We start from the raw sequence: 461373 nt of genomic DNA on the forward strand, positions 1-461373 counted from the left end.
GTAGAAAACCCGGATCGTGAGATTGCCCTTGCTGATGTCATTGAGGTGGTGCAGGATGCCCGTGTCGGCGATACGGTGCTGTTGGATGTGACCCCTGACCATCAGGAATTTGGCCGCATGGCCGCCATGCAAACCAAGCAAGTACTGGCGCAGAAATTGCGAGATCAACAGCGTCGCCTCGTCCAAGAGGAATTCAAAGACCTCGAGGGCACCGTACTCATGGGGCGCGTTCTCCGTTTTGAGCGGCGATCGGTGATTATGGCGGTGCGCAGCGATGCTAGCCAACCGGAAGTGGAGGCCGAATTGCCGAAACGGGAACAACTTCCCAACGACAACTACCGCGCCAACTCCACATTCAAGGTGTATCTCAAGCGTGTCAAAGAGGGACCTCAGCGCGGCCCCCAATTGGAGGTCTCCCGTGCCGATGCTGGACTGGTGGTCTATCTCTTTGCCAATGAGGTGCCAGAAATTGAGGACGAAGTGGTGCGGATTGTTGCCATTGCCCGCGAGGCCAATCCCCCGAACCATAAAGTGGGTCCCCGCACCAAAATTGCCGTGGATACCTTAGAGCGGGATGTCGATCCGGTGGGTGCCTGCATTGGCGCTCGGGGATCCCGCATTCAAGCGGTGGTGAATGAACTGCGGGGGGAAAAAATTGATGTGATCCGCTGGTCGCCAGATCCAGCCACCTATATTGCCAATTCCCTGAGTCCGGCGCCGGTGGAGGAGGTGCGACTGATTAACCCCGAAGCCCGCATTGCCCATGTCCTCGTGGCACCGGATAAAGTCTCCCAAGCCATTGGTAAAGAAGGCCAAAATGTGCGCTTGGCCACCCGTCTGACGGGCTGGAAAATTGAGGTGCGCGATAGTTCTCAATACAACTACGAAGAGGAGGATCGCTTGGCCATGACCGCCCTTGAGGAACAAGTTGCCAGTTAGGGATGATGGCTGTCCTGCAACGCCGCTGTGTCGCCTGTGGCCGGTTGGCCGATCGCTCGGAGTTTTGGCGAATCGTGCGCTGCTGGCCCGATCAAAAGGTGCAATTGGATCAGGGAATGGGGCGATCGGCCTATTTGTGTCGCACTGCTGAGTGTCTCAAGGTGGCTAAACAGAAAAAACGCTTGGCGCGATCGCTCCGCTGTCCAATTCCCAAGGATATTTTTACGACCCTTGCTGCTCGCTTAGATGCCCATCGCAACCATGACTAACTCCCCCATTTGGCAGCCCTTTACACAAATGAAAACGGCAGATCCGCCCCTGAAGGTGGTGCGTGCCCAGGGTGCTCGTCTCGAACTGAGCGATGGTCGGCAGATAATTGATGCCATTTCCAGTTGGTGGGTGACGCTCCATGGCCATAGCCATCCTGTGTTGGCTAAAGCGCTCTATGAGCAGGCGCAAACCCTTGAGCACGTCATTTTTGCTGGCTTTACCCATGAGCCAGCGGAGCAGTTGGCTCAATTACTGTGTGCTCACACCCCGGCGGGGTTACAACGGATCTTTTTTTCCGACAATGGCTCAACCGCTGTGGAAGTCGCTCTGAAAATGGCCTACCAGTACTGGCAGCGGCGCGATCAACCCCAGCGATCGCGCTTCATTGGCTTTGCCGGGGGGTACCATGGCGATACCCTTGGGGCAATGACTGTCGGCCAAAGTTCCCCTTGGTGGCAACCCTTTCAGCCGCTGCTCCCCCCTTTAACAATCCTGCCCTACCCCGCGACGTATCTGGGGGATCCAGAAGTAGAAACCAAGGAGGCGCTGGCGATCGCGCAACTGGAGGCCACCCTCAAGACAGACCCCGACGCTTATGCGGCTCTCTTCATTGAACCACTCGTACAGGGGGCAGGGGGAATGCGCATGTGTCGTCCGCAGTTTTTGCGAGCGGTTTCTGAGATTGCCAAGGCCTATGGCGTTTTGGTGGTTTATGACGAGGTGATGACAGGCTTTGGCCGCACCGGTGCCCTCTTTGCCTGTGAGAAAGCAGGGACACAACCGGATCTGCTGTGTTTATCAAAAGGGTTATCGGGAGGCTGCTTGCCCATTGCCGTCACATTGGCCACTGAGGAAATTTATCAAGCCTTTTATGCCGATGACCCCGCCCGTGCCTTCTTCCATAGCCATTCCTATACAGGGAATCCCTTGGCCTGTGCGGTGAGTGTGGCTTCCTTTCAATTGCTGCTTGCGGAACCTGAAGCTTACCAAGGCCTAGAGGCGCGCCATTGGCAGTGTCAACAGCAGTATCTTACCGATGTCAGCAATCTCAAGCAATTTCGCACCTGTGGCACGATCGCGGCCATGGAATTAGAAACCGAGGCCTCCTACTTTAGTGCCCTTGTCCCCCAACTGCGCCGCCGCTTTATTGAGTTGGGTGTTCTCCTACGGCCTCTGGGGAATACGCTCTATATCTTGCCCCCCTACTGTATTACTGATGCGGAATTAGCCACGGTCTATCAAGCCATCCGCCAAGTGGCGATCGAGGTAGCCGAAGGTTACTTCACCGCAGTCTCTGCTTGAGTGGCCATATAACTCAGGAGCCAATTGACAGCAGTGGCACGGCGGGTACGGCGAGGATTGAGTTCCTTAATCTCATAGCCCGGAAAGCCCAACTGTTCCTTGAGGAGTTGTTTGTGGGTAGGGGGAATGGAGCGGGTGAGCTTAACGATGGCGGGGCGGCTGCCAATGAAGTCGGGAGGTTGAGGATAGTCTTGTCGCCATTCTGGGGGCACGCGATCGCTCTGCCAACTTTGAGTATCGGGATCATAGCGATAGCCCAAGCAGTGCCACAGGAACTGATTGACTGTGGCATCATCCAATTCCTCGTTGAGAATTTGCCACAACGTGGCTTCTGTGAGAGGGGGGAGTGGCGAATCCGGAATGCTCATTGCCTCGCTGAATTGCTAGCCTCGCTGTTCATCGCGATAACTATTTAATCATATTGGAATCTTAGTTATGGCTCTATTGTACTGAGTCACCTTTCACTTTTTTGGGGATAACTATAGGCTCGGTGCCATCCTGTGGCCTGAAGGTTGGGTGTCAGTGGGTTCCAGTGACGGATCAAAGGAGGCAAGACGAGCGTGCGCAGCAGGAGCCACAGGGTTTGCAATTCACTGGGTGCTTTCTGCCATTGCCAGCGGTTGGGTTCACAGAAAAGCAGCGTGATCAATTGGCGGTATTGATCTGGAGTGAGCGGATCAAAGTAAATCTCTAGGGTTGTCTGATTCGGCATGTGCACAATTTGGCCGCTGAGGTCAATGCCGGCCTCCAATAGCCGACAAGTGAGGGGCACACCCATCGCCGAGGGGGGGAGGGCTTGGTGCAGATGAACGATCGCCCCACCTTCAGAAAGACGCATCGTCCTGCCCCACAGGGCAGTGGTTTGATCCCAAGCAAGATGGAGTTCAACGGTTTGCTGCACATTGAGCCAATCATAGGGATCGGGACGGGGGCGTTCGGTAAGACAGTAGAGAGCTAGTGCAAGAATCACAAGATTGTAAAGGTTCCAGACCCATGCCAGTAGTAGCCCCCTGCTATGTAATGCTTGCCAATTGAGGACAGCAGCGGCAACTGAGAGCACAAAAAGCACGAATAGCGGTGCCGCTAGGTGCCACTGAAAGTGGTAGCGATCGCGATAACTCCCCTTGGGGGTGACCCAAAAACCGCGACCAAAGGGACGCAACAAGGTGTCAATCACTGTCAATGTCAACGGCACACATTGGACAACTGCATAGATATCCGATACCAAGGCGGAACGACTGTGGCCATTGAGCCAGCGGAACGTACTCAACAGCAGCCAGTAGTAGGGCACAAAATAGTAGAGCCACTGCCGCAGGGTGGTTTCAAGGGGAACCAGCCCCCAAAAGGCGGCAATTAACGGCAACAGCAGTAGGAACAAACGCAGGGGACTGTGGAACCATTGGGTGATCCCCTCTAAGTGGGCAAGGCGCTGGAGCCAACTGAGATTCGGTACCCGCAGTGGACTGGACGCAATGAATAACCCTTGGAGAGTGCCCCGTGCCCAGCGTTGGCGTTGACGAATGTGAGCCGTCATGTCCTCCGCACACAGACCGGCACTGAGACTTTCATTCAAGTAAATCAGCCGATAACCCGCCGCCGCTAGTTCAATTCCTGTGTAGTAGTCTTCACTGAGGGATTCAGTGACAAAGCCGCCAATGGCCTCTAGGGCAGATCGCCGCACCACAAATGAACTACCGTAGCACAGCGCCGTTTCAATACTATCCCGCAGGACTTGATAGTGACGGGAAAAGATTTCCACCTCTTGGGGCAGATGCTCCTCTAGGCCAAGGTTACGGGCAATGGGATCGGGATTGTAAAAGCTCTGGTACGTTTGCACAAGGCCGATATCAGCGGTCTGAAAAAAGCCAACCGTGCGGGTGAGAAAGTTGCGCGTGGGCACAAAGTCCGCATCAAAAACCGCAATCAGTTCACCCTGCGTGCAGGCGAGGGCATGGTTGAGGTTACCTGCTTTGGCATGGCGATTGTCAGGACGACTAAGGTATTCACAGCCGAGTTCGCAGGCCAATTCCCGTAGCGCAGGGCGACGGGTATCATCGAGGACATAGATGCGTTTGTGGGGATAGTCGAGGGCTTGGCAGCCAACAATTGTGCGCCGCAAAATCGTTAGAGGTTCGTTGTAGGTGGGAATGAAAATATCCACCCAGGGCTGATAGTAGCCACTTTTGACCGCGAGGGCAGCAGCGTCGGCTTCGGGGCGACGATTTTTGATGCGCAGCAGGAGGTAGAGTTGCAGGCTATAGCCTGCCATCATGAAAACCTCGATAGCCAATAGGAGAATACTCAGGGCTGCCTCGATGGGGGTGCGTAGATTGAGGGTGGCTAGCGATCGCCACAGCAGGTAATGAATCATCAGGGCGATTAAACTGGCGACGACAATGACCCGTGCCCACTGTTGCTGCACCTTCCCCCAGCGCAAAACAACACTGCTAAGAACTCCGATCAAGAGCAATGGCCAAAAAATCCACGGTGGGTCTAGGTCTTCAATTGCAAGCCAAGGAATGATGGTGGGCATCGGCGGAGCCTCAATTAAAGGTTGAAGAGAGCTTCGTTCTAGAGCGATCGCTATCCGTGCCCATGCACGATCTATAGCGGTGTTAACCTCTGATACTAAAGTAATGTAACGAAATGTAAACTAAGCGTTAGACAGAAACCTCACTATTCGGGTTTCCCACAGTAGCGATCGCCCCCAGCAGTATGTCAGGATGAATATCGCCAAATGCCAATCTAATGCTATGACCGACTCCCAAGATGGGACTGAGCGACCTCCCTTTATTTTTCACAACCAATTCCAAGGCTGGATGGACGTGTATGCCCCAGTGCAACGCTACGAAACCTACCTCAATAATCACCAAGAATGGTTTCACCGCTGTGCCCATCCCATGAAGGCAGAACCGGTGGGCAAGCATGGCTACATTCTCACTCTTGGTCGCTATGGCTCCCATGGCTACGAAGTGGAACCCAAAATAGGACTGCATCTCCTGCCTCAAGAGCAAGGAGTCTATCGCATTGAAACAATTCCTGTGCCAGAGCAGCCCTTTCTGAACTACGAGGTCAATTTTCAAGCGGCAATGGCCTTGGTGCCGATGCAAGCCAATCCTGAAACGGATAGTGACCTGTTAGCGCTGAATGTGATTGACTACACACGAGTGAATTGGGAACTCGACTTGCGAGTGGAAATGTACTTTCCGCGATTTATCTACCGTCTGCCCCATGGCCTGATTCAAGGGACAGGCAATCGCGTTTTGGCTCAAATTGTCCGCCAAGTGTCCTACCGCCTCACGGCAAAGGTGCAGGATGATTTCCACAAAACCATTGGCCTAGACTTGGGCAAACGCTGGCGACGCAAACGCTTCCATGCTGAGCGGGTGCGCACCCTTACCCCTGCGCCAATGTTTGATACGCCTGACGAGCCTGAGCCACCTGCTGCTTGAGGCGTGCTACATCTGTGCCGAGTTGACTGCCCATGCCGATGGCGATCGCCCCCGCTCTCCAGAGGGGCACCACCTCCTCCCAGCCAATACCTCCACAGGGAATGAGGGGAATTTCGGCAAACAAGGGTCGCAAAGCCCGCAGATAGCTCGCACCCCCCACCGCCATCACTGGAAAAACTTTGACCGCTGTTGCCCCAGCGTGCCACGCATGGAGAATTTCCGTTGGTGTCAATGCCCCCAAAATCAGAGGACAATTGGCATCCTTTGCAAGGGGCACCACCTCTATGGCTGTATGGGGGGTCACTAAAAATTGTGCGCCGGCAGCGATCGCCCCTTTGACCATTTGGGGGTTTTGGAGGCTCGCTGCTCCAATGGTGCAGTGGGGAGCGTCTTGACGGAGTTGTTGCAAGACGCCAGCAGCATTGGGGGTTGTCCACGTCACCTCTAGGCAGGTGAAGCCCGCTTGAATATACATTTGAGCGCGGGCGATCGCTTCACTAGGATCAGCAGCACGCACCACTGCAATCAAGGGCAGGCTTGGCAGAAACTCTAACTGCTGCGGCTTGGGCATGGCGTCACAACCATTCAGCAAGGGGATGGGAGGGCAGTGATAAGATGAAAACTTCCCCTACCCCTAAACTACGGTATATTGACAATACTCTTACGGAGTTTTTGATGGGCGATAGCATCAAAGTCCTGAGTGAAAATCGCCAAGCGCGCTTCCAATACGAAATTTTGGAAACCTATGAGTGTGGCCTCGTGTTGCTCGGCACTGAGGTCAAGTCCATTCGCGCTGGGAAGGTGAATCTACGGGATGGCTTTGCCCGCATCCGCAATGGTGAAGCGTGGTTGATGAATATCCACATTTCCCCCCACGAAAGTACCAACCAGTCCTATAACCATGATCCGCTGCGCGATCGCAAGCTCCTTCTCCACAAGCAGGAAATCCGCAAGCTAGTGGGCAAAGTTGAACAAAAAGGACTGACCCTCGTGCCCCTAAAGCTTTACCTCAAAAATGGCCGCGTCAAGGTCTCCATAGGGCTAGCCCGTGGTAAGAAGCTCCACGACAAACGCCAGGACCTCAAGCAGCGCCAAGATAAACGCGAAATGGAACGCGCCCTCAAACAACGTTAACCCCTTGACCCTTTCTCTGCCAAGTAGCGGAATCGCTATAGGGGCACCTTAGGGCGGTGGCAGTGGCAAATCAGGGCGTCGGGAGGGCACCGGTATAATATTCATTTCCGCACTCACCGCCGATGTCTGAGGGGCACCACCCCCCGTTGCTGCTTGCCAAGAGTCATTGGTGAAATAAACATGACCAAGCACGCGGCCTTCATAGGTGCGCCGCGTTAACCGCCAAGTGGGTTCCAGTTGAAACTTGAGAAATTGCCCTTCCTGCATACCGTGGGTGCGGCCAATGACCATACGCGGACCACCGCGATTGCTGCTGCCAACAAGGAGCAACTCGCCATCCCCCTGTTCAATGCGTAGATTGTACTGTAAACCCAAATCCTCTTGAGCAACCCGAATCGAGTAGCCATTGCTATCCGTAGCCCGACCACAAATGCCCGTAAAGTCAAACGTGGTCAATAGGGGGTCAATCACCACAGGGTTACTGCCCGACTCACTCCAGCAGGGACGAGTATCCTTAATTTGCTCCACCACCAAGAGGCGATACCCACCGCGTGCAAGGGGCACAGCCATCACCACATAGCGGCTTTGATCCACTTCCGTTTGTGTAAACATATTGGCTTGGGCAGGCCGAGGGGCAATTGTTCCCAAACAGGCCACCGTCAATAGGCTCAGGCCAAATTTTTGCCAGTATTTCATAGGGACACTCCTCAGCAGAACTTGGAGGTTTTGACAGTTAAATGGATTCTACTGTTCCACTACGATCCACGCTGATGAACTATCAAAATTCTAGAAATGATTTTTCAGATACTATCAGGCATCAATGGTGAGCGGTTAAATCGAGGCCAATCACTTGGGTATGTTGACCCCGCGCTTGGGTGACGCCAATCGTGCGCTGAGCTGCTTCAATCATTGGTCGCCGCAGACTGACAACAATAAACTGCGCCTCTTGGCTTTGCTGCTGAATCATTTTGGCAAGGCGCTCAACATTGGCACCATCGAGAAACATATCCACCTCATCAAAGGCATAGAAGGGGGAGGGGCGATAGCGTTGTAGGGCAAAGATAAAACTGAGGGCCGTTAGGGATTTTTCACCCCCCGACATTGAGGCCAAGCGTTGTACGGGTTTGCCCTTGGGATGCGCCACCAGATTCAGGCCACCGGCAAAGGGATCTTCAGGACTTTCCAGTTGCAGATAGCCATCGCCATCGGAGAGGGTGGCAAAAATAGTTTGGAAGTTGGCATTGACGGCCTCAAAGGCTTCACGGAAGGACTGGTGACGCAGGGTGGTGAAGTTCTCAATCCGCAGTAGTATCTCTGTGCGCTCGGCTTCCAGAACGGCGAGCTTCTCCTGTAGCTCATTAAGCCGCCCTTGTGTCTCCTCAAATTCCTGAATTGCCAACATATTGACGGGTTCCATGGCGCGCAACCGTTTTTCGAGGGCTTGGCACTGCTGTTGAATGTCGCTGAGGGAAAGGTCAGCAGGCACTTCAGGCCATGGCTGCGGTAAAGGGGGTGCCTCGATGGTGCTTAATTCCTGAAGTTGTGCGTGCAGCGTGGTGAGGGTGTCGCCGGCTTTTTGATATTGCCATTCCAGTTGTTGATAGTCCTTTTGCTGCTGCCGCAGTTGGTAATCTTGGCGATCGCGATCGCCCTTGAGGTGACCAAGGTGAGCTTCCAACTCACTGAGAGCCGCTTGCGTCCTTTGAATTTGCGTCGCTAAGTCCCCAAGGGTTTGCTCGAGGGCTTGCTGCTGCCAGAGCGTCTCCTGTTGGGCTTGGCGCAGTCGCTGAATCTCCCGCTCTGTTTGTTGTAGATCCTGTCCAAGGCGCTCAAGTTGACGGTGGCGATCGCCCAAAGCTTGATCCACTGCTTGCAGGGCAGCCACATGATCAGCGTGGATTTTTTCCTGTGCCTGAAGCTGTTCCTGAAGGTGCTGCCACTGCTGATGGCTAGGATTGGCTTCAAGGGCATTGAGGGCAAGGCGTTCGGCGGCGAGTGCTGCTTCGAGTTCAGGAAGGCGAGCCTCTAGGTGAGTGAGTTCAGTTTCTGCTGCGGTTAACTCTTGGCTAAGGTACTGCTGTTGGCGCGCTAAGTCCGCTTGTTGGCGCTTGAGGTGCTGCTGTTGCTGCTGAAGTTGCTCCCATTGCCACTGGCGATCGCGATGGCTTTGGCGGGCTTCACTCAGGGCTTGGCTCAGATCACTCACTACCCCCTGTTTCTGAGTGCGCTCTTGCAGAAGGCGATCTAACAGGCGTTCTAATTCCCCAAGGCGATCGCGCACCTGCTGGATCCCTGCCGACTCTTGGGGGGTGACGCCCTGACCAAAATGGAGCGTGTTGCTGCGATGATGGCTACCCCCTGTCATTGCCCCTGAGGGTTCCAGTAACTCCCCCTCCAGCGTCACCATCCGATATTGTCCTAGATATCGTCGCGCTGCCTCCAGCGTCTCAAAGACGAGGGTGCTGCCAAACACGTAGGCAAAAATGGGCGCATAGTGTGGCTCAAAGGTAACGAGATTTACAGCGTAGTCAATACAGCCCGTCAAGGAAATTGGCGGGAGGGTCTTGGGGCGTGCCATCTTATTCAGAGGCAAAAATGTGGCTCTGCCGACCCGTTCCCGTTTGAGGAGGGCGATCGCTGCCGCCGCCACACTGTCATCCGCCACAACGATATTGCCTAGGCGTGCCCCGGCTGCAATTTCCAAGGCCAGTTGGTAGCGGGGTTCCACTTGTCCCAGTTGTGCCACCAGCCCAAACACGCCGGGGAGATCAGCACTTAAAATGAGCCGCGCTGCAAAACTCCCTTGGCTTTCCTGAACTGCCTGTTGCCGCGCTTCCAGTTGATCCAGTTCCCGCTGCTTTTGGCGCTGTTCTCGCTCAAGGCGTTGGTAGGTTTCTTCTGTTAGGCTCAATTGTTGCTGTGCTGTGGCCAGTTGTTGGGCTAGGGTTTGCAGTTGTTGCGCCTCTTGTTGGACTGCTGCTGCGGCTTTTGTGAGCGCGTCTTGCAATTCCAATTGTTGTGCTTCTAGGGTCGTAGCGGCTTGAGACAATTCCCCCTGCCGCTGCCGCAATTGTTGCGATCGCTCCTGAAGGCGCGAGAGTTCACTGCGACTGGGTTCCAATTCGTGGATTAGGGCCTCAATCCGCTGGCGTCGCTGGCTGTGTTCTTGAAACCATGCTTGGGCGGCTGTACTCAACTCCTGAGCCTGCTGTCGTAGGGCGTCGAGGGTGGCCTGGCTGGTGGCAATGGCGGTAACCAAGGGGGGGCGATCGCCCTGTTGCTGTTTTAACTCTTGAGCAAGTTGCTGTTGCTGCAAGCGTTGACTGTGGTACTGGGCTTGCCGTTGCTGGAGTTGTTCTGCCAACTGTTCCTGCTGCTGTTGGTAGGCCGTTTGCTGGCGTTGACACTGCCGCTGTTGGGCGTGGAGATCCGCCAACGCTGCTTGTAGGCGGAGGTACGCTTCTTCGCCAAGGGCTTTCACTTGTTGATTGAGTTGTTCTAGCGTAACGGCTGCCGCTTCAATCTCCCGTGCCTTTTGTTGCAGTTGGGCTTGGCGTTGGGCTTGCTCCTGTTGGAGCGTCTGAATCTGTGCTTGTAGGTGCACTTTTTGCTGCTCGTGGGCTTGCCATTGGCGTACCCGCAGCCATTGCTCTCGCTCCTGCAGCTCTGATCGTAGGGCTTGATATTTTTCCGCTTGCAGGCGGTCCCGTTGCAGGCGATCGCGCCGTTGAATCAATTCCTGCTCGACAATGCGAAAGCGTTCTTCGCGCTCCTTGACCGTATCTAACTTTTCGCGAGCTTGGGCAATCTTGCGGTCAAAATCTGCCACTCCCGCTAGTTCGTCAATAATTTCCCGCCGCGCCTTGGCATTCATCGAAATAATGTTAGTGACATCTCCTTGCAAGACCACGTTATAGCCTTGGGGATAGATACAAAATGCCTGCAACTGCTCGTAAAGTTCATTGAGGGTACAGGGTTGATCGTTCACTGCGTAGGTCGAGGTATAGGTGCCCTGCTTGGTTACCCGCAGTCGCCGTGTCACCCACCATTCCGTATCGGCATCCAGTGCAAAGGTCACCGTGACTCGCGTTTCGACAACACTATGGCCACGCCGCGTTTGGCTATGGTTCACCAAATCTGGGAGCCGTTCTGCCCGCATTCCTTTGGAGCCTGCAAGGCCAAGGGCAAACAGCAACGCATCCAACAGGTTGGATTTTCCTGAGCCATTGGGGCCTGAAATGACCGTAAACCCCGGCAGCAGCGGAATCACTGTCGTGCCGCCAAAGGACTTAAAGTTCGTGAGTTCTAACTGCTTAATGTACACAACTAAGGAGCGTACCTAACCGTTTCATTATGCCCAAAGATGCTCCCCTTGTTTGCCACGGAAAATCAAGCTAAAATCAAATAACTCATAGTCGTTTCGAGTTTGCTTTAGCCATGACACCGCCACGGATTGAAAACGTTGTCATTATTGGTTCTGGCCCTGCGGGCTACACGGCAGCCATCTATGGCGCTCGCGCCAACCTCAAGCCCTTCATGTTTGAAGGGTATCAAATTGGGGGTCTGCCCGGCGGCCAACTCATGACCACCACCGAAGTGGAAAACTTTCCCGGCTTTCCCGAAGGTATTCAAGGGCCACAACTGATGGCACGGATGAAGGCGCAAGCGCAGCGCTGGGGCACGGAGATGGTGACTGAAGATGTGATTCAAGTGGATTTTAATCAACGCCCCTTTCTCATTAGCTCAGCCGAGCGGCAGGTCTATGCCCACAGTGTGATTATCTGTACCGGTGCCACGGCCAAACGCCTGCATCTACCAGGGGAAGAGCAGTATTGGACAAAGGGAGTCTCCGCCTGTGCCATTTGTGATGGGGCAACGCCGATTTTTAAGGATGTGGAGTTGGCAGTGATTGGGGGCGGCGATAGTGCAGCGGAAGAAGCAGTGTATTTGACAAAATATGGCTCCCATGTGCATCTCCTTGTCCGCAGTGACAAAATGCGCGCCAGTAAGGCAATGCAGGATCGGGTCTTTGCCAATCCCAAAATTACGGTTCACTGGCAAACGGAGGCGCGGGAGATCCTTGGGGATGGCAATTTAATGACGGGTCTGCGGATTATCAACAAAGCCACGGGGGAAGAATCTGTGCTGCCGGTGCGCGGCCTATTCTACGCCATTGGTCACACCCCCAATACCCAACTCTTCAAAGATTTTCTGGAATTGGATAGCGTCGGCTACATTATTACCCGTCACGGTACCCATACCAATGTGGAGGGCGTCTTTGCTGCGGGGGATGTCCAAGATCATGACTACCGTCAAGCGGTGACAGCGGCCGGCAGTGGCTGTATGGCTGCCCTTGATGCAGAACGTTGGCTCTCGGCGCGGGGTCTAATTCAGGAGTTTCATCAAACGGAAACCGAGACCAAACCCGCAGAAACAACGAAACCTACGACATCCCCAGAACAGGCGTTTGATCCCAATGCCATTAAGCATCGAGGTAGCTATGCGCTGCGCAAGCTCTTCCACGAGAGCGATCGCCTGCTGTTGGTGAAATATGTCTCCCCCACCTGTGGCCCCTGCCATACGCTCAAGCCGATTTTGGATCGCCTAGTTGAGGAATTTGACGGCAAGGTGCAGCTCATTGAAATTGACATCACTGAAGATAGCGCGATCGCTGAGCAAGCCGGCGTCACTAGTACACCCACGATTCAACTCTTCAAAAATAAAGAACTTCTAGAGGTGATGGTGGGCATGAAACCCAAGAGCCAATACCGCGAAACCATCCAACGCTACCTTGCCTAGGCTCTAAGCCGCAAGTGGCATGATAGGTGAGATTGGGCTACTCACACTTGCCGGTCTGGCGGCGGGCTTTGTCAATGCCATTGCCGGTGGGGGAACGCTGATTAGTTTCCCGGCCTTGGTGGCGATCGGCTTGCCGCCAGTAGTTGCCAATCTCACTAGCACGGTGGCTTTGGTGCCCGGTTACTTGGGAGCAACGGTGGCGCAACGACAGGAGTTAAAGGGTCAGCAACAGCGCCTTGGTCGGCTATTCCCCAGTGCTGTGGCAGGGGGCATCACGGGGGCAATGTTACTCCTGCACACCAACGAGGCACTGTTTAATGCCTTGATTCCCTATTTGCTTTTCTTGGCCGCTGTTCTCTTGGGGGTTCAGGAACAGGTGCGGGCTTGGTTACTGCGGCGAATCAGTTCCCCTGTTGTATCCGAGGTGGGAGCAATGCCCTTGGTGTTTTTGGCAGCGATCTATGGCGGCTACTTTGGTGCCGGGCTAAGTGTAATTTTGCTGGCGGTGCTGGGCATTGTCTTAGGGGAGAGTCTGACCCGCCTCAATGGTTTGAAGCAAATTTTGGCCTTTGGGATCAATGTCGCTGCTGCAGCGTTTTTTGTGGTGTCGGGGGAGGTGGTGTGGCCTGCTGCTCTGGGGATGGCGATCGCCACCATTGTAGGCGGGCTTTTGGGGGGTAAATTTGCCCGTGCAGTCAGCCCTAGGCTCTTGCGCCGTACCGTGGTTCTTTTGGCCATTGTGCTAGCGATCATTTACTGGTTGCGATAGGGATAAACCACCCCACCGCAGATGGAAAATTCCGTGAGATTTGCCAAACAAAGCCCGTGACGAGGATTGAACTCGTGACCTCACCCTTACCAAGGGTGTGCTCTACCACTGAGCTACACGGGCAAAAATTCCCAGAGCTTTATCATAGCCCATTGGGGGAACAATTGCACAACGGGGCAGTGGGTTTTTCTTAAAAGTTCCGACGGGAGAAAATCCAAGTGGCGATCGCCAGCAGTGCTACCGTATAAATCACGCCATAAAAAGCATTGGCCACGAGTGCCGGTACAGAGGGCAGCATGCCATAGACCGCTGTATTCTTAAAATCCAAGCGGGATAAATCGGGAAAGATCAGATAGAGAAATTGCATCAGTTGCCGTACGGCATCACTCTCCATCTTTTGGCTGAGGATCACCAAGTTTTGGCTAAAGTGCCCCATAAAGTACAGTGCCACCGTTAGCAGCGTGGCAATCAAGGAACTGGTGAAACTGCCAAAAAGCAAAGCGGCTGCTGTCAACAGTGCCAGTTGCAGTGCAATGTACAGAGAGGTAACTATCAAAGGGCCGGCGGGATAGGCAAACTGGTTCAAGCTCATGAGAAGAAACAGAATCAGCGTCATCAGTGCCACCAGCACCAGCAAAACTGCTGATAAGCCCAAATGTTTGCCAATAATAAATTCCGCCCGGCTGATGGGTTTCGCTAGCATGACTAGGATGGTGCGCTTTTCTATCTCTTTGTTGAGAAGACCGCCGCCAACGAAGGCCGCAATCAGCAAGCCAAAAAGGGAAATACCCGCCATCCCCACATCAAGGCTAATTTTGTCTTGGGTTCCTGCTGACACCTGTCCCAAAATCACGATCGCTAAGGCAAGGCCAATGGCAAATACAGCAGTGACGTAGAGAACCCGCTCCCGCAGGGTTTCATTGAAAACATTACGGCTAATTGTCCAGAGGCGACTCACCGTTAACGGCAACATGTCTGGTACCCCTTGAATTTACCCTCCTCTCAAAGAATACCCAATTTTGCTTTTTCGATAGCCTCAGCGTCCATAGGGAGAGCCGCTCGCTGTTTCACGGAGCAGTGGTATCTACGGCGGGGGCAGAGAGGTCAATGCTTCTCAACTCGACGCGATCGCCCGCACGGTAACAACGCAGCAGCCAATCCCCCACTTGATTTTTCTGGTCAATATCAATCGCCATTTCCTCTGAGCTAGCGAGCACATACATCTACGAGGTTGGGATTACGACGGTCGAGATCGAACTTTTTGCCGCGATCGTAGGCTTCGGTGGCGGGTGAGAGCACTTCAACAATGAGACAGGGGTAAGTGATGAAAAAAGGACTTTGGCGATCGCGATCATCACAGGTGACACTCAAATCAGGATAAGTAAAATTCGATGTCCCAAAAATATTCACGCGACAATCAGAAGTACAGGTTTTGCAGCCTTTACCCCGTAAGTGAGATTTGATAATTAACAAAAAGTTACCAACAATATCGCTGTGGTTTCTTGTACCACCCGCCATCGCATACACGTAACCCTCAATCAGTTCATGCTTTTCTAACTGCTGCTCTTCCCACGCAAAGTATTCTTCGGGTGTGAAGTAGCGATCGCCCGTCTCTTTGGCCGTCACCATTGTCTGCATCTCTCGTGAAAACCTCACTCCTTTAGGATAGCCCGCCGTTTCCCTGACATCCCAAGGCCAACGTGCCACAATAGGCGGTGGGGACGCAGTTAGGAGATTTAACGTAGTGGTTTTTGGAGAGGGTGCGACGTGTCCCTAAGTTCAAGTGTTGATTCCCAAGCCCCTGAGGTAGCCATCCTGCGGGTGAGCGGTTTGCGCTGTGCTGGCTGTGTGCGATCCCTAGAAACCCAGCTCAAGGAGCAGCCCGGTGTGGATGCAGCGGCAGTGAATCTGGTGACAGGAACCGCCGTGGTCACCTATTCCCCCACAGAGACAACACCGACAGCCATTGTGGAGCACATCAACCAAGGTCGGTTTCAGGCCACCCTTGCAGAAGCCAATGCCCTTTTGGAACTGCCCACGGCCTCTGAGGAAACCTCTTTGCCAAGGTTGGCGATCGCCCTTGTGCTCCTTATTCTCTCCAGCGTCGGACACGGCATTGATCTCCTGCCGGGGCACTGGCCAATGTTAGAAGCGATGATCTGGCACTGGGGTCTAGCAACCATTGCCCTTGTCCTGCCGGGGTGGGAGATTCTGCGGGAAGGAATGATAGGCCTGATCCAACATCGCCCGAATATGAATACGCTGGTGGCGCTGGGTGCCTTGGGGGCTTACCTCACCAGTACGGTGGCGTGGCTGTGGCCGGCCTTGGGGTGGGAGTGTTTCTTTGATGAACCGGTGATGATCCTTGGCTTTATTTTGCTGGGGCGATCGCTGGAGCAACGGGTACGTCAACAGGCACAACGGGACTTGCGATCGCTCCTTGCCCTGCAACCGCAACAGGCGCTATGGCAACCCAGTTTGACCGCTACCGATCGCTGGCCCATTCCCATTAGTCGTATCCAAGTGGGGGACTGGTTGTGGGTGGACACTGGGGAACCCTTTCCTGCGGATGGCACGATTGTGGCGGGAGAGACCTTGGTAGATGAATCCATGCTGACAGGAGAATCTCTGCCAGTGCCTAAGGGGGTAGGAGCCTCTGTTCTTGGCGGCAGTCGCAATGTTGGTGCTGCTGTGACCCTACGGGTAGAACGCTGTGGTCGCGCCTCATTTTTGGGACAGATTTTAGACCTCGTGGTGCAAGCACAAAACCGCAAAGCCCCGGTGCAGCAGATGGCGGATGTGGTAGCCGGCTATTTTGGCTATGGGGTGCTGGCGTTGGCGGCAGTAACGGCGCTCTTTTGGAGCGCGATCGCCCCCCATTTCTTTCCAGCTCTCACCAGCAGTACACCCCTATTGCCCCTAAAGCTTGCCTTGAGTGTTCTGGTGATTGCCTGTCCCTGTGCCCTTGGCCTCGCTACTCCTATTGCGCTCCTTGTGGGAACCAGTCATGCCGCTGCCAAAGGCTTAATTATTCGCGGCGGCGATGTGCTTGAGCGCAGTCAGCAGTTGGACACGATTGTGTTTGATAAGACGGGCACACTGACGACCGGTGAACTGGCGGTGGCCGAGATCAACCTCTATGGCGATCAATCTTCAGAGGAAGTGCTGTATCTACTTGCCAGCCTAGAGCACAAGAGTCGCCATCCCCTTGCAGTGGCGATTCAGAAGGCGTGGGCTGCTACAAACCAGACAAGAGAGCTGGCAACGGTAACCGAGGTTGAAACTGCCCTCGGACTGGGGATCAGTGGCTGGATTGAAGGGCATCTCTATCGTGCAGGACGCCTCAGTTGGCTGCGTGAGCAGGGGGTTGACTGCCCTTCTCTAGAAGTGGAAACCCATGTGGCCTTGGCCTGCGATCGCCAGCTCATTGCTGTGGTGACTTTTCGCGATCGCCTGCGCCCAGAGGCAGTCAGCACTATTCAAGCCCTGCAAGCCCAAGGCTATGAGATCCATGTCCTGACGGGGGACACTGCAAAGGCTGCACAGCATCTCCTAGAACCTCTCGGCCTACCGCCAAGGCATCTCCACACAGACCTCCAGCCGCAGCAAAAGCTGGCGCTCATTGAGGAGTGGCAAGCTGAGGGCAAAACAGTCGCCATGGTGGGGGATGGGATGAATGATGCTCCCGCTCTGACGGCAGCTCAGGTGGGCATTAGCCTTGGGACGGGCACAGAGGTCGCCATTGAAGCAGCCGATATTATCCTCACCCGCAATCAGCTGGGCGATCTGCTCGCCGTGCTAGAGCTAAGCCGCGCCACCTTCCGCAAAATTCAGCAAAACCTCCTCTGGGCGGTGGCCTACAATATCGTGGGCTTACCCCTTGCAGCGGGGGCTGCCTTACCCCTGTGGGGACTCAGTCTCACGCCGGGAATGGCTGCTGCTTGTATGGCTATGAGTTCGATTGCCGTTGTCCTCAATTCCCTAAGCCTTGGACGCCGTTGAGCAAACCAGCTCTCGAATCTGTTGAGCATTGGCGCGGGTCAGCCGTTTCTTGTGGGGCAGGACAACCACTGCAGGCCCTCGTTTGCATTCCCCCATACAGCCCGTCGCCTTCAGGGCAATGGGGAGCTGTTGTGCCTCTAATTCTTGCCACAGTTCCTTGGCGCCCCGCCGACAGCAGGAGGATTTTTGACAAATGAGCACCTTACAGGGCTGAGAACTCTTTACTGCTGGGGGTTGAGCCGTTGCCAAAAATGCTAAATGGCTTGCCTTGTATTGCTTCACCCAACCATCGTACTTATTGCTGATGGTTCCTTCGAGCCGCAGGCGATCGCCCACCTGGGGAACTTGCTCTAGTTCACGGCGCAATGACTTTTCCAGCTTAACCCAAACGGTTCCCGTGGTGGTTTTTAGAATCACAACTTTGGGTAGCCCCTTCTTGTAAAAGACCTCTTCGACTGTGCCCTCAAAGCAAAATGCTGGCAAATCAATAACACCAAGACCCATGGAGTGCAGACCTTGTTAATAATTTTTCTCAATAAATTGAGTTTAGCATATACGGAACGGTCTTGGAATCATCCTAGATCGTTGTGAGATTCATCCGAGGGAGAATAATTTTAGCCGGAGAGAATCCGCTCCCACTCTGCCAGTAGGTTGTCGATACTAGCGTCCGTTGTGCTACTCACATCACTGCTGATCACGCTTGCCATCGGGGCATTATCAAGGTGGGTGCCCACTTCCTCAACGCTATTGGGAAAGAGTTCTTTGAGAGTGGGTTGGGCAGCGGGGGTTTCTTCTGACATCAGATCGGACATCAAATAAATTTGGCGAATATCCGGCGGCAGATACTCCACGATGCGTGCTAGCCCCTCTTCTAAATGCTGGTTGAGTTCCTCAAGGCTGTAGGTTTCCCCTTGAACTTCTAGGTACGCACGCACACGCTCAAGGCCCCAGTGGAAGGTCTGGGTTGTCACGAGCACCAAGCGGCTGAGGGGATTGAGGTAGGCAAGACTGGCTTCCAAATAGCACCAAAGAGGCGGTGGTGCATCCTGCAGGACATAGCTAATGTGCTCAACACCGGGGAGTTCCTCTTGAATCAGGGTGGCGGTGCGGTTGACAATCCAATTGCGTAGGGAGCGAGCTTCCTCATCACCGACTTTCACTCCCTCAGGGGTAAACTCCACAAGATCAAAGCTAAAAAATAACCCATGCCACACCTTGGCAAAAAGATAGTCTACCTGGACGGGCGATCGCCCGTGGTGTTGCAGCACACTATAGACAAGGGCGGCATAGCGACAATAAAGGGCAACAAAGTAGCAGCCGCGATCGCGCTCATCCTGAAAAGCCTTGATCAGTGCTTCATCAGACCAAGTGAGTAGCGGCTGAATTAGAGGATGTTGCCGCTCCGCCATTATCGGAAAGGAAAGTGCCTTGACCATCTCACTGCCACTGAACCAGACAAACTGTCCTACGTCTTGGCCAAGTGGCCTATGCAGAATTCATCGTCGGGTCAGCCTTGGGTGCGATCACGAAACAGCGGCAGATAATCGCGGCTCTCCGTCCCCAGCCAGCGATCCCAAAAGGTGAAATAGAGGCCGTAATTACAGCGAAGCTGACTATGGTGCAAACTGTGGTGCGTTGCCCCGATTAACCACTGTCCCAACCAATGCTCGGCAAAGCCGCGGGGATAGATTTCTAAATTCAGATGATTAATGACACTAGAGACGGTCATTAGGCTTAATTGAATGACAATTGCGTAGGGATGCAGGGGCACAAGCATAATAATCAGCGGCAGGAAAATTGCCTGTAGGAGTGCTTCCCACGGGTGAAATGAAAAGGCGGTCCAAGGAGACGCAACAATGCTATGGTGATGCACCCGATGGACACGGCGATAAATTTTCGGTTGGTGCATCCAGCGATGGAGCCAATAGTAATAGGTTTCGTGGAGCAGCAGCACAAGGCCAATACTCAGGGGGAAGTAAACGTAGTCCCAAAGGGAATTTAACTCTAGATAAACTGCTGTCCAGCCCCGCTGCCACATCACTGCGGCGATCGCCCCCGCGAAGGCAAAAATAGCCGCTGTCACCAACGACCAGCCAAACTCCCGCCAAAACTGTCCCCGCTGGTAGGGGCGCAAATTCACCCGCCGTTTCTTGAGGGGTGTCCAGGGAGCCACCGCAAATACAAGGGAAAAAAAGCCGGCCACCAGCACAAGGCGGCTGACCACCATTAAAAACATGACCCCAACCATAATGCCAAAGAGGTGGGGGTCACTGAGGTTGTAGGGAATCATGCTAGAAAGTGCTAAACACTCCTCCTAGACCCAGCCCAACCAGTGGAGCAAGCCCTCTCCTGTCCAATATTCCCATAACAAAAGAGCCACAAGGCCGATCATGGCAGCACGACCATTGATCCGCTCAGCAAAGGTATTAAAGCCGTATTTGGGGGTTTCTAATTTTGGCGTGCGGCTTGGCTCCGTGGGGGTGGCCATGGATTACTCCTGCTCGTCTTCGGTTTCTTCTTCAGCTTCAGGGAAGTAGAAGCCTTGGGCGCGCTCGGTCAAAATCGATTTGCCAATTGAGAGGGCGCGTTGAGCTTGGAGAGCAGCTTGACGCTTCCAGACCGCACGGCGCATACTGCGCTTGGACTTCGAGGTTTTCTTCTTGGGGCAGGCCATGATGATCCCTAGGACTAACTTTCGCAATCTACTAGTGTATCCCAAACGCTTCCCTAGGGCAACCACCGATCCCCCCTAGGGACGGCAATGTTCCTCTTTTTGCACAAAAAACTATCACAGAGGGACACCACCCTTGTAATATCAGTAAGGGAATACTGAACCACCCCATCAGGGGATGTCCACTTCTACGAGCAAAGGGAATCGTCAGCTATGAGCAGTAAGCCAGACCGTGTGGTTCTCATCGGCGTTGCTGGAGACTCCGGCTGTGGTAAATCAACGTTTTTGCGCCGACTGGCCGATCTGTTTGGCGAAGAGTTTATGACTGTGATTTGCTTGGATGACTATCACAGTCTGGATCGCAAGCAGCGGAAGGAAACGGGGATTACGGCTCTTGATCCCCGCGCCAACAACTTTGATCTGATGTATGAGCAGATCAAGGCTCTCAAAAATGGCGAATCAATCATGAAACCCATCTACAACCACGAAACGGGGACGATTGATCCGCCAGAGAAGGTTGATCCCAACCACGTGATTGTGATTGAAGGGCTGCATCCCCTCTACGATGAACGGGTGCGATCGCTGATTGACTTTAGTGTGTATCTCGACATCAGCGACGATGTAAAAATTGCTTGGAAAATCAAGCGGGACATGGCCGAACGGGGTCACAGCTATGAAGACGTGATTGCTTCCATCAATGCCCGTCGTCCCGACTTCATGGCCTATATCGATCCCCAAAAGCAGTACGCTGATGTGGTCTTGCAAATTCTGCCGACCCAATTGGTCAAAGAGGAAAAAGTGGGCAATATTCTGCGGGTACGGATGCTGCAACGGGAAGGCATCCCCGGCTTTGAGCCAGTCTATCTCTTTGATGAAGGCTCGACAATTACTTGGATTCCCTGCGGTCGTAAGCTCACCTGCTCTTATCCAGGCATTCGCCTCAGCTACGGACCTGATGAATACTATGGTCACCCCGTTTCCGTGCTAGAAGTGGACGGTCGCTTTGAGAAACTTGATGAACTGATTTACATTGAGAGCCACCTGAGTAATACTTCCACCAAGCACTATGGGGAAATGACAGAATTACTCCTGCGGCACCGTGACTATCCGGGTTCGGACAATGGTTCGGGGATGTTTCAAGTGCTAACGGGGCTGAAGATGCGTGCCACCTATGAGCGCTTGACCTCGCGGGATGTGGCCACTGTCACCAACCGCTAGTTTGGCCTGCCACGTTGAGGGCACTAATGCAACAGCACCAGCGATCGCTATGGTCATTGTTTTGGGTCTTTATCCTCTGCTGGTTGGTTCTAACGTGTGGCCAGCCGGCCTTTGCTGCCGATAGCGATGACTTGATCTTTGTCCCCCGTCAAGCCCAGAGTGTCCTCAAGCTGAATCAACGTCCCAGTAGCGATCCCCTACGTTCTTTTTGGGAGCGTTTTTGGACATCCCAACTGGCTCATTGGGGCTGGTCGTGGTCTGAGGTCAGTGCTTGGGTGGGAGAGGGGGTGACGGTTGCTCAGTTCCCCTGCCCTGAAGCGTGTCCATCCCCTCGGCAGTTGTGGATTCTGCCCCTGAAACGCCCAGAGGCAGCAACGGCTTTTTTGGAAGCCTACTGGCAGAGCCATCCCTTTGAGGCGCAAGTCTATCAAAATATCCCCCTCCAAGTGGGCAAGAACTTGGTGACGGCACAGGTGGGCGATCGCCTGCTGGTGGCTTCGGATGTGGAGACCATGACTGCTAGCTTAGGGTCGGCAGTAACCGCAGATGGTAATCTTGCGGGTTTGGGCTTTTACCAATCTGCTCGGCCGCAACTGGCGGCTCAGCCCACCGCCTTGTACTATGCCAACCTGCAATCCCTGAGTCGTGATCATCGCGAACTGGCACCCACCTACAATCGTCTGCTCCTAGCAGTGAACGCCCAAAATAATGAGCTTCGTCTGGACACCGTTCTACACCGCACCAGTGATCCAACCCTGCGTTCTGACCCCCTTGACCTAGAGTTCCTCCGTTCTCAAGAACCGCTTCCGACGGTGGTGGTTGCAGGTTCCCACTTGCCAGAGGGCTATAGCCAACTCACTGAGGCTTTGGCAGACTACCGCTTTGGCAAAACTCCCCAAGGGGATGAGATTGCCAGCCAACTGCTGCGGGATTTAACGGTAGAGATACCGCTGGACGTCACGAGGCAGATTTTTCCCTTGGCCAGCGATCGCTTTAGCCTTGCCCTTTGGCACCAAGCCGATGAACAGTGGCAATGGTGGTGGCAGACACGCAATACCCCAGAGGCGGCAACTGTGCTGCAACAACTGGATGATCTTGCCCGGACCAATGGCTATGAGGTGAATCGCTTGGTCTTGAATAAAGAGCCCATCACTGCTTGGGTGAAATTAATTCTTGATCCGCAGACCAGTGAAGGCTTGGTCTCTGATGTCGCCGCCGCCTATGAGCAGCGGGGCGATCGCCTGATTCTGGCATCCTCCCTATCGGTACTGTCCCCTAGCCAGAATAAAAAAGTGTCTTGGCTGCCAGAGAACCTCCTGCGACAGCGGCAAGGGATTCGTGGGCTGGTCTATGCCCGTTGGCCAGAGCTATTTGCCCCCTTGAGCCAGCGTTGGCCGTTACTTCAGTATCTCAATGGCATCAGTGCCGGCTGGCTGGAACGTCTGCAAAGCATTACCTTGGTGAATTATGGCGTTCGCGATCGCCTGCAACACCTAGAACTGATTTTGAACAGCAAAAAAGATTAGAACTGTTAACAAATCCTTAATGCGCCTGTTATCAATTGTTGTACCGCCCTGGCTCAGGATTGGGTAAAGTAGGGAGTATTATGTTTGCAGACTGGGGTAAATATGACATCAGTCCTCGATGTGACCAATCGCGATCGCTTGATTGAAAGTGAAAGTTTAGCAGCCCGCACCCTACAGGAACGTTTGCGACTGGTAGAAGAGGTCTTAGTGGATGTCTTGGCGGCAGAATCCGGTCAAGAATTAGTTGATTTATTGCGGCGCTTGGGTGCTCTTTCTTCGCCGGAAGGCCATGCCCTCCATGCCCCAGAGGGAGAACTTCTCAAGGTCATTGAATCCTTAGAACTCAATCAAGCCATCAGAGCGGCGCGTGCCTTTAACCTGTACTTTCAAATTATCAACATTGTCGAGCAGCACTACGAGCAACAATACAATCGCGAACGAGCCGCTCAAGAAGGTCTGCGGCGCCGCAGTGTCATGAGTGAACCGATTTCTGGTGTCAGCGGTGAAGGCTTTCCCCTGCCCCATAATGCTGCGAATGCAACGGACGTGCGCAGTGGGCCGAGTGAACGCCTAGAGCATAGTCTCTACGAAGCAATTCCAGCGACCCAGCAATATGGTTCCTTTGCGTGGCTCTTTCCGCGGCTGCATGCGTTGAATGTACCGCCCCGTCATATTCAGCAGTTGCTGGATCAACTGGACATTAAGCTAGTGTTCACTGCTCACCCGACGGAGATTGTGCGGCAGACAATCCGTGATAAGCAACGGCGCGTTGCCCGCTTACTAGAGCAACTGGATGTGCTAGAGGGGGCTTCTCCGCACCTAACGGACTGGAACGCCCAAACCCTGCGGGCACAACTGATGGAGGAAATTCGCCTCTGGTGGCGTACCGATGAGCTGCACCAATTTAAGCCTGAAGTGCTCGATGAGGTGGAATACACCCTCCACTATTTCAAAGAGGTCATTTTTGCCGTCATTCCCAAGCTCTATCGCCGCCTTGAGCAATCGCTCCATGAAACATTTCCCTATTTGCAGCCCCCTCGGCACAATTTCTGTCGTTTTGGCTCTTGGGTAGGGGGCGATCGCGATGGCAATCCCTACGTCAAACCAGAAGTAACGTGGCAAACCGCCTGCTATCAGCGCAACCTAGTCCTTGAGGAATATATTAAATCCGTTGAGCGCTTAATCAATTTGCTGAGCCTGTCGCTGCACTGGTGCGATGTACTGCCGGATTTGCTGGATTCCCTTGAGCAGGATCAACGTCAACTCCCTAGCGTCTACGACCAGTATGCCGTGCGCTATCGGCAGGAACCCTATCGTCTGAAACTTACCTATGTGCTCAAACGGCTGCAAAATACCCGCGATCGCAACCGGGCGCTGCAAACCTACTGCATTCGCCGCAATGAGGCGGAAGAGTTAAATAATGGACAGTTTTACCGCCACGGTCAAGAATTCTTGGCAGAGCTGCTGCTGATTCAGCGCAACCTCAAGGAAACGGGACTCGCCTGCCGTGAGTTGGATGATTTGATTTGCCAAGTGGAGGTTTTTGGCTTTAATTTGGCCGCCTTGGATATTCGCCAAGAAAGCACCTGTCACGCTGAGGCGCTCAATGAAATTACGGCCTATTTGGGCATTCTCCCCTGTCCTTATACGGAACTCTCTGAAACGGAGCGCACGCGCTGGCTCCTCAGTGAACTCTCGACCCGTCGCCCTTTGATTCCGGGGGAACTCCCCTTTAGCGATCGCACGAATGAAATTATTGAAACGTTCCGCATGGTGCGGCAACTCCAACAGGAGTTTGGCACGGATTTGTGCAATACCTACATCATCAGCATGAGCCACGAGGTCAGCGATCTGTTGGAGGTGCTCCTCTTTGCCAAGGAGGCGGGGCTATTTGACCCAGCAACTGGAACCAGTACCCTTCAGGCAATTCCCCTCTTTGAGACCGTCGAGGATTTGAAGCACGCCCCAGCAGTGTTAACGCAACTCTTTTCTCTACCCTTTTGCCGTAGCTATCTAGGAAGTCATAGCACTCCCTTTTTACAGGAAGTGATGCTGGGTTATTCCGACAGCAACAAAGATTCTGGCTTCCTCAGCAGCAACTGGGAAATCTATAAAGCCCAGCAACGGCTCCAGAAAATTGCTGAAAACTTTGGCTTCCAACTGCGGATTTTCCACGGTCGAGGTGGCTCTGTGGGACGAGGCGGTGGACCTGCCTATGCAGCCATTTTGGCGCAGCCAGAGCAAACGATTAAGGGACGGATCAAGATTACGGAGCAGGGGGAGGTGCTGGCCTCAAAATACTCGTTGCCGGAATTGGCGCTCTTTAACCTCGAAACCGTGGCAACGGCAGTGATTCAGGCGAGTTTGCTGCGCAGCAGCATTGATGAGATTGAACCTTGGCACGAGATTATGGAGGAGCTGGCCACGCGATCGCGCCGCTGCTATCGTCATCTCATTTACGAACAGCCGGAGTTTATTGAGTTCTTTAACGAAGTCACCCCGATTCAGGAAATTAGCCAACTGCAAATTAGCTCGCGGCCAACCCGGCGCGGTGGCAAGAAAACCTTTGAGAGCTTGCGGGCTATTCCTTGGGTCTTTAGTTGGACGCAAACCCGCTTCTTGCTGCCGGCCTGGTATGGTGTGGGCACTGCTTTGCAGGAATTCCTTGAGGAAAAGCCAGCCGAGCATCTCTCCCTCCTGCGCTACTTCTATTACAAGTGGCCCTTTTTCCGCATGGTGATCTCCAAAGTTGAGATGACCCTTGCCAAGGTGGATTTGGAAATTGCCCGCTACTACGTCCAAGAACTGAGCCAACCCCAAAACCGGGAAGCCTTCTTCCGCCTCTATGAACAGATTGCTCAGGAATATCGCCTAACCACAGAATTGGTGCTCACGATCACTGGACATCAGCGGCTGCTCGATGGCGATCCTGCCCTCCAGCGATCGGTACAACTGCGCAATCGCACCATTGTTCCCTTGGGGTTTCTGCAAGTGTCACTTCTGAAGCGGCTGCGTCAGCACAACAGCCAAACCACCGCTGGGGCAATTTTGCGCTCCCGTTATGGTCGGGGTGAGTTGCTGCGGGGGGCACTCTTGACGATCAACGGTGTGGCGGCAGGTATGCGCAATACGGGCTAAACAACCGAGAGGGGGAATCATGAACCCGGCGACCCGCACATTAACGCCATCCCCGCTGCACTTCCGCATTAAGGACTATCACCGTTTAGCTGAACTCGGCTTTTTGGGCGAAGATGACCCCATTGAATTAGTGCGGGGGGAACTGATTAAGATGGCGGCTAAGGGGACAGCCCACGAAACCTGTATCACCCGACTCCTGCGGGTCTTAATGCCAATGGTTGGTGATCGGGCAACCCTACGCTGTCAATCACCGATTGTAATTGCAGATCACAGTGAACCTGAGCCAGATATAACCCTTGTTGACAATCGTGAGGATGATTACGCCACGGCGCATCCGACAGCAGCAGCAGTGCAATTGCTCATTGAGGTGGCGGACTCTTCCCTAGAGTACGATCGCACTGTGAAATTGATGCTCTATGCCGAGGCACAGATTCCCCACTACTGGCTTTTTAACTTGGTGGATCGCACTCTCGAAGCCTACAGTGAACCGGCGCAAATTACACCGACAACCTTTGGGTACTTGAATCGGCGGATTGTGCCCGCGACGGGAGCGATCGCCCTGCCGATTACTGAAGAACCGCTCCCCTTGAGTCGCATCTTTCCCTAGACTTCTGCAACAACCGTTAATAGTGGCTGTTTTGGGAAAGACCCTTGATCAGAAGTGTTGAATTCTGCAACAAAACTTAACATCCTAAGTGACAAGTAGCTCTGGCTGCCAATCAAAGCTCCAATGCACTATCGAGCAGCGGCGACTCAGTTCCAGTTGCAAATATCGCAATTTGTCTAATAGCTTCCTGCCAAAGTATTCAGGTATCTCCATTAGCTCTAAAATTAAGTACCCAATCAAAACCATATAAATCTGATTTATCACCCCATTCAAACTCTTCGTAATCAGCTTGTCTAATGATAAATGCATCTTTAGAAACTTCCATAAGTTCTCAATCCCCCACCGATGCCGATACAGCTCACTCACTTCCTCATCACTTAGATGCATTAGATTCGTCGCAATACGAAACTCTGTTCCATGCTCATCAAAAAATTGAACCACTCGGTATCTCTCATGATTGAGCTTCATTCTCATGTTATTCTTGATACGCACAACAAATAAACACTTCCTCTCACTCAGCCGCTCTAAAAATCTCCAACTCGCAAACCCTCTATCCATGATGGCAACGGCATTCTCAGGGATCATTTCTAAAATCTCGTCTTGAAAGCTTAGGTCATGTCTCTCCCCAAAAGAGACTACTGCCTTACCCAGGATGTTCTCTGTTAAATCAAATCCTGTAATTAACTTCACTTGATGGTATTTGTAGAACCAAAAGAGCTTACTCGTCAGGGTAATGACGGTTGAATCAATAGGAAACAGCATCAGACTTGAACAACGATGTCTCTTGCGAGCTTGAGACATGAGATGAGTGTAAATCCTCTCAAATAAGGTGGTTGTTCGAGTTTTGTTCGCCTTGGAAAACGTGGACATATCCACTGTAATCCCCGAATGATTCAAGCGATAAAATAAGGCTCTCATGCTGGTTAATCCTTGGTCGAGAATGTAGGTCAACCAGATTTTGAAGAACAATTGAGAGTTGAGGACGGGGTAGTCGCAAGGGCTGAGCTGCTTGAGAATAGACTTGACAAGAACTGAAAAAGATGCCATAGTAAGCTGATTAATTTTTCTTCTTTTGAGGGAAGAATACGACATTTCTTCCCTTTTTTCTAGCCTCTTAAACTATCTTTCAACACTTCTGACCCTTGATATAATCGCAACGACTCTCTGGTTGACGACGCTATGAGCCATTGGCAACAAATTGCAGGTGGTGTGACTGCCGCCAAGGGGTATCGAGCTGCGGGAATTGCGGCAGGATTGAAGGCTTCAGGGGCAGCGGATTTGGCATTGATTGTTTCCGATGTGCCGGCGATCGCGGCTGGGGTATTTACGACGAACCACATGTGTGCCGCACCTGTTACCTACTGTCGTCAACGGTTACAGACAAAGGGAACCGCTCAAGCGATTTTGTGTAATTCGGGTCAGGCCAATGCGGCTACAGGAGAACAGGGGTGGCGGGCGGTTTTAGCTCAAGCAGATATGGTGGCGACGGCCTTGGGCATCAGTTCCGAGATGGTGTTGGTGGCCTCAACCGGGGTCATTGGTCAACCCATTCCCCTTGAAAAGATGCGCCAAGCCCTACCGACACTGACAGCGAACTTGAGTGATGGCGGTGGCGATGCTGCTGCCCGTGCCATTATGACCACAGACTTAGTGCCCAAGCAAATTGCCCTTGAGGCTGTCTGGGAGGGGCAGCCCATTCGCATTGGCGGCATGGCCAAGGGGTCAGGGATGATTCATCCCAATATGGCAACGATGCTGGCCTTTATTACCTGCGATGCTGCTGTGTCGCCCCATTTGTGGCAGGAGATGCTGCAACGTGCCTGCGATCGCTCCTTCAATCAAATTACTGTTGATGGCGACACCAGTACCAATGACAGTGTGATTGCCTTGGCCAATGGACAATCGCGCACCCCCGCCATTACGGAGCCGGGAGCAGCAGCCACCCGCCTTGAAGACATGCTGGCGACAGTCTGTGTTCATTTAGCGAAGGCGATCGCCCGCGATGGGGAAGGAGCAACTTGCCTGATTGAAGTTCAGGTGAGCGGTGCCAGTGATGATGCTGCGGCTCGTCAAGTGGCAAGAACCATTGCCGGTTCCATGCTTGTTAAGTCAGCGATTTATGGCCGCGATCCCAATTGGGGACGCATTGCTGCTGCGGCTGGTCGTGCCGGGGTACCCTTTGATGCCAGCAAGCTAGCTATTTCCCTTGGCGGAATTCCGATGATGCGCCACGGTCAACCCTTACCCTTCGATCGCGCTGCCGCCAATGCCTATCTGGTCAACCAAGCCGCCGCCAGTACGGATGCGAGTGGTCAGCAATCCATTGACCATCCCGTTGTCATTGAGGTGAGTATTGGTCACGGTAGTGGTCGAGGGGTGGCTTGGGGCTGCGATCTCAGCTACGATTACGTGAAAATCAACGCTGAATATACAACCTGAGAGCCTTTCAACCCTGAGCCACGGCGATTTCCCCATTTGATCTCGTGTTTGGAAAACTCTAAACACACCCAAGAGAAGCTAGTGTAATTTAGCCAAGAGGGCTTCTTCTAGCTCCTGTCGGAGAGGATCTGGCTCAATATCAACCAGCTGCTCAAGGGCAAAGGCCTTCACCAGTAAATCCCGTGCTTGGCGCTCATCGAGGCCGCGACTGCGCAGGTAAAAGAGATCCTCAGCCGCCAGTTGACTGACGGTAGCACCGTGGGAGCATTTGACATTGTCGGCAACAATTTCCAGTTGCGGCTTGGTATCCACACGGGCTTTATCGGAGAGGAGTAGCGTGCGATTGAGCTGGCTCGCATCCGTGAGTTGCGCCACTTGGGGCACGACAACGCGGCCATTAAAAATACCATGGGCGCGATCGCCAAGAATGCACTTGTGAATCTGTTCACTGCCGCTATGGGGAGCATTAAAGAACACTGCCGAGTGGGTGTCCATGATCTGCTCGTCCATGGCGATCGCCAGCCCCTTGAGGAGCGTTTGACTGCCACTGCCCTGGATCTGCACCTGCCAATTGTGACGGCTCAAGCATCCCCCCAGATCAATGGCATGACCCGCATAGTGACTCTCCCGCTCTTGGCAAACAGCCGTCGCCCCAATGTGAATCGCTGTCGGCGATTGGTGTTGAATCCGCACATGGTGCAGGCGAGCAGCGGTACCGAGGGAAATTTCCGTCACACTGTTGGTAAATTGTTGGTCACCCGTTAGGGACAAAAAGCGCTCAATTAGGGTGGCTTGGCTTTGGGCAGCCACTTCAACTGTGAGGCGGGGCGACACCACGCTCTGCTGCTGCCGACTACTGACAAAGAACACCTCTACCGGTTCAGGGAGAGACCCCGATAGCCGCAAACAAATCTGCTCCGCCAGCATGGCGGCATTGAGATCACTAAAGACCTCTGGGGGAGCGATCGCTGGCCGGGAAGGGGGCAATCGTTCAACCCCAGCAGCATTCAGACGGGAGAGTTCCCCGCAAAAATAGCCATCAATCAGAACAATTTGGGCAACGGTTGGAAAACTGCGCTCGCAGAGTAAATGCCGTACTTCTGCTACAAGTTCTGGGGCAAGGGGGGCAATGGGTGCTTGGAACGATCGCGTGCGTAACGCCGATAAATCCGTAAAGCGCCACTCCTCATCACGGGGGGTAGGCAAGGTTTGCTCATGCAGGCGATCGCGGGCGGCCTGCCGCAGGGGTTCTAACTCAGCATGGCGTAAAGGGGGTGCCAAGGCCAGCAAATCACTGAGATCATTGGCGCGACGGCCGGTGGGTAAATCCGCCTGATCAGAATTGGCGTTGACCGTAATTGTCATGAAAGAGCACCCTCCTCTTCGCGTACCCAGTCATAGCCGCGTGCTTCGAGTTCCAGCGCCAGTTCCTTCGGCCCTGTGAGGATAATTCGCCCGCCTTCCATCACATGGACATAGTCGGGCACGATGTAGTCGAGCAGCCGCTGATAGTGCGTAATCAGGAGAATGCAGTTATCGGGGCGAGTCAGTTGATTGACACCGTTGGCGACAATGCGCAGCGCATCAATATCGAGGCCAGAGTCGGTTTCATCGAGGATAGCAAGGGTTGGCTCCAAGAGAGCCATTTGCAGAATTTCGTTACGCTTTTTCTCACCGCCAGAGAAGCCCTCATTCACCCCGCGATTGAGAAAGGCTTCATCCAATTTCACCAGTTCAATTTTCTGCCGCACCAAATCATCAAAATCAAAGGCATCCAGTTCCTCGAGGCCTTGGTGCTTGCGCTTGGCATTGTAGGCTACCCGCAGAAAGTCAAGATTGCTCACCCCCGGAATTTCAAGGGGGTATTGAAAGGCCAAAAAGACGCCTTCGCGGGCACGTTCCTCTGGGGGCAACTCCAAGAGATTCTTGCCTTTGTAGAGCACTTCACCGCCCGTCACCGTGTAGTCGGGATGCCCCGCGAGGATTTTCGAGAAGGTACTTTTGCCGGAGCCATTGGGACCCATGATGGCGTGAATTTCCCCAGCGCGAATCGTCAGGTTCAGGCCTTTGAGAATGGGAGTGTCCTCCACACTGGCGGTGAGATCACGCACCTCTAAAATGACTTCGCTGTCGGGACGAATCACGCCTTACCTCCCTTGCATCGTTCATAATTTTTTAATGTAGCGCAGCGGGCTGGCGATCGCGATTGAGTTTCTTGGCAGAGGAGGATTGAGGAAAACAGCATACCCAGACCCCGCACGACTGACCACAGTTCCCATAGGAGCCAACACCCCAACTTCTATGACACTTTCCACAGCGACGATTCCCGAACTTGAACGACTCCATCAACAGGCGAACGAATGGCAGCGCCTCTCCCCACGGCAGCGCATTCCCTATCTCCAAGCCATGAAGACCCTTGCCCGTCGCCATGCCCCAGAGTGGGTCAGCTTGGCCTGTCAAATCAAAGGCATTGACCCCCAGGGCGTTTGGGCAGGAGAAGAATGGACCACTGGTCCTTTGGGACTCATTCTCAAGCTCGATCACTATCTCCATGCCCTGCGTCATGAGGCAACGCCCCCCGTGCCCCGCTGGCGAACTGCCCCCAGTGGTCAGGCGATCGCTGAAATTCTCCCCCGCAATTGGCAAGAGCGCCTGCTCTGGTTTGGGGTCAAGGCAGAAGTCTGGCTGCAACCGGGTCAACCCCCGACCCAAGGCAGTGCCTACCGTAACCCTCCCCCAGCCGGTGTTGCTGTGGTGCTGGGTGCGGGCAATATCACCTCTTTGTGCTTGGCGGATGCCCTCTACCAATTGGTGGTGGCCAATCGCGTGGCGCTGCTGAAAATGAATCCCCTCTTAGCGCCCCTAACGGATTGTTTTCGTAAGGTGTGTGCCCCCCTGATTGAGGCGGGTTTCCTTGAGATTATGGAGGGGGATGCAACCCTCGGAGAAGCCCTTTGCCACCATCCCTTGACACAGCACATTCACATTACGGGTTCCCACCACACCTACAATCGTCTGGTCTGGGGAGACACTGCTGCGGAACAGGCCATTCGCAAAGCCCGCCAACACCGCAAGCTGACCAAACCTGTAACGGCGGAATTGGGCAATGTGACGCCCTTGCTGATTGTCCCCGGTGAATGGACGGAGGCTGAACTGGCGTACCAAGCCCGCCAAGTGGCCAGTGCCCTTGTCCATAACGCCAGCTTTAACTGCATTGCAGCGCAGATTGTCGTCACCGCTGCCGGCTGGCCGCAGCGAGAGGCATTCCTAACGGCTCTCAAGGCACAACTCCAAGAAATTCCCCCCCGTCCTGCCTACTATCCGGGGGCGATCGCCCGCTATGAGTCATTTCTAGCGGATTATCCCCAAGCGACGGTGCTCAGTTCTCCGCTGGAAGGCACGATTCCTTGGACACTGATTGAAGGCCTGACGCCTGCGGCGAATCCGCGTATCTTCCAAGAGGAGGTCTTTTGTGGTCTTTTGGCAGAGGTGCAATTGCCCGTGCATGATGCCGCAGACTTTTTGGCCACGGCGGTGCCCTTTGTCCATGAGCGGCTCTGGGGAACCCTTGGCTGTAGTCTGATTGTGGATCCACGGACTGAGGCCACCTATTCAGAAGCCCTAGAGCGAGCGATCGCCCAACTGCGCTATGGCTCCATTGCCATCAATGCGTGGGTCTCCCTAGCCAACGGGTTAGGCTGTACCCCTTGGGGCGCCTTTCCCGGACATACACCAGCGGCCATTGGTTCTGGCGTGGGCGTAGTTCACAACAGCTTTCTGTTTGACTATCCCGAAAAAGCCGTGATTCGTGTGCCCTTCCAGTTACCTGTGACACCGCCTTGGTTTTATGGGCATCGCACCCTACCCCAACTGGCGCGGGCGGTGATGGACATTTACACAACGGGTAATCCCTTGGCTTGGCTCTCCCTCTTGACAGCGGCACTGCGGGGCTAGGCTCAAAATCGAACGGTAACGCTCGTGCCCCCTTGGGGGAGTTCAAACTCACGGGTACGGGTTTGGCCTTGGGCGGTCACTGTCAAGCGATAGCGACCGAGGTAGCCGCGTCCCTGCCATTGGCCTTCGGCGTTCGTTTGGCCAGTCACCCTTGTCCACCACTCCTCAAAGAGGAGTTTGCGGTAGGCGATCGCCGCTGGCTTGGCGGAAAAGTCTTGGCGATAGAGTCCCGCTTGGGGACGCCAATGGTTCCCCGCCCAAAAGCCCCAGAGCAAAATCTCCTGCACAGCGGGGTGGGCAAAGCCAATGCGGTAAATCTGACGCAGCGTCTGCGCCTGCTGTTGTTCATCGGCCAAACTCACACTCACTTCGGTAATTTTCAACGGCAGATTGAACTGGGCAAGGGTATCGAGGGCACGCTGCATTTTCGCCTCATCCAAGGGATATTCCAGATGGGCTTGAATGCCGATCCCGCCAATGGGCACCCCTTGAGCCAAGAGATTGCGAATCTGCTCGACATAATCATTCAGGCGATCGCCCTCAATGATGCCGTAGTCGTTAACGTAAAGAATCGCATCGGGATTGCCCTCACGGCACCATTCAAACATCTCCTTGACAATGCCCGCACCAAGGCGGCTGCGGAAAAAATTGCCATGGAGCATTTCATTGTTGACATCAAATTCATTGATGCGACCGCGATAGTGGCGACAGACGGTAATGGCATGGTTTTTCACCGCTGCGCGCAATTGCTCCGGCGGTAGCGCCTTCAGCCAAGGGGGATTAAACTGCTCCACTTCCCAAAAGAGGGTATGTCCCCGCATCGGCCAGCCCTGCGCCTGCACCCAGTTGAGGATAGTGTCAGCCATAGTAAAGTCGAGCTTGCCCTGCTCTGGCTCCAATTGATACCACTTGAGGGCATTTTCATGAACCGCCGCATTGAAGTTTGCCTGAGCCGTCCGCTTGTACCAGTCAGCCGCAGGGGGTGGGGAGGGGCGAAACATCTCCGTATCGAGGGCAACCCCAAAGGGAAAGGCATGGCTTTGCTGCACTAGTTGAATACGGGCATTGGCAATGGCGCGACCTTGGGTATCTTGCACTATCACTGTTACAGGCGCCTGTCGCAGTTGCTCAATCTGCTGACTGAGGGCATCGGTGGCCACCGAAGAAAAAGAGGTGCCACAGGCAACGATGAGCAAAGCCGTAAGGCAACTTAGCCAAAGAAAACGGCGCCAGTTCAGCATTCAGCATCCTTTTCGTTACTTTCACTCCTCATCTCAGACGGCGCGAGCCAGCCCCAAGCTCCCTAGTGGGTCACTTGAATGCCCCGTTGGCGCAGTTGAGCAACAAAAAATTCCTCAAGGGTGGGACGCGCAAGGCGCAGTTGCAGAATTGTCCCGCCCATTTCTTCCACAAGCGTGAGAAACCGTTGGAGGGGAATTTTGATCACCCCTTGCCAGCGATCGCCCTGAATCTCTAGGGAATAGAGCCATTCTTGGAGGCCATCCACATGACCCCCTTTGCCCACGACATGGTAGGCTTCGCTACTGCCAAGGAGTTCATCGACACCGCCCGCGCAAATCAGTTCCCCTTGCGCCAAAATGCCAATGCGATCGCAGATGGCCTCAACATCCGCCAGCACATGGCTATTGAAGAAAATCGTTTTGCCCTGCTGTTTTAAGGAAAGAATGATCTCGCGAATTTGATAGCGGCCCAAGGGGTCAAGACCCGACATCGGTTCATCTAAAAACACCACTTCGGGATCGTTAATCAGGGCTTGCGCCAATCCCACCCGCTGCACCATCCCCTTGGAATAGCGGCGCATTTGCTTTTTGCGGGCATCCTTGAGGTTGAGGCCGACCATTTCCAACAACAGGGGAATGCGTTCTTTGCGGGTGGCGGCACTGAGGCCAAACAAACCTGCGGTAAATTCAAGGAACTCCCAAGCGGTTAAATAGTCGTAAAAGTAAGGGTTTTCCGGCAGGTAGCCAATCCGCTGCCGCACAGCGCGATCGCCCAAGGGATGCCCCAGAAGCGTGCCGTGACCGGCGCTGGGCCGCACCAGACCTAGGAGGGTTTTCAGGAGTGTGGTTTTACCCGCGCCATTGGGGCCTAGGAGGCCAAAGGTTTCCCCTTGGTGCACTTGCAGCGACACCGATTTAAGGGGCGTGAGCACCGTCCGCAGCCAGAAACCGCTACGGTACGACTTTTGTAAGTTTTCGACGGCCACGACAAGGGGGCGATCGCCCGCAGCGTTAGTCACCATAGCGGGGGGTTACCTCAGGAAGAACGAGGGCGATGGAAGTGCAAACCCACCAAGGCATCATAGAGAAAGGGCAAGAAATTTCCTGGTTCCAATATACCAAGGGTTTGTTTGCAGCCATGGGCATCGAGGAGGGGTTTGACGGCGTAGTAGGCGGGTTGCACCTTGTACCACGGGATATTCGGCCAGAGGTGATGGATGAGGTGATAGTTTTGGCCAAAAATAAGCAGGTTAAGGATGCGACTGGGATAGACCCGCGCATTGTGCCAGCGATCGCGCTCTATATGGGGACGATGCGGAAAATAATCAAAAAATAGCCCCAGCATCAGACCCACCACCCCGGCGGGCAGAAACCAATAATTCAAAACGTAGTCTAAATAGCCATTGAGGGCAGCAAAGGTCACAAGCCCCACCAGCGTCAAGCGGCTGAGAAACCACTCCAGAAGTTCATAGTTGCGCCAAAGCCGCCGCTTAAAAAAGAAAACCTCATGGTAGAAAAAGCGGGGTGCAATCAGCCACAGCGGCCCCCCTTTGGAAACGTAATGGTCGGGATCATTTTCGGGATCATTCACATGGGCATGGTGCTGCATATGCACGCGGGTAAAGACGGGGAAGACAAACCCCAACATCAAGGCGCTGCCATGCCCCATGATGGCATTCATGATGCGATTGCTGTGGGCAACATTGTGGGAGGCATCGTGGATCACAGTGCCCATGAGGTGTAAGGCCAACATGTTCGCCACAAAGGAGATCCAGCCCGGCCAGTGACCTTGAAAATAGCCCCACGTCGAGAGAATGGCGATCGCAAATGCGGCAAAAAACATGACCAAGGTGGGATTAAAGCCCTCTGGTGGACCTAAAAATTCTTTGGGAACCGTGGCCGGGATCGCTGCCTCCGTGATCATCCGCGCGGTCGCTCCTCACATTGTTGCAAAATGTTACCTTCATACTATGTAGGCTAATCAGCGGTACAAAATCAAGTCGCACGATCCCAAAAGTGGGTCACCTCTTGAGGGTGGCAAACTGTTGATAGAAAGCTGACGAAAATAATTGCCCTAGAATCGTTGCTCGAGTCGAGCCAGAATGCTACAAACGCTGCGGATTCAAAACTTTGCCTTGGTTGCGGAGCTAGAGGTCACCTTTCAGCCGGGGTTGAATGTGCTCACGGGTGAAACAGGCGCAGGCAAGTCGATCCTCCTCGATGCCATTGATGCCCTCTTGGGGGGAAAGCTCTCAGCACGGCAGTTGCGATCGGGGACGGAGCAGGGCTGCATTGAAGCCATTTTCACCCTGACACCCCCAGTGAGAGACTGGCTGGCCACCCTAGAAATTGATGCTGAAGGGGATGAGGTGATCTGCACCCGTGAGTTTAGCCTCAAAGGGGAAACGTTCCGCAGTCGCAGCCGAGTCAACGGCGTGCTGGTCAATCGCCAGCAGCTTCAGGAACTGCGGCAACACCTTGTGCGTCTCACAGCTCAAGGACAGGCGGTGCAACTGGCAAGTGCGTCTCAACAGCGGGATTGGCTCGATCGCTATGGTGGAGCGGCCTTAATCACTCAGCGGCAGCGGGTGGCAGACGCCTACCGTGCATGGCAGACTCGGCAGCGAGAATTGCAGGACTTTGCCAGCAAGGAACAGCAACGCCTCCAACGACTCGACTTACTCCACTTTCAACTCCAAGAACTGCTGCCGGCGGCTCTAGATGACCCTGAAGAACTGACCCAGTTGCAACGGGACTATCAACGCCTCAGCCATGTACAGGAGCTGCAAACCCAAAGCCAACAAGCGTACTATCTCCTCTATGAAGGGGAACCGAGTGTGATGATCTTATTGGCGCAAGTCCAAGGAGCACTGCAAGCCATTGCCGACTGGGATCCAGCGCTGCAGCCGATTAGCGAATTGTTAGAGGGGGCAATCGCCCACACGGAGGAAGCCGCACGCCAACTGTGCAGTTATAGCGATCGCCTAGACACCGATCCCGCGACCCTCGATGCCCTTGGTGATCGCATCCACCAACTACAACGCCTATGCCGCAAGTATGGGCCTGACTTGGGCAATGTCATTGCCTATCGCGATCGCATCCAAGCAGAGTTAGCAGCCCTCAGTCAGGAATCCACCAGCCAAGAGCACCTAGAGGCAGAAGTTACCCAACTGCGGCAAGCCCTTGAGCAAGCCAGTGCTGAACTTCATGAATTACGACTAGCGGCAGCAAAACGCCTAGAAGAAGACCTGCTGACCCATCTTCGGCCCCTCGGACTTCCCCAAGCCCGTTTTACCGTGCAGCTAACGAGTACAGAAGCTAGTAGTAGTGGCAGTGACGAGATTAGATTTCTTTGGAGTGCCAATCCCGGCCAACCCCTACAACCCCTTGGGGAGATTGCCTCTGGCGGTGAAATGAGCCGATTTTTACTGGCGTTGGAGACCTGCTTGACGACACAGCAAACGCCGAAAACGTTGATTTTTGATGAAATTGATGTCGGGGTCTCCGGCCGCGTCGCGGGGGCGATCGCCGAGAGTTTAAGCCGATTGGGGCAAACCCATCAGGTGTTGTGCGTTACCCATCAATCCTTGATTGCGGCAGCGGCGGATCACCACTATTTGGTGCAAAAGGACATTGACCCCAGTACTGCCACAACGGTAATTCGTGTGCAATACTTAACCGAGGAGGCACGGGTGCAGGCATTAGCAGATTTAGCGGGGGGCGATCGCTCGGCAATGGCACTCTCATTTGCCAGTGGTCTTTTGGCGCAGCAGCAGCGACCCTCTCCTCCCCCCTCCGCAGAAATAACCATGAAAACTTGATGAGCTTACGGGAATACTCTTACAGTAAAACAAGTTTGACAGCAACATTACCGTTTGGCCGTTCTCGATGCAGCGTTCTTCTTATCCTGCGGGGGGGGATGAGTTAATGACCATTGATCAAGTGCAGCAAACTCTCCGCCGCTCCCGTGCGTCTATTTATCGCTATGTCAACACCAATCATGAAACCATTAATCCCCCCTTTGATCCCCAACGCCTCAATCCAGAGCACCGCAAGAGCCGCCGCGAACCGTTGCTGTTTCACCCCAATGAAGTGGCTCGCTTTGCCCGTGACGTAATGGGCATTACTACCCTGCAAGTGGAATTGAAAACCACACCCCCGAACCCCACCGAGGATCTGTTAAGGCAAGTTTTGGAAGAGTTAAAACAAATTCGTGAAGTGCTAGAGCGAGTGGAGAAGCGCTTGGGGAGCTAGGCAGTTATAATACCTCTGTTCTATTGTGCGTTTGCTGTCAGCATGGGTTTGCAAGCACCCCGCGGAACTCGCGATATTTTGCCCGCCGAACGGGCCTATTGGCAGTATTTAGAAACCCTTGCTCGCCAAATCCTTGATCGAGCTGCTTACCGTGAAATCTGCACCCCTATCTTTGAGCAAACAAATCTCTTTGAGCGGGGCATTGGCGAAGCTACCGATATTGTCAGCAAGGAAATGTACACCTTTAGCGATCGCGCTCAACGCTCGCTGACCCTACGGCCAGAGGGCACGGCTGGGGTAGTACGTGCCTATATTGAGCATGGTCTGCACAGCCAAGGGGGCGTGCAACGTCTGTGGTACCTAGGGCCCATGTTTCGCTACGAGCGGCCACAGTCCGGTCGCTATCGCCAGTTTCACCAGTTGGGAGTGGAAGTTTTAGGGAGTGCCGATCCCCGTGCCGATGCTGAAGTGATTGCCGTGGCCTTAGATATTTTGCAGGCCCTAGGACTGAAGGAGTTAACCCTGATGCTCAACTCCGTCGGCGATCGCGAGGATCGCAGTGCCTACCGTCAAGCCTTGGTGGATTACCTCACCCCCTACAAAGCCGATTTAGACCCCGATTCCCAAGAACGCCTGCACCGCAATCCCCTACGGATTCTCGATAGCAAAGACCCTCGCACCCAAGCGATTGTCAAGGAAGCGCCTCGGCTATTGGATTACCTCAGCCCGCGATCGCGCGACCATTTTGAGCAGGTGCAATCCCTCTTGCAGGCTCTGGGCATCCGCTACCAGATTAATCCTGCCCTTGTGCGCGGCCTCGACTACTATACCCACACCGCCTTTGAATTTCAGGATTTGAGTTTGGGCAACGAGGGAACCGTCTGTGGGGGGGGGCGCTACGATCACTTGGTTGAAGAACTCGGCGGCCCGCCAACCCCGGCCATTGGTTGGGCGATGGGCCTGGAGCGACTGATTTTGCTTCTACGGGATCACCCCCTACCCCCACGGGATGAACCCTATCTCTACATGGTGACGCGGGGCGAGGCTGCCGAACGGCAGGGGCTGATCTTGGCACAGCAATTGCGGCATCAAGGTTACACCGTCGAGGTGGATCTTAGCGGCAGTGCCTTTGGTAAGCAGGTGAAACGCGCCGATCGCGTTGGTGCCACGGTGTGTCTGGTGATTGGCGAGAGTGAAGCGGCCGATCGCACGGTTCAAGTGAAGTGGTTAGCCTCTGGGGAGCAGGTTTTGGTACCGCAACAGGAACTCTTGAGTGAAACTTGGCGCTCTCGATTCTCTGCCCCATCATGATGGCCTATTTTCTGATTAGCCACGGCAGTTCTGCCCCTGAGCCACAGGCGGCAATGGCGTTTTTGTGTCAGCAATTAATCAGTCTAGGAATTGTGGGATGGGGCACCCTTGAGGGAGAACCGCTACCCAAGAAGATTCAGGCCTTCAGTGGCCAAGCGCAACGCCAAGGGGTTGACCGGATAGTGATTTTACCCCTGTTTTTACTACCGGGCAACCATGTGGTTGTGGATTTGCCGCAGGCGATCGCGAGTACTGAATCGGGTCTACCCTTAGAACTGTTGACCTTCCTAGGGGGGCAACCCTTGTTTCAAGCATGGTTACAGCAGGCGATCGCCGAGGGATCTGCCCATATTCTCCTTGGCCATGGTAGCCGCCGTCCCGAGGTGCTTCCTTGGTTTGAAGAACTGTCTCAGGCTTGTGGTGTCCTCCCAGCTCTGTTGGCCCAAGAGGGGAGTTTAGGGCGTGCTATTGAAATGCGAATTGCTCAGGGCTACACCAGTAGTCGAATCTATAGCTATTTTCTCTTTGGAGGTAGAATACTCGCTCAGCTCCATGCCCAAGTGCCCCCCCTGCAAGCTCAGTACCCCCAACACCGGTTATCGCTTCTATCAGCAATTCAGCCTACCGCTTCTTTCATCAATGTGATCCAACAGATTCTGAAGGCGGCAGCGGTAGTGGAGCGTGTGGCATGACTCAGGTCTTTCTCTGTGGTTACTACGGCTATGGCAACGCGGGTGATGAAGCGCTCTTGGCCACGCTCCTAGAACAGCTCCCGCGTCATGTCTCCCCTGTGGTGCTCAGCGGTAATCCTGCGGTCACATCTGCCCTCTATGGTGTTGCCACCTGCGATCGCCGCGATTGGGGTCAGGTCCTCCGCACTCTCCGCCAGAGTCAAGCCTTTATTTGGGGGGGTGGCAGCCTGATTCAGGATGTGACGAGTTGGCGCAGTCCCCTCTATTACCTTGGCCTGATGACGCTTGCACAACAGTTGGGCTGTTGCACCCTTGCTTGGGCACAGGGCATTGGACCGCTGCAATCGCCCCTCTATCGTTGGTGGACACGAGCACTTCTGCGGCGTTGTCTTGCAGTCACAGTGCGAGATTCTGGGTCAGCAGCTCTCCTAAGGCAGTGGGGTATTTCCTATCAACAGGGGGCAGATCCGGTGTGGCTGATGTCGGCGCGTCCTGTGTTGCCCCCCAAGAATAAGGCGCCCATTGCTGTGTGCTTGCGTCCCCATCGGCACCTGACGGGCGAGCGCTGGCAATTGCTCAAAACCGCCCTGCGCCAATGGCAGGAAGACACTGGAGTTGATCTACTGCTCTTGCCCTTTCAACCCCAACAGGATTTGCCCCTTGCACAAGACCTCTACGCCACCTTGATTCCTGAGCAAACCCAACTTCTCTCCTGTGAGGATCCGCGGCAGATGAAGGGAATTTTCACAACAACGGCGGGAGCGATCGCCATGCGCCTCCATGCCCTGATTATGGCAGCTAGTGGGGGTTGTCGCTGTTTTGCCCTCAGTTATGATCCCAAGGTAAGTTACTTAATGGCCGATACGGGGATGGCTGGGGTTGAACTCAAGGCTTTGCCGGCCGACCCCCGTGCCTTGATTCGCCAATGGCAAGATACGTTCTCAGCACCCGCGCCGAGCTATCAAGCCTATCTTCAGTCTGCCGCCGTTCACAAGGCAGTGCTGAATCTCCTCTAGGCCAGCCTGCCCGCAAGGATAGGCTAAGATGAATCCGATGCGTCGTTTTGCGGCTGCAATGCCATGAGCGAATTCCATCGCCGCTATCCCACCGGCAGCATTGTCAGTGATTTGTTGCAAATTCATGACGGTCTCTTTATTGTCAAAACCACCCTTCTTGTGGGGGATACGATTTTAGCCACAGGGATGGCTGCTGCACCGACACTGGAGCAGGCGGAAGATAGTGCCCGCCAGCGTGCCTTGCAACTTCTCAGTATTCATCTACCCTTGCAAACCGAAGCGGAACTGATTCCTCGGCCACCAGCAGCTCTAGAGGCAGCTTCGTGGTCAGAAACCAACAATACAGAGCTACTCCTCGAACCCACCACCCCGCCCACGCCCCGCCGCAGCAAACCAGCGGTGAAACCGGCTAGCGAGAAGCCCCCCACGAAGCGGGAACCGGTGGATCTCGCCGATGAAATTGCCCAAACCACGGTGGAAATGAAACGCTTGGGGTGGACAGAGGCTCAAGGACGAGCTTGTTTGTTGCAACGCTATGGCAAGCGATCGCGCCAGCAACTCACCGATGAGGAACTATTGGATTTTCTCCATTTTTTGCAACAACAACCCAGTGCCGGCGAACCCTCATTTTAGGCAAAAAAACGCAAGAAAAATTTATACTCTGGCAACAACTTAAAGAAAAGCTATAGATTTTCATGCCAGCCGTGATCCCCCCCTTAGCTTCTTTACCATAAATGAAGTTGTTGCTGTCGAGGAAAAATCCGTGCTGGGTCCCTTTGATGTTCGACCCCTAACGCTAGGCAGTGATCCCAGTGCTCGTCGCCAGTGGATGTTTCGCCTCGTCCTACTGATGGCGGTCTTTACGCTCTTTTTGATGGCGGTGGGCAGTGCCACACGGGTAATGGATGCCGGTCTCGCTTGTCCCGATTGGCCGCTGTGCTTTGGCACGCTGGTGCCGCAAATGGATTTGCAAATCTTTCTAGAGTGGTTTCACCGCCTCTTGGCCACCAGTTTAGGGCTGATGGCGATCGCCTTTGCCGCATTGAGCGTGGCTTGGCGGCCAGCCCTGCCGCCTTGGGTCCCCTCCGCCGCTGCGGCGGCACTGTGCCTCGTGATTGTGCAGGGGATTTTGGGGGGGCTGACGGTGACTGAATTGCTGCGTTTTGAAATTGTTACCGCTCACCTCGGTACAGGACTGCTTTTCTTTTGCCTGTTGGTGGCAATTACCCTTGGCTTGGCTCCCTTTAGGGGCACGGGTAGTGCCCGTTGGTTGCGGATTGCAGCACCGATCGCCGCTTTATGTGTCTATGGCCAAAGTTTGTTAGGGGGCTTGGTGTCTTCGCAGTGGGCGGTGCATCAGTGTCTCTATGGCGATCGCCTGTGTGCAGTGCTCAGTAGCCATCTGATTGGCGTTGTCCCAGCTACCTTGAGCGTCTTGGGGGTGGTGATTGTGGCGTGGCGCAGCCCAGCCTTGACGCCCCTTTTGCGACAACTGAGTGTCTCGCTTCTGCCGGTGGTGGCTCTGCAAGTGGCCTTGGGGTGGAGCACCCTACAACTAAAGCTACAGGTTCCGGCACTCACGGTTGCCCATCAAACGATTGGCGCCACCCTCTTGGGACTATTGGTTGCGATTTCCACATTGGCGTGGCGCGATCGCCAACTTGGTTCCCTGAAGCATGAGTTTTGAATGATCTTGAGGCTTACATGACATTCCTAGCCAGACTTTCCTCCTCGACGGGGGATCTCTCGACAAAATTAGTGGACTATGTCCAGCTCACGAAACCCCGCTTAATCCTGCTTTTTTTGATTACCACGGCAGCAGCCATGGAAGTGGCGAGTCAAGGTCGGGTAGCCCCTCAACTGCTCCTGATTACCCTTGTCAGCGGTGCCTGTGCGGCGGCGGCGGCCAATACGATTAACTGTCTCTATGACCGCGATATTGATGCCATCATGGAGCGGACGCGCTATCGTCCTCTGCCCGCCGGTCGGGTTGCCCCTTGGGAAGCGGTGTGTCTGGCGGTGCTGTTGGCAATAACGGCCTTTAGCCTTTTGGCGGTCTTTGCCAATCTCCTCAGTGCCTGCCTTGCCATGGCCGGAATTGCGGTTTATGTGGGGGTTTATACCCACTGGCTCAAACGCTCTTCGCCGCAAAATATCGTCATTGGCGGTGCCGCTGGGGCAATTCCTCCCTTGGTGGGCTGGGCAGCAGTGACGGGAGAGCTGAGTTGGGCAGCTTGGGTGCTCTTTGCCATCATTTTTATCTGGACACCACCCCATTTTTGGCCGTTGGCAATGCTGATCCAAGAGGACTATGCCCGTGTGCGGGTGCCAATGCTGCCGGTGGTGGATGGCGATCGCGTGACGGCACAGCAAATTTTCCTCTACACGTTGGCATTGGTGCCCACCAGTCTGCTGTTGGTCTATCCCTGTGGTGTCGTGGGGTGGGGCTATGGTGGGGTGGCGATCGCCCTTGGCGGCTGGTTTATTTACCGCGCGTGGCAGTTGACCCAAACCCCCGAGGACAAGGAACAGGCACGCCGCCTCTTTAAGTTCTCGATTCTTTACATGATGTTGCTGTGTGCGGCAATGGTGGGCGATCGCATTCTCCTGCCGCAACTATCCGAAAGCCTTGATGCCCTTGCTTGTCTGATCAAGGCAACTTAGCTCTTAGCTAGATTTGACCCAACTGCTGCAACCACTCAATTAAAATGGGGTTCACTAGCTCCGGGCGATCGTCATGGGGACAGTGGCCGGTATGGGGAAGCCGCTCAATGCGAATCGGCAGGCGATCTTGGTGGGCTTCAAAGTGCTTCGCCCCGGAGACGGGTGTCCACGGATCCACCTCGCCCCACAGCACGAGAATCGGCACTTGAATCTGTGGCAGCAAATCCACAATTTTCGGTCCCGGCGGTGCCGAAATCACACGGGCAAAGACCTCCTTGGCACCCACATCCATTGCTGGCCGGTGCAACAGCTCCACCAACTCATCGGTAATGGCATCGGGATTAGCATAGACTTGGGTCAGCGTTTTGCGGATGCGCTCTGGCTGCCGAATCTGATTGAAAATCAGGTGACCAATGATGGGGGACGCCACCAAGGCACGAAAAATGGCTGTAAAGAGACTCTGCGTCCAGTTCAATTCATTGGGACGGTGGTTCAGTCCCCCGGCGCAATTGAGGACACTGACAGCGCGACAGGTATGACCGTAGCGAGCCGCCATCATCAAACACAGCAGACCACCAATCGAGTTGCCCACCCAAACTACCGGTTCACCAATATGAGCCTGCCAAAAATCGGCTAGTAACTCTGCCCACAAGTCCAAGCTGTAGGTTAAATCCGGCTTTGCTGAGGCACCAAAACCCAGTAAATCAAGGGCATAGACACGGTAGCCAGCTGCTGCGAGCGCAGGGATATTTTTGCGCCAGTGACCAATGGAGGCACCAAAGCCATGGACTAAAACCACTGGCGCACCACTGCCGTCAACTCCGTAGCGAATGCGATGACCCCGCCAGTGCCAGTCTGCGGTGGGAAATGCTGTTGTTGGTGGGAGCGTAGAGGTCATTCTGCCCAATCCCTTCCTGCAAAGTGTATTACCTTTTAAGATAGCGATCTTTACGTTTCGTAACAATTATGACAACGGCACTGATTACAGGGGCAACGGGAGGGTTGGGGCAGGCTTTTGCCCAAGCTTTGGCCGATCGCCAGCATCACCTGATCCTCACGGGTCGCTCCCTCGAGACTCTCGAAGAGCTAAAGACGCGCCTCAGCAAACGGGTAAAGGTTGTGTGTGTCCCCCAAGACCTCAGCGAACCCGGTGCAGCTCGCTGCCTCTATCAGCAGATTCAATCCCTAGGATTAACGGTGGATGTCCTAGTCAATAATGCTGGCTTTGGCGATTATGGAGCTTTTGGCGATCGCGATCGCCAGAAATTGACGGCCATGCTCCAAGTCAACATCACAGCGCTGGTGGAACTCACCCATCTCGTGCTGCAAGAAATGCGCCCCCGCCGTCAAGGAACGATCATTAACGTTAGCTCCATTGCAGCCTTTCAGCCCCTGCCCTACCTCGCTGTCTATGCTGCTAGCAAAGCCTTTGTTCGCCACTTCAGCGAAGCCCTCTGGGCAGAAGTCAAACCCTTGGGTATTCGGGTATTGGCCGTCTGTCCCGGACCCACTGCCACCAACTTCTTTGAGCGCGCTGATATGACCCGCAACCCGGCTCTGATTGCCCAGCAGGATACACCGGAACAGGTGGTGGCCGAAACCCTTGCCGCTTTGCAAACCGATGTGGCCACCGTCATTCCCGGTCAGCCCGCCAATCGCTTCCTTGCCCTTGCCGGTCGGTTGGTGCCCCGCCAGTGGTTGGTACAGCAGTTAGAACCCCGCTTCCGTCCCCCCGCTCAGTAGGAGCAAGCCTAAAAAGGAACCACTATTCCAGATGCCGTGGAGAATCATTGCTGCACCGATATTTTGCGATCGCCAGTAGATGTAACTCAGCACCGTTCCCAAGACCGTTAAGGGCAACAGATCAGCTAAATTCAGGTGGGCAATGGCAAAGAGGAGCCCGGTCAGCCCCATGGCGGTTCCTAGGGGCAGATAGGATTGCACCGACCGAAAGAAGAACCCCCGAAAGAGAATCTCCTCAAAGAAGGGCGCCATCACCGCCACCATGACATAGAGCAGGGCAAAGGTGGTGTAATCGCGGCTTTGCAAAATAATCTCCAAGAGGGGGTTGCCGCCCCCTTGATTTTTGAGAAGGGCTTGACTGATGAGGGAACTGGCCAGCACCAGCGGCAGCGCCGCCAAATAGCCGCCAATACCCCAACGCAGGGCACCCCCCAACCCCCCCTGCCAACGTAACCAATCCCAAGGGCGCTTGCCAAAGGGACGCAGAAAGTACCACAGCCAGCACAAGCCAGCAACCATCATCATCCCGTAGCTTACTAAGGCATACAGCGTTTGGGCCATGGCAGAGCGCAGCGGCAGTCCCATGCCAATCAGGGAGCGCACCAAGGGCATGAGCACCAAACTAATGGCAAAGAAAAGAGTGAACCAGATCACCATGCCTTCCCACAGGGTTTCCCAGCTCCATGTCACGGGGGTCAGCACCGGGAGCAGATTGGCCTGTCGGCGTCGTCGCAGGTGTTGATAGATCCAGACAATCCAAAGAACAATCCCGATCAAACTTCCTATCAAAGGAGTCGTGCCAATCAGGGCAAGGCGATAGAAGGCCGCTTCGGCTCGGTGTTGTTCTGCGGTGGCCAAGGCCATGAGGGCATCGGGTCGCTGTTGCAGTTCATAGAGGCGCTCGAGGGCGCGATCGCGAAACCAACCTTGAAGCGTGTTTTTAATCAACATTTCCGTATCTGGCAGCAGTTGGGGCGGCTCCGCCCACAAGCCCATCAGCACTTCTGCGGTACTACGGGTTGCCCCTTCAGCCTCGTTGATCAGGAGTTGCCACGTTGTCAGGGCGCGATCGCGCTGCCCAGTTTCAGCATAGAGCAATCCTAACTGGAGACGCAGAGGTTGATTTTGCAGTGTGGGGGTTACCAGCACCTCTTCGTAGGCTTGGATGGCAGCTTCTAAATTCCCCACCAAGCGATCGCGGGTTGTGGCATCTCCCAGCCCCTGCCATTCTCGGGCTTGCAGTGACAAATTCGTTTGAAACAGGTTGATTTGTCCTTGGGTTTGGGGTTCTAAGTAACTGCCGAGCAACGATACTGTAATTAGAGCAGCGACCACAATACTGAGGGCTGCAAGCACCAACCGCTTGAGAGACATAGGGCAAAGCTGACAAGGGACTCCCCAAAACCTTAGCGGAAAGCGACCCAAGGGATCAATGCAATGGTCTGGTGATGATCTGCTGCACGACTCGTGACCTCGCAGCGCTCTATCTCAAAATACTCGGTTTTACTGACCCCAGCCTCATCATTGGGAAAAGAGCTGGCTCTACCTGATTAACTTGCTATCCATCGTACAGAGACATTGTTAGGAACTGTATAAAATACTAAATAGTTAAGTTTATTAGTTTAAGTTCAATATAATGAGTGTTAATTATTCCAAAATATACTTGCTAGGCACGTTTGTATTGTTTTTTTTCATTGCTATCAACGCCACTGATTCAAAGATACGTCGGTTTAATTGGTGTTTTGAGCTATATTGTGATTGTTACGCTGGCATTGTCACTTCTCCTAAAATTTAAGACTAAAATTTTCTCTTTTGTTGCCAGATTTTATTTTGCTATCCTTACTGTTGTTATTGTTTTTGGTATCACTGTTTTTTGGATTCTGTATCCACTCGAAACGTCAGGTTTTCTAGGACGTGGTAGCGATCGCGATGAAGCATTGAATATTGCTTTTTGGGAATTCATACAGGGGCGATACCCCTACTTTGCAACCACTCACCTCGGAGGAAAGATAACACCACTGCTGGGTAGTATTCTAATCGCCTCACCATTTATCCTATTAGGTAATAGTGCCTATCGAAACCTATTTTGGCTAGGAATATTCCTCCTTTTAAAATCGATCTATTTAGAGAGTTTCGTATCAGCTATCTTAATGTTTATGTTTCTATCAATTTTATCGCCTGCATTTCAATACGAGTATATTTCAGGTGGTGATCTAATTGCGAATAGCATTTATGTTCTAGTAGTAATCTTTCTACAAACAAAAGCCTTATTCTCTAACTCAATGATTGCAAAGATTGCTACTAGTCTTTTCACAGGAATTGCTCTAGCTTCTCGGAGTAATTTCCTGACCTTGCTTCCCTTAATGCTAATTCTTTTTTAGCGCTCTGCTGGCCTAAGATCAGCCTTAACTGACTTATCTCTCTCCGTACTGACGCTGATATCGATTGTGATGCCGTTTTACCTCGTTTTACCAGATTCATTTCCGCCTTTTTTTGCGGGAAACAAGCTGAGTGAACTCAATGCTTCGATACCATTCATCAGCACTCTGATTATCCTTGTGACATTACTGACCTCTGTCTTACTGTCATGTCAACTACTTAAAGTTCCCACACCCAATTTACTCCCTTCGTTCATGATCCACTGTGCAGTGGTGCAAGCCCTCCCGATGGTGTGCGGTGTGATTCTCATGAGTATTCTCAACAACCAGTTAGACTTTAGTTTTCTGTATCATCGCCACGGCCTGATGTTCCTTTTCTTTGCCCTTTGGGGACTGTGGCCACAGCTCTTCACGCAACATGCTTCTCGGGGAAGTGCTCTGTCTCCCTAGGCTATAGCGGCAATACCCTTGCGGCATTTATGATGGAGACTTGTTGCGTGAACATCAATTCTATGGGTATTGATCTAAGCCGTATTCCTGCCCAACCCCAGCCGGGTGTTGTCAATGTGTTGGTGGAAATTGCTGGGGGCAGTCGTAATAAATATGAGTTTGACAAGGAAATGAACGTCTTTGCCCTCGATCGCGTGCTCTACTCGGCCGTGCACTACCCCTATGACTATGGGTTCATTCCCAATACACTGGCGGATGATGGCGATCCCCTCGATGGTTTAGTCATGATGGATGAGCCGACGTTTCCGGGCTGCGTGATTGCTGCCCGTCCCATTGGCATGCTGGAGATGATTGACAGTGGCGATCGCGACGAGAAAATTCTCTGCGTGCCTGTTGATGATCCTCGCTATGCCGAGGTGAAATCCCTCAAGGACATTGCGCCCCACCGCCTCGAAGAAATTGCTGAGTTCTTCCGCACCTACAAGAATCTGCAAAAGAAAGTGACGGAAATTCTTGGCTGGCAGGATGTGGATGCGGTGCAGCCCCTTGTTGAAAAATGCATTAAGGCCTACAAAGGCTAGTGCCTAACCAGCACACGCTCTAAAAAGAGGCGGGTTCGCTCCTTTTGCGGACGACGAAACAGTTCTTGGGGCGAGCCTTCCTCAATAATTTGGCCATCGGCAAGAAAGACCACGCGGCAGGAGACTTCACGGGCAAATTGCATTTCGTGGGTGACCACCACCATGGTCATGGCTTCTTCGGCCAATTGTCGCATGACGGCGAGCACATCCCCCACCAGTTCCGGGTCAAGGGCAGAGGTGGGTTCGTCAAACAGAAGAATCTCCGGTTGCATCGCAAGAGCGCGGGCGATCGCCACCCGTTGTTGTTGTCCCCCGGAGAGTTGCCGAGGATAGGCATCCCGTTTGTCCAGCAATCCCACTTTGGCTAATAAACTGTCAGCCATTTCAATAGCCACGCGGCGGGGGAGTTTGTGCACAAGGATCGGCGCTTCGATGATGTTTTGCAGCACCGTCATATGGGGAAAGAGGTTAAAGTTCTGAAAGACCATACCCACATCCCGGCGAATCAGCCGCAGTTGTTGTGGCGTCGGCACTGGGGGCAGGGAATGGCCGAGAATGAGAATCTCCCCCGATTGGTACGTTTCTAACCCATTCAAGCAGCGGAGCAAGGTGCTTTTGCCAGAACCACTGGGGCCAATGAGGGCGACCACTTCTTGTTTGGCAACGGTGAAGTTAATGTCCTTAAGGACATGGCGATCGCCAAAATACTTATTGAGGTGGCATGTTTGGATGACAATTTCCGGGGCTGCCCCAAGGTTGTTCATGTCTCTTGACCTACAATCTCCTTACCTAAAAATCCTTATACTGGCTAGATCACCGTTCCCCACGGGTTACGTTAGGGTATGAACAAAGGTCTAGTGTTTCTCCTTGCTCCCCATGATACGGTGGGAGAACACAATTCTATGATTGATCGTTAAACTTGAGAGTGCCGAAAAACCCATCCCGCAGCATCTGCTATGTCCACCCTTGTCATTGTTGAATCCCCAACAAAAGCCCGTACTATTCGCAAATTTCTGCCACCGGACTATCGCGTTGAAGCCTCGATGGGTCATGTCCGTGATCTGCCCCGCAGCGCTGCCGATGTCCCCCCCGAACTCAAGGGGGAAGAGTGGGCAACTCTAGGCGTCAATGTTGCTGCTGGCTTTGAACCTCTCTACATTGTGCCCAAGGACAAGCAAAAAGTTGTCAAAGACCTGAAAACCGCACTGAAAACAGCCGACGAACTCCTCCTCGCCACCGATGAAGACCGCGAAGGGGAAAGTATTAGTTGGCACTTGCTGCAACTGTTGGAGCCAAAGGTGCCTGTGCGGCGCATGGTCTTCCATGAAATTACTGAGGAAGCAATTCAAGAAGCCTTGCGCAATTGCCGCGAGGTCAACCAGCAACTGGTGCGTGCCCAAGAAACGCGGCGAATTTTAGACCGCTTGGTGGGCTATACCCTGTCGCCCCTCCTCTGGCGAAAAATTGCTCCCCATCTGTCGGCGGGGCGGGTGCAGTCGGTGGCAGTGCGCCTATTGGTGCAACGGGAGCGGGAACGGCTGGCCTTCCGCAAGGGTCAATTTTGGGATCTCAAGGCCACATTGGATCAACGGGGAACCCTCTTTCCAGCCCGTTTGGTGAGTGTTGGCGGTCAACGCTTGGCCACGAGCAATGATTTTGATCCGGCCACAGGACAGGTGCGCAACCCTGAGGCGGTCTTGCTCTTGGATGAGGCGGCTGCCAATGCCCTGCGCGATCGCCTGCTGACGGAAACATGGACGGTCAGCGAACAGGAGGAGCGCCAACAAACCCGCAAACCGGCTCCCCCCTTTACCACCTCGACGCTGCAACAGGAAGCCAACCGCAAACTGCACCTATCAGCACAGGAGACGATGCGTATTGCCCAGAAGCTTTACGAAGAGGGCTATATCACGTATATGCGCACGGACTCGGTGCATCTGTCGGAGCAAGCGATCGCCGCCGCCCGCAATTGTGTTGAAGCCATGTATGGCAAAGCCTTTTTGTCCCCTCAGCCGCGCCAATACACCACCAAAACCAAGGGTGCCCAAGAAGCCCACGAAGCGATTCGTCCTGCCGGTAGCCAGTTTCGTACCCCCCAAGAAACTGGTCTTAAGGATCGCGAACTGGAACTGTATGACCTGATCTGGAAACGCACGGTGGCTTCGCAGATGGCCGATGCCCGTGTCACCCTGCTGACGGTCTCGATTACGGCGGGGGATGCCCTCTTCCGTGCCCACGGCAAACGCATTGATTTTCCCGGCTTTTTCCGTGCCTATGTCGAAGGATCGGATGATCCTGATGCCGCCCTCGAAAGCCAAGAGGTGATGCTGCCCCTGATGCAGGTGGGGGATATTCTCCGCTGTCGCGCCCTTGAAAGTGTGGGTCACGAAACCCAGCCGCCGCCACGCTACACCGAAGCCAGCCTTGTCAAAGCCCTCGAGCAAGCCGGTATTGGGCGCCCCAGCACCTACGCCACGATCATCAGCACGATCCAAGAGCGCGAGTATGCCATTCGCCGCGGCAATGCCCTTGAACCGACCTTTACTGCGTTTGCTGTCACCGCACTGCTAGAGAAGTATTTCCCTGACTTGGTGGATATTAACTTCACCGCCCGCATGGAGCAAACCCTTGACGATATTTCCATCGGTGAAGTGCAGTGGCAGCCCTACCTTGCATCCTTTTACCTTGGTGAAAATGGCCTTGAGCAGCAGGTCAAGGAGCGGGAACGGACAATTGAGGCCACTGAAGCACGGGCAATTTTGCTGCCAGAACTGAACGCTGAAGTGGTAGTGGGTCGCTTTGGTCCTTTTGTCGTCTATCAAAATGGCAATGGCAGCGAACCCATTAAGGCTTCTTTGCCCCAAGACGCCACCCCCGGTAGCCTCACCCGTGAACAGGTGGAGCAATTAATCCGCCAAAAACTGGAGGGGCCTGACAAGCTTGGCATTCATCCAGAGACTGGGGAACCCATCTTTTTGCTAACCGGGCGGTTTGGTCCCTATGTGCAGTTGGGGGAAGCCACAGAGGCCAATCCAAAACCCAAACGAGCCTCGTTGCCCAAGGGGGTCAGTCCCGATGAAGTGACCTTAGACTTGGCGATTACATTGTTGTCACTGCCGCGAACACTGGGCGTTCATCCGCAAACGGGTAAGCTCATTCAGGCAAATCAAGGTCGCTTTGGCCCCTACATTGTCCATGACCCCGAAGGCGAGAAGGACTATCGTTCCCTCAAGGGGGAAGATGATGTCTATACGATTACCCTAGAGCGTGCCCTAGAGTTACTGGCAACCCCGAAATCGAGTCGCGGTCGTGCCAAAAAACAGGTGCTCGCGGTGTTGGGGACTCACCCAGAGGATGGGGAGCCGGTGCAGATCTTGGATGGTCCCTATGGTCCCTATGTCAACCATGGCAAGGTGAATGCCTCACTGCCAGAAGGGATGAGTCCAGAGACCATGACCCTAGAACAAGCCCTCCCCCTCTTGGCTGAAAAAGCGCCGAAGAAAACCCGCCGCACTTCAACGGCCACTGCCCCAAAAACAAAACCAACCACGAAGAAGGCCACAGCCAAAGTGGCCACAAAGACCACAAAAACCCGCCGTCGTCAGTCAACGGAAACCTAGGTGAATTCCCCCTTTACTGCTGAAACCCTCCTCTTTGAGCGATCGCGCCCACGGCCAGAGGCCCTGCGGGTCCTCTATGGCTTTCCCAATACCTACAGTGTCGGGATCACTAGCTTGGGGTATCAACTGGTGTGGGCACAGCTGGCTAGCCGTCCTGATGTGGCAGTGGGCCGCCTCTTTACCGATGTGCAGGAATCACTGCCTCGGGATCCGGAGTTGGTTGGATTTTCCTTCTCGTGGGAGTTGGACTACGGCAATCTGCTGGCTCTGCTGGAGCAGTTGGGCATTCCCATTTGGCAGCGCGATCGCGACAATTGCCATCCCTTGGTCTTTGGCGGTGGCCCGGTGCTAACGGCGAATCCTGAACCCTTTGCCGACTTTTTTGATGTGATTTTACTGGGGGACGCCGAACCCCTGCTCGATCCGTTTCTAACAACCATGGCACAGGTGCGCTCTGCCCCGCGATCGCAACAACTAGACGCCCTTGCCCAAGTGCCGGGCATTTATATTCCCAGTCTTTACCAAGTCAGCTACAACGGGACTAGCGGTCGGATTGAAAAGATTGCACCCGTCAAGGCCAATGTTCCTGCAACGGTCACCAAACAAGTGCATCGCGGCAATACCCTTGCTGCCTCAACGGTGGTTACTCCCCGCGCCGCTTGGGAAAAGATTTACATGGTGGAGGTGGTGCGCAGTTGTCCTGAGTTGTGTCGCTTTTGTTTGGCCAGCTATTTGACGTTGCCTTTTCGCACACCTAGCTTGGAAACCTTAATTCCTGCCATTGAGCGGGGGCTAGCGGTCACCGATCGCCTAGGGCTTTTGGGTGCCTCCATTACCCAACACCCTGAGTTTCCTGCGTTGATGGAACATTTGCGTCAGCCGCAATTTGCCCATGTGCGGGTCAGTTTGGCCTCAGTGCGCACCAATACGGTGACCGAATCCCTTGCCCAACTCTTGAGTCAACGGGGCAGTCAGTCGCTGACGATCGCCATTGAAACGGGGTCTGCCCGCCTACGCCAAGTAATCAATAAAAAATTGGAAACGGAGGAGATCCTCGCGGCCGCGAGCCATGCCCAAGCCGGCGGTCTCAAGGGGCTAAAGTTCTATGGCATGGTGGGACTGCCTACGGAAACGGATGCCGATGTCGAAGCCACGGTCGATCTCTTTCGCCAATTGAAAAAAACAGCGCTGCGCCTGCGGCTCACCCTTGGCTGTAGTACCTTTGTGCCCAAAGCCCATACGCCCTTTCAGTGGTGGGGGGTGCAACCCGTGGCTGAAAAACGCCTCAAATTCCTGAAAAAAGAATTGGCCAAATTGGGGGTTGAGTTTCGTCCTGAATCCTATCATGACTCGCTGATTCAAGCTTTAATTTCGCGGGGCGATCGCCGGCTTGCCCCCCTCCTCGAGCAGGTGCGCCGCTATGGCACCTCTTTAGGCAGTTATCGGCGGGCGTTTAAGGAACTGCGGGGACAGTTGCCCGATTTTGAGGCCTATGTCACTGAACATTGGCCAGAAGATACCATTTTACCGTGGCAGCATCTCCAGAGTGGTCTGCCCACTAAAACCCTGCAAAATCATCTGCAGCGAGCGCTGGCGATCGCCTAAGCTTGTCGGCGCTGAGAAAGCCATTCCAAGAGAACCGCCCGACATTGTAAGCACTCCAACTGAGCCAGTAGCTGCGGGATGTCTGGACTCTCCAGCCGAAACTTGCTCCCTCCTCGTGGCACGGGTGCTGTTGGTGCTAGTTCCGCAATAAAACCCCACAATCGTTGATTAGAGAAGGCGCTATTGATAAGCCACGGTTGCTCATTTAAGGAGGCGATTGCTTGAATGCTATCGGTGTCAGTCCCCAATTCTCGCGCTAAAATTTGGGGCACCATTGCCATAGGGGTTTGATCGGGAAGCACTCTCCCACCGGGAAAATCAACAGTGGCTCGCCGAATTCCTACTCGAAAGGTTGGGGGCAGGCAGATTAAGTAGTCGCCTTGCAGCGTCAGGATAATCACCGAGTCCGCCTTTTCCACCCGCCAGTACTCTAAAGTTTCACCCTTCTCGGTTAACCATTGCTCGGCAATTAACGTAACCCACTTCGATTGAATGCGTACCAGTTCGTTGAGCGATCGCCAATTCACTGTTGCCACTCTTCAGGAATTTGTGCTATTTTCTCATGTCCTGTGGGGGTGTACACCGGTCTGCCGAGGGGGCGGTAGGGCAGGGTGCCATTTTCATAGGCCTGAATTCGTTGGCGAGCAATGTTGACATAAGCGGGTTCCTTTTCACAGCCCATCGCCCGCCGATTGTGCATTAGGGCAGCCAAGAGGGATGATCCCACCCCCATATAGGGGTCAAAGACCCAATCCCCTGCATGGCTGAGGGCAAGGACGCACCGCTCCACCAACTCAATGGGAAACTGGCAGGGATGCAGTGTTTTTTCAGGATGATTGGACTTGACATTGGGAATATCCCACACCAGTTCTTGCCAATCCTGAACAACTATTTCCCAGACATCTGATGGATTTTTGCCCAAGGGATTGCCCGAGGGTTTGCCCTTATTGGGGCCTTTGAAATGGCGTTTCCCCGGATATTTGGCTGGAATACGCACCGCATCCAAATGAAAGATATAGTGATCGGACTTCGTGAACCAAAGAATCGTTTCATAGCGGCCAGAAAAGCGCTTTGTGGCATGGAGACCGTGGCCAAATTTCCAAATGATGCGATTGCGCAGCTTCAAACCCAACCGCTTGAACAGGGGATAAAACAAAATATCTAAGGGATAAACCTCTCCCCCTTGAACAAAATTCCCCACTTGCCAGCACAAACTTCCCTCTGGCCGAAGCACTCGATATAGCTCGGCAATCACTTGGCTTTGGCTCTGGAGATAGTCCTCGATCGCCATCGGCGTTTCATAGGCCTTGCCGAGGTTGTAGGGTGGCGACGTGAAGATGAGCGTCATGGCCTCATCCGGCACCTGACGAATTACCTCACAAACATCTCCACTGGCAATGACTAGCTTAGCCTCTGGAGAAAAGCGCTCTTGAATGTGCTGGCCAGAACTCAATAAATACAAGCCATCCTTCCCTGTACCGCCAAAATACCATATTCATAATCCTGAGATAAAAAAAGAGGCCGACCCCTAGGGAGTCAGCCAGCGAATTACTTGGGAACGCGCGCTAGACAGTACAAAGCAATTGGCAACAGGATTAGCTATGCACCACGAGCTTGACGTTGGCGTTCTGAAGGCCAGGACGCTTCACCTCAGCCAAGGTTTTGTTGATGGCATATTTTTGGTTGATCGAGTTGATCAGCTCGGTCTGGTTGTGTTTTTTGGCCACACCCCAGAGGTCAGCAATCAGATCAAAGGTGCCATCAGCATTGCGAGACCAGCCCAGATCATACTCGCCATCGAGGACAGCGACGATGTCAGAGCGAACACGTTGGCCATTGTAGCCACGCACATCGGCATTGGTTTTCACCGTAATGCCCAGATCCCGCAGGGACGCTTTCAAGATTTCAGCATCGGTAATTTTCGTACGCAGGGTGCTGAAGTGAGACATGTGGATTTCCTCCAGATTGAGACAGAAACATTGGACTGAATGAACCACAATTTATGGCGAACCAAACCCTTGTGGTCGGGTCTTTCTCCCATCTGCGCAAGGCAGACAGAAGGAAGCTTGTCAGAACTCCAGTCGCTGGTATTCAGCCACTGAAGCAGCCGCTGGACGCGCTCGTTGGCGGGCCCAATCGCGAAGTGCCGTGACCTGCTCTTGCATCGTCTTGGAAAGCGGTTGAGTGGCACGGCTAGCGGCAATAATGTCTAACTGAGTAAACTCGCGCCCTTGAGCAAAGGCTTCATACATCGCTGCAATGATGGCCTGTTCAATCTCGGCACCCGAAAAGCCATCACAGATATTGGCCAGTTGCTCTAGGTCAAAGCGATCGATCTCGCGACGGCGCTTGGTGAGGTGAATGCGAAAGATTTCCTTGCGCTCCTCGGCATTGGGCAAATCCACAAAGAAAATTTCATCAAAGCGACCTTTGCGCAAAAATTCACCGGGGAGCCGTTCAACGCGGTTGGCTGTCGCCAAGACAAAGACGGGAGACTTTTTCTCCTGCATCCAAGTGAGGAAGGAGCCAAAGATCCGACTCGAGGTACCGCCATCGGAGTCCGAGGAGCCTGCGCCGCCAGCAAAGGCCTTGTCCATTTCATCAATGAAGAGAATGGCAGGGGAAATGGATTCAGCGGTTTTCAGGGCATTGCGCAAATTGGCTTCCGATCGCCCCACCATTGAACCGTCATAGACTCGACCCATATCAAGGCGCAGCAACGGCAAGCCCCAAAGGCGAGAGGTGGTTTTGGCAATCAGGGACTTCCCACAGCCTGGGACACCTAAAATTAACATCCCCTTCGGTTGCGGTAAGCCGTATTCCCGAGCCTTTTCACTGAAGGCGTTGGCGCGTTGGCGTAACCAGACTTTAAGTTCCTCTAGACCGCCGACTGAATCAATGGTTTCATCCACTTCCATATACTCGAGAATGCCATTGCGGCGGATGAGTTGCTTTTTCTCGGAGAGAATGATGTCCACTTCGGCTTCCGTAAGGCGCCCAGCGGTCACTTTGGCTTTGCGAAAGACTTTTTCGGCTTCATCCCGTGTCAGGCCAAGGGTGGCTTTGACGAGTTTTTCCCGTGCTTCGGGGCTGAGGCGACGATTGCGGGGATCCAGTTGCTCCCCGAGAACCTCATCTAGTTCGTTGATACTGGGTAGGGGGTAGTCAACGACAACGATTTCTTTTTCCAGTTCGACGGGAATCCGCTGCGCCGCTTCGGGGGACATGAGAATAATGGTTTTGTGGCTGCTCTTGAAGCTGGCGATCGCGTCCCGTAAAGAACGAGTCACAGGGGGCGAATCAATGAAGGGGTGCAAATCCTTGAAGACATAGATGCCTGGTTCGCGTTGGTGAACAACCCATTGAATGGCGGCTTCTGGTGAGACGGTGTTGTGGTGACTATTGTTGCGGGGATGGCCATACTCGACTATGCCGTGGGTCACTGTCCAGATGTAGAGCTTGCGGGGAGACCGCCCTTGAGGCCCGACTTGACTTTGGGCAATGGTGGCGATCGCCTGCTCAGCCCGCTCTTCTTCAGAGGTCAGGAGGTAGATCAACGGATATTGCGCTTGGATTAGGATGCTCAATTCTTCTTGCACAGCAATCACCTCCTTCTTTCAAGGCTAACCCAACACCCCCGCCACTAGCCTAGCGGGCAGACACCAACTCGACGGAGAGCGAAGGAACACTGAGGCTGTCGTCATCAATCACCGTGGGCTGATTGACCAAGGCCGTTAGCTCATCCCCCCGCAGGACAAGGGCACTAGCACACTCTGGGCAGTGGTAAACCCGATGCACATTGCCATGCTTTTGCTCAGCATATTCCGCCAGTACTTCTGGGTGAGCCAGTAGAAACTCAATGGCACGTTCAGCAAGGACGGACATCGTTTCCTGCTCGACCACAGCGGCAATCTTTAGCTGGCGGTGCACATCGGGGGATAGATACAACGTAACCTTTTGCTTATCTTCCATAGGGGCTAGAGACGTACCTAGGTATGTGTGCCAGTGTAGTGAGCCGATCCGAGGGGTGTCAAGGTGAAATGCTGTCAAAACAGCAAAATCGTAACATTTAGTTACATTAAGCCTCGCGTGCTTAAAACTCAGTTACAGAGCTGAGGACACAATACCGAATTGAGTGGCGATCGCCAGCCGTACCCCATTGATAAAATCCCAGCCCGATTGGGTTTTGCGACCACTCAACTGCACCTGACTCAGCAGCAGGCGACCCTTGCCCGTCTGTACCACGGGACCCCACCCCTTAATTAGCTCCACTACCGTACCGGCAGCGGCGGACGCCTCAGGCTCGCAGACAAAAGACTGTAAGGGTTCGGGTAATTCGGCGGCCACTTCAGGGATCAACGGCCACGTTTGCAGCAGTTTCAAAGGCGTCCCTTGCCACTGGGTATAGGCATAGGGATAAAAGGCGCGCACTTGGTTGTGGAGTGCCAATGCCGATCGCCCCCAATCAATGACGTAGTTGCTTTTTTGAATGAGCGGTGCATAGGTGGCCTCAGCGTCGTTTTGGGGTTCGGGTTGCAACTGCGGCAGTTGTTGCAATGTTTCCAGCAGCAGGTCGGCACCGATTTGACTGAGGGTGGCACTGAGGGCCGCAGCCGTATCCCCTAGGTGAATACTAACTTTCTGCTTCAGCAGCATCGGCCCAGTGTCCATGCCGGCATCCATGAGCATTGTGGTCACCCCAGTTTCCCGCTCGCCATGGTAGAGTGCCCACTGGATCGGAGCGGCACCGCGATACTTGGGCAGGAGTGAGCCGTGGATATTGATGCAGCCGTAACGAGGACTCTCAAGGATCGACGGGGGCAGGATTTGACCGTAGGCAACAACCACAAAGACATCGGCTCCCAGCGATCGCAAAACCTGAGGCAGCTCTGGATCCCGACGCAGACGTTCCGGCTGCCAAACCGGTAACCCGTGGCGAAGGGCTAAGGCCTTGACCGGAGAAGGCGATAATTGGTTGCCCCGTCCCCGACGCCGATCAGGCTGGGTGACCACCCCTAACACTTGATAGGTCTCTGTTTCCAGCAGCCGTTGTAGCGGCGCAAGGGCAAACTCCGGTGTGCCAAAATAAATGATTCTCAACCGCTACGCACTCCCTGCACAACGTCAACTGCTGGTTTAGAGATTCTCAGGGGCGTCATCTTCAGGAGGGGTGAGGACTTCGCCGCCGTCACTGCTGCCGTTGAGATCTTCTTCCGTCGCTTGGGAGCCACCACTAATGACCGCCAAGTCCACCTGCTGGCGGTAGGAATCCACATTTTTAATCAGGACTTCAACGCAATCGCCCAAGCGGTAGCGCAAGCGGTTACGCCGACCCGTCAAGGTTTGGGCATGGGCACGGTATTCATACCAGTCATCCTTGAGGGAACTGACGTGGACTAAGCCCTCAACATTAAAGTCAATCAGTTCGACAAAGAAGCCATAGGACTGTACGCCGGTAATGATACCGGGACGCACTTCGCCGATACAGGCTTGGACTTGGCGCACCCGTTGCAGCCCCACCAAATCCTTCCAAGCTGTGTAGGTTTGCCGCTCCCGCTCTTGGAGGTGGGGGGCTAATTCATTAACGAGAGTGTCCACTTCCCGCTGGGTATCAGTAGTGAAGACGGTCCAATTCACCTGCTCCAAGCAACTGGACTCGCCAAGATTGACGCGCTCTTTTGCCCTTGGTCCTCGGCGATCGCGCCCTTCCGTCAGAAGAATATGCAAAATGCGCTGATTAACAATGTCAGTGTAGCGTTGGAGGGGCGAGCAGAAATGGCCATAGCCCTCGCCAGTGGCCAAACTAAAGTGGGGCAGTGCCACGGCGGCATCGCTGGCGGGTTTGAGTTTATCGAGCAAGAGTTCCTGCAACACGGCTGCCAGATCTGAGGTGGCCAATTGCGCCATAAAGCGCTGACAGTCACGGGGCGTGACCTGCGCGGGATTGTCTAGGCTCAAGGGCAAGTTGAGATTTTGGCAGAGCTTGAGAAAATCCTGCACCGCATAGAGTTCGGGCACAGGCTGCGTGCGGTAGAGAGCCGCTACTCCCAACTTCGCCAAATGACGGGCAAGGAGTTCATTGGCAAGGATCACTAAGCTTGTCCAAGGGGTGACCCTCGGTAGGGGAATGGCGGGGGCGAGACCCTCATCGGCATAGGCAAGGCTCAGGGCATCTGCTGGGGTAACTTCAGTGCTCCCCCGTGCCTGTCGCTGCTGACTGACGGCATTGGCAAGGTGAATCAGGGCACGCAACCAATCACCGGAACTATCCCCTAGGGCAAGGGTGGCCGCCACCTGCTCACTGGTGACACAGGCATCGACGCGGATACAACTGCGGTAAATCCTGTAGGACTGAACTTCACCAGCGTTGTTGATCACAATCAGCAGCGAAATGGCAGCGCGATCGCCCCCCGGCAGCAAGCGCAGCCTCTCCAATTCCTGCGGCAATAGGGGCAAACTCAGTTCAGGGGTTGCAAGGGTCATGCCCTGACGGCGGGCAGTGCGATCCAGCAATTCATCGCGGGGGAGCAATCCCCCCACATCACTGATGTGAATCCCCAACTGCCAGAGATTTTGCTCAAGGGCATCGAGGGAAAAGGCCACTTGGGGTTCTTGGCCGGGAGCCACCAAGGTAATGGTGACCAGTTCCCGCAAGTCTTGGCGATCGCTGAAGTCTAAGGTTTCCAACTGGGCATTTAAGGTGGCGGCTGCTGTCCGCAGGGCTGGGCTAAATTGGCGGACAAGGTTGTGTTTGCAGCAAATCAAGTCCAAAGCAGGCGCCGATTGGGCATCACTCCCTAGGATCTGGCCAATTTCCCCCGTCGGCAGGTACCCCCCCAAGGGATAGCGGCGAATGTTCACATGCACCAGTTGATCCACCACAGTGGATAGATCGGGCACGAGGTCATTGGGTTCAAGGGCAATTTCAAAGAGCAAGCGATCGTCGAGGGGCGTAGCCCGAAAACCATCTTCGGTCTGTTTCACTCGAGCAATCACCGAGGGATTTCCCCGCTCAAGGATCAGTTTCACTTCCCCTTCTGGAGATTTCTTGCGGCGGCCTTCACGGGTGACCCGCACCAGCACGCGATCGCCATTCCAAGCGGTACTGAGTTGATGCTCGCGCACAAAAATATCTTCGGCACCCTCGGTATCTTGAATGGCAAAGCAAAAGCCCTTGCTGGAGCAACGCAGCCGCCCTTCAATCAATGCATCATCATTGGCACGGCGATACTTGCCCCGTTCTTTGATGAGCAGGCCAATGCGTTCTAGGGCATCAAGGACAATTTCCAGTTCTCGCTGGCTCTCAGGATCGTCACAGCCGAGTTTTTTTTCGAGAACTTTGGGGGCAACAAATTTATCTTCGCTAAAGTTGGCAAGCAGACTGGCAATCGTAAAATGCATCGGCAACTCGGTGAAGGGAGGGCAACAGTGGATGTAGCGTTGTTGGTGTCAAGTATCCAAACTGTAGCTTATCACAGTTGCAGGAGTATCTTAGGGGATCCCCAATCTGTCCTATAATTATGGCGCGTTGATTCTGGGCACGAAACATCCTAGATTTGAGGAATGGCGATCGCCCGCATCAATTACTGTTCTCAATCGTTGTCCATCCAGTTAAGGCATCTATGAATCAATCTGAAATTCTCGAAAAAGTAAAAGCCATTGTTGCCGATCAACTCAGTGTTGATGCAGAGAAGGTTGTGCCCGAAGCAAGTTTTGCCGAGGATCTCAATGCTGACTCCCTTGACTCTGTGGAGTTGATCATGGCACTTGAGGAAGCCTTTGGTGTAGAAATTCCCGACGAAGAGGCGGAAAAACTGAAAACCGTCCAAGATGTCCTTGACTTTATCAACAATAAGGTAGCTGCATAGATCCATGGCAAAGGCGCACCAAAAACGGGTCGTTGTCACGGGGATGGGGGCGATTACCCCCCTCGGCAACACCCTTGCGGAGTATTGGGAAGGGTTAATGGCCGGTCGCAACGGCATTGATTACATCACGGCTTTTGATGCCAGTCGTCATGACTGCCGCATTGCGGGTGAGGTGCGTGGCTTTGATCCCACCCTCTACATGGATCGCAAAGACGCCAAGCGCATGGATCGCTTTGCCCAATTTGCCGTGGCTGCCAGTAAGCAAGCCCTTGCGGATGCCCAATTGACGATTGACGAGGGCAATGCCACTGACATTGGCATCATTATTGGTACGGGTGTGGGTGGCCTAAAGGTGATGGAGGATCAGCAGGAGGTCTATCTCACCAAGGGTCCCGATCGCTGTAGTCCCTTTATGATTCCGATGATGATTGCCAATATGGCCGCCGGACTCACTGCCATTCACACCGGTGCCAAAGGCCCCAATTCCTGTTCCGTGACCGCCTGTGCAGCCGGTTCCAATGCTATTGGCGATGCCTTCCGCATGGTGCAGCACGGTTATGCTAAGGCGATGATCTGTGGCGGCACTGAGGCGGCGATTACCCCCCTATCGGTGGCGGGTTTTGCGGCAGCCCGTGCCCTTTCCACCCGCAATGATGACCCCCACCATGCCAGCCGTCCCTTTGACCTCAACCGCGATGGCTTTGTCCTTGGGGAAGGGGCAGGCATCTTGATCCTTGAAGAATTGGAATTTGCCCTTGCCCGGGGGGCACGCATCTATGCGGAAATGGTGGGCTACGGCTTGACCTGTGATGCCTACCACATGACCGCTCCCTCACCGGGGGGAGAAGGGGCTGCCCGTGCCATTGAAGCCTGCCTCAAGGATGGGGAGATTGCCCCCGATCAGGTGAGCTATATCAATGCCCACGGTACAAGTACCCCCGCCAACGACAGTACGGAAACTGCCGCGATTAAACGTGCCCTTGGCGAGGAAAATGCCCGTCGCGTTCCTGTGAGTTCGACAAAATCCATGACGGGGCACCTGCTGGGGGGGTCGGGTGGCATTGAAGCGATCGCCACGGTAATGGCCGTAGCCCACGATCGCATCCCCCCTACAATTAACTTGGAGCAACCGGATCCCGCCTGCGATCTGGACTATGTTCCCCATCAGAGCCGGGCATGCCCGGTGACGGTGGCTTTGTCCAACTCCTTTGGCTTTGGTGGGCACAACGTCACGTTGGCCTTCCGCAAATTTACTCCCGACCGTTAACTGTCTGCTGCAAACCCAATCTAGAGAGAGAAAGCAATGCCTGCGGTTACTCAATCCCTTGATGAACTCTGTATTAATGCGATTCGTTTTCTAGCGATCGATGCGGTGCAAAAGGCCAACTCCGGCCACCCCGGTCTGCCCATGGGAGCGGCACCCATGGCCTATGTGCTGTGGAACCAGTTCATGCGGTTTAACCCGAAAAATCCGCAGTGGTTCAATCGCGATCGCTTTGTCCTCTCAGCGGGTCATGGCTGTATGTTGCAGTATGCCCTGCTCTATCTCACCGGCTATGACAGCGTCACCATCGAGGACATCAAGCAATTTCGGCAATGGGGATCGCGCACGCCTGGTCACCCAGAAAACTTTGAAACGCCGGGTGTGGAAGTGACGACGGGTCCTCTGGGTCAAGGGATTTGTAATGCGGTAGGTCTAGCCGTGGCTGAAGCCCATCTGGCAGCGCGCTTCAATAAGCCCGATATCAAACTCGTTGATCACTACACCTACGTCATCCTTGGCGATGGCTGCAACATGGAGGGCGTCTCCAGTGAAGCCTGCTCTCTTGCAGGGCACTGGGGCTTAGGTAAACTCATTGCCCTCTACGATGACAATCACATCTCTATTGACGGCTCCACCGACATTGCCTTTACAGAGGATGTCTGCAAGCGTTTTGAGGCCTACGGTTGGCATGTGCAGCACGTTCCCGATGGCAATACAGATCTGGCGGGCATTGCCAAAGCTATTGAAGCCGCCAAAGCCGTAACCGATAAACCTTCGCTGATTAAGGTCACCACCACGATTGGCTACGGTTCCCCCAACAAAGCCAACACCGCGGGGGTTCACGGCACTGCTCTCGGTTCTGAGGAGGTCAAGCTCACCCGCGAAAACTTGGGTTGGCCCTATGAACCCTTTGTCGTACCCGAGGATGTCCTCAGCCACTTCCGCAAAGCCATTGAGCGCGGTGCCAGCTATGAAGCGGAATGGAATCAAACCCTTGCTACCTATCGCCAGAAATATCCTGAGGAGGCTGCAGAATTTGAACGACTGCTGCGGGGTGAGTTGCCCGCCAACTGGGACGCCAATCTCCCCAGTTACACTCCTGAAGACAAGGCGGTGGCCACCCGCAAGCATTCAGAAATTTGCTTGAACGCGATCGCCCCCAACTTGCCGGAACTCATTGGCGGTTCTGCGGACTTGACCCACTCCAACCTCACCGAACTCAAGTGCTCCGGTGACTTCCAAAAAGGCCAGTACCAAAACCGCAACATCCGCTTTGGCGTGCGCGAACACGGCATGGCTGCCATCTGTAACGGCATTGCCCTCCATAATTCCAGCTTGATTCCCTACTGCGCCACCTTCTTGGTCTTTGCGGATTACCTACGGCCGGCTCTGCGCCTCTCGGCGCTCTCGCAAGCGGGCGTGATCTACGTGATGACCCATGACTCCATTGCCCTTGGGGAAGATGGTCCTACTCACCAACCCGTGGAAACCTTGGCCTCCTTGCGTGCTATTCCCAACCTACTGGTGATCCGTCCTGCCGATGGCAATGAAACCGCTGGTGCCTATCGAGTGGCGGTACAACGGCGCAAGCAGCCCACCCTCCTAGCGCTGACGCGGCAAAACGTTCCCAACTTGGCCGGTAGCTCTGCGGCAAATGTGGCCAAAGGTGCCTACACGCTAGTAGATTGCGAGGGGACGCCCGACTTGATTCTGATTGGGACGGGTTCAGAAGTCTCCCTCTGTGTCAAGGCTGCCGAAGCTCTGAGCGCCAATGGCAAGAAGGTGCGGGTGGTGTCCATGCCCTCTTGGGAACTCTTTGAGGAGCAGTCTCCTGAATATAAAGCAAGTGTGCTCCCTGCGGGGGTAAAACGCCTTGCTGTAGAGGCAGCTTCTAGTTTTGGTTGGTGCCGCTATGCCGATGCAACGGTGTCGATCGAACGCTTTGGCGCCTCGGCTCCCGGTAACGTGCTCATGGAGAAATTTGGCTTCACCGTGGACAATGTGGTGGCCAAGGCCAATGCTCTTCTTAGCTAGGTTGCCACTCGTACTCCTTTAGGCGGAAGATATCAATAGCTGCTCAGGGTGGGGGGACAACTCTCTGCCCGGTTTTTTCGCTTAGAATAGCCCTATGCCACGTCGTCGGAAACAATTTCCCTGCGGCCACCAAGGCTATGGTCGGGTTTGCCACTACTGTGTTCAGTTAGAGCAAGCAAAAGCTCTAGAAGCCCTGCAACAGGAACAGGCACGACGGGCAGAGGAGCAAGCACGCTTGGCACGACAGGAATGGGAGGCCTCCTTTGCAACAGACGTGGTGGAGCTAAAGGGATTGCCGAAGTGGATTGTCCTCAAAGCTCGCCAAGTGATTGCAGAACTCCTTGCAGGCGCTGACTATCGCCAATTTAAGGGGAAGCGTCTCCATCACGATCGCCGAATTATTAGTATTCCCCTCAGTTACGACTATCGCCTCATCTGCTATGACACGGGCGATCGCATTGAACCCCGCAGCGTTCTCTCCCACGAGGCCTACAATGTCAAAAAACCCCTAGCCTGATGCTATGACCCTAGACACTGATCACCCTTGGTATGCAGCGGCACAACTGATTCAACCGGCATTGATTCGCCTCCTTGATCATCTGCGGCGATCGCTAGAAAGTTCTCCTTGGCAGGGCACCTATGAAACTGTCGAGATTCCCTGTGGTGAAGCCGAACCACAAATTCTCTATTGGCTGCATTTGCGTCAGGGCGATCGCCAGCAGCGGGTGAACCTGTGGGAGCTGTGCTACCAAATTTGTTTTCAACAGTACACCCCTGAACTCGACTACAGTGGTATTCATGACTTTCAAGTGGGGGAAGTGCAAGCCGATCTGAGCCTCTTTGACGCTGCCGGTGAAGTGGACTGGCACAAACTGGATCAGAAGGCCGCCCAAGTGGTTGCAGCCCTATTTGCGGGCTTGGATACCCCTTAGTTTTAAGTTTTTTAGAGAAAAATTCGCCAAGGCTGCCACAGGGAACACCCCATGAAGACCCACTGCATGGTATGCTCCAATGCCATAGGGAATCTTTCCTAAGTTGTCTTTACCGAAGCAGCATGGGTTCAAACTATCAAAACCAGCAAAACAGTAACGAGCAGCCTTGGGAGGAGGAAGACTTCGAGGAAGAGATGGAGCAACTCCGCCTCTACGACGATGAAGGTCGCTTCCTTGACTGCTACATCGAGTTTCGCCTGAACGTGCAAGGGGAAACCTATGCGCTGCTGCGTCCTGTGGACTACCCCGTAGAAATTTTTGCGGTCGTGGCTGAAAACGATGAGGAAGAAACCTTGGTTCCCCTAGAGGAGGAGGAAATTGATGCTGTCTTTGATACAGCGCGAGCCATCCTTGAGGAACAAAACCTCACCCTCAAGCGCACAGCCCTAACCCTGACCGTTGCCGGCGACCTCCCTGATCTTGATGAAGAGGATATTCTCACGGTGGAGGCGGAAGCTGATGAGGAAATTGAGGAGTATCAGCCCCTTGGGAGTAGCTTCTTTTGTGGTACGCGAGAATACAGCGTTTATACGCCCCTGAGTCCGACGCTCTACGTTGCCCGTCTTGTCCCCGGCCAAGAACCCGAACTGCTTTCTCCCCAAGATTTTCAGCACCTACAGCCCCTCTTGGAACAACATTTAGTGAGCCATTTACTTGAAGAGGAAGACTGGGAAGACTAGACCCTACAAATTCTCAGCGTTTGCAAACTAGGATCGGCCGCCCCCACAATCTGCGCACCCAATTCTTGAAGGGTTTGCAAGGTTGCAAGCACTGAGGCAGTGATCCGTTCCCCAGCGATTACAGTAGGAATTCCGGGTGGGTAGGCACAGATTGTCTCAGCACTAATGTGATCCAAGGCCACCTTGAGAGGAACCGAGACCTGTGGGCAAAAGTAGGCGTCCCGTGGTGCGAGCGTAGGTTCTGCAAGGTTAGGGATGGGTGGGATGGCCAGTGGTGGCAGAGGCGCATGGTGGCAGTATTCGGTGTAAACACTTTTTAGGCGATCAGCCAAGATTTCAAGCATTGTTTGGCTGGTACCGAGGCCAAGGCAAAAGGTGAGCGATCGCCCGCTGGGAAACTCTGCCATAATTTCCGGTTGCAACAGCTCATCCAGCTCAAACCCCGTGAGTCCAATCGGCCAAGTGCCAAGGGTCAATCGCAGCGGATCCTGAGGCACCTCTGGGGGTTGCCAACGGGGCAGGGGCCATGCATAGCGCTTGACCCACTCAAGTAGCCTCCCGTAGATCTCCTGTCCCTGCTCAGCCATCTGCCAGCCCGCTCGCTCAAGAGCTGCGAGAAACCAATAGCTGGGACTCGTGGTTTGTACCCAGTTCAACGCTTGACTCAGGCGCTCAGGAGACACCCGCTCCCCCTTAAGATGCAGCACTGCCGTTTGGGTTAACGTTCCGAGGGTTTTGTGCCACGACTGCACCACCACATCCGCACCTGCGGCCAAAGCGGCCACCGGAAAGGCGGGATGATAGGCAAAATGACTGCCGTGGGCTTCATCGACAATGAGGGGCAAACCGTGCTCATGGACACACTGGGCAATCTCTACCAAGGGGGAGCAGAGACCCTCATAGGTGGGACTCACCAGCACAACTGCCTTGACATCGGGATAGGCGGCCACTCCAGCGGCAACAATGTCGGACGTGACGGGCAACGACAGCCCCCACTGGGGATCAACCGCAACTCCCAAGTAGACGGGCTTCGCCCCCGTTAACACTAGTCCCGCAATCACTGAGCGGTGGACATTCCGACCTATGAGGACGCGATCGCCCGGACCTACGGTGGCCAGAAGTGCCGCCAAAAGCCCAGTGGTGGCACCATTCACCAAAAACCAAGCGCGATCGCTCCCCGCCGTCGCCGCTACCGCTGCCTGTGCCTCTGCCAGCACCCCTGTCGGCTGAGCCAAATTATCAAGGCCGGGCAACTCACTCAAATCTTGGGCTAGGGCGGTTCCCCAAAGGGCACGCAACAGCGGCTCCATGCCTCGACCCCGTTGATGGCCGGGCGTATGTAAGGGAATCGTGTGGTTTTGGGCTAAAAGAGCAGCAAGGAGAGAAATCGTCAACTACAATTAATATAAGGGTCTAAGTAATTATACGGATTTAGGGATGTCTATACCGCAAGACGATCGGTTGGAGTATTCACTGCTGTCAGAGCGTGAGCTACAGGTGTTGGAGCTTGTGGCGGCGGGGCTAACCAACCAAGATATTGCCGCCAAATTAGACATCAGTAAGCGCACGGTGGATAACCACATTAGCAATATCCTGACGAAAACCAAATCGGAGAACCGTGTGGCACTCGTGCGGTGGGCGTTGGCGTGGGGTAAGGTTTGCTTGAATGATGTCAATTGTTGTGCATTACCGACCCCCCCTGCCCAGCTCCATGAGTGAACGTGTATACTACAACCCTTGCATGCCGCTGGCGGTCTATCGCGAGTTGGCTGCCCACTTGCAATTACTCGATGGCGTTTCTGTGCGGCTGCTGCCCCAAAGCCGTGCTCAATTTGACTACCAACTGAGTCAAATCGAAGGAATTGCTGTGACTTGGCCCACCACGCCAAAGATGCAAGCACGCTGTGAGGAGATTCTCCAACACTATGGACTTCAGCATGGGGGCTGGCAGTGTTCACCATAGGCTTTCTTAAAAATTCAGACACATTCAAACCTTGATCCCTCCCTTAGACTGACGATGGAATCTGAAGAGTTTCTAGCTCGCTACGCCAAGGGCAAAACCAATTTTCAAACTGTGAATCTGGCCGGAGTCAGTCTGGTTGGCGCCGATTTAATAGGAATCGATTTGCGCGGTGCTAGTTTACAGGGGGTACACTTTCAATTTTGTCACTTTGGTCGTGCTGATTTTAGTTATGCTCTGCTGACGGGAGCATGCTTGGAGGGGTGCAACTTTACCCAAGCAGTTTTTAACGATAGCCATTTTCGTGATGCTCAGTGTCATGGCTGTGTTTTTGATCGCGCCAATTTACAGGGAGCAGATCTCACGTTGGCGGTTTTTCGCGATTGCAACTTCCTCAGTAGTGATTTGCGACAGGTAAATCTCAGTCATACCGTTTTGGTTGGCTCCTGTCTGCGGGGTGCCAACTTTCGCAAAGAGAACTATCAAGAGGGGGCGAGTCTGGTGGGTGCCGATCTCCGCCAAGTCGATCTCCAAGGTACCAATTTAGCAGGGGCAGATCTATCACGGGCTAACCTCAAGGGAGCCAATCTCAAGGAGGCCAACCTTAATGCCGCCAACCTTGCCCAAGCCAATTTGGAAAATACCAATCTACAGGGAGCGATTCTCACCCGTGCCATCCTCTATGAGGCCAATCTTGGGGGGAGCAATTTACGGCAGTCGCGGCTGGCTCAAGCAGACCTGCGGGGAGCGATGCTCAATCAAGCGGATTTGAGTCAAGCGATTCTCTCAGAGGCGCGACTCGATGATGCCCAAGCTCAAGGGGTGAACTTGCGGGAAGCAGTTCTCAATAAGGCGGATCTGCGGCGTACGGATCTAACGGGGGCAGATTTGCAGGAGGCTCGTCTCATTGATGCCTACCTAGCGCGGACGAATCTCAAAGGCGCCAATTTACGTCAAGCCAACCTGATGCGTGCTGATCTCAGTAGTGCCCTGTTGCTGGAGGCTTGTTTGGCAGAGGCACTGATGCCCGATGGCAGTGTGTTTATCTAAGGCACTTGCTATAGTACGACAGAGGCGCAGTTTCCCTAAAGAGTATGGCAGAGTTTGCAGCGGCACTGGCACCAGAGCTAACGATTCAGTGGGTGAATGCGATCGCCAGCGTTCCCCAAGATCAATGGGATGCTCTTGCTTTACCCTTGGAAACCCCCTTCTTTGAATGGGAATGGCTGCATCAAATTGAAGCCTCTGGTAGTGCGACACCGCAAACGGGTTGGCTACCCCATCATCTATTGGTTTGGCGCGATCGCCAGGGTCAGCGGGAACTGGTTGCAGCGGCTCCCCTATATCTCAAAGGCCACAGTCAAGGGGAATTTGTCTTTGATCACCAATGGGCAGATCTGGCCACACGACTCGGGATTCGCTATTATCCAAAACTGCTGGGCATGGCGCCCTTTACGCCGGCGGTGGGCTATCGCTTTCTCATGGCTGAAGGGGTGGATGAGGTCACGATGACCAAGGTGATGCTCCATGAAATTGATCGCCTCTGCCAGCGCCATCGCCTTTCCAGTTGCCACTTTCTCTACGTCGATCCCCAATGGCAGCCCGCTGTCGAAGCCTATGGTTATCGCCCATGGCTACACCACAGTTACATTTGGCAAAATCGCAACTATCAGACCTTTGACGACTATCTGGCGGACTTCAATGCCAACCAACGCCGCAACATCAAGCGGGAACGCAAGGCCGTTGCTCAAGCGGATTTCACCTTTCGTGTCCATCGGGGGGATGAGGTCAGCCGCACTCTGCTGCGCCAAATGTACGATTTCTATGCCGATACCTGTGACAAATTTGGTTGGTGGGGTAGCAAGTACCTGACGCGGCAATTTTTTGAAGCCCTCAGCGATCGCTATCGCCACCGCGTGGTACTCTTTGCTGCCTATCCTAGGAATGGCGGCCAGCGTCCCATTGCCATGTCCTTTTGCATTACTAAGGGAGCCAATCTCTACGGTCGCTATTGGGGCAGTGCTCGCGAAATTGATTGCCTGCACTTTAATGCCTGTTACTACGAACCCATTGAGTGGGCGATCGCCAACGGGATTCAGCGCTTTGACCCCGGTGCCGGCGGACGCCACAAAAAACGGCGGGGTTTTCCAGCCACTCCCAACTACAGCCTGCACCGCTTCTATGAACCGCGGTTAGCGCAAATTTTTGATCACTACATTGACGAAATCAATGACGAGGAGCAACGGCTCATTGACACGATCAATGCCGATCTACCCATGAAGTCTCTCTAAGACTGGGAGGCCGTCACTAACTCTGGCGAGGCAGGGGTCTCCTGGAGATGAGCCAGTTCAGCAACAAAGTCACTAATCCCTTGGAACTGACGATAGACCGAGGCAAAACGGACATAGGCCACTTCACTCAGGTGACGCAGCCGCTGGAGTGCCGCTTCCCCCAATTCTGCACTAGTCACTTCACGGCGCGATCGCAACTGCAAGTCCGCTTCAATATCATCCACGAGAGCTTCAATCTTTTGCTGCGGAATGTTGGTTTTGCCACAGGCAGTCATGATTCCCCGCAACAATTTCGAGCGATCAAAGGATTCGCGATCGCCATTGCGCTTAATGACCGTAATGGGAACGTACTCAATCCGCTCATAGGTGGTAAAGCGACGACCGCACTCCAAACATTCTCGACGCCGTCGAATACTTTGCCCCCCTTCTGCCGATCGAGACTCAAGAACACGACTATCGGTATGGTGGCAATAGGGACACTGCATAGGGATCCCACTGACTGAGGCACCTGTAGAGTATCATAGCGGATTCTTTCGACTCATTAACATTGACGAGGGCAGCGACAGCGTTTGTTAGGCTAGGGGTATCCCTTGAATGTACTGCGATGACCGACCCTACCCCCCGCAAAAAACGCAATCAACCCACCATCATTAATGTCGAGCCAGAAAATTTACTCCTCATTGTTGCCCTGAGCCTCTTTATTCCTCTCGTGATCGTCGGCTTTTTTGTCCATTAGTACAACCTTTTGCCAAAAATGGCGCGTACAAGACAGGAGTGTGATGCTCTGGTGTGACTGCACCTTGGCTCAGAAAGTTTAATGCTCGTTAAAAGGCCTGTATCCCCGCCTGAAAATTAACGTAAGTTGCATAAATACAACAGAATTAACCGCTAAGAAATTTGCTTTTTGCATTATAAATTGTAAATCAGGGCCAACTCAGGGGCTTGGCATTGTAGAGTATCGAGCTTTTGCTGAATAAGACCTATCCGTTGCTGGAGTGGTTTTGGCGGGGGAGAAATTATTAAGAAATTATAAAAATCTCAAATAAGTCTTAACTATTCAACGCTTGAGTCATTAAAAAGCAAAAAAGATTACAAAGTTTTGTATCTTTGGTAGTCTGAATCTTAAGATGTTGGATAGATAGTCTGTTATCGAAAATTCTCTTTTGATGAGATTTTGCTCGGTGACATGGTTGTCGAAAATTAAGTTCCATTTGGGGGAAAGGTGATGAAAAATCTGCAGTTTCAATGTAAGACTCAATTTATCAAAATTGATCATTTAAGCGATTGTATTATGAGCAAAAAGATGATTAGTGAATATCAATTACGGTACCTACATAAAAATTAATTAAAGCTTAAATCCCGTAAAAAGAAGCCGACTTAGTATTCAGGAATACTAAAACTCAATTGACAGAAACTGTGGCGGCTGCCTAGACTATAAGCATTGATAATCTGTCAAATTTACACCAAAATATCGCTGCCCTAATCTAAATCTTAGGAGAGCAAAATTGAGATTATCTATGGAAATTGTAGTCGAGATAACAGTCATTCACGCTGTTTTCACGATTTAATACCTAGTTGCTCAATGAGTAATACTCACATTTTGCCTGTTCCTGAATTGGATGTAAGGAAGTAGTCTATGGTTCCCTGTTTATCAATTTCAATGATTTATTATTTGCGGCGGTTGTTGCGGCAGTATGAGCCATTTCTTAAGCCTGTTATTCATGAAGGGGCAGGGTTAGTGGCAAATGCCGAGGCAGATCTTGGTGCTGTATTGGAGAGTCTCTATCCTGATGCAGAGGAGTTGGCGACCGCAACCGAACAGTTGAGTCGGTTAATTCTTTTACATCAGAAAAAAGACCTTCTCTCTCAGAAGTGTTGAAAGATAGTTTAAGAGGCTAGAAAAAAGGGAAGAAATGTCGTATTCTTCCCTCAAAAGAAGAAAAATTAATCAGCTTACTATGGCATCTTTTTCAGTTCTTGTCAAGTCTATTCTCAAGCAGCTCAGCCCTTGCGACTACCCCGTCCTCAACTCTCAATTGTTCTTCAAAATCTGGTTGACCTACATTCTCGACCAAGGATTAACCAGCATGAGAGCCTTATTTTATCGCTTGAATCATTCGGGGATTACAGTGGATATGTCCACGTTTTCCAAGGCGAACAAAACTCGAACAACCACCTTATTTGAGAGGATTTACACTCATCTCATGTCTCAAGCTCGCAAGAGACATCGTTGTTCAAGTCTGATGCTGTTTCCTATTGATTCAACCGTCATTACCCTGACGAGTAAGCTCTTTTGGTTCTACAAATACCATCAAGTGAAGTTAATTACAGGATTTGATTTAACAGAGAACATCCTGGGTAAGGCAGTAGTCTCTTTTGGGGAGAGACATGACCTAAGCTTTCAAGACGAGATTTTAGAAATGATCCCTGAGAATGCCGTTGCCATCATGGATAGAGGGTTTGCGAGTTGGAGATTTTTAGAGCGGCTGAGTGAGAGGAAGTGTTTATTTGTTGTGCGTATCAAGAATAACATGAGAATGAAGCTCAATCATGAGAGATACCGAGTGGTTCAATTTTTTGATGAGCATGGAACAGAGTTTCGTATTGCGACGAATCTAATGCATCTAAGTGATGAGGAAGTGAGTGAGCTGTATCGGCATCGGTGGGGGATTGAGAACTTATGGAAGTTTCTAAAGATGCATTTATCATTAGACAAGCTGATTACGAAGAGTTTGAATGGGGTGATAAATCAGATTTATATGGTTTTGATTGGGTACTTAATTTTAGAGCTAATGGAGATACCTGAATACTTTGGCAGGAAGCTATTAGACAAATTGCGATATTTGCAACTGGAACTGAGTCGCCGCTGCTCGATAGTGCATTGGAGCTTTGATTGGCAGCCAGAGCTACTTGTCACTTAGGATGTTAAGTTTTGTTGCAGAATTCAACACTTCTGCTTCTCTCTGTTGAGCAATATGAGGCAATCACTCGCCAAATTTTCTGGATCTTGGGACTAAAATACACGTCACCAACCATGGATCAAGAATCAGTCACTGCTTAGCCAGCAGCAGATAGAAATTTTTTCTCTTGCTAATCGAAATGCTAGGAGAGGCGCCAATGGTTCTAGCAATTTCATTGGTCTAGGTCAAGTCACTCTGTTATTTCCGCAATATCCAAGCTAGGATAACATTATGGAGCACGATCCCTCGTTTTTATTTCCTCAATTTGGTCGGCCAATCATGGGTAGTCAAGGGGGCTATGGATTTGACTTTCCAGTGAGTACGGATCCCTATGATCTGCTGCGGAGTGTTTGTGCCCGTTTACCCCTGTTGATTATTTTCTATGACAATGAGGGGCAAATTCATTCCATTAACCAAGAGGTGACGACCCAGTTGGGCTGGGATACGGGGGACTTGCTCTCGCGGGATTTTTTGAGCCACTGCTTTCCCGATCCAGAGACACGGCAGCAGATGCGTTATTGGATGATTCATCCCCCCAACGGTTGGCAGGAGATTCCTGTCCATGGTGCAGATGGCCAAGTCCTAGAGATGATCTGGGCTTTTGTGCGATTTCCCAATGGCGCAGGCTTGATCTGCGGCTACAACATTACGGATATGAAGTTGACCCAAGCAGCGTTGCTGGAAACCAGCGATCGCTACGCGCTACTCACCCGTGGCATCAATGATGGCATCTGGGACTGGAACTTGACGACCAATGAGACCTTTTATTCCTCCCGCTGGAAAAGCATTCTCGGCTATCAGGATCACGAAATTGGCAACCACATTGACGATTGGCTCAAGCGCATTCACTCCCAAGATGTCGAGCGGGTGAAGTTGAATTTAATGCTCCATGTGCGGGGACAAACGCCCCATTTCCATCAGGAGTTTCGCATTCAGCATTGCAATGGTTCCTATCGTTGGGCGTTGGCACGAGGGCTGGTACTGCGGGATGCCTATGGCAATGCTACACGGGTTGCGGGTTCCCTGACGGATTTGACCGAACATCGCCTTGCCGAGGCACAGTTGCTCCATGATGCCCTCCACGACTCCCTGACGGGGTTGGCCAATCGCACGCTGCTCTTTGATCGCATTGAACAGGCGGCTCGCCACGGTCGGCGTCGTCCCGACTACAAGTTTGCAATTTTGTTCATTGACATTGATCGCTTTAAGGTCATTAATGACAGCCTTGGCCACAGTTGTGGTGACTTGATTTTGATTGAATTGGCCAATCGCCTCACCCGCATTGTCCGCCCCGATGATACGGTTGCTCGTATTGGCGGTGATGAGTTTGTGATTTTGCTGGATGACATTAGCAACAATAGCGATGCTTTGGGGGTTTGCGATCGCATTCACTGTGAACTGGAGAAACCTTTTATTGTCAAAGACCAACCGATTACGCTGCGGGTGAGTATTGGCGTGGCCACCCGATCGCCCCATATTGAGAAGGCAGAAAACTATTTGCGCAATGCCGATATTGCCATGTATCGTGCCAAGCTGGCGGGGGGCAATCGCTATCAAGTCTTTAGTGAAGAAATGCATTTGATGGCGCGCGATCGCCTCTCCCTCGAAGTCGGGTTGCGCCAAGCCCTTGAGCGAGATGAATTTACCCTCTTTTATCAGCCCATTTACCGCCTTAGTGATAATCGTCTCTACGGTTTTGAAGCCCTGATTCGCTGGCAGCATCCCACCCAAGGATTACTCCTCCCGGATCGCTTCATTCCCCTTGCCGAGGAGACTGGCCTGATTTTGCCCATTGGCGATTGGGTGATCTGGCGCGCCTGTCGCGATCTCCAGCACTGGCACGAGCAATTTCCCCAGTGTCGGTTGTCTGTGAATGTCAATTTATCGAATCGGCAACTGATGCACCCTGCCCTCGCGGAACAGGTGTTGGCTGCCTTGGAGCAAACCCAAATCCCCCCCCATTGCCTGCACCTCGAAATGACCGAAAGTGTGGGGATTGATCAGCCCGATCAGGTGCGGCAGACATTGCTCAAACTCAAGGCGCAAGGGATCAAACTCAGTCTCGATGACTTTGGTACGGGCTATTCTTCTCTTGCCTACTTGACCAATCTTCCCATTGACATCCTGAAAGTGGATCGCAGCTTTGTGAAGCTGATCACCGAAACCAACCAAAAACACCTCGTGATTGATGCCATTGTCGGCCTCGCCAAGGGTCTAGAACTCGAAGTGATTGCCGAAGGGGTAGAGCATCCCTATCAGGTGACACGACTGCGGGAACTAGGCTGTGACTACGCTCAGGGCTATTATTTCTCACAACCCCTCAGTATTGAGCAAGTGAATGCCCTCCTCGCACAAATCCATGCAGCATAAAAAACATTGGTAGCAGACTTTCGGACTAGTGATGCGCTTCTGAACTGACGCGGTACATCAAGTAGGTGCTGATAGCAATAATTAGAATTGCAGCGGCCAAGTAAAGCAAATCTAAGGGGGTTTTGACACTGAAGGCAATCAGTTGCTTAAAGAAGGTAACCACTAAGGCCATGACAATTGTTTTCAGCAGTTTATCCTTAAGCTGATCTAAGCTTTGAGCCTGCATTAGCGAAACATCAGTGGCGCGATCGCGAGCTAGACCCGCATCAATTTTAGAAATAAACAGTTCATAGATACCGAGGGCAAACAGCAATAAAATAATGCCAATTAAATACAAATCAATACCCGTGATGATGTAGCCAAGCGTTTTGATATAAATTGTGGAATCCCCATAGTTGCGAAATTGGATGCCTAGCCCCAGAAGAATTTCATGACTGCCAAGAATGAAAAGAGCAAACGTACTCAATAGGCTAAAAATAACTGGAATAATGACAAAAAGGCGGAAATACCAGAGAAACGGCTCAACTACCCTCTCCAGTTGGGACAATCTTCGCATTACCAAGAGCACCAAAAGCTCCTAACATCCTAGCAGAGCCACTCGCCCATCCTTAGGGAGATAATGTGGCAAATGCTAGGGGGTATTGGCTGAAGATTACCAGCGGATGCGTAGGAGCCTATTGGGATAATTCTTTAATCAAGAGGTTGCCCATTTCGCGACAGCCCACCAGCGTACAGCCCTCAGACATTAAGTCGCCGGTGCGGTACCCTTGATCCAAAACGCGAGTAATCGCCTCTTCAATTGCTTGGGCAGCCGCGGGCTGGTTGAGGCCATAGCGCAGCATCATTGCCGCACTCAGTACCATTGCGAGCGGGTTGGCTTTATCTTGGCCGGCAATGTCGGGAGCAGAACCATGAACGGGTTCAAACAAGCCCGGCCCCGACTCCCCGAGGCTGGCAGAGGGGAGCATACCAATACTGCCCGTGAGCATGGCGGCAATATCGGAAAGAATGTCACCGAACAAGTTAGCGGTCACAATTGTGTCAAACTGTTTTGGGGCACGCACCAGTTGCATGGCGGCATTGTCCACGTAGAGGTGCGTCAGTTCGACATCGGGGTATTCAGCACTGAGGGCCGTTAGGCGATCGCGCCACAATTGCGAGACTTCAAGGACATTGGCTTTATCCACGGAGCAGAGCTTGCCCTGTCGTTTGCGAGCGGTTTCAAAGGCCACACGGCCAATGCGATCAATTTCGGTGGCGGTATAGGCCATCGTATTCACGCCCCGCTGCTCGCCTGTTTCCGTGGTGAAAATGCCCCGCGGTTGACCAAAGTAAATGCCGCCTGTCAGTTCGCGCACCACCATGAGATCCACGCCGTCAATCACTTCCGGCTTGAGGGAGGAGGCATGGAGCAGTTGGGGAAAGATTTTGGCGGGGCGCAAGTTAGCAAATAAACCCAGACCCGACCGAAGGGCAAGTAACCCAGTCTCCGGGCGCAGATGACGCGGCAAGGTATCCCACTGGGTTCCGCCAATGGCAGCTAAAAGCACGGCATCACTTTGGCGACAGGTTTCCAGCGTTGCTGCGGGTAGGGGTTCACCGACGGCATCAATGGCACAGCCCCCCACAAGGGCAGGAACAAAGTCAAATGCCAAGTCAAAGCGGGGAGCGATCGCTCGCAACACATCAAGGGCGACGGCAGTAATTTCTGGACCGATGCCATCCCCAGCCAAAACAGCAATGCGATACGTGGTTGCCATGCCTGTCTCAAAATCACCGATCTTTTACTGTACACCAGCCGTGGTGTTCCCTTGACGCTATTCCGAGAGATAGCCATCCGGCAGAATCGCCTCGCTCATATCCACGGCACTCAGATCAACGCCATTGAGGCTGGCACCGGTGAGAATCGCTTCGATGAGATTGGCTCCCCGCAGATCGGCACCGCTGAGATTCGCCCCCATTAAGTTGGCGCCAATGAGAATGGCAGAGCTGAGATTGGCTCCCCGCAGCAGCGCTTGGGCAAGGCTCACCCCTCGCAAATCGGCACCGACAAGGTTGGCTTTGTCCAAACAGGCATGGCGTAAATTCGCTTCTTTGAAGGCGACTTCGCGAAGACTGGCTTCTTCAAGGCGGGCACGACGCAGATTCGCACCAATCAGGACGGCGCGTTCTAAATTGGCCTGCTGCAAATTGGTGGCACTGAGGTTGGCACCGCGCAAATTCGCCTGTACGAGTTGACTTTCCCGCAAGACCGCATCCGCCAAATCAGCGCCCCGTAAATAGGCCTCCGTCAGGTTGGCACGGGTGAGGTTGGCTCGCTCTAGCTCAGCAAGGGTGAGATCTGTGAGGGTCAAATTGGCATCCCGCAAAATCGCCTCACTAAGTTGAGCACCGGTGAGGTTGGCCTCACTGAGATCCGCATTGGCCAGGTTGGCACGGCTGAGATCCGCCCCCGTGAGGTTGGCCTTGCGCAACGACACCCAGCGTAGATCGGCGCTAATTAAAATCACGCCGCGGAGATCCGCCCCCCGCAAATCCGCCTGACTGAGATTGACGCCAGTAAGAATCGCCCCCCGCAAATCGGCTCCTTGCAGGTTGGTACTTTGCAAAGCCGCATCGGTGAGATCGGCACGGGAAAGATCAATGCCCGTCAAAATACACCGACTCAGGTTAGCACGGCGCAAGCGTACCCCCGCAAAGTCGCGATCGCCCACGTTATATCGTTTCAGTAAAACATCAGCTTCCACAGTAATTGAGTCACTTCCGTCGCAAATGCAAATTTCATTCCCCTAATTCCAGTATTCCCCCCGTTGTAGCTGAACCTACGGTGGTGAGAGGGGTTTTAGGCGAATTCGAGCCATGTAGTGGGTAAACTGATTATCTCGCACATGACTGGTAATGCCTAGGGCAGCAAAGGGCTGGAGCGATCGCGCGACTTCAGGTGCCAGTTCGGGCAAGAGCAAGTTATTTTGCAGTGACCCAAGGTTACTCAAATTCAGGTAGAACTGCGTGTCTTTGGGCTGGGGCAGCACTGCACGGTAGAGGGGAGAGTCGGCAAGGGAGCGCTCAGGGGGGGTACTCATATCCGTCAAAGGGCCGAGTCCCAAAAAGAGGGTCTGGTCATTCAGCCAACCGTGCTGCCCTACTGGCAACCCCGGCGGAATGCGCCAAGTGGTGATCGGTTGCGGTTCTGTTGCTGTTTGTTGTACTTGCCACCGTAGGCGATCGCGAATTTGGCTATCGAGTTGGCTCAAGGTTTGACTGGCTTGGGGGCGATCGCTGGTCTGACTGAGAAAGAGTAAACTAGGGGCATTGCCTAGGGCGGGAACGGGCACAAAGGCAGCAGCAAATTCGCCATCCATCCAAGGGACAAAGGCCTGTTGCCAATCAAGGCCTGTGAGCTCTTTAACCGTATTAGTAATTGTTTCTTGGACAGAAGCGGGGGTATTCTGCCATAAATTCCTAAAGGAACCCGTACTGTAAAAGGCTAAGGTGGTCTCCGGCACCAGACGGCTGAGTTCACGGCTTTCACCTTCACTGACAAGGGCTTGATCCTGTTGCGAACGCCATGTCACTGCCTCCAATTCAATTTGCTCAGAGGTCATGTCTGCTGTTAGGACAATCCCTTGGAGTTCCCGCGGGGGTTCAGGAAGACTCCCCTCAGGGGCAGCCATCTGACTGGCTAAAAAGGCGGGTAGGTTCACATAGAGTTCGACCAGCGGACGATGATCGGATAACCCTTTCACGGCTTGTTGATAGGTGGGCTGGCTGCCAATGCCGTTGTTGGCTTGGGCGGTGGCAATGACTTGTTGCAGGGCGCTCTGGTGCTGACTCCAGAGGATGTAGGCCTGATTCTCATGCGTAACGAGGGCGATCGCATCCTGCGCACCGGAGGTGTTCGCGCCGCTGTCGGGGTCAGGGAGAATCCCCTTGGCCTTGAAGATTTTCACGCCGTTGATTTCTGTGATCGGTTCGCCAATGACGCTTTGCAGGAGTTGCTCCCCCATCGGTACATTTAGGGTCGGCACAATCCAAACGTGGGGCGGTACGGGTGATTCTCTGACGGACTCTGGGGTAATAGGCAACAACACCACTGTGGCTTGGTCACCAATAAAGGGGCGGACATCCTTGAGGTAGTCCAGTTGTGCCAGATTCACCCCCTCTGGCGAGAGCGGATCATAGCTGGGGTTCAACCACGGTTGGGCTTGTAACAGGCCGCTTTTGGCAAGGGCTTCCCAAGGCTTGGGATCTGTGGGTAAGGTGAGGGTCAAGAGGGCGCTCTTGGGGGCGATCGCCATTCCGGGGGCGATCGGGCGTTGGCTCAAGCGCTGCCATAGGAATACCGCTGCTGCCGTTCCCGCGCCTAGAATCACAATGGCTACCCCGCCCACCAACCAAGGGCGGAACCGACGGGGGGAGCGCACAGAAGGCTGAGATTGTGTGGTCATTGCATCTCTCCAACGGCATCGTAAAGGGTTGTCCGCTGACGGGGGATGCGACCAAGGGAGCGAATCGCTGCCACTAACTCCCTAGGCCTAAGAGCGGTTCCCCCTTTTGCCCCGGCCACGGAAGTAATGTGTTCTTCCATCAACGTTCCCCCCAAATCATTACACCCCCAGTTGAGTGCCATTGTTGCACCCTCAAGACCCAATTTGACCCAACTAGGCTGATGGTTGGGAATCCACCGCCCTAAAAACAACCGTGCCACTGCCGTCAGAACCAATGTTGGTAATAACTGTGGTTGATGGTGTCCTACCCATTGTCGCATTGCCTTGGGGGCAAGTTCCCCCACATAAGGCAGGAGGATAAACTCGGTAATTCGTGCTGGGTAGTCCTGCTCTAGCGCCTTCTGCTGAAGCTGTTGCAGATGTTGCAGGTGAGCCACCTGATCGGCTGGTGTTTCAATGTGGCCGCAGAGCATTGTGCTGGTTGTCCACACCCCCAAACGATGGGCGGTTTCAACAATCTCTAGCCATGTTGTGGTGTTAATTTTCTGAGGACAGATTTTTGCCCGCACTCGATCCACTAACACCTCAGCGGCGGTACCCGGCATGGAGTCCACCCCAGTCTGATGCAGGACATCAATCACTTGGGCATAGGAGAGGTCATCCTCACGGGCAATGAATTGAATTTCTTGGGGCGAAAAGGCATGGAGATGGAGTTGCGGAAAGGCGGTTTTGATTTGCCGCACGAGGAATTGGTAATAGCGCAAACTGGACCCACATTCTTTAGCTGCTGGATTGAGACCCCCCTGCATACAAATTTCCGTTGCTCCTTGGCCAACAGCTTCGGCCACTTTGCTGAGAATAGTCTCAATCTCTAACCAGTAGGCATCCGCTGCTGTCGCATCCCGACGAAAGGCACAGAAAGCACAGTGTTGCTCACAGATATTCGTAAAGTTGATGTTGCGGTTAATCACATAGGTGACGGTGTCTCCCACTTGCTGCTGGCGCAGGCGATCGCTAGCAGTTTGCAGTGCCCTGAGGAGGGGGGGCAATGGTTCTTGAGGAGCACTGATTCTGGCTACGGGAAGGGCGGTTGCCAAAAGGGTTTGGGCTTGTTGGGCAGAAATGCCATTGTTAGCCACAACCTCCTCTAGCTCCGCGATCGCCCCTGTGGTCTGCATCGAATCTACTCCACCTTTAGGAAACTAGGTCACTCTTTCTTTAGCTTAAGCACAGCCCTTTTCTAAAATATGGGAGACGTGGAAGGGGTAATGGTGATGGCAGCGGAAGCGGTGGGCATGGTGCAGGTCTTGGGATACCCGGCAGCCCTTGCTGTGGCCGATACATTGGTGAAAGCGGCTCAGGTCACCCTTGTCAGTTGTGAGGGCATTGGTGCGGGCTATTGGACAGTGGTGATCCGAGGAGAGGTGGCGGACGTGAATGCAGCAGTTCGAGCGGCGCGATCGCTCAAGGGTCACGAGGTCATCTCGCATCAGATTATTGCCCGTCCCGCTGGCAATCTCGAACACGTCCTACCGATTGTAGTCCCTCACCAGCCACCTGAGGATTTTCTACTTTGAGCCAATCCTAAACTTCGGCTCATCGGCTAAAAGCTGCTTAGCTTAGCGCGATCCTTGCAGTTGCTTCACCTGCTCGGGGGTGAGAATGGTCAGCATTTCCACGCGGGTATCCTGCATCACCTTCGAGAGCTGATTTTTTTGATCGGGGCGCAGGGAGACCAAGTTCATGGCTTCACCCGTGGATTTTCCCTGCTTAATGGCATTGCGGAAAATGCGCTGTTGGTCGCGATCCAGAATTCTTAGAATGCGATCATTAGTGCGGAGTGTCAGGCGCAGTACGGCCTGTTTTTGCTCAACACTAAGATTGAGTTTTTTCATTTGCTCAGCGGTCAGGAGGCCGCCACTGGTTTGGGCAATCACCTGAGGTGGAATGGTTGTGCCACTGATACCCGCCACAAGGGCGATCGCCACCATTAATCGCTGAATATTCTTTTTCATCCCTGCCACCTCACCACTGCTGCTACGCTTGCTACCCCTATTCTAGGCTGTCCAAGCGGGATGATTGAGAAGGGCATTGATCACCTGTACGCCCCGCAGTTGATTAGTCAGGGGTAAATGTCCACGAGGGGCACTCAAATCCCAGATAAATTCATTGGGATAGCGCGGCCACCGCTTGCCCTGCCGCCAGCCAATTTTCTCCCAAAGCCGATCCCAGTTTTGACCACAGCCCAGCCACAGTTGCCGCTGCACCGAATAGCCAAAGCGACCCAAGGAAAAGGCGAGCCACAATTGATCAATCGTCTGCAAATCCACAATAGGGAATTGCTCCACCTCGGTAAAGTAGAGCCAGCGGCGTTTTTGTGCCATCGGCCCTGCCAGTTCACAGAGCTTTTGTGTCGTTAGGCGATCGGCCGCTTCAAATTTTTCGGCCACCAGTAACTCAGCCAGTTCTTGATAGTCCACCCCGCGATCGGAGCGCAGCGGAATGACCCCTTGGGGATAGTGCTGTTGTAAAAACGCTTGTACGGTCTCTTCTTGGCAATGGTAAAGGAGACGATAGGCCTGACCGCGAATCCAAGGGGCGGGTGGGGGGGACAAGGTGGCACTGTCTTTCAGGAACTCCTGTAAGAGGTGATAGCCTTCACTGCCTGCCGTACTCAGGGTGGTCATGGCGGCCAGTTGGGACTTTTCGTTGCCGCTGTACAACTGCTCCCGTAAATCCGCTAAGGTCGGTTCTGCGGTGACCATGCGCCCTGTGATTCCTCCCCATGCAACTCTAAAATGCGTTGGACGATCGCCGTTGTCGAACTGGGAACCTCTACTTGAATGAGTTCAATGCGACCGCCATAGTGCTGAACAGCCGCCGCCTCGGGTAGGGTCTCCAGTTGGTAATCGCCCCCCTTGACGTAGATCTCCGGCTGGAGAATCTCAATCAGGGTCGTGGCAGTGCGATCGCTAAATAGCACCACCGCATCTACTGATCGTAAACTAGCAAGCACCTCTGCCCGCTGCTGTTCGGGAATAATTGGCCGTTTGGGCTTCAGGGCTGCCACCGAGCGATCGCTATTCAAGCCCACCACCAAGCGTTTGCCAAGGGCACGGGCTGCCGCCAGATAGCGCACATGACCCGCATGGATCAGGTCAAAACAGCCATTGGTAAATACCAAAGGGCGCCAGTCTTGGGGTGCAGCATTGATGGCAGCCACAAGGGTTTCAAGGGTGTAAAGGTTCAGGGGACTTCTCCTAAGAACACTAACTGAGTGTGCCACGAAATAGCCCTTGGGGACGCACCAGAAGCACTGCCATCATGATCACTAGGGCAACGGCCAGCTTGTATTCAGAAGGAATCATCAGTGTACTCATCTCCTGAGCAACACCAATAATCAGGGCGCCAGCGATCGCCCCGTAGGGATTGCCAATGCCACCGAGAATCACACTGGCAAAGAGGGGCAAGATCAAAAACCAACCCATCGTTGGCCGCACAGCGGTAATCAGGCCATAAAGCCCCCCGGCCACTCCTGTGAGCACCCCCGCCAAGAGCCAAGTGGACAGCACCACCCACTCGACATCAATGCCAGAAACCCGCGCCAAGTCAAGATCATCGGCTACGGCTCGCATGGCTTTGCCCACCTTGGTGCGTTGCAATAATAAATGAACCGCAGCGATCGCCACCACCGCCAAAATCATTACAATCACCTTCGAGTAAATAATTTTCACCCCCCAAAAATCAAGGGCGGGCATCACGGGTAGCCGATAAGTTTGGTTTTCACTGCCCCAGATGAGAATCACGGCATTGCGCAGCAGAAACGAAAGACCAATGGAGATAATAATCAATGTTGTCGAAGTTGCCCGGCGATCGCGCATCGGCTGCCACAGGAGCTTCTCGCTCAGGAGCATCAACCCCGCCGTTCCCAAGCCCCCGATCGCCATTGAGAGCCAAATATCCAGTCCCGTTGCATTGGCCACCAATGTCAGGTAGGCTCCCGCCGTCATAAAGTCACCATGGGCAAAGTTGGGCAGGCGCAAAATTCCAAATGTGAGCGTCAAACCCACCGCTGCGAGGGCAATAATACTCCCCACTGCCAAGCCATTAACGAAAAGTTGAATCAGTTGAATATCCATGAACGATTGCGACTAAAATTTGAGAAACCGTGAAAGGGGCAGCACCTGCTCATAGAATAGCGATCAGTGGGGTGTTTAGACGAGAGCTTTTTCTCTGACTGGAAAAAGTCAATGTTCCCCCGAAAGCTTCAAGCCAAAATCAAAATTATACCTTGATTCACGCTGCCAAAATGTAGCGACAATAACAAATAATAGTACGGATTCCCGAAGTTTCAGGTAGGGATTTACCCCCTTGGTTTTTTTTGTTCAGATTGCGTACCGTTGAGGCAGCCGTGCTGCTGAGTCAATCGCGCGATTAGCATCAACGCATCGGTGACCAACCGTATTGTTCGAGGAGGCTTGTATGCGCATTGCTCAAATCGCCCCCCTGTGGGAACGGGTACCGCCGCCAGCCTATGGGGGTGTGGAGTTGGTGGTGAGTCTGCTCACGGAAGAATTAGTCAAGCGAGGGCACGAGGTCACGCTGTTTGCCAGTGGCGACTCCATTACCCAAGCCAAATTAGTGTCTACCTATCCCCACGCCATTCGCCTCGATCCCAATGTGCAAGAATATGCCGTCTATGAAGCCCTGCAACTAGGAGAGGTCTTTAGTCGCGCCAATGAATTTGATGTCATCCATTCCCATGTGGGCTATACAGCTTTACCCTACGCCAGTCTGGTGAAAACACCCGTTGTTCACACGCTCCATGGTCGCTTTACGACGGATAATGAGCGCATTTTCAGCCAATATCGCAACCAAAACTACGTCAGTATTTCCCATTCCCAGCGGCAACTAGGGGACTTGAACTACATTGCCACGGTCTATAACGCCATTGCTGTGGAAACCCATCACTTCTATCCCCAGCCCAGCAATCCGCCCTATCTGGCCTTCCTAGGACGGCTCTCCCCGGAAAAAGGCCCTCACCATGCCATTGAAATCGCCAAGCGGGTGGGCATTCCGCTGCGGATGGCCGGCAAAGTGGATCGGGTCGATCGCGACTACTTCAAGGAATTGATCGAACCCCACATTGATGGTGAATTTATCCAGTTCATCGGCGAAGCGGATCATCCAACCAAGAATGCCCTCCTCGGTGGGGCGATCGCCATGCTCTTTCCAATTACGTGGCAAGAACCCTTTGGTCTTGTGATGATCGAATCCATGGCAGCCGGTACACCAGTGGTGGCGATCGCCAAAGGAGCAGCGCCCGAAGTGATTGAGCACGGCAAAACGGGTTTTCTGTGCCATTCTGTTGACGAATGTGTAGCGGCTGTTGACCAAGTGCCGCAACTGGATCGCAAGGCCTGTCGAGATTATGTTTGGCAGCGGTTCAGCGTTCAGCGGATGGTGAGCGAGTATGAAGCTGTTTATGATACCGTTCTTGCCGAGAGCTTCGTCCATAATGGACATCGTCGGGGGACGTTTGAACTGCTGGCCAGTTAGGTGTATCCCTGAATACTTTGTAACTGTGTTTCTTTGGCCGTTATTCGAAAGGTGTATTTATGCAAGCATTATCAACCCGTACAGCAAAAAATACACTCCATCGAGCCTTTGCTCTGCCCCAACTCCAATTACCTGCTCGTCAACCCATTGCCTTGATTTCTGTGCATGGGGATCCCGCCGCTGATGTCGGCCATGAATCCGCCGGTGGTCAAAATATCTATGTACGGCAATTGGGGGAAGCCCTAGCGGCAGCCGGGTGGCACGTGGATATGTTTACCCGCAAAATCCATCCCGATGACCCCGATGTGATTGAGCACAGCCCCCACTGTCGCACCATTCGCCTCGAGGCAGGCCCTCTGACCTATATTCCGCGTGAGAAACTCTTTGAGACATTACCGAAGTTTGTCGAAGCGTTCAAGGCTTACCATGCCAAATATGGCTATCCCCTGATCCACACCAACTACTGGCTCTCCGGCTGGGCGGGTTGGCAGTTGCGTCAGGAGTTGAATTTCCAATGGCTGCATACCTACCATTCCTTGGGGGTCGTGAAATATCAAGTGGCTTCTGAGCAAGCCCAACGGGATGAAACCCGCCTCACGGTGGAAAAAGCCATCCTTGAAAATGCCGACTGTGTGATTGTGACTAGCCCCCAAGAGGAAGCCTATCTACGGCGCTGGGTGTCTAAGGCAGGGCAAACACGTCTGATTCCCTGTGGCACGAATTTGCATCTCTTTTACCCCGTGGCCGATGCCCGTACCCAACTGAATTTGCCTACCGATGAGCCGATTGTGCTCTATGTGGGTCGCTTTGATCGCCGCAAAGGGATTGAAACGCTGGTGGCAGCGATGGCTCAGGTGACCCAAGGGCGGTTACTGCTTGTGGGGGGAAGTGATCCGCAGCGCAGTGATGGTGCCGAACGGCGGCGCATTGAAGGATTAGTGCAGGAGTATCGTTTGGGCGATCGCGTGACCTTTGTGGGGCAAATTGACCATGAGCGCTTGGCGGTGTACTACAGTGCTGCCAATGTCTGCGTTGTGCCCAGCTACTATGAACCCTTTGGCTTGGTGGCCATTGAAGCGATGGCCTGTGGCACACCGGTGATTGCCTCCGCTGTGGGTGGTCTGCAATTCACGGTGATTCCTGAAGAAACAGGGCTACTGGTGCCGCCTCAGGATGCCACTGCCTTGGCCAATGCGATTCAACGGATTTTGGCAGATCCAGACTGGGCACGTATCCTTGGGGCAAATGGCCGTGAGCGGGTGCAAGCCCTCTTCAACTGGGAAGCGATCGCCCTGCAAATGGGGCAACTCTACCGTCAGCTCTTTGCCGCTTCTCTCATGGGGAATTCAACCCGCTTAGATACCGTCAAGAACACGACGCCACTGACAGTGGCTAAAACGGCTTTAGCCTCCTAGGCACCATCAGAGCGGCAGAGATGCCCATGGACATCCGTCTCGTCCTCAAGGACAGGGATTCGCAGTCAAGATTTCAGACAGGGCTGCCATCTCCTAGGGAAACCCTCAGGATGCCTAGCTTGCCGCTCTGCTCAGGCAATCATTGCCCTTGACTGAAACGGTTTGTTAAATTTTAGGGAGTTCTGTGTCCATTCTGAAATCTAATGGTGCGGTGGCGATCTCCCCTCTGGCCTGATGTGATTCTTGCGGCACTCATTCTAGGCCCCCTTTTTGCCCCTTTCTTGGCCGCTAGCGACTTTCTGTTCTTGCCTAAAATTGCCCACATTATCTACACGATGGGCAACCACGTGTGTCCGCAACCAGAGATGGGCTTAATGTTAGCTCCCCCTTGGAAAATGGCGGTCTGTATGCGCTGCTATGGCACCCTTTTGGGGGTTCTCCTGACCCGTTGGTGGATTCAGCGATCGCCCACTGCCCAAGAATGGTATTGGCTGCGGCAGTATGGTTTGGCGGGCTTTTTAGTGGCGACCCTATTGATGCTCTTTTATCCCCTTGAGTGGGCACTGCAACACTATGGCGTTTGGGGCTATTCCAACTGGATTGTCTTTCCCTTTGGGGCGATCGCTGGACTGGGCTTGGGATTACTGATCATGCCCCTCCTGTATGCCAAACAGCGCCTTGCCACCTCCCGTTAGGGGGCAGACAGCGGAATTTTTGTAGCCTCCGATACAAAAATTAACTGGGGCAACTTTCTACCATAGATTGTCGCTGCGGTGCGCCCAATACAGTAAGGAGTAACCTATACATGGCAACGCCCCAAGAAATCTTGAATTTGATTGACAGCAAGTACGAGCTAATCGACTTGAAATTTATTGACATGCCCGGCACGTGGCAACACCTGACGGTTCACAAGAGCCAAATTAGTGAAAGTTCATTTACCGATGGTGTGCCCTTCGACGGCTCCAGTATTCGCGGTTGGAAAGCCATCAACGAGTCCGACATGGTGATGGTGCCCGATCCAAACACAGCGTGGGAAGACCCCTTCATGAAGGAGCCAACCCTGAGCATGATTTGCACGATCAAAGATCCGCGCACAGGGGAATTGTATGATCGCTGCCCTCGCTCCATTGCCACCCGTGCCGTTGAATATTTGAAAGCAACGGGCATTGGTGATACCGCCTATTTTGGCCCTGAGGCTGAATTTTTTGTCTTTGACGACGTTCGCTACGACCAAAACCAAAAGTCTGGCTACTACTACGTTGATAGTATTGAGGGTCTTTGGAACACTGGCCGCGAAGAAGAAGGGGGCAACCTCGGCTACAAAATCCGTGGCAAAGAGGGCTACTTCCCCGTTGCGCCCACGGATACGCTGCAAGACCTGCGTACAGAAATGCTCTTGACGATGGCCAAGTGCGGTGTGCCCATTGAAAAACATCACCACGAAGTGGCCACAGCAGGTCAGTGCGAGCTGGGTTTCCGCTTTGGTACCCTGATTCAAGCCGCCGACTGGCTGATGACCTATAAGTACTGCGTCAAGAATGTTGCCCGCAAGCACGGCAAAGTGGCAACCTTTATGCCCAAGCCCGTCTTCAACGACAACGGTTCGGGGATGCACACCCACCAGTCCATTTGGAAAGATGGTCAACCCCTGTTCTGGGGCGAGGGCTACGCCAATTTGAGCCAAATTGCCCTCTGGTACATTGGGGGTATCCTCAAGCACGCTCCAGCGCTGTTGGCCTTTACCAACCCGACAACGAACTCCTACAAACGACTGGTTCCCGGCTTTGAAGCCCCCGTGAACCTTGCCTATTCCCAAGGCAACCGCTCTGCCTCTGTGCGGATTCCTCTCACTGGTCCCAATCCCAAAGCGAAGCGCTTAGAGTTCCGTTGCCCCGATGCCACGAGTAACCCCTACCTTGCCTTTGCGGCGATGCTGTGTGCGGGGATTGATGGCATCAAGAATCAAATTGATCCGGGTAGCCCCTTGGATGTTGATATCTACGACCTCAGCCCCGAGGAATTGGCCAAGATTCCCTCGACCCCCGGTTCACTCATGGCGGCTCTGGAAAACCTGCAAAAGGATCATAGCTTCCTCACAGCGGGCGGTGTCTTCAGTGAAGACTTTATCCTCAACTGGATTCAGTACAAGCTGGACACAGAAGTGATTCCGATGTCCCTGCGTCCTCACCCCTATGAATTCACCCTCTACTTTGATGCCTAGGGCAGTGAATCGCTAGAGCCTTGCATTTAGGGATATAGCACTCAGAGGCACTCATCAAGAGTTGCCTCTTTTATTTTTGTATTTTTGCTGCTGATGTCTCTCCGAGAGGAGATTTGCACAAAATAACCTCTGACTCTGAACTCCACTTGTGCCTAATGTTGCAAGTAACTGGGTACCAAGGGCAGTGCATCCTGAAACAGGGGTGTGGTCAAGTAGCGTTCGCCAAAGCTCGGCTGCACCATGACAATTAACTTACCCGCATTTTCGGGTCGTTGAGCCACCTGAATAGCAGCACAAAGGGCAGCTCCACTGGAAATGCCTGAGAGGAGGCCTTCTTCACGGGCTAGGCGGCGACCAAAATGAATGGCTTGATCGTCAGAGACGGGGATCACTTCATCAATGAGTTCCCGTTTGAGCACGGGGGGCACAAAGCCGGCGCCAATGCCTTGAATTTTGTGGGGTCCTGGTTTGCCTCCTGAAAGGACGGGGCTATTGCTGGGTTCGACGGCGATCGCCTGAAAGCTGGGCTTCTTGGCTTTGATGACTTCAGCCACCCCTGTAATCGTGCCCCCTGTGCCGACCCCCGCTACCAAAATATCCACTTGACCATCGGTGTCTTGCCAAATTTCGAGGGCAGTGGTTTCACGATGAATCTTCGGATTGGCGGGATTTTTGAATTGTTGCAGCATGAAGGCGTCTTCGAGGGAGGCCGCAATCTCTTCGGCACGGCGAATGGCGCCACTCATACCCTCTGTCCCCGGTGTTAAATCGAGTTCTGCCCCATAGGCACGCAACATGGCGCGCCGCTCTGCACTCATCGTTTCTGGCATCGTCAGAATTAAGCGGTAGCCTTTCGCTGCGGCCACCATGGCCAAGGCAATCCCCGTATTGCCCGATGTCGGTTCCACAAGAACCGTTTTCCCTGGCGTAATCCAGCCCGCTGCTTCTGCCTCCTGAATCATACTCAGGCCAATGCGATCCTTAACCGAGGCCGCAGGATTCATGCTCTCTAGCTTGACAACAATTTGTGCAACGCAACCTTCCGCTTGGGGAATGCGGTTCAAGCGCACAAGGGGGGTTCGACCAATGAGGGCAGTAATATCGCGGGCAATGTTCATGGGGTATCAATCTCCAATTCAAGACAAAAACGTTAGGAAAATTAGATGAATATCAGCCTCAGCCTAGATGTAGTACATGACATCCACTTGCTGGTAAGCCTGCCGCCGATCGCACAAATCTTGAAGGGTATACTTTTTCAAGACATCATTGGCCGCTGCGCAGGCTTCTAGCCATACTGACCGGATCAGACTACGCTCCAGATCGCCCTTGTCAGGGGGCTTTTGGGCAAGCTTGGACTCAATCCCCTCAATACAGTTGAGAACGTCCAAAATTGAGATTTGCCAAGGTGCTTTTGCCAGCAGGTAGCCACCGCGTGCCCCCCGTTGACTGCGAATTAGACCCTTGCGCCGCAGCGTCGCCATCAGCTGCTCCAGATAGCGATCGGGAATGTTGTGCATGGCAGCAATTTGGCGAATCTGTAACGGCTCTGCCTGTTCATAGGCCGCTGACATTTCCAAGAGCGCCAAGAGGGCGTACTCACTTTTGGCAGACAGTTCCACAAGACGTTTGGCACACGCACGACATTGAGCAGATTGCCCAACCCATAGTATATCCTACTTCTTGATCGGGATTTAGGAGATTCTTAAGAATCTTCACCGTGGCGCAGGTTGCAACCTCAAGAATTCACGGCATTGCGGAAACGCCCTTCAACAACTTCACTCGATAAACAGGCTAGACTACAGGCTAGACTAAAAAGAGGCTCTAGATTCATGCCCAAGTCTGCCCGATGGTAAGAATTCTGGCCATTGAAACCAGTTGTGATGAAACAGCTGCTGCTATAGTGCGCGATCGCGCCATTGAAAGTAATGTGATTGCCTCCCAAGTGCGTGCCCATCAACCCTTTGGTGGGGTGGTGCCGGAAGTCGCCTCCCGTGCCCACTTGGAAAACATTAACGGCGTGATCACAGCAGCCATGAGTGAGGCCGGTTGCGATTGGTCTGCCATTGATGCCATTGCTGTCACCTGCGCTCCCGGATTGGTGGGGTCACTGCTCATTGGGGTGACGGCGGCAAAAACCCTTGCCCTTGTGCAGCAAAAACCCCTCCTAGGAATTCACCACCTTGAAGGCCACCTCTATGCCTCCTACTTAGCGGAGCCGACCCTTGAACCACCGTTTCTCTGCCTCTTGGTGTCTGGTGGTCACACGAGTCTCATTGGCGTTTATGGCTGTGGCGAGTACCAACTCTTTGGCCAAACGCGGGATGATGCAGCGGGGGAAGCCTACGATAAGGTAGCACGCCTACTGGGCTTGGGGTATCCAGGGGGGCCAGTCCTCGATCGCTTGGCGCAGCAGGGCAACCCAGAGGCCTTTGAGCTGCCGGAGGGCAATATCCGCTTCCCCGATGGCAAGGTGCATCCCTACGATTCCAGTTTTAGTGGGCTGAAAACCGCAGTGGCACGACTTGTGGAGGAGCTGCGTCAAACCCACGCGGAATTGCCGGTGGCTGACCTCGCAGCCAGTTTTCAGAAGGCGGTGGCCCAAGCTCTCACCAAGCGGGCGATCGCGGCAGCGGTGGATCATGGATTCAAAACCCTCGCCATTGGCGGAGGAGTAGCGGCCAATTCTGGACTGCGGCACCACCTGACTGCGGCTGCTGAACCCTTGGGGCTACAGTTAATTTTTCCGCCCCTGCGGCTGTGTACCGATAATGCCGCGATGATTGGCTGTGCTGCTGTGGATCATTTTCGGCGGGGCGATCGCTCCCCCTTGGATCTGACAGCCCGTTCACGCCTCAGCCTGTTGGAGATTTCTGCCCTCTATGCAGCCACGCCCCTCGCAGTGCGTTAATGGCAATCGATCCTAAAAAAAACGCCAGTTGACAGACAACAATACTCGGACCCGACGGCCAATTCATCCCTGCTGACAACAGCATGCCAACAATAGCACTGCTTACCCCCACGAGGGCTGCCAAAACCACGTACTGGGAAAATTGCCGACTCCACAGGCGGGCCCCACAGGCGGGAATCACCACAAAGGCACTAATGAGCAATACCCCCACCGTCTTAATCGAGACGGCCACCACCAAGGCCAATAGGGTGATAAACAACAGCCGCTGAATCCCCACCGCCGCCCCCCGCGCCACCGCCAAGGCTTCATTCACCGTGATTAACAATTGCACCCGTAACGTGAGCAGGATGAAAATGCCAACAAGGGCGCAGAGCGTGCCACTCATGACGAGATCGGCTGGACGCACTGCCAAAATATCACCAAAAAGGAGGTTATTCAGCCCCCCTTGGTAGCGATCGCTCATACTCAGCAAAATCACCGCCACCGCCAACGAGGCCGAATAGATGATATTCAAGAGGGCATCCGTCCACAACCGCGTATGCTCCAGCAGATACGTCACCCCGAGGGCAAACACCACGGCAAAGGGCAACAACATCACGGAGGGATTCAACCCTAGAATAATTCCTAAGCTAATTCCCAGTAGGGCTGAGTGCCCCAAAGCATCACTAAAAAAAGAAAGTTGCCGCAGGATGGTAAAGCTACCGAGGGCACCCGCCATCCCTCCCGTAAAGATCCCTGCCCACAGTGCCCGCTGCATAAAGGGCAACTGCAACAGGTCAATGATTCGTTCCAAGATCATGGGGACTTCTGGTTAGCGCCTGCCAAAGAGGAATAGAAGAATAATATGCTATTGAACGAGGTGGTTGTGAGGATGGGGCTGCGTGTATCGTCTGCTGGCACCTGCCAAAATTAATCTGTTTTTACAAATTGTTGGCAATTGTTTGGATGGCAGTGGCTACCATGAACTGGTGATGGTCATGCAGGCGGTCTCCCTCATGGATCGCATCGAACTCATCCCCCGGCGCGATCGCCAAATTAAAGTCCATTGCACCAACCCTGCCGTCCCCTGCGATCAACGAAATCTCGCCTACAAAGCAGCGGCCCTACTCCAGCAGCATTTTCCCGATCACGATGGCGTTGAAATTTTCATTGAAAAACGGATTCCCATGGGTGCTGGTTTAGCCGGCGGGTCAACCAATGCAGCAGCAGTACTGGTCGGCTTAGATCTGCTCTGGCAGTTGGGACTCACCCAAGAGGAGTTGCAGACTCTTGCAGCCCAACTAGGTGCTGACGTTCCCTTCTGTTTGCAAGGCGGCACCGCTTTAGCCCTAGGGCGTGGTGAACAATTGACCCCCCTAGCGGATTTACAGGGATTGACCGTCCTCTTGGGGAAGTATCGCTCCCTCAGCGTGGCTACCCCTTGGGCCTATCAAACCTATCGGCAGCAATTTGCCGCCACCTATGCCCAAACCCCCAACGAGCAGGAGCAGGCGCGACAGGAGGGGGGATCCCCAACCCTGTTACAGGCCATTCAGCAGCGTGACATTGCCAAATTGGCTGCTAGTCTCCGTAATGATTTAGAGAAAGTTGTGTTGCCCCGCTACCCTTTGGTGGCAGAGTTACGGGAGCACTTCCTCGCCGCTGGGGCGATCGCCAGCATGATGTCTGGATCGGGGCCAACGGTTTTTGCCCTCGCGCCCTCTGCCGATGAGGGCTACACAATCATGCAGCGGGTACGACGCGCCTTGCCGGATCCAGACCTTGATCTGTGGGTATGCGAGTGCTGTCCCCACGGCATTCAGCTAGATGCCGCCTAAGCAAAGTCCTCCAGATAGTCCTGAATTTCTCGCCGCCGCTGTGGCTGACGCAATTTTTGCAGAGCGCGGTGCTCAATTTGGCGAACTCGCTCCCGACTCAGTCCCAGCAAGTCTGCAATTTCCCCCATATCGAGAGGGGGCTGATCGCCCAGCCCATAGTGCAATTCCATCACTTGGCGTTCACGGGGAGAGAGATCACTGAGGAGTTGCTGCAAGGCGGCGCGTAGGGAGTCGCGCATGATCACCTCATCGGGGGTGGGTGCACTTGACTCAATCAGCTCCTGTAATTCCGTTTCTTGGTCGGAACCAACCCGCTGTTCCAAGGCCACTGATCGCGGCACAGCCATCAACACCTCGCGCACTTGGGCAACCTCTAAGTTCAGCTCTTGAGCAATGTCTGCCAGACTGGGCATGACTCCCTGCTGCGCCGCAAGACGCCGTTGGGCACGCTTAATCTTGTTGAGCTTTTCGACAATGTGGATTGGGAGGCGGATCGTGCGACTTTGGCTAGCAACGGCACGGGTGACACTTTGGCGAATCCACCAATAGGCATAGGTGCTAAAGCGAAACCCCTTCGTGGGGTCAAACTTCTCCACAGCGCGTTCTAGGCCTAGGGTTCCCTCTTGGATTAAGTCCAAAAACTCGACACCGCGGCGCTGATACTTTTTAGCGATATTCACTACCAAGCGTAGGTTTGCTTCCAGCAGCTGGGTCTTTGCCCGCTGTCCTTGGCGCTCAATGTGCTGAAGTTCGGCAACGCTGATGTTTGCTGCCTTTGCCCAAGCTTGGCGACCCGCCTGCACACAGGTTTGCAATTCAGCTACACTCATCTTGAGTCGCGCAGCCCATTGGGCACGGGTAAGGGAACGCCCCAACTGCCGCTGCTGGCGATCGCGCTCCGTAACAGCCGCCACATAGCGTTTGATCTGGGGGTCATCGGACTGATCTCGCACTGCGAGCAGGGCTTGGTACTGCTGAACTTGTTGAGCAAGGCGCAGTTCTTGGCTGGGGGTGAGCAAGGGCACACGGCCAATTTCCTGCAAATACTGCCGTACCAAATCCGTTGTCAATGGACGGTCGGACACGGTTTGAATGGGGGTAGCCACCATAGGACAACTCAACTCACAACATCGAGAATTCAGCTCGATAGTGGTATTCTCTGCCCTTGGCGAGGGGGGCCGCAGTGATGGAGCCGGTGCTCAGGTTGTGATATGGATCAACTATTTTGCTCGGAGTCTTCAATCCCTGTTATAAGGGTTGGCATCATCTATAGATTTTCAAACTAGGCCGCATCAACCTCAGCCAGTTCAACGATTTTTACTTTGATACCCAGTTCCAAATCCTTGAGCCACTAAATCAGTTGCTCGCCATCAATAAGGTCAATCGGTGGCGCACCATTCCCTTGTCGCTTCTTTAACGGTATCACGGGTAAATGTTCCTGTGGTAATCAATAGTCCCTTATCAGTGCGCCCCTGCATTCCTCCACGAAAATCCCGCACATGACTAGCTGTCACAGAGCCTTGGTAGCGCTTGCATTGAAGCAAAACATGGAAACTCAGCAAACCGTTGATCTGAGCAATACCCACCCCATCAATGCCACCATCGCCTGTTTTGGCCGTCACATGAACTTAGATAAATCCTGATTCCCGTAGAAGCCGTTGGATTAAGCGCTCAAAAGCCGATGGCTCAAGGTTGCTAAGAATTTGGTAAAGTTGCTGATGCCAAGAGGTCTCTTCTAACTTTTCTTCTAGGATCGATGGTAGGGGGAAGCTTTTGGCTGGGAGTCGCTTCGTTTGTCCTTATCAGCCTCTCGGACAAATTTGACGATTTCTCGTGCATCTAATTCTTGAAGATTGAGATGGGTCGTTGAGAGTGACCAGACCCCCCGCGATGAATTCTAATTCTGCAAAAGCCCGTATTTTTTCAAATAGATGCGAGACCAACCAAGGCGGTACTCAACTTCTGTGACAGTACTATTGACGTGGGGAACTGCGAACACTTCGTCTGAGAGATTCAGCAGTTGCGAGACTTGCTCATAAATTTCCTCAATTGTGCCTGACCCCCCTAAATTTTACAGTGCCTGAAGTGTGGGAATGAGCATTTGATCAAAGGTTGGCACAAGGGGTTTAGATACCTCTGTCATTTCTCCGTCGCTATTCTGTGCTTTCTGAGGAACCCGTCATGAGTTTTGTGGCTGGAGACGGCTGTTCCTTGAGAATCGTGGTGTCAATCACGCAGGGCAATCGGGCAGCCTTGAGACCGCGCTTAATCACGGCAAGGGTTTCTTGAAAGAGGACAAAGAGCGGAAATTGACGATTGGCGCCCTCACTAAAGACATCCCGATACTGCAAGGGCATATCCCAGCTATAACTGCGACTGAGAAGCACTTGAGATTGGCGCCAACGGGTCAGCAACTCCGTAAAGCTTTCCCCCGGACGATGGATAAAAACGAGCAGTTCAATGTCGGTTTTCACTTTCCATTCAGGGTCGCACATAACAAAAACCAGATCACAGGGCACCATCACTGACTTGACTTGGGGACGTTGGTTCGAGGTTGTAGCGGCAGGAACCTGAATATGGGCGATCGGCAGCGGAATCGGAATTAAGCTCTCTTGAGGTCGCCGCATACTGGGAATCATTTCTAGGTACGGGCGATATTGCCGCAAGAGTTCTGTCGCATGCAGCGGATCCGTGTAGCGAACCAAGGTGTGTTCGTAGAGGTTAGGGGCGATCGCCATATGTAGAAATAGCTTGTAACTATTGTTATCCTAGGCGAGGCAATTCCTCCTCAGCAAGCCAATCGAATCTCAACTCCCTGATTGCTGCGCCAGTTGCTCCAGTTGCGGCAAATTGAGAATTTGCAATTCCTGCTTGGCAGGATCAATTTTGATCCAGTGTTTCGCCACCAGTTTATCGAGAAGTTGACGTGCCTCCTCAGCGCTAATATTCGCCACATCCGCTAAATCCTTGACGGGCACATTGAAAATCACAGCTGTGTGGGGATTGCCCCCTTGGCGCTGACCATAGCGACGTGCCAAATTCAGCAAAACATGGGCTAGTTTCACCGCAGGGGGTTGGTGCAACAGTTCAATGCGGGCATTTGTCAAACGTAGCCGTTGCGCCATCAATTGCAGCATGCGATAGTGCAAATCCGGTTCGTGGCGCAGGACATGGACAAATTTTTGCGCCGGCACCGACAGGACTTCCGCTGGACACAGCGCCACCACATCCGTCGAACGCGGGGATTGATCAAGAATCGCCATTTCCCCAAAAAAATCCCCAGGGCCTAGGATGGCCAGTGTCAGGAAATCCCCATTCGGGAGCAGTCGCCGCACCTTGACCCAGCCTGAGAGAATAAAGTAAACGGCATTGCCCCACGCATCTTCAATCAAAATGGCGCGCCCCGCGGGATAGGTGTTATGCCAAGCCACTGAGAGCATTGAAGAAAGCGCCTCTTGGGAACTGGCTCCAAACAGTGGAAAAAGTTGACTAAAGTTTTCCGTCTCGATACTTGACATAACGACCTTAAGTGAAGTTCTTCAAGGGTAAAGCTTCTCCCCTACGATACTAGAATACGCGATCGCCCTCAGCCACCGTTCACTTCTTCCTTGCCAGCTCCTGATTCTTGCCACAGGTGTTGGTAGCACGTTTAAGGAGAGACTCCTACAATTTCCCTCTCAGGATGGAGTCAGATGGCAAAAACTAGGCACCAATAACATACTTACGCCACTCTTGGTGAGTACCCGTGCGCACGTGCTTTGTGACTTCAAAGTATAGGCTACTAATGGGACGGCGCGGAGTTTGCCGGAGGGGCATATTGGCTTCTTTGGGGGTGCGATTCCCTTTCTTGACATTACAGCGCACACAGGCGGTCACAATATTTTCCCAAGTCTCACCTCCCCCTCGCGATTTGGGAATGACATGATCAAGGGTGAGTTCATCGCCAGTATAGCCACAGTATTGGCAAGAATGGCCATCTCGATGCAGGATATTGCGGCGGGTGAGGGGAATTTCTTTGTAGGGAGTGACAACGTAGTGGCGCAGGCGAATGACGGTTGGCAAGGGAAAATTGTTGTAAACCATCTTGCCGTTGTGCTCAACTTGCTCCGCCTTGCCCTTAATTAAAAGGACAACTGCCCGCTGCCAACTCGTAATATTGAGTGGTTCATAGGAGGCATTGAGTACCAGAACCTTTGCCATATTCGTTGACACGCGGCATTCTCTCAGATGGTAGCATATTCCCTGTGATTGGAGTAACACCAGCCAGGGTTTTTGCAGTTCCCACCATGTGCCCTAGGAGCCACCCCTAGGATCGTGATAGTCTGACGGAAGATTTTCATTTAGATTTTCAATGGTCACTCGTTCTCTTGCGGCCTTGCTACAACCGGATTTAATTCTGGAAGGCACGATTGAGCAGTTGCATCCCCGTCTGTTGCAGAAATATGATCTGCGCGGCATGGTTCTCGATGTGGATGATACCTTGCTCCCCACTTGGGACGCGGATCTGCCTCCCCAAATTCTCAGGTGGTTACTGGAGATCAAATGCCAAATGCCCATCTGGCTGGTGAGCAATAACTTGAACCACCGCCGCATTGAGCGCATTGCGCAACAGGTTGACTTACCCTTTTTGATGGGGGCGGGCAAGCCCTCGCGTCGCAAGCTTCGCCAAGCGGTACAGGCCATGAATTTGCCTTACCATCAAATTGCAATGGTGGGCGATCGCCTGTTTACGGATATTCTCGCGGGTAATCGCTTGGGGATGTTCACCATCTTGGTACAACCCGTGCTGGTCAAACGGGTTGACGGTAAGTCTTGGGTACGCAATGTGGAGTTCTGGCTGGCACGACAACTGGGAACGCCGCTAGAGATCGCGCCCTCCTCTGAAGGCTAGCCTTTGGCGTGTAAATAGTTCACCAATGCGCGCAGCCCTAAAAGATAACTGTCAGCACCAAAGCCGGCAATTTGACCGATCGCCACCGGGGCAATGTAGGAATGATGGCGAAAGGCCTCCCGCTGATGAATGTTACTCAGGTGAACTTCCACCGTTGGCAGGGCAACGGCAGCGATGGCATCCCGTAAGGCAACACTCGTATGGGTATAGGCGGCTGGATTAATTAAAATGCCATGGGCACGTCCTATTGCCCCCTGAATGGCATCCACCAAGACTCCTTCGTGATTGGACTGGAGGCACTCGATGGTCACCCCTAACTCCTGCGCCAAGGCTGCCAAGGATTCATTAATACTCCCTAGGGTAACCACACCATAGATTCCCGGCTCCCGTTGTCCCAATAGGTTTAGGTTTGGGCCGTGAAGCACTAGAATATGAAAGGCCAAGCTCAACCTAACTGCTCAAGATTGCAATAACTCAATACTCATTGAACTAACGGCGATCATGCACGGGAATCGGAATCGGCTCCAGTTCAGGCGTGGGTTCGGCTCCGCCCAAAAGCTCCAAGAGTTTTTTCAACCACGATTTGAGGGTGTCAAGCAGGCTCTCTAGATAATCCATTGATGTCCCTACTGTATCGCTATAGAACTTAGGGATGCCCTTTCTCGTGCATAAAGACAAAAAAGGCATCGTAACTTTAAGCTAGCACAATCTTTCTGAATCAGCACCCGATTAGTTGGGACTTCTAAGACTTTTGGAAGCCAAGGCCATGGCTCGCCGCATAGCGATCCATAAAGCGAATAAAGCGATCCCACTCTTGGGGGCTACGCATCGTGTAGGTGGCCTCAATGGCAACGGGTTGGCCGTTAATGAACTTGGCATTGACGTCACGGGTAACAATTTCGCCTTCTTCATCCACCATGTACATTCCCGTGATCTCTAGATTGCCCTCTTGGACGATTTTCGGGTTATCGAAGTAAAACATGGCCTGACCGCTGCTGCCATCCCGAGCCCGCGTCAAACGCACATCGGGCACCACTTCTTCATCAACGCCACGAATAAATTGAATTTCTGCCATTGCACCAACACTTCAATCCATATCTCTAGGATACCTGTATCGGGGACAGCTCAAACCAAGAAATCGCGCCGTAGGCTGTAAATGACCCATTCGGGCTGCTCCAGATGGGGTAAGACCCCTGCCTTGGGAATCACTTGAAACTGTTGCAGGCGATCGCGGGCAGTGGCATAGAGTCGCTCGCCAAGGGAAAGGGGGGTCAGCTTGGCCTTTTCTCCCCAAAGCATCATGGTGGGGATGCTCAACTGCGGCAAATAGTGGCTGAGATCAAACGAAAGATTGCCCTTAAGGGTGGCAAGGGCTGACCACTCGGCATTTGGGCGGCAGGCAGAGTCAAGGTACGCTTCTACGGTTTCTTCCCTAAGCCGCTGGGGATCGGCAAAAATAAACTGACTCAGAAAATTCCGCACTGCAAGGGGATTGGCCGCCGCGACGAGGTAAATCAGGCGATCGAGAAGCGGTACACTTAGCAAAGCATTGGCCATGGCTTGGCCTTGATCTTCGCCAAAGTCATTGAATCCACTGGGGCAGACCAGACACAAACGCTCAAAAAGATGGGGTTGCTGAATCGCCAAGCGCACGACAATCCCCGCCGTTAGGGAGGAGGCAACCACTGTCACAGGGGTACCGAGCATCCGCAACAATTCTGCAATCATCAGCCAGTAGTCGCTGCTGGTGTAGTCACGGGCAGGGTGATCCGACTCGCCCCAACCAATGAGATCCGGGGCAATCACGCGGTAGCGAGCCGCAAAGGCAGGATACACCTGTGACCATTCATAGTGACTGGAGCCGCCCCCTAAGCTGTGGAGAAAGACCAAGGGAGGCCGGGATTGCACTGAACCCCAGTAGCGATCGCTGGGGGTGTAATAGACCATGCGACCAATCGTCGTGCGCAGGCTCTGCTGGACAAAGGTGGGCGGACAAAAGGCCATGCTACTTCAGAGGACGAATCAGGTAACCACAGCGATGTTCACCATCCACAATCCACTGGGTGCGCTCCACAGCACAATCTCCAAGGGCGATCGCAAACATCTCTAACTCATGATTGCAAACTGTGGGAAACGACTGCGCCACCGCGGAAATCGCACAGTTGTATTCCGTAAAGAGATAGGCACCTTTAGGTTCACTCACAGGGTAAAACTCTGCCATATATCCCTCCTGTCGTCGCAGAGCCACCAGCCGTGCCAAGCGTTCGGCCAAGGTTCCCGTTCCCAGCTGCTCCCGATAGGTCAGTGCCTTGCGCTGCCAAGCCGCTTGAAGAACATCCTGCATCTGCTCTGGGCCAAGGGTTGCCGCCACCGATTCGAGGAGTTCAACCGCAAACCCCTTTGTGGGAGTGGGTTGGTGGCGCAGTTGAAGTTGCCGCAGTTCTTCCCGTCCCGCTTCGCTCAGCGTGTAACGGTATTGGGGACGCCCCACGGTGCCCGACAGGACTTCATAGGTGACCAGTTGCTCAGCCTCTAGATCCTTCAGATGCCGCCGCACCGCTTGGGGGCTAATGGCCAGCTGTGCCGCCAACTCTTGGGCACTGAGGTGACCATCGCGGAGAAGGCAGTGTAAGATGTCCTGTTTAGTATCGGATGTGAGCGTCACGCAACGCCCCCTTGACTAAAACAACCGTTTTGTTGCTAAATTAGTCCTAGAGATAAAGCAACCATCTTGTTGCTTAATATACTCTAAATTTTGGCCATTCCACCCAAGAGAACACTCAATGTCGGCAACGGTACACTCCCTCGTCAATCAGCCCTACAAGTACGGCTTTGTTACGCCAATTGAGACGGAAACCCTTCCCCGGGGTCTCAATGAGGACATTATTCGCCTCATCTCTGCCAAAAAGAACGAGCCAGAGTTTATGCTGGAGTTTCGCCTGCGCGCCTATCGCCAATGGTTGAAGATGAGCGAACCCACTTGGGCACGGGTGAGCTATCCCGCCATCAACTATCAGGACATTGTCTATTATTCGGCTCCAAAACAAAAGGAAAAGCTGAAGAGCTTAGATGAAGTGGATCCAGTTCTCTTGGAAACGTTTGAGAAACTGGGGATTCCCCTCTCAGAGCAAAAGCGGCTCACCAATGTAGCCGTGGATGCCATTTTTGATAGTGTGTCGGTGGCAACCACCTTCCGCGAGGAGTTGGCCAAGCAAGGGATTATTTTCTGCTCCATTTCTGAAGCACTCCAAGAATATCCCGACTTGGTGCGGAAATACTTAGGAAGCGTTGTCCCCATTGGTGATAACTTCTACGCTGCTTTGAATTCAGCGGTCTTTTCTGATGGCTCCTTTGTCTATATTCCCAAGAACACCCGCTGTCCAATGGAGCTATCCACCTATTTCCGCATCAACAACGGGGAGTCGGGGCAGTTTGAGCGTACGCTGATTATTGCTGATGAGGGCAGCTATGTTAGCTATCTTGAAGGCTGCCATCCTGCCGGTGAGCAAGTCTGTACGCCCGATGGCTGGGTAAATATTGAAAGTCTCAAGCCCGGCGACCAAGTCTATGACCATGAAGGGAATCCCCAGCGGGTACGGGCGGCGATGGTGCGTCACTACAAGGGGGATATGATGACGGTGCGCCCTGTTTCCCCCTACAATGCTTTTCGCCTCACGACAGAGCACCCTGTTTTAGTGGTCAAGCGTCGGGATGTCGCTGTGAAACGGCAGCGGCGGGATGATTGGCTGCCAGAAGTGGACAGCAAGAAGTTAAAGCAAGCCCAACCCCAGTGGTTAAAAGCCGATGAACTTGAGGTTGGTGATTTCCTGCTTGTACCCAAGCTCCACGCGCCCACTCAACAAACCCTCGCGGATCCTGAGGTGGAACTGCTGGGATACTACTTGGCTGAAGGTAGCACCTATTTGAACTCCGCCAATGGTCAATACACCAATCAGCTCAGTTTTGGCCTACATGAGCGCCCCCTCGCAGAGCGTGCCAAGACTCTTGTGGCAACGGTTACAGGGCGTAAGGCTTACCTGACGGAGCAGCGCGATCGCCATGCCCTTGGTCTTAGTTTCTACTCTGCTGAAGCATCTAGTTGGCTCTCCTACCACTGTGGCAAAGGAGCCAGTCAAAAACGCCTCAGCTCAGAACTCATGCATTTGGATCAACGGCAGACACAGATTCGCCTCGATGCCTACTTAACAGGGGATGGCAATGTTTGCGATCGCCAAGGTTCAACCCTAGTTCGCTATTGCACAACCTCGCCAACCCTAGCCCAGCAAGTGCAACAACTGCTCAATCGTTTGGGAATTTATGGCTGGATCCAAACGCGGAAGGGGGGCTTCAGTTGTTTTTCTCGCCACTCTGATCGCTGGATTCATCGTCAACCCCTTTACCAAGTTGGCTATACAGCAAATAAACGTTGGGATCTTGTCCGCGAAACCGAGACTCATTTCCTTGTCCCCATTCGCGAAATTAGTCGCGAGCCTTGGGATGATCTCGTGTTCAACATTGATGTTGCTGAAACCCACAGCTACCTTGTGCGGGGCATTGCTGTTCACAACTGTACAGCACCAATGTTCGATACCAATCAACTCCACGCAGCAGTGGTAGAACTGGTTGCCCTTGACAATGCCGAAATCAAATACTCCACGGTGCAAAACTGGTACGCTGGCGATGAAAACGGCAAGGGGGGCATCTACAACTTTGTGACTAAGCGTGGACTCTGCCTTGGCCGCAACTCTAAGATTTCTTGGACACAGGTGGAAACCGGCTCAGCCATTACGTGGAAGTATCCCAGTTGCGTTTTAGTGGGGGACAACTCGGTCGGTGAATTTTACTCCGTTGCCCTGACAAATAATTACCAGCAGGCAGACACGGGCACGAAGATGATCCACATTGGCAAGAATACCCGTAGCAGGATCGTCTCGAAGGGGATCTCGGCGGGGCACTCGCAAAATAGCTATCGCGGCTTGGTGAAAATTGGGCCGAAGGCAACGGGGGCACGCAACTACTCCCAATGCGATTCGATGCTGATTGGTGATACGGCCGCCGCCAATACCTTTCCCTATATTCAGGTACAAAACCCGACAGCGCAGGTGGAACACGAAGCGTCAACCTCAAAAATTGGTGAGGATCAACTCTTCTATTTTGCCCAGCGGGGAATTGCTGCTGAGGATGCAGTTTCAATGATGATTAGTGGCTTCTGTCGGGATGTGTTTAACCAGTTGCCGATGGAATTCGCCGTCGAGGCCGATCGCCTGCTGAGCTTGAAGCTCGAGGGGAGTGTTGGCTAAAGAACAGTCAAGCCGTTGTTCTCAGTGGCTAAGATGCTTGGAAAGCTTAGCCTTTTTTTCTTCGCAGTTGAGGTCAGCAACTTCCCTATGAGGTTGCGGGAAAAAGGCGCCACACCTTAATGGTGCAGTCTTCACTGGCGGAAATCAGTTGATCTTGACCAAAAATGACACTGTACACGGCACCAGAGTGACCTTTGAGGGTGCGCAATGGCTGACCAGAGAGGGACCAAAGTTTGACGGTTTGATCGCCGTGGCCACTGGCAATGGTGCTGCCATCGGGACTCACCGCCACACTAAAGACTTGCCCGCCCTCCGTGCCAAACTGATGCTGAACTTCCCCTGTGGTCAGGTTCCAGACTTTGATCCCGTCTTTGTCGCTGCCGCTCACTAGTTGGCTGCTGTCGGGGGTGAAGGCGAGGCTATTGACATCGCTGGTGTGTCCTTCGAGGGTGCGCAGAAGGCGGCGGGAGGGCAAATCCCAAATGCGGATCAGCTTATCCACTCCGCCAGTGGCTAAAAAACGCCCATCTTGACTGATGGCCACGCTGAGCATGATGCCCTCATTGCCTTTTAGGGTAGTGATTTCCTGACGGCTAGGGACATCCCACAGTTTGACGGTGTGATCATAGCTGGCACTGGCAAGGGTGCGACCATCGGGACTCAGGGCTAAGCCATTCACAAAATCTTGGTGGCCACTGAGGGTGGCTTGGAGCTGGCGATCGCCCACGCGCCATAATTTGATGGTCTTGTCTTTACTACCGCTAATTACCGTTTGACCATCGGGGGTGATGACAAGGGCATAGATCCAATCGCTGTGCCCTGTGGTTTGTCCTAGATCAGTTCCGGTGGCCAAATTCCAAAAATACAGCCTGCGATCGTCGCCACCACTGACGAGTAAATTACCATCGGGACTGAGGGCGATCGCATTCACTTCATCTTGATGGCCACGCAGTGTCGTAGCGAGAGCCAGTTTTTGCCACTTCGAGGTGCCTGTCTCTGGGGTGGCTCCCCTGTTTTGAGCAGGAGAGGAAAGCCCCCAGCGTTGACTGAGTTGCCAATAGGCCAGTCCTGCAACCAATCCGCTGATGATCAGTATGCTCACAAGAAGTCGAAGATCAGAACTGCCTTTATTCCGCATCCTTGCCAACCTCGAAATCGCGAATCTACACCCTAGGTTCAGCCCTTTTCACAAGGATGGGACATGCACACAACAATCACTGTCAGACAGCATGATTTTCCCTTGGCGTATCCCGTAGTTGAGACAAGCGCTGTACCCTACATTAACAATAAAGGCTGTGGCACGTTTTTGCGTATTGCTCACCTGTGGCAAAGATGGTTTTATCAATGCCAAGCCAAAATTTTGCAACTGGATTCAAGTCCATGACTAAAACACCCTTTCGAGACTATGAGCGCATGGTTCATTTTGCTGACACCGATGCTGCGGGGGTCGTTTATTTTGCCAATCTGCTGCGCTTTTGCCATGAGGCCTATGAGGATGCCCTTGCCCAGTTGGGGGTGGATTTGCGGCAGTTTTTTAGCAACAGTGGACTCATTGTGCCGATTACGGAGGCGCAGGTGCGGTTTCTGAAGCCGCTCTACTGTGGCGATCGCCTGCGGGTGACGATTACCCCCCAGGAACTCGACACCAGTCGTTTCCAACTCACCTATACGCTTTACAACACTAAGGGTGAGCGGGTGGCCGTTGCCTACACCCAACACATTTGCCTGCAACTGCCAGAACGACAGCGAGTGGCCATTCCTAAACTGTTGCATACTTGGTTAAAGTCGGTACCAAAGGAAACCAGCGATCGCGAGGATTAGGGGGATAATAGGGAAGATGTCGCGTCATAGCTCACTGCAAGAATGACCCAAACCTTTCGTGTTGAGATTCTGCACCAAGGACAAACCTACACGTTTGAAGCCAGTGCTGATCAACCGATCCTGCGATCAGCCACTGCTGCCGGCATTGATCTCCCCAGTTCCTGTAATGCCGGGGTGTGCACCACCTGTGCTGCACAAATTCAAGAGGGCAGCGTTGATCACGGGGATGCCATGGGGCTGAGTCCCGAACTGCGGGAAAAAGGTTATGTGCTCCTCTGTGTGGCTCGCCCCTGTTCGGATCTGAAACTCATCTCTGAAAAAGAGGAAGAGGTCTATAACTTCCAATTTGGTCAATTCCAGAAAGCCTAGGCCTATGGAAGAGTCCCCCCTGCCCGATGAGCCGCTGAGTCGGACACAGGTCTTAGTGGCCATGGCGTTGACAGCCATTTTGTGGCTAATTTTGGCGCGGGTGTGGTTATTTACCCCCTTTTCCGGGGGACTTTTGCCACTGCGCTGGGATGGCTGGGCAGTGGTTTTGGGGATTGCCCTCTGCCTAGGAATTACGGGGATGGGGGCTATTGTGTATCACCTCTGGCCCGCCTACCGCCATGCCTCGGATACCTATCTGAAACTGGTACTTTCACCGCTGCTGTGGCCTGATCTGTTTTGGATTGGCGTTTTGCCCGGCCTCAGTGAAGAACTGCTCTTTCGCGGTGTGCTCCTGCCGAGTCTGGGTCTCAATTGGGCAGGGATTGTGGGCAGTGCGGTGTGTTTTGGGATTTTGCACGCTGGATCGCGGCAGCAGTGGCCCTATGCCCTGTGGGCAACTATTGTTGGCGGGCTGTTTGCCTATAGTGCTGTAGCAACGAATAATTTACTCCTAGCGATCGTGGCTCATACCTGTACCAATTGGCTGGCGGCTACGCTTTGGAAAGTCTCCTTTTTGCGATCGTCTCCCCATCAACCCTAGCGCTGGTGCCCCAGCACCCGAAAGACCTCCTGTTGCTCAAAGAGTTCAACAAGATCGGGATTAATCTTAAATTCCTTGGCCTCCTGCCACAGAATCTCTAAGGCTGCATCCACGGGTAGGCTCTTTTTGTAGGGGCGATCTTTGGCCGTGAGGGCATCGTAAATATCCGCGATCGCCAGCATCTGGGTTTGCAAAGGAATCTCCGCCACCCCAATGCCGCGGGGGTAGCCACTGCCATTCAAGCGCTCATGGTGACCATAGGCAATGATCGGTACATTTTTCAGATGGGGTGTCCAAGGAATGCGGGAGAGAAATTGGTACGTGTGGGTGACATGGGCTTCAATGATCCGCCGCTCCTGTTGGGTGAGGTTCCCTCGCCGTACCAAGAGTTGTTCGAGTTCGCTGGCCGTAATTAAGGGATAGAGTTCGCCATCAGTTCCGCGATAATAAAATTGGGTTAATTCCTGAAGGCGGGCAAGGGGGTCTTGATCCAGAATTTGTGGCTCATTGGCCTGCTCCAACAACTGCCAGTAAGCTTCTAGGGTCAGAAGTTGTTGTTGTAGTTCTTGATCGAGATGCCGCAAAAAGGCACAGTCGTGACAAGCTTGCTCGGAACCATGGGGGGTGTGGGGATGGCACAGGAGATAGTTCACCTTAGCTTGCGCCGTCTCCATTTCTAAGGTGCGGCGAACGAGGGCAAAGCGCTGGCGAATCACCTCTAGTTGTTCGGGGAAGATTTTCTTTTGCTTGTTGAGAATGGCTTCGGGGACAGCCACCTTGCCAAAGTCATGGAGCAGGGCGGCATAGCGGATTTCCTGTAGCTGGCGATCGCTAAAGGACACCTGCTGAAATGGCCCCCTAGAGGTTGCACTGGTGATCTCGGCAAGGCGCACTGTTAGAGCTGCCACCCGTTCCGAATGCCCCGCGGTTGTTGGATCCCGTGCCTCAATGGCCTGAACTGAAGCCGTGACAAATCCCTCAAAGAGCTGTTCAATACTTTTGAGGAGATGGTTGCGCTCGATAATCACAGCAGCTTGACTGGCCAGGGATCGCACAATATGTTCTTCCCAAGGGCTATAGGGCTGCGTGAGAGCCACAGTAGTTTCTGGCGTCAGCAGTGCGTCGGGCGATCGCTTGCGATTAATGAGTTGCAGAACCCCAATCACCTCACCACTGACGTTTTGCATCGGTACCACCAGCACCGAGCAGGTTCGATAATTCAAAGCTACATCGAAGGAGCGATTGAATTGGTACAGCTCGCTTCCCGCTAGGGCATAGACATCGGGAATATTCAGGGATTCTCCCGTGAGGGCGGCATAGCCCACCAAACTATCAGGGGTGAGGGGGAGTGTATAGTCCTCTACCTGCTCAGGGAGAGCCACGCTCTCGTTTTGAGCCGCCTTGAATTCAAGAACCGCGGCTTCCCGCTGCACCAGAAAAATCGTGCCGGCATCGCTAGCCGTAATCTGGCGACTTTTGGTGAGGATCAGGTGCAGCAGCTCCTCTAGGGATTGAGTGGCAGAGAGGGCGATGCCAATTTCTAAAAGCTGATCGACGAGCGTTGCCCCATTTTGCCTAAGAATGGCTCGTTCAAGGGGACTAGTAATCATAGCAAACGCTCCTTTAGGAATGCCCCCATTATAGATACCGCCTTAAATCCCCTTCTGTGATCTAATTGCGGTGATTGTTGTGATAGGGAATACGTGCTCCTGCCCAAGCCAACTTCTCCCGCAGAGTCTGATAAAACGAGTAATGATCCCGCAGGATAATAAACCGGGCTTGACAATCGGCCATTGTCACTTGCACCCGCTGCCCCGGCCAAATGGAGGTGGCCAGTACGCCATCCATCCACAGTTTCGTATTGAGGCTGTGATCATCCAGCGGCCAAATGCTGACTGAAGAGCGCGCCGGTAAGACAATGGGGCGGCTAGAAAGACTCAAGGGACAAATGGGGGTTACCACAAGCGCTTCCATCCCCGGATGCAAAATAGGGCCATTGGCTGCGACCGTATAGCAGGTAGAGCCGGTGGGGGTGGCTACCAGCAATCCATCGCCTTGGTACTGATCGACCACATCGCCATCAATTTCCATTTCCAATAGGGCGGTGATCATGCGATCGGCAGAGGCCGGCTTGATGCACATTTCGTTCAGGGCATAGTAGCGATCGCCCACCCCTTCAGGATGCAATTTTGATCCCTCAAACACTTGGGCTTGCAGCATCATTCGCTGTTGCATGGCGTACTCGTCCCGCTCGAGGCGATCCCAAACCGCCTCCATATCGCGAAATAGCTCCAGCGGCTCCGTCAAAAATCCCAAATGCCCCCCCACATTCACCGCCAAAATCGGAACCCCAGCCGCAGCGAGGTGCCGTGCCGCCGCTAAGGAGGTGCCGTCTCCCCCCAAGACCACGGCCAGATCAATCGGCTCTGTGACCGAAGCCATAAAGACAGGGTAGGGGTTGTCCTTAGGCCCACTCGGCCCCACGAGTACATTGGCACCCCGTTGCTGTAGCTGACGGGAAGCGCGATCCGCCCATTCTTTGCTCTGGCGATCGCCCGCCTTGTGCACCACAATGACTTGGTTTAATTGCATGGGGCTACTCGTTCCCTAGGTCTTGCATCCCCTTAGCAATTCGTGCCAACTCTGTTTTTTCATCCACCGAAATGCGGGTTGGGGTACCGCTGATAATGCCCTCAAAGTTGCGGAAAGAATCGCGAATTTCAGCGCCCTTCTCAGTGATCACATACTCTCGAATTCCCTTGTCGTGCCAAGAGCCACGCATCTTGAAGACGTTAATCGCCCGCGACATTTCACCGCGAATTTCCACATACTGCAACAGCAAAATCGTGTCCGTAATCGTGGAAATATGGGACTCGGTAATTGAGTTTGACCCCATAAACTGATCCGTCGTGTTAGTGAAAAATCCGGTGATCTCCTCCTGTTTGGCAAATCCAGTGACCCCAATCACAAACTGACGGAAAGCATTATTGCTCACCCCCCGTGCCAAGGCAGACAGCGAGTCAATGGCCACCCGTGAGGGCTTAAAGTCAGCAATCTCAGATTTAATAATTTGCAGGTGATCCTCTAGCCCCGCTGACTCTGGGTAGGCACAAATAATCCGCAATAGATCTCGCCGTTCTAGCTCCTCAAAATCAATTCCCCAGGAGGAGGCATTACGAGACAACTGTGCCCTTGACTCTTCATAGGCGAACAGCAGTGCCCGTTCCCCCTGTTGGCACCCCGTCTCCAAGAATTTGCTCACCAGCAGGGTCTTGCCAGTACCCGTTGCCCCTGTGGCCAAAATGATTGAATCCTTGAAGAAGCCGCCCCCACACATCTCGTCGAGGGTTTTGACCCCCGAAGACACCCGCACATTGGAAGAACGTTGGGTGAGACGCATGGCTCCCAAGGGAAAAATATTGATGCCATTGTTGATCGTAAAGGGATATTCCCCCTTCATGTGGGTCGTCCCCCGCAGCTTGAGAATTTCCACGGTGCGCCGCCGCCGTTCCCCCTCAAGCACATTGCGTAAAATCACTACGTTATCGGAGACAAACTCCTCAACCCCAAAACGCGCCACTGGCCCATATTCATCGACCCGCTCCGTGGTCATAATTGTGGTTACGCCGAGCTGTTTGAGCCGAAAAGCCAAGCGAAAAATTTCCCGCCGCACCACCGAGGCGGCATCGTATTGCTGAAAGACGGCTGTGACTGAATCAATGGAAACGCGCGTTGCTTTGTATTTGCGAATCGCATATTGAATGCGCTCAATCAGCGCCGATAAGTCAAAATCGCCAGCCACCTCTTGACCATCAGGGTCTGGAGACGCATCGAGAATAAATAGCTTCCCTTGATCAATCAGGCTTTGCAGATTCCAGCCAAAGCTCAGGGCGTTTTTAATAATGTCTTGGGGGGACTCTTCAAAGGTAACAAATATCCCTGGCTCATTAAAAATCGTAATGCCATTGTAGAGGAACTGAACCGCAAAAAGGGTCTTCCCTGTGCCTGAAGTGCCGCTGACCAAGGTGGTACGTCCTTGAGGAAGTCCCCCATGACTGATGTCGTCAAATCCCTCAATCATCGTCGGGATTTTCTTTACTTCCGCAGGAGACTGCCCAGTTGCACTTAACTGACTTTCAGGTAGGTTCGTCATAGAAGATTTTTAGATTCAGTATTCTGCAAAAAATTCCAAAAGGTTATTCTAAACTGAGACACTCTAACCACTGCGTTTATTCCAAGCCTAGATCATCGTCGGACTGCTCACCAATTTCTTCATACAGCAAGTCCAAGCCAATGAGCACCTTCTCACGATTGGAGAGGTCACCAATGATGCGACGTACGGGCGGCGGTAAGACTTTGGCGAGGGTGGGTGTGGCCAAAATTTTATCCTCCTCAGCCAGTTGTGGATTTTTGAGGACATCAATCACTTTAAGCGCATAGACTCCCTTAAATTCTTTTTCAAGGATGTTATTAAGCGTCTTCAGGGCACGCACGGAGTTGGCGGTGTTACCAGCAACGTACAACTTGAGAACGTAGGTTTTCCGCAGGGGAGCCATCGGCGTTACACCTCCCGCGGAATCGAGCGACGATACATTTCGCACAGATGGGCGATGACATCAATGAGCGTCAGGCGATAATCCAGCAAAATGTCCTCACTGCGGCCTTCGAGTTTGAGTTGCTTCGAAAAATTATCCATGAGTTCAACGTGAATCTCTAGGACTTGGGAAACAGAAATGTCTGCGAAGAACGCTTTACTAACAAATTCGTCAATATGCTCATTTACTTTGGCATCAGTGTTAAAGTACTCAAGGACAATGGTACGATAGACTGAGCGCAATTCGTCGAGCAGTTTGCGCTTATCCGCAGGCGACATCCGCCGGAAGAAAAAGGCCGTATCTCGCTTGTAATACACGCCAAGGTAGCCAAGGCGCTCTTTTAATTTTTGGGACAGGCGGTGCTGGGGATCGACGTTGCTACTTTCCTTGAGCGCCGGCATGCGAAACATGACGTGGGGCGGCACGGCGCACCCCGGACAGAGCTTGACAAAGCCGGTAATGGCTTCCTCGATTTGATGGTTGAGTTGGTAAAGGTTATCTGTGGTCAGAATCACTTCGGCGATGTGGTAGTGGGGGCCAAGGGGGGGCGGGGATGGCGCAGCTGGAAAAATGAGGATGGCCGGTAGGAGGGTGGCGCTGTGGTGGAGGTACGTGATGATTTGCGGCGTACCCTCTCCCCATTCTAAAATTAAACAAGCGACGCTATTTCGCCGCTCCTCTAGGTAGTTACAAAACTCTCTCTCGGTGGAGAAGTAAACAAGTTCATCAATGTCGGAGTTGTGCAAACGGATTAGTTCTTGGCCGATAGCGGGCGAGTAAACTAAGCCACAAATTGTTAGTGCGGTTGACTGCGCCACGTGCTTTCAGAACTTGGGTTTGCATCTGATAGCATCCTATCACTTTCACGCTGGTGGTGGCAGTGTTTTCTGAAGGTGTGTTGCCATTTCATTACAACTTTAGGAATACCCCATGGATGCCCTCTCCCTAGCCGCTTTGACTGAACCTGCAATCACAGTGGGGGCAAGCCTCTCTCTAGGCAAGGTGTACCAGCGGTGGCAAGACACCTTTGCAGAGGTCATCGTCATTGTGGATGAACGGCAAAAACCTCTAGGGGTGGTGCAGGGCTGGCGGTTGGCCCTGAGTTTGACCCAGGAGGGGACATTGGCGGAGCTGCCTGTGGGAACGGTAGCGGCTTCTTGGCGATCGCCCGTGGTGGTGGTACCGGCAGGGTGGACGTTATTGCAGTTTCAGGTATGGTTACGTGGCCAACCGGAATTGCCGACCTATATTGCGCTCGTGGATGCGGAGGGCGGCTTTGTGGGACTGTTGGATCAGCGGCAGCTGCTTCATCACTGGGCGTCCCAACCTCCCATGCCTTGGCTAGAGGTGATCGAACAATTGCCCTTGCCCCTACAAATTCAAAATGCCCAAGGGAGTGTCGTTTGGCAAAATCGGGCGTGGTCAGAACACCTCACGGACTTTTTGCCCTTGGTGCAGCCCCAGTTTGAGGGGATGAATTGTCAGGCGCTAGAGGGGCGATCGCCATGGCAGGTGTGTTCCTTGCCCTTGAATTTAACCCCCTTTGATCGGGAGAGAGAAGAGGGAAATGTGGCAGTGGCCAGCGATCGCTATTGGTTATTTTTTGCCCAACAGCAACAAGAAACCAAGCCTACAACTCCCACCCACTTGTACCAACTGCGCCTCCATCAGCAAAAGCGCCTTCTCCTGAGCTTAGGGCATGAACTCAAAAATCCCCTGACGGCGATTCTCGGCCTCACCCAACTGCTGTGGCAGCACCCCCTACCAGAGCAACAGGACTACCTTGCCCTCATCCAACGTAGCGGTTGGCAAATGAATCGCCTGATTCAAGCGTGGCAGGACTATACCCGTGCCCTCTGGCGAGAGTTGGAATTGCAATGGGAAACTGTAGAATTGGCGGGTTTATGGTTGCGATCGCAGGAATTGGCGGAGCATCTCTACAATCTGACCCCGCCAGGTTGGCAGTGGCAATGGCAAATTGATCAGCCCTTGAGCCATGTGTACCTCTACGGCGATGCTCTGCGGCTACGGCAGATTCTTGCCCATCTCTTGGGGTGGCTGATGCTCTTTCCCAGCGATCGCTACGGATTGCGCTTGAGTCGCTGGCAAAATTGGCTGGCGCTGCAACTGTGGGAAGAGGGACATGGCATTCCCCTTAAGGATCACGATCGCCTGCTGCACGAATGCCTCGAGGACTACGCCGAAGTAACCATGGGGCTGATGCTTGCCCGCCAACTCTGTCGTCTCCACAATGGTGAGCTTTCCTTTATTGCCCAAGCTGACAGCTCTAGTGAATGGACAGTACTGCTGCCCTTTGCTGAGGAACTTCCCCCTGAATTACCCACTACGGCTCAATTGATCCTTTTGGTCAGTAATGATGCCACGTGGATCATGGACACGACTTCCGCATTGCGACGCAGTCACTACGGCTATATGGTCGCTCGCCATCCCCTTGAAGCCCTAGATAAGCTGGAGCAATTGCAACCCACGGCCATTGTCGTCCGCCCTGCCAGTAGTCTGATTTTGGCTGACGTGGTTGAGAGTCTGGCCACCAGCCCCTTCAGTGCGACTGTCCCATTGATCATCCTCTCCGATGAAGCCACTCCCTTGGGCTTGACCGGTTTTGTGCAACGGCTGCCCTTGAGTAGTCATCCCAGCCTGCTGATTGATGTCCTCGATCGCTGGTGTTTTCCACGACTGACTGCTCCAAGGGAAGAATCGACCTTTGAGCGTCCCCTCCTCAATCAAACGGTACTCCGCCTCGGCCTACTCCATGAAATTAGCCTGCCCCAACTGCGGCTCCTTGAAGCAGAAGACCTCGAACAGGCCGAACTCTTGGTAGAGATTTGGCAGCCCGATGTTCTGATTTGGGATTTACCCGCTGACGAGGTCGCCCATCTGGAAAATCATCCCAAACTGCGAAAACTCCCCATGATTACCTTGGCCGAAGATAGCAGCAGAGCCATTCATCAATTGGGAGATGTGGTGGTCTTTCCCTGCCTCAACCTTGCAGACTTAATGGATGTGGTGCTCCTTGCTGCAACCGTAAAAGCTCAAAGCTGACTCAGCACTGTCCGCGCTGCCGCAATGGTGCGCTCAATATCGGCCTCCGTATGGGCAAGGGAGGTAAAGCCCGCTTCAAACTGGGATGGCGCAAGGTAAATTCCCTGCTCTAGCATGCCTCGATGAAAGGCCGCAAACTTTTTCAAATCCGACTGCTTGGCCTGCTCGTAGTTGGTCACTGGCCCTGCGGTGAAAAAGAGACCAAACATACCGCTGATGTGACCACCACAAACCTCGTGGCCAAACTCCCGTGCGGCGTCTAACAGTCCCTGTACCAGCTTGCCTGTGATTCGATCCAGTTGTTCGTAGCTGCCGGGGCGACTCAGAATTTCCAAGGTTTTGATGCCCGCTGTCATCGCCAAGGGATTACCGGAGAGGGTGCCCGCTTGATATACAGGCCCTGCGGGTGCCACCAGTTTCATAATGTCAGCGCGACCGCCATAGGCTCCCACTGGTAAACCACCACCAATCACTTTACCCAAGGTGGTCAAATCGGGAGTGACGCCAAATTTTTCCTGAGCACCGCCATAGGCAATGCGAAAGCCGGTCATCACTTCATCAAAGACCAAGAGGGCACCGTATTGCTGGGTGAGTTCCCGCAACCCTTCAAGAAAACCAGCATCCGGGGGAATAAAACCGGCATTGCCGACGACGGGTTCGAGGATGACGCCGGCAATCTCATCGGGATACTGTTCAAAGAGACGACTGACCGCTTCCAGATCGTTGTAGGGGGCGGTTAAGGTGGCGGCGGTGGTGGCTTTCGGCACGCCGGGGGAATCGGGCAATCCCAATGTGGCCACTCCTGAACCCGCCTTGACGAGGAACATATCGGCATGGCCGTGGTAGCAGCCTTCAAACTTGATCACTTTTTCCCGCTGGGTATAGGCACGCATCAACCGCAGCACTGCCATACAGGCCTCTGTCCCAGAATTGACAAAGCGCACCATTTCGACGCTGGGGACAGCGGCAATCACCATTTCCGCCAAGATGTTCTCAAGGACGCAAGGAGCACCAAAGCTGGTTCCTTTTTCGAGGGCAGCATGGAGGGCTTCAATGACTTCGGGATGGGCATGGCCGACGATCGCGGGTCCCCAAGACCCCACGTAGTCAATGTATTGGTTGCCGTCCACATCCCAAATGTGCGCCCCTTTGACGTGATCAAACACAATGGGTTGGCCGCCGACGGACTTGAAGGCACGCACGGGCGAACTGACGCCACCGGGCATGAGTTTTTGGGCAGCGGCAAAAATTTCTTGGGACTTTGTGGTTTGAAAAACGGTCGTGGTCAACGTCAACTCCCTCAAGCATTGGCGTGCTCAAAGTATTATAGGCAATTCCCTACCCCTTCCTCTAGAACTTCGCATGTTGCAATTCTTTACAGTCTTGGTTGCCCATTTATGGCTTTTGGGAGAATAACACTGGGTTTTGTACCCACAGAACGGCTACCTCTGCAAGATGTCTATGTCCTCCACGCCACTTCTGCCAACCTTCTCCATCATCTTGGAAACTGAGAACTTGGCGAATGCAGATATGGCTGGACTTCACCGTGCCCTCCAGTCCCTTGCTAGTCAAGATTTACCCCCCACTGTTGCCAATGAAGTCCTGCTCTTGGAAACAGGGGATGCTCCCCAAGCGTATCTTGCGCAACTGGCCGATGCCTACCCTTGGCTGACGTTTTGTGCCGTGCCTAAGGAGCTGAGCTATTACGAGGTGAAGATGTGGGCAGCGAAGAAAGCAACAGGTGAGGTGATTGTGTATTGTGATTCGGACTGTTGCTATGAGCGCAGTTGGTTGCGCAGGATGGTGACGAGCTTTACAGCCGATGAACAGATTCGAGTGGTGGCTGGGGAAACGGCCATCCGCGGGGCTGGTATTTACCGCACAGCCATGGCACTGACTTACATTTTTCCGCAGTACAGTGGGGGACAACGAATGGAACCTGCGGCGGGCTACTTTTTGAATAATGTGGCTTTTCGCCGTCAGTTTTTGCTAGATCATCCAATTCCCACTGAATTACCCCTCTACCGTGGCAACTGTGTCATTCATGCCTACACACTGCTGCAACAAGGGGAGTGTATTTGGTGCCAACCCCAAGCCCGTGCGAGTCACGCTCCCCCCAATGGCCTCTCCCACTTTTACTGGCGATTTTTGCTCATTGGCCACGATTACTATTGGCAGCAGCGCCTGTTAGGCAAGCTCTCTCAACGGCTAAGGGGGCAAGATCATCAGGGTTGGCGGGGCAAGTTCAGGATTTTTGGTCAACGGTTGCGACAGATGGTTCGCCATGATCCAAGACACATATTTTTTCTTCCGTTGGCGTTACCCATCATTCTCGTTTCTGTGCTGCTAATTCTGATTGGCTACCAACTGACGACTCTCAAGCCCCACTATCTGCTAAAGGCCTACGAACGAATCCTTGGGAAACCCGAACTTAAGCATAGCAATAGCGATCGCGCCCTCCCTGCTTGGCGAGATAGAGCTGCTGATCGGCAAGGCTAAGGAAGTTGTTCACTGGTTGCCCTACTTGGGGCTGCAAACTGGCAATGCCTATACTGAGGGTGACACGATCGCTCACTGATGAAGCTGGATGGGGAATCTTCAGGGAATGCAGGAGCCGTCGAATTCGCTCAGTGACACAAATACTGCCGACCAGATCCGTGTTTGGCAAGATGAGGGCAAATTCCTCACCCCCATAACGAGCAGCCAGATCGCCAGGGCGGCGCGCCGCTTGGGTTAAAACTTGGGCGATCGCTACAAGGCAATCATCCCCCGCTTGGTGCCTCCAGTGGTCATTGAAGTTCTTAAAGAAATCCACATCACAGAGAATTAGGGAAATGGGAGTTCCTTCTCGCTGCGCTAACTGCCACTGCTGCTGCAAATACTGGTCAAAATAGCGCCGATTGGCAATTTGAGTGAGGCCATCAATGGTGGCAAGGCGCGAGAGTTCGGCATTGGCCAACTGGAGAGAGTCATACAAGGTCGTCTGCTGAATGGTAATGGCCAGTTGATCTGTGAGGGAGAGAATCAGTTGTTTTTCCTCAGCAGTCCATCCCGTGGAATTGTGGAGGCGCTGGCAGGAAAAGGCACCCCAAGTCCCCTGACTGATGCGAATGGGAGCAATCAACCAGCCGCCACCCAGCACCCTAGCAATTGAACGGTTAATCTCATCATGAGGAGGCAGCTCATGCAAAGGAGGTATCTCAGCCATCTTGCCTTGGTGTAAGGTTGGTGCAATCGGGTTATGTGTGTCGGGAATTGTCAGTCCCACACTCGGTACCAGAGGTGTTGTGTTGAAAGACTCTACTAGGGGAATCCAGTACCGCTGTTCTTGTTCGTACTTGACAACCACTGCGCGATCCACCCGCAGGATTCGACATCCCTGCTGCACGGCTTGGGCAAATACCTGATCTAAGTTAGCGGCCTCGCGAATTCCCTGAATGAGGTAATTGAGGTCGCGCTGGCGAGTGGCTTGATCTTGGAGGTAGGACTCATAACGTTTGCGATCGCTAATGTCGCTAAAGGTGAGAATTACCTGCTCAATGCTCCCCGTTGCCGTTACTTCTGGATCAGCAGTCACTTGCAGCCAGAGCCGCTGTTGGGTTTGTTGATTGAGAATGCCCATTACTCCTTGTACCCGCCGCTTTTGAGCAATGGCAATCATCAGGGGAAAGGCTGCTGGCGGCATTGGCTTGCCGGCGTCATTCAGGGCATCCCAAGCCATCTCAGTCGGTTTTTGACCCATCATCTCTTGCGCGTTGACCCCCAGTAACTCACAGCCGCGGGGATTAATAACCTGCACTCGGAGGTCAGCAGAGATTAACATCACCCCCACGTCCAAATCATGGATGAGATTGCGAAAGAGGGCTTCCCGTCGGCTGAGTTCTTTGGCGATCGCCACTTGAGTCTCTTCAAAACGCTTGATTTGAGTAATATCGCGGATGACGCAGAGGACTTGATCTTTGCCTTTGTAGCGCAACCGTCTGGCAAAGATATCTACATCAATGATCTGGCCATCCCTACAGCGATGCTTGCTGACACTGTGCCAAGTGTGCTGATGCCGAATCGTGTCTAGAAATTCCTGAAATTGATCGCGGTAGTCGGGGTGCAGAAAATCCTCAGCTCGAAGTTCAAGGCATTCACTGCGACTGTAACCATAGATGTCACAGATGGCATCGTTGACCTCAACGATCTGTAGGTTTTCAGTGTCATAGATGACTAGACCATCGGCCACGGACTCGAAAACACTGCGATATAGAGCCTCGCGCTCATTCAGTTCAGCAAGGGCACGCTTGCGATCGCTGATATCGGTACAGACAACCACACAGCCAACAATTGCTTCCTCCCCATCCAGTAGGGGAAAAAGGTGGCTCAGCATATCACAGGGGGCATCGGTGCGGCAACGCAGCAGAATTTCCTCGTCGTTAATGGTTTCTCCCGCCAAGACGCGGTCAATCAGTGCTTCCACCCGAGTCACTGATTCTTGGGGATGGAGCAGTGCCGAAAATGGCATACCGGGAACCACTTGAGCCGCGGCTAGCGTCTTCAAGCCAACCCAATTACTGGTTAAAAGCGTTTTGTCGCGATTGAGGGTCAAAATGATGACAGGGCAATTGTTCACTAACTGCTCGTAGCGGTTGTGCTCGCGCTCAAGAGCCAATTGGAGTTGCCGTTGGGGGGTAATGTCTTCAATGAGGGCAATGAGGAGCTGGGGGTCGCCCTTGGCAGTGCGCACACAAGAGAGGGTTAAATTTCCCCAGACTATTTGGCCGTTTTTGTGGCGGTAACGTTTGACAATGCGATAGGTATTGCGCCGTCCTTGTTGACATTGTTCGATCAGGGCAGCCTCCTCAGGCCAATCTTCAGCAAACGTCAGATCGTGGGCAGTGAGGCTTGCCAGTTCAGCAGCAGTGTAACCAATGAATTGACAAAAAAAGGGGTTGCAATAGGTGAGGCGATAGTGGTTGGCAGGACTGGTGATAACAATTCCTATCTGAGCGTTTTCAAAAACAGCACGCCAGCGATATTCACTTTCTCTGAGAGCCTGTTTTGCTCGAAGTCGCTCCATTTCATCCACAATCCTGCCCTCATTGTCATAGGCTGAACCCGTGATATCCTCCTACTCATGTCATGAACCTAATCCTCTGTCCCATCGATGTAGGAGCCTGTCCTGTCTCCTGTGGTGATGAATAGGGCTGGTCAAGGAAGACGGCTGCGAGTTCATGGCTAGGCGGCAGGAGTGTGAGGGAACAAGGAACATCGTATTGGAACCGTACTTAGAAATGGCTAAACTCGCGATCGCAAGCTGTCTTTAGAAGAATCGAGGAGACCAATTCTTCAGTAGCTTGCCTCCTGCGGTCATGCCACAAGAAAACATCTGGGGCTTCTTTTCTACTCCTATGCTATCGCTTGGCTGAGGAAACAGTCTTGGATTTCAGGTCTGCTTTTGCATAGGTGGGGCGCTTGTTCAGAACTGATGATTGGCTCAACACTAAACATGACCTTTTCTGATTGTTCGATTGCCGAGGAGTGGGGCACATGCCAGTCTTGCCAACCATGGAAACCGTTGATACTCCCCTATTAGCTGCTGCTCAATCCATCTATAATCTCTACCAGCAGGTTCATGGGGTCAAAACGGTGCCTGCGGGTGTCGTTGTCAATCGGCAAACCCTGCGGGGCTATGTGCTGTTTACGAGCCAGCCTGTGCTGCTACCCCAAGAATCCTTTATTCCTTATGATCATTTGCCAGAAGTAACACGCCTATAACTGCACTGACCTTTTTGACCTTTACTAGCTACTGCCTTGTCTTTGGCTTAGGAGCGGCGGTCGGGAGTTTTCTCAATGTCGTGATCTACCGTGTACCAAGCGGGCGATCGCTCCTGTTTCCGCCATCCCGTTGTCCGCTGTGCTTAACAACTCTACGCCCTTGGGACAATATCCCGATTTTCGGCTGGCTGCTGCTGCGGGGGCAATGTCGCTACTGCCATGCACCGATTTCTTGGCGCTATCCCGCCATTGAACTGTTGACGGGGCTGCTGTATGTCCTCATCTTTGCCGTGAGTGGTTGGCAGGGGGAAACCCTTGCACTGTGGCTATTGAGTGCATGGCTCTTGGCGTTGGCCTTGATTGATCTAGACACAATGACGCTGCCCCATCCCCTGACAAAGTGGGGGTTGATTCTCGGCTTGCTCGTGAGAGGGTTAACGACGGGTCTAGGCGGACTCACCGAGGGCATCATTGCCGCGGTGATTGGCATTTGGCTTTTTGATCTGATCCGCTGGGGGGGGGCGATCGCCCTTGGTCAGGAGGTCATGGGGGGAGGGGATAGCAAATTAGCAGCGATGATCGGGGCTTGGTTAGGTTGGCAGGGATTGCTCGTGACCTTTTTCTTGGCCTGTGCCCTCGGTGGCCTGATGGGTGGACTGGGGATTGCCCTCGGTTGGATTCAGCGGCGGCAGCCAATTCCCTTTGGCCCTTTTTTGGCCGTGGCGGCTATTGTCAGTGGTCTCTTTGGCCGCCAATTGATTCATCTTTACCTTGAAACCTTTTTGCCGGGTGTGTTTGTTCCCTAAGCTGGATTCACTAAAGACAACAACACAACATCAGCCCAGCCAAAATTGCCCCTAGAGGCGCCAAAATTTCCTGAGCAACGCCTTCTGTAGTCCGTGGAATGCCAACTTGTAATCTCTGTGTCAAGGCTATAACTTCTAGGAGCATCAGCTGCTGATCTCGCGATCGCCGGGGATCAAGAATAGCACCGCCTAGCATTTTGGAAGTTTGACCAGCGTATCTATAATGGTTACAACCTACTTCCATAACAGCCTCTGGACTCCCCCCACAAGAGTTGCCAGTGGCAAGGCTCAATCAATCCTTCTAGAGGCTGGTGCTATGAAACCCCTACAGCAGTGGCTATTTTCCATCACCTTGGTCTGTTGGGGGCTGTTGAGTGGCAACGTTTACAGCCAAATCACACCAGCAACTCATGGAACTGGAACCACCGTCATCCAAAATGGCCAACAAATTGATATTGATGGGGGTCAGCTATCGGGGAATGGTCAAAATCTTTTTCACCTCTTTCGAGACTTCAATGTTGGTAACGGCCAAATTGCCAACTTTCTCTCTAACCCGCAAATTCGCAACATTCTCGCGGGTGTCAATGGTGGTAACGCTAGCTATATCAATGGTTTGATTCAAATCACGGGTGGCAACAGCAATCTTTATCTGCTCAACCCCGCAGGAATTGTTTTTGGCCCCAATGCTCGCTTGAATCTCCCGGCGGCATTCCACGCTTCCACAGCTCAACGGGTACTTTTTGAAGGTGGTGTTTTTGATGTTAACGGCCAGAACCTCTATCCATCCCTCAATGGTCACCCCACTGGCTTTGAATTCCTGAGTAAAGGGCTGATCATTAATGAAGGTGAGCTGAGAGTCCGCAGCGGTCAAACCCTGAGCCTCATGGCGCACCAAGTGATCAATACGGGTACGCTTTCAGCCCCCGCAGGCCATATCCAAATTGCAGCCGTACCTGAAACAGGAATGGTGCGGGTCTCCCAAGCGGGAATGCTCCTTAGCCTTGAAATTCCTCAGGATCGACTGCCACCCCATGGGGCGATCGCTGCCGTGGACTTACCCAGCTTACTGACAGGACAGAGTTCACAACCGGTCAACAGCGTCATTCGAAATTCCGACGGCACGATTCGCCTTGTCCATGATCCCAGCAAAATCCCCCTCACGACACCTACCGCAGTTATCAGTGGCAACCTTTCTGTGGGTAATCCCACAGGTATCGGCGGCCAAATCACGATCAGCGGTCAAAATATCGCCCTCATCAATGCCAACTTAACTGCCTCCGGTTCACTGGGGGGTGGCACGATTCTCTTGGGGGGCGATTACCGAGGGGGAACAACAGGCACCAATCGGCTAGATAGTAGTTTCAATGCCCAGAACCTCTTTATCAGCAGTGGCAGTGTGATTGCAGCAGATGCCCTGAATCAGGGAAATGGCGGCACCGTCATTGTCTGGGCAGACAACAGCACCCAATTTGCCGGCACCATCACTGCACGGGGGGGGCAACTTAGCGGCAATGGTGGCTTTGTTGAGACTTCTGGACGAGAACTGCTCAGTGTTCAGGGAACAGTTGATGCCAGTACAGTTAATGGCCAGCCCGGTATATGGCTCCTTGATCCACGAAATGTCATCATTTCTACCACCCCTACGAATGGTGGGAGTTTTTCTGGGGGTAATCCCGATGTCTTTACTCCCACCACTGATGACGCTTTTGTTGAAAATACCGCCATTGAAGCTGCTCTTAACCTCGGCACTAGCGTGACAATTACCACAGGTGAGACCGGTACACAAGCTGGCAACATTTCTGTTTTTGCTCCCATCACAAAGACAACTGGTGGCGATGCCTCCCTAACATTCCAAGCCGCAAATGACATTCTTGTTTCCTATGACATTAGATCTGAGGCAGGCCGACTGAATCTCATTTTCCATGCAGATGCCGATAACAGCGGTGCAGGAGCAATTAGATTAGACTCAGCTGCACTCATTTCCAATGGCGGCAATATTATCTTGGGCGGTGGCTCTAATCCCTTTACAAGTCCAGCGATTGGTGTAAACACTCCCGGTGTCAATATCAACAACTCTACCCTCAATGCAGAGGGCGGTAACATTAGGATTCATGGTCGCGGTGCAGCAACCGATGGCCAACTAGGGGTGTTCATGAGTGAGAGTTCAATTCTCACCTCAGGTTCTGGAGAGATCACCATTTTAGGAACGGGTGGCTCCAGCGTTTACAGCGCCATTGACGGTATTTCAATTCAGAATTCCTCAATCAGCGCCGAGGCTGGCAATCTTACCTTAACGGGTACCGGTGGCAACGGCCTTGAAGTATTTTCTAACGTTGGCATCAGTCTTGAAGAGTCGGGAATTCAAACCACGACTGGGAATATTACCCTTACAGGTACTGGTGGTACGGGCTTTGCCTACAACCAAGAAGGTATTCTGAGTAGCTTCACAAGCATTACCAGTCAAAGCGGCGATATCATCCTTAGAGGCACAGGGGGGCAATCCGCTGCTGGTCTTCTTTTTAGGGCAGCAACTGACACAGACTACCCTGCTCAGGTGAGAACGGCTGGGAATGGGAATATCCTCATTGAAGGTCGCGGCACGAATGGTAGTTCGGGTCTAGTCATGGAAATTTCTGACCTCCTCACCGTTGCTGTCCATAATGGTGTGCTGACACTGGCAGCCCAAGGGGGCATTGAGCTTTTTGGTGACTCCACCTCTTTGCTAGATATAGATAGCACAGGGTCAGGCCGCCTTGTTTTTCGACCCATTGATGCCAACACTCCTGTTGGTGTTGGTGATGGTGCAGCAGGTAACTTAATCGTTGATCAGTTTCTCCTCAATCAAATCACAGGTGGATTTTCTTTAGTGACCATTGGTCACCCTAGTGGTACTGGTCTCCTTGATGTTCGCCCCTTTAGCCTCAACTACAATCTTGCCCTACAAACACCCGGCGTAAGTTCCCTAGGTATTCAGTTCAATGGCTCTGGAACAACTGACCTCAATGGTCGCAATCTCACGCTTATTAGCGGTGGCGGGGTTGCTCAGGGCAGTCACGCCATTTCAGCAGCAACTCTTCAACTGCTTGGACAGGGCATTGTCATACTAAGTAATTCCAACAACCAGTTTCAGGCGCTCTCAGGGAATGTTACTGGCAATGTAAATCTCAACAACCAAGGCAACCTGACCATTAGTAGCTTTAGCAACGGTGTCAATGGTCTCACTACTGGCATCAACACCAATGGCAATACTTTAATTCTCAACCTAGGCAGTGGTAACTTAACACAAAGTGCACCGATTCGAGCTGGTAGCTTGGGCTTGACCCTACGAAATGGCAGTGCAATTCTGACCAACCCAAATAACCAAGTGGGCATACTTGCGGCTCAGTTGAACAGTTCTAGCGATCTTCAATTTGTCAATAACGGTACCCTCACTGTTGGCAATGTCAATCCAACGGGTATTACAGGGCGCAGCATTTTCCTACAAACACTAACAAGTGATATTGTTCTCAATGCGCCAATTTCTGCCTTTGGCGCTGGGGATGCCATTATTCTTACTGCGGAAAATAACTTTATTAACAATTATGGCTCTAGTGTCTTCAGCACACCCAATGGTCGCTGGCTAGTTTATTCTACTGACCTCAACCTGAATATCAACGGTGGCCTCACGGGTTCAGAGCAATTCAATACCATCTATCCTCAGCCTGCTCTATTCTCTGGTTCTGGTTTTCTCTATCGGGTTTCTCAAGCACCGCCCACCCCTCCAACGCAACCCCCTGCACCTCCGACTCCGCCCCCGCCTCCCGTAGAACCGCCCACACCACCGCCTTCACAACCTCAACTTCAAGAGAATCTCGGCCAGATTTTATTCGGCGAGGAGGCAAAAGGCACTAAACTGCCAGAGAATACAGCTCAAGTCATATATTTTCCGGGCGTTGAGATCATCCGTCAGCAAATCGGTGCCGCTTTTGATCAAGGAGACTACAACAGTGCCATCAAACTGCTTCAGCAGCTTTATTCCTTTGAGTTTAGTGAGTACTTTAGTGAATTTTTGAGCACTCCCGGCCAAACAGGATTACAGATTCTGGATATTGATCAAATTAAAGAGTTACTGGCACGCATAGCCAAAGAAACAGGTCAAAAACCTGCCCTGACCTATGTCTTTTGGCGACCTGAACAACTAGATATATTTATCATCACACCGGAAGGCGAACCCATTTACCAACCCGTTCGAGTGCCCCAAGAAGCGGTGCGCCGTGTCATTGCTGCCTTTAATCGTGAGGTGCGAGATCCAACGAAAACAAACAGCGATTCCTACTTATCCTTTGCTCAACAACTTTACCAATGGATCATAGGCGGTGTTGATACAGAACTACAAGAGCGCGGCATTAACACGCTAGTTTTTGCCCTTGATCAGGGGCTACGGGGTCTGCCGATAGCTGCTTTGCACACAGGGTCAAATGTTGTGGCCTCGGCAGTCAATGATAGTTCCCTAGACCGTAATAGGCAGTTTCTGGTGGAACGCTACAGTTTGGGTCTCATCCCTAGTATCAATTTGGTTGATACCCGCTATCAACCCTTACAAAATGCCTCAATATTGGCAATGGGGGCATCTGAGTTCCCAAATCAAAATCCCTTGCCAGCCGTTCCTGTAGAGCTACAAACCATTACTCAACTGGTCGGCCGCGGGAAGATGTTTCTCAATGACACCTTCACAGTCTCGAACCTAGAAACCCAGCGTCGCCGCAGTCTATACCCCATTCTCCATCTGGCCACCCATGGTGAATTTAATCCGGGTAAACCACACAATTCCTACATTCAATTTTGGGATAGGCAGCTTTCAATAACTCAATTACGGCAGTTGCGTTTATTCCAGCCACCCACAGAATTAATGACGCTAAGTGCCTGTCGAACAGCAGTAGGAGACGCGAATGCAGAACTGGGGTTTGCTGGACTGTCGCTACAAGCGGGGGCGAAGAGTTCTGTGGCTAGTCTGTGGTATGTGAGTGATGAGGGAACACTGGCACTGATGACGGCGTTTTATAGCCAGTTAGCAACTGCCCCAATTAAAGCAGAAGCATTGCGACAGGCTCAGCTTGCCATGATCCACCAGCAGATTGTAATTGAAGGGAACCACCTGCGTAGCGGTAGCGTGCGAGGACAGCTTTCAATTCCTTTGCCCCAAGCAGTCCAAGGTAGTGGCGGGCATCAACTTTCCCATCCCTATTTTTGGGCAGGATTTACCCTGATTGGTAGCCCTTGGTAGTCTTAGAGTGTTTTTTTCCGTCCTGATGGGGCGTCTCGTTTGAAGAGGCCAATCCAGTATGATGAAATAGTATCTTTGCTGTTTGTTGCGCTCCGTTGAGACTTTGCTCCAATGACCTCGTCACCATCAGCGATAACTGCTCTCACAGGTGATCAAATTCGCCAAAAATTCCTTGAGTTCTATGCCGCTAAGGGACACACGATTTTGCCCAGTGCCTCGCTGATTCCAGAGGATCCGACGGTGCTGCTGACGATCGCCGGCATGCTCCCCTTCAAACCTATTTTCCTCGGTCAAGAAGCGCCAAAAGTCCCTCGTGCTACCACCGCCCAGAAATGTCTGCGCACCAATGACATTGAAAATGTGGGTCGTACTGCTCGCCACCACACCTTTTTTGAAATGCTGGGCAACTTCAGCTTTGGTGACTACTTCAAGGCAGAGGCGATTGCTTGGGCATGGGAACTGATGACCACGGTCTATGGTTTGCCCCCGGAGCGTCTGTTGGTGAGTGTCTTTGAGAATGATGATGAGGCCTACGAGATCTGGCATCGCCAAGTGGGCTTGCCCAAGGAGCGCATCCAGCGCATGGGAGAGGAGAGCAACTTTTGGACGGCTGGGCCGACGGGTCCCTGTGGCCCTTGTTCTGAGATTTACTACGACTTCTATCCGGAAAAGGGGCTAGCTGACGTTGATCTCGATGACGATCGCCGGTTCATCGAACTCTACAACTTAGTGTTCATGGAGTTGAACCAAGACGATCAAGGGCGCCGCACGCCCCTCAAGGCGAAAAACATTGATACCGGTATGGGCTTGGAGCGGATGGCCCAGATTCTCCAAGGGGTGCCCAACAACTACGAAACGGATTTAATTTTCCCGATTATTGAGGCAGCAGCGCAGCGAGCCGGGATTCAATACCGCAAAGCCAATGCCAGTACCAAAACCTCCCTCAAGGTGATTGGCGATCACACCCGTGCGGTGGTTCATTTGGTTGCGGATGGCGTCACTGCCAGTAATGTGGGTCGCGGCTATGTCCTGCGGCGGTTGATTCGGCGGATTGTGCGCCATAGTCGGCTACTCGGCATCAATGAAGTGGTCACCCCTGAGCTTGCCCAAGTGGCGATTGATTTAGCGGCGACTGTCTATCCCAATGTGCGCGAGCGGCAGGCAGTGATTCTCAGCGAACTGCAACGGGAGGAGGAACAGTTTCTCAAGACTTTGGATCGGGGTGAGAAGCTCTTGGCGGAGATGCTGGCTCCTCTGAAGACGGCTAAGGGCAAAAAACGCAGTAAACCACAACTGGCAGGGCGCGATGCCTTCGTTCTTTTTGATACCTATGGCTTCCCCTTGGAGTTGACCCAAGAGATTGCCGCCGAGCAGGGAATCAGTGTGGATGTGGCTGAGTTTGAAGCCTGTATGGCCGAGCAGCGGCAACGTTCCCAAGCAGCCCACGAAACCATTGATATTACCGTTCAGGAGGGGATTGACTCCCTAGCGGATCAACTGCACCCTACGCAGTTTCGTGGCTATGACGAGTTTAGTTTGACCACGACAGTAACAGCGATTTTGGTGGCGGGTCATCCGGTAACTACAGCAACGGCGGGGACGGAAGTACAGGTCATCCTTGAGGAAACTCCCTTCTATGCTGAATCCGGTGGCCAAATTGGCGATCGCGGGTATCTCGCCACCAGTGATGCGCTAGTACAAATCCACGATGTGCAAAAGCAAAAGGAAGTGTTTGTTCACTACGGCAAAGTGGAGCGGGGCAGCCTCAGCGTTGGCGATCGCGTGAGCGCCCAAATTGATCTCAGTTGTCGGCGACGGGTACAGGCGCACCACACCGCAACGCATCTCTTGCAAGCAGCCTTGAAAAAGCTAATTGACGAGAACATTTCCCAAGCGGGGTCGCTGGTGGCCTTTGATCGGTTGCGGTTTGACTTTAACTGCCCCCGTTCCCTCACGCGCGAAGAGCTGCAACAGATTGAAGATCAAATCAACACGTGGATTAGTGAAAGCCACGCCACCCACACGAGTATCATGGCGCTCAATGAAGCCAAGGCCAAGGGGGCGATCGCCATGTTTGGTGAAAAATACAGTGAGCAGGTGCGTGTTCTCGATATTCCCGGCGTCTCCATGGAACTCTGTGGCGGCACCCATGTCCATAACACAGCGGAAATTGGCCTCTTTAAGATCATGAGTGAAAGTGGCGTGGCCGCTGGGATTCGCCGCATTGAAGCCATTGCTGGGTCGGCGGTGCGAGAGTATCTGCAACAGCGCGATAGCATTGTCCGTGAGTTGTGCGATCGCTTCAAAGCCAAACCCGAAGAGGTTCTCGATCGCATTAGCCAACTCCAAGCAGATCTCAAAGCCCAGCAAAAGGAACTGGAACGCCTCAAAGCCGAACTAGCTCTTGCCAAAACCCAAGCCCTCTTGGAACAGGCGGAAGCCGTCGGCAATACCCACATTCTCATTGCCTCGTTGGTGGGGGTGGATCCCCAAGGGCTGAAAACTGCCGCCGAATGGCTGCTGAATAAACTGGGCAGTGGTGTCGTTGTCTTGGCTATTCACCCTACGTCTGACAAAGTGAACCTTTTAGTCGCCGCCAGTCCGGATGTTGTGCAGCGGGGTGTCCATGCCGGTCAACTGGTGGCCGAGCTTGCCCAAGTCTGTGGTGGGCGCGGGGGTGGTCGTCCCAACTTTGCTCAGGCTGGTGGCTCTGAACCCCAGAAATTGACCGAGGCGTTTGAATTAGCACAATCTCGCCTCAAAGGGATTCTGGAATCCTGATATATTGACGTTTTGTTCTCTCTCAACCGCACTATGGCCTTTGTTAACGCAAACTACCTCAAACTGAAGGCTGGGTATCTCTTTCCGGAAATTGCCCGCCGCGTCAATCAATTTTTGCAAGCCCATCCCGATGCCCCCTTAATTCGCCTAGGAATTGGTGATGTTACCGAACCGTTGCCGGCGGCCTGTCGCCAAGCAATGATTCAAGCCGTTGAAGAAATGGGCGATCGCGCCACCTTCAAAGGCTATGGGCCTGAGCAGGGGTATCCTTGGCTGCGGGAAAAAATTGCGGCTCATGACTTCCAAGCGCGGGGCTGTGACATTGATGCCAGTGAGATTTTTATTTCCGACGGCTCTAAGTGCGACACAGGCAATATTCTGGATATTTTTGGCGACGGCAACCGCATTGCAGTTACGGATCCTGTCTATCCCGTCTATGTGGATACCAATGTCATGGCCGGGCACACGGGGGAAGCCAATGAACGCGGGGAATACGCTGGACTGGTCTATTTGCCGATTACCGCTGAAAACCACTTCACCGCCACCCTGCCCAGCGAACCAGTAGATTTAATCTACCTCTGTTTCCCCAACAATCCCACCGGTGCGGTAGCTACACGGGAACATTTGCAGGCGTGGGTGGACTACGCCCGTGCCCACAAAGCAATCATTTTCTTTGATGCCGCCTACGAAGCCTTTATTACGGATCCAACCATTCCCCACTCCATCTATGAAATGCCCGGTGCCCGCGAGTGCGCCATTGAATTCCGTTCCTTCTCGAAAAATGCCGGCTTTACGGGAACGCGCTGTGCCTTTACCGTAGTGCCCAAGGGTCTCAAGGGGCAAACTCCCAGTGGCGAGGCCGTCGAACTCTGGGCGCTGTGGCAGCGGCGGCAATCCACTAAGTTCAACGGTGTGTCCTACATTGTGCAGCGGGGTGCTGAGGCAGTGTATTCTGAGGCAGGTCAAGCCCAAGTACGGGAGCTAGTGGCCTTTTATATGGAAAATGCCCGTCTCATTCGCGAAAAACTCACCCAAGCGGGCTTTGAGGTCTATGGCGGCGTCAATGCGCCCTACGTTTGGCTGAAAACGCCCCAAGGGATTGGCAGTTGGGACTTTTTCGATAAACTGCTACACACCTGCTATGTCGTAGGGACGCCGGGGGCAGGTTTTGGGGCAGCGGGTGAGGGCTACCTGCGCCTCTCGGCCTTCAATAGCCGCGAAAATGTGGTTGAGGCCATGAATCGCGTGGTGGCAGCCTTTGCCTAAGAATTCACAGGCTAGAATCAGAAAAATGGCGAGGGAGCGCAGTCCGGCACCTTGGCAACCGGGAGGCGCCATCGCGGATCGAGGGATGCTTTGATCCCTTGGTTTGGACGAACGGAATCGAAGTGGTTGGAGAGGCTTTAACCCCTTTTAGCATCACCGATGACGACAAAAGATTGGGGCGAACAAGCAGCGAAACAGGAGGGCATTCTGCTGGGGTTGTTGACGGCAGCCGGCTATGCCTTTTTTACGCTCCTACCCGACAGTCATAGTCTCATGGTGGCGTGGCCTTGGGTTCTCCTGTGGCAAGCAGCGCTGGGGGTACCTCTACTTTGGTTTTTGCAGGTGTTGGCCTATCAACGGCGAGTGCAGCCCTTGGGGAATGGCTTCGATGGCGTGGTGCTGTTGCTCCTGTTGGCATTGGCCATTTCCGGAACGTTCAGCACTTTTCCCAATCAAGCTCGCTGGTATGGCTGGGCACTCTTGGGGGGGATCGCTGTGCTTTATCCCCTAGGGGCTTGGTTGCGCACCCCAGAACGCCGCTGGCAAATCGTGCGCTGTCAAGGCTATCTCACTGCCCTCGTAATCCTTGTCAGTTTAGGCCTCTGGTTGGGCACGACGATCGCTCCCGCACTTTTGAATAGTCCTCAAGGATTCACCCCCCATTTGAATCCAGATACCCTAGAACTCCGCAACTGGGCACCCTTTGGCCACCAAAACTATGTGGCGGGGTATCTCCTGTTGGCTTTACCCTTGGTGGGACTCTTGGCCATAGAGGCCGAAGCCAGTGAACCGTGGTGGCGATCGCGCCGGTTTTGGATTGCTGTGCTGCTCTTGGGTCTAGTCACCCTCTATACAACATTTTCACGGGGGGGCGGCCTCGGCTTACTGGCAATGGTGATTCCCCTTAGTGTGGGTTGGCTTTGGTACTATCGCCGCCAGCGTCGCTCTTGGTGGGGCTTTTTGGCTTTGGCGGGCTTAGTGGTGGTCGCTTTGGCTAACAATCGCCTGCGACGCAGTTTAGCTGCCCTATTTCAGGGGGGACAGGGAGGTGAACTAGCCTATCGCTGGATTACCAGTATGGTCGGTTGGCGGATGGGGGCAGCACATCCTCTGAGTGGCAATGGCTTGGGCAGTGTGCCCCTGTGGTATCAGCACTATCGCCCGGGCTGGGCAGGCCGCGAAGCAGAGTGGATCTATCAACTCCACAGTACCCCCGTACAACTGTGGGCCGAACTTGGGCTTTGGGGCATTGTGGTATTGCTCTTGGGGGTGGGGCTACTGGTGTATTGGGCAATCCGCTACCGCCGCTGGTGGCTTAACCTAGAACAACGGGAACAACGGCTGGCGATCGCCCTCTCCCTTGCCCTTTGGGGCTATGGGGTGCTCAGTCTCACGGATTTTCAACTGGACAATGTCGGCATTGGTGGCCTCTTCCTGATTGAACTCACCCTCTTGACGACACTCATTCGCACAGGCCAAAGGCAAGTCCCTCCGGAACGGTTGCGGGCACGCTGGGCACTTTCACTGGTGGGTCTGGGTCTGGGAGTGATGACCGTAATGGTAGTTTGGCTAACACCGATTCATCGAGCTTGGGCGAGTAGCAGCGAAGGCTTCCTAGCCCTTTTGGAAAGACCCCCTGACTGGAATCAATTTAGTGAAAAGCTCTTCCATGCTCAGGAGCTTGCCCCTTGGGAACCCTATTATCCGCTGCAACTGGGGTGGAACTATGGCCAGCGGGGCATGATGACAGAGAACCCTGCTGCACGGGCGAACCTTTTGCGTACAGCAACAGTTGAGTTTGAGAAAGGAATTGAGCTATCTCCCTACCTCGAGTTTGGTTATAGCAACTTGGCATGGCTTTACTGGCAGGAGGGCAATTTTGGCGCAGCAATTCCTACCTTTGCCAAAGCGGCTCAACTGGTACCGGCGAAACGGGGGAATTTTCTGGGTCTGGGGTTAGCCCTCATTGGTGAGCATCAACGGCAACTCGCGACCCAAGCCCTAACCCTTGAGGTGCTGCGCCATCCCATCTTCATCACCAGTCCGGCGTGGCGGGTGGCACCCTTGGCGCCCTTCTATCAGCCGGTTCTCAGGGCGGTCACGCAGCGCTATCGTCAGCTGGCGCAGGAACTTCCTAGCGATCGCCCCTCCGGAGCCTATGTGCGTCAAGTCGCAACCTTGCTAGGTTGGTGGCAAGGGGAACTTCCCTCGGATGCTGAACCTCTAGCTGCATGGCTACAACCCTTGGCCAACCCCCAAGAGACAACACTGAAGGCACCCGCAACGCTGCAAGTCTTTCTCAAGGCATGGGATGACCCCGACAACCGCCGTGACCTCTTGGCCTCCATTTGGTCGGGTAGCCCCGAGCAACTGGAACAGATGGTGCGCTCCATGGCCGGGCAGCCAACCCCCCTTGATTGGTTGCGTTCTGCGGCGCCTGCCGTTGCGATTACCTATACGCGTGCGGGTTTTGGCGTGAATAGCCGCCACATTGATGGCCCTCAACCCACGGACTTTTTCATTGCCATTGATAACTTACCGATGGTGACCTTGTTTGCGCCGTTGTGGCCAGACAACTACTTTTTGCCCGAACTGGATCAAGCCCTAGAGAGCGATCGCCAGCGTCTTTTTATTGCCCTTAACCAAAGGCTCTAACGGCAAACCCCCGTGGGTTGCTCAACTTGGGTGGCGGGGGGATTGGCAACAACGTCCAACACAATCTGTAGGGTTCGCACTGCTGCACACTGGTCTTGGGGCAAGGGCATGGGCATCAAAGGGCGCGTCACCCCTGCAAGAACATATTCCCGTTGCGGGCGCACCTCAAAGAGCCGTTGACCATTCTGCGCCAAGCCTCTGACTTTGATTTGATCCGCCTCGATATGCACATTGCCCTGATTCCTGAGAGTCATTTGGAGTGTGCCCTGCTGCACTTGGGCATTGAGAAGTTGCCCCTGCCGACGAATGACCGCTGGTTTGATAAATACGGGTAGGCTATGCACCGTGACTAAGCGCGTTTCTGAGCTGGGTCCTTGGGGGGCTGGAAGAATTTCTGCAACTAGGAGGCGATATGTCCGCTCCACCTCAGGAGCAGGGAAGCGATGCCGAATGCGAATTTCAGCCCGTCCACCCACGGGTAGATGCAGGAGGTTGGGAAAGGCAACCAACTCTAGGCTATTTGGGGGCAGGAGATGCAGTTCATCCTCGCCAGTTTCTCGCTGTTGCCAGTGCTGCACCCGCACCTTAAAGTCAAGGGGCACACTGCCAGTGTTGGCGATCGCCAGTACCCCGAAAGGCACTTGGGGCAACAATTCAATCTTCAGTGCACTGAAGCGATACTGAGCTATTTGCGCCACGGCCGAAGCCATCCCCACAATCAGGAGAATCCCAGAGACGCAGAAAGTAAACAGCCGCCAGAATTTGCTTGTCTTCATGAATGGCGGGGCATGGATTTGAACCATGGACCTTCGGGTTATGAGCCCGACGAGCTACCAGACTGCTCTACCCCGCGTCACCTCAGTTTACCTAAGATAGCGTATTGTCTCAAGGATTGGCAAGCGATCGCCGGAAGATTTGTAAAGTTTATAAAGTTCTATCAAGATGCTAAGTTTTTTTTGGGTCAACTGTAGTAACCCATACTTCCATAATCCCGACAAACAAATATAAAAAAATTATTAAGATTAGCTAGGTCTTTTTAGACTAACTCCTTGAGCAATGCTGCTACCTCCTCTTCTCCTCGATACTCTGAGGGAAATTTATCAGCGCCAAGGCTCAGCTCTCTCTGCCAGTCCCTTGCGAACTGAAAATCAGCTTCTCCTGTTGATTGAAGCACTCCCAGAGGTGAGCCATGCCACCCTAGAAACACTGCTGATGTCCTACTCTCGGGCTAAGGCGTCTCTCCCCATCAATTTGGCCTACCTCTTGGCACTGGAGGGTGAAATCCTTAACCTGCTTGGCGTGACATCCGCAGTACGCCCCTTGTTTACGCCGCCAGTAGTACAGACGCTGCAAAACTATCTACCTTGGTTTAGAACAGTCAGCCAAATCGTGCAAAATTCTCTTGGCAGCGCCCTTGTGCGTAACTACTGGTTGCTGACTCGTCCTGCCGACCCTTGGCTGCGCACTATTCCCGTTGAGATTTTCTACACTGAGCAGGTGCTCCCTCGCGATCGCTATCTCAACAACCATCAGCAGGAGCGACTGCAAACATGGTTAGAGCAATTTATGCTCTACTGTAGTCGTCTTGTCCCCAGCCTGCCCGCAGAAGCGACAGCAGCAGGCATTCCTGTCCCCCCTCAATTGCTAAAAGCAGCGTGAGGATTTCGCTAAAATTTTGGTATTCACCGGCAGTCACTGGAGTCGTGGAGCACATTCTCCTGCTAGAGGACGAAACGGAACTCGCCGATCCCTTGGGTCATATCCTGCGCCAAGAGGGCTATGACGTTGACGTGGCCTATGATGGTGAAACTGCCCAAGCCTATTGGCAAACGCAACGTCCCTACCACCTGTTGATCTTGGACTGGATGGTGCCACCGCCCACGGGTTTAGAACTCTGTCAACGATTGCGCCAAGCCGGGGATGAGACGCCTGTGCTCTTTCTAACTGCGCGGGACACGGTGGACGACCGCGTCTGTGGCCTTGATGCCGGCGCCGATGATTACTTGGTGAAGCCCTTTGAACTGCGGGAATTACTCGCACGGGTACGGGCACTCCTGCGACGGCGCCACACGATAGGGTGTACTGCACCGATTCTTTGCTGGCAGGATTTGCGGCTCGATGTCGAAGGTCGCCTGCTCTACCGCGGTCAACAGTGTATCTCCCTCTCTGAGAAGGAAACAGCGCTGCTGGCTCTTTTCCTCAAGCACCCGACAGAACTCCTCAGCCATGAATTGATTGCCAGCCACCTCTGGCCAGATCAGCCCTGTGTCAATCGCAACCTACTAGCTGCTCAGATTCGACTGTTACGCCGCAAAATTGAGCATGCCGACGAACCCTCACTCATTCAGACGGTTTATGGTCAAGGCTATCGGCTGCGCCCCATCACCGTTGGCGAAGGATAACCGCGCTTGGTTAGCTAGGCTCCAGATACAATAGATAAGCTGTTCTTTCGGGAAAACTGTTGTGGACGATCGCTACGACCCCCAAGTGATTGAGGCCAAGTGGCAGCGGGAATGGGCTGCGCGCCAGCTCGATCGCACCGATACCGATCCGCAAAAGCCGAAATTCTATGCCCTCTCAATGTTTCCCTACCCCTCTGGGAATCTCCACATGGGGCACGTTCGCAACTACACCATCACTGATGTCATTGCCCGCTGTCGGCGGATGCAGGGCTATCGCGTTCTCCACCCCATGGGCTGGGATGCCTTTGGCCTGCCGGCAGAAAATGCTGCCATTGAACGCGGGATTCATCCCCGCATCTGGACGCAACAGAACATTGCCCAAATGCGCCAAGAACTCCAGCGCTTGGGGCTGTCCTATGACTGGGAACGGGAGGTGACCACCTGTCATCCTGACTACTACCGCTGGACGCAATGGCTGTTTTTGGAATTTTTTGAGGCGGGCTTGGCCTACCAGAAGGAGGCCGCAGTGAACTGGGATCCGGTGGATCAAACGGTTTTGGCCAATGAGCAGGTGGATAGCGAAGGGCGATCATGGCGATCGGGTGCCTTGGTGGAACGGCGACTCCTCAAGCAGTGGTTCCTGAAAATTACTGCTTATGCTGAGGAACTGTTGAATGACTTGGAACAACTGACAGGCTGGCCAGAGCGGGTAAAATTGATGCAGGCCAACTGGATTGGCAAGTCCACCGGTGCCTACCTTGAATTTCCCGTTGTTGGCAGTGATGAAAAAATTGCTGTTTTTACCACCCGTCCCGATACGGTTTATGGGGTCACCTATGTGGTCTTGGCGCCTGAACATCCTCTAACCCTGCAAGTCACCACTCCCCGTCGTCGCAAAACCGTTGAAGCCTTTATTGCTAGTGTGCAACAGGAAAGTGAACTCGAGCGCACTGCTGGCGATCGCCCCAAACGCGGGGTGGCCACTGGTGGCAAAGCCCTGAATCCCTTTACTGGCGAAGAAATCCCCATTTGGATTGCCGATTATGTCCTCTACGAATACGGTACCGGCGCCGTGATGGGCGTCCCTGCCCACGATGAGCGGGATTTTCAGTTTGCTAAAGCCCACAAGCTCCCCATCCGTCAAGTGATTATCCCCCCAGACGGCAAAGTAAGTACTCGCCCTAAGGCAGCCTACACAGAGCCGGGCATCCTCATCAACAGTGGCCAATTCAATGGCATGGACTCCACCACCGCCAAAGCAGCGATTACCGAGTATGCTGCTACCCAAGGTTGGGGACGCGAACAGGTGCAGTATCGCCTGCGGGATTGGCTCATTTCTCGCCAACGCTATTGGGGCGTACCAATTCCGATCATTCACTGTCCCCAGTGTGGAGCGGTGCCGGTGCCGCGCTCAGAGTTACCGGTGCTCCTCCCAGAAGAGGTGGAGTTTAGCGGTCGTGGGCCTTCTCCCTTGGCCAAACTTGCCGCGTGGCGCGATGTCCCCTGCCCGAAATGTGGTGCGCCTGCCCAGCGGGAAACGGATACAATGGACACCTTTATTGACTCCTCTTGGTACTACTTCCGCTATGCGGATGCCCACAATAGTGAAGCCCCCTTTGACCCCGCAGCCATTAAGGACTGGTTACCCGTGGATCAGTATGTGGGGGGGATTGAGCACGCCATTCTCCATTTGCTCTACTCGCGCTTTTTCACCAAAGTTTTGCGCGATCGCCAGTTGGTTCATGTGAGTGAACCCTTCCAACGCCTACTCACCCAAGGTATGGTGCAGGGGCGTACGTACAAAAATCCGAGAACCGGTAAATACGTCATTCCCAGCCGCATTGCCGATCTCAATCACCCCACCGACCCCGACAGTGGCGACCCCCTAGAGGTCGTCTATGAAAAAATGTCCAAGTCCAAGTACAACGGTGTTGCCCCCAGCGATGTCATCCAACAGTACGGTGCCGATACTGCCCGCATGTTCATTCTTTTCAAAGCGCCCCCCGAAAAAGACCTTGAATGGGACGATGCCGATGTCGAAGGCCAGTTTCGCTTCCTCAACCGTGTCTGGCGACTGGTACAAACCTTCAAAGCCCATGGCGGTCAGCTGGGTCAACCCCTACCCACAACCCTGACGAAAGCCGAAAAAGACCTGCGCCGCGCCATTCATACCGCCATTAAAGAAATCAGCGCGGACATCGAAGGCGACTACCAACTGAATACCGCTGTTGCCGAACTCATGAAACTCAGTAATGCCCTCAGTAGTGCCGACTGCTACACCTCCGGGGTGTATAGCGAAGGTATCCAAACCTTACTCACCCTACTCGCTCCCTTTGCCCCCCACATCAGCGAAGAACTCTGGCAACAACTGGGGGGCACAGATTCAATCCACCGCCAACCTTGGCCAAAAGCCGACCCCAGCGCCCTCGTTGCCGATGAGATGACCCTTGTCATTCAAGTGATGGGCAAAACCCGTGGCGCCATTCAAGTGCCGGCCACTGCCAGCCAAACTGAACTGGAGGAAGCGGCCAAACAGTCGGAGATTGGCCAACGCTACCTAGCAGGCAAAACCATTCAAAAAGTAATTGTCGTTCCTGGCAAATTAGTCAACTTTGTCTTAGCCCCTTAAACGCTAACAGTTTGCCGCAGCCCACCTGAAGGAATTTCTGGTTCTTGCTCTCGCTTTGCAGCAGTTATGCTACGTTAGCAGCAGTTCTAAATTGTACTCTCAGCAGTTATGAAGGCGACGAAGCTCACTATTCATCATTTTCGATCATTTGCTGAGGCAGAGGTTTTTCTTAATCCCTATACGTTGGTAGTGGGCACAAATAACGCAGGCAAGACAAATCTCATAGATGCTATTCGTCTTTTTTATAGCAAAGATATTAAATTAATTATGAGGAGCAGCGAGACTTCCCTAAGTTTGAGGTTAGTGATCCCGAGTCTTGGGTAGAACTTGAGTTTTTACTTACATCAGATGAGCAGAGGGTTCTGAAGCCAGAATATCTTCAGCCGAATAGCAACTTCAAAGTACGGCGCTACCTAAAAAGCACTGATAAACAGAATGAGTGGTATGTGCAAAACACTGGTACTCAGGAATACACCAAATTTCATGGAGGAGGACGCAGTGCTCAAAGAAGACTTGGAAAAATTATCTATATTCCAGCATTCAGTAAGCTTGATGATCAAACAAAGTTAACGGGTTCTTCACCACTCCGAGATTTAATCCATTCTTTTATGATGCCTGCACTTGAAAATGGTAAGGCTTATCAGCACTTGAAAAGAGCTTTCAAGGCATTTGAAGAAAACCTGAGAGATGAAGCACATACAAGCATTTCTCGCTTAGAGAAGCTTATTTCCGACAAAATTTATCATTGGGGCGCTAAAGCTGAAATTATCCGGTGGCAACAAGCAGGTATTAGAGTTCATGAAGATGACCAAAGAATTGAGATGGAATCAATAAAGTACACACTTTGGCTAAACTCAAATCGTTGCAGTGCATTTTTTTATAATCGAGTTCTATTGGTAGAAGCAGCAACGCAAGTAGCACTTGTAGCACTTTTTGAATATATGACTAGTGAAGCTGGATTGCTTGATTCAGGCCAGTTTTTTGTTTTTGATTGTATGGGCAAATACAACATACATCGCTTCATGAATCTTTTTGGGGAGTTAGGTATTTGCCATGCTGTATTATGTGATACAGATAACGAGTGCGTATCCAAAACCATTGAAAATTCAAAAAATAATTATACCCTTGGCATAGATTATATTCAGAAGGACATTGAGTCCTTTTTAGGTATTTCAATTAAAAGCAGCGAATCACACCGTAAGCCTCAGAACTGAATGTGGCATATCCAGCATAAAAACTTTGATACTCAAAAGCTTAATCAGCTAGCTGATAAAGTTAAAACTATATTACAAAAAACTGAAAATTAGCCATTTATTTGCTTCAATATAATTTGGTTAATTGAATTGTTGGTTTCTGATAAATATCTAATTTAGTTAATTTTACATACAATTGTCATGGTAGTATCCTTTTTTATAAGGATGGCGTCCTAGGGGGTCGATCGCTCCCCAAAAGCCTCTAGGATAAGGAGTGTAACTGTTTGAGCAGCTAAGTATGGGTGAGGCAAAACGGCGCAAAGAAACCCTCGGTAATGCCTACGGTCAAGAAAAGGGGGGCTGGCTCAAGAAAGAGCAACTGCTGCTGATTCAGAAGTGGGTGACGCGGGGTACGTGGGTGGGAATTGGCCTACTGGTGGTCATTTGGCTCACGGTTCGCTTTATTGGCCCTGGTCTAGGATGGTGGGAATTGACGGTGAATTAGAACTGGCATGTTGGATCTGTTGGCAGCATTGGCGTGGTACTGGGGACAACCGCGTCTTGAGGCGTTAAAAGCAGTGATCTTGCCCTATGAGGCTGCGCTGCATCAGTATCGCGATCGCTACCTGCAAACATTGGCCCAAGAGGGTTTTTCTCCCAATCAACAGGGCATCTGGGTTCAAAGTGGTCAGCAGTTACTGGTGAACCACCAAGGCGATCGCCCCCTTTCTGCTGCCTCGGTCACTAAAATCGCCACCAGCCTTGCGGTTCTGGACAAATACCCCTTTGACTATCAGTTCCTCACGCGCATTGGCACCACTGGCACACTTCAAAATGGCCGCCTAAGGGGAGATTTGGTGATTATTGGCGGGAATGATCCTTTGTTTGTTTGGGAGGAGGCGATCGCCATCGGCAATGCCCTCAATCGCCTTGGAATTCGCCAAGTGCAAGGGAACTTAGTGATCGTCGCCCCTTTTATTATGAACTTTTACCCTGAACCGCAGACCGCCGCAGAGCTATTCAAGCTGGCTTTGGATCACCGCCGCTGGACGCCGGAAGTTCAATCCGCCTATGCACAGCACCTCAAAGGACAACCACGCCCCCCAGTAACGATTACGGGTGGAACCCGCATCCAAGGCACAATCCCTGCCAATGTGACGATTCGTTTGGAACATCGCTCACTGCCCTTGGGGGAGATTGTGCGACAAATGAATATCTACAGTAATAATGAGATTGCCGAAACCTTGGCTGAAATGGCAGGGGGTGCTGCTACCGTTGCCCAAGTGGCTGCCCGTAAGGCGAATGTGCCTGTCCAAGAGATCCAACTGATCAACGGCTCAGGTCTGGGGGAGGAAAATCGAATTTCACCGCGAGCCGCTTGCGGCATGCTCTTTGCACTTCAGAAGGAGTTAGCTGAGAACAACCATAGCTTGGCGGATGTGCTACCAATGGCAGGGCGCGATCGCGGCACCGTTGAGTCTCGCCAGTTACCCCCCGCCACACTGGTGAAAACCGGTTCCCTTTGGAATGTCAGTGCCTTGGTCGGTGTCTTGCCTACAGCAAAGTACGGCACCGTCTGTTTTGCCCTCCTCAATGGCGGAGATAACTTAGAAGGGTTTCGGCGGGCACAGGATCGCTATGTACAGCACTTGAGTCAAACGCTACAAGCGCCTCAAAGACAGGGTGCTGAATTCCACAGCCAAGCCCCTGCGCCGCGGTTTGGCGATCCCCAACGCATCCAACTCGTGACGGCTCAATAGACAATGACAGCTCAACAACTGGGAATTGTCGTCCAAGGCTCCCTCAGTCAAGGCCTAGAAGTGCGACTCAGTGGTCATGTTTCAGTCGAAGAACTGCGGGTTGGCCAATTTTTGGTAGTGCAAGGCCGGCGATCGCGCTTCTTTTGCCTGCTCACAGATGTTGTGCTCGGCACTGCCAATCCTCGCATTCTCCTGAATCCACCCGCCCTTGAGGATACCTTTTTGCAGGAGGTGCTGGCGGGCAGCGGCACGTTTGCCACATTGAGTCTGGCTCCTATGTTGATGATTCTCAACGATGCGCAGGAACTCCTGCCGGTGAAAACAATTCCTGCCCATTTCAGTCCGGTCTATGAAGCCAGTGAGCGGGACTTTCGCGCCGTGTTTGGCTGGGAGGACGATCCGCAGCGGCGCAACTTTGCCATTGGCACCCCCTTGGATATGCAGGTACCCATCTGTCTAGACTTAGATCGCTTTGTCGAGCGCAGTAATGGCATATTTGGCAAGTCGGGGACAGGCAAATCCTTCTTAACGCGGCTGCTGCTGTCGGGGATTATTCGCAAACAGGCGGCAGTGAACCTGATTTTTGATATGCACTCGGAGTATGGCTGGGAGGCAACCCGTGAAGGCAAGCAACTGAGTACGGTTAAGGGACTGCGGCAACTGTTTCCCCGCCAAGTAAAGATCTATACCCTTGATCCTGAATCCACCCAACGGCGCGGCGTGCGCGATGCCCAAGAACTCTACATTGGTTTTGATCAAATTGAGGTGGAGGATCTGGCGCTGGTGCAGGGGGAACTGAACCTCTCGGAGGCCAGCCTCGAAAATGCAATTATTTTGCGCAATGAGTTTGGCAAGGGCTGGATTACTCGGCTGCTGATGATGACCAATCAGGAGATTCAAGAGTTTTGTGAAACGAAAATGGGCAGCAAGGCCTCAATCATGGCGCTGCAACGAAAACTGACACGGCTAGAGCAACTGAAGTATCTACGCAACACCTGTACCAAGAACTACATTGGCCAGATTTTGGAGACCCTTGCTGCGGGTCAACACGTGGTAATTGAGTTTGGCTCCCAAGCCAATATGCTCTCCTATATGCTGGCGACAAATATTATTGCCCGTCGCATCCACCAAGCCTATGTCCAGCAGTCGGAGGTGTTTCTGCAAACGAAAAATCCCAGCGATCGCCCGCGTCAACTGGTGATCACGATTGAAGAGGCCCACCGCTTCTTAGATCCTGCCACTGTGAAGCAAACGATTTTTGGCACGATCGCCCGCGAAATGCGCAAGTACTTCGTGACCTTGCTCGTTGTCGATCAACGGCCTTCGGGTATTGATAGCGAAATCATGTCGCAAATTGGGACGCGCATTACCGCCCTCCTGAATGATGAAAAGGACATTGAGGCGATTTTTACTGGGGTGGCTGGCTCGCAGCAGTTGCGTTCGGTGTTAGCCAAGCTCGATTCTAAACAACAGGCGCTTGTCCTTGGTCATGCAGTGCCAATGCCCGTGGTGATCCAAACCCGCAGTTATGACGAAACCTTTTATGCGGAGATGGGCGATCGCGATTGGGAAGAACTACCTACACCACTGTTATTGGAGGCGGCGCAAGCGGCGAAGTCAGATCTAGGGATTTAGCCTAGGGATTTACAATTGAATTGAGATCTATAAGATGCTCATTCCACTCTCAGTGAGGAGAACACTGTGGCGCACACCATTGTCACCAATACCTGCGAAGGGGTTGCCGATTGTGTTGAGGCCTGTCCAGTGGCCTGCATTCATCCGGGGGCGGGCAAAAATGCCAAGGGCACCGATTGGTTTTGGATTGATTTTGCCACCTGTATTGACTGTGGCATTTGTTTGCAAGTGTGTCCGGTTGAAGGGGCAATTGTGCCGGAAGAACGCCCTGATCTCCAAGCCACTCCCGCATGATGGCAATCCAATGGCTCGATCGCGTGCGGCTTTTGGGGAGCGATCGCCTGCAACAGGTACAACTTGCTGAGGGGAAGGTAGCAGCCATTGGTTTGGATTTAATTCCACCCCAAGCGGTTGGCGTTCTTGATTTTGGTGGCGATTATCTCTCCCTTGGGGGCGTGGACTTGCAAATTAACGGTGCCTTGGGCATTCCCTTTCCTTGGTTACAGACAGCAGAACCGCTACCAAAAATTGGCCGCTACCTTTGGCAACAGGGCATTGACGCCTATGCCCCCACCATCGTAACTGCCCCCCTTGGGGAAATCCACACCGCCTTGCGACTTATTCACCAGTACAGCCCGGCGTCCCCAGAGCCAGAAGCTGAGATTCTAGGCGTCCATTTAGAGGGGCCTTTTCTCAATCCCCGCAAGCGGGGTGCACATCCACAGCAGTATCTGCAATCCTTGACCGTTGAAGCGGTTCACCAAGTTCTGGCAGAGTTTAGCTCCGCCGTATGCATTCTCACCCTAGCACCGGAACTGGACGCCACTAATCAGGTTCTAGCCTACTTACGTGGGTTGGGAATTACCGTGAGTTTGGGCCACTCCATGGCCACCCTAGAGCAAGCCCAAGCAGCCTTTGAGGCGGGTGCCACGATGATTACCCATGCCTTTAATGCCATGCCCCCTCTGCATCATCGCGAGCCGGGATTGTTGGCGGCGGCCTTGACGGATCAGCGGGTCTGGTGTGGAGTGATTGGCGATGGGGTTCATGTTCATCCACAAATGCTAAAGCTGCTGGGGCAGTGCGCGGCGGATCGCCTGTTTTTGGTCAGTGATGCCCTCGCCCCCTTGGGGTTAGGGGATGGGATGTATCCTTGGGATGAGCGGCAGATTGAAGTAAAAAATGGTACCGCACGCCTAGCTGATGGTACCCTCTGTGGCACCACGGTGCCGCTGCTGGCAATGGTGGGGCGCTTGGTGGACTGGGGAGTTTGCAATTTTGAAGCAGCACTGACGTTGGCCACTGTGAACCCTCGCCGTGCCTTGGGCTTGTGTACTGAGTTACTCCAGCAACCGGTCACTCACCTGTTGCGCTGGCGATCGCCCCACCACTATGAACGACTGCTCAGTTGAGCTACATGCCCCCTTGCTTAGCCATGATTGAGAGCACCATGAGCAGCGCATAAACGGCACCACCAAGCAATCCCAAAATCACTGAAATCCAAGTAAATAGCTTGGCTTTGTTTGAAGCCTCCAACGCCCCAGCGCGATCGCCGGCGGCTAACCTTGAATTGACTTGGGAAGCAAAAATAATAGCGACAATACCGAAAGGCAAACAGCAGCAAATCGTGGATAGAATCGCTGGAACCATGTAATTGGGAATATTTTCATTTGAAGGGTTCATTGTTAAATTTCCTTAAAAATCAGGTTTGAATAGGGTTTAGAAAATTGACAGCAATTGATTAGCTATCTTTGAACAAGCACAGGCTAGCCTATTTTTTCTCTAAAGGCAATCATCTTCCTTCCGCTTTTGTCAAGAGTCGCCCTCAGTCGCCGCAAACGTCGGTAGGGTATGGCAAACTAAAGAGGAATTCACTTAGCTTGCAACACGGAAACTGATCGTGCCTAAAATGCTTGCCCGTTTAACCCTGAGTCTGGGTCTTGTTCTCCTGAGTGGCAGTCTGGCAACGGCACAAGTGGTGTTACCGCGCACCCTTGAACTCAATGCCAAGGAGATGGAGCAAAATGGTTTTATCGTGGCGCAAGAAGCCCTGCAACTGGCGCAGTTCCAGCAATTTCAAGATGCTTTGGTGCGGGCAAAACTGGCAGTGCAGTTGGCACCTCAAGCCCACGAAATTTGGGCATTGCTGGGGGGACTCTACCTGACCGTCAATCAACCCAAGGATGCGGTGCCAGCCCTAGAGCAGTCTTTGAAACTCAATGATAAGAATCCGGGGGCTTATTTCAACTTAGGCTCTGCCCATTTTCGCCTCGGACACTATGGAGCCTCGGTGCGGGCGATCGAGCAGGGGTTGGCTCTTAAACCGGATGCCACAGAGGAGTGGTTTAACCTTGGCAACGCCTATCTCAAACTGGGGCAAAAGGATCGGGCGATCGAGCAATACCGCCGCGCATTGCGCTTGGATCGTCAGTTTTGGCCAGCCTACACCAACATTGGCCTCGTGCTCTACGAACAGGGCAATATCCGCCAAGCAGCCAAGAACTGGGAACAGGCAGCAGACATTGACCCCAAGGCCAGTGAACCGAAACTGGCTTTAGCAACAGCCCTGCTGCAACTGGGGAATGAAGCAAGAGCACTACAACTGGCGGAGGAAGCCCTGCGCCTCGATAGCCGCTATGGCACCGTGGAATTTCAACGGGAAAACCTCTGGGGCGATCGCCTAGTGGCCGATACGCAAACCCTATTGGCCAAGCCCCCCCTGCGGGCACTGATGAGCCAACTCCAACCTGAACAATCTGCCCTTCCTCAGCCCTAGGATGATTGAGATTCGTGCGGCAGAAGTCACCGACCTGCCAAGTGTGGCTCAACTCGTGGCACTGAGTTTTCATCCCGGTGGCGGCTGGCAAGCCCTTTGGCGCAGTTTTGTCCAGTTGGGGATTGAGCAGGATTTGCGCGATCGCTGGCAGCGCGAGCGTCCCCACTACCACTGTTGGCTAGCCGTCCTATCCACGGGAACCGCTGCTCTATGTGTGGGGAGTGTTGAAGTACAGCTCCGTGAGATCAAGGGTGAACCAAAACCGTATCTCTCCAATTTGGCGGTGCATCCGCACTACCGGCGTCGCGGCATTGGCCGTCGCTTGCTACACACTGTTGAGGGCGGCCTTTGCGCCACCTACTCCGATCTTTATCTCCACGTTCTTGCTCACAATCAAGCAGCGCAGCAGTTATATGCCTGCTGTGGCTTTGAAGTGGTTGAGGAAGGATTTACCTTTTGGGGAGAGCGGAAATTGCTGCTGCGGAAGTCCCTCGCGGGCGATCGCCCCTATTCCCCTTCGCCCATTTCCTCGTGGGTATGAGTCACGGTATTGGCGGAGACGGCTGCCCCTTGGTCTAGTTTTTGGCGTACCTGCTGTTCCACTGCTTGGGCAAAGGCGGGGTTTTCCTCCATGTACTTGATGGTGTTGTCGCGGCCTTGGGCAAGATTTTCGCCGTTATAGGAATACCAAGCCCCTTTGCGGCTAATCACACCCGTTTCCTCGGCCATATCGAGAATACAGCCGAGATTGGAAATGCCCTTACCAAAAATGATGTCAAATTCAGCAATGCGAAAGGGAGGAGCCACCTTGTTTTTAGCTACCTTGACCTTGGCACGAATCCCAAATTCCTCCGTCCCCCTTTTCAGAGTTTGAACACGGCGAATATCCAACCGCACGGAGGCATAAAACTTGAGGGCTGTTCCGCCGGTGGTCGTTTCAGGGTTACCGTAGGTGACGCCAATTTTTTGCCGCAATTGGTTCAGGAAAATCACGGTGCAACCCGTTTTACCGATATTGCCGGTAATTTTGCGCAGCGCTTGGCTCATCAGGCGGGCTTGCAGTCCCACATGGCTATCCCCCATATCCCCCTCAATTTCGGCGCGGGGTACCAATGCTGCAACGGAGTCCACCACCACAATATCTACGGCTGTGGAGCGCACCAGTTGATCAACAATTTCTAAGCCCACTTCCCCAGTGTCTGGCTGGGCAACCAGTAGGTTTTCAATGTCCACGCCGAGGGCAGCCGCATAGGTGGGATCAAGAGCATGTTCCGCATCCACAAAGGCAGCCACCCCACCCGCTTTCTGAACTTCAGCCACGGCATGGAGCGCTAGGGTGGTTTTCCCCGAACTTTCAGGGCCATAAATTTCAATGATCCGCCCCTTCGGCAGTCCACCGCCCAAGGCAAGGTCAAGGGTGAGTGCGCCACTGGAAATGGTCTCCACCTTCATCCGGGTGGCATCCCCAAGGCGCATGATGCTGCCTTTACCAAAATTACGTTCGATTTGGGCAACGGCTAGATCGAGGGCTTTGCGCTTTTCGGGGGAGAGGGTGGCGTCACTCATAGGAAGTTGGCTGAAGAGAGGGGCACTTTATCTAGGGTAACGGATTGATCGGATTTGCCACCTAGGCGCTAGGGGAGTTGAGCTTGCGGCGAACCACAATAGCATTCTCACCCACCACCGGATCGCGGACAAGCAGGCGACCTTGGGTATCCACAACAATAACGGTCTGATACCCCAAGTCATGGGCGGTTTGCCAAAGGTTCTGCGCGAGTTGATCCTGCTTTGTCGGACTGAGATCATACCAACTGTTGGCCAGCATCAATTCCAAGCGCTGTTCGCTGGGGGTGAGGGTGAGGGTCGGATCAAGGGCGTTGCTGTAGCGATCGCAAAGAGCGAGCAGTTGCTGGCGGACGGTAAGGCTGTCACTGACGAGGGAAGAATTGGCGATCAACCCTGGTGACGGCATGGGTGTCGGTGCGGGCGTTGGTATTGGGGTGGGAGGGGGGGGTGGGGGCGTTGCCGCCGTTGGTGGGGGTGCTAGGCGGGGTTGCACAAGGACACTGGGTTGGGGACGCTGGGTCGCTTTCACCGTTGGCCGAGGGGGAGATTGAAACCAACTGAGGGGATGCAACCAGAGCAGAATGAGGAGTAGGGCGATCGCGATCCCAGTTAGAGTAGCACGGTTATAACGCTCCTGGAGATGACTCGGCAGCCGTTGCTGTACCCAGCCCATTCCCTGCCACCATAGGGCTGCCCCTCGACCCACCCATGAACGTTCGGGAGTCAACTGCTCTGGGGCGATCGCCCCTTGTGTGGCCACCTCCTTGAGTTGCTCTGTGGCCTTGTTGAGCAGTTCACTGATCCCCTGAAGCATGGCGATCGCTTCGCGCAACAGCAGGGGGAAAAGTTTTTGCCAAAGGGTGGGCTTGGGGGTCATTTGGGCGCGCCAATCGATCGTATGAGCTATTTTTGATCCTACGGCATCAGATCGCCGCAAATCGCTGCTGCAAAACCACCGCTGACTGCTACTATGATCCCAAGACAAAACGAGATAACAACGTGAAGGGCATTCAGCAATTTAATATTGAAGGATTCCAGCGGCAAATTCGCAGTGCCCCCGTGCCTGTGATTGTTCACTTTTGGGCGCCTTGGTGTGGCCTCTGCCGCCTCATTGATCCCCTGCTGGATCAACTGGAGCAATCGCTGCCCCAACGGTTGCAAATTCTCAGGATCAATGCCGATGAAAACTTTGCCCTTAGTCGTCACTTTCAATTGACGAGTCTGCCAACGCTCCTTTTTTTCGATCGCGGTGAATTGGTGCAGCGCTTTGATCCCGTCCTTGTCAAGGGGGACTTTCGTCAAGCCTTGCAGCAACTGCTTGCCCACTCGTTTCCTAGCCTCTTGCCCGCTGAGTCCCACCGCTCTTAAGGCCAGAATTTGGGATGATCAAGCTGCGTCGCCTCAGTCAATCTTTGGAGGAACGCTGGGTAACCCCCGCCTATGCAGGACTGCTGCTGTTGGGGATGAATCTCTTTCTCTTTGCCGCAGCGATTAACTCGATGGCGGGCTGGCTGTACGTCATTACGGGGATCATTTTTGGTTTGCTCTTGGTGGCCGCGATTCTACCGCCGCGCTATTTGCGGGGATTGGTGCTGGAGCGGGCCAAGCTGGATCCGGTTCATGCGGGCGATCGCCTGCGCCTAACGGTCCTTCTCACCAATGCCACCCAAAAACCTCGCCACAATTTGCAAGTGATTGACCCCGTTCCCCGCGCCCTTTGGTCAGCCACCCAACGAGAAGCGCCCCAACAGGCGATCGAGCGGCTTCCACCCCAAGAAACAATCACTTGGCAGTACGATCTCATCCCACCGCGTCGGGGCATTTATGAGTGGCAGCAACTGATCCTCCGCACCGCCGCCCCCTTGGGACTCTTTTGGTGCCGGCGTGCATTTCCCGTGCCGCAGCAGGTGGTGGTTTATCCGCAGGTTCTGCAACTGCAACAGTGCCCTTTGCTGGATCAATTGGGGCAAGAGATTTCCCAAGAATGGCGCGATCGCCAGCATCATCTCCACGTTGCCCAAGAGGGCATCACCCGTGCCTTACGTCCCTACCGCTGGGGAGATCCTTTGCGTCTAGTGCATTGGCGCACCAGTGCCCGTTATGGCGAACTGCGGGTACGCGAGTTTGATACCTTTAGCGGTGGCAATGCAGTGACCGTTGCCTTGGATACCCGTCCCCACTGGAGCGGGGAAGACTTTGAGCAGGCGGTGATTGCGGCGGCTAGTCTTTATCTCTACAGTTTGCAACAAAAAATTCCTGTGCAGTTTTGGAGTCCTGCCACGGGGATGCTCCATGGCCAATCAACGGTGCTACGGGAATTGGCGGCGATCGCCCCCTGCCCAACCCTTGCCGAATATCCCCTTGATTCCTTGGTCTGGCTCACCAGTGACTGGGCAAGTCCTGACTCTTTACCTGTTGGCAGTTTTACCGTGCTCTGGGGCGAACCACCCCCACGGCGACAAGGAGGGTTTCTTTGGATTGATCGCGATCGCCCCCTAGGGATGCAATTACAAGCCGCTGTCAGCTATATCCTCTCTTAGGGAAGCGGGCGCCACTCCCCACTGCTGACAAAGGCAGCCCAAAAATAGGGAATTTGCTTACTGGGGTCATTCATTAACTGCAACTGGGCTTGCCGTAAGGCTTCGCTGCGTCCCTTGCCAGCTGCTAAGTTTTGATAAAAGGCAACCATGAGTTGTTGCGTCGTTGTGTCATCCACCTTCCAGAGGGAACTGACTTGGGTGCGTGCCCCTGCCAAGGTAAAAGCTCGCCGCAACCCATAGACCCCATCGCCCTTGAGAATATCCCCCCGCCCCGTATCACAAGCGGACATCACCACTAACTCGGTGCCATCGAGGTTGATGCCGGTGACTTCAAAAGCCGTTAACACGCCATCATCCATGCCACTCTGCCGTTGATTGAAGCCCGCCAACGCAAGGCCAGAGCGCAAGAGGGGATTTTCACCGCCAAAGGGCACATTGGCATTGAGACCACGGGTATTTTGCAGCCCTTGGGGAGAGACGGGCGGACTCTCCAAGAAAAATCCATGGGTAGCTAAGTGAAGTATCCGCGGTCGTGGGGTTTCCTTGATCGCGGTTTCGGTGGCACTGCTACCGGTAAGCACTTGGGCTTGGGGCAACAGCGTACTCAGGGTTTTCACCTCGGTGGCTGTCCCCGGCAATTCTGTAAATGTGAGGCTGCGCAAATCCAGCGATCGCGGGTTCACTCCCCGCTGGCCACCTGCCGCTGCTCGGCCACTGCTTTGACCAAAGGTGGGATTGCCCACCACCAAGGGGGGATTTGCGGGTTTGCTTCGCTGTTGTAGCCGCAGCAAGTCGCGTCCTGAGGTGAGCAGCGTGATTGTATAAGACTGGATCAGATAGCGATCCTGCCGATCCACCAAGGCCTCAAAGGGCAGAGTATTCAACTGACCATCGGGGGCAACTAGCAGATGAGTACTGCCCGCTAGGAAGGGTTCCAGAGGAGCTAAGAGGCGCTCATAGGCTGCCTTCAGGGGGGGCTTCGTTACGGTTGCCGGTAATCTTGGATCCGCTACCCGCTGTCGCGCTGCTTTGATCAACCCATCCACCTCAGCCACGGTGCCCAAGTCTCGCCATTGGGGGGCACCCCTATTTTTCAGGGCATAGAGGGCATAGCGGGGGGCTTCCCAACGGTTGGTTTTTGGGTTGTAGGGCACATACTCGATAAACTCCAGTAGCACAGCATTGGCGGGAATCGCTTGCTGCACGGCACTGAGGGTGACGGGGGTGACTTCCAAACGGAAGTTGGCATTTTGGCTGACCAGTTGCGCTTCCAGTTGGTTGGCACGCTGTTCGAGTTGACTAATTTGGCTGGCCGGGGGTGGGCGATCGCGCACAAACGTCAGGCTCGCAATTTGCGTCCGCACACGAATCAATTCATCCAGTTGCTGCTGGCCTGAGGCATCCAGTTGATTGCGTAGGCGACTGGCCGTTGCCGCTAAAACATCCAACAACCGACCTTTGCGGCGCAAAATGGTGGTCAAGGCTAGGTTGGCCACTGCTGGATTCTGGGGATTCCCCTGCAAATGGAAGGAAATGGCGGTGTTGGTGGAGTCTTGAAATGTGGCCAGATAGTTGCGTTTATATTCCTCGGAGCCAACCACGAGGTTACGGCTAAGATTGACCTCTTCAATCTCAAGGGCGCGGTTGAGTGCGGTTAAGGCCTCGTTGATCATTCCCTGTGCCCAGTAGGCTTTGGCCAAATTGGCAAGAGTCAGCGCCAAGTAGGGATGCTCACCACCAAGGGTACGCTGCCGTAGGGCAATGCTGCGTTGATAGAGGGGAAGCGCCGCCCCATAATTTCCTTGGACTCGATAGAGTTCGGCCAAGTTGTTGAGGCTGGTAGCAACATCGGGGTGATCTGCTCCTAGTACTTTTTCGCGGATGGCTAGACTGCGTTGGTAAAGGGGAAGCGCCGCACCATAGTTCCCCTGGGCACGATATAACTCCGCTAGGTTATTCAACACCGTTGCCACCAAGGGATGTTCTGGCCCTAAGGCAGGTTCAAGTCCCCCCAGACTCCGCTGATAGAGCGGCAAGGCGGCACTCAAGTTGCCCTGCAAATGATACATGACGGCTAAGTTGTGCACACTCAAGCTCACATCGGGATGGTTCTTGCCAAGGGCTTGTTCCCGAATGGCAAGGGCGCGCTGATACAGGGGCAAGGCCTCGCCGTAGTTGCCTTGATCGGTGTAGAGGTTGGCGAGGTTATTGAGGCTGGTGGCGACATCAGGATGATTTGCGCCAAGGGCTTTTTCACGGATGGCCAAGCTGCGCTGGTAAAGGGGAATCGCCTCACTAAAATTGCCTAGTTCCTTGTAGGTAACGGCGAGGTTATTTAAGGTTGCAGCAACCGTGGGGTGATTGGGGCCTAGAACCCGCTCGGCAATCGCCACCAATTCCCGCGAAGGTGCCACCGCTGCGCCATAATTCCCCTGTTTTTGCAACTGCTCAATCTGATTTGTGAGGGCAATGACAGTATTACTATCGCCGCCAAAAGAGGTTTTGCGAATCACGTCTAGTTCACTGACGGCGGCACTATAGCGCTGTTGCAGGGCATCCAACCGCTGCATAATGTCGCGCAACTGTTGGGCTTCATTTTGTGCTAGCCCCCGTAGGCAAAATCCTGTGGTTGTGGCGATCGCCAACAGGATGGCAAAACAACGCCGATGGCTCGCGAACTGTTCCATAAACACCTGCCGCTGCTGCCATTTCTATCCTAGACAACCCACTTTTAGAAAGGTTCCCAATGTAACGACAAATTACAGTTATCCCGTAACTCCTAGGCGTTGCCTATAATAGAAGTGTTACGGTTGTTAACAATTCACGACAATCTCTCATTTTCAAATCGCCCTAGTAATAGTAATAGCAGCTTTAATGCCTCACGGGCAGAGTTGTTGGCTATCCTTGGGAACACTAGCAAAAAAAACATTGCAGTTAGGGTAGGCTTATCGAGAGGTTATCAATCTGTAAAGAAGTATGATTCATTTTCCAATATTTCTATTGATGAGAAGGTAGCGCCTATGACGTATTTTCACTCACCAGTCGTTCCAATTTATTAATGTTTCCTTAGGTGATTTTCTGCGTCAACTCAGCCGAGAGCCTTTTTATGGATAGTGATGGTTATTTACCAGAGATTCTTACCCTTCTCAGACAATTACTCCCTTTGTTGATTAGCCTTTTAGATGATGCCTTTGCCGTTGTCCTGACCCGCATCGGCTGCCATATTCCTTGGCTTGAAAAAATGATGCCTTTTGTCCTCAGCGGAGTAACACTCTATATTGTCATCCATGGCAGCAAGGTCATCTACGAGTTTTGCCAACACAAACGCCAATCTCCCCAGTCCCCCTAGGGTGTGTATCGGCTTTGCAACAGTGTTAGCAAATCCCCACAAATCCCACTGCATTTTGGTAGTCATTTTTACGATCGCTGGCGATCGCCGCTAAGATCAAAATTGAGGCTTGGAAAGTTTTTAATGTGGGTGTGGGAAGCGGACGGAAGCCTGTGTCGCCGTCGTTAACGGTGAACTTCGAGGCAACCTATGGAACTGCAACGTTCAGTCCCCCCAGCAATTGAGCAAGAATTTATTCGACGTCAGGTGGTGAGTCAACTGCTGCAAGCGCGTTTGCGGGCAACCTGTGGGCTGACGCAGACCTCGACACCGCTACCCTTGGCAACGCCAGCGGGCGATCGCCCCCCCTTGTGGCCACTGAAGCAGCCTGAGGATGCCAATGTGATGGAGCCAGTACAATCCTAGAGACGACCACGGGCTTTTAGCAGCAGATAGCGATCCACCAGTTGCTCACTCAGTTGATCCGCAGGGGCGTCAAGAACCAGAACCCCCTGTTGCTCCAGATGGGCAAAGGCGCGCCGGCGCTGATGCAGAAGGTCGAGGGCAACCGCCTGTTCATAGAGGTGGGAAATTTGCTCGACGGGAGCTGTGAAGGGACGGTGGGCAACCGTTTCAATGTGGCGATCGCGCAAAGCAACACACAGGGGTAGAAACCGCGGCGTGAGGCGCGCCATGGCGGCCAACAGTTCTTGGGAGGCCACCTCATCAATCACTTCCGTGAGAACCACCACAAGGGCACGGCGGGTATAGTGTCCCAAGATTGCACTCACTGTGCCGACATAGTCCGATTCTTCAAGTACGGGTTCACAGCGATAGACCTGACTGAGAATCCGTCCTAGATGGGAATCCCCACTTTGGGGCGCAATCCACGTGTGCAGTTGCTGATCAAAAATCCCCAAGCCCACCTTATCTCCCCGCCGTAGCCCGGTCAAAGCAAGCGCCAACGCGGCATTTAGCCCCCAGTCAAAGCGCTGTAAACCCGCCACCGTTGCCGTCATCAGGCGTCCCCGATCCAAGAGAATAATCAGGGGTTGATCCCGTTCTGGCTCCATAGCACGCACAAGAGGGCGGCCGCGGCGGGCACTGGCTTTCCAATCCATAAGGCGCAGATCATCCCCCAGATGGTACTCCCGCAATTCGGCAAACTCGGTGCCCCCCAAGGCATAGCGTCGCCGCCGTAGGCTACCACTGGACTCCAAACTGAGGCGAATCGAGAGCGATCGCAACCCGATCACATCGGGATAAACCTCTACTTCGGTAACCAGCGGTGCAAACCAGCGTCGCCACGCCAACCCCCAAGCACTGCGCAGACGCACATCACAGCCTGACCATTGAAAGGCACCCCGTCGCGGCGGAAACACATGGTAAAGCAATTCCAACGTACGCTGGGCTGAGGCCGTAAAGGCAAAGTAGGGGGTTTCACCCGTAAACTCAGCAGGTACATAGTCGTAGAGTTCAACCCAGATCTGCTCACTCAAGGGAACCTCACCACGGGTGTGGAGCCTAAGGCGAATCGGATTTTGCCGACCAATGGAGAGCCGTGACTCACAGGCGCGATCGAGGGTCAGTTGCCAGCGACCAATGCGGATGTAGTCCCACAGGGACATCCCGAAAACTACTAAATCGTACAGTCCCATCAAGAGCAATCCCAACCCCAGAGGCCAGTAGTTCAACCATGCCCGCAGCCTCCCTTGGGAAACCGCCTCGGCGATCGGCCATAACTCTGCTGGCAGAAAGCTGGTCAGTACTGGAAAGAGAACCCCCAGCAGCAAGAGGCCATAGAAGCGAACTGTGGGCACCCAACGGGGGCGATGGCGACCAAACTGATAACTGGCAGGTGCTTTCATCGGGGAACAGCCACTTTAGCGAGAATACCTTGGATCACTTGAGGCAGCGTAGTGCCGTCTAACTGCGCTTCCGGCTTGAGGATTAAGCGGTGTTGCAACAGCGGGGTAGCGATCGCCTTCACATCTTCAGGAGTGACATAGCTGCGATCCTCTAACCATGCCTGAGCTTGGGCGGCGCGTAACCAGCCCACTGCCGCTCGTGGGGAAGCCCCCAACAGCAGTTCGGGATGTTGACGACTGGCCTGCACCAAGGCTAAAAGATAATCCAGCACCGCCGGCTCTACATGAATTTGCCGCACTTGCTGCCGTGCTGCTAAGACGTGCTCAACGGTAATCAATGGCTCCAAGTTGAGTTGATCGAGATCGCGGGCTTCAAAACCCCCAAGGGCATTCTCCAGCATTTGGCGTTCCGATTTGGGTTCTGGGTAGGGCACGACCAGCTTAAATAGAAAGCGATCCAGTTGGGCTTCCGGCAGGGGATACGTCCCTTCAAATTCCAAGGGGTTTTGGGTGGCCACTGTCCAAAATAAATCGGAGAGGGGGAGGGTGGTGCCATCTAGGGTCACCTGCCGTTCTTCCATCGCTTCTAGGAGGGCAGCTTGGGTTTTGGGCGGGGTGCGGTTAATTTCATCCGCGAGCAGCACTTGGGTAAAAATTGGTCCCTTGCGCAGGCGAAATGTGCGACTGTTGAAGTCAAAAATACTGGTACCGAGAATATCCGCAGGCAGGACATCAGGTGTGAGTTGGATACGGCGAAATTCGGCAGCAATGAGGCGAGCGAGGAGCTTCACAAGGAGAGTTTTGGCAGTTCCTGGAACCCCCTCAAGGATGACATGGCCTTCGGCGAGGAGCGCCACAACTAATCCGTGGGCGATCGCCCCTTGACCGACAACAATCTCATTAAGACGCTGCTGAAGGCTACGAAACAGCTCTTTCACACTCGTCCTATCGCTCCTAAACTCTCCCAATGCTAGCAGAGGCACTCCCCATCTCTTTGCCCTAACCTGCATTAAATTGCCCTCTAGGAAAATTGGCTAAAATACAGATTGAGGGACTTTTGGCGAATCTGTGACCACCAGCACTTCTGCAATTGCCACCGCTGCCCAACACATCGTCCAGCACCCGCAGCACAGCCGCCTGTTTAAGCTACTGTATGCCCTGCAGCAGAATCAGTGGCCGACCCAAGCACCGCCGTGGGGCGTGAGCGATGTGCAACAGGCTGTGATCCAAATCCTTGAACGGCTGAAAACCCCCACCCTCTTGGGACAACACCTAACGGCCATTGTCAATAGTCTCAACAAAGCACAGGCCTATCAGGTTCTCTCCGCGGCACTGCTGCAAATTTTGGTGCCCCTCTACACCCAATCCCCGACAGCCACACTGACCCTCGAGGCGCCCACCCTCAGCACCGCAGCTCTCTACGATTTGCGCTTGGAAGTCACCCGCTACTGTACCCCCCTGCATATGAAGCTTCTTGTGGCTGCCCTGTTGACCTCAAAACCTGTCCAGGCCGAAGGCCTAGAGCGGTTTACTCTGCTTGATTTACTGCAACGGCTGACCCGCCGCTATGGGGATTTAGAGCTATTGCAGACCCAAATGACCAGCGCTTTGGTGCGGTTGCCTAACGATCCTCTCTATGCCAGTGCGGGCGATCGCCTGATCAAACTTCTGACTACCCTCTATCAACGCTATCAACAAAGCCAAGCCCCAGACGATACCCTTGGCACTACCCCACCCACTGTTGTCCCAGCCGCCACCTCAGAGGCCGAGGAAGAACTGACCTGCCAACTGTTTCCCACAGCCAATGAACAATAGGAAAGGGCTTGCCCCCCTTTGCTAGTAAAGAGATTCTGTACTTAGCGGGGAATCCGTGGCGATCGCGGTAGAACAGAAGGGAAGGGCTGACTATTGATCGCGTTAATTCTTTGCGAGGATTCCCACAATGACTAGTCTGATTCCGCCCGGTTGTCCTACGGTGCTCACAGAAGACGATCGCACCGGTACCAGTGTTGAAACGCTGCGCCGCGCCTTTATGGATAATCTCTTCTTTATCCAAGGCCGGTTTCCTGAAGTCGCGACGAGAAACGATTACTATTTGGCTCTCGCCTACACCGTGCGCGATCGCTTGCTGTTGCGCTGGCTGAATTCTGCCAAAACCTATCGTGATCAAGAAAGCCGCACTGTTTGCTATCTCTCCGCCGAATTTTTGCTAGGGCCGCACCTTGGCAATAACCTGATTAACCTCGGACTCTATGAGGCCGTTGAAGAAGCCATGCGGCAAACCGGTTTGAACCTCAAGGAACTCCTTGATCAGGAGGAAGAACCCGGTCTGGGCAATGGGGGGCTAGGTCGCTTGGCCGCATGCTACATGGATTCCCTCGCCACGTTGGAGATCCCCGCCATTGGCTATGGTATTCGCTATGAGTATGGCATCTTTGACCAAGAGATCCGCGATGGCTGGCAAGTCGAGATCACGGATAAGTGGTTACGCTACGGCAACCCGTGGGAAATTCCGCGGCCAGAGTTGATTTTGCAGGTGAAGTTTGGCGGCCATACCTATAGCTACACCGATGATCAGGGACGCTATCGAGTGGTTTGGGAACCGCACCAAGTGATTCAAGGGGTGGCCTATGACACGCCAATCTTGGGCTACAAGGTGAATACGGCGAATCTGCTGCGCCTGTGGCGAGCGGAAGCAGTGGAGTCCTTTGACTTTCAGGCCTTTAACACGGGCGATTACTACGGTGCCGTCAACCAAAAAATTGCCTCAGAAAACATCACCAAGGTGCTCTATCCCAACGATGAGCAATTGCAAGGCAAAGAACTGCGGCTGATGCAGCAATATTTCTTCTGCTCCTGTGCCCTTCAGGACATGATCCGCCTCTACAAGCAATCGGGGAATAAGGATCTCAATCGCTTCCACGAGAAGTTCACAGTGCAGTTGAATGATACCCACCCGGCAATTTCGGTGGCAGAACTGATGCGCCTGTTGGTGGATGAGTATCTTATGCCTTGGGAGCAGGCGTGGGACATTACTCGCCAAACCTTCGCCTACACCAACCACACCCTCTTGCCCGAGGCATTGGAAAAATGGCCGCTGGATCTCTTTGGCTCACTACTGCCCCGCCACCTGCAAATCATCTATGAAATTAACCAACGTTTCCTTGATGAGGTGCGCCTGCAATATCCGGGGGACAACGATCGCCTGCGGCGGTTGTCAATTATTGATGAAAGTGGCTGTCGCTATGTGCGCATGGCACACTTGGCAGCGGTGGGGAGTCATGCCATCAACGGGGTGGCGGCGCTGCACTCGGAACTCTTGAAACAAACGGTGCTTAAGGATTTCTACGAACTGACGCCGGAGAAATTCTCCAATAAAACCAATGGCGTCACTCCTCGGCGCTGGATGGTGCTCAGCAATCCGGGATTAACCCGCCTGATCACTGAACACATCGGTGAAGATTGGGTGAAGCACTTGGATCAACTGCGGCGATTGGAACCCTTGGCAGAGGATCGCGACTTTGCGGCCCAGTGGCGATCGGTGAAGCATGGAAATAAGGAACGCCTCGCGCAATACATTAGCGATCGCGTGGGGGTCACAGTGGATCCCTATTCTCTCTTCTCCATTTTGGTGAAGCGCATTCACGAATATAAGCGACAGCACCTGTGTGTCCTCAATATCATTACCCTCTATCAGATGTTGAAGGACAATCCGCAACTGGAGATGGTGCCCCAAACGTTTATTTTTGGGGGCAAGGCGGCGCCGGGCTACTACATGGCCAAGTTGATCATCAAGCTCATTAACTCGGTGGCTGACGTGATTAACCGCGATCCAGCCGTGCACGATCGCCTGAAGGTGGTCTTTTTACCCGACTACAACGTAACTCTGGGGCAACGGGTCTATCCCGCAGCGGATCTCTCCCAGCAAATCTCAACCGCAGGCTACGAGGCTTCAGGCACAGGCAATATGAAATTTGCCCTCAATGGCGCCCTGACCATTGGAACCCTCGATGGTGCCAATGTAGAGATTCGCGAGGAGGTGGGGGCAGAAAACTTCTTTCTCTTTGGCAATACGGTGGAGCAATTGCAGGAGTTGTGGCACAATGGCTATCGTCCTTGGGAGTTTGCCAATCGTAACCCAATGCTGAAGCGAGTCCTTGACCTCCTCGGCTCTGGGTATTTTTCCCATGGCGATACGGAACTCTTTCGTCCGATTGTCGAGCACCTCTGGCAAAACGATCGCTATTGCCTCTTGGCAGACTACCAAAGCTATGTGGACTGCCATCAACGGGTGCTTCAGGTCTATCAAGATCAAGCCCAATGGGCAAAAATGTCGATCCTGAATGTGGCACGGATGGGTAAATTTTCTAGCGATCGCGCCATTCGTGAGTACTGCCAAGACATCTGGCATGTTGAACCAGTGAAAATTGTTCTACCGGCAACGTCCTATATGACGCCGGCTGTGCAGTAGGCTAGCCGTCTCTGGCTCAATGTAAAACTACCCCGATGCTCCCCCTCCCCGTGAGGGGGTTTTTCGCAGCACAACGTTAAGGTTCTCGAGGCTGGTAATCGCGACAGTCTTGGCAGGAGCCTTGAGGGTTCATAGCACAGCGTAACAAGGGTGAAAGCGCATTCCAGCGGCAGGAGGGATCGCCAATCACCCACTGTCCATTGACGAGACGGCGATCGCTGGTGGTGTCACTGTGCTGCACGTAGAGAGCAATTTTTTCCAGTTGATAGCGCCCACCGCGAAACTGGTAGCGATGACGGCGTTCTAAGACCGTATAGGTTTCCCCTTCGTGATCCACATGGCAGCCGGGTTGGGGCATCCAGTCGAGATAAACATGTCCCAGCGATCGCCGGGGGTTGATCAGGTGCAACTCTGTTGGGAGGTCAGAGGGGGTTGCCATGTGTTTCAGCTTGATCGCGCCCTTGGGATCGCCTGTCAACTGTGTTGGGCATAACTAACGATCAATCTATCGTATCCTAGCAGTGGCAACATTTCCACCTCCCGTAATTGTTTATGGCAAAACTGTCCACTGATCTCGAACGTGCCTTTTTGAGTCCTGTGCCCAGCCCCAGCGATGGCGAGGTGTTAACGCAGCAACTGGTGTCCTTGGGGGATATTCTTCAGTTGGCGGGGGAGCGAACCTTTGGCTTTTTGTTGGCTGTGCTTTCGTTGCCATCGGCGCTGCCCCTTCCAGCCCCCGGTTACTCCACCCCCTTTGGCGTTGTCCTGTTACTGTTGGGCTGGCAATTGCTGGTGGGTGCCTCAACCCCTTGGTTGCCTCCTCGGCTACTCAAGCGCACGATGCCGCGATCCCAGATTCAAAAGATTGTGCGCACGGCTTTGCCTTGGCTGCGACGGATTGAATTGATCTCCCGTCCCCGCTTACGCCCCATTTGCACGACCCGAGGCGGACGTTTGGGCTTGGGAGTTGCCGTGTCGCTGATGGCAATCTCGATGATTTTGCCAATTCCCGGCACCAACACCATTCCTGCCATGGGCATTTTTACGATTGGCTTTGGTCTTTTGGATGACGATGGTTTGATTAGTCTGGCAGGGGTAGTCATTTCTCTGATTGGTTTAGCGGTGACCACCTCCATTCTGGTTGCCCTTGCGTGGGGGGGGAATAGTCTCCTCGATGTATTGAAGGCTTGGCTCCATTCGTAACATAGGGAGTAATCTCTTTCACGACTCAAGGAAATGAGAACCCTATCCCCTCCCAAGTCCTGTAGCCGATGGTTGAGTGCCGTGGGGGCGATCGCTCTATTAGGGTTGCATCCCCTCAGAACGGCTGCTAATACCTCAACAGAAAACTTACCGCCAGCAGTTGCGGGGGCGATCGCGCTCCCCGTCAATGAAAAGCAAGTTGTGGTTAGTGAGCAACCCTCGGCAGTGGGCTTAACGGTACCGAGTCTCTGGTGGGCAGTTCAGCAGTTTGGTGACGAGGTGATTCAACGCTGGCAGGCCTTTCCAGCCATCACAGCACCAGGAGGCAGAATTGAAGCTTTTGTGTCTCCTTCTGCTTGGGGACGCTTGCCCTATTTACGGCGCTTTGCCCTGATCAATCAGTTGGGCAATGCCAGTCGCAGCTTTGGCTATCAGTTGATCCTGCGCGATCGCCGGCAGGTCATTTATGGTGCCTACACCTGTCAATTTGATGCCCTACCCCTTGAATACCTGCCAGAAGTCACCGATGCAGCAGGCAACCCGATTCCTTTTTTCCCACCCAGTACGGAACTCGACTGTCAAGTATGGGTCAATCCCAATATTCCCGTCATGTTCCCAACTCAAGGACTTCGCTAAAAGGACTGTATCTAGGCCAGAGTCGCCTTTTCCATCACTGTTAATAACTCCCGCCATAACTTTTGGGTCACAGGTCCCGGACAGGTTGGAAAGATCACCTCATCCACTTGGCGAATCGGCATTAGAAGGCGCACCGATGAACTAAGAAAGCCCTCACTGGCCGTCGCTAGATCCTGCGGGCTGAGAATCACTTCCCGATGGGGAATACCCAAGTCTGCAACGATCTGCAATAGGGTAGCTCGTGTAATTCCGTGGAGCATGCCAACGGCGGTGGGGGGTGTCTCGACCACACCATCACGGACAATCCAGAGGTTACTGGTCGTGGCCTCGGTCATCTGCCCTTGGGCATTGAGCAGCAGGGCATCCTCAAAACCCGCTTGCTGCGCTTCCAAGAGTGCCAAGATATTGTTGAGGTAATTGCCGGTTTTGGCGGCAGGATCAAGGGCAGCAGTGCTCGTGCGTTGCCGCTTGGCAATGGTCAGGCGAATTCCCTGTTCATTCAGCGTGGGTTCGGGGACGATCGCCATCAACACAATCAATAATCTGGGCTGGGTGTTCGGTTCTGGCAATAGCCCAATGCGGCGATCGGCACCACGGGTAACAACAATGCGGATATAGTATTCTCCAGGCGGCGCCGCTGCTAACGTGCGTTGAACTTCGTGGGTAATGTACTCGTCAGACCACGGCACAGTCATGTAGAGATAGGCCGCTGAGGCGCGCAACCGTACGAGGTGCTCTGGTAGGGCAAAGGGAATCCCCCGGTAGGTACGAATCACTTCATAAACGCTATCGCCGTAGAGAAACCCGCGATCAAGCACAGAAATCGAGGCCTCTGGCGTAATTACCCCATCCAAATTGCAGAGCAACACTCGCCGTCTCCCCTAGGGTTGGCGTTCCACTTCGGCTTTCATGCGCTCAAGGGTTTGATGCATTTGATCAAACATGGTTTGGGGAGACATACCAAACTGGCTGAGTTGTGTTTCCAATTGTTTGATGGTCATCTGCGCCATAAAGTCATCAGACAACTCAAACCGCTTCATAAAAATACGGTAGCGGTCCATGAGTTCTTCCATTTTTTCGATATAAATTTTCTTCCCTTCGCGGTCAAACTTGCCGTACTCGGAGCTAAGCTGCATCAACTGCTGGTAGTCCTGAAACAGGCGTTGTGCTTCCTGTTGAACAATTTCCGAATCAAAGAATCCCATATGACTCTGCCCGATACAGCAACAACCCAAATGCCAACGATTGACCGTTTGGTTTGTTATCTAGTTGCATTCTATCAAAGGCACTTTAGGCGGGGGTGAGAGGGAAAACCGATCCTTCGCTCAAGGTCTGTGCCCAAGCGATCGCCGCCAGAAAACTCTGTGGGTCTGCCATCCCTGTACCCGCAATATCAAAGGCCGTACCGTGATCCGGAGACGTACGAATAAAGGGCAGGCCAATCGTCGTATTCACCGCTTCCCGAAAGGCCAGCATCTTCACGGGAATCAATCCCTGATCATGGTAAAGCGCGAGGTAGGCATCGTAGGCAGTTGCCGGGGCAGGGCGTCCCCACCACGCATCGGCAGCCCCAATCCAGAGGGTATCGGGGGGCACAGGGCCAATCAGTTCAACTTGGGGATACTGCTGCTGGGCTGCTGCGAGCCATGGAATCAGCCAAGTCACTTCTTCTTTGCCTAAGTGTCCCTGCTCACCACTGTGGGGATTCAAGCCAGCAATGGCAATCCGAGGCCGCTCCAGATGCCGCCGCTCCCTCAGAAACTGCACAAGGAGCGTGAGTTTTTCATTGAGGTATTCAGGGGTCAGTGCTTTAGGGACCGCTTGCAGGGGGATATGGGTAGTCGCGAGTAAAGTGGTCAGCACCCAGTTGGTTAGGGGCGATCGCCCCAAGAACAACATGCCGACGTTAGCGGTTCCTGTGAAGTGAGCCAGCACTTCTGTTTGACCGGGAAAAGCATAGCCTGCCGCCTGCCAACTGGCCTTAGAAATTGGTGCCGTCACAATCCCTGCTACATCGCCGGCGATCGCCCGCTGAATGGCGGTTTCTAAGTAAGCAAAGCTCGCCGCCCCACTGGCAACACTAGGTTGTCCCGGCACAATCCTCTCATCGAGGGGATGCTCCCAAATCTGAAGCTGGGCGGGATCAATGGCCATCTGTCCCTGCTGACAGAGGCGAGTATACGTTCCCTCTAATATTGTGCCGGTACCAGCAATAAAAAACTGCCCTAACAGGTCTGAGGGCAGGTAAGCTAGGGCTTTCAGGAGAATTTCTGGGCCAATGCCCGCTGGATCCCCAAGGGTGAGGGCAAGGGACATCCTAGGCTTCTTGGAGAATCGGCTCAGCCGTATCGTCTTCAGTGGCTTCGGGAATGTCTTCAATCACTTCCTCAGTGGTCTCTGCTGTGGCCTGCTGCTGTTGTTGCAGGAGTTGCTGACGATAGCGCTCTGCCATCTCTTCAGCCTTTTCATAGACCAACTGCGGATTTTTCACCATGTCACCGGGTTCTGGCTCCAGTTGCTTAGTGGAAAGGGAAATCCGACCCCGCTCAGCATCAAGGTCAATAATCATCACCTTGACTTGGTCATTGACATTGAAAACACTGTGGGGAGTATCAATATGATCGTGGGAAATCTCGGAAATGTGCAGCAGACCGCTAACACCACCAATGTCAATGAAGGCACCGTAGGGCTTGATCCCACGCACGGTTCCAACCACCACTTCGCCCACTTCCAATTTGTTCATCTTGCGCTCGACAAGGGCACGGCGGTGGCTGAGGACGAGGCGGTTGCGCTCTTCATCCACTTCTAAAAACTTCAAGGGCAGCTCTTCACCCACCAATTCTTCTTTGTTGACACGGGTGCTGATGTGGGAACCGGGAATAAAGCCCCGCAGCCCCTCAATGCGCACAAGGGCACCCCCACGGTTGGTGGCAAAGACTTGAGAACGAACGGTGGCATCTTCCGCTTGTAGTTGGCGAACGCGCTCCCAAGCCCGCATGTACTCGATACGACGAATCGAGAGGGTAAGCTGACCTTCTTCGTTTTCATCCGCCAAGATAAAGAATTCGCGGGTTTCGTTGGGTTGCAGGACTTCTTCCGGACTGTCAATCCGGTTGATAGACATTTCTTGAATGGGGATGTAGGCAGCGGTTTTCGCACCGATGTCAATCAGGGCACCCTTCGGTTCGATGCTAAAGACGGTGCCAGCAACAATGTCGCCGGGGTTGAAGTGGTAATCGTACCGGTCGAGTAAGGCTGCAAAATCAGCATGCGTAAAGCCCACGTCTAACGTTTTTTCCTGATTGACCATGCGAGTGTTTTCCTAGCTCCTTTAACGAAAATGGGGGTGTATAGTGAGTTGTCAAGCGGGCAGAAGTGGGTGCCATACGCAATCATACCAGCGATCGCTCGAACACTTTCTGACTGGATCTACAATGTTAGCCTAGAGTTTGCCCGTTGGCTAGCGGCATCGCTAAAATTTTGCTCATTGAGGAAGATAAATGTTAATTTTTGTGTACTACTGCGGAGTGGCCATGGCGCGATTGAACCGCCGACAGGTCAAGCAATTTTGGCAGGAGTTCCGCGAATTTGCCCTAAAGGGGAATGTCATTGATCTGGCGATCGCTGTCGTGGTGGGTGGTGCCTTTGGCCGCATTGTTACCTCTGTGGTCGAAGACCTGATTATGCCCTTGATCAATCCCCTGATTCCGGGGGGCGACTGGCGCGAACTTACCATCGGGTCAGGGATTAGAATTGGCAAGTTTTTGGGCAGTTTACTCGACTTTGGGGTGATTGCCCTCAGCTTATTTATTCTCTTGAAACTCATTTTGCCCTTGCTACCCAAGAAACCCCCTGCACCCGAACAACGGGAGTGCCCCTACTGCTTGGAGTCCGTGCCCCTCAAAGCAACCCGCTGCCGTGCCTGCACCTCTGAACTACCACCGCTGTAGGAGTCTTCGTAATGCGACAGTGGCAACGCTGCATCTGTGGGCTATTGGTGGGGCTATGGTTGGCCATCCTAAGCAGTTGTGGCACAGCGCCGCCCACCCAAGGTATCCAGCTCGAATTTTGGACGATGCAACTGCAACCCAAGTTCACAGATTACTTCAACCGCCTCATTGCTGAATTTGAGACTCAACATCCCGGTGTCCATGTGCGCTGGGTAGATATTCCTTGGACGGCAATGCAGAGCAAAATTCTCATGGCGGTTTTAGCCGGCACTGCGCCCGATGTGGTAAACCTGAACCCAGACTTTGCGGCGTTGTTGGCAGGACGCAATGCGTGGCTCAATCTCAATGACTATGTGCCGCCAGCGGTCCGCGAGCGTTATCTACCCAATATTTGGCAGGCCACGACATTAGAGGGCAAGAGTTTTGCCGTACCTTGGTACCTCACTTCGCGGGTAACGATTTATAACAAGGCGATCCTTGCCGCCGCTGGGGTCGATCGCCCCCCGCAAACCTTTGCCGAGCTAGCCCGTGCAGCCAAGGCCGTGAAAGAGAAAACCGGCAAATACGCTTTCTTTATCACAATGGTGCCCGAAGACTCGGCAGAGCTGATGCAGGCCATGGTGCAAATGGGGGTGAAGCTCGTGGATGATCAAGGCCGTGCCGCCTTTAATTCCCCTGTGGGCAAAGCTGTCTTTCGCTACTGGGCCGATCTGTACCAACAGGGACTCTTGCCACCTCAGGTGCTTACTGAAGGCCACCGCCAAGGGATTGAACTCTACCAATCGGGACAAACCGCTTTATTGATGACCAGTCCAGAGTTTTTGAACACGATCGCCACCAATGCCCCCAGTATTGCCGCCGTTTCAGCACCCGCACCCCAATTGACAGGAGAGACAGGCAAGAAAAATGTTGCTGTGATGAATTTACTTGTGCCCCGCCAGAGCCGCCATCCTGAACTGGCCGTAGAATTTGCCCTCTTTGTTACCAATAATGAAAATCAACTGGCCTTTGCCAAGGAAGCCAATGTCCTGCCTTCTACTCAAGCCGCCCTATCAGACCCTTACTTTTGCACTGTGGGGGAAAATGCCACACCTGTAGACATTGCCCGAGCCGTTAGCGCCAGCCAAATGAGCCAAGCAGAAGTACTCATTCCTCCTCTGCGGGATATTAAAGAGCTGCAACGACTCCTCTACGAAAACTTGCAGGCAGTCCTCTTGGGACAAAAGACAATTGATCAGGCACTCATGGATGCTGAAACCGCATGGAATAGCCCTTTGGGATAAATACTCCCGCTGAGTGTGAAGATTGAGAATGTAATGGTTGCAGCAGCAGCGGCACTTCAGGCTTCTATCAAATCTCTACCCGCATGCCAAGCTCTACCACTTGTTGCGGGGGCAGGCGAAAGTAGGTCATGGCGTCTTCAGCATTGCGATGCAACCAAGCAAAGATGACCTTTTGCCAGTAGGTCATGCCAGGGGAGGGGGTGGGAATGATCGTTCGGCGACCTACGAAGAAACTCATTGGTTCGTTGAGGGGAAGATTGAGGACACGTTGGCAGGTTTCAAGGGCGAGTAGGACATCGGGGCGATCGCGAAACCCTGAGGTAAGGACAATTTGACAAATACCGACCGCCGTGACCGTGTAAGTCAGTTGCTCTGACAAAGGGACATAGGGTCGATCCGCAGTCGCTAGATGAATAAAGAAAATTTGCTGGTGCAATACGTGGTTATGCTGGAGGTTTTGGATAAAGGTGGGTGGAATGGTCTGGGGTAGCGGTGAAAAGAAAACAGCCACCCCCGGCACACGAGCAATACCCTGACTAAGAAGTTCCTTGAGGGAGAAGTCCGCATTTGCTTGAAGGAGTTGCTGACGTAGCAGAACCTGCCCTTGCCGCCATGTGACCAAGAGCACATAGATAATCCCGCCAAAGACCAGGGAATACCAGCCACCGTGGGGAATCTTGAGGGCATTTCCCAGCAGGAAAGCAATTTCAATAACGAGGATACTGACCCAGACGAGGCTCGTGTGCAGCATCGACCATCGCCACAAGTGCCTTGCCACTTGGATTAGGTAGAAGGTTGTAACCACCATGGTTAAGTTGACCGCCAAACCATAGGCACCTGAGAGTTGCGATGAGCTTCTAAAGGTAATCACCAAGAGCACAACAGTGACCAAGAGCAGCCAGTTAATCACAGGGATATAGATTTGACCCCGGTGATGATCATCTGTGACATTGATCCGCAGTCGGGGCAGATAGCCCAACTTAATGGCCGCAGCAGTCATCGAAAAAGCCCCTGAAATGACTGCTTGGGAAGCAATAACTGTGGCCAATGTACTGAGAATGACTAGGGGCAATACGCCCGCCGCTGGCACGAGATGGAAAAAGAGATTATGGGTAGCGGCTGGATGCTTGAGAATAAACGCACCCTGTCCAAGATAGTTTAGGGCAAGGGCAGGAAACACCAGACGGTACCATGCCAAGCGAATCGGCTGTATCCCCAAGTGTCCCATATCGGCATACATTGCCTCGGCACCCGTCAGCGCTAAAAACACCACCCCCAACAGAAAAAGACTTTGGCTGGGATGCGTGCGAAACAGTTCGACTCCCCACCAAGGATTGAGGGCGTTCAGAATTGTGGGGTGCTCGAAGATGTGAATTGCTCCAAGAATGCCCAAGGTCATAAACCAGAGAAACATGATCGGGCCAAAGACCTGCCCCACTTGAGTGGTACCCCGATGTTGAAACCAAAACAGCCCCCCAAGAATGACCACGGTCAGGGGAACGATCCAATTCCCAAAGTGGGGACTGAGTACCTCTAGCCCCTCAACCGCAGAGAGAACACTAATCGCAGGGGTAATCGTGCTATCGCCATAGAACATGGCCGCCCCCACCAGACCGAAAATGATCGCCCAGCGCCGCCAGTGAGGATTGAGACGAATTCGTGAGAGGACAAGCGCCATGAGAGGAAAAATACCGCCTTCACCGCCATTGTCAGCGCGCAACGCAAAGGTTGCATATTTCAGCGTCGGAATGAGCACAAGCGCCCACAAGATCAGGGAGAGAATGCCGTAGATATTGGCGGGGGTAACTGCTAGTAGATGGAGGGGATTAAACGCCTCCTCAAAAGCATAGAGGGGACTAGTGCCGAGATCACCATAGACCACACCAAGGGCGCCCAAGAAGAGAAGTCGTGAGGGTTGGCGAGCAGCATTCGTTGTTGTCATGATGCAGTTGGGGGAGTTTAGCGACTGAGGCTATCGAAGCGGATATTGGCTTGAGCCATGCGTTTGAGGGCTTCCCCTAAACGATCACAATCGGCAATGAGGCTAATGCGCACGTATCCTTCACCCCCTTCGCCAAAGGCATTTCCTGGTGTCACGACAACACCGGTTTCCTGAAGCAGCTTGAGGGCAAAATCTGTCGAACTCATGCCGACGGGTACGGGCACCCACAGGTACATGGTTGCTTGGGTTGGGGTGAGTTGCCAGCCAAGTTCATTCAAGCCTTGAATAAGAAAATCCCGCCGCTGCCGATAGCGATCGCACACGGAGGCAATGTAACTATCGGGCAGACTCAAGGCAACTTCTGCCGCCTTTTGCAAAACAGAAAATACCCCATAGTCCAAGTTGGTCTTGAGGGTACGCAGCCCCTGAATAATGTGGCGATTGCCGACGACAAAGCCAACGCGCCAACCCGCCATATTGTAGGTCTTGGAGAGGGTATGAAACTCGACGCCGATCTCTTTGGCAGCGGGAATTTCCAGCAAGCTTGTGGGTTGATAGCCATCAAAGGCCAGTTCGGCGTAGCACAGGTCATGCACCAGTAGGATTTGATATTCGCGGGCAAAAGCAACGACTTCTTCAAAAAAAGAGCGGGGGGCGATCGCCGCCGTAGGGTTGCTGGGATAGTTGAAGTACAACACTTTGGCTTGACGGGCAATGTCACTGGGAATTTCACTGAGATCAATGAGCCAGCCCTTTTCCCGTTTCAGAATCAGGGAATAGATGTTGGCACCGGCGATCGCGGGTCCACGAAAATGGGCCGGATAGGCCGGACTAGGCACAAGGACAACATCCCCCGGATTCACATAGGCAAGGGCAAGGTGCGTCAGTCCTTCCTTTGACCCCAATAGAGGCAGGGCTTCACCATCGGGATCGAGGGAGACATTGTAGCGGCGCTGGTACCAACGGGTAATCGCTTGACGGAAAACCGCAGTGCCTTCAAAGGGGGGATAACCATGGTAGCTGGGTTCCTCAAAGGCGGCGATCGCTGCTTCAATCACTGGACGCGGGGCGGAGCCATCGGGATTGCCCATACCCAAGTCAATGAGGTCGAGTCCCTGCTGGCGGGCTTTGAGCTTCAGTTCATCGAGGCGAGCAAAAACGTAGGGCGGCAATGCCCCAAGGCGATCGGCCGGTTGAATCCACTCTAACCCCATTTAGCGGGCACTCCCATCCAAGACTTTGGCAGTGTAGCCGACCACGGTGGACACCATTGCTTCTAGCACCAGATCAGGCGTCACCGCAAAAGGCAGATAGTGAATATCAGAGTGGGGGGCACAGGCAACCGTAGCCGCGTGCTGCAGCTGGGCTAAACTAGCCTCTTGGAAGCCCAAGTCCTCCAAGCTCAAGGGCAAACCCACCTGTTCGTAAAACTGACAAAGCTGATGACGAGCGCTAGCCGCTAGCTGGCTGCCTTGAACAAGTTCTTCTAGGCGTAGTTGCACAAGAATACCGTAGGCCACCTTTTCACCGTGGAGTGTGCCCTTACTTTGGGGCAATTGGGTCAAACCATTGTGAATGGCGTGGGCTGCTACCGTGCGGCATTGGGCACCCCCCAACCCACCGATCATGCCGGCCATCAGGACACTGGCATCAACCACATTTTCCCAAGCGGCACTGCCTACATTGGCCAAGGCTTCAGCGGATTGCTGCAAGAGAAGATCGCGCAGCACTCGTGCTTGCTGCACTGCACCGACAATGAGGGTTTCTTGGCGGTGGCCACTACTGACAGAGGCTTCATACCACTTGGCGAGGGCATCACCAATCCCGGCGACTAGGGTACGCCGGGGGGCTGTTTGAATTAGTGCGTAGTCCAGCAAAAGCAAATCTGGGCATCGGTGGAGGGTTACATCATAGGCAAAAGCACCGGCCTCTGTGTAGATATTGGAGAGGGCTGTCCAGGCGGCACAGGTTGCTGCCGACGTGGGAATGGTCACTACGGGTAAGTGAAGCTGGTGCCCCAACAGTTTGGCCGTATCTAGAGCCTTGCCACCGCCAATGCCAATGATTAGATCGCTGCCTTGAGCCTCTTGGCGAAGTTGGATAAGGGCAGACTCACTGCACTCACCATGGAATGTCCCCACGGTGAAGGTGAGATTATGGGAGCGGGCGATCGCCTGCCACTCCTGCTCCAGCTGCTGATACCGCTGCGGTGAAACCACCAAAAGAGGGCGATGCCCCAATTGAGCAATGGCTTCCCCCGCTTGGGAGAGAATAGACCAACCGCGATAGACGTGGGTAGGTGCAATACAAAGGGGTGAAAACGAAGCAGCAGTCACAGGCCGTACAAACAAGAGTTATTTAAAGAATCTCTGGCACAATAGAGCGGTTTTGGCTCTGGCCATAGAGATCTATCTTAATTACTTTTCTGCTGACTTTCTGTTTGCACGTACAAAATAATCAAGAACACCGTTGGCACCAAGACAAACATGGCCGTTGCCACCAAGCCGAGATCATTGACTTCCATGGTATCTATCCCACAACGCTGAAATTTATTTTATCAATGCTGTGCCCCCCTTGCGGCGATCGCGCTCGGTCAAGTCCAGCATCAGGGATTGAGCAATTTTTTGGGCGGTTACGGGAGCCAGCAAAATACCGTTGCGGTAATGGCCAGTGGCAAGCCAAGTATGGTCATCCATTTTTTCGATGATCGGTGCCGGGCGATCGCTCGGGCGGGGTCGCAGTCCCTGCCACTGGTGCGTCAGGGGGGCAGTTTTCAAGATTGGCCAGAGCGCCATGGCTCGCCCATGCAGTTGATCAAGGGTTTGCGGGTTCCCAGTTAGGGTGTTGAATTCCACGGTTGCACCCACCCACACCCGCCCCCAAGGTAAGGGAACCAAATGAATGCCTTCAGCGGTGATCACGGGCGTATTGAAGTCAATTTCACAGGCAAACTCTAGGGCTTGACCGAGAACCGGTTCGAGAGGGACAGGGCGATCGAGGGCTTGAGTGAGGGAGGTTGTTCCTAAACCCGCCGCCAAGATCAGGTATTCGGTCTCAACGCACGCTGAATCCAAGGTCAAAATCCATTCTCCTTGGGGCGATCGCCGCAGATGTCTAACAGGGCTTTGATAGCAGAACTGCACCCCTCGTTGACGAGCGGCTTGACGCAAGGCCTGCGTAAAGGGTTTAGGGGTGACTTGGCGATCGCCCCTTGCCCAGAGTGCCCCGTGAACGAGGTGAGGATTGATCAGGGGAAACTGCTCTCGAACTGCCGCTGCGCTAAGCCACTGTACCCCTTGGGGAGCGTGTTCTTGCAGCCATGCTTGGGTGGCGATCGCGTCAGCTTCAGTGGTACAGATTTCGACAATGCCTTGGCGTTGGTAGGGAATCTTAACCCCTGTTTGTGCCTCCAGTTCCGGAATCAGGGTTTCGTAACGCGCTAAGCTAGCCTGCCGCAGTTGAAAGTTGCGTCCCCGTCGTCGCCGACTGAGGTGGACAATGAGAACACCGAGGGCAGCACCAGTCGCTTGCCAGACTTCTTCCCCCTGAGCCTCAAGGACAAGAATTGGCGTTGCCGCTGGGTCAAGCACACGACTGAGTTCGTAGGCGATTGCCGAGCCAACAACCCCAGCGCCCACAATCGTAATCGTTACCTTCGATGGCAGAACTGTCACACTGTCGCGACCGTATTCACCAACTCCCAATTTTCATTTTCGGCAATGGCGCGACTGACACGATCAAACCATTCAAAGCAGTGGTTATTTTTCTTGAGGGTCAGTTCTTTGTTCTTGAGGACGAGATCAAACTTGGTGACATCGTTTTGGGCTGTGGTTTTGTCAATCAGGACTTCAACCGTGACCAATTGGGACATTGAAATCGTATCCAGCGTGCTTTCCCGTGCCACAACGTAATCTTCCCCCACATGGGTGACTGTCAGATCACAGGCTTCTAGGGTTTGCACTAGCTCTTCCTTCAGCCGTGCCCGTGGTAGGGCAATGGTGACAACACGAGCATATCGAGCCATAACCACCAAATGGTAAACTAATAATTCGCGAACAATGGTTCTAGTGTAATCACAGAAGAGATGGGGTGTAGTTGCTGCGGGTGTTCTTAGGACATCGACAGGGAATCAAACGTTACCCCATGGTGCCCTGCTCAGTGCTGGCAGGATGCCGCGATTATATCAAACCTTGCCTCTAAATTGCTGAATTTATGCATTCTTCCACCCATCCCTATACTGGTTTTTTCATTGTCCTAGAGGGGGGGGAGGGTGCCGGCAAAACGACCCAAATGGGGGCGATCGCCACTTGGTTAGAAGACAGTGGCTGGCTGGCAAAATTGCGATCTTATGACATTCAACCGCCGCTGCTGCTGACCCGTGAACCGGGGGGGACTCCCCTTGGCCAAGGGCTGCGACAACTGCTCCTCCACAGTGATTTGGACATTGATCCCATGGCAGAACTGCTCCTCTATGCCGCCGATCGCGCCCAACACGTGGCCACGTGCATCCGTCCTCAACTGCAACAGGGGGGCATTGTCCTGTGCGATCGCTATACTGCTTCCACGATTGCCTACCAAGGATATGGTCGGGGACTGGACTTGAGCCTCATTGAGCAGATCAACCAGATTGCCACTGGGGGGCTGATGGCGGATTTAGTTCTCTGGCTGGATCTGCCAGTTCATGTTGGCCTTGCCCGTACCCAGCGGCGGGGGAGAGTGGATCGCCTAGAGCAGAATGCGGTAGCCTTTCATGAGCGAGTACGTCAAGGATTTATCACCCTTGCGCAGCAGGGGGGCGATCGCTGGCAACGAATTGAGGCGGATCGACCAACCGCTCAGGTGAGTGAAGCCATTCAACATTGTCTAGCGGCTCATCTGCACCGCTGGTTTGAGACCTTGAGCCAGCGCCGTATTGGGGGCGATCGCTAACTGCAATAGCTCCAGTTCTTCCTGAAAAATTTGCTCAATGGGCAGCATCTGGCCGCTGGTGGTCATAAAGCGGTGATCCGGCGTCGCACAAATGGTTGAGCCATCCTCCAATTCATACTCATACACGGGACGAAAGCCCTGAAAGTGCCACTGGGCAATGGGCTGCGTATAAAGATGTCCGTGGGGATCAAGGCTATACACCTGACAGGCTAACCGTTCCTGCACTAAGCGGCGAATGGGCACAGCTCCATATTGCACCGTCATCACCGCCGTCTCGCCACTCAAACAGTATTCAGCAAAATCCAGCATCTGCTTAAAGAGTTCTTGGGCCACCGCACTGGGCACCCCATTTTTAGCCGCTCCCTCAATAAAGAGGGCCTCATGTTTTTCCATTTCCTCTTTTTTCTTTTTGCCCATCGCGCGGCGCAGCAGATCCGCTTGACCAAGGGAATAGCCCGCCAAGTCCTGTGCCATCCGCATGATCTGCTCCTGATAACAATTGTGAGTCACAATGCCATTGGCAAGAAAATAAGGAGAGGCTTGGTCTGCCATTTCTAAGTCAAAGCAGTCTGCTTCTCCCCAAGGTTCGACGGCTACTACAAAGACTGGACGGAGATCCTGTAGGCAAGTTTCAGCATAGATATCTTGATAAGCCTGTAGCCAGCCAGCAATTTTTTCAGCGTCGTTGGATTGAACAGGTTTGAACATCAACCCTGCCTGTAAAGAACGCTTGGCCGTCTTACGAGTTTGGTAATCTGTTGCTAAAAGTGAGACTGCTAACTCCTCTTTCATTCTCTGAGAAGGGACTGGTAGAAAGGTACTCTCCTTTGATCCCGTGAGTTTGTTGGTTTTCCACGAGCAATCCCCGTCGAGAGTATCTATCATGCGTGTAAAAGGTGTTGGCGCAGGTTGAGTCTTAAACTTTGCGTATGCATACCAACACCGACCATGGAAATAGTATTGGGGTTCTCCTTCCCACGTTTTAGCAATGAGATGAGCAACCCAAGTAGCCGCTTCTTCAGTTCCGCAGGCAATATTAGGTGAACTTGATGTTAAGTGTCCATCTCCTAAAAACAGTCCTAGCAAATAAGCTTCATTAGGATTTAGGGAGTGCTGGTTTTTAGAACCTTGCCATGCCTCATAAACGATCGAACCCTGTACATGGGCATTCTTGACATTACTCACGGGTTGCAACTCAGACGCTGGGCGATCGCCAGCGGGTGTGAGGAAACGATGTTCTGGCGTGCAGTAAATTTGAGTTCCACTTGAAAGAGTGATCCTTACAATGGATTTTCTACCGCTGTACCATTGCTTTGCGACTTTGGCAGGCCAAACCCGTTGGCCATCTGAGGACAGTACCCAATCACCTGCACGGATCTCCTCGATGGGAGTTTGCGTTCCATCAGGCCGGGCAATCAAAGTCCCCTTAGCAAGACAGAGAACACCGTAGGTTTCCTGCAAGATAGGTTTCAAAAGCTCATGTTGATATTGAATGGGTTCCCGCCCGTGCTTGCGGTTAATGAATTTGGGGATCAGGCCTGCATCCAAAGGTCCTGGTCGATAGAGCGCCAGCACCGAGGAAATATCTTCCAGATTCGAGGGCTTCAGTTCTCGAACAATTTGGCGCATCCCCGAAGATTCCAGTTGAAAGATTCCCTCCAGTTTGCCTTCGGCTAGGATTTGGTAGGTCTTGGCATCATCGAGGGGGAGGGCATCCAAATCAAGGGTTTTACCGTGGTTCTTCTGGATCAGCTCCCGCGTTTTTTGGATCATCGTCAGGTTCTTCAGACCCAGAAAGTCCATCTTCAGGAGGCCAAGGGACTCTAAATCCTCCATGAAGTACTGGGTAATCACTGCACCATCGTTGTTGCGTTGCAGCGGCACCAGTTGATCCAAGGGTTCAGAGGCAATGACGACACCAGCCGCATGGACGCCATAGGTCTTGTTCGTGCCCTCAATGCGCATTGCCATATCAATCCAGCGGCGCACCACCGGATCACTTTCATACTTTTCCTTGAATTCCGGTGAGGGGGTTTCATCGGAGATCATCACCGCCAATTTGACCGGTTTGCCCCGCACCACGGGAATCAGCTTTGCCATTTGATCCGCTTGGCTATAGGGAATGTCCAGTACCCGCGCCACATCCTTGAGCACTGCCTTTGAGGTCATACGGTTGAAGGTGATGATCTGCGCCACGCGATCGCTACCATATTTTTGGGTGACGTACTGGATCACTTCCTCGCGGCGGTCAATACAGAAGTCCGTATCAATATCGGGCATGGACTTGCGCTCAGGGTTCAAAAAGCGCTCAAACAGCAAGCCATGGTGAACTGGGTCAATGTTGGTAATGCGCAGGGCATAGGCCACAAGGGAACCCGCCGCTGATCCCCGCCCTGGCCCCACGGGGATGTTGTGATCGCGGGCGTATTTGATGTAGTCCCAAACCACTAGGAAATAGTTCGAGAACCCCATCTGCTGCAGCATTTTGAGTTCATATTCCAAGCGCTGCCGATAGGTGGCATCCAACTGCTGGCGATCGCTCAGCTGAAATCGCTCCAACAGCCCCTGCCAAGCCACCTGTTCTAGATAGGTATCTGCCGTATGGCCGGGGGGCACTGGAAACTCTGGACTCTGGGGTTCACGAAAGATGTTATAAGGTTCAACCTTTTCAGCAACTTCTAGGGTATTGGCCAAGGCCTCTTGAATGACCTCATCGGGCAAGTGATCCCGAAATAGCCTTGCCATTTCAGCAGCGGATTTCAGGTATTCCGTACCGCTATAGCGCATCCGCTTGTCATCGGTGAGCAGCTTGTTGGTCTGAATACAGAGCAGGGCATCGTGAGCTTCCACGTCATTACAGGAGATAAAGTGGGAGTCATTGGTGGCAATAATTTTGATCCCCAGTTCTCGGCCAATGCGCACCAGTTCAACGTTGACAACCCGATCCTCCTGACTGCCGTGGTCTTGAATTTCAAGGTAAAAATCGTCGCCAAAGGTCTCCTGGTACCAGCGGGCAACACTGCGTGCCAAATCCGGCTTGCCCTGCAAAATCGCTTGGGGAATTTCACCCCCCAAACAGGCACTGGTGACAATTAGCCCTTCGCGGTACTGAGCCAGCAGTTCTTTGTTGATACAGGGGCGGGCAAAAATCCCCTTCCCTTGAAAGCCCTGAAGGTGGGAGATGGTGGTGAGTTTGCAGAGGTTGTGGTAGCCCTGTTTATTTTTGGCCAGCACGACTTGGTGAAAGCGGGGTTTGCGCTCCTGCTTGGTGATGTCGCCATTGATGACGTACATTTCATTGCCAATGATTGGCTTGATGGGCTTGCCCCGACAGAGTTTCAAGAGTTCAATGGCACCATACATCACCCCGTGATCGGTGAGGGCGATCGCGGGCATCCCCAATTCCATTGCCCGTGCCACTAGGTCGGGAAGTTGGCTTGCCCCATCGAGGAGACTGTAATCACTGTGAATATGCAGACCGACAAAGGACATGGGCAACGGCTATCTACTTAGGAGAAATGCAGGGGACTAGGACAACTCAGGCAAGCTATTGAGATAGGCTTTGAAGTCCGCTTCAGCCTCACGGAAGCCCTCTTGAGCCACGGTAATACTATTCAGATCGGCGCCTTGATCAATTTTTAGGAAGTCATCGGTGAGGGCGCGGGTCAAAGCCGTGGGCGTGGGTTGATCCTTGGCCAAGAGGTTGCGGTTCAGAGCACGCATATCCATCAACATTTCACCGAGGGGGCCACGCATGATGTTGCGAGCTTCCTGCCAATCCCCTTTGGCTACACTGGCCTCTAAATCGGCAAAGCGTTCGGCATTTTTCTCAATGTCACTGAGATAGTCTTGAATGCGAGTGATTTGCAACTCACTATAGGTCGGAGGCGGTGTTGTTGTTGCACTTGGTCCACCACAACCTACCAAAATAAGGGCAACAACGCTTAATAGGATTGAAATTAGCGACTTTCGATTTAGGCGCAGCATAAAACCTCAGCAGTCGATAGTGTCATTAAAAATACGGTTCTATTCTGCCACGATCCCGTGGTGATCGCTTTTGGCGCAGCGAAGCTGTTCGCCCCCTTGGGACATGCTGGTAAGGTTGTCGCTGACGCTAAGAGGATAACCCCACACGACCGTTGCTTGATCATAAATCACCATCCCCGGATTGGCGCCCTTGGGTTTTTGCACATACTTACGGCGGGTATAGACGACCGGCACTTGGGCACTGGCACGAGCTTGACTATGGTAGGCGGCAAGATCCGCCACGTATTGAATGTCTTTGTCACTGGGCACTTCCCCCGCTTCAAGGCGCAAAATCACGTGGCTGCCGGGAATCTCTTGGGTGTGAAACCACCAGTCATAGGGACTGGCCACCCGAAACGTTAGATCGTCATTCTGGCGGTTGTTGCGCCCCACGAGAACGGTGAAACCACTGGGGGTGGTATAGCGCAAGTAGGGACTGGGGGTTGTTGGGGGACGATAGTAATCAGGGGCAGTGAGGTATCCCTGTTGAATCAGTTCAGCGCGAATCTCTTCAAGGACATCAAGGGAAGTAGCGGTCGTGAGTGTGGCGGCCACCTGATCGAGATAGGCCAGTTCGCTTTCAGCAGCGGTGAGGAGGGGGGTAATATGCTGTTGGGCACGTTTGAGTTTTTGCTGTTGTTTGTACAGCTCCTGAGCCGTTTGGATGGCGCTCTTCTCTGGGGAGAGGGGAATGGACAGGGGTTCTTGGGTAGCAAAGTCCGTCACGATCAGTTCCGTCATCCCCGGTTGCCACAGGTGGGCATGGGCCATTAGTAGGTCGGCCAAGTACCGCTGGCGATCGCCCCCAGCCGCTGCCGCTAAGCGTTCCCGAAAGCCCTCAATTTTGGCAATCAGTTTTTGTCGCTGTGCCTGTAGGCTTTGGTGCAATTGTTGACGGAGTTGTTGGGTTTGCTGTTGCCGCAGGTGATCTTGGTAGTAGGTGGCAAGCAGCTCATGGATAGTGGCCGTTGGCTGGCTCTGAGTCCCAAGGGGGGGAATAACGCGATAGCCGGTTGGTGTGAATTGGGGCAGGAAACGCTCGCACTCTAAACAATCCAGCCAGTGCTGCCACTGATCAAACAGCCGCCGCCAGTCTTCAGGCGTCAAATCCGTCGTGCGGATCTCTAGGGGGAGGCTAGCATCTGCCAAAAGTTGCTGTACCAAGGCAGGACTCAATCCCCGATAAGCCTTCAGGAGTTGCTGCCGCAGCAGTCCGGGGATCACACTCACCTGTTGTTGCCACTGTTCAAAGGGAATCTCGCGACTCGGTAGCGCTGCTGTCAGAGGGGGTGGGGGCACATAGGGTTGACCGGTCAGAATCGGTCGCAAGCGGGACTGTTGGGCATTGACTTGGTGGGCGGCGGTAACAATTTCTCCCTCAGCATTGACCAGAATGACGTTGCTGTACTTGCTCATAATCTCGGCATAGAGACGCCATTGCGTTGCTTCCTGCGGACGGGGGGTAAATTCCAAGACCACAACCCGCTCCCAAGGGTTGACTAAACCCACGCGCACAAGGGCAAGGCGATTGAGTTGGGCATGGAGTTGCTGACTAAAGGTAAAGGTGTCGGGTTGGCGGGGGGGCGGTGGTTCAAAGGCAATGCGTGCCGCTTGGGGATGCCAACTGAGGGTGAGCCAACCCTGCTTTTTCAGCGTGCGTAGAGCCAAGGCAATCGTGTGGCGATCGCGCTGGTAAACGGTTTCCAGCCGTGCCGGTAGCCAATGTTGGAGATCGGCACAAACAGCACGCAGGGTAGTCAAATCAACGGGTTGCACCGTCCAAACTCCGCAGAATTTTTTGAGGGAATCGGCATCAAGCTATACTAGTCTAGCCACTCTCTGGCCTTTTGCCACCGCGTGTTTGCTATGGCACTTTCCCGTCAATATCCACCCCCCTTACCACTGGCTCAGCCTTGGCGACGGGCGATCGCCACCAGCATTGACTTTATCCTAATCTGGCTGACAAGTGTTGTCGGTATCACGCCGGGGGCCGCGATTCAGTGGGGGCAACTGTTTGTTTTTGCCTTGGTCTGGTGGTTGCTGCGGGTAGCGATGGTGAACCGCAATAAGGGTCAAAGCCCCGGCCATTGGCTGATGAATGTGCGCCTGCTGGATCAGCGGCAGCGGACGCCGGACCTGCTTTCTCTCAGCAAGCGAGAACTGGTGATTGGCGTCGGGGCACTGTTGACATTGGCGGGCTTGGAATCCTATGGCCCTAGTATGGCACTGATTATTTTGGCACTGCCCTTGGCCGTTGACTGTAGCTTGGCGTGGATTGATGAAGAGCACTGCACCCTCCACGATCGCCTAGGGGGTACAAAGGTGTATCGCTGTCGGCGGGGCTTTGCCCTCGATCGCAAGCTCATTGAATTGGTGAGCAAAATCCGTAAAGATCTGCCATAATTGGAGATCGGCTTACTGGATAGATAGGCAAGACCATGGCTAAAGCAAAAGGCGCCAGAATCATTATCACCCTAGAGTGCACAGAGTGTCGCACCAATCCGGCACAGCGATCGCCCGGTGTCTCTCGCTACACCACAACCAAAAATCGTCGCACCACCACAGGGCGGTTAGAACTGAAGAAATTTTGCCCCCACTGCAACAAGCACACCGTTCACAAAGAAATCAAGTAATTAGAGGACAGCTATGGCATTTTATCGGCGACGCATTTCCCCCATTCCCCCTGGCCAACCCATTGACTACAAAGACGTGGATTTGCTGCGACGCTTCATCACTGAGCGGGGAAAAATTTTGCCTCGACGGGTAACGGGTCTGACCGCCAAGCAACAGCGGCAACTAGCGGTGGCCATTAAGCGGGCACGGATCATGGCACTCTTGCCCTTCTTGAACGTCGAAGGCTAGGAACTCGCGATTGCCAATTGATTTTTGCGCAGGGGTAGGTTCAGGCTTGCCCCTTTATTTTTGCTTGCTCTCCCTGCCCAAGTGTGCAAATATGAGAATGGTTATCATTCATCTATTTCTCTATGGCCATCCAAGCCCACCTTAAATGCTGGGGGCTGCTGGTAATTCTGGGGGTATTTTTGGGAAGTTGCGCCCCCCAAGCCCAGTCGCCACAGGAGCAGGAGACCTCACAGGCAGCAGCGCAATTCACGATTGTGACGACTTTCTTACCCATCACTGCCTTTACAAAAGCGGTCGCGGGCGATCGCGCCACTGTCGAGCAACTCTTGCCGGCCAATATGGATCCCCATGACTTTCAAGCGCGGCCGGAGGATGTGCGGCTGCTGTCCACAACAAGGGTTTTGGTCAAAAATGGCCTTGAGATGGAAACCTTCTTAGACAAACTGATTGCAAACGCCGCTAATCCCAATCTCAAGATCATTGATACCAGCGCGGGGGTGACGACCCTTGCCGGCAAAAAAGATGATCACGAGCACCACCACGACCACGCTCATGATGACGACAGTCACAGCCACGGTGAATTCAACCCCCACATTTGGCTGGATCCCCAGCGTGCCATGCAGCAGGTGAAAAACATTCGCGATGGTCTGATTGCCGTAGATCCTGAAGGGGCTGCCATCTACGAGCAAAATAGTGCCGCCTTTATTCAAGAGTTACAAGCTCTAGACGCGCTTGCACGCGAAAAACTCACTCCCTTTGTAGGCAAAACATTTGTGGTTTATCACGATGTGGCGCCCTATTTTGCCGAGCGTTATAACCTGAAAACGATCTATCTCGTGGGTATTCCCTCCGTTAACCCCTCACCAGCAGATGTGCAGCGAGTGATCCAGGCGGTGCAACAAAGTGATCTGAAAACGCTCCTGACGGAACCGGGGCAAGAACAGGTCTTTGAGAGCTTAGCGCAGGATTTGGGCGTACAAGTGAGTGTGTTTGATCCCCTAGAGCGTGCTCCCACCGCCGCTGATCTCACGCCGACCTACTTCCTGCAAAGGATGGAGCAAAATATTCGCAATCTAGCTGAGGCTTTTGGGGCGCAACAGCGAGCCTATCGTCGTCCCGATTCAATTGCTGTAGTGGGATCATGGATGCGGCGGAACACACCTTTAGGGGCAGCACTGTGAACGAATACCTGCTAGAGGTGGAAAACCTCTCGGTGCGGCGGGGCGATCGCTGGGTGGTGGAAAATGTCTCCTTTACCCTCGCCGCTGATACAAATATGGCCATTATTGGTCCCAATGGGGCAGGCAAAAGTAGCCTGATTCAAGCCATTTTGGGCATTATTCCCTACCAGCAGGGACGGGTTACCCTCTTGGGCTATGGTATGGGCTATCGCCGCACGCTCCCCTATGTCCGCCAACAGGTGGCTTATTTGCCGCAAAACTTCCAGTGCGATCCACGGATTCCAATCACGGTGGCTGAATTTGTCGGTTTGGGCTGGGGGCAACCGACGTGGCAGTGGCCTTGGCAGCACCGACAGCAGCGCGATCGCGCCATCTTTGAGAGTCTCCAACGCCTGCACCTCGAACATCTTGCGACACAACCCATGAGTTCTCTCTCTGGGGGCGAAACAAAACGCGCCCTCTTGGCCTATTGCTTGGTGCAACCCCGTCGTCTCCTGATTTTGGATGAAGCCCCCGCTGGCTTAGATCTCCGAAGTGAGCAACAATTTTATGACCTACTGGAGACCCTCAAGGTAAGTGAGGGCTGGGCGATTCTACAAATTTCCCATCACTTGGAGCGGGTAAAGGCAACCTGTGATCAGGTGCTGTATCTCGATCGCTCTGTCCAAGGGCTAGGAACCCCCGAACGGGTGCTGCAACAGTTTGCCGCTTAAACGGGTGATTCTCTCCTGAATTGAGCAAAGAAGTCGAGCAGAATGCGCTGGTGGATGGCGCCTAAGGGGCGATCTTCGCCGAGGGTTTGGGCATAGTGAACCCCGGCCACCACAGACTCATAGGGCACTAAGTCCATGCCCTGTCCTTCATTGAGTTGTAAGTCGGCTAACCCGCAAGTTAAAGGTGCTGTGAAAATATAGCGATGCACCTGCGGATCAGCGTACTCACCAAACAATGTTAGCTGGGGCGGGCAGTAACCAATTTCCTCCTGAACTTCGCGCTGCACAGCGGCAAGGGGATCTTCTCCCAGTTCAAGGTGGCCGCCAAACAGTCCCCAATGGCCGGCATACAAGATATGGGGACTGTCATCTCGGAGCTGCATAAGAACGCGATCGCCTTGGTAGAGAATGGCAAGGGCAACGGGAACAATCGTGGTTGCTGGCATTGTCTTGCAAAATATGTCCTTAGGGTTACAGTACCCTAGAAACAGAAATCTTAAAGTAAAATGAAAAACATAGCCCTTAAGGAATATGGCAGGCTGCCATTGCGACAACAATCAACACGGCAACCAACGGTGAACTAGACGTAAAGGAAGGCTTTTAGAGCGTGTTGCCGTTTCAGCCGAGCACAACCAAAGCTGCTCATCCCTATAGCAAATTTTAGATTCTTACATCTTTTTCATAAGATTTTACAAATTGGTACATGGCGGCACATTCTTAAGATTGTCTTAATATTTTTCTTGGGGGCTGCGCTATTCACTTATTCATTTTTTGGAGTTAATTGTCCTATGTTTTACCGCTTAGCCGAACAACACCGCCAGTTTATTCGCGATTTAGTCCTGAACCTTCAGGCTCTCGCGATCGCCCTAGAAAACCGAGGCTACATGGCCTCCTGCTACACCTGTGGCGGTGAACTCAACAGTGCCTCCTTCATGGTCAGCTTGGCCGACAACCACCTGATTCGCTTCTTGGTCTCTGACTATGGGATCACTTGGACTGAAATGCGCGATGACCGCGAATTGATGAAACTCGAAGGGGCAGAGGCGATCAACCAACTGCAAGAACTGGCCAATCTCCTCAAGGAAGTCCGTATCCCCACTGCGGTTTAATCCTGTCGGGGCTATCCCTCGATCTGTTGTCGGTGCTAGCTTAAAAGTAGAGTTGGACTTTCCTTCGACTTTGATCCCCACCCTCAATGACTGAAGCGTCCCTTAGTTGGCAACACCAGTACCTCAGCGTTAACCAAGTGCGCCTGCACTATGTCACCCAAGGCAGCGGTGATCTTGTGATTTTGTTGCATGGCTTTCCAGAGTTTTGGTACTCTTGGCGATTTCAAATTCCCGTACTGGCTCGTCATTTCAAGGTTGTAGTGCCAGATCTGCGGGGCTACAATGACTCCGAGAAGCCTGCCCACGGCTATGATCTCGATACCCTCAGCCAAGATGTCACGGCGCTGATCCAAGAACTGGGCTATGAACGCGCACACATCGTCGGTCATGATTGCGGTGGCCTGATAGCTTGGCACGTGGCGGCACGCTTTCCCCAAATGGTGCAGCATTTAGCAGTCTTGAATACCCCCCATCCCTACCGTGTGGGACTGGAACTGTGGCAGCAGTTGGAACATTTTTGGCGCAACTGGCCGCTATTGGCCTGTCACATTCCCGGTGTAGCGGAATACTGGCTGGGGCATAATCTGCGGAGTTTTTTGCAGGATCTCTTTCAACGCTACTCCATCCGCAAGGCCGCCTTCTCGGCAGAAACCGTGCAACTCTATCAAGCAGCTCTCGAAAAAGCGGGGGCGATCGCTGCGGTGCTCAAAAGTTATCGCCATCTTTTTTCACCCCAACAGTGGTGGCACCTGCTGCAACAGCACACGGAAGCCATTACTAGCCCTACCCTGATCCTCTGGGGCGCCGATGATCCCCTCGCCCAACCTAGTCTTGCCAATGGCATCGAAGCGTGGATCCATGCACCGTGGCGGCTGAAATATCTGCCCGACTGTGGCCATTGGGCACAACAGGAAGTGCCGGGGCTAGTCAATCGCGAACTGCTTGCCTTTTTGCGTGCCTAAAAAAATCCCCCTACCAATCGGCAGAGGGCAAGGCATTTATTGAGCCAACCAACTAGCTTAGGCCAGCCACTCCAGCACCGCTTCTTCCTTGGTATTGGTGCGGCGCTCGGGGGTTTCGCGGGTGAACTTCATGTGAATGGCGCGGTTTTGTTCCCCATCTGCTGCCACTGCCAAGATCGGGAAGTCGATGAGGCCATCTTGGAAGGACATCTGGAAGCGGAACGTGCCATCGGGATTGAGTTTGATGGGGCGCCCACCAATCGTGACAGTGGCATCTGGCTCCGTAGCCCCATAGACAATGAGTTCAGCATCCGCCACCAACCAGAATTTGCGAGGGCGAATGGGAGCCGCCGAAGCTGAGAAGCCAACGCCCGACATCGTCAGACCCGAGACCGTCGGCACAGCCCATAGCCCAACCCCAGAAGGGAAGACGTAGGAACTGATGGCCATTTCGGGCAACTGGGAGATGAACCCGGGGACTTGGTGCATCGAGCCAAAGAGAGAACCGGCCACCCGCTGCGCTTCGGCTCCTTCGGCCATGGCAAAGATGCCTTCGTAAATGGGATTGGGTTCAGTTGTGCCCGCCAAGGGTGCCCCCAGATCAAAGACGGTTTTGCCCCGCAGATCCATGTCCCAATCCACCGTAATGAATTGATCCCAAACCCAATCGGAGGGGTAGGCAGGAGGAATGTGTACCGGGGTGGAACGGGCTAGGACGAGCCAACGGCCATCGGCACAGCGGTAGCCAATTTCCACCACATAGTCGCGATCGCTGACGGGAATCGGTAAGTACCACTCCCGTGCCAACTCATCGCAGGGGTATTCCTGAACACTGTGGGGAATTTGGCTGTCGAGGTTAATATTGGTGGCGTCATAGAGGCGGAGAGCCAGTTGCTGACCCCCCTGCCGCCGCAATTCTTCGCGGTGCTCGTTGGGCACATCCCAATAGGCGTAGGCCCACTGCGGATCCCGAGGCATGAGGACAATGCGGCTTTCACCATAGCCACCGGGCAAATCCCCAAGGCCTTCATCTACAGAGGCCAAGAGAACATCATCTTGAGCAGGACCGAGGTCAAATTTTGCTGCTTCCACTTTTTCTTGCGACTCCAGACTAGAGGGGACAGGTTGGACAGAAATGGTGGTGGTGGATCCGTTGGCTTGCGCCTGCTTTTCACGGATGGCAGCGAGGAGTTGATCTTTGCGCATACGGCTATAGCGGGACACTTGCAGTTCACTGGCGACCCGCCGCAACTGCCGCAAGGTCATTTCTTCTAAAGGGGGGAGATCTTTCGGCATGGGTGCCTCCTTATCGTGGGTTGATAGACGGAGCTATCCTTTGCCCTTGATCTTTGGCAAAAAAGTCTTGGGGCGTCAAGGGAATTCGGGCATACTACTAGGAATTTATACGCAGTTTATCCCTTTGCGGGGATCAAGTGTCAGCATTTCATAACATTCATTCTGTTCGGAGATCAAGATAGCGGTTTGCAATCCCTGTTCAGTTGCAAGCCGTCTTCTGCCATGGGGAAGGGAGTATAGTTAAAAATGTATTCCTGCAAATGCCGTGGGGACTTGCAAGGAAATTCCTGAAAATTCCTGAATCTTACTGATGCCACCACAACCACTATGACGATCGCCCCTAGCTGCTCCCTTGCTGATCTGTGCCGTGCTGACTTTCCAATTTTGGCGCGACAGGTGCACGATCGCCCCTTGATTTACTTTGATAATGCGGCCACCTCCCAGAAGCCCTTAGCGGTTCTCAATACCCTTGAGGACTACTATCGTCGCTACAACTCGAATGTCCATCGAGGGGTTCACACGCTGAGTGCTGAGGCGACCACGGCCTACGAAGGGGCACGGCAAAAAGTGGCGCGGTTTGTCAATGCGGCCAGCGCTGAGGAGATTATCTACACCCGCAATGCCAGTGAGGCGATTAACCTCGTGGCCTATAGCTGGGGCATGAATACGCTGCGGGAAGGGGATGAAATTATCCTGACGGTAATGGAGCACCACAGCAATCTGATCCCGTGGCAGTTTGTGGCGCAGAAAACCGGTGCTCGCCTCAAGTTTGTCGAACTCACGCCAGAGCAAATTTTTGATCTCAACCATTATGAAAGTCTTTTGAGCGATCGCACGCGCTTGGTGGCCGTCGCCCATGTCTCGAATACGTTAGGCTGTCTCAACCCCATTCCGGAGATTGTCCGCCTTGCCCATGCTCAGGGAGCGCGGGTACTGGTGGATGCCTGCCAAAGTGTACCGCATCTCCCCATTGATGTGCAGGAGTTGGGCTGCGATTGGCTGGTGGCCTCCGGTCACAAAATGTGTGCACCCACAGGGATTGGCTTTCTTTGGGGACGGGCGGAGCTGCTGCGGCAAATGCCCCCCTTTTTGGGTGGTGGGGAAATGATTGCCGATGTCTTTCTCGACCATGCCACGTATGCCGATATTCCCCATAAGTTTGAGGCGGGAACGCCAGCCATTGCCGAGGCGATCGCCCTTGGGGCAGCGGTGGATTATCTCAGCCAGTGGGGGATGGAGCGCATTCACGCCTACGAGCAGGAACTCACGGCCTATCTCTTTGAACGCCTCCAAGAGCTTCCCGGTGTCACAGTGTATGGCCCCAAATCGGGCGATCGCGCTGCCTTGGCGAGCTTTACTGTCGGTGAGGTTCACCCCCACGATCTCTCCACCATTCTCGATCAGGCGGGGATTGCGATTCGAGCCGGACACCACTGCACACAACCCTTGCATCGCCATTTAGGGGTTCAGTCCACGGCACGGGCCAGCCTCTATTTCTACAACACCCGCGCCGAAATTGATCAGTTTATTGCTGCCCTTGGAGAAGCCATTGCCTTCTTTAGCGATGTCTTTGCCTAAAGCTTGAGACTTAGGAGTTCACTCGCTTCGGCATGAAAACCGGCACTGGTGAGGGCATGGCAGGCGCGATCGGCATCCTCAACGCGAAACTGCGACCCTAAGCGAACGTACTGGGCATGGTAGCCATCCGTGACTTTGACCACCACCGGCACCTTGGGCATCTCTCCCACCTGTTGTTTGAGCACTTCTGAGAGACGATTTTGGGCTTGAATATCCCCTGCTTGCTCGACTGGCAGATCCACAAGGACAAGTTTCACCTCTTCAAGCGGTTCGGCATCTTCAATGAGGAATTGGGGGCGATCGTCGCGCATCTCTAGGGTGCCCCACAGCAGCAGCCGATGATCCAGCTGCAATTGGCCATGAATCCGCTCATAGGCTTTGGGAAAAACCACCGCTTCCGCCTGACCGGTGAGGTCTTCCAACTGGACAATGGCCATCCGCTCGCCGCGCTTGGTGGTAATGGGCTTGAGTCCGGTCAGCAGGGCAATCACACTCACGATCCCTTGACCCGTGTGCTGCTCGAGATCCGCTAAGCTAATGGGGGCAATCATGGCCGCTGGTCGGTGAATATCCTTGAGGGGATGGTTCGACACATAAAATCCCAGCAGGTCCTTTTCTTGGCGGAGCTTCTCAGCATCGGGTAAATCATCCACCGGCGGCGCACTGGGGGCTGGGTCATAGCTGCTGCTGGGTTCATTGCTAGAGCTACCCGCCAACATATCAAAGAGGTTCACTTGCCCCACCGCCCGATCCTTGGCGCGGGCTTGTGCCCACTCCAGCACGAGGGGGAGATCCTGCATCAGTTGGTTGCGGTTGCGCTGGGGATGGAGACTATCCATGGCACCACAGGCAATCAGGGATTCAAGGGCACGACGATTGAGAATGCGACTATCGCCCCCCGCACGCGGAACCCGTTCGCAAAAATCCGCCAAACTTTGAAAGGCGCCCCCTTGTGCCCGTGCCTGCAAAATGGCCTCAATCACCCCCTGACCGACATTGCGTACTGCCGACAGACCAAAAAGAATTTTGTCCCCCACTGGCGTAAAGTCAATGTCTGAGCGATTCACATCGGGGGGAAGGACCTCAATTCCCATGCTCAGACAGGTGGCAATATAGCGCTGTACCTTGTCTTGGTCGCCACTATTCGCCGTGAGCAAGGCTGCCATATACTCGACGGGAAAGTTGGCTTTGAGAAAGGCGGTTTGATAGGTCACGTAGCCGTAGGCCGTGGAGTGGGATTTGTTAAAGCAATTGGCGGCGATCGCCCCATTGGCCAAAAGAAAATTGTGATCCCCAGCTAACCCAATGTCATAGACCGCTTGCCAACCCACCAGCCGCCGGCGGACAATCTTCACGCTCAGCCCTCCCAAACCTGCGCTCTCTATTCTAATCGCGGCACAGTCTCGCGATCGGGAATCCGCAGATCCCGCAGGGGCATGGCGCTTAAACACTGATAGTGGGCTGTGAACCAATCGGGGGTTTGTACACCTATACTGGCTAGAGCCGCCACCGTGGGAAAAGGCCACAGTCGCTCAAAGACCACTTCCCCCTGCCAGCCAAATTGCAGAAAATAGCAGCCCACGGGTGCCTGCAAGTGATCTAACAGTCGTCGGCCGAGGGCATAGAGGGTTTGTCGCTGGCGATCGCTGGCATGGATGGGCAGCTGCCATCTCCCCTCAAGACAGCCAATCACCTCGCCAAAGAGGGTTCCCTTTGCCGTTTGCGCCAGCGGTAACTGATAAAGACCTCCTGTACCTGTCCGCATTCCCCACTGGGAGACCAAGGCAGTCAAGGATTCACACTGCTGCCAAAGGATAGGTGCTAAGGGTGCCCAATGGGTGAGGCTATAGTCCAGAACCTCAGACTGGCGAGTAATCTCCGTAGGGGCATCGAGGGAACACACAGCTATCTCAGCATTGCCATGACACTGTTGCAACAGCGGCACTACTTGAGTCATCACCTGATCAGCGGCAAGTTCAGGCTCCGTCGGCTGCGCCGCACACCAAATCCGTAGTTTCAATCCTCCAATCCTCCTGCTGCGAGGGCAGCTAACCAGCGGCTCATGAGCATGGCATGCTGGGCTAACCGCGAGAAAATCGCATCCGCCAAGCTCTCATTGTAGGTGTGGGCGGTCAAGGTGCGATCGTCCACCATTTGCAGCGCTAAGCGAGCCTCCTCTGGGGTAAGTAGGCCAAGGGCCAAACAAGCACGGATCACTCGGCGAAGCAATGTCTAGCCCCTCCCGCTCTCGCAGGTATAGTTGTGCTGCTTTCCAAACCGCCTCTAGGGTATATTCAAATCGCTGAATTGCGGCATCACAAATAAAATAATCGTATCTGTGCGCTCACCCAAGGGCAGTTCTTGCAAAGTTACTAGCGCTCTTTGGGCAGTCACTAATCGTTCCCTCAGCCGATCCACTGAATGCCCTCTGTGATGACTCGCGATCGAAAGTCAGCGGACACTTCTGACAAGTCCACCACATCTACTGGATAGATCAGGTTGGACATTTCTAGGTGCTCCCGCAACTCACTCAAAAGCCCCGCGGGCAATGGTGCAAGGGGCAGGATGCCCACATCCAAGTCGGAGCTTTGCCGCAGGGCACCATGGGCAGCCGAGCCGAATAGATAAACCTTGACGGGAAGCCCGGTGAAAAAGTCTTCTAGGATCCCTTTGAGTTCCTGTAGTTCTCCAATGCTTACTTGTCCTGTGGATGCCCCTAGGAAGGATTCTAGACGATGACCCCCCCTAGCCATTACCAAAGCTGGGAACAAGGCCAACACGAGCCGGTTGTAATGAAGGGAATCCCTGCTGCTGTTGCTGACGGGCTTGTGCAGCCAAGAGGGTTTGTAGATTCCGCAGTTCGGCACGCAGTTGCGCGTTTTCTTTTTCGAGGCTTTCAATTTTGAGTTTAACTTGACTCAGCCGCTCACTAAATTTTTGCCGATAGACTTCGGGCATTTCTTGGATGACGCGCTCCAACATCTGGTTGCGATCGCTCAATTCAATGACTTGAGCCTTCAGTTCATTCATTTCCGCTTCACGATTTTGGCTCTGCTGCTGGTAGGCAAGGATCTGTTCTTGGTAGGCGGCAATTTTTGCTTCCACCTGTTGCACCTGCACTTGCAGCAACTTGAGGGCTTCGGCATTGGCGGCTTCGGTCTTGCGGGCTTGGTAAAAGCGCACAAATAACTCAGGATGCTGCACCATGAGTTGATAGAGTTCCTCTGAGAGTTGCTGCACGAGTTGATCCCGTACCAGCAGTTCGTCGGCTAAGTTGAGGGAAGTATCGTTCACGGCGGCTGCTCTCCAAGGGACTGTGCTGTGGCAAATTTTACGCTGGTTGTGATCCGCTCATGCAAGATTTGGAATTTTCCACCTACCATCAACCGGTACTGGCAACCGCAGTTCTTGAGGCGCTACAGCCGAAGGCGAGGGGATTCTACTTGGATGCAACGGTGGGCGGTGGCGGACACACGGCACTTTTATTGCGGGCGGAGCCAACCTGTCGAGTGCTGGCGATCGATCAAGACCCGATGGCCCTAGCGGCAGCTCAAGAGTTCCTTGCCCCTTTTGGCGATCGCGTGCAGTTTTGGCAGGGTAATTTTGCTGATCTACCTGTAGCTGAACCGATGTTTGATGGCATTTTGGCAGATCTGGGGGTGAGTTCCGCCCAGTTGGATCGCCCAGAACGGGGCTTTAGTTTTCGCTTTGATGCCCCCCTCGATATGCGCATGAATCCCAATAACCCTTTGACAGCCGCAACGGTGATCAATCATTACAGCGAGCGAGAACTGGCGGATATTTTCTACGAGTATGGTGAAGAACGCTTTGCCCGCCGCATTGCGCGGCAGATTGTTGCCCGTCGCCCCCTCACCACCACCCAAGAACTGGCACAAGTGGTTGCCCACTGCCTCAAAGCTTCTCCCCGCCAACGTATTCATCCGGCCACGCGGGTGTTTCAGGCCTTGCGTATCTATGTGAACCAAGAGCTAGGGGTGCTCGACCAATTTTTGGCGCGATCGCCCCACTGGTTAAAGCCCCCAGGGCGCATTGCTGTGATTAGTTTCCATAGCCTAGAGGATCGCCGTGTGAAGCAGGCGTGGCGTGCCCATCCCCTCCTAGAAGTTGTGACCCGTAAACCGATTGTCCCAGATGCGGCAGAAGTGGCTCTCAACCCGCGATCGCGCTCGGCAAAGCTGCGAATTGCTGCGCGTACTGCTGTGTGAATTGTTGTTTTCCTCCTCGATTGCCCCGTGGGTGCAGCCTGCCCCAAGCATGAGAGGATCCCAACTTTGCATGAATTGCCGCAGTAATGGTTTATTTATAGCTATCTTTAGCGTGTGTCTTGCCAACCCTAGGGTAATTAATTGCTGAGGAGTGCTTAAGTCTATGGCTGCTGCCCCTAAATTAAAATCCCGATTTCTGACCCAACCGTCCCCCATTTTGACGGAAATTCGGCCGCTCCCTAAGCCACAGATTTCCCTCTGGCAAAAAGCATTATTGGGCATTCAGTGGGTTTCTGGCGTGGCGGCCACCAGTGCCTTGGTCGCTGTACTCCCCCTCTATGGTTGGTCAGCCCTCTCGGAGCAGCAGTGGAGTCAGGCCTATCAGCGTTTGGAAACCCTAAAACGGCAAGAGCGGGAGCTACTCATCAACAATGAAACTCTACGCTATCGGGTGACGCAGCAAGTGCAACGCGCTCCCCAAGGACTCCTGCCCCAAACCCCGCAACATATTCTTTTTCTGCCCAATGAGGGCAAGATGACTCCCAGAACTCATGTTGAGCGCCCCCCTGTGACACCCCCCCCTCAGCGCACAGTCAACTATTGACGCTGCGCCTATGAAGACCGCCCGCTCAACACCCTCCTCTCTGCCATCCTTACGGGTCGGTCTCATTTTTGCCTTCCTGTTGCTCGTGATGGGGGGCGTGGTTGCCCGTCTTATCTATTTGCAAATTGTTCAAGGAGACACCTTAGCGGCACGGGCACAGCAACAACAACGGCACTACACGCTGCCAACCTTGGCACGCTACCCAATTACCGATTGCCGAGAGACGGTGGTTGCCCTAGATCGGCCTGTGTTTACGCTCTTTGCCCATCCCATTCAGTTCAAAGTGGAGCGTCGGGCGATCGCCCACGATCTGGCTCCCTTACTCCAGCAATCTCCAGAGCAACTGTTGGCCAAATTCAGCACCTATCCCACAGGGGTACCCATTGCCTACGACATTGATGAGGAAACTGCCGCCAAAATTCGCGCCCTCAACTACGATGGCCTAGAACTCAACCAAGCGTGGCAGCGCATTTATCCGCAGCAGGAATTGATGGCGGGGATTGTTGGCTATGTGGATCGCGACCACCAAGGTCAAGCGGGGATTGAGTTTAGCCAAAACCAGTTTTTACAGGTTCCCCATAGCCGCCAACTCCTCTCAATGAATGCTTTGGGTCAGTGGTTACCTGCCCTTGCCCCTGCGGATCCGCGGGTCTTGAGTCAGGGGTATCATGTGCGCCTCACAATTGATAGCCGTCTGCAACATACGGCGCGTCAAGCCCTGCAACAGCAGTTACGCAAATTCAACGCTAGACGGGGCACGGTCATTGTTTTAGAAGTGAAAACCGGAGCGCTGCGGGCACTGGTCTCAGAGCCTTCCTACGATCCCAATCATTACTACCGTGCTGATCCAGCCCTTTTTCGCAACTGGGCGGTCTCAGATCTCTATGAGCCGGGATCAACCTTTAAGCCAATCAACACCGCGATCGCCCTTGAACTCAATGCCATTACCCCCGATACGGTGCTGCCCGATGAGGGTCGGATTACGGTGGGGGGCTGGCCGATTCAGAACAGTGACTTTAGCCAACGGGGCGGTCGCGGTGCCCTCAATATTGCCCAAATTCTCGCCTACTCCAGTAATGTGGCGATGGTGCACATGATGAACCGCATTCCAGCCCGCCACTATTATCGCTATCTGCATCGCTTGGGTCTGACGGAGAAGGTGGGCAGTGATCTGCCTTTTGAAACCGCCGCCCAATTGAAACCTCCTGAGCAGTTTATTAACTATCCCATTGAACCGGCAACGACAGCCTTTGGCCAAGGCTTTTCCCTCACGCCGCTGCACCTCGCACAACTCTTGGGGGCGATCGCCAATGGCGGTGAGCTGGTGACTCCCCACGTCATTGATGGCCTCTACGATGAGAATGGCCAACTGCAAAGGCGACTTGAGCGACGGCCTCCGCGTCGAGTGTTTTCGCAGCGCACCAGTCAAGCAGTGATCAAGATGCTGGGAGAAGTGGTTCGCTTTGGTACGGGGAAACCTGCTCACATTCCCGGCTACCGCTTGGGGGGCAAAACAGGCACAGCGCAAAAGGCGATTGGCGGTACCTACAGCAATCTGCGCATCACCAGCTTTGTGGCCATTTTTCCCCTTGATCAGCCGCAGTATGTGATCTTGGCGGTGGTGGATGAACCGAAGGGGGATGATGCCTATGGGTCAACAGTGGCGATTCCAATTGTGCGGGCGGTAACCGAGTCCCTGATTACGATTGAGGGCATTCCCCCCTCTCACCCAGAGGAATTGCGACGCCCCGCTACGCCAGCTTCAGTGTCACAATAGGGGAGAACAGCGCAAAAGGACGGTATGATTCAACGGTTTTTTGCCACAGCGTTGGCGATTCTTGTGGTGTTGCTGGGGGGGTGTTCGGCCACCAGTGGACTGCAAGCCTATGTGGATAGCTATGATGGCTATGAATTTCTTTACCCACGCGGCTGGGTACAGGTACAAGTTGAAGACCCCGTGGATGTGGTCTTTCACGACATTATTGAGACGACAGAAAACGTCAGTGTGGTCGTGAATACGGTTTCCAGCACGAAGTCTCTTGAGGAATTGGGGTCACCAGAGGAGGTGGGCGATCGCCTGCTGCGCAATATCATTGCCCCAACTGAAAGCGGGCGCAGTTCTGCCTTGATTTCCGCAACTTCCCAAAAGGCAGATGATAAAACCTACTACATTCTGGAGTATGCGGTCACCCTGCCGGGGGATAGAGCAAACGCGCAGCAGCGGCACAATTTGTCGAGTATTGCCGTCAGCCGAGGCAAGGTTTATACTCTCAGTGTTTCAGCTCCAGAAGAGCGATGGCCAAAGGTAGAAGACCAGTTTAAGACCATCGTGTCCTCATTTACTGTATATTAGAGAAAGAATTGGGGAGTTAGCTCAGTTGGTAGAGCGTCGCGATCGCACCGCGAAGGTCAGGGATTCGAGTTCCCTACTCTCCACTAATTCTGTACTCGGACAGACACTCCTTGCTAACATGCCAGTTGCATGAAATTTGAATTTGCGGTTAGAACATCTGAGGCAGAAGTGTTGAAAGATAGTCTAAGAGGCTAGAAAAAAGGGAAGAAATGTCGTACTCTTCCCTTAAAAGAAGAAAAAATTCAAGCTACCATTGCATCCTTTGCAACTCTTGTCAAGTCGATTCTCAAGCAGCTCAGCCCTTGTGACTACCCCGTCCTGAACTCTCAATTGTTCTTGAAAATCTGGTTGACCTACGTTCTCGACCAAGGGTTAACCAGCATGAGAGCCTTATTTTATCGCTTGAATCATTCAGGGATTACGGTGGACATGTCCACTGTTTCCAAAGCCAACAAAACTCGGACAACCAGCTTATTAGAGGGGATTTACACTCAACTCCTGTCTCACGCTCAAAAGAGACATCGCTCTTCAAGTCTCATGCTGTTTTCTATCGATTCCACCGTCCTTACCCTGACCAGTAAACTCTATTTGGTTCTATAAATATCATCAAGTGAAGTTAATCACAGGGTTTGATTTAACAGAGAACATCCTAGGTAAAGCAGTGATTTCTTTTGGGGAGAGACATGACCTGAGCTTTCAGGAAGAGATTTTAGAAATGATCTCTGAGAATGCTATTACAGTCATGGATAGAGGGTTTGCGAGTTACGATATTTGCAACTCGAACTCAGTCGTCAGTATTCGATAGTGCATTGGAACTTTGATTGGCAGCTACAGCTACTCGTCACGTAAGAGGTTAAGTTTTGTTGCAAGATTCAACACCTTCTGCAGTTAGGATTGCTATATAGGGATATCGATATTATGAAAATACCTTGAGTATCCACACCATTCCCCAAGGGAACATTCTATGAAACACCAATGGGTTGCTATTCACTGCTCTACTCATGCCAACACCCATTGCCCTCACCCAAGTCAATTTGAAGCGACTTTTACAAACCCTCCCCACCAGTCGTCTGCAATTTTCGCCTCACACCGTTGGGGTGGTCATTGTCGGTTATACCGACCGACTTTATGTCCTTAACGCCCGCAAAGGTCAAACGTTAGCGGTGGAACCCGAGTTGATGGGAGCCAGAGCCTCTGTCTCGGTGCTTGACCGCCGGGGAGAAGAACTCGTCAGGTTGGACTCGAACGACACCGGCCGCACCTTTTCATACACACTCCCCTACAGCGGCGATTACTACGTCTTGGCCTACGGTGATCCTACCTACCACCGCTACCACTTCACCCTGACCGTGTTCACCGAGGGCATGTGATCGTGTTCGACGAGGGCTGAAGTAGTGAGTAGTAGATGATTGCAGTCCGCCAAGGGAGTGAAAAATTTTTAAGAAGGATAGGCTACAGTCAAAGAGTCATGAATGTCACTAAAGAAAGTGAGCAATAGCTTGGACTGACGAGAGCGGGTTGTCTCCTAATATTAAGCAAGGTGGCAAAATCAGTGAGGCCACTCAAATCTTTCAGGTCAGTCGCGCCACCATTCATTGCTGGCTGAAGCGAGATGACTGAGCGCCCACTGTTATCCTCCGTCGTCCTTGGAAACTGGATTGGGCAGCCTTAGCGGCGGATGTTGCGGCCCATCCCGATGACCGTTTAATCGACCGTGCCCAGCGATTTGGCGTACAAGTTTCCACCATTAGTTACGTCCTCGACCAGATGGGGATCACTCGAAAAAAACAGATGCGTTCTCAAGAACGGTGTGAGGAAGAGCGACAAGGGTATCAACAGCATCTCCAGACATGGGTAGAGAGTCATGGGGAGGCAACGCTGGTGTATATCGATGAAACCGGGTTTGACGCTCGGGTGGAGTGGGAGTATGGGTGGTCAGTGCGAGGCCATACGAATGCTAGAATCTCTAATAGCATCAGAATAAATGCTTTAGCGGCGCTCCATTAATATCTCACAGAGGAATAACGCTTTGGAGGGAGGGTGTAGCTGATGTTCACTGTACGGGTGGTTGATAACTCCCATTATATGGATGAAGGGGAGACGTACATTCACTCTCAGCATTCGACTTAGGCAGAAGCAGTTGCAGCCGCTCGTCAACTGGTGGAGTGAGCTTCATATTCCTACACCGCTTGGATTTAGGGTTAGAACATCTGAGGAGTATTGGCAACGGCTGCTCATCAAGCACCCTGATATTGAGGAGTTGGAAGATTTTGTGCGGCTAGCTCTTTCTACACCAGACGAGGTTCGTCGCAGTAGCCGAGATTTAGGAGTATTATTGTTTTATCGGGTACAGCGAGAAAAACGTTGGGTTGTTGCAGTAGCACGACGCGTAAGTGGAGATGTTTTTTTAATCACTGCTTATCAAACTGACGCTATTAAAGAAGGGGAGACAGTGTGGCTCAAATAAGAGTATTTTATGAGCCAGAAACAGAGTTGTTAAGTGTATTCTGGCAAGTTCCACGATCAGTTCGATGGAGCCAGCCAGCTACAGCCCTTTTCACGGGGATTGAACCTGCTTGGAAAAGTCAAAGCCTCTGTACGAGAGGGCTACAGCCTCTTTGTGCACGCTATATTCCCGATATGGATACGCTCAAAGAGTTTGTGGGCGGGGGTTTGACTCTGAATAACAAAAGCGCTGAGCAATACTGTGCATCACTCATCAATAACCTCGCCTCACGTCATTTGATACAATCTACTCCATATTCCTCTTCTCCAAGACAGAACTCGACTTCAACGACAAACAGCGCACCCTTTGTGCCCAACACGCAGGGGTGGCTCGTCATGCCTACAATTGGGGACTTGCCCTCTGTCAGTCCATCCTAGAACACAACCAACAAGCAGCCCCAGCAGAAAAGCTCAAGTTTCCCTCCGCTGTTGATTTGCATAAGAAACTCGTTGCTGAAGTCAAATCGGCAAATCCTTGGTACTACGATGTTTCCAAATGTACCCCGCAACCAGCACTGCGTAACCTCATCACTGCCTTTAACCGCTTCTTTGCGCAACAAGCACGCTTCCCAAGATTCAAGAAAAAAGGCAGGGACGATAGCTTCTACCTAGAAGGCAACATTCGTATCAGCTTTTGATTAAATGTCCTGCCAAAGGCGCGATCGCGCGATGCCCTGCAACTGCTCATGGGTTTCCCGCAATAGCCGAGGAATCTCTAAGCCACCGGGACAGCGGGGCAAACAATCGCCACATTCAGTACAGCGGTTGGCGGGTTGACCAGGAAACCAATGTCCGGCACGGCCAAACATCCCATAGCGATACTTGCCAAATTCTGTCATGTCGTAGGCGACGGCCAAGTTGTGAAGCCGCAACACTTCGGGGATGTGAATCTCTTCGGGGCAGGGCAAACAGGCATAACATTGTTGACATAAATCGGTGCCTAGGGTTTCCTGCATCACTGCTTGCAGGCGATCGCCCACTGCTTGCTCTTCAGCACTAAGGGGTGCCACTTGATCGGCCACGGCCAAGGGAAAGGCCAACTCAGCAACGGTGGCAGGTCCAATACTCAAGGTGGTGATAGCAGGCTGACTCAGCAACCAGCGATAGCTCCAATGGAGAGGGTGAAAAGGCGCACAGAGGTCTTGGAGCCGTTGGGAAGGCTGGTAGAGTTGTCCCCCCTTATCGGCCGGGGAGATGATGAAAATGCCCATATCCCGCTCAGCGGCAGCGGCGATCGCTGGGGCATTGCGTTGCTGAAAGTAGGTGTAATGCAGATTGACAAAGTCAAATTGATTGCTGGAGATCGCCCGCAAAATCACAGACAACGCTCCATGACTGGAAAAGCCCAAAGCACCAATTACCCCCTTTGCTTGCAACTGCCGCAGCATTGCCATCCCCTCAGTGCTCAGCCATGCGAGATGCTCAGGGGTGTTTAGGCCATGGAGGGCAACACCGTCTAACCGTGAGACTTGGAGACGCTCAAGGGATTGAGCAATTTGTTGCTGGACGTGATCCGCATCCCCTTGGGGCAAGAGTTTGGTGGTGATAAAAACGGCGGGCTGCCCCAATGCGTTGAGGGCACGACCAATGTAGGCTTCACTGGCACCGTAGGCGGCGGCGGTTTCAATGTGGTTAATGCCGTGGGCGATCGCCCCCTCAATGACCGTCTGCATGACCTCTGGACTGCCCAAGGCACGCATCGTTCCAAGGGAAAAAACCGAGAGGTTTAGCCCCGTGCGACCAAAGCGGCGGTAGCGCATCCTAGCCTGCGGAGGAATCCTCTTCCATTCCCCGTCCCTGCTGAATAAAATCTTCGGGGCGAATCGAATCTAAAAAGCGGCGAAAGGCTTGGCGTTCTTCCTCGTCAGCATCGCGATCAACGGGAATCGAGGCATCGGCAACAACCGCTTCCATCACCCAAATCGGGCAATCACAGCGCAGAGCAAGGGCAATGGCATCGCTAGGACGAGCATCAATGTCTTTACGAGTTTCTCCTTGGCGCAGTGTCAGCACCGCATAGTAGGTGTTGTCTTCGAGGGAGTGGATCACCACCCGTTCTAGGGTCATATTCCATTCGGTGAGAATGTTTACCATCAGATCATGGGTCATCGGTCGCGGTGCCCGTTGATTTTCCAAGGCCATTAAAATTGCCCGCGCCTCATTATCACCAATCCAGATGGGCAGTGCTCGCCGTCCAGCACCGTCTTTGAGCAACACAATCGGGGTGCGACGGTTAGTGGCATCGAGGGCAATCCCAGCAACAGTCATTTCAATCATGGCCACCTCAGCGAGCGCAATGGCGGTGCATTCCCTTCTATTATTAACATTTCTATTATTAACATAAAGTCCTTCTCACAAAGATGACACACCCACACCACTGTAAAACTCCCTATGGGAGAAGTGACGTACGGGCAACGCGAAGGTATTCCTTGGGACTCCATACGTTTAGAAAAAGACTGGCAGAGAACTATTCATGGGCAGTGGCAACTAGACACTTTTTTGACGCTCGCTTCTCGGTACACTAAAGTTATTATTCTTCTTGGCATTTAGACGGCTATGGTTGCTTCCCCGATCCCGATCTGCATTACGTTGGGTACGCGCCCGGAAGCAATCAAATTGGCACCGGTCATTCAAGCCTTCCAGCGATCGCCCCTTTTTAGCCCCTACGTCGTCCTCACCGGACAGCACCGCGAGATGGTGGATCAGGTGATGACCCTGTTTGACCTGCGAGCCGATCGGGACTTGGCCATTATGCAGCCCAAGCAAACCCTAACCGAAATTACCTGTCGTGCCCTCCAAGGCTTGGAGCAACTCTATCAAGAATTATTACCGTGGCTGGTCTTGGTACAGGGAGATACCACCACAGCCTTTGCCGCTACCCTTGCCGCCTTTTATCAGCAGATTCCTGTCGGTCATGTGGAAGCGGGCTTGCGCACCGATGATCTCTATAATCCCTATCCGGAGGAGGCCAACCGCCGCCTCATTTCCCAATTGGCACAGTTGCATTTTGCCCCTACGGAACAAGCTGTCAAGAATTTGCAAGCAGCAGGGGTAACGGGTGCGATTCACTTGACGGGGAATACGGTAATTGATGCGCTCCTGCAAATGGCCGATCGCCAGCCAGTGTGCCATGTCCCCGGCCTTGACTGGCAACAGTATCGGGTGCTCCTTGCCACCGTTCACCGTCGTGAAAACTGGGGTGCCCCCTTAGAAGACATTGCCAATGGTTTCCTGAAAATCTTAAACACGATTCCTGATACTGCCTTGCTCTTGCCCCTGCACCGCAATCCCACCGTACGTGAACCCCTCAAAGCCTATTTGGGGCATCATCCCCGCGTTTTTCTCACGGAGCCACTGGACTATCCTGCCCTTGTAGCAGCGATCAAGGGATCAACACTCCTGCTGACGGATTCCGGTGGCCTACAAGAGGAGGCGCCTAGTCTCGGTAAACCAGTACTGGTGTTGCGGGAAACCACTGAACGGCCGGAAGCGGTCACCGCTGGCACGGCTAAACTGGTGGGCACATTTGCGGATAGGATTGCAGCAGCAGCAATTGAATTGCTCACGGATGCAGTGGCCTACAATCGCATGGCGACGGCGATTAATCCCTTTGGCGATGGTCATGCGAGCGATCGCATCCTTGAGATTGTGACCCAGTTTTTTGCCCAGCTGACAAAGTAAGGAGCTACGGCCATCTGAGGATAGCAATGACAATGTTCTGGGCAGGAATTTTGGTCGCCAGTTGGCTGGGCCTGGTGCTGTTAACCGCAGAAATGATTCACGCTTGGTTTCCCAATGCCAAAGAATGGTCACGGAAGGTGGTTCACATTGGTGCGGGTCAAGTGATTCTCATTGCCTATGCCCTAGGGGTACCCACGAGTTGGGGAATTGTGGCGGCTGCGATCGCTGGTATGGTCACACTGCTGTCGTACCAGATTCCGATTTTTCCCAGTATTAGCGGCGTGGGGCGGCAAAGCTGGGGCACTTTTTTTTATGCGGTGAGTATTGGCACATTAATGGCGCTCTTTTGGGACACGCTGCCGGAACTGGCGGTTCTGGGCATTTTGGTGATGGCTTGGGGAGATGGCTTGGCTGCCCTTGTGGGGATTAACTGGGGACGCCATCCCCTGCCGGGAACCAGTAAAAGCTGGGAAGGAACCCTGACCATGTTCTGTGTGAGTACCTTGGTGGTAGCTCTATCCCTCACCCCCATTGCCGCCATAGAGTTGCTCTGGATTGCCCCTTTGGTGGGTCTGGGTGCGACCCTGTTGGAACTGATTGCTTGGCGAGGGGTTGATAATCTCACAGTTCCGATCGGTAGCGCCCTCTTGGCCTATGGGTTACTCAATTTGAGTTGATTTTAGGAAGGGTATTCTCAATAAATTGGCGGGCGATCGCGACTGCCTCTCCGTTAATTTCATGAGCCATTGCTAGGGCATGAAACGCTCCCTTCACGCCTGCGGCTTGCAGGGCTTGCCAACTGGCTTGGGCACTGGCAAAGGGCACCACAGGATCCGCTGTGCCATGGATCATCAACACGGGCGGCGAGGTGGCTGTCACCACTGGCGGGCGAACCAAATAGCCACTAAAGACCAATAATCCTGCCAAGGGCAACGTTAACCCCACAGCCAATGTCAGTGCTCCCCCTTGGGAAAATCCCCCTAAAATTGTGCTGTTGAGATCAATGGGCAAGCTGGCAATCCACTCTCGCAGCGCCGCTTCACTGGTGGCCAGATCTGTTGCCCGCTCATCGAGCAGTAATGAGCCACTGAGGGCATTGTGCTGATTCAAGTCATACCACATCCGCCCTTGGGGGACGTAGGGATGGGGAAAGGGGGCTTCCGCTGCATAGGTTTGGGCTTGGGGAGCCAGCAACGATCCAAGGGAAATGAGATCTGCGGCATTGGCACCCCAGCCGTGGAGTAATAGAAGGCTGTGTTCTGCCGCGATCGGCGGATCGGGAAAGGTGAGAAATTGGAGCGTTGTCATGCTAGACAGGGTTGAGTTCCTTGGCCGGCGCCGCCACACTGGGATAGGTGAGGCTCGATTCAATCATCGCCCGACCCTCAGTGGACACATAGTCAAAGAAGGCCTGAGCCACCACCGACAGTTGTTTGCCCGCAGGATAGACCAGATGCCAGTGCCGCTGAATCGGGAAATGTTCGACATCGAGAATCGTCAACTGGCTGGACTCGCGATCGAGGGCTAAGCAGTGGTGAGACAGGACAGAAATTCCTAGGCCGCCGGCGATCGCCTGCTTAATGGACTCGTTACTTCCCAACTCAAGGCGGATATTGATTGGGACACCATGCTCCGCAAAGAGCTTTTCCACCGCTTGGCGGGTGCCCGACCCCTGCTCCCGCATAATAAAGGGTTCTCCCGCCAGTTCTTGGATCGGGATTTTACTGCGGCCACTGAGGCGATGGTGACTGGGGGCAACCACCACCAAGGGGTTATCCAAAAAGCGGTGACACTCCACATCCACATTCTCCGGTGGGCAACTGGGAATATAGAGATCGTCCATATTGCCTCGGATACGCTCCACCACCTGTTCATGGTTGGTGACCGTCAGAGCGACATCAATCCCCGGATAGCGCTGGCAAAATGGCCCTAGCAGCCGAGGAATCACATATTTGGCCGTGGTAATGACACACAGCCGCAAGTGTCCCTGCTTGAGACCCTTGAGATTGGCAACGGCCATTTCAAACCGCTCAAGGCGCTCAAAGATGTCTTGGCAGGTGGCCAGCAGTTCCTTGCCGGCTTCTGTGAGATAGAGCCGCTTGCCCACTTGCTCAAAGAGGGGCATACCAACGGCACGGGTCAACTGCTTCATTTGAATCGAAACGGTAGGCTGCGTCAGAAAGAGTTCCTCGGCAGCGCGGGTAAAACTTCCGTGGCGAGCAGTGACCTCAAAAACCTTAAGCTGATGTAGGGTTGCTTGTTTCAAACCCATTCTCCTTTCGTCAGCGATAGGGCTACATAGACGAAATTCTATCAAATTTCGCACCAGGATAACGAAATGTGAAGAATCTCAAGGCAAGAATGATGATCAAAGGGCACTTAAATCAGGTAATGAGCGATCGCCTGCGGGGGGGAAAACACCTCTGGAACGAATGGCGGCGAGCTTATCCTCAGCTTACTGTAGATTTGAGTGAAATGAATCTTACGGGCATGGATCTGCGGGGCTATGACCTCCGGGGCTGCAATCTCAGCCGTGCCTGTTTGCGAGAGGTGAACCTTGCCCACGGCGATTTGCGCTTTGCTAACCTCTATGAGGCGGATCTGACAGGGGCTAACCTCGATGATGCCGATTGCCGAGGAGCGTTGTTCTTGAAAGTGGTGGGCGATGGCGCCACTGCTCAGCGGGCAAACTTTCAACTGGCCAACTTGCAGTACGCCCGTTTTACCTATGCCGATTTCTCTTGGGCGACCCTTGAGCAGGCGGATTGTCGCCACAGCAATTGGTGTGAAGCCGATCTTAGCCATGCCCGTGCCGCTGCTAGCGACTTTTCCTTTGCCCTGCTGATGGGAGCAAGTCTCAATGAGGCGACGCTGCGGTTTGCTCAATTGGTGCAGGCTTCTTTGGAGGGGGTTCAGGCCTATCGCTGCAACTTTTATGCGGCCAATTTAGCCTATGCGGGACTGACAGGGGGCTATTTTTCCCGTGCTCTTTTTGTTCGTGCCAACCTCAACCATGCCATTTGTCGCTGGGCTAACTTTCGCCATGCCAATCTCCAGCAAAGCCAGTGCGAGCAAACGGACTTTCACTACAGCCTGTATGTTAGCTAGTTATCCTACACTTCTGACTGGAGCAACGCCACGGCATAGGCCGCAATGCCCTCTTCACGACCCACCGGCCCCAGTTTCTCATTCGTGGTGGCCTTGATACTAATTTGCTCGCGATCAATCCCAAGAGTGGTTGCAAGGCGATCGCGCATCTGATCGAGGTAGGGTTTGAGTTTCGGGCGCTCGGCCACGACAATGGCATCAATGTTGCCCACTTGCCAACCCCGTTCTGCAATCAGTGCCGCCACTTTTGCCAATAAGACTTGGCTATCTGCCCCTGCCCACTGCGGATCACTGGGGGGAAAGTAATGGCCAATATCACCAAGGCTGAGGGCACCCAAAAGGGCGTCCATAATGGCGTGGGTGAGGACATCGGCATCACTATGACCCAAGAGGCCTAAAGAATGCTCTAGTTTGACACCGCCTAAAATTAGAGGCCGATCGGGTACCAATTGATGGATGTCGTAGCCATTACCAATGCGGATTTTCATACTTGCTGCACAGGACAACGAAGGGGCGATCGCCAATGCCACCGCCCTCTATTGTTGCAGAGTCTTCTACCTTGGCCAACCTAGATATTCACTTCACTCAGTTGGCGGCACATATAGTCAAAGGGCTGTTCAACGATGCTGGTGTCTTCAATACCAGCGGCTGCCACGCGATCGCGCACAATCTCTTTCATGATTTGAATGCCGCGCACCGTTGGGCCAATAGGCACCCCCAAGGAATTGTAGGTTTCTCGCAGACCTTCTAGCACCCGCTCATTGAGAACATCCACATCCCCAGCCACAATGGCGTAGGTGGCATAGCGCAGGTAGTAGTCCATATCCCGCAGGCAGGTGGCATAGCGGCGTGTGGTGTAGGCATTGCCGCCGGGTTGAATCAGTTCCGGCTGCTCTGTGAAGAGGGCAGAACCCGCTTCCTTAACAATGGCTGCGGCATCGGCATTGATTACTGCCGCCGCTTTAACCCGTACCGCACCGGAATTAAAGTAGGAGCGCAAACTGTCAACAGCATCGCGATCGAGGTAGCGACCGGTGGAGTCATAGTTTCTAATCAGTGTGGTGACGGCATCACGCATAGGTTTTTCTTACTCCTAGAACTGGTAAAACTAGCGTCAACCCGAACGCCAGCCGAAATTGCGCGGATCTAAAATCGTACTTAGCTTACCACGGTAGGGTTTCCTCCCCTTCGCTCCCGTTTACGGACTGTTGCGAACTATTACAAAAGTTCATACTTCTAGGCATGTCCCACAAGGCGATCGCGCAAACGCTTGATTTGATCGCGGTAGCGAGCAGCTTCCTCAAAGGCCAATTCTTGGGCAGCCGCCTTCATTTTCGCCTCAAGGTCCTGGATCAGTTGGGGAATGTCCTCCAGACTCAGTTCCTGTAAGGTTTGGGAAGATAAGAGGGGCACTGACTCGGCATTGAGGCGGCGAGACACATCCAAAAAGGCCAAGATGGCATTGCTGGTTTTCTTGACAATGGGCTGGGGAGTGATGCCGTGGGCTTGGTTGTAGGCCAGTTGAATCGCGCGGCGCCGCTCGGTTTCTTGGATGGCTTTTTGCATACTGTCGGTGAGGGTGTCGGCATAGAGAATGGCCTGTCCACGGACGTGCCGCGCTGCTCGGCCAATCGTTTGAATGAGCGATCGCTCCGCCCGCAGGAAGCCTTCTTTATCGGCATCAAGGATCGCCACCAAGGATACCTCTGGTAAATCCAGTCCCTCCCGCAGTAGGTTCACACCAATCAGGACATCAAAGTCCCCTTGCCGTAAGGCTTCGAGAATTTCAATGCGTTCAATGGCATTGATTTCTGAGTGCAGATAGCGCACCCGTACACCCCGTTCTTGAAAGTACTCTGTGAGATCTTCAGCCATGCGTTTCGTCAGCGTTGTCACCAGTACCCGCTCGTGGCGATCGCACCGCAAGCGAATCTCCCCATAGAGATCATCCACCTGCCCTTGGGTGGGACGGACAAAAATTTCTGGATCCACGACCCCCGTAGGCCGAATAATTTGCTCCACCACCTGCCCCTCGGAGACTGCCAATTCCCAATCGCCGGGGGTTGCCGAGACAAAAATGCACTGCTTCACCTTCTGCCAAAACTCCTCCGCTTTTAGGGGGCGATTATCCGCCGCGCTCGGCAAGCGAAAACCGTGATCAATCAGCACTTTCTTCCGCGCCTGGTCGCCATTAAACATGCCGCGAATTTGCGGTACCGTGACGTGGGACTCATCCACCACCAACAGCCAATCCTCAGGGAAATAATCAATCAAACACTCCGGGGGTTCCCCCGCTGCTCGGCCTGCGAGATGACGCGAGTAGTTTTCGACACCATTGCAGTAGCCCACCTGCCGCAGCATTTCCAAGTCGTAGCGGGTGCGTTGACTGAGACGCTGTGCCTCTAGGAGTTTATTTTGGGCTTCCAAGTAAGCCACTTGGGCTTGGAGTTCGGCTTCAATGGCAGCACAGGCCGCTTCAAGGCGTTCAGCGGGGGTGACAAAGTGCTTCGCGGGATAGATATTCAGGCGTTCCACACTCTGCAACGTTTCCCCCGTCAGTGGATCCACATAGCGGATGGCTTCAATTTCATCGCCAAAAAATTCAACGCGAATGATGCGATCCTCGTAGGCTGGGCCAATCTCGAGGACATCTCCCTTGACACGGAAGCGACCCCGCCCTAGTTCCACATCGTTGCGAGTGTATTGAATGGCAGCCAACTGCCGTAGCAATTGCCGTAAATCGGTTTCAGTGCCTACCTCTAGGGGAATCGCAGCTTTGAGGTACTCCGCTGGAATTCCTAAACCGTAGATGCAGCTAATGGAGGCAACGACAATCACATCCCGCCGTTCAAAGAGGGAGCGGGTAGCCGAGTGCCGCAACATATCAATTTCTTCATTGATAGAGGCGCTTTTTTCAATGTACGTATCGGTAACGGGAATGTAGGCCTCGGGCTGATAGTAATCGTAGTAGGAGATAAAGTACTCAACGGCATTTTCTGGAAAGAATGAGCGTAGTTCATTGCACAGTTGTGCTGCAAGGGTTTTGTTGTGAGCCAAGACCAAGGTGGGGCGGCCAACGGCCTCAATGACGCGGGCGATCGTGTGGGTTTTGCCCGTGCCCGTTGCCCCAAGAAGGGTTTGAAAGCGATATCCTGCTTGTACCCCTGCAACTAGTTTTTGAATTGCCTGGGGCTGATCACCTGTGGGTTCAAAGGGAGCGTGAATGCGAAAGGGGCTGTGGGTCATTGCCAAGTTCTAAAAAGCGTCTTCCTAGCTTTCAGGGTAATGGAGCAACTGAAGAGGAAACCACCTGAGATTTGGTATTCTAAATAACAGTTTCTCGTGTATTGTAACAGTTAATTGCGCCAAATCTAAAGAATTGGTAAAAGCGCCGTCCCCCTGAAAATATCGGCAGTATCGTAGGGAAGCAAGATACCTCCTAACTGCGTCTTTGACCCTACCCGCTTGGCGTAGGGTCTCTTTTTGCGGGAATTTCGCTAAAATCTTGGAATTCCCTAATGTAAGCGCCATGGCTGGTGAAGTCGTTGAAATCCTTAGTGCTGATGATCTACGGCGCACTGTAACCCGCTTAGCCTCCCAAGTGGTGGAGAAAGCGCGCGATGCGCTTGAGAACTTGGTGTTACTAGGGATTCATACCCGTGGGATTCCCCTTGCCAAGCTCTTGGGCCAACAAATCGAACAGCTGGAAGGGGTTAGCTTGCCCATTGGTGAACTGGATATTACGTTTTATCGGGATGATTTGGATCGCATTGGTCCGCGCACACCCCGCCAGACATCAATACCTGTGGATCTCTCGGGGCGGATTGTTGTCCTAGTGGATGATGTGATTTTTAGTGGCCGCACCATTCGCTCTGCCCTCAATGCCGTTCATGACTACGGGCGCCCTAGTGCCATTTGGTTATTGGTACTCATTGATCGGGGGCACCGCGAACTGCCCATTCACCCTGACTTCACGGGTAAAGTCCTACCTACGGCTCGCGATGAAGTCGTCAAGGTGCTGCTGCAAGAGGTGGATCAGCGGGATGGGGTAGAGCTGTGGAAGCCCTCCTAGTTTAGAAATTCTAAATTCTATAAATTTTGGCTATCAGTTTTTGACTGTAAACTGAATCCACTGGCTGAGATCTCACTTGTGCCTGATGCAGACTCTCTTGATTGATCTGCAGTCCGCCAAAGGCTTACATATGGAATTCTCCCTATTGCCAGCGACACAACCAAAGGAAGCGAAACCAACTGCGCAGAAGTGCTAATCCCGCCAGTGCTGCCAGTGTAAAGAGGGCGATCGCCCCCCCTGGGGCTTTTGCTGACCACAACATCGTCCCTGCCAAGAGGGTAAAGCCCGCCAAGCCCAAATACACTAAACAGACCAAAAGACTCTCAATGCGTCGCAGTTGTCGCTCCATGGTGGGATTGCGGACAGACAGTTGCAGTTCCCCGCGAGCCAAGCGATCCTCTAACTGTTGCAGCCGCATTTCAACCCGACTCGGCTGCTGTAACCGCTGGTTGATCAAGGCTTGGGTTTGCTGGATCAGTTCTCGCCAGCCCCCCCGCGAGTGACGCATCAATTCCTTAACAAAGGGCTGGGCAGCGGCACTCAGGTTGTATTCAGGATCCAAGGCACGGGCAATTCCATCTAGGGTTGTCAACGACTTGAGAATATAGGTCATCTTCGCAGGGAGGCGAAAGGGTTGCTGCTCAAAGAGGGCATAGACATCCTGTTGCAATTCTCTAAAGGCGGTTAAATCCACGGGGCGTTCGGTAAATCGATCTAGAATCAATTGCATAATTCGTTGTAGCGGCACTCTGTCCGTGACAGGCATTAACAACCCCAGTTCAATCAAGGCAGCAATCACGCGATCGCTATCCTTTTGCAGCACCGCAAAAAATGTCTGCACCATCTGCTGCTGATTGAGGGCGGGGACTTCCGTCATCATGCCGTAGTCATAGAAGATGAGATCTCCCTCCTTGGTCACAGCCAAGTTGCCTGGGTGCGGATCGGCATGGAAAAAGCCATCAATTAATAACTGCTTGAGATAACAACAGATGCCCCGCTGGTTGATGATTCGAGGATTCAAGCCAAAGGCTTCGATGGTGGCGCGATTGTCAATGCGAATGCCGGGGAGATACTCCATGGTTAGGACATAGCGGCAGGTGTGCGTCCAATAGACCTTGGGCACCCGAATATGGGGATCTTGGGCAAAGTTGGCCCGAAAGCGATCGGCATTTTGCCCCTCCTGCACATAGTCAATCTCCCGTAGCAAAATACTAAAAAATTCCTCATAAATGTCCTGAAGCGCATAGGGACGAAGGAAGGGGAGCCAGCGATCGCCCCAACGCATCAGTTCGCCAATGGCCAGATAGTCTAGATACAGTTGCGCCTCTAGGTGCGGGCGTTGCACCTTCACAACCACCTCTTCACCACTGTGGAGCGTTGCCCGATGAACTTGGCCAAGACTGGCGGCGGCGAGGGGCTTGGGATCAAAGGTGGCGTAGAGATCGGCAAGGGGTTGCCCCAAGTGCTGCTCAATGAGGGCGATCGCTCGCCGCGAGTCAAAGGGGGGCACCTGATCTTGGAGTTTCCTTAGGGCTTCAATGTAGGCGGGGGGCAGGAGATCAAAGCGCGTGGAGAGAAACTGGCCAATCTTAATAAACGTCGGCCCCAAGACCAACAATTGCTGAACCAGCCAGTGTGCCCGTTGTTTTTGAGCGCGATCGCTCCGCCGTCGCCAAGCGTAATCCCACAGCAGTTGACTGCCAAAGCGCCCCAACACCCCCAGAATTTGGCTGACACGGCGAAACAGCAACCAGCGACTGGGACGATAGGTAGAGGCAGTAACCAGCATGCAGTAGCAATCACGACAAAGCGCCCAACCTCAACAATACCGCCTTTTTCATGGGCATTGAGACCTGCTCTGCTCCCGTTTCGCCGATTCTCTGCTGCTGTGTCTATGATGAGAATGGAGTCTCGATCGGAATTTGCTATGGCGACCACACGTCAATTTAGTAGCTTCAGCGATCTCCTAGCCACCACAGATAAGCCCCTACTGGTTGACTTTTATGCCGACTGGTGTGGCCCTTGCCGCATGATGGCTCCCATTTTAGAGCAGGTCAAGCAAATCTTGAAATCGGGCGTTGAGGTCGTCAAAATTGACTCTGAGCGCTATCCCCAACTGTCGAGTCAATACCACGTTCACGCTCTGCCAACCTTAATTCTCTTCCACCGCGGTCGTGAAGTACAGCGCTGGGAAGGGGTACAACCTCCAGAAGTGCTAATTGATGCCATTCGTCGCCTATGAAATGAAGTTGTAAAAGCGGATTCACCATCAAGGCACTTCCTGAATCGTGACGGCCACAGCCCTTTTCTAACCTTTTCTAAAATGTGGTGCACCTAAAGGGGATGTGCTTCTATCGCAAAATAGTTTTGATTGTTTTGAGCCTGTTCCAGCCTGCTGCCAAGGGCGGTGATCAAATAGGGTTTATTGCATTACTAGCTGTGTTTGCGGCACTAACTACTTCGAGCCACGAGAGACTGTTGGCATTACCCATAAATGACTAGGAAGATGGCATTATTGCGAGAAAAATTTTCTAACTACGTTGCAGAAGGATAAAGAGAACATTGACACTTCTTATCCTCAGGCTCGGAGTTGCCACACCACCGCAAGGTGTGATCTGTGGACTCTTTGGTCTGTAAAGTAAATTAAAGAACCCTATACCTTGTGTCAACGGTTGGTGTGAGCTTGATTGCGTGAGCCAAGGTTACTGAAAAATCAGCCAGAGGAGGAGTAGGCCAGCATTGGCAGATATCAGTTATTGGACATTGCTTGTCCCACCGCTGGCGGGGGGCGTCATCGGCTACTTTACGAATGATTTGGCAATTACGATGCTCTTTCGCCCCTACAAGCCTATTTATGTAGGGGGCAAGCAACTTCCTTTTACCCCCGGCCTCATTCCCCGCAATCAGGAGCGGCTCGCCCGTCGCATTGCTGATGCCATTTTGGGTTCCCTGCTGACGCCAGAGGAGCTACAAAACCTCGCGCGGCGATTGTTGCAAGTGGAGCGGGTGAAGGCAGTCATTCACTGGTTGCTACAAACGAGCCTCAGCCAAATTCAAGAGCAGAGTGAACAGCGATCGGCTCAAGTCCTAGCGAATATTCTGCAGGATTTTTTTGGGGGGGCGCTGCCGCGTTTGATCAAGGTGTGGTCACGGCGGGAAGATTTTCTGGAGCCGCAACTGAATCAACTATTTGACCAAGTCTTGGTGGAACTGCAACTGAGTGATGAACAGGCAGAGAAATTGGCGGATTGGCTCTTGTCGGTCATCTTGCCCCCCGATCGCCTGCGACTGGCAATCATTGATTTTTTGACCGATCGCACGATTAATGTTCTCGATCAGGAATTGCGGCAAAATACCACTGGCACCTACTGGGTGGTGGCCAATCTTGTGGGGGTGCGCAACACACTGATTCGACTGCGGGAGTATTGCCTGAACGAAAAAGAAGCTTGCAACCGCCGTCTCGGAGAGTTGGTTACAGCCTTGGCACTGCGGCAACGCTTGGTGGAAGCGCTGCAAAATCTGAGCCTGCAAAGTTTACCCTTGAGCACCGTGCGGGAGCTACGGCAACTGTTTCGGCAGACAGTGCGCAGTTATATCCAAGAGCAGGGCTTTAATGTCATTGAAACGCTCAGTCAAACGGTGGAGTGGGAAACGCTTTCCTTGAGTATTTTGCGGCGACTGCGGGACTCGACTAGCTTGGGCGCCTCCTTAGAAGTGGTGAGTGATGAGTTGGCTTTAGTGCTCGATCGCTATCTTGAGCGGGATATGGAGGTAATTATTGAACGGGCGATCCCGATCTTGGATTTGGATCGGGTGATTGTGGATCGGGTCAAGGCGACCTCACCAGAAAATCTGGAACTGGCGATTCAAGGCATTGTTCGCAGTGAGCTGCAAGCGATTGTTCGCTTAGGGGGAATTCTTGGCTTTTTGATTGGGGTGGTACAGGCGGGCTTTTTGTACTGGCAAAGTCTGCAAGCACCCTAAACAGGGACTTTAATCTCGGATTCACCGGCCAACTGGCGCAGGTTTTGGCAGCGAATGAGTTCTGTGACCGTGAGGACAGGACGCCGCTCTAACTCTGCCACCTGAGCAATGCCTGAAAGAAGGGCTTTGGCAGCCTCTTGTTCACTGTAGCCACGCCGTTGAGCCAATTGCAGGGCTTGGCGATCGGCCGCCACTTCGACAGGAATACCGCGGGTATTTTGCCAGACCTGAAGGCCTGCGAATGTAGTTAGTCCTCCCGCTACCAAGATACCCACCGGGTCCGCTTGCAGAAATTGCAAGACTGTGCCCAATAAGCCTGCCACGGCTAGCCCTTGATAGAGGTCAAGCTTGATGAGACCCGTTGTGTTGAACCAAGCTACGGCTCGCAGCAGTAAAAGGTCACGCTCAGGGGTATCGAGATGCTGCCACAGGCGAAAGTTAATTTCAATCGGGCGATCGCCCCAAGGCAAAGCGGGCTGATAGCGCAGGACTTGACTTTGTTGAGGACGAGAAACGAGCTTACAGCGCATCCGTGCCGACGCGGGCATTAGATCAAGCAGGCGACGAATCTCAGCCTCTGGGGTCATAGGGACAGCCGTGTAATCATTGCTCTGCCCCTAGTCTGCCATTACGGCTCCTTTTCTGCAATCGTTTAGATTCCTTAGAATGAGGGAGCAAGTGTTTTTTGTGACGGAACCAAAATGGTGATGACATCGGCCTCTGCACCCTCCGCCCAATCTGCGGCTTGCCCCCCTCAAGAACTGCCGGCAGTGGATGTGGCGATTGTCGGTGCGGGGATTGTGGGTCTCAGTTTGGCCTGTGCCCTGCGGAACAGTGGTCTGGCGATCGCCCTCATTGAAGCAACGCCCTATCGGCGCGAACAGACGAAAGGCCAAGCCTATGCCCTACACCAAGTGTCCCGCCACTTCTTTGAGGGGATAGGGGTGTGGAACCAGCTCGCCCCCCATGTGCAGCCCTTTGAGGTAGTGCAACTCTCTGATGGACGGTTCCCCTTGACCGTTCGCTTTTATCCTGAGGATTTGGGCACAGAAGCCATTGGCTATGTCGGTGAGCATGCCGCGATCGCCGAGACTCTTCAAAGCGTTTTACAGTCTGTTGCTAATGTTACGGTGTACTGTCCATGGCGGGTGGTGAGCAATGAAGTGAAGGGCGATCGCGCTCAATTAACGCTGATTTCGGGTGACCCTGCTAAACCCAAGATGGCTCACTTGGCAGCGCGTCTGGTTGTCGCGGCAGATGGTGGCAAGTCTCCCCTGCGGCAGCAAATGGGGATTGAACCCAAGGGATGGCCGTATGGTCAGTCCTGCGTAGTTGCGACCCTCCAAGTGACTCATCCCCAACCCGTGATTGCCTATGAACGCTTTTGGCCAACAGGACCGATGGGGGTGCTGCCCCTACCGGGGAATCGCTACCGCGTGGTTTGGACACTGCCCCACCCAGAGGCGGAAGCCGTTGCTGACCTCGACGATCGCGCCTTTTTAGCCAAACTGCAGCCCTATCTTGACCCACAGATGGCGGAGATTACCGGCGTGAGCGATCGCTTCGTCTTTCCAACGCAATTAATGCAAGTGAGTTCCTATGTGGCAGATCGCTTTGTGGTCATTGGCGATGCGGCCCATCGCTGTCATCCCGTGGGGGGACAAGGGCTAAATTTAGGCTTGCGGGATGTGTGGGCACTGGCGCAACAAATTCTTGCTACTCCTTGTGAGAGACTGGGCGATCGGCGGCAACTGATCCGCTTTCACCGCCAACGCTGGTGGCAAAATGCCCTAACGCTTGCGTTTACTGATAGTCTCAATCGGCTCTTTTCCAATGCGTGGTGGCCTTTGGTGGCAGTGCGTCGCTGCGGTCTTTGGTTGTTGCGGACATTTCCCCCCTTCAAGCGTCTGGTGCTGCGGTTCATGGCCGGTCTCCTGTTGCCACTTCCACCCTCGTGAAGGAGCTGACGGCAAACTCTCCAAAGGGGGTTAAAACTTTCTACGAAATAATTTGCAGCGCCGTTGTTCTGTAGTATCAAGTTGACAGGACAAAAACTGCTTGGGAGACATCAATGGCTGCTACGGATGATCTAGAGAAAATTCGCCGCCAGTTTGACTATGGTCCCTATCCCCGTGTTGCCATTGACAAAACCCCCAAGGATGAGCCAAACGTTCTCTTTGTCCACGATTTGGTGACCGCCTTTTATGTGCGCGATCATCGGCTGCCTGAGACGAAGGGCAAGCGAATTCTCGATGCAGGCTGTGGGACGGGCTACAAGTCCTTGGTGCTGGCGATCGCCAACCCCGGCGCGGAAATTGTCGGTATTGACCTCTCCCCTGAGTCGGTGAAGTTGGCAGCAGAGCGACTCAAGTTCCACCACTTTGACAATGTTTACTTTGAGGCGCGTTCGATTTTGGATTTGCCCAGTTGGGGGGAGCAGTTTGACTACATCAATTGCGATGAGGTGCTGTACCTCTTACCTGACCCCGTCGAAGGCCTCACTGCCCTCAAAAGTGTCCTTAAGCCGGATGGCATCTTGCGCGCCAATCTCCACAGTACGCTGCAACGCTTCCCCTTCTTTCGTGCCCAAAACCTCTTCAAGCTGATGGGCTTGATGGACGACAATCCCGAAGAAATGGAAATGGACATCGTCCGTGAGATCATGAAAGAACTCAAGGATGGCGTGGATCTGAAAGCGCGCACGTGGAACCCCCGCTATGAACAAGAGGACGGCAATGAAACCCTCTTGGCCAACCATCTACTGGTGGGGGATAAAGGCAGCACCATTCCCCAACTGTTTCAGTACTTAGAGGCGGCCGGTCTGGAATTTATTTCCATGGTCAACTGGCGCCACTGGAACCTCGTGGATCTCTTCAAAGACCCAGAGAACCTGCCTACCTTTTTGGCGCTGAGCTTACCCGATGTGCCCCAGGCAGTGCAGTTGGAGATGTATGAACTTTTGCATCCGGTGCATCGCCTCTTGGATTTTTGGTGTAGTCCGCAACCCCGTGCCGCTGTACCCGATTTAGGGGAATGGTCTGAAGAGCAGTGGGATCAAAGTACGATTTATTTGCATCCGCAACTGCGCACTGAGGCCATTAAGGAAAAGTGGCTAGGGTATCTCAATGACCGCATGATTGTGGACTTGGGCACGTTTATGTCCTTCTCTAGTCCTGGTCCTGTCTATGTGGATCCCCTTGGTCTAGCGACACTGCTGCCGCTGTTTGAGCAGCCCTTGCCTTTTCCAGACCTGTGCGATCGCTATCAGCGGTTGGCTCCCCTCGACCCCCTGACATTGGATCCCATTGAACCAAAGGTGGCACGGCAACAACTGCAAGCCCTTTTGACCCGCTTGGAACTGAGTTTGTTTGTCTTGGTCAGCTTACCCTAAACCGATCCAGCGAAGAACTTGGGCAAGCGCCAAACCCAAATAGTTGGCGATCGCATACCCGACGAGTCCTAGCGTAATCCCGACCCCCATCAATTGGGGTTGATGGCGACCTGTGGCTTGGGCAACAGCTGTGGTGGGTCCCCCGATCGCCGCTTGGGAAGCAAGGGCAAGGAGTTCCACATCCCACTTCAGGAGCGCCCCCAAACCAAATGTCACTACCCCATGGGTGAAAACAATCACTGTGGTAAAGAGAATCATTTCCAGTCCCACCGGGATCAATGAAGGAAGGTGGGTGCCGGCACCAATGGCCGTAAAAAAGAGATTGAGGCCAAAAATCCCCAAGGCACCAGTGCCCCGCAGATAGCGTATCCATTTGAATTGCGCCACCGCCAAGCTCAGGGTCGTTAGCCAAACAACCGTGGGAATGCTCGGCAAAAATTGATTGAGCGCCGTTGACAAGACCAAAAGGGCCATGGCCAAGCTCAGGAGAATCGCTAAATCCACGGGGGCGATCGCTGAAGTCGTCGGTAGCGGCACCACCGTCACAGTGTCTCCTGCATCCCGTGAGGGATAAAAACGGGTCAATAGCGAGGGTAGAGTAAGGGTTATCGCCAGCCAAACTGCCGTGAGCAGGTTATCCGCTGTCGTCGCGGCACTAAAGAGCAAATCTGAAAGATTGAGGGCACGCCCAACGCCGACGAAGTTAATACTCCCGCCAATGTAACTCGCCGCCAAACTTCCCGCTAAGCGGGGCGTATCCCCCAAAAAGCGACTGTGGAATAGCAGGCTAGCGAGGAGAGCACCCATCAAGGTTCCAAAACTGGCAAGGGCAAAGGCCAACAGTGCCGATCGCCCCAAACGGCGTACATCCTGCAAGTTTACTAGCAACAGGAGCCAGACAATCGCCAACGAGGTGATGGTGCCGTAGATCGTGTCATAGACCGGCGATTGTTGGGGAATCACGCCAAGATTGGCGCAAATGGCTGCCAAAATCAGAATAATCAAAGAAGACCCCACCCGTGCGGCCCAGCGAAAGCGATGCTCTAGCCATAGCCCCAGAGCCGTCAGCGTCAGCAAAATGCCCCAAAGCGTCAAGGATTCATCCATGGGGGGTCAACTCCGGTAGCCGCTGTCCCAAGCGTGTGGGTTGCTCATAGACTCGCCGCAGGGTATTCACATCCCGCTGGGAAATGGGTGGTGGATCGGCCACTTGGGCAAAATAAAGGACATCGGTTGGCAAAGGACTATGTCCCCAAATGCCAAGGGCATGCCCCAGTTCGTGGCGCAGGGCAGCAAGGACAAACTTGGGAGCTTGGGAGGGGCGCACCACCACACGGCAGCGATGGCGTAAAATGCCTTGGCGATCCACAAAGAGTTCATAGCTGGTTTCCGCAGAGCGAGCGCGGCGGTTATTTTGATCCGTTGGCCGTTGGGAGAGGAGGCGGATATTGGCTGGGAGGCTGGGATCAACAAGTTCTAGGGGCAAATAGGCTGACCACTCCTGTACTGCCCGTTCTGCGGCGGCTTGCCACACATGGTTTGGATCCCACTGCGGCGGTTCGATAGCAACGGTGACTGGAAATTCTGTCCACAGTAGATAGCCTACTTCCACTGGTTGAACTTCATCAAAATAGTCCTCGCCTGTTGTGGAAATCTTAGCTAGGGAGGGGGGCAACGGATAGTGCACTGCCGCTGGCAATTGAATATTCTGGCGCGTTAGGCTTGTCGTCCCGGCCAAGGACTCCCAATTTCCTTGGGTTCCTCCTAGGATTAGTCCGAGGGCAACCATGCACACCAAGAACCACCACCGACGCTTCATACTTGCTCCTCAACAGGTCTGTACAAAAGGCCAGCCCGGAAACCGCCAGAGAATGATGGGAATTGCCACTGTCCAGAAAAAGGCATTGAGTAAGGCAATTTGCCCCGCTAGATTCATGGGTAAATGCAACCACCCCTGCAACACCCAGCGATCCAAGGGCAACACCAAAAGCCACATGAAACAAATGACAGCCATGCCCCCCCAAAAGATTGGCCAGCGGGCATTGCGATTGAAGCCCTCAAAAAAGGTTTGAGCCACCAGTTCCTCAAGAATGGCAACGGCAGCAGAGCGGTATTGCCCACCCGTGGCTTGGGTAGCCGCGGCCAGTTGCGGAGCATGATCGCCGACAACAATGGCATTGATTTTCACCCGCTGTTGGCGGGCATTGGCCACCACGCCTGCATCTACTGGGGCTGCGCCATTGGTCATTAGAAGGAGTTCACGACAGCGGTTGGGCACCTGTTGAAGTTGTTGGGTAGCCATGGCGATCGCCCCCGAAAGATTGGTTGCTGTGGGATCCACTTGGGCGAGCAAATCACTGCGATTGAGGGCTTGATCCAGTTGGGTAAGGAGCAGATCACTATTGGTCTCAAACCGAGGGGTGAGAAACACCACATTGCGACCAAAGCCGTGGATCATGACTGCGTTGGGATTCATGAGATCCCGTTGGTTGCGTTGTAAGTAGAGCTTGGCAGCCGCCACCTGCTGCGCCATTACCGTTTGCGGTTGATTGAATTGCAATGGGTTATTGTCAAATGTACTACCGCTGAGATCAAGGGAAAGAACAACGGCAACACTGGGGCGTCCCCAATTCAACAGTGAGAAGAGCAGCGCCAGCAGGACACAGCCTATCAAGAGCATGAGGGGAATCTGAAAAAGAGGGTAATGCCACAGTTGGCGCCGGCGGTTCATAGCTCACCTAGGGCAAGGTACCGCTAAAGACTGCGAGGGCAGGCCCGGTCATATACAGATGCTGACTGGCTAAATCCCAGCGAATATGCAGGTCACCACCGGGCAGTTCAACGGTCGCTTGCGCTTGATCAGCCACAGGAATAAGGCGATGGGTGAGAACGGCGGCCACAAGGGTGGCACAGGCACCGGTTCCACAGGCGAGGGTCATGCCGGCTCCCCGCTCCCAAACCCGCATTCGCAGGCGATCGCTCCCTAGGACTTGGACAAACTCAGTATTAGTACGCTGGGGAAAGACGGGGTGATGTTCAAACTGCGGGCCAATGCTGGCTAAATCTAGGGCAGCCACATCCTCGACAAACGTGACGCAATGGGGATTGCCCATACTCACGCAGGTCACCAACCACTGGCGATCGCCCACGGTTAGGGGGACATCAATCACCTTTTGATCTGCGGCTGCCAAGGTGGTGGGAATCTGCTGCGCCAGAAGTTGCGGTATCCCCATATCCACCGTCACCTGACCATCGGCTTGCACCTCTGGCACAATGAGACCGGCAAGGGTGTCAATGCGGTAGCGCACGATTTCGCCGGCAGCGCGACCCTCAAGGGCAAAAATGAACTTAGCCAAACAGCGAATGCCATTACCACACATTTCTGCCACTGAACCATCGGCGTTGTACATCCGCATGCGGTAATCACTGTCTCCCGTCCCCGCTAGTAGGAAAATCACGCCATCGGCGCCGACCCCAAAGTGGCGATCGCACCAGTGTTGGGCTTGTTCAGGCGTCAAGAGCAGCTCTTCCTGATGGCGATTGTCAATGAGTAGGAAATCGTTACCTAACCCCTGGTACTTCTGAAAAGATAGGCTCATAGAATTAAGAAGGTAAGAGAGGGGAAACCAATGACCGACGAATTCAATACGGGACTGCCCAGCATTCGCCAAGTACAGACCTTCATTAAAGATAGCACCGAGGTTGAAGTGAAACTGAGTACCAGTGATCTCGTGGTCGGCAAGGTGCGCTGGCAGGATATGAATTGTCTGTGCGTGGTTGATCACTACGATCAACCCACAATTATTTGGAAGCAAGCAATTGTCTTTATTAAACCCAAGCTAGCCTAAGGGCCACAGTTTTTGAGCCACCGCCAAGGCCTCTTGATAGACCACCTGCCAAGGTTGCTGATGTTGACGGGCAAGGGCAGCACAGTCTTCATACTCCGGCTGGACATTGAGCCGCTGCCCTTGGTGTTCCGCTACTTTCACCCGTACTTCCCCAAAAGTCGTTGCGATGGTTTTAATTTGCCGCTCAAGGATATAGCGCTCCTGCACTTGACGCCGCAGCCCCAGTGTTGTGGTTTCGCGAAAGAGGGTCTGCACACAGGCCGCCTCTGCGCTGAGGGGACACAGCACCGTCAGCAACACTCCCAAGCGAGATTTTTTCATCGTAATCGGTTGGCAAAAGACTTCAATCGCACCAGCAGCATAAAGTTGTTCGAGGGCATAGCTGAGGGCTTGGGGGGTCATGTCATCCAGTTGGGTTTGCAGTTCCACAATCGTTGTGGCTGTTGTGGTTTCCATGGGGTCGGGCACGGTTCCCAACCAGAGACGCAGGAGATTCGGTAGGGGCAAGTCTTGACTGCCGGCACCCAATCCCACTCGCTGCAATGTCATCGCTGGCGGCGCACCAAAGCCCTCACTCAGGGCACAAACCAAGGCAGCCCCCGTGGGCGTCACCAATTCTTTTTCAATGCCGTTGCTGTAGAGGGGAACTCGGTACATTTGGCAGAGTTGGAGGACGGCGGGCACTGGCACGGGCAATTGACCATGAGCCGCTTTCACCCTGCCGCCCCCTGTGGGTAAGGCAGAGCAGTAAAGGTGGCTGACATCAAGATAATCCAACCCCAAACAGGTGCCGACAATATCCACTAGGGCATCTACCGCCCCCACTTCATGGAAATGCACTTTTTCAGGCTCAATGCCATGCACAGCTCCCTCTGCAATGGCCAAGGCTTCAAAAACCTTGAGGCTCCAGTCCCGCGCGCGATCGGGCAAGTGGGCGGCACGAATTTGGGCTTCAATCTCCGGCCAGTGGCGATGGTGATGGGGGTGGCGATCGCGCAGCTGTACCTGTGCTTTTAATCCCCGTTGTCCCTTGCGCTGCACCGTTTCCGTGGTCAACTCAAACTCATCAGCAATCCCTAGTTTGGCCAATTGGCTTTGGAGATAGTCGAGGGGAACCCCCAGATCAAGGAGAGCGCCAAGGCACATGTCCCCAGCCACACCAGCGGGGCAGTCAAAGTAAGCAACGTTCATAGCGAATTCATAGGCGCAGCAGCACTAAGCAATATGGTAACAAGGGGCAATCATACCGAATGCGTACGGGGAGGAAATCTGCCCTTTATGCAGAGATCAACTGCTCATAAACGGTAGCCGGCGGCTGCCACTGGTAGCACCTCAAGTTAATGCGATCGCCCGCCTCAAAAATAATCCCCTCTGCCTCTAGACGCCAGCGCTGTAGTTCATCCGTCCCTCGGCGTTGGGGCGCGTAGGAAATTTTGCCTTGGGCATTGACCACGCGGTGCCATGGAATCTCAGAACTCGGTGCCACTTGATAAAGGGCATAGCCCACATAGCGTGCATGACGCGGCCAACCACACAGGGCGGCTATTTGCCCATAGGTGGCAACACGCCCTAAGGGAATTTGCGCAACTAGCCAATAAATTTTTTGGCGAAAAGTAAGTGTCTCTATTGCTTGCTTCATAAAGCTTTATATTTTAGGCCACATTCAGCCCCTGTAAATCCGTATTCCTACGGAGGGAAGTATCAGAACGAACCGCCTAGATTAAACATTAAGGGTGGTAACAGGATTACTAAATTCAATTAAGAAAACCTGCTCACTAAAAGATAGATCCGCCATGATTTAAGCAGCAACACTGACGCGGGGGAGGGTGAAGTTCGTTGATTTGTGTTGAACCCTTAAGTGTTTCTAAGGCAACTCATTTTCGCTGAACGATTACTCCTGTGCTTGTTTAACTAAAGTTACCAATTTGTCGCTATTCTTGACGCTATTTATTATGGAGTCGCCCTATGACCATAACCAGTTCCCGACCCCAAGCCGCTGCTGGCAATCTCGATGGTATTCATCACCTCCTGCGCAAAAAATACCCGAAACGCCACCATCACTACGCTTTTTGGGACTTCTTCCACTTCGATAGCGATCGCGGTACCTACACCGATTGGAACAATGCCCGCAACCTACTCGTGACCGAAGATTTCATCATTGGCCTCATTGAAGGCCTTGAAGAGGAAGTGGGGCCAGCCTCCAGCGTCGTCATGTACAAAATTGGTCAAGAATGGGGACGGCGCGATGCCGAATTCTTTGCAAAATGGTTCCCGACCGAATATGGCTACGAGCAGGGGATTAAACAAATGCGGCTCCCCTACGTGCTTGAAGCTTGGTGGTGGCCCTGCACGACCCAAGGCTGGGGCAACTGGGAAGTGGATCTCAGCGAGCAAAAACATGGCTTCATGTTCATCAATATCTTTGATTCGGTTGTGGCGCGTACCTTGGGGGATGTGGGCCGACCCGTGTGCCACCTTTATGCAGGACTCTTTGCTGGTTTCTTTAGTGGCCTGATTCAAAAAGAACTCAGTTGTATTGAAATCCAGTGCTACGCGATGGGGGAAACCTACTGCAAGTTCCTTCTCGGCAAGCAGGATCGCATTGATGCGGCCGCCTTCTGGCAAAACGAAGGAGCCTCCGCCAAAGATATTGAAAAACGGCTCCGCAGTGGAGAACTGGTCTATGAAAAACCTAAACGGTAATTGGCAGCAGCAAGCCGTTGCTGAATTTTTTGAGGAACTGAACTGGCTGGGCTTGATGCGCCAGCAGCCGGTGGCAGAAACCGTGGTTCTCAACTGGCAATCGCTGAAAGTAGGGGAATTTTGGCAGCGCGTCAATTGGTTGGGGCTTGAGGTGAAAGGGGCGATCGCTCCCACTAGCCCTGCGGAATGGCCGAGCTACCGCGTCAAGGACTTCTTTAGTCACCTGAACTGGGAAGGGATTGGGGTGATCCTGCCTGCCCCCTCACCACTCCCAGAGGAGGAAATGCTGGCTCCCCCAGTTGCTGCCCCTGCCACCTCTTGGGCAACTTGGTCGGTAGAAACCTTCTTCCGCCAACTCAACTGGGAAGGCCGTCCGGATCAAGCCATCTCCCTAGAGCCAAGTCCGTCCCTCTGGCGCCTGTCGGTCAAAGACTTCTGTGCCAGTATTCCTTGGGCAGGCCAACCCATCATTGCCCAAGTGAGTCAAGTGGAACCTCCTCCCCCTGCCCCCGTGGAACCCGAAGTCACGCTCTCAGATTTAGCAAACCTGTTTTAGGAGACCCCTATGCACACCGAATTGATGAACCTTTACTACAAAGCCGAAGAAAACTACCTCAGCAATGTGGACATCAAAGTCTTCCGCCACCACATCGAGTCCCTGCAGCAGCGGTTGAGCACCTATGAATTTCTGCGGGATCATGAAATTGAAATCTTCCAGCCCGTCGCTGACGCCCTGCAAAAGAAATATCCCACCGAAAATCCCCAAACGCTTGAGCAAGTGCTGCGTCAAGCCATCGCCTTGTTGCGCTATGCCGCCATGGCCATGCTCCTGAATAACCCCGAGTTTTTGCAGCATCGGCTCTTGGAGTGGCTCACGGAAGTGGTCAATGCCCACCAAACCCAAACCCTCTGGAGCAGTTGCCACGAGCTTCTCAGTGCCCGTCTCAAGGAAATGCTCACCGACGCCGAGCAGGATTTGATTTTGCCGCTGTTGGATCACGCCCAAGCCACTCTTGTGGGTCTGCCAGCGGTGGTTTCTGTCCACGCCTAAGCTGCTATCTTCCCTCTTCAGACATTGCTTGTCACGCCTACCAATGAGGATGTCCTATGATCTCCGTTGCTGATTTGGTTAAAGACCCTGTAATTCCCGGCAACTACTACGCTGCCGATGCCTATGTGCAGGGGGATTTTGAAACGGGTCTCATTGAAAACCGCAAGGGTGCCCGTCTCATTGCCCTACCCGATATTTTGCTCCAAGCCATCTATGCCGGCCTCGATCAGGAAGTGGGACAGGCCGGTGGGGTCGTGCTTTTTAACTGTGGTCGGTGGTGGGGCAAGAACTTTTATCGCCGCTTTGTCGAGGATGTCAGCGAGTACTATCGCCGTCCCCTTGCGGAAATGGAGATGGTGGAATTTCTCCAGTGTCTCAAGGAATGCTGGAAAACCCATGGCTGGGGCACCATTGATTTAGATGTCAGCTTTTACCAACAGGGCTTTTTGGTGGTGAAAACGTGGGACTCTCCCTTTGCGGCGGCGGCTCCCAAAAATACGGGTCAACCCCAATGTGCTGCTGAGGCGGGGATTTTAGAATCCTTCTTTAGCCAGTTGACGGGTCGCGATCTCCACTGTGTGCAAACTGCCTGTGAAACCCTAGGGGCAACCCATAATCTCTTTGTCTTGGGGTTGCGAGAGCGGGTTGAACCGGCCAAGGCTTGGCTGCAAGAGGGACAGGATCATGACACGATTATGGAGCGGCTATGTCGCGCTCAAGCCGCTTGAGTATGATCCTAAAGTAACTCAGCATGCATCACTAAAAGGAGAAAAGAGCAGTGGCCAAAGTTGTCAAACTTGAACCGATCTCGCGGGAAACCACAATTAACACCAACGACAATTTGCTCTCTGCTCTATTGGACTCCGAACTCCATGTCTTGAAGGAGTGTGGCGGCCGCGGGATGTGTGCCACCTGCCATGTCTATATCAAAGAGGGGATGGAGAGCCTCTCCCCGATCAATAAGCGTGAGCAACGCACCCTTGAGGTGATTACAACGGCGAATGCCACCTCTCGCTTGGCCTGTCAGGCACGGGTACTGGGGCCGGGGGTTGTGGTGGAGCTACCCTCAGGGATGTATGTCAACGCGGTCGAAGATATTGAGTCTTTGATTGGGCGGCGAGCGGAGCAGGATATTTTGCACCCCCTCGATGGTCGGGTTTTGGTGGAGGCGGGCAAGCTCATTACCCGCACGATGATTACACAGTTGAAAGATACCCAAGTGCAGGTGGGGCAATATCTCGCCAATACGTCGGATGCCTAACCAACCACTTCATTTTTATCCTCAGGGAGGCACCATTATGGAAGACCGAAATTTGAATTCCCATGGAGCATCAGCAACGGCTCGAAGCGGGCTTGATCCCCTCGAATGGGGCGCAACGGGCTTAACGGTTGTGTTGTCTGTGACGGCGGCTGTGACCCAACAGGCAATTTTGACAGCGATCGCCCCTTTGCCTCTCTCCTTGGCGGTGGGCTTAAACTTGGTGAACCGCAAAAAATTTAATGATCAGTTTCAAGCGCTCGTGCAACAACAGGAGACGAAAATTGCTGAGCTTGTTGCATCTCAAGGTCAGCAGCAGTCAGAATTAGGTAACCTCACGCTGGCTCTTGGCCAAGTGCGCGATCGCCTTGAGGATGTCCAACAACAGGTGGTACAACTGGGTCAAGGAACCCGCAATCTCCATGACTATACCCGCATTCTCGACACGGAGCAAAAACAAATTGAACAAGTTCTCGACTGCCTGCGGGAAATTGAGAAAAATACCCAAGTGATTCAAACCAACCCCAGCCACGCCAAGGCCTACTACAACCGTGGTCTGACCCATCAGCGGCTCGGCGATGCCGAAGCGGCAATTCTCGATTACACAGAAGCGATTCGCATTAATGAGAACTATGCCAAGGCCTATCATAATCGCGGTGTGGCGCGCTCAACCTTGGGCGATCGCAAGGGGGCGGTAGAAGATCTGCGCACGGCTGCGAAGCTGTTCTTTGAAGAAGGGGACATCAGCAGTTATCAACGGGCACGGGATCTGGCCAAGCGCATCCATGAGGTGGGGAGTATTGAACAGGAGGATAAGGAAGTCCCCTTAGAAATTCTTTTCTCCTAGGAAATGATTGACTGTGCTACTCAATCTGCATTGACAGGGGCGCGATCGCGAATCATTGTGGGAACTGTTTTTTTCGTTGATGGTTGAGGCTCGTTGTTGGCGACGGCGCATGCTGCCCAAACCTCCCGCTACCGGCTGGTCGATCTTGCAGGTCAAGGCCAGTACGGACAGGTCTATCTAGCCGTCAACCGCGAGTCGGGTGAACTCGTGGCAATTAAGGTGCTCAATGAACGGCAATTGCTGACCCGTGGCTTTTTACGGGAGTTGAACTTTCTCCTGACGCTTCAGCATCCCCATGTGGTGGGCTGTCAGGCCATTGACTACATTCGCTTGCCCGCTAGCTCCCAAACCAGTCGCAGTTTGGTGATGGATTATTGTGCAGGGGGTACCCTGCGATCGCTCCTTGATCAAGAACAGGTCTTACCCCTAACCACGGCTTTGCGCATCACGTTGGATATTCTCTCTGCCTTGGCCTATGCCCATCATCGCGGCATTCTCCACTGCGACCTGAAACCAGAAAATATCCTACTGGAGGTGACGACCACGGGCTGGCAGGCAAAGGTGTCGGATTTTGGTGTCGCACGGCTGATTGAGGATGTCAAGGGTAGTGGTCAAACGGGATCCCCTGCCTATATGGCGCCGGAGCGCTTCTATGGTCAAACGATGCCTGCTTCGGATCTCTATGCAGTGGGGATCCTTACGTACGAGATGATCGTGGGCGATCGCCCCTTTCACGGCACGCCAGCAGAACTGATGACGGCACATCTCAGTCGTCCCTATACCCTTCCTGAAGGGCTACCTTTCTTGGTGCGCAGCATCCTCACCAAAGCGTTGGACAAGTTGCCACAGCGGCGGTACAAAAGTGCAGCGGAAATGGCGATGGCGGTGCAGTTGGCGCTAGAAGTCACCGAGGCAGAGCGTTCTGAGCAGTTGCTGTTGTTTTCCAAGTCCCCGGCTGCTGTTTGGTTAGGGGAACCCCAGGGCTATACTTTGCCGATACTGCCCCAACAGGTGGCTAGTGCGACTGCAACCTTCTATGGGATTTTGGGCGATCGCCTCTGGGCTTGGCAAGCGGTCAATTCTCACCCTGAAGTGATGGGTCAATGGCCGCTCCCACCGTTGCCGCTTCAACTTTATGGCGGTGAATCCAGTGCTTGGCTACAGATCAACGTACTACCACCTCAGCTTTGCTGGATCCATGACCAGCTAATCCCCCTAGGATGTCGTCTTCGCTCCACTCTGAACCGATTAGCCATTGACGCCACTGGTTATTGGTGTGCAGAAACCCAGATTGATAGCGCAGCAGCGGAATTACAGCTTCATGTCCAACTGCTCAATGGTCAAGGACAGCGTACTCTCCGCTGTGGATGGCAGGGACGAGCTTTTGTGGATACGCTTCTCCTCAATCGTCGCTATGGCTTGGTCATCAGTCGTTCCCAGCATCCGGAAGCAGAGCAGCCAATTACCCATTTCCAACTGTTTGATCGACGGGGACACTGGCGGCTATACACCCAACTGCCTGCCCACCTGACGTTGTTCACCCCTGCCCATCACCAGCCATGGCAACTAGCGGCCTTTGAAGATCATCCGCAGCAACCCCTGTTGATGCTCCTCCATTTGCGCCCTTGGCGGATTCAACGCTTGGGGCTGCGGTTTCGTCCCCAATTTCTCTGTGCAACGCCTTGGGGCTATGTGGTGGCCGGTCGTCATAGTTTGAATTTAGTGACCCACAGCGGCGAAATTGTCGGGACGGCTGAAAGTGAACAGGAGATTTATGGCCTTGGCTTTACGGGCGATCGCCACCTTTGGCTGATTCGCCAGCATCAGGGCAAGCATATTTTGCAAACCTGGGACATTACCACGTGGGAAATTAACCTAGTCCTCTAGGCCAGCAGCCTATGATAGAAGGCATAGCCGTGGGATGTGACTCATGAAGCAGCCCCAGATTCTCAAAATTACCCGTAAAGCGGCCAGTCTGAAAAAGCAAAAGCAGCAGGCAACGCCAGCAGAGGTGGATGTAACGGCAACACCTGTTTCTGTCGATCCGTTTCTTGAAGGGTCAACGGGCGATCGCGACAGTGCCGAGGGGCGCCAACACTGGTGGAGTGAACGCTGGATTGGTGTGTTAGAGTCCTTTGGCTGGCGACGGCGCTTAGAGCGGGCACGCAATTATGTGCGCGAGGGACGAGTCCTCACCTTAGAATTCAAGGGCAATCAAGTGCATGCCCAAGTTCAAGGGACGGCCCCTGACCCCTATCACGTCAAACTCCATCTCGATGCCTTTAGCGAGGAACAGTGGCAATATGCCATTGACGGCATGGCTCAAAAGGCTTTCTATGCGGCCAAGCTCCTCGCGGGGGAGATGCCCCCCAGTATTGAGGAGGTTTTTACCCAAGCCGGACTCAGTTTATTTCCCTTTACCAAATTTGACATCCACAGCCGCTGCAATTGCCCTGACCCGGTCAATCCCTGTAAGCACATTGGCGCGGTCTATTACTTACTGGGGCAGTACTTTAATGACGATCCCTTTTTACTCTTTCAACTGCGGGGCAAAACCAAAGAGGAAATTCTCCAGCGCCTGCGGCACTATCGAGCAACGGCTACCACCCCCTCTATTGTGCCCACCCCCCCACCCCTCTATGAACCGCCGAAAACCGATGCTCTCTTTTGCCAATATCGCCAGCCCCTACCCCCAGACTTGGTGGTGTTAGTCCCCAGTGGTCAACCCGCTGCGGTGCTATCCGTGTTACCGCCCTTTCCCCATGAGGTTCCCAGTGAAGTGGTGCAGTTAATGGCTACCCTAGAGCAGATGTACAGTAGTGCCAGTCTGGCGGCCTGTCAGTTGGCCATGAGTGAACCCCCAGAGGTTTGAGCGCGATCGGCCAACCGGTCAATAATATTCACTATTTCTGAATTGCTCCAGCCCGTCAGCAGATGGGCAGCAATGGCACACCCTCCCGCACCAACGCCTTCCTTGACAAACCCCTGCTCATAGGCACGCAGGGCAGGATGACGAGATGGGGTGAAATCGAGTTGAGTATAGATGAGCGGACACTGGACACGCTCTGCCAACCGCTGAATTGGAGCTGTCCTATCCGCCAGCAGCCAACGGGTCGTACCCACGACAATCTGCTCTGAACACCAAGGCAACTGCCGCCACTGGGCGATCGCCCGCGCAAAGGCATAGACTGCCATCATTTGTGACCCCCCGGCTAGCAAAACCCCACAGGTTTGACTGGCCCGCAGTGCCATGGCAGCCACAACCACCTGCATGGGATCGCCAATCGCCGCTACACAGGTAAGAGGATCGGCATCCGCAGGCAGATGGGCAAGCCCCTGTTGCACCAGTTGCCACTTTTGGGCATGGTTACTCTGGCGATGGCTACTCCCCACACAATCGCGCGCGACAATCCCCAAGCTTTCACAGAGGGCAAGGGCAGTCGTGGTGCCGGCAACAACACATTCAGCAATGATCAGCCACGGATATTGGCTGCTGAGCTTGGCGCCCCAAGACCATCCCTGTTGCCAAAGATGCGCCACCATTTGCGGTGTCATGGCTTGACCCGTCGTTAGGCAGCGCGCCGGTGCGCCCCCCAAGTCAATCATCTCTGGCAAACGGGGCAGGGGTAAACCCGCATCAAAGACGTAGAGAGGCAACGCCAAGGCCTCAAGGAGGGCACGACTAATTAGAGCAGGGGAAGCACCAGCGGTCAATGGCGGCAGCGGATAGTGGTAGTGGGGTTGAATGCCCCGCAGCAGGAACTCGCCATCGGCTAGGGCTGTGATCCGGCGATCGCTAGGGGTTTGACCCGCCGCCGAGATGCCCGGAATCAACGCTGTTTCAGTAAAACCGAGAACACAGACCAAAGCAGGACGTGGGTGTTCCTGATGAACGCGGCGCAGCCGGCGATCGCCCCACGATCGCGCGATGGATTCACCCGTAGCAATACCAATCATGCTAGCCGACTAACAATTCCCGACCACTGTACCTGCTTCAGGCGTTCCCGGCGATAGGAGAAAAAGAACTCCGCATCGCGAAACGTACAGTGGGGACACAGGGCAATTTGCTCATCCCTTAGCCCCAATTGCAGCAATTGCAAGCGATTGACCCGTGCCACATCCAGCCGCAGCCGCTCAGGGTCAGGATCGAGAAAAACGACTGCTGGATCTAGGGCGGCTAAACGCTCATAAAGCTCCTCACGCTCAGTCGTGTCAGTCACCCCCTCAAGAATGGTCTGCCCCAAGGCACGAGCCACATTTAGCCCCACCTGATACACCTCACCGCGAATGGCAGGTCCCATGGCAATCCGTAAATTGGCAAGATCACTCCCTAGCGCTTGCATCTGCTTCAACGTTGCCTTAGTCACTTCTACTGCTGTCCCCCGCCAGCCGGCATGAATCGCTGCGACCCGTCCACTGGCTCCATCAGCAATGAGTAGCGGCACACAATCGGCACTACACACCCAGAGGGCTTGATCAGGCCCTGTGGCCACAAGGGCATCGGCCTCTAAACGCTCATCACTAGCCAAAACGTCTGCTGCCAAAGCCACGCGATCGCCATGTACCTGTTGTGTCCGCAATGGTGTTGCTGTTGTTCCCAAGGCGGCGGTGAGGGTGTTGAGTTCCTGTCCTTGCCAATCGCGAGTAAAGAAGCCATGGGAAAACCCCTGCAAGAGATTGCAGGTGAGAAAGCGCCCAAGGTCAGTGGTTTGCCAGTGCCACATCACCACAGATCTGCAATTACGTTGATCACCAAGCCGACAATGACACTGTAGAAGAAGAAGGAAACCATTGGGTGAAACAACACCAATCGGCGAATGCGACGCTGTAGGAGTAGCGAGCATATTGCAGCGCAAAACTGGTGTGGGTCAAAAACCAAGCTGCTAAAACTGCCCAAGTGGCCAAGCCCACATCCAAGGAGAGTTGAGGATTGTTGGGGGTTTTGCCATAGGCCAAGATCAAGGCAGTGGCAATCATACTAGCAATGGCTGTTAAGACAACAATCACCAGAATTGTTAGTGCGTTTGGTTCCCCCACGCGCGATCGCCCCTCAGTAGCGAGGCTATTGGCACTAACCATCATCTGCAACAGCAAGACTAGATAGGTGCTAACCCCCACATCCCACCCCAACATCCATCGCTGTCCCACACTGAGCCAATCAACCGTGACCCCAAGGGCGACCACACCTGCAAGAACTGCTAAGAAAATGCGCATCCCCAGCCGCATTTGACTGATCCATTGGCTGAGGCGGTTCATCAGGAAGAGAGTCCTCAAGGGGGTTTAAGCAGCAGGGGGCAGGTCAAAGAGAACAGTGGTCATGTAGCGTTCTGCCCAAGCAGCACCAAAGGCTTTTTCCAGCACACGGCGGGTTTTATCGTTTTGCTGTTGCTGGTGGCAATACTGCCGTTGTCCGGCAATGACGGCTTCGGGCTGATCCGTGGGCAAGGCCTGCTGGCTGAGTTGACAGTGGAGCGTGAGGTATTCACCAATGCAATCTAGAAATTGCTGTTCTTCAGTTTCTCCCTGCGGCCGAATAAAAATGCAAAAGGGCGAGAAGATATGTCCCCAAGGGGGCAGCTCACGGGGTTGACTAAAGGTGACTTTCGGCAAAGCATTTAAGGCCGATGTATAAGCAGCGGGCAACTGACCCGTCACAGGAGAGAGATCCACAATTGCGGCACTAATTTGCCCCCGGCCACCCACGAGGTCACAGCCAAACATGGGCAGGTCATAGCGCGGCTCTGGAAACATGACACAGTGCAAAATATCAAGGCTCTCCCCCACTCGTGCCAGTTCAAGGTGAAGTTTGCGAAAGGGCGGCGCTTGGTAGCAGTGGTTCTCAATCGTTAGCCGCTCCCCTTCTAGCTTGCCCTCGACATAACCGAGATCCTCAGGCAGGGTGTAGGGTGCCAAGGGAAGGAAGGCCTGCCAAATCTCTTCAATGTGATCGGCAAGCCGCTGAATCAGGGGATGTTGGTGTTGACGAACAGACATAAGCTTGATCGTACCCCAACTCTGTGCTGCTTGCGAGGGAGCGATCGCCCCCGCTAAACTAACCAAGAGTCTAACAGCCGAGGAATCATGCAAACTCAACTTGCCGCTGCCATTGATCCAAAGCAACTCCAACAGGCGATTCGCGCCAGCCAAGACTTTCTCTTTTCACAGCAATATGCCGAGGGCTACTGGTGGGCGGAGTTGGAGTCCAATGTGACCATGACCGCAGAGGTAATTCTCCTGCACAAAATCTGGGGCACCGAACAGCGTCTACCCTTGGCCAAAGCAGAACAGTATTTGCGCAACCATCAACGGGATCACGGCGGTTGGGAGCTGTTTTATGGCGATGGTGGCGATCTCAGCACCAGTGTTGAGGCTTACATGGGACTGCGACTGTTGGGTGTGCCCGCCGATGATCCTGCCTTGATGCAAGCACGGCAATTTATCCTTGCCCGCGGCGGCATCAGCAAAACCCGTATTTTCACAAAACTGCACCTCGCCCTCATTGGCTGCTATGACTGGCGGGGGATTCCCTCTCTGCCCCCTTGGATCATGCTCCTGCCAGAGGGTAGCCCCTTCACCATCTATGAAATGTCCAGTTGGGCACGCAGCAGCACCGTGCCGCTGTTGATTGTCATGGATCGCAAGCCCGTTTATGCGATGGATCCGCCCATCACCCTCGATGAATTGTATGCTGAGGGACGAGCCAATGTGGTTTGGGAACTGCCCCGCCAAGGGGACTGGAGCGATGTCTTTATTGGCCTAGACCAGGTATTCAAGTTCCTTGAAGCCTTTAACATTAATCCTTTGAGGGAACAGGGGCTAAAGGCTGCGGAAGAATGGGTACTAGAGCGTCAAGAGGCCAGTGGCGACTGGGGCGGTATTATTCCAGCGATGCTCAACTCCCTGTTGGCCTTGCGTGTCCTTGACTATGCCGTGGATGACCCCATTGTGCAGCGGGGGATGGCAGCAGTGGATCGCTTTGCCATTGAGACGGAGACGGAGTATCGCGTGCAGCCCTGTGTCTCCCCGGTTTGGGATACCGCCTTGGTGATGCGCGCCATGGTGGATTCCGGCATTGCTTCCGATCATCCCGCCCTGGTCAAAGCTGGTGAATGGCTGCTTTCCAAGCAAATCCTTGACTATGGGGACTGGCACGTTAAAAACAAAAAGGGTCAGCCGGGGGGATGGGCCTTTGAATTTGAGAATCGCTTCTACCCCGATGTGGACGATACAGCGGTGGTGGTGATGGCGCTCCATGCGGTCAGGCTACCCGATGAAAACTTGAAACGGCGTGCCATTGAACGCGCGGTGGCTTGGATTGCCTCAATGCAGTGCCGGCCGGGGGGATGGGCAGCCTTTGATGTGGACAATGACCAAGATTGGCTGAATGCCATTCCCTACGGCGATCTCAAGGCAATGATTGACCCCAATACTGCCGATGTCACGGCACGGGTGCTGGAGATGGTGGGTCGCTGTCAGCTTCCCTTTGACAGTGGTGCCCTCGATCGCGCCCTTGCTTACTTGCGCAATGAGCAGGAGCCGGAAGGCTGTTGGTTTGGCCGCTGGGGCGTAAACTACATCTATGGCACGAGTGGGGTTTTGGCTGCCCTTTCCCTTGTTGCCCCTCGCTACGATCGCTGGCGGATTCGCCGTGCCGCGGACTGGTTAGTGCAGTGTCAAAATGCCGATGGCGGCTGGGGAGAAACCTGCTGGAGCTACAATGATCCTTCCCTCAAGGGCAAGGGGGATAGCACTGCTTCCCAAACTGCGTGGGCGCTGATTGGCCTTTTGGCAGCGGGTGATGCCACAGGAGACTACGCCACAGAAGCCATTGAAAAAGGGGTGGCCTACCTTCTTCAGACCCAACGCCCCGATGGTACATGGCACGAGGATTACTTCACGGGCACAGGCTTTCCTTGCCACTTTTACCTGAAGTACCACTACTATCAGCAGCACTTTCCGCTGACGGCGTTGGGACGCTATGCCCGCTGGCGCCAGCTTTTGGCCAATTAGACTGGATTAGAACGAGCGCAGTCGTTGCTGATAGGCCAAGGTATCGGTGCCACAGAAGGGCTGGGGAGCGACCACGCACTCATTGCTGAAGCCAGAGCGAATTAAATTTTCGGCAATTAACTGGCGATCGCGAGGTGCAGGGTGGGTACTCAAAATGGTCGGCGGTGCCCCTCCCCCCCGTTGCAATTTCTGAAGAAATGTCACCATCGCCCGTGGATCATAGTTGCTGCGAGCCAATAGCCCCAGCCCATAGCGATCGGCTTCTAGTTCCTGCTCACGACTGCGGGGGCGCCGAAAGGCGAGTTCCATGGCCATTTGTAGCCCGCGATCGCGATCCAAGCCCGCCGCCGTCATTAAGCCTTGGGCGATCGCCATTTGTTGCAGTTGGCGAATCACATGGCGCTGATCAATATGGCCAATTTCATGGGCAATGACACTCGCCAGTTCCGCCTCATTCTCTGCCTTGAGCATCAGGCCAGTGGTGACATAGACAAAGCCGCCCATCGTCGCGTAGGCATTCACTTGGCGGTCTTGAATAATGTGAAAGTGATAGGGCAAGCCTCGACGTTCGCCGACACTGACCAAGCGCTCACCAATGCTATTCACATAGTTCTGAGCTGCGGGATTACGAACAAGGCGCATTCCTTGCCGCAGCATTTGCTCATGGATCTGTTGCCCCAAGGCCACCTCTTGGCGGGGCGAGATATTGGACAGTTGAATGACCTGAATCCCTTGCAACAGCAATCGCTGCCAGAGATTTTGTGCCTGCACGGCAACAGGATGCAGGGCGATCGCCACCCCACAGACCAAGCTGGCAAAGAGGAGGAACCAACGTTGTTTTTTCACGGCTGCTGTTTCGCGTAAAATCCACACCCACGCCTAGCGGCTACTTGCCCCCTTGTGACCCCTCCATTTTAGACATTGTTCCCAAGGCTTAACGTTTTTTAATGTCTGGCACCCGTAGCCCCTTACTCGCCAACCACTCCGGATTAAACAGCCGCGATTGATAGCGCGAACCCCCATCACAGAGCACCGTAACAATCGTGTAACCAGGACCGAGTTCCTTGGCAAGGCGTACCGCTGCTCCCACATTAATGCCTACGGAGCCACCCATAAAGAGGCCATCGTAGTACAGCAGTTGATAAATAATCTCAAGGCACTCTTGATCCTCAATTTGAATCGCATCATCAATGGGGGCGCCTGCCAAGTTGGCGGTAATGCGGCTATTGCCGATGCCTTCAGTAATGGAACTGCCCGTACTGCTGAGGACACCCGTTTTGGCGTAGCTGTAGATGGCACTGCCCATGGGATCGGCAATCACAGTCCGAATCGCGGGATTTTTTTCCTTGAGGTACATCGCCACCCCCGCATAAGTGCCCCCCGTACCCGTTGCCGCTACCCACGCATCGATCCGACCATCGGTCTGCTGCCAAATTTCAGGTCCAGTGGTTTCGTAGTGAGCTTGGCGATTGGCAAGGTTATCAAACTGGTTCGCCCAGATAGCATTCTCCATTTCCGCAGCAATCCGCCCGGAGAGCTTCACATAGTTATTCGGGTCTTTGTAGGGAACGGCGGGAACCGGGCGCACTTCGGCTCCAAGGGTGCGCAACAGGTCAATTTTTTCTTGGGATTGAGTATCGGGAATCACAATCAGGCACTTGTAGCCTTTGGCATTGCAGATGTGGGCTAGGCCAATGCCCGTATTTCCTGCCGTGCCTTCGACGACTGTACCGCCGGGTTTGAGCAGGCCTTTTTTTTCAGCATCTTCAATAATGTAGAGGGCGGCTCGATCCTTAACAGAGCCACCGGGGTTGAGAAACTCCGCTTTACCCAGAATCTCACAGCCGGTGAGGTCACTAAAGTAGTTGAGGCGAATCAGCGGCGTCTGCCCGACGGTGCCCACAAAACCCTGTTTAATATCCATGCCGTCGTTGTTTCAATCACTGTATCTCTTTTATGGTAAAGGGGTTTGCCGCCAGAATTCCCTTGAGGCAGCGCGATCGCGAAGCGTGCTTTTGGCATTCGCCTTTGCTATGATTAGGGATCCGTGGAGAGGTGGCAGAGTGGTTGAATGCGCTTGACTCGAAATCAAGTTTAGGGTAACACCTAACGGGGGTTCGAATCCCCCCCTCTCCGTTCAAGTGACCAGTAGGTCTGTCTGTGAGTTAAACCTGCAATACACCATTGGATGCCCACGAACGAGGCTCTGCTGAAAATGTCGCACTTAATTCGCCTACAGGTTTCTAACTCACAAGCCCTCTATTGCAATATTTGAATGAAATTTTTATCTAATCTCCTCAAAGTTTTATGCTGGATTTTTTGTTAATTACGAGTTTGAGCTTGAGGTGATGAAACCGGTGTTGATGCAGGTTGCTGTTGTGTTTGGCAGTAGCTAAATCGCTGCAAAATATAAGGTAACAGAGGATTTTCACCTCTAATGTATACATTGATATTTTGGAGACCAGAAGTAGGAATAATGTGTGAAAGGAAGGGTATATGCCCCTCTGGTGCAACAGAACTGTAGGTAATTTGATTAAGCTCTTTATCACCAATAGTAGTCATACTTATGGGCGTTTGCCAATCTAGTTTTTGTTTGAATTCTATGAATGCATCTTTTACATTCTTCCTAGTAGATGCAATTTGCTGCCAAATTTTTGCTTGTGTACCAAAGCTAAAGCGACCATTAGAGTATTGTTGCCATAGGTCGTTAATAGCCAACAAAGGACTACAAGGAATCTGTTCAGCAGCTAAGACGCTTGGGTCTCCCTTCATTAGGTCATAAATCATTTTATTGGTCAGTTCATTGGCAGTGCTGTACTGCTGTGATTGAAGTGCTGCTTGCAAAGGCTGTAAGTCAATTGTAGGCGCTTCAGACTGAGTTACCACTGGCTCCGTAGTCGTGGCTGCTGGGCTGAGACTAGAACTCGGATAAGGACTACTCGCTGTTGGGGAAGCTGGCGATGGAGAATAGGGGGGTGATTCTTCTTGAATAGAAGGTGCTGAGTTGATCGAGTCTTGAGCAGTGTTCTGAGGATTTTGATTCCCGCGATTTGTGAGCAAAGATTGAACAAACAGCGTTCCAGTAATCCCTACTCCTATACTGACTCCCATGAGCATGACTAAACCTGCAAGTATCCATTTCCATTTTTGGGGTTGCTGAGGTTGCGCAGTGTACTGTACCCCTGATGGATAAGATGAAGCCATGACTTGGCTGTCTGTGACTGTAGGCGTATTCCAAGATTGACTTGTTCTATTCGTTGCATTCACTTGACTCTGAGGCTCCACATGCGTAGTTCCTTGAGAAATTGGAGAAGTCAGTAAAGTAGTGGCACGATGCAAAGTTGCTTGAGAGGAATCTAGGGCTTCAAGTGCTCTTAGGGCTTCTGTAGCATTTTGATAGCGATCGCGGAAGTTATAGCAAATCATTTTATTCAAAACATTTGCAAAGGCGTCAGAAACATGGACTTTCTGTTGCCACAAAATCTCATGGGTATATTCATCTCGCAAATTGCCTAGTTCTAAAATACTCATTCCCGTCAAAGCTTCAATGCCAATCATGCCGACAGCATGGATGTCGCTACTGAGTCTGGGTTGTCCCATCATTTGTTCAGGGGCAGAGTAACCATGCGTGCCAATTACAACTGTAGGATTGACAGCAAAACCCTGCTGGTTAGAGGCTGCTTCTGGGGATTGAATAACTTCCTTTACTGCACCAAAATCAATCAATACAATTTTACGATCCGCCAGACGGCGCATAATGTTAGAGGGCTTTAGGTCTCGATGAATAACATTCCTGTCATGAACGAATTTGAGAACTTGCAATATTTCTATTAGTCATTTCTTAACTTGATGTTCTCCTAAAGGATGCCCCTGTTGAATCTCCTGAGTGAGATTGACGCCATCTATAAACTGAAGAATCATTACGAAATAATCTTTATCAAGAGAGCCTTTATGAACAAAGTGGGCACGCAGTTCTGGAATTTGGTCATGGTGTCCAAGCTCAGCTAGGACGACGGCTTCACGGTCAAACAGTCGCTTAGCTACTTCAAACTTTTCATTGTTGGGTTTTAACTGCTTGATAACGCAACGATAGTTGGGAGAGTTACTAGGTATTCTGGTATCTATAGCGAGATAGGTATGGCCAAAGCCTCCGCCCCCAATCTTTTCGAGAATTTGGTAGCGGTTATCAAGAATATCCCCAGAGTTGAAAATATCATCCATGGGAATCAATCCGTAGTTTTGTAATGGGAGTCTTAGAGTTAAATTGCTCAGAACTATAGCATAGAAAAAAATACTTCTAAAAGGCAAAAATATTGCTGAACAACTGTTCTTAGTTGCAGAAGTGACCCCCAATCGCTACCTGATGCCTACCTCAACTAAGGAGGGCATAGCCAGAGCTTAGCTAAACCCTCTTCGGCTATGAGGTTGCTTACAAAGCTCTCGCACAGCCGATTATTTTTATTCTTTTTAGGTAAGAATTACGATATTTCTTTCGTTAGTTTTCTAACCTCCTTCTGGAGCTGTCATCCAGATTCCTTGAGGGCACGGCGAAAGCCCAAGGCAATGAGGATATTGGCCAAGGTCAAAAAGAATTCTGCCCCCCCGTGCAACCCGTCCACATTGGCCAAGGTTGTACCATAGACCCTTTGGGCATAGAGTCCCGCAGGAATCGTGACGGCGACAAAGACCAGTGTTCCATAGAAGCCAATCAGGGCTAAACGGGGGGTGTTGGGGTTGCGGCTCATGAAGTACAAGAACCCCAAATAGGGAAACAGCGAGAGGGCAAAAAAGGCATTCGTGAGCATTAGCGGCGAGCCAGCTTTTTACTCATTTTGCGGAGCCGAATTGATTTGGGGGTTACCTCCACCAGTTCATCGGGGCCAATATACTCCAGTGCCCGCTCTAGGCTCATTTCGACGGGTGCTTGTAGTTGCACCAGTTCATCCCCGGTTGAGGAGCGGAAGTTGGTGAGTTGTTTGGCTTTGCAGACATTGATTTCAAGGTCTTGGGGACGGTTGTGCTCACCGACAATCATGCCTTTGTAGACTTTGGTGCCGGGGGTAATGAAAAAGACGCCGCGATCTTCGGCGTTTTTCAGAGCATAGAAGGTGGCCGTGCCCTCCTCAAAGGCAATTAAGACGCCATTGCGCCGGGTGCTGATCTCGCCTGCCAAGGGACGATAGTCCAAAAAGCTGTGGTTCATAATCCCTTCGCCGCGGGTTAGGCGCATAAATTCGCCGCGGAAACCAATGAGACCCCGGGCCGGAATCACAAACTCCAGTTGAGTCCGACCATTGCCCCCTACCTGCATATCCTGCATTTCACCGCGGCGCTGGCCTAGCCGTTCAATACAGCCACCCACGGCTTCATCGGGAACATCAAGCACCAAGCATTCATAGGGTTCGCAGGGTTGACCATTGACTTCACGGTAGATTACCTGCGGCTGGGACACTTGGAATTCATAGCCTTCGCGGCGCATGGTTTCAATGAGAATGCCAAGGTGCAATTCACCCCGACCGGAAACGGCAAAGCGATCGGGGGAGTCGGTTTCTTCGACCCGCAGCGCCACATTGGTTTCCAGTTCCCGAAACAGGCGATCGCGCAATTGCCGCGAGGTGACAAAGGTTCCCTCCTGACCGGCAAAGGGGGAGTCGTTGACCGCAAAGGTCATTTGCAGGGTGGGTTCATCTACCTTGATCAGGGGGAGGGCTTGGGGATTGTTGGGGTCAGTAATGGTTTCACCAATGTTGGCATCACTAAAACCAGCGATCGCGACAATATTGCCGGCACTCGCTCTGTCCAATTCAATCCGTTTTAGTCCTTCAAAGCCCAAGAGCTTGGTAATCTTTGCTTTGACAATTTGGCCATTATCCTTGACCAAGGCTGCCTGCTGCCCCACCTGCACTGTGCCGTTATGAATTTTGCCAATGACAATTCGCCCTAGGTACTCTGAGTAGTCTAGGGTCGTCACCTGAAGTTGCAAGGGCGCATCGGGATTGCCCACCGGCGGCGGAATATGGTGGGCAATGGCCTCAAAGAGGGGCTGCATATCTTTGCCTTCCTCATCTAAGTCGGTTTTCGCATAGCCCGCTAAGCCAGAGGCAAAGAGGTAGGGAAACTCGCACTGATCGTCATCCGCCCCCAGTTCAATAAACAAATCCAATACCTTGTCAATGGCCTTGTAGGGTTCCGCCTGCGGCCGGTCAATTTTATTCACGACCACAATGGGGCGCAGACCTTTTTCAAGGGCTTTTTTGAGGACAAACCGCGTTTGGGGCATCGGGCCTTCATTGGCATCGACAATCAGCAGACAGCCCTCCACCATTCCCAAAACCCGCTCGACTTCACCGCCAAAATCGGCGTGGCCGGGGGTATCGACAATGTTAATCGTCAAGTCTTTGTAGCGAACCGCTGTATTCTTGGCCAGAATCGTAATGCCGCGCTCCCGCTCCAGATCATTGGAGTCCATGACGCACTCAGGAATCTCTTCCCCCTCGCGAAAAGTACCAGCTTGGCGCAGTAGGGCATCCACCAGTGTTGTTTTCCCGTGGTCAACGTGGGCGATAATAGCAACATTACGAATCGGCAGACTCATAACAACTTCCTAAGGGTTCTGTAATCGAGTGTTGAGGAGTGTAACAAATCCTTACAATCCTAGCGTAGCTTAGTAGGGGAACTGAGCTATCAGTCTAGTGTCATCAATTTTGTTCAGAAAGTCCCCCTTTTGAGGCTATGACCGATCGCTTGCCTTGGTTGCAAACCCATACCCCCCTTAAGTCACTCTCTTTGGAGGCACTGGAGGCGATCGCCGCTGCCCTGCGCACAGAATTCATTGCTGCCAATCGTCGCATTGTTCTTGAGGACACGCCGGTAACGCATTTGATGATTCTGCGATCGGGAGAATTGGAGGCCTATCACACCACCCGCGATCGCCCCGCAACCGTAACAACCCTTCTACCAGGAACGGTTCTGCACTGGCTAGAACTGGTGCTGGAACAACCGGCACCGCAAACGGTGATTACTCTAATGGACTGCGAACTATGGACATTGCCCCGCGAGGTGTTTGCCACATTGGCCACTCAATTTCCCGAACTCCGCCAACAGGTGTCGCAGCAGTTGCAAAGTGCCCTCAGTGATCTAGCCTACGAGCAGGAGCGGCAGGCCGTGTTGCGTCCCTACCTTGTGCCACGGGTGAAACAGGGAATTGTGGGCAGTAGCCGCTATGCGGTGCGCTTACGCCAAGGGATTAAAGAGGCCGCTCGCGATCGCCAGCCGGTGTTGATTTTTGGTGAACCCGGTCTAGAAAAAGATAATATTGCTGCCTTGATTCATTATGGGTCGAGCGATCGCCGGCAACCCTTGATTCGCTTTAACTGTGGCACCCTATCCGCGAATGGGGCAGAACTCTTTGGTAAACCCAACAAGCCGGGTCTCCTCGACTGGCTGGCAGAGGGCACTCTGATCCTCAACAATGTCCATGAATGGCCAGTCCACCTCTATCCGCAACTGCGCCGCCTTGTCGCCGAGCAGACCTATGAACCGGTAGCTGAGACCCCCGTTCCCCCCCGCCGCTTTCCGGGGCGACTGATTCTGATTGCCGAAAAGAAAGGCTGTGATTGCCAAGATCTGGTACGTCACCAAATTAAAGTACCTCCTCTGCGGGTCACCAAAGCAGATATTGAAGCCCTAGTGAATTACTACATTGCCCTCTACTGTCGGCAGCGGGGCATTCCCAAACCGCGGATCACACCCGAAGCCCTACGGCGGCTCCAGAGTTATGATTTTCCCGGCAACCTGCGGGAGTTGGCGAGTCTAGTGGAGCGTGCCATCGTCCAAGCCGAAGGGGCAGACGTGCTGACGGAAGAAGTCTTTTGGCCAGAGCGATCGCGGCAACGGCGGTTTCGCTGGAACCTGCTCAATGCCTATCCCCAGTTGCGCGCCTTTTTACGCAGTCCATGGTGGCCCGATCGCCTGAACTATGGTGTCACGCTTTGGCTGTTTCCGCTGATCGTGGCCATTGGCTTATGGGGGCCGCAGGATCGCGAACACAACTTTACCCTGAACCTCTTTTGGGCATGGTGGTGGCCGGTCTCACTACTGATCTTTCCCTTTTTGGGGCGCATTTGGTGTGCTGTCTGCCCCTTCATGATCTACGGCGAAGTCCTGCAAAGGCTGTCCCTGAAGATCTGGCCGCGCAAGCTGCGCCCTTGGCCGCGTCAACTAGCCGAGCGCTGGGGAGGCTGGGTGCTCTTTGGCCTCTTTGCCGTGATTCTCCTGTGGGAAGAATTGTGGGATTTACCCAATACTGCCTATCTATCCAGTTGGCTACTGATCTTGATTACAGCGGGAGCCGTGATTTTTTCTCAGCTCTATGAACGTCGCTTTTGGTGTCGCTATCTCTGCCCCATTGGTGGCATGAATGGCCTCTTTGGCAAACTCTCCATTCTTGAATTGCGGGCACAGCAGGGGGTGTGCGCTGCTAGTTGCCAAACCTACCAATGCTACAAAGGCGGCCCTGCCCTTGGGGAAGGTCAAGAAACAGGGGGCTGTCCCGTTTATTCCCATCCGGCCCAACTCCCAGACAACCGCAATTGTGTCCTGTGCATGACCTGTCTCAAGGCCTGCCCCCATCGCTCAGTAGAACTCAATTTGCGCCCGCCGGCCATTGATCTCTGGACCAGTCATGAGGCCACGGCGGCTGAAGTTTGCCTGCTCTTTTTGCTCTTGGGCGCGGTGGTGCTGCACCGTTTACCCCTGCTTTTGCAATGGCTAGGACTGACGGAAGCTCATTTTGGGTTACAGGGGATGATTGCGGTGGTGGCGCTAGCTCTGCCGGGACTATTGGCATGGGGTTGGCATCAGATACAACGACAAGGCTCGGTTCCCTTTGTGCGCTCGGCCTATGGCTATCTGCCTTTGGTGCTGGGCGCCAATTTGGCCTATTACTTGCCCCTTGGTCTAGGGGAGGCAGGGCAGTTGTTGCCCGTAACCTTTGCGACCTTTGGCCTCGATGGCACGAGTTTGCCCAGTTGGCAAGCCCATCCCGCGGTGATCGGGTTCTTGCAAACAACCACACTTTTCATCAGTACCCTTGCCAGTTTGCTCCTCAGTCAAAAGATTGCACGCTTACCCCTACAACAGATGTGGCATCCTTGGCTAGGCATTATCGCTCTTGCTGGGGGAATTGCCTATTTACTTTGATAGGCTGGGCTGGACTCGGCGTAGAGATAGCACGTCAAAAACCTAGAAGCCAGAATTTCTCTGGGGGGATACTCGCGATCGTCCCCTCAACTAAGCCATCGCAAAACGTCATCAAAGGCGTGGCGTGTCAAAGAACAGCAGCTTAGTGATTAAGCCAGCAGCCAACACCAGCAGCGTCACCAAGAATCCCCACAGACGGGCATCGGTTCCATCCTGACGTTTGACAATCTGCTGCAATGTGGTCTCTACTGTGTTAATGCGCTGCCCCAATTGCGCCTCTACGGAACTAATATGCTGCGACAATTGCGCCTCGACAGCATTGATACGCTGCTCTAGCTTGGCCTCAACGGCATTGATACGCTGTTCCAGCTTGGCCTCAACCGCATTGATACGCTGCTCTAGCTTCGCCTCGACGGCATCAATTTTGTCCTCAAGTCGTTGGAACCTCTCGCCACTGGTGGCAATGTGAATATCCAGCTTTTTCTCTATGGCCTGAAGACTGGCCTGCATCCCTTGGATGGCATCCAACACTTGACTCAATTCAGATTGCGTTACAGGTTCACTCATGATTGGCCCCTTGCATCAATTCCTTTCCTGAAGGTCCTAAGCCACCATTGCCCACCTTTGAAAACTGTTGACCAAAATATGATCACTTCTGCTCCTTGATTGAGCAAGTAACAGCAGTAAATAGTCCACTTACAAAAAAATAGTAAACCTGAAACCCTTGATATTCCTTGGGTTCAGGCTTTTTTATCTCTATGGGCCGGGCTGGATTCGAACCAGCGTAGGCGTAGCCAACGGATTTACAGTCCGCCCCCATTAACCACTCGGGCACCGACCCTTTCATCGCGATTTTTTAATATACCACATAAGGAGGGAGACTTGAGCTTCCTGTTTTGAGAAAACCATTCCCTACTCGTCGAGGGTGTAGCTTTGCAGGTTTTCTAGGGGTTGCACTTTGAGGAGACGTTCGGCGCGGCGAATCTCGCTGTCACTGCCTTGAATCAGGATCAGGTATTTGCCTCGCTGCAATCGCTTTTCAAAGGGGATGCCAGACTTGCCAGTAATCACCACTTGCAGACCCCCCCCCACGGTGAGGCTACCCAAGGCACCCGCGATCGCGCCAAAGATACCTCCCAAAAGACTATTATTGAGGCGATCCAGCATCGGCAGAATATCAATTTGCGTGGCCTGGTTAAAGGTAAAACCGGCAAAGAAGCCAAAGGGAACCAGCCAGATCAACATCCGTTGCATTTGCTGGCGGGCCACTTGAAACGGATCAATGAGTCCTAACTCTGACCACTGTTTGTAGCCTCGCCCCAATAGGGCTACCTTTTCCATGGGGAAGCCGTCCTTTTCCAGCTGGGTATACACAGCCTCGGCTTGGAGGCGATCGCCCAATGTCGCTACCAAGTAATTTTTCATAGCGATAGGATGAAGGAAATCTCTTGCTTGCCTGCAAAGCTATGCTGCCCCTATTGTCCCACTTTCGCCGCACCTTTGCTGATCTCGGTTTGATTGTCGTGGCCAGTGCCGTGGCCAGCACGGTGGTGATTGGGATTCGCGAAATGGGTGGGCTACAACCGTTGGAATTGGGAGCCTACGATCGCCTGATGCAATTGCGCCCCATGCCCGGCCCCGATCCGCGACTGTTGGTGGTGGCTGTGACCGAGGCTGATATTCAACGCTACCGCTCCCTGTCGCTGCCGGATCAGATCTACGCCCAAGCCTTAAAAAAACTCCTCAAACATCAACCCCGTGCGATTGGCCTTGATATTTACCGTGACTTTGCTGTACCACCGGGACATGAGGAATTAAACCGCCTTTGGTTAAGTTCCGATCGCCTGTTTGCTGTCACTAAGCTAGGGGATGCGACTCACCCAACGATTCGCCCTCCTGCGGCTCTCAGTGCCGATCAGGTGGGATTTAATGATGTCACGGTGGATGCTGGGGGCATTGTCCGTCGCAGTTTACTCTTTTTGCCGGACGATCAGGGGAATACACTGTACTCCTTCTCGTTGCGCCTGGCGCTGCGGTACCTCGCCGATGAAGGGATTGAGCCGCGGGGCAGTGATGCGGATCCCAATGTGATGCAGCTAGGACAGAGCATTTTTACACCTCTGCAACCCAATGATGGCGGCTATGTGGGTGCCGATACGGCGGGCTATCAAGTTATGCTCAACTATCGCGGTGATCAGCGGGCGGTGACGTGGGTGCCCCTAGAGGATGTGCTCAATGAGCGGGTTGCTCCTGACTTGATTCGCGATCGCGTGGTTCTCATTGGCAACATTGCGGAAAGCGGTAAGGACTTTTTCTATACCCCCTTTAGTTCGGGTCTGCGGGACAATCAACGCATGGCGGGGGTCTTTATCCATGCGCAAATGGTGGGGCAATTCATTGATGCGGGTTTGGGCGATCGCGCGGTTATATGGTTTTGGCCCAACAGTGTGGAGAACGTTTGGATTGTTCTTTGGGCATTGATTGGTGCCATCCTTGCTTGGCGAGTGCGCCATCCTTTGGCTCTAGCCACGGCTGTAGGCACGGCTCTGCTCCTCCTACTGCTCACCTGTTATGGGCTGTTTTTGAAATTGGGCTGGGTGCCCCTTGTGCCGCCGGCATTGACGCTCCTTCTTGGCAGTGGCGGGGTGGTCAGCTATACCGCACAGCAAGCCCAACAGCAACGGCAAATGGTGATGCGCCTCTTGGGTCAAAGTATCTCCCCGGAAATTGCCGCCGCCATGTGGGAACGGCGCGATGAACTCCTCAAGGACGGCAAATTACCCGGTCAACGCCTGATTGCCACACTCCTTTTTACTGACTTGAAGGGCTTTAGCACAATTTCCGAGAGAATGGAGCCGGAGGAACTCTTTAACTGGCTCAACGCCTATCTTGAGAAAGTGGCGGATGTGGTGCAAAGTTACCACGGGGTCATTAACAAGTTTACCGGTGACGGTATTATGGCGGTGTTTGGTGTGCCCATCAAGCGCACGAGTCGGGAAGGCATTGCCATTGATGCCCGCAATGCTGTGGATTGTGCTTTGGCCTTGGGACAATTGCTCGAGGAACTGAACCGCGAATGGGCGGCTCAAGGGCTACCGCAGGTGATGATGCGGGCGGGTATCTATACAGGCCCAATTGTGGTCGGCAGTCTCGGTAGTAAGAATCGCCTCGAGTACGGTGTTATTGGCGACAGTGTGAATACCGCCTCCCGCCTTGAAAGTGTGGACAAGCACCGCCAGCCGAGTCCCTGTCGGATTTTAGTGGCACAGGAAACGCTGGAATATCTGGGCGATCGCTATGAAGTTGAACCTTGGGGACCGTTGGAACTGAAGGGCAAAGAGCGCAAAATCCAAGTCTTTCGCATTCTCGGCGTCCGCAAAGGGCTGGCGATCGCCCCCAATCAGCCCACCGCCATTGAATTGGAGATCTAGCGACCGGGAATGAGCGCACTGCTCAGCCGTTGGATGGCGCGCCCCGCAATATCGCGATAGCGTAACTCACCACAGAGGACTTGACCCAGCCGCTGGGTAGCGGAGGGACGTTTCAGGGCAAGGCGGTAACCCACCCCCGGCATCCGATGGAAAAGTCCCGCGAGGCGTTGCGCCCACACTAAATCCGTGCCCCATTCCTCCTGCAAAGTTTTGCTATAGGTGGCTAGGGCATCCGCCTCTCCCCCCAGAGCCGCATCAATGGCTTCAGCAGCCCGCATGCCACTGTAGAGCGCCGGACGAATGCCTTCGGCGGAAAAGGGATCCACAAGGCCAGCAGCTTCACCCACAAGAAGGGCATGGTGGGTATGGAGCGGTTGCTGACCCTCCCAGACACAAAGGGGATGGTATTGAATGGGACAATTGGCAAGCTGCAGCCCATGGGCAGCGCAATACTGTTGCAAAATCGGTTCCCAATTGGCGCGATCGCTCCCCCGCACGAGAGCGACCCCCACGGTTCGCTGATCTCCCTTGGGAAAACTCCAGAGGTAGCCATTTTTGACAAGGCCAAATTCAAAATGCGCCGCGCGATCGCCGGTGGGATTCGGCACCGTCATCACCGCCGCAGTACGCCCGACTTTGGGCTTAAAGCCCAGCCACTGAGCCATTTGACTGTTGGCTCCATCAGCGGCAATGAGATAACGTGCTCCATAGGTTGTTGTTGCTGTGTGGATCTGCCAGTAATCCCCTTGAAACGTAATTCCAGTCACCGGGGTTTGGTCAATGAGGATGGCTCCCTTTTGTTGGGCCTGCTGCAGGAGGTACTGATCAAAGACCCTGCGCTCGACAAGCCAGATGGGTTCGGGAATACTTAACTCGGCTTCAACGGCCTCACTGAGCTGCCAACTGTAGCGCACCGTGCGGGTGGTATCGGTAATAGCAGGCTGAAAATCAAAATCAAACCATTGGCCAACGGTGGGTGACACAGCCCCTGTACAGGGTTTTGAACGGGGAAGGGCGGCTTTTTCCAAGACCAAAACTGAGCGTTGCCGCCGCGCGAGATGATAAGCAGCTGCCCCCCCTGCTGGTCCACCGCCGACAATAATACAGTCGTACATTCGTGCTGTGCTCGCTCCCTTTGCCGAGTTTTTGACCTAATCCTAGTGCAAAACTGCTGCTAGCGTATCAGATTGATTCGATTTTTATTCTTCTGCTGGGGAGGTTTGTGGATCGGGCTTGAGGAAAGTGGCCGCCAAGACAATGCCCAAGACTGCAAGGGCAGCCAACAAATAAAACAGGGCACTGTAGCTGCCTAGGCGATCGCGCACTTGACCACTGACAAGGGTACCTAAGAGGGCGCCAACCCCATAGGCGGTAAAGACAACGCCGTAGTTTTTGGCATAGTCAGCGGGATTAAAGAAACGCAGCGTTAATGTGGGGGCGATCGCCAGCCATCCCCCCAAGCAAAACCAGAGAAGGGCAAAGGCCACCAAGAAATGCGCCACGTCCCCCACCGTTGCCGTCGTCATGATGAGGCTGGCCGCTAAGACACAACTAAACATGGTCATACCGACATACCGCGGTGGCCAGCGATCGCTCAACCACCCCATGAGGGGACGACTGAGGCCATTAAAGAGGGCAAATAATGACACACTGGCAGCAGCAGCTTCAGGCGAGAGACCAATGACCTCTTGAGCCACGGCGCCAGAGATGCCAATACTGCTCAGGCCAATGAACGTCCCGAGGGCATAGCAGCTCCAAAGGGCATAGAATGACCGACTCCGCAGCAGCGAGGGCGGATAATGGGCAACCCGTGCGGAGGTGGGAGTTTGGGGCAGCATCTGTGCCCAACCCGCAGGGGGAAAGCGCATTCCTTGGGCACACAGGACAATGATGACACCAAAGGCAATTCCCAAAATTTGCAGTGCCGTGCGGACTGATGTGGCTTGAATCAAAGCATTGGCCAAGGGAGCAGTGATTAGAGGCGAAAGGCCAAAACCGACAATCGTCGTCCCCACCGCGAGTCCTTTGCGATCGGGAAACCAAGCGGCCACCACAGCCATTGGAATACCATAGGTGATCCCCACCCCCGTACCAGCAATGACCCCGTAGCTCAGTGTCAACATCAGACCCGAATTGGCGATACTGGCCCCCAGATAGCCCGCAGCTACCACCAAACCCCCCACCACCGTCAGTCGGCGACTCCCCAAACGGGGTAAATAAGCCCCTGTAATCGGCATCAGCAGGGCATAAAACATCAAAGCCAAGGCATAGGGTAGAAGGCTAGCGGTGGCACTTAGCCCGAGTTCGGCGGCAAGGGGGGCACGAAAGATACTCCAGCTATAGACCGTGCCAAGGCATAGCAGGATCAGCATCCCCAAAGGAATCAGAAACCAGCGCCCCCGTTGGGCGGGCTGACCAAAGAGTTTGAGCGTCTGCACTTGCTGAGTCATCGGTTAGGTTTGAGACTGGGAACGGCGTCGCCGACAGCGATCGGAACAGTACTTCACCTCCTCCCAGCAATCCGCCCACTTTTTGCGCCACTGGAAAGGACGCCCACAGACGACACAAACTTTGCTGGGGAAGTCCGCTTTGCGACGTTGCTTGGCCATAAAGAGGTTTTTAGGTCAGGTTCTACGCATCAGTGACACAGGCAGCCAGCTGCGCCCGCAGGGTCTGATGATCCAAGTTTTGACCAATGAGAACCAGTTGATTTTTGCGATCGCCTTTCCATTCCTCATCATCGAGGCTAAAGCGCTTACCACTGAGGTGAAAGACGTGGCGGCGGGGACTTTCCTTAAACCAAAGGATGCCCTTGGCACGAAAGACGGATTCGGGTAGCTGGTGGTCAAGAAAATACTGGAATTTCCGCAGTTCAAAGGGGCGATCGCTCTGGAAAGACACGGAAGTAAAGCCATCCTCCTCAAGGTGATTGGAGTGAGGGTGATGAGGATGGTCATGCTCGCAATGTTCGTCACACTCATGGTCGTGGTCGTGATCAGGGTGCTCTTGGTCTGCCTCAGGATGGAAGTAGCGATCGCTCTCAAACAGCCCCACACTCAAAATCAAGGGCAGGGGCACTTGTGCCTTCACCGTGCGGATGATGCGTGCCCCCTCCCGCATCTCCTGAATTCGCCGTTCTAACTCCTGCAAGCGTTCCTCAGTCACCAGATCTGCTTTGTTGAGGAGAATAATGTCACCGTAGGCAATTTGGCTTTGGGCAGCGCTGCTATTGAACAGATCAAGACTAAAGTTCTCCGCATCCACCACGGTAATAATTGAATCCAAACGGGTGAGATCCCGTAAATCTGTTCCTAAAAATGTCAGTGCCACCGGCAGCGGATCCGCGAGTCCCGTTGTTTCCACCACCAAATAGTCCACCTTGTCAGGACGTTCGAGCACCCGATAAACCGCATTCACCAAGTCATTGTTGATGGTGCAGCAGACACAGCCGTTGTTGAGTTCCACCATGCCGTCATCGCTGGCCACCAATAGCTCGTTGTCAATGCCAATTTCACCAAATTCATTGACGAGCACCGCGGTTTTTAGCCCCTCTTGGTTGGTCAGAATATGGTTGAGGAGCGTGGTTTTGCCACTGCCGAGGAACCCCGTAATAATCGTCACGGGCAGGCCGTGCTTTTGTGCTTCCATTTTGGTGGCTGCGGGAAGGGGAGAGGTCGTCATAGGCGGTGTATCACGAGCAAGAATTGTTCTCAAATTATAGCTGCTGCCCCTCGCTCAAGGGGGGAGCGATCGCTGTAGGCTAGAAACAAGCCCCCATTTTGATTGATAGCCATTGCCGTAGGACAGCGCCCAAAACGGCACTTTGCGCACCCCCATATCAAGGGTTCGACAAAATACGGTAACCTGTTGGAGCTTAACGATTAAATTGAATATGTCCAACCAGCCGTTGCAACGACGCACTAAAATTGTCGCCACCATTGGTCCAGCCGTCAGCCACCCCGACAAACTGCGCGCCATTATCCAAGCAGGAGCGACCACTCTGCGCCTGAACTTTTCCCATGGCACCCACGAGGATCACCAGCGCAGCATCCGCCTGATTCGCCAAATTTCCTATGAATTGGGGCAACCTGTGGGCATTTTGCAGGACTTGCAAGGCCCCAAGATCCGCCTTGGGCGGTTTGAACATGGCTCCATTTCCCTCAAGCGGGGCGATCGCTTTACCCTTACGAGTCGCCCCGTCATGGGCAACCAGCACATTAGCTCAATTACCTATCCCCCCTTGGCTCAAGAGGTTCCCGCCGGCGCCACAATTTTGCTGGATGATGGCCGCGTTGAAATGGTTGTTGAAGAGGTAGATAAGGAGGCGGGTGAACTCCACTGTCGGGTTGTTGTCGGGGGCACGCTCTCCAATGCCAAGGGAGTGAACTTTCCGGGGGTTTACCTCTCGATCAAAGCCCTCACCGAAAAAGATCGGGAGGATCTGATGTTTGGCCTCAATCAAGGGGTGGACTGGGTCGCCCTCAGCTTTGTCCGCAATCCCCAAGATGTGCTGGAAATTAAAGAACTGATTGCCAAGGCGGGGAAGCAGGTGCCGGTCATTGCCAAAATCGAAAAGCACGAGGCGATCGAGCAGATGGATGCCATTCTCTCCCTTTGTGATGGGGTGATGGTGGCACGCGGCGATTTGGGGGTGGAATTGCCCGCTGAAGAAGTACCCATTCTGCAAAAACGGCTGATTGCAGCGGCAAACCGCTTGGGGATTCCTGTGATTACCGCTACCCAAATGCTGGACAGCATGGTAAAAAGCCCCCGCCCTACCCGCGCTGAAATTTCCGATGTCGCCAATGCCATCCTCGATGGTACCGATGCGGTGATGCTCTCCAATGAAACGGCGATGGGTGACTATCCCGTCGAAGCAGTGAAGATGATGGCCACGATTGCGGCGCGCATTGACAACCAACCCCAACTGCGTCAACCCCCCCTTGCTGACCCGATGACGGTGCGTTCAATTCCCAATGCCATTAGCCAAGCGGTGGGACAGGTGGCCGCACAACTCAATGCCAAGGCCATCATTACCCAAACCAAGAGCGGTGCCACTGCCCGCAATGTTTCCAAGTTTCGTCCCCAAATTCCGATTTTGGCGGCAACCCCCCACATTGAAGTGGCACGGCGGTTGCAGTTGGTGTGGGGTGTAGAACCGCTGCTGACATTGGATCATCCCTCGATGCGGCAATCGTTTCAGGCAGCCATTAATGCGGCGCAGGAGCGGGGCTTCCTTGAGGAGGGCGATTTGGTGGTGATGACGGCTGGTACCCTCCAAGGGGTTTCTGGCTCCACGGACATGATCAAGGTGGAACTGGTGACATCGGTAATGGGGCGCGGCTGTGGCATTGGCCATGGGTCGGTGAGTGGCCCCGCACGGGTGGTGCGCGAAGGGATGCCGGTGCGCACGTTTAATAGTGGGGAAATTTTGGTGGCAGAGCGCACGAGTGCTGAGCTGGTGGAAGCCATTCGCAAAGCAGCAGGGATCATTACCGAAGAGGACAGCCTGACGAGCCATGCGGCGGTCTTGGGATTGCGGTTGGGCATTCCTGTCATTGTGGGCGTCAAAAATGCCACCCGACTGATTCGTGAGGGCACGATTCTGACGATGGATGTGGAACGCGGCTTGGTGTATTCCGGTGCCCGCAATGGCATCGAGCGATCGCCCGAGTAGGAGGGGTAGATGCTTTTTTTTCAAGTCAATCCCTATCTCACGGATTTGCTGACCCGTACCCTCCAAGCCACATGGCAACAGTTTCCTTGGCTGGGACAAGAGGATATTGCCCTCACTTTACTGGTGTATCCACCGCCGGTTCCGGTGAATACGGGGGGTGCCCTCACCGCTGCGGAATTTTGGCAGTATCAGATTCCCGGCGCCCATTATCGCGGTGATGTGCTGATGTACCCAGCCAGTGTGGTGAAGTTGTTTTACCTGGTTGCCTGTCATGAATGGCTCCACAGTGGCATGCTTCAGCCCGATGTGGAATTGGAACGCGCCATGCGGGATATGATTGTGGACTCTAGCAACGATGCCACGAGTCTTGTTGTAGATATGCTCACGGGAACCACCAGTGGGCCGGTGCTACCGCCGGAACCTTTTCGCACATGGCAATATCAGCGCAATATCGTCAATCGCTATTTTCAATCCTTAGGGTGGCCAGAGCTAGCGAATATCAACGTGAATCAAAAAACGTGGTGCGACGGCCCCTATGGGCGCGAGCAGGAATTCGTGGGGCGCGATCGCCAGAATGCCAATCGTCTCACAACCAATGCCACTGCCAAGTTAATCCATAGTATTGTCGGCGGTGTTGCCGTCTCTGCCAGCGCCAGTCAAGCGATGATGGAACTGATGGAGCGATCGCTGGATCCAGAACTTTTAGCTGAAGATCCGGAAAACCAAGTGCAGGGTTTTTTGGGGGAAGGGCTACCTCAGGGGGCAAAGCTGTGGTCAAAGGCGGGACTCACCAGTTGGGTGCGCCATGATGCGGCCTATATTGAACTACCCAATCATTGCCCTTATACCTTGGTGGTCTTTATGGAGAATCGCACCGCCAGTACAAATACAGAGGTACTGCCCTTCATTTCCCGTCAGATTGCCAGTGGCATTCCCACCCTAGAGGGCGCCGGAGTACTGTAGGCCACTGACGACACCCGCCGCCAAAAGGTGACCAAAGCTAGTAGTGGCTAGCAATTCCGGCAGGCCAAAGCCCTCAAAGAGGGCGGGCAAGGAAATGGGTAAAGCGGGACCTTTTCCCCGCGATTGAATGGCATAACGGCCAATGGCGATCGCAAACAGGTTGCAGAGGATCACCACCAACCCCACAGACGGCGTCCAAGTGGTATCGGGGAGTGTGGCTAACACCATGGTTCCTCCTAAATGGGTACAATTGCCCATGAATTATACGGAACGGCTTGATCGCCCACCGCCAGTTCTTTACAAAATGGTGCATCTCGTTACAAATGCTTAACTCAACCATTCCTACAAAAATTGCCGTCAAAATTTGTGGCTTGACCCTCCCAGAGCAAGCAATTGCGATCGCCCAAATGGGCGTCAGCGCCCTTGGCTTTATTAGCGTTCCCCATTCGCCGCGCTACGTCCCCGCCGCAACCATTGCCGAGATCTGTCGCCAGTTGCCCAGTTCAGTGCTCACCGTCGCTGTAGTAGCCAATCTTAATTTAGACGCCTTAGTTAATTTAGTCACAACCACGGGAGTGCAAGCGGTACAGCTGCATGGCAACGAGTCTGCTGCATTTTGTCAACAGGTGCGCCATGCCCTGCCCGATAGGGTACTCATCAAAGCCCTGCGGGTGCGATCGGCAGCCACCCTCGCAGAGATTCCCGCCTATGCCCCAACTGTGGATCGCATTCTCCTAGACGCCTACCACCCGCAGCAGTTGGGGGGTACAGGCCAGCCCTTTGACTGGACATTGCTGAAAGAGTTACAAGTGTCTTGCCCTTGGTGGCTGGCGGGGGGGATTACGCCAGAAAATTGCCGCCAAGCGATCGCCCAAACCCAACCCCAAGGCATTGATCTCGCCAGTGGTGTGGAAATTCAGCCGGGGGTCAAGGATCTAGGGCGTGTGGCCACCTTGCTCCGCAACTTAGGGATAAATGCAGAGCATCCCTCGCACCCTGAGGGCAGACGGTTCTAGGTGCAACTCTTGAAGAGCGACCCCTTCGCCTAAGTCAATGGTGATACCGGGGTGAATGTGATTTTCGCCCTGCCAGTGCACCTGTTCTAAACAGAGCGTCCGTTCATCCTGCAAGCGCACATGGGTCGTGAGATGCCAATCGGCTTGCTCCCCTTGGGCATTCAGCATCGTGAATATCAGGTTGAGGCAGCCTGAAGCCAATTTTCCCTGTGTACGTACCAACTGCCACTCCTGAAGATTGACCCGCGGTTTTCCGAGGCCTTGGTGATCGAGCAGTTTCAGGAGTTCCCGTAATCCCGATTGCAGCAGTGGCGCTGCTAAGGAGGCCTCTAAATCCGCTTGGCTGAGAACCAGCTCCCCCCGCACCGGCACCGGTGCCAACAGTTTCAGGGGTTTGCCCCGCAAAACTTGCCCCAAATTAATCTGAATCTGTTCTGCCTGGACTGCCGCATGGCGCACTTGAATCCCCCGATAATTAGCCAGCGTTGCGGCAACGCGCACGTGGGGCAAGTACCCCCGCAAAATCTGGCGATCGCCCCCTTGAATTTCAATTTCCAAGCCAGTTGCCTGCTCCAACTGCGAAGATAACCACCAGTGCAACGCCGGTTGCAAGACCCGTGGAATGAGTCCGCGTTCAGAAGCGGCACCGAACGCCTCAGCCATTTCGGGCGACGTTAACGACATACGTACTCCTCACACACTTTTTGGATCCACTCCTCCTAGGATACCTAGGCCAGCCTATGGGGCTAGTTCGCTGATTTTAACGAAACTGGATGTTGGTTTGGTTTGGTCTTACCAGCGGCAACTTTCCTAATCTGTTAGAACGGGGATAGTGGAAACACGATGAGATGCTGCTCAGCCATGCTAAGAGGGATTTGTCCCCCTCTGTCCCGATTTTGTGATTGAACTGCGCTCTCCCAGTGCTGATCTGCGGCCACTCAAGGCACAAATGCGTGAATATCAGGAGAATGGTCTGCAACTGGGGTGGCTGATTGACCCCCAACATCAACGGGTGAAAATTTACCGTTCTGAAGCACCCCCTGAAGTCGCGATCGCCCCGCGGCACCTCTCTGGGGAAGATCTCCTTCCCGGATTCGTGCTGGATTTATCCGACAGTCTTGCCTAGGAAGAGAGGGCAACCAGCAGGTGGGGATCAACCTTAAGGCGGGTGGCTAAGGCTTGCAGGTGCCGCCGATCGCCCTCCGTGAGCCGCTCTCCATTCTGGCGGAGATCTCCTATCAGGGCATAAAGCTGCTCCTGTGCCCGATCTAAATTGAGGTTCAACCCCAAGGCATCCCCTACGGTGATCAAATTTTGGAGAAGCGGACTCAATTGCGCTAGAGTATCACTGTCCAAATGGTGAGTTAGATAGCGCAATCCTGTGCAGACCTGTTGCTCTAGGAGCCGCTGCTGTTCCTGAAGGCTGAGATGACAGCCCAAAAGTCGTGCCTCACGGGCGATCGCCGCCAATTCGGCCAGATGGTTTTGCAAATCCGCCAAGGGTAGATCACCGAGATCGCTGAGATCTTGCTCCAAATATCGCAGATGGCTAATCGCACGATGGGTTAGAGCGACAGCCGCTGCCACTTGCAACTCCTGGGGGACACTGAGGCCATCCCGTTGAAAGCCCATGAGGATGCCATAGTTATCTCGATAGACTTGGGTATAAAGCTGATCCAAGCGGGTCAGGGTTTCCCGTGCCAGCACTCCCATGAGGCGGTGGCGTTCCTCAGCAAAGAGATCGTCCAAGCTGTAGGCCACCCCCCCAAAGCGTTCCGTAATCGCCATCACCACCCGCGCCGCACTGCCCTGTTGGAAGGCTTGCAGCAGATGGGTCTTGATCTGGCTATATTCCCGTCGCCCTTGGAAGGGTTGAATGGCACAGTGGAAGTCCCAGCCCCCCAAGTGCAAGACAGCAAAAATCAGCAGTTGTGACTCGGTGGTAATCGTCGAGGTGAGTTGAATCTGGCCGATCGCCAGCGTTAGGCTTCCCATGCGTTGGAGATGGTAATCCCCCTGCTCGATCTCATAGCAGTAGAGCTGGTGTTGGCGAGGATAGCTGTTAAAGAGGGAACTCATGGCATAGTGGGCGGCCACCTGCTGCAAGCTAATTTGAGCCGTTTTCACCAATTGGTGATAGACTGCTGCCCCATTGCCAAACTGGGGGACATTGCTGGGAGCAGCTGCCAGACGCTCAACAAACTCAGGTTCCAACTGCACCCCTGCCACATCTCCCGCAAGTTCGATCGCCCGTGCCGCATAGCGGAGAATTTGCACCCCCTCTGGCCGCGAGAGTTCATCAAAGAACCAGCCACAACTGGTAAACATGAGCAGGGCATGGTGCTGCATCTCCAGCAGGCGCAGGGCATCAATTTGCTCACTTTGACTCAGAGGGCGGCGTTGGTGTTTCGCCAAAAAACGATGCAGAGTCTCCGGCGAGCGATCGCTAATCACCTCAATATAGGCATCGCGGGCTGCCCAAACATCCTGAAATAGCTCACTGCCAAGGGTTTCGTAGATGTCAATTAGCTCATCCCGCAACCAGTTCAGCGCCTCCCGCAGGGGGCGTCGCCACAGTTGATGCCACGCACCCCCACCCCCACAGCCACAATTGTCCTGCCAGCGATCCACCCCATGGGCACAACTCCACGCCGTGACGGGTTTGAGTTCCACCTCCCATGTCGGGGGAAACAGGCTGAGGTAATAGGCAAAGTTAGTGATCTGCCAGCCCCGCTGGGGAATTTCCACCTTGAAGGCATAGGCAAGGGCTTTTTCACCCCCATACTTGTGATGGCCAAAGGTCTCGCCATCGGTGGCCACAGCAATGATCTGACTGGGGCGATGATCGCCGCGCACGGCCTGTCCCAAGCGTCCCGCTAGAAATTGCGAGCTAGTGAGCAGGTCACTAAAGCCCATGTCCCGCGAAATTGGGCCATCATAAAAGAAAATGTCGAGGTAATCTCGCTGGCGATCGCCCCCCGGTAAATAGCAGCGATAGGGACGGGTGGGATCAATTTGGCTACCACTGACTTCGATCCACTCGGCTTCTCCCTCCGCAAGAATGGGACGACAGCGTTGGGCTTGGGAGGGTGCCAAGATCGTGAAGCGAATCCCCTCCTGAATCAGTGCCGCCACCGTTTCATAGTCAATGGCCGTTTCCGCGAGCCACATCCCCTCCGGTTCGCGACCAAACCGCCGCCGAAAGTCCGCCTTGCCCCAGCGAATTTGCGTGAGTTTATCGCGATAGTTGGCCAAAGGCAAAATCATGTGGTTATACACTTGGGCGATGGCGTTGCCGTGGCCATTGAAGCGCTGACAACTGTGGCGATCGGCCTCAATAATCCGCTGATAGACCTCCAAATCGTAGCGCTCAAGCCAACTAAAGAGCGTCGGGCCAATATTGAAGCTCAGGTATTCAAAGTTGTTGACAATATCAATGACCTCACCGCGATCATTCAAAATCCGGGCAAAGGCATTGGGGCGATAGCACTCGTAGTAAATGCGCTCATTCCAATCATGGAACGGCTGGGCACTGGGTTGGTGTTCAATGGCGTTGAGATAGGGATTTTCGCGGGGGGGCTGATAGAAATGGCCATGGATGGTGATGTACACCCCTAAGGCTTGCAGTTGATCGGCGGCAGGGGCAGAAGCAGTAGGCGTCACATCTGTTGAATTCAGCATGCAGATCAACCACAAGACAACACGTTAACTTTCTTTGATCATCGGCGATCGCCCCAACGGCTAGGCCGCCCGTGAGGAAACTTTAAGCTCCGCAAGATTCAGTTACGCAGCGCCTAGGGCACCACCAACACCGGACAGGGCGCCAAATTAATCACGCGGTTGCTGACACTTTCCTGAAATCCCTCAGGGGTTAGCCCCGTGCCGCGGCAGCCCATAATAATTAAATTGGCATTGATTTCATCGGCCACATCACAGATGACAAAGGCCGGCTTGCCCCGACGCAGTAGGGTTTCCGCCACAATGGACTGTTGGGCAAAGGCCTCCTTAGCACGATTCAAAAATTCTGTAATGGCGGCTTCTAATTCTGCATCTGGCTCAGGGCTTTCCTCCACTGATAGCAAAAACAACCGACTCTGAAACAACTTCACCATCTCCACCACAGTGGGCATGGCTTCTTGGGCATCACGGCTACGATCAATGGGAAAAAGAATGGTTTTGAACATCGGTTTCACCTCATTGGAATCAAGTGGAAGGGCACGCCCTTGGGTAGAATGAGGGTCAGGTGAGGGTTCTGTAACGGGTCACTCCATCGCTGGCTGGGATTACTATGCCCCTAGTACTATCATCCATGTTTTAACGCATTTAGGAGGCTCTAGCGTGTCTAAAAAATCTGTAGCACAGTTATCGGCTGCCGACTTAGAAGGAAAGCGTGTCCTCGTACGGGTGGATTTTAACGTTCCCGTTGATGAGAATGGCGTCATCACCGATGATACCCGCATCCGCGCCGCACTTCCCACCATTCAAGACCTGATCAGCAAAGGTGCCAAAGTCATTCTGGTCAGCCACTTTGGCCGTCCCAAGGGCGTGGATGATAAACTGCGGCTGACTCCCGTGGCACAGCGGCTCTCGGAACTGCTCCACAAACCCGTGGCCAAGCTGGATGACTGCATTGGTGATGCCGTGGTCGCCCACACCCAAGCAATGGCCAATGGCGATGTCTGCCTTCTCGAGAATGTGCGCTTCCATCCGGGCGAGGAAAAAAATGATCCTGAATTTGCCAAGCAGCTGGCCGCCTGTGCAGAAGTCTATGTCAACGATGCCTTTGGCACGGCGCACCGCGCTCACGCCTCCACTGCGGGGGTGACGCAATACCTCAGTCCCTGCGTTGCTGGTTTTTTAATTGAGAAAGAATTGGAATATCTCCAAAATGCCATCGAACATCCCCGCCGTCCCCTAGCCGCCATTGTGGGGGGGTCTAAAGTCTCCTCTAAGATTGGCGTGATTGAAGCCCTTTTAGAAAAAGTGGATAAATTGCTGATTGGCGGTGGCATGATCTTCACCTTCTATAAAGCACGAGGTCTCAACGTGGGCAAATCCCTCGTAGAAGAAGACAAGCTAGAGCTAGCCAAACACCTTGAAGCCAAAGCCCAAGAAAAAGGCGTGGAGTTACTCCTGCCGACAGATGTGGTGGTAGCCGATAACTTTGCTGCCGATGCCAATAGCCAAGTCGTGAGTATCGACGCTATTCCCGACGGCTGGATGGGGCTAGATATTGGTCCTGCTTCTGTCCAGCTTTTCCAAGAGGCTCTCAAAGATTGCAAAACAGTGATCTGGAATGGCCCAATGGGGGTGTTTGAGTTTGATCAATTTGCCAAAGGCACGGAGGCGATCGCTCGCTGTTTAGCTGATCTGACCAGTGAGGGGGTTTCCACAATTATTGGCGGTGGCGATTCCGTGGCTGCTGTGGAAAAAGTGGGCGTTGCCGATCGCATGAGCCACATCTCCACTGGTGGGGGAGCGAGCCTTGAACTCCTCGAAGGCAAAGAACTTCCTGGTATCGCCGCCTTGGATGATGCCTAGGGGATGGATCATTGCCAATACGCTGTGATCAAATCATCTGAATCGAAGCATTAAATTCATTAAATTTGTGAATGCCCCATCGTCTCATCCATGGGGCTTTTTTGTTCTCTGAGGCGATATTCAGGCCTTGGGACGCTGCAATTTGTTAATTTTTCTAACAACTGTCACTGCCCCAAACCATCCCTGCAAAGAGGATAGATAGGCTAAAAAGCTGATGAATCAAGGGTTTGAGGGATTTCTAATGGATAAAAGTGCCTGAAAACCACATATCTTAAAGGTTTCAGGGTTCCAGTTGGGGGCTGGCTATTCTAGAATGAGGCTTGAAAGCAAGCAGAGGCAAGGGTTTCGTGCCTTTCACCCATTTGTTACTCAACTAACAACCTTTAATGTTTCTGTGGAGTTATCCCCATGAATAAAGCTGAACTCGTGGATGCTGTGTTTAGTCGTGCCCATAGCACCAACAACGTCACCAAAAAGCAAGTCGAGGCCATTATTTCGGCCACCGTTGAGGAAATCATGGAGGCCGTGGCCAAGGGCGAAAAAGTGACACTGGTGGGCTTTGGTGCCTTTGAACCGCGGGAGCGCAAAGCCCGTGAAGGACGCAACCCGAAAACCAAGGAAAAAATGCAAATTCCCGCGACCACAGTGCCGGCATTTTCAGCGGGCAAGCTCTTTAAAGAAAAAGTGGCTCCACCTACGGCGCCTGAAGCGGCGGCCAAGGGCAAGAAAAAATAGGCTGAATGCCTCCTCGCCATGGTGGCAATTTAGTTTGGGCGGCAGCGATCGCTGGCTGTGCTCCCCATGAGATCTTGGATTTCTCTGCCAGCCTCAATCCTTGGGGGCCTCCTGACTCAGTGATAGCCGCTCTTCAGGCTGCGCTGCCCACGATTCGTGACTATCCTGATCCCAATTGCCGTCCCTTGGTGGATGTCCTTGCCACCCTGCATCAACTACCGAGGGATTATTTTTTGGTGGGCAATGGTGCGGCTGAGTTATTGACTTGGGTAGGTCGCGAGTGTGGCGATCGCCAGCAGATTTATCTCATTACTCCTGCCTTTGCCGACTACCGGCGGGCACTGGCGGCTTTTGCCCGTCCGATTGTGCCCATTCCCCTAGCACAGGTGCAAAGCGGCTTTGGGGCGATCGCGCCCTCCCTAACACCTAAGGATGCCATCCTCATTAACAGTCCCCATAACCCCAGCGGACATCTCTGGTCCCGGCATCAGCTTCAGCCCTTGCTAGAGACGGGTGCCTTAGTGGTCGTGGATGAAGCCTTTATGGACTTTTTGCCGCCGGCGGCGAGCGAGTCTCTCATAGCGGCTGTGCCTGAGTACCCCAATTTAATCATCCTGCGATCGCTGACGAAGTTCTATAGTTTAGCGGGTCTGCGTCTTGGGTATGGCGTGTCCTCTCCAGAACGTTGGCAACGTTGGCGATCGTGGCGGGATCCTTGGAGTGTGAATCGCTTGGCGATCATTGCAGGGGTGACGGCTTTGGGCGATCGCCCCTTTCAGGAACAGACGTGGGCATGGTTACCACCAGCCCGTCATGTCTTTGCGGAGGCCTTAAATACTGTCCCCGAACTGAAGGTGGTGACCGAGAGCAAGGCAAACTTTCTACTCGTCAAAGCAACCGACTCCATTTTGCCCCTGCAAACCTACCTTCTCCAGCAGCATCGCGTTTTGATTCGTGATTGTTGCAGCTTTCCCGAATTGGGCGCTTCTTACTTCCGAGTGGCCGTGCGCCGCGACAGTGAAAATCAGCGACTGCTTGAGGGTTTGCGGGCTTATTACCAACGCCAGTAGGAATTGCATCCCCCAAAGCCAAGGTGGTATAGTAGCGATACTTAAGGGGGCGTGGCGGAATGGTAGACGCTGCGGACTTAAGCAATTGAGCCTTAGTAGAGAAATCTATTAAGTGAACGCTCTCAAATTCAGGGAAACCTACGTTTGTCGCAAGACAAATATGGCAATCCTGAGCCAAGCCGTTTCTCAACCCCAAACTAGAAACGGAAGGTGCAGAGACTCGACGGGAGCTACCCTACCGTAGATCTTCTACGCGGGTAAAGGGAGAGTCCAATCCTCAACACCTAAGGGTGGTCGCGAAAGCGACAGGAGGATGAAAATCCGCTGACCTTAAACAAGTCGTGAGGGTTCAAGTCCCTCCGCCCCCACCAAATCAATTCTCAAAGGGTCGTCATGTGTGGCGTCCTCACCCTTTTTTGAAGGCATGATGAAGGCAGAGTATCAGCGGCGGCGGCAGCAATTTTTAGAGAAGTTAGGCAGCGGTGTCGCTGTGTTCTGTAGTGCCCCGCGTGCGGTCATGCACAATGACGTGGACTATAACTTTCGCCAAGAGAGTAACTTTTACTATCTCACAGGCTTTAACGAACCCGAGGCAGTTGCCGTTTTTGCACCGAACCACAGTGAACATCGGTATGTGCTTTTTGTCCAGCCCAAAGATCTCAGCCAAGAAATCTGGACAGGGACACGCCTTGGGGTGGAAGCCGCCAAAGAAGAGTTGGGTGCCGATGTTGTATATCCCATTGGGGAGCTAGAGCAGCACCTGCCTCGTTATTTGGAAACGGGAGACCCCCTGTACTACCACTTTGGCCACAACGAGCACTTTAATCAGCTGATTGTTAAACATTACCAACGGCTTTTAGCAACCTTGCCAAAGCGGGGAACCGGACCGCGGGCGATCGCTGATCCAAGCATTCTTTTGGCACCGATGCGGCAAATTAAATCAGCAGCAGAACTAGAGTTGATGCGGCAGGCGATCGCCATCACTGTTGAAGCCCATCAGCGGGCGCGGGAAATTGCTGCCCCTGGGCGCTGGGAATATGAGATTCAAGCCGAGATAGAGCATGTGTTTCGCCAGCAGGGTGCAGATGGTCCTGCCTACCCTTCCATTGTCGCTTCAGGACCAAATGCCTGTGTCCTTCATTACACAGCAAACCAACGGCAAATGGTGGCGGGTGACTTGCTCCTGATTGATGCTGGCTGTGCCTATCGTTATTACAACGCCGATATTACCCGCACTTTCCCCGTCAGTGGCCAGTTCACAGGAGAACAAAAGGCGATCTATGAAATTGTTCTAGCTGCCCAAAAAGCGGCCATTGAGCAGGTGCAACCGGGGAATACCTACAACCAAATCCACGATGCAGCGGTACGGATAATCGTTGAGGGCCTAGTTGACCTTGGCCTGCTGCGGGGAGCGATTGACGATCTCATCAACGAAGGCAAAGACAACAATACCCAGAAATATCGCACCTTCTTTATGCATGGCACCGGTCACTGGCTAGGTCTCGATGTCCATGATGTCGGTCTCTACAAGCACAACAAGGAAACATGGGTCACCCTGCAACCGGGTCAAGTACTGACAGTGGAGCCAGGAATCTATATTCATCCCGAGGCAACTCCTGCCGAGGGTCAACCTGAGATTGGCGATCGCTGGCGCGGCATTGGTGTGCGCATTGAAGACGATGTCCTCGTCACAGCTGACGGCTACGAAGTACTGACAGCGGCTGTGTCCAAATAATCAACAGCAGGAAGTCCTTTAATTTAGCCCTTGCCAAACAAGTCCCAGTGGAAAAAACTGTCAAATCCAAACGCCGCGTTCAAGACCACGGTGAAGTCGTGACCCCGCAGCACATCGTGGGAGCCATGCTAGATTTAGTCAAGCTAGAAACTGAACGCATTGACTCCCGCTTCTTGGAACCCGCCTGCGGCACGGGGAATTTCTTAGTTGAAATCCTTGCACGCAAACTGCGGGTGGTCGAAGCCCGTTATGCGAAAGTTCAGCTTGAATATGAGCGCTATGCCGTGCTGGCTGTCTCATCACTCTACGGCATTGATATTTTAGAAAATAATGTCCAAGAGTGCGGTGAAGTATTGGCGCTGCCGCGGATTGTCAAACAGATGCTTGACCTATTCCCTCCCTCATTATCCAGTGATCTGAAGGGATTCTTTCTAGACTCCGTGCTACAAAAACGGCGTTTCCTGACGCGAAATCACCTAGCGGCTGGTTCAAGACGCTAGATGTCTAACCACCAAGAGCACATTAGTCAGATTATGAGAAATCAATTCTTTTACATCGCTATTACAGAACTGACAGCCCAGATGACGAGCTGCACACTTTATAGCTTGAGTAGTTTCACAGAACCACTAGCAGTAAATACTTCGTTTGCACTGCTTTTGAGACACAAGATAGCAACATCCGGTATTAGACCGTGGAAAATACTTGGCAAGCAGAAAGCTAGTCTTGGGAGAGAACCCGTCTGATAATCTTTATGTTGAATCAAGCTAACATTTCTCATGTCTTGACAAACGAGCAGAACATTAGTCTGAGCGAAGTAGGCCGCTTGGATAAACAACTGTTTCAACAGTTCGAAGATAAATTTGTCGTTCAGCCTTCACTCTCTCGGCTTCTAGTCAGTTTTCAAGCTAATAAAACTAGGCCTGTTTATCGCTGGTACAAGTTCAAGGAAGCATTCTCAGCTTCTTTGGTCGAGCATCTATTTCATAACTATGGCATTAACGCAGGTAGAATCTTAGATCCTTTCGCGGGCAGTGGAACAGCTTTGTTTGCCGCAAGTGCAATGGCTATAGAGGCAGACGGTATCGAATTGTTGCCTATCGGGCATGAACTCATTATGGCCAAACAAATTCTAGATGCTGAGTTCACTCCCGAAGACTTCGAGAGATTGCGCCAGTGGTCAGCGCTAAGGGTTTGGGAACAGTCAGAGATTAGCGTTCCCTTGCCAGAGCTGCGAATCACAAAAGGAGCCTATCCCGAAAAAACAAAAGAAGCCATCGAAAAGTATATGGGTGCGTGCCAACACGAGAATAGCAGAGTGCAATCTGTCTTGCGCTTTGCTTTACTGTGTGTACTGGAGTCCGTCAGTTTTACTCGAAAGGATGGTCAATACCTTCGGTGGGACTATCGGTCTGGGCGTACACAGGGCAGAAAGATTTTCGATAAGGGCGAAATCCCAGAGTTTAAACAAGCTATCTGTGAAAAGATAAACGAGATTTTAGAAGATGTATCACCCAATCATCAAACAACTGTGTTTCCTGTTGAAAAACTTCAAGGTCAAATCTGTTTGTATGATGGTTCATGTCTTCAATTATTGCCACAACTACCTGATAGCACCTACGATGCTATTGTAACCTCTCCGCCTTACTGTAACCGCTATGACTATACGCGCACCTACGCGCTGGAACTTGCGCTGTTGGGTATAGATGAACAAGGATTGTCGCGACTTCGCCAAGAGATGCTTAGTTGCACAGTGGAAAATCGCGAAAAAGACTTGTTGAGCATTAATCCGCAATGGAAAACAGCGTTGGCTGCTGCTAATGAGCAGGAACTATTACAAGCCATCCTGAGATACTTGGAAGACCAAAAAGCGCAACATACTTTGAACAACAACGGAATTCCTAGGATGGTCAGGGGCTATTTTTATGAGATGGCTTGTGTTATCGCCGAATGCGCGCGTGTTCTGAAACCAGATGCACCGTTGTTTATGATCAATGATAACGTCCGCTATGCAGGGGCTAGCATTTCGGTAGATATGATCCTCTCTGATATTGCAGAGAAATTAGGCTTTTATATTGAACGTATTCTCGTTCTTCCAAACGGCAAAGGTAATAGTAGTCAGCAGATGGGAGAGCACGGGCGGGAAGTCCTACGCAAGTGCATTTACATCTGGAGAAAATCGTGATGTCTTCGCCCCCATACCGAAACCACCTTCAATCTAGCGGTAATCTCGTCACGAGTTACGAAGCCACGCGAGCAGGCTTTGTCGCTCTTGCGCTCGAAAAGAACCGTCGCTCTACGCCTCATGTCGCCGAAGCAAGGGCATTGCAAGAAGCTGCGTCAAGGGCTAAAAGAGCTGCTGACTTGCTGACCATTAGGGGCATAGAAGCAGGCCTTCTCATGGCAGCGGGATTATCTAACAAGGCCCTAGTTCATCTACAGCCAGAAGCCATAAATGGCCTCATCAAGAATTTTCTTGAGCCAGCGGGAGAGAAATTTGTTGAAGAATTGGTGTTTAGGTTTCTACTGATACGTGGCGACGCGCTCGGCGGGTCAATGCGGAACGTTGGTGGGGTCTTAGCGCAGAGAAAACTTACCCGCGCAATCATTTCAAGACTGGCGATAGCTGGCATTGGTTACAGGTGGCAACATTCAAAGACCAGACAGTGAGTTGACATGACTGACGACGATTCGGAAATCGAGTTGTCTTTGCGCGGCCTGAGCTGGAAAAGCGGGGATAAGTCGCGTACCTTGATTTACAACTTGACTGTCCCTTTGGTGAAGAACAATGTGGATATCTGTTTGTTCAACCTTAGTCCCGATAAGTTGCAGGCCACAGAGTATAAATCGGCTATGTCTTATATCGCACTAGGAGAACTCAAGGGGGGCATAGACCCAGCAGGCGCAGACGAGCATTGGAAAACCGCGCGAGCAGCCCTTGATCGTATTCGTAAAGCATTTTCTAAAGCCAAGCATTCTCCCTATCTTTTCTTTATAGGTGCAGCGATCGAGAAGAAAATGGCGGCCGAGATATGGGATCAATTGGAAAAGGGATTGCTCACCAACGCCGCAAATCTGAACGGGCCCTATTAAATTACGTCGATTTGTAGTTGGGTATGCGAATTATAGTAACGAATGCCAAAATCGCACACATTTTAGTAAGTAAATAGGCCCTGTTGCAAAACCAGTCAGAGGAGCAAGTCATATTATCAGACATTGCCTTTGAAGTGGGGCGAGCTGGCTTACTATGGTTCCAGATGTGGTTCTTGTACCACCTTGCTACCTTTGGTGCTGATGACGTATCAACTCCTAGATGCTATTCGTAAAGCAGTGCTGCAAGGCGAGTTGCCTGAGTTTGACTTGAACGAGTTTTTTGCCGCTGAGAACTAGGGCAACGAAACATGCACCGAAATGAGACTGCATTGGGGTGAGCGGAGTATCTGGCAAACTCATATTTATTGGTCACACTCATGATTCCTCAGGGCGGCGGCTTGATTCACAATCTTGACAGTGTAGGGGTGAAAAATTGCCAAGGGGGCGATCGCCTCCCTCTGAGCTTTCAGATTCATCCGTTCTGCCCAACGCCTTAATCAACAACTTTTATCAAAATTTACATTTTTAGATTGTCGTTCAATTTTGGCTGTGGTAAATTTGCCCTAACGTCATCACTTAAATTTCTTAAACCTATGGCCACAGCGTCAGCGTCTATACCCCATCGGTTGCTCAACCTCATGCTTCCTGCTATTCAAGATGGTCGAGAATGGGGATACCAATTTCTCTGTGATTCTCGCTGGGGTGGCGATCGCGATCGCATGGCCAATCATGCCATTTATGAAGCCACTCTTTGGTCAGTTGGCTCTGGTGTGACCACTGGCGCGATGGGTTGGTTTGGCCTGCCCTTAGATGTTGGCTATTTTTATTACGCTCAAATTAAGCTAGCCGCAGCCCTATTCACAATCTACGGTTTGGACCCAGAAGATCAGTCTGTTCTGATGATGCTAATTGCCGCTGCTTTTGGGGTTACTGCCGCTGAACTGGCCAATTACTTTGGCACCCAATTTTGTCAGCAAGTTTTCAACACCTTTGCTAGGCGTTCAGCACAAAAAAACCTAGCTAAATTGCTTTCAACTGTGCTGCAACAGCTACCGCGTCCTCTCTTCCGACAGATTGTTGGCAGGGTTTCAAGCAAAAGTCTGGCTCTCCCTGCGCGGGCCGTTCCCCTTGTGAGTGGCGTGATTAGCGGGGCTACGAATGCCGTAATGATGAACATTTGCGGTCATGGGGTGTGTACAGTGATCAAAACGTTTCGATCTCCCGCCGTCAGTTAGGTGTCTTCGACAGGCTCAGACTCTAGGACGGTTTTCAGCGTTGCAGCTAGGGGAATCGCCAACAAGATGCCCAAGAAACCCGCCACCCGTCCGCCAATAAGTAGAGCAATAAACTGCCAGAGGGGATTGAGTCCCATCAAGTCCCCCAGTAACTTCGGGGTGAGCACATTGTCCTTAATTTGCTGCAAGACCACAGCAATTACGAAAATATTCAAAGCCAGCCACGCATCCTGAAAGAGGATGAGCAGTGTCACTAAACCAATGCCCAAGGTGGCCCCCACGACAGGGATAAGCTGGGCAACACCAATAATCAGGGCAAAAAGAAAACCAAAATTGACCTTGAAAGCGACCATAAAGGGAATGAGGGCAAGAAACATAAACAGCCCCAGAAAAAGTTGCGCTGAGAAAAAACTGCGAATATTGAGACGCAAGGAGGAATCCACCACCTGTCGCCAAGGCTTGGGCACCAACTTCATGAGTCCACGCCAAATCTCACTGCCATAAAAGAGCATATACACCGTCAAGATCAGCACCAGTAGCACATCAACAAATTTAGTCAGCGTTGTAATAGCAACCCCGGGTAACATGGTGGCAATCCCTTTGAGCTGGATCGTCAGCTCTTCCATCAAATCATTCACCCCCACAGGAAAGCGGTAGCGGTGCAGCAGTTGATCTAGATGGCGTAAATTCTGATTGCCCGTATCCGCCAACTCTGGCAGTTGATTCAGGAGTTCTTCCGCCTGTTGAATGGCAAGGGGGAGCAGCAACAGCATCAAGACACTGACCACCAAAAGGGTAATCAGTAACACAAGGGCGATCGCATTCCGCCGCCGCAAACCACGAGCACAGAGGCGAATTACCACCTGATTGAGCAAAAAGGCCAAAATGGCGGCAATGACCAAGATATTAATCGGGTATTCAAAGTAGAGATAAACTTGCTCCGCCACCCAGAGGTTGAGGACAATCAGAGGCCCCGCTATTAAATAGGCAAGATACCGTTGCCACCTCTGCGGCGGGCCAGACCATCTCATGGGACTCTAGGTTGAATGACTCCTAGGCAGGCAAGTGCGCAACCAGCTGCCCAACACCAGCAAGCCAACAATGGCCAATGTACCCCACCCCAAGGGACTCGGATACCAGTAGGCGGCTTCGAGGTGATTGAGATAGCCTGGCATCAACGTCCAAGTCAGGCGATCGCCCTCCTGCTGAACATGAGGATTGACCACGGTATCAGCAGTAGTGGCTGGACACTCAATCGGGCGTGCCCCCCAAGGGGTTTCTAGGGCAAGTTGAAACTTCAGGAGCGACTGCGGTGCCACGAGAACAGCTTGATCACGGGACTCAATGCCCAAGGGGCGCAGGTCAATGTCATAGCGAAAGCGCTCCCGCACAAAGAGCAACAAGTTCTGGTCAAAAATATCTGCCTCAGCAGTGACTTGGGGAAGATAGGGCACACCACCAATGCGGTTGAGGACGGTGGCCAATTGCTGGCTGGTGTCAAAGGGAATCGTCACCTGAAGATGGGTTTTATCCCGTTCCTTGACCGCTCCCCCCAAGCGGCGCGCCTGCTGAATCACCTGTTCTGTAAAAGGTAGATCGGGTTGGGGCAGCGTCAGCGTGTAAGTTAGGCTCCCCCCAGTTTGTCCCTGATGCTGGATGACCATATCTGCTTGGACGCATCCACTCAAACAGACCACAAGGGGTATCAAGAGCCAAAGTATCCAGCGCTGCATTCTGCCTCTATTCCTTTCCTTGGTTTTGCTATGCAAGATTATCCTATCTTGGGATGCTGCTGAGGCACAAAAAAACACCCCGAACAGCTCAGGGTGTTGCCATTACTTGTCTAGGCTAATCTAGGCTATTTGTTGGGTTGAGGTGTCAAGCGCAGATAGGGCTTAACGGCATTGAAGCCCTTGGGAAACTTCTGCTTTGCTTCTTCATCGCTGAGGGAAGGTACAATCACACACTCTTGACCCTCTTGCCAGTTGACGGGGGTGGCCACGCTATAGTTGTCCGTCAGTTGCAGCGAATCAATCACCCGCAGAATCTCCGCAAAGTTACGCCCCGTGCTCGCGGGATAGGTCAAGGTCAGGCGCAGGCGTTTTTGGGGGTCAATGATAAAGACCGTGCGCACCGTCAGGTTGTTGAGGGAGTTGGGGTGGATCATGTCGTAGAGGTTGGAGACTTTTCTATCCTCGTCTGCCAAAATCGGATAATCCACCTTGACATTGTTGACTTCTTCAATATCTTTAATCCAGCCGAGGTGAGACTCCACACTATCCACACTCAAGGCCAAGGTTTTGACATTACGCTTCTCAAATTCTGAGCGTAACCGCGCCACTTCGCCCAGTTCTGTCGTACAAACGGGAGTGTAATCCGCTGGGTGGGAGAACAAGACAACCCAGCTATCCCCTGCCCACTCGTAGAAGTTGATTTCTCCCATGGAGGAGGCTTGGGTAAAGTTGGGTACGACATCCCCAAGTTTTAGGCTCATAGATGGTGGCTCCTAGGTTAACGACTGTATCAGTAGTTACGAATTCTATCTTGCCACAAACTCTCGTTTATCGGTCGGAATATAGAGGAAAATATACAAACCGATACGCTTCTATAGGGTTAGACTTGAGAATTTTGAATGGCAGAGTCTTTTAACCCTGCTTGAGCACTATGCAAGCATCGCCTTGGCAAGACGACAGCTAGTTGTCTAACAAACTCCACGTCGCCCCTCTTTTAGAAAGGGTCTGTGTTGGTTTCTAGCGCCTGAACATACTGCTGCACTTTGAGATCAATACCGGTGATGTCGGTACCGACAACGACTGCCCACGCTCCTAGGCGCAAGGCGTTTGCGGCCATGGTTGGACTGGCAATCCCCCCTTCACAGAGAACGGGCACGTTGAGGTGTTCCACAAGCTGACTCAGGAGCGACCAACTGGGGGGTGGGGTATGCACCGTGGTTTCGGTATAGCCAAAGAGAGTGGTGCCCACCCAATCGGCACCCGCAGCAACCGCCGCTTCAGCACTTTCAAGGGAGTCAATATCGGCCATGACGGGCTTGCCCAGTTCATCATGAATTCGCTCAATCAAGTCCTGTAGGGGTTCAGGGCGCGATCGCGCTGTGGCATCCAGAGCAATCACATCAGCACCTGCTGTGGCAACGGCCACTGCATCGGTAAAGCGAGGCGTAATATAGACGGGGTACTGGGGCAAAACCTGCTTCCAGAGGCCAATAATAGGCACATTTACCGCTTGGCGCACCGCCTGAATATGGGCTGGGGTATTGATGCGAACAGCCACTGCCCCCCGTAAAACAGCAGCTTTTGCCATGGCTGCAATGATCTCTGGGACAGCTAAGGGAGAATCGGCAGGAGCTTGGCAGGAGACAATCAGACCGCCGCGAATTTGCGTTGCTAGGTTCATGGTGTTTCGAGGTGCAATTTCTGACGGGCGATCGCCCCCAGTTCTAAGGAGTGACCACTGACCTTCTCTAGTAAGTAAAGACAATGTTCTGGCCGCAGCAACGTGCCATCGTTGCGACAGACCCCCGTGTAGATCAAGCTCACCATTGGCCAGTGGTCTTGGTGCTCATTGAGATGAATTTCGAGCAGGCGATCGCGCAAATTCACCACTTGGGTTTTCCCTGACTTGGTGGTTAGCTCATAGAGAATTTCAAGTGTGGCTCGCAAGTCCGCTAACCAACGTTCCCAAGTCTCTCTATCCACTGGCTTAGGCGTACGGATCAGCAGCTCATAGGTGGCCGCCCGCAGGGCTTGACTAGCCGCTGGTTCACTTAGGGGCACCACTTCACAGGTGTAAAGGGGCACATCCGCCGGTAGTTGTTGCCGCAATTGCTCCAGCACCGTTTGCGCATCCACCTCGCGGTAAAATTCTAGATCCACAATTTCCCCATAGCTTGTCACGCCGAGGGGCAAGGCACTGGCGGTGGAGATGCGCGGTGAAGGATGAAATCCCCCCGTAAAAGCAATGGGTAAGTGGGCACGGCGTACTGCCCGCTCAAAGAGGCGCAGCAGGTCTAAATGGCTGATGAGCGTCATTTCCCCAGTTTTCCCAAAGGTGAGGCGCAGACGTTGCACCCGTTCTTGGGGGGCTTGGGGCTGACCCTGAATGGGCGGAATCGGTGGGGGCGGCACCACCACGTTATGGCCAAAGTCAATGCCACAGACGCCACAGTGGGAGCAGCCCTCAAAGGAACAATCGGGAACAACAACTGCTTCTAGGGCACGGTGCAAGTCTTCCTTCAGCCAAGTTTTACTAATGCCGGTATCAATGTGATCCCAAGGCAGGGGAGCATCGAGGTTGTGGCTGCCACCGCTAAAGACATTCCACTCGCCCGCTTCCAGTTGGCGGTATTTCCAGTCGAGACCGGCTTCTTGAATGGCTTGCGTCCAAGCGGCATAGGCGCGATCGAGGCTTTCCCACCAAGAATCTTCCCGTGCCCCCAATTCCCAAGCGCGGCGGATCACTGGCCCCAGTTGGCGATCGCCCCGACCGACAAAGTCTTCCATGGCGGAGATGCGCACATCGGTAAAGTTGGCCTTTAGCCCCTTAATCGTGCGACATTCCGCCTTCAGTAGCTCCTGTTTGCGCAGAAACTCACTGGTGGAGACCGCGTGCCACTGGAAAGGGGTATGGGGCTTGGGGGTAAAGTTAGAAACGGTCAGGTTAAAGCTCAGGGGTTTGCGTCCCTTGATCCAGCATTCCCGCTTTAGCCAACGGATGGTTTCAGCAATGCCCAAAACATCGGCATCGGTTTCCCCCGGTAGACCAATCATAAAGTAGAGCTTGACCTTATCCCAGCCCTGTTCGTAGGCGGTTTTGACCCCCCGCAGTAATTGCTCATTGGTCAGACCCTTGTTAATAATATCCCGCAGCCGCTGCGTTCCCGCTTCCGGGGCAAAGGTGAGTCCCCCTTGGCGCGTGCCACCGACAATGTGGGCAATGTTTTCATCAAAGCGATCCACCCGTTGACTGGGGAGCGACAGGGAAATGTTTTCGTTTTGCAGGCGGTTTTTAATTTCCACGCCCACGGCGGGCAAAGCCAAATAGTCGGAGCAACTCAACGACAGCAGCGAAAACTCGTTGTAGCCCGTGGCGCGCATCCCCGTTTCAATGGCGGCAATCACCTCCTCAGGGGCGACATCGCGAGCAGGGCGGGTCAACATCCCTGGTTGGCAAAAACGGCAGCCCCGCGTACAGCCTCGGCGAATTTCCACCGTCAGGCGATCGTGGACGGTTTCTACGTAGGGCACCAAGCCAATGGCATAGTGGGGCATGGGAGTGGCCACCCGCCGTAAAATGCGCTCGGGTACATCGGGGCGATTGGGCGTGACAGCGCCATTCCCCTGGCGATCGTAAAACTGCGGCACATAGACCCCCGGCACCTGTGCCAAATCCAGTAGCAACGCCTGCCGACTCAACCCGGCTCGTTTGCCTTCCGCCACCACGAGGCCAATCTCCGGCAACAGTTCTTCCCCATCCCCAAGGGCAAAAAAGTCAAAGAAGTCAGCATAGGGTTCCGGGTTTGATGTCGCTGTCTGTCCGCCGGCAAAGATGAGGGGAATCTTTTCTAGGGGTGCCTGTTGTCGCTCTCGCCAAGTCAGGGGTAAGCCGGCCAAGTCGAGCATTTCCAGAATGTTGGTGGCACCCAACTCATAGCTGAGGCTAAAGCCAATGAGGTCAAATTCCCGCAGGGCACGGCGGGATTCCACGGCAAATAGAGGCGTGTGGGTGGCTCGCAATTTAGCAGCCAAATCAGCCCCCGGTAGATAGGCGCGATCGCAGAGTTGATCGGGGACGGCATTGAGAATGTTGTAGAGAATAAGGTGCCCCAAGTTCGAGGCGCCCACCTCATAGATTTCCGGATAGCTGAGCACCCAGCGCACCGTTGCGTCCTGCCACGGCTTATGAACTGCACCTCGCTCATTGCCCAAATAGCGAGCAGGTTTGAGGATGTCTGGGGTGAGCAACTCAGTAATCGGAACAGGCATGACTCATGAACCCAATTGCAAACATCTAGGGCAGTAAAAAACGAGATTCCCCAGTGGGCATCGGGCGGGGGGGGTCGGGGGGCACCAAAAGTCCGGCACTGCCGGGTTGCGGAACTGGGGGGAGAACGGTGGGGGGTCTGGGTGTTGGTTCTGGCAGCGTTGTCTGGGGTTGGGGACGCTGTGGTGTGGTAGTGGGTAACCCCGCTTGCTGGGCGTAGAAGGTGGCCAGTGTGCTCACCAAGGCATCCCGTTGTTGACGATTGAGTTGGCGAATGGCGGCAATATCCCCTTCCATTGGGTTGACTGTCAGGTAAGAACGTCCCGGATAAGTTTCTGCCCGCAGGAAGTCATTGAGGCCGAGATAGTCGGCAAGGGAAATTTTCCAGTCCAAACGGTAGAGGGGCGATCGCCCTTTGACAGTGGTGTGATAGACAATGAATCGCTCTAGGAGGGTACTCTCCGGCGCGGGCTGACGATTTTCTTGGCGGATGTAGTGATTCTCCTTCGGGAAAGCGGGCAACTTCGGATAGAGGGTTTCCGCCACCAAGCGGGGGTTAATGAGAATTTGACCAGTGGCATCGGGCAAGTTGGGGTCAGATTGCGATCGCCCCACACTCCAAGCGCTGCTCAGAGGCAACCACAGGAGTGCCAGCAAGCAGCCCCATATTACCCAGCCCAAAAACGTCCAGCCCCGTCGTCTCCCCATGGCGCCTAATCTGCCAGTAACTCCGGTTGGGCAATTTCATCGGACATTTCGATAATGGCACGGGTCACCGGCTTCAGGGGCAGATCATCGAGATCTTCACTGGCCTCTAGCCCCCGCCGCTGTTTCGCCCGGTTGGCAATTTGCACCGTAATCCGATAGCGATTGGCGGAGTGCTTGATTAATTCTTCCGCGCGGCGGTTAATTTCCAAGGATGAGTAATGAAGGCGCTTTTGCATGGTCAGTCTTTCCTTAAACGTGGGTGGCTATTAGGGGTTGTGGTGTCGGTGTCACAAAGGGCTGGATAATGCCGCCCCCCAGCAGGCGATCGCCCGCATACCAAACCGCCGCTTGCCCCGGCGTTACCCCAAATTGCGGTTCAGCAAACTCCAATTGTACCTGTTCAGCGTTGGCGTCGGGAATGATAGTCACTGGGACAGGGAGGGTGCGATAGCGAATTTGTACCGTGGCTGTCATCGGTTCTCTGGGGGGTGGGATCGAGACCCAGTTCACTCGTGCCACAGTGCACTCACGACGGCCGGCGGTGGCGCGATCGCCGACAATGACGCGATTGTGTTCCCGATCCAAGGCCACCACATAAAGCGCTTCAGGTGCCGCAATTCCCAAGCCCTTACGCTGGCCAATCGTATAGTGGTGAATCCCCTGATGGTACCCCAGCACCCGGCCATGGACATCGACAATCTCCCCCTGCTGACTGGGCAGATACTGCTCCAAGAATTGGCGCATAGATCCATGGGCTTCAATCAGGCAGAGATCTTGGCTTTCCGGTTTACTGGCGGTGTGCAGGCCATACTGCGCCGCGAGGGCACGGGTCTCGGCCTTGGTTTGCTGACCAAGAGGAAACAGTACATGAGCGAGAATCTCTTGGGGCAAGTCATAGAGAAAGTAGCTTTGATCCTTATGACGATCCACCGCCCGCCACAGTTCATAGCGATCGCTAGTGGGATTGTATTTCACTTGGGCATAATGCCCCGTAGCAATGTATTCAATCCCCAGTTGCTCCCGGCTATAGGCCAACATCGGCCCAAACTTCACCAAACGGTTGCATTGGGAACAGGGCAGCGGTGTCACCCCACTGGCGTAGCCACTGACCAGATAGTTCACAATATATTTCTCGAAAATTTCGCGGCTATCCACAATGTGGTGAGGGACTGCCAGCTCCTCACAAAGACGCGCCGCATCCACTAGCCCCTCAGAGCAGCACTGCCCCTTACCCTTCATCAGCCACAGTGTCAGACCGACAACGGGGTACCCTTGAGCTTTGAGACTGGCAATCGCCACGGAACTATCAACACCGCCGGAAAGGCCAACAACAACCGCCGGTAAATCGGACATTGTTAAGATTCACAAAAAATCTACCTCTTTTAGGGTAGCATCCCTACTTTCGCAGCGCAGGCCATCGCAATCCGCTATAATCGGGAGACAAGGTTGGCGAGTAATCGCCGCTTGAGTTTTTTAAGTAGAGCGATTCTTGAGTTCGGTTTTAGGGAAGGTTGGTTACGTGACAGTCGTCTCTCCGAAGTCAACGTCAACACATGGTTCAATTTTTGCTTTGGAGCAGATTAGATTATGTCTATTTATGTCGGCAACCTTTCCTACACGGCCACCCAAGAAGACTTAGAGGCCGTTTTTGCCGAGTACGGTTCCGTCAAACAAGTCTATTTACCGGTGGACCGGGAAACAGGCCGTAAGCGGGGCTTTGGTTTTGTGGAAATGTCCACGGATGCTGAAGAAGATGCGGCGATCGCCGATCTCGACGGTGCCGAATGGATGGGACGGCAACTCAAGGTGAACAAAGCACGCCCCCGTGAAGCCATGGGCGGTGGCAACAATCGTTATTCCCGTCATCGCTAACTCCCACAACTAGCCCTCTAGGAGGTGCTATATCAGCTCTGCCAATGTGGTAGAGAAATAATAACGACCTGCTGAATGCAATTGGAAAGGAACATCATTACTATGGCGCGCATGTATTACGACGCAGATGCCCAATTAGACCTCCTCAAGGACAAAACGATCGCCATTATTGGCTATGGCTCCCAAGGCCACGCCCATGCCCTCAACCTGCGGGATAGCGGTCTCAATGTTGTGGTGGGTCTCTATGCCGGCAGTCGTTCTGCAGAGCGCGCCCGTGCCGATGGTCTAGCGGTACACCCCGTGGCGGAAGCTGCGAAAATGGCCGACTGGATTATGATTCTTCTGCCCGATGAAGTTCAGCGGGTTGTTTATGAGCAGGAGATTGCCCTCCACCTGCAAGCGGGAAATGTTCTCTCCTTTGCCCACGGCTTTAACATTCACTTTGGCCAGATTGTGCCCCCCGATAATGTGGATGTGGTGATGGTGGCTCCCAAAGGTCCCGGTCACCTTGTCCGCCGCACCTATGCTCAAGGGGAAGGGGTGCCCTGCCTATTTGCGGTCTATCAAAATGCCAGTGGTCAAGCCCGTGATTTAGCGATGGCCTACGCCAAGGGGATTGGTGGCACCCGCGCCGGCATTCTGGAAACTACCTTCCGCGAAGAAACAGAAACCGATCTCTTTGGTGAGCAAGTGGTGCTCTGTGGTGGCCTCAGCGCCCTGATAAAGGCTGGCTTTGAAACGTTGGTGCAGGCGGGTTATCAGCCAGAGCTGGCCTACTTTGAGTGTCTCCACGAAGTGAAGCTGATTGTGGATTTGATTGTTGAAGGGGGTCTCGCCAAAATGCGCGACAGCATCTCCAACACCGCAGAATATGGCGACCTCACCCGTGGCCCGCGGATTATTACCAATGAAACCCGCGCGGAAATGCGCAAAATTCTCCACGAAATTCAAACGGGTCAATTTGCCCGTGAGTTTGTGCTGGAAAATATGGCGGGTAAACCCGGCTTTACTGCAATGCGGCGACGGGAAGCAGAACACCCCATTGAACAGGTGGGTCAAGAACTGCGTTCCATGTTTAGCTGGTTAAAACGGGCTTAAGCTTTGCCCTAGGGGGCACCGATGGCGATTATTTCGTCGCAAAATTCACCGCCGGAGCGATCGCGCCCCCCTTCCCTGCTCTCCAATCAACCCACCCCAGAGGAACAGCAGTCCCCGGCGGAGGAATCCTTACGTCCTCGCTCTTTGCAGGACTACATTGGCCAGCAGGAACTAAAAGATGTGCTGCACATTGCCATCGAGGCAGCCAAGGCACGCCAAGAACCCCTTGATCACCTGCTGCTCTATGGTCCGCCGGGCTTGGGCAAAACCACCATTGCCTTGATCTTGGCGGCAGAAATGGGGGTCAACTGTAAAGTGACCAGTGCCCCAGCTTTGGAGCGCCCCCGCGACATTGTGGGTCTCTTGGTGAACCTGCAAGCGGGCGATATTCTTTTTATTGATGAGATTCACCGCCTCTCCCGCATGACCGAGGAACTCCTCTATCCAGCAATGGAGGATTTTTACCTCGATCTCACTGTGGGCAAGCAACAAACAGCGCGGACACGACGACTGAAACTCAATCCCTTTACCCTTGTGGGAGCCACTACCCGTGCCGGTGCTCTGACGTCACCCTTGCGCGATCGCTTTGGCTTGGTGCAGCGGTTGCGCTTTTATCATCCCGAAGAACTCCAACAGATTGTCCAGCGGGGTGCCAGCCTTTTGCAAACCCCCATTACCCCCGAAGCGGCTCTAGAAATCGGCCGGCGCAGTCGGGGTACCCCTCGCATTGCCCTGCGGCTCCTCAAACGAGTCCGGGACTTTGCAGAGGTTAAGCACGATGGCAGCATTACACTGGATGTGGCGAGAGCTGCCCTTGACCTTTTTAACGTAGATCCGGCTGGGTTGGATGGGAGCGATCGCCGGCTGCTGAGTCTGATGATTGAGTTCTACCAAGGGGGGCCGGTAGGGATTGAAACCCTTGCCGCAGCCACGGGTGAGGATGTGCAAACCATTGAAGAGGTCTATGAACCCTACCTGCTCCAGATGGGCTATCTGCAACGGACACCCCGAGGTCGAGTCGCCACTCCCCGCGCTTGGCAACACCTCGGCTATACTCCACCAGAAAACCAGTTGCCATTTTTATCTACTCCCTATGACACCTTATCTTAAGACCCAACTCCTCTATGAGACTGATTATTATCTTTGGCTCAATACAACGGTTGCCCAACTAAAAGCACGGGATTTCGGCAACTTAGATCTGGAAAACTTAATTGAGGAGATTGAGAGCTTGGGTCGAAGTGAGAAGCGCGCCCTATTCAGCTATCTACTGCGTCTTTGTGAGCATCTTCTCAAGCTCAAATACTGGGAAACTGAGCGACAATACTGTTATAGGGCTTGGCTGTTAGAGATTAGTCATTTCCGTTTAGAAATTGCGCTAATTTTGCAGGATAGCCCCAGTCTTCAGCCATTTGCAAATGCAGCTTTCTTAGACGCCTATCAAAAGGCAAGGAAAAATATGCTGAAGGCGATCGGTTTATCCCCTGACGTGATTCCTGAAGCACTCAACTTCACAATAGAGGAAGCTCTAGACGAGGAGTGGCTGCCTTGGCAATCTGACCTCAATTCATAGAACCCACTGGCCTTCGAGACGCGTTCTGGTATGACCTCTCCCATTAAAACTAAGCCTGCATCCCTCTACACCGCAGACTATTACCTTTGGCTTAAGGAGACCGTTGCCCAACTGAAGGCAGGGGACTTCGACAACTTAGATGTAGAAAATTTAATTGAGGAGATTGAGAGCTTGGGTCGAAGCGAGAAACAAGCGATCGCGAGCTATTTAATGCGACTCTGTGAGCACCTCCTCAAAATTAAATACTGGGACACGGAACGGGAATACTGCCTGCGGGGTTGGCAACGAGAAGTGATGAATTTTAGATTGCACATTCAGGAAATACTCGAAGTCAGCCCCAGCTTGACATCCTTTGTGCAGGAGATTTTCATCAAACAATATCGCAATGGGAGAAAACTCTTTCTCAGCGCCAGTGGGGTGAATGCTCATTTGATTCCTGAAGCCCCCGAATTTACCCTTGAACAAGCCCTCGATCAGAACTGGCTGCCTTGGCCACCTGATGCGAACTCCGAAGGCTCAGTCTCGTGAATCGTGATCTTGCTCCAAGCACTCATTGTTGGCCAGCCTTAGCTCGCCCCTGTAATTGGAAAATCGCTGTAAGCTATTGATAGGGTTGATTAAGGTTTTTTAACCTTTACCCGACTCTCTGCCTCGCCTACGTGAACGACCATGTTGCGGATCATCACCCAGTTAACCGATCTACGCGCTGAACTACGCCGCATTTGCGATCGCACTAATAGCGGGGAGATGAGCGAACAAGAGGCTACCGTTGAGGCAATTTTGCGCCGTGTGGCTCAGGAAGGCGATCGCGCCCTGATTGAATACACAGCTCAGTTTGATCACATTCACCTAACGCCAGAAACATTACGGGTCAAAGGGGACGAACTAGACGCTGCCTACCAACAGGTTTCCAAAGAACTCCTCGATGCCATTCGCCTCGCCAAGCAACAAATCGAAGCCTTCCACCGCCAGCGTGTGCCCAAGAGTTGGGTGCAATTTGGGGAGGATGGCATTGTCCTCGGCAAACGTTACACCGCCGTCGATGCAGCTGGCCTCTATGTGCCGGGGGGACGGGCTGCCTATCCCAGCACCGTTTTAATGAATGCCATTCCCGCTCAGGTAGCGGGTGTGCAGCGGATTGTCATGGTCACACCTCCCGGTCAAGGCAAAGGCATTAACCCTGCCGTTCTCGTCGCTGCTCAAGAAGCCGGGATTCAAGAGATTTATCGTATTGGGGGTGCCCAAGCCATTGCTGCCCTCGCCTACGGTACGGAAACCATTCCCCGCGTGGATGTCATTACCGGGCCGGGAAACCTGTATGTCACGCTCGCCAAGAAGCAGGTCTATGGCCGCGTTGGCATTGACTCCCTTGCAGGGCCATCGGAAGTCTTAATTATTGCTGATGAAGGTGCTCACCCTGTTCACATTGCTGCGGATTTACTCGCTCAAGCGGAACATGATCCCCTGGCAGCAGCAATTTTGCTCACGCCGAGTCTGCCCCTTGCAAAAGCAGTGGTTACGGCCGTGAACGAACAATTGGCTGAGCATCCGCGCCGTGTCCTCACTGAGAAGGCGATCGCCCACTACGGACTGATTGGCATTGTTGAAACGCTCGAACAAGCAGTCGAGCTGTCCAATCGCTTTGCCCCAGAGCATCTAGAACTGGAAGTTGAAGATCCTTGGAGCCTTGTCGAGCAGGTGCGCCATGCGGGTGCGATTTTCCTCGGCTATTCCACCCCTGAAGCGGTTGGTGACTATCTCGCGGGTCCCAATCACACCCTGCCCACCTCTGGTGCCGCCCGTTATGCGTCTGCCTTGGGTGTAGAAACGTTCCTCAAGCATTCCAGTCTCATTCAATACACCCCTGCCGCCTTGCGCAAACAAGGGGGAGCTGTCATGACCCTTGCGGAAACGGAAGGCCTGATTTCCCACCGCGACTCTGTGCGTCTGCGCCTTGAGCCTTAGAAAGCCCTAGAAACTAACAATGAGGTAGGGGGCTTCAAATTTACCCCCGCGAACGGGTTTGCCCTTGAGACTAGGGGGCAGTTCAATGTGGCGCCGCTGATCGCCAGCCTCCACCGTCAGTTCCCCACTAAACTCGCTGAGTTTCACCTGCTCTTTGCGAAACCCCGGCAGGAAAATGCGCACCTGTTGTTGCGTCTCATCAAATTCATGGGGAGCGGGTGCTGCCGCCAACTGGTTCAAGTCTGGAAGATGAGAAACAAGGCGTTGCCAGTTGCTCCAGTCGGTAGGGAAAGCCGAAATACGTAGCGGTGCAAACGTGCGGCTGACCTCTGGCGTGGGTTCCCCCATACAAAAGACCTCAGAAATGGGGACATTCACCTGTTGAGCACTGCCCCATAGCCACTGGGTTTGAGCAGTTGAGATCGCTGTGCCATCCGTTAGCAGAAACACCGATAACCGTTGCGAGTCTGCGGCAATCTGCACACCGCGATCAATCCACTCCTTCGCCTCAGCGAAACGCTCCCGCACTTTTTGGGTATCAATATTGGCTGCCATAATTGCGCTAGCGATCGGCCCCCCAATGGCATTGGCGATCGCATTTAGGTCGAGTTGATCCAACAAGCGTTGAAATCGCCGATAGTACCACGCCAATCCTTGGGGTAAACCAATTAACCGCAGGGTATCCTGACTGTTCCCACCGACATAAACAATCACATCGTACTCACCACTACTGTAGTGAACCCGCAAGGCATTGAGGGTTAGCAACGTATCCATCCCCGGTAAAATCATCAATTCTGCCGCATAAACCTTACCCACCAACTCTTGGGGCAGATAGGGTTCAATTAAACGGCTGAGATCTTGCCATGCTGCGTTGAGACTTTCAGTGGCTAGAAGCTCTGCGATCGCCAACCGTTCCGACAGAAATTTTGGTTGCCAGCCAATCGCCTGATCGGGACGACCAATGAGAAATCGCAGGAATGTGGCTGGACTAGGCACTGCTAGTAAGGTTCGCTGCTGTTGCTTGGCAAACCACTGGGCAATCGCCAAACCCAAAACTGTTTGCTGTTCTGGTGTTGCGCCTAGGAGGGTAACAATCCGTGTCATAACATTTGAGGACGATCGTTGCTTGGACTATCCTATCGGCAAACGCCTTTCCTCAGCTGTTCTGGATGCTCCCCCGCTAAAATCGCCTTTACGGCCAGCCAAATCCTCTCAATGATAAAACCTACTCACTCTGGCGATCGCCCCCCTTCCAGAGGCTTCTAGGCGCTTCTCAGGGCAAAAAAAATTTTTCGCGGCGCAACCAGATCCTCATTAGAGCAGTTTGGATCTAAATTCAAATGCTTTTTCAAAGTTTTCCCCAAATTCCCCAACGTTTTCCCCAAGCTCTTCGAAGTTTCGATCCCCTAACCATCTCAACCATTCGTTTTGCTCTTGCCTTCCTAACCTTCCCTAGTGTCACAATCCTCTCAACCAAGATTTCCGTAAGCTCTAAGCCAGCTTCTAACTGACCCGAAGTTACCGAAATCACATCCTTGTTTTTCTCTGGCAGAATTTTATTCCTTATTAGGATCTTAAGGATCTACTACTACTAAATTTATTTAAATATTCCTATAGTAGTAGTAGGGGCTGTGGAAATGTGGAAAACTTTTCAGAAACCCGCTCTACGAGAGCCTTTGAGCCACTTTCCCCCTGTGGAAAACTTGTGGAAAAAGTAGGGGGTTTTTCCACAGGCTATTATCACGGTGGAAAAAGAATAAAAAGATTTCCACAATTTTTCTGAGTTTTTCCGGGGTTTTCCACAGGTTTTCCCCAGAATTTTCCACAGGCTTTCTGGAGTTTTCCACAGGCTGCGGCAGCAGATCTCCGTATTTCTACGATTCCCCTTGCCGACAATCGCCCCCACACTGGAAAAAAGAGATTTTGTCAACCAATACGAACGTTCCTGTGGATTCCCTGATGTTTTCCCTAGAGTGCCCCACAGTCAGTCTTGAGCAAGTGATTGGTCACCTTTCCCCTGTTGAGCAGATTCGGATGCTGATGTACCACCCCTACTTCACCGGGCGGTGTCCCGCCTGTCGGCAACCCATCCATCACTCCCAACTCAAGATAGGGCAGTGCCATTGCTCTCACTGCGGCTGGCAAGATCAACAAGATCAAGCGGGCGATCGCGAGTCTATGCCTAGATTGATCGCTCAGCGTCTGCATCCTTAGCAGCTGTATTCTCTGTCCAGCCTCCTAACGGCGCAAAGCTGGCCACGATCGCCACCATCAGCCACCAGAGAGTAGCCACCTCCGGGCGAAACCAAATCGTATCCACCAGCCCGTGGGTCAGCATCCCCACCATTGTCGCCAGTGTTCCCATCAACCAGAATCCTTGAGCGTCCCCTGTGGTTCGTAACCCCTGCAAACACCGCCACGCGCGATCGGCCAGCACCGCCAATAACCAGAGAAAGACCCCAAAGCCAATTACACCCACTTCCACAAGGATTTCCAAAAAAATCGAATAGGCACTCAAGGCCGTAAAACGCACATTCACCTGATAGAGCGGATAAATCTGGTTAAAGGCCACATTCCCCGGCCCAATCCCCAGCCAAGGCCGCGCCCAGATCATCTGCTGGACTGCCGTCCAAACGTTGATCCGGAAATTATTGCTACTGTCGTCTCGGGCAACAAAAATACTCGCCGCCCGCTCCCGCAGCGCCGGCACACTCACAATTCCAGCAATACAGAGCGCGATCGCCAGCCCCCCCACAGTCGGCACCCCCCAGCGGCGCCATTTCAGCGGTAACCTTGGCCAATACCAAACTCCCAGCAATAGAACTCCCGCGATCGCAGCCACTGTTAACCCTAGCCACCCCCCTCGGCTAAACGTCAAAATCAGGCTCGCCGTATTCATCCCCAGCATCACCACCGCTAACAGCTTTGGCAGCCAGCCTCGCCACACCGCGATCGCCGCCGCACTCAACGGCACACTGGGCAACAAATAACCCGCCAACAGATTCGGATTTCCCAAAAAACTATAGACCCGCGTCACATTTGCCAACGCCGATTCCGGATCCGTCCATGTCGCCAACGGCTCCGCCCCAAAAATCCACTGCCGTACCCCCTCCACACTCACCAGCAACGCCGTCAGCAGATAGACCGTCAGCAAGCGCGATCGCCACCGCTCATTACGCATCACCCGCTCCGCCAGCGCAAAAAACAGCAGGTACAACGTCAACTTCACCAACCCCACCATCGCCGCCCGCGGAACCGGTGACAACACCGTTGCCAACAGCGCAACTCCCCAGTAGAGCAGCACCAGCAAATGCACCCCCGACCAGCGCCCTTCCCGTTCCCCCGCCAACGTCCACAGCAGCCAAAACCCACCCCCTGCCCCCAGCAGCATCCCAATCATCGCCGACGGCATCAACGGCGCCAGCACCAACACCAGTCCCACCAAGAGCGCCCCAAAGCTTGGAATCCAACGCCACAGCCAACTCTTCTCCTGCCAACCCCGCAGCAAGCCCAACAGCTGTCCCACCCCACTATGGCTTCGCCACCCCTCCACATCCAACCGCCGCAGCAGAACATCCATAGCACCATCCCCTAAGCACAGGTATCGTCGATCAGCTTACGCCCAAGTACCGTTGCTGAAAATCCTCCCAAGCAATTCCCCGCTCTAGATACACCGGCGCACTAGGGGTGTAGGGACTCCGCAAGCGATCCACCGCCACAATCAACGCCTCCTCCGGCAATAGCGGTACATCCGCATCTGGTACCGTCGCTCCCGTCAACGACGACGACACCCCCTTAAAAATCAGCATCACCTCCTCTCGCTCCCCCACCTGTGCCTCCACCAGCAACACCTCCTGCGGATGGGCACGACTATAGGCCTCCAGCAGCGCCAACGCTGACATGCTCACCCTCCTGAAACGAAAATCTGAAAAATTTTTTAGCCCTGAAAGCCGCTTGTAGAGAGCGTTTCAGCCAAATCTCGAAAAAATCCGAAAAAAATCTCGAAAAAGGGGTTGACACGCCTATGTAGGCTTGTTAGATTGATAAAGCACTCGATGAGGCGCACAGCCGAAACGAGTTCCGAACCTAGACAAATGAACGTTTGAAAGCCAAAGCGTTAACCCTCGTCAAGGTACTCAAGTAAGTACATTTTCGATGTAGGTTACACCTACTAGAGCAAAAAGTCAAATTCTCTTTACTCCAAAATGGAGAGTTTGATCCTGGCTCAGGATGAACGCTGGCGGTCTGCTTAACACATGCAAGTCGAACGAGCTCTTCGGAGCTAGTGGCGGACGGGTGAGTAACACGTGAGAATCTACCCTCAGGAGGGGGATAACGGCTGGAAACGGCCGCTAATACCCCATATGCCGTAAGGTGAAATCTATTTTGGCCTGAGGATGAGCTCGCGGTGGATTAGCTAGTTGGTGGGGTAATGGCCTACCAAGGCGACGATCCATAGCTGGTCTGAGAGGATGATCAGCCACACTGGGACTGAGACACGGCCCAGACTCCTACGGGAGGCAGCAGTGGGGAATTTTCCGCAATGGGCGAAAGCCTGACGGAGCAAGACCGCGTGAGGGATGAAGGCCTTTGGGTTGTAAACCTCTTTTCTCAGGGAAGAACACAATGACGGTACCTGAGGAATAAGCCTCGGCTAACTCCGTGCCAGCAGCCGCGGTAAGACGGAGGAGGCAAGCGTTATCCGGAATTATTGGGCGTAAAGCGTCCGCAGGTGGCTTTCCAAGTCTGCCGTCAAAGCCCGAGGCTTAACCTCGGATCGGCGGTGGAAACTGGATCGCTAGAGTGCGTCAGGGGTAGGGGGAATTCCCGGTGTAGCGGTGAAATGCGTAGATATCGGGAAGAACACCAGTGACGAAAGTGCCCTACTGGGACGTTACTGACACTCATGGACGAAAGCTAGGGGAGCGAAAGGGATTAGATACCCCTGTAGTCCTAGCCGTAAACGATGGACACTAGGTGTTGCTGGTATCCACTCCAGCAGTGCCGTAGCCAACGCGTTAAGTGTCCCGCCTGGGGAGTACGCACGCAAGTGTGAAACTCAAAGGAATTGACGGGGGCCCGCACAAGCGGTGGAGTATGTGGTTTAATTCGATGCAACGCGAAGAACCTTACCAGGGCTTGACATGTCGCGAATCCTGCGGAAACGTGGGAGTGCCTTCGGGAACGCGAACACAGGTGGTGCATGGCTGTCGTCAGCTCGTGTCGTGAGATGTTGGGTTAAGTCCCGCAACGAGCGCAACCCTCGTCCTTAGTTGCCAGCATTCAGTTGGGCACTCTAGGGAGACTGCCGGTGACAAACCGGAGGAAGGTGGGGATGACGTCAAGTCATCATGCCCCTTACGTCCTGGGCTACACACGTACTACAATGCTGTGGACAGAGAGTTGCCAGCCCGCGAGGGTGAGCTAATCTCTTAAACCACGGCTCAGTTCAGATTGCAGGCTGCAACTCGCCTGCATGAAGGCGGAATCGCTAGTAATCGCAGGTCAGCATACTGCGGTGAATACGTTCCCGGGCCTTGTACACACCGCCCGTCACACCATGGGAGTTGGCCACGCCCGAAGTCGTTACTCTAACCCGCAAGGGAGGGGGACGCCTAAGGCAGGGCTGATGACTGGGGTGAAGTCGTAACAAGGTAGCCGTACCGGAAGGTGTGGCTGGATCACCTCCTTTTAAGGAGACCCAATCTGTTCAGGTCGCAACGTCACCTTACTAGAACAGATTCAATGTGGTCTAAGCACGAGGTTGACCTTGGCTTTCAAACTCTGCTAGGTTAAGCAGACAGGCATGGGCTATTAGCTCAGGTGGTTAGAGCGCACCCCTGATAAGGGTGAGGTCCCTGGTTCGAGTCCAGGATGGCCCATATCACATGCCTGGGGGTATAGCTCAGTTGGTAGAGCACCTGCTTTGCACGCAGGGGGTCAGCGGTTCGAGTCCGCTTACCTCCACGTCATTCCATCGGGAACTGACGTGTCTGCATTGAAAACTTCAGCAACTGAACCTTGAAAACTGAATAGCGATTTGTCAGGTAGTCATCTTGAGTAGAACAGCAATTTGTTCTACTTGAGAGCACAGACACCAATGTTGACTGTGGTCAAGCTACAAAGGGCCTACGGTGGATACCTAGGCACACAGAGGCGATGAAGGACGTGGATACCGACGATACGCTTCGGGGAGCTGGAAACAAGCTTTGATCCGGAGATTTCCGAATGGGGCAACCCAGTAACTCTAACGCCAATCCATAACGTTAGAGGGCAAACCTGGCGAACTGAAACATCTTAGTAGCCAGAGGAAAAGAAAGAAAACTCGATTCCCTTAGTAGCGGCGAGCGAAAGGGGAACAGCCTAAACCAACGGGCTTGCCTGTTGGGGTCGTGGGACAGCAACGTGGAATTGAGCGGCTAGACGAAGTAGTGGAATGCTACACCAAAGAAGGTGAAAGTCCTGTAGTCAAAAGCTTAACAATCCTAGCTGTATCCCGAGTAGTCCGGAGCACGTGGAATTCCGGATGAATCTGCGAGGACCACCTCGTAAGGCTAAATACTCCTGTGTGACCGATAGCGTATAGTACCGCGAGGGAAAGGTGAAAAGAACCCCGGAAGGGGAGTGAAACAGAACATGAAACCGTAGGCTTACAAGCAGTCGAAGCTCGATTTAACGAGTGACGGCGTGCCTGTTGAAGAATGAGCCGGCGACTTATAGGTACTGGCAGGTTAAGGCAAAAATGCCGAAGCCATAGCGAAAGCGAGTCTGAATAGGGCGTTTGTCAGTATTTATAGACCCGAACCCGGGTGATCTAACCATGGCCAGAATGAAGCTTGGGTAACACCAAGTGAAGGTTCGCACCGACCGATGTTGAAAAATCGGCGGATGAGCTGTGGTTAGGGGTGAAATGCCAATCGAACCCGGAGCTAGCTGGTTCTCCCCGAAATATGTTGAGGCATAGCGGGTGTGATTATAGCAGGGGGGTAAAGCACTGATTCGGTGCGGGCTGCGAGAGCGGTACCAAATCGAGTCAAACTCTGAATACCCTGTGTACACACAGCCAGTCAGACGGTGGGGGATAAGCTTCATCGTCGAGAGGGAAACAGCCCAGACCACCAGCTAAGGTCCCTAAATCATCACTAAGTGGTAAAGGAGGTGGGGATGCTCAGACAACCAGGAGGTTTGCCTAGAAGCAGCCATCCTTAAAAGAGTGCGTAATAGCTCACTGGTCAAGCGTTCCTGCGCCGAAAATGAACGGGACTAAGTGATGTACCGAAGCTGTGGACTTACTACGTAAGTGGTAGGGGAGCGTTCTGCATTAGTTTGAAGCACTAGCGTAAGCAGGTGTGGACGAGGCAGAAGTGAGAATGTCGGCTTGAGTAGCGAAAACATTGGTGAGAATCCAATGCCCCGAAACCCCAAGGGTTCCTTCGGAAGGCTCGTCCGCGAAGGGTTAGTCGGGACCTAAGGCGAGGCCGAAAGGCGTAGTCGATGGACAACTGGTCAATATTCCAGTACTCATCTTGGTTTGTGCAGAGGGACGGAGAAGGCTAGATCAGCCGGATGTTGGTTACCGGTTCAACTGTCCGAGGTGTTGAGGAGCGGTGAAAACGCTCTGAGCTGAGGCAGGAGTACGACCCACTACGGTGGGGAAGTGATTGATGTCATGCTTCCAAGAAAAGCTCTAAGCACGTTAAGCCAAGATACCCGTACCCGAAACCGACACAGGTGGGGGGGTAGAGTATACCAAGGGGCGCGAGATAACTCTCTCTAAGGAACTCGGCAAAATGGCCCCGTAACTTCGGGAGAAGGGGTGCCACCGAGAGGTGGCCGCAGTGAAGAGGCCCAGGCGACTGTTTACCAAAAACACAGGTCTCCGCTAAGTCGTAAGACGATGTATGGGGGCTGACGCCTGCCCAGTGCCGGAAGGTTAAGGAAGCCGGTCAGCGCAAGCGAAGCTGGCGACCGAAGCCCCGGTGAACGGCGGCCGTAACTATGACCTAGTTGTAGTTACGTAAATAAATCTGGCTATATGCTGGAACATCCGGTGTATCTGCTGCTACTCGCTCCTAAGATAAAGGAGCAGTGACAATGCATGCAGTGCGGACAATCAGCAGGAAAGGTGCCAATGACTGCCAATATCAAGCAAGTGCCTCCACAAATAGGTTACTACCTAGCAGGTTTTGCTGACGGCGAAGGAAGCTTTAACGTTTCTTTTCGCCCACGTCCTGACTATGTTGTACCTTGGAAGGTTACTGCTAGCTTTAATGTTTCCCAAAAAGACCGTGTCATCCTTGCTTTGTACAAAAAGCATTTGGGTTGTGGAACACTTCGTGAGCGCCCTGATGGGGTGTGGTACTACGAAGTTACCAATCTGAATGCGATAGCTGAAAACGTCATACCCTTTTTTAACCGGTTTGGCTTTCTTTCAGCTAAGAAAAAGCGGGATTTCTCCAAATTTAAGCAAATTGTAGCTCTGATGCTGCAAGGCGCTCACCTAACGGAGGACGGTATCAAAAAAATCCTCAAGATTCGTCAACTGATGAATGACGGTGGGAAACGGCGATACACAGATGATCAAATCTTGGCAACCATTGGCAAATCCTCAGAGACTATATGCCAGACACCACAAATTCAAGGTGATGATATAGTCCGATCTTCATGGCGACATGAAGGACTAGAGTAAGTTTAGGCAACGCTCTGGTCGCACTCAACAATATGTACAACACACTTGGAAGTTGAGTGAAACGTAAATGAACGGTCCTAAGGTTAACGAACGCTAGCCTTAGTAAAACTGAACCATATGCGGGAAAGTCCTCTAACAGCTTTTCACTACTCGTTCAGCGAGGCACCGAACTCGAAAGAGTTTCAAAAATATGAGGTGCTGCAGTGCTGTTCAGTCAAAATGTGAAAGACATGGGGATAATCCGCAGGAAAGACCTAGAGGAATCTAGGAATCCTCAGAGACTTGATGTTCAGGTGCGATACATGAATTTAGATGCCCAGTGGATTGTTGGTTTCGTCGATGGTGAAGGATGCTTCCATGTTGGAATCAATCCTCACTCACAAATGGCAACAGGATTTCAGGTACTTCCTGAATTTACAGTTGTCCAGCATCGGCGAGATGTAAAGGTTCTCTATGCACTCAAGGCTTATTTCGATTGTGGCGTGGTTCGCGTGAATCACGGCGATCGCATGGCCTACAGAGTTCGCAGCATCGAGCACTTAGCTGAGCGTATCTGTCCTTTCTTTCTTAAGCATCCGCTGAAGACAAGTAAAAACATAGATTTCCTTAAATTCAGGGATGTGGTGCTTCTATGTCAATCAGGAGCACATTTGACAGATGACGGTCTAGCAAGAATCCAAAAAGTGGCATCTCAAATGAATCGTGGTCGCACAAGGTAAAGTCCAGCTTTATCGGAAACGGTAAAGAGCAACTGAGCGAAATTCCTTGTCGGGTAAGTTCCGACCCGCACGAAAGGCGTAACGATCTGGGCGCTGTCTCGGAGAGAGGCTCGGCGAAATAGAAGTGTCTGTGAAGATGCGGACTACCTGCACCCGGACAGAAAGACCCTATGAAGCTTTACTGTAGCCTGGAATTGGGTTCGGGCTTTGCTTGCGCAGGATAGGTGGGAGACGTTGAAGTATCCCTTGCGGGGGATATGGAGTCGCCAGTGAGATACCACTCTGGCAAGGCTAGAATTCTAACCTTCTGCTGTTAGCCAGCGAAGGAACAGTTTCAGGTGGGCAGTTTGACTGGGGCGGTCGCCTCCTAAATGGTAACGGAGGCGCGCAAAGGTTCCCTCAGGCTGGTCGGAAATCAGCCGTAGAGTGCAAAGGCATAAGGGAGCTTGACTGCAAGACCTACAAGTCGAGCAGAGACGAAAGTCGGCCTTAGTGATCCGACGGTTCCGCGTGGAAGGGCCGTCGCTCAACGGATAAAAGTTACTCTAGGGATAACAGGCTGATCTCCCCCAAGAGTTCACATCGACGGGGAGGTTTGGCACCTCGATGTCGGCTCATCGCAACCTGGGGCGGTAGTACGTCCCAAGGGTTGGGCTGTTCGCCCATTAAAGCGGTACGTGAGCTGGGTTCAGAACGTAAATCATTGCGTCACTTCACAGTAATGTGGAGCAGCAAACCGACTAAAATCGGTAGAATCTTAATCAGTGACCGAACGGCTGGTTAAGACAATACCGAGGGTAAGCAAGAGTCTCGTGACGGATGATCTGACGCTAAGTTACATTGCGGGCTTTTTAGATGCTGATGGGTGCATTAACTTGCAACTAGTGCGGCGTAAGGACTATGTCCTTGGCTATCAAATTCGCGCTAGTATCACCTTCTTTCAGTCCTCTTCTCATCGAACCTTCTTGGAATGGTTAAAATCTGTTTTCCAAGTCGGTTTCGTAAGAGATCGAAAAGATGGACTAAGCGAATATGCCATTGTTGATGCACCGTCGGTTCTCAGGGTACTGTGTACCCTACGCAACTACCTTCGCTTGAAAAAGCCACAGTGTGATTTAGCAATTACTGTTCTACAGGAAGTTGTTCCGTCAAGGCGTTTAACGCCGCAGCAATTCCTAAGCCTTGCTAGGCAAGTAGATCAATTTGGTGAGCTGAATGCTTCAAAAAAGCGTTCTATTCGCTCCGATCAAGTAGAACAGTTCTTGAGATCACGACAACTCTTGATCCCGTAGAGACTGAAGCCTAGGCTTGAGTTAGCCATCAAGCGTAAGCTGAGATGCTCTGAGGTTGTCAGAGACATCAAACGTCGGCTCCTGATTCGTTAATGGCGAGAGTCAGGATGAAGATATAGTCCATGCTCGTAGTGATACGAGAGCAACATGCGTGAGACAGTTCGGTCCATATCCGGTGCAGGCGTAGGAGCATTGAGAGGAGTCCTCCTTAGTACGAGAGGACCGGGAGGAACGCACCTCTGGTGTACCTGTTATCGTGCCAACGGTAGACGCAGGGTAGCCATGTGCGGAGTGGATAACCGCTGAAAGCATCTAAGTGGGAAGCCCACCTCAAGATGAGTGCTCCCATGGCGTAAGCCAGTAAGGTCACGGGTAGAACACCCGTTAATAGGCTCTCGATGGAAGTCCAGTAATGGATGTAGTCTAGGAGTACTAATAGACCGAGGGCTTGACCTCATCAATCAACAGGTGTCTGAGTTAATTAATTCTACTGACAATCGCTATTTAGTTGAAAGGTTGTTTACGCTGAATTTATCTAGCAACTCTTCAGTCTAGGTTCTCAATTCAAAATCAAGGCTTTGCCTAGTGCCTATGGCGCGGTGGAACCACGCTGATCCATCCCGAACTCAGAGGTGAAACGCCGCAGCGGTGAAGATAGTTGGAGGGTGACCTCCTGCAAAAATAGCTCGGTGCTAGGCAAAATATTCAAACTACCCCATCTAGGTTCTCTAGGTGGGGTCTTGATTTTTAAGAAATGTTTAAGGGATGATTGGCTTTGGATAGGGGAGTGACATTCACTGGTCGTTGGGTCTATAGTGCATCAAATATCAGATCCAATTTATTGTTTATTGTCTCCCCTTGAAAGGTTTTTAGGGTTATGCCTCTATTCACTGGTCTGAAGGGTTTTCGGCACTGGGTGCTGGTGGGTTCCTCGGTAGTTACAGCGGTGCTAGCGACAGTGCTCCCTAGCTATGGACGAATGCAGGACAGCCCTAAGACTCTGGTGGATGAGGTATGGCAGATTGTGCAGCAGGAGTATGTGGATGAGTCGTTTAATCAGGTGGATTGGCTAGCGGTACGGCGGCAGTTGTTGGCACGGCGCTATACCTCACGAGAACAGGCCTACGCGGCAATTAAGGGCATGTTGCAGCGGTTGAATGATCCCTATACGCGCTTTATGACGCCAGAGGAGTTTGCGGCTTTGCGTACGCAAACCTCGGGAGAAGTCTCAGGGATCGGGATTCGCTTGACGGTGGATGAAAAGACGCAACAATTAATGATTTTGGAGCCGATAGAAAATTCACCGGCCACCCAAGCGGGAATTAAGGCGGGCGATCGCCTGCTGGCGATTGATGGTCAATCTACTCGGCGGATGTCGATTGAGGAAGCGTCGCGGCGGATTCGAGGGCAGGTGGGGACTCCCATTGAACTGCAGTTGTTTCGCCCCAATCGCGGTACCTTTCGCCTCACTCTGACACGGGCATTGATTGAACTCCCTGCGGTGCGATCGCTGGTTAAGGAGGAAGGCGGTGCACGTATTGGCTATATCTATCTGAGTGAATTTACTGCCCATGCAGCGGATCAGTTGCAAGCAGCCATTCGCAAGCTAGAGGCGGAGAAGGTGGAGGGGTTTGTTTTGGATTTGCGGGGGAATCCAGGGGGACTATTGCAGGCAGGCATTGATATTGCCCGCATGTGGTTGAATCAAGGTTTGATTGTGCGTACGGTCGATCGCAGTGGCCACAGTGAGCAGGCACGGGCGAATCAATCGGCATTGACGAATTTGCCCCTCGTGGTTTTGGTGGATCACCGCTCTGCTAGTAGTAGTGAAATTCTCACGGGAGCATTGCAGGATAATGGTCGTGCGATTGTGGTGGGCACGCCAACCTACGGTAAGGCCTTGGTACAATCCATTCATCAATTGAGTGATGGTTCAGGCTTGTCGGTGACGGTTGCCCATTACTACACGCCAAATGGCACGGATATTAACCGCACAGGGATTACGCCGAATGTAATGGTGACGCTGCCGCAAGAGGTAAGTACCAATCCCCGTTTGTGGACGACAGCAGTCGATCGCTTGTACCAAGCAGGAGTGGCTCAATTGCGCCAAGCCATTTATCGCAGTCAAGCGCCTAAACCCGTAAATACGGCTCGAACAGGGGAGCAGGAGCAGTTTCGCCAGCCCCTTGGTGCCCCTTGTCCGGTGCAATGATGGTTGCTTCAGAGATTCATCAGGAATACCCCGCTGAGATTCAATTGGCTTTCCATGCCCTTGGGGAGACGTTGCGGTTGAAGGTGATTGAGATTCTGCATCGGGAGGAGCTGTGTGTCTGTGATTTGTGCGATCGCTTGCACCTGACGCCTTCAAAGCTCTCGTTTCATCTGCGGGCACTGCGGCAAGCGAATCTTGTGCTCTCGCGTCAAGAGGGGCGGTGGGTCTATTACCGCTTAAATCGGCCTCAATTTGAGGTTTTAATTGCCTATTTGCAGCAGTTTACAGTGGGGGAAACGCTGCTAGCGCGCATCTGTTCCTAGAAATCGACGCCGCGCTTGAGATCAACGCCCTTCTCGGCATAGTGCTTGTGGCAGATCATCTCTGAATGGACACTGGCCAGTTCAAAGTAGGCGGGGGGGTATTTGCAGCGACCGGTAATAATAATTTCTGTTGTGCGCGGCTTGCGCAGGAGCGTTTGCACAATGGGTTCGACGGGCAGAAGTTCGAGGTCAACGGTGGGGTTGAGTTCATCGAGAATAATCGTTTTGTAAAGACCAGAGGCAATGGCAGCTCGGGCAATTTCCCAGCCCCGTTCGGCTTCAATGTAGTCAATTTCCTGCTGCTGACCGCGCCAGACAATGGCATCCCGACCACAGCGGTGGTGATCCACTAAATGGGGATAGCTCTCTTTGAGGGCAGCAATGGCAGCATCTTCGGTGTAGCCTTGTCCCCCCTTGAGCCACTGGAGAATGAGGACGCGGTGGGATTGATCGCGGCTAATCCCTTTGCCGATCGCCTGAAGGGCTTTACCGAGGGCACTGGTGGACTTGCCTTTGCCGTCACCGGTGTAAATTTCAATCCCCTCAATGCCCTGTTCTTGAGCCGTAGGATGCACAAGGGGACGCATCTCGGAGTGGAGATCGGCAATTTGTAGCAGTTGGGCAGGGGCACCGCGGCCAGTGGCAATAATTTCTAGGTGTTCGGGTTTGCGGCGGAGGGTGTTGACAACTTCATCGACAGGTAAAAGCCCTAAATCTAAGACAGGGTTGAGTTCATCTAAAACAATCACGGAATAAAGACCAGAGGCGATCGCCCCCTTGGCAATATCCCAGCCCCGCTGTGCCTCTTGGCGATCGAACTTGCTAATTTGCTCGGCGGTAAAGTATTCTGCCCGTCCAGTGCGCACCTGATCAATTAAATGAGGAAACCCCCGTTGCAGGGCTTCAATGGCGGCATCTTCGGCATAGACACGGCCGGGTCCTTTGAGAAAGCGCAACAAGAGCACCCGTGTTGGCCACGCAGAGGCAATGCCAAGGCCAATGGAGCGCAGAACGACCCCGAGAGCCGCTTGGGATTTTCCTTTACCGGCACCGTCATAGACGTGGAGTTGACCGCTCACCCGTCCAGGGCGAACCTGAGCCGTTTGAATGCCAATACCTGTGCGCGTCATAGGGGAGGAGATAAGGGAATCTAGAGGGATTGTATCAAGGGCTGGGTGACGTTTTCAGAACGACTGCCTCAACGGTCAGCTCGGTGGGGGTGAGGGCAGTAATCGCCCAGCGGAGGGGTTGGCCATGGTCTTGCAGAGCCTGTTCAATGGAGTCATGAAGAGGTTGGGGGAGGGGGTGTCGAGGCAGGGTGATGCGGATAAATTCCGTTTGCATAGGTTTTGGGGGTTAAACACTGATGACAATGACAGTGACATTGTCGCGTCCGCCATGGGTTTTGGCGGCATTCACAAGGGTAGCCGCCGCTTTTTTGACATTGGGTTCGCTGAGGTAGATGCTGATCACGTCATCGGTGAGTTCTTCGGTCAAGCCATCACTGCATAGCAGCAGGCGATCGCCCGGCTCTAGATCAATGGGTTGAATATCAATTTGGGTGAGGTCTTCGCGGCCTAGGCACTGGGAGAGGACATGGCGCCATGGATGTTGGCGTGCCTGCTCAATCGTCAAGCTCCCCAACTGCACGGCTTGGGCAATCCACGTGTGGTCGCTGGTAATTTGCTGGAGCTGATCTTTGCGCCAGCGGTAGATGCGGGAGTCCCCCACATGGGCACACCAAGCAGTCTGTCCGTTTTTGTCCATGAGAACCACTACAGCGGTGGTACCCATGTCAGCACGGGCGGTATTTTGGTGTTGTTGCTCAACAATGGCACGATTCGCTGCGAGAAAGGCTTGGCGGAGCAGGGTCACTGGATCATGCTGGAGGTCTTCGAGGTGGGTTTCTAGATATTCCTGAATATGTTCAACGGCCAAACGACTGGCCTCTTCGCCGCCGGCGTGTCCACCCATGCCATCCGCAACAATAAAAAAACGATGGTGCTTTTCGTCAATATAAAAAGCATCCTGATTGCTTTTGCGAATTAGACCACAGTCAGTTAAGCCGGCAACGTCCATGACCCCCCTGTCTTGGGCTGCTTGTTAAAACATTTTTTCATACTTATCGAGTTTAAGCATCAATCGCCAATAGAGGATGCCAAACCATACCGCTAATGCGGCTGCCACACCCGCTAAGAGGACATACTGGCTGACAAATAAAATTGTTGCCACTAAAGAAAAGCTGCCAATCAGAACAACATAATTCAAGCCGAGGTTAATGTTACTGAGGCGCCGCAGAATGCGATCACTTTCACTGGAGCGAACACGTAACCGTAAATCCCCATTCTCTAGTTTATCAAGAACCTCTTCAAGGCGACGGGGTAAGCCAATGGCAGTGCTACCCACTTGAGCGGCTTGACGACTCAGTTCAGAGAAAAGACTGCCATTACTCGAATCAGGAAAGTTTCCGTTGGTCATAAGTTCGGTCGCAAATGGTTGAGCAACTTGCATGAAGTTAAAGTCTTTGTCGAGTCCTTTGCCCACCCCTTCTAGGGTGGAAAATGCCCGCATCACAAACGTAAATGTGGCGGGAAAACGAAAGGGTTGGTCATAGGCAATTTCATAAAGGTCATCGCTAATTTGTGCTACGGATTGGGCCTCAAAGGATTGGCTCATGAAATTGTCAAGGAGATACTGGATTGAGCGCCGCACTGGCCCAAGGTCGCCTGTTGGCACCAACGCCCCTAACTCTACAAGGCACTGTACCACTTGTTCGGCATCGCGCTGGGCAATGCTTAAAAATGTTTTCAGCAATTTATCGCGGGTCACAGGTTGAATGCGCCCCATCATGCCAAAGTCGTAGAAAATCAGTTGGCCGTTGGGGCTGACAGCAATGTTGCCCGGATGGGGGTCAGCGTGGAAAAAACCATCGTTGAGGACTTGGTAGAGGTAGGCCTTGGCACCCAGTTCGGCAATGCGTTTGCGATCGAGGCCTGCCGCTTCGAGGGCTTCGTAGTGACTGATTTTAATGCCCGGTAGGTACTCAAGGGTGAGGACGCGCCGTGAGGTGTAGCGCCAATAGACGCGGGGAACACAGGCCCACTCGCGATCGCGAAAGTTGCGGCGGAAGGTGTCGGCATTGCGCCCTTCATTGAGGTAGTCGATTTCTTCGTAGAGAATACGGCAACACTCATCGTAGATGCCCATCCAGTCACGCCCTTGACCCCATTTGGGATGGTTTTGGAAGTATTGGGCAATGCCTTTGAGAATGGCCAGATCAATATCAAACAATTGCCGCAGGCCAGGGCGTTGCACTTTGACCACCACTTCTTCGCCCGAGCGGAGCTGCGCTTTGTGGACTTGACCCAGACTGGCGGCGGCCATGGGGATGGGGTCAAAACTGCGAAACAGCTCAGGGATGTGACGACCAAAGTCTTCGTAGATGATTTTTTCGACTAGCTCGTAACTAAAGGCAGGGACGCGATCTTGGAGCTTGCTCAGTTCTTCGACGTATTCACTGGGAAAGAGATCGGCGCGGGTGGAAAACAATTGCCCCAGTTTAATGAAGGTGGGACCAAGATCAAGGAAGGTTTCACGAATCCAAATGGCTTGGGCACGGCGGCGCGCTGCTCGTTTGGCATCGGTCATACCGCCCCAGTAGCTCCAAGACTGGGTGAGGAGCCAACGGCCAAAGAGAAACCGCCAGACAAAAAACCAAATGTCAAAGAAGCGCCGCGTTTTTGAGTAACGCTCGCGATTCCAACGGTAGGATTTGCCCGTGGGCGTCAAACTGGCCGAAACTGGTGTGGACACACGCTCTTCCCTAGTGGGTGATCTCAACAAATTGTAACGAATCCCTAACGATACCAAAGAATAATAGGCTACAGGGCATAGCGATCGCGCCCCATGCCAAGGGCAAAGCGCAGGGAATCCGGCAGACTTTTGCTACTGGCCGTCAAAAAGAAGGTCAGCCCCAAGAGGCTAAAGACGGCTGCGATGCGAAAGATCAGGCGATAGCCCAAAGGTTCAATCAGCCCCCCCAGCAGTGGCCCTGCCAAGGCCATTCCCAGATCAAAGCCCCCTAAACTGAGGCTGAGAACCCGGCCACGCTCATGGGGTGTAGAGCGATCGGCCATGAGGGCAGCCACCATGGGAATGAGGACGCCACCGGCAAGGCCTTCGAGTAGGGCAGCCCAGAGAACATCGAGGGGGGTTTGGGCTTGGGCAAGGAGCGCCATTGAGACGACGTAGCAGGCAAGGCTCGCGGAGATAAAAATGCCTCGTCCCCAGCGATCGGAGGCAGACCCCGTGGCCACCCGACCCATAAAGCTGGCGATCGCCGCCACGGAGTAAAACAGCCCTGCGGAAATGTTGAGCCGCTCAGCAGCAATAAATAGGGGAATAAAGGTGGCGATCGTGCCAAAGGTCAGCCCCACGCTCAGCATCACCAAGCTGGGAATCCGCAGCCGTTCTGAAAGCAAGAGCCGCCAAAAGAGGGTTTTCTCTGGGGGAGGCACTCCAGAGTCCTGTGGGATATTCACCGTCCGCACGCCTGCCGCAGCCATGAACCCAAGCGCAGCTAAGCTGCTGGCAACGGTGAAGACTGAGCCATGACTGTAGTTCATTTGCAGCCAACTGCCGAGACTCGGTCCAAGGGCAACCCCAATGGGATGCACAAGGCTGGTGTAGCCAATGATTTCGCCGCGATGCTCAGGTGGGGCAATATCCGTCACCAGTGCCATGTAGCCGGTGGTAAAACCAGCAATGCTCACGCCATGGAGAAGGCGCACCGCAACAAGGAGGGGTAGGTTGTGGCTAACGATATAAAACAGGGGAGCGATCGCCGCCATAGCGAAGCCAATAAGTAGTGTGATTTTGCGTCCCCGGCGATCGGCCAGAGGCCCTAACCACGAGCGGGAACCAATCAGCCCCACGGCAAAGGCACCCATGACAAATCCCACCTGATGGGGCGTGCCCCCTTTCTCAGCAATGTAGAGGGGTAACGTGGGCAACATTGCCGCAATGCTCGACCAAAATAAAAGGCCAGCCACGACGAGCCTCAACAGGGTTTGCTGCACGAATGGGGGTAATTTCAACAGGACAACCACGGATCCCCCTTGTTAACAAAACGTTACATTTTCTATTCTAGCCAAGGAATTAAAAGGGTAATTCTCCCTGATCAATTTCGGGAGTTTCTGTTTTCGTTTTCGGGGTGCCATTCATTTGGCTTTGGCGTAGCCCCACGGCAATTTTGCTGTGCTTCTCGATTTGGCGCATGACTTGCCGGGCACGTTGAATCACCGTGGGGGGCAATCCAGCGAGGCGACCTGCTTCAATGCCGTAGGAGCGATCGGCACCGCCAGGCTTGACTTGGTGTAGAAAAATAATCTCGTCGGGGAGTTCTTTGACCACCACTTGAAAGTTAGCCACATTGGGCAGCAGCGTTGCCAGTTGATTGAGTTCGTGGTAGTGGGTGGCAAAAATGGTGCGGGATTTGAGTGTGGTGGCAAGATATTCTGCCACTGACCAAGCGATCGCCAGCCCATCAAAGGTGGCCGTGCCGCGGCCAATTTCATCGAGGAGGACAAGGGAGCGATCGCCCGCATGGTTGAGGATATTGGCCGTCTCATTCATCTCCACCATAAAGGTGGATTGCCCCGTTGCCAGATCATCAACAGCTCCCACACGGGTAAAAATGCGATCGCAGACCCCCAAGGTGGCACTGGTGGCCGGCACATAACTGCCCATTTGCGCCAGCAGTTGAATCAAACCCACCTGCCGTAGATAACAACTTTTGCCACTGGCATTAGGACCGGTGAGCACCATCAGATCAGCACCAGTACCGAGTTCTGTATCGTTGGGAACGAAAAAACCCGCTGGTAGCATCTGCTCCACGACAGGGTGACGCCCCGCGCGAATGCAAAGCTGGCGATCGCTCGTCATCTGAGGGCGACAATAGCCCTGATACAGCGCCACCTCTGCTAGGCCCAAGAGGGCATCTACTGCCGCCACTGCTGCCGCAATCTCACGAATTGTTGAAGCCTGAGCGGCCACCTGCTCCCGCAACTGAACAAAGTACTGGTACTCCAGCTCAAAAAGATGGCTTTGAGCCGCCAATAACCGCGCTTCCCGTTCCTTGAGTTCAGCGGTAATAAAGCGTTCCTCGTTGGTGAGGGTTTGTTTGCGGATATAGTCACCGGGCACTTGGTTGAGCTTGGCACGGGAGACACTGAGGTAATAGCCAAAGACCTTTGTATAGCCCACTTTCAGTGTTGTAATACCGGTGCGTTCCCGTTCTTGGGCCTCTAAGTTCAGAATCCACTGTTGATCCTGCTCGATTTGTTGACGTTGCTGATCCAGTTCGGGATAGGCACCGGGGCGTAGAATCCCCCCTTCCGTAAGACTAATGGGGGGTTGATCCACAAGGGCAGCACTGAGGGTGTCTGCCAATTGCTCAATCACGGGGGGAAGTTGGGCTAGCGCTTGCAGATAGGGAGATGTAGTGTGGGCAACCACGGGTGCTAAGGAGACCAACGTGCGGCAGGAGTCCCGTAGAGCAGCTAAATCCCGTGCATTGGCCGTTCCAGATCCAGCGCGACCCGCCAAGCGTTCAAGGTCATAAATTTCCTGAAGATGGCGATGCAGGCTCTGGCGCAGGCTACTATTGGCCATCAATTCGGCAATGGCATCTTGGCGAGCATTAATTTGTTCAATGTCCAACAGCGGTTGCAGCAGCCAACGGCGGAGGAGGCGTCCTCCCATGGCGGTTGTGGTACGATCGATCGCCCACAGGAGGGAGCCTTGAAAGCTACCATCGCGGATGGTTTGGGTCAGTTCCAGATTGCGACGGGTTTGCGGATCAAGGAAAAGATACTGTTGCAGTGAATAGGTACTGAGGTTTTGTAGGGGGACTGGCCGTTGGCGGTGGGTTTCATCCAAGTAGGCCAAGAGGCCACCCGCAGCGCGCATGGCAAGGGGTAGATGTTCACAGCCAAAGCCTTCAAGGGATTTGACCTGAAAGCGTTGACAGAGGCGTTGGCGTGCTTCGGCCGCTTGAAAGTCTTGGGGCGATCGCAGGGTGTAGCACCATTGCAGCGGCAATTCAGGGGGCAATTGATCCTTGGCTTCGCCGGGGCGCAGAACGCGATTAATGTCGGGGGCTTCACTGGGAAGCAGAACCTCTGCGGGTTGTAAGCGATTAAGTTCAGCAATTAGCTCAGCGCGATCGCTCCCTTGGGTCGTACAAAACTCGCCCGTCGAAACATCGGCGTAGGCCAATCCCCAATGTTGGCCAGAAAGCAGAACGGCGGCTAAAAAATTATTGCGGCGCGGTTGGAGCAGCTCGGTATCTAAGACCGTTCCCGGTGTAAAGACTTGGGTGACTTCCCGCTTCACCAATCCTTGGGCTTGGGCAGGGTCTTCCACTTGATCACAGATGGCAATGGCATAGCCCTTTTCAATCAGGGTGCGGCAGTAGCGTTCAAGGGCATGGTGGGGAATACCGGCCATGGCCACTCGTCCCACTTCTTTGCCGCCTTCTTTGCCGGTGAGTACCAGTTCCAGCTCGCGAGCCACGGTGCAGGCATCTTGGAAAAAAGTTTCGTAGAAATCTCCCACCCGATAAAGAAGCAGCGCTTGGGGGTAGGCATCTTTGAGTTCGGCATAGTGCTGAAGCATGGGGGTCAAGAGCGATCGCTCCACCTCATCGTGGCGCACCTGTAGGCCGGGGTTGCGTCCTAAGCGCAGGGCAGGGGACTCAGTCTCAGAATGGGGCAGCGGGCGATCGTCGGACATAGCAACGTCACAACTTCCTGTGGGGTGCTCCAAGGGGGGTTTTATATTATAGTTTTCCCTATCGTGGAGTAGAGCGCCTAATACTCATCCCCTGTGGTCTCCATAAAAAGCCACTCTGCCAAGCCGGGACTATTTTCTCCTAAAATTGCGATGGCCTCCTGAAAACGACTGCGCTGAACATTGGCCCTGCTGATGCGTTCTGGGTACGTGGTCATCAAGAGGTAGGGTTGGCTGTCGCGGGATTGGATAAAGGTTTCCACACCAGACACCAATGGATGCATCTCAAAAAAATGATGGAGTGCCATGGCTTGCTCAAGGGTTTCGGCTTCAACAAAGCCGAGATGACGGGTTAGAGTATCCCAAATGGCATCATCATCGCATCGGAAACTTACCTCAACGAAATAGCGCATCCCCGCCTCACACACACCTGCGGCTATCTTAACCGCTTTTATTGATTTCATTGTCATGACGTTGGGGTCGTTCCCTCGAATGAGAGAGGAGGCAGCAACTGTTCAGTCCTTGCGAAAAGGGCTGTTGGCTTAATGGGGTCACTCAAGAGAGGAACGGGATTGCCTACTGGTCAATCACCCGCAGAATCACCAGCGTCATATCGTCGCTGCGCCGTCCATTGGCATTGGTAAAGGCATCAACGGCATCAAAGATGTAATCTAATAAAGCTTGGGCGCCTAAACCTTTGGCACAACCCTCTTTGACAACCGCTGCTAGGTGCTCTTCCTCAAAGCGTTTACCTTTGGGATTATCCGCTTCTGTAATGCCATCGGTGTAATAAACCACAGTGTCGCCGGGTTGCAGTCGCACTTCCGCTTCTTGATATTGGCTGCGGGTATCTAGACCAATGAGCATGCCGTAGGTGTCTAGCCGATGGATAATCCCCGTTTCCGCCCGCCACAGCAGTGGGGGAAGGTGAGCAGCATTACTGTAGGCCAGTAGCCGCGTCTGGGGATTGTACTCTGAGTAAAAAAGGGTAACAAAGCGATGGGAGCTTTCTAAATCTGGTTGCATCGCCCGGTTGAGGTGCTGCAAAATGCGGCTAGGACGGTGACCATTGAGGGCTTCTGCCCGCAGCATCCCGCGGGTCATGGTCATGATCAGTCCGGCAGGTACCCCTTTACCCATGACATCCCCAATGGCGATGCCCCAACGTCCTTGTTCAATCTCTTTTTGATCACCGAGGCCATAGGTAATGGGGATAAAGTCATAGTAGTCCCCCCCAACCCAACTGGCGGTGCGACACTCTGCGGCTAGCTCTAATCCATGAATTTTGGGACAGCGGTGGGGCAAGAGTCGCCGTTGAATTTCCGCACCAATTTCTAGTTCCCGATCCAACCGCTGGCGATCGCGCAACTTTAAGGCCAATTCATCATTGGCAATGGCCACTGCAGTTTGATCCGCAATCACCTGCAAGAGTTGCTGCCGCGTTTCGTTCCACTCATACTCCGGTTGCTGACTAAAAACGTATAAGCGTCCGCGTTCCGTGAGGATAGAGTCCTTAACTAGAATGGCTGTGCCGTAAAATTGAATGCCTTGGGGGAGACGTTCGCGCAGTTGCTGATCCAAGAGTTGTTCAAGGCGGGGACGGCTGAACTCGCGATTACTCTCCGCATCGATTGCCACCATACCGAAGCTATTGGCAAGGGTGCGGGTTGCCGTTTCTAGGGCAGCACGAATATTGGGACACTGATCCCTCGCGTGACAATGGAGTTGTTCAAGGCGGGCTTGACCATCAGCGCGAAACAAGACCAAAGCCGCTGCCTCCGCCTCTGTAACCCGACAGGTAATGAGCGGGATCAGTTCAAAAAATTGATTCAGGTTGTTGAAACTCCGCAGCGCAAAGCTGAGGGATGCCAATAGCTCCTGAATTTTACTGTTTTCCCGCTGTAACCGCGATACCATTTCCTTGAGGGCGATCACGGGGCTAGAAGAAGTCATAGAGGATGGGGGGACAGCAGGTGACATGGTCAGTTACGCCAGCAAAAGCGTCAATTGACTCTACAGCGTAGCGCAAAAAACGTCAAGATGAAAGGATTTAAGATTTTTTATCGAACTTTCAAAGAAGAACGCCGGTCGTCATGCCATGGCGATGGCTGAGGGTCATGAGTGTCCCGCCGAGAGCGATCGCCCCCCCCAAACCAATGAGCACTGGCTGTAGCCCCCACCACGTCTCCGCTAAACCCGCCACTGCCAAGGGCACACTGAGGGCAATATTCACGAGGTTATTTTGCAGGCCAAAAATGGTGCCCCGCTGTTCTGGCGGCGTCATCAGTTGAATTAAGGTTTGCATGGGAATCGCCACAAAGGCCGCAAAAAAACCCAACCCCACGATGTAGCCCATACTCCAAGCCAAAGAATTAAGACTTAGGGACAGACCAAGAAACATTACTCCCATGCCCCAACAGCCCAGCAAACCCGCCCAGCCATAGGAAAAGCGCTTACCCACAGTATTCAACAGCAGTGCCCCTAGCCCCAGTCCTGTTGCAGCGGCAGCCAAGAGAAACCCAAATTGATCCGTATCAAGGGTTGGTAAGACTTCCGCAAGGCGCACCACCAAAACAGACATCGCTGCCACAATGGCAAAGAGTAGAATGAGTTGCAGCAGCGCAAAACGCAGGGCTGGATATTCCTGCAACAGACAAAGTCCTTGGCGGAGTTCTTGCCACATTTGGCGATAGTGGCTTGGCGGCAGATGGCACTGATCCGGTGGCCGCAGGAGCATGAGTAGTAGCGCTGCCCCGGCATAGCAGGCACTGACAAAGACAGCCCCACCCCACTGTGAGTGCCAGTGGCTCGCGAGATTCAGGAGCGGCTCACCGGCAGCGAAACCTACCACGAGAGCAGCCATCATTGTCAGGGTGTAGAGGGAGTTGGCAGACATCAGATGGGACTTATCCACCAGCAGAGGAATAGCTGCTTGTTCTGCGGGGGCAAAAAACTGAGTTAAACAGGAAATCGTAAACGTAATCAACAACAGCGCCATAAAGCCAAACCATTGCCCAGCGCCAAGGAGAATCGTGATCGGGATCCCTAAGACAAGGAGGGCACGGTAGAGGTTGGTGACAATGAGCACCTGTTTTTTTGACCACCGATCCACAAGCACCCCCGCCACCGATCCGAGGAGAATGGCCGGAATCGTAAAGGCCACCATGATTGCTGACACCCAACCACTAATGCTCTGGTTTGCCGCTTGGAAAAACTCCGTAGTGAGGGCAATCACAAATACAAGGTAAATTTTGTCGGCCAACTGAGAACAGACTTGCGCCAACCAGAGGGCAATAAAATTGCGGTTTTGCCACAGGGGGGGCACTGGCGGTAGGGGCAGATCCAAGCGAATGTCTTGCTGCTCAAGGGTCATGGCTGGGACACCGCAACAGGTGAAAAACAACTATCAAGGAGGGGGGGCACCCGCAGCGTTTGCTCAAGGTGAAATTGCAGGTACTGGCGTAACACCCGCTCAAGGGACAGCCAAACACTGAGGGGATAGGTTTCAGCTTGAGTGAGAAATTCGTCCCGTGCCAAGGCTTGAGTAGTAGTCATTGCTAGCCATTGTCCCAGACGGACTTCACTAGCCGTCAGTTGGCGATCGCCCCCTGAAAACAATCCAGCAAGAGCATTGTCGGGACACTGCTCAGTAAGGGTAAAAACGCCTCCCCTAGCAAAACTAAAGCCCAACCGCCAGTCGGTATCGGCCGCCGGGACAGCAATTTGGCAGCCACTTTCATGGCACTGGTACCATTCTGGAGCAATGCCCCCCAATCGCAAGATGCCACAGAGGCCGCGCACCAATAGCGCTAGGGCAGCGCGACTCGAAACCCCTTGAAGCTGATCTAAGGTGATGCAGAGCCAATCAAAGAGATCCGGCTGAGGTTGCTGCGGATGGATTTGGTAGAGCACGACTTCACCGAGATATTGGGCAGCAGTTAGGGTGATCAAATGACTGCTGAGGCCTTGGTAGGTTGCCACTGTTTCTGCTTGGAGGATGCGATCCAGATTGCGCCCGGGACTAATAAAGAGGTCATTGACGACAAACAAATCCACCCGTCCGCCCAGTTTCGAGCGGGAGCCACGGCTATGGGGGGCGACTAACTTCAACAGCCCGCGATCGCGACTAAAGACACTGAGCAGGCGATCGCTTTCCCCCAGAGGCATGGCCTTGAGGTTAATGCCAATTGTGCGGTAGGTGCGAGCCATCCCAAGTATCCAGACAATAGTGGCAGATGAGTTAGCCTATCTTTTAGCCTATCGCGGCCAGTCCCCTAAACAGTGATCAACTTGTTGCGGGCAAACCATTCCACCCCATGTTGGTTAATCTCTTCCCGCAGGGCTGCATTCTCAATGCTGTGATAAACGAGGAGATCCACCCGTTGGGCAATGGGCAGTTCGGCGATCGCCTCGGCAAGGGCAGCTTGATCACTGAGGGTGAGGTTCTCGCCAAAGAGGGCAATATCGATATCTGAAGTTGTTTTGAAGGTACCGATCGCCCATGAGCCAAAGAGGACGATTCGTTCTACCTTCGGATTGGCCGCAAGGGTGTCAATGATAGCTTTGCGTTTTTCTGGCGTGAGTCCATCCGTCATTGTTGATATTTTTCCTGCAAGCAGTTGTACAGTCTCCGAAAAACAGGGGTAAGCCTGTGTTTGATCAGTCGTTCCGCCTCTTTTGCCGTTTGCTTTTCGTAGGTGTGGCTTAGATAAATTGCGCTTCGCCAAGGCATCTAGCAGTGTCTCCGTGTCTTCCTCAGTGAGATAGCCCGTCTCAAAGGCCTTGCGAATAGCCTCTCTGGGAGTTTTCACATCCACTCCCTCGTAGAAAAGAAGGTCTTTCAGTGTTTTCCACGCTAGTTCAAGGGTAAACTCAAACATTTGCACCAGACCCGCTCGCTCTAGTTCCGAATACTCTTCCTGAACAGAGGCAGTTTCTAAGCGGATTAAGGCGCGGCCAAAGTTCTGCAACCGCTGTTGCCAACGCATCCCATCTCTATTTGTCATGTTTGCAAACTGCTATTTCTCCGATTATCGCCAACGAAAGGCTGGGTCTAGCTCATAGCCAAACCGCGTCGCATCGACCGTCGTTAAGTCAATATCGCCAAGACCATATTCCTGCCAGCGTTCTGTGACTCGCCGTGCCACCTCCGGATCAGAGGTGAGGGGATCACCCCAAGGATGGTCTGTTTCTGGAGGAATTTTTGTCGTGGCATCAATGCCCATGCGTCCCCCAAGGCCGATTTTTTCGCTGGCAAAGTCAAGGGAGTCAAAGGGGGTATCCGCCAAAATAAACACATCGCGGCTGGGATCTACTTTGGAGCTAATCGCCCACACCACCTGCCGCGGGTCGCGGATATTGATTTCTTTGTCCACGACAATCACGAACTTGGTATAGGTAAACTGGGGCAGGGCACTCCAGAAGGCGAGGGCAGCGCGGCGGGCTTGGCCAGGATAGGCTTTGTCAATGGAAATAATCGCCGCCTTATAACTGAGGGCTTCCATGGGCAAAAAGAAGTCCACAATCTCCGGTACCTGCTGCCGCAAAATGGGTGTGTAAATGCGGTTGAGGGCAAGGGCAATCATGGCCTCTTCCTTGGGTGGGCGGCCACTAAAGGTTGTCAGGTAAATGGGATTGCGGCGATGGGTGAGGCAGTGGAAATGAACGACGGGGGAGTCTTCCACGCCACCGTAATAGCCCATGTGATCGCCACAGGGGCCATCGGGTAGGACTTCACCGGGGGTAATGGTGCCCTCAAGAACAAATTCCGAGTGGGCAGGCACCTCCAAATCAACAGTTTTGCACTTGGCCAAATGGATGCCCCCACCGCCATAAAGCCCGGCAAAGAGCCACTCCGACAAATCCACAGGAATCGGCGTTGCCGCTGCCATGATGATCAAAGGATGCACCCCCAAGGCCACAGCCACTTCTAGCTTCTTGCCGCGGGCAGCCGCTTTACGGAGATGGCGTGCCCCTCCCCGCACTGAGAGCCAATGTACGGTCATGGTGGTTGGAGATTGTAGTTGCAAGCGGTAAACGCCCACGTTGGGAATGCCCGTCTCACAGTCTTTGGTAATCACCAGACCAAGGGTCATAATTTTGCCCGCATCTTTGGGGTAGGGGCGAATGAGGGGCAGTTGCCGTAGATCTAAATCGGGGGCTTTGATGACCACCTGCTGACAGGGGGGCAAGAGATCGCGGCTTGGCTTGGCACGGACAACATCAAAGAGAATTTTGCCGAAATCAAGGGCTTGGCTCAGGGTTTTAGGTGGCTTCGGTTGTTGTAGCTTAGCCAACTTTTCACCGAGGGTTTCCAGTTCTAAGGGGTGGTCCATGTTCATGGCCCAGCACACCCGCTCTAGCGTTCCCAAGAGATTAATCGCCACGGGATAGGGGGAACCAATGACGTTCTCAAACAGCAATGCGGGGCCGCCTGCGGTCAATAGGCGGTTGCAAATCTCTGCCATCTCCAGATCGGGATCAACAGGTACGGTGATGCGTCGCAGTTGTTGCCGCTGCTCTAGAAGCTGGAGATATTGCCGCAAGTCATTCGTCATGGGGGATCAAAATCGCGTCGTCTCTTTATATGTTTTTATGTTAAGAAGGTTTTAGCCCATCGTGCAGGAATTTCATGGCGGTTCATCCCACGGCGGTAGTTGAGACCGGCGCTCGCATCAGCGAGGATGTGGAAATTGGTCCTTTTTGCTATGTGGCAGCAACGGTGGAGATAGGACGGGGGACGCAGTTGGCTCCCCATGTCACGCTCTTGGGATATACCCGCCTTGGCGAGAACTGTAGGGTTCATAGTGGAGCAGTCATTGGTGATCTCCCTCAAGATGTGGCCTATCAGGGGGCGATTAGCTATGTCCACATTGGCGATCGCTGTACGCTGCGCGAGGGGGTGACGATTCACCGCGGGACGCAACCAGAGACGGTGACCCATGTGGGGCATGATTGTTTGCTGATGGCTCATAGTCATTTAGGTCACAATGTTTATGTGGGAAACCATGTCACGATCGCCAACAATACGTTGATTGCCGGTTATGCCCATGTGGGCGATCGCGCTTTCATCAGCGGTAACTGTCTTGTGCATCAATTTACGCGCATTGGGCGCTTGGCCATGCTCTCTGGGGGAACAGCCATTCAAAAAGATGTGCCGCCCTTTTGTATGACTCGCAGCCTGAGTACCAACACAATCATGGGCTTAAATGTGGTGGGATTACGGCGCGCCGGCTTTTCAGCGCAAGACCGCCAACTCCTCAAAAAAGCCTTGGATACCCTTTACCGCTCGCAATTAACCACCTCCCAAGCTGTTCAGCACCTGCGGGAACACTTTGCGCATCCCCTGATTCAAGAGTTTTGCGATTTTATCAGTGCCTCAGAGCGGGGCATTTGTCATTTTGTGCGGCGGGGAGAGGGCGGTGATCTGTCCTGAGGAGGGAGCAACTTTTCGGGTACGATCGCCCAACAGAATCTTGCCCCTGTTCCCCATGGCTGAAGTGCTGTTACTATCCCTCCTGAGTGGAAGCCTCGGTGTGTCAGCACTGCTTTACTATCAGTGGTGGGGCTGGCAAAAACAAGTCACTGAACAACACAAGGAAGAAGAGGAACAGTTGACAACGTACCCCTCAAAACAAGACCCGCATCAGGTGTCCCCCAAACTTGGCGGCTGGGAATTCAAAATCCTGCGATCGCGCCGCAACCAATTTCATGATCCCGATGTCCTGCGCAAAGTCTGCCAAGAGGAAGCCCAAGGGGGGTGGATTTTATTTGAGAAGCTCGACGATCGCCGATTGCGCTTTAAGCGACCCATGGCACTCAGGGAAAAAATCAAGCCTAGTCCCAAATATGACCCTTACCGTAGCTACTATGGACCTCGGTTTGAATGGGAATCTTTGTTGTCCGTGATACTCTTGATGATGATGGCAACCTTACCTGCATATTTGGGCTATCGTTTGGTGATTCTCAGTCAACGGTCAGCCCCGCTGCCAACGCCACCTACTCCTTCTTCGCCGTTGCGTCCCTAAGGTGCCTATGTCCTCCCTCAGTCTACTTAGTGTGGGCACAACCCTCCAAGGGGGAAAGTATCGCCTTGATGCCCTTTTGAGTCAGGGGGGCTTTGGTGTCACCTATCGCGCAACCCACACACTCCTCCATCAGCCGGTGGTGCTCAAGACGTTGAACCTCCAACAGGAACCCCCCAAGCGAATTCACGACCTAGGGGAGCGGTTTATCCAAGAAGCCCAACGCCTTGCCCAGTTTAATCATCCCCACATTGTGCGTGTCAGTGATTGCTTTATTGAGGGAGGGCGTCCCTTTATTGTCATGGACTATATCCCCGGACGCACCCTTGCCCAGGTGATCCAAGAGGAAGGTCCCCTGCCGGAAAAAACAGCTCTTCACTATATCCGCCAAGTGGCCAGTGCCCTTGAATTGGTACATGAGCATGGACTGCTACACCGCGATGTCAAGCCCGATAACATCATGCTCAGAGACAGTACCGATCAAGTGGTACTGATTGACTTTGGCATTGCCCGTGAGTACACCACCGGCGTGACAGAGACGAATACGGGGCTACTCTCCGCTGGTTATGCGCCCGTTGAGCAGTATTTGCCCCGCCACCAATGGACGCCGGCAACCGATGTCTATGCCTTGGCGGCAACGCTTTATGCCCTGTTGGCTGGACGTCCTCCTGTAGCCTCAATATTGCGCGATCGCGTGCCTCTCGAGGATTTACGACAGTTTCAGCCCAATCTTAGCCAACGCACCATTGATGCCATTGAAGCAGGAATGGCTTTAGATGTCCGTGAGCGTCCACAAACCGTGCGGTCTTGGCTGCAACTGGTCATGGGGCAGTCCGTGGCGCGTCAAACCACAGCAACCGTAGCGGTGATGCCGCAGCACCGAGCCACTATCTTGGCAAATACTCAACCGGAGGGGACAGCCGTCGTTGCTCCCCCCAAACAACGTAATTTTTCGCCGTGGCTATGGCTGTTGGGAACGGCAATCTTTGGCAGCTTAGCAGGCATTGGCCTAGGGCTATTTCTACGCAATCAACCCGTGGACACAGTCACCCCTCGCCCCCCACGCCCTCAGGAACAGGAATTTCCACCCACCCTGCCGACCATCGTGCCACCCGTAGAGGTGACGCCCACCCCCACCCCGACACCAACGCCAGAGCCGAAACCCACCCCTACAGAACCGACGCCCACCCCAGAGCCGACGGAAACGCCTACCCCAGAGCCGACGAAAACTCCCACCCCTAGCCCGAGTCCTGAGGAAGCATCCCCAGAGCCAACGCCGATTCCTCCTCCATCTCTATCTCCAAAACCGCCAAAGTCCCCAAAGCCCCCAAGGAGCGCAGAGCCTCCCGTCGCCCCCCCCACCACCGTTGAGTCATCTCCACCGACACCTGTGCCCTCACCGACACCAACAGACACAATCCCCGAGGTGTCACCCCCGCCAACAAGTAACACTGAACCGGCCATCCCTTAGGGATTGGCTAATTCTGAAGTGCTCGCAAAAAGGCACCTAAGCGACTAAACACTCCCCGACCACGGGGTTTCCCTTGGGGCGTCAGGACACGCTCAATCTCTTCGCCACTGGGGCGTTGGTCAAATTCCCCTAGACAGGTGGGCGTTGCTTCGCTATATTGCCAAATTTGCCATGGCTGAGGATAACAGCGCCAGAGAATGAGGGTTTCTGCTAAGGGACGAAGGTAATAGCAGGGTTCAAGGGTGTTCAGAAATCGCTCCCGTAACCGCCGACCAGCGTACCCAATACCCACGACGGCCACATCCTGAAGCCTTGGGTTTAAAAGGATAAAGGGGCGATCGCCAGCAGTTTCACACATCTGCTCAATAGTATTGACTTCTACAGGGGTTGGGGCAACGATGACAATGGCGCGATCGCTCGCTGTAATGGGTGTCAGTAGTTCATTGACGCCCCGCACACTATAGGTGGTTTCACCCCATTCGCGACGGGCAAGGGCGGCAGATCCAGCATCGGCAAAAAAGACCTTGAGATCAGAACCGAGTTCCGCAAAGAGAGGAAGGTAGCCAGCGGCAAAGGCCATCACATTGAGATCGGGCAACAGGATCTCGATTTGCAGGCGATTTTTACCCTCTTGCAGCGCAGCTTGGGTGGCCTGCTGAGCTTGGATCAGAGCAGTCTCCAGACTATCGGGGGGCAGGATCGACATGGGTCTTAAGCGGAGACCTCACTGGCAACGGTGGCAAACAGGCGTTGTAGCTCCTCCACTAGGGTTTTCGCTTGGGCGAGCGTTTCCGGGGTTGTGGATTGTTCCAGTTGCGCGGCTACGCTTTGCATGGCACTAATGCCGACGTTACCACTTGCCCCCTTGAGATGGTGGGCGTCCCGCTTGATTTGATCAACGTTTCCTTGATTGACCGCTTCCGCCAATGCCTCTAAGCGCTGCTGGGCATCCTCAACGAAGGTTTGCAGCAGTTCCAACTCAAACTCGCGATCGCCCCCCGAAAGGGCAGCCAAGTAGTCCCAGTCAATTGGCGATGTCATCGATTCACAATTCCCCACAGGTTACTCGTCGTTATTTTAGCCTGTACCAGCCAAGGCGGTTCAAGGGTTAGGAGAGGAAACCCAAGGTTAGATTTGTAATAATTCTTAACTTTATCACCCTAGTTTGCCCCCTTGGCGAAACGATGGATTCGATGGCACTATCGCAGTGGTGAGGCCAGCAACAGCGGCAATATCGCAATATCGAGGAACTATGGGCGATCGCGTGACGGTAGGGATTGTCGGTGCCTCTGGCTATGGGGGCATTCAGTTGGTGCGCTTACTGCTTGAGCATCCGCAAGTGGAGATTGTGTACCTCGGTGGTGAAGGCAGTGCCGGTCGCCCCTACACGGAACTGTACCCCCATTTGCAAGGCCGCGTGAATCTCACGGTTGAACCGGTCTCTGTGGAGGTGATTAGCGATCGCGCCCAAGTGGTCTTTCTCTCGCTGCCCAATGGCATTGCCTGTAAACTCGCCCCCCAACTGCTTGAACGGGGCTGTAAAGTCTTGGACTTGTCGGCGGACTATCGCTTTCAGGATTTGAAAACCTACACCCAGTGGTACGGTGAACCAAGGGAGGATAGTGCCACGGCTCAAAAGGCGGTGTATGGGTTGCCAGAACTCTATCGCGATCGCATTGCTACGAGTTCTCTGATTGGCTGTCCGGGGTGTTATCCCACCGCCAGTTTGTTGGCGCTAGCACCGCTGATGAAGCAAGGCCTGATTGAACCGAATACCGCCATTATTGATGCCAAGTCGGGTACGTCTGGTGGGGGGCGTCAAGGCAAAATCAATCTCCTGCTTGCGGAAGCCGACAACTCCCTTGCGGCCTACAATGTTGCGCGACATCGCCATACCCCAGAAATTGAAGCCATTTGTAGCGAATTGGCCGGTCAAAGCGTTCTTGTGCAGTTTACGCCCCACCTAGTTCCCATGCCGCGAGGGATTTTGGCCACTGTCTATGCCACCCTCCGAGATCCGGGTCTTGTGCGCGAGGATTTGATTACCATTTACCAAGCCTTTTATCGCCATTCTCCGTGGGTCAATATCCTACCCCCTGGCCTCTATCCCCAAACCAAATGGGCGTGGGGCACAAATGCCTGCTTCATTGGCATCGAGGTGGATGAGCGCACGGGGCGCGTTATTGTTATGTCTGCGATTGATAACCTGATGAAGGGACAGGCCTCCCAAGCCGTGCAGTGCTTGAATCTAATGATGGGCTGGCCAGAAACGCTGGGCTTACCCCAAGTCGCTTTTTACCCCTAGGATTTAAGTCTCGTCGCGTTCCACCAAAGGCAGGCGATCGCCCCGCAACAGCTCAGTACTGCTTGCACTCAAAGACAACCCCAGCTGCCACAGTCCCTGCCCGAAGCACAAAACGCCCAAAAAGGGAGCAGTACTCAAGCTTAACAACAGGGTCATGAGTGTCAAGCGAGACATCTGAATCAATGAAAACTAATCAGTATCGGTACTCTCGGCATCTTCGCCGGGAGGAGGACTCGCAAAGAGCAAGTCTCGCGATTTCTTGAGTTGCTTCCAGAGAGCTTTAATTTGATTATATGCCTCCTCAGAGCTAATCTTACCACTCGTTTCTAGGCCACAAATATAGCTCACCCGTTGGGCAAATTCCTGTAAATTGGCATTAAAGGCCAAATTTTGCGGCGTGAATGAGCCGTGGTAACGACTGATGGGGAATAGAAATTTTTCTTTGTCAAATTCCGGTTTGGGCGATTCAGACACAAGTGTAGCCCTTTGCCAGTGAGGTTACCCCCTATTCTATCGAAAATTTTCAGATTCCCATCGGCAACAAGCGGCAATTTTTCACAGCAGCCCTAACATATGTAATGGCCCCTGACCACTAATCAACTCAATCATCAAGGCCAAAAATCCCAGCATTGCCAAGCGACCATTCCAGCGTTCGGCAGCGGAGGTCATCCCCCATTCCCAGCGCTCCTGAGGATAGAGCTTCACCCGCTTGCGGGACTTATTCACTTCGGCAAAGGTGCGGGGTGGTGCTGCAAGGGCGTCTCTCACCAACTGGGCAAGAGCGGCAATAAACCCACTGTGATCATTGAGAGCAGGCACCCGCCGAAAGACTTCAATCCCCGCTTCTTCAGCAATCTCGCGGTACTCAATGTCAATTTCTTGGAGGGTTTCAATGTGTTCTGAAATAAAGCTAATGGGAACAACAACAAGGGTTTTCACCCCTTGAGCGGCCAATTCAGGAATGACATCTTCGGTGTAGGGTTGCAGCCACTCCACTGGACCCACCCGACTTTGATAGGCCAACACGTGGGCATTGGGGCGATTTAGGGCAGCCATGATCAGCCGCACACAGGCTTCAATTTCCTCTTGGTAAGGATCCCCTGCTTCGGTGACATAGCTTTTGGGAACGCCGTGAGCACTAAAGAAAATCACTGCCTCGTCGGGGTTGGGGCATTGGTCTAGTTCTTGGCGAATCAAATCCGCCATGGCAGCCACATAGCCGGGGTGGTTGTACCAAGAGGGGATCAGCGTGTAGCGAATTTTTTGCAGTTCAGGATCCTGTTTCCAAAGACTTTCCAACAAACGGAAACTGGAGCCACTGGTGCTAATGGAAAACTGAGGATAGAGGGGCAAAATGACGAGATCGCGAATCTGATCGGCTTTGATTTGGGCGATCGCCTCCTCCGTAAAGGGGTGCCAGTAGCGCATGCCAATGTACAAATTGGCCTCAATGCCAATGCGCCCTAGGGCATCTTTCAGGGCACGCGCCTGCTGCTCAGTAATTCGCCGCAGGGGAGAGCCACCACCAATTAGGGCATAGTTGGCCTGAGAGCGACGGGCACGACTGGTGGAGATAAACCAAGCAAGGGGCTTTTGTAGCCAACGGAAGGGCAGGCGAATAATTTCGGGATCGGAGAACAGGTTGTACAAAAAGGGGCGCACATCCTCCGGTCGATCAGGTCCCCCTAAATTGAGAAGTAGTACACCTGTTTGGCTCGCCATTCCCAAAATCACCTAAATCTTTTCGCGATCGCTTTCCTATTGTGACATACTCCTCGGATCTCAGGGGCAGAAAATATCCCTTAAGGTAAGGATTAGAAAATTGTGTTTGTGTGTTTAAGCGGTGACCTACGCAATTGATTTTGGAACCAGTAATACGTTGGTGGCGCGCTGGAATTATGCCACTCAAGCAGCCGAAGCAGTAACGCTTTCAGGACTCTCCGTGGGCTTTGGTGAGGTGCCCGCCCTCATTCCCAGTTTGGTCTATGTGGAAGATGCCAGTGTGCCCCTTGTGGTGGTGGGGCAGCAGGTGCGCGATCGCGGGTTGGATGTGGTGGGCGATCGCCGCTTTTTCTCGCGGTTTAAGCGGGGCATTGGCGCCAGCGTGCAGGGGTATTTACCGGAGCTGGATGGCTGTTCTTTGAGCTTTGAAACTATTGGCACGTGGTTTTTGCAAGCCCTGTTGAAAGAACTGAAACACACTAGCGGCGGCGATGTCGAACAGGGGTTGATCTTCACGGTACCAGTGGATAGCTTTGAGACCTATCGCAGTTGGCTATTGCAGGTGTGTGAGGGGTTTGCTATTGAGCAAATTCGCCTCTTGGATGAACCCACTGCTGCCGCCTTGGGCTATGGGGTGGCCGATCGCCCGCTGATCTTGGTGATTGATTTTGGGGGTGGCACCCTCGATCTCTCCCTTGTGGAACTCAAGACCGATCAACGTCAAAGTTCTCCCTTGGGATTTATTCTCAAGTGGGGCGATCGCCAGTGGGCTGCTAGCGACAACCAACGTCCCCGCACAGCGCGGGTGATTGCCAAAGCCGGATTGAACCTCGGCGGCACCGATATTGACCACTGGATTGTGGATGAGTGGGTAAAGCGCGGCATGACTGCCAATAGCCTGCTCCTGCGCCTTGCCGAACGCCTAAAAATTCAACTCTCGCAGCAACCCTATGCCCAAGAGGTGTATTTTGATAGCGAAACATTCACTACCCTTGAACTGCGCCTCGAACGGCCTGAACTGGAGGAGATTCTTCGCCAACAGCAATTTTTCCAACGCCTCGATGATGCCCTCACCCAAGTGCTCCAACAGGCCCGCCGCCAAGGAATTACCCCCGACACGATCGATGCGGTACTCTTAGTGGGGGGAACCACGCAAATTCCCGCGGTGCAAAAATGGGTTGCCGAGTATTTTGACGCCACAAAGATCAACGCCCAACAGCCCTTTACGGCAGTGGCGATGGGTGCTTTGGCCGTGACCCAAGGGCTGGATCTCAAGGACTTTCTTTACCACAGCTACGGCATTCGCTTCTGGGATGCTAAGCTCAACCGCCATGGCTGGCATCCCATTATCCAGCGGGGACAACCCTACCCCATGGGCGAACCGGTGGAATTGATTTTAGGGGCTTCGACGGAAGGGCAGCCTAGTATTGAACTAGTGATTGGCGAACTGGGGGATGAGCAAGGGGGCGTGGAGATCTTTTTTGATGGCGATCGCCTGATTACCCGCAGTGCCGGTGAGCGCACCGTGCAGCCCCTCAATGACACTCCCCAAGGCAAAACCCTCGCTAAGCTGGATCCCCCCGGCTATCCGGGGAGCGATCGCATTCGGGTTCTCTTTCAAGTGGATGGCGATCGCCAACTGCGGGTGACCGTTGATGACTTGCTCACCCAAGAGCGTCTCATTGATAATCAAGTCGTGACTCAATTGCGTTAGCAGCTGGCTGGAGATTGTGGCTACCCCGCCCCACACCATCGCCTATGTCCATATCACTGCCCAAAGTTGGCAAGAGGGTCACATTTGCGGTCAAGTTTGTGCTAGCAACTACCAGTGGGAATTTTGCTGGCAGTTTAAGGCCAAAAAACTTTTCATCTCTCCAGCCTTGGGGCGTGCCCTGATCAAAGAACCCTTGGGGCGGTTTCTAGAGCAGCAGGATTACCAGTTGGAGCCGGGCGGGGATTATGAATTTCTTGTCCGTGCTAAATTTTAGGCGCGTTCCCCTGTGCCTAAGCTACAATCAGAAGGAAACCTGTGCTGATATTGCTGCCTATGTTCCTGAGCGAATTAGCGCCCCTTGTCAAGGAGTTGAGCCAGAGACCTGTGGCCTTTATGGGTGGCTTTGTCTCTGGATTATTGGGGTTGAGCCTTGATCAGAAGCCTGTCAGCGACTGGATCAAGCAGTATGGCGACTATCAGCCCCCCACCCCCCCCTCGCCGCCTCCCAATGACTTCAAGAGCATTCCGATTGAGTGAGCACCCGGGCAACTGCCTGCCGCTGATCCCGTAGGGTTAACCAGCGGTGATAGGTTTGAGTGTGAATGGCAACACTGTGTCCCATCATCCGCGCAGCGACGGTATCGGGTAGACCATAGTGAATGGTTCGCACTGCCCAAGCATGGCGCAAATCATAGGGGTGAAAGGGCAAGCCATAGCGACGAAACTGTTGGTTGACCCGCTGGCCAATGCGTTGTAGGGTGGTCCGGTTCAAATCGCTATTGATCCTCGGCAGCTGGGGCGATCGCAACCCAAAGACCTCAACCCACTGCGGCGGAAACGGCCATACCTGATGGCAGCCAGTTTTCGTGGTTTCCTGCACCTCAATCATCCCTTCCGGGTCGCCTGTGACAAGGCGGCTTAAATCGCAGAAGAACACCTCGTGATTGCGCAGACCGTAGGCGGCCATCAAGCCATAGACATACCGCCACTGGGGATTGGGAATCTGCTGGTAGGCAGCGAGAATCTCCTCATCACTAGGTAACTGCCGTGGTTGGAGCGATCGCCGGGAATAGGTGCCCCAAAACTGAGACAGGGGAATTGGTAACTCCACCCCTAGGAACCGACAAAACCCTTGAAAGGCGGTACAGGCCACCTGCCGTTGTCGCTTGTCGGCGGGGATTTGCCGCAACAGACTGTAGATGAGTTCCGGTAGTGAATGATCGGGATGGGCAGCAGCCGCTTTGAGCAACTGACGCAGATAGGGGGCATAGGCCGTCTCCCAAGTGGTACGACTGCGATCTTGAGCCAAGAAAGCCGTTTCAAAGGCAGCAATTTGCTCTCCTAGGGATAACTCGCCAAGACGCCCTAACCCCTTGACCCGCTCATAGTCCTGCCAGCGAAAGGTGTTTTCAAGCAATTTGGCCGCAATAATTTTTGCTTCTCGCTCTGCCGCCTTGAGGCCGCTCGGTGTAGCGGGTAAACCGAGACTTAGACGCTGTTGGTGAGCGCGCAGCCGATGACTCCCCGGTCGGGGGGGAAGCGTACCCCGCAGGCTGAGGCGTTGACCGCGTTGTTCAATTTGCAGACCCAACTGCGCCAATTTCAGGCGTTGATTGACCTGCTGAAGTTGTTGGTCAAGCTTCTGAGGGGACGTGACCATTGCGCCGTGACTCAGAACTCAACTGGGTACTCAAATGGCTAAAGCTGCGGCGGGGACGTTTTTTCCAAGGAATATCGAGGATGCCCGCTTGGGAACGGCTACGACTAGACTTGTGCTCAATTTTGACGGGGCGATAGTCCGTGAGAATCCGCAGACTATTCAGTTCCGCCAAGAGGGTTGCGCCATTGCTAATCAAAACGGCGATGACAGGATGCAGGCTCAAAAAGACCCCTGCTAACACCACACTGACATTGGGAACGACCACAAGCGCAATGTTTTGGTGAATGATATTCATCACCTCTTGGCTGAGGGCGATCGCCTGCACCAGTCCCTCAAGGCTATTATTCATCAAGAGAATATCTGCGGTTTGCCGCGCTGCATCACTGCCTTCAGAAAGGGTAATGGAAATATCAGCGTAGGCCATCGCTGCTGTATCGTTGAAGCCTTCCCCCACATAGGCGACCAGTTTTTCGCTGCCATTTTTGAACTTCGTCAGGCATTCAACTTTGTCCTCTGGCAGCATGTTGGTGTAAATTTGACCAAGGCGAAAGCCCGTGGCATAGCCTACCGCATTGGCGACTTCGTGGTGATCTCCCGTGACCATATAGCACTCAATGCCCCGCTGTTGCAGAGCGGCAATCACACTCGCGGCTTCAGAACGCACGGGGTTGCTATAGAACACCAGTGCCACCAGTTCACCGTTACAGGCAACACAGACAAGGGAACGGTTCCAAAGCACGCCTTCTTGGGTACGCAGTTCATCAAGATCAATGGGCACTTGGCGATCGCGCATCAGTTGGGGGGTACCTACTAGAATCTCCTGCCCCTCAACGGTTGCCGCCACCCCTTTCCCCGGCTCATAGACCCAGTCGCTATAGGTTCCGCTCTCGATTCCGCGTTCCGCTGCATACTCAAGGATGGCAAGGGCAAAGGGGTGATTGATGGACTGCTCAACAGTTGCCAGCCAATAGAGCAACGTTTGCTCACTCAGGCCGGGCTTGAGGAGATTCACCCCTACAATCGTTCCCTTCACTTCCGTTAGGGTGCCGGTTTTGTCAAAAACAATCACATTGACCCGTGAGAGGAGTTCAAGGGCGCGGCCATTGCGGAAATAAACGCCGACATGGGGCGCATGGGTCAGGGCTGCCAAAATTGCAGTGGGAATGGTAATGCCAATCCCTGAGCCGAAGTCCAATTGCAGGGGCGCGATCGCCCGATGGGCATCTAGGGTAACCCCATAGACAATGGCAGCCACGCCCATTGCCGGCAAAATGGCTTGGTTCGAGATTTCCTCAGCGTAGTTTTCAATGCGGGTATCCAGTTGCGGCGCTTGGCGAGCCAGTTGCAGCGTTTTGCCCACCTGCGTCTCTTCACCAACGGCTTCAGCAACAACGCAAATTTGTCCCCGCACCACAAGGGAAGAGGCAAGCACCCTTTGCTCAGGTTCACAGGGCAGTAGATCCGACTCTCCCGTAAGAAACTGCCGCTGAATCACGGCGGATCCCCAGAGCACGGTACCATCCACAGGCACCGCAGATCCGGCTGCCACAATCACGCGATCGCCCACTTGTAGCTCGCGCACAGAGATATTTTGGCGAGTGCCACCCCGCTCTACCCAATAGCTGCGCTGTTGATCGAGGGGGTCAAAGACTTGGTTTTCCCCCACTTGAGCCGTCATATCCCGCAGCGACCCGCCCACTTGACCCATAAAAGCGGCTAACACGGGCGCCATGTATTCCCCTTGCAGCGTATGCAGAATCGTCCAGAGGGATTCCAGTTGAGTCACATTGAGATGGCGGTGTTCAAGACTCTCTAGCGCTTCTTGGAACGTGGGCAGTGCCACAAGGGCAATGACGCTGGCGACAATGGCAGGGTAGAAGGGCGTTTGTACCGGCAGCAGCGCCACGATCGCCAACGCCAAGGTGGGTAGCGCCATTTTCTCGATAAAGTAAGTGGTGTTCCAAGGGGAGTACACCAACTTATCAATGGGCAGCATCCGCGGTAGAGGTAGATGCTCATCTGCTGCGGCCTGAATCAATTGGCCAAAGCGGTTGAGGGGATTGTCAGTTTCAGGGCTGTAGTGCACAATCAGGCTAGCGGCGGGCCAGTTGCAGCGAATTTGTTGCACACTGTCTTCTTGAACAAAGAGAGCTTGCAGTTGCCGCCCATAGCGATCGTCATATTGCAGGCGCGGAATTCGCAACCGCAGTCGCCCCGGTAGGTGATGCACCACTTCGTAATGAACCCTTGCGGGCGGAGGGGAAAGCACAGTTGCAGTCATGGTCAATTACCCCTAGGAATCAGTTAGGAAAAGGGCTGGGCAGAGCGATGGCGATGGGTCGGCGCACTAATGAGGTCATTGATATTCTGCTGCATTGTTAGGCAAATTGCATCCAAGGGCAAGTCATTGAGGTCACGGCCAAAGGGATTTTCAATTTCAATGCCAATTTCTTCAACGCCAAAGAGGGTAAAGGCAATGAGTCCCACCATTGGACCTGTCCACCACACCAGGTTATCCACCAGTTGAAAGGGCAGCAGTAGGCAGTAGAGGAATAATAGCTGCTTGAGATGAATGGCATAGGCAAGGGGCATCGGTGTTTTTAGAATGCGCTCACAGGCACCCATGGCATCCACGAGTTGCACAAGGAGTTCATCCATGTAGGTGAGTTGGTACAGGGACAAGGAGCCGCGGCGGTGTTGGTGGTGCAGATAGTCCTCAATCCAAAGGGCAATACGCAAGGGGACATTTTGCACCGTTTGCAGTTCTTTGTATTGATGGGGCTTCAGCAGGGGTTCTAATTCGGCAAAGGATTCGCCCCGCAGGTGTTGCTTGGTGGCGATCGCAAACACCCCCACTAAATGAACAGCCTCAATTTTGGCTTGGCGATCCGCGGGACTATTTTCGTCAATGGCAGTCCACATCAAGCGGGTGAGGCTGCGGGAGTTGTTGACAATGTTGCCCCACTGGCGGCGGCCTTCCCAAAAGCGTTCATAAGCCGTGTTCGTACGAAAGACCAAGAGCAACCCCAGCACAATCGAGGGAATGAGGCTGCCCAGCACTGGCCAGTGGACATTGATGACATAAAGATCGATCGCCGTCACCAACACACCAAAGCCACCACAAAAGAGGACTTCCGAAAGAATAGCCGGAATGACGGAGCCACGCAAACGCAGCGCCAGACGTAACCACTGCGGCGGTTTCAGCAAAAACTGGCTCACACCAGACCGCTGTGGCGGTAATTGGCGTGTAGAGCGCTGAAAAGGGAAAAAGGAGAAGCGACGCATGAACACCAGTGGGTGATTCCCACCCCATCTCTAGCACACTACTGTACCGAAACCCCGCTCTGGTGCCAGAAAACTGTCGCAGCGACCTCAAATCTTAAGAAAATCCCACAGCCCTTGCCATTCCCCCAGAGAAGTGTTAAGTTATATTAACAACATGAAACACTTTGTAACAAACGGAGTACCAAAATGAAAGGCGGTAGCATCATTGACGACCAAGGCAAAATGAACAACTTTGCCATCGAACCCAAAATGTACGTGATGAGTGAGCCGCAAGCCGGCTTTACTCCCTACGCAGAACTCTTCAATGGTCGCTTGGCCATGATCGGCTTTATCTCCCTGTTGGCCTTGGAAGTGATTACGGGTCACGGTCTGATTGGCTTTTTGAATAGCCTCTAGGTCGTTGCTCCGCTCTTAGGCATATCCGTTCTTCAGCAGCCCTTGCGCCGTTAGAGAGAACAAAAAATTCATGGAATGGGTCAGCCTGCCTTTCGGGGTAGGCTTTTTGCTTTATAGTCTTTATTGGCATTAATAAAAAATCATAAATTATTGTTTACATCTTGCTCCCTTGAACAGAGCTATGGTAGCCTAACCAAAAAAATTGTCTATTTAACCTATGCTGCGAGAAAAAGTTTTGCGTGTCCTAGGCTGCTCGACCAAATGCCTGTGGGCTGACTTGGCGGTTTTAGCAGGGTTGGGCTGTGCGGGTGTCGGTATTGGCTATGGGAATATGGCTGTAGCTACGGGCGGTGTCTCAATTAGCTTGGGTGCGGCTTGGTTTTCCATTCGCGAGAATCAGCAAGCTCTACTTAGTCAGCAACCCCAGAGGGCATTCTACTTAAGTGATGAAAGAGATGTCGCTTTAGATCACTGCAAGCAAAAATCCATAGATAGAATTATTAGTGTGTATAAGATTATTATTCTGTGTAAGAACTTTCACAGCAAAGCACATTCTCAGCTTCCTAGTTCTTTCAAAGAGCAACATGTACAAGATGTTCTTGAAAAATTGTTGAAAGATACTTTTCCTAACTCAAATATTAAAAGAGAACATGTAGTTCCGAGACCTTACCCTAACGGGTGGTCTAAAATCGACTTCATTCTAAAATGCAAAGCCTGTGGTATTGAAGTTAAGATTACTAGTAACGGTAAGAAGCCTAGTGATAATGCAAAAGAAATTTTCAACGAGCTAGCTGAAGATATTGAAGGCTATCGGCCACTAATGAGAGATGTTAAATACTTGATTTTCTTTATTTACGATCCTTATAATAAGTTGCAAAATCCGTGTGGCTTTGAAAATGATCTGAGCGGCGATCGCGGGGGATTCGAGGTTATAACCATAGTGGCACAAAATCCCACTTTAGTGGCGCAAAGCCCTACTTCAAAACGTCAATCGAGGAAGGGAGGTAGCGGACAATCGAGTAGTTTAAGCCCTTGAAGGGATTGAGTGATAACTGCTCTTGGGGTAGCACTTGACTCAAAATTTTTTTCAGGGCATTCACCACATCTTTCTGCATATCTTCAACATTCGCGAGTCCTGCGAGTTGGTGAATAACGTCATTGCGTTGCTGATAGTAAGCTTCAATTTGCTGAAAGGCTGAAACCAGTGCGGTGTTTTGGGAATGGTAATGATAGTCCAACACCGCTGCTAAGACCTGACGATGGACGCTATCGAGGCTTAAGCGATCCCCACTCCACTGTTGATAAGTCCTGAGGTACTGCCAAAGCTGACCCTTATCATGACTTTGCAGCAGTTTTAGGCTGCGGTCTCGATCCTTTTGGTCTGTCGTAATATCAAGGTCTACCTTTATTTGGACAAAGTATTGCAGTAAATTTTCGTACAAGCTGGCTGCTAAAATCAGGCCTTCTGCATAGCGCCCTACCTTAAATAAGCCAGCTACTTGAAAGTAGGTGTCTCGAAAGAGGGCGGGACGATTGTTCTGCCGCAGTTGGGCAATTTCCTGAAACCAGAGCTTTTCAATCTCGGTTTTGTAGGGGTTGATGGCAGCAAAGGCTTGGTGGTAGTTGCGGGCAAGCCGATATTTGCCATAGCGGATCAGTGCCAAGGCCAGAGGAGCCTCAATAGAGCTATTCTTAAGGGAAATTTCAGCTCCTTGGTAGTCGTAACTGTCCAACTGCTGTTGAATGCCTTGGCGGTCTAACTCTTGGCGAAAGACATTCAAATCCACGGCAAAGACTCGCGCTTGGCCAGCTCGAACTTCTTGAGGGTTGCGCACTTGCCATAAACGGAGTCGGCGTTGAGTGGCGATCGCCTGTAGAATGCCCCAAGCAGCTTTCATGGCGGGAGTACCGGAGGAACCGTTGAGTTCTAGCCAGTCTGTGGAGTCTTGATAATACTTGGCTAGGTGTAGTGCACGCTTTGCCTCTTGGACGACAAGGACGGGGTTAATCGGATCAGCAGAGAGATCGCTACTGACCGCTTCTAGGTGGATTGCCTCCTCGGAAATTTGCAACTCACTGTGAAGCCAGTCCTTGGTGTCGATCGCCCGTTGTTGAAAGTCTTCCGTGTAGAGCAATAGAACCCATTTGAGGGGTTGCTTTTCCACTAAAAACTTTGCCAGTGAGACAATCGAGCCTTCCTGATTGGTTTTCTCGGAGTAGGGATCCTGATGGCCAACGAACGAAATGAGAATACTACAATCCATAGGGATTTTTTGAAATGTCTATTGTTTATATTGCCGCAATTGTGCCTGATCCATGGCGGTATTGGTGCCATCGCCAAGCGTGATGAATGATCTGCTCAATGTCAGGGTACTGCGGCTGCCAACCTAAAATCTGACGGGCGCGATCGCTATTGGCAATGAGAATCGCAGGGTCTCCGGGTCGGCGATCGCCCTCAATCACTGGTATCAAACAACCTGTGACCCCCTGAGCTGTTTCAATGATTTGCCGCACCGAAAAGCCCTGCCCATTCCCAAGGTTAAAAATTTGCGACTCTCCGCTGCTCAAGAGGTACTGTAATCCCAGCACATGGGCTTGGGCTAAGTCCACTACGTGGATGTAGTCGCGAATGCAGGTGCCATCGGGGGTAGGATAGTCTGTGCCATAAATGCAGATGTGAAGTCGTCGTCCCATGGCTGCCTGCAACACCAGTGGAATCAAGTGGGTTTCCGGATGGTGATCTTCGCCAAGGCGAGCGTGGGGATCGGCCCCTGCCGCATTGAAGTAGCGGAAAATCACCGACTTAAGGCCGTAGGCAGTGCCCATATCAGCAATGATTTGCTCCACCATCCACTTGGAGCGACCGTAGGGGTTAATGGGAGCACAGGGACAGGTTTCGCGAATCGGTACCTCTGGGGGCAAGCCATAGACAGCGGCTGTGGAGGAAAAGACAAAATAGGGAATCGCAGCGGCCACCATTGCCTGCAACAGGGTCAGGGCACCATGAACATTGTTTTGATAAAAGCGATCGGGAGCGCGGACAGACTCGCCCACTTCAATGTAGGCGGCAAAGTGCATGACTGCCGTTACTGGGTAAGTTTGAAAAAGCCAGTCCAAGAGGGGGCGATCACCAATATTGCCAACAATGAGTTCTGTTTTGAGCACGGCATCCACCAAGTCCCGATGTCCGCCTTCAAGGGTATCTAAGATTAGGACTTGAAAGCCGGCTTGCTGTAGCGCTAAAACGGTATGGCTACCAATATAGCCCGCTCCACCAGTGACGAGAATCAGTGGTGATTGACTATCATTATTAGTTGTCATTAAAACTCATCTGTTACACTAGGAAAGCCCTTACAGATTCTGCCATGACCAGTGACTTGCACCATGAAATCACCCAAGAGGTGAAGCGACGTCGTAATTTTGCCATTATCTCTCACCCGGATGCCGGGAAAACGACGCTCACGGAAAAGTTACTGCTCTACGGTGGAGCCATTCATGAAGCAGGCGCCGTCAAAGCACGGCGGGCACAGCGGCAAGCCACCTCTGACTGGATGGAAGTGGAGCAACAACGGGGGATTTCGATTACCTCCACGGTCTTGCAGTTTGAGTACCAAGGCTATCAGATTAACCTCCTCGACACCCCCGGCCACCAAGACTTTAGTGAAGATACCTATCGCACCCTTGCAGCGGCTGATAATGCGGTGATGCTGGTGGATGCCGCCAAGGGTCTAGAGCCGCAAACCCGCAAGCTCTTTGAGGTGTGCCAACTGCGGGGCTTACCGATTTTTACATTCATCAACAAGCTGGATCGGCCGGGGCGCGAACCTCTAGAACTCATTGATGAAATTGAGCGGGAACTGGGGCTGATTCCCTATCCTGTGAACTGGCCTCTGGGGATGGGCGATCGCTTTCGCGGCGTCTATGATCGCCTGCGGCAGAATTTTCACTTTTTTGAGCGCACCACCCACGGTAGCCGTGCTGCGGCTGAAACGGTCATGGCCCTTGGCGACCCCGCCATTGACCCCTACATTGAGCCGTATCGCTTGGAATATCACCAACTCAAGGATGAGCTAGAACTCCTCGATGGTGTTGGTGCTGAACTAGACCTCGATCTGGTGCATCAAGGGAAAATGACTCCCGTCTTCTTTGGCAGTGCCATGACCAACTTTGGGGTGCGCCTGTTTCTGGAGCACTTTTTGACCTATGCGTTGCCACCAGTGGCCTACAAGAGCGATCGCGGGCCTATTGATCCCACCCAAGAGCAGTTCACGGGCTTTGTGTTTAAGCTTCAGGCGAATATGGATCCAAAGCATCGCGATCGCGTGGCCTTTGTGCGGGTCTGTAGCGGCAAATTTGAGAAAGACATGATCGTCAACCATGCTCGCACTGGCAAAACCATCCGCCTCTCTCGCCCCCAAAAACTCTTTGCTCAAGGTCGTGAATCCCTTGAAACTGCCTATGCAGGCGATGTGATTGGCCTGAATAATCCGGGGATGTTTGCCATTGGTGACACCCTCTACGTTGGTCAAAAATTGGAGTACGAGGGCATTCCCTGCTTCTCGCCCGAACTCTTTGCCTATCTGCGCAACCCCAACCCCTCCAAGTTCAAATCCTTCCAAAAGGGCGTGAACGAGCTGCGGGAAGAGGGAGCGGTGCAAATCATGTACTCCACCGATGAGTCAAAACGGGAACCGATTCTAGCGGCAGTTGGCCAGCTGCAATTTGAAGTGGTGCAGTTTCGCCTGTTGCATGAGTACGGTGTGGAAACCCGCCTCGACCCCCTTCCCTATACCGTTGCCCGCTGGGTACTCGACGGTTGGGAAGCCCTCGTAGCCGCGGGCCGCATCTTTAATGCTGTGACAGTCAAAGACAGTTGGGGACGGCCAGTACTCCTCTTCAAGAACGAGTGGAACCTGCAACAGACCATGGCGGATCATCCAAAACTACGTCTGAGCGCGATCGCTCCCCTTGCTACCGTCCCTGCTTGATTGCCCCATGAGTAGTGTCTATACCCGTCCCCTTGCGCGCCTAATTGAGCACCTGCAACGCCTACCGGGGATTGGTCCAAAAACCGCCCAACGGCTTGCCCTCCACCTGATCAAACGTCCCGAAGCCGATATCCAAGCCTTGGCTCAAGCCCTCCTTGACGCCAAACAGCAGGTGGGACTCTGCTCCATCTGCTTTCACCTCTCTGCGGAACCCGTGTGTGAAATCTGTGCCTCACCCCAGCGAGACAGTCACCTTCTCTGTGTTGTGGCCGATTCCCGCGATGTCATTGCCATTGAAAAAACCCGCGAGTACCACGGCAAGTACCATGTCTTGGGCGGACTCATTTCGCCCCTAGAGGGGATCACTCCTGAACACCTGCACATTCAACCTCTCATTCAGCGCGCTAGCCAACCGCAGGTGCAAGAAGTGATCTTGGCCATCAACCCCAGTATCGAAGGGGAAACTACCACCCTCTACGTGGGACAACTCCTACGCCCCTTTGTTAAAGTGACGCGCATTGCCTTTGGCCTGCCCGTGGGCGGCGATCTCGACTACGCCGATGAAATGACCCTTGCTAGTGCCCTTGCGGGCCGCCGCGAGATTGAATGGCAGTAGTTAGTGCCCTCCCTGTAATCGCCGCAATGCCGTCACAATTTGGTGGATAGCTCGCTTCAGTTGCTCGACTTCGTGGTGTAAGCGTTGGTTTTCAGCTTCCAAAGCAGCGAGGCGCTGGTCATCTCCGCCACTGCCTGTTGCCGCAGGTTGTTGTTGCAGTTGCGCAACCGTTGCTTGGAGTTGAGCAAAGGCACTTGCATTGACAGATTGCGCCTGCAAGGCTTGAGTGGCGCCTTCAAGGGCTGCCAGTTTCTCATAGACAGGGGTCAAATCGACAGCGACGGGAGCAGCCACTGCCGCAGTAGGCGCAGCCGCCTTAACAGGTCTGGGCTTGCGGGCTTTGCGAAAAGCCTCTTGGATCGCTGCTTCCAATTGTTCCTTTTCAAAGGGCTTCTCGATAAACTCGAACCACTCAAAGGGTTCCTGGAGCTTTTCGGTGACCTCTTCCTTGCGTCCCGACATGATCACTAAGGGAATTGCCCCTAGGAGATCATTTTTCTCCAGTTCCTGATAGACTTCCCAACCGCTCACCTTCGGCAGCAGAAAATCTAGCATGATCAAAGTGGGATCAGACTGCTCGATGAGTTGCAGCCCCTCACGGCCATCCTTGGCCTCAAGAATCTCATAGTCGCCCTCTGGCAACATTTCACGGACGCGCATCCGGATCACTTTGCTGTCATCAATGACAAGGACTTTGCGGCTAGTCACGGAAACACTCCATTCCTATACAAGAGATTGTGAATAGAGGGCGGCAGTGGGATGACCACCACGTGATTCCAACCTTAGCATAGCCCTGTCTTTTCGAGTTGACCACTCGCCTTACACGGCGGTAAAGAATTCCTGAAACCAAAAATTTGGGGTCAAAGCCTCACCACTTTAGTGCAAGGAGGAGATCCCCTTAGGCAACTTGAGTGGCCACTCTTATCACCGAGGCCATAAAATGACAGGCATGGAACAAGTGTTGACGATTGTTTGCAAATTAAACCCAACCGCGGAGCAAGTGGTCAAATTAGACCGAACGCTTCAACGGTTTGCAGAGGCTTGCAACTATATCAACAGCACTGTCAACCCTAAAGTAATGAACAAACATCGGCTTCAAGCAGAGACGTACAAGGCTGTCAGGGCGCAATTTGGACTCACTGCCAATCTAACAGTTAGAGCCTGTGCTCGGGTCGCCGCTAACCGAAAGGTCGGCAAGCCCGTCAAGTTCTTTCAGCCGACATCTGCTGACTACGATGCCCGCCTCTTTGACTACAGAGAAAAAGAGCAGTGCGTCAGCCTCTCTACTCTCGACGCCAGAGAACGCATCCCGCTCACTCTAGGGGATTACCAAATGAGTAAACTCCAAGGGAAGAAGCCGACATCGGCGACGCTCTGTAGGCGTAGAGACAGAACGTTCCATCTCCATATTCCAGTGAAAGAGGAGGTTCCAGACCCTAAGCCCGGTAAGGATGTCATTGGCGTTGACCTTGGAAGACGAGACATCGCCGTAACATCTACTGGCGAAAGCTGGGAGGGAAAGCCTTTATCTCAAGCGAGGGACAAGTTTGCTCGGGTGAGAGCTTCTCTGCAAAGGAAGGGTACAAAGGGGGCGAAACGTCTCCTGAAACGACTATCTGGACGCGAGAAGCGCTATCAACAATGGGTCAACCATAACATTTCCAAGTCCATCATTGCCCAAGCAAAAGCTACGGGCTGTAGCCTTGCCGTCGAGGACCTAACCAGTATTAGAGAGCGGACGAATCAAAAGCCGAGGAGCAAAACAGAACGGCGCCGCTCTAACTCATGGGCTGCTTTCTATCAACTGAGGCAGTTCCTAGCATACAAAGGGCTACGAGCGGGAGTAGAGGTGATTTCCGTCTCCCCCCGATATCCCAGTCAGATTTGCGCAGGCTGTCTGCACATCGGCAGTCGGAATCATAAGCACTTCAAGTGCAATAACCCGCAGTGCGCTAAGTACAACCAGTTAGTCGATACCGACCTCAACGGAGCAATGATGATTCGACTTGTGGGTGGGGCTGATTGTAAGCCAGCCTGTGACGCCCAACTTGCTGTCTTGTTCTCTACTCGACAGAATAACAGGTTAGGGCAAAAGCCCGCGTTCCTTAGACGCAGGTAAGCTTACAATAGAAGTCTCACCCTCATTAAAGATTTTTTTGATACGTCACACCCTATGCCAGAATCTGCTGCCCCTATCCACCTCCCCAAAACCAGTGAGTCGGAGCGAATTAAGCGTATTCGCCACACCACATCACATATTTTGGCAATGGCAGTCCAGAAGCTGTTTCCCAAGGCGCAGGTGACGATTGGCCCTTGGATTGAGAATGGGTTTTATTACGATTTTGACCACCCGGAACCCTTCACTGAAAAAGACCTAAAGCTCATTGAGAAGGAGATGGTCAAGATCATTAAACGCAAGCTACCAGTGATCCGTGAGGAAGTGACCCGTAAGGAAGCCGAGCGCCGCATCCGCGAATTGGGAGAACCCTATAAGCTAGAAATTCTGCAAGATCTCGAAGAGCCAATTACGATTTACCACCTCGGGGATGAGTGGTGGGACTTGTGTGCAGGGCCTCATGTGGAAAACACGGGTGAGATTAATCCCAAGGCGATCGCCCTCGAAAGCGTTGCCGGTGCCTACTGGCGAGGTGATGAAACCAAAGCCCAACTTCAGCGTATTTATGGCACGGCTTGGGAAACCCCTGAACAACTGGCGGAGTATAAACGCCGTAAACAAGAAGCCCTGCGCCGTGATCACCGCAAACTGGGCAAGGAACTGGGACTCTTTATCTTTGCCGATGCCGTAGGGCCGGGCTTGCCCTTATGGACTCCCAAGGGAACAATTCTGCGCTCAACCCTTGAGGAGTTTCTTAAAAAAGAGCAACTGAAGCGGGGATATCTACCGGTGGTAACCCCCCACATTGCCCGTGTGGATTTATTTAAGACCTCTGGCCACTGGCAAAAGTACAAAGAGGATATGTTCCCCCTGATGGCCGAGGATGCTGAGGCCGCAGCCAATGAGCAGGGGTTTGTCCTTAAGCCAATGAACTGCCCCTTCCACATTCAAATCTATAAAAGTGAGCTGCGTTCCTACCGTGACTTGCCTCTGCGGCTGGCGGAGTTTGGTACCGTCTATCGCTATGAGCAGTCGGGAGAATTGGGGGGCTTGACACGGGTGCGGGGCTTTACCGTTGATGACTCCCACCTCTTTGTCACCCCAGAGCAGTTGGATGCCGAGTTTTTGAGTGTGGTTGACCTCATTCTCTCGGTCTTCCGCTGTCTGCGTCTGAATAAGTTCAAGGCACGGTTGAGCTTCCGGGATCCCAAATCCGATAAGTACATTGGCTCCGATGAGGCTTGGTCAAAAGCAGAATCAGCCATTCAGCGAGCCGTAGAACAGTTGGGCATGGAGCACTTTTTGGGGATTGGTGAAGCGGCGTTCTATGGTCCTAAGCTCGACTTTATCTTTGAGGATGCCCTCGGTCGGGAGTGGCAACTGGGAACAGTTCAGGTGGACTACAATTTGCCTGAGCGCTTTGACTTGGAATATGTGGCTGAAGACAATACCCGCCGCCGACCGGTGATGATTCACCGTGCCCCCTTTGGCTCGCTGGAGCGGCTCATTGGCATTCTCATTGAGGAGTATGCGGGAGATTTCCCCTTCTGGCTGGCACCAGAGCAGATGCGCCTGTTGCCCGTGGGGGATGAGCAACGTCCCTATGCCGAACGTGTGGCGGCTCAACTGCAAGCGCAGGGGGTGCGCGTGAGCGTGGATGGCAGTGGCGATCGCCTCGGCAAACAAATCCGCAACGCCGAAACTCAGAAAATTCCTGTAATGGGCATTATCGGTGCCAAGGAAGTCGAAAGCGAGACCGTGAGTATCCGCACCCGTGCAGCGGGAGATGTCGGCGCCTTGCCTGTCAAGGCACTGATGGAAAAACTCACCGCAGCTATGAATGCGATGGATGCCGAGATCCAATGGCAATAATGGGCAATTCATCCATATTGATTTAATGATGACCTACCCTTTTATATCAATTATCACAGCAACTCTCAATGTTGAAGATAAAATTATTCCAACTATTAGAAGCCTTGAAAATCAAACAGACAAAAACTTTGAGTGGATTATTAGTGATGGTGCATCAATCGATAATACTGTCAATATTATTAAAGCTGTAAAGAATTTAAACATAAAAATTATCTCAGAACCAGATTTTGGTATATATGATGCTATAAATAAAGCAATTAAAATTGCTTATGGTGATTACTATCTTGTTTTAGGTGCCGGAGATTTACTAGAGCCCAACGCAATAGAGCTATATCGAAAAGCTGCTTACTATACGAAGGCATCTATTCTATCAGCGCGTGTTTACATTGGTGAAAAGGTCAGATATCCAAATAGAGGCAAGCCATGGTTATTCTCGGCAGGAGCTTACATATCCGCTCATTCTGTTGGTACTCTGATTAAGAAAAGCCTTCATGAGCAATTAGGATATTATTCTCACAGATTTCCACTAGGTGCAGACTATTTATTTATTAAAACCGCTATTCAAAATGGCTATAAGTTTCATGCTTGTGACTTCATTGCTGGAGAGTTTATTCTTGGAGGTATTTCATCAACTGATACAATATCAGTTTTGTGTGATACTCTGCGATTGCAGATAGAAACAGGAGAAAACTTGATTTTGCAAACACTTATTTTTATTTCTGCTTTATTTATTAAAGTTATTATTCCCAAAATTCTTTGTGCAAGATCAATAAAAACAAAAGACTTTTTTCAACCTCAAGATAATTTAAAAAAATGTACTTAAATTTCAATAACCTACAGCCCCAAAAGTGTTGAAAGATAGTTTAAGAGGGTAAAAAAAAGGAAGAATACGACATTTCTTCCCTTAAAAGAAGAAGAAATATTCAACTTACTATTGCATCTTTATTCAGTTCTTGTCAAGTCGATTCTCAAGCGGCTCAGCCCCTGCGACTACCCTGTCCTGAACTCTCAATTGTTCTTGAAAATCTGGTTGACCTACGTTCTCGACCAAGGGTTAACCAGCATGAGAGCCTTATTTTATCGCTTGAATCATTCAGGAATCACGGTGGACATGTCCACTTTTTCCAAAGCCAACAAAACTCGGATAACCCGCTTATTTGAGGGGATTTACACTCAACTGATGTCTCACGCTCAAAAGAGACATCGCTCTTCAAGTCTGAGGCTGTTTCCTATCGATTCCACCGTCCTTACCCTGACCAGTAAACTCTTTTGGTTCTACAAATACCATTCAGTGAAGTTAATCAGGGGATTTGATTGAACAGAGAACATCCTAGGTAAGGCAGTGATATCTTTTGGGGAGAGGCATGACCTGAGATTTCAGGAAGAGATGTTAGGACTGATCCCTGAGAACGCCATTGCCATCATGGATAGAGAATTTGCGAGTTGGAGATTTTTAGAGCGACTGAGTGAGAGGAAGTGTTTATTTGTTGTGCGTATTAAGAGTACCATGAGAATGAAGTTTAATCATGAGAGATATCGAGTGGTTCAATTTTTTGATGAGAGTCAAAGGGAGTTTCGTATTGCGACAAATCTAACGCATCTGAGTGAGGAGGAAGTGAGTGAGCTGTATCGTCATCGATGAGCGATTGAGAACCTATGGAAATTTCTAAAGATGCATTTATCATTAGACAAGCTGATTACGAAGAGTTTGAACGGGGTGATGAATCAAATTTACATAGTTTTAATTGCATATTTAATTTTAGAGCTAGTGGAGATACCTGAATACTTTGGGAGGAAGCTATTAGATAAATTACGATATTTGCAACTCGAAATCAGTCGTCGCTGCTCGATAGCGCCTTGGAGCTTTGATTGGTAGCTAGAGCTACTTGTCCCTTAGGATGTTAAGTTTTGTTGCAGGATTCAACACTTCTGTATCGCTCTAAATACACAAAGTTCAGTTGACTCTACCTTTATAGTCTGTCAAAATTAACCACTAGTGGTACTCGCGATCGCGTAGCGTATTCTTCGGGTAATCGCTCTAGTGAATTCTCTGGTGAACCGAATGACTGAGACGCCGATTTCAGCAACAACGATTTTGCAGCAACTGCAATGGCGCTATGCTACAAAAAAGTTTGATACCGATCGCAAGATTCCTGCGGATCTTTGGCAAGTCCTCCTGCAAAGTCTTGTCCTTGCTCCCTCCTCCTTTGGCCTGCAACCGTGGAAGTTTTACGTCATTGAGAGCGCTCAACTGCGCCAAGCCCTGCTGCCCCACACATCGAATCAACGGCAGGTGGTGGATGCCTCTCACCTCGTGGTCTTTGCGATTAAAACCAATCTCAATAGTGCCGATGTCGATCGCTACCTTGCGCGGCAGGCAGAAGTTCACAATACCACCGCGGAAAATCTGCAAGGCTATGGTGACTTGGTCAAGCGCTTTTTGCAATCGCCCCCTTACCCGCTCAATGTTGATGAATGGTCAACCCGTCAAGTCTATATTGCCTTGGGGCAGTTCATGGTGACGGCGGCTCTACTGGGAATTGACACCTGTCCGATGGAGGGTTTCTTGCCCCAAGAGTATGACCGCATTCTCGATCTACCCGCCCAAGGCTACCATGCCGTGGTTTTGTGTGCGGCTGGCTACCGTGCCGCTGATGACAAGTACGCAACGCTCCCCAAGGTGCGCTATTCCCTAGAGGCGGTTGTGGAAGTGCGCTAGAATTGCTCTCTTGACTCCGATGAGCATAGGCTAAGCTAGAAATAGCTCGGTAACCGCGTTTGTATGTCTTTGCACACCGATGATCCCATCGACCAAAATTTAGTCGATCTAGAAATTGTTCCCGACAAAGAAAAAGAAGAGGATCGCGCCGAACCCGCCAATATTATTATTCGCGAGATGGGGATTGACGACATTGCCCCGGTGTTTCACCTTGGCGAGGAACTCTTCACTAGTGATTTGTATCCTTCGCTCTATCGCATCTGGGATGAATGGGAGGTCATTGGCTTCTACAACACCGATCCCGAATACTGTCTGGTGGCCGAAGCGGATTCTCAGGTCGCTGGGTTTATTTTGGGCACGATTATTAGCAAAGCCCCGTGGGTCTATGGTTACATTAACTGGCTGGGGGTGCATCCCCACTATCAGCGGCGAGGCATTGCCGATAAGCTGGTGGATAAGCTCATCGAGCGGATGATTGAGGAGGGGGCGCGATTTATGCTGGTGGATACCGATCCGGCCAACACGCCCGCAGTCAAGTTTTTTACCCGTAAGGGCTTTGGCAATCCGCGGCGGCATGTGTTCTTTTCCTTAAACTTGACGAAGCATGAAATCTATGGCCGACTGATTGCCTACGAGCGCGATCGCTCCGAGCGGCTGACCTATCGCCGTCCCCGCCGCCGCTAAAGCCACGATATCAAGCTCAACTGTTGTTCCTTGGAGGTGTTTGCCCCGGTGATGCTTTCCCCTACCCCTTCGGATGAAGTGCCTGTCCCTGCCCACATTCATTACGAGTTAGCGCTGCAAATTTTGGAACAGGTCTCCTTACCCGCCCTCCCTCCCCACTCCAGTGGCTACCAGCAGCTTCATAGTGCGGTCATTCATCTGCGCAAAGCCCTACGGCTACAAAAGCAGTTTGAGGAGGAATGGCAATTGGGCGGCGGCAGTGTAGAGTACCAGTGGTCGTTGAATCGCGATCGCCCCCAAGCTCAAAGCAAATAGCCTAATCCCAAGAGCAAGCTACTCCAAAAATGCAGTTGCACGGCAATAAATTTCGAGTTCTTGATCTGCTCAGGGACACTGTGAAATTGCGCCATCCGCTGGCACAAATAGATCCCCCAAGGCAGCGAACTCAAAGCCAGCAGCGTTGGCCACGGCAGGATTCCCCACGCCACGCTGATCACCAAAACACCATAAAAGAGACCACAGGCACCATAGACCAGTTGGGCACTGCGAGCCGTCCCTAGGCGCACGACCGGCGAACGTTTGCCAGCCGCTAGATCATCGGCCACCTGATGAAAGTGGGAGCAAAAAAGAATCAGCGTTGTCGTCAGACCATTGAGGAGAGCTACCGGCCAGATGCTCGAACTAAACGCTTGCACTTGACTGTAGTAGGCGGCAGCGATCGCCAGTGGTCCAAAGCAGATAAAACAAATTGGCTCTCCCAAGCCCAAATAGCCCAAACGAAAGGGTGGCCCTTGGTAGCTATAGCCTAGGGCGCAGCAGAGTAATACCACCCCTAAAACCGTTGCATCCTGTTGCAGCCAACTAATGGCCACAATCCCCAGTAGCCCCAGGAGTAAGCAGAGGTTGCTCAGCCAGAAGATGAGTTGCTTTTTGCCTGTGAGATTGACCACAGAATGGTACTTGTGGCGATCGATCCCCGTCTCAGCATCAAAGACATCATTACTGAGATTCAGCCAGACCAAAATCAGCACGGCTGCTGTCAGAAACAACCCAAAAGGCCACCAGTGTACCCTTCCCGTCTCGGCGATCGCCACCGCTGTGCCCAGCCAAATAGGCATCACAGCCACACTGTACATGGGAAGTTTAATCGCCGCCCACCACAAACGGGAGCGATCCATGGAGTCTGACGGACGAACCATCGCACCTATACTTGAGTTACCTTCGTCAGCATATCATTGCTGCTCCTGCCCCTCGATCGCCTGTTTCGCTGCCCAAATGGCGTGCCGCAATGCTGGATTACTCAGCTTATAGCTATAGATGCCCAAGTCCCGCGCTAAGGCCACTAGTTGTGGGCGAGTCAGCCGCTCTAGCTCTGCCATCGTCAGCGTTTCGATAGTGGGTTGAGGCGGGCACAGTCGGCGTTCAAGGGCTGCCACTTGCTGTTCTAGGGCACTTAGACGCTGCAAAACTGTAGGACAGGCCATCTCCGTCGGCTGAAGAGATTGTTGCAAAATTTTACGAATTGTCTCACTGAGGGAACGGCATCCCTGTTGCACTTGCCAGCGTTGGAGTTGGCCATAGAGTTCGGCATCTAAACGAAGCGTGATCTTTTTGTGGGGCATGACTGAAATCATAAAAAAAACCGACAAACTTACTGACAGTCTGTCGGCTCGTTGTGTGTTCCCTGTTGATGACTCGGATAGTACTGAGTCACTATCTAGTATGACCTATCCCCCGATAGAATGACTGTGATGATGATCACAATTTAGCCGCCTTTTATTGCGTTTCACCAAAGTCTCTCATTGGAATTTCCAAATTCCCTATGACCCCTCTCCTAGACGGTACGATTATTTTGCCGGACACCCCCTTGGGTGCCCCCCTCCGACGGCGTTTACTTCATGTGAATGGGGTAGGGAGCGATCGCGCCAAGCAACTGCGGGATCTGAATCGCCTCGCCGCTCTCACAGCCGCTCACCCTTTAGAAATTCGTGGCATTCACAACCAAACCCATGGCTTCCAAGCGGATCTGCTGGAAAGTTTTCTTGGAAAGGCGGAACTCTACCACTTTTGGCCAGAGAATCCAGCCCCTGATCCGGCAAAAGATCGCCGCTATGACTATGCCAAACTCCTCGGTCAACTGGTGAACAAAGACCTCGCCGACGATGCGGATATTCTGGCGATCGCCCAACCCAGCCAACTGCAACAGCGCCCCCTCAGTCTCAATAGTGCTGCTGACTTAACGAAACTCCTTGACCTATCATTCCTACAGAAATTAGGCTGGGGAGATTTTGTCCAGTATCTTTATGGTGTCTTTCCAGTCGGTGCGCCGCGTCCCACCCTGCGGTTGGCCTATGAAATTGTCAAGGGACTCCAAACGGGTGCCGAACTTTACCTCGTTGCCCATAGCCAAGGGTTAATTATTACTGCCTTGGCCTGTCATATTGTGCGGCAATTGCTGCTGCCGCAAACCAAATGGATGGAAACGGTTCATCTCATTGGCTATGGCCCGGCCATTTTCTTTGCGGATTTACCGCCAGAGCTACAGCCGCGAACCATCTTAATTCAACACCGCCAAGATGTGGTGGCCGAGACCTTAAGCAATCTCCGCAATGTCGATCTGTGGAGCAACTTGCAAACCCAGATGGAAAAAGTCATGCACTATGCCAATGATCTCCTGCAAGTGACCGGTCAAGATAGCCACCACTCCGCCAGTTTCTATTTGGGGTTACAGGACAGCCCCAGCAGCCGGCGATCGGTAGAACTGATACAAATTTTATTAACACAGAGTTGGTCAGCCACCCCTAGCCTTGCAGTTCTCAAGGGGACACGGGTCATCCTTGAACTTTAGCGGATGAGGGGCAGAAGCGGCTATTCTAGTAGAGAGAAAGAAGTACGAAGAAGGACAAAATAGAACGCAAATGAAGGGTCTAGAAAAAATTATCCCCCTAGATGGACGGGATATTAAGGTAGTATTGCAAAAATTTGCCCCCCAAGCCGCCGGTTCTATTCTCATTAGTTCGGGAGAAACGGCTGTCCTAGTGACGGCGAATCGTGCTGCCGCTCGCGAAGGCATTGATTTTTTACCCCTTGTGGTGGATTACGAAGAACGCCTCTATGCCGCTGGGCGGATTCCCGGCGGTTTTTTACGGCGTGAGGGTCGCCCCCCCGAAAAAGCGATTCTCATTGGTCGCCTGATTGACCGACCGCTGCGCCCCCTCTTTCCCCAATGGTTGCGCGATGATCTGCAAGTGGTGGCAACGACGGTTTCCTTGGATGAAAATGTTCCCCCCGATGTATTGGCGGTAACGGGCGCCTCAATCGCCGTTCTCTTGGCGCAAATTCCCTTTAATGGTCCAATGGCAGCGGTGCGGGTGGGGCTTGTGGGGGATGAGTTTATTATCAACCCCACCTACAAAGAAATTGAGCGCGGTGGCTTAGATCTGGTCGTGGCCGGCTCTCCCGATGGCGTGGTGATGGTGGAGGCAGGGGCAAATGAACTGCCCGAAGCCGACATGATTGAGGCCATTGACTTTGGCTATGAGGTGATCCAAGACCTGATTCAAGCGCAGCGGGATCTCCTCAAGCAACTGGGCATTGACATCGTTAAAGCGGAACCACCAGCGATCGACCCCACCTTGGAAAACTTTATCTATGATCGCGCTGTTGAACCGGTCAAAGCCATTCTCAAACGCTTTGAAAAGGACAAAAATGTTCGCGATGCTGCCCTCGATGAAGTGCAAGGGGCGATCGCCCAAGAGATTGCGGCTCTACCCGAGGATCACCCGGTGGCCGTGGCGGCGGCGGAAAACCCCAAAGCCCTACCCACCCTCTTTAAGGCCGTGACGAAAAAACTCATGCGGCAGCAAATTATTGAAGAAGGGGTGCGAGTGGATGGCCGCCGTCTTGATGAGGTGCGCCCCATTTGGTGTGAGGTGGGGGTTCTGCCAGAGCGGGTTCATGGTAGTGCCCTCTTTAATCGCGGCTTGACGCAGGTGATGTCTGTGACCACCCTCGGTTCTCCTGCCGATGCCCAAGCCCTCGATGATCTGCATCCTGAGGACAGTAAACGTTATCTCCACCACTATAACTTTCCCCCCTACTCTGTGGGTGAAGTCAAACCCCTGCGATCGCCCGGGCGGCGCGAAATTGGCCATGGTGCCCTTGCAGAGCGTGCCCTTGAACCCGTCATTCCCCCCAAGGAAGAGTTTCCCTACGTGATTCGGGTCGTGTCGGAGGTGCTCTCTTCCGATGGTTCTACGTCCATGGGATCCGTTTGTGGTTCTACCCTCTCCTTGATGGATGCCGGGGTACCCATTCGCAAGCCCGTCAGTGGGGCGGCCATGGGGCTGATCAAGGAGGGTAATGAGGTACGCATCCTCACCGACATTCAGGGGATTGAAGACTTCCTTGGCGACATGGACTTCAAAGTGGCTGGCACCGATAGCGGTATTACCGCCCTGCAAATGGATATGAAAATCACTGGCTTGCCCGTGGCCGTGATCAAGCAGGCGATCGCACAGGCTCGTCCAGCTCGACTCCATATCCTTGAGAAAATGCTGGCGGTGCTCGACAAACCGCGTCCACAACTACCCCCCAGTGCGCCACGGCTGCTGACGTTGCAAATTCCCCCCGATATGATTGGCCTCGTCATTGGTCCGGGGGGTAAAACCGTGCGCAGTATCTCCGAGCAATACAATGTTAAGGTGGACATTAGTGAAGAAGGGCTGGTCACCATTACTGCCCCCAATGAAACCAATGCCAAACAGGCACGGGCAGCCATTGAGGGTTTGACGCGAAAGCTCAACGCCGGTGATGTCTATCTGGGCAAGGTGACGCGGATTATTCCCATCGGTGCTTTTGTCGAGTTTCTCCCCGGCAAAGAGGGGATGATCCACATTTCCCAGTTGGCGGAGTATCGCGTTGGCAAAGTCGAGGACGAAGTGAAAATTGGCGATGAAATTGTTGTCAAAATTCGTGAGGTGGACAGCAAAGGCCGTATTAACCTGACGCGCCTTGGGATCCATCCCGACGAGGCTGAAGCCGCCCGCAGTAGCTCCGTTGTCTAGCCCATGGTCACCATGCCCAAGTCATCACCGCATACATTCCTCTTGGAGGTGGGAACCGAGGATCTCCCCGCCCGCTTTGTCAGTAGTGTCCTGCGCCAGTGGCACACCCTGATTCCCCAAACCCTCAAGGAACAGGGACTGGTGGGGGAAGTCAAAGTCTGGGCAACCCCGCGCCGCTTAGCGGTACTGATTGAGGGGTTACCCCCCCAGCAGCCGAATCAAGCAATTGAGATCAAAGGACCAGCGGCCAGCGTGGCCTTTCGCGAGGGGGAACCCACCCCTGCCCTCTTGGGGTTCCTGCGATCGCGCCAAGGCAGTCTTGAGGAAATTGAAATCCGCCCCACAGAAAAAGGGGAGGTGGTCTATCTCAAGCAAGTTCGCCCCGGCCAACCGACGCCCCAACTATTGACCGAGTTAGCGCCACAGTGGATTACTGCCCTTGAGGGTGTCCGCTTCATGCGCTGGGGGGATGGGGATTTGCGGTTTTCGCGTCCCATTCGTTGGCTGGTGCTGCTGTGGGAAGATCAGGTGCTGCCCTTGGTCTTGGAGAGCCATTCCGTGCGCATTGCCAGCGATCGCACCACCTATGGCCATCGGGTGCTGTCTCAAGGGGCCATTGTCCTCAAGCATGCCCCAGACTATGAAGCTGCCCTTGAAACGGCGGGAGTCTTGGTGGATCCAGAAGTCCGCCAGCAACAGATTCGCAAGCAAATTGCTGCCCTTGCTGCGGAGGCGGCGGGATGGGTGGATTTAGAGGTGCCCCTTTTGGAGGAAGTCACCCACCTTGTGGAATGGCCAACGGCGGTTTTGGGGAGTTTTGAAGCGCGGTTTCTTGCCCTGCCCCTTGAGGTGATTACAACGGTATTGGTGTCGCATCAACGGTATTTTCCTGTGTACACCGATGCCACTCGCCAAGCGCTGCTCCCTGTGTTCATCACAATTAGCAATGGCGATCCTGCGGCCACCCCCTTGATTCGTGCTGGGAATGAGCGGGTGATTCGTGCCCGCCTAGCGGATGCCGAGTTCTTCTATAAGGCGGATACGGCACAGCCCCTAGAGCACTACCGTGACAAACTAACCACGGTCACCTTCCAAGATGAATTGGGATCCATGGCCGACAAAGTGGAGCGGCTAACTGGGCTGGCTCGCCAAATTGCCACCGCCTTAAATTGTGCGGCTGCGGACATTGCTGCCATTGAACGCACGGCCTGCCTGTGCAAAGCGGATCTAGTGACGCAGATGGTGGGGGAATTTCCTGAACTTCAGGGCTACATGGGGCAAGTGTATGCCACGGTCTCCGGGGAGGCGCCAGCGGTGGCTACGGGGATTTTTGAACATTACCTGCCTCGTTTTGCCGGCGATCGCCCGCCCCAAAGCCTCACGGGTCAGGTGGTGGGATTGGCCGATCGCTTGGATACCTTAGTCTGCCTTTTTGGCATCGGCCTGTGTCCCACGGGTTCATCAGATCCCTTTGCCCTACGGCGGGCTGCCAATGCCGTGATCACCATTCTTTGGCAGGGGGAACATCACTTGGATCTCCTTGCTCTCCTGCATGAATACGCCCAAGCCTTTTGTCGCCAATTTGCTGCCAAGCTCAGTGCTAGGGACTTAAAGCAGCAACTGCGGCAGTTTTTTAGCCAACGGCTGCGGACACTCCTTCAAGAGGAGTTGGGCATTGAGTATGACCTAGTGAATGCCGTCATTCCAGAGGATCAGCCGGAGTTGCAGACCCGTGCCCTTAGCGATGTGGTTGATGCCCGCGATCGCGCCCAATTTCTACAAAAACTGCGCCAATCCGGTGAACTGATGGCCATTTACCCCACGGTGAACCGCGCTGCTCGCTTGGCATGCCAAGGCACCCTAGGGACAGACTGCCTGAATATCCGCGCTGTCAAGGCCAAGCACCTCGAAGCCCCGATTGAAAAGGAATTTTATGCCGCCCTCAAGGACATCTTGCCAAAGGTGCAACAGGCGCAGGGGCAGCGTGCCTATGGGGAAATTGTGGCTGCTTTAGTCTCCCTTGCCCCGATTGTCAGTCGCTTCTTCGATGGCGAGGAAAGTGTCCTAGTGATGGCAGAGGATGCAGCCGTGCGCGCCAATCGCCTAGCGCTCCTTGGTTTGTTGCGCAACTGTGCGGCAATTATTGGCGATTTTGGGGCGATCGTCCAAACGGAGAGCGTTCCATCCAGCTGATAATTCTCACAAGTTTTGGCAGGAACAAAAGTGTTGCTTAGCTCACAGCGGCAACGCATAATTGAGAGTACCCCAATTGAGAATTGCCGTGGCCTGTTCATCTGAACAGTCGCTCAATTGGTGTTTAGACCGTTTGCGAGAATTGCCATGACTGCTGAACCCCCGGCCAAGCGCCCCCGCGCCAAGAAGACTCCAGCGACTCCGCCAACGCCTTCCCCTGAGTTAGAAACCAAACCTCGCCCAGAAATTCTCGGTGTTGCCGCAGCGGGTAGCTCACCGCCCAAGGTCAATACTGCTCCTGAAGCCCCCATTCCAGAGCAAGAAGAGCTTCCTTCCCGCCCCCAGCCAATTCCACCCCCCAGTGAACGGATGCAATATCGGGCGATCGGGGTTGTGCGCGGTCGCTATGTGCCCGCTTCGGAGGAGGAGTTCAACCGCGGGATGATGATGACCGAGGATGGCGTGGAAATTGAAACCGTCCTCTTGGGGCAGGTGATGAACCTGATTAAAAAATATCTCGACCTGAATCAACCCCACCTCTGGGTGGTCTATCCCCGCACCCGCGACGTTGACAAGGAAGAGGTGAAACTACACCTGCAAATTGTGGGCGTATGGGAACCGGAACGCCTGCAACAGGCCAATGCCACAGCAGCGGATCCCGGCGTCAATGACGGCTACTTTTCTGTACGCGGAGAAGTGATCTTCAACTCCCAAGAAAAGAACTTCGTCGTCGTTAAAATTCAACAGTTGCCGCGTCGGCGAGGCGAGAAACCCAAAGCCTTCAAACTAAAACTAGTGGGAACAGTACCCATGAAGTCGCCGGGCTACTTTTGGGACTTTCAAGTGCAGCGCCAGGGGACAAGCTTAGTGGTTCAGGAGGCAACCACGGTGGGGATTCTGCCCCCCCGCAAAATCAAGAAGCCCAAGAAAGCCAAGGCACGGCCAGCCCGTCCCCAAAGACCGCAGCCTCAGCGTCCCGGTTCATCGCCCACATCGCCGCGTCCGACGTCCTTTCGCCCGGTTCGGCGATCGCCCAACCCACCATTGAACTAGCGCCAAGGCGTGGCTTGTCGAGATGTTGTAAATTTTTGTAAATTTGTTGCACTGCCAACAACAACTTAGACACCGTACTTGATCATTTAGCCCACCTACTGCGAGGAACACCATGACGATTCAACTAGGGGGACATCGCACCGCCCGTCGCGCCTACGGTATTGATGAAATTGCCCTTGTCCCCGGCAACCGCACCCTTGATCCCCAACTCGCCGACACCCGCTGGCGCATTGGTGCCATTGAACGGGAAATTCCGATTATTGCCAGTGCCATGGATGGGGTCGTGGATGTCACGATGGCCGTCAAACTCAGCCAAATGGGGGCACTGGGCGTCCTCAACCTTGAGGGGATTCAAACCCGCTACGAAGATCCAGCACCAATTCTCGAACGCATTGCCAGCGTCAGCGTGGATGAATTTGTGCCCCTGATGCAGCAGTTGTATGCGCAGCCCATTCAGCCCCACTTGATTGAAAAACGGATTCAAGAAATCAAATCCCAAGGGGGGATTGCTGCCGTCAGTTTAACCCCAGCGGGGGCCAGTCGTTTTGGCGATGTGGTGGCAGCAGCAGGCGCTGATTTACTATTTGTGCAAGCAACAGTTGTGTCACCATCTCACATTGCCCCTGAGGGCACAGAACCTCTAGATCTGGCCGCCTTTTGTGAACGGATGCCGATGCCCGTGATTTTGGGGAACTGCGTCACCTATGAGGTGGCCCTCAGTCTCATGCACTGTGGTGCAGCGGCAATTCTGGTAGGGATTGGACCGGGTGCTGCCTGTACTTCCCGTGGGGTGCTTGGGGTGGGGGTGCCTCAAGTCACCGCGATCGCCGACTGTGCAGCGGCACGGGATGCCTATTTTGAACAGACGCAACGCTATGTGCCTGTGATTGCCGATGGGGGTCTTGTCACGGGTGGCGATGTCTGCAAATGTATTGCCTGTGGTGCAGATGCGGTGATGATGGGATCCCCCTTTGCCCGTGCCAAAGAAGCTCCCGGTCGCGGTTATCACTGGGGTATGGCCACGCCTAGTCCTGTTTTGCCGCGGGGCACACGTATCCATGTAGGCACCACCGGTACCCTCGAGCAGATTCTACGGGGACCGGCCCAGTTGGACGATGGCACTCACAATTTCCTTGGGGCGTTGCAAACCAGCATGAGCACCCTTGGTGCCAAGGATCTGCGGGAAATGCAACAGGTGGAGATTGTCATTGCCCCCTCCCTCCTCACAGAAGGCAAAGTCTATCAAAAAGCACAGAAACTGGGGATGGGGCGCTAACCTAGGGGAATGTAGCTGTACTCAATGCGCCCGCCACCGCGAAACTGCTGCTGATAGGCAATACTTACGGGATCTTCACTGGGGTAGAGGGTATCAATGCCAATACCATTGCGGCCATATTCCTTGCCAGAGCTATGGATGTACTGCCCCTGTCCCAGATAGAGACCCACATGGGTCGCCTTTTCACGGGTACCGAAAAAGACTAAGTCCCCCCGCTGAAGGTGGGGTAAGGTTTCCTCAATGGACTTACCCCTCAGGGGAGTGGCAAAGGCCTCCTGCTGATAGGCATCCCGCGGCAGCCAAATGCCTTGACTGGCAAAACTGGCCTGCATTAAGCCTGAGCAGTCGTAATTGGGAGCGACAGTTCCTCCCCAGAGATATTCATGGGGTCTCTGCTGTGCCGCGAAGCAAAAGGCAATCACGTCTTCAAGGACAGCCTCGATGTAGGCGCGATCGCGGGGAATTGCGTGATAGGGGCGTGTTGCTGGCTCAAGGTAGGGGGCATCCTTTGGGTCAAGCCAGCCCCAGTATTCATCCTCCGCCAGTTGTACCCAAAGTCGCCGCTGCGGAGGTCTAGTTTCACTGAGGGGAACCCACAAAAAACGGCCTGCCGCGCCTTGGGTGGCAAGGCGATCGCCCGTTGGTGCATCATAGAGGTTGACGGTTGCCCTAAGTTGATAAAGCTGCAGCGCCTCAAAAGACGAGAACACCTCTAAACCTCAGCTGCCGCCATCAAAAGTGATTTGAACAATTGCAAGCCATCCAAGGTGTGATCACTGGGGGAGTGGCACAGAGCCGGGTCAGCAGCCCGCTCAGGGTGCGGCATCATGCCCAACACGTTGCCAGCAGCATTGCAAATACCGGCGATATTGTTGAGCGAACCATTGGGATTACTCTCAGGGGTGACATTCCCTTGGGCATCGGCGTAGCGAAAGAGGACTTGGCGGTTGGCTTCCAGTTCAGCGAGGGTAGCAGCATCCGCATAGTAACATCCCTCGCCATGGGCAATGGGCAAGCGGATCACGGTCTTCTCCCCATAGCCTTGCAACCACGGCCGCTCTTTGGCTTCTAGGCGCAAATGCACGCGATCGCAGATAAAGTGCAAGTCACGGTTACGCACCAGTGCCCCCGGTAGGAGTTTCGCCTCGGTGAGAATTTGAAAACCATTGCAAATGCCGAGTACCCATTTGCCTGCAGCGGCATGGTCTTTGACAGCAGCCATGATCGGTGAGAAGCGAGCGATCGCCCCACAGCGCAAATAATCACCAAAACTGAAGCCCCCTGGCAGGACAATTAAATCGTAGTTCGCCAAATTGGTTTCCTCGTGCCACAGCAGTTCAGTGGGCCAGCCGAGAAGCTCACTCGTAACATAGGCCACATCGCGATCGCAATTAGATCCGGGAAAAACAACAATCCCCACCTTTAGGGCATGACTCACAGCAATTCATCCATCACGTCAGTAATCGGCTTTAACTTGGCTGGGGCATGGAGCAGCTCAATATCCCGTAGCCAAATGACACCGCGTCCCATAAATTCCACCCCAATTTTAATCAAGCCGGGGGTCTGGGGTTCAGGTTTCAGGTGAAAAGGCACTTCGCACAGGTGCCAGTCGCGATCGCCCACGAGGGAGACGGTGCGCGAAAATGTCCAACCAAAGGGTTGACTGCGGCTGAGGAACAATTGTCCCCCCTCGGGCAATGCCCCAGTTTTTACTAAGGCGCGACACAGGAGCAATTGATCTCCCCCTTGAGCCGAGGGCACTTCCAACCAGAGATGGGCTTCTGGCAGTTCAAAGAGGGGAATCGTCTGCGGCCAGTGGGACTCCAGACACCAAGCGGCACCTTCCACCCTAAGACCCGCGCCAGCAAGGGGTTGATCCACCCCCGCCCGAAAGAGAGCCACCCGTTGGAAGGGGGCTGCGGGTTCCGGTACCTGAAGCAAGGGGGCAAGGGTGTCCGCCAAGGACTGCAATCCCGATTCAATCCCAGCCTTGATGCCCGCCTCGATACTGGCCAATAGCTGATCCCACCAGTTAAACATCGTGCCTACCCTGCGGCAGTGGCAAGTTCCTGCACTTCAATGCGAAATGTTTCAATCACGGGATTGGCCAACAGTTGATCGGCAATATGGGCGAGTTGTGCCTCGGCAGTGGCGCGATCGCTGGCCTCTAGAGTGAGTTCCACCAGTTTGCCAATGCGCACCGCTTGCACATTCGTATAGCCTAGATGGTGAATTCCCGCCTGTACTGCCACCCCTGCTGGGTCTAACACCGATGGCCGCAGCGTCACAAAAACCTGTGCCTGAAATTGTGCCATAGACTATACCTCGCGGGGCGACTCCTCGATCAGGGATTTCACACCCTCGATCGTTGCTGGGATACTGCTGGGATCCATAAATAGTACTTTACTACTATTACTGTGGCCAATGGTACGCCCCATATCCAAATAACTCTGAGCCAAGAGAAACTGCAAGGCCTCCTTCGCCTTCGGATCTTCGCGCAGCGCCGCCGCAATAATCTTCATTGCCTCCGCCGTCCCTTGGGCACGCAAAATCTGATTTTGGCGCTCTGCTTGGGCACGCAACACCACCACTTTTTGTTCCGCTTCGGCTGCGAGAATAGCTGCTTTTTGTTCCGCTTCAGCGGCTAGCACTTGGGCTTCCGCTTTACCCCGAGCAGAGTTAATGGCCGCTTCCCGCTCCCCTTCAGAGGTGAGAATCGCAGCCCGTTTTTTGCGCTCAGCGGACATTTGCAGTTCCATCGAGTCCTGAACAGCCTTCGAGGGGGCAATATCCCGCAGCTCCACACGGGTTACCTTCACGCCCCATGGATCTGTGGCAATATCGAGATCCCGCAGGAGATTCTCATTCACCTGAGTACGAGCGGTAAAGGTTTCATCCAGTTCCAGCTTCCCCATTTCCGCCCGAATTTGCGTTTGCACCAAATTCACCATCGCCATCTTCAGGTTTTCCACCTTATAGTAGGCGCGCTCCATATCAATAATCCGCCAATAAACGACGGCATCCACCGTAATCGTCACATTGTCGCGGGTAATACACTGCTGCGGCGGAATATCCAAGACCTTTTCGCGAATCGTTTCCTCAAAGACCACACGGTCAAGGACTGGCACTGTAAAGTTTAACCCTGGTTCCAAGCGACGGCTATAGCTGCCCAAGCGCTCCACCAAGGCCATATTGCCCTGATTGACGATCCGCACGGAGTTGGCAACACCCCAGCCCCCAAACCCCAATAGCAATAGCAGGCCAAAGAGTTCACCCATAATTTCCGTTCCCAAACCAATTCACTACTACTCTAGTGGCTCGCAGCCTGAGCGTTATGCCCACCCGCAGTGAATTCATAATCTGTTACCCATTCCCCTAGGGGTGCGTTGCTGGTTACAGTACGATACAGCCCTTTTCAGCAGATTAAGAAATACAGCAAAACCTTACACTGTAAAAAATGGTTTATCTTCTTATTGATCTGGATAACAAACTACTGAGAACGGATGTTCTTCTAGAATTAACTTTTTTGTTTTTTAGTGGGCCTCTAATTCAATTATTCAAAACAAGAAGCTTTAATCATGCCCAGATCAAAAGAAAATTAGCTACCTTTACTGACTTAGACGTTACCACATTACCCTACAACTCAGAAGTTATTCAGTATATCCAAGATTGGAAAGCAAAGGGGGGTAAGGTTGCCCTCGTTACTACCACTGATCAGCTCATTGCTGAGAAGATTGCTGCCCATTTAGGGCTTTTTGATGAGGTTTATGGGTCTGATGGCCAGCTTAATTTGAAGGGAGTGCGTAAGGCAAGGTTTATCGTAGAGCGTTTTGGTGAGAAGAATTTTATCTATATGGGAGATTCTGAGGCTGATTTACCTGTCTGGGCAGTTGCGGCCAAAGCAATTACGGTCAATGCGTCTCCTCGGCTGCGCAAAAAAGTCGAGCAAATCAACCCCAATGTGGAACATCTAGGCAGCACAAAACGGAGCATTAAGCCTTACTTAAAAGAAATTCGCCCCTATCAGTGGGTAAAAAATGTTTTGGTCTTTGTGCCTATGCTCGCGGGGCATCAGTTTAATTTGCCCACCTTTGGGATTTCGCTGGTGGCAGCGGTTGCTTTTAGTTTGACGGCGTCCAGTGTCTATGTCTTAAATGATCTTTTGGACTTGCACGCCGATCGCGCCCATCCCCGCAAGCGTTATCGTCCCTTTGCTGCTGGGGATCTTCCCCTCTTCCATGGAATCTGGATGATTTTAGTCCTCTTAGGACTGGGGATGGCGATCGCCACAACGATTCATTTACCCTTTCTTGGGATTCTACTGCTCTATTATGGTCTCACGACTGCCTACTCCTTTTACCTAAAGCGGCGGATTATTATTGACATTTGCACGCTGGCTGGCCTTTACACGATTCGTATCTTTGCGGGTGCGGTTGCCACAGGGATTGCCCTCAGTGTGTGGCTGTTGGCCTTCTCAATGTTTTTCTTCTTTTGTCTGGCAACGGTCAAGCGGCAAGCAGAACTGGTGGATCATCGCGATCGCAAACAGCTTAGAGCTAGTGGTCGGGGCTATCATATTGACGATTTACCTGTGCTCACAATGATGGCAATTGGGGCAGGGTATGTCTCTATTCTTGTCCTAGCCCTTTACATTAATTCTCCCCAAGTCCAGCTTCTTTACACAAGGCCACAGGTGCTCTGGGGCATTTGCTGTGTGCTTCTATACTGGATTACCCGAACTATCATGCTGGCCCATCGAGGTTTGATGCACTATGATCCAATCGTTTATGCAATTAAAGATCGACAAAGTCAAATCTGTTTCTTGATTTGTCTAGTTTGCTTTATTTTAGGTGGGATTTTATGACGTTACAAACCCTCATTCTTCGCTATGCGGCTTTTGCCGCTATTGCCACCTTTATGAATCTATTTTCTCAAAGAGTGATATTACTGATTGATAATCGCTTGCCTTACCTTATTGCTGCCGTTGCAGTCGGTACACTGGTGGGTTTAGTGGTGAAATATTATCTAGATAAACGCTGGATCTTTTTTGATCATAGAAAAGGCATTTATCACGATAGTCGTCAATTTAGTCTCTATGCTTCGATGGGGATTTTCACAACTGCCATCTTTTGGGGATTTGAAACCGTCTTTTGGTTACTTTGGCAAAGCCATTTCATGCGAGAACTTGGGGCAATCATTGGTTTAACGATTGGCTATGTTGTCAAGTATCACCTAGATAAGCGATATGTCTTCTCCCATCACTCATAGGGGCTATCTACAACAGCTCTGCGGCTGGGGACGTTATCCTGTACAGCCCTGTCATGTGTATTGCCCGCGCTCAGAATCCGAAATTCTCCAGCTGCTCAACAGCGGTTTGCCGCTCATTGCCCGCGGTAATGGCCGTGCCTATGGGGATAGCGCCCTCAATGGGAAAGCAACACTGCAAATGCGTCACTTCAACCGCCTCTTAGGATTTAATCCGCAAACCGGTCAATTAATTGCTGAGGCAGGGGTTCTGTTGGCAGACATTCTGGAGCTTTTCGTGCCGCGTGGTTGGTTTCCCTTGATTACCCCCGGTACGAAGTTTGTAACAGTGGGGGGCATGATTGCGGCTGATGTCCATGGTAAGAATCACCACAAAGAAGGAAGTTTTGTTCAGAGCTTGGACTGGTTGGATCTCCTAACCACGGGGGGTCAAATCCATCGCTGCTCCCCTTCCGAAAATCGGGATTTATTTTACTGGACGGTGGGGGGCATGGGTCTGACAGGGGTGATCCTCAGGGCAGCCTTTCGATTACGCCCCATTGAAACCGCTTGGATTCGCCAAACCACCCGTATCGCCAAGAATTTAGACGAGGTCATTAATCTCTTTGAAGCTGCTCAGGACGTGACCTACTCCGTGGCTTGGATTGATTGTCTGGCGGTTGGTTCGCAGTTAGGGCGGTCTGTGGTCATGCTAGGGGAACACGCGACACGGGAGGAGTTGCCAGCCAAATATCGCCAAAGGCCACGGCGGACTCCGCGACGCCGCAAACTCTCGATTCCCGTGGATTTTCCCAATGGTGCCTTGAATGCATTGACCGTGCGTGCCTTTAATCAACTGTATTTTCTAAATCAGCAACGCAAAGCTGGGCAGTCCTTTGTTGATTGGGATACTTTCTTCTATCCCCTTGATAGTCTGTTGGGATGGAATCGCATCTATGGGCGGCGCGGCTTTGTCCAGTTCCAATGCGTCTTGCCCTTGAGGACTGCCCGCGAAGGCCTGTCTGAGTTACTGCATTGCACGTCAGCGGCTGGGGCGGGGTCATTTCTGGCGGTCTTGAAACAGCTAGGGGATCAACAGGGCTATTTTTCCTTCCCGATGGCGGGCTATACCTTAGCCCTTGACTTTCCTGTGTCTCAGCGCACCTTCAAAGTTTTAGATCAACTGGAGGAAATCACCCTGCATTATGGGGGTCGGTTTTACCTCGCCAAGGATAGCCATTTAACGCCGATGTGCTTACGCAAGTCCGATTCTCGGGTCGAGAGGTTTGTGCAAGTCAGGAACGCTCATCAGTGGAATGTCCACTTTGCTTCAGAACAGTCGAAGAGGCTAAATTTATGACGGCTCCTGTGCTGATTTTGGGGGCAACTTCCGATATGGGGCGGGCGATCGCCCACCGCTTTGCGGCTCAGGGCTATCCAATTCAATTGGCGGCACGGCAGGTCAGTCGCCTAGAGGCAGATAAAGCGGATTTGCAAATCCGCTACGGTGTGGCCGTCAGTCTCCATGAATTTGATGTCTTGGCAGTGGAGACCCATGCAAGTTTTATCCAAGAACTCCCTGAGCAACCGGCGATTGTGATCTGCGTTGTCGGCTTCATGCCAGACCAAAAAGCCTGTGAGCAGGATTTGTCCCTTGCCCTTGAAGTGATGCGCACGAATTATGAAGGCCCAGCGGTCATTTTGAGTCTGTTTGCCAATGTATTTGAGCAACGGGGGTTTGGGACGTTGGTGGGGATTTCCTCTGTGGCTGGGGAACGGGGGCGGGCGAGTAATTACTTCTATGGCTCCGCCAAGGCGGGGTTCACAGCATTTTTGTCGGGGTTGCGGCATCGCCTTGCCCAATCGGGGGTGCAGACCTTAACGGTTTTGCCGGGCTATGTCCATACACGGATGACTGAAGGCATGAAGTTGCCCCCCCTACTCACTGCCCAGCCACAGGAAGTGGCCAATGCTATCTTCTCAGCGATAGAAAAAAAGAAAGACGTGATCTACGTGCGACCCATTTGGCGCTGGATCATGGTGGTGATTCGTTGGCTTCCTGAACCCTTGTTTAAGCGACTGTCTCTGTGAACTGCCCATGACTCGTTGGATTACCCTGCTGACCGATTTTGGCCATCAGGATGTGTACGTGGGGGTGATGAAGGGGGTCATCTTAAGTATCCATCCCCAAGCTCAGATGATTGATCTATGCCATGAAATTCCAGCCCAGGATTGCCGCACGGCCAGTTTTCAGCTACTGCAAGCGGTGCCCTATTTTCCTCCAGAAACGGTGCATTTGGTGGTGGTGGATCCGGGGGTGGGAACCAGTCGGCGAGCGATCGCCCTCGATCTCGGCAGTGGGTATTGCATTGGTCCAGATAATGGGGTCTTTACCCACGTGTGCGATCGCTATCCCCCCCGGCGAGTGGTTGAACTCACCCAGCCGCAGTTTTGGCGTACCCCCAACCCCAGTGCCACCTTCCATGGGCGGGATATTTTTGCCCCTGTGGCTGCCCATATAGCGGCAGGAACAGATCTCGCGCGCCTTGGCTCTGCCATTGACCCAGACAGTTTGGTGCGGTTGCCCCATCTCACCTATGAGATCACGCCCCAAGGCGTCCAAGGCTGGATTCAAGCCATTGATCACTTTGGCAATGTGGTCACCACTCTCCCTGCGGCTCTTTTAGTCAAGGGCTACCAGCAGATCCAGATTCAGGGGCAGCAGATTCCCCTTGTGCAAACCTATGGCGAGGCTCCCCCCCAGCACCTAATTGCCTTGGTCGGCAGTCATGGGTTTATTGAGCTAGCGGTGAATGGCGGCAGTGCTCAGTCGGTCTTAGGCTGCCAGAATGGCGATGCCCTGTGGCTAGTTTGAGGGGGGATTGCTCAGGACGGTTTTTGAGGCAATGCGGGTGCGCTTGAGGGTGGATTCACTGAGGGTAGATTGTTGTTGTAGCTCTTGGGCTGAGGCTTCAAGGACTTTTGCCGCTTCCGTGTCCCCCATTTGCAGAGCCGTTTTGGCGGCACTCTGAAGAAAGGTGGCCGCGCCCACAGTGTCTCCCGCTTGCAGTTTCGTTTCCGCCAACTTGGTCTTGCGGTATTTTTCGAGGGTGAGAATGCTCTGCTGCACTTCTGGATCCACTTGGGGGATGTGGTCAGGTTCTGCCGTGAGGGTGAGGGGAATTTTTTCAGAGAAAAGACCCGTGGTCTGCTGCACGGGGTCATCATAGCGGACTTGCACAAAGCCAATCAGGTGAGACCCCGGCGGTAAGGGTTGGGTACTGAGGGTGATTAGGAGTGTCCGTTTGATGGTGGCAGAGACATCGCCAACGCGAATCACATACTCATGGGGGCTGGGGCTTTCGTAGGTGAGTTCAATCGTATCGGGAGCCACTTGGTTCACTGGCTTGAAGTTTCCCAGTTGAGCGGCTTCACTAAGGGTGAGCAGGACATGGGCATTGGTGTAGTCCACCGTGCTGATGTGGCTAAAGAGGGATTGAAAACAGGCGATCGCCTGCTCCGCATATTCAATAAAGACTAAACGTCCAGCCGCAGCATCGGCAATTTGTTCAAGGACATCCTGATTCCAGTGGATGCCAAACCCCAAGGTATTAAAGGTGATGTTATACTCCGCCGCCAGCTTGGCCAGTTCAAGGCAGCGTTGATTATCGCCATGTTCATTCTCGCCATCGGTGAGCAAAAAAGCTTGGGAGATGGTTCCCTGTTTAGCTTTGGCCAACTCTGTCAGGGCCAGTTTCATCCCTAGATCAATGGCGGTGCCGCCACTCGGCTCAAGGGTTGCAATTTGCGCTTTGATTGCAGCTTTGTTCTCGACAAATTGATTGGGCACTAGCACCTGAGCTTTGTGATCAAAGGCGACAACACTCAGGCGATCCGTCGGCAGTAACCGATCCACCAAGGACTGCGCAGCTCGTTTCACCGTTTCCAAAGGTTGCCCGGCCATTGAGCCACTGTGATCCAAAATCAAGCAGAGATTGAGGGGAGCGCGCTGTTGTTGTTGCCGCTGTGCCGTTAACGTCAGTTCGAGTTGGCGTTGTGTCCCTTGGCCTGCACTGACAATGGGATCGCTAAGTTTGGCAATGAGTTCAACCGTCATGAGGGCAAAGTGCAAAGTGTGCTGTTGCTGACCCTACTCTATCATTTTGCCGAAAATGACTCCGACGGTTTTAAGTAATGATGTTCAGTTGCGAAGCTCCCGCTACTTTGGTGACTTCAATGCGGGTTTGAAAGGCTTCTTTGAGGGCAGGCACATGGGTAATGGCCAAAATGCAGTGAAATTCGGGGGCGATCGCGTTCAGGGCGGCAATCAGCCGTTCACAGCCCTGGGCATCTTGGGTACCGAATCCCTCATCAATAATGAGAAACTGGACATCACTCCCCGATCGCTGCGCCAACAGTCGCGCCAAGGCTAAGCGCAACGCAAAGTTGATCCGAAAGGCTTCACCGCCAGAATAACTTTCATAGGGGCGAGTCCCTTGGCAATCGGCAATGAGAATATCGAGGGTTTCAATGGGCTTGGTGTCTGTTCCACTGCGACGCCGACTGCGCTGGGTAATGAATTGGACATGGAGTTGATGGTTACTCAGGCGGCCTAGGATATGGTTGGTTTCTGCCTCCAGATGGGGCAAGACGGTTTCAATGAGCATGGCGGGAATGCCATTTTTGCCCATCGCTTGGGCTAGCTCGCAGTAGAGACGGTATTGATGGCGAAGGTGAGCAAGGGTTTGTTGTCCCTCTTTGTATTCCTGACCCAAGCGCTGGAGATGCTCCAATTCGGCGGTGAGTTTACCGTGGTGGGCTAGGTTGGTCTCTAGGCTCTGCTGTTGTGTGAGGAGTTCCTGTTGACGTTGGTTGAGATCGGCGGCAAGGCGGTTAGCGGTGCGAGCGGTTTCCTCGAGGGTGGCGAGTTTTTGGCTGAGGGTTTGCAGTTGCTCCTGTTGTTGCCGCAGCGTTTCCTCAAGGTGCTGGAGATCTTGGCGGAGTTGAGGCTGGCGAGATCGCCCCCGTTGCAGGGTCTGATAGGCCTCATAGTCCGGTTCTAATGCAGCCAGTTGAGCCTGAATTTGGGCATGGCGGTCAGGATCGTAAGCTAAGGCGGCCAACTGCTGATCAATGGTTGCAAGGGTCTGAGCAAGGGGGGAAGTGGTTTCGAGGGCGTTGAGGTGTCGTTGGAGATTCTCCTGTTGTGCCATCAGCGTAGGCAATTGCTCTTGGATTTGGCAATACTGCCGTTGGGCTTGGCGGAGTTCCTGTTCCTTGGTTTCGGCCCAGCGCCATTTTTCCACTTGCCCGCGGGCGATCGCCAGATTTTTCTCGTCGTAGTTCAGGCGTGCTAGTTCGGCCTCAATGGCTTGCAATTCCCCTAGGGTCTCTCGATGGCCGTTTGCAAGCCGCCGCTCAATCTGCTGAATTTCTGCGGCCAAGCGATCCAGTTGGGGTTCTAAATCTTGGGTACTCTGGAGTTGCTGCTGGAGTTGCCCCCGTTGCTCAAACAGTTGCGTCAGTTGTGAGATTTCGTAGCCAACGGTGAGATATTCCCGTCGCAGAACTTGAATTTCCCGCTCCGTAACCGCCAATTGCTCGCGAATCACCCACAACTGATTCAGCAGTTCCTCTTTTTCAGCGGCATTGCGACGCAGGACGGTCTGATGGTGCTCGGCATCGAGGGGACGTTGACACAGGGGACAAATGGCTCCTGGCTGATTCAGTAACTCCAAGTGTTGCTCCAGTTGGTTGATTTGCCGCTCATACTCCCGCTGGCGGGCTTGCAGTTGTTCGAGGAAGCGGCGGCGCTCCAGTCCCTTGTCCCGCACATGGTCTTGATAGACGCGCTGTTTTTCAAGGGTTTCAATCTGGGCGGTAATCAGTATCACCGCCTCTTGGAGAGCGGGTTGCCGTTCTACCTGTTGGTGGAGATGCTGCCACAACTGCCGCAATTCATCGTGCCGGCTGCGGAGGCGTTCCTCCTGCTGTTGCCGTTCCAGTTCGAGGCGCTGTTTGGCTTGCAGGAGGGGAAAGACCCGTTGTTGAAGTTCCTCTTGGGCTTGGAGGTGAGCACGCGCTCGTTGTAACTGTTCAAAGGCTGCCACAATCTGATGTTCTTGGTTGAGGAGCTTTGCCAACTGCTGGCATTGTTCTTGGAGAAATTGCTGCTGGCTTTCCAATCCATGCAGGGCACGCAAGAGGTCTTGGCGCTGCTGCTCAAGGCTCTGTTGGTGGCGATCGCGCTCTTGGCGCAGACGCTGATATTCACCAAAACACTGCTGTAATTGGGCTTCGGCGGTTTTGAGGCGCTGCCATTGGCTGACGGCGGCTTCTAAAAGTGGGGCACGGGCTTCCAAGTCCTGAATGGCGGCCTGTTCTTGGCGGAGGGTTCGGCACTGCTGCTCTAGGCGGGCAATCGTTGTTGCAAGGGTGTCTCGCTGCTGTTGCAGGTGTTCATAGTCCCGCTGTTGCAGTTGATGGATGTGGTAGGCAGCCTGTTGCTCTTGGAGCCGTCGCTGACACTGCTCCACCTGCTGCCGTTGTTGTTGGATCTGCTGGCTCACCGCTGCCTGTTGGGCGCGCAAGTGTGGCTCTTGGGCCAGTTGATCCGCTAGGGTCTGGAGCCGTTGCTCAAGCATGCTGATTTGCGCTTTGTAATCACGGGCGCGATCGCGCGCCGCTTCCGCGAGGGTCTCGTATTGATCTAAGCCCAAAAGGCTGGCCAGCAGTTGCTTGCGCTCACTGGGGCGTTTGGCCATAAATTCATCGGCACGACCTTGGCGCAGATAGGCACTGTTGACGAAGGTGGCATAGTCAAGACGGAGAATTTGAGTGATTTTCTCTTGGGTTGCCCGTAGCGATCGCGCTGTTAGCGAGGTATAGCCTGCCGCCCTCTGAATCTGCAACTCCAAAACCGTATGTTGCTCGCGGCGCCGCAATCGCACCACCCGATAGGTCTGCCCTTGGACACTGAACTCAAACGTCACTTGGGCTTCCATTTCGCCGTAGTAGATGACATCATCCTCACGGCTTGCGCGGCTTTGCCCCCACAGTGCCCAGGCGATCGCCTCAAGGAGCGAGGACTTGCCCGCCCCATTGGCACCACAAATACAAGCCAGATGTAACCCCGCAAAGGAAAGGGTTGCTTGGCGATAACTGAGAAAATTGCGCAACACCAATTGACGTGGAATCATTCGCGCTGGTCGAGGGCACCATACCCTTGATGGTTGCACAGTTTAGGGCATTCTCTAGCGAAGAATGCGTCACTCCTGAGAGTCTGCCTAAAATTAAGATCATGATCACGACCACTTGCCAACCCACTCCAACCCCCCAACCAGTGCGATTTACGGTGCAGGACTATCACCGTTTACTGGAACTTGGGTTTCTGAGGGAAGATGACCACATTGAGCTAATTCGGGGGGAACTGGTGCGAATGGCGGCCAAGGGAACAGCGCACGAAAGCTGTCTGCGGTGATTGTTGCGAATTTTACCGAAGATTGTGGGCGATCGCGCCACGCTTCAGTGCCAGTTGCCTATTACGATTGCCTTTGATAGTGAGCCAGAACCCGATGTGGCGATCGTCAAAAATCGAGAAGATGACTATGCCTCAGCCTATCCGACGTCTGCCGACGCGCTCCTTGTGATAAAAGTGGCGAATTCGTCCCTAGAGTACGATCGCACAGTGAAACTATACGCTTGATGCTGAAGCCAAGATTCCCCATTACTGGCTGTTCAATGTCAGCGATCGCACGCTGGAAGTCTATAGCGAACCTGCTGAAATTACACCGCGGCAGGTTAGCTACCTCAGCAAAAGAATTATTCCAACCAAGGGCGTTGTGCAACTGCCGCAGTTCCCTGAACAAGTGCTTGAGCTTGCTTCTATTTTCCCAAATAGTTCACAATGATCAGCAGGCCAACTAAGGTTTGACACTCTTGGGCTTTTCCGCCTCTCACCGAAGCGACTGTTGTGAGCATATTCAATTCTTGCAAAAAGTGCCGTAAGTTTGATTAGCGTCATTTTCTGAAGGATAGAGCATCTATGGCTCTTTTCTTAAATATGGGATACATCAATGGTGACGAAAACCTCTTCATAATGGATTTTGCAGTGTTGAGTCTGTGCTACACCTGTGAAAAGGGCTGTAAAAGAGGTGGCGTACTTTACTATACTAGCCCTCACCTTTTTTGAGCCTCTTGCGTTCCTGTGAAAAGGGGTGTAAACGTAACTCTCTTAAAGGAAATGTAAAACCCTGATCCAAGGGAGATCGCAACTTGAATTCTGAAAAAAATTATGGTTTGCTAAAGATAGACACTCATTCATTACGAGTTCGCTGTCAGGCTTTGGCACTCTTTGATTGAATCGCCAATGAATAGACAGTATTTGATCATTGAAAAGGTAGGTTAAAATGGGACGCAAACAAGTAGAACCCTTGACAGGTGCTGCTTTATTAGAGAAGTACAAACAACTGGAACACCTCAGCCATGAGGAAAAAGCAAAGGCCTGTGGCTACTATACGGTCACCCAAAGTGGTAAGGAGCGCATCAGCAAACTGAAGTTTAATAAGGCACTTCTTGAAGCCTTGGGTATGAATATTGATACTAAGTCAGGACGTGGTGGCAGCCGAGGCGGTCGCAGTGCCAGTTATCGAATTACGGTACAAGCCAATGGCAATTTGCTCATTGGTTCAGCCTATACCAAGCAAATGAATCTCAAGCCGGGGGATGAGTTTGAAATTACCCTTGGCCGTAAGCACATCCACCTTAAACAAGTGAGCAGCAACGGTCAACCCACCGACGATGAAGATTAATTTGATTTGATATATCTAATCTGAGAGATTAAGGTACCCCAAATCCACCACCACCAGGGGTACAAATGCGCAGGCGATCGCCCGCTTGGACATTGATTGTGGCGGTTCCTGCCAAGGGATGGGGGATTTGGCCGAGTTTCAGCCATTGATTTTCACCCACCGCACCACACTCACCACCAGCAAGGCCAAAAGGGGGGATTTTCCGCGACTGGCTGAGGAGGCTGACGGTCATGGGTTCACGAAACTCAAGGACACGAATTGCCCCATCTCCCCCCGCTTGCTGCCCTTTGCCCCCACTGCCCCGTCGACGGCAAAACTCCCAAACAATCACGGGGTAGCGGTTTTCGAGCACTTCGACATCGGTGAGCCGAGAGTTGGTCATGTGGGTTTGGACGGTACTGGCTCCCGCAAAGGTGGCTCCTGCCCCAGCGCCACCACAGATGGTTTCGTAGTATTGATAGCGATCGCTCCCAAAGCTGAGGTTATTCATCGTTCCCTGAGCCGCCGCCATAATGCCGAGGGCACCGTAGAGGGCATTGGTCAGGGTTTGCGAGGTTTCGACATTGCCAGCGACAACCGCCGCCGGGAACTGAGGGTTTAACAGTGAGCCTTCCGGCACCCGCAGCTCAATGGGACGCAAACAGCCCGCATTCAGGGGAATGTCCTCTTGCACGAGGGTTCGGAAGACATACAGCACAGCCGCCTTAGTAATGGCAAGGGGAGCATTGAAATTATCATTCGTTTGCTGGGAGGTGCCCTCAAAGTCGAGGCAAGCGGTACCGTCGTTGCTATCAATGGTAATTTGCACCTGAATTTGGCTGCCGTTGTCCATGGCAACCCAAAAGTGTCCCCCTTGGAGCGATCGCAGGCATTGGCGCACACACTCAGCGGCATTGGCTTGGCTAAATTCCATGTAGGCAGCGACAACCTCGCGACCATAGCGATCGCACAGGGTGATCAGTTCTTGTACCCCCCGCTGATTGGCGGCTATTTGGGCTTGCAGATCCGCCAGATTCTGCTCAGGATAGCGAGCCGGCCAAGGGGCTTGGGTTAACAGTTGATCAATGGCCGCCTCTTGAAACTCTCCCCCATCCACCAGCAGCACATTATCAAAGAGAATTCCCTCTTGACGGACATCGGTACTATTGGCCGGCATTGATCCGGGACTGATCCCCCCAATGTCAGCATGGTGCCCCCGTGAGGCAACAAAGAAGGCGGGTTGGGCTTCCCCCTTGAGAAACACGGGGGTAATCACGGTAATATCCGGCAGATGGGTGCCACCGCGATAGGGGTTATTCGTGGCAAAGACTTGACCCGCCCGGAGGGTGCGACCTTTCTCGGCCAGTAGTGCCTTGACACTTTCGCTCATTGACCCCAAATGGACGGGGATATGGGGGGCATTGGCCACTAGGTTGCCGGCCGCATCAAACAGGGCACAGGAAAAATCCAAGCGCTCCTTAATGTTCACTGAAGCACTGGTCTGCTGGAGCCTTACCCCCATCTGCTCAGCAATGGCGCGAAATAACTGCTGAAAAATGGCAAGCTGCACTGGATCCGCAACGGTGGCGGCAATCTGCTTTGATGGTTTCGAGGATTCCTGAAGGGGACGCAACCACAGTCCCCCTTGATCATCCACTTCTGCCTGCCAGCCCGCCTCAACCACATTGGTGCCCGTAGCATCTAAGATTAAAGCCACCCCTTCAATGACGTGATGAGCCGGCAGGCGATCGCGCGCATAGACCGGCGCCTTGTGCCATTGGCCTTTGCTGTAAACCGGTACATGGGCAAGGGGCGTGAGTTCTGCGGCGGCATGGGGTATCGTGACCGCTGGAACCGCCTGAACAGCAACGGCTTCAACCGCGATTTGACCGATGCGGAGCGATCGCCCCCCTATAGTAAACCCATAGCGATCGCGATGCGCCTGAGCAAAGAACGCTGCCATCGTTTCCTGATCCGCCCAAGGCACCCACAGCGTCGTATCTGTACCGATATAGCCCAAGCCAACACGCACCTGACTTTGAATTTGCCAGCGATCAATCCCTTGGGCAACCAGTTCAGCCACCGCTTGCTCTTTTAGGTGCTCAATTTGCCCTTGCAGGTCAGCCAGAACCTCGGCGATCAAAGGTTGTTCAATGGTTTGCTCCTTCAGTACCCGCAACTCCGCCTGACCAATGCCGTAGGCCGAGAGCACCCCCGCATAGGGATGGAGATACACCTGGGGCATTCCCAGCACCTCGGCAATTAAACAGGCATGCTGCCCGCCAGCACCGCCAAAACAGCAGAGGGTGTACTCGCGCACATCGTGCCCCTGCTCAAGAGAAATTTTCTTAATCGCCTGTGCCATCGTATTCACGGCAACCGCAATAAAGCCAGCCGCCACGTCGGCAATACTGCGGGCATCCCCTGTGCTCTCGTAGATCTCTTGGCGCAGTTGGCCAAATTTCTGTTCCACAATCTGGCGATCTAAGGGTTGTTGACCATCGGCACCAAAGACAGCGGGGAAGTAGGCCGGCTGAATTTTTCCTAGGAGGAGATTGGCATCGGTCACCGTGAGAGGTCCGCCACGACGATAGGCGGCAGGTCCAGGATTGGCACCGGCAGAGTCTGGCCCCACTTGGTAGCACCCCTGATCAAATCGCAAAATCGAGCCACCGCCGGCAGCGACGGTATGCACGGCTAAGAGGGGCGATCGCAACCGCACACCGGCAATCGTCGTTTCCTGCCACCGCTCATACTCTGGCCAAGGAGCATCGGAATTGTGACGATAGTGGCAGACATCCGTGGAGGTGCCCCCCATGTCTAGACCAATTAGCCGCTCAATCCCTGCGGCTAAAGCAGTGCGCACCACCCCTACCATCCCCCCGGCAGGTCCGGAGAGGAGACTATCCTTACCGCGAAAGCAGGAAGCCGCCACCACACCGCCATTCGACTGCATACAGTACAGGGGGATTTCCCCTAGCTCCGCCTGCACTCCCTGAAGATAGCGATGGAGCACGGGGGACAAATAGGCATCCACAACGGTGGTATCACCGCGGCTCACCAGTTTGATCAGACCACTCACTTCATGGGAAACGGACACTTGGGTAAAGCCCATCTCCCTTGCCAAGGCCGCCACCTGTTGTTCATGGTCAGGGTAACGGTAGCCATGCACGAGGACAATGGCACAGCTACGGATGCCTTGGGTATACACCGCTGCCAATTGCGGCTTCAGCGCCTCTAAATCAAGGGGAACCAGAATTTCTCCTTGGGCACTCACCCGCTCTTTGACTTCAATGATATGGCTGTAGAGGGGTGGCGGTTGCTGAATCGCTAAGGCAAAGAGATCCGGGCGGTTTTGGTAGCCAATGACGAGGGCATCCCCAAAGCCTTGGGTGATGAGGAGAACCGTTGGGTCGCCTTTGCGTTCCAAAAGGGCATTGGTGGCCACCGTTGTCCCCAGTTTGACAATTTCAACGGCTTCGCTGGGAATGGGTGCATCGGGTGCCAATCCCATGAGGGTACGAATTCCTGCTACTGCCGCATCGCGATACTGCTCTGGATTCTCTGAGAGCAGCTTGTGCACCACCATGCGACCATCAGGACGGCGGGCGACGATATCGGTAAACGTGCCACCGCGATCGATCCAAAATTGCCATTTACCTTGGATCTCACTCTGCATTGATAGCCACTTTATCAGTGTTGGCAGTGGTCTAGGGATTACTTAGTGAGAGATGGAGGGGTTGAGATCACCACTGGTCGGCATTCCCTCACTGTGAAAGCCATTGGTTGTTTCCCCTTGCAGCCGTTGATGATGCTGGCGAATCAGTTGAATCGTGCGGCTCACGTCAGCGGGGAAAATCACCACCAAGGAGCCTTGGGGAGCACGATCAAGAGCAAATTGAATCGCAGCCACCTCGTCATGGATGATGTCGTACTGCCGTTGGACACTGTGGTGATGTATCCCCCGTTCAATCCAATAGGCGGCATCGCCGCGAGGCCGGCCGCGGGTATCATCGTCTTCTTTGATAATGATCCAGTCAAAGATTTTCGCCGAGAGTTCTCCTAGTTGCTCCAAGTCTTGATCGCGGCGATCGCCCGGCCCACCGACGACACCAATGCGCTGCCCCGGCCATTTTTGGACAAATTCACCAATGGCCTCATATCCTGCCGGATTGTGGGCATAGTCCACCAAGACACTAAATTGCCCCAAATCAAAGAGGTTCATCCGACCGGGGGTTTGTTCTACGGAGGTGCGGAATGTCCTTAAGGCAGCGCGAATATGCTCAATACTGATGCCGTGGGCAAAGGCGGCTAGACTGGCAGCGAGGGCATTGGCAATCATAAAGCTAGCGCGACCGCCAAGGGTAATGGGCACATTTTCTGCCTGTTCAATCCGTAGGGTCCAGTCCCCTTTCAAAATGGAGAGATAGCCATTTTCATAAACAGCGGCGAGTCCCCCCTGCTGAATGTGCTGTCGAATGAGTGGATTGTGGGGGTTCATCGAGAAATAGGCCACTTGGGCTTTGACTTGGCGTGCCATTCCCGCCACTAGGGGGTCATCGGCATTCAACACCGCATAGCCATTCGGCCAAGCGGATTCCACCACCACGGCCTTCAAATCGGCTAATTGTTCAACAGTGTCAATATCGCCAAGGCCAAGGTGGTCAGCCTGCACATTGAGCACCACCCCGACATCACAGTGGTCAAAGCCCAAGCCGGAGCGGAGAATACCACCGCGTGCTGTTTCTAGGACAGCAATTTCAACCGTGGGGTCTTGCAGGATCAGTTGGGCACTTTGGGGGCCGGTGGTGTCTCCTTTTTCCACCAAATAGTCACCAATGTAGATGCCGTCTGTGGTGGTGTAGCCAACAGTTTGCCCCGTTTGTTTGCAGATATGGGCAATGAGGCGGGTGGTCGTTGTTTTACCATTGGTACCCGTAATCGCAAAGATGGGGATGCGGCAGGGGGTTCCCGGTGGAAAGAGCATATTCAACACCGGTTCAGCGACATTGCGGGCAATTCCTTGGCTGGGGTTCGTGTGCATGCGAAAGCCGGGAGCAGCATTGACCTCGACAATCACACCGCCAACTTTAGGCAGGGGCTGACTAATATCGGGGCTGACAACGTCAATCCCCGCAATATCGAGACCAATGATCCGAGCCGCTCGCTGGCAAATCCAAACATTTTCGGGGTGAATTTCATCGGTGCGATCGACGGCAATGCCACCGGTACTCAGGTTCGCCGTGGCGCGCAGATAGCAAATTTCCCCCGGCTGCAAGACCGTATTCAGGGTATAGCCCTGTTTTTCCAAGAGTGTCCAAGTGTCGTGATTGACCTCAATGCGGGTGAGGATATTATCGTGACCATCTCCCCGCTGCGGGTCTTGGTTGGTTTTCTCAATGAGTTCTTCGATGGTGGAGCGGCCATCGCCAATGACATGGGCTGGTACCCGTTCAGCCACAGCAACTACTTTGCCATTGACCACTAGGACCCGAAAGTCGCGACCCGCATGATAGCGTTCGACAATCACTGATTTGGAGACGCTGCTGGCAATTTCAAAGGCTTCTTCGGCTTCTTCTAGGCTGTTGATGTCAATCGTAATCCCCCGACCGTGGTTGCCGTTGAGGGGTTTAATGACAATCGGGTAGCCACCGATGTCTTCAATGGCTTCGGGGAGGTCTTCAATGTAGCGGACGACGGTTCCCTTGGGCACAGGAATTCCGGCATCCTGAAGCAGTCGCTTTGCGCCTTCTTTGTCCCCTGCCAGTTCAACGGCCAAGATGCCACTGCGATCGCTTAAGGTGGCTTGCATGCGATGACTGCGGGCACCATAACCCAATTGAATAATCGAGCGACTGCTCAACTCAAACCAAGGAATATTACGGGCTTCCGCCTCGCGGACAATCGCTTCCGTACTCGGGCCTAGGGAGGCTTTGGCTTTCAACTCGCGGAGATCGGCGAGATCCTGATCCAGTTCGCGCTGGGGATAGGTGCCCGTATCAATAATGCTCTGGCACAGTCGTACCGCTGCGCGGCCGGCATAGCGACCCGCTTCTTCCACTTGGTATTCATAGACTACTTGATACACCCCCGGCGTTGAGGTCTCGCGGGTGCGGCCAAAACCAACGGGCATGCCTGCTAGTTCTTGCAGTTCAAGGGCGACATGCTCAACCACATGACCAAGGTAGGTGCCTTCGCGAAGGCGGGTGAGAAAGCCCCCTTCATAGTCAAGGGAACAGAAATGATTGTAGAGACTGGGTAAAACCCGCACCAAGCCATCCACAAAGCCGGGAATCTGATTGGAGGGGGTGTTGGCCACCTCTTCTAGATCTAAACGCATGACAATCAGCTTATGACGCCGAATGCTCCAGTAATTGGGACCCCGCAGCGTTTGTAATTTGAGAATCTTCATAGAAGAGTGGCTTTTTTAAGGACAGCTTACCATTTTTAGTTTTGAGGCGAGTGACGCAATAAACTGTATCTTAAGCAACACTTTCCTGAAAACTTAATTGAGAGGAGGCAACATACATTTATGCTGCACTTGATGGGTGCGGAGATTGTAACAGTCACCATCACTGAGGATGTGCAGGCGCAAGTTGTAGATACTCAAGGGTTCGTTGACATCCACATGGGCATAATTCGTGTAGCTGACATCCCGCGGATCGACAATGGTGACAGAGCCACGACCAAGAACCCGCAGGGTGCCATCGGCTTCAAACATGGCGCAAGTATCCTCGTCAATACCGACCCCTAGCTTATCAGGGTGACCGGAAATGGCACTAATGAGGCGAGCTAAACGATTGCGATTGTGGAAGTGCTGATCTACTATAATGTCTGGTAAAATGCCTAAGCCTGTGGCCAAGTCCACTAAAGAGCGGTTTGGGGCTTCATTACTGCCCCCACTAGCAATCATGCACTCTCCCATCACAGCAGCACCAGCACTCGTACCCCCAAGAATTGATTTGCCTTCCCAGACTTGATGGCGCAATTGGTATAGGAGGGGGGTTTCATCCAGCAGCGCCGACAAACGCAGTTGATCACCCCCAGACATAAAAATGCCAGTACAGCGACTCAAGCGAGCGAGCATTTCTTCCTGCTCAGCGTCAGCGCGATCGCCCACCAATAGAACGTCCACTTCGCGCACACCTATTTCGCGGAAAATATCGTGGTAGAGCCGCCCCATGGCATCGGGTTCACGGGAAGCAGAGGGAATGACCCCAATGACGGCATCCAAGCCACCAGAGCGCTGGCAAAAGGTGGTAAGAATTTGTCGCCCACGGACTTTGTCTTCCGCTCCCCCGATCGCCATCACTAAACCTTTGTGACCAGAATGTTGATTGGTCGTTTTGGAAATGGGGTCTAATTGCAACATAGGGCTATGGTGAATGAAACGTTCAATCGGCAGACAGAATCGATGCATTTGGCAAGGGCGATGCCAATACCCCCCTATTGACACGGGGATTCTATACAGCATAATGCCAGATCAGGGAAATTTTTTAAGTTTTGGTGAAGATTTGCACAAAGGCCTGATGTTCAGGGGTGGCAATACCCGCTTGCAACACTCGCAAGACAGTACCGAGATCATGGGCGAGTAATGCCTCAGGGTCGAGCCAAAGTCCGGGGAATTGGCGACTGCGAATCATCCCCTCAGCATCAGCAGTGAGTGGCTGGTATTCTCCTGCTTCAAGTGAGAACCAGTAAATCTGGCGATCGTAGGTACACCAGACGAGATATTCCTGAACGCCATTGCGGCGGTACACCCTGAGCTTATCGTGTAGGTCGTAGGCGGCACTGCTGGCGGCAATCTCAACCACGAGTTCCGGTGCCCCCTCGATATAACCATCCTCACTAATGCGGGAGTTACCCCCGTTTTCAAGGCGGAGAACGGCATCGGGCTGCGGTTCATTATCGCCATCTAGGCGAACCGTTGGATTGTCATACACAAGAACACCCGAAGTTGCTGCTCTGTAACAACCCAGCCACGTCATGATCTCGGCATGGGCTTGACTGTGACTGACACGAACGGGTGAAGCCACGTAAACAATTCCCTCAATCAGTTCTGCTTTTTTCAAGTGGGGCATGGCCGCGTAGCGCCGCTCGAATTCCGCTCGTGTCAGGCGATCGCCATTTTCGAGGGGGGGCAGTTTGACGGAATACTCCAGTGTCATGGCCATTCTCCTTAGGGCAAGTTCTATCGCTGCTGGCGAGCCACAAACGCTTGATGTTCAGGGGTAGCAATGCCCGCTTGCAACACTCGTAGGACAGTACCCAGATCATGGGCGAGTAATGCCTCAGCAGCAAGCCAAAGTCCGGGGAATTGGCGACTGCGAATCATCCCCTCCGCATCGGGAGTAAGGGGCTGGTATTCTCCTGCTTCAAGTGAGAACCAGTAAATCTGGCGATCGTAGGCACACCAGACGAGATATTCCTGAACGCCATTGCGGCGGTACACCCTGAGCTTATCGTGTAGGTCGTAGGCGGCACTGCTGGCGGCAATTTCAGCGACCAGTTCTGGTGCGCCCTCAATATAGTCATCGGCAGTAATTCGCGATCGCCCCCCGTGGCTCAGGCGTAAAATTGCATCGGGTTGCGGTTCATTATCGCCATCTAGGCGAATAGTCGGGGCATCTGCCGCTTCAACACCGGGTGTGGCTGCACAGTAGGTGCCGAGCCAAGTGATTAGGAATAGGTGAGGTTGACCATGACTGCGGTAGCGCAGGGGAGAAGCCACGTAAACAATTCCCTCAATCAGTTCTGCTTTTTTCAGGTGAGGCATGGCTGCATAGCGCCGCTCAAATTCGTCCCGCGTCAGGCGATCGCCATTTTCAAGGGGCGGCAGTTGCACTGGGTATTCAATTGTCATCGCAGACTGTGGGGGATTCGCGTTCTGCTTTTATTTTCTGCTTTTATTTTAGTTGTTGCATTCTGCGGCTATATCGTCGCTGCTTAATTTGGGCAAGGGGGGCAACAAAGGCCGTGTTGGGAATGGTGTCTAGGGTGGCGATCGCCTCCTGCCACAAGGTTTTGGCCACTGATGCTTGTTGTGCCTTAGCGGCAAGCGTTGCCTGCTCCGCCAATTTGAGAGCCGCTTGATATTGACGTTCAGCCCTCTTTTCAAAGGCCAGCCGTTGTTGCACCCAAGACAGTGCTGCCTGTTGCTCCCGTAGGGTGACCGCTAGGTACTCCCGTTCGGCGATCGCCCATGGGGGTGTGGTCTTTAGCTCTTTTTCTAAAGCTTGAATGCGGGTCTCCAGTTGAAGAATCAACTGCTGAAGCTGCTCCGTCTCTTGAATTGTCAGCCAAGAAGGGGGTTCTGGCCGAGGTGTTGGCTCTTTGGCATTGATTAACTCAGGGACAGTGACAAATTGATAGCCCTTAGCTCGCAGTTCGAAGATGATTCTGGGCAAGGCCGCAACCGTTGCGCGCCGAGAGCCACCCCCATCATGGAGTAGGACAATGGCACCGGGATGAGCCTGCTGGACAACCGTGTTGACAATGCGATCGCTCGCTTGCCGAGGTAACCAATCCTGCGGATCCACTGACCACATCACCACACCGTAGCCCTGTTGGCTGGCGCGACTCACCAGACCATTATGGAGACTTCCCCCCGGTGGTCGAAAGAGCTTGATATTTGCCCCGGTGATGTCTTCTATCAATTGTTGGCTTTGATCCACCTCGTGCTGGGCAGCCGCAGGATTGAAGTAATGATAGCCGTGGCTCCAAGAGTGGTTGGCCAAGACATGACCTTCCCTAACAATGCGTTGCGCTAATGCTGGGCGCACTGCAACGGCTCTGGCAATGGCAAAAAATGTCCCTTTGACCTTTTCTTGGGCAAGAATGTCGAGAACTTGGGGCGTGTAGGTCGGATCAGGGCCATCATCAAAGGTCAGTGCCACCAGCTTTTGCTCAGGGGGTAACGCAACCCGATTAAACACACGGCCACGGAAGGCCTCAGGGGGTGAGTAGTGGTGCCATAGGGGTGGGTGGGCGGGGGCAAGAGTGGCGGCAGCGTTGAGAATGACCGATCGCACTTGTTCAACGGTGGGGTCTGGTGCCGCTGCCAACCAAACACTAGGAGACTGCCATTGGCCGACGGCTCCTAAACCAAAAATTGCTAAGACACTGGCCGCTAGGGCTAGGGGTTCAAGCTGGCGATCTGGAACTGTTGCGGGTGTGGGGGTTGCAACGGGTCGAGGCCGCAGACGTACCCCCCATGCAGGGCGCTGCCCTCCCAACTGTCGCCCATAGACATCAATGGATTGCGGTAGGACAGGACTTAAAAAAGCAACCAAGACATCAAGGCAGGTGCGTTGATCGGGAATTTGCTCTGCCTCCAGGAGTATTTTCCAGCCTGCCGTGGAATGAGCGACGCGGACGTAGGTGGATTGAGGCGCAAGGCGTAGGGCTAGTTCACGGGCGATCGCTTGGGGTGAAATCTCCTCTTCCCTTAGCGCCGCCTCCAAGGATGCCACCATGACTGTGCTCCGAGAGCTGAAACTAATGAATATTAGCTCTAGGCTCGCAGTCCATGCACCATTGTATATAGCCCCTCAAACCATATTCTCAACCGCACTCCCATCAACCAAAGCGGCCACTGACGTAATCGGCAGTCTTCTGCTCCACAGGCTTTGTGAAAATGGACATGGTTTCGTTGTACTCAACGATTTCGCCCAAATACATAAAGGCGGTGAACTGGGAGATACGAATCGCCTGCTGCATATTGTGGGTCACAATCAGGATCGTCACTTGATCCTTGAGTTCCACAATCAGGTTCTCAATACTCACTGTGGCAATCGGATCTAATGCCGATGTTGGTTCGTCAAAGAGAATAATCTCTGGATCCGTTGCCAAGGCACGGGCAATACAGAGCCGCTGCTGCTGCCCCCCCGAAAGGGAGGTGCCGGGTTCCTTGAGGCGATCTTTGACTTCATCCCACAGGGCTGCATTACGGAGCGATCGCTCTACCACCTCATCGAGAATGGCACGGTTCCTGATGCCCCGCACCCGCAACCCATAGGCAATGTTCTCGTAAATCGACTTGGGGAAGGGGTTGGGCTTTTGGAACACCATGCCAATCTGCATCCGTACCTCAATGGGATCCATCTGCAAAAGGTTACGGCGGTTTTCATCCCCTAGCCAGATTTCCCCTTCGTAGCGGTTGCCGGGGTAGAGATCATGCATACGATTAAAGCAGCGTAGCAAAGTGGTCTTCCCGCAACCCGATGGGCCAATCAGTGCTGTAACTTTCTTTTCATACACCGGCAAGTTAATGTTTTTAAGAGCCTGCTTGCCACTGTAGTAAAAGTTTAGGTCACGCACTTCAGCCAGCTTTTTCAGTGGCTCATTTTCGGTGGCCACGACCCGATCCGTAGGTTTTACCATTTGATACTCTTCCTAAAACGATAGCGTAGATAAATAGCCGTTCCATTCACCGCCAGCGTCAACACCAGCAGGACAATCCCAGCCGCCGCGGCATTCACTTGAAAGGCCTCTTGGGGACGGGAAACCCAGTTAAACATTTGAATTGGCAGTACCGTAAAGGGCGACCAAATCCACTTAAACGAAATGTAGGGAAACTCGCTTTGAATGGGTGGATCGGGCAAGAAAGTGATAAAAGTCAAAGCACCAATGGTGATCAGGGGCGCCGTCTCACCAATTGCCCGAGAGATGCCCACAATAATCCCCGTGAGAATCCCACCCATTGAGTAGGGCAGCACATGATCGGCAATTACTTGCCAGCGACTGGAACCAACCGCATAGGCGGCCTCCCGAATGCCTTGGGGGATGGCTCGCAACGACTCGCGGGTGGTCACGATCACCACGGGTAAAATCAGCAATGCCAGTGTAAACCCGGCTGTGAGAATGCTCTCGCCCCAATTGAGGATATAGACAAAGAAACCGAGAGCCAGCAGACCATAGATAATCGAGGGCACACCTGCCAGATTTGTGATATTCACCTCAATGAAATCCAACAGCCAGTTTTTGGGAGCGTATTCCTCGAGGTAAATGCCCGCTGCAATGCCCAAGGGAATGGCTACGACGGCCGTTACTAAAATCACCAATAGACTCCCTACCCACGCCGTGAGAATCCCTGCCTCTTCGGGGTCACTACTCGGCGGCGAAGTAAAAAATTTCCAGTTCAGCATGGGTAAGCCGCGCAGGAAGAGGTCACCCACTAGAAAAACAAGGGTGAGTAAGGCGACTAGCAGGGAGAACCAACCTAAAACTATAAAAAACTGTTCCCAGCGCTTGCGTTCCTGAATCGAGGCCGCGATCGCGATCGGGTTGCGAAGGTTATTGAGAATACTGCGTTGGCTACGCATGGCTAGTACACCTCACGATAACGGCGACTAAAGAAGTAGCCCAGCACGTTTAAGATCAACGTGGCAAAAAACAGCATGATCCCTGCGGCAAAAATCGACTGGTACTCTAGTGAACCGTGGGGCAAATCCCCCAAACTCACGGAGACAATAAAAGCAGTTGTGGTTGAAGCCCCCTCTAGGGGATTAAACGTAAACTTCGGCTGCAACCCCGCCGCCACCGCCACAATCATCGTTTCCCCAATTGCCCGTGCCAGCCCCAAAATATAGGCCGCCACAATGCCAGAGGCCGCAGCAGGCATCAGCACCTTAATCGCTGTTTGCAAACGAGTTGCCCCCATGGCATAGGAACCCTCCCGCAGTTCAACGGGAACTGCCTGTAACGCATCTTCTGTCAAACTTGTGACGTAGGGCAGCACCATCAGGCCAACCACAATCCCTGCCCCCAGCATGTTAAAACCGGGCAGTTCGTAGTACTCCCAAGGCTCTTTTCCGGGGTTAAAAAACTGCTGCACGCCAAGAATAATTTTCTGGAGGAAGGGAGTCACCACCAAGAGGGCGAAGTAACCATAAACCACAGTGGGAATCCCTGCCAGAATCTCCAGAATCGGCTTAAGAAGTTCCCGTGCTTTGGCAGGTGCAAACTCACTGAGGTAAATAGCCGCAATCGTACCAAGAGGAATAGCCACACAACTGGCCACAAAACAGGTTGTGAAGGTTCCAGAGAGCAACGGTAAGATGCCAATGCCGACAGGCTCAATCAGAGGTGACCAGTCCGTGCTCGTAAAGAACTCCACCAAGGCCTCAAAGAGGGACTCTTGATGCACCTCCATCACCTTTTCAAAGAAGATGGCCGTTTCGGCAAACAAGATATAGATGATGACAAGCGTGGTCACGACCGATGAGATCGCTGCCAAAAACAGAATGCTAGCAATGATCCGCTCACGCCAAATCCTGACGGTACGGGATGGCAAGGCAACAGATAACTTCGTGGAGTAGGGTAGGGGCTGCTCTACCATAGGTATTATTCCAGTAAGCAAAAATCTTTTAGTTGGAATTTATCTTTTAAGAGAATCAACAACCAAGGTTGACAAAATGGGAAAAAAAGGGTGGAGGGCTAATACCTCACACCCTTCATTACATCAAAATATCAACCTATTGGGGTTGCATCCTCAGCAGTTGGTTGATCGTCAAGCCAATAGCCTCTTTGCCCCCAAAGACCGTACCCACACGGTTGCGGTTGAAGTTAGCCAGAATCGTGCGGTAGGCACTGGCTGGCAGAGGCACATACTTCACCTTTTTCACCATGGCCGGTGCATTATTTAGGTAGTAGGTGACAAACTGCCGTACTTCAGGCCGCTGCGCTGACTTAGCGTTGACATAGATAAAGATGGGACGGGAGAGGGGCTGGTAGGTCCCATTCAGCACGTTTTGCTCGGAGGGTTGGACAGGGCCTTTGCCGTTGTCAATAGCAACCGCTCTGAGCCGATTACGATTCTCCATGAAGTAGGCAAAGCCAAAGTACCCTAGGGCACCGCGATCGCGAGACACGCCTTGCACGAGCACGTTGTCATCTTCACTAGCGGTGAAGTCTTTGCGGCTCACTTTGGCTTTACCGTTAATCGCTTCCGTGAAGTAGTCAAAGGTTCCAGAGTCAGCACCTGGACCAAAGAGTTTTAGAGGGATATTGGGAAAGCCTTGGCGCACTTGGCTCCAGTTATTGATTTTGGAGTCTGGCCCCCAAATATTTTTCAGTTCAGCAACAGTTAGACTTCTTGCCCAAGTGTTTTGGGGATTCACTACCACAGTTAGGGCGTCGTAGGCCACCGGTAGCTCGATAAAGGTGATACCAGCAGCACGACAGTCGGCAATTTCTTTGGCCAGAATGGGGCGAGAGGCATTGGAGATATCGGTTTCACCTCGGCAGAACTTCTTGAAGCCACCGCCTGTACCCGAAACACCTACCGTAACGCGGACTTTGCCCCCTTGGGCTTTTTGGAAACCTTCAGCAACAGCTTCTGTAATCGGGAAAACGGTGCTGGAGCCATCAATACGAATTGTGGGTGTCCCTTGGGACAAAGCAGCAGGAATCAGGCTGCCCGACAGAGCCGCGACGGCTGCAACTACTCCTAGGCGGGCATAGCTTTTTGCAGATGTAAACATGGTGATGTTTCCTAGCGGAGTAAACAACGTTTTGCAAGTAGAGTACCTTCAGGGTGATGGTTGCCCACGGTGTCAAAAAGGCAAACCAATCGAACCACCCTTTCGTCAGAATACGCAACGTATTCAAGGGATTAGGTTAAGGCAAGGGAAAAATTTGGTTAAAATTGCTACCGAATGTTAGGGATTGGCCATATTGTTGAGGGAGGTAACATCTCTGCTGGTTTCAGTGTTAAATCTGTGCTTGGGGAGACATTGAGGGGGCGTCCAGAATGTCATTAGCTTCTAAAACCTATCAGTGGCAGGGCTTTTCCTGCGCCTATCGCCTCAGTTTCCAAGAAGGGCACCCCCCCATTCTGTTTATCCATCCCGTGGGCGTGGGTTTGTCGGGGCAGTTTTGGCAGCGCTGTGTCAGCTATTGGCAGTCGCAAGGGGGAAGCTATTCATTTTACATCCCTGACTTGCTCGGCTGTGGCCAGAGCGCTCTACCTCACATTGCCTATTACCCCGAGGATTGGGCAGCTCAGTTACATTTCTTTATCATCTCTGAGATTGGTCAGCCGGTGATCCTCGTTGTCCAAGGAGCATTGTTTCCGGTGGCGATCGAGCTGGTGCATCTTGATCCCCAAGTAGTAAGAGCAATGATCCTCAGTGGCCCTCCCGCCGCTGCTTTGGTGTCTGAAAACACTGATCCCACATGGCAAAAGGTGCGCTGGAATCTTTTTGATTCTCCTTTGGGTTGGGGCTTTTATCTCTATGCCCGCCAAGAAAGTTTCCTGCGGCAGTTTTCAATCAATCAGCTTTTTGCCAAGCCTGAGGATGTGGATGATGAATGGCTAAAAATGCTGGCCGCCGGTTGTGCTGACCTTGAGAGTCGCCATGCGGTGTATTCATTCCTGTCAGGCTTTTGGCGGCGAGACTATCGTGAGAAAATGCAGCAGATTGGGCAGCCAGTGCTTGTGGTGATGGGAAATCAAGCCTCTAGTATCAGTCGGGATGGTGGGGCTGAATCGCCTGAAGAACGGTTGCAGTTTTATACCAAGACATTTCCCAATGCTGAGGGAGTTGTGATTCCGGGGCGCAATGTCCTGCCCTATGAGTCAACGGCTGCTTTTGTGGAGGCGTGTCAAGCATTTCTGGGTGCTTAGGGTCTCTAAAGCCAACCTCTGAGTTTATAGACGAGCAGACCTTGGTATTCCCGTAGGGCGATCGTGGTGATGTCCACGTTGTAGGGATTGGGGATCAAGCTTAGCAAGAGGTTTTGCCACGTGGGCGATCGCGCGATCGAGAGGTACCGATAGTCCGTGGGTGCTGGAATGACCTTCATCCCCAAACGGCGAAAAATGGCGACGGAGCGGGGCATGTGGTAGGCGGATGTCACTAGCAGCAGATCCCCCTGAATTTGATGCTTCTCAAGAAGCGCTTTGACATTGACGGCATTTTCATAGGTATTCAGTGAAGTGGTCTCTAGGAGAATCTTGTCCTTGGGCACGCCGCAGGTGGCAGCAATTTCCGCCATATCTGCCGCCTCTCCCCGCTGAAAGGTTTCGCCGAGCCACTCAATACGCCCGCCACTGAGAATGAGATAGGGGGCATAGCCCTGACGAAAGAGGTGGGCACCATAGAGGATGCGATCGCCCCCTTCAGTGACTTCTACCCAAGGGCGGGGAGCAGTTTGCGGGACAACAGCACCGCCGAGAACAACGATGGCAGCAGCTTTGGGCATCGGATCAGGGGGTAAATACTGCCGCTCTAGGGAAGCAATGAGCGCTGTTGCTACATAGTCATTGCCGCTCAGGAGTAAAATGCTCAGGGCAATCACAAGGGCGATCGCTGCCTGTTTGGGGGCACGCCAGAAGCGAACAATGGCAAAAATGAGTGCCCAACAAGCCAGAGGCAATGGATACAGCAGGGGTGGCAGTAATTTCGACAGCAGCAGATCCATGGCTTTAGCGAATTCGCTCCATCTGAATGCGGTAGCGCTCTTTCTTCGTTACTTGAATGTCTTGAATCCGCAATCGCCCTTTGCCGCGAATGGCAATCAGGTCATTCACTTTGAGGAGATGCCGCGGTTGTTGCACCACCTGCCAGTTCACGCGCACGAGGCCTTGGCTAATCCACTCGCTCATTTTACTGCGGGAGACGCCGAAGCCAGCTGAAGCCACTGCATCTAAGCGCAATGACGCTTCAACAGTACTCAGGGATTTTGTTTGGGGCGGGGCTATGGCTAGCTCTGACCAGTCACACAGATCAACGGTCACCGGTACGGTTCGCACCTGCTTTAAGCCTTCTTGTAGAGTAGGGACTTTTTCAGGGATAAGAATTACTTGTGCCCCCCGTTCTCCCAAGAGAATCACATCCCCATAATCTCCTTCATCGAGACCGGCATTAGCGATCGCTAGCTCAAAATCACTGTAGGTGGCGGGATCAAAGAGAAAGTTACCTGTGATTCGCACCAAAGCAAGGGGAGGCTGTTGCTCTTCAAGATTGAGTTCAATGGGCGCGATCGCCAGCCGACAGCGCTCCGCTTGGGGGTACCCTCCCCAGGCTAGACCATGAACATCTGCGCGTTGCTCAAGGGTATGCAGTGCTTGCCCAACCTGATCTGGGGGCAAAAACGGCGTGTAAACGACAGACCACGTTTTAATTGCTGCGTTAATGGCTGTCCCTAGGTCAAACATTTAGGCCTCAAGCAATTCGGGTAAATCCAGCCACTGGGCTAAGTGGGCTTTCACCTGTTGGCAAAATTGGGGGCGATCGCCAAATTTCTCAGTGCGGATCGTTTTGCGCTGCGCATCCAATGTCCAGCCGTAGTCACTGCTAAGGCGGAGTTTTCCCTGCCAGTCGGCAATTGAAAGCATTAACTGCGGCGCTGGGCTATTATCAACACCCTTGACACGAAAGACATAGTTAAAGGTGTTTTGCTTGCCAGCAGCAACGGTTGAGGCTTGACCAAACCGCTCCTTCAAGCGCGATCGCACTCGCTCCACTAACGCCGCATCTCCCAAATCCTCAAGGGTGCGCATCGCCAACGTAAGGGCAAAATAAAACTCTTCGACAGGAATAAACTCCAGTTCCATGCAGCTTGCCAAGACTCTCTTCAAAATAGTACACTAGTAAGCTGTGTCTAAAATAGGGCAAGGCTATGCCAAAGCTAAAAACACGTCGTGCAGCTGCCAAACGATTTCGCACCACCGGCAGTGGTAAGTTCATTCGTCGCAAAGCCAATAAAAACCACCTCCTCGAACACAAGAGTAGCGATCGCAAGAATCGTCTCTCCCATAAAGCACTGGTGGACAAGCGAGACCTAGAACGAGTGTCGCTGATGCTTCCTTACGCTTAACTTATAAATTTTTAGTTTTTCATCAAGGGTGAAATTGAACTATGGCAAGGGTCAAACGCGGTAACGTTGCCCGCAAACGGCGCAAAAAAATTCTCAAGCTCGCCAAGGGCTATCGTGCAGGGCACTCCAAGCTCTTCCGCACCGCTAATCAGGTGGTCATGAAGGCACTGTGCAATGCCTATCGCGATCGGCGGCGCCGCAAACGGGACTTTCGGCGGCTCTGGATTGCACGGATTAACGCTGCTGCACGGCAACATGGCATGAGCTACAGCCAACTCATGGGTGCCCTCAAAAAGGCCGATATTCAGCTCAATCGCAAAATGCTCGCTCAATTGGCGGTGCTGGATACCGACGCCTTTGCCACCGTCATTCAGACTGCCCGTGCCGTTTAGAACCCGTTCTAGGCATGATCGCCACCTTCCAATCCCCCGGTGCCACCCTTGAGCTAGGGTTTATCACCCTGCGGTGGTATGGGCTACTGATTGCCGCAGCGGTCTTTATTGGCATTTGGCTGAGTCAGCGCTTGGCACGCCAGCGGCAGATCAATCCCGATTTGATTGCCGATCTCTCGATTTGGCTGGTTGTTGCGGCGATTCCTGCTGCGCGGCTCTACTATGTAGCATTTAACTGGGAATTTTATCAAAAACACTTGGATCAAGTGGTTCAAATTTGGCGAGGCGGCATTGCGATTCATGGTGCCATCCTTGGTGGCATGCTAGCCATGGCTATCTTTACCTATGTGCAGCGTCTCTCCTTTTGGCAAGTGGCGGATGTCATTGCCCCTTCCTTGATTCTGGGACAGGCGATTGGTCGCTGGGGTAATTTTTTTAACTCTGAAGCTTTTGGTGCCCCTACGGATTTGCCGTGGAAACTGTATATCCCTGTCCCGCAGCGTCCCCCTGAGCTGATCAACGAAGCCTATTACCACCCCACGTTTCTCTATGAATCCCTCTGGAATCTAGGGGTTTTTGCCCTACTCCTCTGGCTCTTCCATCAACCTCGCTATCAAAAACCTGGCACCCTGCTGTTGGTCTATGCTATTGCCTACAGCTTGGGTCGCTTTTGGATTGAAGGACTGCGCATGGATAGCTTAATGCTAGGTCCGCTGCGAATTGCCCAAGTGGTTAGCTTGGTTGCGATCGCCCTAGGAGCTTGGGGACTCTTTCGCCTCTATTACCAAGGCAAACCGTTACCAGATTGGCAAACGGCCTAGGCAATAATTTCATCAGCAAAGCTTTGCCAACGCACAAAGTGAAAGGGGCCTGCTACGGATCCCCAAACGTGCTCATCGGTCTCTGGATCCCGTCCGCGATCGTGGCTAATGAAGCGCTCACCATCAATTTCAAACGTGCTATCGAGATAGGTTTCCCGTCCTTTGCGCACCACTTTACAGGCCTTACCCGGCTCCACTTCGCCACGAAAACTGTGCCCTGTCCAGTAGGTGATCATATTGCAGCCACAGAGGAGTTCCAGATCATCGGCAGTCATGGCCTCAAGCCGCTGGCGATCGCGCGCTGCCCCAAAGAAGCGCTTTTCATCCTTGAGCACGTAATTTTTAATCACAATGTGATCATTGGCCGGCACCAGCTCAAGAACCCGTGTTCGGTAGGGCACCCCTAGCAAATAGTCGTAGGCCTGTTCCACATAAAGGGCAATGCCCTCCAGTAGCCCCCTGGGCAGGGGACGCATACACACTCGAATATGGGCGTAGAAGGGGGGATTTTCAAAGGCTTGGTCTTGGTTACTAAAATCCGCCGCCATCCAACGGCCAAGGGTCAACACATCGGTTGCGTGCGTCATGGAGCCACTGATTGTCCTAAAACAGTCCTTTTTTCAGAGTAGCGGATTAGGGTACCCTCTCCCCCTTCAAAGACGAGGTGGCTTGCAATAATGCTTGAAGAAGTCCCTCAAGCGTATGTTCAGTAGCTTCAGCATCCACCCGCCCAAGCAGTTCGCGGCAAGTTTGCGACGTTTGTGGGCCAATACTGGCAATCTGAACATTTTGGAGTAAATCTGCGACCCTAGCTCCCAACAATTGGCAAAAATGTTTCACTGTTTTAGAGCTAGTAAATGTCACTATATCCACTTGGCCGGCTTCAAGCGCGGCTAGGACGTGAGCATCGGCCGCTTGGGGACAGCGAGAATCATAAGCAGGTACCTCAAGAACCTCAGCGCCAGCCGCCGTGAAGGCATCCACTAAAACAGGTCGTCCTCCCCTTTCAACCCGTGGGAAGAGAAAACGCAAGCCAGCAACGGGTTCAGGGAATTCAGCCACCAAGGCATCGGCCACAAATTCACTGGGGGTAAAGTCGGCCACTAAGCCGTAACTGCTGAGGGTTTGGGCAGTTTTTTCCCCAACAACAGCAATCTTCAGACCCGCCAAAGCCCGACTATCCTTGCCCTGACTGTGTAACCGTTCCATAAAAAAGGTGACGGCATTGTGGGAGGTGAGAATCAGCCAGTCAAAAGTGCTTAGTTCCGCCAAGGCCTGATCCAGTGGCTCCCAAGAACTAGGGGGGACAATTTCAAGGGTGGGCATCTCTAAAACCGTGGCACCAGCGGCCTTCAATTGCTCGCTAAAGGCACTGGCTTGACCCGCCGCACGGGTGACGAGAATGGTTTTGCCGTGGAGCCGAGACATGGAGGATGGGGATGTTCTCAAACAGTCAGGTAATGCCAAATCTAGACTAGTCAAAGGATAGCGTTTTTGGGCGATCGCGCCAATAACAACGACTGCAGGAGCCATCTCTGGAAAGTGAGGCGTATTCAGGTAGCTCTCCAAGGTGCCAAACCAGAACTGTTGCTGCGGCTGGCCGACCCATTGCAAAATTGCCAGTCCCTCAGCGGGCGATCGCCCCTGTTGCAGCAGTTCCTCAACAATTTGCCGCAGGGAACGGGTAGCCATCAAAAAAATCAGCGTCTCCATTTGGGCGATCGCTGCCCAAGGAAGGATTTCTGGCGCATGCCCCGACAGAATCGCTACGGACTGACTCACGTCCTTTGCTGTCACACAGAGACCCGCCAATAAAGGTGCCGCTAGCGCTGAGGACACCCCCGCAATCACCACAGCCTCTAAACCTGCCCCCAAGACAACCTCAAGTTCCTGATGTAAGCGGCCAAACAGCCCTGGATCGCCACTTTTGAGGCGGACAACCCGTTGATACTGCTGGCCGTAGTCCACTAAAAGGCGGTTGATTTCCGCTTGGGGAACTGGCTCGGCTCCCGCTCGTTTGCCCACCGCCACCCGCAAACAATCAGTGGGTGTAAGGTCTAGGAGGCTAGGAGAGACGAGGGCGTCGTAAAGAACTACTTGCGCCTGCTGTAGGCAAGTCCAAGCTTCGAGGGTGAGAGTGCCAAGGGTACCCAAGCCCGCACCCACAAAATAGATCATCAACGCTTAGCCTTGGCTGCGTTGTAGAAAAATCATTGGGTTGACCGCACCCCCCCCTTGGGGATGCACTTCAAAGTGGACATGGGGGCCTGTGCTACGGCCTGTACTGCCCATTTCGGCAATCTGCTGACCCTGCTCAACGTATTGACCCACACGCACCAAGTTGCGATGGTTGTGCGCATAGAGCGTCAGCGTCCCATCGGCGTGGCGAATTTCCACAAGGTTGCCGAAACCGCCAGAATTCCATTGGGAGTAGGTAACCACACCAGCGGCAGCAGCATAGATGGGCGTGCCAATAGGCGCAGCAATATCGATGCCTCGGTGCATCCGTCCCCAACGTGGGCCAAAGCCAGAGGTCAAAACGCCTCGAGCCGGCCAGATAAAGTTCGTGGTCAGGCTAGGCAGGAAGCGATCAGAATTGGGCAACGGTGGCAGCTCAAGACCGCTGGGTAAGGGCGGCGTCACAATAGACCGCGCCACTTTAACGGGCACAGGGGGGGCAATGGGCTGCACCGCTGCGGCGGTGGGGGCACTCACCGTTGTTGTTTGCGAACGACTGACGACGGCGGGTTGCGGCAAAGCAGGGCGGGCAGAGGGTTGGAGCGTAGAGCCAAGACGACGCTGCCGCTCAGAAGCACGCCCAAAGGATACAGGAACGACGGTTGATGCAGAGGTGGACACGGATTGGGGGCTGACAAAGGCCACCCGCTGCGATAGTTGGGTTGTGTCAGCGGCAGTTGCTTGGGGTTCAATTTCGGCAGTGGTTTGCTCCAGCGACCCACCCATGGCAAAGGGCGGATCAATGGCCAAGGAGGCAACAACAGAAGTGGTTGCTTGGGTCACGAGATCGGCCAAACTATCGGTGCGAACCCGACGATCCACCACTTTGAAGGTTGGCTCAGAAGGACGGCTGAGGCGCTCAAAGGCGGCAAAGGCAGATAGGGTAGGCGCAGGTGTTTTTAGGGATAATGGGGCAACGCTGACCTCAGGCTGAACCGTGCGTTGCCATGCCCCTTGGGCAACCCCCAAGAGTAAGTCAGTTTTATCGGTGGATAGCAGATTTTCAAACTCAGCAAGCGGGTCTTGGGTATCAGTGCTAAGTAGGGAGGACAGTTTCAGAGCGTCGGGCTGAATGTCCGTGGGACGGATTTGGTGATCGCCAGAGAGGGCAGCGAGGTCAAGGGCTTGGGTGGGCTGAATGAGTGCAAAGGTGCCCAACAGTGGCAGACAGGAACAAAGGGAGCGCAGCGAACGACCAAGCATAGAAGCAGACGCAAGAGGTGCATCCTGAGAGGCGGTAGGGATACGACTATCGTTGCTCAAGGTAATCCTCCTCGCACACAAAATTTACCGTGATTCGACAAAACAGGGAATTGGGAACACACAGCAGGAGCAGTCATCGAAAGTAGCCAGAGGCCACTCGCCGCGTCTATGCCTAAAACTGTCCCAATCTGTTGTTTATGCAAAGGGTGTTTTGGCACCACGACGAAACTTCTAGGTGACTTTACCCAATCCACAACCAAATGACAACCCTCCCCCCTGCCTTGTCCTTGCATCTCAGGGGAGTGAATTATCTGCTTAAAAATAAAAATAAGAATTTTCTACCTACTTGTCAATAATCAAAACACCTGAATTCATCACGACTTGGGCTTAATTACTGCCTATGAAAGAAAAATCATTATTCCGAATAAATGAATAAGTAGAGTAAAGTTAGCTAATCAATGTGTATAGTTTTTTTTAATAATGTAAGTCAGTTTACATCCTTCTCATGGTTGGTCGTTACACCAAAATTGTCCTATAACACTTGTGCCAAATTGCGCTAAAAGTGGCACATATTTATCTTCACTCTCAGAGGCGATTAGAGCAAGCTTGCTTGGTAGAATAAACGAGTTTATGACGATTTTTGGCGATCGCCTTTCTGATGGAGCTTTGTCCCCATGACCTACCACAAGCTGTGGTTTCAACAAACAGCGAGCCACCTCAAGGTTTTGCGTCCTTTTCCACCCTTTAGTGTTGTCCAAAACTTCATTCGTGAATATCTCCCGAACCTGATTGACTACATGGATGGTCAAGGACTAGATCTCAGCGATCCACAGCACTGGTGGGAGAGTATTCACATTGACGGCATTTTGGAATTGGAAAATAGCGAGGGGGAAACCCTGCGGGTGGCGGCTGGAATTATTGAACAGTGGCGGAATGCCAACGCCGCCTTACGACTGATTACCACACCGGCAATGGCCAAGCTGCGGCGAGAATCCCTCAATGTCAGTCAGCATTGGCTCTTTTATGTCTCTAGTCGCAAGCCCTACCCTGAGTCCCTGTGGATTGATTTGCTCTATGAGCAGGCGGATACGCCCCCCACAGAAACGGGCTGTACCATTATTGAGGTGACGGAACCGGAGGCCTAGGCGGTAGGTAGCCCACCACGAGAATATCCTCGCCCACGGTTTGCCAACTCACGTCCTCTAGGCACAGGGCCTCATTCATCTTGGTCAAGCCGAGATCGGCGACTGGGGCGGGGGCATCGGAGCCACCAATAATTTTTGGTGCAATAAACGCCCACACTTTCTGTACCATGCCCTCAGCGATCGCTGCCGCTGCAAGGGAACCGCCGCACTCCCAAAGCACAGTCATGATGCCCCGTTGATCAAGCTCTGCCATAACAGTGGTCGGTGTTAGCGGCTCTCGGTGCACTACCTCCACGCCCCGTGCCTGCAATTGGGGAATGAGGGGATGTTGGGGTGAAGCAGAGGTAACCACCAATGTCGGAGCCGTGGTCGTTTCCCACAAAGAGGCATTCGGCGGCAGATCAAGGGTACGACTCATCACCACCCGTAGGGGATTGCGCTCATGGCGCGAGGTCAAAAGGGGATTATCCAGACGCACGGTATTGCCCCCCACAATCACGGCATCACACTCAGAGCGCAGTTGATGCACCATTGCCCGCGCGGCTTCACCACTCACCCAGAGACTGTGGCCGGCACTGGAGGCAATTTTGCCATCCAAGGTCATGGCGTATTTGAAAATGCCAAAGGGACGCTGATAGCGCACCCGATGAACAAACGCTTCGTTAAGGCGTTGACACTCTGCTTCCCGCACGCCGACGGTGACTTCTATGCCCGCTGAGCGCAGTCGTTCTACCCCAGCCCCAGCCACTTGGGGATTTGGATCAATCATGCCCACCACCACCTTGGGAATACCCGCCGCTATAATCGCCTCGGTACAGGGGGGCGTGCGGCCATAGTGGTTGCAGGGTTCAAGATTGACGTAGAGGGTGGCCTTGCTAAGGAGAGGGCGATCGCTCTGGCTGACGCTGCGCAAGGCAAAAACCTCAGCATGGGGTTCCCCCGCCTTGGGATGAAACCCCTCCCCAATCACCCGCCCCTCCGCCACAATCACACAGCCCACGAGGGGATTCGGAGCCGTACAGCCTTTGGCACGAGCCGCTAACTCAAGGCAGCGCCCCATATATTGGGCATCAATCGTGGCTATCTCCTCCACAACGGGGGCTAAGCGCATGGGCAAGAATCAACGCTCGTGTTCGGTTTCCGAGGAATGCTTCGGCAGTTGCTCCGCCTCTGGGCACTCATCCGCAATGGGTAACTCCGCATAGCCCCGGGGAACTGCTGCGAGCCGCCGTGAAATCGAGCCAATGCTTTCGATATTGACGATCTCTTCCCAAGCACACACTTCGTCGTCTTCCTCCGTTTCGTAGCGGATGGTAACAACATTCCCTTCGATGTCCACAATGCGTGCCCGGTCAATTAAGCGTTGTTGATCCCGCAAGTAAATCCAGACTTCTTGGCCGTCGGTATAGAGTTGATAAAGCTTGCGGTGTAACATAGAACGGTCTCCTTCTCGGAATTGGGCGTAGCAACAGTTGATAAGCTGTGCTGCAACCTCTTGCCTGTCATCTTACCGCTAGAATTCACAGATGAGCAGCGGTGAAGGTGAGGTGTGGGGACTGAGGGTGTCCATATCGTTGTAGCGATCGCGCAGCACAGGGGAAAGAGTGATTCTCTGACGGTCTGGGGTAGATCTCGTACAATCGAATAAGCGTAACAAAGGGTAAATAATCCGTTACTATAACGCTATTCATTTATTCTAACCAGTGCGGAGTCGTTCAAACGGCATGGGCAAAATTGTTGGCATTGATCTGGGAACAACCAATTCCGTCATCGCTGTGCTGGAAGGGGGAAAACCGGTGGTAATTGCCAATGCGGAAGGCTCCCGCACCACCCCCTCCGTGGTTGCCTTTGGTAAAGAGGGAGAACGGCTTGTGGGTCAGTTGGCGCGGCGGCAGGCGGTGCTGAATCCCCAGAATACCTTTTACGCCGTCAAGCGCTTTATTGGTCGTGAATATAGCGAACTCAGTGCAGAGTCCAAACGGGTGCCCTACACCATTCGCCGTGATGAGTCCGGTAAAGTGCGCATCAAGTGCCCGCGGCTACAAAGAGAATTTGCGCCCGAAGAAATTTCAGCAATGGTTTTGCGCAAGCTGGTGGAGGATGCCAGCCGCTATTTGGGAGAACCAGTCACTGATGCGGTCATTACCGTACCCGCCTACTTTAATGACTCTCAGCGGCAGGCCACTCGTGATGCGGGGCGAATTGCCGGCTTGAATGTCCGCCGCATTATTAATGAACCCACTGCTGCTGCCCTTGCCTATGGCCTCGATCGCCAGAAGGAGCAGACGATTCTTGTGTTTGACCTTGGCGGTGGCACCTTTGATGTCTCCATTCTTGAGGTGGGGGATGGGGTTTTTGAGGTGAAGGCCACCAGCGGCGATACCCAATTGGGGGGCAATGACTTTGATAAGTTGATTGTGGACTGGCTGGCGGAGGACTTCTTGGCCAAGGAGGGCATTGACCTACGGCGCGATCGCCAGTCTCTCCAGCGGCTCACCGACGCAGCCGAAAAAGCAAAAATTGAGCTTTCTGGCCTACTGGAAACGAATATCGACCTGCCCTTTGTCACTGCCACTGCCGAGGGGCCTAAACACATTGAGACCACACTGAGTCGCCGCCAATTTGAAGACCTCAGCCAAGGGCTATTGCAGCGGCTGCGCTACCCGGTGGAGCAGGCCTTGATGGATGCCCACCTAACGCCAAGTGAGATTGATGCGGTGGTTCTAGTGGGGGGTGCCACTCGCATGCCAATGGTGCAGGAGCTGGTGCGGCAGATGATTGGCCGTGAACCCAATCAAAACGTCAACCCCGACGAAGTGGTGGCGATCGGCGCTGCCATTCAAGCAGGCATTCTTGCGGGGGATATGAAGGATATCCTGCTGTTGGATGTAACCCCCCTTTCCTTGGGTGTGGAAACCATTGGCGGCGTGACGAAGGTACTGATTCCCCGCAATACAACGATTCCGGTGCGCCGCTCCGATATTTTTTCAACCTCAGAAAATAACCAAAGCCAGGTGGAAATCCACGTCGTTCAAGGGGAGCGGGAACTAGCAGAACACAACAAGTCCTTGGGACGCTTTAAGTTAACAGGTATTCCGCCAGCGCCTCGGGGGGTGCCCCAAATTCAAGTGTCCTTTGACTTGGATGCCAATGGCCTGCTCCAAGTGGTGGCCTTGGATCGTTTTAGTGGGCGTGAGCAAAGTGTGGTCATCCAAGGGGCATCCACCCTGAGTGAAGAGGAAATTCAGCAGATGCTCTTGGATGCCGAGTCGAATGCCGCCAGCGATCGCCAGCGGCGCGCCCGTATTGAGAAGCGCAACCGTGCCCAAGATCTGATTAACCGCGCTGAACGCCAACTGCGCGAGGCGGCTCAGGAATTTGGCTATCAATTTGCCGCTGATCAACGCCGTGGCATTGAAGCCCTGGTGCGGCAATTGCAGGAGGCCATTCGCAATGAGGACGATCGCCAGATTGACCTTACCTATGCGGCCCTTGAAGAGCGGCTTTACGACTTTGTCCGCCAACTGCGCCTCAGCGAAGAGGAATTGGAAGATGATGAGGATGTCTTTAAGCTGCCCAACCTCAAGGAAGCGGTGAATAAAGGCTTGGATGCAGTGCGAGGTCGGGAGCGCCGCCGCGACTATGAGGATGAGTGGGATCAGCCGCCACGCACGCGGCGTTCTCGCGGCTATTCCCAACGCAGTGATTCAGCCGCATGGGATGATTGGGATGACGACGACTGGTAGAACTTTAGTTGCCGCAAATGTCAGTGTAGATAGGGTTGTCGATGCGTAATTTTCGAGATTACTACCAGCTTTTGGGCGTGGATCGCAGTGCCAGTACGGAAGAGATTAAACGCGCCTATCGGCGGCTGGCACGGCGGTATCATCCCGATATGAATCCGGGCGATCGCGCGGCAGAGGAAAAGTTCAAAGACATTAGTGAGGCCTACCAAGTGTTGAGTGATCCCGCTCGCCGCGAGCAGTACGATCGCTACGGTGAATACTGGTCACAACCGGGCTTTCGCAGTCGCAGTCCCCAGCGAACCACCGTGGGCCGTCGCAATGGCACCAGTCTTAGGGAGGAACCCGATCTCAGTGAAGATAATTTTCAGGAGTTTTTGGATCAACTGTTGGGTCGGCGATCGCCCCGCACCTCGACAATTCCTGCGGATCCCCCCCGTCGCTCGCCTACGATAGAGACAGACTACTTTCGCCCCGGCACGGTCAAAACCGCCTATACCGCTGTGAGCCGTCGCGACGCTGAAGCCACCTTAGAGATTCCCCTTGAAAAGGCCTACGAAGGGGGACGAGAGCGGATTCGCCTTGGGGATGGGCGCTCTTTGGAAGTGACGCTGCCACCCGGAATCGTGACTGGTCAACGAATTCGGCTGCGGGGTCAAGGCACAGGCGGCGGCGATCTCTACTTGAAACTTCAGGTGATGCCCCATCCCCTCTTTCGCCTTGAGGACTATGACATTGTCTGTGAACTTCCTGTCACCCCCAGTGAGGCAGCTCTAGGGGGGCAAATTGAAGCCCCTACCCTCGATGGCTGGGTAAAAATGATGGTTCCGGCAGGGGTACGCACGGGGCAACGACTGAGACTGGCGGGCAAAGGCTATCCTCGACCCGATGGCGATCGCGGTGACCAACTGGTGGAAATCGTGATCACGCTGCCCCCTCAACTCAGCGATGCCGAGCGAGACCTCTATCGGCAGCTTCAGGCAATTGAGTCCTACAATCCCCGTGCCCATTTGGCGTACTCCTAAACTATGGATGCCTTGGCCTTTGCTGACCCCTCAGCGCAATCTACCCTAAAGGACATCCAGACCTATCTCAAGACCGTTGTTGCCACCAGTGCTAACCGCATTGATCAGCAAAAGTCCCTTTTATCCGAAAGTCTGCAAGCCCTAGGGAACTTGGGCATTTTTCGTTTGGGGGTACCCAAGGCAATGGGCGGATTGGGGTGCGATCGCCGCACGCTGTGGCATTTAAACTTGCAGCTGGCACAAACCTCCGGTGCCCTTGCCTTTTTGGTGGCCCAACATCAGTCGGCTTTGGGAATGATTCTCGAACACACTGAAGGCAATGTTGCCCAAGCCTACTTAGCGGATTTGATGCAGGGGCAGGTGTTAATTGGTGTCAGCTTTTCCCACTTACGCCACAACCCAGTGGATCTGCAAGCTCAACCCACCAGTGGGGGCTATCTGCTGCGGGGAACACTGCCTTGGCTCAGTGGCTTTCAGCACATGACCATGTTTGTGGCCGCCGCGCCTTTGCCGGATCGGCGTATTCTCTTTGCTCTCATGCCCTTTATCAATGCCCAACAGGCCACTGGCGGAATTTTGCACCTCTCACTCCCCTTGCCCTTAGCGGCTGTGCCCTCAACGCAAACGGTTCAGGCAGAAGTGGTGAATTGGCTAGTGCCGCCCGAAGATGTGGTGGGGGTCAGTGAGGCGGATTGGATCACCGCCCGCGATCGCCAGCAACTGCTGCGGGGAAGCGCGGCTCCCATGGGCTGTGCCCATGCCAGTTTGCAGATTTTAGCTGCAATTCCCGAAGCCAAAGACCTCTACCACTATTTTCGCGATCGCTGGCAACAGCTCTACGCGCGGATTCAAGGGGAGTTGGACGACGTGAATCCTCCCTACCATGCCCAACTACGCGCCGCCGCCATTCACCTTGCCGTTCAAGCAGCTCAAGCAGCCCTAATTACCACCGGGGGCAGTGCCTTAGTACTCAATCACACCGTTCAGCGCCTCTATCGGGAAGCGATGCTCTACACTGTTTCAGGGTTGAATGCCCCCCTGCGCCACGCCTTGATTGAGGAGTTGCGTTTTGGACGCGGTTCGCATTGAGCTAGATAACTGTCTGCCTCTTGAGTGGTTTGGCCGCCCTGCCCCTGTGGTGGCTCAAGAATTGCTGGGGTGTATTCTCGTGCGCCAGCAGGCCAATGGTCAAATTTACCGCGGCCGTATTGTGGAAACCGAGGCCTATATGGCCGGCGATCCTGCTTGCCATGGCTACCGCCGCCAAACCGCTCGCAATGCTCCCATGTTTGCAGCACCAGGCACGATTTATGTCTATCAAATCTATGGCATTCACCACTGCTTGAATATCGCGAGCGATCGCCCCAACTTTGCCAGTGCCGTTCTCATCCGTGCCCTTGAGATGATCAGCCCACCCTTGCCCCCCCGCAGTGCTGCTGGTCCAGGAAAGCTCTGCCAAGTCTTAGGGATCGATCGCCGGCTTTCGGGGTTAATGCTAGGGCAAGAGAGCGGCCTCTGGTTAGAAAAGCCGCCCCAACCCCTGACAGACCCTGTGGTACAAACCACTCGCATTGGTATTTCCCAAGGGCAGGAGATTCCTTGGCGGTGGTACGTGCAGGGCAACGCTGCCGTCTCTCGCTATTCGTAGCTGCCCGTCGTTACCTCCAGCAGGTCTTCCGGCTGGTTAAGAAATTGGATGGCTTTTTCGAGGGCTTGCCGGCGATCGCTCACCACATGGTCGGCAGGCAACCGATCCAAAATTCGGAAGCGTTGCAGTCGCTGTTGCACCTTATCCGCTGAGCCATTCACCAAGAAAATCGCCAAACGATGCTTTTGCGCCTCTTGGATCAAGGACTCAATCGCCAACGTTGCAGTGACTCCCAACAACGGTACACTGCTGACATCCAGAATCAGCACCCTATAGTCAGACATGATCGCCTGCCGTTGGGAAATCGCCCAAGCCGAACCAAAACTCATTGGCCCCCCAAGGTGCAGGAGTAGCAGTTGACCCTTAGCTTGGCGAAATAGCTCCTTTTCCTCCGGCGTGAGGGGGGTTTGATCATCAGCATGGGTAATCGCCTTCACATCCTCCGATTGCAGATCCGCCAAGCGCTTGATTGTCAGCATATTGGCAATAAAGACACCCACGCCAACGGCCACAATCAGATCCACAAAGACCGTCAGCAGCATGACTCCGTACATGATGAAAGCAGCCCGCAGGGAGAGGACATGGGCGCGTTTGAGAAAATTCCAGTCAATAATGTCAATGCCCACCTTAATCAGAATCCCCGCCAACACGGCATTGGGAATTGGTTCTGTCAGAGGAGCGGCCCAGAGCACAACCATCAGTAGAATCACGGCGTGGATCATGCCCGATAGGCAGGTACGTCCCCCCGCTTGGATATTGACCACTGTGCCCATCGTGGCACCCGCCCCAGGCAAACCGCCAAACAAGCCCGACACTAAGTTGCCAATGCCCTGACCAATCAGTTCCTTATCGGAATCGTGCTGGGTGCGAGTAATGCTATCAGCAATCACTGAAGTCAAGAGCGAATCAATACAGCCCAGCATTCCCAGCATTGCCCCATCCACCAGCATGGTTTTTAGCGCAGGCAGGGTAAAAGTGGGGGGGACAAATTCTGGCAGCCCCGTGGGAATGGTACCAATCCGCGTCAAACCGGCATCGGCAAAAAAGACGATTGAAAGAATCGTGCCCAAAACCAACGCTAAGAGCTGGGGTGGCACAAGCCGCCGAATTTTTTGGGGCGTGAAATAAATTAACCCAAGGGTGAATAACCCCAAAGCAAGGGCAGCCGGGTTCAGCGTTTGAATCCACTCTGGCAAGTGTTGCACTGCCCCCAGCACCCCCCCCTTACTGCTGTGCCCTAACAAAGGACCAATTTGCAGCAGGATCATGATCAGGCCAATGCCCGACATAAAGCCGGAAATGACGGTGTAGGGCATGAGGGTAATGTACTTGCCCAAGCGCAACAGCCCAAAGAGGATTTGAAAACAGCCTGCCAGCATGATGACCGTAAAGGCCATGTATAGTCCTTGTTCCGGATATTCACTGGTGAGGCGGGTAATCACTGCCGTAATCACCACCGTCATTGGCCCGGTGGGATTGGAAATCAGCGTCGGCGTGCCGCCAAAGAGGGCGGCAAAAAACCCGAGACAGATCACGCAGTAGAGTCCCGCCGTTGCACCAGCGCCAGAGGTGACACCAAAAGCCAAGGCCATCGGCAATGCCACAATGGCGGCGGTCAACCCGCCAAAAAGATCGCCGCGCCAATAGCGAAAGTCAATTCGATTAACTAAATTTGTCAGCATTTCTACCCCTTTTGGCGAATTTAGAGAGGGTGTCATAGCTCAATCGCTGTTAAGAGCACTCCCTATGGAAGCATTCTCATAACTTATAGCTATGATAAGAAAATATTTAATTGAGATAATCCTATGCTTTAGGGGGGACAATCTGTCTAGAGAGCAGGTCAAAGATTTTTTTATCTGTTCTATAGGCAAAAAGGGGAGAATCAGCGGAGAAGAAGGCTTGCTCACTGTAAAACTTTGTTACACTCAGGGATTGAGAGAAGCAACTTACGAGGTCAGGACACTCCTATGAGTCAATCGCCGCTGGATGCCTTTTTCCTTGGTCGAGCGACAGCAACGCTCCTGCGTGATCAGGCGCAGCATCTATTTGTGGAATTCCTGAGTCAGCTAGGGCGATTTGATGCTGAACAGCAGCAGCGGCTCCATCAATTCATGGAAGAGGTGCAAGCTCGCGCCCGCCAAGAAGCAGAAATGGTGGTTCCTCGGGGTAGCCAACGGGTAGATTGGCAAGCCCTGATTGATGATTTGCGCGCTGAAATTGCTGCCCTGCGCACGGAACTGCAACGCTACCGCAATCGCGACGGTTAGGGGCGGGGAACAACGATGTACCCTGTTTTTATGTAGGCGTCGGTGGCCGCTGGCTCTGGCGAAAACGACTCACTGCCCAAAACCCAGTGGCGATCGCGCCCCCAGTACCACCAGTAAGCCGCTGTATAGGCACAGAGGATTGCATCGAGTTGATCTTCCAGTGCTTTGAGATCCCGCCCAGTAGTGGGCATGCCTGCCTCTATCTGCAACATTAAGGGTGGCTCACAGTGGCGAAGATGCGCTGTCATCAAATCCCTGAGGCGAGCTAATTCCCTGATGCGCTCTGCAAGACGGCCTTTTTTGTACTGAATGATTTGGTCAAGCTGAAAGAGGGCGATCGCCGTGGCATGGGGGAAGACTTCAATTTGAAATCGCCCGCGTTCTTGGGGCGTGATTGTAGGCGCATGGTGAAATCCCCGTTGGCGGAGGGCTTGACTAAACCCCGTGGTGTGCTGCGCAAAGGGGGACTGCTGATTCGCAGGATAGCAGCCGGCATGATACCGCCCAAGGAGTTGGTGGGACTGGCGATCGCAGGTACGCATTCCCCGCAGATTAGGAATAATCAGGGGCGCATCCACCGCCACCATTGCTGCTTGTGAAAAGGGTGCATCGCGATCAATCCATGCCAAAAGTTCATCCGTATCACGGGAGCGATCCACACACACTATCTCTAGGTGCTGAGCCTGCCATTGCAAACAGCAGTACCCTGACGCCCCACCTTTCCACGCCAGATCAATGCCGAGAAACCGCATTGGCTGCTGTCAACTGCTTTTGGGGTGGATACTCTTGAATGAGCAAAGCAGCAGCGACCACCCCCACTGGTGGTACGAGCACTAACCCCACTAGGGGAATCAACAGAGCCAACAACTGCGCCAAACCAAGGCCATAAATCTGCGGCGTGTAGGCACGGGTCAGCCGTTTGCGCTCCCGAAGGGAGGTGCTGTGTTTCTCGAGGAGGTAGTCAAAGCTGCCGCGTCCCAGAAAGTAACTGTTGGCGATCGCCATCACAAGGGGTTGCAGCGGGCCTGCCAGAAACGAGAGGACAAGGAAAAGGACTTGTAAAATGGCATCTCGCACGGCAAACCAACCACCGACCATCGCATTCAATAGATCCCGTCGCCAGCCCACCTCAATAGGTTGTCCCATCGTAATTTTTTCAACCCGGTTGAGCAGCGGACCAAGAAAAGGAATGACCACCAGGGGAATGAGCGTTTGATAACCAATGAGGGCTAAAAAGATAGCAATGAGGGTGGCTAAAACATCAATGACCCCTTGGTAAAGCCACTGCCATTGCTCGCCAACAGACCAGTAATCCCCAACCCCTTGAACAGCCCAGAAGGCAGCAATAATCAGCACTATCCCCAGAGCAAGGCTCAAAAAGGCAGGTAGTAGCAGATAACCCCACAGGCGATAACGGGCAATAAAGACAAGGCCGCGACCAAAGGCAAAAAAACCTGCCTGAAACTGTTGTACTGCCGACCAAAACTGCCCGATCACCAATGGTTCTAGAATTCCCTAGGAAAATCCTAGCCTATCCACGGCGGGGTGGCGTGCCTTCATCATCTGGCGGCGGCGCATCGGCAACAAAATCAGGGGTATTCACCTGTTCGGCGCGGGAAACAGTGGTTGCTGTCGGTCGCCATAGCCAACTGGTCAACAGTCCAAGGGTGAGGAGTGCCACCAGTAGGGGAATGAATAGATCCGTCATCATTGTTTGCCTCATTGAATTCATCATTGTACAGAATCAGAGGAGTCTTTCTTGAGTGCTAGCTCCCCTGACGCAGTGCGACTTTTGTAAGTTCCAGTACAGATCCTTTCGCAAGAATTGAACACCCTCAAAACGTTTAAGCTGGCTCGCTGTAGCCGCAGAGTTTGAGCTATCGTTGAATTGGCAGCCTTGGGTGATGAGAGCGATGGCACTGTCCCCGTTTTGGATTTGGTTGATTGTTGCCGTCATTCTTTTTGTGATGGAGCTTGTCTTGCCGACGGCCTTTGTGGAAGCAACCCTCGGCCTCAGTGCCCTCATTGTTGCCTTTCTATCGTTTTTGATTCCCAGCTTTTCGGTTCAAATTATCCTTTGGATGGTACTCTCCATCGTCGTGGTCTTTCTCCTGCGACGCTATCAGCCGAAACGTGTCCCTCCCGTGCTCAAGGAAGCCGCCGAGGCAGAAACGATTACGAAAATTCCCGCTGGCGAGACGGGGCGGGTGCTATACGAAGGGATTTCCTGGCAAGCTCGCTGTGATGACCCCCACTTGACCATTCCTGAACATCAACGGGTGATTATCATTGGCCGTCAGGGGACAACGCTGATTGTGATGCCCGAGGATGCTATTCAGTCCTAGGGGGCGATCGCCGTTTTCTACGGTAGGTTGTCGCAGGATCAATGGGAAAGCCGGCAAGGGGAACAACTTGCTCGAGGCGCTCTTTTTCAAGCCGCTTTAATTCCGTGTAATCCACCCAGTGGATACAATCAACCGGACAGGTGTCAATGGCTTCTTGGATCAGTTCGAGGGGATCACCATCTTGGCGCACCACGCGCGATCGCCCGTAGTTCGGCTCAATGTAGAAAGTATTGCGAGCCACATGGGCACAGTGCTTGCAGCCAATACAGGTAATCTCATCCACATAGACACCACGCTGACGATGGGTGCCCCCCAGTTCGGGTTCGTAGCCGCTGCGAGGTTCACTTTGGCGAAGTTGGCCGCCAAGTTCTGGCTCTAAACCAAGGGGTTGCCCCTCTGCCACGTGCCTCTCCATTATCTTGAATGATCGACAACGGCTAGGAACGCCAGCGTTGCAAGACTAGCTTGACACTTCCATCCGCCTGCTGTTCAGTGGTTTGCACTTGAAAGCCTTGCTCGGTAGCAGATTGCAACACTGCATGGTAGGCATAGCGTTGAGTGACTTTATTCAAGAAGCGATCCACAGACCATGCCTGCTGCCAAAACTCTAGATCAGCCACTAGCTCATACTCAGTGCCATTCCAGCGAAAGCCAATGTCGTAGCCATTTTCCTGAGGAATGACCACTTGAGCCGTTTGGGTTTGACCACGAAACCCGCGCACTTCTTTAGAGCCAGATTGCCATGGCAAGCCCAAGTCCGTTAGGGCAGCTTCTAGGGCGGGTAAACTCCGAATTTGGGTTTTAATTTGGCTGAAGTGCGACATGGATCACCAATCCTCAACGATTACCACTGGGAGGGGACAGATTGAACAACCAACTGATTTTCTTCCTCTTGGGGAGCGTAGTACTCTGCGGTGGGCTGTTGGCTAATGACACACCCTAGTTGTGCTTCAATGGCAGCAGTGACCTCCGCACAGGATGTCCCGGAAATTCCCGTGACAGTTTCAACCACCCGGCCATCGGGATAAATCACAAATTCAAGGGTTTCTAGCATGGCCACAACCGACTCACTCGCAATTGTTACAAATTACCCCTGAGGATAAAATTTTGAGGCCTAACCTATGGAACTCATTGTGACGAAGGCTAACCAAAGGAGTCAAGGTCTTTAATAAACTTTACACTCCGCAGCAGTTCCCTTGGAGGCCTCAGGAACCTAAGTGATCAGTCCATCTATAGAACCTTGTCTGCTCCGAGAATTGATAAGAGATATGCACATCCTATTCTGGCGAGCCAGGGAGCAGTATTCCAACCACGATATTGCGTTCTAGTGAGCCATTCTGAAATCCCTTTGAAAAAGGCTGTATGATGTTTAGCAATCCAAACACTAAAAAACTAAACAAAATGGTGGGACAGCTTTTTTCGCCGGCGGCATTCTTGGCGTTAGCATTCCTAGGGGGTCTTTCTTTGCCTCTGTGGCCGGCGATCGCCCGCGGCGAGTCCCAAGAATCCATCAATGTCAATCCCCAAGCGCAAGTACAAACTGCTGAACAATTTGTCGATGCCCTCTTTGGCAATAACTTCGATTTAGCGTGGAGCTACTTACACCCGCAACTGCAACAGGAGTTTTCGCCGACGAAATTGGAGCAACGCCAAGCTAGTTTTTTGAAACGGGTCGGGGTGTACAAAAAGCGTCTTGGGAGTCGGATCAACGGCAATATTGTCAGTATCAAGGTAGCGTTTTCTAACGTTACGGATACATTGATTGTGATTATGGATAGCAATGGTAAGATCACAGGTATTGATTTTCCAGCAATGTCTGACGACCTGTCTGCTCAGCCTCTGCCCTCGCGCTCTCGGCCTTGACCTCTATGCAAGAACGGCGTAGTTCTCCTGCTCCTGAATTATCTTTGCAAAATACTCCCTTTTTTCTGGACTTGCCGCAGGCGGTGGTGGAAAAGGCCCTAGCCCATGTGGTGACCCGTCAGCATCCTGCCAACCGAGTGATCTTGCTGGAGAATGACTGGGGGACATCGGTTTACTTTATCCTCAGTGGCTGGGTGAAGATTCGCACCTACAACATTGATGGCAAGGAGGTCACGCTCAATATCCTTGGCCCTGGGGAATTGTTTGGCGAAATGGCGCCCTTAGAGGAAGTCCCCCGCTCAACCGATGTGATCACGCTGACACCAACGGTAGTGGCGAATATGCCAGCCACGGATTTTGTCAACCTAGTGAATACGGAACCCCAAGCAGGAATACGCCTTGCAAAGTTGATGGCACGGCGGCTGCGACAACTGAATCGGCGATTGCGACTGCGGGAATCCGATAGTACCTCACGGGTGGCGGATATTTTGCTCTTTTTAGCTGATGGTCAAGGCCGCCAAGGAGCGGAGGGTCTAGAAATTCCGAATCTGCCCCACCGTGAACTGAGTAGTTTAAGTGGCATGGCGCGAGAGACAGTAACACGGGTGCTGGGGAAACTGGAGCGCAAGGGGATTATTCGCCGCAGTCAAGATAGCCTATGCATTACCAATCTGCGCGCCCTAGAAAGCTTACTCCTCTAGAACTACCTTACTCCTCTAGAACTACGAACAAGGATACCGCTTCTGAAGAGGGTAGCAAGTAATGCCCAATGCTCCAACCAATGAACATCCCGAGAATCGCCATTTGAATCAGCACCAACATAATTTGCCAATTCTGGTAGCCAGCGGCCTTCATTTCAATGCGCACCAGAATCTCTGTGCCAATGAGAATGGCAAGCACACTAAAGATGTGAAAGGCAATAATGGCAAGAGTAACGGTGGTACTCAGCACCAATACTGTAAAGAGACTGGGGGTACCCACCCGCATAATTAAACGACTAAAGATACTTTTAGGACTGCTCTGGCGCGATCGCAACAGGCTGGAGGTGCCACCCACAACAAATACCGTCAAAATTGCCGCAAAAAGAGAGGCGTAGGCTGACCACATCCAAGGGTAGGCGGACAAGTACCAGCCCACGAGGACATAGCCCAATACCACAAGTGAGAGTAAGGCTAAGGGAAACTTGGTATGGTCTGGCGATGAAGTCATCGCTATCGGGGTACAAGGTGAGTACAAATCCACTCTACGGCAGCGGCTAAATCTTGGGCAATGTAATCGGGTTGACTGGCATGCTGGTAGCGGCCCTCAAGGACGCGATCGCCAAACCCGGTTTGTACCAAGATGCCGTAGCACCCTGCATTCCGCGCCAGATCAATATCTGTGGCTTTGTCGCCGACCATAACACTGCGCCTCAGATCCAAATCATGATCCCAAGCAGCGGCCACCAGCATTCCCGTATTTGGCTTGCGCCACGTTGTCCAACCCGCGTAGGCGGCAACTACTCCCCCTTCAGGACGGCTGAGATCAGGACAGAAATAGACGGCATCCAACATCGCACCCGCACTCGCCGCCAGTAAGTCCTGTAGTCTTTGGTGGAGAGCATGGACATGATCAATGCTGTAGTAGTTCCGCGCGGGCCCCGATTGATTGGAAGCCAAGCAGCAAAACCACCCTGCCTCATTGAGCCGCCGTACGGCCTGCGCGACACCGGGAATTAACTGCAAGTCCTCAAGGCGGTGAATATAGCCCACCTCTTGGTTGAGCACCCCATCCCGATCGAGGAAGACAGCGGCTCTAGCCATGGCGAGCTGCCTCAATCACTGCTGACACTGGGATATCGGCCATGTTGCCCGTAGGGGATTTGACAGCCCGAAAGCGCGGATCATCTGGCAGGAGTTTAGCGGGATCTGTTGGGCCAAAAAGCGCCACAAGGGGTGTCCCCACCGCCACGCCAATGTGCATCGGGCCACTGTCGGTACAGAGAATCTGTTGTGCCTGTTGCATTAGAGCCGCTAGTTTGCGCAAGTCTGGAGGACGGCTAATTTTAATCTCCGGTAGCGCCTGCGTTAGCGCACTCACCCATGCTTGATCTTCAGGCCCACAGACGACGATAAAGGGCAGGTGCGGCTCCTGCTGTTGCAGCCTCTGGATGACCTCAACCCAAGCGGCGGGGGGATAAATTTTGTGAATCCCCTTTGTCAGTGCCATTTGACTGGAGCCGCCGTGCAAAAGGCGATACCTACCGCTAATGCCTAAACGTTGCTGCTCTGCGGTTGCCCACTCGCGATCGCCCTCGGTCACCACTGCCTTGGGCAGGGGACAGGGGGTAGTGATACCAAAGGCTTTAAGTAAGTCGTGGTAGGTGGCAGCACTGTACTGATCAAGGTTGACGGGTACAGCATCGGTGAGAAATCCCAAGGGATTGAGTTTGGCAAAGCCGACTCGCTTGGGAATCCCCGTCAGCCACAGCAGAAAGCGCACTGCTTTACTCCGTCCCAAGGAGAGAATGGCATCGTACTCCCCCTCCCGCAGTATGCCAATCAGGTTTGCCCAATCCGCTAGGGCATTGCGATCTTTGAAGTTAAAGGGAATGACTTGGTGGACACTGCCACTCAGTTGGTAGGCAGCAACGGCACGGGGTTCAACCACCACATCCAACTGCGCCTCGGGAAAACGGGCTTTGAGATCATCAAGGGTGGGAAAAAACAAAATTTGATCACCGATACCGCCGGGTACCAGCGCTACGATATGTTTCATAGCGGTTGAGCACCTATGCAAACTCGCCCTCAATTTTACCCGCAAGTTTTGGTTGCAGGCGATCGCGCCACGCCAAGGCTAGGGGAAGCTCCGTAAAGGGAATGCGATGGCCCTCTCCCGTGGGGGGTTGCAGCACAAGATGAATGGTTCCTTTGCTAGGAGTGGCTTCTGTCTCAAGCCGCTGGCCACTACTCTCGACCCAAACGCTCTGAATATGCCCTAAGTCACAGGTTTGCAAATTAACAATGCCCTGTCGGGTCGGTCGTCCCCATGTCAGGCGATCGCCCTGCAGACCGAGGACAGCGGCAATATCGTACTTGCTGGCTTCAAACTGCTGTGCCCACTGGCGATAGTGTTCCAGCTTGCGGTACTCGACCCAGCCCAACCATGCTAGGAGAATAAAAACAGCCAATAGCGGTAACCAGAGCAGAGCGTGACTCATGGATTCATCAGTAACTGTCGCCGCAATACATCGAGGGCATTCATGGTACTGAGATGCCGCACCCAATCGCGTCCCCGCTGACCACTAAAGCGAAATTCACGGGTCATGACCTCACCGTTGGACAGTGCCACCCCAATATACACCAGTCCCACGGGTTTAGTGAGCGTCGCGCCGCCGGGGCCAGCAATCCCGGTAATACTGACGCCCCAATCACTGGCCAAACGTGTCTTTACCCCTAGCGCCATCTGGGCGGCCACCACGGCACTCACAGCGCCTTCTCGCTCTAAATCTTCAGGATTGACCCCCAGTAGAGTGACCTTAACCTCATTGGCGTAGGCAATCACGCCTCCCTTAAACGAGAGAGAACTCCCCGGCAGGCGGGTCAGCATCTCGCCAAGGCCACCGCCTGTACAGGACTCTGCCACGGCCACCGTTTGGTGTCGCTCTTGGAGAAGGCGAGCAACGGCACTGGCGAGGGTATCCTCATCGGCACCATAGCAGTCTAAACCCACAATTTGGCGAATCTCGGCTTCGACGGGCTGAATCAGTTGCTGAGCTTCCGCTTCATCCTTAGCGCGTACAGTAATGCGGAGGCGGGTTTCACCATTGCCGGCATAGGGGGCCACAGTGGGATGCTCACGGGCGATTTGGGCAGCCACTTTTTCCGCAAGCACGGATTCGGGAATGCCCCAGAAACGCAGCACACGGCTGTAAATGACCTCTTTTCCCCAGCCTTGGGAACGCAAAAAGGGCACCGCAGTTTCTTGCCACATCTGCTTCATTTCAGCCGGGACACCGGGGAATGTGAGAATGATGAGACCCGTGCGCGGCTGCCAGATCATGCCGGGGGCAGTCCCCAAGGGATTCGGGAGAATCTGTGCCCCCACGGGCAGGAGGGCTTGCTTGCGGTTACTGGGACTAAAGCCACCGCGATGGGCATACTTGCGTTCTAGGTCAGCAATAATTTCCGGGCGTTCTTCAAGGGGGGCTTGAAAGAAATCCGCTAGGGTTTCAGTGGTAAGATCATCAGGTGTGGGGCCAAGGCCACCCGTGAAAATCAATAGGCGGGCGCGATCGCAGGCAATGGCCACAACTTTCTTAATCCGCGTGGGATTGTCGCCAACGACAGTTTGGTAATAGTGGGGGATGCCTAAGCTTGCCAGTTGTTGCGCTAAAAACTGGGCATTACTGTTGAGAATCTCCCCCAGCAGCAATTCCGTCCCCACGCAAATAATTTCTGCACTCATTGTTTCAGTCATTTTCGCTGCTGCGCACCCGTTGCCAGACATACCACGAGGCAAAGCCCATCAGAAGAGACGCTGCCACGGCATAGCCCCATCCTCCCGGCAAACCCGCCAAAGCCAAGGCAAGACTGCCCACCCATAGTGTCAAGCAATAGATAAACAGCACCGTCACCCGTTGCGAAAGCCCCGCCTTGAGAAGGCGATGGTGCAAGTGTCTCTTATCGGGCGCAAAGGGAGACTGCCCTTTCAGGAGGCGGTTAAAAACGACCGTTGACGTATCCACAATGGGCACAGCCAAAATTAATAGAGGCACGAGAATGGCCACCGCCGTATAGGCCTTGACGAGTCCAATCACGCCCAAACCTGCAAGGGTAAATCCCATGAAATAGGCACCCCCGTCCCCCATAAAAATTTGGGCAGGATTGAAGTTGTAGCGTAGGAACCCCAGTGCCCCTCCCGCTAAGGCTGCGGCCAAGAGTCCTGCCTCTGGCTCCCCCATCAGCATACAGACGAAAAACATGGCGGAGGCGGCAATACCCGACACTCCCGCTGCTAGACCATCCACACCATCAATGAAGTTAATGGCATTGGCAATTCCCACCAGCCACACTGTGGTCAAGGGCAAACTGAGCCAGCCAAGGTCAACAATGCCCACAAAGGGTACGGTAATAATGCGAATTTTGACGCCGACAGACCAGACAATACCCGCCACGAGAAATTGCAGGACAAGGCGTAGGAGGGCTGGTAAAGTCAGCAGATCATCCGCTAAGCCAATGAGGAAAAAGGCCACCCCCCCTAAGGTGACTCCCCAAATTTCATACTCCGCTGGCTGGGGTAGGACACCAAAACCGCCAGCATTCCAGACAATCAGCAGTGCCACCAGATTACCCAGAAAAATGGAGACGCCACCGAGGCGCACCATCGGACGGGTGTGAATCTTGCGTTCATTAGGTCGATCCACAAATCCTGCTTTATGTCCAAGGTCATTGACAATGGGGGTGACCAACAGGACAACGGCAATGGCAGCTAGGAAGGCAATCAGGTGGTACAGCATCTGCTCAGGGTGTTGGCAGGATTCCCCCTCAGGCTAGCACTGGTTGCGGCAATTGCAAGTGGGGATAGAGAGGAAATTGGGTGCAGAGGGCTGCCACCCGCTCGCGGCAGCGGTTTTTGATGGTTTCATCCGCTGGAGCCTGCAGGCGATCGCTAATAATTTCGGCGATTTCCGTAAACTCAGCCTCAGTGAAGCCACGGGTTGTCAACGCCGGTGTCCCCAATCGCAGACCACTGGTGACAAAGGGAGAGGCGGGGTCAAAGGGAATCGTATTTTTGTTGGTGGTGATATTGATTTCCCCCATCAGGCGATCGGCCTCTTTGCCCGTTAGATTCACCGATCGCAGATCAATCAGCATCAAGTGGTTATCGGTGCCCCCAGAGACAAGGCGCAGTTGTCGTGCTTGCAGCCCCGCAGCGAGGGCTTGGGCATTGCGAATGACTTGGCCAGAATAGGCTTTGAACTCGGGCTTGAGGGCTTCACCAAAGGCCACAGCCTTAGCGGCAATGACGTGCTCCAATGGTCCCCCTTGGGTACCGGGAAAGACCGCTTTGTCGAACTTTTTGCCCAACTCTGCATCGCGGGTGAGAATCAGGCCACCGCGAGGGCCACGCAGGGTTTTATGGGTCGTGGTGGTGACCACATCGCAAAGGGGCACGGGATTGGGATGGTGACCTGTGGCAACCAAACCAGCAATGTGGGCAATATCGGCCATGAGATAGGCACCCACCTCATCGGCAATTTGGCGAAATTCGGCAAAGGGAATGACGCGAGGATAGGCGGAATAGCCGCAGATGATGAGCTTGGGACGGTGCTGCCGTGCCAAATCCCGCACCTGATCCATATCAAGGCGTTCCGTTTCAGGATGGACACCGTAGTGAACAACGTTAAACCATTTACCGGAAACGTTGACGGGGGAACCGTGGGTCAGATGGCCACCGTGGGACAAATCCATCCCCATAATGGTGTCGCCGGGATTGAGCAGTGCCAAGAAGACGGCAAAATTGGCTTGGGCACCGGAGTGGGGCTGAACATTGGCGTGGGCAGCGGCAAAGAGTTCCTTGGCGCGATCAATGGCCAGTTGCTCCACTTCATCCACAAATTCGCAGCCACCGTAGTAGCGTTTACCGGGCAATCCCTCGGCATATTTGTTGGTGAGAACTGTGCCTTGAGCGGCCATCACCGCAGGAGAAGTAAAGTTTTCGCTGGCAATCAGTTCAAGGTGTTGCTGCTGCCGCTGGACTTCCCGCTGTACCATTTCAGCAACCAAGGGATCCGTTTGCGCAAGCCAATCAATATGGGTCATTTTGTTGTCAATGGAGGGAGATGAACTGCTTTACTATCTTATCGCGGATCCCTCCTTGAGCCTTGGTTAGTTGCTCAGTTGTCAGGGCAAAAGCATACTCAGGCAGTAGCAAAGAGGCGAGGAGGCAGTCATCGTCGCTAACCGATGAATCAAGCCAAAGTTTTCAGGCGCATGGTTTTTGGGAAGATACAAGCCAGAATCTGGAGGGACAATATCATTTAAGCTAACGTCTTTTGAAGGTGTCTAGTCTTGATATGATGCAAGCTAGAATCTGGTGGTGTCAGTGTCCATGATCAAGTTTTTAGTAACTGGTGGGGGGGGGTTTATTGGCGCCAATTTTGTGCGATTAGCCCTTACGGAAGGCTGGGGAGCGGTACTCAACCTTGATAAAGTGACCTATGCCTGTCACCCCGGCACCTTGGCCATGCTCGAGCAATTGCCCAATTATCAAGTTGTGAAGGGAGATGTGGGCGATCGCCCCCTTGTCCAAGAGCTATTGCAAACCTTTCAGCCCGATGCTGTGATTCACTTTGCTGCCGAAAGCCATGTCGATCGCTCCATCAATACTCCCCAAGACTTTATTCAAACCAATGTTGTCGGTACAGCCAATCTCCTAGAAGAGGTCAAAAGCTACTGGCAACAGTTACCCACTGGGGCACAAGCGCAGTTTCGCTTTGTTCATATCTCCACTGATGAAGTCTATGGCAGTCTTGGCCCTGAGGATCCGCCCTTCCGGGAAGACACCCCCTATGCCCCCAACAGTCCCTATGCCGCCTCAAAGGCCGCCTCAGATCACCTTGTGCGTGCCTACCACCACACCTACGGCCTACCCACCCTGACAACCAATTGCTCCAACAACTATGGCCCCTACCAGTTTCCTGAAAAACTGATTCCCCTGATGATCTGCCAAGCCTTGGCGGGACAACCGCTACCGATATATGGGGATGGGCAAAATGTACGGGATTGGCTCTACGTTGAAGATCACTGCCGCGCGGTTTATACCGTCTGGCAAAAGGGCCAAGTGGGGGAAACCTACAATATTGGTGGCAACTGCGAAAAGCCGAACCTTGAAGTGGTGCAAATCCTCTGTGATCTGCTGCAAACCCTTGTGCCCCGGTCTGATTTGAATTACCGCAGCTTGATTACCTTTGTCAGCGATCGCCCCGGCCACGATCGCCGCTACGCCATTGATGCCCGTAAAATTCAGCAGGAACTGGGGTGGCAGCCCCAAGAAACCTTCAGCAGTGGCCTCGAAAAAACGGTGCAGTGGTACCTTGCTCATCAAGATTGGGTGCAAGCAGCCCGCACCGCCGACTACAGTGCTTGGTTAGCAACCAACTATGGCAGTCTCTTAACCCCTTGCCCATGAAAGGAATTATTCTAGCCGGCGGGTCAGGGACGCGTCTCTATCCTCTGACGCAGGTGATCAGTAAACAACTGATGCCCATCTATGACAAACCCATGATTTACTATCCCCTCTCAATCTTGATGCTGGCGGGGATTCGGGAGATTCTCATTATTTCCACCCCAGAGCACCTCTATCTTTTTGAAAAGCTTCTGGGGGATGGTCATCAGTGGGGTTTATCCCTCAGCTATTGTGTGCAGCCTCAGCCCAATGGTCTAGCGGAAGCTTTTATTCTAGGGCGCGAATTTTTGCAGGGGGAACCCGTGTGCCTTACCCTTGGCGATAATCTTCTCTACGGCCATGATCTTTCGCAGAAGTTACAACGAGCCGCTCAACTCACCCAAGGGGCAATGATCTTTGGCTATCGGGTGGCCAATCCCCAGCAGTACGGTGTGATTGAGTTTGATGCCAGCGGTCGTGTTCTCAGCATTGAGGAAAAACCAGCCGTGCCCAAGTCCAACTATGCGGTGCCGGGCGTTTATTTCTATGACCATCAAGTGTGCGATCTCGCGGCTCAGCTGCAACCGTCAGCGCGAGGAGAACTGGAAATTACAGATCTCAACCGCCTCTACCTCGAAAAGGGACAACTGCGGGTGGAATTGCTTGGCCGCGGCTATGCATGGCTAGATACGGGTACCCATGATCTGCTGCAACAGGCCAGTAGCTTCATTCGCACCCTAGAGGAACGGCAGGGGGTGAAAATTGCCTGCTTAGAGGAAATTGCTTTGTATCAGGGCTACATTACCCCAGAGCAACTTTATGAACTCGCCCAACCCCTGCGCAAAAGTAGCTATGGCCAATATCTCTTGCAGGTGTGGGCAGAAGTGACAGGAGGAATTCATGCTCAAGGTGCAACCGCTCGCGATCGCTGACGTTCTGCTGTTGGAACCCCCTGTCTTTCGCGATCAGCGGGGCTTTTTCCTAGAAAGCTTTAATCAACGGGCTTTTATGGCCGCCACAGGCTTAGACGTGACTTTTGTCCAAGACAATCACTCTGCCTCACAACAGGGCGTACTACGGGGCTTGCACTACCAGTACCAACACCCCCAAGGCAAACTCATTCGCGTGATTGAGGGGGAAATTTTCGATGTTGCAGTCGATTTGCGGCGTTCCTCGCCCACCTGTGGCCAATGGGTAGGGGCTTGGCTCAGTGCAGACACGTTCCAGCAACTGTGGATTCCCCCTGGCTTTGCCCACGGCTTCTGGGTGCAATCAGCCACCGCCCAAGTGCTCTACAAAACAACGGACTACTACAATCCGGGGGATGAATATACGCTGCTGTGGAATGATCCAACTGTCGGCATTCAATGGCCGATCGCTAGGGAACCCCTCCTTTCTGCCAAGGATCAGCAGGGCAAATCTTTTAACGAACTTCCCCTATTTGCTTGAGATAAAAAATCCCTCCCCAATTGGAGAGGGACACTCAGACGAGGATACGATCACGCCCTACAGAGCGTTACCACGGGGGAGTACCTCTTCTGGGAAGACAAAGTTTTCATGGGGTTGGTCTTGGGGCGCCATCCAAGCGCGAATGCCCTCGTTCAAGAGCAGGTTCTTCGTGTAGAACGTCTCAAACTCAGGGTCTTCCGCTGCTCGAATCTCCTGCGAAATAAAGTCATAGGACCGCAGGTTCAACGCCAGACCCACGATGCCAATCGCACTCATCCACAGCCCCGTCACGGGCACAAACAACATGAAAAAGTGCAACCAGCGCTTGTTCGAGAAGGCAATCCCAAAAATTTGGCTCCAAAACCGGTTCGCCGTCACCATCGAGTAGGTCTCTTCCGATTGGGTGGGACTAAAGGCACGGAAGGTGCTCGCCGATTCCCCATCTTGGAAGAGGGTGTTTTCCACGGTGGCACCATGGATGGCACACAACAGGGCACCACCGAGCACACCGGCCACCCCCATCATGTGAAAGGGATTCAAGGTCCAGTTGTGGAACCCTTGGAAGAACAGGAGGAAGCGGAAGATGGCGGCCACGCCAAAGCTGGGGGCAAAGAACCAACTGGATTGCCCCAAGGGGTAAATCAAGAAGACGCTGACAAAGACAGCAATGGGGGCACTGAAGGCAATGGCGTTGTAGGGACGGATGCCCACCAAGCGAGCAATTTCAAACTGCCGCAGCATGAAGCCAATGAGGCCAAAGGCGCCGTGGAGGGCGATAAAGGTCCACAGACCCCCCAGTTGGCACCAGCGGGTGAAGTCCCCTTGGGCTTCGGGCCCCCAGAGGAGAAGGAGGGAGTGCCCCATGCTGTTGGCCGGGGTGGAAACGGCAACGGTGAGGAAGTTGCAGCCTTCGAGGTAGCTGGAAGCAAGGCCGTGGGTGTACCAAGAGGTAACAAAGGTGGTACCGGTCAGCCAGCCACCGAGGGCAAGGTAGGCACAGGGGAAAAGCAGGATGCCTGACCAGCCGACAAAGACAAATCTGTCACGTTTGAGCCAGTCGTCAAGGATGTCAAACCATCCCCGTTCTGCTGGCGCTCGTCCAATCGCGATTGTCATAAAACTCAACTCCGAAAGGAAGTGATAAAGGCAGATTCGTGAGGTAGCTCAGTGGGAGAATAAGAGCCAAGTTTACGAATCTTAATAACGACTCTAATCTAGCAAAGGCGTTTTGTGGTTTTCAACAAGGCATATCCCGTGAGATGACCTTGTATATCCGATATAGCCCTTTTCTAGACGGTGGGGATCTACCACTGAAGCGTTCTCCTGCCCGTCAGGCTGTTTTGCGCAGAGTGTTCACTTGCCGTGAAAAGGGCTGTAAGATACCCGGTGTTTCTTGTGCTTAATTTCCCTATGGGTTACCCCCTTTTGATGCCCACCATTCCCGCAAAAGTCTCAGTTTTCGGATTTCCCCTCCATTTGGTGGACAATGCTCCCGAGTGGTTGCTGATGCAACAGCGGGATGGTCGTGGCCAACATGTGATCACTCTCAACTCGGAGATGGTGATGTTGGCGGAGCGCTCACCAGAGTTTGCCGATGTTTTACACCGTGCCGATTTGGTGATTCCCGATGGATCGGGGGTCATTCTCTACCTCAAGTTACATGGCCTCTCTGTGCGCCGTCTGCCGGGGATTGAATTTGCCGAAGCTCTCCTGCGACTTGCCAATGAGGCGCCCCAGCCGAAGCGGGTCTTTTTCTATGGGGCAGCACCGGGGGTGGCAGAAAAAGTGGCTGAACGCTGGCATCGAGAGTTGCCCAACCTAGACATTGTTGGCGTACAGTCAGGCTACCACGATGCCGATACGGAAATTGTCCTCATTGAGATGTTGAAAGAAACACAACCCCACATTATCTTTGTGGCTTTGGGGGTACCCCGGCAGGAATACTGGATCGATCGCCATCGCCACATTTGTCCAGAAGCAATTTGGGTGGGCGTGGGCGGTAGCTTTGACGTTTGGGCGGGGGTGAAAAAACGAGCACCCAAGCTCATGCAAAAACTCCATCTGGAGTGGCTCTACCGTCTTTATCAGGAACCGTGGCGTTGGCGGCGCATGTTGGCTCTCCCTCAATTTGCATGGAAAGCTCTCCTGAGTCGTTTCTATGGACGGCAGCGTTACTCTTCCCGATGACGGCCGTAACCCCAGTGGCACCCGACCGTGAATTGATCTCTGACGGGTCTGTAGTTGCGGAACTGTGCCAAGTCACCAAGTCTTTTGGCGGAGCTTTGCCCTGTTTGCATCGGGTGAGCTTGCAACTGCGACGCGGAGACTTTTATTTTCTCACTGGCGCCTCAGGCTCAGGTAAATCGACCCTCTTAAAACTACTCTGTGGTCAGCTTCGTCCGGATCAGGGCACAGTTCGTCTGTTTGGTCAAGACGTGAATCCTCAACAGAACCGGCAGATGGCACAGTTGCGGCGGCGGCTAGGGGTGATTTTTCAGGATTTTAAGCTGCTTGGCGATCGCTCCGTGGCGGAGAATGTTGCCTTTGCTCTTTTAGTCCGCGGTACCCCAAAACGGGAAATTCAGCAGCGGGTACAAACGGCGCTCAAACTGGTGGGCCTGAGCCACAAAGCCAATGCCAATCCCCAATCTCTATCGGGGGGAGAGCAGCAGCGGGTGAGTATTGCGCGGGCGATTGTCGGTGGACCTGAGCTATTGCTGGCGGATGAACCCACGGGTAATCTGGATCCCCAAACCAGCCAGCAAATTCTTGCCCTGCTCCATCGCCTTCATCAACATGGGCTAACGGTTCTCTTTACTACCCATGACCTCGCCTTGACTCGCTTAGTTCCCCATCGGATTCTCCATTTGCACCATGGCAAACTTGAGTCCCTTACCCACCCTTAACTTTTTGCTTCCAGAAGTGCGCCGCAGTCTCTGGCGCGGTGGTTGGCTCAATGGCGCAGCCGTCATTGCTGTGGCCGTGACGCTCTTTATTTTTGGTTGGGGCTGGCAAATTTCGCACATTTTAGGCGCTAGTGTCGAGTCCTTGGGCAATCGCCTAGAAATTACGGCCTATGTCTCGCCTACTCTTCCCGCAGCCAAAGTGGCCAGCCTCAAGGAGCAGTTAGCAGCATTACCGGAGGTAGCCGACTTCACTTGGATTGATCGCGATCGCGCTTGGGCAGAATTGCAAGCTGATTTAGGCCTCAAAAGCGAACAGGGTGGCTTAGACCTCTTTGACACCAATCCCCTCAGCGATGAAATCAAGATCCGCGCCCAAAGCCTTGATCAGGTGGCTCCCCTAGCTAGCCAAATCGCCCAAAAAGAGGGCATTGAGTCCGTGCAGTACCTCGAACGGGCATTAACGGGTCTGCAAAGTGTGCAGCAGGTGGTGCGGGGAGTCACGTTCATTTTGGTGCTGCTCCTGAGTTTAACGGTCGTTGCTTTGGTGAGCGCTATTTTGCGGTTGATTATCCTTGTGCGCCAACCTGAAATTGAGATCATGACTCTCGTGGGCGCCACCCAAACATGGATTTATACGCCCCTATTTATTCAAGCCGCTAGCCTAGGGGGTGGGGGCGGTTTACTGGCATGGATGGTCGGCTGGGGTAGCAGTCAACAACTTCAGCAGTGGTTAGCCCAACAGCCTAGCTTTCGTGCCCTTGCCAGTAATGTTTCCCTTGAATGGTCAGCGGGCTTGGGGGTCTTCCTGCTCCTCATCGGTGTGATTTTGGGACTTGTGAGTACCCGATTGGCACTGCAAACGACATCTCAGCGGTAGGCGGCTATGCCACAATAAGTGGGGCAATGACGATTCATTCCAAGGGCTATGACAGAATCTACGGCTGACGAGAAAGCAATTGTTCAAAACTACTTCAACACGACCGGGTTCGATCGCTGGCGGCGCATCTATGGCACCGAACAGGTGAGTAAGGTGCAAGCGGATATCCGCATCGGACACCAGCAAACAATTGATACGGTGCTGGCATGGCTGAAGGCCGATGACTCCCTCAAGGGTAAACTGATTTGTGATGCGGGCTGTGGTGTCGGCAGTCTAAGTATTCCCCTTGCCAAGCTAGGAGCACGGGTCTATGCCAGTGACATTTCCGAGAAGATGGTGGCAGAAGCTCGCGATCGCGCCGCTGCTCAGTTGAATGGCCACCATGAATTGATCCTGAGTGTCAGTGATCTAGAAGCGTTGCGGGGACAATATCACACCGTCATCTGCCTTGATGTCCTCATCCACTATCCCGACAGCCAAATGGCAGGGATGCTAGCCCACTTGAGTTCCTTGGCCATGGAGCGGCTCATTCTCAGCTTTGCCCCCAAAACACCAAAATATATGCTGCTTAAGAAGATTGGTGAATTCTTCCCTGGCTCCAGCAAGGCCACCCGTGCCTATCTCCACAGCGAGGAATTTATTGTCGGCATTTTGCGGGACTTGGGTTGGCGGATTGAGCGCAATGCGATGACGAAAACCCGTTTTTACTTTTCGCGACTTCTAGAGGCAGTACGAGCCTAAATGACGAACCTCAACCTAAGCTTGGCAGAACTGCAAGCCTTGGGGCGCCAGTGGGGAACATGGCTGCCGCCGGGGACGGTGCTCTTGTTAACGGGAGATCTAGGGGCAGGGAAAACCACGTTTGTGCAAGCCTTGGGGGAGGGATTGGGTATTGCGGATGTCATTCAAAGCCCCACCTTCACCCTGATTCAGGAATACCCTGAAGGGCGTGTGCCCCTCTATCACTTTGATCTCTATCGCCTTACCCCCGCTGAGGTGGCGGAACTGGCCCCGGAACGCTATTGGCTTGGGGAAGAAATTGATCTAGGGATTGTTGCCATTGAGTGGCCCGATCGCTTGCCAACATTGCCCCTAGACTATCTTAGGCTCCAGCTTCAACGGCAGCAGGATCGCACCCATCTAACCTTAGAGGCTGTAGGGGCAGCGACAGCGCTGTTGCCCAAGTGCTTAAATCTCTAAGGGCGCGATCGCGATAGGCGGCATAGCGCAAGGCCTTTTGGCGAACTTTTTGTTCTAAGGGTGGCAAAATGCCAAAGTTAGGCGGCATTGGCTGAAAGGTTTTGCTGTCAGCGGTACTGATGTAGTGGAACAGCGCACCAGCCATGGTTGTCGGTGGCAAGACAAGAGGCGCCAGACCCCGTGCCAAGCGAGCCGCATTTGTTCCTGCTAGCCAGCCCCCCGCTGCCGCCGCCGTATAACCTTCAGTGCCCGTAATTTGACCTGCCGCCAAGAGGGTGGGGCGATCGCGAAACTGGAGACTCGGGGTCAGCAACTTCGGCGCATTTAGGAAGGTATTGCGGTGCATCACCCCCATGCGCACAAATTCCGCCTGCTCCAAACCCGGAATCATCCGAAAGACCCGCTGCTGCTCGCCCCAGCGCAGATTGGTTTGAAAACCGACCAAGTTCCACAGCTGACCGTGGTGATCCTCTTGGCGCAGTTGTGCCACCGCATAGGGACGCTCTCCCGTATGGGGATCTCGCAAGCCCACAGGCTTCAAAGGCCCAAACCGCAGCGTATCCACCCCTCGCCGCGCCAACTCCTCTACGGGTAAGCAAGCCTCAAAAAATTGAGCATTCTCGCGCTCAAAGTCCTTCAAGGGTGCCTGCTCGGCTTCACAGAGCGCCTGCCAAAAGCGCTGATATTCTTCAGCAGTGAAGGGACAGTTGAGATAGGCCGCTTCCCCTCGGTCGTAGCGGGAGGCCAAAAAGGCCACCTCACGGTTAATGGACTCCCCAATCACAATTGGGCTGGCGGCATCAAAAAAGCTGAGGTAGTCCAGTCCGGTAAAGCGTTGGAGATCCGCACTCAGAGCCTCACTGGTGAGTGGCCCCGTGGCCAACACTACAATCCCGCTTTCTGGGAGGCGGGGTAGTTCTTCGCGCCGCAATGTCACAAGGGGATGGCTTTCGAGGGTTGCAGTCAACTCACGGCTAAATTGGGCGCGATCCACCGCTAGAGCACCCCCGGCGGGCACTTGATGGCGATCGGCAGTGGCAATAATCAACGACCCGAGGGCACGTAGTTCATAGTGTAATAACCCCGTGGCGCGATCGCTGGCCTTGGCACCAAAGGAATTACTGCACACCAACTCTGCCAACTCCGCCGTATGGTGAGCTGGACTGGCCACTTGGGGGCGCATTTCATACAGCACCACCGGCAGACCCGCACGGGCAATTTGCCAAGCCGCTTCGGTACCGGCTAAACCACCGCCAATGACCGTAATCGGTTCCATTCCTATCCTTCTGGGGGAGACTCCACTGCAACGTCTGAGGTGGGTAACGCCTCTGCGGCCTCTGCTTCTGGCTTAAAGACCAAACGCAGCAGGGGTGGTGCAACGAACGTGGTCACAATCACCATCACGATAATGCCGGCATCTAGGGCCTTCGAGAGCACACCACTGGCCGACCCGACAGCCGCAAAAATCAACCCTACTTCACCGCGAGGCACCATACCAATACCAATGGCCCAACGGTTAATTCCCGGCTGACCAAAGACGGTTGCCCCTGTTACCACCTTACCAACAATGGCCACAACTACAAGGAACGAAGCAATAATCAGACCCGCACGATTGGCCGGTTCTAAGGGATTGAGGACACTAATATCAGTGCGTGCGCCGACACAGACAAAGAACACCGGCACCAGCATATCGGCAATGGGTAAAATCTGCTCCTCCAGCTCCCGCCGCTTCTCTGTTTCTCCCAAGACCAAGCCAGCAGTAAAAGCACCGAGAATCGCTTCCAGTTGCAGGATCACAGCCACATAACCAAGGACAAAAGCAAAGATTAGGGAGGGAATCAGCAAGTTACCGCGGGTCGTCAGGCGATCGACCATCCCCAAAAAGAAGGGACTCAGTAGCCGCCCCACGACGACAGACCCCACCAAAAAGACTACAGAGCTAATGATCAAATAGATCACATTGCTGATCTCGACCGTGCCCGTTTTGGCTAGACTGGCCACCACTGCCAGCACAATAATGCCGAGAATGTCATCGAGAACTGCTGCCCCAATGATGATTTGACCTTCTGGGGAAGTGAGGCGTTGAATTTCCGCAAGGACTTTGGCCGTGATCCCAATACTGGTTGCCGTCAGAGCTGCCCCCGCAAAGATAGCGGGTACCAAGTCCACATGAAAGAGCGTTACGAGGCCGAAAGTTCCCGCAACAAAGGGAGCCACCACCCCCACCACGGCGACGACAGCCGCTTGGGGACCCACCTTGAGCAAGCCCTCTAAATCCGATTCCAATCCAATCTCAAAGAGCAGGATCATGACGCCAATTTCCGAGAGTACCGAAATGACTTCGCTGGCAGTATTGGCAACCACGGAAGCCACGCTGCCATCCATACCTGCCGTCTGTTGAATAAAGGTGGTCAGGACAGAGGGTTCCGTTGGCCCCCCTTCGGAAAAAACCAACAGGTGCAAGACGGAAATACCAACAACCACACCTCCTACCAGTTCGCCCAGTACCGGTGGAAAGTTAATGCGGGCACAAATTTCACCGCCGACTTTGCTGGCAAAGTAGATCACCACTAGACTTAGCAGAACAGCCGCCAAGATCAATGGACCTGCTTCCGCCAAGTTCACTGATTCTGCTGCAACATCAGCAAGAACAGGTTGAAAAAGTGACGTTATCAAGGGCATAGCAGCAAATGTTAAAAACTCTTTAACTCAGTTAAGCACGCCTTCCCCTTCTGCTCAACCTTGAATTGACACTGAACGGAACTGGGCTCTTTGTTGTCTAACTGCAATCGGATTTCAACATGGTTACCATAGTCTTTTATACGGGCGATCGCCCTAGCCTTTAGGAAGGCGTATTCTATTTGTCGAAGACAACTCGTGGCACAGTTCGCAGTGTCGTTGGCAATGTGTTTATTCTCGATGATGGTACTGGCCAAGTGATTGTGGATGCGGAGCCACGTCGGTTTCACCAAATCAATTTTTGTTTTCAGTCATTGCTAGCCAAAAGCCGCCTAGAATCCAGGCCAGTTCTATTACTGATTCTTGGGCTAAGCCATGAGTTTTTCTAAACTTTCCGTGAAAGGATTCTTGGTATAGTAGAAGCGTTTACGAACTACTGTTCACTCGTCATTGGGTCAGCCATGCTACTGAAGTCCACGACACGCCACGTTCACATCTATGCCGCTCATGTGGTTGATGGTGAAGTTCATCCTGATACAGAAACGCTGACGCTAAATGTGGATCCCGATAACGAGTTGGAGTGGAATGAGGCTGCCCTAGCGAAGGTGGAAGCCAAATTTCAGGAGCTGGTGGCGAATGCCGCAGGGGAAGACTTGACGGAATACAATTTGCGGCGGATTGGCTCGGACTTGGAGCACTTTATTCGCTCGTTACTGATGCAAGGGGAAATTGGTTACAACCTCAATAGCCGTGTGCGCAACTACAGTCTGGGGATTCCCCGTGTGAATCACTCCTAGATTTATTCATCCTCAATCGCGAATCATTCAACAGGTACTTTGATAGCGGCATTTCTCGCTACAGCCCTTAAATATTGGGATGTATAAAGGGACTGCTGTCCTCTCCCCTAGGGGCTCCCGTAGTTTCGTGTGTGTGGTCTCTTTAGGACAAGGGCTGTGTTTGGCCGTCAATTGGCCCAAAAAAAGAGGCCATTACTGACCTCAAAATGACACTTTGACCGCTGAAAATTGGGAGAGAGTTAAGGTCTAGAGAAGACCCCAGAAGTGAAGCACGCCTTGTTTGGTGATCAGTTCTGTAAGTAGCGCTGCCACAAAGCCAATCATGGCGAGGCGACCGTTCCAAATTTCAGCTTGGGGGGTGAATCCAAACACCCATGCGTTGCGATCTTCAGCTTTGATGGTTTTGGTATCTTCCATGGTTTTGACTCCTGATCGAACCCTGTACCCTCACTGTAACAATTCTTTACCAATCGCGCAACATCTCTTAATATATTTTTCTCTATTGCTGCCCTAGAGGGCGATCGCGGTATCCCCAATTCCTAATCAATCACGGTGGCCATCTTCACGTTCTCTAACTTGGCAAGGATTTGCGGCTTGTAATTTTCAAACTCCGTCTTGAGGAGATTGCGGCTTACAGCTGGTGGTGCAGAACTGGGCAGGCTTTTACTCGTCTGGAGCCAATCCCGCAGGAGTTGTCGCTGGAAGGTGGCGATGGTAAACATGCGTACATTAATGCAGTGTTGCGGATCCTCAAGGGAGAAAAAGAGCAGGGGATAGTAGCCTGTCTCCGCTAATAAAACACACAGTTCCTGATTGCGGGGGAGTTTCATATCAAGGTAACAGGGCAACCAGCGGGGACCTTGCTTGGGGTCGTAAATGGCAGTAATCCAGAGGATCATCGGATGGGGACTGGTGGTAAAGAGAAACTGGTTGTAGCGAATATTCAGCATCCGCCGATCAATTTCTGCCCGAGGTAGCATCACCCAGAGCGAGGCCGCTGATTCCCGCTGCGCATACAAGGGCATGGGAAAGACAATTTCGGCGACCGGTTTATCCGCAGGCCAAACACTTTGCCAGCAGACTTCTTCAACGGTGGCAAGGGCAACTGGCGGTTGAGACTGGCGTTCTGGGGGCTGCGAGATTTTTGCTGCGGCGGCGTCTAGCCCCGGCTGGGTCACTCGACCACCGCCAAACTGTTCCTCAAGGGCTGTTAGGACTTTGATAATTTCACCGACGTTTTGGGGGCGATCGGCAGGTGATTTGGCCATACAGGCCATGATTAATTCCTCAAGCACAGGAGGCAGATGCAACCCCGGATTCGCGACATTGAAGGGGATTGGCTTTTGAAAGTGGTGTGCCTTAAACCAACTACCAATGGAGTGGGTTTCTGCCTGAATGGGCATCTTACCTGTGAGTAGCTCATACATGGTGATGCCAAGACTGTAGATGTCAGAGCGGTGATCCAATTCCCGCCCCTCAATTTGCTCTGGGGAACAGTAGGCCAAGGTCCCCATGAAGGAAGAGGTTTGCCCTTTCTCAGAGACATCTCCCAAAAATTTGGCAATGCCAAAATCCAACACCTTAGCCAGTTCCCCCATCGTGCCATTTTGAATCACAAGGACATTGCTGGGTTTGATGTCACGGTGAATAATCGGGCATTTTTGGCCTTCGATAATAATTCCCTCATGGGCCACCTGAAGACCAAGGCACATATGGCGTGCAATTCGCAGAAATCGGCTTAAAGGCAGGGGTTCTTCTAGGAGCAAATCACTGAGGTTTTCGCCTTCCAAAAATTCCATGACGTAGAAGGGAATTTCCTCGTTGTTCATGCCGTAGTCGAGCACCCGCACCACATGCATACTCTTCTGGCCAAGGAGGGCGCCTGCCCGCGCTTCCTGAGCAAAGCGGGTTTTCATGCGATCATTGAGGAGTGTTTGCGAGAGGAATTTAACGGCAACGGGAACACCACCAAGGAGAATGTCCTCTGCGCGATAGACCCGCCCCATTGAGCCTTTGCCAATCAGCTCCGTCAGTCGATACCGATTCATAAGAACTTGGCCAATATTGGTGTCGCAGTGCGGTTCTGACATAAGCTGCCTCAGGGGGAAATCGGCTAACGAGATCGCAAACAGGCAAAGATTGCGTACCTAGGTCGTTAATGGGTGTCGATCTTACACCTCATATTATCTCTGGAGTCTTAAGGTTCTGTTTGATCCATTCGGGCGATCGCCAATATTGTCAGGGGAGACTTCATCAAAAGTTGCTTAACATTGGTTTGTTAACATTTGTAGCCCTCTAAGCATTGGAAACCCCTAGCCAAGACATCAGAGAAGAACTGGTAATCTGAATTTCCGTGTTGAGATCAGGCAGGGGAATTAAAGACAACGCCACCGCTACAGGAAATTTCCCCCACCGATTGCCAGTGGTTCGCAGGATAGATATGTACCTGATCGACTGCGCCCCGTCGCCAACTGCGCCACATCTCACTGGCAGCGCAGTCATAGAGCTGATACCCTTCAGGAATGGCTGCATGGGTAAAGGACATTAGTTGCGCTTTACTCTGGGCAAGGTCAGGAAAAAAGGAGGCATGGATCAATGCTTGTCGCAGGGACTCCCAAGCATCGCAATAGCGCTTAACCATTACCAGCGGCTGTCCATTTTCCCTTTTACTGGTGGCAATGACGCCACCTTTGTTCTCGACCAGCTGCAATGTCCCCAACACTGACTCAATGCGATAGCTGGGATTCGAGGCGAGGCTCTCAGCGCCATTGACCACATCGGCAACAAAAACAGCAAACAACTCGCTGTCATCCATGAAGGCACTCCTGATTCCGTTTTTCTCTTAGTTTAACCAGTTCACTTTGTCACTCCGCTAGAAGAGAGCCAGCCAAGCATTTTTTGCTTTTTCAGGATTAAAATATCTGCGAAAATTTCCTTTCTGAGGCGATCGCAAACCTCCGTATAATCATGGATTGATAAGGTAGTTGCATGGCTGCCTTCACTGGACTCTTATGCAGGGGTATCTCCCACACTCTGACTGCTTTGAGATGCTTTGACTTCTGAGGTTAACCATGAAATATCGCATTTTAATGGCGACTCTGCTGGCGGTATGTTTAGGGATTTTTTCCTTGAGTGCACCCGCCTTTGCCGCAAAACAGACTTTAACCTATGACGATATTGTCGGTACTGGTCTGGCCAACAAGTGCCCTACGCTTGATGATACGGCACGGGGTGCTTACCCCATTGATAGCTCCCAAACCTATCGCATTGCCCAACTGTGCTTGCAGCCGACGACATTTTTGGTCAAGGAAGAGCCTAAGAACAAACGCCAAGAGGCCGAATTTGTTCCCACAAAACTGGTGACCCGCGAAACCACAAGCTTGGATCAAATTCAAGGGGAACTCAAGGTCAACAGCGATGGCAGCCTCACGTTCATAGAGGAGGATGGGATTGATTTCCAGCCAGTGACCGTGCAAATGCCCGGTGGCGAGCGCATCCCACTGCTGTTTACGGTGAAAAACTTGGTGGCGAGCACTCAGCCCAACATTAGCAGCATCACCACTTCAACGGATTTCAAAGGGGAATTCACCGTCCCTTCCTACCGCACTGCTAACTTTCTTGATCCCAAAGGACGGGGCTTGGCCTCTGGTTATGACTCAGCGATCGCCATTCCCCAGGGCAAAGAAGAAGAACTGGCTCGCGCCAACGTCAAACGCTTCTCGCTTACCAAGGGTGAAATTTCTCTGAATGTGGCGAAAGTGGATGGCCGCACGGGTGAAATTGCTGGCACCTTTGAAAGTGAGCAACTCTCCGATGATGATATGGGTGCCCACGAACCCCACGAAGTGAAAATTCAAGGGCTATTTTACGCCCGTATCGAACCAGCCTAGGTCTCGATAAACCCATGGCGACTCTTTTAGAGGTAAGGGAACTGCGGGTCGCCTACCCCACACCGAAGACATCATCTGCTGCAACGTTCGTAGTGGATGGTGTTTCTTTTTGTGTGGCAGCAGGGGAACGGTTTGGGCTAGTGGGAGAGTCAGGCTGCGGCAAATCCACAGTCGCTAAGGCCATCTTGCAGTTGCTGCCATCGGGGTCACAGCTGGCTGGGGAAATTATGCTTCAGGGGCAATCGCTTTGGGGATTAACGTCAGCGCAGTTGCGCCGTCTGCGGGGCGAGCAAATTGGCTTGGTCTTTCAGGATCCAATGACCCGCCTCAACCCGCTCATGAGTATCTATGGCCACTGCGATGAACTTCTGCAGAGCCATTGGCCACATCTGACTTGTGCCCGGCGGCGGCAGCGGATTGTTGAGGTGCTCGATCGCGTGAGAATTCCCGCCAATCGTCTGCCCCAGTATCCCCATCAGTTTAGTGGCGGCATGCGCCAGCGGGTGGCGATCGCCCTTGCGTTGCTGTTGAACCCTCCCTTGATCATTGCCGATGAACCGACGACGGCTCTTGATCTCACGGTAGCAGCGGAAATTCTCGATGAACTCAGCCGCCTTTGCCAAGAGGAACAGCGGGGACTACTTTTGATTTCCCATGATCTGACATTGATGGCCAAGTATTGCGATCGCCTTGCGGTGATGCACCAAGGCAAGATTGTTGAACTGGGAGCGGCTCGCCAAGTCCTGCAACAGCCACAGCACCCCTATACCCAATCCCTCCTCGCTGCTACCCGCGTTACTCCTAGAGAGTCTCCCCCATTGGACTCTGCTCCCGAACTCCTGCAAGTTCACAATTTACAGCGGCACTACCGCTTGGGGGGATGGCTACAACCACAAACCACAATTCGCGCAGTGGATGGCGTCGATCTGACGTTGCGCCGCGGAGAAACCCTTGGCCTCGTGGGCGAATCTGGCTGTGGCAAAAGTACCCTTTCCCGCTTGATTCTGCAACTGATTCCCGCCACTGCCGGTGAAGTGGTCTTTTTGGGGCGTAATTTAACTCAATTGCCAGCGGCACAACTGCGCACAGCCCGCCGCGATCTGCAAATGATTTTCCAAGACCCCCATGCCTGCCTCAATCCGAAAATGACCGTGGGGCAAAACTTGCTGGAGCCACTGCTGATTCACCGGCTGATGGAAAAAGAGGCTGCCCGAGACCGGGTACGCGAGATGTTGGCACAGGTGGAATTAACCCCCAGTGAAGTGTATGTCCATCGCTATCCCCATGCCCTATCGGGGGGACAACGCCAACGGGTGGCGATCGCCCGCGCCCTGATTACCCAGCCGCAACTGGTGGTCTGTGATGAACCGGTGAGTATGCTCGATGCCCATATCCAACGGCAGGTGCTGGCGCTGATGCAGCAGTTAAAAGAGCAATTGCAACTCACGTATCTCTTTATTACCCACGATCTGGCGATCGCCCGCAGTTTTTGCGATCGCATTGCCGTAATGTATGCTGGCAAGATTGTTGAACTGGCTCCTACCGCGCAATTATTTGCCCAGCCGCAGCATCCCTACACGCAAAAACTCCTTGCCGCAGCGTTGTAGTCTCTCTTAACGATTTTTTCCCCATTTCTTAGGCAAACCCTAACCCAACTTTCCTAAGGTATGAACTGGCAACCTAGAGTGGACGAACTCCCATCAACAACTACCCATGGGTGAATACTTTGGTGATCTGTTACCCCGTGTCCTAGGCCGACGCACTGTACTGAAAACTGCCCTTTTTGGGGCGGCGGGTTTAACCCTTGCAACCCTGACTAAAGGGTGTGCCACTGCACCAGCTTTAGGCTTTCCAACGATTTACCCCAACACGGACGATAAAATTACGTTGCCTGAGGGCTTTGAGCATGGGGTGGTGATTCGCTGGGGGGATGCCCTCGATGGCGGTGAAAACTTGAATTGGAATCGCATTCACCAAACAGTCACCGAAGCGGATGTCCAGCGGCAGCAGCAGTGCTTTGGCTACAACTGTGATTTTGTTGGCTATCAGACCACACCCGATGGCAAGCACTTACTCGTGGTTAACCATGAGTACACGAACCCTGAACTGATGTTTCAAACGGTGGGCGATCGCCCCAATCAATGGCAAGCAGCCCTTCAGCGAGAAGCCCATGGACTCTCCATTGTCGAGATTGCTAAAAACACCAATGGCGGCTGGCGGTACGTAAAAGCCTCTCCCTACAACCGTCGGATTACGGGTTCAACCCCCTGTAACATTTCTGGCCCTGCCAAAGGTCACCCCCTGCTCAAAACGGCTGCTGATCCTACGGGCACACGCGTCAACGGCACACTCAATAACTGCTCAGCGGGCAAGACCCCTTGGGGCACCGTACTCACCTGTGAGGAAAACTTCCATACCTACTTTGGGGGTAGTGATAGCAACCTCACGGGCATGGTGAAGGAGCTGCATAAACGCTATGACATTCCCAGCGATCGCGCCGATCGCTATGGCTTTTATCTCTATGAAGATCGCTTCAACATCGCGAAGGAACCCCAAGAGGCCTTTCGCTTTGGCTGGGTTGTGGAGGTGGATCCCCTCTCCCCCGATCGCCCACCCATTAAACGCACAGCCCTAGGACGCTTTCGCCATGAGGCGGCGACAACGGTGATTGCCCCCGATGGACGAGTGGTGGTGTATATGGGGGATGATGAACGCTTTGAGTATGCCTATAAATTCATTACCAAGGGCAAGTACCAAGCCAACAATCGCGCCGCCAACTTGACCCTGTTGGACGAGGGGGAACTCTACGTTGCCCGCTTCAAGGATGATCTCACGGGTGAATGGCGAGCGATCGCCCGCGTTGAGGGCAGCACAATTACCCCCAACCCCAATCTGCCGACAGCCTTTCAACAGGATCCTGCCCTCTGTTTTATTTACACTCGCGCTGCCGCCGATGCCCTAGGGGCAACGAAAATGGATCGACCCGAGGACTTCGAGTGGAATCCCGTCACCAAAAGTGTCTGGCTAGCACTGACCTACAACGAGAAACGCAAGGCCAAGGCCACGGATGGCGCCAATCCCCGTCCTGAAAATGTGATGGGGCATGTGATTGAAATCATTGAGCAGGGGAATAACCCAACCGCCTTGCAGTTTCAGTGGCGTTTGCCGTTGCTCTGTGGAGATCCCACCGCCCCAGAACAGAACCGCCAGTTAGTGCTTTATGGTGAACCCACCAACCCAAAAATGCCGCCAATCTCAGCACCCGATAACTTAACCTTCGATCGCGCTGGCAATGTCTGGATTGCCACGGATGGCAATGGCGGGTCAACCCGCTTGGGCAAAAATGATGGCGTTTATGTCCTCAATCCCTATCGACGCGAACTGAAGATGTTCCTCTCTGGTGTGCCTGGCTGTGAAATTTGTGGCCCTGAATTTAGCAGTGACTATCAAACCTTCTTCTGTGCTATTCAGCATCCGGGGGAAGGGGCAAAATCCACTGCTGAGGTTCCCACTCGCTGGCCCTATGGAGAAGAAGTAGTCGTGCCTCGCCCTGCCGTGATTGCCGTGTGGCGCCCAGATGGTCGGGAAGTTTCAGCTTAGGGCTTGCGCGAAGAATAGCGATTGATCCCTTCGGGACGCAGGGGTACGACGGGAGCAGCCCGGCGGCGGTGGGTTCTAGACGTTGTGGCGCGAGTGTTTGTCGCACTGGGGAAGGCAATCACCTCTGCCGGCTGCGCTTCACGGGCACAACGAATCAACAGGCCAGCGATCGCTAGACTGGCCATAATTGAACTACCGCCATAGCTAAAGAGAGGAAAGGGCAGTCCCGTTGTCGGCAGGAGTCCAATGGCCACACCAATATTAATTAGGGCTTGCAGGAGCATGAGCACTGTGGCTCCCAAAGCAATCAATTGCACCAAGGCATCCCGCGCCTGCATGATCACCCGCATGCCCAGCCAGCCATAGGCCGCTAACAAAGCCAACAGGAGCAGACAGCCCACCAATCCCGTTTCCTCAGCATAAACGGCAAAAATAAAATCCGTGTGCTGAATCGGTAAGTAGGAAAGCTTTTGTTGTGAAAAACCATAGCCTGCTCCCCAAACCCCCCCGGAGGCAACCGCCAATAGACTCTGTACCAGTTGGTAGCCATCCCCCATTGCATCTGCCCACGGGTTCAGGAACGACATCACGCGCCGTCGCTGATACTCGTTAATGCTGATACTCAGCACCGCTAAGCCAAGTCCACTCATGGCCGTCAACAGCAGGGGCGCCAAGGGTAAACCTGCACCAAGGGCCATCAACCATAACGTCATGCCACAGAGGGCGGTGGTACTGAGGTTGGGTTGAATTAAAATCCCCAGCAGTGTCAGGGCAAAGGCCGTTAACCAAAAGCAGCGCGCCTTCAGATGCAGCCGCCGCCAAGAACTAAAGACCCAAGCCGCTTGCAAAACTAAAAAAGGCTTCATCATCTCCGAGGGCTGGAGTTGAAAAGAACCAAGACTAATCCAGCGTGTCGCTCCCATCACCGTCGTTCCCACCCCCGGTAGTCGGGTTGCCCAGATGAGCAGCAGAAACAAAAAGAACCCCGGAATCGCCATCTGGAGCGATCGCCGCAGCGGCAGCCGCAGAAACACTTGAAACCCTATCCAGCCAAGGGCAAGCCACAGCAGTTGACGTGTAAAGTAGTACAGCCCATCCCCTGTTTCGGCCAAGCCCACGGGAAAACTAGCGGAAAAGAGCACCACCAAACCAAGGGCAATCCAGACAAGGGTCAACCAGTGGAGCAATCGCGCTTCCAGTGTCCACTGTTGCAGGTCGCGATCGCCAAAGGGAAGAAAACGCCACCACTTCACGCTCAGATGACCCTCACTGGCACCTGCCACTATAGGAACAGTACAACCCTTTTCACAAGAATGGCAAAAGCTCGAAAGCACAATGGCCACGGGGGAGAAGAGTGCCTTCCCTCCATCTATCTCATATTCTGGAAAAGGACTGTATCTAATCTTAATCTGGCACAATTGTTATGCATCTTTTAGAGCGATCGCCCGTGACTGTGCCTACCATTTCTGAACGCTTTGAGCAATGTCGTGCCCGTCAACGCTGTGCCCTGATTCCCTTTTTGACTGCTGGCGACCCTGATTTAGAGACCACGGTTGCTGCCCTCAGAGCCTTGGATGCCCATGGTGCCGATGTGATTGAACTGGGGATACCCTATTCGGATCCCTTGGCCGATGGTCCAGTGATTCAGGCAGCCGCCACCCGCGCTCTGCAACGGGGAACTCGCCTCGAGGCAGTGTTGGAAATGACAACGGACTTGCACCGCCAACTGAGGGTGCCGCTCATCTTATTTACCTACTACAATCCCATCTACCATTGGGGGGTCTCTTCATTTCTGAAAGCGGTTGCCCAGGCCGGGATCAAGGGCTTAGTGATTCCCGATCTGCCCCTTGAGGAAGCGGAACCCGTACTCGCTGAGACCGCCAATCTGGGTTTGGAATTGACACTGCTGATTGCGCCCACTACATCGCCCGAACGGATGCAGGCGATCGCCACCGCTTCCCAAGGCTTCATCTACCTCGTCAGCACCACGGGTGTCACGGGGATGCGCCAAGAAATGGCCAGTCGCGTTCAGGAACTGTTGCGCACGCTGCGGCAAATTACCCCCAAGCCCATTGGTGTGGGTTTTGGCATTGCCAGTCCAGAGCATGCCCGTCAGGTGCGCGATTGGGGTGCTGATGCTGCCATTGTCGGCAGTGCCTTTGTCAAACGTCTTGCGGAACCGGATCAGGGAGTCGCCGCTGTTGCCGAGTTTTGTCAGGCACTCCGAACGGCTCTCGATACCCCCTAGGGACGCACCGTCAAGGTAAAGTAAATGCCATCGGACTGTAAACTACGGGTTTGACCGGGCAGATCAATCAACGGCGCCGCATATTGAAACTGAATATCGAGGTTTGGGGTGGGTTGCACCAAGAGACCCAAGCCTAAGCCAGCAATCACATTGTTGGGCACAGCTCCCGCAGGATTACGGCTATTGTTCCAGACGACCCCCAGATCAAACAGCGGCCCAAGGGAAATGAGCGGACGGCGATTGGCAGTGCGCAGTACGGGAAAACGGGCTTCCCCAGAGAATCGCAGGCCATTATCCCCAGAGAGGGCATTGGTCGAGTAACCCCGCACCGACAGAGGCCCACCAATCACAAATTGGTGAAAGGGGAGCAGGCTATTGGGACTCAGTTGCACATCCGTGCGCAAAATCAAAAAGTTATCTGCCCAAAGGCGTTGCAGTCGCTGCCCCTGTCCCAGCCAGCTAAAGAAAGTACCATCAGGGGTCGGACTGGGGTTTTCTGTGGCGCCAAAGATCGGTAGGCCAAAGTTAAATTGCGAACGAAAGACCCATGCCCCTTGGGTGTCGCGGCGAATATACTCTTGGGTGAGTTCAAGAACACGGGTGGCACTATAGCCCGATGGATCAGAGCCAATGGAAATGGAGGTTGGCACTCCCAAAACAAAGGTTTGCCCCGACTGCATTAGGAAGCCAATGCCAAAGGCCAGTTCCTCACGGATATTGCGAATCACCGGTTGGCGAAAACTGGCTTGGTAAATCGCGGACTCACTGCGGATATCAAAAGCCGCGAGCGCAGGTGGACGAGTAATTTCGCTATCGGCTTGGACAGTGCGAATCGTGAACGTGCCATTCAGGGCGTTGAGGGGGAGGCTGTAGCCAAACTCCACAGTGTTGGACGCCCCCCAGTCAAATGTGCCAAGGTTGTTGCCAATGGCGTAGGAGCCGTAAATGCTATCGCCACGACCACTGAGGTTGCTGTGACCCAAAAAGACAGTGGCACGGTTGGGGGCGATCGCCGGCGGGCTGTTGTTATCCAAACCAAAGGCAGCGTTGAACCAGTTGGCAGGCACCACCCGTACCACCAAAATACTGTCTTGGGGAGTTGTACCGGGTCGCAAACTTGCCGAAAGATTGGCAAAGAGGGGATCCGTCCGTAAGAGGCGCAACTGCTCCTCAAGGCGATTGGAATTCAGAGGCACACCAGCGCCGAGGGCAATGCGGCTGCGAATATACCGCTGGAGAATTCCTTTATTGCCTTCAATGCGGATCTCCTCTAAGCGACCCTCAAGCACCTGAATTGTAATCACGCCATCCCGTGCCACTTGCTCCCCAAGCACTGCGCGCGAGGTCAGATAACCTTTCTCTAGATAGAGTTTTGTGATGGCATCGGCTGCGCCCTGTAGCTCTGCTAGCGTGACCTGACGCCCTTCAAGAGGCTTGAGAATGGGATCAAATTCCGCTGGCCCAAAGACGGTGCTGCCTTCAACAATAATTTTTTGTACAGGTATTAAAATAGTTTCAGTTTCCGGGGTCGGGCTAGGCAGTGAGGAGGGCGGTTCAAGAACTGGCGCTGGTGTTGGTGATAACGGGGCTGGATCAGGTAGCGGTGGCTGAATGTCCTGTTGCGTCGGGGTGATGATGGGAATCGCCACCGCAGGTGTCGTTGTGCCTGTGCTGCCGAGAATTGCAAAAATAGTGACGGGTGCAAATAATTTTGTTTTCACGTCCTCAACCCCAATGTTCGTTATAGTATTTCGCTGATTGCGCCTGTGATAAGCAACCTAAGACAAGCAATTGATAGAAAAATCCCATTCTTATGATGGGCAGGCACCCAACATTGGCGTGAGGAGTGGTCTTTGCCTTCAGATTCTAGCGGATGACTGAAAAAAAGCGGTACTGTCATGCCCCATCGTGGGCGATCGCCCCCATCCCCTATCAACGTGATTCAAGCGGGGGGAAGTGCCGTTTCAGCAGTGCCATCAGGGGTATCAACGAGGGCAGATTCATCAATGGCCAAATCAAACCAAAAGGTACTGCCGACACCCACCTCACTAATCAAATGAATCTGGGTATTGTGTTTGTGAATAATGTCTTGAACAATTGCCAGTCCTAGCCCCGTGCCTTCGAGGGTATGCACGCGATTCTCAACACGGAAGAAGCGTTCAAAAACGCGGGGTTGATCCTCTGGAGCAATGCCCATGCCCGTATCTGCCACCTCAACCCGCACCCGTTCTTGTTCTGGATCGCTAGGGGGATGCCAGACATAGGCCCGAATCGTCACTCGCCCTCCCTCTGGGGTAAATTTGAGGGCGTTGCCAATCAAGTTTGTCAGGGCGCCAATGAGTAGGTCGTAGTTCCCCCAAACCGGTGGCAGGGGGTTTTCCACCTCGGCAGTCAGGGTAATGGACTTATTGGCAGCATTGAGTTGATAGGTGCGCATAATCTGATCAATCACCTGCGCCATCTGCACCGAGCCAAACTGATAGGGACGCCCCGACTCAAGGCGGGAAATGTCTAAGAAATCATTCACAAGGCGGGTCAGGCGATCAGTTTCGTGATTCGCAGTTTCCAGAAACTCCTGCTGCTCTTTTTCACCAAGGCTACTGCCATATTCTAGGATGGTTTCAATAATTGACTTGATGTTAAACAAAGGCGTGCGCAACTCGTGGGAAACATTGCTGATTAACTGGGCTTTGGCTTCGTTGAGTTCTACCTCGCGGGTAATGTCTTGAATCGTAATTGCAATGCCCTTGGGTTTTTCCCGCTGCACATCCATCACCGTTGTCAGCAAAATGCGTACCGATCGCGAGCTGGGTTCTTGGAGCGTGACCCGAAATTCTCCGCCTTCCGATTCACCCTTAGAGGCCTTGTAAAGGGGGCAGGTGAGTTTTTCACACACAGGTGCTGGAAAACAGTTCAGGGCATTTTGACCAATGACGTTCATGCCTTCCCAATTGAAAAGGCGCTGTGCTGTGGGGTTCACCAAAATAATCCGCATGTCAGTATCCAACAGGATCGCCCCATCGGCAATGGTGGAAACCAAGGTATCTAGCTTGGCTTTTTCGGCTTGGAGTTCTTCAATGTTTTGAGCTTCGTAGGAGGCAAGCCGCTCGGCCATGTCATTAAAGCTGGCAATCAACTCCCCTAGTTCACCGCCAAAGGGCAGGTTAATGCGTTGCTTAAAATTGCCAGCGGCAATGTTTTTCACCCCTTGTACGAGTTCTTTGATGGGTTGGGTAATCGTCAGGGCATTGAAAACCCCGCCTAAAATCACCATGATCCAAAGGGATACAAACACGGCAATTGTCAGATCGCGGGTAAGATTGGCGGAGGCAATAAAGGTTTGGTTGGGATTAATGCCCAAAGCCACGACCCCTAAGTTTTCGCCGTTAAATGTCAAGGGGACAAAGACATCGGCCACAAGACCATCGGGGGTTTGGTGTTGGCGCACAAGGGGTTCTTGGCTAGCGCGGTAGGTTTCTGGCAGTTGAATGCGGCGGCGCAACGTCAGCGCGCTTTCCACTTGGGGAGCAGAGTAGGGGAGGCCATAGTAAATTTCGCCGTCGGGATCGGCATAGAGAATGTAGCGAATACTGGCACTGCGTTCGTAGAACTTACGGGAAAATTCAGCGACAGCGGCGGTATCTCCCTTGGCTACGAGGGGCGCTACATCGGCCGCTAAGAGTAACCCCAAATCCCGACCATAGCGGGTGTCGTTGAGATGGGCATTGGTTTGAATGGTATTGACCGCCCAAAAGGTGAGGCCACTCATGATGATGGAGACCACGAGTGTGGCTGTGGCCATGAGGCGGGTTTGAATCTTGAATTCTGACCACCAGCGGGCGATCGCCCGCACTTTGTCGCTAAACCCCCCTTGTTCTGTGTCTGTTTTCAAAACTGCCATGCTGTTTAAGGTACCGAAAAATTTTCCCTGATTCTACGGGATTTTGCTTACATTTTTATTGTGGCATCTGAGAGCGGTTCTAAGCGGGCAAACTCTTCAATGCGACGGCTATAGCGGTGCAGCATCTGCTCACTCCACGTGGCATCCGGACTATTCACATAGAGGTGTACCAATGGCTCGCTCGCATCGGGAAGAACGAGAACCCAATGATCCGTGTTAGGTTCGCCAATTTTCACACCATCAATGAGGCTCAAATGGTTGCGGGGATGGGTTTCCACTAAGTGGCGCATCAAGGATCCTTTGGCAATCCACGGACAGCGAATCGCGCGGTGATAGTAGTGGACGTGGGGCAGTTCTTGACGCATCACCGTTAGGGGCTTGCCAATCAGTGCCAGCAGTTCGATCAGGGTCGCGATCGTAAACATGGCATCGAAGCCCGGATGCAGTTGCGGGAAGATAAAACCGGTTTCTGCGGAACCGCCAAGGACAACGCCACTGTGGTGTTGGCAGGCTTCCATGAGATCAGTCGGGTTGGTGCGACTGCGGATAATTTGCCCGCCCTGTTGGCGAGCGATCGCCTCCACCGCACTAGAGGTTGTCACGGGCACGACCACTGTCCCTCCCGGATGGGTTAAGAGCATCAAGTAGGTCATCAGCGCTGTGAGTTCTTGATCGCTAAAAACTTGACCAGCATTGTCCACCAGTGTTAAGCGTTCGCCATTGGCTGACACTTGTACCCCCAAACTGGCGGAAAGCGCAGTCACAACTTGTCCTAATTCCCGCAATAGCCGCTGTCGCTCCAAGATATTCAAGGGAGTCGGGTGCAGCGTCGCATTGAGAACAACGGCATCACAGCCAAACTTGCTAAGGATTTGGGGCAAGACCACCCCAGAAACGGCATAGGCATAGTCAATGACAATTTTGGCAGGGCTACCATAAAACACTTGGGTATTCAGCCATTTTTCAAAGCCTTGGGCGTAGGCGGCAACGCAGTTGTTGGGATGGGTCATGACCCCAACATCCGTGAGCAGGGCACGGCGAATATCTTCGCGGAAGTAGGCGGTTTCAATTTGCCGTTCCTTGGCTTTGCTGAGGTTAATTCCTTTGTGGTCAAAAAACTCAATCAAGAGCTGATCGGCGCGATCGGGATGGGCACGCACATGGATGCCACCACTGACAGATAGAGTTTGAGCTGCAAAACGGGCAATGGGGAGAGCGATCGCCTCCAAATTCAGAACATGAATCCCCACCGACATCAGACCCGACATCAGGGCATGAGCCACCATCCGCGACACATTGCGCTGATCCCGCGATACCAAGACACTGGTTCCCGGTTCAAGGATTGAGGCATAGGCTGCCGCCAGCCGCACAGCAAACTCCGGCGTGATGTCCACATTAGCGACACCAGCTACCCCCCGCTGCCCAAAGAGATAGCGCTGCCCCGTTGTGCCCCAGATCAGGCTTTCATTAACAATCGCACCCGCTTCAATGCGTTTGCCCGGCCAGAGCCGCACCCCCTGACTGAGGCTGGCTTCTTCCCCTACCACACAGCGACTACCAATAATCACCCCTTCGTGTAGTGTCACATGGCGATCGACATGGACATGGCGAGCTAAAATGCAATGCTCTAATTCACTGTCATCCCCAATAAAACAGCCACTCCAAGCCACCACTGAGCGCAACTGACTGCCATTGCCAACAATCACGTTATCCCCCAAGATCGTCCCCGCCCCAAGGGTGACCCCCGCACCAAAGCGGCAGTTATTGCCCAAGACCAGCGGCGCCTCTAGCTGAACCGTTTGCGGCAATGTGGTGTTGTGCCCTACCCAAATTTGCGGCTGAACTTCGTGCCCCTGAATTTCCAAGTGCACGCGGCCATAGAGGGCATCCTGTTGTACCTGTTGATAGGTTTGCAGACTGCCCACATCACACCAGTAGGCATCGGTCACATAGCCATACATCGGCACATCTGCCTGCAACAGCAATGGAAATAAATCCCGCGAAAAATCCCGCTCAATACCGCTATTGAGGTAGTCCATGACAGCAGGGCTAAGAATGTAGATGCCCGTATTCACCGTATCCGTAAAAACTTCCCCTGCTGAGGGCTTCTCTAGAAAGCGCCGCACCCGTCCGTCACTGTCGATAAAAACAATCCCAAACTCCTTGGGCTGGGGTACACGAGCAAGCATCAGGGTCACTGGGGCGCCGTGCTGGTGATGAAAACGTAGGGCATCTGTTAAATCAATGTCAGTAATACTATCGCCGCTAACTACCAAGAAGGGATCCGTAAGGAGAGTGGCGATGTTTTTTACTGAACCTGCCGTCCCAAGAGGTTGCTCTTCTTCAACCACATAGCTGAGATGCACACCAAATTCACTACCGTCGCCGAAATAGTCCCGCACCACATCAGGGAGATAGTGCAATGTCATGACCACATCGTCCAAACCATGGCGGCGCAGCAGATTGAGGATATGCTCGGCAATGGGACGATTGACCACCGGCACCATGGGCTTAGGTAGATCGCAAGTGAGAGGACGCAACCGAGTTCCGCTTCCTCCTGCCATGAGGACGACTCGCACAGTTTTCTCCTTTGTGAAACCTCACCCTAGTATCTCAGTGTAGGAGAGGATTCAAGGCTAAAGGGGACTCATTGAGGAAACTGCAATGATTTTTGATATTACTTAATTGGGTTTGGATTTGAAAGACTGGTAGTCATATTGAAAGAGAGCTTAAAGGTGAGGTAGAGTTATTTATATTCTGCCTCATCACCTGTTATAAATTGTAGAAGTCTGTTTAGATACTAAATGGAAATCGGTTAATTTTCCAATCACCATTTTCAAAAGCTATAGTAAGATAATCCAGCTCACTTAGGTAATGATCACCCTTAAATTTTCTATAAAGCGGTAGGAGAGAAACCTTATGATAGTATTTATTAAATACAAGTTTCTTGAACCTAATTATTTTTCTTGCTTGAGATAACTGGTTGTTCACTTCATGAGTGCATTTATAACTACATGATAGCTTAGAAATTATTTTCTTCATTTCAGAATGACATTGCTGATTGAATATTTTTGCACGGTTACTATCATGCAATCTATACCCTCCTAACATACAGTCGACGTGATAAATATTTGTGTGTAAGAAAAAGCGAGACCATAGCTCACCATCAACCATGAATTCATAACTTTCATCAATAAACCCACCGGTTTTTTCCCAGAGACTACGTCTCCAGAAGACTGATTCTTGTTGAATCCATGCATAGTTTCCTAAAAGGAAGTCATAAATATTCTTGTATACCTTACGTGTTTTGATTACTTTCCCTTCTACATTGTAATGAGTATGCCAACCTACTATCCATTCAACTTCTGGATGTCGCTCAAAAACTTGAGATACAACATAAAAGCACCAAGGTAGATACATATCATCTGAGTTAATCCATGCCATGATTTCGCCTGTTGCTTTGGCAAAACCTTTATTCAGAGCATTGCCATGACCAAGGTCTCGTTCACTCACCGCGTAATGTAGACAGTTTTCGTATTTTTTTATAATTTCAACAGATTCATCAGTACTACCACCATCAATAATTATATACTCTAAGTTAGGATAATTTTGGTTGACAACTGACTGGATGGTTGCTTCTAGGAACCGACCTTGATTGAAAGAAGGGGTAACAATAGAAATTTTTGGCAATTTCATAATTTAAGATAAGAGTTTTAATTATATGAACTCGATTTTACATTGCCTTGCAGCAGAAGTGTTGAATTCTGTAACAAACCTCAATATTCTAAGGGACAAGTAGCTCTGGCTGCCAATCAAAGCGCCAATGCACTATCGAGCAGCGACGACTGAGTTCCAGTTGCAAATATCGCAATTTGTCTAATCGCTTCCTGCCAAAATACTCAGGTATCTCCACTAGCTCTAAAATTAAATACGCAATCAAAACCCTATAAATCTGATTTATCACCCAATTCAAACTCTTCGTCATCAGCTTGTCTAATGATAGATGCATCTTTAGAAACTTCCATAAGTTCTCAATCGCCCACTGATGCCGATACAGCTCACTCACTTCCTCATCACTTAGATGCCTTAGATTCGTCGCAATACGAAACTCTGTTCCATTCTCATCAAAAAATTGAATCACTCGATATCTCTCATGATTAAACCTCATTCTCATGTTATTCTTGATACGCACAATAAATAAACACTTCCTCTCACTCAGGCTCTCTAAAAATTTCCAACTCGCAAATCCTCTATCCATGATGGTAACCGCATTCTCAGGGATCAGTTCTAAAATCTCGTCCTGAAAGCTCAGGTCATGTCTTCACTACCTGACCCGTAATGTTCTGCGTTAAATCAAATCCCGTGATCAGCTTCACTTGATGGTATTTTTAGAACCAAAAGAGTTTACTCGTCAGGGTAATGACGGTGGCATCGATAGGAAACAGCCTCAGACTGGAACAACGATGTCTCTTGCGAGCTTGAGACATGAGATGAGTGTAAATCGCCTCAAATAAGGTAGTTGTTCGAGTTTTGTTCCTCTTGAAAAACGTGGACATATCCACCGTAATCCCTGAATGATTCAAGCGATAAAATAAGGCTCTCATGCTGGTTAACCCTTGGTCGAGAACATAGGTCAACTAGATTTTGAAGAACAATTGCGAGTTGAGGACGGGGTAGTCACAAGGGCTGAGCTGCTTGAGAATGGACTTGACAAGGACTGAAAAAGATGCCATAGTAAGTTGTCTATTTTTTCTTCTTTTGAAGGAATAATACGGCATTTCTTCCCTTTTTTCTACCCTCTTAAACTATCTTTGAACACTTCGAGACTTCAGCCTAAGATTTGCGATAAAAAAACCTACCCTTGGTTGAGGGCAGGTTCAGCGTGACGATATAACGCGATCGCGCTTAGGCAGTAAAGCCGGCTTTATATTCGGCGATCGCTTCCTTCAGCAGTGCCTCAGCTTTTTCATCCAGTTTTTGGGTTGTACGGATAATTTCACCGTATTCTGGCTTATTGGTGTGCAGGTAATCGCGCAAACCAGCCACAAACTTGGACACCGATTCAACGGGAATATCGTCGAGGTAACCATTGGTACCGGCGTAGATGGTTGCCACTTGGTACTCCACCGGGATAGGGGAATATTGAGGCTGCTTGAGAATTTCCCGCAAACGTTGCCCCCGTGCCAGCTGGTTTTGGGTGGCTTTATCCAAGTCGGAGGCAAACTGGGCAAAGGCTTGCAACTCATCAAATTGCGCCAGTTCCAGCTTCAATTTCCCGGCCACCTGCTTCATGGCTTTGATTTGAGCAGCGGAACCCACTCGCGACACGGAAATCCCCGCGTTGATGGCAGGACGCAAGCCCGCGTTGAAGAGGTCAGAGGAGAGAAAGATTTGACCGTCGGTAATGGAAATGACGTTGGTGGGAATGTAGGCAGACACGTCGCCGGCTTGGGTTTCGACCACGGGTAGAGCCGTCATGCTGCCACCCCCAAGGGCATCGTTGAGTTTAGCGGCACGCTCCAGCAAGCGGGAGTGGAGGTAGAACACATCCCCAGGATAGGCTTCGCGACCGGGGGGACGACGCAGCAGCAGCGACATTTGCCGATAGGCTTGGGCTTGTTTGGAGAGGTCATCGTAGATGACGAGGGTATGCTTGCCTTGGTACATGAAATACTCTGCAATCGTGGCTCCAGTGTAGGGAGCAAGGTACTGCAACGCGGCTGGATCACTGGCGTTGGCAGCAATAACAATCGTGTAGTCCATAGCGCCCCGCTCCCGCAGCACGTTCACCACTTGAGCCACACTGGAGGCTTTTTGACCAATGGCCACATAGACACAAATCACGTCTTGACCTTTTTGGTTCAGGATCGTGTCAATGGCAACGGCTGTTTTACCGGTCTGGCGATCGCCAATGATCAGTTCCCGCTGACCCCGACCAATGGGAATCATGGCATCAATCGCCGTAATCCCTGTTTGTAACGGCTCACACACCGACTTGCGCTGAACAATACCCGGTGCCGGAGATTCAATGAGGCGGGTAGCCGTCGTGTGGATCTCCCCTTTGCCATCAATGGGGCGCATCAGCGCATCCACGACCCGACCAATCGCCCCTTCGCCCACGGGAATCGAGGCAATTTTGCCAGTGGCTCGCACAGTACTGCCTTCTTCAATACCGAGGCCATCGCCCATCAGCACCACCCCCACGTTATCCTCTTCGAGGTTGAGGGCAATCCCTACGGTGCCGTCTTCAAATTCCACCAATTCTGAGGCCATCACTTTGTCGAGGCCATAGACACGGGCAATGCCATCACCCACCTGCAAGACAGTACCGACATTATCGACTTTGATCGACTGTTCGTACTGCTCGATTTGCTGGCGAATAATGCTACTGATTTCGTCGGGTCGAATACTTACCATAGAAGTCGCTCTCAAGGGTTGAACAGTTTACAAAGGGGACGTTAGGCGGCTTGCGCCAAGGTGAGACTGAGGCGGCGGAGTTGACCCCGCAGACTAGCATCAAAGATTTGGGAGCCAACTTTAATCACCACGCCACCAATCAGTTCGGGATCGCAGGCAGTGACAAGCTCCACATCGGCAGCACCGGTCATGGCTTTGACCTTTTCGACCACTGCACGGTGTTGATCGTCGTTGAGTTCGACAGCACTGGTGACTTCCGCCAAGACCACATTGCGGAGCTTGCGCACAAGGGCACGATACTGCTCACAAATAGAGCCAAGAAAGTTAATGCGCCGCCGATCCACGAGCAACATTAAGAAGTTGAGGAAGTAGCCGTGCACCTTATCCACTGTCAACTGCCGCAGCACATTCTTTTTGGCCTCAGCCTTGATCAGGGGATTGGCAAGAAACTGTTGCAGTTCACTGGAGCTAGCAAGGAGTTCCAAAATTAACTGCGTGTCCTGCTGAAACTGATCAATGAGGTTGTGGGTTTGCGCCAACGACAGCAGCGCCTCGGCATAGGGTTCAACAAGTTCACCACGGACAGTGGTCTGCATCATTTGCCTCCTAGTAGGGCAATACTGCGATCAATAAGGGTGCGCTGAAGGTCTGGATTTTGGCTCAAACGCGCTTTGAGTTGGTTTTCGGCCTCTGCAAGTGCCATAGCGGCAATCCGCTCGCGAATTTCCGCGATCGCCCGCTCAGTGGCGGCACTGGTATCTTGGGAAGCCGTCTCCTTCAAGCGCTCAATTTCCCGCTTGGCTTGGGCAATAATTTCTTCTTTTGCAGCCTTGGCACGGGCGAGAGCGTCCTCGCGGATACGTTGAGCCTCCTGTTTAGCCTGAGCTAGTTTTTGCTGCTCTTCAGCGAGGCGGGCTGCCGCCACTTTCTGGCGTTCTTCTGCTTCAGCAATGGCGTTAGCAATCTGCTGCTGGCGATCGCCCAAGGTTTTGCCGAGGACACCGCGGCCAAAATACACCAATACCCCAATAATGATGGCAAGGTTGATCACATTGGTTTCGAGCAAATTGGTGTTAATGCCAAAATGCCCCGCTTCTTCCGTTGCCAATAGAAATACTGCGTCCATGACCCACACTCCTAGGCCAGTAACTTCGCTAATAACTGCTCACTCAAGCTGGCAACTTGACCCTCAAGCGCTTGCAGTGTTGCCTGCTTTTGCTGATCAATCTCTGCTTGAATCTTGAGTAACTCTGCCTGCACGGCCTGCTGGGCTTCAGCAATCTCGGCGGTGGCAATTTTTTGTGCCTCGGCTCTGGCCTCTTCAATCAAAGCTTGGGCTTGGCGACGGGTACTGGCCAACTCCTGCTCGTACTGCTGAGCCAGTTCAGTGGCCTGTTGCAACCGCTCCTTGGCCTGTTGCAAGTTGGTTCGGATATACTCATCCCGATTGTCCAGCGCCTGACCCAAGGGCTTGTACAGCAGCGCATTCAAAATGACGGTCAAGATTAAGAATTGCACAGCCATCAGGGGTAGGGTGGCATCAAAATCAAACATCAGCCTCTCCAGAATGGGGGATCGGGGGAAAGCTCATCCAAGCCTCCCCCACTGGGGTTAATTAGGATGCAAAGGGGTTGGCAAACAGGAGCACCAGCGCAATCACCAGACCGTAGATGGTCAGGGACTCCATGAATGCCAAGGTCAGCAGCAGTGTACCCCGAATTTTACCTTCCGCTTCCGGTTGCCGCGCAATCCCTTCCACGGCTTGACCAGAGGCATTCCCTTGACCAATCCCAGGCCCAAGCGATGCTAGACCAATTGCCAGAGCAGCAGCCAAAACAGAAGCAGAAGCGACTAACGGATCCATAGTTGATTTCCTCGAGACGTAGTAGGACGAAACAAAATTTCCAGAGATAACAATAGCAGGGTATGTACCCCTTTTAGGAGTGAGCCTCTTCGTGCTCGCCGCCATGTCCCTCCATGGCCTCCCCAATGTAGGTGGCTGCGAGGGTGGCAAACACAAGGGCTTGAATGGCACTGGTAAAGAGTCCTAAGGCCATCACGGGCAAGGGCACAAACAAGGGCACCAGCAACACCAAGACCCCCACCACTAATTCATCCGCCAAGATGTTGCCAAAAAGACGGAAGCTCAGGGAAAGAGGTTTGGTAAAATCTTCCAAGATGGCAATGGGAAGTAAGACGGGCGTTGGCTCGATGTACTTGGTGAAATACTTCAGCCCCCGCTTGCGTAGCCCGGCATAGAAATAGGCCAAGGAGACCAGCAAAGCCAAGGCCACGGTGGTATTGATGTCATTGGTGGGTGCTGCTAGCTCCCCTTCTGGCAGTTCAATGAGTTTCCACGGTACCAGTGCCCCTGACCAGTTACAAACAAAAATGAACAGGAACAGTGTCCCCACAAAGGGAACCCAAGCTCGGTACTCGTGCTCACCCATTTGGCTCTTGGTCAAATCGCGGATGAATTCCAGCGCGTATTCCATCAAGTTTTGAATACCACTGGGCACCCGTTGGATATTCCGCGAGGCTGCAAAGGCCGCCGCAATCAGAATGGCCATCACAAACCAAGTGGTGATGAAGACTTGACCGTGAACTTTTAGGTTGCCAATATGCCAGTAGAAATGGTGCCCCACCTCTAACTTGGCAAGGGGAAGAGCTGTCCAAAGGTGTATCAAAGGCATCATGCCTCCGCGCTCGGTTGTCTAAGCACTACAGTGAGCCAGCGTTAAGGGGACGGCAAAACCGTACGAAACATATAGACCAGAATGGCAGCTTTGTAGGTTAAGAACCCCAAGAACACTGGAATAATATGTAGCTCTTGCCAACGGGCTGCCAAAATAACCACAACCACGACGACAAGGAGCTGCGTTTTCCCCAGCTTTTTCTGGTCGTTTCCTAGGCGCTCCACACTCCGGGCGAGGAGCCGCAGATAAATTAGGCTCGCACTTGCCCCCAAAAGGTAATTCAACGCTGTGTTCAGGCTGTAAATAAGCCAAACCGCTCCAAAGGCGATCGCTATCAGCACGAGGCTTGTCGTGAATAATTCGCGACAGAGTTGATAAAACTCCGCCATCGAGCCGCCTTTCTTTGGGGAATTGGCAACGGTTGATGGCGCAGAGGGTGCTGAAGCAGAATCGGGAACGGTCACAGCAGAATAGGGAGCATCCGAGGATGCCTTGAACTGGCCACTAAGCATCCTATCACGCAGTGGTTACATTTCATTACAGGATTCTGAGCCATCTATAGGGTTGTTAATTTCCCTACGAATGTGATCCTCAAGGAGTTGAAAAATTTCCTGTAGGCGTTGTGGATTGGTGAGGTAAAGGTATCCCAGTAGGGCTTCAAAACCAGTGGCTTGGCGGTAAATTTTTGCAGCGACTCGCTTTGGACCATCGGCAGCCGCATTGCGACCCTGACGAAAAATCGAGCGTTCGGTTTCGGTGCAATGCTGCCAAAGGAAGTCCATATAGCGGGCTTGACTTTCGGCACGGACATGCGCCACCACTTGGCGGTGGTAGGTATTGATGCGTTGGGGTGGGGTTAAAAAGAGCCAGCGGATAAAGAGTTCATAAACGGCGTCGCCAAAGTAGGCCAAAGCCGCCGGCGGCAGTTGATGGGCGGGAATTTTGGGGGGAACAAGGGGCAATAATCCAACAGAGTCAAGCATGGCGTTTCAGCTAAAGAACCCCCCCTTAGTTTTACTGCCGCAGGAACAGAATATTTAGGAATTGGTTTCCCCGGTAATTTGGGCGATCGCCGTCGCCAGATCCGGCTGAAGGGGCAAAAAGTTTTCTAAACGCACGAGTTTGACAGTTTGGGTGACGCGGGGGTTGGTGACAATTTGCAGTTGACCCTGATGCTCTTGGGCTTTTTTGGCCAGTTGCACCAAAATGCCGAGGCCAGAGCTGTCAATAAACTCAATTTTTGAAAGATCTAAGATGATGTTGGCAGGCCCATCGTCAAAACACTTACTAATGACCTTGCGAAAGGCTGACTCGGAAAACGCATCGATGAGACCCGTCAGGCGAAACACTTGATAGTTATCGCGAATCTCACGGGTACCCCTTAGGCTTTGGGTGAGGGCAAGTGGTTCAGAAATGAGAGCCTCCTTTGTCGATAACTGGACACACAAAACGATAGAAGACAAGTATAGATAAACTTGGCATCCTTGTCTATGACTTGATCGGCAACTCAACAAAAGTTTGGAGGTGCCGCAACCGCAGGAAGCTCTTTGCCAGAATCGGATCAAGTATCGCCCCTAGGAGGCGCCCCAATGAAATTATCCAAACTCGTGATGAGCCTTCTCAGCAGTAGCAGTCTCGGATTGCTGAGTTTATCTATTTTCGCTCAAGAAACGCCAGCGGCGACTTATCCTCCCGAGGCGATCGCGGTCTTTATGCAGGAGTGTCAAACTAAATTTGCGGCGCAAGCGCCTCCCGTCTTTAGCGATCGCGGCGATCGCTATTGCACTTGCCTGATAAACCGCCTTCAAGAAAAAATGAGCTATGAGCAGTTTCAGCAAATCACACCCGACAATGAACCGCCAGAAGTTAAAGCTGCAACCAATGAATGTATTGGTGCTCTTTTCTAGTGCGCCTAGGATGGAGGGGCGATGAGCCTACGCCTATTTTGGCATCGTCGCGATCTGCGCCTCAGTGATAGTGTCGGGTTAGCGGCCGCCTACGCCAAAACCCCCAAAGTGCTCGGTGTTTTCTGTTTTGACCCGGCGATTCTCAGTGCCTCGGATATTGCGGCGGTGCGGGTGACGTACCTCGTTGGTTGCCTACAGGCCTTGCAGGAATCCTATCAGCGACTGAGGGGGAGCTTTTTAATTTTCCATGGTGACCCACGTCAAATTCTGCCCCAAGTGGCCAGTGGCTTAGGGGCGGTGGCGGTGCATTGGCATGAGGATGTAGAACCCTATGGTCGCGATCGCGATCGCGCAGTGGTCGCTGCCCTCAAAGAAAAGGGCATTGCCGTCGAAACTGCTTGGGATCAACTGCTACATCCCCCAGAAGCCATCCAAACAAAACAAGGACAGCCCTACACCGTTTATTCCCCCTTTTGGCGCAACTGGTCAAGCCTTACCAAACCGCAGCCAGCTGCCACCCCCCAATGCCTTGAACCCCTGACCGAAGCCGAACAAGCCAAGGCAGTAGCCCTAGGAGCAATACCACTGCCGACCGCCAAGGACTTGGGGTTTCACTGGTCAGGGGACTTGGTCCTTGCCCCCGGTGAAGCCGCTGCCCAAGCACAACTGGAGACATTTATTGACCAGCACATTCAAGACTATGGTGAGCAGCGCAACTATCCGGCGCAGCCCGGAACCTCCCTCCTAAGCCCTGCCCTCAAGTTCGGTGTCATTGGTATTCGCCGTGTTTGGGCAGCCAGTCAGGCCGCCATGGCCGCCGCCCGCAGTGAAGAGGCACAAACGAGTATTCGCACGTGGCAGCAGGAATTGGCGTGGCGGGAGTTTTATCAGCACGCCCTCTACTGGTTTCCCCACTTGGCGGAGCGTCCCCATCGCGCAGGATTTGCCACTTTCCCTTGGTTGAATAACGCAGAACACTTTGCGGCTTGGTGTGAGGGTCGCACCGGTTACCCAATAGTTGATGCCGCCATGCGCCAACTCAACGAAACGGGTTGGATGCACAACCGCTGTCGCATGATTGTGGCCAGTTTCCTCACCAAGGATTTGATCATCAATCCCCAGTGGGGTGAGCAATACTTTATGCAAAAACTGATTGATGGTGACTTGGCGGCCAATAATGGCGGTTGGCAGTGGAGTGCCTCCAGTGGTATGGATCCAAAGCCGCTACGGATTTTTAACCCAGCCAGTCAAGCCCAAAAATTTGATCCTGAGGCGGAGTATATTCGCCGTTGGCTGCCGGAATTGAAATCCCTAGACACGGCAGATTTGGTGACGGGAAATATTTCTCCCCTAGAGCGGCATCGCTGCGGTTATCCCTTGCCGATCGTGGATCATGGGCAGCAACAGCGACGATTCAAGCAGCTCTATCAAGAGCATTTTCGTTCACCAATCCCGCAAGGATAAAATTGACATTCCCCTGATCAGCGCAACAGCGTTATCCTGAAAAAGAACGATTTTTGCGGTTGCATCGCGCCCATGAATATTCTTGGTAGTCTGCTCACTCCCTCCACCACCCCCGTCCAAACCCGTCCCCGCCGTGGCATTGAAATTAAGTCCAAGCGAGAAATTGAGATTATGCGGCAGGCCTCGCGCATTGTGGCGACGGTGCTCAAGGAAATTTCCCAGATGATCGAGCCGGGGATGACGACGGCGGATCTCGATGCCTATGCCGAGAAACGCATTCGGGAAATGGGCGCAACACCGAGCTTCAAAGGTTATCAGGGTTTTCCGGCCTCTATTTGCGCTTGCATCAACAACGAGGTAGTCCATGGGATTCCCAGCCCCCGCAAAGTGATTCGCAATGGCGACATCGTTAAGATTGACACCGGTGCCTACTACAATGGCTTCCATGGCGACTCTTGCATTACGATTCCGGTGGGGGAAATCTCCGAGGAAGCGGCCAAGCTCGTGAAAGTGGCTGAAGAAGCCCTTTACCGCGGCATTGAGCAGGTTAAAGAAGGGAATTACCTCATGGATTTGGCCGGTGCCATTCAAGATTATGTGGAGGCCAATGGTTTTGTCGTGGTCGAGGACTTCACAGGGCATGGCGTGGGTCGCAATCTCCACGAGGAACCCTCGGTGTTTAACTTCCGCACCAATGAACTCAAGAATGTGCGGCTACGGGCGGGGATGACCTTGGCCATTGAGCCGATTGTGAATGCGGGGTCAAAACAGGTGCGGATTTTGCGCGATCGCTGGACAGCAGTTACGGTTGATAATTCCCTCTCTGCCCAATTTGAGCACACGGTCTTGGTCACCAAAACGGGCTACGAAATCCTCACCGATCGCACACTTGTGTAACCCCTATGACTAAAATCTCCCCCGAAGTCCTCGAGCGCCACTGCTTTTGCCGCAGTCGTAAGTTTACCTTTGAGATCAATCAATACCGCCTGCCCCATGGATCTGTCTCGGTGTTGGGAACAGTGCGCCATCCGGGGGGGGCTTTGGCTGTACCCGTCACCCCAGAGGGCAACCTCATTCTTGTCAAACAATACCGCTTTGCCACTGAGGAATATCTGCTGGAGTTTCCAGCCGGCACCGTTGAGGATCACGAAAAGCCCTTTGCCACGATTGAGCGGGAAATTGAAGAGGAAACGGGCTACCGCGCCCACCATTGGCAAAAACTGGGGGAGTTTTACATTGCCCCCGGCTATTCCGACGAGGTGATCTACGCCTACTTGGCCACTGAGTTGGAGAAACTAGAGACACCCCCGCCTCAGGACACCGACGAGCACATTGAAATTGTGGAGTTTTCTCTATCTGACTTGGCCGCTGCGATTCATAGTGGTCAAGTGAAAGATGCCAAGACCGTCACCAGTTTCTATCTGGCCTTGCCCTATCTTCAACCCGCTTGAGCACTGAAGTTGTTCGTAAACGTTTGTAAGCATCCTGCGCCGCCCACAGTCTTGATCCCTCAAGGTGAGATAATGCGGAAATAATCCAAAGGTTGTACGTGCTGACTCACAGCCGTTTGAACTGGGACATTACTGAGTTTTTGATTGTTGAATTATGGAGCTAACCCATCGGCCTCGCCGTTTACGCCGCACGGCTCAAATTCGTCGCTTGGTGCGCGAGCATACCCTAACCACAGGGGATTTGATCTATCCAGTCTTTGTCATGGAGGGGGAAGATCAAGTGCAGGAAGTTCCCTCAATGCCCGACTGCTATCGCTATACGCTGGATCGCCTGATTTTAGAGCTGAAGGAGGTCTATGCCTTGGGCATTGGGGCGATCGCGCTGTTTCCCTTGATTCCTGAGCACCTCAAGGACAATGCCGGCACTGAAAGCTACAATCCTGAGGGCCTTGTCCAGCGATCGGTACGTGCCATTAAGGCTGTCTTACCCGACCTACTGATCTTTACCGATGTCGCCCTTGATCCCTACAGTAGCGAAGGCCACGATGGCATCGTCAAAGATGGCGAGATTCTCAATGATGAAACTGTAGAAGTCTTGGTCAAACAGGCGGTGAGTCAGGCCGCTGCTGGGGCAGATTTTGTTGCCCCTTCCGATATGATGGATGGCCGTGTCGGTGCTATTCGGGCCGGTCTAGATGCCGCCGGCTACACCCATGTAGGAATTCTCGCCTACTCCGCCAAATATGCTTCTGCCTACTATGGCCCTTTTCGCGATGCTTTGGATTCGGCACCGAAGTTTGGCGATAAAAAAACCTACCAAATGGATCCGGCCAATGTCCGCGAAGCGGTGCGGGAGGTCAGCTTCGATATTGAGGAGGGCGCCGATCTGGTGATGGTGAAGCCTGCCCTTGCCTACATGGATGTCATTGCTCAACTCAAGCAGGTGAGCGAGGTGCCCGTGGCCGCCTACAACGTGTCTGGGGAATATGCCATGGTAAAAGCCGCCGCCCGCAATGGCTGGATTGATGAGAAAAAAGTGGTTCTCGAAACCCTCCTCGGCTTTAAGCGTGCCGGTGCCGACGTGATTCTCACGTACCATGCCAAGCAGGTGGCGCAGTGGCTGCAAGAGGGGTTAGATTAGGCGCTGGCTTGGCGCAGTTGACGGGTGGTTTGAATCCAACTGGCAATCATTTTGTCCACTCGCTCATCGAGCTTGGGATCCCTCAATTGCCCCTCCGGGGTAAAGGCTTGCCACGCCTGACCAATGGCCACCTGTTCCGGAATCACCCAAGCATGCACCCAGCGCAGAATCACCCGTAGATCGTTGAGAGCATTGCTGTTGGTTTGGCCGCCAAGGACACTCATCATGGCGACAACTTTGCCGCTGAGATGCTCAAAGCTGAGGAGATCAAGGGAGTTCTTTAGCACACCGCTAACACTGCCGTGGTACTCTGGGGTCACCAGCAAAATCCCATCGGCTTCCTTGACCTTGGCTTGAAAGGTGGCCACATCGGGATAGTCGGGGTAACTCTCGGCACCGGTACAAAAGGGAAGCGTCATCTGCCGTAAGTCAAGGCGTTCCACACTAACCCCTTGGGCAGCGGCTTTGGCAATGGCAACATCTAGGGCGCTTTGGGAGTAGGAGCCATCCCGCAGACTCCCTGCCCAACCAATGAATTTGAGCATAAACAAACTCGTAATGACTATGGCTTATTATACAAAATTTAGATTTGTTCAAACATCCTCCCTAAGAGGGAGCTTCACTCAGGGCAATGGATCCGCCCGTGGCCATTTGGGCAATGACTCGTTGTAACTGCGCTAGCGATCGCTCGGCCTCGGTGTAGCGATCTTTCCAGTGTTGAATGGCCGTTTCCTGTTCCCGCGCCTGCTGCGCCTGATGGAGAATTTGCTCTTGGAGTTCGGCAATTTGGGCTTCTAGGTGTTGTAGGCGTTCCTGTTGTTGGCTATTGCGCGCCTCCAGCTCTTGATTGTAGTGCTGGGTGGTCATGTATTGCAGGCGCTGCTGCTGATAGTCTCGTTCCAATTCCTGTAACTTGGTTTGGGTTTTTAGCAGGGTTTTACTCAGTCCCTGAATAACACTGTTTTTGCTGGCCTCTGATCCTTGAGCCTGTTGCAGCGCAGTGATGATCCGTTCTTGGGTTTCAATTAAATGGTTTGCTTGGGTGAGGCGACGGTTGAGATCATCCATTTGGGTTTGGCGATCGCTCAACTCTGAGCGGGCTTGTTCAAGGCGAGTTTGCAGCAGCGCTTTTTCCTCTTGGACTTGGCGCAGTTGGGATTCAAGGAGTTGGCAGTCCTGTTCCCGTTGCCGCAGGAGGCGATGGCTATTCACCAATTTAGCCTCGAGGGCATCTTGAGCCTTGAGGAGCCGATCCACTTCCTGATGGAGGTGCTCAATTTCGGTTTGCGATTGCTGAAGAATGGTTTCCAAGGATTGGCGATGGTGGCTCATTTCCGCCAACTCGTGGGCACAGGTGGCTTGGGAGCGTAATTGTTCTTGGAGGGCAACGATCGCCTGTTGTTGAATCTGAGCGGTTTCCTCAGTGCGAGCCAGTAAATCCTCAAGAAACGCCTGATTGCGGAGTTGTTGCTTTAATTCATTGATATAGTGTTGGCACTGATCAATGGCTTGCTCTAAATGCTGGATGCGCCGTTGGTTATTCTCACCCTTTGAGGCCAGATCCGTTGCCAGTGCGCTTTCCGCTGCAAGCTCAGAAATGATCGGATTCCATGGAAAACTAAGTTGCTTGGGGGGCTGTGCTTCCATTGGGTGGGATGTGAGAATGGTGCCACTCTTCCTTAGTCTAAGGTACAGGGAATCGGGGCTATACACGGGTCAAGACAAAGAGACTCCCCTCATTACCGCGGGCAATTCGCAAATCCTCATCGAGGTAAGTGATATCAAGCCAGCCCTGTTGATCATTGCTGTTGAGGGGCACATCGAGAGCAATCAGGGGCTGACGGCTGTGAAGTTGAGGAATGAATTGGGAGGGAGAATAGTAATTGAGCCACTGACGCAGGCCAACAATGGAACGCTCAAAATACACCTGTACCCGCTGTTGGGTTAAGGGTTCAAACCGCGCCAACACACTGATAATCCCTTCAAGGAAGGGTAGACCATAGAGTTCAGCAATATTGTAGATGCGCTGCTGTTGCGGACGAATGCACTGATAAATTTGCCCCAGCTTCACGACGGGAGAGCGATCTAAGGCGAGAAGAGCCTGACTACTGGTGTAGATCAGTCGCCAATCCCCCGCCAATTTTTCAGGGGCATTGAGGGGATCAGGGGTGGGATTCACGGCTTCAAGGGAAGCGGCAAGGGCGGCCACCTGTTTGCGATCGCGCGGTGTGGCTAGAATGCCTCGATTCAGGCCAGCGATCGCCATCAATAATTCTATCTTTGCCACGGTTCACCCCTCCTTATGCATGGAACTTTTTTGCCCCCATGGGTTGCGTCAAGACCCTCCTAATTCGAGAATGGGAAAAATCCCCCTCCCATTCAGGTTAGCGAAATGCGGATCGCGCTATTTACCGAGACATTTCTTCCCAAAATTGATGGCATTGTGACCCGCTTGTGTCAAACTGTCCGACATCTGCAACGGAATGGCCATCAGGTGTTGGTGGTGGCTCCCGAGGGCGGGCTAGACTATTACGAAGGCGCGCAGATCTATGGTGTCTCTGGTTTTCCCCTTCCATTGTATCCTGAACTCAAATTAGCCCTGCCGCGACCCACGATTGGTAAAGCCCTAGAGGCCTTTGAACCCGATCTGATCCATGTGGCAAACCCGGCGGTTTTGGGGTTGGCGGGTCTGTACTATGCAGAGAAATTCCAATTACCCTTGGTGGCCTCTTACCACACCCACTTACCGCAATACCTGAAGTACTATGGCTTGGGGTTTCTGGAGGAGATCCTCTGGTTCCTCTTGCGCTTGGGGCATAACCGCGCTCAACTGAATTTGTGTACCTCAACGGCCATGGTGGCAGAACTCAAGGCTCATGGTATTCGCCATCTCGATCTCTGGCAGCGGGGAGTAGATGTGGAGTTGTTCCATCCGCAATGCCAAAGTCAAGAAATGCGCCACTTTCTCAGCCAAGGGCATCCAGAAGCCCCCCTACTGCTCTACGTTGGTCGTCTCTCTGCGGAAAAGGAAATTGAGCAAATTAAGCCCATTCTTGAGCAGATTCCCCAAGCACGGCTGGCGCTAGTTGGCAATGGTCCCCATCGGGAGGCGCTTGAGAAACACTTTGCCGGTACCCCCACCCATTTTGTGGGCTATCTGCGCGGTGAGCGTTTGGCGGCGGCCTTTGCCTCGGCAGATGTCTTTGTTTTTCCCTCGCGCACGGAAACCCTTGGCTTGGTTCTCTTGGAAGCGATGGCCGCAGGCTGCCCTGTGGTGGCTGCCAATAGTGGCGGGATTCCCGATATTGTGACTGATGGGGTGAATGGGTTTTTGTTTGATCCGGAGGATCCGACGGGGGCGATTACTGCTTGTCAGCGCCTCTTTGACTCCCCTAGCGATCGCGAGACTCTCCGCCAAAATGCCCGCCAAGAAGCCGAACGCTGGAGTTGGGCCGCCGCGACCCAGCAATTGGAACAGTACTATCGGTCTGTTTTGCCTGCCCCCCAGCGGCATGTGGCTCTGAGTCGCTAAATTAACTTTTCGTCTAGGTCACTGAGTTGTGGGAGGTCTAGGGTCGCCTGCTTGCCTTGGAGGACGACGTAAAAGCCACCAAGACCAAGGGGATCAATGAGTTGGTGCAGTGATTGATGGCGGTTGAGGGCGTGCAGCAGCTTGCCATTTACCCGTTGTTGCGCTAACAGGCGATCGCCCAACCCCAAGGCCATGAGAAATAAACTCTGGCGGGTGACATAGAGGGTTTCAAGGCCAAATTGCTCTCCATAGCGCGTCAAGGCCGTCACATCCACATGAGCCGTAATATCCTGCTCGCCGACAAAGCGGTAGGGATTGTCGTGGCAGCGGTGCTGATAGTAGCATTGCAGGGTGCCCTCGCAGCGGGCGGGATGATAGTATTGCCGAGCGGGATAGCCATAGTCAATCGTCAGGACAAAGCCCCGTTCTAGACGCTGGCTCAGGTCTTTTAACCACGGGATGAGGTTCAAATTGACCTCAGTGCGATAGCCATCACTGTAGCCCTGCTGCTGGGGAGCAATGCCGACGGTGGCAAAGTAATCATGAATGCGCTTGTCGGTCAAAGGGCACAAAACCTCTTGAAACGCCCCTTGGGGATTGAGGCTGACGTAAATTTCCTGCCAATTGCCCCCCTGCCATTGCAGCCGATGCACCGGAAACGCATCCACCAGTTCATTGCTAAAAATACAGCCAACGATGGGGTCAGCCGCTGGGCTAGCACTAACCCAGTGGAGGCGATCGCCCCAAGGAGCCAAGCGTTGCCGTTGGCGTTGCTGCAAAGTCGGCGATTGCTCCTGAATCTGATACTCAAGGCTGGCAAAGAAGTCTGGATATTTTTCCTGACTATAGTCCAATACTGTGGCGGCCACGTCTCCCTCCCCCGCCCCCATCTCCAGCAGCGTAAACTGCTGGGGTCGATGCAAAGCCTGCCACATCTGGACAAAGGCCTCGGTGAGCAGTTCAGAAAAATCCCTCGTCAGACAACTAGAGGTCATAAAGTCGCCCCGCCGCCCAATCTGCATTTGTGGACGGTTGTAGTAACCCCACTGGGGGTGATAGAGGGCTAGGGCCATAAAGTCAAAAAAAGAGATGGCGCCTGCTGCTCTGATTCGACCCTCAATTTCCGCTAGCAGCTGGGGTGTGCCGCGATCACCCGTCGGCATCAATCATCCACTCCCGCAATTGGAGCAAACCCTTGGCGCTGCACATTCTCGGTAATGACGCGCGGTTCCAGAAATTGCAGCAGGTAATCGCGCCCCCCCGCTTTGGAGCCAATCCCCGACAGCTTGAAGCCCCCAAAGGGCTGCCGATCCACAATCGCTCCGGTAATGCCACGGTTGATATAGAGGTTGCCCACCGCAAACTGAGTTTTGGCCTGCTGAATGTGGGACGGTGTCCGCGAATACAGCCCCCCCGTCAGGGCATAGGCAGTGGCATTGGCAATTTCAATAGCTTGGCTGAAGGTCTCTGCCCGCAGTACCGAGAGGACAGGGCCAAAAATTTCCTCTTGGGCGATCGTGGCGGTGGGTGGCACGTTGGTAAAGATGGTGGGGGAAACAAAATAGCCGCCCTCTGGTACCGGCACACTTAAGGCCAGTTCTGCCTCTCGCTGTCCTTTGGCAATGTATTCCTGAATGCGATCGCGGGCAGCGGCGGTTACCACCGGCCCAACACGGGTACTAGGCAAATGGGCAGGCCCAATATTCAGAGATTTTGTGGCCTCCACCAATCGCTGCACAAAGGGTTGATAGATGGACTCGAGGACAATCACCCGTGAACAGGCTGAGCACTTTTGGCCACTGTAGCCAAAGGCTGACTGTACAACCCCTGCCACCGCCTGATCCAAATCCGCACTTTCGTCAATAATGATCGCGTTTTTGCCCCCCATCTCGGCAATAACCCGTTTGATGTGGGGTTGTCCCCGTTGCAATACCGCTGCCTCAGCAATAATGCGGCAGCCCACCGCTTGGGAGCCAGTAAAGGCAATCAGATGCACATCCGGATGTTTGGTTAGGTAGGGGCCAATCACGGAGCCACGGCCGGGGAGAAACTGGAAGACCCCCGGCGGAAAACCAGCGGCAATGAGAATTTCAGCAAGTTTAGCCGCAACCACAGCCGCCGGATCCGCAGGCTTGAGAATGGTACAGTTCCCTGTGACAAGGGCGGCCACTGTCATGCCGGTAGGAATGGCCAAAGGAAAGTTCCAGGGGGAAATCACCACTGCAATCCCGCGCCCCTGATAGTGGTAATGGTTGGTTTCGCCGGGAAAGTTGCGGTCATAGCCGCTGCTGAGGCGCTCCATTTCATCGGCGTAGTAACGGCAAAAGTCAACAGCTTCGGAGACTTCAGCATCCCCTTCGGCCACCACCTTGCCCACTTCGTAACACATCCAAGCCACCAGTTCGTGGCGCTGTGCCTCTAGGAGATCCGCCGCCCGCCGTAGCAGGGCTGCCCGTTCTGTCACTGGCGTTTGTTGCCACTGGGCTTGAGCTGCCTTAGCCGCACGGATGGCATGATCAGCATCCTCAATGGTGGCCAAGCCAACGCGACCCACGATTTCCTCTGGCTGTGAGGGGTTGAGGGACTCGCTGTATTCCAAGGTATTCACGCGATCGCCATTGATGATGGGCGTATAGGTTTGCCCCAGTTGGCGATGGACATGAATTAGCGCCGCTTGAATCGCTTCCCGCTGGCTGGCTCTGGCGTAGTCACTATTGGCTGCATTGACAAAGGTTGAGGTCTTACCCGTGGTGAGATGGACGTTCACTGCTCCAAAGTCCGCCGTTGGTTCTGGCGGTGCCAATAGCTCGTCGATATTTGCCGCTCCCAATTGTTGGCGCAAGAAGGAACTATTTGCCGTATTTTCCAAGAGCCGCCGAATCAGGTAGGCCATCCCCGGAATCAGCTCGCCATAGGGACAATAGACCCGCACCGTTTGCCCCGCTTCCACAAGAGCCTTGGCCAGTTTATCGGCCATGCCGTAAAGGACTTGGCATTCCATGGCTGTGGGCGGAATGTGTTGATGTTGGCCGATCGCGATCGCCCGTGCTTGGGAGCGCACATTATGACTTGCAACTGCTGTGCGCAAAAGCGTGTGGTGACTCAAGAGCAGTTCAACAATGCGTTCAAAGTTGGCATCGGTATCTTGCTTGTGTTGATAGACGGGCAATGGCCAGTCATTTTGTACCGCCTTAATCAGTTCTTGATCCCAGTAGGCGCCCTTGACAACTCGAACAGTGATCGGTGTGCCCCGCTGCTGCACCCAAGTAATCAGGTTTTGGGCATCTTGGTAACTATCCCGCAAATAGGCTTGCAGTGTCAGGCCGACATCGGCGCGATCGCGAAACTCTGGCTCCAGCAAAATCTCCTTGAGGATCGCCAAGGTAATGTCTTTGTAGGCATACTGCTCCATATCAAAGTGCACTGCCACCCCCAACTCCTGGGCGCGATGCAACAGCCGCCGAATCGGTTCCCCCACCTTGGCACGGCAGCCAGCAACATCCAAGGGGTCAAACTGCGAGTAAAAGGCCGTCAACTTTACGGAGACTTGGATGGGATTTACCCCTTCCCGCTGACCTAGGGGGCTAAGTTGCTGCATCAAGTCGAGGTAGCGATCGCAATACCGCTGCGCCTCTGCCTCCGTAATCACCGCCTCCCCCAAAATATCCATCGTCACTAGCATGCCCTGCTTGCGTAGGCGGCCAATGGTTTTCAGCACCTGCTCCGTGGTTTCGCCAGCAATGTACTTATGGGCAAGGGCTTGAACCGCGGTTGTGAAAGTGGTTGCCGCTGCTTGGGCGGGCAGCGAATCCGGCTGGGCAAAGTTCAAGAGTTTTTTTAGGCCTTCCGGCAACTCCACACTGGGGTCACTGAGGTATTCCTGCAAGTGGCGTGCCACTTCGGTTTTAGTGCGCAGACTTGGCAGACAGTCAATGAGGCGAAACAGTTGCACCCGCAGCCCCGGATGTTCCATTGCCCAGCCGAGGAGCTTGTCTTCAATGCGCATTTGCTCCCGCAGTTGGCTAAAAAAGTTGCGGGACTCTTGGTTCGCCGCCCACAGTTGACGGGCGATCGCGATCGTTTGTGCTTCGTAAAGACCAGTCATGGAGAATTTTGGGTGAGGAGCCGTCTTTCCTATTTTCCCATGTCCTCTGAAGCAAACAACCAAATTCTTAGCGGGGACGAATAAATCGGCGGTTAGCGCGCACCAAGCAAATGCGATTCTCTGCGCCAATGGACACCTTCAGCCAAGGCAAGCCCCGACTATCGGTCATCGTGGCAAAGCCTGCGGGTGTGATATTGGCCGTTAAAACAGTGCCTGTGGGAAAGCGGCGCACCACTGGCCAGCGCATAATCTCTAGATTTGGCCAACGGGCATTGGGAGCATACCACGCCTGCGGCACGTTGTCCGACCAGCGACAGTTGAGACCATTGATGTCGGGATCAACCACCACCCAAGTACGATGACTGGTGGGGGTGATATAGTCGCCATTGCTATTGGGTTGGGGGAGGCTTGGGGTTTGAGCAAGGACTGGGAATAAAAGTAAAGCAGTCCAAGTACTTTGATTCATCCACAATTTTCCTCTGGCTAGCGGCGTGGGCTTGAGAAGGGGTCGGGAATGGGACGGACAAAATTTCGATGAGCACGGACTAGGCAAGTATCATAGGCGTACGCTGCCCTCAGCCAAGGGTTACCATTGGTGTCCATAACAATTGCGGGTTCACCGCGTTTCTGGCTGGTATTAGTTAGGATGTCTTCCCCCGGCTTGAACCTACCACCTACGGGTAATTGCTCGACATTCATCGTTGGTACTTTCTTGCCTTCAACATCATTGAGCGATCGCGCCAAACGACAATTCACTGGTTTAGTAGCAACAACCTTCCAATAGGGATGGGTTGTCTGCGTATAATTGCCATTTTTATCTGGCTGTGGTAAAGAGAATCCTTGGGTCAGTAGAATCAGGGGAGTAACTGCCAGAAGCGTAGGCAAGCTCAAGGAAAAATATCCAGCCATACCAAAGTCCCCGTCAGCTTGACTGCTACCTCACAGCCTAGCGATCAAATCTACGTTGTGGAATAGCGAAAACCTAAAGAAATAGAGAAGTATGTACAGTAGTTGGGGAGGTTTTTGTCTGCCTGTCTGAGTGAACAGCAATCAAACCATCTGAATGGCCTTAGCACCTCAACAACCCTCTCTCTACGCCAGTGTGCTTGTGGACTGTCCGGGGGCAAGCGAGGCTTACACTTACCAAGTTCCTGCGGGTTGGTGGGTGCAGGGGGGCGAAGTGGTGGAAGTGCCCTTTGGCGCTCAGGTGGTGCGGGGAATTGTCCTAGAGGGACTGGCAACTGTCCCGCCATCGGTTGATCCACAACGCTTGCGATCGCTCCTTGAAGTGGTGGCTCCGCAGCTGTTTCCCAAAGACTATTGGGCACTCCTAAAACAGATGGCCACCTATTACTGCACACCGTTGATCCAAGTGGTCCGCACCGCCCTACCGCCGGGGGTCTTGGGGCGATCGCAACGACGGGTGCGTCTGCGACCCCATCAGGGGATTCCCCCTCTGTCGGAACAAGGGCAATATCTACTGCGCTTTCTCCAGACCAAGGGCAGTGGGGACTACAGTGTGCGCTACCTCCAGCAACAGCTGCCCAAGGTGCAGCGCGCCCTTGCAGAACTCGAACGCCTTGGCTTGGTGGAAACCTACTTAGCGGCACCCGCCAGTCAACAGCCAAAACAGCAGCAAGCCGTCGTACTCCTCAATAGTGAAGGGGCGACCTTAACCCAGCGGCAGCGCCAAATCCTCCGTTATTTGCAGCAACAGGGTCGCGATTGCTGGCTACAAGAGGTGCTCAAGGCTACGGGCACGACCGCCCAAACGCTCCAGCGCCTTGCTGCCAAAGGATACATTGCCATTGTCGAGCAGCAGCACTGCCGCATTGAACAGGGGGTAGCGGTGACACCGGATCAGCCAAAAACCCTCACCCCTGCCCAAGCCACTGCCCTGCAAGCCATTTCAGAGCACCTAGACGCTGCCCAAACCTTTTTACTGCATGGGGTGACCGGTTCTGGCAAGACGGAAGTGTATCTACAGGCCATTGCGGAGTGCCTGGAGCGAGGGCGATCGGCCTTGCTGTTGGTGCCCGAAATTGGCTTGACGCCCCAATTAACGGATCGAGTGCGCGCCCGCTTTGGGGAACGCCTCTTGGTCTATCACAGTGGCCTCAGTGAGGGGGAGCGTTACGATACTTGGCGGTTGACGCTAGTGCCGGAGCCACGGGTGGTGATTGGCACGCGATCGGCGGTACTGCTGCCCTTAGTGGGCTTGGGTCTGATCATTCTTGATGAAGAGCACGACAGCGGCTACAAACAGGATCAACCTCAGCCCTGCTATCATGCCCGTACGGTTGCTCAATGGCGATCGCGCCAACACCAGTGTCCCCTCATTTTAGGAACCGCTACCCCTGCCCTCAGCACTTGGCAGGCTGCCCAAACCGGCCAGACTCAGCTCCTTTCTCTTCCGCAGCGCATCCACGCTACCCCCCTGCCGCCGATCACGATTGTGGATATGCGCCAAGAATTGCACCGTGGCAACCGTTCCATGCTCAGTCGTCCACTTCAAGAAGCACTGGGAAACCTTCAGGGACGGCAGGCGATTCTCTTTGTGCCGCGGCGGGGGCACAGTACCTTTGTCTCCTGTCGCAGTTGTGGGACGGTTCTCTACTGCCCCCATTGCAGTGTCTCCCTCACTGGGCACTTGTTTGGCGAGGAGATGGAAGTGCTGCGCTGTCACTATTGCAACTACCGTCAGGCGATGCCGCAGCGCTGTCCCAGTTGTGACTCCCCCTATCTCAAGCCCTTTGGTGGCGGCACGCAGCGGGTGGTGAGTGAACTGAATCGCCTCTTGCCGCAGTTGCGAGTACTGCGCTTTGACAGTGATACGACCCAACGGAAGGGTGCCCATCGCCAGTTACTGGCTCAGTTTGCCGCCGGCGCAGCCGATGTGATGGTGGGGACGCAAATGCTGACAAAGGGCATTGATTTGCCCCAAGTGGCACTGGTGGGAATTTTGGCTGCCGATAGCCTGCTGCACCTACCGGATTATCAGGCGGCGGAGCGCACCTTTCAGCTCCTGACTCAAGTGGCGGGGCGATCGGGCCGCGGGGCACACCCCGGTAAAGTGATTCTCCAAACCTATGTGCCGGAGCATCCAGTGATGACAGCCGTCAAGGCCTATGACTGGGACAGCTTTGCTGCCCAGGAGCTAAGTAGCCGTGCCCCCTTGGGCTATCCCCCCTATGCGCAACTGATCCTTCTGCGCTTGAGTCGTCCCGATCCTGAGGAGGTGGCGGCAACGGCACAGGCGATCGCCCAACAGCTCCAGACGTTAGCCCCAGTTTCTCAGGGAGAATGGGAACTCCTTGGCCCTGCCCCCGCCGCGATCGCCAAAATTGCAGGCCGCTACCGCTGGCAAATTTTACTCAAGGGCAAGTCAGGATTAGTGCCGGAACTCAGCCAATTCCTGATGCACCTAAAACAGCAGTGCTCCCGCTCAACCCGCCTCAGTATTGACGTTGACCCCCTGAACTTTCTCTAGGGGAGCTTCAGCCAGCCACCACAGCACCGTCACGGGCACGACTCCCAACCCAAACCCTAGGGTTGCTGGGATCCAAAAGCGTTGATCCAACGAGGTGAGCGTAATCATCGCCCCAAAGGCAAAGTTCACGAGGTACACCACCAAGGGGGTAATGAGTTGTACGCGGTTCACCACCATTGGTTTCGGCCACCAGGTGATCATGGCCAGCCCCATAAATACCGCCCCTGTACCTGTCCATCCCAAAATGTTGCGGTAGGGCATCCCAAAGAACTCACCGACCTCCTGAAATTGCCAGAAGGGAATGGCGGTTTGACTCATGGCCGGATCAAGGACAAAATCCCAAGCCGTTAAAAAGATCGCTCCCAAGCCCACCGTGATCAAGGCTGCCCCCAAACCCACACCTTTGCCTTCCCGCAGGGGACGACTGATGAAGCCACTGTAGGCCAAAAGAAACGTGACTAGTCCCATATAAAACCAAGAGAGGGGAATCGTGAAGGGCACCAGTCCAGCAATTTTGTACCCCAAACCACTGAGGTAGCCATAATGGCCAAAGGGAAAGCCGGTACTGGTGCCTAAAAGTTCACTGGTGAGGGAAATGCCCACCGCTGGCAGCAAAAAGCCAAGCAGTTTACCAAGGCCAAAGTTGCGATAGGTGTGAAGCGCGATCGCCAGCGCGCCAAGGACAATATAAACCACACCCCCACTCCCCATACTCCATTGAAAAAGCTGCTGACCCCACGCGGGCAACGCCAGAATAAACTCGGGATGGGGCACAACGAGGAGTAACCCCGCCAAGCCAAAGGCCATCGCCACAATGTGGCCAATCAGGCACACCTGTTCCGCAACGAAAAGCGCGTTCTTGGGTTTCATAGGGGCAATCTCTAAGGGGCAATCGTTTACAAATGTTAATATCGTAATGTATCACTGTTCTTGGTGTATTCTGCCAACCTTAAAAAGGCAGTTTGATTTCCCCAAGGGCATCATAGGCTGCCAACAACCCTGCCCCCAAGCCAGCACCCAGCGTTAGTCCCCAACTCCAAGGCGCCCCCTCAGAGAATTGAGGACGAAAGTGAAGTGTCTGCCCATAGCCCCGTAAGCGCATTGCTAGATAGATCTGCTGTGCCCGTTCCTCGGCGCGAATGAGAAAGATGCCAATCATCTGTGCCCACGGGCGAAGGCGGCGCCAACTTAAGCGAAATCCCCGCAGAAAGAGTGCCTGCTGCATCTGTGCCAACTGACTCTCTAGCTCAAAAAGATAGCGATACGTCAAGGCCAGCGTATCCACCAACAAGGGGGGTAGCCCCCACCAGCGACAGACCCGCACCCATTCGCTAAACGTTAAGCTTTCTAGCAACACCACGCCAAGAGCAAGACACAATACCAAGCGCCACGTCAGGAGCAGTGCGATCGGCCACGCGGTAACTGCCAAAAGCAACCACAGTCCCAGAAAAAAGAGCCACATCTGCTGGAGACGTTTGCCAAAGCGCTGCCAAGGGAGATGGCTGAGGAGATAGAGGAGCACCACAAGCAAAGTCGCGATCGCCAGACTTTCCAACCGCCGCAAACTACTAATGCAAAAAATCCACAGCAGAATCGCCATCACCCGTGCCGGCGGCGACCAGCAACGAAAGCTCAAGGGTTACGCCCTAATTAATGTGCTGACTACGCAGAAAGCGATCAATATCGTTATTGGCACCAATCACCACCATAATGTCCCCTTTATTGAGCTTCTGGTTGGGACTGGGATTGATCTCAAACTTATCATCAAAGCGCAGGGCAATTAAATTGAGGCCATAGCGACTGCGCAGTTCCACCTCGGCAACCGTACGATTGTGAAATGCCTCGGGCACTTTGACTTCCACAATACTTTTTTCGGGGTCGAGGTCAAACCAATCGAGAATCGCTGGCCGGGTGAGCGATCGCGCCAGTTCGCACCCTGCCTCATATTCTGGAAAGACAACACGATCTGCCCCGACTCGCTCTAGGAGTTTTTTGTGAATCTCTGAGGAAGCCTTGGCAATGACATTGGGGACACCAGCCTCCTTCAGGTTGAGTGTGGTAATAATACTGGCGTCCACATGGTTGCCAATAGCCACAATCACCGTTTCAAACTCAAAAAGCCCCGCCTCCTTGAGCGCTTGAGGATCTGTGGAATCCAATTGAATTGCATGATCGACAATGTGATCTTGGAGCACTTGATTGACCAAACGCTCTTGATTGTCACTTCCGAGTACCTCATAGCCCATCCCGTGCAAGGTTTCGCATACCCCTCGGCCAAAGCGTCCTAGGCCAATGACAGCAAACTGCTGCGAGAGCTTGACCCCCCGCCCGCGAAAGAGCATCGCTCCCAAATCCACCATGCCTGAGTTCCTTACTGGCTCTGCTACGCCGATGACAGCCCTTCTCTAAACATATGAGATACATGGAGGGGATGCAATCCTCCCCAAGTGTGGCTATAGCATTTTTGCGCGTGTTCCCTCCCTGTGAAAAGGGCTGTATGCCACTAATTGCCAGATGCTGATCCGCTTGCCTTGGTCAATTGCTGGAGGCGTTGACGAATGTGTTCCACCGAGGCACGGGGGGAAAATCGTGGTACGGGCATGATCTGCTCTGCCACCACCAGATAGAGAACCGGAATCTCGTATTGATAGGCCTGCCACCACTCATCACGGCTGGTGATGTCGCGTACTTCAAGGGTAAATTCCCTCAGGGTGGCTAGCTTTTCTTGCAGTCCTTCACAGAGGTGACAGCCGGGCTTGCTATAGAGAATCAAGTGTGTCACGGTTGAGGCGCAGAAACGAGGGGGGTATCGCCAATATGACGGTGATCCCGCAAGCCAAAAATGGCTTCTACATGGCGGTAGTGCTTAATTTCAATCAAGTTGTGGAAGGGGTCTTCGAGAAAGAATGTTTGGTGCTCTAAGGGGGTATTGGCAAAGCGGGTGCGCGGTGGCTGGTAAAAGTCAAGTCCCTTGTTAATCACACGCTCGTAAAGGTTTTGCCAGTCCGCTTGTGCCAAGAAAATCAAGCCAAAGTGGCGTGGATAAATGCTCTTGGGTGGGGTTAAGGGTTCATCAGTGACATGAGCTACCAGTTGATGGCCATAGAGCTTCATGATCAGGCAGTGGGGATTTTCGCGCCCCGGCTCACAGCCCAACCCATCAACGTAGTAGGCCTTGGTGTCCGTCAAATTACTGACGGGAAAGGCAAGGTGAAATAAAACGGGAGCGATCGCCAACTGAGCCATAGATCTCTCTGAAGTAAAAATGGCTAAATTAGTTGCTATTGTAACAGGGGAATCCCGCCTCAGGCATCTCCCCAGCACATGGATCTTCTATTTACAACGGAATGGGTGGCACGGGTAGGGGTAATAGGGGTAGTAGAGGGGCTGGTAAATCACCGGGCGAGGGGGATAGGGCACCGGCACAATAATATAGGTTTGGGATTGCCCCGGCGGACGGTAAATGACGGGAGTGTAGGGAGCATACTGCGGTGTCCGTGGCCGCCCAAAAGACTCTAGCCCCGGAAAAAAGACATCAACACCCGGCTGATTAGGAAAGAGGGGATAGGCGGCACGACTGGGGAGAGCGATCGCCAGCAGTGTGACTAAGCTACTGACAGTCAACGGCAGGAAGCGTAACATAGAAGCCTCCAAGGAGAGAGTGATCCTCTGATTCTGACGCTGCGGTGCCTAGGGAAGTTCCCGTAGAACACGACTCAAGATTTCCACCATTTGGTCAATGTGCGATCGCTCCACAATCAGCGGTGGCGAGAGGGCAATAATATCGCCAGTCACCCGAATCAGCAGCCCCGCCTCAAAAGCCCGACAGAGGGCATCATACCCCCGTACTCCCGCCTGACCCTGCCGTGGGGCTAATTCAATCCCAGCCACCAAGCCCAAGTTGCGAATATCAATGATATGGGGAAGGCCGCGTAGGCTGTGGACGGCCTCCTGCCAATAGGGTGCAAGGGAAGCAGCCCGCTCAAATAGGGCTTCTTTTTCATAAATCTCTAAGGTGGCCAAGGCGGCGGCACAAGCCAAGGGATGTCCTGAATAGGTGTAGCCATGGAAAAACTCAATTTGCCCCACTGGCCCTTGCATGAAGGTGTCGTAAATCTCATCACGGACAATGACGGCTCCCATGGGCACCGCCGCATTCGTCAGACCCTTGGCAACGGTAATGAGATCGGGGGTGACACCAAAGTACTGACTGGCAAAGGGGGCACCGAGACGGCCAAAGCCCGTGATTACCTCATCAAAGATGAGTAAAATGCCGTGGCGATCGCAAATGGCACGCAGGCGTTCCAAGTATCCTTGGGGCGGAATCAATACCCCCGTAGAGCCAGCGAGGGGTTCGACAATTACTGCCGCGATCGTCGAGGCATCATGGAGCGCCACTAAGCGTTCTAGCTCATCAGCTAAATGTGCTCCCCAAGCGGGTTGTCCCTTGCTGAAGGCATTGTGCTCAAGGTTGTGGGTGTGGGGCAGATGATCCACCCCTGCCAAGAGAGAACCAAAGAACTTGCGATTGGGAGCAATTCCCCCCACCGAAATTCCACCAAAGCCGACCCCGTGATAGCCCCGCTCGCGACCAATGAGCCGTTGCCGTGTCCCTTCCCCCCGCAGCCGATGGTAGGCAAGGGCAATTTTCAACGCTGTATCCACTGCCTCAGAGCCAGAATTGGCAAAAAAAACATGGTTGAGAGGGTCAGGGGTAATGGCACGCAGGCGATCGGCCACCTGAAATGGTCCCGGATGTCCCATTTGAAACGTCGGCGCAAAATCCAGTGTTCCCGCCTGTTGGGCGATCGCACTCACGATTTCCGGACGACAGTGCCCAGCATTGACACACCATAACCCAGCCGTGGCATCGAGAATCTCACGGCCATCAATACTCCTGTAGTACATCCCCGCTGCTGAAACAAGGAGCCGAGGACTTTGCTTGAACTGGCGGTTTGCCGTAAAGGGCATCCAAAAGGGGTCGAGGTTGAGATCCACAAGGGTGGGCAGCGTCATCGGACTAAAACTGGTTGGTATTGTCAGTGGTGGGCATGAGGCCAATAATATCGCGGTAGGCCGCCACAATGACACAACTACTCCAAGGAATAGTCACCAGCATCCCCACACAGCAAAGGCAAAAGCCCAAAGTATTGAAGAAAATAATTGACACATTGAGGAAAAAGAAGCTCCACCAATCACGGGAGACCAAGCGGCGACTCGTTTCTAGGGCTGGCCACACGTCAAACCGGTGTTCCACCACCAAAGGCACAGCAAACATATAGGCTACCCCAAAGTAAACCCCCGGCAGCAGCAGGATGGCACCCGCCAAGATTAAAACGGGGGTAAGGGCATCTGGCACAGAGGGAAGCTGCTCCAGTAACGCTAGCAGTTGTTCTAAGTCGGCATCGGGTTCCGTTGCTTCAGCCGCCGCCTGCTCTAATATGCTTTGAAAGAAGGGCAACCCCGCAATCATGAATAGAATGCTGGCACTGATCACAAACACATTCGTAATCAAACCAATGATCAAGTTCGTCAAAAAGATGGGCAAAAAGTAGTTGTTTTTGAACGCATTAAAGAAGTTGCTAAATTCGGGTCTTTGGTTGCGGGCAATCCGAAAGCTGAAAAAGTAGTAGCCTGCGGCAAAGAGGCCTGCCAAAATCGTGCTAACAATCGGGCCAGCCCCCGGAATATTGTTGAGCATACCATTGATGATGGTTGCCAGAATGAGAAAACCAATGTAGGCAGCGGGTTGGGTGCTGAAAATTTGCCAGCCCTCATTGAGGTATTGACCAATCCGTACTTGATAGGAGCGGTTGGCGATCGCTTGGGGAGTATGTTCTGACTCACTGTACATAATGGCGGTTCCAAGGGTTTGCCTTTAGCCTAGCGATCGCTTGGGGCTGCGCCAATTGTCAATGTGTCACTTCTTCACTTTTCTAAAACATGGGATACAAGTCTTTCCTGTAGTCATTATGTTGAGTGTGTTCAATCCATCGGAGAAGGCTTGTATTTAAGACTCAATTATGAACTTTTGTACAGGATCGTAACTAGATTTGGTTATAAAGACTACAATAAAAGCGTAGGGAAAGCGACGTGAGTCCCCTACAACTCTAAACAGCTCCTTGTATTTTCTTATTACTTCTTCGCAGTTAATACCTTAGCTTAGTATTCACCGTTCAAGACTCAAAGCCTCACGTTTCCAAAAGTGGGGGAAGGAATCTAAGGAATTTTTACAAGCGATTTCGTCAATGACTTCTCGATAAAGAGAAGGCGGGGGAATGATGTTCAGTATGCAGTTTTGGCGGCAGTCTCTTGTCGCGACGATCGCCTTGAGTTTGTTAGCCGTGTTTTCCGGCGGGACACCCTTGGCTCACAGCCAAACCCATAGTACGCTACAGGTGGGAGCAACGGTCATTAAAACCTGTCAAGTCAGCCGCCCTGCCCAACCGTCGAGCCTGCGAAATGGGCACTACAGCTTACAGACCGATTGCGTCCAAGCAACGCAAACAACCCCTGTGGGACAAGTGGTGCCGTTGCCCGCTGAATGGGGACTGGTGGAGGATGCCAACCCAACACTGATGCGGCTGGTCACCTATTAGGCAGCCGGGGACGAAATTTTACCCGCATGGTTGAGGGGCCAATAGCAGGCGATCGCCCGACCAATAACATTCTCAAGGGGCAAAAATCCCCAGATGTGGGAGTCGTTGCTGTGGTTGCGGTTATCCCCCATGACAAAGAGCATATTCTCTGGCACTCTCACTGGGGAGAGCGTATAAACGGGTGGCTCAGCAATGTAGGGTTCTTCAAGGGGGCGATCGTTGACCCAAACTTGGCCATCATGCACGGCAACTGTATCCCCGGCGGTGGCAATCACTCGTTTAATTAGGGCTTGGTCGGCGCGATAACCAAGGGTCTGCAAGAGGGGTGGAGTATAGAAAACAACAATATCCCCCGGCTGGGGCGATCGCTGGCGATAGGTGATCTTTTCCACCACAATGCGATCGCCCGGCCAAAGCGTTGGCTCCATAGACTCTGAGGGAATAAAGCGCGACTCGGCCACAAAAATGCGAATCAGCACCGTAATCAGCACAGCTACCCCAATCAACAGGGCATTATTGCGTAGCGATCGCCAGCGGGAAGGGGAATTCGTTGCCGAAGCAGACATATAAGGGCAGATTTAGAGAAACCAACATTTTTATGGTACTAGTTTCAGTTCTCTTTTGGAGGAAGGAATACAGCCCTGCTACCTTTTTTCTAACCTTCTAAACTATCTTTCAAAATTTCTGGATCGAGACGAGTTTAAAGATATCTCCAATTAGACTTAAATCCTTGGCTAACTGCTACAGCAATCAAAGGCATAAATTTTATTTTGTATTGTCTGTTGAGCCTTTCAAAGTTTAATAATTCTTCTTTGTTATAAAAACTTAAATCGACTAAATATAATTCAATATGGTTATTCCATTTCTTTTAAGAGCCATGATTATAGGAAATAACAAGTCCTGTATCCTGTATGCTGTGTTTTAATAAACTTCTCAAAATAAATATCATCAGGAATATTATCTGATTTAGAAGAATTAACGCTCTTAGGAACTGGAATTAAATTCTAAAGATGATTATGAGC

At 53.2% G+C, this 461373-nt stretch carries 437 protein-coding genes, 7 tRNA genes, 3 rRNA genes and 10 pseudogenes (1 of these 457 only partly in view); 218 read left to right on the plus strand and 239 right to left on the minus strand.

Going from position 1 to position 461373, the window contains the following annotated elements:
- The 3 genes in view from nusA to bioA are tightly spaced (at most 2 nt apart) and all read left to right on the plus strand, a layout consistent with a single transcriptional unit that may run on beyond the window.
- Window positions 1-939: the 3' portion of a transcription termination factor NusA gene (nusA, locus tag NBE99_RS06130; protein WP_250683587.1), read on the plus strand. It extends 249 nt beyond the left edge of the window; 939 of the gene's 1188 nt are visible here — the last part of the coding sequence; its start codon lies beyond the left edge, outside the window; it ends in the stop codon at window positions 937-939.
- Window positions 940-941: 2 nt separating this feature from the next.
- Window positions 942-1208, plus strand: a complete 267-nt coding sequence (locus NBE99_RS06135) for a YlxR family protein (protein WP_250683588.1) — start codon at window positions 942-944, stop codon at window positions 1206-1208.
- On the plus strand, window positions 1186-2511 hold the full coding sequence (gene bioA / locus NBE99_RS06140; protein ID WP_250683589.1) for an adenosylmethionine--8-amino-7-oxononanoate transaminase: 1326 nt from the start codon (window positions 1186-1188) through the stop codon (window positions 2509-2511). Before NBE99_RS06135 ends, bioA begins: the two co-directional genes overlap by 23 nt.
- On the opposite strand, the gene NBE99_RS06145 is transcribed toward bioA, so the two are convergent.
- Both NBE99_RS06145 and NBE99_RS06150 read right to left on the minus strand, forming a co-directional pair.
- On the minus strand, window positions 2487-2879 hold the full coding sequence (locus NBE99_RS06145) for a DUF1823 family protein (RefSeq protein WP_250683590.1): 393 nt from the start codon (window positions 2877-2879) through the stop codon (window positions 2487-2489). The two genes, bioA and NBE99_RS06145, sit on opposite strands and share 25 nt — an antisense overlap.
- A gap of 86 nt (window positions 2880-2965) precedes the next feature.
- Entirely contained in the window at window positions 2966-5044 is a 2079-nt protein-coding gene (locus NBE99_RS06150; protein ID WP_250683591.1) for a glycosyltransferase, read from the minus strand.
- Between the two features lie 220 nt (window positions 5045-5264).
- Here NBE99_RS06150 and NBE99_RS06155 point away from each other — a divergent pair, with 220 nt between their 5' ends.
- Complete coding sequence (locus NBE99_RS06155) at window positions 5265-5963, plus strand: DUF1997 domain-containing protein (RefSeq protein ID WP_250683592.1); 699 nt, start codon at window positions 5265-5267, stop codon at window positions 5961-5963.
- Here the strand turns inward: NBE99_RS06155 and NBE99_RS06160 are convergent.
- Entirely contained in the window at window positions 5908-6534 is a 627-nt protein-coding gene (locus tag NBE99_RS06160; RefSeq protein WP_250683593.1) for a bifunctional 4-hydroxy-2-oxoglutarate aldolase/2-dehydro-3-deoxy-phosphogluconate aldolase, read from the minus strand. The genes NBE99_RS06155 and NBE99_RS06160 overlap by 56 nt on opposite strands.
- Window positions 6535-6638: 104 nt before the next feature.
- On the opposite strand from NBE99_RS06160, the gene smpB reads away from it, so the two are divergent.
- The gene (gene smpB / locus NBE99_RS06165) at window positions 6639-7097 is read left to right on the plus strand and encodes an SsrA-binding protein SmpB (RefSeq protein ID WP_305879897.1); all 459 of its coding nucleotides are present in this window, start codon (window positions 6639-6641) and stop codon (window positions 7095-7097) included.
- 48 nt (window positions 7098-7145) lie between these two features.
- Here smpB and NBE99_RS06170 read toward each other — a convergent pair whose 3' ends face one another.
- Together NBE99_RS06170 and smc are read right to left on the minus strand one after the other, a co-directional pair.
- Complete coding sequence (locus NBE99_RS06170; protein ID WP_250683594.1) at window positions 7146-7793, minus strand: DUF3747 domain-containing protein; 648 nt, start codon at window positions 7791-7793, stop codon at window positions 7146-7148.
- A 121-nt stretch (window positions 7794-7914) separates the two neighbouring features.
- Window positions 7915-11421 (minus strand): chromosome segregation protein SMC, encoded by a 3507-nt coding sequence (gene smc, locus NBE99_RS06175; protein WP_250683595.1) that lies wholly within the window; start codon window positions 11419-11421, stop codon window positions 7915-7917.
- A 113-nt stretch (window positions 11422-11534) separates the two neighbouring features.
- Here smc and trxB point away from each other — a divergent pair, with 113 nt between their 5' ends.
- The gene (gene trxB, locus NBE99_RS06180) at window positions 11535-12896 is read left to right on the plus strand and encodes a thioredoxin-disulfide reductase (RefSeq protein ID WP_250683596.1); all 1362 of its coding nucleotides are present in this window, start codon (window positions 11535-11537) and stop codon (window positions 12894-12896) included.
- A 19-nt stretch (window positions 12897-12915) separates the two neighbouring features.
- Window positions 12916-13665, plus strand: coding sequence for a sulfite exporter TauE/SafE family protein (locus NBE99_RS06185; RefSeq protein ID WP_250683597.1), 750 nt, complete (start codon window positions 12916-12918; stop codon window positions 13663-13665).
- Window positions 13666-13716: 51 nt separating this feature from the next.
- Here NBE99_RS06185 and NBE99_RS06190 read toward each other — a convergent pair.
- The 3 genes and pseudogenes from NBE99_RS06190 to NBE99_RS06200 all read right to left on the minus strand — a co-directional run bounded on the left by NBE99_RS06190 (window position 13717) and on the right by NBE99_RS06200 (window position 15294).
- A tRNA-Thr gene (locus NBE99_RS06190) sits at window positions 13717-13788 on the minus strand.
- Between the two features lie 67 nt (window positions 13789-13855).
- The gene (locus NBE99_RS06195; protein ID WP_250683598.1) at window positions 13856-14638 is read right to left on the minus strand and encodes an ABC transporter permease; all 783 of its coding nucleotides are present in this window, start codon (window positions 14636-14638) and stop codon (window positions 13856-13858) included.
- Window positions 14639-14732: 94 nt separating this feature from the next.
- Window positions 14733-15294, minus strand: a pseudogene (locus tag NBE99_RS06200) (Uma2 family endonuclease).
- Window positions 15295-15432: 138 nt separating this feature from the next.
- Here NBE99_RS06200 and NBE99_RS06205 point away from each other — a divergent pair.
- Window positions 15433-17667 carry a cation-translocating P-type ATPase gene (locus NBE99_RS06205; RefSeq protein WP_250683600.1) on the plus strand — a complete coding sequence of 745 codons (2235 nt, stop codon included), beginning with the start codon at window positions 15433-15435 and terminating at the stop codon, window positions 17665-17667.
- Here the strand turns inward: NBE99_RS06205 and NBE99_RS06210 are convergent.
- The 5 genes from NBE99_RS06210 to NBE99_RS06230 form a co-directional block, all read right to left on the minus strand.
- Window positions 17647-18171, minus strand: a complete 525-nt coding sequence (locus tag NBE99_RS06210) for a hypothetical protein (RefSeq protein WP_250683601.1) — start codon at window positions 18169-18171, stop codon at window positions 17647-17649. The two genes, NBE99_RS06205 and NBE99_RS06210, sit on opposite strands and share 21 nt — an antisense overlap.
- A gap of 110 nt (window positions 18172-18281) precedes the next feature.
- Window positions 18282-19103 carry a hypothetical protein gene (locus tag NBE99_RS06215; protein ID WP_250683602.1) on the minus strand — a complete coding sequence of 274 codons (822 nt, stop codon included), beginning with the start codon at window positions 19101-19103 and terminating at the stop codon, window positions 18282-18284.
- 71 nt (window positions 19104-19174) lie between these two features.
- The gene (crtG, locus tag NBE99_RS06220) at window positions 19175-19957 is read right to left on the minus strand and encodes a 2,2'-beta-hydroxylase CrtG (RefSeq protein ID WP_250683603.1); all 783 of its coding nucleotides are present in this window, start codon (window positions 19955-19957) and stop codon (window positions 19175-19177) included.
- 24 nt (window positions 19958-19981) lie between these two features.
- Complete coding sequence (locus NBE99_RS06225) at window positions 19982-20155, minus strand: hypothetical protein (RefSeq protein ID WP_250683604.1); 174 nt, start codon at window positions 20153-20155, stop codon at window positions 19982-19984.
- Window positions 20156-20158: 3 nt separating this feature from the next.
- Window positions 20159-20341 (minus strand): 50S ribosomal protein L32, encoded by a 183-nt coding sequence (locus tag NBE99_RS06230; RefSeq protein WP_250683605.1) that lies wholly within the window; start codon window positions 20339-20341, stop codon window positions 20159-20161.
- Between the two features lie 210 nt (window positions 20342-20551).
- On the opposite strand from NBE99_RS06230, the gene NBE99_RS06235 reads away from it, so the two are divergent.
- From NBE99_RS06235 to NBE99_RS06250, 4 genes are all read left to right on the plus strand, one after another.
- Window positions 20552-21556: a phosphoribulokinase gene (locus NBE99_RS06235; RefSeq protein ID WP_250683606.1), complete on the plus strand. Its 1005-nt coding sequence runs from the start codon at window positions 20552-20554 to the stop codon at window positions 21554-21556.
- 26 nt (window positions 21557-21582) lie between these two features.
- Entirely contained in the window at window positions 21583-23082 is a 1500-nt protein-coding gene (locus tag NBE99_RS06240; protein ID WP_250683607.1) for a DUF3352 domain-containing protein, read from the plus strand.
- Window positions 23083-23184: 102 nt separating this feature from the next.
- Window positions 23185-26220, plus strand: coding sequence for a phosphoenolpyruvate carboxylase (gene ppc, locus NBE99_RS06245; RefSeq protein ID WP_250683608.1), 3036 nt, complete (start codon window positions 23185-23187; stop codon window positions 26218-26220).
- 19 nt (window positions 26221-26239) lie between these two features.
- Entirely contained in the window at window positions 26240-26827 is a 588-nt protein-coding gene (locus NBE99_RS06250; RefSeq protein ID WP_250683609.1) for a Uma2 family endonuclease, read from the plus strand.
- An 84-nt stretch (window positions 26828-26911) separates the two neighbouring features.
- Here the strand turns inward: NBE99_RS06250 and NBE99_RS06255 are convergent, their stop codons facing one another.
- Window positions 26912-27874, minus strand: coding sequence for a transposase (locus NBE99_RS06255; RefSeq protein WP_399371026.1), 963 nt, complete (start codon window positions 27872-27874; stop codon window positions 26912-26914).
- Between the two features lie 132 nt (window positions 27875-28006).
- Here NBE99_RS06255 and argJ point away from each other — a divergent pair, with 132 nt between their 5' ends.
- Complete coding sequence (argJ, locus tag NBE99_RS06260) at window positions 28007-29266, plus strand: bifunctional glutamate N-acetyltransferase/amino-acid acetyltransferase ArgJ (protein ID WP_250683610.1); 1260 nt, start codon at window positions 28007-28009, stop codon at window positions 29264-29266.
- A gap of 78 nt (window positions 29267-29344) precedes the next feature.
- Here the strand turns inward: argJ and sufD are convergent, their stop codons facing one another.
- Together sufD and sufC are read right to left on the minus strand one after the other, a co-directional pair.
- Complete coding sequence (gene sufD / locus NBE99_RS06265) at window positions 29345-30631, minus strand: Fe-S cluster assembly protein SufD (protein ID WP_250683611.1); 1287 nt, start codon at window positions 30629-30631, stop codon at window positions 29345-29347.
- Entirely contained in the window at window positions 30628-31410 is a 783-nt protein-coding gene (gene sufC / locus NBE99_RS06270; RefSeq protein ID WP_250683612.1) for a Fe-S cluster assembly ATPase SufC, read from the minus strand. Before sufC ends, sufD begins: the two co-directional genes overlap by 4 nt.
- Window positions 31411-31567: 157 nt before the next feature.
- Here sufC and NBE99_RS06275 point away from each other — a divergent pair, with 157 nt between their 5' ends.
- Complete coding sequence (locus tag NBE99_RS06275) at window positions 31568-33220, plus strand: aldehyde dehydrogenase family protein (RefSeq protein ID WP_250683613.1); 1653 nt, start codon at window positions 31568-31570, stop codon at window positions 33218-33220.
- Between the two features lie 2 nt (window positions 33221-33222).
- Here the strand turns inward: NBE99_RS06275 and NBE99_RS06280 are convergent, their stop codons facing one another.
- The 3 genes from NBE99_RS06280 to crtR all read right to left on the minus strand — a co-directional run bounded on the left by NBE99_RS06280 (window position 33223) and on the right by crtR (window position 36382).
- Entirely contained in the window at window positions 33223-34461 is a 1239-nt protein-coding gene (locus tag NBE99_RS06280) for an endo-1,4-beta-xylanase (RefSeq protein WP_250683614.1), read from the minus strand.
- Window positions 34462-34523: 62 nt separating this feature from the next.
- Window positions 34524-35483 (minus strand): ABC transporter ATP-binding protein, encoded by a 960-nt coding sequence (locus tag NBE99_RS06285; RefSeq protein WP_250683615.1) that lies wholly within the window; start codon window positions 35481-35483, stop codon window positions 34524-34526.
- A 14-nt stretch (window positions 35484-35497) separates the two neighbouring features.
- Window positions 35498-36382, minus strand: coding sequence for a beta-carotene hydroxylase (gene crtR / locus NBE99_RS06290; protein ID WP_399371049.1), 885 nt, complete (start codon window positions 36380-36382; stop codon window positions 35498-35500).
- Between the two features lie 181 nt (window positions 36383-36563).
- Between crtR and recN the strand changes: the two genes are divergently transcribed.
- From recN to NBE99_RS06330, 8 genes are all read left to right on the plus strand, one after another.
- Window positions 36564-38282 carry a DNA repair protein RecN gene (gene recN, locus NBE99_RS06295; RefSeq protein WP_250683617.1) on the plus strand — a complete coding sequence of 573 codons (1719 nt, stop codon included), beginning with the start codon at window positions 36564-36566 and terminating at the stop codon, window positions 38280-38282.
- A gap of 67 nt (window positions 38283-38349) precedes the next feature.
- On the plus strand, window positions 38350-38715 hold the full coding sequence (locus NBE99_RS06300; protein ID WP_250683618.1) for a resolvase: 366 nt from the start codon (window positions 38350-38352) through the stop codon (window positions 38713-38715).
- A 42-nt stretch (window positions 38716-38757) separates the two neighbouring features.
- Window positions 38758-40026: a histidine--tRNA ligase gene (gene hisS / locus NBE99_RS06305; RefSeq protein WP_250683619.1), complete on the plus strand. Its 1269-nt coding sequence runs from the start codon at window positions 38758-38760 to the stop codon at window positions 40024-40026.
- The gene (locus tag NBE99_RS06310) at window positions 39996-40718 is read left to right on the plus strand and encodes a sirohydrochlorin chelatase (protein WP_250683620.1); all 723 of its coding nucleotides are present in this window, start codon (window positions 39996-39998) and stop codon (window positions 40716-40718) included. The genes hisS and NBE99_RS06310 overlap by 31 nt, the downstream gene beginning before the upstream one ends.
- Window positions 40715-41734 (plus strand): polysaccharide pyruvyl transferase CsaB, encoded by a 1020-nt coding sequence (gene csaB / locus NBE99_RS06315; RefSeq protein WP_250683621.1) that lies wholly within the window; start codon window positions 40715-40717, stop codon window positions 41732-41734. Before NBE99_RS06310 ends, csaB begins: the two co-directional genes overlap by 4 nt.
- A gap of 63 nt (window positions 41735-41797) precedes the next feature.
- The gene (locus NBE99_RS06320; protein WP_250683622.1) at window positions 41798-42367 is read left to right on the plus strand and encodes a hypothetical protein; all 570 of its coding nucleotides are present in this window, start codon (window positions 41798-41800) and stop codon (window positions 42365-42367) included.
- 130 nt (window positions 42368-42497) lie between these two features.
- Entirely contained in the window at window positions 42498-43421 is a 924-nt protein-coding gene (locus NBE99_RS06325) for a heme A synthase (RefSeq protein ID WP_250683623.1), read from the plus strand.
- Window positions 43422-43438: 17 nt separating this feature from the next.
- Window positions 43439-44398 carry a heme o synthase gene (locus tag NBE99_RS06330; RefSeq protein WP_250683624.1) on the plus strand — a complete coding sequence of 320 codons (960 nt, stop codon included), beginning with the start codon at window positions 43439-43441 and terminating at the stop codon, window positions 44396-44398.
- Between the two features lie 7 nt (window positions 44399-44405).
- Here the strand turns inward: NBE99_RS06330 and NBE99_RS06335 are convergent, their stop codons facing one another.
- A complete protein-coding gene (locus NBE99_RS06335) occupies window positions 44406-45296 on the minus strand; it encodes an alpha/beta fold hydrolase (protein ID WP_250683625.1) in 891 nt (296 codons plus the stop codon).
- A 68-nt stretch (window positions 45297-45364) separates the two neighbouring features.
- Here NBE99_RS06335 and NBE99_RS06340 point away from each other — a divergent pair, with 68 nt between their 5' ends.
- Window positions 45365-46141 (plus strand): SDR family oxidoreductase, encoded by a 777-nt coding sequence (locus NBE99_RS06340; RefSeq protein ID WP_250683626.1) that lies wholly within the window; start codon window positions 45365-45367, stop codon window positions 46139-46141.
- Here NBE99_RS06340 and NBE99_RS06345 read toward each other — a convergent pair.
- On the minus strand, window positions 46109-47515 hold the full coding sequence (locus NBE99_RS06345; protein ID WP_250683627.1) for a type II CAAX endopeptidase family protein: 1407 nt from the start codon (window positions 47513-47515) through the stop codon (window positions 46109-46111). The two genes, NBE99_RS06340 and NBE99_RS06345, sit on opposite strands and share 33 nt — an antisense overlap.
- Before the next feature lie 380 nt (window positions 47516-47895).
- On the opposite strand from NBE99_RS06345, the gene NBE99_RS06350 reads away from it, so the two are divergent.
- From NBE99_RS06350 to NBE99_RS06360, 3 genes are all read left to right on the plus strand, one after another.
- Complete coding sequence (locus NBE99_RS06350; RefSeq protein ID WP_250683628.1) at window positions 47896-48522, plus strand: hypothetical protein; 627 nt, start codon at window positions 47896-47898, stop codon at window positions 48520-48522.
- Window positions 48523-48789: 267 nt separating this feature from the next.
- Window positions 48790-48969, plus strand: a complete 180-nt coding sequence (locus NBE99_RS06355; RefSeq protein ID WP_250683629.1) for a hypothetical protein — start codon at window positions 48790-48792, stop codon at window positions 48967-48969.
- A gap of 68 nt (window positions 48970-49037) precedes the next feature.
- Entirely contained in the window at window positions 49038-49550 is a 513-nt protein-coding gene (locus NBE99_RS06360) for an inorganic diphosphatase (protein ID WP_250683700.1), read from the plus strand.
- On the opposite strand, the gene NBE99_RS06365 is transcribed toward NBE99_RS06360, so the two are convergent.
- The gene (locus tag NBE99_RS06365; RefSeq protein WP_250683630.1) at window positions 49547-50314 is read right to left on the minus strand and encodes an amino acid ABC transporter ATP-binding protein; all 768 of its coding nucleotides are present in this window, start codon (window positions 50312-50314) and stop codon (window positions 49547-49549) included. The genes NBE99_RS06360 and NBE99_RS06365 overlap by 4 nt on opposite strands.
- Before the next feature lie 192 nt (window positions 50315-50506).
- On the opposite strand from NBE99_RS06365, the gene topA reads away from it, so the two are divergent.
- Window positions 50507-53170, plus strand: a complete 2664-nt coding sequence (topA, locus tag NBE99_RS06370) for a type I DNA topoisomerase (RefSeq protein WP_250683631.1) — start codon at window positions 50507-50509, stop codon at window positions 53168-53170.
- Complete coding sequence (locus NBE99_RS06375; RefSeq protein ID WP_250683632.1) at window positions 53171-54775, plus strand: radical SAM protein; 1605 nt, start codon at window positions 53171-53173, stop codon at window positions 54773-54775. It abuts the gene before it with no gap.
- Here NBE99_RS06375 and NBE99_RS06380 read toward each other — a convergent pair.
- The 7 genes from NBE99_RS06380 to NBE99_RS06410 all read right to left on the minus strand — a co-directional run bounded on the left by NBE99_RS06380 (window position 54772) and on the right by NBE99_RS06410 (window position 62176).
- Window positions 54772-55311, minus strand: coding sequence for an NUDIX hydrolase (locus NBE99_RS06380; protein WP_250683633.1), 540 nt, complete (start codon window positions 55309-55311; stop codon window positions 54772-54774). The two genes, NBE99_RS06375 and NBE99_RS06380, sit on opposite strands and share 4 nt — an antisense overlap.
- Window positions 55299-56123 (minus strand): DNA-methyltransferase, encoded by an 825-nt coding sequence (locus NBE99_RS06385; protein ID WP_399371051.1) that lies wholly within the window; start codon window positions 56121-56123, stop codon window positions 55299-55301. Before NBE99_RS06385 ends, NBE99_RS06380 begins: the two co-directional genes overlap by 13 nt.
- Before the next feature lie 247 nt (window positions 56124-56370).
- Window positions 56371-56724 carry a DUF1257 domain-containing protein gene (locus tag NBE99_RS06390; protein WP_149819118.1) on the minus strand — a complete coding sequence of 118 codons (354 nt, stop codon included), beginning with the start codon at window positions 56722-56724 and terminating at the stop codon, window positions 56371-56373.
- Window positions 56725-56844: 120 nt separating this feature from the next.
- Entirely contained in the window at window positions 56845-58374 is a 1530-nt protein-coding gene (locus NBE99_RS06395; protein WP_250683635.1) for an AAA family ATPase, read from the minus strand.
- A gap of 49 nt (window positions 58375-58423) precedes the next feature.
- Window positions 58424-58747, minus strand: coding sequence for a ribbon-helix-helix domain-containing protein (locus tag NBE99_RS06400; protein WP_250683636.1), 324 nt, complete (start codon window positions 58745-58747; stop codon window positions 58424-58426).
- Between the two features lie 132 nt (window positions 58748-58879).
- Window positions 58880-59875, minus strand: coding sequence for a methionyl-tRNA formyltransferase (fmt, locus tag NBE99_RS06405; protein ID WP_250683637.1), 996 nt, complete (start codon window positions 59873-59875; stop codon window positions 58880-58882).
- A 36-nt stretch (window positions 59876-59911) separates the two neighbouring features.
- Window positions 59912-62176, minus strand: coding sequence for a ribonuclease R family protein (locus tag NBE99_RS06410; RefSeq protein WP_250683638.1), 2265 nt, complete (start codon window positions 62174-62176; stop codon window positions 59912-59914).
- 221 nt (window positions 62177-62397) lie between these two features.
- Between NBE99_RS06410 and acpP the strand changes: the two genes are divergently transcribed.
- The 6 genes from acpP (at window position 62398) to NBE99_RS06440 (ending at window position 67613) form a co-directional block, all read left to right on the plus strand.
- Entirely contained in the window at window positions 62398-62643 is a 246-nt protein-coding gene (gene acpP, locus NBE99_RS06415) for an acyl carrier protein (protein ID WP_149819108.1), read from the plus strand.
- 4 nt (window positions 62644-62647) lie between these two features.
- Complete coding sequence (gene fabF, locus NBE99_RS06420; RefSeq protein WP_206200057.1) at window positions 62648-63910, plus strand: beta-ketoacyl-ACP synthase II; 1263 nt, start codon at window positions 62648-62650, stop codon at window positions 63908-63910.
- Window positions 63911-63946: 36 nt separating this feature from the next.
- Window positions 63947-65941: a transketolase gene (gene tkt, locus NBE99_RS06425; RefSeq protein ID WP_250683639.1), complete on the plus strand. Its 1995-nt coding sequence runs from the start codon at window positions 63947-63949 to the stop codon at window positions 65939-65941.
- A gap of 94 nt (window positions 65942-66035) precedes the next feature.
- On the plus strand, window positions 66036-66458 hold the full coding sequence (locus NBE99_RS06430; protein WP_250683640.1) for a hypothetical protein: 423 nt from the start codon (window positions 66036-66038) through the stop codon (window positions 66456-66458).
- A gap of 4 nt (window positions 66459-66462) precedes the next feature.
- Entirely contained in the window at window positions 66463-66873 is a 411-nt protein-coding gene (locus tag NBE99_RS06435; RefSeq protein ID WP_250683641.1) for a hypothetical protein, read from the plus strand.
- A 122-nt stretch (window positions 66874-66995) separates the two neighbouring features.
- A complete protein-coding gene (locus NBE99_RS06440) occupies window positions 66996-67613 on the plus strand; it encodes a DUF3727 domain-containing protein (RefSeq protein ID WP_250683642.1) in 618 nt (205 codons plus the stop codon).
- On the opposite strand, the gene NBE99_RS06445 is transcribed toward NBE99_RS06440, so the two are convergent.
- Complete coding sequence (locus NBE99_RS06445) at window positions 67610-69007, minus strand: aminotransferase class I/II-fold pyridoxal phosphate-dependent enzyme (protein WP_250683643.1); 1398 nt, start codon at window positions 69005-69007, stop codon at window positions 67610-67612. The two genes, NBE99_RS06440 and NBE99_RS06445, sit on opposite strands and share 4 nt — an antisense overlap.
- 43 nt (window positions 69008-69050) lie before the next feature.
- Between NBE99_RS06445 and NBE99_RS06450 the strand changes: the two genes are divergently transcribed.
- The 4 genes from NBE99_RS06450 to NBE99_RS06465 are packed head-to-tail and all read left to right on the plus strand — an operon-like array spanning window position 69051 to window position 71864.
- Entirely contained in the window at window positions 69051-69332 is a 282-nt protein-coding gene (locus tag NBE99_RS06450) for a helix-turn-helix transcriptional regulator (RefSeq protein WP_250683644.1), read from the plus strand.
- The gene (locus NBE99_RS06455; RefSeq protein WP_250683645.1) at window positions 69325-69576 is read left to right on the plus strand and encodes a hypothetical protein; all 252 of its coding nucleotides are present in this window, start codon (window positions 69325-69327) and stop codon (window positions 69574-69576) included. Before NBE99_RS06450 ends, NBE99_RS06455 begins: the two co-directional genes overlap by 8 nt.
- Window positions 69577-69630: 54 nt before the next feature.
- Entirely contained in the window at window positions 69631-70623 is a 993-nt protein-coding gene (locus NBE99_RS06460) for a pentapeptide repeat-containing protein (RefSeq protein WP_250683646.1), read from the plus strand.
- A gap of 44 nt (window positions 70624-70667) precedes the next feature.
- Window positions 70668-71864, plus strand: a complete 1197-nt coding sequence (locus tag NBE99_RS06465; protein WP_250683647.1) for a GNAT family N-acetyltransferase — start codon at window positions 70668-70670, stop codon at window positions 71862-71864.
- Here the strand turns inward: NBE99_RS06465 and nrdR are convergent.
- Complete coding sequence (gene nrdR / locus NBE99_RS06470; protein ID WP_250683648.1) at window positions 71861-72349, minus strand: transcriptional regulator NrdR; 489 nt, start codon at window positions 72347-72349, stop codon at window positions 71861-71863. The two genes, NBE99_RS06465 and nrdR, sit on opposite strands and share 4 nt — an antisense overlap.
- A 119-nt stretch (window positions 72350-72468) precedes the next feature.
- Between nrdR and NBE99_RS13235 the strand changes: the two genes are divergently transcribed.
- The 4 genes from NBE99_RS13235 (at window position 72469) to NBE99_RS06485 (ending at window position 77194) form a co-directional block, all read left to right on the plus strand.
- Window positions 72469-72600 (plus strand): hypothetical protein, encoded by a 132-nt coding sequence (locus NBE99_RS13235; RefSeq protein ID WP_256468076.1) that lies wholly within the window; start codon window positions 72469-72471, stop codon window positions 72598-72600.
- 900 nt (window positions 72601-73500) lie between these two features.
- Window positions 73501-73743 carry a hypothetical protein gene (locus tag NBE99_RS06475; RefSeq protein WP_250683649.1) on the plus strand — a complete coding sequence of 81 codons (243 nt, stop codon included), beginning with the start codon at window positions 73501-73503 and terminating at the stop codon, window positions 73741-73743.
- A 79-nt stretch (window positions 73744-73822) separates the two neighbouring features.
- Window positions 73823-74785: a transposase gene (locus NBE99_RS06480; protein ID WP_399371026.1), complete on the plus strand. Its 963-nt coding sequence runs from the start codon at window positions 73823-73825 to the stop codon at window positions 74783-74785.
- A 270-nt stretch (window positions 74786-75055) separates the two neighbouring features.
- Window positions 75056-77194, plus strand: coding sequence for a bifunctional diguanylate cyclase/phosphodiesterase (locus tag NBE99_RS06485; RefSeq protein ID WP_250683650.1), 2139 nt, complete (start codon window positions 75056-75058; stop codon window positions 77192-77194).
- A 25-nt stretch (window positions 77195-77219) separates the two neighbouring features.
- Here the strand turns inward: NBE99_RS06485 and NBE99_RS06490 are convergent, their stop codons facing one another.
- The 5 genes from NBE99_RS06490 to cofH form a co-directional block, all read right to left on the minus strand.
- Window positions 77220-77750, minus strand: a complete 531-nt coding sequence (locus tag NBE99_RS06490) for a YqhA family protein (RefSeq protein ID WP_250683651.1) — start codon at window positions 77748-77750, stop codon at window positions 77220-77222.
- Between the two features lie 118 nt (window positions 77751-77868).
- The gene (gene leuB, locus NBE99_RS06495) at window positions 77869-78954 is read right to left on the minus strand and encodes a 3-isopropylmalate dehydrogenase (protein WP_250683652.1); all 1086 of its coding nucleotides are present in this window, start codon (window positions 78952-78954) and stop codon (window positions 77869-77871) included.
- A gap of 57 nt (window positions 78955-79011) precedes the next feature.
- Window positions 79012-79941, minus strand: coding sequence for a pentapeptide repeat-containing protein (locus NBE99_RS06500; RefSeq protein ID WP_250683653.1), 930 nt, complete (start codon window positions 79939-79941; stop codon window positions 79012-79014).
- A gap of 75 nt (window positions 79942-80016) precedes the next feature.
- A complete protein-coding gene (locus NBE99_RS06505; protein WP_250683654.1) occupies window positions 80017-81642 on the minus strand; it encodes a DUF3352 domain-containing protein in 1626 nt (541 codons plus the stop codon).
- Complete coding sequence (gene cofH / locus NBE99_RS06510) at window positions 81639-82820, minus strand: 7,8-didemethyl-8-hydroxy-5-deazariboflavin synthase subunit CofH (protein ID WP_250683655.1); 1182 nt, start codon at window positions 82818-82820, stop codon at window positions 81639-81641. Before cofH ends, NBE99_RS06505 begins: the two co-directional genes overlap by 4 nt.
- A gap of 69 nt (window positions 82821-82889) precedes the next feature.
- On the opposite strand from cofH, the gene NBE99_RS06515 reads away from it, so the two are divergent.
- Window positions 82890-83219: a carbon dioxide-concentrating mechanism protein CcmK gene (locus NBE99_RS06515; RefSeq protein ID WP_250683656.1), complete on the plus strand. Its 330-nt coding sequence runs from the start codon at window positions 82890-82892 to the stop codon at window positions 83217-83219.
- A gap of 42 nt (window positions 83220-83261) precedes the next feature.
- Here NBE99_RS06515 and NBE99_RS06520 read toward each other — a convergent pair whose 3' ends face one another.
- The 4 genes from NBE99_RS06520 to NBE99_RS06535 are packed head-to-tail and all read right to left on the minus strand — an operon-like array spanning window position 83262 to window position 85781.
- The gene (locus NBE99_RS06520; protein WP_250683657.1) at window positions 83262-83657 is read right to left on the minus strand and encodes a Spy/CpxP family protein refolding chaperone; all 396 of its coding nucleotides are present in this window, start codon (window positions 83655-83657) and stop codon (window positions 83262-83264) included.
- A gap of 42 nt (window positions 83658-83699) precedes the next feature.
- Window positions 83700-84407, minus strand: coding sequence for a GUN4 domain-containing protein (locus NBE99_RS06525; protein WP_250683658.1), 708 nt, complete (start codon window positions 84405-84407; stop codon window positions 83700-83702).
- The gene (gene rfaE2, locus NBE99_RS06530; protein WP_250683659.1) at window positions 84383-84928 is read right to left on the minus strand and encodes a D-glycero-beta-D-manno-heptose 1-phosphate adenylyltransferase; all 546 of its coding nucleotides are present in this window, start codon (window positions 84926-84928) and stop codon (window positions 84383-84385) included. The genes NBE99_RS06525 and rfaE2 overlap by 25 nt, the downstream gene beginning before the upstream one ends.
- A complete protein-coding gene (locus tag NBE99_RS06535) occupies window positions 84912-85781 on the minus strand; it encodes a branched-chain amino acid ABC transporter permease (protein WP_250683660.1) in 870 nt (289 codons plus the stop codon). Before NBE99_RS06535 ends, rfaE2 begins: the two co-directional genes overlap by 17 nt.
- A gap of 343 nt (window positions 85782-86124) precedes the next feature.
- Between NBE99_RS06535 and NBE99_RS06540 the strand changes: the two genes are divergently transcribed.
- From NBE99_RS06540 to glnA, 4 genes are all read left to right on the plus strand, one after another.
- Window positions 86125-87201, plus strand: a complete 1077-nt coding sequence (locus tag NBE99_RS06540) for a glycosyltransferase family 4 protein (RefSeq protein WP_250683661.1) — start codon at window positions 86125-86127, stop codon at window positions 87199-87201.
- A gap of 59 nt (window positions 87202-87260) precedes the next feature.
- Window positions 87261-88616 (plus strand): glycosyltransferase family 1 protein, encoded by a 1356-nt coding sequence (locus NBE99_RS06545; protein WP_250683662.1) that lies wholly within the window; start codon window positions 87261-87263, stop codon window positions 88614-88616.
- A 203-nt stretch (window positions 88617-88819) separates the two neighbouring features.
- Window positions 88820-89311: a DUF2085 domain-containing protein gene (locus NBE99_RS06550; protein ID WP_250683663.1), complete on the plus strand. Its 492-nt coding sequence runs from the start codon at window positions 88820-88822 to the stop codon at window positions 89309-89311.
- A gap of 110 nt (window positions 89312-89421) precedes the next feature.
- On the plus strand, window positions 89422-90837 hold the full coding sequence (glnA, locus tag NBE99_RS06555) for a type I glutamate--ammonia ligase (RefSeq protein WP_250681315.1): 1416 nt from the start codon (window positions 89422-89424) through the stop codon (window positions 90835-90837).
- Between the two features lie 152 nt (window positions 90838-90989).
- On the opposite strand, the gene cysK is transcribed toward glnA, so the two are convergent.
- Both cysK and NBE99_RS06565 read right to left on the minus strand, forming a co-directional pair.
- Window positions 90990-91955 (minus strand): cysteine synthase A, encoded by a 966-nt coding sequence (gene cysK, locus NBE99_RS06560; protein WP_250681316.1) that lies wholly within the window; start codon window positions 91953-91955, stop codon window positions 90990-90992.
- A 63-nt stretch (window positions 91956-92018) separates the two neighbouring features.
- The gene (locus NBE99_RS06565; protein ID WP_250681317.1) at window positions 92019-92456 is read right to left on the minus strand and encodes an Rrf2 family transcriptional regulator; all 438 of its coding nucleotides are present in this window, start codon (window positions 92454-92456) and stop codon (window positions 92019-92021) included.
- A 227-nt stretch (window positions 92457-92683) separates the two neighbouring features.
- Here NBE99_RS06565 and tsaD point away from each other — a divergent pair, with 227 nt between their 5' ends.
- Window positions 92684-93745, plus strand: a complete 1062-nt coding sequence (gene tsaD / locus NBE99_RS06570) for a tRNA (adenosine(37)-N6)-threonylcarbamoyltransferase complex transferase subunit TsaD (RefSeq protein WP_250681318.1) — start codon at window positions 92684-92686, stop codon at window positions 93743-93745.
- Here tsaD and NBE99_RS06575 read toward each other — a convergent pair.
- Window positions 93690-94544, minus strand: a complete 855-nt coding sequence (locus tag NBE99_RS06575) for a metal ABC transporter permease (protein ID WP_250681319.1) — start codon at window positions 94542-94544, stop codon at window positions 93690-93692. The genes tsaD and NBE99_RS06575 overlap by 56 nt on opposite strands.
- Window positions 94545-94626: 82 nt before the next feature.
- Here NBE99_RS06575 and ispE point away from each other — a divergent pair, with 82 nt between their 5' ends.
- Window positions 94627-95562, plus strand: a complete 936-nt coding sequence (gene ispE, locus NBE99_RS06580; protein WP_250681320.1) for a 4-(cytidine 5'-diphospho)-2-C-methyl-D-erythritol kinase — start codon at window positions 94627-94629, stop codon at window positions 95560-95562.
- Here the strand turns inward: ispE and NBE99_RS06585 are convergent.
- The 5 genes and pseudogenes from NBE99_RS06585 to NBE99_RS06605 form a co-directional block, all read right to left on the minus strand.
- Complete coding sequence (locus tag NBE99_RS06585; RefSeq protein ID WP_250681321.1) at window positions 95559-96671, minus strand: RNA polymerase sigma factor, RpoD/SigA family; 1113 nt, start codon at window positions 96669-96671, stop codon at window positions 95559-95561. The genes ispE and NBE99_RS06585 overlap by 4 nt on opposite strands.
- Before the next feature lie 173 nt (window positions 96672-96844).
- Window positions 96845-97612 (minus strand): annotated as a pseudogene (locus NBE99_RS13315) (restriction endonuclease).
- 103 nt (window positions 97613-97715) lie between these two features.
- On the minus strand, window positions 97716-98300 hold the full coding sequence (locus NBE99_RS06595; RefSeq protein ID WP_250681323.1) for a hypothetical protein: 585 nt from the start codon (window positions 98298-98300) through the stop codon (window positions 97716-97718).
- Window positions 98301-98369: 69 nt separating this feature from the next.
- Window positions 98370-99080, minus strand: coding sequence for a Crp/Fnr family transcriptional regulator (locus tag NBE99_RS06600; protein WP_250681324.1), 711 nt, complete (start codon window positions 99078-99080; stop codon window positions 98370-98372).
- 184 nt (window positions 99081-99264) lie between these two features.
- Window positions 99265-99762 (minus strand): HNH endonuclease, encoded by a 498-nt coding sequence (locus NBE99_RS06605; protein ID WP_011056347.1) that lies wholly within the window; start codon window positions 99760-99762, stop codon window positions 99265-99267.
- A 151-nt stretch (window positions 99763-99913) separates the two neighbouring features.
- On the opposite strand from NBE99_RS06605, the gene NBE99_RS06610 reads away from it, so the two are divergent.
- Complete coding sequence (locus tag NBE99_RS06610) at window positions 99914-100453, plus strand: YqeG family HAD IIIA-type phosphatase (protein WP_250681325.1); 540 nt, start codon at window positions 99914-99916, stop codon at window positions 100451-100453.
- Here the strand turns inward: NBE99_RS06610 and aroQ are convergent.
- The 5 genes from aroQ to sufR all read right to left on the minus strand — a co-directional run bounded on the left by aroQ (window position 100450) and on the right by sufR (window position 103118).
- Entirely contained in the window at window positions 100450-100896 is a 447-nt protein-coding gene (aroQ, locus tag NBE99_RS06615; RefSeq protein WP_250681326.1) for a type II 3-dehydroquinate dehydratase, read from the minus strand. The genes NBE99_RS06610 and aroQ overlap by 4 nt on opposite strands.
- Window positions 100897-100942: 46 nt before the next feature.
- Complete coding sequence (locus NBE99_RS13240) at window positions 100943-101071, minus strand: hypothetical protein (RefSeq protein WP_256468042.1); 129 nt, start codon at window positions 101069-101071, stop codon at window positions 100943-100945.
- 124 nt (window positions 101072-101195) lie between these two features.
- Window positions 101196-101528, minus strand: a complete 333-nt coding sequence (gene psb28, locus NBE99_RS06620; protein ID WP_149818920.1) for a photosystem II reaction center protein Psb28 — start codon at window positions 101526-101528, stop codon at window positions 101196-101198.
- A gap of 50 nt (window positions 101529-101578) precedes the next feature.
- Window positions 101579-102457 carry an alpha/beta fold hydrolase gene (locus NBE99_RS06625; protein WP_250681327.1) on the minus strand — a complete coding sequence of 293 codons (879 nt, stop codon included), beginning with the start codon at window positions 102455-102457 and terminating at the stop codon, window positions 101579-101581.
- A 1-nt stretch (window position 102458) separates the two neighbouring features.
- Window positions 102459-103118, minus strand: a complete 660-nt coding sequence (gene sufR, locus NBE99_RS06630; RefSeq protein WP_250681328.1) for an iron-sulfur cluster biosynthesis transcriptional regulator SufR — start codon at window positions 103116-103118, stop codon at window positions 102459-102461.
- Window positions 103119-103236: 118 nt separating this feature from the next.
- Between sufR and NBE99_RS06635 the strand changes: the two are divergent.
- Together NBE99_RS06635 and NBE99_RS13320 are read left to right on the plus strand one after the other, a co-directional pair.
- A pseudogene (locus NBE99_RS06635) lies at window positions 103237-103944 on the plus strand (Fe-S cluster assembly protein SufB); the annotation flags it as partial.
- Window positions 103945-104085: 141 nt separating this feature from the next.
- Window positions 104086-105753, plus strand: a complete 1668-nt coding sequence (locus tag NBE99_RS13320) for a SufD family Fe-S cluster assembly protein (protein WP_399371053.1) — start codon at window positions 104086-104088, stop codon at window positions 105751-105753.
- 85 nt (window positions 105754-105838) lie between these two features.
- Here NBE99_RS13320 and NBE99_RS06650 read toward each other — a convergent pair whose 3' ends face one another.
- Window positions 105839-106855, minus strand: a complete 1017-nt coding sequence (locus NBE99_RS06650) for a WD40 repeat domain-containing protein (protein ID WP_250681329.1) — start codon at window positions 106853-106855, stop codon at window positions 105839-105841.
- Window positions 106856-107133: 278 nt separating this feature from the next.
- On the opposite strand from NBE99_RS06650, the gene NBE99_RS06655 reads away from it, so the two are divergent.
- From NBE99_RS06655 to NBE99_RS06665, 3 genes are read left to right on the plus strand one after another with little or no spacing between them, the layout of a single operon-like run.
- Window positions 107134-107574, plus strand: coding sequence for a thioesterase family protein (locus NBE99_RS06655; RefSeq protein WP_250681330.1), 441 nt, complete (start codon window positions 107134-107136; stop codon window positions 107572-107574).
- A gap of 42 nt (window positions 107575-107616) precedes the next feature.
- Entirely contained in the window at window positions 107617-107943 is a 327-nt protein-coding gene (locus NBE99_RS06660; protein WP_250681331.1) for a 2Fe-2S iron-sulfur cluster-binding protein, read from the plus strand.
- Window positions 107944-107947: 4 nt separating this feature from the next.
- A complete protein-coding gene (locus tag NBE99_RS06665; protein WP_250681332.1) occupies window positions 107948-108544 on the plus strand; it encodes a CPBP family intramembrane glutamic endopeptidase in 597 nt (198 codons plus the stop codon).
- Here NBE99_RS06665 and NBE99_RS06670 read toward each other — a convergent pair.
- From NBE99_RS06670 to NBE99_RS06690, 5 genes are all read right to left on the minus strand, one after another.
- Entirely contained in the window at window positions 108541-110154 is a 1614-nt protein-coding gene (locus NBE99_RS06670) for an HD family phosphohydrolase (protein ID WP_250681333.1), read from the minus strand. The genes NBE99_RS06665 and NBE99_RS06670 overlap by 4 nt on opposite strands.
- 61 nt (window positions 110155-110215) lie before the next feature.
- Window positions 110216-111136: an NAD(+) kinase gene (locus NBE99_RS06675; protein ID WP_250681334.1), complete on the minus strand. Its 921-nt coding sequence runs from the start codon at window positions 111134-111136 to the stop codon at window positions 110216-110218.
- 4 nt (window positions 111137-111140) lie between these two features.
- A complete protein-coding gene (gene kaiC, locus NBE99_RS06680; protein ID WP_250681335.1) occupies window positions 111141-112697 on the minus strand; it encodes a circadian clock protein KaiC in 1557 nt (518 codons plus the stop codon).
- Between the two features lie 76 nt (window positions 112698-112773).
- Window positions 112774-113100, minus strand: coding sequence for a circadian clock protein KaiB (gene kaiB, locus NBE99_RS06685; RefSeq protein ID WP_250681336.1), 327 nt, complete (start codon window positions 113098-113100; stop codon window positions 112774-112776).
- A 5-nt stretch (window positions 113101-113105) separates the two neighbouring features.
- On the minus strand, window positions 113106-113957 hold the full coding sequence (locus NBE99_RS06690; protein ID WP_250681337.1) for a circadian clock protein KaiA: 852 nt from the start codon (window positions 113955-113957) through the stop codon (window positions 113106-113108).
- Between the two features lie 112 nt (window positions 113958-114069).
- Here NBE99_RS06690 and NBE99_RS06695 point away from each other — a divergent pair, with 112 nt between their 5' ends.
- Window positions 114070-116202 (plus strand): histidine kinase dimerization/phospho-acceptor domain-containing protein, encoded by a 2133-nt coding sequence (locus NBE99_RS06695; RefSeq protein WP_250681338.1) that lies wholly within the window; start codon window positions 114070-114072, stop codon window positions 116200-116202.
- Here the strand turns inward: NBE99_RS06695 and hemL are convergent.
- Window positions 116193-117428, minus strand: coding sequence for a glutamate-1-semialdehyde 2,1-aminomutase (gene hemL / locus NBE99_RS06700; RefSeq protein WP_315897319.1), 1236 nt, complete (start codon window positions 117426-117428; stop codon window positions 116193-116195). The genes NBE99_RS06695 and hemL overlap by 10 nt on opposite strands.
- 235 nt (window positions 117429-117663) lie before the next feature.
- On the opposite strand from hemL, the gene NBE99_RS06705 reads away from it, so the two are divergent.
- Entirely contained in the window at window positions 117664-118701 is a 1038-nt protein-coding gene (locus NBE99_RS06705; protein WP_250681340.1) for a glycosyltransferase family 2 protein, read from the plus strand.
- Here the strand turns inward: NBE99_RS06705 and NBE99_RS06710 are convergent.
- Entirely contained in the window at window positions 118634-121267 is a 2634-nt protein-coding gene (locus tag NBE99_RS06710; RefSeq protein ID WP_250681341.1) for a PAS domain S-box protein, read from the minus strand. The two genes, NBE99_RS06705 and NBE99_RS06710, sit on opposite strands and share 68 nt — an antisense overlap.
- Before the next feature lie 470 nt (window positions 121268-121737).
- Here NBE99_RS06710 and NBE99_RS06715 point away from each other — a divergent pair, with 470 nt between their 5' ends.
- The 6 genes from NBE99_RS06715 (at window position 121738) to NBE99_RS06740 (ending at window position 134736) form a co-directional block, all read left to right on the plus strand.
- On the plus strand, window positions 121738-121965 hold the full coding sequence (locus tag NBE99_RS06715; RefSeq protein ID WP_250681342.1) for a hypothetical protein: 228 nt from the start codon (window positions 121738-121740) through the stop codon (window positions 121963-121965).
- Window positions 121966-121970: 5 nt separating this feature from the next.
- Window positions 121971-122771, plus strand: coding sequence for a prepilin peptidase (locus tag NBE99_RS06720; protein WP_399371056.1), 801 nt, complete (start codon window positions 121971-121973; stop codon window positions 122769-122771).
- A 316-nt stretch (window positions 122772-123087) separates the two neighbouring features.
- Window positions 123088-128034, plus strand: a complete 4947-nt coding sequence (locus NBE99_RS06725) for a CHAT domain-containing protein (RefSeq protein WP_250681344.1) — start codon at window positions 123088-123090, stop codon at window positions 128032-128034.
- 111 nt (window positions 128035-128145) lie between these two features.
- On the plus strand, window positions 128146-130815 hold the full coding sequence (gene alaS / locus NBE99_RS06730; protein WP_250681345.1) for an alanine--tRNA ligase: 2670 nt from the start codon (window positions 128146-128148) through the stop codon (window positions 130813-130815).
- 33 nt (window positions 130816-130848) lie between these two features.
- The gene (locus NBE99_RS06735) at window positions 130849-132081 is read left to right on the plus strand and encodes an LL-diaminopimelate aminotransferase (RefSeq protein WP_250681346.1); all 1233 of its coding nucleotides are present in this window, start codon (window positions 130849-130851) and stop codon (window positions 132079-132081) included.
- A 159-nt stretch (window positions 132082-132240) separates the two neighbouring features.
- On the plus strand, window positions 132241-134736 hold the full coding sequence (locus NBE99_RS06740; RefSeq protein ID WP_250681347.1) for an O-antigen ligase family protein: 2496 nt from the start codon (window positions 132241-132243) through the stop codon (window positions 134734-134736).
- On the opposite strand, the gene NBE99_RS06745 is transcribed toward NBE99_RS06740, so the two are convergent.
- On the minus strand, window positions 134733-135512 hold the full coding sequence (locus NBE99_RS06745; RefSeq protein WP_250681348.1) for a hypothetical protein: 780 nt from the start codon (window positions 135510-135512) through the stop codon (window positions 134733-134735). The two genes, NBE99_RS06740 and NBE99_RS06745, sit on opposite strands and share 4 nt — an antisense overlap.
- Before the next feature lie 3 nt (window positions 135513-135515).
- Window positions 135516-135589 (minus strand) — tRNA-Met (locus tag NBE99_RS06750).
- 203 nt (window positions 135590-135792) lie between these two features.
- Between NBE99_RS06750 and NBE99_RS06755 the strand changes: the two genes are divergently transcribed.
- From NBE99_RS06755 to nagA, 10 genes are all read left to right on the plus strand, one after another.
- Complete coding sequence (locus NBE99_RS06755; RefSeq protein ID WP_250681349.1) at window positions 135793-136395, plus strand: hypothetical protein; 603 nt, start codon at window positions 135793-135795, stop codon at window positions 136393-136395.
- 44 nt (window positions 136396-136439) lie between these two features.
- Window positions 136440-137138, plus strand: a complete 699-nt coding sequence (locus tag NBE99_RS06760) for a response regulator transcription factor (protein WP_250681350.1) — start codon at window positions 136440-136442, stop codon at window positions 137136-137138.
- 61 nt (window positions 137139-137199) lie between these two features.
- Window positions 137200-139767 carry a leucine--tRNA ligase gene (gene leuS / locus NBE99_RS06765; protein WP_250681351.1) on the plus strand — a complete coding sequence of 856 codons (2568 nt, stop codon included), beginning with the start codon at window positions 137200-137202 and terminating at the stop codon, window positions 139765-139767.
- 108 nt (window positions 139768-139875) lie between these two features.
- Window positions 139876-140091 (plus strand): AAA family ATPase, encoded by a 216-nt coding sequence (locus NBE99_RS13435; protein ID WP_399370141.1) that lies wholly within the window; start codon window positions 139876-139878, stop codon window positions 140089-140091.
- 122 nt (window positions 140092-140213) lie between these two features.
- Entirely contained in the window at window positions 140214-140981 is a 768-nt protein-coding gene (locus NBE99_RS06770; RefSeq protein ID WP_250681352.1) for a TOPRIM nucleotidyl transferase/hydrolase domain-containing protein, read from the plus strand.
- Window positions 140982-141258: 277 nt separating this feature from the next.
- Window positions 141259-141465 carry a DUF2839 domain-containing protein gene (locus NBE99_RS06775; protein WP_250681353.1) on the plus strand — a complete coding sequence of 69 codons (207 nt, stop codon included), beginning with the start codon at window positions 141259-141261 and terminating at the stop codon, window positions 141463-141465.
- Between the two features lie 7 nt (window positions 141466-141472).
- Complete coding sequence (locus NBE99_RS06780) at window positions 141473-142720, plus strand: D-alanyl-D-alanine carboxypeptidase (protein WP_250681354.1); 1248 nt, start codon at window positions 141473-141475, stop codon at window positions 142718-142720.
- A 3-nt stretch (window positions 142721-142723) separates the two neighbouring features.
- Entirely contained in the window at window positions 142724-144355 is a 1632-nt protein-coding gene (locus NBE99_RS06785; RefSeq protein WP_250681355.1) for a helicase HerA domain-containing protein, read from the plus strand.
- A 66-nt stretch (window positions 144356-144421) separates the two neighbouring features.
- Complete coding sequence (locus NBE99_RS06790) at window positions 144422-144649, plus strand: ferredoxin family protein (protein ID WP_250681356.1); 228 nt, start codon at window positions 144422-144424, stop codon at window positions 144647-144649.
- Window positions 144646-145767: an N-acetylglucosamine-6-phosphate deacetylase gene (gene nagA / locus NBE99_RS06795; protein ID WP_250681357.1), complete on the plus strand. Its 1122-nt coding sequence runs from the start codon at window positions 144646-144648 to the stop codon at window positions 145765-145767. Before NBE99_RS06790 ends, nagA begins: the two co-directional genes overlap by 4 nt.
- Window position 145768: 1 nt before the next feature.
- Here the strand turns inward: nagA and NBE99_RS06800 are convergent, their stop codons facing one another.
- Window positions 145769-146038 carry a CD225/dispanin family protein gene (locus tag NBE99_RS06800; RefSeq protein WP_250681358.1) on the minus strand — a complete coding sequence of 90 codons (270 nt, stop codon included), beginning with the start codon at window positions 146036-146038 and terminating at the stop codon, window positions 145769-145771.
- A gap of 226 nt (window positions 146039-146264) precedes the next feature.
- On the opposite strand from NBE99_RS06800, the gene NBE99_RS06805 reads away from it, so the two are divergent.
- Window positions 146265-147131: a tetratricopeptide repeat protein gene (locus tag NBE99_RS06805; protein ID WP_250683701.1), complete on the plus strand. Its 867-nt coding sequence runs from the start codon at window positions 146265-146267 to the stop codon at window positions 147129-147131.
- A gap of 1 nt (window position 147132) precedes the next feature.
- Complete coding sequence (locus tag NBE99_RS06810; RefSeq protein WP_250681359.1) at window positions 147133-147672, plus strand: N-acetyltransferase; 540 nt, start codon at window positions 147133-147135, stop codon at window positions 147670-147672.
- On the opposite strand, the gene recA is transcribed toward NBE99_RS06810, so the two are convergent.
- On the minus strand, window positions 147639-148697 hold the full coding sequence (gene recA, locus NBE99_RS06815) for a recombinase RecA (protein ID WP_250681360.1): 1059 nt from the start codon (window positions 148695-148697) through the stop codon (window positions 147639-147641). The genes NBE99_RS06810 and recA overlap by 34 nt on opposite strands.
- A gap of 61 nt (window positions 148698-148758) precedes the next feature.
- Complete coding sequence (locus NBE99_RS06820) at window positions 148759-149574, minus strand: hypothetical protein (protein WP_250681361.1); 816 nt, start codon at window positions 149572-149574, stop codon at window positions 148759-148761.
- 32 nt (window positions 149575-149606) lie between these two features.
- Here NBE99_RS06820 and NBE99_RS06825 point away from each other — a divergent pair, with 32 nt between their 5' ends.
- Entirely contained in the window at window positions 149607-150065 is a 459-nt protein-coding gene (locus NBE99_RS06825; RefSeq protein ID WP_250681362.1) for a co-chaperone YbbN, read from the plus strand.
- Between the two features lie 14 nt (window positions 150066-150079).
- Window positions 150080-151237: a DUF58 domain-containing protein gene (locus NBE99_RS06830; RefSeq protein WP_250681363.1), complete on the plus strand. Its 1158-nt coding sequence runs from the start codon at window positions 150080-150082 to the stop codon at window positions 151235-151237.
- Here the strand turns inward: NBE99_RS06830 and NBE99_RS06835 are convergent.
- Window positions 151234-153924 (minus strand): CHAT domain-containing tetratricopeptide repeat protein, encoded by a 2691-nt coding sequence (locus NBE99_RS06835; protein WP_250681364.1) that lies wholly within the window; start codon window positions 153922-153924, stop codon window positions 151234-151236. The genes NBE99_RS06830 and NBE99_RS06835 overlap by 4 nt on opposite strands.
- A 419-nt stretch (window positions 153925-154343) precedes the next feature.
- Between NBE99_RS06835 and NBE99_RS06840 the strand changes: the two genes are divergently transcribed.
- Window positions 154344-154586 (plus strand): hypothetical protein, encoded by a 243-nt coding sequence (locus tag NBE99_RS06840; protein WP_250681365.1) that lies wholly within the window; start codon window positions 154344-154346, stop codon window positions 154584-154586.
- A gap of 189 nt (window positions 154587-154775) precedes the next feature.
- Complete coding sequence (locus tag NBE99_RS06845; protein WP_250681366.1) at window positions 154776-154991, plus strand: hypothetical protein; 216 nt, start codon at window positions 154776-154778, stop codon at window positions 154989-154991.
- Here the strand turns inward: NBE99_RS06845 and NBE99_RS06850 are convergent.
- Together NBE99_RS06850 and NBE99_RS06855 are read right to left on the minus strand one after the other, a co-directional pair.
- Window positions 154988-156433 carry a DUF58 domain-containing protein gene (locus NBE99_RS06850; RefSeq protein ID WP_250681367.1) on the minus strand — a complete coding sequence of 482 codons (1446 nt, stop codon included), beginning with the start codon at window positions 156431-156433 and terminating at the stop codon, window positions 154988-154990. The genes NBE99_RS06845 and NBE99_RS06850 overlap by 4 nt on opposite strands.
- The gene (locus NBE99_RS06855; protein ID WP_250681368.1) at window positions 156430-157371 is read right to left on the minus strand and encodes a MoxR family ATPase; all 942 of its coding nucleotides are present in this window, start codon (window positions 157369-157371) and stop codon (window positions 156430-156432) included. Before NBE99_RS06855 ends, NBE99_RS06850 begins: the two co-directional genes overlap by 4 nt.
- 130 nt (window positions 157372-157501) lie before the next feature.
- On the opposite strand from NBE99_RS06855, the gene NBE99_RS06860 reads away from it, so the two are divergent.
- Entirely contained in the window at window positions 157502-158248 is a 747-nt protein-coding gene (locus NBE99_RS06860) for a hypothetical protein (protein WP_250681369.1), read from the plus strand.
- Window positions 158249-158375: 127 nt separating this feature from the next.
- The gene (locus NBE99_RS06865) at window positions 158376-160904 is read left to right on the plus strand and encodes a glycogen/starch/alpha-glucan phosphorylase (protein ID WP_250681370.1); all 2529 of its coding nucleotides are present in this window, start codon (window positions 158376-158378) and stop codon (window positions 160902-160904) included.
- Between the two features lie 76 nt (window positions 160905-160980).
- Here the strand turns inward: NBE99_RS06865 and NBE99_RS06870 are convergent, their stop codons facing one another.
- Window positions 160981-161343 carry a DUF6464 family protein gene (locus tag NBE99_RS06870; protein WP_250681371.1) on the minus strand — a complete coding sequence of 121 codons (363 nt, stop codon included), beginning with the start codon at window positions 161341-161343 and terminating at the stop codon, window positions 160981-160983.
- Between the two features lie 113 nt (window positions 161344-161456).
- On the opposite strand from NBE99_RS06870, the gene NBE99_RS06875 reads away from it, so the two are divergent.
- Entirely contained in the window at window positions 161457-162107 is a 651-nt protein-coding gene (locus tag NBE99_RS06875; RefSeq protein WP_250681372.1) for an exopolysaccharide biosynthesis protein, read from the plus strand.
- 33 nt (window positions 162108-162140) lie between these two features.
- The gene (locus NBE99_RS06880) at window positions 162141-162743 is read left to right on the plus strand and encodes a hypothetical protein (protein ID WP_250681373.1); all 603 of its coding nucleotides are present in this window, start codon (window positions 162141-162143) and stop codon (window positions 162741-162743) included.
- Window positions 162744-162754: 11 nt separating this feature from the next.
- Here NBE99_RS06880 and NBE99_RS06885 read toward each other — a convergent pair whose 3' ends face one another.
- The 4 genes from NBE99_RS06885 to NBE99_RS06900 all read right to left on the minus strand — a co-directional run bounded on the left by NBE99_RS06885 (window position 162755) and on the right by NBE99_RS06900 (window position 166053).
- On the minus strand, window positions 162755-163612 hold the full coding sequence (locus NBE99_RS06885; protein ID WP_250681374.1) for an aminotransferase class IV: 858 nt from the start codon (window positions 163610-163612) through the stop codon (window positions 162755-162757).
- Between the two features lie 12 nt (window positions 163613-163624).
- A complete protein-coding gene (locus NBE99_RS06890) occupies window positions 163625-163948 on the minus strand; it encodes a DUF1825 family protein (protein WP_250681375.1) in 324 nt (107 codons plus the stop codon).
- 85 nt (window positions 163949-164033) lie between these two features.
- Window positions 164034-165059 carry a 4-hydroxythreonine-4-phosphate dehydrogenase PdxA gene (gene pdxA, locus NBE99_RS06895; protein ID WP_250681376.1) on the minus strand — a complete coding sequence of 342 codons (1026 nt, stop codon included), beginning with the start codon at window positions 165057-165059 and terminating at the stop codon, window positions 164034-164036.
- A 1-nt stretch (window position 165060) separates the two neighbouring features.
- Window positions 165061-166053 carry a 30S ribosomal protein S1 gene (locus NBE99_RS06900; RefSeq protein ID WP_149818829.1) on the minus strand — a complete coding sequence of 331 codons (993 nt, stop codon included), beginning with the start codon at window positions 166051-166053 and terminating at the stop codon, window positions 165061-165063.
- A 190-nt stretch (window positions 166054-166243) separates the two neighbouring features.
- Between NBE99_RS06900 and mscL the strand changes: the two genes are divergently transcribed.
- On the plus strand, window positions 166244-166693 hold the full coding sequence (gene mscL / locus NBE99_RS06905) for a large conductance mechanosensitive channel protein MscL (RefSeq protein ID WP_250681377.1): 450 nt from the start codon (window positions 166244-166246) through the stop codon (window positions 166691-166693).
- An 11-nt stretch (window positions 166694-166704) separates the two neighbouring features.
- Window positions 166705-167976 (plus strand): ABC transporter substrate-binding protein, encoded by a 1272-nt coding sequence (locus NBE99_RS06910; RefSeq protein ID WP_250681378.1) that lies wholly within the window; start codon window positions 166705-166707, stop codon window positions 167974-167976.
- A 67-nt stretch (window positions 167977-168043) separates the two neighbouring features.
- Here the strand turns inward: NBE99_RS06910 and NBE99_RS06915 are convergent, their stop codons facing one another.
- From NBE99_RS06915 to NBE99_RS06940, 6 genes are all read right to left on the minus strand, one after another.
- Window positions 168044-169918 (minus strand): potassium transporter Kup, encoded by a 1875-nt coding sequence (locus tag NBE99_RS06915; protein WP_250681379.1) that lies wholly within the window; start codon window positions 169916-169918, stop codon window positions 168044-168046.
- Window positions 169919-169935: 17 nt separating this feature from the next.
- Window positions 169936-171132 (minus strand): aspartate aminotransferase, encoded by a 1197-nt coding sequence (locus NBE99_RS06920; RefSeq protein WP_250681380.1) that lies wholly within the window; start codon window positions 171130-171132, stop codon window positions 169936-169938.
- The gene (locus tag NBE99_RS06925; protein WP_250681381.1) at window positions 171133-172254 is read right to left on the minus strand and encodes an iron-containing alcohol dehydrogenase family protein; all 1122 of its coding nucleotides are present in this window, start codon (window positions 172252-172254) and stop codon (window positions 171133-171135) included.
- 77 nt (window positions 172255-172331) lie between these two features.
- On the minus strand, window positions 172332-172442 hold the full coding sequence (gene psbM, locus NBE99_RS06930; protein WP_099799548.1) for a photosystem II reaction center protein PsbM: 111 nt from the start codon (window positions 172440-172442) through the stop codon (window positions 172332-172334).
- A gap of 25 nt (window positions 172443-172467) precedes the next feature.
- Window positions 172468-173592 carry an FAD-binding oxidoreductase gene (locus NBE99_RS06935; RefSeq protein ID WP_250681382.1) on the minus strand — a complete coding sequence of 375 codons (1125 nt, stop codon included), beginning with the start codon at window positions 173590-173592 and terminating at the stop codon, window positions 172468-172470.
- The gene (locus tag NBE99_RS06940) at window positions 173589-173942 is read right to left on the minus strand and encodes a hypothetical protein (protein ID WP_250681383.1); all 354 of its coding nucleotides are present in this window, start codon (window positions 173940-173942) and stop codon (window positions 173589-173591) included. Before NBE99_RS06940 ends, NBE99_RS06935 begins: the two co-directional genes overlap by 4 nt.
- A gap of 188 nt (window positions 173943-174130) precedes the next feature.
- On the opposite strand from NBE99_RS06940, the gene tmk reads away from it, so the two are divergent.
- Window positions 174131-174847, plus strand: coding sequence for a dTMP kinase (gene tmk, locus NBE99_RS06945; RefSeq protein ID WP_250681384.1), 717 nt, complete (start codon window positions 174131-174133; stop codon window positions 174845-174847).
- Here the strand turns inward: tmk and dnaE are convergent.
- Genes dnaE through NBE99_RS06960 form a run of 3 tightly spaced genes read right to left on the minus strand, consistent with a single transcriptional unit; the run spans window position 174782 to window position 180649 of the window.
- Window positions 174782-178339, minus strand: a complete 3558-nt coding sequence (gene dnaE, locus NBE99_RS06950; protein WP_250681385.1) for a DNA polymerase III subunit alpha — start codon at window positions 178337-178339, stop codon at window positions 174782-174784. The genes tmk and dnaE overlap by 66 nt on opposite strands.
- A gap of 36 nt (window positions 178340-178375) precedes the next feature.
- Window positions 178376-178834 carry a photosystem II protein PsbQ gene (gene psbQ / locus NBE99_RS06955; protein WP_250681386.1) on the minus strand — a complete coding sequence of 153 codons (459 nt, stop codon included), beginning with the start codon at window positions 178832-178834 and terminating at the stop codon, window positions 178376-178378.
- 39 nt (window positions 178835-178873) lie between these two features.
- A complete protein-coding gene (locus NBE99_RS06960; protein WP_250681387.1) occupies window positions 178874-180649 on the minus strand; it encodes an NFACT family protein in 1776 nt (591 codons plus the stop codon).
- 90 nt (window positions 180650-180739) lie between these two features.
- Between NBE99_RS06960 and NBE99_RS06965 the strand changes: the two genes are divergently transcribed.
- From NBE99_RS06965 to NBE99_RS06985, 5 genes are all read left to right on the plus strand, one after another.
- On the plus strand, window positions 180740-181276 hold the full coding sequence (locus NBE99_RS06965) for an RDD family protein (protein WP_250681388.1): 537 nt from the start codon (window positions 180740-180742) through the stop codon (window positions 181274-181276).
- Between the two features lie 35 nt (window positions 181277-181311).
- The gene (gene rpmG, locus NBE99_RS06970) at window positions 181312-181506 is read left to right on the plus strand and encodes a 50S ribosomal protein L33 (protein WP_250681389.1); all 195 of its coding nucleotides are present in this window, start codon (window positions 181312-181314) and stop codon (window positions 181504-181506) included.
- A 13-nt stretch (window positions 181507-181519) separates the two neighbouring features.
- Window positions 181520-181735 carry a 30S ribosomal protein S18 gene (gene rpsR, locus NBE99_RS06975; protein WP_250681390.1) on the plus strand — a complete coding sequence of 72 codons (216 nt, stop codon included), beginning with the start codon at window positions 181520-181522 and terminating at the stop codon, window positions 181733-181735.
- A gap of 122 nt (window positions 181736-181857) precedes the next feature.
- A complete protein-coding gene (locus NBE99_RS06980) occupies window positions 181858-182916 on the plus strand; it encodes a metal ABC transporter substrate-binding protein (protein WP_250681391.1) in 1059 nt (352 codons plus the stop codon).
- The gene (locus tag NBE99_RS06985) at window positions 182913-183629 is read left to right on the plus strand and encodes a metal ABC transporter ATP-binding protein (RefSeq protein ID WP_250681392.1); all 717 of its coding nucleotides are present in this window, start codon (window positions 182913-182915) and stop codon (window positions 183627-183629) included. Before NBE99_RS06980 ends, NBE99_RS06985 begins: the two co-directional genes overlap by 4 nt.
- Here the strand turns inward: NBE99_RS06985 and NBE99_RS06990 are convergent.
- Window positions 183626-184075, minus strand: a complete 450-nt coding sequence (locus tag NBE99_RS06990) for an NUDIX hydrolase (protein WP_250681393.1) — start codon at window positions 184073-184075, stop codon at window positions 183626-183628. The genes NBE99_RS06985 and NBE99_RS06990 overlap by 4 nt on opposite strands.
- Before the next feature lie 342 nt (window positions 184076-184417).
- Here NBE99_RS06990 and NBE99_RS06995 point away from each other — a divergent pair, with 342 nt between their 5' ends.
- Together NBE99_RS06995 and NBE99_RS07000 are read left to right on the plus strand one after the other, a co-directional pair.
- Window positions 184418-184738, plus strand: coding sequence for a DUF1815 family protein (locus NBE99_RS06995; protein WP_149818796.1), 321 nt, complete (start codon window positions 184418-184420; stop codon window positions 184736-184738).
- A gap of 86 nt (window positions 184739-184824) precedes the next feature.
- Complete coding sequence (locus tag NBE99_RS07000) at window positions 184825-185700, plus strand: alpha/beta fold hydrolase (protein WP_250681394.1); 876 nt, start codon at window positions 184825-184827, stop codon at window positions 185698-185700.
- Window positions 185701-185757: 57 nt separating this feature from the next.
- Here the strand turns inward: NBE99_RS07000 and NBE99_RS07005 are convergent, their stop codons facing one another.
- Entirely contained in the window at window positions 185758-186996 is a 1239-nt protein-coding gene (locus NBE99_RS07005) for a DUF4912 domain-containing protein (RefSeq protein ID WP_250681395.1), read from the minus strand.
- Between the two features lie 327 nt (window positions 186997-187323).
- Here NBE99_RS07005 and NBE99_RS07010 point away from each other — a divergent pair, with 327 nt between their 5' ends.
- Window positions 187324-188574, plus strand: coding sequence for a SufS family cysteine desulfurase (locus tag NBE99_RS07010; RefSeq protein WP_250681396.1), 1251 nt, complete (start codon window positions 187324-187326; stop codon window positions 188572-188574).
- Here NBE99_RS07010 and NBE99_RS07015 read toward each other — a convergent pair.
- The 5 genes from NBE99_RS07015 to NBE99_RS07035 form a co-directional block, all read right to left on the minus strand.
- Complete coding sequence (locus NBE99_RS07015) at window positions 188571-189929, minus strand: OB-fold nucleic acid binding domain-containing protein (RefSeq protein WP_250681397.1); 1359 nt, start codon at window positions 189927-189929, stop codon at window positions 188571-188573. The two genes, NBE99_RS07010 and NBE99_RS07015, sit on opposite strands and share 4 nt — an antisense overlap.
- Before the next feature lie 26 nt (window positions 189930-189955).
- Window positions 189956-190594, minus strand: a complete 639-nt coding sequence (locus NBE99_RS07020; protein ID WP_250681398.1) for a hypothetical protein — start codon at window positions 190592-190594, stop codon at window positions 189956-189958.
- Window positions 190591-190803: a nucleotidyltransferase substrate binding protein gene (locus tag NBE99_RS07025; protein WP_250681399.1), complete on the minus strand. Its 213-nt coding sequence runs from the start codon at window positions 190801-190803 to the stop codon at window positions 190591-190593. Before NBE99_RS07025 ends, NBE99_RS07020 begins: the two co-directional genes overlap by 4 nt.
- Before the next feature lie 176 nt (window positions 190804-190979).
- Window positions 190980-191327, minus strand: a complete 348-nt coding sequence (locus NBE99_RS07030; RefSeq protein WP_250681400.1) for a nucleotidyltransferase family protein — start codon at window positions 191325-191327, stop codon at window positions 190980-190982.
- Window positions 191320-191868: an Npun_F5560 family protein gene (locus NBE99_RS07035; protein ID WP_250681401.1), complete on the minus strand. Its 549-nt coding sequence runs from the start codon at window positions 191866-191868 to the stop codon at window positions 191320-191322. The genes NBE99_RS07030 and NBE99_RS07035 overlap by 8 nt, the downstream gene beginning before the upstream one ends.
- 59 nt (window positions 191869-191927) lie before the next feature.
- Between NBE99_RS07035 and rsmH the strand changes: the two genes are divergently transcribed.
- From rsmH to NBE99_RS07080, 11 genes and pseudogenes are all read left to right on the plus strand, one after another.
- Entirely contained in the window at window positions 191928-192800 is an 873-nt protein-coding gene (rsmH, locus tag NBE99_RS07040) for a 16S rRNA (cytosine(1402)-N(4))-methyltransferase RsmH (protein WP_250681402.1), read from the plus strand.
- Between the two features lie 163 nt (window positions 192801-192963).
- Window positions 192964-193404 carry a hypothetical protein gene (locus NBE99_RS07045; protein WP_250681403.1) on the plus strand — a complete coding sequence of 147 codons (441 nt, stop codon included), beginning with the start codon at window positions 192964-192966 and terminating at the stop codon, window positions 193402-193404.
- A gap of 10 nt (window positions 193405-193414) precedes the next feature.
- Entirely contained in the window at window positions 193415-195181 is a 1767-nt protein-coding gene (locus NBE99_RS07050; RefSeq protein WP_250681404.1) for a penicillin-binding protein 2, read from the plus strand.
- Between the two features lie 24 nt (window positions 195182-195205).
- Window positions 195206-195757: a photosystem II reaction center PsbP gene (gene psbP / locus NBE99_RS07055; protein WP_250681405.1), complete on the plus strand. Its 552-nt coding sequence runs from the start codon at window positions 195206-195208 to the stop codon at window positions 195755-195757.
- 10 nt (window positions 195758-195767) lie between these two features.
- Window positions 195768-195840 (plus strand) — tRNA-Ala (locus NBE99_RS07060).
- A 265-nt stretch (window positions 195841-196105) separates the two neighbouring features.
- The gene (locus tag NBE99_RS07065; protein WP_250681406.1) at window positions 196106-196357 is read left to right on the plus strand and encodes a hypothetical protein; all 252 of its coding nucleotides are present in this window, start codon (window positions 196106-196108) and stop codon (window positions 196355-196357) included.
- A gap of 10 nt (window positions 196358-196367) precedes the next feature.
- A complete protein-coding gene (locus tag NBE99_RS13440) occupies window positions 196368-196562 on the plus strand; it encodes a hypothetical protein (protein ID WP_399370177.1) in 195 nt (64 codons plus the stop codon).
- 175 nt (window positions 196563-196737) lie between these two features.
- The gene (locus NBE99_RS07070; protein ID WP_250681407.1) at window positions 196738-197127 is read left to right on the plus strand and encodes a hypothetical protein; all 390 of its coding nucleotides are present in this window, start codon (window positions 196738-196740) and stop codon (window positions 197125-197127) included.
- A gap of 148 nt (window positions 197128-197275) precedes the next feature.
- Window positions 197276-197764: pseudogene (locus tag NBE99_RS13445) on the plus strand (IS630 transposase-related protein).
- Between the two features lie 133 nt (window positions 197765-197897).
- A complete protein-coding gene (locus tag NBE99_RS07075) occupies window positions 197898-198224 on the plus strand; it encodes a hypothetical protein (protein ID WP_250681408.1) in 327 nt (108 codons plus the stop codon).
- A 292-nt stretch (window positions 198225-198516) separates the two neighbouring features.
- A pseudogene (locus NBE99_RS07080) lies at window positions 198517-198894 on the plus strand (helix-turn-helix domain-containing protein); the annotation flags it as partial.
- Between the two features lie 6 nt (window positions 198895-198900).
- Here NBE99_RS07080 and NBE99_RS07085 read toward each other — a convergent pair.
- Both NBE99_RS07085 and NBE99_RS07090 read right to left on the minus strand, forming a co-directional pair.
- Entirely contained in the window at window positions 198901-200022 is a 1122-nt protein-coding gene (locus NBE99_RS07085; protein WP_250681410.1) for an aldo/keto reductase, read from the minus strand.
- A 1-nt stretch (window position 200023) separates the two neighbouring features.
- Window positions 200024-200539, minus strand: a complete 516-nt coding sequence (locus tag NBE99_RS07090) for a bifunctional nuclease family protein (protein WP_250681411.1) — start codon at window positions 200537-200539, stop codon at window positions 200024-200026.
- A gap of 279 nt (window positions 200540-200818) precedes the next feature.
- Here NBE99_RS07090 and wecB point away from each other — a divergent pair, with 279 nt between their 5' ends.
- A complete protein-coding gene (gene wecB, locus NBE99_RS07095) occupies window positions 200819-201943 on the plus strand; it encodes a non-hydrolyzing UDP-N-acetylglucosamine 2-epimerase (RefSeq protein ID WP_250681412.1) in 1125 nt (374 codons plus the stop codon).
- A 26-nt stretch (window positions 201944-201969) separates the two neighbouring features.
- On the plus strand, window positions 201970-202620 hold the full coding sequence (locus NBE99_RS07100) for a diacylglycerol/polyprenol kinase family protein (protein ID WP_250681413.1): 651 nt from the start codon (window positions 201970-201972) through the stop codon (window positions 202618-202620).
- On the opposite strand, the gene NBE99_RS07105 is transcribed toward NBE99_RS07100, so the two are convergent.
- On the minus strand, window positions 202607-203251 hold the full coding sequence (locus tag NBE99_RS07105) for an alpha/beta hydrolase (RefSeq protein WP_250681414.1): 645 nt from the start codon (window positions 203249-203251) through the stop codon (window positions 202607-202609). The two genes, NBE99_RS07100 and NBE99_RS07105, sit on opposite strands and share 14 nt — an antisense overlap.
- 1 nt (window position 203252) lies before the next feature.
- Window positions 203253-204209: a LysR family transcriptional regulator gene (locus tag NBE99_RS07110; protein ID WP_250681415.1), complete on the minus strand. Its 957-nt coding sequence runs from the start codon at window positions 204207-204209 to the stop codon at window positions 203253-203255.
- 95 nt (window positions 204210-204304) lie between these two features.
- Between NBE99_RS07110 and NBE99_RS07115 the strand changes: the two genes are divergently transcribed.
- Entirely contained in the window at window positions 204305-205051 is a 747-nt protein-coding gene (locus NBE99_RS07115; protein WP_250681416.1) for a pentapeptide repeat-containing protein, read from the plus strand.
- A 5-nt stretch (window positions 205052-205056) separates the two neighbouring features.
- Here the strand turns inward: NBE99_RS07115 and ispF are convergent, their stop codons facing one another.
- From ispF to uvrB, 3 genes are all read right to left on the minus strand, one after another.
- The gene (ispF, locus tag NBE99_RS07120) at window positions 205057-205539 is read right to left on the minus strand and encodes a 2-C-methyl-D-erythritol 2,4-cyclodiphosphate synthase (protein ID WP_250681417.1); all 483 of its coding nucleotides are present in this window, start codon (window positions 205537-205539) and stop codon (window positions 205057-205059) included.
- Window positions 205540-205619: 80 nt separating this feature from the next.
- On the minus strand, window positions 205620-206129 hold the full coding sequence (gene apcB / locus NBE99_RS07125; RefSeq protein WP_250681418.1) for an allophycocyanin subunit beta: 510 nt from the start codon (window positions 206127-206129) through the stop codon (window positions 205620-205622).
- Between the two features lie 158 nt (window positions 206130-206287).
- Window positions 206288-208297 (minus strand): excinuclease ABC subunit UvrB, encoded by a 2010-nt coding sequence (gene uvrB / locus NBE99_RS07130; RefSeq protein WP_250681419.1) that lies wholly within the window; start codon window positions 208295-208297, stop codon window positions 206288-206290.
- Window positions 208298-208580: 283 nt separating this feature from the next.
- Between uvrB and pyrR the strand changes: the two genes are divergently transcribed.
- Window positions 208581-209123, plus strand: coding sequence for a bifunctional pyr operon transcriptional regulator/uracil phosphoribosyltransferase PyrR (pyrR, locus tag NBE99_RS07135; protein WP_250681420.1), 543 nt, complete (start codon window positions 208581-208583; stop codon window positions 209121-209123).
- Window positions 209124-209265: 142 nt separating this feature from the next.
- Here pyrR and NBE99_RS07140 read toward each other — a convergent pair whose 3' ends face one another.
- Window positions 209266-210912: an AarF/ABC1/UbiB kinase family protein gene (locus tag NBE99_RS07140; RefSeq protein WP_250681421.1), complete on the minus strand. Its 1647-nt coding sequence runs from the start codon at window positions 210910-210912 to the stop codon at window positions 209266-209268.
- A gap of 138 nt (window positions 210913-211050) precedes the next feature.
- On the opposite strand from NBE99_RS07140, the gene trxA reads away from it, so the two are divergent.
- Window positions 211051-211365: a thioredoxin gene (gene trxA, locus NBE99_RS07145; RefSeq protein ID WP_250681422.1), complete on the plus strand. Its 315-nt coding sequence runs from the start codon at window positions 211051-211053 to the stop codon at window positions 211363-211365.
- Between the two features lie 584 nt (window positions 211366-211949).
- A complete protein-coding gene (locus NBE99_RS07150) occupies window positions 211950-213107 on the plus strand; it encodes a DUF445 domain-containing protein (RefSeq protein WP_250683702.1) in 1158 nt (385 codons plus the stop codon).
- On the opposite strand, the gene NBE99_RS07155 is transcribed toward NBE99_RS07150, so the two are convergent.
- On the minus strand, window positions 213104-213694 hold the full coding sequence (locus NBE99_RS07155; RefSeq protein ID WP_250681423.1) for a DUF3318 domain-containing protein: 591 nt from the start codon (window positions 213692-213694) through the stop codon (window positions 213104-213106). The two genes, NBE99_RS07150 and NBE99_RS07155, sit on opposite strands and share 4 nt — an antisense overlap.
- A gap of 120 nt (window positions 213695-213814) precedes the next feature.
- Here NBE99_RS07155 and NBE99_RS07160 point away from each other — a divergent pair, with 120 nt between their 5' ends.
- A complete protein-coding gene (locus NBE99_RS07160) occupies window positions 213815-215065 on the plus strand; it encodes an FAD-dependent hydroxylase (RefSeq protein WP_250681424.1) in 1251 nt (416 codons plus the stop codon).
- Between the two features lie 113 nt (window positions 215066-215178).
- Window positions 215179-216498, plus strand: a complete 1320-nt coding sequence (locus tag NBE99_RS07165; protein WP_250681425.1) for a class I SAM-dependent methyltransferase — start codon at window positions 215179-215181, stop codon at window positions 216496-216498.
- Here NBE99_RS07165 and NBE99_RS07170 read toward each other — a convergent pair.
- The 4 genes from NBE99_RS07170 to dapF are packed head-to-tail and all read right to left on the minus strand — an operon-like array spanning window position 216490 to window position 220097.
- Window positions 216490-217605, minus strand: coding sequence for a DUF819 domain-containing protein (locus tag NBE99_RS07170; RefSeq protein WP_250681426.1), 1116 nt, complete (start codon window positions 217603-217605; stop codon window positions 216490-216492). The genes NBE99_RS07165 and NBE99_RS07170 overlap by 9 nt on opposite strands.
- Window positions 217598-218317 (minus strand): peptidase, encoded by a 720-nt coding sequence (locus NBE99_RS07175; RefSeq protein WP_250681427.1) that lies wholly within the window; start codon window positions 218315-218317, stop codon window positions 217598-217600. Before NBE99_RS07175 ends, NBE99_RS07170 begins: the two co-directional genes overlap by 8 nt.
- Window positions 218318-218326: 9 nt before the next feature.
- Window positions 218327-219229: a vWA domain-containing protein gene (locus tag NBE99_RS07180; RefSeq protein WP_250681428.1), complete on the minus strand. Its 903-nt coding sequence runs from the start codon at window positions 219227-219229 to the stop codon at window positions 218327-218329.
- A gap of 7 nt (window positions 219230-219236) precedes the next feature.
- On the minus strand, window positions 219237-220097 hold the full coding sequence (gene dapF, locus NBE99_RS07185; RefSeq protein ID WP_250681429.1) for a diaminopimelate epimerase: 861 nt from the start codon (window positions 220095-220097) through the stop codon (window positions 219237-219239).
- 30 nt (window positions 220098-220127) lie between these two features.
- Between dapF and NBE99_RS07190 the strand changes: the two genes are divergently transcribed.
- Window positions 220128-220346 (plus strand): Hfq-related RNA-binding protein, encoded by a 219-nt coding sequence (locus tag NBE99_RS07190; protein WP_250681430.1) that lies wholly within the window; start codon window positions 220128-220130, stop codon window positions 220344-220346.
- Here NBE99_RS07190 and larC read toward each other — a convergent pair.
- Together larC and NBE99_RS07200 are read right to left on the minus strand one after the other, a co-directional pair.
- Window positions 220338-221537 (minus strand): nickel pincer cofactor biosynthesis protein LarC, encoded by a 1200-nt coding sequence (larC, locus tag NBE99_RS07195; RefSeq protein WP_250681431.1) that lies wholly within the window; start codon window positions 221535-221537, stop codon window positions 220338-220340. The genes NBE99_RS07190 and larC overlap by 9 nt on opposite strands.
- Before the next feature lie 85 nt (window positions 221538-221622).
- A complete protein-coding gene (locus NBE99_RS07200; RefSeq protein ID WP_250681432.1) occupies window positions 221623-221985 on the minus strand; it encodes an MGMT family protein in 363 nt (120 codons plus the stop codon).
- Window positions 221986-222311: 326 nt separating this feature from the next.
- Here NBE99_RS07200 and NBE99_RS07205 point away from each other — a divergent pair, with 326 nt between their 5' ends.
- The 8 genes from NBE99_RS07205 (at window position 222312) to NBE99_RS07240 (ending at window position 229077) form a co-directional block, all read left to right on the plus strand.
- Window positions 222312-223049 (plus strand): V4R domain-containing protein, encoded by a 738-nt coding sequence (locus NBE99_RS07205; RefSeq protein ID WP_250681433.1) that lies wholly within the window; start codon window positions 222312-222314, stop codon window positions 223047-223049.
- Entirely contained in the window at window positions 223030-223605 is a 576-nt protein-coding gene (locus NBE99_RS07210) for a hypothetical protein (protein ID WP_250681434.1), read from the plus strand. The genes NBE99_RS07205 and NBE99_RS07210 overlap by 20 nt, the downstream gene beginning before the upstream one ends.
- A 9-nt stretch (window positions 223606-223614) precedes the next feature.
- Complete coding sequence (locus NBE99_RS07215; RefSeq protein ID WP_250681435.1) at window positions 223615-224100, plus strand: phycobilisome protein; 486 nt, start codon at window positions 223615-223617, stop codon at window positions 224098-224100.
- 56 nt (window positions 224101-224156) lie between these two features.
- The gene (locus NBE99_RS07220; protein ID WP_250681436.1) at window positions 224157-224828 is read left to right on the plus strand and encodes a V4R domain-containing protein; all 672 of its coding nucleotides are present in this window, start codon (window positions 224157-224159) and stop codon (window positions 224826-224828) included.
- A 50-nt stretch (window positions 224829-224878) separates the two neighbouring features.
- Window positions 224879-225361: a 2Fe-2S iron-sulfur cluster-binding protein gene (locus NBE99_RS07225; RefSeq protein WP_149818733.1), complete on the plus strand. Its 483-nt coding sequence runs from the start codon at window positions 224879-224881 to the stop codon at window positions 225359-225361.
- A 37-nt stretch (window positions 225362-225398) separates the two neighbouring features.
- Window positions 225399-226205 (plus strand): tetratricopeptide repeat protein, encoded by an 807-nt coding sequence (locus NBE99_RS07230; protein ID WP_250681437.1) that lies wholly within the window; start codon window positions 225399-225401, stop codon window positions 226203-226205.
- A 96-nt stretch (window positions 226206-226301) separates the two neighbouring features.
- Window positions 226302-228092, plus strand: a complete 1791-nt coding sequence (locus tag NBE99_RS07235; protein ID WP_250681438.1) for a serine/threonine-protein kinase — start codon at window positions 226302-226304, stop codon at window positions 228090-228092.
- Window positions 228093-228135: 43 nt separating this feature from the next.
- A complete protein-coding gene (locus tag NBE99_RS07240; protein WP_250681439.1) occupies window positions 228136-229077 on the plus strand; it encodes a metal-binding protein in 942 nt (313 codons plus the stop codon).
- Here the strand turns inward: NBE99_RS07240 and cobT are convergent.
- Genes cobT through NBE99_RS07260 form a run of 4 tightly spaced genes read right to left on the minus strand, consistent with a single transcriptional unit; the run spans window position 229044 to window position 232199 of the window.
- Window positions 229044-230162 carry a nicotinate mononucleotide-dependent phosphoribosyltransferase CobT gene (cobT, locus tag NBE99_RS07245; protein WP_250681440.1) on the minus strand — a complete coding sequence of 373 codons (1119 nt, stop codon included), beginning with the start codon at window positions 230160-230162 and terminating at the stop codon, window positions 229044-229046. The genes NBE99_RS07240 and cobT overlap by 34 nt on opposite strands.
- The gene (gene pgeF / locus NBE99_RS07250) at window positions 230159-230929 is read right to left on the minus strand and encodes a peptidoglycan editing factor PgeF (RefSeq protein ID WP_250681441.1); all 771 of its coding nucleotides are present in this window, start codon (window positions 230927-230929) and stop codon (window positions 230159-230161) included. The genes cobT and pgeF overlap by 4 nt, the downstream gene beginning before the upstream one ends.
- 25 nt (window positions 230930-230954) lie before the next feature.
- Window positions 230955-231461 carry a DUF1345 domain-containing protein gene (locus NBE99_RS07255; RefSeq protein ID WP_250681442.1) on the minus strand — a complete coding sequence of 169 codons (507 nt, stop codon included), beginning with the start codon at window positions 231459-231461 and terminating at the stop codon, window positions 230955-230957.
- Between the two features lie 24 nt (window positions 231462-231485).
- A complete protein-coding gene (locus tag NBE99_RS07260) occupies window positions 231486-232199 on the minus strand; it encodes a phycocyanobilin:ferredoxin oxidoreductase (RefSeq protein ID WP_250681443.1) in 714 nt (237 codons plus the stop codon).
- An 87-nt stretch (window positions 232200-232286) separates the two neighbouring features.
- On the opposite strand from NBE99_RS07260, the gene shc reads away from it, so the two are divergent.
- Window positions 232287-234215, plus strand: coding sequence for a squalene--hopene cyclase (shc, locus tag NBE99_RS07265; protein ID WP_250681444.1), 1929 nt, complete (start codon window positions 232287-232289; stop codon window positions 234213-234215).
- 6 nt (window positions 234216-234221) lie between these two features.
- Here the strand turns inward: shc and NBE99_RS07270 are convergent, their stop codons facing one another.
- Both NBE99_RS07270 and NBE99_RS07275 read right to left on the minus strand, forming a co-directional pair.
- Complete coding sequence (locus NBE99_RS07270) at window positions 234222-235088, minus strand: M48 family metallopeptidase (protein WP_250681445.1); 867 nt, start codon at window positions 235086-235088, stop codon at window positions 234222-234224.
- A gap of 61 nt (window positions 235089-235149) precedes the next feature.
- Window positions 235150-236139 (minus strand): cysteine synthase A, encoded by a 990-nt coding sequence (locus tag NBE99_RS07275; protein ID WP_250681446.1) that lies wholly within the window; start codon window positions 236137-236139, stop codon window positions 235150-235152.
- A gap of 125 nt (window positions 236140-236264) precedes the next feature.
- On the opposite strand from NBE99_RS07275, the gene NBE99_RS07280 reads away from it, so the two are divergent.
- Window positions 236265-236351, plus strand: a tRNA-Ser gene (locus tag NBE99_RS07280).
- 186 nt (window positions 236352-236537) lie between these two features.
- Here the strand turns inward: NBE99_RS07280 and NBE99_RS07285 are convergent.
- The 4 genes from NBE99_RS07285 to typA form a co-directional block, all read right to left on the minus strand.
- A complete protein-coding gene (locus NBE99_RS07285) occupies window positions 236538-238037 on the minus strand; it encodes a GUN4 domain-containing protein (protein ID WP_250681447.1) in 1500 nt (499 codons plus the stop codon).
- A 12-nt stretch (window positions 238038-238049) separates the two neighbouring features.
- Window positions 238050-238436, minus strand: a complete 387-nt coding sequence (locus tag NBE99_RS07290; protein WP_250681448.1) for a protein kinase — start codon at window positions 238434-238436, stop codon at window positions 238050-238052.
- A 302-nt stretch (window positions 238437-238738) separates the two neighbouring features.
- Window positions 238739-239020 carry a DUF3593 domain-containing protein gene (locus NBE99_RS07295; RefSeq protein WP_250681449.1) on the minus strand — a complete coding sequence of 94 codons (282 nt, stop codon included), beginning with the start codon at window positions 239018-239020 and terminating at the stop codon, window positions 238739-238741.
- Entirely contained in the window at window positions 239020-240810 is a 1791-nt protein-coding gene (typA, locus tag NBE99_RS07300) for a translational GTPase TypA (protein ID WP_250681450.1), read from the minus strand. The genes NBE99_RS07295 and typA overlap by 1 nt, the downstream gene beginning before the upstream one ends.
- A 137-nt stretch (window positions 240811-240947) precedes the next feature.
- On the opposite strand from typA, the gene NBE99_RS07305 reads away from it, so the two are divergent.
- Window positions 240948-243416 (plus strand): cyclic nucleotide-binding domain-containing protein, encoded by a 2469-nt coding sequence (locus NBE99_RS07305; protein ID WP_250681451.1) that lies wholly within the window; start codon window positions 240948-240950, stop codon window positions 243414-243416.
- A gap of 111 nt (window positions 243417-243527) precedes the next feature.
- On the opposite strand, the gene NBE99_RS07310 is transcribed toward NBE99_RS07305, so the two are convergent.
- The 3 genes from NBE99_RS07310 to NBE99_RS07320 all read right to left on the minus strand — a co-directional run bounded on the left by NBE99_RS07310 (window position 243528) and on the right by NBE99_RS07320 (window position 244841).
- Window positions 243528-243983, minus strand: coding sequence for an apolipoprotein A1/A4/E family protein (locus tag NBE99_RS07310; RefSeq protein WP_250681452.1), 456 nt, complete (start codon window positions 243981-243983; stop codon window positions 243528-243530).
- A gap of 192 nt (window positions 243984-244175) precedes the next feature.
- Window positions 244176-244257, minus strand: a tRNA-Tyr gene (locus tag NBE99_RS07315).
- Between the two features lie 71 nt (window positions 244258-244328).
- Window positions 244329-244841, minus strand: coding sequence for a hypothetical protein (locus tag NBE99_RS07320; protein WP_250681453.1), 513 nt, complete (start codon window positions 244839-244841; stop codon window positions 244329-244331).
- A gap of 41 nt (window positions 244842-244882) precedes the next feature.
- Here NBE99_RS07320 and NBE99_RS07325 point away from each other — a divergent pair, with 41 nt between their 5' ends.
- On the plus strand, window positions 244883-246847 hold the full coding sequence (locus NBE99_RS07325; protein WP_250681454.1) for a CHASE2 domain-containing protein: 1965 nt from the start codon (window positions 244883-244885) through the stop codon (window positions 246845-246847).
- On the opposite strand, the gene NBE99_RS07330 is transcribed toward NBE99_RS07325, so the two are convergent.
- The 4 genes from NBE99_RS07330 to NBE99_RS07345 form a co-directional block, all read right to left on the minus strand.
- Window positions 246844-247962 carry a geranylgeranyl reductase family protein gene (locus NBE99_RS07330; protein ID WP_250681455.1) on the minus strand — a complete coding sequence of 373 codons (1119 nt, stop codon included), beginning with the start codon at window positions 247960-247962 and terminating at the stop codon, window positions 246844-246846. The genes NBE99_RS07325 and NBE99_RS07330 overlap by 4 nt on opposite strands.
- A gap of 84 nt (window positions 247963-248046) precedes the next feature.
- Window positions 248047-249297 (minus strand): OFA family MFS transporter, encoded by a 1251-nt coding sequence (locus tag NBE99_RS07335; RefSeq protein ID WP_250681456.1) that lies wholly within the window; start codon window positions 249295-249297, stop codon window positions 248047-248049.
- A gap of 3 nt (window positions 249298-249300) precedes the next feature.
- Window positions 249301-249456: a DUF2256 domain-containing protein gene (locus NBE99_RS07340; protein ID WP_250681457.1), complete on the minus strand. Its 156-nt coding sequence runs from the start codon at window positions 249454-249456 to the stop codon at window positions 249301-249303.
- A 22-nt stretch (window positions 249457-249478) separates the two neighbouring features.
- Window positions 249479-250528, minus strand: coding sequence for a GTP-binding protein (locus tag NBE99_RS07345; RefSeq protein WP_250681458.1), 1050 nt, complete (start codon window positions 250526-250528; stop codon window positions 249479-249481).
- 211 nt (window positions 250529-250739) lie between these two features.
- Here NBE99_RS07345 and pyk point away from each other — a divergent pair, with 211 nt between their 5' ends.
- Window positions 250740-252524, plus strand: coding sequence for a pyruvate kinase (gene pyk, locus NBE99_RS07350; protein ID WP_250681459.1), 1785 nt, complete (start codon window positions 250740-250742; stop codon window positions 252522-252524).
- A gap of 9 nt (window positions 252525-252533) precedes the next feature.
- Window positions 252534-253487: a serine hydrolase gene (locus NBE99_RS07355; protein ID WP_250681460.1), complete on the plus strand. Its 954-nt coding sequence runs from the start codon at window positions 252534-252536 to the stop codon at window positions 253485-253487.
- Here the strand turns inward: NBE99_RS07355 and psaK are convergent.
- Window positions 253464-253715 carry a photosystem I reaction center subunit PsaK gene (gene psaK / locus NBE99_RS07360; RefSeq protein ID WP_181494487.1) on the minus strand — a complete coding sequence of 84 codons (252 nt, stop codon included), beginning with the start codon at window positions 253713-253715 and terminating at the stop codon, window positions 253464-253466. The genes NBE99_RS07355 and psaK overlap by 24 nt on opposite strands.
- 95 nt (window positions 253716-253810) lie before the next feature.
- On the opposite strand from psaK, the gene NBE99_RS07365 reads away from it, so the two are divergent.
- A complete protein-coding gene (locus NBE99_RS07365) occupies window positions 253811-254503 on the plus strand; it encodes a phosphoribosylanthranilate isomerase (protein ID WP_250681461.1) in 693 nt (230 codons plus the stop codon).
- Here the strand turns inward: NBE99_RS07365 and NBE99_RS07370 are convergent.
- The gene (locus NBE99_RS07370) at window positions 254453-255187 is read right to left on the minus strand and encodes a DUF2993 domain-containing protein (protein ID WP_250681462.1); all 735 of its coding nucleotides are present in this window, start codon (window positions 255185-255187) and stop codon (window positions 254453-254455) included. The genes NBE99_RS07365 and NBE99_RS07370 overlap by 51 nt on opposite strands.
- A 184-nt stretch (window positions 255188-255371) precedes the next feature.
- On the opposite strand from NBE99_RS07370, the pseudogene NBE99_RS07375 reads away from it, so the two are divergent.
- Window positions 255372-255629, plus strand: a pseudogene (locus NBE99_RS07375) (Uma2 family endonuclease); the annotation flags it as partial.
- On the opposite strand, the gene NBE99_RS07380 reads toward NBE99_RS07375, so the two are convergent.
- A complete protein-coding gene (locus tag NBE99_RS07380) occupies window positions 255626-258184 on the minus strand; it encodes a DUF3536 domain-containing protein (protein ID WP_250681464.1) in 2559 nt (852 codons plus the stop codon). The pseudogene NBE99_RS07375 and the gene NBE99_RS07380 sit on opposite strands and share 4 nt — an antisense overlap.
- 113 nt (window positions 258185-258297) lie before the next feature.
- On the minus strand, window positions 258298-258687 hold the full coding sequence (locus NBE99_RS07385; protein WP_250681465.1) for a universal stress protein: 390 nt from the start codon (window positions 258685-258687) through the stop codon (window positions 258298-258300).
- A 154-nt stretch (window positions 258688-258841) separates the two neighbouring features.
- Here NBE99_RS07385 and NBE99_RS07390 point away from each other — a divergent pair, with 154 nt between their 5' ends.
- The 8 genes and pseudogenes from NBE99_RS07390 to NBE99_RS07425 all read left to right on the plus strand — a co-directional run bounded on the left by NBE99_RS07390 (window position 258842) and on the right by NBE99_RS07425 (window position 267909).
- Window positions 258842-260044, plus strand: a complete 1203-nt coding sequence (locus NBE99_RS07390; RefSeq protein WP_250681466.1) for a phosphoglycerate kinase — start codon at window positions 258842-258844, stop codon at window positions 260042-260044.
- Between the two features lie 408 nt (window positions 260045-260452).
- Window positions 260453-260779, plus strand: coding sequence for an HU family DNA-binding protein (locus NBE99_RS07395; protein WP_250681467.1), 327 nt, complete (start codon window positions 260453-260455; stop codon window positions 260777-260779).
- Window positions 260780-260784: 5 nt separating this feature from the next.
- On the plus strand, window positions 260785-261849 hold the full coding sequence (locus NBE99_RS07400) for a histidinol-phosphate transaminase (protein WP_250681468.1): 1065 nt from the start codon (window positions 260785-260787) through the stop codon (window positions 261847-261849).
- A 427-nt stretch (window positions 261850-262276) separates the two neighbouring features.
- Window positions 262277-263584: an aminopeptidase P N-terminal domain-containing protein gene (locus tag NBE99_RS07405; protein WP_250683703.1), complete on the plus strand. Its 1308-nt coding sequence runs from the start codon at window positions 262277-262279 to the stop codon at window positions 263582-263584.
- 47 nt (window positions 263585-263631) lie between these two features.
- Window positions 263632-263940, plus strand: a pseudogene (locus tag NBE99_RS07410) (DNA methyltransferase); the annotation flags it as partial.
- Window positions 263941-264335: 395 nt separating this feature from the next.
- Window positions 264336-265766 (plus strand): hypothetical protein, encoded by a 1431-nt coding sequence (locus tag NBE99_RS07415; protein WP_250681470.1) that lies wholly within the window; start codon window positions 264336-264338, stop codon window positions 265764-265766.
- Window positions 265766-266674, plus strand: a pseudogene (locus tag NBE99_RS07420) (AvaI/BsoBI family type II restriction endonuclease). The gene NBE99_RS07415 and the pseudogene NBE99_RS07420 overlap by 1 nt, the downstream one beginning before the upstream one ends.
- Window positions 266675-267312: 638 nt before the next feature.
- Entirely contained in the window at window positions 267313-267909 is a 597-nt protein-coding gene (locus tag NBE99_RS07425) for an EcsC family protein (RefSeq protein WP_250681471.1), read from the plus strand.
- On the opposite strand, the gene NBE99_RS07430 is transcribed toward NBE99_RS07425, so the two are convergent.
- The 8 genes from NBE99_RS07430 to mnmA form a co-directional block, all read right to left on the minus strand.
- Window positions 267906-268940, minus strand: a complete 1035-nt coding sequence (locus NBE99_RS07430) for an AI-2E family transporter (RefSeq protein ID WP_250681472.1) — start codon at window positions 268938-268940, stop codon at window positions 267906-267908. The genes NBE99_RS07425 and NBE99_RS07430 overlap by 4 nt on opposite strands.
- 6 nt (window positions 268941-268946) lie before the next feature.
- Window positions 268947-269642, minus strand: a complete 696-nt coding sequence (locus NBE99_RS07435; protein ID WP_250681473.1) for a DUF3153 domain-containing protein — start codon at window positions 269640-269642, stop codon at window positions 268947-268949.
- Between the two features lie 125 nt (window positions 269643-269767).
- On the minus strand, window positions 269768-270403 hold the full coding sequence (locus tag NBE99_RS07440) for a peroxiredoxin (protein WP_250681474.1): 636 nt from the start codon (window positions 270401-270403) through the stop codon (window positions 269768-269770).
- 233 nt (window positions 270404-270636) lie between these two features.
- Entirely contained in the window at window positions 270637-271323 is a 687-nt protein-coding gene (locus NBE99_RS07445) for an N-acetylmannosamine-6-phosphate 2-epimerase (protein ID WP_250681475.1), read from the minus strand.
- Complete coding sequence (locus NBE99_RS07450) at window positions 271320-273911, minus strand: TIGR03960 family B12-binding radical SAM protein (RefSeq protein WP_250681476.1); 2592 nt, start codon at window positions 273909-273911, stop codon at window positions 271320-271322. The genes NBE99_RS07445 and NBE99_RS07450 overlap by 4 nt, the downstream gene beginning before the upstream one ends.
- A gap of 25 nt (window positions 273912-273936) precedes the next feature.
- Complete coding sequence (locus tag NBE99_RS07455; RefSeq protein ID WP_250681477.1) at window positions 273937-274617, minus strand: hypothetical protein; 681 nt, start codon at window positions 274615-274617, stop codon at window positions 273937-273939.
- Window positions 274618-274622: 5 nt separating this feature from the next.
- Window positions 274623-274853 (minus strand): DNA-directed RNA polymerase subunit omega, encoded by a 231-nt coding sequence (locus NBE99_RS07460; RefSeq protein WP_206199840.1) that lies wholly within the window; start codon window positions 274851-274853, stop codon window positions 274623-274625.
- A gap of 13 nt (window positions 274854-274866) precedes the next feature.
- On the minus strand, window positions 274867-275970 hold the full coding sequence (gene mnmA, locus NBE99_RS07465) for a tRNA 2-thiouridine(34) synthase MnmA (RefSeq protein ID WP_250681478.1): 1104 nt from the start codon (window positions 275968-275970) through the stop codon (window positions 274867-274869).
- Window positions 275971-276204: 234 nt separating this feature from the next.
- Here mnmA and NBE99_RS07470 point away from each other — a divergent pair, with 234 nt between their 5' ends.
- The 6 genes from NBE99_RS07470 to hisD all read left to right on the plus strand — a co-directional run bounded on the left by NBE99_RS07470 (window position 276205) and on the right by hisD (window position 281122).
- Complete coding sequence (locus tag NBE99_RS07470; RefSeq protein ID WP_250681479.1) at window positions 276205-276489, plus strand: RNA-binding protein; 285 nt, start codon at window positions 276205-276207, stop codon at window positions 276487-276489.
- A 102-nt stretch (window positions 276490-276591) separates the two neighbouring features.
- Window positions 276592-277587, plus strand: a complete 996-nt coding sequence (gene ilvC, locus NBE99_RS07475; protein ID WP_250681480.1) for a ketol-acid reductoisomerase — start codon at window positions 276592-276594, stop codon at window positions 277585-277587.
- A gap of 21 nt (window positions 277588-277608) precedes the next feature.
- Entirely contained in the window at window positions 277609-278697 is a 1089-nt protein-coding gene (gene ruvB, locus NBE99_RS07480) for a Holliday junction branch migration DNA helicase RuvB (protein ID WP_250681481.1), read from the plus strand.
- Window positions 278681-279157, plus strand: coding sequence for a DUF29 domain-containing protein (locus tag NBE99_RS07485; RefSeq protein ID WP_250681482.1), 477 nt, complete (start codon window positions 278681-278683; stop codon window positions 279155-279157). The genes ruvB and NBE99_RS07485 overlap by 17 nt, the downstream gene beginning before the upstream one ends.
- A 30-nt stretch (window positions 279158-279187) precedes the next feature.
- Window positions 279188-279685: a DUF29 domain-containing protein gene (locus NBE99_RS07490; RefSeq protein WP_250681483.1), complete on the plus strand. Its 498-nt coding sequence runs from the start codon at window positions 279188-279190 to the stop codon at window positions 279683-279685.
- Between the two features lie 141 nt (window positions 279686-279826).
- Window positions 279827-281122, plus strand: a complete 1296-nt coding sequence (gene hisD, locus NBE99_RS07495; RefSeq protein ID WP_250681484.1) for a histidinol dehydrogenase — start codon at window positions 279827-279829, stop codon at window positions 281120-281122.
- Window positions 281123-281128: 6 nt separating this feature from the next.
- Here hisD and NBE99_RS07500 read toward each other — a convergent pair whose 3' ends face one another.
- On the minus strand, window positions 281129-282226 hold the full coding sequence (locus tag NBE99_RS07500) for an ArsA-related P-loop ATPase (protein WP_250681485.1): 1098 nt from the start codon (window positions 282224-282226) through the stop codon (window positions 281129-281131).
- 819 nt (window positions 282227-283045) lie between these two features.
- Between NBE99_RS07500 and NBE99_RS07505 the strand changes: the two genes are divergently transcribed.
- Window positions 283046-283336 (plus strand): hypothetical protein, encoded by a 291-nt coding sequence (locus tag NBE99_RS07505; RefSeq protein ID WP_250681486.1) that lies wholly within the window; start codon window positions 283046-283048, stop codon window positions 283334-283336.
- Here the strand turns inward: NBE99_RS07505 and NBE99_RS07510 are convergent.
- A complete protein-coding gene (locus NBE99_RS07510; RefSeq protein ID WP_250681487.1) occupies window positions 283305-284702 on the minus strand; it encodes an IctB family putative bicarbonate transporter in 1398 nt (465 codons plus the stop codon). The genes NBE99_RS07505 and NBE99_RS07510 overlap by 32 nt on opposite strands.
- A gap of 31 nt (window positions 284703-284733) precedes the next feature.
- Window positions 284734-285024, minus strand: coding sequence for a hypothetical protein (locus tag NBE99_RS07515; protein WP_250681488.1), 291 nt, complete (start codon window positions 285022-285024; stop codon window positions 284734-284736).
- Between the two features lie 300 nt (window positions 285025-285324).
- Here NBE99_RS07515 and NBE99_RS07520 point away from each other — a divergent pair.
- The 7 genes from NBE99_RS07520 (at window position 285325) to NBE99_RS07550 (ending at window position 294357) form a co-directional block, all read left to right on the plus strand.
- Window positions 285325-286814: ribosomal RNA gene (locus NBE99_RS07520) — 16S ribosomal RNA — on the plus strand.
- A 116-nt stretch (window positions 286815-286930) separates the two neighbouring features.
- Window positions 286931-287004: transfer RNA gene (locus NBE99_RS07525), tRNA-Ile, on the plus strand.
- Window positions 287005-287016: 12 nt separating this feature from the next.
- Window positions 287017-287089 (plus strand) — tRNA-Ala (locus NBE99_RS07530).
- A 144-nt stretch (window positions 287090-287233) separates the two neighbouring features.
- Window positions 287234-292278: ribosomal RNA gene (locus tag NBE99_RS07535) — 23S ribosomal RNA — on the plus strand.
- Between the two features lie 125 nt (window positions 292279-292403).
- Window positions 292404-292520 (plus strand): 5S ribosomal RNA (gene rrf / locus NBE99_RS07540).
- Together the 16S, 23S and 5S rRNA genes with 2 tRNA genes alongside form the textbook arrangement of a ribosomal RNA operon.
- A gap of 179 nt (window positions 292521-292699) precedes the next feature.
- A complete protein-coding gene (locus NBE99_RS07545) occupies window positions 292700-294034 on the plus strand; it encodes a S41 family peptidase (RefSeq protein ID WP_250681489.1) in 1335 nt (444 codons plus the stop codon).
- Window positions 294031-294357, plus strand: coding sequence for a helix-turn-helix transcriptional regulator (locus NBE99_RS07550; protein ID WP_250681490.1), 327 nt, complete (start codon window positions 294031-294033; stop codon window positions 294355-294357). The genes NBE99_RS07545 and NBE99_RS07550 overlap by 4 nt, the downstream gene beginning before the upstream one ends.
- On the opposite strand, the gene NBE99_RS07555 is transcribed toward NBE99_RS07550, so the two are convergent.
- The 12 genes from NBE99_RS07555 to NBE99_RS07610 form a co-directional block, all read right to left on the minus strand.
- Window positions 294354-295487, minus strand: coding sequence for a cob(I)yrinic acid a,c-diamide adenosyltransferase (locus tag NBE99_RS07555; protein ID WP_250681491.1), 1134 nt, complete (start codon window positions 295485-295487; stop codon window positions 294354-294356). The two genes, NBE99_RS07550 and NBE99_RS07555, sit on opposite strands and share 4 nt — an antisense overlap.
- A gap of 34 nt (window positions 295488-295521) precedes the next feature.
- A complete protein-coding gene (locus tag NBE99_RS07560; RefSeq protein ID WP_250681492.1) occupies window positions 295522-295701 on the minus strand; it encodes a hypothetical protein in 180 nt (59 codons plus the stop codon).
- Between the two features lie 12 nt (window positions 295702-295713).
- Entirely contained in the window at window positions 295714-296436 is a 723-nt protein-coding gene (locus NBE99_RS07565) for a Stp1/IreP family PP2C-type Ser/Thr phosphatase (RefSeq protein ID WP_250681493.1), read from the minus strand.
- 24 nt (window positions 296437-296460) lie between these two features.
- Window positions 296461-298170, minus strand: coding sequence for an AarF/ABC1/UbiB kinase family protein (locus tag NBE99_RS07570; RefSeq protein ID WP_250681494.1), 1710 nt, complete (start codon window positions 298168-298170; stop codon window positions 296461-296463).
- A gap of 68 nt (window positions 298171-298238) precedes the next feature.
- Window positions 298239-299465, minus strand: coding sequence for an MFS transporter (locus NBE99_RS07575; protein WP_250681495.1), 1227 nt, complete (start codon window positions 299463-299465; stop codon window positions 298239-298241).
- Window positions 299466-299514: 49 nt separating this feature from the next.
- A complete protein-coding gene (mutS, locus tag NBE99_RS07580; RefSeq protein ID WP_250681496.1) occupies window positions 299515-302151 on the minus strand; it encodes a DNA mismatch repair protein MutS in 2637 nt (878 codons plus the stop codon).
- A gap of 77 nt (window positions 302152-302228) precedes the next feature.
- Entirely contained in the window at window positions 302229-302561 is a 333-nt protein-coding gene (locus NBE99_RS07585; protein ID WP_250681497.1) for a hypothetical protein, read from the minus strand.
- Between the two features lie 163 nt (window positions 302562-302724).
- A complete protein-coding gene (locus NBE99_RS07590) occupies window positions 302725-304128 on the minus strand; it encodes a PP2C family protein-serine/threonine phosphatase (RefSeq protein ID WP_315897258.1) in 1404 nt (467 codons plus the stop codon).
- Between the two features lie 91 nt (window positions 304129-304219).
- Window positions 304220-305521: an MFS transporter gene (locus NBE99_RS07595; RefSeq protein ID WP_250681499.1), complete on the minus strand. Its 1302-nt coding sequence runs from the start codon at window positions 305519-305521 to the stop codon at window positions 304220-304222.
- Entirely contained in the window at window positions 305518-306357 is an 840-nt protein-coding gene (gene recO, locus NBE99_RS07600; RefSeq protein ID WP_250681500.1) for a DNA repair protein RecO, read from the minus strand. The genes NBE99_RS07595 and recO overlap by 4 nt, the downstream gene beginning before the upstream one ends.
- Before the next feature lie 65 nt (window positions 306358-306422).
- A complete protein-coding gene (locus NBE99_RS07605; RefSeq protein WP_250681501.1) occupies window positions 306423-307154 on the minus strand; it encodes a nucleotidyltransferase substrate binding protein in 732 nt (243 codons plus the stop codon).
- Between the two features lie 24 nt (window positions 307155-307178).
- The gene (locus NBE99_RS07610; protein WP_250681502.1) at window positions 307179-308705 is read right to left on the minus strand and encodes a UbiD family decarboxylase; all 1527 of its coding nucleotides are present in this window, start codon (window positions 308703-308705) and stop codon (window positions 307179-307181) included.
- Window positions 308706-308779: 74 nt separating this feature from the next.
- Here NBE99_RS07610 and lpxA point away from each other — a divergent pair, with 74 nt between their 5' ends.
- From lpxA to NBE99_RS07625, 3 genes are all read left to right on the plus strand, one after another.
- Window positions 308780-309583, plus strand: coding sequence for an acyl-ACP--UDP-N-acetylglucosamine O-acyltransferase (gene lpxA, locus NBE99_RS07615; protein ID WP_250681503.1), 804 nt, complete (start codon window positions 308780-308782; stop codon window positions 309581-309583).
- A 100-nt stretch (window positions 309584-309683) separates the two neighbouring features.
- Window positions 309684-310175, plus strand: a complete 492-nt coding sequence (locus NBE99_RS07620) for a hypothetical protein (RefSeq protein WP_250681504.1) — start codon at window positions 309684-309686, stop codon at window positions 310173-310175.
- A 7-nt stretch (window positions 310176-310182) separates the two neighbouring features.
- Window positions 310183-311643: a serine/threonine-protein kinase gene (locus NBE99_RS07625; protein WP_250681505.1), complete on the plus strand. Its 1461-nt coding sequence runs from the start codon at window positions 310183-310185 to the stop codon at window positions 311641-311643.
- A gap of 7 nt (window positions 311644-311650) precedes the next feature.
- Here NBE99_RS07625 and NBE99_RS07630 read toward each other — a convergent pair whose 3' ends face one another.
- Together NBE99_RS07630 and NBE99_RS07635 are read right to left on the minus strand one after the other, a co-directional pair.
- Window positions 311651-312349: a DUF1995 family protein gene (locus NBE99_RS07630; protein ID WP_250681506.1), complete on the minus strand. Its 699-nt coding sequence runs from the start codon at window positions 312347-312349 to the stop codon at window positions 311651-311653.
- A 5-nt stretch (window positions 312350-312354) separates the two neighbouring features.
- Window positions 312355-312684 carry an Hpt domain-containing protein gene (locus NBE99_RS07635; RefSeq protein WP_250681507.1) on the minus strand — a complete coding sequence of 110 codons (330 nt, stop codon included), beginning with the start codon at window positions 312682-312684 and terminating at the stop codon, window positions 312355-312357.
- A gap of 211 nt (window positions 312685-312895) precedes the next feature.
- On the opposite strand from NBE99_RS07635, the gene argC reads away from it, so the two are divergent.
- Window positions 312896-313948 (plus strand): N-acetyl-gamma-glutamyl-phosphate reductase, encoded by a 1053-nt coding sequence (argC, locus tag NBE99_RS07640; protein ID WP_250681508.1) that lies wholly within the window; start codon window positions 312896-312898, stop codon window positions 313946-313948.
- Between the two features lie 3 nt (window positions 313949-313951).
- Here argC and NBE99_RS07645 read toward each other — a convergent pair whose 3' ends face one another.
- The 3 genes from NBE99_RS07645 to hemH all read right to left on the minus strand — a co-directional run bounded on the left by NBE99_RS07645 (window position 313952) and on the right by hemH (window position 315670).
- Window positions 313952-314122 (minus strand): hypothetical protein, encoded by a 171-nt coding sequence (locus NBE99_RS07645; RefSeq protein WP_250681509.1) that lies wholly within the window; start codon window positions 314120-314122, stop codon window positions 313952-313954.
- Window positions 314123-314137: 15 nt separating this feature from the next.
- Complete coding sequence (locus NBE99_RS07650) at window positions 314138-314422, minus strand: hypothetical protein (RefSeq protein WP_250681510.1); 285 nt, start codon at window positions 314420-314422, stop codon at window positions 314138-314140.
- An 81-nt stretch (window positions 314423-314503) separates the two neighbouring features.
- Window positions 314504-315670 carry a ferrochelatase gene (gene hemH / locus NBE99_RS07655; protein ID WP_250681511.1) on the minus strand — a complete coding sequence of 389 codons (1167 nt, stop codon included), beginning with the start codon at window positions 315668-315670 and terminating at the stop codon, window positions 314504-314506.
- Window positions 315671-315791: 121 nt separating this feature from the next.
- On the opposite strand from hemH, the gene NBE99_RS07660 reads away from it, so the two are divergent.
- From NBE99_RS07660 to NBE99_RS07670, 3 genes are read left to right on the plus strand one after another with little or no spacing between them, the layout of a single operon-like run.
- Entirely contained in the window at window positions 315792-317384 is a 1593-nt protein-coding gene (locus NBE99_RS07660) for an Hsp70 family protein (RefSeq protein ID WP_250681512.1), read from the plus strand.
- A 16-nt stretch (window positions 317385-317400) separates the two neighbouring features.
- Window positions 317401-317658, plus strand: a complete 258-nt coding sequence (locus tag NBE99_RS07665; RefSeq protein WP_399370244.1) for a DUF3146 family protein — start codon at window positions 317401-317403, stop codon at window positions 317656-317658.
- A gap of 59 nt (window positions 317659-317717) precedes the next feature.
- Window positions 317718-317921 (plus strand): hypothetical protein, encoded by a 204-nt coding sequence (locus NBE99_RS07670; protein WP_250681513.1) that lies wholly within the window; start codon window positions 317718-317720, stop codon window positions 317919-317921.
- Here NBE99_RS07670 and NBE99_RS07675 read toward each other — a convergent pair.
- From NBE99_RS07675 to NBE99_RS07685, 3 genes are read right to left on the minus strand one after another with little or no spacing between them, the layout of a single operon-like run.
- Window positions 317899-319044 (minus strand): tyrosine-type recombinase/integrase, encoded by a 1146-nt coding sequence (locus tag NBE99_RS07675; protein WP_250681514.1) that lies wholly within the window; start codon window positions 319042-319044, stop codon window positions 317899-317901. The genes NBE99_RS07670 and NBE99_RS07675 overlap by 23 nt on opposite strands.
- Window positions 319019-321325, minus strand: a complete 2307-nt coding sequence (locus NBE99_RS07680; protein ID WP_250681515.1) for a heavy metal translocating P-type ATPase — start codon at window positions 321323-321325, stop codon at window positions 319019-319021. Before NBE99_RS07680 ends, NBE99_RS07675 begins: the two co-directional genes overlap by 26 nt.
- A gap of 23 nt (window positions 321326-321348) precedes the next feature.
- Window positions 321349-322329, minus strand: coding sequence for a bestrophin family protein (locus NBE99_RS07685; RefSeq protein WP_250681516.1), 981 nt, complete (start codon window positions 322327-322329; stop codon window positions 321349-321351).
- A gap of 186 nt (window positions 322330-322515) precedes the next feature.
- Between NBE99_RS07685 and NBE99_RS07690 the strand changes: the two genes are divergently transcribed.
- Both NBE99_RS07690 and NBE99_RS07695 read left to right on the plus strand, forming a co-directional pair.
- Entirely contained in the window at window positions 322516-322725 is a 210-nt protein-coding gene (locus NBE99_RS07690) for a chlorophyll a/b-binding protein (RefSeq protein ID WP_126987406.1), read from the plus strand.
- Between the two features lie 277 nt (window positions 322726-323002).
- Entirely contained in the window at window positions 323003-323761 is a 759-nt protein-coding gene (locus NBE99_RS07695) for a hypothetical protein (RefSeq protein WP_250681517.1), read from the plus strand.
- Here NBE99_RS07695 and NBE99_RS07700 read toward each other — a convergent pair.
- Together NBE99_RS07700 and galE are read right to left on the minus strand one after the other, a co-directional pair.
- On the minus strand, window positions 323700-324989 hold the full coding sequence (locus NBE99_RS07700) for a hypothetical protein (RefSeq protein WP_250681518.1): 1290 nt from the start codon (window positions 324987-324989) through the stop codon (window positions 323700-323702). The two genes, NBE99_RS07695 and NBE99_RS07700, sit on opposite strands and share 62 nt — an antisense overlap.
- Before the next feature lie 25 nt (window positions 324990-325014).
- Complete coding sequence (gene galE / locus NBE99_RS07705) at window positions 325015-326046, minus strand: UDP-glucose 4-epimerase GalE (RefSeq protein WP_250681519.1); 1032 nt, start codon at window positions 326044-326046, stop codon at window positions 325015-325017.
- A gap of 44 nt (window positions 326047-326090) precedes the next feature.
- Between galE and prfC the strand changes: the two genes are divergently transcribed.
- On the plus strand, window positions 326091-327713 hold the full coding sequence (gene prfC / locus NBE99_RS07710) for a peptide chain release factor 3 (protein ID WP_250681520.1): 1623 nt from the start codon (window positions 326091-326093) through the stop codon (window positions 327711-327713).
- Window positions 327714-327720: 7 nt separating this feature from the next.
- Complete coding sequence (recR, locus tag NBE99_RS07715) at window positions 327721-328329, plus strand: recombination mediator RecR (RefSeq protein ID WP_250681521.1); 609 nt, start codon at window positions 327721-327723, stop codon at window positions 328327-328329.
- Between the two features lie 198 nt (window positions 328330-328527).
- Here the strand turns inward: recR and NBE99_RS07720 are convergent.
- A pseudogene (locus tag NBE99_RS07720) lies at window positions 328528-329037 on the minus strand (response regulator); the annotation flags it as partial.
- A 370-nt stretch (window positions 329038-329407) separates the two neighbouring features.
- Between NBE99_RS07720 and NBE99_RS13325 the strand changes: the two are divergent.
- The 7 genes from NBE99_RS13325 to NBE99_RS07750 all read left to right on the plus strand — a co-directional run bounded on the left by NBE99_RS13325 (window position 329408) and on the right by NBE99_RS07750 (window position 336035).
- Window positions 329408-330448 carry a transposase gene (locus NBE99_RS13325; RefSeq protein WP_315897322.1) on the plus strand — a complete coding sequence of 347 codons (1041 nt, stop codon included), beginning with the start codon at window positions 329408-329410 and terminating at the stop codon, window positions 330446-330448.
- A gap of 54 nt (window positions 330449-330502) precedes the next feature.
- Window positions 330503-332317 carry a threonine--tRNA ligase gene (gene thrS / locus NBE99_RS07725; RefSeq protein WP_250681523.1) on the plus strand — a complete coding sequence of 605 codons (1815 nt, stop codon included), beginning with the start codon at window positions 330503-330505 and terminating at the stop codon, window positions 332315-332317.
- Window positions 332295-333140, plus strand: coding sequence for a glycosyltransferase (locus NBE99_RS07730; RefSeq protein ID WP_250681524.1), 846 nt, complete (start codon window positions 332295-332297; stop codon window positions 333138-333140). Before thrS ends, NBE99_RS07730 begins: the two co-directional genes overlap by 23 nt.
- 564 nt (window positions 333141-333704) lie before the next feature.
- Window positions 333705-333959 carry a transposase gene (locus tag NBE99_RS07735; protein ID WP_250681525.1) on the plus strand — a complete coding sequence of 85 codons (255 nt, stop codon included), beginning with the start codon at window positions 333705-333707 and terminating at the stop codon, window positions 333957-333959.
- 420 nt (window positions 333960-334379) lie between these two features.
- The gene (locus NBE99_RS07740; protein WP_250681526.1) at window positions 334380-335036 is read left to right on the plus strand and encodes an NAD(P)H-dependent oxidoreductase; all 657 of its coding nucleotides are present in this window, start codon (window positions 334380-334382) and stop codon (window positions 335034-335036) included.
- Window positions 335037-335213: 177 nt separating this feature from the next.
- On the plus strand, window positions 335214-335720 hold the full coding sequence (locus tag NBE99_RS07745; protein WP_315897323.1) for a GNAT family N-acetyltransferase: 507 nt from the start codon (window positions 335214-335216) through the stop codon (window positions 335718-335720).
- Between the two features lie 51 nt (window positions 335721-335771).
- Window positions 335772-336035 carry a DUF5340 domain-containing protein gene (locus NBE99_RS07750; protein WP_250681528.1) on the plus strand — a complete coding sequence of 88 codons (264 nt, stop codon included), beginning with the start codon at window positions 335772-335774 and terminating at the stop codon, window positions 336033-336035.
- On the opposite strand, the gene menA is transcribed toward NBE99_RS07750, so the two are convergent.
- Together menA and NBE99_RS07760 are read right to left on the minus strand one after the other, a co-directional pair.
- Complete coding sequence (menA, locus tag NBE99_RS07755; RefSeq protein ID WP_250681529.1) at window positions 336023-336919, minus strand: 2-carboxy-1,4-naphthoquinone phytyltransferase; 897 nt, start codon at window positions 336917-336919, stop codon at window positions 336023-336025. The genes NBE99_RS07750 and menA overlap by 13 nt on opposite strands.
- Window positions 336920-336952: 33 nt before the next feature.
- Window positions 336953-337354, minus strand: a complete 402-nt coding sequence (locus NBE99_RS07760; protein ID WP_250681530.1) for a hypothetical protein — start codon at window positions 337352-337354, stop codon at window positions 336953-336955.
- A 188-nt stretch (window positions 337355-337542) separates the two neighbouring features.
- Here NBE99_RS07760 and NBE99_RS07765 point away from each other — a divergent pair, with 188 nt between their 5' ends.
- The 5 genes from NBE99_RS07765 (at window position 337543) to NBE99_RS07785 (ending at window position 345308) form a co-directional block, all read left to right on the plus strand.
- Window positions 337543-338568, plus strand: a complete 1026-nt coding sequence (locus tag NBE99_RS07765) for a hypothetical protein (protein ID WP_250681531.1) — start codon at window positions 337543-337545, stop codon at window positions 338566-338568.
- Window positions 338569-338638: 70 nt separating this feature from the next.
- Window positions 338639-340786: a polyribonucleotide nucleotidyltransferase gene (locus NBE99_RS07770; RefSeq protein WP_250681532.1), complete on the plus strand. Its 2148-nt coding sequence runs from the start codon at window positions 338639-338641 to the stop codon at window positions 340784-340786.
- A 12-nt stretch (window positions 340787-340798) separates the two neighbouring features.
- Window positions 340799-342979, plus strand: a complete 2181-nt coding sequence (gene glyS, locus NBE99_RS07775) for a glycine--tRNA ligase subunit beta (protein WP_250683705.1) — start codon at window positions 340799-340801, stop codon at window positions 342977-342979.
- Between the two features lie 147 nt (window positions 342980-343126).
- Window positions 343127-344032 (plus strand): hypothetical protein, encoded by a 906-nt coding sequence (locus NBE99_RS07780; RefSeq protein ID WP_250681533.1) that lies wholly within the window; start codon window positions 343127-343129, stop codon window positions 344030-344032.
- Window positions 344033-344144: 112 nt separating this feature from the next.
- On the plus strand, window positions 344145-345308 hold the full coding sequence (locus NBE99_RS07785) for a GuaB3 family IMP dehydrogenase-related protein (RefSeq protein ID WP_250681534.1): 1164 nt from the start codon (window positions 344145-344147) through the stop codon (window positions 345306-345308).
- Here the strand turns inward: NBE99_RS07785 and NBE99_RS07790 are convergent.
- Genes NBE99_RS07790 through NBE99_RS07810 form a run of 5 tightly spaced genes read right to left on the minus strand, consistent with a single transcriptional unit; the run spans window position 345305 to window position 348586 of the window.
- On the minus strand, window positions 345305-346018 hold the full coding sequence (locus NBE99_RS07790) for a C40 family peptidase (protein WP_250681535.1): 714 nt from the start codon (window positions 346016-346018) through the stop codon (window positions 345305-345307). The two genes, NBE99_RS07785 and NBE99_RS07790, sit on opposite strands and share 4 nt — an antisense overlap.
- A gap of 2 nt (window positions 346019-346020) precedes the next feature.
- On the minus strand, window positions 346021-346746 hold the full coding sequence (purQ, locus tag NBE99_RS07795) for a phosphoribosylformylglycinamidine synthase subunit PurQ (RefSeq protein WP_250681536.1): 726 nt from the start codon (window positions 346744-346746) through the stop codon (window positions 346021-346023).
- Window positions 346743-347348, minus strand: a complete 606-nt coding sequence (locus tag NBE99_RS07800; protein WP_250681537.1) for a hypothetical protein — start codon at window positions 347346-347348, stop codon at window positions 346743-346745. The genes purQ and NBE99_RS07800 overlap by 4 nt, the downstream gene beginning before the upstream one ends.
- Window positions 347349-347353: 5 nt before the next feature.
- The gene (gene purS, locus NBE99_RS07805) at window positions 347354-347623 is read right to left on the minus strand and encodes a phosphoribosylformylglycinamidine synthase subunit PurS (RefSeq protein ID WP_250681538.1); all 270 of its coding nucleotides are present in this window, start codon (window positions 347621-347623) and stop codon (window positions 347354-347356) included.
- Between the two features lie 3 nt (window positions 347624-347626).
- On the minus strand, window positions 347627-348586 hold the full coding sequence (locus NBE99_RS07810; RefSeq protein ID WP_250681539.1) for an SPFH domain-containing protein: 960 nt from the start codon (window positions 348584-348586) through the stop codon (window positions 347627-347629).
- A 179-nt stretch (window positions 348587-348765) separates the two neighbouring features.
- On the opposite strand from NBE99_RS07810, the gene NBE99_RS07815 reads away from it, so the two are divergent.
- Genes NBE99_RS07815 through NBE99_RS07835 form a run of 5 tightly spaced genes read left to right on the plus strand, consistent with a single transcriptional unit; the run spans window position 348766 to window position 353427 of the window.
- Window positions 348766-350172, plus strand: a complete 1407-nt coding sequence (locus NBE99_RS07815; RefSeq protein ID WP_250681540.1) for a UbiA family prenyltransferase — start codon at window positions 348766-348768, stop codon at window positions 350170-350172.
- Window positions 350169-350576 carry a GtrA family protein gene (locus tag NBE99_RS07820; protein WP_250681541.1) on the plus strand — a complete coding sequence of 136 codons (408 nt, stop codon included), beginning with the start codon at window positions 350169-350171 and terminating at the stop codon, window positions 350574-350576. The genes NBE99_RS07815 and NBE99_RS07820 overlap by 4 nt, the downstream gene beginning before the upstream one ends.
- Window positions 350554-351912 carry an FAD-binding oxidoreductase gene (locus NBE99_RS07825; RefSeq protein WP_250681542.1) on the plus strand — a complete coding sequence of 453 codons (1359 nt, stop codon included), beginning with the start codon at window positions 350554-350556 and terminating at the stop codon, window positions 351910-351912. The genes NBE99_RS07820 and NBE99_RS07825 overlap by 23 nt, the downstream gene beginning before the upstream one ends.
- The gene (locus NBE99_RS07830; protein ID WP_250681543.1) at window positions 351909-352643 is read left to right on the plus strand and encodes an SDR family oxidoreductase; all 735 of its coding nucleotides are present in this window, start codon (window positions 351909-351911) and stop codon (window positions 352641-352643) included. The genes NBE99_RS07825 and NBE99_RS07830 overlap by 4 nt, the downstream gene beginning before the upstream one ends.
- Before the next feature lie 7 nt (window positions 352644-352650).
- Window positions 352651-353427, plus strand: coding sequence for an S-adenosyl-l-methionine hydroxide adenosyltransferase family protein (locus tag NBE99_RS07835; protein ID WP_250681544.1), 777 nt, complete (start codon window positions 352651-352653; stop codon window positions 353425-353427).
- Here the strand turns inward: NBE99_RS07835 and NBE99_RS07840 are convergent.
- Complete coding sequence (locus NBE99_RS07840; protein WP_250681545.1) at window positions 353419-354669, minus strand: VWA domain-containing protein; 1251 nt, start codon at window positions 354667-354669, stop codon at window positions 353419-353421. The two genes, NBE99_RS07835 and NBE99_RS07840, sit on opposite strands and share 9 nt — an antisense overlap.
- A 70-nt stretch (window positions 354670-354739) precedes the next feature.
- Complete coding sequence (locus tag NBE99_RS07845; protein WP_250681546.1) at window positions 354740-357751, minus strand: AAA family ATPase; 3012 nt, start codon at window positions 357749-357751, stop codon at window positions 354740-354742.
- 101 nt (window positions 357752-357852) lie between these two features.
- On the opposite strand from NBE99_RS07845, the gene NBE99_RS07850 reads away from it, so the two are divergent.
- The 3 genes from NBE99_RS07850 (at window position 357853) to NBE99_RS07860 (ending at window position 359362) form a co-directional block, all read left to right on the plus strand.
- The gene (locus NBE99_RS07850) at window positions 357853-358032 is read left to right on the plus strand and encodes a Uma2 family endonuclease (protein ID WP_250681547.1); all 180 of its coding nucleotides are present in this window, start codon (window positions 357853-357855) and stop codon (window positions 358030-358032) included.
- Window positions 358033-358035: 3 nt separating this feature from the next.
- Window positions 358036-358257, plus strand: coding sequence for a Uma2 family endonuclease (locus NBE99_RS07855; protein WP_250681548.1), 222 nt, complete (start codon window positions 358036-358038; stop codon window positions 358255-358257).
- Window positions 358258-358960: 703 nt separating this feature from the next.
- The gene (locus NBE99_RS07860) at window positions 358961-359362 is read left to right on the plus strand and encodes an AbrB family transcriptional regulator (RefSeq protein WP_250681549.1); all 402 of its coding nucleotides are present in this window, start codon (window positions 358961-358963) and stop codon (window positions 359360-359362) included.
- 28 nt (window positions 359363-359390) lie between these two features.
- Here the strand turns inward: NBE99_RS07860 and NBE99_RS07865 are convergent, their stop codons facing one another.
- The 10 genes from NBE99_RS07865 to NBE99_RS07910 all read right to left on the minus strand — a co-directional run bounded on the left by NBE99_RS07865 (window position 359391) and on the right by NBE99_RS07910 (window position 373824).
- On the minus strand, window positions 359391-363020 hold the full coding sequence (locus tag NBE99_RS07865; protein ID WP_250681550.1) for a hydantoinase B/oxoprolinase family protein: 3630 nt from the start codon (window positions 363018-363020) through the stop codon (window positions 359391-359393).
- Between the two features lie 42 nt (window positions 363021-363062).
- Window positions 363063-365753 carry a cyanophycin synthetase gene (gene cphA / locus NBE99_RS07870; RefSeq protein WP_250681551.1) on the minus strand — a complete coding sequence of 897 codons (2691 nt, stop codon included), beginning with the start codon at window positions 365751-365753 and terminating at the stop codon, window positions 363063-363065.
- A gap of 93 nt (window positions 365754-365846) precedes the next feature.
- Window positions 365847-366713 (minus strand): cyanophycinase, encoded by an 867-nt coding sequence (locus NBE99_RS07875; RefSeq protein ID WP_399370272.1) that lies wholly within the window; start codon window positions 366711-366713, stop codon window positions 365847-365849.
- A 124-nt stretch (window positions 366714-366837) separates the two neighbouring features.
- On the minus strand, window positions 366838-367509 hold the full coding sequence (locus NBE99_RS07880) for a Uma2 family endonuclease (RefSeq protein WP_250681553.1): 672 nt from the start codon (window positions 367507-367509) through the stop codon (window positions 366838-366840).
- Between the two features lie 23 nt (window positions 367510-367532).
- A complete protein-coding gene (locus NBE99_RS07885; RefSeq protein ID WP_250681554.1) occupies window positions 367533-368204 on the minus strand; it encodes a Uma2 family endonuclease in 672 nt (223 codons plus the stop codon).
- A 43-nt stretch (window positions 368205-368247) separates the two neighbouring features.
- Entirely contained in the window at window positions 368248-369816 is a 1569-nt protein-coding gene (locus NBE99_RS07890; protein WP_250681555.1) for a polysaccharide deacetylase family protein, read from the minus strand.
- A gap of 103 nt (window positions 369817-369919) precedes the next feature.
- A complete protein-coding gene (gene pstB / locus NBE99_RS07895) occupies window positions 369920-370723 on the minus strand; it encodes a phosphate ABC transporter ATP-binding protein PstB (RefSeq protein WP_250681556.1) in 804 nt (267 codons plus the stop codon).
- Window positions 370717-371664, minus strand: coding sequence for a phosphate ABC transporter permease PstA (pstA, locus tag NBE99_RS07900; RefSeq protein WP_250681557.1), 948 nt, complete (start codon window positions 371662-371664; stop codon window positions 370717-370719). Before pstA ends, pstB begins: the two co-directional genes overlap by 7 nt.
- Before the next feature lie 2 nt (window positions 371665-371666).
- Complete coding sequence (gene pstC, locus NBE99_RS07905) at window positions 371667-372680, minus strand: phosphate ABC transporter permease subunit PstC (RefSeq protein WP_250681558.1); 1014 nt, start codon at window positions 372678-372680, stop codon at window positions 371667-371669.
- A gap of 136 nt (window positions 372681-372816) precedes the next feature.
- Window positions 372817-373824 (minus strand): PstS family phosphate ABC transporter substrate-binding protein, encoded by a 1008-nt coding sequence (locus NBE99_RS07910; protein ID WP_250681559.1) that lies wholly within the window; start codon window positions 373822-373824, stop codon window positions 372817-372819.
- Between the two features lie 269 nt (window positions 373825-374093).
- On the opposite strand from NBE99_RS07910, the gene NBE99_RS07915 reads away from it, so the two are divergent.
- Window positions 374094-374969, plus strand: a complete 876-nt coding sequence (locus tag NBE99_RS07915; protein ID WP_250681560.1) for an alpha/beta fold hydrolase — start codon at window positions 374094-374096, stop codon at window positions 374967-374969.
- Window positions 374970-374974: 5 nt separating this feature from the next.
- Here the strand turns inward: NBE99_RS07915 and NBE99_RS07920 are convergent, their stop codons facing one another.
- Genes NBE99_RS07920 through NBE99_RS07930 form a run of 3 tightly spaced genes read right to left on the minus strand, consistent with a single transcriptional unit; the run spans window position 374975 to window position 376901 of the window.
- A complete protein-coding gene (locus NBE99_RS07920) occupies window positions 374975-375766 on the minus strand; it encodes a YdcF family protein (RefSeq protein WP_250681561.1) in 792 nt (263 codons plus the stop codon).
- A 4-nt stretch (window positions 375767-375770) separates the two neighbouring features.
- Entirely contained in the window at window positions 375771-376502 is a 732-nt protein-coding gene (locus tag NBE99_RS07925; protein ID WP_250681562.1) for a photosystem II S4 domain protein, read from the minus strand.
- A complete protein-coding gene (locus NBE99_RS07930; RefSeq protein ID WP_250681563.1) occupies window positions 376503-376901 on the minus strand; it encodes a hypothetical protein in 399 nt (132 codons plus the stop codon). It lies immediately after the preceding gene.
- A gap of 65 nt (window positions 376902-376966) precedes the next feature.
- Here NBE99_RS07930 and rpmI point away from each other — a divergent pair, with 65 nt between their 5' ends.
- Genes rpmI through lgt form a run of 3 tightly spaced genes read left to right on the plus strand, consistent with a single transcriptional unit; the run spans window position 376967 to window position 378377 of the window.
- Entirely contained in the window at window positions 376967-377164 is a 198-nt protein-coding gene (gene rpmI, locus NBE99_RS07935) for a 50S ribosomal protein L35 (RefSeq protein WP_250681564.1), read from the plus strand.
- 41 nt (window positions 377165-377205) lie between these two features.
- Window positions 377206-377556 (plus strand): 50S ribosomal protein L20, encoded by a 351-nt coding sequence (gene rplT, locus NBE99_RS07940; RefSeq protein WP_149818464.1) that lies wholly within the window; start codon window positions 377206-377208, stop codon window positions 377554-377556.
- A 14-nt stretch (window positions 377557-377570) separates the two neighbouring features.
- Window positions 377571-378377, plus strand: a complete 807-nt coding sequence (lgt, locus tag NBE99_RS07945; RefSeq protein ID WP_250681565.1) for a prolipoprotein diacylglyceryl transferase — start codon at window positions 377571-377573, stop codon at window positions 378375-378377.
- Here the strand turns inward: lgt and NBE99_RS07950 are convergent.
- Genes NBE99_RS07950 through NBE99_RS13450 form a run of 3 tightly spaced genes read right to left on the minus strand, consistent with a single transcriptional unit; the run spans window position 378374 to window position 381818 of the window.
- On the minus strand, window positions 378374-378964 hold the full coding sequence (locus tag NBE99_RS07950; RefSeq protein ID WP_250681566.1) for a chromophore lyase CpcT/CpeT: 591 nt from the start codon (window positions 378962-378964) through the stop codon (window positions 378374-378376). The two genes, lgt and NBE99_RS07950, sit on opposite strands and share 4 nt — an antisense overlap.
- Before the next feature lie 46 nt (window positions 378965-379010).
- On the minus strand, window positions 379011-380555 hold the full coding sequence (gene cobA, locus NBE99_RS07955; RefSeq protein ID WP_250681567.1) for a uroporphyrinogen-III C-methyltransferase: 1545 nt from the start codon (window positions 380553-380555) through the stop codon (window positions 379011-379013).
- A 6-nt stretch (window positions 380556-380561) separates the two neighbouring features.
- Window positions 380562-381818 carry a M23 family metallopeptidase gene (locus NBE99_RS13450; protein ID WP_250681568.1) on the minus strand — a complete coding sequence of 419 codons (1257 nt, stop codon included), beginning with the start codon at window positions 381816-381818 and terminating at the stop codon, window positions 380562-380564.
- A 674-nt stretch (window positions 381819-382492) separates the two neighbouring features.
- On the opposite strand from NBE99_RS13450, the gene NBE99_RS07965 reads away from it, so the two are divergent.
- Window positions 382493-382963 (plus strand): hypothetical protein, encoded by a 471-nt coding sequence (locus tag NBE99_RS07965; RefSeq protein WP_250681569.1) that lies wholly within the window; start codon window positions 382493-382495, stop codon window positions 382961-382963.
- Here the strand turns inward: NBE99_RS07965 and ribD are convergent.
- Together ribD and NBE99_RS07975 are read right to left on the minus strand one after the other, a co-directional pair.
- Window positions 382935-384074, minus strand: a complete 1140-nt coding sequence (gene ribD, locus NBE99_RS07970) for a bifunctional diaminohydroxyphosphoribosylaminopyrimidine deaminase/5-amino-6-(5-phosphoribosylamino)uracil reductase RibD (RefSeq protein WP_250681570.1) — start codon at window positions 384072-384074, stop codon at window positions 382935-382937. The two genes, NBE99_RS07965 and ribD, sit on opposite strands and share 29 nt — an antisense overlap.
- Window positions 384075-384083: 9 nt before the next feature.
- Entirely contained in the window at window positions 384084-384398 is a 315-nt protein-coding gene (locus tag NBE99_RS07975; protein WP_024125163.1) for a DUF6679 family protein, read from the minus strand.
- A gap of 289 nt (window positions 384399-384687) precedes the next feature.
- Here NBE99_RS07975 and dnaK point away from each other — a divergent pair, with 289 nt between their 5' ends.
- The 4 genes from dnaK to NBE99_RS07995 are packed head-to-tail and all read left to right on the plus strand — an operon-like array spanning window position 384688 to window position 389379.
- Window positions 384688-386709 carry a molecular chaperone DnaK gene (dnaK, locus tag NBE99_RS07980; protein WP_250681571.1) on the plus strand — a complete coding sequence of 674 codons (2022 nt, stop codon included), beginning with the start codon at window positions 384688-384690 and terminating at the stop codon, window positions 386707-386709.
- A 41-nt stretch (window positions 386710-386750) separates the two neighbouring features.
- Complete coding sequence (locus NBE99_RS07985) at window positions 386751-387731, plus strand: DnaJ C-terminal domain-containing protein (RefSeq protein ID WP_250681572.1); 981 nt, start codon at window positions 386751-386753, stop codon at window positions 387729-387731.
- 3 nt (window positions 387732-387734) lie between these two features.
- Window positions 387735-388820 carry an acyl-CoA dehydrogenase family protein gene (locus NBE99_RS07990; protein ID WP_250681573.1) on the plus strand — a complete coding sequence of 362 codons (1086 nt, stop codon included), beginning with the start codon at window positions 387735-387737 and terminating at the stop codon, window positions 388818-388820.
- Complete coding sequence (locus NBE99_RS07995; RefSeq protein WP_399370290.1) at window positions 388801-389379, plus strand: DNA-3-methyladenine glycosylase; 579 nt, start codon at window positions 388801-388803, stop codon at window positions 389377-389379. The genes NBE99_RS07990 and NBE99_RS07995 overlap by 20 nt, the downstream gene beginning before the upstream one ends.
- Here the strand turns inward: NBE99_RS07995 and NBE99_RS08000 are convergent.
- Complete coding sequence (locus NBE99_RS08000; RefSeq protein ID WP_250681574.1) at window positions 389370-391061, minus strand: SulP family inorganic anion transporter; 1692 nt, start codon at window positions 391059-391061, stop codon at window positions 389370-389372. The genes NBE99_RS07995 and NBE99_RS08000 overlap by 10 nt on opposite strands.
- A 285-nt stretch (window positions 391062-391346) precedes the next feature.
- Between NBE99_RS08000 and NBE99_RS08005 the strand changes: the two genes are divergently transcribed.
- The gene (locus tag NBE99_RS08005; RefSeq protein WP_250681575.1) at window positions 391347-391646 is read left to right on the plus strand and encodes a DUF6825 family protein; all 300 of its coding nucleotides are present in this window, start codon (window positions 391347-391349) and stop codon (window positions 391644-391646) included.
- On the opposite strand, the gene NBE99_RS08010 is transcribed toward NBE99_RS08005, so the two are convergent.
- The 3 genes from NBE99_RS08010 to NBE99_RS08020 are packed head-to-tail and all read right to left on the minus strand — an operon-like array spanning window position 391643 to window position 393357.
- On the minus strand, window positions 391643-392398 hold the full coding sequence (locus NBE99_RS08010; RefSeq protein ID WP_250681576.1) for a DUF429 domain-containing protein: 756 nt from the start codon (window positions 392396-392398) through the stop codon (window positions 391643-391645). The two genes, NBE99_RS08005 and NBE99_RS08010, sit on opposite strands and share 4 nt — an antisense overlap.
- Window positions 392379-393143: an EI24 domain-containing protein gene (locus tag NBE99_RS08015; protein ID WP_250683707.1), complete on the minus strand. Its 765-nt coding sequence runs from the start codon at window positions 393141-393143 to the stop codon at window positions 392379-392381. Before NBE99_RS08015 ends, NBE99_RS08010 begins: the two co-directional genes overlap by 20 nt.
- Before the next feature lie 34 nt (window positions 393144-393177).
- Window positions 393178-393357 (minus strand): hypothetical protein, encoded by a 180-nt coding sequence (locus tag NBE99_RS08020; protein WP_250681577.1) that lies wholly within the window; start codon window positions 393355-393357, stop codon window positions 393178-393180.
- Between the two features lie 202 nt (window positions 393358-393559).
- Between NBE99_RS08020 and NBE99_RS08025 the strand changes: the two genes are divergently transcribed.
- Window positions 393560-393991, plus strand: a complete 432-nt coding sequence (locus NBE99_RS08025) for an NfeD family protein (RefSeq protein WP_250681578.1) — start codon at window positions 393560-393562, stop codon at window positions 393989-393991.
- On the opposite strand, the gene NBE99_RS08030 is transcribed toward NBE99_RS08025, so the two are convergent.
- From NBE99_RS08030 to NBE99_RS08040, 3 genes are read right to left on the minus strand one after another with little or no spacing between them, the layout of a single operon-like run.
- Window positions 393978-394394: a ferredoxin gene (locus NBE99_RS08030; protein WP_399370297.1), complete on the minus strand. Its 417-nt coding sequence runs from the start codon at window positions 394392-394394 to the stop codon at window positions 393978-393980. The two genes, NBE99_RS08025 and NBE99_RS08030, sit on opposite strands and share 14 nt — an antisense overlap.
- Before the next feature lie 34 nt (window positions 394395-394428).
- Window positions 394429-394815: a DUF1257 domain-containing protein gene (locus NBE99_RS08035; RefSeq protein ID WP_250681580.1), complete on the minus strand. Its 387-nt coding sequence runs from the start codon at window positions 394813-394815 to the stop codon at window positions 394429-394431.
- A 20-nt stretch (window positions 394816-394835) separates the two neighbouring features.
- The gene (locus tag NBE99_RS08040; protein WP_250683708.1) at window positions 394836-395045 is read right to left on the minus strand and encodes a DUF2997 domain-containing protein; all 210 of its coding nucleotides are present in this window, start codon (window positions 395043-395045) and stop codon (window positions 394836-394838) included.
- A 410-nt stretch (window positions 395046-395455) separates the two neighbouring features.
- Here NBE99_RS08040 and NBE99_RS08045 point away from each other — a divergent pair, with 410 nt between their 5' ends.
- Together NBE99_RS08045 and NBE99_RS08050 are read left to right on the plus strand one after the other, a co-directional pair.
- Window positions 395456-395854 carry a DUF3887 domain-containing protein gene (locus NBE99_RS08045; protein WP_250681581.1) on the plus strand — a complete coding sequence of 133 codons (399 nt, stop codon included), beginning with the start codon at window positions 395456-395458 and terminating at the stop codon, window positions 395852-395854.
- Window positions 395855-395859: 5 nt separating this feature from the next.
- A complete protein-coding gene (locus NBE99_RS08050; protein ID WP_250681582.1) occupies window positions 395860-396555 on the plus strand; it encodes a Crp/Fnr family transcriptional regulator in 696 nt (231 codons plus the stop codon).
- A gap of 7 nt (window positions 396556-396562) precedes the next feature.
- Here the strand turns inward: NBE99_RS08050 and NBE99_RS08055 are convergent, their stop codons facing one another.
- From NBE99_RS08055 to glyA, 7 genes are read right to left on the minus strand one after another with little or no spacing between them, the layout of a single operon-like run.
- Complete coding sequence (locus NBE99_RS08055; protein WP_250681583.1) at window positions 396563-397063, minus strand: hypothetical protein; 501 nt, start codon at window positions 397061-397063, stop codon at window positions 396563-396565.
- 2 nt (window positions 397064-397065) lie between these two features.
- Window positions 397066-397656, minus strand: a complete 591-nt coding sequence (locus NBE99_RS08060) for an HAD-IIIA family hydrolase (protein ID WP_250681584.1) — start codon at window positions 397654-397656, stop codon at window positions 397066-397068.
- The gene (locus NBE99_RS08065; RefSeq protein ID WP_250681585.1) at window positions 397649-398611 is read right to left on the minus strand and encodes a glycosyltransferase family 9 protein; all 963 of its coding nucleotides are present in this window, start codon (window positions 398609-398611) and stop codon (window positions 397649-397651) included. Before NBE99_RS08065 ends, NBE99_RS08060 begins: the two co-directional genes overlap by 8 nt.
- Before the next feature lie 13 nt (window positions 398612-398624).
- Complete coding sequence (locus tag NBE99_RS08070) at window positions 398625-399053, minus strand: hypothetical protein (RefSeq protein ID WP_250681586.1); 429 nt, start codon at window positions 399051-399053, stop codon at window positions 398625-398627.
- Window positions 399050-400300, minus strand: coding sequence for a competence/damage-inducible protein A (locus NBE99_RS08075; protein ID WP_315897325.1), 1251 nt, complete (start codon window positions 400298-400300; stop codon window positions 399050-399052). The genes NBE99_RS08070 and NBE99_RS08075 overlap by 4 nt, the downstream gene beginning before the upstream one ends.
- 4 nt (window positions 400301-400304) lie before the next feature.
- On the minus strand, window positions 400305-401351 hold the full coding sequence (locus NBE99_RS08080; protein ID WP_250681588.1) for a glycosyltransferase family 4 protein: 1047 nt from the start codon (window positions 401349-401351) through the stop codon (window positions 400305-400307).
- A 28-nt stretch (window positions 401352-401379) separates the two neighbouring features.
- Complete coding sequence (gene glyA, locus NBE99_RS08085) at window positions 401380-402657, minus strand: serine hydroxymethyltransferase (protein ID WP_250681589.1); 1278 nt, start codon at window positions 402655-402657, stop codon at window positions 401380-401382.
- A 289-nt stretch (window positions 402658-402946) separates the two neighbouring features.
- Here glyA and rfbB point away from each other — a divergent pair, with 289 nt between their 5' ends.
- The 3 genes from rfbB to rfbC are packed head-to-tail and all read left to right on the plus strand — an operon-like array spanning window position 402947 to window position 405451.
- A complete protein-coding gene (gene rfbB, locus NBE99_RS08090; protein ID WP_250681590.1) occupies window positions 402947-404026 on the plus strand; it encodes a dTDP-glucose 4,6-dehydratase in 1080 nt (359 codons plus the stop codon).
- A complete protein-coding gene (gene rfbA, locus NBE99_RS08095) occupies window positions 404023-404934 on the plus strand; it encodes a glucose-1-phosphate thymidylyltransferase RfbA (protein WP_250681591.1) in 912 nt (303 codons plus the stop codon). Before rfbB ends, rfbA begins: the two co-directional genes overlap by 4 nt.
- Window positions 404903-405451, plus strand: a complete 549-nt coding sequence (gene rfbC / locus NBE99_RS08100) for a dTDP-4-dehydrorhamnose 3,5-epimerase (protein ID WP_250681592.1) — start codon at window positions 404903-404905, stop codon at window positions 405449-405451. Before rfbA ends, rfbC begins: the two co-directional genes overlap by 32 nt.
- Window positions 405452-405508: 57 nt before the next feature.
- Here the strand turns inward: rfbC and psbD are convergent, their stop codons facing one another.
- Complete coding sequence (gene psbD / locus NBE99_RS08105; protein WP_250681593.1) at window positions 405509-406567, minus strand: photosystem II D2 protein (photosystem q(a) protein); 1059 nt, start codon at window positions 406565-406567, stop codon at window positions 405509-405511.
- Window positions 406568-406861: 294 nt separating this feature from the next.
- On the opposite strand from psbD, the gene NBE99_RS08110 reads away from it, so the two are divergent.
- From NBE99_RS08110 to tsaE, 5 genes are read left to right on the plus strand one after another with little or no spacing between them, the layout of a single operon-like run.
- Window positions 406862-407638: a WecB/TagA/CpsF family glycosyltransferase gene (locus NBE99_RS08110; RefSeq protein ID WP_250681594.1), complete on the plus strand. Its 777-nt coding sequence runs from the start codon at window positions 406862-406864 to the stop codon at window positions 407636-407638.
- Window positions 407635-408357, plus strand: a complete 723-nt coding sequence (ftsE, locus tag NBE99_RS08115) for a cell division ATP-binding protein FtsE (protein WP_250681595.1) — start codon at window positions 407635-407637, stop codon at window positions 408355-408357. Before NBE99_RS08110 ends, ftsE begins: the two co-directional genes overlap by 4 nt.
- Window positions 408326-409234, plus strand: a complete 909-nt coding sequence (locus tag NBE99_RS08120) for an ABC transporter permease (RefSeq protein ID WP_250681596.1) — start codon at window positions 408326-408328, stop codon at window positions 409232-409234. The genes ftsE and NBE99_RS08120 overlap by 32 nt, the downstream gene beginning before the upstream one ends.
- A gap of 48 nt (window positions 409235-409282) precedes the next feature.
- Complete coding sequence (gene bchM / locus NBE99_RS08125) at window positions 409283-409975, plus strand: magnesium protoporphyrin IX methyltransferase (RefSeq protein WP_250681597.1); 693 nt, start codon at window positions 409283-409285, stop codon at window positions 409973-409975.
- Window positions 409976-410434 carry a tRNA (adenosine(37)-N6)-threonylcarbamoyltransferase complex ATPase subunit type 1 TsaE gene (tsaE, locus tag NBE99_RS08130; protein WP_250681598.1) on the plus strand — a complete coding sequence of 153 codons (459 nt, stop codon included), beginning with the start codon at window positions 409976-409978 and terminating at the stop codon, window positions 410432-410434.
- Here the strand turns inward: tsaE and trmFO are convergent.
- Together trmFO and NBE99_RS08140 are read right to left on the minus strand one after the other, a co-directional pair.
- Window positions 410337-411710, minus strand: coding sequence for an FADH(2)-oxidizing methylenetetrahydrofolate--tRNA-(uracil(54)-C(5))-methyltransferase TrmFO (gene trmFO / locus NBE99_RS08135; protein WP_250681599.1), 1374 nt, complete (start codon window positions 411708-411710; stop codon window positions 410337-410339). The two genes, tsaE and trmFO, sit on opposite strands and share 98 nt — an antisense overlap.
- Before the next feature lie 2 nt (window positions 411711-411712).
- Window positions 411713-413116 carry a cation:proton antiporter gene (locus tag NBE99_RS08140; RefSeq protein WP_250681600.1) on the minus strand — a complete coding sequence of 468 codons (1404 nt, stop codon included), beginning with the start codon at window positions 413114-413116 and terminating at the stop codon, window positions 411713-411715.
- 188 nt (window positions 413117-413304) lie between these two features.
- Here NBE99_RS08140 and NBE99_RS13335 point away from each other — a divergent pair.
- A pseudogene (locus tag NBE99_RS13335) lies at window positions 413305-413412 on the plus strand (DNA-binding protein); the annotation flags it as partial.
- A gap of 162 nt (window positions 413413-413574) precedes the next feature.
- On the plus strand, window positions 413575-413910 hold the full coding sequence (ndhM, locus tag NBE99_RS08145) for a photosynthetic/respiratory NAD(P)H-quinone oxidoreductase subunit M (RefSeq protein ID WP_250681601.1): 336 nt from the start codon (window positions 413575-413577) through the stop codon (window positions 413908-413910).
- A 246-nt stretch (window positions 413911-414156) separates the two neighbouring features.
- Here the strand turns inward: ndhM and NBE99_RS08150 are convergent, their stop codons facing one another.
- The 3 genes from NBE99_RS08150 to NBE99_RS08160 all read right to left on the minus strand — a co-directional run bounded on the left by NBE99_RS08150 (window position 414157) and on the right by NBE99_RS08160 (window position 416725).
- Window positions 414157-414327, minus strand: a complete 171-nt coding sequence (locus tag NBE99_RS08150; RefSeq protein WP_011056299.1) for a chlorophyll a/b-binding protein — start codon at window positions 414325-414327, stop codon at window positions 414157-414159.
- 122 nt (window positions 414328-414449) lie between these two features.
- Window positions 414450-416000: a serine/threonine-protein kinase gene (locus NBE99_RS08155; protein WP_315897260.1), complete on the minus strand. Its 1551-nt coding sequence runs from the start codon at window positions 415998-416000 to the stop codon at window positions 414450-414452.
- A 272-nt stretch (window positions 416001-416272) separates the two neighbouring features.
- Window positions 416273-416725 carry a hypothetical protein gene (locus NBE99_RS08160; protein ID WP_250681603.1) on the minus strand — a complete coding sequence of 151 codons (453 nt, stop codon included), beginning with the start codon at window positions 416723-416725 and terminating at the stop codon, window positions 416273-416275.
- Window positions 416726-416981: 256 nt separating this feature from the next.
- Between NBE99_RS08160 and NBE99_RS08165 the strand changes: the two genes are divergently transcribed.
- The 3 genes from NBE99_RS08165 (at window position 416982) to NBE99_RS08175 (ending at window position 421400) form a co-directional block, all read left to right on the plus strand.
- Window positions 416982-417800, plus strand: a complete 819-nt coding sequence (locus NBE99_RS08165) for a photosystem II manganese-stabilizing polypeptide (protein WP_250681604.1) — start codon at window positions 416982-416984, stop codon at window positions 417798-417800.
- Between the two features lie 14 nt (window positions 417801-417814).
- Window positions 417815-419407, plus strand: a complete 1593-nt coding sequence (locus NBE99_RS08170) for an ABC transporter ATP-binding protein (protein ID WP_250681605.1) — start codon at window positions 417815-417817, stop codon at window positions 419405-419407.
- A 106-nt stretch (window positions 419408-419513) separates the two neighbouring features.
- Window positions 419514-421400: a PhoX family phosphatase gene (locus tag NBE99_RS08175; RefSeq protein ID WP_250681606.1), complete on the plus strand. Its 1887-nt coding sequence runs from the start codon at window positions 419514-419516 to the stop codon at window positions 421398-421400.
- Here the strand turns inward: NBE99_RS08175 and NBE99_RS08180 are convergent.
- Window positions 421397-422653 carry an FtsW/RodA/SpoVE family cell cycle protein gene (locus tag NBE99_RS08180; RefSeq protein WP_250681607.1) on the minus strand — a complete coding sequence of 419 codons (1257 nt, stop codon included), beginning with the start codon at window positions 422651-422653 and terminating at the stop codon, window positions 421397-421399. The genes NBE99_RS08175 and NBE99_RS08180 overlap by 4 nt on opposite strands.
- A 200-nt stretch (window positions 422654-422853) precedes the next feature.
- On the opposite strand from NBE99_RS08180, the gene trpA reads away from it, so the two are divergent.
- A complete protein-coding gene (gene trpA, locus NBE99_RS08185; RefSeq protein WP_315897326.1) occupies window positions 422854-423648 on the plus strand; it encodes a tryptophan synthase subunit alpha in 795 nt (264 codons plus the stop codon).
- Here trpA and NBE99_RS08190 read toward each other — a convergent pair.
- The 15 genes from NBE99_RS08190 to NBE99_RS08260 all read right to left on the minus strand — a co-directional run bounded on the left by NBE99_RS08190 (window position 423645) and on the right by NBE99_RS08260 (window position 438110).
- Entirely contained in the window at window positions 423645-425369 is a 1725-nt protein-coding gene (locus tag NBE99_RS08190) for a ShlB/FhaC/HecB family hemolysin secretion/activation protein (RefSeq protein WP_250681609.1), read from the minus strand. The two genes, trpA and NBE99_RS08190, sit on opposite strands and share 4 nt — an antisense overlap.
- Window positions 425370-425590: 221 nt before the next feature.
- Window positions 425591-427549, minus strand: coding sequence for a two-component system sensor histidine kinase NblS (nblS, locus tag NBE99_RS08195; RefSeq protein WP_250681610.1), 1959 nt, complete (start codon window positions 427547-427549; stop codon window positions 425591-425593).
- Between the two features lie 47 nt (window positions 427550-427596).
- A complete protein-coding gene (locus NBE99_RS08200) occupies window positions 427597-430128 on the minus strand; it encodes a mannose-1-phosphate guanyltransferase (RefSeq protein ID WP_250681611.1) in 2532 nt (843 codons plus the stop codon).
- A 214-nt stretch (window positions 430129-430342) separates the two neighbouring features.
- Window positions 430343-431245, minus strand: a complete 903-nt coding sequence (locus NBE99_RS08205; RefSeq protein ID WP_250681612.1) for a glycosyltransferase family 2 protein — start codon at window positions 431243-431245, stop codon at window positions 430343-430345.
- Window positions 431246-431333: 88 nt separating this feature from the next.
- Window positions 431334-431807: a transposase gene (locus NBE99_RS08210; protein WP_250681613.1), complete on the minus strand. Its 474-nt coding sequence runs from the start codon at window positions 431805-431807 to the stop codon at window positions 431334-431336.
- A 130-nt stretch (window positions 431808-431937) separates the two neighbouring features.
- On the minus strand, window positions 431938-432186 hold the full coding sequence (locus NBE99_RS08215; RefSeq protein WP_250681614.1) for a hypothetical protein: 249 nt from the start codon (window positions 432184-432186) through the stop codon (window positions 431938-431940).
- Between the two features lie 268 nt (window positions 432187-432454).
- Window positions 432455-433966 (minus strand): F0F1 ATP synthase subunit alpha, encoded by a 1512-nt coding sequence (atpA, locus tag NBE99_RS08220; RefSeq protein ID WP_250681615.1) that lies wholly within the window; start codon window positions 433964-433966, stop codon window positions 432455-432457.
- Between the two features lie 41 nt (window positions 433967-434007).
- Window positions 434008-434565 (minus strand): ATP synthase F1 subunit delta, encoded by a 558-nt coding sequence (gene atpH / locus NBE99_RS08225; protein WP_250681616.1) that lies wholly within the window; start codon window positions 434563-434565, stop codon window positions 434008-434010.
- On the minus strand, window positions 434562-435092 hold the full coding sequence (locus tag NBE99_RS08230; RefSeq protein WP_250681617.1) for a F0F1 ATP synthase subunit B: 531 nt from the start codon (window positions 435090-435092) through the stop codon (window positions 434562-434564). The genes atpH and NBE99_RS08230 overlap by 4 nt, the downstream gene beginning before the upstream one ends.
- Window positions 435093-435103: 11 nt before the next feature.
- Window positions 435104-435520, minus strand: coding sequence for a F0F1 ATP synthase subunit B' (locus NBE99_RS08235; protein ID WP_206199672.1), 417 nt, complete (start codon window positions 435518-435520; stop codon window positions 435104-435106).
- Window positions 435521-435581: 61 nt separating this feature from the next.
- On the minus strand, window positions 435582-435830 hold the full coding sequence (atpE, locus tag NBE99_RS08240; protein ID WP_009767951.1) for an ATP synthase F0 subunit C: 249 nt from the start codon (window positions 435828-435830) through the stop codon (window positions 435582-435584).
- 73 nt (window positions 435831-435903) lie between these two features.
- Window positions 435904-436662 (minus strand): F0F1 ATP synthase subunit A, encoded by a 759-nt coding sequence (atpB, locus tag NBE99_RS08245; RefSeq protein ID WP_149818298.1) that lies wholly within the window; start codon window positions 436660-436662, stop codon window positions 435904-435906.
- Window positions 436663-436703: 41 nt separating this feature from the next.
- Window positions 436704-437174 carry an ATP synthase subunit I gene (locus NBE99_RS08250; RefSeq protein ID WP_250681618.1) on the minus strand — a complete coding sequence of 157 codons (471 nt, stop codon included), beginning with the start codon at window positions 437172-437174 and terminating at the stop codon, window positions 436704-436706.
- Between the two features lie 15 nt (window positions 437175-437189).
- Window positions 437190-437645, minus strand: a complete 456-nt coding sequence (locus tag NBE99_RS08255; protein ID WP_250681619.1) for a Mini-ribonuclease 3 — start codon at window positions 437643-437645, stop codon at window positions 437190-437192.
- A 54-nt stretch (window positions 437646-437699) separates the two neighbouring features.
- Window positions 437700-438110 (minus strand): STAS domain-containing protein, encoded by a 411-nt coding sequence (locus tag NBE99_RS08260; RefSeq protein ID WP_399371060.1) that lies wholly within the window; start codon window positions 438108-438110, stop codon window positions 437700-437702.
- 141 nt (window positions 438111-438251) lie between these two features.
- Between NBE99_RS08260 and NBE99_RS08265 the strand changes: the two genes are divergently transcribed.
- The 5 genes from NBE99_RS08265 to hemB all read left to right on the plus strand — a co-directional run bounded on the left by NBE99_RS08265 (window position 438252) and on the right by hemB (window position 442625).
- Window positions 438252-438569 carry a hypothetical protein gene (locus tag NBE99_RS08265; protein ID WP_250681621.1) on the plus strand — a complete coding sequence of 106 codons (318 nt, stop codon included), beginning with the start codon at window positions 438252-438254 and terminating at the stop codon, window positions 438567-438569.
- A gap of 21 nt (window positions 438570-438590) precedes the next feature.
- Complete coding sequence (locus NBE99_RS08270) at window positions 438591-440033, plus strand: deoxyribodipyrimidine photo-lyase, 8-HDF type (RefSeq protein WP_250681622.1); 1443 nt, start codon at window positions 438591-438593, stop codon at window positions 440031-440033.
- A 72-nt stretch (window positions 440034-440105) separates the two neighbouring features.
- Window positions 440106-440930: a type I methionyl aminopeptidase gene (gene map, locus NBE99_RS08275; RefSeq protein ID WP_250681623.1), complete on the plus strand. Its 825-nt coding sequence runs from the start codon at window positions 440106-440108 to the stop codon at window positions 440928-440930.
- Between the two features lie 5 nt (window positions 440931-440935).
- A complete protein-coding gene (locus NBE99_RS08280) occupies window positions 440936-441484 on the plus strand; it encodes an NUDIX hydrolase (protein ID WP_250681624.1) in 549 nt (182 codons plus the stop codon).
- A gap of 154 nt (window positions 441485-441638) precedes the next feature.
- The gene (gene hemB, locus NBE99_RS08285; RefSeq protein ID WP_250681625.1) at window positions 441639-442625 is read left to right on the plus strand and encodes a porphobilinogen synthase; all 987 of its coding nucleotides are present in this window, start codon (window positions 441639-441641) and stop codon (window positions 442623-442625) included.
- On the opposite strand, the gene NBE99_RS08290 is transcribed toward hemB, so the two are convergent.
- The 3 genes from NBE99_RS08290 to NBE99_RS08300 all read right to left on the minus strand — a co-directional run bounded on the left by NBE99_RS08290 (window position 442622) and on the right by NBE99_RS08300 (window position 444912).
- Window positions 442622-443170, minus strand: a complete 549-nt coding sequence (locus tag NBE99_RS08290; protein WP_250681626.1) for an NADPH-dependent FMN reductase — start codon at window positions 443168-443170, stop codon at window positions 442622-442624. The two genes, hemB and NBE99_RS08290, sit on opposite strands and share 4 nt — an antisense overlap.
- A 61-nt stretch (window positions 443171-443231) precedes the next feature.
- Window positions 443232-444272, minus strand: a complete 1041-nt coding sequence (locus NBE99_RS08295) for a hypothetical protein (protein ID WP_250681627.1) — start codon at window positions 444270-444272, stop codon at window positions 443232-443234.
- Window positions 444273-444330: 58 nt separating this feature from the next.
- Window positions 444331-444912 carry a PAP/fibrillin family protein gene (locus NBE99_RS08300; RefSeq protein WP_250681628.1) on the minus strand — a complete coding sequence of 194 codons (582 nt, stop codon included), beginning with the start codon at window positions 444910-444912 and terminating at the stop codon, window positions 444331-444333.
- Window positions 444913-445017: 105 nt separating this feature from the next.
- On the opposite strand from NBE99_RS08300, the gene NBE99_RS08305 reads away from it, so the two are divergent.
- On the plus strand, window positions 445018-446157 hold the full coding sequence (locus tag NBE99_RS08305; RefSeq protein WP_250681629.1) for a glycosyltransferase family 1 protein: 1140 nt from the start codon (window positions 445018-445020) through the stop codon (window positions 446155-446157).
- On the opposite strand, the gene NBE99_RS08310 is transcribed toward NBE99_RS08305, so the two are convergent.
- From NBE99_RS08310 to NBE99_RS08325, 4 genes are all read right to left on the minus strand, one after another.
- Window positions 446154-447320, minus strand: coding sequence for a class I SAM-dependent methyltransferase (locus NBE99_RS08310; protein WP_250681630.1), 1167 nt, complete (start codon window positions 447318-447320; stop codon window positions 446154-446156). The genes NBE99_RS08305 and NBE99_RS08310 overlap by 4 nt on opposite strands.
- Window positions 447320-450262, minus strand: a complete 2943-nt coding sequence (gene pruA, locus NBE99_RS08315; RefSeq protein WP_250681631.1) for an L-glutamate gamma-semialdehyde dehydrogenase — start codon at window positions 450260-450262, stop codon at window positions 447320-447322. Before pruA ends, NBE99_RS08310 begins: the two co-directional genes overlap by 1 nt.
- Window positions 450263-450329: 67 nt before the next feature.
- A complete protein-coding gene (locus tag NBE99_RS08320) occupies window positions 450330-450728 on the minus strand; it encodes a hypothetical protein (RefSeq protein WP_250681632.1) in 399 nt (132 codons plus the stop codon).
- Window positions 450729-450745: 17 nt separating this feature from the next.
- Window positions 450746-451171, minus strand: a complete 426-nt coding sequence (locus NBE99_RS08325; protein WP_250681633.1) for a hypothetical protein — start codon at window positions 451169-451171, stop codon at window positions 450746-450748.
- Between the two features lie 154 nt (window positions 451172-451325).
- Between NBE99_RS08325 and priA the strand changes: the two genes are divergently transcribed.
- A complete protein-coding gene (gene priA, locus NBE99_RS08330; protein ID WP_250681634.1) occupies window positions 451326-453752 on the plus strand; it encodes a primosomal protein N' in 2427 nt (808 codons plus the stop codon).
- On the opposite strand, the gene cruF is transcribed toward priA, so the two are convergent.
- The 8 genes from cruF to NBE99_RS08370 all read right to left on the minus strand — a co-directional run bounded on the left by cruF (window position 453708) and on the right by NBE99_RS08370 (window position 459606).
- The gene (gene cruF, locus NBE99_RS08335) at window positions 453708-454622 is read right to left on the minus strand and encodes a gamma-carotene 1'-hydroxylase CruF (protein ID WP_250681635.1); all 915 of its coding nucleotides are present in this window, start codon (window positions 454620-454622) and stop codon (window positions 453708-453710) included. The two genes, priA and cruF, sit on opposite strands and share 45 nt — an antisense overlap.
- A gap of 79 nt (window positions 454623-454701) precedes the next feature.
- Complete coding sequence (locus NBE99_RS08340) at window positions 454702-455388, minus strand: energy-coupling factor transporter transmembrane protein EcfT (protein WP_250681636.1); 687 nt, start codon at window positions 455386-455388, stop codon at window positions 454702-454704.
- A gap of 10 nt (window positions 455389-455398) precedes the next feature.
- Window positions 455399-456112 carry a TrkA family potassium uptake protein gene (locus NBE99_RS08345; protein WP_250681637.1) on the minus strand — a complete coding sequence of 238 codons (714 nt, stop codon included), beginning with the start codon at window positions 456110-456112 and terminating at the stop codon, window positions 455399-455401.
- Window positions 456113-456255: 143 nt separating this feature from the next.
- On the minus strand, window positions 456256-456534 hold the full coding sequence (locus NBE99_RS08350) for a glutaredoxin family protein (protein WP_250681638.1): 279 nt from the start codon (window positions 456532-456534) through the stop codon (window positions 456256-456258).
- Entirely contained in the window at window positions 456531-456998 is a 468-nt protein-coding gene (locus NBE99_RS08355; RefSeq protein ID WP_250681639.1) for a VOC family protein, read from the minus strand. The genes NBE99_RS08350 and NBE99_RS08355 overlap by 4 nt, the downstream gene beginning before the upstream one ends.
- A gap of 87 nt (window positions 456999-457085) precedes the next feature.
- The gene (locus tag NBE99_RS08360; RefSeq protein ID WP_250681640.1) at window positions 457086-457394 is read right to left on the minus strand and encodes a hypothetical protein; all 309 of its coding nucleotides are present in this window, start codon (window positions 457392-457394) and stop codon (window positions 457086-457088) included.
- A 48-nt stretch (window positions 457395-457442) separates the two neighbouring features.
- Complete coding sequence (locus NBE99_RS08365) at window positions 457443-458768, minus strand: aspartate aminotransferase family protein (RefSeq protein WP_250681641.1); 1326 nt, start codon at window positions 458766-458768, stop codon at window positions 457443-457445.
- Between the two features lie 4 nt (window positions 458769-458772).
- On the minus strand, window positions 458773-459606 hold the full coding sequence (locus tag NBE99_RS08370) for a DUF975 family protein (protein ID WP_250681642.1): 834 nt from the start codon (window positions 459604-459606) through the stop codon (window positions 458773-458775).
- 424 nt (window positions 459607-460030) lie between these two features.
- Here NBE99_RS08370 and NBE99_RS08375 point away from each other — a divergent pair, with 424 nt between their 5' ends.
- Window positions 460031-460351: a hypothetical protein gene (locus NBE99_RS08375; protein ID WP_250681643.1), complete on the plus strand. Its 321-nt coding sequence runs from the start codon at window positions 460031-460033 to the stop codon at window positions 460349-460351.
- Here NBE99_RS08375 and lepB read toward each other — a convergent pair.
- Window positions 460348-460917, minus strand: coding sequence for a signal peptidase I (lepB, locus tag NBE99_RS08380; protein ID WP_250681644.1), 570 nt, complete (start codon window positions 460915-460917; stop codon window positions 460348-460350). The two genes, NBE99_RS08375 and lepB, sit on opposite strands and share 4 nt — an antisense overlap.
- Between the last annotated feature and the right edge of the window lie 456 nt (window positions 460918-461373).

It is taken from the genome of Thermosynechococcus sp. HN-54 (assembly GCF_023650955.1).
In the GTDB taxonomy this organism is placed as follows: Bacteria; Cyanobacteriota; Cyanobacteriia; order Thermosynechococcales; family Thermosynechococcaceae; genus Thermosynechococcus.

Bases quoted from the DNA above. Each gene is read 5' to 3' on its own strand.
- NBE99_RS06135 (WP_250683588.1), top strand. From the start codon at position 942: ATGATGGCTGTCCTGCAACGCCGCTGTGTCGCCTGTGGCCGGTTGGCC.
- bioA (WP_250683589.1), top strand. From the start codon at position 1,186: ATGCCCATCGCAACCATGACTAACTCCCCCATTTGGCAGCCCTTTACA.
- NBE99_RS06145 (WP_250683590.1), bottom strand. From the start codon at position 2,879: ATGAGCATTCCGGATTCGCCACTCCCCCCTCTCACAGAAGCCACGTTG.
- NBE99_RS06150 (WP_250683591.1), bottom strand. From the start codon at position 5,044: ATGCCCACCATCATTCCTTGGCTTGCAATTGAAGACCTAGACCCACCG.
- NBE99_RS06155 (WP_250683592.1), top strand. From the start codon at position 5,265: ATGACCGACTCCCAAGATGGGACTGAGCGACCTCCCTTTATTTTTCAC.
- NBE99_RS06160 (WP_250683593.1), bottom strand. From the start codon at position 6,534: ATGCCCAAGCCGCAGCAGTTAGAGTTTCTGCCAAGCCTGCCCTTGATT.
- smpB (WP_305879897.1), top strand. From the start codon at position 6,639: ATGGGCGATAGCATCAAAGTCCTGAGTGAAAATCGCCAAGCGCGCTTC.
- NBE99_RS06170 (WP_250683594.1), bottom strand. From the start codon at position 7,793: ATGAAATACTGGCAAAAATTTGGCCTGAGCCTATTGACGGTGGCCTGT.
- trxB (WP_250683596.1), top strand. From the start codon at position 11,535: ATGACACCGCCACGGATTGAAAACGTTGTCATTATTGGTTCTGGCCCT.
- NBE99_RS06185 (WP_250683597.1), top strand. From the start codon at position 12,916: ATGATAGGTGAGATTGGGCTACTCACACTTGCCGGTCTGGCGGCGGGC.
- NBE99_RS06195 (WP_250683598.1), bottom strand. From the start codon at position 14,638: ATGTTGCCGTTAACGGTGAGTCGCCTCTGGACAATTAGCCGTAATGTT.
- NBE99_RS06210 (WP_250683601.1), bottom strand. From the start codon at position 18,171: ATGGGTCTTGGTGTTATTGATTTGCCAGCATTTTGCTTTGAGGGCACA.
- NBE99_RS06215 (WP_250683602.1), bottom strand. From the start codon at position 19,103: ATGGTCAAGGCACTTTCCTTTCCGATAATGGCGGAGCGGCAACATCCT.
- crtG (WP_250683603.1), bottom strand. From the start codon at position 19,957: ATGATTCCCTACAACCTCAGTGACCCCCACCTCTTTGGCATTATGGTT.
- NBE99_RS06225 (WP_250683604.1), bottom strand. From the start codon at position 20,155: ATGGCCACCCCCACGGAGCCAAGCCGCACGCCAAAATTAGAAACCCCC.
- NBE99_RS06230 (WP_250683605.1), bottom strand. From the start codon at position 20,341: ATGGCCTGCCCCAAGAAGAAAACCTCGAAGTCCAAGCGCAGTATGCGC.
- NBE99_RS06235 (WP_250683606.1), top strand. From the start codon at position 20,552: ATGAGCAGTAAGCCAGACCGTGTGGTTCTCATCGGCGTTGCTGGAGAC.
- NBE99_RS06240 (WP_250683607.1), top strand. From the start codon at position 21,583: ATGCAACAGCACCAGCGATCGCTATGGTCATTGTTTTGGGTCTTTATC.
- ppc (WP_250683608.1), top strand. From the start codon at position 23,185: ATGACATCAGTCCTCGATGTGACCAATCGCGATCGCTTGATTGAAAGT.
- NBE99_RS06250 (WP_250683609.1), top strand. From the start codon at position 26,240: ATGAACCCGGCGACCCGCACATTAACGCCATCCCCGCTGCACTTCCGC.
- NBE99_RS06255 (WP_399371026.1), bottom strand. From the start codon at position 27,874: ATGGCATCTTTTTCAGTTCTTGTCAAGTCTATTCTCAAGCAGCTCAGC.
- argJ (WP_250683610.1), top strand. From the start codon at position 28,007: ATGAGCCATTGGCAACAAATTGCAGGTGGTGTGACTGCCGCCAAGGGG.
- sufD (WP_250683611.1), bottom strand. From the start codon at position 30,631: ATGACAATTACGGTCAACGCCAATTCTGATCAGGCGGATTTACCCACC.
- NBE99_RS06275 (WP_250683613.1), top strand. From the start codon at position 31,568: ATGACACTTTCCACAGCGACGATTCCCGAACTTGAACGACTCCATCAA.
- NBE99_RS06280 (WP_250683614.1), bottom strand. From the start codon at position 34,461: ATGCTGAACTGGCGCCGTTTTCTTTGGCTAAGTTGCCTTACGGCTTTG.
- NBE99_RS06285 (WP_250683615.1), bottom strand. From the start codon at position 35,483: ATGGTGACTAACGCTGCGGGCGATCGCCCCCTTGTCGTGGCCGTCGAA.
- recN (WP_250683617.1), top strand. From the start codon at position 36,564: ATGCTACAAACGCTGCGGATTCAAAACTTTGCCTTGGTTGCGGAGCTA.
- NBE99_RS06300 (WP_250683618.1), top strand. From the start codon at position 38,350: ATGCAGCGTTCTTCTTATCCTGCGGGGGGGGATGAGTTAATGACCATT.
- hisS (WP_250683619.1), top strand. From the start codon at position 38,758: ATGGGTTTGCAAGCACCCCGCGGAACTCGCGATATTTTGCCCGCCGAA.
- csaB (WP_250683621.1), top strand. From the start codon at position 40,715: ATGACTCAGGTCTTTCTCTGTGGTTACTACGGCTATGGCAACGCGGGT.
- NBE99_RS06320 (WP_250683622.1), top strand. From the start codon at position 41,798: ATGAGCGAATTCCATCGCCGCTATCCCACCGGCAGCATTGTCAGTGAT.
- NBE99_RS06330 (WP_250683624.1), top strand. From the start codon at position 43,439: ATGACATTCCTAGCCAGACTTTCCTCCTCGACGGGGGATCTCTCGACA.
- NBE99_RS06335 (WP_250683625.1), bottom strand. From the start codon at position 45,296: ATGACCTCTACGCTCCCACCAACAACAGCATTTCCCACCGCAGACTGG.
- NBE99_RS06340 (WP_250683626.1), top strand. From the start codon at position 45,365: ATGACAACGGCACTGATTACAGGGGCAACGGGAGGGTTGGGGCAGGCT.
- NBE99_RS06345 (WP_250683627.1), bottom strand. From the start codon at position 47,515: ATGTCTCTCAAGCGGTTGGTGCTTGCAGCCCTCAGTATTGTGGTCGCT.
- NBE99_RS06365 (WP_250683630.1), bottom strand. From the start codon at position 50,314: ATGAACAACCTTGGGGCAGCCCCGGAAATTGTCATCCAAACATGCCAC.
- topA (WP_250683631.1), top strand. From the start codon at position 50,507: ATGTCCACCCTTGTCATTGTTGAATCCCCAACAAAAGCCCGTACTATT.
- NBE99_RS06385 (WP_399371051.1), bottom strand. From the start codon at position 56,123: ATGACGCTCATCTTCACGTCGCCACCCTACAACCTCGGCAAGGCCTAT.
- NBE99_RS06390 (WP_149819118.1), bottom strand. From the start codon at position 56,724: ATGTCTCACTTCAGCACCCTGCGTACGAAAATTACCGATGCTGAAATC.
- NBE99_RS06400 (WP_250683636.1), bottom strand. From the start codon at position 58,747: ATGGAAGATAAGCAAAAGGTTACGTTGTATCTATCCCCCGATGTGCAC.
- NBE99_RS06410 (WP_250683638.1), bottom strand. From the start codon at position 62,176: ATGCATTTTACGATTGCCAGTCTGCTTGCCAACTTTAGCGAAGATAAA.
- acpP (WP_149819108.1), top strand. From the start codon at position 62,398: ATGAATCAATCTGAAATTCTCGAAAAAGTAAAAGCCATTGTTGCCGAT.
- fabF (WP_206200057.1), top strand. From the start codon at position 62,648: ATGGCAAAGGCGCACCAAAAACGGGTCGTTGTCACGGGGATGGGGGCG.
- tkt (WP_250683639.1), top strand. From the start codon at position 63,947: ATGCCTGCGGTTACTCAATCCCTTGATGAACTCTGTATTAATGCGATT.
- NBE99_RS06430 (WP_250683640.1), top strand. From the start codon at position 66,036: ATGCCACGTCGTCGGAAACAATTTCCCTGCGGCCACCAAGGCTATGGT.
- NBE99_RS06435 (WP_250683641.1), top strand. From the start codon at position 66,463: ATGACCCTAGACACTGATCACCCTTGGTATGCAGCGGCACAACTGATT.
- NBE99_RS06440 (WP_250683642.1), top strand. From the start codon at position 66,996: ATGGGTTCAAACTATCAAAACCAGCAAAACAGTAACGAGCAGCCTTGG.
- NBE99_RS06450 (WP_250683644.1), top strand. From the start codon at position 69,051: ATGTCTATACCGCAAGACGATCGGTTGGAGTATTCACTGCTGTCAGAG.
- NBE99_RS06455 (WP_250683645.1), top strand. From the start codon at position 69,325: ATGAGTGAACGTGTATACTACAACCCTTGCATGCCGCTGGCGGTCTAT.
- NBE99_RS06460 (WP_250683646.1), top strand. From the start codon at position 69,631: ATGGAATCTGAAGAGTTTCTAGCTCGCTACGCCAAGGGCAAAACCAAT.
- NBE99_RS06465 (WP_250683647.1), top strand. From the start codon at position 70,668: ATGGCAGAGTTTGCAGCGGCACTGGCACCAGAGCTAACGATTCAGTGG.
- nrdR (WP_250683648.1), bottom strand. From the start codon at position 72,349: ATGCAGTGTCCCTATTGCCACCATACCGATAGTCGTGTTCTTGAGTCT.
- NBE99_RS13235 (WP_256468076.1), top strand. From the start codon at position 72,469: ATGACCGACCCTACCCCCCGCAAAAAACGCAATCAACCCACCATCATT.
- NBE99_RS06475 (WP_250683649.1), top strand. From the start codon at position 73,501: ATGGTTCCCTGTTTATCAATTTCAATGATTTATTATTTGCGGCGGTTG.
- NBE99_RS06480 (WP_399371026.1), top strand. From the start codon at position 73,823: ATGGCATCTTTTTCAGTTCTTGTCAAGTCTATTCTCAAGCAGCTCAGC.
- NBE99_RS06485 (WP_250683650.1), top strand. From the start codon at position 75,056: ATGGAGCACGATCCCTCGTTTTTATTTCCTCAATTTGGTCGGCCAATC.
- NBE99_RS06490 (WP_250683651.1), bottom strand. From the start codon at position 77,750: ATGCGAAGATTGTCCCAACTGGAGAGGGTAGTTGAGCCGTTTCTCTGG.
- leuB (WP_250683652.1), bottom strand. From the start codon at position 78,954: ATGGCAACCACGTATCGCATTGCTGTTTTGGCTGGGGATGGCATCGGT.
- NBE99_RS06505 (WP_250683654.1), bottom strand. From the start codon at position 81,642: ATGACCACACAATCTCAGCCTTCTGTGCGCTCCCCCCGTCGGTTCCGC.
- cofH (WP_250683655.1), bottom strand. From the start codon at position 82,820: ATGCAGACCACAGGGGCGATCGCGGAGCTAGAGGAGGTTGTGGCTAAC.
- NBE99_RS06515 (WP_250683656.1), top strand. From the start codon at position 82,890: ATGGGAGACGTGGAAGGGGTAATGGTGATGGCAGCGGAAGCGGTGGGC.
- NBE99_RS06520 (WP_250683657.1), bottom strand. From the start codon at position 83,657: ATGAAAAAGAATATTCAGCGATTAATGGTGGCGATCGCCCTTGTGGCG.
- NBE99_RS06525 (WP_250683658.1), bottom strand. From the start codon at position 84,407: ATGGTCACCGCAGAACCGACCTTAGCGGATTTACGGGAGCAGTTGTAC.
- NBE99_RS06535 (WP_250683660.1), bottom strand. From the start codon at position 85,781: ATGGATATTCAACTGATTCAACTTTTCGTTAATGGCTTGGCAGTGGGG.
- NBE99_RS06540 (WP_250683661.1), top strand. From the start codon at position 86,125: ATGCGCATTGCTCAAATCGCCCCCCTGTGGGAACGGGTACCGCCGCCA.
- NBE99_RS06545 (WP_250683662.1), top strand. From the start codon at position 87,261: ATGCAAGCATTATCAACCCGTACAGCAAAAAATACACTCCATCGAGCC.
- NBE99_RS06550 (WP_250683663.1), top strand. From the start codon at position 88,820: ATGGTGCGGTGGCGATCTCCCCTCTGGCCTGATGTGATTCTTGCGGCA.
- glnA (WP_250681315.1), top strand. From the start codon at position 89,422: ATGGCAACGCCCCAAGAAATCTTGAATTTGATTGACAGCAAGTACGAG.
- cysK (WP_250681316.1), bottom strand. From the start codon at position 91,955: ATGAACATTGCCCGCGATATTACTGCCCTCATTGGTCGAACCCCCCTT.
- tsaD (WP_250681318.1), top strand. From the start codon at position 92,684: ATGGTAAGAATTCTGGCCATTGAAACCAGTTGTGATGAAACAGCTGCT.
- NBE99_RS06575 (WP_250681319.1), bottom strand. From the start codon at position 94,544: ATGATCTTGGAACGAATCATTGACCTGTTGCAGTTGCCCTTTATGCAG.
- NBE99_RS06585 (WP_250681321.1), bottom strand. From the start codon at position 96,671: ATGGTGGCTACCCCCATTCAAACCGTGTCCGACCGTCCATTGACAACG.
- NBE99_RS06595 (WP_250681323.1), bottom strand. From the start codon at position 98,300: ATGGCGATCGCCCCTAACCTCTACGAACACACCTTGGTTCGCTACACG.
- NBE99_RS06600 (WP_250681324.1), bottom strand. From the start codon at position 99,080: ATGTCAAGTATCGAGACGGAAAACTTTAGTCAACTTTTTCCACTGTTT.
- NBE99_RS06605 (WP_011056347.1), bottom strand. From the start codon at position 99,762: ATGGCAAAGGTTCTGGTACTCAATGCCTCCTATGAACCACTCAATATT.
- NBE99_RS06610 (WP_250681325.1), top strand. From the start codon at position 99,914: ATGGTCACTCGTTCTCTTGCGGCCTTGCTACAACCGGATTTAATTCTG.
- NBE99_RS13240 (WP_256468042.1), bottom strand. From the start codon at position 101,071: ATGGATTATCTAGAGAGCCTGCTTGACACCCTCAAATCGTGGTTGAAA.
- psb28 (WP_149818920.1), bottom strand. From the start codon at position 101,528: ATGGCAGAAATTCAATTTATTCGTGGCGTTGATGAAGAAGTGGTGCCC.
- NBE99_RS06625 (WP_250681327.1), bottom strand. From the start codon at position 102,457: ATGGCCTTTTGTCCGCCCACCTTTGTCCAGCAGAGCCTGCGCACGACG.
- NBE99_RS13320 (WP_399371053.1), top strand. From the start codon at position 104,086: ATGACGGTGCGCCCTGTTTCCCCCTACAATGCTTTTCGCCTCACGACA.
- NBE99_RS06655 (WP_250681330.1), top strand. From the start codon at position 107,134: ATGACTAAAACACCCTTTCGAGACTATGAGCGCATGGTTCATTTTGCT.
- NBE99_RS06660 (WP_250681331.1), top strand. From the start codon at position 107,617: ATGACCCAAACCTTTCGTGTTGAGATTCTGCACCAAGGACAAACCTAC.
- NBE99_RS06665 (WP_250681332.1), top strand. From the start codon at position 107,948: ATGGAAGAGTCCCCCCTGCCCGATGAGCCGCTGAGTCGGACACAGGTC.
- NBE99_RS06670 (WP_250681333.1), bottom strand. From the start codon at position 110,154: ATGATTACTAGTCCCCTTGAACGAGCCATTCTTAGGCAAAATGGGGCA.
- NBE99_RS06675 (WP_250681334.1), bottom strand. From the start codon at position 111,136: ATGCAATTAAACCAAGTCATTGTGGTGCACAAGGCGGGCGATCGCCAG.
- kaiC (WP_250681335.1), bottom strand. From the start codon at position 112,697: ATGACGAACCTACCTGAAAGTCAGTTAAGTGCAACTGGGCAGTCTCCT.
- kaiB (WP_250681336.1), bottom strand. From the start codon at position 113,100: ATGGCTCCCCTGCGGAAAACCTACGTTCTCAAGTTGTACGTTGCTGGT.
- NBE99_RS06695 (WP_250681338.1), top strand. From the start codon at position 114,070: ATGGATGCCCTCTCCCTAGCCGCTTTGACTGAACCTGCAATCACAGTG.
- hemL (WP_315897319.1), bottom strand. From the start codon at position 117,428: ATGCCCGGTGGCGTCAGTTCGCCCGTGCGTGCCTTCAAGTCCGTCGGC.
- NBE99_RS06705 (WP_250681340.1), top strand. From the start codon at position 117,664: ATGTCCTCCACGCCACTTCTGCCAACCTTCTCCATCATCTTGGAAACT.
- NBE99_RS06710 (WP_250681341.1), bottom strand. From the start codon at position 121,267: ATGGAGCGACTTCGAGCAAAACAGGCTCTCAGAGAAAGTGAATATCGC.
- NBE99_RS06715 (WP_250681342.1), top strand. From the start codon at position 121,738: ATGCCAGTCTTGCCAACCATGGAAACCGTTGATACTCCCCTATTAGCT.
- NBE99_RS06725 (WP_250681344.1), top strand. From the start codon at position 123,088: ATGAAACCCCTACAGCAGTGGCTATTTTCCATCACCTTGGTCTGTTGG.
- alaS (WP_250681345.1), top strand. From the start codon at position 128,146: ATGACCTCGTCACCATCAGCGATAACTGCTCTCACAGGTGATCAAATT.
- NBE99_RS06735 (WP_250681346.1), top strand. From the start codon at position 130,849: ATGGCCTTTGTTAACGCAAACTACCTCAAACTGAAGGCTGGGTATCTC.
- NBE99_RS06740 (WP_250681347.1), top strand. From the start codon at position 132,241: ATGACGACAAAAGATTGGGGCGAACAAGCAGCGAAACAGGAGGGCATT.
- NBE99_RS06745 (WP_250681348.1), bottom strand. From the start codon at position 135,512: ATGAAGACAAGCAAATTCTGGCGGCTGTTTACTTTCTGCGTCTCTGGG.
- NBE99_RS06755 (WP_250681349.1), top strand. From the start codon at position 135,793: ATGCTGCTACCTCCTCTTCTCCTCGATACTCTGAGGGAAATTTATCAG.
- NBE99_RS13435 (WP_399370141.1), top strand. From the start codon at position 139,876: ATGAAGGCGACGAAGCTCACTATTCATCATTTTCGATCATTTGCTGAG.
- NBE99_RS06775 (WP_250681353.1), top strand. From the start codon at position 141,259: ATGGGTGAGGCAAAACGGCGCAAAGAAACCCTCGGTAATGCCTACGGT.
- NBE99_RS06780 (WP_250681354.1), top strand. From the start codon at position 141,473: ATGTTGGATCTGTTGGCAGCATTGGCGTGGTACTGGGGACAACCGCGT.
- NBE99_RS06785 (WP_250681355.1), top strand. From the start codon at position 142,724: ATGACAGCTCAACAACTGGGAATTGTCGTCCAAGGCTCCCTCAGTCAA.
- nagA (WP_250681357.1), top strand. From the start codon at position 144,646: ATGATGGCAATCCAATGGCTCGATCGCGTGCGGCTTTTGGGGAGCGAT.
- NBE99_RS06800 (WP_250681358.1), bottom strand. From the start codon at position 146,038: ATGAACCCTTCAAATGAAAATATTCCCAATTACATGGTTCCAGCGATT.
- NBE99_RS06805 (WP_250683701.1), top strand. From the start codon at position 146,265: ATGCTTGCCCGTTTAACCCTGAGTCTGGGTCTTGTTCTCCTGAGTGGC.
- NBE99_RS06810 (WP_250681359.1), top strand. From the start codon at position 147,133: ATGATTGAGATTCGTGCGGCAGAAGTCACCGACCTGCCAAGTGTGGCT.
- recA (WP_250681360.1), bottom strand. From the start codon at position 148,697: ATGAGTGACGCCACCCTCTCCCCCGAAAAGCGCAAAGCCCTCGATCTA.
- NBE99_RS06820 (WP_250681361.1), bottom strand. From the start codon at position 149,574: ATGACCCCCAAGCCCACCCTTTGGCAAAAACTTTTCCCCCTGCTGTTG.
- NBE99_RS06830 (WP_250681363.1), top strand. From the start codon at position 150,080: ATGATCAAGCTGCGTCGCCTCAGTCAATCTTTGGAGGAACGCTGGGTA.
- NBE99_RS06835 (WP_250681364.1), bottom strand. From the start codon at position 153,924: ATGGAACAGTTCGCGAGCCATCGGCGTTGTTTTGCCATCCTGTTGGCG.
- NBE99_RS06840 (WP_250681365.1), top strand. From the start codon at position 154,344: ATGGATAGTGATGGTTATTTACCAGAGATTCTTACCCTTCTCAGACAA.
- NBE99_RS06845 (WP_250681366.1), top strand. From the start codon at position 154,776: ATGGAACTGCAACGTTCAGTCCCCCCAGCAATTGAGCAAGAATTTATT.
- NBE99_RS06850 (WP_250681367.1), bottom strand. From the start codon at position 156,433: ATGAAAGCACCTGCCAGTTATCAGTTTGGTCGCCATCGCCCCCGTTGG.
- NBE99_RS06865 (WP_250681370.1), top strand. From the start codon at position 158,376: ATGACTAGTCTGATTCCGCCCGGTTGTCCTACGGTGCTCACAGAAGAC.
- NBE99_RS06870 (WP_250681371.1), bottom strand. From the start codon at position 161,343: ATGGCAACCCCCTCTGACCTCCCAACAGAGTTGCACCTGATCAACCCC.
- NBE99_RS06875 (WP_250681372.1), top strand. From the start codon at position 161,457: ATGGCAAAACTGTCCACTGATCTCGAACGTGCCTTTTTGAGTCCTGTG.
- NBE99_RS06880 (WP_250681373.1), top strand. From the start codon at position 162,141: ATGAGAACCCTATCCCCTCCCAAGTCCTGTAGCCGATGGTTGAGTGCC.
- NBE99_RS06890 (WP_250681375.1), bottom strand. From the start codon at position 163,948: ATGGGATTCTTTGATTCGGAAATTGTTCAACAGGAAGCACAACGCCTG.
- pdxA (WP_250681376.1), bottom strand. From the start codon at position 165,059: ATGTCCCTTGCCCTCACCCTTGGGGATCCAGCGGGCATTGGCCCAGAA.
- NBE99_RS06900 (WP_149818829.1), bottom strand. From the start codon at position 166,053: ATGGTCAATCAGGAAAAAACGTTAGACGTGGGCTTTACGCATGCTGAT.
- mscL (WP_250681377.1), top strand. From the start codon at position 166,244: ATGTTAATTTTTGTGTACTACTGCGGAGTGGCCATGGCGCGATTGAAC.
- NBE99_RS06910 (WP_250681378.1), top strand. From the start codon at position 166,705: ATGCGACAGTGGCAACGCTGCATCTGTGGGCTATTGGTGGGGCTATGG.
- NBE99_RS06915 (WP_250681379.1), bottom strand. From the start codon at position 169,918: ATGACAACAACGAATGCTGCTCGCCAACCCTCACGACTTCTCTTCTTG.
- NBE99_RS06920 (WP_250681380.1), bottom strand. From the start codon at position 171,132: ATGGGGTTAGAGTGGATTCAACCGGCCGATCGCCTTGGGGCATTGCCG.
- psbM (WP_099799548.1), bottom strand. From the start codon at position 172,442: ATGGAAGTCAATGATCTCGGCTTGGTGGCAACGGCCATGTTTGTCTTG.
- NBE99_RS06940 (WP_250681383.1), bottom strand. From the start codon at position 173,942: ATGGCTCGATATGCTCGTGTTGTCACCATTGCCCTACCACGGGCACGG.
- tmk (WP_250681384.1), top strand. From the start codon at position 174,131: ATGCATTCTTCCACCCATCCCTATACTGGTTTTTTCATTGTCCTAGAG.
- dnaE (WP_250681385.1), bottom strand. From the start codon at position 178,339: ATGTCCTTTGTCGGTCTGCATATTCACAGTGATTACAGTCTCCTCGAT.
- psbQ (WP_250681386.1), bottom strand. From the start codon at position 178,834: ATGCTGCGCCTAAATCGAAAGTCGCTAATTTCAATCCTATTAAGCGTT.
- NBE99_RS06965 (WP_250681388.1), top strand. From the start codon at position 180,740: ATGGCACTTTCCCGTCAATATCCACCCCCCTTACCACTGGCTCAGCCT.
- rpmG (WP_250681389.1), top strand. From the start codon at position 181,312: ATGGCTAAAGCAAAAGGCGCCAGAATCATTATCACCCTAGAGTGCACA.
- rpsR (WP_250681390.1), top strand. From the start codon at position 181,520: ATGGCATTTTATCGGCGACGCATTTCCCCCATTCCCCCTGGCCAACCC.
- NBE99_RS06980 (WP_250681391.1), top strand. From the start codon at position 181,858: ATGGCCATCCAAGCCCACCTTAAATGCTGGGGGCTGCTGGTAATTCTG.
- NBE99_RS06990 (WP_250681393.1), bottom strand. From the start codon at position 184,075: ATGCCAGCAACCACGATTGTTCCCGTTGCCCTTGCCATTCTCTACCAA.
- NBE99_RS06995 (WP_149818796.1), top strand. From the start codon at position 184,418: ATGTTTTACCGCTTAGCCGAACAACACCGCCAGTTTATTCGCGATTTA.
- NBE99_RS07000 (WP_250681394.1), top strand. From the start codon at position 184,825: ATGACTGAAGCGTCCCTTAGTTGGCAACACCAGTACCTCAGCGTTAAC.
- NBE99_RS07005 (WP_250681395.1), bottom strand. From the start codon at position 186,996: ATGCCGAAAGATCTCCCCCCTTTAGAAGAAATGACCTTGCGGCAGTTG.
- NBE99_RS07010 (WP_250681396.1), top strand. From the start codon at position 187,324: ATGACGATCGCCCCTAGCTGCTCCCTTGCTGATCTGTGCCGTGCTGAC.
- NBE99_RS07030 (WP_250681400.1), bottom strand. From the start codon at position 191,327: ATGGCTAGGGGGGGTCATCGTCTAGAATCCTTCCTAGGGGCATCCACA.
- rsmH (WP_250681402.1), top strand. From the start codon at position 191,928: ATGCAAGATTTGGAATTTTCCACCTACCATCAACCGGTACTGGCAACC.
- NBE99_RS07045 (WP_250681403.1), top strand. From the start codon at position 192,964: ATGGCTGCTGCCCCTAAATTAAAATCCCGATTTCTGACCCAACCGTCC.
- NBE99_RS07050 (WP_250681404.1), top strand. From the start codon at position 193,415: ATGAAGACCGCCCGCTCAACACCCTCCTCTCTGCCATCCTTACGGGTC.
- psbP (WP_250681405.1), top strand. From the start codon at position 195,206: ATGATTCAACGGTTTTTTGCCACAGCGTTGGCGATTCTTGTGGTGTTG.
- NBE99_RS07085 (WP_250681410.1), bottom strand. From the start codon at position 200,022: ATGCGCTACCGCCGCTTTGGTCGCACGGGGCTAAACCTCTCGGTTTTT.
- NBE99_RS07090 (WP_250681411.1), bottom strand. From the start codon at position 200,539: ATGATTGAAATGACTGTTGCTGGGATTGCCCTCGATGCCACTAACCGT.
- wecB (WP_250681412.1), top strand. From the start codon at position 200,819: ATGGTTGCTTCCCCGATCCCGATCTGCATTACGTTGGGTACGCGCCCG.
- NBE99_RS07100 (WP_250681413.1), top strand. From the start codon at position 201,970: ATGACAATGTTCTGGGCAGGAATTTTGGTCGCCAGTTGGCTGGGCCTG.
- NBE99_RS07105 (WP_250681414.1), bottom strand. From the start codon at position 203,251: ATGACAACGCTCCAATTTCTCACCTTTCCCGATCCGCCGATCGCGGCA.
- NBE99_RS07115 (WP_250681416.1), top strand. From the start codon at position 204,305: ATGATGATCAAAGGGCACTTAAATCAGGTAATGAGCGATCGCCTGCGG.
- ispF (WP_250681417.1), bottom strand. From the start codon at position 205,539: ATGAAAATCCGCATTGGTAATGGCTACGACATCCATCAATTGGTACCC.
- apcB (WP_250681418.1), bottom strand. From the start codon at position 206,129: ATGCGTGATGCCGTCACCACACTGATTAGAAACTATGACTCCACCGGT.
- uvrB (WP_250681419.1), bottom strand. From the start codon at position 208,297: ATGACCCACAGCCCCTTTCGCATTCACGCTCCCTTTGAACCCACAGGT.
- pyrR (WP_250681420.1), top strand. From the start codon at position 208,581: ATGGCTGGTGAAGTCGTTGAAATCCTTAGTGCTGATGATCTACGGCGC.
- NBE99_RS07140 (WP_250681421.1), bottom strand. From the start codon at position 210,912: ATGCTGGTTACTGCCTCTACCTATCGTCCCAGTCGCTGGTTGCTGTTT.
- trxA (WP_250681422.1), top strand. From the start codon at position 211,051: ATGGCGACCACACGTCAATTTAGTAGCTTCAGCGATCTCCTAGCCACC.
- NBE99_RS07150 (WP_250683702.1), top strand. From the start codon at position 211,950: ATGCTCTTTCGCCCCTACAAGCCTATTTATGTAGGGGGCAAGCAACTT.
- NBE99_RS07155 (WP_250681423.1), bottom strand. From the start codon at position 213,694: ATGACCCCAGAGGCTGAGATTCGTCGCCTGCTTGATCTAATGCCCGCG.
- NBE99_RS07160 (WP_250681424.1), top strand. From the start codon at position 213,815: ATGACATCGGCCTCTGCACCCTCCGCCCAATCTGCGGCTTGCCCCCCT.
- NBE99_RS07165 (WP_250681425.1), top strand. From the start codon at position 215,179: ATGGCTGCTACGGATGATCTAGAGAAAATTCGCCGCCAGTTTGACTAT.
- NBE99_RS07170 (WP_250681426.1), bottom strand. From the start codon at position 217,605: ATGGATGAATCCTTGACGCTTTGGGGCATTTTGCTGACGCTGACGGCT.
- NBE99_RS07175 (WP_250681427.1), bottom strand. From the start codon at position 218,317: ATGAAGCGTCGGTGGTGGTTCTTGGTGTGCATGGTTGCCCTCGGACTA.
- NBE99_RS07180 (WP_250681428.1), bottom strand. From the start codon at position 219,229: ATGAACCGCCGGCGCCAACTGTGGCATTACCCTCTTTTTCAGATTCCC.
- dapF (WP_250681429.1), bottom strand. From the start codon at position 220,097: ATGAGCCTATCTTTTCAGAAGTACCAGGGGTTAGGTAACGATTTCCTA.
- NBE99_RS07190 (WP_250681430.1), top strand. From the start codon at position 220,128: ATGACCGACGAATTCAATACGGGACTGCCCAGCATTCGCCAAGTACAG.
- larC (WP_250681431.1), bottom strand. From the start codon at position 221,537: ATGAACGTTGCTTACTTTGACTGCCCCGCTGGTGTGGCTGGGGACATG.
- NBE99_RS07200 (WP_250681432.1), bottom strand. From the start codon at position 221,985: ATGAAGCAAGCAATAGAGACACTTACTTTTCGCCAAAAAATTTATTGG.
- NBE99_RS07205 (WP_250681433.1), top strand. From the start codon at position 222,312: ATGACCATAACCAGTTCCCGACCCCAAGCCGCTGCTGGCAATCTCGAT.
- NBE99_RS07210 (WP_250681434.1), top strand. From the start codon at position 223,030: ATGAAAAACCTAAACGGTAATTGGCAGCAGCAAGCCGTTGCTGAATTT.
- NBE99_RS07215 (WP_250681435.1), top strand. From the start codon at position 223,615: ATGCACACCGAATTGATGAACCTTTACTACAAAGCCGAAGAAAACTAC.
- NBE99_RS07220 (WP_250681436.1), top strand. From the start codon at position 224,157: ATGATCTCCGTTGCTGATTTGGTTAAAGACCCTGTAATTCCCGGCAAC.
- NBE99_RS07230 (WP_250681437.1), top strand. From the start codon at position 225,399: ATGGAAGACCGAAATTTGAATTCCCATGGAGCATCAGCAACGGCTCGA.
- NBE99_RS07240 (WP_250681439.1), top strand. From the start codon at position 228,136: ATGAAGCAGCCCCAGATTCTCAAAATTACCCGTAAAGCGGCCAGTCTG.
- cobT (WP_250681440.1), bottom strand. From the start codon at position 230,162: ATGATTGGTATTGCTACGGGTGAATCCATCGCGCGATCGTGGGGCGAT.
- pgeF (WP_250681441.1), bottom strand. From the start codon at position 230,929: ATGTGGCACTGGCAAACCACTGACCTTGGGCGCTTTCTCACCTGCAAT.
- NBE99_RS07255 (WP_250681442.1), bottom strand. From the start codon at position 231,461: ATGAACCGCCTCAGCCAATGGATCAGTCAAATGCGGCTGGGGATGCGC.
- NBE99_RS07260 (WP_250681443.1), bottom strand. From the start codon at position 232,199: ATGTCTGTTCGTCAACACCAACATCCCCTGATTCAGCGGCTTGCCGAT.
- shc (WP_250681444.1), top strand. From the start codon at position 232,287: ATGCAAACTCAACTTGCCGCTGCCATTGATCCAAAGCAACTCCAACAG.
- NBE99_RS07275 (WP_250681446.1), bottom strand. From the start codon at position 236,139: ATGGATATTAAACAGGGTTTTGTGGGCACCGTCGGGCAGACGCCGCTG.
- NBE99_RS07290 (WP_250681448.1), bottom strand. From the start codon at position 238,436: ATGGATGATATTTTCAACTCTGGGGATATTCTTGATAACCGCTACCAA.
- NBE99_RS07295 (WP_250681449.1), bottom strand. From the start codon at position 239,020: ATGCTCACGAATGCCTTTTTTGCCCTCTCGCTGTTTCCCTATTTGGGG.
- typA (WP_250681450.1), bottom strand. From the start codon at position 240,810: ATGAGTCTGCCGATTCGTAATGTTGCTATTATCGCCCACGTTGACCAC.
- NBE99_RS07305 (WP_250681451.1), top strand. From the start codon at position 240,948: ATGACCGATCGCTTGCCTTGGTTGCAAACCCATACCCCCCTTAAGTCA.
- NBE99_RS07310 (WP_250681452.1), bottom strand. From the start codon at position 243,983: ATGAGTGAACCTGTAACGCAATCTGAATTGAGTCAAGTGTTGGATGCC.
- NBE99_RS07320 (WP_250681453.1), bottom strand. From the start codon at position 244,841: ATGAAAAATTACTTGGTAGCGACATTGGGCGATCGCCTCCAAGCCGAG.
- NBE99_RS07325 (WP_250681454.1), top strand. From the start codon at position 244,883: ATGCTGCCCCTATTGTCCCACTTTCGCCGCACCTTTGCTGATCTCGGT.
- NBE99_RS07330 (WP_250681455.1), bottom strand. From the start codon at position 247,962: ATGTACGACTGTATTATTGTCGGCGGTGGACCAGCAGGGGGGGCAGCT.
- NBE99_RS07335 (WP_250681456.1), bottom strand. From the start codon at position 249,297: ATGACTCAGCAAGTGCAGACGCTCAAACTCTTTGGTCAGCCCGCCCAA.
- NBE99_RS07340 (WP_250681457.1), bottom strand. From the start codon at position 249,456: ATGGCCAAGCAACGTCGCAAAGCGGACTTCCCCAGCAAAGTTTGTGTC.
- NBE99_RS07345 (WP_250681458.1), bottom strand. From the start codon at position 250,528: ATGACGACCTCTCCCCTTCCCGCAGCCACCAAAATGGAAGCACAAAAG.
- pyk (WP_250681459.1), top strand. From the start codon at position 250,740: ATGTCCAACCAGCCGTTGCAACGACGCACTAAAATTGTCGCCACCATT.
- NBE99_RS07355 (WP_250681460.1), top strand. From the start codon at position 252,534: ATGCTTTTTTTTCAAGTCAATCCCTATCTCACGGATTTGCTGACCCGT.
- psaK (WP_181494487.1), bottom strand. From the start codon at position 253,715: ATGGTGTTAGCCACACTCCCCGATACCACTTGGACGCCGTCTGTGGGG.
- NBE99_RS07365 (WP_250681461.1), top strand. From the start codon at position 253,811: ATGCTTAACTCAACCATTCCTACAAAAATTGCCGTCAAAATTTGTGGC.
- NBE99_RS07370 (WP_250681462.1), bottom strand. From the start codon at position 255,187: ATGTCGTTAACGTCGCCCGAAATGGCTGAGGCGTTCGGTGCCGCTTCT.
- NBE99_RS07380 (WP_250681464.1), bottom strand. From the start codon at position 258,184: ATGCTGAATTCAACAGATGTGACGCCTACTGCTTCTGCCCCTGCCGCC.
- NBE99_RS07385 (WP_250681465.1), bottom strand. From the start codon at position 258,687: ATGTTCAAAACCATTCTTTTTCCCATTGATCGTAGCCGTGATGCCCAA.
- NBE99_RS07395 (WP_250681467.1), top strand. From the start codon at position 260,453: ATGAATAAAGCTGAACTCGTGGATGCTGTGTTTAGTCGTGCCCATAGC.
- NBE99_RS07400 (WP_250681468.1), top strand. From the start codon at position 260,785: ATGCCTCCTCGCCATGGTGGCAATTTAGTTTGGGCGGCAGCGATCGCT.
- NBE99_RS07405 (WP_250683703.1), top strand. From the start codon at position 262,277: ATGAAGGCAGAGTATCAGCGGCGGCGGCAGCAATTTTTAGAGAAGTTA.
- NBE99_RS07415 (WP_250681470.1), top strand. From the start codon at position 264,336: ATGTTGAATCAAGCTAACATTTCTCATGTCTTGACAAACGAGCAGAAC.
- NBE99_RS07425 (WP_250681471.1), top strand. From the start codon at position 267,313: ATGCTTCCTGCTATTCAAGATGGTCGAGAATGGGGATACCAATTTCTC.
- NBE99_RS07430 (WP_250681472.1), bottom strand. From the start codon at position 268,940: ATGAGATGGTCTGGCCCGCCGCAGAGGTGGCAACGGTATCTTGCCTAT.
- NBE99_RS07435 (WP_250681473.1), bottom strand. From the start codon at position 269,642: ATGCAGCGCTGGATACTTTGGCTCTTGATACCCCTTGTGGTCTGTTTG.
- NBE99_RS07440 (WP_250681474.1), bottom strand. From the start codon at position 270,403: ATGAGCCTAAAACTTGGGGATGTCGTACCCAACTTTACCCAAGCCTCC.
- NBE99_RS07445 (WP_250681475.1), bottom strand. From the start codon at position 271,323: ATGAACCTAGCAACGCAAATTCGCGGCGGTCTGATTGTCTCCTGCCAA.
- NBE99_RS07450 (WP_250681476.1), bottom strand. From the start codon at position 273,911: ATGCCTGTTCCGATTACTGAGTTGCTCACCCCAGACATCCTCAAACCT.
- NBE99_RS07455 (WP_250681477.1), bottom strand. From the start codon at position 274,617: ATGGGGAGACGACGGGGCTGGACGTTTTTGGGCTGGGTAATATGGGGC.
- NBE99_RS07460 (WP_206199840.1), bottom strand. From the start codon at position 274,853: ATGCAAAAGCGCCTTCATTACTCATCCTTGGAAATTAACCGCCGCGCG.
- mnmA (WP_250681478.1), bottom strand. From the start codon at position 275,970: ATGTCCGATTTACCGGCGGTTGTTGTTGGCCTTTCCGGCGGTGTTGAT.
- NBE99_RS07470 (WP_250681479.1), top strand. From the start codon at position 276,205: ATGTCTATTTATGTCGGCAACCTTTCCTACACGGCCACCCAAGAAGAC.
- ilvC (WP_250681480.1), top strand. From the start codon at position 276,592: ATGGCGCGCATGTATTACGACGCAGATGCCCAATTAGACCTCCTCAAG.
- ruvB (WP_250681481.1), top strand. From the start codon at position 277,609: ATGGCGATTATTTCGTCGCAAAATTCACCGCCGGAGCGATCGCGCCCC.
- NBE99_RS07485 (WP_250681482.1), top strand. From the start codon at position 278,681: ATGACACCTTATCTTAAGACCCAACTCCTCTATGAGACTGATTATTAT.
- NBE99_RS07490 (WP_250681483.1), top strand. From the start codon at position 279,188: ATGACCTCTCCCATTAAAACTAAGCCTGCATCCCTCTACACCGCAGAC.
- hisD (WP_250681484.1), top strand. From the start codon at position 279,827: ATGTTGCGGATCATCACCCAGTTAACCGATCTACGCGCTGAACTACGC.
- NBE99_RS07500 (WP_250681485.1), bottom strand. From the start codon at position 282,226: ATGACACGGATTGTTACCCTCCTAGGCGCAACACCAGAACAGCAAACA.
- NBE99_RS07510 (WP_250681487.1), bottom strand. From the start codon at position 284,702: ATGGATGTTCTGCTGCGGCGGTTGGATGTGGAGGGGTGGCGAAGCCAT.
- NBE99_RS07515 (WP_250681488.1), bottom strand. From the start codon at position 285,024: ATGTCAGCGTTGGCGCTGCTGGAGGCCTATAGTCGTGCCCATCCGCAG.
- NBE99_RS07545 (WP_250681489.1), top strand. From the start codon at position 292,700: ATGCCTCTATTCACTGGTCTGAAGGGTTTTCGGCACTGGGTGCTGGTG.
- NBE99_RS07550 (WP_250681490.1), top strand. From the start codon at position 294,031: ATGATGGTTGCTTCAGAGATTCATCAGGAATACCCCGCTGAGATTCAA.
- NBE99_RS07555 (WP_250681491.1), bottom strand. From the start codon at position 295,487: ATGACGCGCACAGGTATTGGCATTCAAACGGCTCAGGTTCGCCCTGGA.
- NBE99_RS07560 (WP_250681492.1), bottom strand. From the start codon at position 295,701: ATGCAAACGGAATTTATCCGCATCACCCTGCCTCGACACCCCCTCCCC.
- NBE99_RS07565 (WP_250681493.1), bottom strand. From the start codon at position 296,436: ATGGACGTTGCCGGCTTAACTGACTGTGGTCTAATTCGCAAAAGCAAT.
- mutS (WP_250681496.1), bottom strand. From the start codon at position 302,151: ATGTCCGACGATCGCCCGCTGCCCCATTCTGAGACTGAGTCCCCTGCC.
- NBE99_RS07585 (WP_250681497.1), bottom strand. From the start codon at position 302,561: ATGCGCTATTTCGTTGAGGTAAGTTTCCGATGCGATGATGATGCCATT.
- NBE99_RS07590 (WP_315897258.1), bottom strand. From the start codon at position 304,128: ATGTCACCTGCTGTCCCCCCATCCTCTATGACTTCTTCTAGCCCCGTG.
- NBE99_RS07595 (WP_250681499.1), bottom strand. From the start codon at position 305,521: ATGACCCTTGAGCAGCAAGACATTCGCTTGGATCTGCCCCTACCGCCA.
- recO (WP_250681500.1), bottom strand. From the start codon at position 306,357: ATGGCTCGCACCTACCGCACAATTGGCATTAACCTCAAGGCCATGCCT.
- NBE99_RS07605 (WP_250681501.1), bottom strand. From the start codon at position 307,154: ATGACAAATAGAGATGGGATGCGTTGGCAACAGCGGTTGCAGAACTTT.
- NBE99_RS07610 (WP_250681502.1), bottom strand. From the start codon at position 308,705: ATGACGAATGACTTGCGGCAATATCTCCAGCTTCTAGAGCAGCGGCAA.
- lpxA (WP_250681503.1), top strand. From the start codon at position 308,780: ATGGCGGTTCATCCCACGGCGGTAGTTGAGACCGGCGCTCGCATCAGC.
- NBE99_RS07625 (WP_250681505.1), top strand. From the start codon at position 310,183: ATGTCCTCCCTCAGTCTACTTAGTGTGGGCACAACCCTCCAAGGGGGA.
- NBE99_RS07630 (WP_250681506.1), bottom strand. From the start codon at position 312,349: ATGTCGATCCTGCCCCCCGATAGTCTGGAGACTGCTCTGATCCAAGCT.
- NBE99_RS07635 (WP_250681507.1), bottom strand. From the start codon at position 312,684: ATGACATCGCCAATTGACTGGGACTACTTGGCTGCCCTTTCGGGGGGC.
- argC (WP_250681508.1), top strand. From the start codon at position 312,896: ATGGGCGATCGCGTGACGGTAGGGATTGTCGGTGCCTCTGGCTATGGG.
- NBE99_RS07645 (WP_250681509.1), bottom strand. From the start codon at position 314,122: ATGTCTCGCTTGACACTCATGACCCTGTTGTTAAGCTTGAGTACTGCT.
- hemH (WP_250681511.1), bottom strand. From the start codon at position 315,670: ATGGCGAGCCAAACAGGTGTACTACTTCTCAATTTAGGGGGACCTGAT.
- NBE99_RS07670 (WP_250681513.1), top strand. From the start codon at position 317,718: ATGTTCCTGAGCGAATTAGCGCCCCTTGTCAAGGAGTTGAGCCAGAGA.
- NBE99_RS07675 (WP_250681514.1), bottom strand. From the start codon at position 319,044: ATGGTCACGTCCCCTCAGAAGCTTGACCAACAACTTCAGCAGGTCAAT.
- NBE99_RS07680 (WP_250681515.1), bottom strand. From the start codon at position 321,325: ATGACTGCAACTGTGCTTTCCCCTCCGCCCGCAAGGGTTCATTACGAA.
- NBE99_RS07685 (WP_250681516.1), bottom strand. From the start codon at position 322,329: ATGCGTCGCTTCTCCTTTTTCCCTTTTCAGCGCTCTACACGCCAATTA.
- NBE99_RS07690 (WP_126987406.1), top strand. From the start codon at position 322,516: ATGAAAGGCGGTAGCATCATTGACGACCAAGGCAAAATGAACAACTTT.
- NBE99_RS07700 (WP_250681518.1), bottom strand. From the start codon at position 324,989: ATGGATTGTAGTATTCTCATTTCGTTCGTTGGCCATCAGGATCCCTAC.
- galE (WP_250681519.1), bottom strand. From the start codon at position 326,046: ATGACAACTAATAATGATAGTCAATCACCACTGATTCTCGTCACTGGT.
- prfC (WP_250681520.1), top strand. From the start codon at position 326,091: ATGACCAGTGACTTGCACCATGAAATCACCCAAGAGGTGAAGCGACGT.
- recR (WP_250681521.1), top strand. From the start codon at position 327,721: ATGAGTAGTGTCTATACCCGTCCCCTTGCGCGCCTAATTGAGCACCTG.
- NBE99_RS13325 (WP_315897322.1), top strand. From the start codon at position 329,408: ATGAACAAACATCGGCTTCAAGCAGAGACGTACAAGGCTGTCAGGGCG.
- thrS (WP_250681523.1), top strand. From the start codon at position 330,503: ATGCCAGAATCTGCTGCCCCTATCCACCTCCCCAAAACCAGTGAGTCG.
- NBE99_RS07730 (WP_250681524.1), top strand. From the start codon at position 332,295: ATGCCGAGATCCAATGGCAATAATGGGCAATTCATCCATATTGATTTA.
- NBE99_RS07735 (WP_250681525.1), top strand. From the start codon at position 333,705: ATGTTAGGACTGATCCCTGAGAACGCCATTGCCATCATGGATAGAGAA.
- NBE99_RS07740 (WP_250681526.1), top strand. From the start codon at position 334,380: ATGACTGAGACGCCGATTTCAGCAACAACGATTTTGCAGCAACTGCAA.
- NBE99_RS07745 (WP_315897323.1), top strand. From the start codon at position 335,214: ATGGGGATTGACGACATTGCCCCGGTGTTTCACCTTGGCGAGGAACTC.
- NBE99_RS07750 (WP_250681528.1), top strand. From the start codon at position 335,772: ATGCTTTCCCCTACCCCTTCGGATGAAGTGCCTGTCCCTGCCCACATT.
- menA (WP_250681529.1), bottom strand. From the start codon at position 336,919: ATGGTTCGTCCGTCAGACTCCATGGATCGCTCCCGTTTGTGGTGGGCG.
- NBE99_RS07760 (WP_250681530.1), bottom strand. From the start codon at position 337,354: ATGATTTCAGTCATGCCCCACAAAAAGATCACGCTTCGTTTAGATGCC.
- NBE99_RS07765 (WP_250681531.1), top strand. From the start codon at position 337,543: ATGACCCCTCTCCTAGACGGTACGATTATTTTGCCGGACACCCCCTTG.
- NBE99_RS07770 (WP_250681532.1), top strand. From the start codon at position 338,639: ATGAAGGGTCTAGAAAAAATTATCCCCCTAGATGGACGGGATATTAAG.
- glyS (WP_250683705.1), top strand. From the start codon at position 340,799: ATGCCCAAGTCATCACCGCATACATTCCTCTTGGAGGTGGGAACCGAG.
- NBE99_RS07780 (WP_250681533.1), top strand. From the start codon at position 343,127: ATGACTGCTGAACCCCCGGCCAAGCGCCCCCGCGCCAAGAAGACTCCA.
- NBE99_RS07785 (WP_250681534.1), top strand. From the start codon at position 344,145: ATGACGATTCAACTAGGGGGACATCGCACCGCCCGTCGCGCCTACGGT.
- NBE99_RS07800 (WP_250681537.1), bottom strand. From the start codon at position 347,348: ATGTTTAACTGGTGGGATCAGCTATTGGCCAGTATCGAGGCGGGCATC.
- purS (WP_250681538.1), bottom strand. From the start codon at position 347,623: ATGGCACAATTTCAGGCACAGGTTTTTGTGACGCTGCGGCCATCGGTG.
- NBE99_RS07810 (WP_250681539.1), bottom strand. From the start codon at position 348,586: ATGGGTGAACTCTTTGGCCTGCTATTGCTATTGGGGTTTGGGGGCTGG.
- NBE99_RS07815 (WP_250681540.1), top strand. From the start codon at position 348,766: ATGGTTTATCTTCTTATTGATCTGGATAACAAACTACTGAGAACGGAT.
- NBE99_RS07820 (WP_250681541.1), top strand. From the start codon at position 350,169: ATGACGTTACAAACCCTCATTCTTCGCTATGCGGCTTTTGCCGCTATT.
- NBE99_RS07825 (WP_250681542.1), top strand. From the start codon at position 350,554: ATGTCTTCTCCCATCACTCATAGGGGCTATCTACAACAGCTCTGCGGC.
- NBE99_RS07830 (WP_250681543.1), top strand. From the start codon at position 351,909: ATGACGGCTCCTGTGCTGATTTTGGGGGCAACTTCCGATATGGGGCGG.
- NBE99_RS07835 (WP_250681544.1), top strand. From the start codon at position 352,651: ATGACTCGTTGGATTACCCTGCTGACCGATTTTGGCCATCAGGATGTG.
- NBE99_RS07840 (WP_250681545.1), bottom strand. From the start codon at position 354,669: ATGACGGTTGAACTCATTGCCAAACTTAGCGATCCCATTGTCAGTGCA.
- NBE99_RS07845 (WP_250681546.1), bottom strand. From the start codon at position 357,751: ATGATTCCACGTCAATTGGTGTTGCGCAATTTTCTCAGTTATCGCCAA.
- NBE99_RS07850 (WP_250681547.1), top strand. From the start codon at position 357,853: ATGATCACGACCACTTGCCAACCCACTCCAACCCCCCAACCAGTGCGA.
- NBE99_RS07860 (WP_250681549.1), top strand. From the start codon at position 358,961: ATGGGACGCAAACAAGTAGAACCCTTGACAGGTGCTGCTTTATTAGAG.
- NBE99_RS07865 (WP_250681550.1), bottom strand. From the start codon at position 363,020: ATGCAGAGTGAGATCCAAGGTAAATGGCAATTTTGGATCGATCGCGGT.
- cphA (WP_250681551.1), bottom strand. From the start codon at position 365,753: ATGAAGATTCTCAAATTACAAACGCTGCGGGGTCCCAATTACTGGAGC.
- NBE99_RS07875 (WP_399370272.1), bottom strand. From the start codon at position 366,713: ATGTTGCAATTAGACCCCATTTCCAAAACGACCAATCAACATTCTGGT.
- NBE99_RS07880 (WP_250681553.1), bottom strand. From the start codon at position 367,509: ATGACACTGGAGTATTCCGTCAAACTGCCCCCCCTCGAAAATGGCGAT.
- NBE99_RS07885 (WP_250681554.1), bottom strand. From the start codon at position 368,204: ATGACAATTGAATACCCAGTGCAACTGCCGCCCCTTGAAAATGGCGAT.
- NBE99_RS07890 (WP_250681555.1), bottom strand. From the start codon at position 369,816: ATGGTGGCATCCTTGGAGGCGGCGCTAAGGGAAGAGGAGATTTCACCC.
- pstB (WP_250681556.1), bottom strand. From the start codon at position 370,723: ATGGTAAAACCTACGGATCGGGTCGTGGCCACCGAAAATGAGCCACTG.
- pstA (WP_250681557.1), bottom strand. From the start codon at position 371,664: ATGCGTAGCCAACGCAGTATTCTCAATAACCTTCGCAACCCGATCGCG.
- pstC (WP_250681558.1), bottom strand. From the start codon at position 372,680: ATGGTAGAGCAGCCCCTACCCTACTCCACGAAGTTATCTGTTGCCTTG.
- NBE99_RS07910 (WP_250681559.1), bottom strand. From the start codon at position 373,824: ATGTTTACATCTGCAAAAAGCTATGCCCGCCTAGGAGTAGTTGCAGCC.
- NBE99_RS07915 (WP_250681560.1), top strand. From the start codon at position 374,094: ATGTCATTAGCTTCTAAAACCTATCAGTGGCAGGGCTTTTCCTGCGCC.
- NBE99_RS07920 (WP_250681561.1), bottom strand. From the start codon at position 375,766: ATGGATCTGCTGCTGTCGAAATTACTGCCACCCCTGCTGTATCCATTG.
- NBE99_RS07925 (WP_250681562.1), bottom strand. From the start codon at position 376,502: ATGTTTGACCTAGGGACAGCCATTAACGCAGCAATTAAAACGTGGTCT.
- NBE99_RS07930 (WP_250681563.1), bottom strand. From the start codon at position 376,901: ATGGAACTGGAGTTTATTCCTGTCGAAGAGTTTTATTTTGCCCTTACG.
- rpmI (WP_250681564.1), top strand. From the start codon at position 376,967: ATGCCAAAGCTAAAAACACGTCGTGCAGCTGCCAAACGATTTCGCACC.
- rplT (WP_149818464.1), top strand. From the start codon at position 377,206: ATGGCAAGGGTCAAACGCGGTAACGTTGCCCGCAAACGGCGCAAAAAA.
- lgt (WP_250681565.1), top strand. From the start codon at position 377,571: ATGATCGCCACCTTCCAATCCCCCGGTGCCACCCTTGAGCTAGGGTTT.
- NBE99_RS07950 (WP_250681566.1), bottom strand. From the start codon at position 378,964: ATGACGCACGCAACCGATGTGTTGACCCTTGGCCGTTGGATGGCGGCG.
- cobA (WP_250681567.1), bottom strand. From the start codon at position 380,555: ATGATCTATTTTGTGGGTGCGGGCTTGGGTACCCTTGGCACTCTCACC.
- NBE99_RS13450 (WP_250681568.1), bottom strand. From the start codon at position 381,818: ATGCTTGGTCGTTCGCTGCGCTCCCTTTGTTCCTGTCTGCCACTGTTG.
- NBE99_RS07965 (WP_250681569.1), top strand. From the start codon at position 382,493: ATGACCTACCACAAGCTGTGGTTTCAACAAACAGCGAGCCACCTCAAG.
- ribD (WP_250681570.1), bottom strand. From the start codon at position 384,074: ATGCGCTTAGCCCCCGTTGTGGAGGAGATAGCCACGATTGATGCCCAA.
- NBE99_RS07975 (WP_024125163.1), bottom strand. From the start codon at position 384,398: ATGTTACACCGCAAGCTTTATCAACTCTATACCGACGGCCAAGAAGTC.
- dnaK (WP_250681571.1), top strand. From the start codon at position 384,688: ATGGGCAAAATTGTTGGCATTGATCTGGGAACAACCAATTCCGTCATC.
- NBE99_RS07985 (WP_250681572.1), top strand. From the start codon at position 386,751: ATGCGTAATTTTCGAGATTACTACCAGCTTTTGGGCGTGGATCGCAGT.
- NBE99_RS07990 (WP_250681573.1), top strand. From the start codon at position 387,735: ATGGATGCCTTGGCCTTTGCTGACCCCTCAGCGCAATCTACCCTAAAG.
- NBE99_RS08000 (WP_250681574.1), bottom strand. From the start codon at position 391,061: ATGCTGACAAATTTAGTTAATCGAATTGACTTTCGCTATTGGCGCGGC.
- NBE99_RS08005 (WP_250681575.1), top strand. From the start codon at position 391,347: ATGAGTCAATCGCCGCTGGATGCCTTTTTCCTTGGTCGAGCGACAGCA.
- NBE99_RS08010 (WP_250681576.1), bottom strand. From the start codon at position 392,398: ATGCGGTTTCTCGGCATTGATCTGGCGTGGAAAGGTGGGGCGTCAGGG.
- NBE99_RS08020 (WP_250681577.1), bottom strand. From the start codon at position 393,357: ATGATGACGGATCTATTCATTCCCCTACTGGTGGCACTCCTCACCCTT.
- NBE99_RS08025 (WP_250681578.1), top strand. From the start codon at position 393,560: ATGGCACTGTCCCCGTTTTGGATTTGGTTGATTGTTGCCGTCATTCTT.
- NBE99_RS08035 (WP_250681580.1), bottom strand. From the start codon at position 394,815: ATGTCGCACTTCAGCCAAATTAAAACCCAAATTCGGAGTTTACCCGCC.
- NBE99_RS08040 (WP_250683708.1), bottom strand. From the start codon at position 395,045: ATGCTAGAAACCCTTGAATTTGTGATTTATCCCGATGGCCGGGTGGTT.
- NBE99_RS08050 (WP_250681582.1), top strand. From the start codon at position 395,860: ATGCAAGAACGGCGTAGTTCTCCTGCTCCTGAATTATCTTTGCAAAAT.
- NBE99_RS08055 (WP_250681583.1), bottom strand. From the start codon at position 397,063: ATGACTTCATCGCCAGACCATACCAAGTTTCCCTTAGCCTTACTCTCA.
- NBE99_RS08060 (WP_250681584.1), bottom strand. From the start codon at position 397,656: ATGGCTAGAGCCGCTGTCTTCCTCGATCGGGATGGGGTGCTCAACCAA.
- NBE99_RS08065 (WP_250681585.1), bottom strand. From the start codon at position 398,611: ATGAAACATATCGTAGCGCTGGTACCCGGCGGTATCGGTGATCAAATT.
- NBE99_RS08070 (WP_250681586.1), bottom strand. From the start codon at position 399,053: ATGAGTCACGCTCTGCTCTGGTTACCGCTATTGGCTGTTTTTATTCTC.
- NBE99_RS08075 (WP_315897325.1), bottom strand. From the start codon at position 400,300: ATGAGTGCAGAAATTATTTGCGTGGGGACGGAATTGCTGCTGGGGGAG.
- NBE99_RS08080 (WP_250681588.1), bottom strand. From the start codon at position 401,351: ATGCTGTACCACCTGATTGCCTTCCTAGCTGCCATTGCCGTTGTCCTG.
- glyA (WP_250681589.1), bottom strand. From the start codon at position 402,657: ATGACCCATATTGATTGGCTTGCGCAAACGGATCCCTTGGTTGCTGAA.
- rfbB (WP_250681590.1), top strand. From the start codon at position 402,947: ATGATCAAGTTTTTAGTAACTGGTGGGGGGGGGTTTATTGGCGCCAAT.
- rfbA (WP_250681591.1), top strand. From the start codon at position 404,023: ATGAAAGGAATTATTCTAGCCGGCGGGTCAGGGACGCGTCTCTATCCT.
- rfbC (WP_250681592.1), top strand. From the start codon at position 404,903: ATGCTCAAGGTGCAACCGCTCGCGATCGCTGACGTTCTGCTGTTGGAA.
- psbD (WP_250681593.1), bottom strand. From the start codon at position 406,567: ATGACAATCGCGATTGGACGAGCGCCAGCAGAACGGGGATGGTTTGAC.
- NBE99_RS08110 (WP_250681594.1), top strand. From the start codon at position 406,862: ATGGGTTACCCCCTTTTGATGCCCACCATTCCCGCAAAAGTCTCAGTT.
- ftsE (WP_250681595.1), top strand. From the start codon at position 407,635: ATGACGGCCGTAACCCCAGTGGCACCCGACCGTGAATTGATCTCTGAC.
- NBE99_RS08120 (WP_250681596.1), top strand. From the start codon at position 408,326: ATGGCAAACTTGAGTCCCTTACCCACCCTTAACTTTTTGCTTCCAGAA.
- bchM (WP_250681597.1), top strand. From the start codon at position 409,283: ATGACAGAATCTACGGCTGACGAGAAAGCAATTGTTCAAAACTACTTC.
- tsaE (WP_250681598.1), top strand. From the start codon at position 409,976: ATGACGAACCTCAACCTAAGCTTGGCAGAACTGCAAGCCTTGGGGCGC.
- trmFO (WP_250681599.1), bottom strand. From the start codon at position 411,710: ATGGAACCGATTACGGTCATTGGCGGTGGTTTAGCCGGTACCGAAGCG.
- NBE99_RS08140 (WP_250681600.1), bottom strand. From the start codon at position 413,116: ATGCCCTTGATAACGTCACTTTTTCAACCTGTTCTTGCTGATGTTGCA.
- ndhM (WP_250681601.1), top strand. From the start codon at position 413,575: ATGCTACTGAAGTCCACGACACGCCACGTTCACATCTATGCCGCTCAT.
- NBE99_RS08150 (WP_011056299.1), bottom strand. From the start codon at position 414,327: ATGGAAGATACCAAAACCATCAAAGCTGAAGATCGCAACGCATGGGTG.
- NBE99_RS08155 (WP_315897260.1), bottom strand. From the start codon at position 416,000: ATGTCAGAACCGCACTGCGACACCAATATTGGCCAAGTTCTTATGAAT.
- NBE99_RS08160 (WP_250681603.1), bottom strand. From the start codon at position 416,725: ATGGATGACAGCGAGTTGTTTGCTGTTTTTGTTGCCGATGTGGTCAAT.
- NBE99_RS08165 (WP_250681604.1), top strand. From the start codon at position 416,982: ATGAAATATCGCATTTTAATGGCGACTCTGCTGGCGGTATGTTTAGGG.
- NBE99_RS08170 (WP_250681605.1), top strand. From the start codon at position 417,815: ATGGCGACTCTTTTAGAGGTAAGGGAACTGCGGGTCGCCTACCCCACA.
- NBE99_RS08175 (WP_250681606.1), top strand. From the start codon at position 419,514: ATGGGTGAATACTTTGGTGATCTGTTACCCCGTGTCCTAGGCCGACGC.
- nblS (WP_250681610.1), bottom strand. From the start codon at position 427,549: ATGGCAGTTTTGAAAACAGACACAGAACAAGGGGGGTTTAGCGACAAA.
- NBE99_RS08205 (WP_250681612.1), bottom strand. From the start codon at position 431,245: ATGAAATTGCCAAAAATTTCTATTGTTACCCCTTCTTTCAATCAAGGT.
- NBE99_RS08210 (WP_250681613.1), bottom strand. From the start codon at position 431,807: ATGGATAGAGGATTTGCGAGTTGGAAATTTTTAGAGAGCCTGAGTGAG.
- atpA (WP_250681615.1), bottom strand. From the start codon at position 433,966: ATGGTAAGTATTCGACCCGACGAAATCAGTAGCATTATTCGCCAGCAA.
- atpH (WP_250681616.1), bottom strand. From the start codon at position 434,565: ATGATGCAGACCACTGTCCGTGGTGAACTTGTTGAACCCTATGCCGAG.
- NBE99_RS08230 (WP_250681617.1), bottom strand. From the start codon at position 435,092: ATGGACGCAGTATTTCTATTGGCAACGGAAGAAGCGGGGCATTTTGGC.
- NBE99_RS08235 (WP_206199672.1), bottom strand. From the start codon at position 435,520: ATGTTTGATTTTGATGCCACCCTACCCCTGATGGCTGTGCAATTCTTA.
- atpE (WP_009767951.1), bottom strand. From the start codon at position 435,830: ATGGATCCGTTAGTCGCTTCTGCTTCTGTTTTGGCTGCTGCTCTGGCA.
- atpB (WP_149818298.1), bottom strand. From the start codon at position 436,662: ATGATGCCTTTGATACACCTTTGGACAGCTCTTCCCCTTGCCAAGTTA.
- NBE99_RS08250 (WP_250681618.1), bottom strand. From the start codon at position 437,174: ATGCTTAGTGGCCAGTTCAAGGCATCCTCGGATGCTCCCTATTCTGCT.
- NBE99_RS08255 (WP_250681619.1), bottom strand. From the start codon at position 437,645: ATGCTTGACTCTGTTGGATTATTGCCCCTTGTTCCCCCCAAAATTCCC.
- NBE99_RS08265 (WP_250681621.1), top strand. From the start codon at position 438,252: ATGAAATTATCCAAACTCGTGATGAGCCTTCTCAGCAGTAGCAGTCTC.
- NBE99_RS08270 (WP_250681622.1), top strand. From the start codon at position 438,591: ATGAGCCTACGCCTATTTTGGCATCGTCGCGATCTGCGCCTCAGTGAT.
- map (WP_250681623.1), top strand. From the start codon at position 440,106: ATGAATATTCTTGGTAGTCTGCTCACTCCCTCCACCACCCCCGTCCAA.
- NBE99_RS08280 (WP_250681624.1), top strand. From the start codon at position 440,936: ATGACTAAAATCTCCCCCGAAGTCCTCGAGCGCCACTGCTTTTGCCGC.
- hemB (WP_250681625.1), top strand. From the start codon at position 441,639: ATGGAGCTAACCCATCGGCCTCGCCGTTTACGCCGCACGGCTCAAATT.
- NBE99_RS08290 (WP_250681626.1), bottom strand. From the start codon at position 443,170: ATGCTCAAATTCATTGGTTGGGCAGGGAGTCTGCGGGATGGCTCCTAC.
- NBE99_RS08295 (WP_250681627.1), bottom strand. From the start codon at position 444,272: ATGGAAGCACAGCCCCCCAAGCAACTTAGTTTTCCATGGAATCCGATC.
- NBE99_RS08305 (WP_250681629.1), top strand. From the start codon at position 445,018: ATGCGGATCGCGCTATTTACCGAGACATTTCTTCCCAAAATTGATGGC.
- NBE99_RS08310 (WP_250681630.1), bottom strand. From the start codon at position 447,320: ATGCCGACGGGTGATCGCGGCACACCCCAGCTGCTAGCGGAAATTGAG.
- pruA (WP_250681631.1), bottom strand. From the start codon at position 450,262: ATGACTGGTCTTTACGAAGCACAAACGATCGCGATCGCCCGTCAACTG.
- NBE99_RS08320 (WP_250681632.1), bottom strand. From the start codon at position 450,728: ATGAATCAAAGTACTTGGACTGCTTTACTTTTATTCCCAGTCCTTGCT.
- NBE99_RS08325 (WP_250681633.1), bottom strand. From the start codon at position 451,171: ATGGCTGGATATTTTTCCTTGAGCTTGCCTACGCTTCTGGCAGTTACT.
- priA (WP_250681634.1), top strand. From the start codon at position 451,326: ATGGCCTTAGCACCTCAACAACCCTCTCTCTACGCCAGTGTGCTTGTG.
- cruF (WP_250681635.1), bottom strand. From the start codon at position 454,622: ATGAAACCCAAGAACGCGCTTTTCGTTGCGGAACAGGTGTGCCTGATT.
- NBE99_RS08345 (WP_250681637.1), bottom strand. From the start codon at position 456,112: ATGGTGGATTTGGGAGCGATGCTCTTTCGCGGGCGGGGGGTCAAGCTC.
- NBE99_RS08355 (WP_250681639.1), bottom strand. From the start codon at position 456,998: ATGGCTCAGTTGGCGATCGCTCCCGTTTTATTTCACCTTGCCTTTCCC.
- NBE99_RS08360 (WP_250681640.1), bottom strand. From the start codon at position 457,394: ATGTTACGCTTCCTGCCGTTGACTGTCAGTAGCTTAGTCACACTGCTG.
- NBE99_RS08365 (WP_250681641.1), bottom strand. From the start codon at position 458,768: ATGACGCTGCCCACCCTTGTGGATCTCAACCTCGACCCCTTTTGGATG.
- NBE99_RS08370 (WP_250681642.1), bottom strand. From the start codon at position 459,606: ATGTACAGTGAGTCAGAACATACTCCCCAAGCGATCGCCAACCGCTCC.
- NBE99_RS08375 (WP_250681643.1), top strand. From the start codon at position 460,031: ATGATGTTCAGTATGCAGTTTTGGCGGCAGTCTCTTGTCGCGACGATC.
- lepB (WP_250681644.1), bottom strand. From the start codon at position 460,917: ATGTCTGCTTCGGCAACGAATTCCCCTTCCCGCTGGCGATCGCTACGC.